This is a genomic window from Natrinema halophilum (genome assembly GCF_013402815.2).
Classification (GTDB): domain Archaea; phylum Halobacteriota; class Halobacteria; order Halobacteriales; family Natrialbaceae; genus Natrinema; species Natrinema halophilum.
Genome location: NZ_CP058601.1, coordinates 1598606 through 2056946, shown reverse-complemented (window position 1 = coordinate 2056946; position 458341 = coordinate 1598606). Strand labels below are relative to the sequence as shown.

Here is a 458341-nt window from a genome sequence, read left to right as displayed (position 1 = left end):
TGTCGGTCCCACTCGAGCGTGATGACGGCAGCGTGGAGGTATTTACAGGGTATCGGGCCCAGCACGACGATGTTCGTGGCCCGTACAAAGGCGGACTTCGGTACCACCCCGACGTAACGAGCGAGGAGTGCATCGGTCTCTCGATGTGGATGACCTGGAAGTGTGCGGTAATGGACCTCCCCTTCGGCGGCGGGAAAGGCGGCATCGCCGTCGATCCGAAGGGCCTATCCGCAGACGAGACCGAACGGCTCACCCGTCGATTCGCCGAGGAACTGCGCAACGTCGTAGGTCCAACGAAGGACGTTCCCGCACCGGACATGGGAACCGACGCACAGACGATGGCCTGGTTCATGGACGCCTACTCGATGCAACAGGGCGAGACGATTCCCGGCGTCGTCACGGGAAAGCCCCCGATCATCGGCGGCTCCTACGGTCGCGAGAAAGCCCCCGGCCGTTCGACCGCAATTATCGCGCGAGAAGCCATCGACTACTACGATCACGATCTGACAGACACTACGATCGCCGTCCAGGGATTCGGTAGCGTCGGCGCCAACGCTGCCCGCCTACTCGAGGAGTGGGGCGCGACCGTCGTCGCCGTTAGCGATGTCAACGGGGCGATCTACGACCCCAACGGGCTCGAGACGCACGCGATCCCGACCCACGACGAGGAACCCGAAGCGGTACTCGAGCAGGACGCGCCCGAAACGATGACCAACGAAGCGCTCCTCGAACTCGACGTCGACCTTCTCGTTCCGGCAGCCGTCGGCAACGTCATCACCGCTGACAACGCCGACGCCATCGAAGCCGATATCGTCGTCGAGGGCGCGAACGGCCCGACGACGTTCGCCGCCGATACTATCCTCGAGGAACGGGACGTCCCGGTGATCCCGGACATCCTGGCGAACGCGGGCGGCGTCACCGTCTCGTACTTCGAGTGGCTCCAGGATATCAACCGCCGACAATGGTCGCTCGACCGGGTCAACGACGAACTCGAGGAACACATGCTCGATGCATGGACCGACGTACGGACGAAAGTCGACGACGAGGGGCTAACCTGGCGCGACGCCGCCTACGTGGTCGCGCTTTCCCGGATCGCGGAGGCGAAGGCAACGCGCGGTCTCTGGCCGTAGCCGAACCACTGGCAGTCGGGGAATTCGTCGCTCCTCGAAGATTGTTTCGTCGGTCGACCGGCAGCAGTCGGCCACGCCATCGTGCGGCGTCGCTCGACGAAAGGGAAGGCCTCATGCCTCAGCAGTCAGATACGCTACCTATGGCGGCGTGGAAGAGAGTGTTTGCGAGCGGGCTTATTCTCCTCGGACCGATACTCGTGACGTTTTACGTCGTGTATCGGTTGTACGCGATCGTCACCGGTCTCACACCGATGGTTCTGTTCAACGGCGAGATACTCAGCGGGCTGATCGGTCACGAACCGACTCGACTGCTGGTCATCCGTCTCCTCCGTGTCGTCGTTTCCCTGAGCTTTTTCTGTCTGGTGACGGTCGTGATCGGCACCCTCACGCGAACGACGATCGGCGACGTCTTCGCCCGGGGCATCGACGGCGTGGCTAACCGCGTTCCGGGGCTACGCGTCGTCTATAACGCATCGAAGGTTGCCGCCGAAACCACGCTCGGAGACGAACAGGCGCTGCAGGAACCGGTCAGGGTCTCGAGTTGGGACGGGACACAGATGACGGCGTTCAAAACCGGGAACGTCACCGACGACGGCCGTGAAGTGCTGTTTATCCCCACAGCACCGAACGTCACCTCGGGGTTCGTCGTCGAAGCCGAGCCGGAGCGCATCATCGAAACCGGTGAACGCGTCGAAGAAGCGCTTGCGCGCGTTCTCAGTGGCGGGTTCGGTGATTCCAGAGACTCGGACGGTTCGAATCCGACGGTGTCGTTCGAAGCGACTGAGGATCGTTCGACGGACGACGAGTAAGACGTCTGCCTCGGTGTTGTAGCCGATTCGAACAGTGGCAGGTCGGTCCCCGCGACAGAGTCGGAGCGCCCGCTCGCGGACCCGACGGTCGCACCTGGCCGATGCGTCAGGGGTCGCCGTTCGATCGCGAGTTTCGGTCGCAGAATGCAGGCGTCGGTCGTCCTCGAGGTCAACTCGAGTCAGGGTCGAATACGACGTTCTGGAGACCGTCACCGGTTTCGAGTGCGGCGACGTTTTCGGCGACGACGTCGGCCAGCCGGTCCCAATGCTTCGGCGTGTAGCCACCGGTATGTGGGGTAATCAGGCAGTTTTCCAGGTCCCAGAGCAGGTGGTCGGCGGGGAGCGGTTCCGGATCGGTGACGTCGAGGGCGGCTCCGCGAATCCCCTCGAACTGGAGCGCGGAAACGAGCGCATCAGTGTCGACGATCGGGCCGCGGGCCGCGTTGACGACGACTGCGTTCGGCGGAAGTGTGGCGAGTTCCGCTTCGCCGACGAGTCCGCGAGTCAGATCAGTGAGCGGACACGCGAGGACAACATAGTCGCTACGCGCAAAGGCCTCGTGGACGTCGTTTTCCCCGAACCCGAGGACTTCGTCGGTCGGACCGCCCTTCTGGGGTGTGTAGCGAATGCCGATGGTCTCGACCTCGAACCCCTCCAGACGCTGAACGATCTCCTGTCCGATGGAGCCGAGACCGACGATCGTAACGGTGCTATCGGTGAACTCGTACGACTGAAAGTGCCGCCACTCGCCGTTTTCCTTCCGACGCCATCCTTCGTGGAGGCGGCGCGCGAACACCAGCATGTTGGCGATGGTCTGCTCGGCGATTCCGGGGGCGTGGATTCCACCCGCGTTCGTGACGGCGACGCCCTGGTCCGCCAGCGCGTTCATCGGCACGTGGTCGGTGCCGGCGAAGATACATGCGAACAGTTCGAGCCGGTCTGTGCGCTCGAGGAGGGATTCGTCGATAGAAATGCCGGTTACGATACGTGCCTGCGCGACGAGTTCGCGCTCTTCCTTCGGCGTCCGAGCGAGCGCAATCGTGTGGTCCGGCAACCGCTCGCGTAAGGTTTCAGCGTACGACTCCATCGACAGTCCTTCCGTTCCCTCTCTCAGAACGACGATATCTGGATTCGTGTCCATCTCGGTGTCTCCCGCGTCTCGCCGACGCGTTTTGCTATCTACCGTACGATTACCGTCGGCCCTCTTATCCCTTTTGTGTAAACATCGTTAACAGCAATTGTGTACAACTAAGGTCGTGGGGTGCGTCATCGGCTAGCATGTCCGAACCGATTCAGAACCGACTCGTCACGGTTCGTCGCAGCTTCCACCGGTACCCCGAGCCCGCATGGCGCGAGTTCTTTACCACGTCACAGCTCGTCGAGGAGATACGAGCTATCGGCGTCGACGAACTCGCCGTCGGCCCGGACGCCTACGATCCAGCCGACCGGATGGCCGTCCCTGACGAAGACCTCGAGCCGTGGTTGGAGCGCGCCCGCGAGCGCGGCGCGGACGAAACCCTCCTCGACCGGATGGCCGGCGGCACCACCGGCGCGGTCGCCGTCCTCGACCGCGGAGAGGGGCCGGCGATCGGTCTGCGCGTCGATATCGACGGCCTGTTCATCGAGGAATCGACCGACGAAGAACACGATCCTGCCGACGAGGGCTTTCGATCGGAGATCGACGGAACGATGCACGCTTGCGGCCACGATGCCCATATGACCTGGGGGCTGGCCGCCCTCGAGTCGATCGCCGAGAGCGACTTTTCCGGACGGCTGGTCGCCTTCTTCCAGCCTGCAGAGGAGGCGGGCGGCGGCGGTTGTCCGATGGCGAACAGCGAGTATGCCGACGATCTGGACTACCTGCTCGCAGTGCACATCGGACTCGATCACCCGACCGGCGAGGTCGTCGCCGGCATCGAAAAGCCACTCGCGATGTGCCACGTCGACGCGACGATCGAAGGGACCTCTGCGCACGCGGGAAAGGCACCGAACGAGGGAGATAACGCTATGCACGCGATGGGAACAGCGATCGAGAACGCCTACGGCATTCCGCGCCACAGCGACGGGATGACCCGCGTGAACGTCGGCAAAGCCGAGGCCGGCACCGCGAGCAACGTCATCGCCGAGCGGGCACACATGGAAGCGGAAGCACGCGGCGAGACCACCGCGCTGATGGAATTTATGAAACGCCGCCTCGAGCGCGCGGTGACGGCGGCGGCGAGGATGCACGGGTGCGAGGCAGACATCGACGTCGTCAGCGAGTCGCCGCGGGCGGACAGCGACCCCGAACTCCAGGATCTCGTGAGCGAGGTCGCAAACGGAGTTGCGGGTGTCGAACGGGTGGTTCCGGCCGCGGACTTCGGGGCGAGCGAGGACGCGACGTTCCTGATGGAGCGCGTCCAGGAGGATGGGGGGCTGGCGACATACCTCATCGTCGGAACGGATCACCCGACGAGCCACCACACGCCAACGTTCGACGTCGACGAGGAGAGTCTCGAGCACGGCGTCACGGTACTCGTCGAGACGATTCGAGAACTCGAACGCCAACATCCCGTGACGCGGTTCGAGAACGAAGGATGAGCGGGGATAGCGAGACGGATGAATGCCGGGAGAAAAGCCACGGCCGGGTCACCGTCGAGGACGTCGAGATGGCACGGGAGCGCATCGGCGACGTCGTCCATCGGACGCCGCTCGACACCTCGCGGACGTTCGCGGAGATGACCGGCGCGGCCTCGGTCGGGCTGAAACTCGAGAACGTCCAGCGGACGGGATCGTTCAAGATTCGCGGTGCGTACAACAAAATGGCCCAGCTTTCCCCCGAGGAGCAAAGCGCGGGCGTCATCGCCTCGAGCGCGGGGAATCACGCCCAGGGCGTCGCGCTAGCCGGCGACTTGCTCGATATCGACACCACGATCGTCGTTCCCGACGTCACGCCCGCGGCGAAAATCGAGGCCACCCGCGGATACGGAGCTGAAGTCGTCGTCGAGGGCGATATCTACGAGCAGTCCTACGAATACGCCCTCGAACGAGCGGGGGAAACCAGACGGACGTTCGTCCATCCCTTCGACGACGAGGCGATCGTCGCAGGGCAAGGAACGATCGGACTCGAGTTGCTCGAGCAGTATCCCGAACTCGATACCGTACTGGTGGCGATCGGCGGCGGCGGCCTCATCTCTGGAATCGGAACGGTTCTCGAGGCTGTAGATCGCGAAATTCGGGTTATCGGCGTACAGCCGAGCGGGGCTGCCCACGCGAAACCGTCGCTCGAAGCCGGCGAGATCCGAGAACTCCCGGACGTCGACACTGTCGCGGAGGGGATCGCCGACACCCGACTGCTCGAGACAACCTTCGAAATCGCTCGCGAGGTCGTCGACGACGTAGTGAGCGTGAGCGATCGGGAAATCGCCGCCGCAGTTACCCTGCTGGCCGAGCGCGCAAAGACCGTCGCGGAAAGCGCCGGCGCTGCACCACTTGCTGGCGCGCTCTCGCTCGAGACGGATCTCGAAGGAAACGTCGGCCTCGTAATTTCGGGCGGCAACGTAAACCTCATCGAACACGCCGAAATGACCAGGACCGGCCTCCACGAACTCGAGCGCTACGCCGAGGCCAGACTCGCGATCCAGGGATGGCCGACGACCGTCGGTGCAGTGGTCGAGACGGTTTCGGCACAGGGTGCCGAAGTCGACGTTCTCGAGCGTGCGCGCCGAACCGCGGTCGACCATCCGAACCGAACGCCCGTAACGATCGGCCTCGAGGGAAGCGGTCCGGTCCATCTCGATGGGGTTCTCGAGGCGCTGTCCGAACTCGACGGCGTCTCCATCGTCGAACGGTCGCTCGAGTAACGGCCCACAGAACGCTTTCAGCGTGGATCGACGATCACGGGCCGACGCGCCGAGACCGCCGTTGCACTGCGCGACGGTATCGGTGAAGCTGCTCCCGAACCGGTGAATCAGTATTCGTTTACGAGCACCGTCAGAATCGGTCGGCCCGGTTCGGAAAGCCGATCGGAGAAACGAAAATCGAGAGCGAAAAAATCGTCGCCGTTACGCTACCGTCGGACTCGCACCGACCGCCTCCACGGCCTCGAGGAAGATGCCGATCCCGAGTTCGATCTCGCGCTCGGTCGAATCGAGCGGTGGGAGCAACCGGATCGTCTTCTTGCCACACCCGAGGGTCAGGAGGCCGCGCTCGAGGGCGGCCCGAACGATGGCGGTACGGCGTTCGGGGGTGTCGAACTCGATGGCTAGCATAAGGCCCTTGCCGCGGACGTCCTCGACGTACTCGGGCGCGTCGTCGCCGAGGAGGTCTTTGGCCTGCTCGCCGCGACGGGTGGCGTTTGCAAGCAGGTCGTGCTCCTGAATGGCCTCGAGGGTGAACGCACCCATCATCGAGCCCAGCAGGTCCCCGCCGCCGAAGGTCGAACCCAATCGGTTCTTCTGGTCCGGGAAGACCTCGGCGCGAGAGAGGGTCGCACCGACCCGAAGGGCCTTCGCGCTGGCGATGACGTCGGGTTCTATGGGGTAGTGATCCGAGGCCCAGAATTCGCCGGTGCGGCCGATCCCAGCCTGAATCTCGTCGACGACCAGCGGGATGTCGTAGGTGTCGGTGACGTCTGCGACCTCCTGCATGAACGCCTCGCTGGGAAAGCGGTACCCGCCGACGCCCTGAATCGGCTCGAGGGTGAGGAAGGCGATTTCGTCGGGGTCGACGTAGCCGCCTTCGGGCGCGAGCATGGATCGAAGCTGGGAACCCTCGCCTGCGAAGAAGCCACAGTCGCAACTGTCGCCATTACAGCCACGGTCCGCACAGAATGGGACCGTCTCGATCCCGCCGATTTCTGGGTAGTGACGGGTGTAAACCTCCTTTGATTTCGTGATCGACAGGGTTCCGAGGGTGCGTCCGTGGAAGCTCCCCGAAAAGGCCACGCCGTACTTCGAGGGGGCGCGGTAGTCGGCGGTAATCTTCATCGCGTTTTCCATGGCCTCCGCACCGGAGTTCGAGAGGAAGACCGTGTCCATCCCGTACTGGCTCGAAACCTCGGTCAACTTTTGCATGAGGTGGCTCGAGCCGGGGAATTCGGCCTCGGTCGGATCCGGCCCCGAGCCGAAGTACAGATCCTGTCCGGCGATCTTCATCGGCTCGACGAGGTCGAATTCCCGGACTTTCTCGAGGATTTTCTCGTTGTTGTAGCCAAGCGGTGCAGCGCCAATGTGGCAGGTGAAGTCGAGCAGTACGTTCCCGTCGACGTCCGTGACGAACGGTCCGTCGGCTTCCCGCGTGACGTCCCAGACGAACTCGTGTGAGTACTCGCTGGGTGCCGAGTACTCGTGATGGAAATCGACCCAACGCTTCGCGTTCGGACCGGGAAGTGCGTCCGCGTCTGGTACCGTCGTATCCCGATTCATACACAGTTTATGTGTACCTCGTACATTAAAACTTGTTATGCACTATCGAAGGGATCGCGAGAAAAACGCACAGCATGACGGCCGAAGCGGTCGGACAGCGGGCTGGAGGGTCAGCGGATCAGTCGTCGTCAGACTCGACGGGGCCACCGGGCCCAGCCGGTGATTCGGCTTCGGTCTTCGTACTCGAGCCGACGAGAACGGTTTCGTCCTGGAGCAACACCTGGCCGTAGTTCGACCCGAAGTCTTTGATCAGGGAGAGCATCGCCAGGAAGCAGACGAACGCGAACGGCGCGCCGGTGATGATGACCGCGTCTTGCAGCGCGCTCGTTCCGCCTTCACCGCCGATGATCATAAGGATCGCCGCGGTCATGCCGAGGACGACGCCCCAGAAAATCCGGTTGATGGTCGAGGGTCTCGCTTTGCCGCCGGTCGTCATCATCGAGACGGCGAGCGTCGACGAGTCCGCCGAGGTGATGAAGAACGTCGTCACGAGGACCATGAAGGCGATCATAAACACGGTTCCGAAGGGGAACGCACCGAAGAGGATGAATCCCGATATTTCCGGCGTGAAGTTGGCGATCACGGGGCTGAAATCGGCAACTCCGGTGTGGTGGTACTGCAGGGCAGTGCCGCCGACGAACGTAAACCACGGGATAGTCGCTGCGGAGGTCGCCACGATACCGGTAAACGCGACTTCCCGGACGGTACGACCCTTGGAAATGCGGGCGATGAACAGTCCGGCGAAGGGGGACCACGAGAGCGCCCACGCCCAGTAGAAGACGGTCCAGGCGTTGACCCATCCCGTACCGCCTTCGGTGCCGGCACCGGTGTAGAGGCTCATGGACGTAAAGTCGGCGATCATCCCACCGACTGCCTGGGAACCGAGCAAGAGCAAGAACAGCGTCGGTCCCAAAATGAACGTGGCGAGCATGAGTACGACGAACAGAATCATATTGAAGTTCGACAGCCGGCGGATCCCTCTGTTGACGCCGAGGACCATCGATATCGTAAACAGAAGCGTCATCGTCGTGACCACGAGGAGGATACCGACGTTCCCCAGATCGATCCCCCACTGATAGTCGAGGCCGGCGATGAACTGGCTCCCGATGAAGCCAAGCGAGGTCGCCACGCCGCCGATCGTCGCGAACACCGCGAGGATGTCGATCACTTTCGCGAACGGACCATCGAGGTTCTCGGCGCCGATGATCGGAGTCAGCGCCGAGGAGACTCGAAGCGGTACGTTTTCGTAATTATACGCGAAGTATGCGATCGCAAGCCCCATGATCGTAAACACCGCCAGCTGAGGCAGCGCCCAGTGGAACAGCGTCTGCTGGATCGCGATGGGTATCGCCTCGCTAGTCCCGCTCTCGACGCCGAACAACGGCGACGGCGAGTCGTAGTAGAACAGTGCTTCGGTCGGCCCCCAAAACACGACACCGGCTGCGAACCCGGCTGAGTACAACATCGCGAAGAACGAGAGAAAGCTATACTCCGGATCCTCGTCGCCCATCTTGATCTTCCCCCACGGACCGACGATCAGAAACAGGAGGAAGACGACGATCAGGAACACGATAACCAGCAATGCCCAGTTCAGATAAGCGAGAATCTCGCTTTGGATCGCCGCGATTCCGTTCGAGACGAACTGTTGATCGACGAAGAACGCGACGATGACACCGACCGTCAGTAGTGCGCCGAACAGGAAGACCGTCGGATCAATCTCCTCGAGGAACTCGTCGACCATCCCCTTTTGCTCACCACTCATCGTCTCACCCCCGGAACCGGGCGACGGCTCGGAGATTGACTGTGCCTCCACCTACCATTCGCCATGCTGCACAATGGCATACCGGGACCATTAACGGCGTATACAATAAGTGTTTCTCACTCGCGGAATTCATCCACAGTTTGTGTTTACTGGTCGGACGCTCGAGGTAGCGATCACGGCTGTTGAGAACTGACTACGCGTGAAACAATAATTATTTTTGTAGTTATTCCTGGTAGTAAGAGCCTGATTGAAAATACAGTCATACGGTCCTGAACCCGAGTTTGTCTCGTTCATGCAAAGAATACGCAGGGAAATCGGCTGATGCGATCGGTTCGCTAAACCGAGATCTGCCAGGAGAACGTCGGAAACGCGGCTGAACCGGTACAGATCCGCGATTTTGGCGACTGATCTTCGAAGAGGGCCAGGTCAGCTCACTCGCCGAAATTGGACCACATCGGCGACCCAAGATGCGAGGCAGAATTTCGACGCCGACGTGATCCGCGTTCCGTTAGTCCGTCATTTCTTCGAACGTCTGTTTGCGGGACGTGGCACTCTCGGTCACTCGGTCGGCAAACTCGTCGACGCGATCCTTGATCTCTTCGCGGGTATCCTCCGGAGAAAACGCGTCGGACATCGTCAGCAACCGGACGAATGCGCGGAGTTCCTCGTCGGTGAGCTGGGCGAACTCCTCGTTTTCGAGTTTCTCGATGACTTCGTCGACGTTGATCTGGCCGACGGGCTCGACGTTGAATTCGACGTTGACCATCCGGTAGTTCGAGCCCGCGAGGCGCTGTTCTGCCTTCCCGACCCCCTCCGAGAGCATATCCTTGAACGGGGTATAGTAGCCCATCGTCCCGAGATGGAGAAACGCCAGCATGTCGGTGATTCCCTGCGTGTACGCGTCTCGTTCGTCGTCGTTCGGATCGAAGACCGTCTCTCGATCACGCTCTTCCATGTATTCGAAGAGGATACTGAAGTCGAGAATCGCGTTCCGAACCCGGCGCCGAATTCGGTTTCGCTTCTGTTTCTTCGAGTGGTCGGTGTAGTCGGTCTTGCGCCCGAGCAAGAAGTCGCGGTCGGAGGGAGTAAGAATACCGCGCGGACGGTCCGAGTCCGCCGCTGTCTTGAGCGACTCCGGCACATCGTCCTGGCTCATAGAGTAATACAGTGCGTGCGCGTAAATTAACGTTTACCATCCATCGACCGTGGTTTACCATCCGTCGACCGTGATCATCGACTGACAGTTCGGACGAGTGGGCCGCCGTAAACGGACGGTACTACGGCCGCCGCCGGGAAAGTTCGATCATCGTCTCCGAGAGCAGCGACACGCCGATCTCGAGGCTTTCTTCGTCGATGTCGAACGTCGGCGTGTGGTGGCTCGTCGGGTGATCCGTCCCGACGAGAATGTACGACGCGAGACCGCCGTCGTCCTGGACGCGCTCCATCAGGTACGTCACGTCTTCGCTCACCCCGAAGTCTTCGGCCGGAACGACGCGCTCGACGCCCTTGACCTCCCACGCGACGTTCCCGATGAGATCGCGGAGTGCGGGATGGCTGTCGACCCGGGGTGACTCGCTGATCACCCGCGGCGTGACGTCGCAGTCGTGCATTTCGGCTGCCGCATAGAGAACGCGCTCGAGTTCGGTCCGGGTATACTCCATCAGGGCCGTCGTCTCGCCGCGGACCTCGGCTTCGATAGCGACCTCCTCGGCGATGACGTTGCTCGCGGTGCCGCCCTCGATCCGGCCGACGTTCACCCGGGTCATTCCGTCGCTGTGCCTCGGGATGGCGTAGGCGTTCTGGATCGCCGTCGCGGCCGCCTGCATCGCGTTTGCGCCTTCGTTCGGTGCTTTTCCGGCGTGAGCGCTTGCACCCCTGAACGTCGCGGTCAGATGGGCCATCGCCAGGGGCTTTTCGATGCCGGCGACGACCTCGCCGGTCGGGTGATCGAGTCCGATGTGCACTGCGAGCAAGTAGTCGACGTCGTCGAGGTAACCGCTCTCGGCCATCGCCTTCCCCCCACCGGAGATCTCCTCGGCGGGCTGGAAAAAGACTTTCAGCGTTCCCTCGAACTCGCTTTCTTTCAGCGCCTCGATCGTGCCGAGTGCCATCGCGAGGTGGGCGTCGTGACCACAGGCGTGCATGTAGCCGTCGTGCTCGGAGCGAAAGCCCTCTGCGGCCGGGCGGTGATCGCGATCTGCCGACTCCCCCATCGATATCGCGTCGAGATCGACGCGCAAGCCGATACACGGCCCCATCCCTTGCTCGAGGACCGCGATAACTCCCGTGTGGCCGCCAGTGGTGCGTTCCAGGATGTCCGATCGAACACCCGCGTTACGAGCGCGCTCGATCCAGGGCTCTAGTTCCGACTCCGGGGGCACGGCCATGCGTTCATCAGTCGCCAGCGCTTCGCGGCCAACGGCGATCTCGTCGACGCCGATTTGTTCGAGTTCCTCGACGACCCGTGCCGTCGTCCGGAACTCGCGCCAACCGGGTTCGGGATGGCGGTGGAACGCTCGGCGAAGTTCGCGTACTCTGTTTCGCTCCTGGTGTGACATTCTCTATCAGAAGATAGGGGAAGCGGCTACTTAACCGTAGTCAGTCTCGAATACGGCCGAGAGACGATCGATCTGAAAGACGACGGAGCGAGCAGGAAACTCGGTCGAATCGGCGACCGGGACCGATCAGGAATCAGCAAGTCGGTCCCGATGGTCGAAAGACCCTCTCTCGAGCGCACTCGGACGAAAAGGCAGACCGTAGGAAAGACGGGAAGCATCGAGAAGGGAAGCATCGAGAAGGGAAGCCTCGAGAGGGGAAGCCTCGAGAGGGGAAGCATCGAGAGGGGAAGCATCGAGAGGGGAAGCATCGAGAAGGGGAACCGCGACCGAAGAGCATCCGAACTGGAGGGTAGTTCACGCTGTGGAGTGGCCCAGAAATGCGATCGCATCCATTTCCACGCGCACGTCCTCGGGCAACTGAGCGGCTTCGACGCAGACTCTGGCTGGCGGCACCTCGCCGAACCGGGCCCCGTACGCCTCGTTGACCCGGTCGTAGTCCTCGAGGTCGGTCAGATAGACGGTCACCTTGACGACGTCTGCGAGGCCGTCGCCGCCGGCTTCGTCGACGACCGCGGCGACGTTGTCGAGTACGCGGTCGGTCTGTGACGCTATATCGCCGTCGACTGTCTCCCCAGTGTCTGGATCGACGGGCCCGTAGCCGGATACGTAGAGCGTGTCCCCGGCGTGGACGCCCTGCGAATACGGGTTGTCGGTGCTCGGTGCGTCGTCCGTGTAAATTCGGTGTGCGTTCGCCATTGGTCTGGAGTATCCGGGATGGTCCGGTCGAACCCGAAACGACGCGGGTCTCGATCGGATTCCGGTTAGACGGCCCGTTTGGATTCGGCTGTTACGTCTTCGATCGCTTCGACGACGACGTCCAGTGCGGTTTCGGCTAACGCTCGAGTGAGCACGAGCGGCGGAAGGAATCGCAGGACGTTGCCGTGGCGACCGGCCGTCCAGATGAGGACCCCACGTTCGAAGCAATACTGCTGGACGGCGTCGACGGTATCGCCGTCCGGTTCGCCGTCGGCATCGACGAACTCGGCGCCGATGAACAGGCCTCTGCCGCGGACGTCCGCGAGACGGTCGTTTCCGTCGCCCGCCTCGCGAAGCCGACCGCGGATGTATTCGCCGAGGTCGCGGGCGTGGGCTAGCAAGTCGTGGTCCTGAATGTACTCGATGGCGCGCATTCCCGCTCGCATTCCGACGACGTGACCGCGGTAGGTGCCAGCGTGGTCGCCCGCTCCCCACGTATCGAGGTCTTCGTGGTAGATGGTCGCAGAGAGTGGGAACCCGGCGCCGCCCAGGGCCTTCGCGGAGGTCATGACGTCTGGTGCGACGCCCTCCCAATCGCTGGCCCACCACCGCCCGGTGCGGCCGAGGCCGCTCTGAATCTCGTCGAAGACGAGGACGACGTCGTTATCGTCGGCGATATCGCGCAGGCCCTGCAGAAATCTTTCCGGCGGCGTGACGATGCCGCCTTCGCCCTGGATCGGTTCGACGATGATCCCGGCAGGATTCGCGAGTCCGCCGTACGGATCTTCGACGATCGCTTTGACCTCCTCGAGCGCGCGGTCGACAGCATTCTCGGGCGTCCTGTCCTGTCGGAACGGGTGGGGATACGGCGCGTGGACGACGTCGGAGAGCAGCGGCGTGTACGGGCCCTTGAACTTCTTGTTCGACGTGACGCTCATCGCGCCCGTCGTCGCTCCATGGTAGCCCCCGCGAAACGCAATCAGACCGTCGCCGCCGGTGTTGTATTTGGCCAGCTTGATCGACGCCTCGATGGCGTCGCTGCCGGTCGGGCCGCCGAAGACGACCTTGTTCTGTCCCTGCAAGCCGTCGGGTGCGATCTCGTCTAACTTCTCGATCAGTTCGAGGCGGGCCTCGGTCGGGAAATCGACCGTGTGAACGAACTTATCTGCCTGTTCGTGTACGGCTTCGAGAACGTACGGATTCGAGTGACCGACGTTGAGGACGCCGATGCCTGCAAAGAGGTCGATGTATGTGTTGCCGTCGGCGTCACGGACCGTCGCGCCCTTTCCCTCTTCGAACGCGATCGGAATGTCGTCCGGATACGCGACTGCGCTACTGTCGATCCGTTCCTGTTTCTCGAGCAGCGCTCGCGTCTTCGGGCCGGGAACGGAGTCGACGGTCGGTGCGTCCTCGAAGTGGAGTTCGTCGATCGGCGGTCCTGCCGTCATACATAGGGGCAGGTGAAACAATTATAAATAGCTTGTCGACAGTTTCTATGAAGATGGTATACAGTTATTGATTACGGCGGCAGAATCGGAACCCGATACGGGTGATGGTGTATACGAAAAGCATATACGAATTGCCGACAGGGAGACGACCGCTCGAGTCGACGACGGGAATACGATCCCGGCTGAACAGAACGGACGAGCGGACACGATCGTGTCTCCGATCTCTTGCAGCGTTTTGAACGCAGAGGAACAGTCTTACACGTGGCGATCAAGGTGTCTGATATGATCCCGCCGATAGCGAATCGGTTCGTCGCGGGGGAGTCGCCGGCGACAGCGCTCGAGCACGTCCGCCAACTGAACGAGCGCGACGTGAGCGCGATCGTCAATCTCCTCGGAGAGCACTACGACGAACACGATCCAGTCGCCGCGGACGCCGCCGAATACCGGCGGCTCGTCTCCGACATCGCGAATTCGGGACTCGAGGCAGCTATCTCCGTCAAACCCTCGCAGTTGGGACTGGATCTCGGCGAGGACGTGTTTCGAGCGGAACTGACCGAGGTCGTCGACGCCGCTGCCGACCGCGGCGTCTTCGTCTGGATCGACATGGAAGATCACACGACGACCGACGCGACCCTGGACGCGTTCGAGGCCATGGCCCGACGACACGGCAGCGGCGTCGGAATTTGCGTGCAAGCTAACCTCCGTCGGACGCGAGCGGACGTGAGGCGGCTTGCAGACGTTCCCGGAAAGGTTCGCTTCGTCAAAGGGGCGTACGATCCCCCGTCGGACGTCGCCTATTCTGACAGCGATCGGATCGACGAGGAGTACCGGAAACTGCTCGAGTACGCGTTCGAACACTACGACGGTGGTATCGGCGTCGGAAGCCACGATCCGGCGATGATCGAATTCGCGAAAGCGTTGCACGACTGGTACGGGACCGACTTCGAGATTCAGATGCTCATGGGCGTCCGCGAGGACGCCCAGTACGAGTTAGCCGCGGAATACGACGTCTGGCAGTACGTTCCCTACGGCGATCGGTGGAAATCGTATTTCTACCGTCGGGTCACCGAACGGACCGACAACCTCAAATTCGCGCTCCGGGCGGTTCTCAGCGGGTGAGGGGGACTCGAGAGCGGGCTCCTGAAGCGGTGCATCCTCTTCGTCGACCGCGAGCGCACAGTTGTCACAGAGCCACCAGCCGACGAGCGGGTCACGTTCGAGATTCTTCCGGTTGCAATCCGGCCATCCCCTGGTTCCGCGGTCTCGGGCCTCGATCATCCGTTCTTGCCCCCGTCTCGAGCGACAGTCTCGGTTGCGGGCTCGGCTTCGACGGTTCGGATGCCACAGATCTCCGCGAGGCGCTCGGCGCGCTGTAACAGGAGAGCGCGACCCTCATCCGTGAGGCGGTATTCGGACGTCCGTTCAGTGTGTCGCACGCGTCTCGAGAGGAGGACACGACCGACGAGCACCATCAGATCCGCGTACCGGTGTGTTTGCTTCGCGACGGGAGAACGCCGCTCGAGCGTTCGTAGTATCTCGGGTTCGTCAACTGGATTCGCGTCGTTCTCGCGACGGGACACGATCTCGAGGCAGTCGCGTTGAACCGCGGTGAGGTCGGTCCACGTCGTCCCGTCGACAGACAGGAAGGGGCAGTCGTGCTCGTGTGATGCGTCTGAGCGGGCGGAGATTTCGGGGCTTTGTGTGTCGTCTTCGGCCATTGTATATTGATGTCTAGTTATCTCGCGCATTCTTTGCCAACTTCACCTGACAGGATATGAACACGCGTGCAAGTCACCAGGTAACCCGTTTCGTTGCATCGCGATAAACCTAACCCTATCTGTTGCATCATGCAACAAATAGGGTTATTAGTAAGACTCCTGATTATTTGGTCATCGGAAAATAAACAAGGAACTGTGCAACCGAGCTGGTGGAGCAAGTACGATGGGCCAATTCTGGAGATGCTCTACGAAAGCGGCAAGGCCCTCCCACCGCGCGTCATCTTGTTTAATCTCGAATACGAAGAACGGGCCTCACCGCATCGATCCACGGTAAAGCGCCGACTGAAACGGCTCACTGATCATGAACTCACCGAGAAAGTCGATGACTCGGGATATTATATCCTGACTGACAAAGGCCGTTCGTGGGTCGAAGGGGACCTCGATAATCGTGACCTGGAAGCGGATTGGTAAAGGGTGATCCGAACTGCGCCGTCCGAAATCGGAACGTCTGTCCGTTTCCGTCGCCGTCCAGTCTATCGAAATACCTGAGATCAAAGGATAGTATAAAGGCCAACGGGTTCATCGTGAGGGACATGACGACGACGCTCGGAACGGCGAGCGCGGGGCCCGGCGAAATCGACACGGGCCGTCTCGAGGTCGGCGAAACGCGGGACGGGAGCCCGTTCGGGCTCCCCGTCGCCGTGGTAAACGGCGAATCCCGGGGAAAGACTCTCTACATGCAGGCCGCGAGCGACGGTGACGAACTCAACGGTGTGGGCGTTATCCAGCGCATCGTGCCGCAGTTCGATCCCGCCGAACTCTCTGGGACGATCCTGATAGTCGGAATCGTAAACTATCACGCGTTCCAGGTTGCTGAACATCGAAACCCGATCGACGACACGAAGATGAACCGGACGTATCCCGGCAACGAGGGCGGAACCTCGAGCGAGCGGATCGCTGCTGCGACCTTCGACAATGCGATGCGTGCGGATCTGATCCTCGACCTCCATCAGGGATCGACCAGTCGAATGCTCGACGAAGTTCGCGTTCGCTGCGGGAAGCGCCATCGGCTCCACGAGCAGTGTCTCGAACTGGCCAAGGCCTTCGGCTGCGGCTACGTGCTCGATCAGAAAGGCCCGGACGGACAACTGGCTCGTACCGCTCCCGACGAAGGCATTCCGACGGTCGATCCCGAACTCGGCGGGGCGGTCGGCTGGGACGAACACAGCATTCAAGCGGGCGTCGAAGGCGTCTTTAACGTACTCCGATACTACGACTTCCTCGAGGGCGACCAGCAACTCGAGCCACAGACCCGAGCCAGCGGGTTCAAGCAGTACGGCGCGCCCGCGGGCGGACTCGTGACCATGCACAGGGAACTCGGCGACCGAGTTCGACCCGGCGACGCGATATTCGAGATCACGACTCCCTTCGGCGAGCCGAAAGCCGAGGTGACGGCCGACAGCGACGGCATCCTCTGGCGGATTCGGCGGCTCCCCCAGGTCGCGACCGGTGAATACGTCTGCTCCGTTGGAACCGATATCGGTGAGTACTGACATGGCATCGAATCTCACCTGTCCCAGGTGCGACGCCGTCTACGAGGCCAGCCCCACGGAACCGTGGCGTTGTGCCTGCGAACATCCGCTCGAGTTTACGGAACGACCCCATCCGAACGGAGACCCGCTGCCGCTGCACAGCCTCGACACCAGCGAGGGGCTCTGGACGTTCTTCGAGTTTCTCCCGATCGAACAGCACGTCACCTTCTACGAGGGGTTCACGCCGATAGTCGACGCTCCCGACTGGGGCGCCCAGTTCAAACTCGAATACGTCTTCCCGACCGGATCGTTCAAGGATCGGGGTGCGACGACGACCCTTTCGCGGGCCGTCGAAATCGGCGTCGAGAAGGTCATCGAAGATTCCTCGGGCAACGCCGGCGCGTCCATCGCGACCTACGCGGCCCATGCGGGGCTCGAGGCGGATATCTTCGTTCCAGCGGACGTCAAACAATCGAAGCTGATGACGATTCAGCGGGCCGATGCCCGTCCCGTTCGAATCGACGGGACGCGTGCAGACGTCGCGGCCGCCTGTCACGAAGCCGTCGAAGGCGAGGCGGACGACGAACATGGATCGACCGCGAACGGTACCGTCCCGAAACAGACGGGCGAGGGCTGGTACGCCAGCCACGCCTGGAACCCTGCGTTCCTCGCCGGCACGATGACGTTCGCCTTCGAGGTGGCCGCCCAGCAGGGATGGTCCGTCCCCGACGCCGTCGTCCTCCCGATCGGGCAAGGAACGCTCTTTCTCGGTGCGTACCGAGGTTTCTCGCTTCTCAACGAGGCCGGAATCGTCGACGGGATGCCCCGATTGCTCGGTGCGCAGGCGGCCGGCTACGCACCGATCGTCGAAGCTCTCGGCGGCGAAACGACCGACGAGGACGGCAACGGAACCACCATCGCCGACGGCATCCAGATCTCCGATCCCGCGCGAAAAGACGAAATCCTCGCGGCGATCGAAGAGACGAACGGGGACGTGATCGCCCTGGGTGGCGATCCGATCGAGACCGCGCTCGACCGACTCCACCGGAACGGGTTCTACGTCGAACCGTCCTGTGCGGTGGCTCCCGCCGCCCTCGAGCAGTTCCGTGAGGACGAGGTCCTTGCAGCGGACGCGGACGTCGTCGTCCCGCTGACCGGAAGCGGATTGAAAACCCTTTGAACCGCCGGTCCTGAAGCCCGGGTAGATGGTCAGCCGACCGCCGACGTTCTGCCCCGATTGTGGCGCTCGACTCGAGACGATCACGTTCGACGACCGCGAGCGCATGCAGTGTCCGACCTGTGAGACCATCGTCTGGCACAATCCGGTCCCCTGTGCCGGCGTGGCGGTGGTCGATTCGTCCGGGCCCGAACCTGCCGTTCTTTGCGTCGAACGCGGCATCCCGCCGGGGGTCGGCGAGTGGACGATTCCCGGTGGGCACATAGAGATCGGCGAAGAACCGGCCGCTGCGGCCGCCCGCGAACTCGCCGAGGAGACCGGAATCGTCGTCGAGACGGTCGATCTCGAGATCATGGCCGCGTCGGCGTTGCCGCCGCGAGCAGACAAACACGTGGTGACGGTCCACTACGTGGCCGACTGGGCCGACGCCGAAGGCGACCCGGTGGCGGGAAGCGACGCGACGGACGCCCGCTTCTGGACGCCAGCCGAATTCGCCGCCTCGAGCGAAACGTTTCGGCCGATCCACGAGGACCGATTCCGGGAGGCCGCAACGCTGTTCGAATGACGAACCCGCGTCCGCGTATCGGGGGCGAAACGAAACCCGACATTCCTTTACTCGCGCCCTGAATACGGGCGGGTATGTTCCTCTCCCTACGCGCGGAAGTCGCGGACGCCCTCGAAGGGGCGCTTTCGACGCTCGATTTTCCGACGGACGATCTGGGACTCGAAGAACCGCCGGACGACGTCGGCAGCGTCCTCGCCTCGAGCGTGGCGTTCAGACTGGCGGGCGAAGCGGGGGCGGCGCCGCCCCAGGTCGCCGGGCGGATCGCGGCCGAAATCGACGCCGACGAGCTGACGTACGTATCCGAGGTACTGACCCAGGGCCCCTACCTCAACTTTCTGCCGGGCGACGACTACTTCGCGGTGACACTCGAGCGGGCGACCGACGACTCCTACGGCAGTCTCCCGGATCGGTCGGAATCGGTCGTCGTCGAACACACGAGCGCGAACCCGACGGGACCGGTCCACGTCGGCCGCGCCCGGAATCCGATCATCGGGGACGCCGTCGCGAACGTCCTCGCGTTCGCCGGGTACGACGTCGACCGACACTACTACGTCAACGACGCGGGCCGGCAGATGGCCGTCTTCACCTGGGCCTACGAGACGTTCGACGAGGACGACCTCGAGGCCGAACCCGAGCGCGACCGCATCGAGTACGACCTGGTTCGCTACTACCGAAAGGGCAACGCGTACCTGGAAAATGCGCCGGAAGCCGACGTCGAGGCGGCCGAAGCGGAAATCGAGTCGATTATGCAGGGACTCGAGGCAGGCGACGACGAGGCCTACGAGCGAGTTAGCGAGGTCGTCGATCAGGTTCTCGGTGGAATGACGGAGTGCCTCGCTCGATTGCCCGCGGAGTTTGACGAGTTCGTCAAGGAGACGCGGTTCATGCGAAACGGTGCGACCGACGACCTCGTCGATCGCCTCCGGGCTCTCGACGAAGCGATCTACGAGGAAGACGCCTGGCAGTTCGAACTCGACGAACACGGTATCGACAAGAATCTCGTTTTCCTGCGGTCGGACGACACCTCGCTGTACGTCACCCGCGACCTGGCCCACCACGAGTGGAAGTTCGACGAGTACGACCGCGCGGTAACCGTCCTCGGTGAGGACCACAAACTCCAGGCCCGACAGCTCCGAACGACGCTCGAGTTGTTGGGCAACGACACGGATCAACTGCAGCAGGTCCTCTATTCGTACGTCAACCTTCCCGAAGGGAAGATGAGTACGCGCCGCGGCACCGGCGTCGATCTGGACGACCTGCTCGACGAAGCGATCGACCGCGCCCGCGGGGAAGTAGAGGACCGACTCGACGACCGCATCCGGGATGACGATCTGGACGACGCGGATATCGAGCGCATCGCCCATCAGGTGGGAATCGGCGCCGTCCGCTACGACATCGTCTCCAAGCAGCCGACGAAGGCGATCACCTTCGAGTGGGACCGGGCACTCGACTTCGAGGCCCAGTCCGCTCCGTACGTCCAATACGTTCACGCGCGCTGCTGTGGCATCCTGGAAGAAGCGGGAATCGATCCGGACACGGGCATGGACGACGTCGAAACGGCCGTCGACGCCGATCTCCTCGAAACCCCCGAAGAACGGGACTTACTCGAGACGATCGCGCGGTTCCCGGCTATCGTCGACGAGGCCGCGGACGACCTCGAGCCACATCAGGTCGCGACGTACACGCGCGAGTTCGCCGACCGATTCAACGCTTTCTACCGGGAGTGTCCGGTGCTTGCTGACGACGTCGATCCCGACCTTCGCAACGCACGGCTGGCGCTGGTGGCCGCCTCGAAACACGCGGTCGCGAACGCGCTGTCGATCCTCGGCGTTGCCGCGCCGCGCTCGATGTGAGTAGCCGCGCCGCGCTCGATGTGAGTAGCCGGGCCGCGCTCGATGTGAGTAGCCGCGCCGCGCTCAGCCTTCATCGACGGCGTATACTCGCTTCTCATCACGTCTACCCTTCCTCCAAAAGAACGTTCGCTACCCGCGCTAACTCCGGCCGTCGTTAGTGAGATTTGTCCGCGGTTTCGCGGACATGTTCCATGAATTCGGCCTGATCCATTTCGCCGTTGATGTACTCGGTCGCCCACGCGACGTCGACGGTGAACGACATCACCATCGCTCCATCTTTCTCGAGGACCCATGCGACGCTGTCGACCGCCGCCGCAAACGCTTCGGGATCGGTAATCGCTCGCTTCATGTCGGGGCCCAGAGATTCGAGTTCCGCGAACAGCGTCTCGGGATCGGTCGTCGTCGTCGTGGCGACGACGTCGATTTCTTTGGCGGCTTTATTGACGTCCTCGACCGTCACTTTCTCGCTGTCGAGTTTCAGTTTGTCGCGATCGAAGCCCGGGATGTCGGCTGTGTTGTCGGATTCGCTCGAATCGTCGGACCCGTTGCCGTTTCCGTCGCCGTTGAGCGATCCGTCGGAGCCGTCGTTTTGATTGGATTCGTCGCCCGTTTCGTCGCTGGAACAGCCAGCGAGGACGGTTGCGAGCGTTGCACCACTGCCGAGGAGGATTTTTCGTCGCTCCATAGGCGAGCCATCGAGAACCGGTCTGATTAGTAATCAGTTCGTTATCGTTTCTATCGTCAACGACAACGAATTTAGGGAGTAATCGGTCCAAAACTGGATCGAGAAACCACCGGCAAACCGCTCGGGCCTACGGACGTAACAGCGGTCCACAGTCTGTCTCCAGTGCGTGACGGTCACGCGGGTGTGACCGTTCTCGGTGCGGAGTATTCACCCCATTCGGTAGAAACGAGTACAGTGTGAGCGAAAACAACAGTGGAAGGCACTCTTTACCGGCGGGTCGTCGGAAGGCGGTGTCGACCGCCGGCTACTCGAGTGGCCGATCAGGGGTCGGTTTCTGCTTCCGTGATCGCACTCGAAACGTCGTCGTGCGCTGCCTCCCGACTCGCCGAGTCGCCGTCCGGTTCGGCCGTCTGCGTCGAGTCGGCTTCGGTCTCCGCGGGTCTGTTCGCACCGCCGTCGGTGGCGGGCTCCGCGACGTCGACGTCCGTTAGATCCGCTGCGATTCGGCGGTAGGCGACGGCTCCGGGCCCGTTCGGTTCGAATACGACGAGCGGCGTGCCGGCGTAGACGCTGTCCCGGGCGGCGGAATCTTCGGGGACGCTTCCGAGTAGCGACACCCCGAGACGGTCGGCGAGGTCTTCGTGAGAGACGTCGCTATCGGGGCGGGTCCGAGTGAGGATCAGGCCGGCGACGGAGCCACCGGCGCGCTTGGTCAGCTCGAGGGTCTTCTTCGAGTCGTGAATGGCGGCCGGTTCGGGTGTCGAAACGAGAACGACCGCGTCGGCGAGTCCGAGCGGCAAGACGGTCTCGTGGCTGATACCGGCGCCGATGTCGAGGAAAACGTAATCGAACTTCGACCGAAGCTTGGCGACGGCCTTGCCGAGCCCTTCGGGTGAAGTTTCGGCGTAATCGTCGAGGCTGGTCCCGCTCGGAACGGCGAATATGTTGTCCGCCAATCGATACGTTGCGTCGTCGATCGATGCATCGCCGGCCAATACGTCGTATAGGGTCGTCGAGTCGGGAGAGAGACTGACGAATCCGGCGAGATTCGCCATTCCCAGGTCGGCGTCGACGACGACGACCCGCTTCCCTGCCTCGGCCAGCGCCGTACCGAGGTTGACCGTCGTCGTCGTTTTCCCGACACCACCCTTCCCGCTCGCGATAGCGTAGACCGTCTCCTGAGACATACTCGGTTACTGTCCAGACTGTAGAACGGCAACACCTTAAATCGTCACCTCGCTTTTCGGCTCGTACCGTCGAATCGACACGTCGATCAGGGACTCAGAGACGTCGCGACGAACGTCATCGGTAATTTGTTCGCCGGCGGTCTGCGGTTCCGTCGACGTTCGGTGGTCCACCCCAACTCGATAGGTCGATGACGGGTGTGTCAAAGGATTCTTACCCACAGCTCCGTTTTGTTCGGCTAATGAGCCAGGAGGGCGAGCAGGAGCAATCCGACCGGAAGAAATACGAGTTCCGGAAGGTCATCGAAGATCTCAAGAATTACGACGGCTCCGGAACGCAGCTCGTGACGATCTACGTTCCCGAGGATAGACAGATCAGTGACGTCGTTCAACACGTCACGCAGGAACACAGCGAAGCGGCTAACATCAAATCCAAACAGACTCGAACGGCCGTCCAGGACGCGTTGACGAGCATCAAAGACCGGCTCCGATACTTCGACACCTTTCCGCCGGACAACGGCATCGTGTTGTTCTCGGGTGCCGTCGACTCCGGTGGCGGCCGAACCGAGATGGTTACCAAGGTCCTCGAGAGCCCGCCCCAGCCAATCGAATCCTTCCGCTATCACTGCGACTCGGACTTTCTAACCGAACCGCTCGAGGAGATGCTCGCCGACAAGGGCCTGTACGGCCTGATCGTCCTCGATCGCCGCGAGGCAAACGTCGGTTGGTTGAAAGGAAAGCGCATCGAACCGGTCAAGTCAGCCTCCTCGCTCGTTCCTGGCAAGCAGCGCAAAGGTGGCCAGTCCGCCCAGCGATTCGCTCGCCTCCGCCTCGAGGCTATCGACAACTTCTATCAGGAGGTCGCGGGGATGGCGAACGATCTGTTCGTCCCGAAACGCCACGAACTCGACGGGATCCTCGTCGGCGGCCCGTCGCCGACCAAAGACGAGTTTCTGGACGGTGACTACCTCCACCACGAGATTCAGGACAACGTAATCGGGAAGTTCGACGTCGCCTACACGGACGAATCTGGCCTGAAGGACCTCGTCAACAACGCCGAAGACGCGTTGGCCGACGCCGAGGTGATGAAGGACAAGCAGGTGATGGAGGAGTTTTTCGAGGAACTCAACGCCGGCGATCTGGCGACCTACGGCTTCGAGCAGACTCGCCGAAACCTGATGATGGGAGCGGTCGACCGCCTGCTGATCAGCGAGGACCTCCGGAAGGACGTCATTACCTACGACTGTCCCGAATGCGGAACCACCGAGCGGGAGGTGATCGACCGCCGAAAGTCGATTCCGACCCACACCTGTACCGAGTGCGGAACTGACGTCGAGGCGTCCGACGAGGACCGCGAGGACGCTATCGACCACCTCATCGATATCGCCGAACAGCGGGGGACGGAGACGAAATTCATCTCGACGGACTTCGAGAAGGGAGAACAGCTCTACAACGCGTTCGGCGGGTTTGCCGGGATTCTGCGGTATAGTACCGGCGTCTAGATCGACCTATTTCTTCTACTCGTGGCACCCGTTCGTCTGAGCGACGTGTCTTCTACTCGTGGCACCCGTTCGTCTGAGCGACGTGTCTTCTACTCGTGGCACCCGTTCGTCTGAGCGACGTGTCTTCTACTCGTGGCACCCGTTCGTCTGAGCGACGTGTCTTCTACTCGTGGCACCCGTTCGTCTGAGCGGTGTGAAACGAACGGAGTGACCCACGATCCATAGTCGGCGAAACCCAACAGGATTAACAGCGCACCGAGCAACGAGAGAGTATGTCACTTTCGGATCGACGGGCTCTCGTCACGGGTGGTGCCGGATTCATCGGCTCGCACCTCGCCGAGCGCCTGCTCGCGGACGGGTCGGACGTGCTCCTCGTCGACGACCTCTCGAATGGCGATCGCGATCGTATCCCGGACGGCGCGGAGTTTCTCGAGGCCGATCTCACGGAGCCAACCGCGCTCGACGGCCACCTCGACGATGTCGACGTCGTTTTTCACCTGGCGGCGTCGAAGCACGTCGACACGGACCGGCCACACGGTCAGTTCGACGACAATACGCGAATGACGCGAAACATCCTCGAAGCGATGGCCGACGCCGACGTGACGGAAATCGCCTACACCTCCACTTCGACGGTCTACGGCGAGGCCCCGCGGCCGACGCCCGAGGATTATGCGCCGCTCGAGCCGATCAGCGCCTACGGTGCCAGCAAGTTAGCCGACGAAGGGTTACTCTCCGCGCGGGCACACAGCCACGATCTCACCGTCTGGAACTTCCGCTTCGCGAACGTCGTGGGGCCGCGACTGCGCGGCGCAGTGATCCCGGACTTCATCGAGAAGCTCCGGGACGACCCCGAGCACCTGACGATCCTCGGTGACGGCCGTCAGGAGAAGTCCTACCTTCACGTCGAGGACTGCCTCGACGCCATGTTCCACGTCGTCGATCATGCGAACGCGGCGATGAACACCTACAATCTCGGGACGCGCACGACGACGTCGGTCGACCGGATCGCGACGATCGTCGCCGAGGAGCTGGGTGTCGACCCCGACCGCGAATACACCGGCGGCGAACGGGGATGGACCGGCGACGTCCCGAAGATGCGCCTCTCCATCGAGAAGCTGTCCGCGCTCGGCTGGGAACCCAGCCTTTCGAGTGACGAGGCGGTGCGGCGCTCGACTCGAGAGATCATCGAGGAATTTCAGTAACCGAGTACTGTCGGTGCGGAACGGACGTGCATCCGTTGTGCCGTGGTCCTGGCGAAAACGGTCTCGAGAGCGACCGTCGGTCCCAATCCCATCCGTTTTAGGTGGGCTTAAATATCTGGGCCCGGGAGAACTCGCACATGGAAAACGGGGGTGAGCGAACCGGCGGTGAGCGATCGGGCCAGGACGAACGATCGATCCCGCCTACTGCCGACGGTCGCTCTCCCTCGAGAACCGAACGCACCGAGTCGGAACGGGAGAGCGAGTGCCGTGGGTCGTCGAATCGCAGCCTCGCCGATTGTACTCGCGGCCGATTGGCTATCGCGGGGACGGTGGTCGTGTTGCTCGCACTGGTCGTGGCCCTCCGGGAACTGGATGTGCGAACCGTCGTCGGCGAGGTCTCGAGCGCCGATCCGCGCTTGTTGGCTGGTGCGATTGTCGTGTACGCCGTTTCGTGGCCACTCCGCGGGCTGCGGTATCGCGACGCGCTGGCGGCGATGGGTCACCGAAGCGACACCACCTTTGCGACGATGGCCGTTTTCGCCAGTCAGACGGCGAACCTCGCAATTCCGGCACGAGCCGGGGATGCGGTACGCGCCCACGTGATGCGAACGAACCGAGACGTTCCGTACACCGCAGGGTTCGCGTCACTGTCCGTCGAGCGCGTGTTCGATTTGCTGACGATCGCCGCGCTCGCGGGGCTTTCTACCGCGTGGCTCGTCCTTACCGATGCAGCTGGTCCGCTCGCGGTCGTCGCGTCGGCCGACCGCGGACGAACTGCCGTTCTGGTCGCGGCGGTCGTGAGTCTTGCGTCCGCGGGGATCGGCGTGGCGGTCGTTACGTCCGCTCGAGCAGATCACGGACTTGGCGCGTGGCTCCACGCGCGGGTCGAGAACTGGCCGCGCCTCGAGTGGGGTCTCGACGCTATGCTTCGGTTTGTAGAGGACGTACAGGAAGTTGCTCGACGACCGCGAGCCCTCGTGCGCATCGGCGCCGAGAGTCTGGTAGTGTGGTCGCTCGACGTGTGTACTGCAGTCCTCGTCCTCGCGTCGCTCGGGAACGATCTCGGGTTCGCTTCCTTGCTTTCGGTCGGGACGCTTGCGGTCAGCGTCGGCAATCTCGCGAAAGTCCTCCCGCTCTCGCAGGGAGGCGTCGGTCTCTACGAGGCCGCCTTTACGGCACTGGTCGTCGGCCTGACGCCGATCGGTCCGAGTACGGCCCTCGCCGCTGCGATCGTCGATCACGCCCTGAAAAACGGCGTAACGCTGATCGGCGGTACAGGATGTATCGCCGCGCTGGGTCTCTCACTCTCGGACGGGCCGAAGGAGTCGAAACCGAGACGGCAGACCGGCAGTTTTTTAGGTTGGCCTAAAAGATAGTGGTGTAATGAAACGCGACATCTGCGTTATCGTGCCGACGATCCGGGAGTACGAGTGTCTGCGCTCGTACTTCGGGAACGCTCGCGATCACGGCTTCGACCTCTCGCGGCTCCACGTCGTTCTCGTCACCGAGGACTTCTGCGAGACAGACGCGATGCAGGCGATGCTCGACGACGAAGGTGTCTCGGGCGACGTTTTCGACGGCAGTCGCCGCGAGGAGTGGTACGCAGACCACGACGTAGCGGAGTACGCCCACGTCGTCCCGGATGCAAGCCACGCCGAGACGAGCTTCGGACTGCTTTACATGTGGGCTCACGACGAGTTCGACTACGGGTTTTTCATCGACGACGATACGCTCCCCCACCCCGACGAAGATTTCTTCGGAACACATATGCAGAACTTGGCTTTCGAGGGCGAGATCGAGTCGGTGTCCGCAGACGAGCGGTGGGTGAACGTACTCTATCAGAACGCGGACGACCACGGCCTCTATCCGCGCGGATATCCCTACTCGGCGATGGGCGAGACCGTCGAGACCGGAACGACCGAGATCGACGGTGGTGACGTCGTCGCCTCGCAGGGTCTGTGGACGAACGTCCCCGACCTCGACGCCGTGCGCATTCTCATGGACGGCGACCTCGAGGGACAGGCCCAGACCCGAACCAGCAGCGAGGACTTCGGCGACGATTTCGTCGCCGCTCGCGGGAACTACCTCACGGTCTGCTCGATGAACCTCGCATTCCGGCGCGAGGTGATCCCCGCGTTCTACCAGCTGCCGATGGACGATAACGAGTGGAACGTCGGGCGATTCGACGATATCTGGTCGGGAGTCTTCCTCAAGCGAGCCTGTGACATCCTCGACAAGCGGATCTACAACGGCGCGCCGCTTTGCGAACACAACAAGGCCCCCCGAAGCACCTTCGACGACCTCAATAACGAGGTTCCCGGCCTCGAACTCAACGAACACCTCTGGCGGATAATCGACAGCGTGGAACCGGCGGTTCCACGGGCCGCTCAGTCGGCGGAGCCGTCTGCGGTCGAGGTCGCCGGAGACGCGGACGACTACGCGGTCGTCTTCGAGGCGATGGGGCGTGAACTCGCCGACGGTGACTGGGAGGAGTACACTAACGGCGCGTTCTTCAACCACGTCGGCGAATACATGCTCGATTGGGTCGAGTGCCTGGCGACGCTGGGTTCGGATGCCGGGCTCGAGACTGACCGCGCACAGATCGTCGCTGACGATTGAATCGTCAACTATAAGTTTTTAGGTTGGCCTAAACCGAGTATGAACGGAGACAGCGGAGAGCGCGTGGTAACGCGCAGAAACGCGTTGCAGATGGGGGCCGGACTGGGCGTCACCTCGCTTGCGGGCTGTCTGGGATTTTTTACCAACGATCAGAACGTCGAGATACCGCCACTCTCTGAGTTCCGGGGCTCGGGGACTCTCGTCGAAGGTCGTCCTGCACCGGGTGGAACGTCGATAGAGGACCTCCCGGATCTCTCGGGTGACCTCGCACTCTACATCGGCGGCGGCGAGGGCGGCATCTACTACGAGTTCGTGGAGATGTTACAGGAGATCTATCCCGATTTCACCGTCCATCCGAACGATAACGACTCGGCGTCGCTGGCTCAGACGATCGTCGAGGAAGTAGAGGCCGGTGCGGCCCAGGCGGACGTGTTCTGGTCGATCGACGCCAGTTCGCTGGGGTTCGTCGCGGATAACGATGCCTACGATCCACTGTCGGATACAGCAGTCGACTCGGTCGCAAACGACCAGTTCGTCGGCGACGACAACGCGTGGGCCGGTGTCGCCGGACGTGCACGTTCCGTTCCGTACAACACAGAGGAGTTGAACGAGTCGGACATTCCGTCTACCGTCCAGGAATTTCCGTCGACCGACGCCCTTCAGGGGTCGATGGGCTGGGCACCGACGTACGGGGCGTTCAAATCGTTCGTGACAGCCATGCGCTTGATCGAGGGAGAGGACGCGACCCGCAACTGGCTGTCTGACATGAAAGAAGCCGGTACAGAGCGCCACGGTAACGAATACGCCGTCTCGCAGGCTGTCGCTAACGGCTCCCTGGCGGCCGGATTCGCGAACCACTACTACGCGATGCGCGTCAAAAATCAACAGTCAGACGCGCCGATCGATCTTGCCTTTACCGAAGGTGACGCCGGAGCCCTGATTAACGTCGCCGGCACGCTGAAGGTGAAAGGAACCCAGCGAGGCGAACTCGTCGACGATTTCGTCCGGCACCTGCTATCTTCGGAGGCCCAGGAGTACTTCGCCACGATCAGTTTCGCCTATCCGATGATCGACGGCGTCGAACCGGTCGGCGGACTCCCGACTATCGATGAACTGAACCCACCGGATATCGACCTCGCGAAGCTCTCGAATCTGGAACCAACCCTGAACCTGATGGACGAAGCTGGCGTCTCGGGATGACGATCCGAGAGCAGGTTTCGCGGACAGTCGATCGCGGGACGGACGGAGACGACTCCGCCGTCGACGTCGGACTCACGCTGCTTGCGGCTGCCATCGCGGCCGTACTGGTGCTTCCGCTGACCTGGCTCGTCGTCGATGCCGCCGGCCTCGGTGTCCGGGCGTTCGAACTCGCCGTCGCTCCCAAAAGCATCGACGTGCTGGTCCGAAGCGTCGCTCTCGTGGCAGTCGTTACCGGCGCGAGCGTACTCCTCGGGGTTCCCCTCGCAGTGTTGACCGTTCAGGGAGAGATCCCGTTCCCCCGATTCTGGACCGTTCTCGCTGCACTTCCCCTCGCGGTTCCGAGTTATCTCGGGGCGTTCGCGTTCGTCTCGGCATTCGGTCCGCAGGGAGAACTCGCGGACCTCCTCGCACCCCTTGGCATCGAGTCGATTCCCTCGGTGTACGGGTTCGCCGGGGCTGCGTTCGTGCTGACGCTTTACACCTATCCCTACGTGTTCCTGACGACGCGCGCGGCGCTGCTCTCGTTCGACGGTTCGCTCGTCGAGGCAGCGCGAACGCTCAACACCGGCCGGTGGGAGGCTTTCCGTCGGATCACGTTCCCACAAATCCTTCCGGGGATTACGGCTGGTGCACTGCTCGTAGCACTGTACGCGCTTTCGGACTTCGGCACGCCAAACATCATGCGAGTCGAGGTTTTCACGCAGTTCATCTACGCCCGGCACGTCTTCGCCCGCGATTACGCCGCGTTGCTCTCGCTACAGCTGCTGACCGTGTCCGCGATTATCCTCGCGATCGAATCCCGACTCGGCGTGGACGAATCGGGGGCGTACGAGAGCAGTAGCCATCGCGGCAGCATCGGTCTCGAGCTCGGGGCCTGGCGGTATCCGGCCCTGCTCCTTCCGATCGTGGTCTCGTTGCTCGCGATCGTCCTGCCTATCGCCATCTTCGGAATGTGGCTGACCACGGGCGGGCCCGGGTATCAGGTCGGCCGGCTGACGTTCAGCTGGGAGTACGGGGTGAACTCGGCTTACGTCGCGGTGCTGGCCGCCGCCGTTTCGGTCCTCGTCGCGTTGCCGATCGCGATCGCGTCGGTGACGGCCGATTCGCGCCTGGCTGCGCTGGCCAATCGCGTCCCGTACGTCGGATACGCGACGCCCGGGGTCGTCCTGGCTCTCGCGTTGCTCAGTTTCACGCTCGACGTCTTCCCGGCGATTTACAAGACGGTACCGCTGCTCGTGTTCGCGTACGTCGTCAGATTCATGCCCCAGGCGATCGGATCGATCCGGACCTCGACGCTGCAGGTGGACCGGCAACTCGTCGAAGCGGCCCACACCCTGGGACGGTCGCGGTTGAACACCTTCCGTACGGTGACGCTCCCGCTCATCCTGCCGGGAGTCGCAGCGGGGGCTGCGCTGGTGTTTCTCACGACGATGAAAGAACTGCCCGCGACGCTCATGTTGCGCCCGCTGGGATTCGAGACGCTCGTGACGTTCATCTGGCGGGTCGAGGAAACGGGCCTGTACGGACAGGCCGCAGTCCCGGCGCTCGTTTTGATCTGTATCTCCGGCCTGTCGATGGCCGTGATCGTCGCTCAGGAAGGACGGTGACCTACCCATGAGATACCCATGAGAATCGATCGATGAGACGTCGAACGTGGCGACTCGCCGTCGCCGTGATCGCCTTTGCCGGTGCCATCGCCATATGGCTGCTCGAGACGCGGACGTTTCCGTACCTCTCGGTGAACCACGACGAGGGGGTTTACCTCCAGCAGGCAGCGATGCTGCTGGACGGGCAGTTGTTCGTTCGTCCGCCCGTCGAGGACGTCTTCCGTCCCTGGTTCTTCGTCGAAGACGGTGATCGGCTGTACCCGAAATACGCACCCGTGCCCGCGGCGATGTTCGCGCTTGGCGAACTCGTGGGAGGGTATCGACTCGCGCTTCCTGGAGTCGGGGCTGCCATACTCGCGCTCGTCGCACTGGTGGTCCGCGAAGTGTTCGATCGGCGGACCGGATTCGCAGCGGCTGTGATCGTGCTGTGTTCGCCGCTCTTTCTGATCGAAGCGGCCGTCTTCTTGCCGTACGCGCCGACAGCGATGCTCAACCTGACGTTCGCCTTCAGCTATCTCAGAGCCGATCGGACGGACGATAGACGCTGGGCCGGAGTGGCCGGTGTGGCAATCGGGTTGGCCTTTTTTTCGCGTCCGTACACCGCGGTGCTGTTCGCCGCCCCCTTCGTCGTCCACGCGTGCTGGACGCTCTGGCGTGATCTCCGCGGGGCACTCTCCAGGCAGATTGCTACGGCCACGCTCGGGGTAGCGGGCGTCGGACTCGCGCTGGCCTACAACGCAACCGTGACCGGATCGCCGCTGGTGTTTCCCTACGAAGCGTTCGCGCCGCTGGACGGCCTCGGCTTCGGCCGCCGACAGCTTCTCGGCCCCGGAACGGAGTACACCGTGAGACTGGCGCTGCGGTCGAACGCTCTGGTTTTGACGGAATTCGTCACCGGTTGGATCGCGGGAGGAATTTTCGGCGCGGTCGTCGCCGCGATCGGGTTCGGCGTCGCCGTCCGGCGCGGTCTCTCGCCCCGTGCAGGGATCCTCGCCGGGCAGATCCTCACCATATCCGTCGGGAACGTCTACTTCTGGGGCAACTACAATCTCCTCGGCGATCTCGACCGCGCCGGCGACGGCCTCATCGCCACCCACGGCCCGTACTACCACTTCGATCTCCTGTTGCCGTTCGCCGCGTTCGCCGCTGTCGGCGCGCTGGCGCTGGTCGCAGTCGCCCGGCGAACGGCAACCCGAAATCTGACGCCGCGGGCCGCACGTGTGACGTTCGTCGCTGCGCTGCTGGTAAGCGCGCTCGCCCTAGGCGGCGCGACGGCGGTGAACGTCGACCAGAAGATCGATCGAAACGCTGCCGTTACCGATACTTACGAGCGGGTTTACGAGCCATTCGAGGACGGCCCGACCGAGAGATCGATCGTCTTCCTCCCGACGCCGTACGGCGACTGGCTGGCCCATCCGTTTCAGGCCCTTCGTAACGATCCGGATTTCGACGGCCGGACGGTGTACGCGATGGACGAGCGCCCGTTCGCCGTCTTCGACGAGTATTCCGACCGGTCGCTGTACCGGCTCGCGTATCGCGGCACCTGGGCTCCACACGATGGATCGCCGCGGACAGCTCGGCTTCAGCCGGTCGAGCACACCGCTGGTTCCGCGGTCGAATTGAACGCCAGCGTCGGTGTCCCGTCGGCGGCTGAGAGCGTTACGGTGACCGTCACAACAGCCGAAGGGAGTTCCACACACGTACTCGAGAACACCGCTACCGAAACCACCGTTCGGCTGACCGCTACCGACGGGGCGGTGCAATTGCACGGAACGGGCATCGAGACCGCCGAACCGGTCCGCATCGCAGATCGCGACGACGTCGTACTCGACGTCTTTGCCGACCGGGGGCCCGGGAGTAGTTTCAGCTACCGACTCGAGGTGCCGATCCGGACGGATGGCGAGACCGTCCGTGCGCTAACGCCCAGGGTAGAACGATGTAGCGGAATCCGCGATTGCGGTGGGGAGGCGGCCTACATCCCGGAGCAGTCTCCGGACGGGGTGTTCATCCGAACCGAACTCGCCGCCGTCGAAGAGTAGCGTATCGGACGCGTCGGCGCTGGCCGCGAACCGAGGGGGTACACCGAACCCTCACGAGTAACCGTTTTGGGAGGTGACGGGAGACGTATTTCAGGCAATAGCGTTAGAGGTCGCCCGCTCCCAGCATACCTATGACCATCGAGCGCTGCGGCCACGTGACGAACAGCAGCGGGGTCGACGAAGCCGGTGCGGTCTGTTGCTGGCGACCGACGTGGGAACGCGATGACCGTTGTCTCTGGCACACCGAGACTGTCGTTCCAACGACGGTTTACGAGCAGAACCCACCGGTACCGGGAGCGCGTCTCGACGGGGCGAATTTCAAGGGGGCACGGTTGAATGCGACGTCGTTTCTCGAAGGACGATCGCTCGTCGAGGCCGACTTCTCCAACGCGGTCCTCGACGACGCCGATCTCTCCGAGGCGGATCTTCGCCGAGCAACGTTTCGGGACGTCGACGCCCACGGGGCGTCGTTTCGCGACGCCAACCTACACGACACCGTGTTCGTCTTTGCCGACCTTCGAAGCGCGGATTTTCGAGGTTCGCGGCTCTATCGCGCCGGCTTGACTGATGTGCGGATCAACCTCGAGACGACGTTCGGCGAGCGCCCGGTCTACGAAACGGAGATCGATCGGGAGGCGTCGGTCGACGGCGCTGCAGAGCGTGTCGAATCCACGCAGTGGGTGTATCGAGAACTACAGCGACTCTACAGGGAGAACGCGTTTCCGGAGCAGGCCAACACGTTTTACCTGCGGGAGATGGACTTTCGCCGCCGCGACGCCTGGCGGACCGGGGACTACCGTCGAGCGATTCGGCTGGCCGGGTCGCGATGGATCATGCGCTACGGGACGAGTCCGTGGCGCGTCGTCGCCGCCTCGTTACTGCTGATTCTCGTCTGTGCGACGCTGTACCCACTGACTGGCGGCATACAGGAGGTGGGGACCGAGACCGCCGTCACGTACGAGATAGAAGACCCCACCGAGACACCGAGTCGCGTCCTCGGGCAAGCATACCTCAAGAGCCTCTACTTCAGCGTGATCACCTTCGCGACGCTTGGATACGGCGATATACAACCGGTTGCTGGGATGGCTCGCGCTATCGCTGCTGCTGAAACCCTACTCGGATCGCTCCTGATGGCGCTTCTGGTCTTCGTTCTGACACAGAGCGTTCAACACTGATAGAAAGCGTTCGGTATTGGCTGGAGGACCGGTGACATGCCGCCTCAGCGCGTTCGGGCTACCCGAATCGCTCCTCGAGACAGACCGTGACGATCGATTTCGCGATCGCTGCGCCGCCCTCGATCGGGTCGAGTTTGGTCTCGCCGGCGCGTTCGCGGTATTCGATCGGGTGTTCGCGAACGTCGTAGCCTCGCATCAGCGGACGGATCAGGAGCTCCGCGGAGAGACCGGTGTTTTCCGTCCACCTGATCGATTCGACGACCTCGCGGCGGTAGGCGCGCATCCCGGTCGTCGTGTCGTGAACGCGGGTCCCCATCAGTACGCTCGCGAGCGCTGCAAAGGCGTGGTTTCCGAGGCGGTTGAACGCCGGCATCGCGTCGGCACCGTGGTAGAGCCGGTCGCCGCTGACGACGTCGTACCCCTCGTTGATCGATTCGAGAAACTCGGGGAGTTGTTCCATCGGATAGGTGTCGTCGCAGTCGGTGGTGACGACGATCGGCCTGTCAGGCTCGAGTATCGCCGCGCGAACGGCGACGCCGTACCCCTGCGGTCGTTGTTCGACGACCGTCGCGCCGTGTTCGCGAGCGATTTCGGGGGATCGATCCGAGGACCCGTCGACGCAGACGACCTCGGCCTGTCCGTCGGTGACGTCCTCGATGTCCGAGAGTACGTTGCCGATCGCTTCTTCCTCGTTGTAGGTTCCCATGACGACGCTGACGTCTTCGAAGGTGTACTCCGCGTTCTGGACACCTTGCTCGCCGTGCTCGTCGGTGCCGCCAGTCGCCTCGGCTTGTTCCCCACTGCTCATTGGTGGCTCTCGCCGCCGGTCGCACTTATGCGTTTAGGTTTGCCTAAAATAATGCTCGTGGAATATCACTAGTGCTTTCGAGGCATCCCTCGGCGGTGAGTCAAAGGGCGGTTTCGGGGTCGCGTTCGAGCAGTCTCGTTACGGTGGTCGACCTGTAAAGCCCGGTCAGGGCGGCCAAAGCGGGTGGTTGCCGAATTCGAACGCGAGATCTCGGTAGATTCTGCCGGGTTGATTTTCGGTATCGAGACCGACTCCCGTTTTCGATCTCGAGACCTTGGTACGGTGGCTCGCGCGAGTGGTCTGTTTTGGCCCACTCGCGTGTTCGATGGGGATGTTCTTCCGGACGAAAAGCGCGTCGAACGCGCTCCCTCACCATCCTACTCGCTCGTGAGTCCTCGTTCGGTGAGTGTGAACTTCTTCGCTCCCGTCTGGTGATGAGTGTCGGATTTCGGTTGTGTAATCGACACGTCTCTTCGCTACCGACGGTAATACCGCAATCCGGTGGTCACGTCCAGCGAAACTGCAGCGCCAATCCTTATAATGTCATGTGCCGGATTACCATGCGGTACTATCGTAACTTATGATGCCTAAAAACAATCAAACTTGCAGCGGAACATCGCTCGAAATGGAACAAAAGGCAAGAATGGGTTCGATATCGGTAGTAGATGGAATGGGCCGACCGATAGACGAGGTGCGTCAGGAGCGTCTCCCGGTCGTCTCTCGACAACAGTTACAGCCAGCAAAACCCCGAAGTCCCGGAGGTGAACCGCTGTGAACGGAATCCTGTACCTTCTCGGACTCCCGACTCCCGTAATCGAACTGGTTCTCGGGGGTGTCCTCCTGTTTCTCGTGACGGCGATTTACTTCGGTCTGAACTTCACTGGTCTCGACGAAGTGGACATCGATCAGGGCCGCGGCGGGCAAGGCAGAAACGCGACATCCCGAGTGGAGGAGTCCGACGGATGACCGTGGCGATCGTTCCCCTGCAGACGTGGGGCGGAGAACTGCCCGTGCAGTACAGCAGCAACCTCGCTATCGTCTTCATGGTGATCTTCTCGCTGGTGATGATCGGTATCGGCATCCTCGCCGGTCGGTATCAGTCGAGCGAAGAGGACTACTACGTCGCCGGTCGAAGCGCGGGCATCCTCGTCATCGCCCTCTCCGTGTTCGCCTCGATACAGAGCGGTTGGGGGATCGTCGGCTTCCCCGGTTCGGCCTACCAGACGGGGTTCGAATTCATCTTCATCATGGGGACGTCCGTTATTCTGGGCTTCGTGGTCGCGTACTGGTTGTTGGCCCGAAAGATGCGCCTGCTCGGCGAGGTTCGCAACGCAATCACCGCCCCGGACGCGATGTACTACCGCTTCGAGGACGAGCGGGTGCGTCTACTCGGTGCGGCGGCGGTCTTTCTGGGGTCGATGGGGTACCTCGCCTCACAGTATGCGGCACTCGGCATCATCGGCGCACTGGTGTTGCCGGTCGGCTTCTACGAGGCGCTTATCGTCGGCCTCATCGTTCTCGGCTTTTACACCGTCATCGGCGGTATCCTCGCGGCCATCTGGTCCGACGCCATCCAGGGTGGCATGATGATAATCGGCGCGTTCCTGACCGTCTTCTACGTCTTCACGAATTTCGAGGGCGGTTTCGACGGAATGGTGACGACCCTCCAGTCCCAGTCCCCCGAAATGTTTCAGTTCACGCTACTCGGCGGTGACGGACTGGCGTCGGTCGGGTTCCTGCTCTCGGCCATCATCATCGGCCTCACGTTGCCAGGCCAACCACACGCCATCACGAAGTTCTACATGTCCAAACGCGTCTCCATCCTCAAGTGGGGTGCCCTGATCTCCGGTCTCGGCTACCTGATGACCTCACTGTACTGGTGGGTCGGCCCGCTGATGCGTGCCGCAGTCTCGCGCGGGCAGTTCGGCGGTGAACTCCCGGCGACCGACGTCGCCCTGCCGATGGCGCTCATCGAGTACGCCCCGCCGGTGGTCACGGCGTTCGTGCTGACGAGTATCGTCGCGGCCATCATGTCGACGAGCAACGCCTTCCTCAACATCGGCGCGGCGGCCATCGTCCACGATTTCCTGATCCAGTACATGAACACCGATCTCTCCGACAGCCAGCAGGTGCTCTGGAGTCGCGTCGTGACGGGCGGGCTGCTCGTCGGCGCGGGCGTTATCGCCGCGACTTTCCCGGGGCTCATCTTCGTCCTCGGGGCCGCCGGCTGGGCGATCTTCGCCTCGGTCATCTTCCCGGGCGTTGCCCTGGCGTACAACTGGCGGGGCGCGACCACCGAGGGCATTCTCTGGGGCGGCGCCGTCGGTCTCGGTACGACGGTGGCGTTCGCCTACGGCGCGCAGTACGTCGGCCTCACCCTCCCCGTGGGACTGCTGGGCGGCCAGGTGGCGACGGTGCTCGGTATCCTCGTGTTCATCGGTGTCTCGCTCGTGACGGACACTTGCTCCTACAACGACGTCCCCGACGATATCCAGACTGTGTTAGACGTCTCGCGGGTTTCCGGCCAGACCAGTGATGGACGAGCTCTCGGAGCCGACGGCGGCTCACGACAGGCGGACCAGGAACGATAATGGATATACACTTCCGATAACGCCGATGCTCGATCGCGCGGTAGACCTGACACCCGATCGTCCGGCTGTGACAAAGCAGGCTGCTACCCGTGTCGTTTTGCCGACGGAACCTCGCTCACGCAACTGTACGGATGTTCACTGCGGTCATCAAAGAGATCGCAATCGTTACAGTGTCTCCGCTATGTGATCGGCGGCCTTCAGCGCCAGCGCCGCGATGGTCAGCGTCGGGTTCATCGCGCCGCCGGTTGGGAAGACGCTGCTCGAGGCGATCCAGCAGTTTTCGAGGTCGTGGGTCCGGAGGGTGGGATCAACGACGCTTTCGGTCGGATCGGTTCCCATTCGAGTCGTTCCCATGTGGTGAAACGTGGGAAACGTGTTTTCCGGGCCGATCTGTCCGGTGATCTCTGCGCCGAGCTCGGCGAGGATCTCCCGTTGGATCTCGTTCGCCCGCTCAATCGTCCGGAGGGCCCGGTCGCCCACGGTCCAGTGAATGTCGGGGACGGGATTGCCGCGGCCGTCGGTGCGGTCGGGGTCGAGACCGACGTAGCTGTCCTCGCGAGGGAGTTGCTCGACCAGCGCGCCGACCCCGATGTGGTTGCCGTAGTCGCGTCGAAGCCGCTCGAGCAGTTCGTCGCCCCAGTCGTCGCCGGAAAGCGCCATCCTGACCGGAGACGGACCGGCGAAGTTGAAGAACTCGAGTTTGAACGGCGCGTACTCGTCGTCGGCGTCGTCGTAGAACTGGTGGGACTCGCTGGTGAGAAAGCCGACGTGGTTCTGCCGAGTGGGCTCGTCTAAGACGCCGTTTACGCCCGCGAAGAGGTGGTCCATGAAGTACTTTCCGACGCGTCCGCTCGAGTTCGCCAGGCCGTCGGGGTAGTGACTCGACTCGGAGAGCAAGAGCAGACGCGGCGTCTCGACGCCGCCGCAGGCGATCACGAAGGCGTCGGCCTCCTGTCGATGGCGCTCGTCGTCGGGCGTGGCGTAAACGGCCGCCGTGATCGAATCGGCGTCGTGTTCGAGGCGCTGGACCGGTGCGCGGTCGATCACCGTCGCTCCCGCCCCTTCGGCGCGCTCGACGTGGACGGTCGCGTCGTACTTCGCGCCGGACGGACAGACCGGCCGGCAGGTACCGTACCCGGCGCAGGCCCCGCGACCGTCGTACGATTCCGAATTGCGTGCGTTCGGAACGGAGTGCATCGCGATCTCGAGTTCGTCGCAGGCCTCGGCGAACAGCCCGTCGCTGTAGGAGGGCGGGAACGCCGGCATCGGATGAGGGTTCTCTCGTGGCGCCGCGAAGGGGTTGTCGTCGGCACCGGCCACACCCAACTCGCGCTCCGCGGCGGCGTAGTACGGGCGCAACTCGTCGTAGTCGATCGGCCAATCGGTGCCGACCGTGCGGACGCTTCGGGAGTTGAAATCGGCCTCGTGGAGCCGCATCACCATCCCTTGCCAGTGGAGCGTCGATCCGCCCACGCCCTTGACGCGGGCCTGATTTAGCGGGTAGGACCGTCCGCCAGACGACGAGTACGCGTCCCGCTCGGCATCGCCGTCCCAGACGTCCTGCGGTCCATAGAACGGGCGGATCGCCCGCTCCTGTCTGGCGAGCCTATCTGCGCGATCGAATCGCGGCCCGGCCTCGAGGAGTACGACCGTCTGGCCGGCCTCGACGAGGCGATCAGCGACGATTCCGCCTGCGGGCCCCGCACCGATTACGCAGACGTCGGCGTCGTCGACCGGCGACCGATCGGCCGATGCACCCGTGGCGAGCGTCGCCGATTCGGCTGGCGGCCGACTTCCGCTCACACGTTCGGCCCTCGCTGATAGGTCTCGAGTCCGCCCGCGAATCCCTGCGGGTTCTCGATTCCGACGAGCTGGCCGCCCGTCGGCGAAGCGTACAGCGCGAGCAGGAGATCGTTGACGACGTAGTATCGAACTCGCTCCGACGCAGTTCCCGATGGGTCTTCGTCTGCGGTGTCTGCGCTCACGTTCCGAAGAACCTGCTCGCGGTCCGCGACCGACAGGGCTGCGAACCGGTTCTGGTACCATACCTCCGCGTTGGTGTCCAGTTCCGTGATCGCTTCCTCCATCCCTTTCGCGTGCGTCGGATCCTCGAGTCGGCGTTCGAGGAATGTCTCGACGAACGCTGCCGTCCCCGAAACCTCGTCCGGGTAGACGACCGCCGCAGCCGCTACCTGTCCCTCGATGACCCGGTCGACGTCGACCGCCGAGTCGGCACCGGGCGGGGCGACACAGCCGGATAACGACCCGCTGACCCCGAGTGCCGACAGCGCGGCGACCGCGTCTCGTCTGGTCAGTTCCATCGCGAAGTATTAGGCAAACCTAAAACTTATACTCGTTGGAACGAGTTTCGCTGCCACTGACGGCGGCGGTGACAGACGGCCGTCGGTCGTGAGGAGTGGTTGCCGAACGGAGGAAGGCACGCTCGGTTCTTCCCGAGACGGTACCGGAAGTAAAACAATTTATTACCGTTCGCATTTTCTTTTCCTCGAGACGTCATGGAAACGGTCGTATCAACGGGTCACGCGACCGACAGTGAGAGCGCTCGAGCGGGAAGGCACGCAGCGGATAGCGCACTCGCCGAACTGCCGACGGACCGAGTCGACTTCTGTCATCTGTTCTGTTCGCCGGAATATGCGTACGAAAAAGTCATCGATGGGGTGCGTTCGTCGATCGGTTCCGGAGCCGAATTACTCGGTTGTTCTGCGGCCGGCGAGTTCACCGGGAACATCGTGGCCACGGAGAGCGTGGTCGTCGCCCTCGTTGCCAGCGATTCGCTTCGCTTCTTTACGGGCCTCGGAACGGGACTTCGGACCAGCGTTTCGAACACAGTGCGAGAGGCAGTCGGGGATCTTCCGACGGAAGTAGGCGGATACCCGTACCTCTCGGCAATCAGTCTCCACGACGGGCTCAGCGGCGTCGGCGAGCAACTCGCGTTAGTCGCTCAACAGAAACTCGGCCCCCGGGTGAGCGTCGTCGGCGGCGCTGCATCGGACAGATACGAGCAGGAAGCCACCCACGTTTTCACAAATGATACCGTCACCGACGACGCCGTCGCAATCGCGCTCGTCGCCTCACAGGACCGCCTCCCGATCGCCGTCGGCCACGGTCACGAACCGATCTCCGAACCGATGACAGTGACGGCAGCCGATGGCTGCGTCGTCTCCGAACTCGACGGTCGGCCGGCCTACGAGGTCTGGGAAGCCGCTGTCAGAGAGCACGTCCAGGCGGAATTCGGCGTCGAGATCGACGAGGTCCCACCGACCGGTCCGCAGATGCTTCGGATTATGGGTGCCTTCGAATTCGGCGTCGATCAGGGCGGGACGTACAAGATCCGATGGCCGAGAGTCGAGGCCGACGACGGAACGCTTCGCTTCGCCGTCGAGATCCCGGAGGGGACGGTACTGCGTGTGATGTACGGCAGGCCCGACGCACAGATCGAGTCTGCCCGCGAAACGGTCCGCGAAGCGATGGCCAAGACGGATGATTCGATCGCCGGAGCGTTCGTTTACGACTGCGCCTGTCGCGAAATCATCCTCGAGGATCGGTTTCAGGATGGCGTCTCCGCGATGAGCGAGGAACTCGGTGCGCCACTTTGCGGGTACGAAACCTACGGGGAGATGTGTCTCCAGATGGGACAACTCAGCGGCTTTCACAACACCTCGAGCGTCGTCATGCTTCTCCCGAAATGAACACTGATCACGAGCGGTTGGTCTCGAAGTTCAGCCAGACGGTCGGCGTGGAGAGAGCCGAAGCGCTCGTCGAAGAGGCTGCAGAGACGATCGGTCTCGAAGGGGAAGATCAGTACACTCCCTACGAACTCGAGGATCTCTGTTCCGTGATTGCGGACCGTTACGAGGGGTATATAGCGCTCGTCGCCCAGGAAATTCGCGTCCACCAGCAGGCCCAACAGCGATTCGAGGCGTTGCTCGAGCGAATTTCGGATCCAGTCGTCGTCGTCGAATTCGAAGACAACGAACCGATCGTCACGTGGCTCAACCCGGCGTTTCAGGAGACCTTCGGGTACGGTTCGGCCGCCGTCGGAACGTCACTTTCAGCCCTCATCGTTCCGGGTGATGACAGTGCGAACGGTATCGATCACTGGTTAGTCTCGTCCGACAACGGGCAGGAGCTTCGACGGAAGACGGCTGACGGTGACGTTCGAACGTTTATATTCCGTCCCGTTACGGTTACCAGAGAAGGCGGCCGAGTCGAAGGATACGGCATTTACGTGGATATCACCGAGCGAAAACGACGAGAATGCATGCTCGAGAATCAGACCGAACAACTCGAGCAGTTCGCAAGCGTCGTCAGTCACGACCTTCGAAATCCCCTGAACGTCGCACAGGGCCATCTCGTACTCGCTCGAGAGCACACCGAGTCGTCGCGCGTCCTCGATCATCTCGAGGCCGTCGAGGAGTCACACGACCGTATGAGCGCGCTCATAGATAGCCTTCTGACACTTGCTCGTGACGGCCAGCGCGTCGACGACCCCGATTCCGTTTCCCTCGAGCACGTCGTTACCGCCGCCTGGGCGCACGTCGACACCGGCGATGCGACACTCCGGACCGAGTCGCTCGAGGACGTTTGTATCGCTGCCGACGAAAGTCGTCTCATCCAACTGCTCGAAAATCTCGTGCGAAATTCGGTCGAACACGGATCGTCGTCACCCACTGTCCGAATCGGCCTGCTTCGCAAGGAGACCGATCCAGTCGGCTTCTACGTCGAAGACGACGGGCCGGGTGTTCCGGCCGACGATCGAGATCGGATCTTCACACACGGCTTTTCGACACAAGATTCCGGGACCGGTTTCGGATTGACCATCGTCGAAACCATCGCGGACGCACACGGCTGGGCCGTCTCGCTTGCCGACATCGACGACGGTGCCCGATTCGATGTTACCGCTGTCGAGTTTCAGCCTTGACATCCTCCCCGCGAACCGACGCCGGACCGCCACCGATCGGGTACCGACGTCGTCCTGTCACCGAGTGCGTCACGACGCCGGACTTACGATGGCTCGAGTATCGATGGATCGTCGGTCGACGGATTATTCACCGCCATCGACACCGGAGCGGTGCACATCCCGTCGGCCGGATACGGCTCGAATAGCTCCTGGGGATCGGCAGCCGATAGCCAGCGCTCCTCGTCGCCGGGGTCGACGATGACCGCCATCCGGTTGTGCAAATCCGATACGAGGTCGTTCGGTTCCGTCGTGAGTATCGTGTACGTCTCGAGCGGTTCGGCCTCTATTTCGTCGTCGATGCCCCCGCCGAAGGCGTCGAGTCCAGTCTGCGTCGTCTCCGGTTCCCATCGCTCCCAGAGGCCGGCCATGGCGAAAACGCGGTCGTCCTCGAAGGTGACTCGGTAGGGCCGTTTTCCGTCTTCCGTTTCTACCCACTCGTAAAACCCGTCTGCTGGAACGAGACACCGACCCGCCGACGACGTGTCCGGCCCCTCGCTGGGATCGCGAGAACCGCTGGGCCGTTCGTATGCTCCGCGGAAACTCGGTTTCTCGTCGACGGATTCCGCTCGAGCGTTGATCAGCCCGCCCGTGTCGTCGTCCGCCCACGACGGCACCAGCCCCCACTCGAGGCGGCGGATCATTGTCGGGTCCTCGTCGGTGATGACCGGCAGCTCCTGTCCGGGCGCCATGTTGTATCGGGGTGTAAACTCAGATCCGGACTCCGACCCTGTTACATGTCCCGATCCGGAGTCACCGCCCCGAAACTGCGCGTCGAATCGCGCCTCGAGGTCGTCCTGCTCGACGGTTAGTGTGTAGCGACCGCACATACTCGCACTAAGCAACCGCGAAACCAAAGGCTGCCCGCTCGCTGTGGGAGAGACGGGACGCGGACCGATCCGGGAACGACCTCCCGATCGGCTTCCTTTCGATGCCCAGTATGGGCATCTTACTCCGTCGGTCCCGGTGGGTACGCGCCCCGTTACGATAACCGATCCCGAGAGAGTCCCCATCGGGGTCATCATGAACGATCGATACGAAATGGTGGTGTGTCAGAGCGGCAATCTTCGACTCAGAGATCCGGATGACCCCGACTGCTGGATTGCGACCGATTCCCCCGTGGAACTCGAGCAATAAGTCCGGCACCGCCTTTGCGTACCCCTCCCTTTCGTCTTCGATAGCCCAATCCAAAACGACGATAGCTGCCGGCCTACCGACGGGATGAACCCACCGGAGCGGGTACCGACAGATCGGCGACGGCCAGCGTCACGTCGGTCGCTACGCCTCACGGAATCGCGTCCTCTCGTCGAGTTTTCGTCGCTCGCGGATTGCTCGCGACGGAAAACGCCAGGACAGGGAAATGAACGGAAGGTTTAACTCCAATTAATATAAAAAAGGGTACCGTCACCACATGCCCGACAAGCAACTCGCGCTCGACCGTCTCGTCGAACAGATCGAAGACGGCGAGCGTGACGTCTCCGACGCCGATCGTGAGCTGCTCCTCGACTTCAGCAAGGCCCTGGCCCTCGTCCCGTCGCGGATCGGTGTCGCTCGCCACGAGAAGCTGCTCCGTCACTGCACAATCCTCGCCGAACGAAGTGACGGCCTGGCGGACGTCCTCGACGATCGCGAAGCCGCCGAGCACGTTGTCCGTGTCATCCACCAGGAATACGACAACGTCGAAAGCAACAAGGACAATCGCAACGCCCTCCGTGCCTTCGGTCGTTTCCTCACTCCCGGCGACGACGTCCCAGAGAGTCTCGAGTGGATCCCGACCGGCACGTCGTCGAACTACAACCCGATCCCGGATCCGGGCGACATGCTCGAGTGGGACGAAGACGTCCGCCCGATGATTGACGCGACGATGAACGCCCGCGACGCCGCCCTGATTGCAGTCGCATGGGACGGCGGCCCGCGCTCGGGCGAGCTTCTCGGGCTCACTGTCGGCGACGTCACCGACCACAAACACGGTCTCCAGATCACCGTCGACGGAAAGAAGGGACAGCGCTCGATCACGCTCATCACGTCGGTTCCGTACCTCAACCGCTGGCTGACCGACCACCCTCGGAGTGACGACCCCAACGCGCTGCTGTGGTGCAAACTTCAGAACGGCGAAGAGATGTCGTACCAGATGGCGGCGAAGATCCCTAAAAAAGCAGCCGAACGTGCAGGCATCACTAAGCCCGTCACCTTCACGAACTTCCGCAAGTCCTCGGCGAGCCACCTTGCGAGTCAGGGCGTGAACCAGGCCGTCCTCGAGGATCACCACGGATGGACCCGCGGGAGCAAAGCGGCTTCTCGATACATCTCGGTCTTCGCTGAAGCGAGTGATCGCGAGCTCGCCCGTGCTCACGGACTCGACGTCGAAGTCGACGAACCCGAACCCACGGCTGCTGTTGTGTGTGACCGGTGTGAAAAGGAAACCCCGCGACACGAACCGTTCTGCATGTGGTGCCACCAAGCCCTCGAGCATGGTGCCGTCGACGAGATCGAACGGGAGCAGGACGAGCAACGGCGACAACTCCTCGGACTCGCGAAGGAACATCCCGAACTCCTCGCCAGCCTGGAGGACCTCGAGCCGCTCGTCGAAGCGCTCGGTGGTGATCCGGACGTCATTGAAACTGCACGGCAGTTCGTCGACGCGGTCGACGCTGACAGCTGAGGCGGTGATCATGCCGCACCCTCCATCTCGATAACCCGGTCGATCTCGCGGCGGACCTTCTCCAGGTCGGGCTCTCCGCCAAATTCAACTATCGCAGCGAGTGCCAGCGATCGGACGAAATCGTCGTTGCCGTGCTTGATGATCTTCACCAACGTCTCTCGATTCTTCCGAACGTACTCGTCAGGATTCGTATCTGTGGCTAAACTCATATCAGCTCGTCACCCTCCGTGCGTGTTTCTCGCGGTACTGCATCGGTCGATCCTCGCGAGTCGCGGCGGCGAGTCGGTCGGCAAACTCAAGTAATCGGTCGAACTCCTCATCCGGTTCCATTGAGTCACTGGCCGACTCAACGCCTTGGTGGAGGTATTCTTCAGCATATCCGGCGCTCGCATCCGTATCCGGGTCGGTTAGTTCAGCCGCTGTTCTGTCTGATTGATTGTTCTCAGTGATCATGTCGTGGGCTCGCGGTGCCCCGACGACAGAAATAAGACCCATCCGCCCGAAAGGACAGATAGACAACACCGTCGTCGGGACTATCGGGGTTGTCGTTGCGGTACTCGTCAGTAGTCTTTGCAGGGCTCGCCGGCCGTGGGCGCGGTCGGGTCATCTCCCTGTTGGATCCACTGTTCATGAGTGTCTACGCCGTGTTTTCGTATTGATCGGCCAACTCTGCCAACCACTCGTCCCACGTGAGACTCTCAAAGGGCTTTAGATCCTCCAGCCGAGAGGCTGTCGTTTTGCTTACCCACAGTGTCGTGTGGGATCGATCGGCTTCAGCTGACATTCTGTTTTGACAATGGAGGCCCATAGGTTTAACTGCTTTGGTGCCATTGGTGTCTATTGTTGCCCAATATGGTTAATCGACCACGCGGAATACTGACTGACAGTGATCGGGAATACCTCGAAATGGGCGAGGTTAGACGCAACAGCATATATAGTCCACCGGCCAGAACCAAGCGACGTAACGCGATTCGGGAGCGTGCACGGAACGGTTTACTCGACCTCAAAGTTCTCGTTGAATACTTGGATGAGAACGAACTGGAAGAGATATTTAAAAGGGACGAGGATTCGGATGGTGAAGAGGCGCCCCCGGCCTGGCCACTTGCAGCGATGTTGTATCTGTGGGCACAGAAACGGCCGATGTTCACCAATGAGACCGACGTCAGAGAATTCCTGTCCTCGCCAGACAAGGAGTATTCGTCTGAAGAACACTTGGCTCGAGTGACCAAATCGTTCAATAACCAGGTAGAAAAGGGAGTGAGTACCGCGATTGAATTTCGGGGCGATGACCGCGTCCCGGAAGAAGTGACAAACGAGCTGGTGGTGTCTCTCGGCGACTCCACAGGCGATATGACCGACGAGGAACTCGCGACCCTCCCCCGTCGTATGCTCGATCTACTTTTTCGACGGGGTGACCTGAATAACGAGGAGTATGCAAAGATCATGCAGTTGAAACTCGAGTCCGAAAGCTGAGAATAGCCTCGCGCGCGTGAAGTTTCATCCACCTCGCTCCCGTCCTTCGGTTTGCATGAGACTTGACGGCCCATTTTCACATTGAACCCGCTTCGCTTCGACCGGCGTCGCGGGCCACGCGATTGCTCGAGCAGTTGATGCACGCCTTCAGTTCACCGTCGCGGGCCGAGAAGACGCGATGGTAGTCAGACGTGACGTGGGCACCACAGCCCGCGCATTCAGGCATGATGTCACCCTCCACCGACAGCTTCGATTGATATCCCCACCTGGACGCCGGAGAACTCGAGCGACGTCGCACACCCCGGGCAGTCGATCGCCACTCGGACGGCGTCGCCGTCGACGGCCGCCGGCACCCGACCGAGGTTGCCCTCGAGATCCTCGTCGCACTCCGGGCAACGGAGGACATTATGCTTGCGGTTAGTTGAAAGAGCCACGGCGATCATCCCCCACCATCAATCATCCAGAGATAGGCGTTTCCGACCTTACGAGCGGTCACCTCTCCACGTTCCTTGAGCTCGTGGAGCTTTGCGTTCGCTGTACGATACTTACATCCAACTTCGTCGGCAACCTCTTGAGTCCCGGCTGAACCTCCAAGGTTCTTGAGCGCTTCTGTGAATTCTTCGAGCGGGAAGGTTTCCGTGTACCGCCCCGAGTCATCGTCGCGATCGGCCATTATTTGGACCTTTGCATCCATCTGCATTAGTGATTTGGTGGCTATCTGTAATAAGTCCTTTGCAGAACCTTGCAAAGGACAACCTTTAAGCCTTTGCAGGTAGTTGCATAGGATAGAAAGCAGACGTCCTCGGGCGTGATCTTCTGAAGGATTGCGCCGGGTGTCATCAGCACCCGACGTCGGCTTTCGTTAGACCAGAAAGCCATGACGAACTACGACAAAGCAGCGGAAGAATGTATCGACACGCTCGACGAGCGCGACGTCCGCGCTCTCGAGGAGTATCTGACTGTCACGCCCGAGATCGGCCGGGCTCGCGGCGCCGATGACCTGACCCTTGTCACCTCACAGAGCGGCAAGGAGTACCTCGTGGACGTCCGCGAGGGCGTGTGTGAGTGCCCCGACTCGGAGTACCGCCACCCCGACGGTGGGTGCAAACACGTCCGCCGTGCGCGGATCGCGATGGGACACGAGACGGTCGACGCGAGGACCCTCGCCGAGTTGGACGTCGACCCCCGCCTGGGCGAACACGCCAACGGCCCGCGCGTCGCGACGTCCGACGGTGGCGTGACCGGGGCGATCGCCGGCGACGATGCCGAGATCCTCGAGAGCGACGACGTCGATCCGTGGGACGGCCCTCACGTCGAATACGACAAGTACGGCGAACCGACCGGTGCGCGATACTACCAGTGCCGAGACTGCAGCCGCGAGGTTCACGAGGACATCGACCGCGACCTCGTCACCCACCGTGACGGATGCCGGTTTGCCGAGGTGAGCGACCGATGACCGACGACGTCGACGCGGACCAGCTCGTTGAGCGGACCGATACCGGTGTCTCGATCACGTCGAAACTGACGCGTGGAACCGGCACGCGAGACCAGGACGTCCACACCATCAAGGCGAAGGGCCACACCCTCGTCGACGCGGTCTCGAAGCACAAGCGGGCGATGAAATACCTCGAGGCGGAAGTAGTCGACCGAGCTCGAGAGTTGCAGCCCGGAGAGGCCGATGGTGACGAAAGCGAAGAGGGAGGGGACCAATGACGGCGTGGCGAAGCCCACTCGGTGGTCCTCGAGTCCGACCTCGCGATCGCGGCCGGCGTACTGACCGCGTTGAGGAGTGGCCTGAGGAGCGGATTCAGGCCGAGTTCGAGGAGATCGAACGTGCCAAGGCCGTCACGGCCCCGGAAACTGAGGGCCGGGTTGCGGCCGACGAGACTCACGAGACGGACGAGGATAGGCCACCACGAACTTCCGCCGGTGGGAACGGGGGGAATCTGATGAGTGATTCCGAGACCCTCGAGCGAGCCGCTGACAGGCTGTGCGACGTCACGCTTGCGATGGGAGACGTCGACCTGAACGCACTGTTCGACGACGACGTCCGCGAATTCCTCAGCTGTAAGAAGACGATCGAGGAGATGACGCTCCGGTACCGCCACGAGCAACACGCCACCGAGCGAAACGCTGACACCACCGCCGGCGACGACGGGGCCACGGGTCGCCCAGCTGTGGACACCGCGGATACTACTGGAGGTGGGCGTTCGCGATGACCGAAGACCCGGACATCGTGATCGCCCCACGTCCCGACCTGTACCGTGGCGGGCTCGATTTCTACCGGGAGATGCTCGAGGGAGCATTCCCACCTGGAGTAATTCTCGACCACCACGGCTTCCATCTCGAAAGCCACCATCACGAGAGCGGCCCCCGAGTGTGGTCGATCTACAGCCCCGAGGGTGCCTTTGTCGAGACGCTGAACCTTGAGACCTTCCGGACACTGAGCGAACTCGAGAGCTTCCTCAACGAGCTCGTGGCCTACGGTCCAGCCGACCGAGAGGAGTGGGTGAGCCGATGAGTACCGACTCCTCTACGCCGGTCTCTGTCCGACCGGTGGGAACCGCGACCGGCGCCGATCGACGCGTCGGGGTTGACCTCGGCGTTCGTCAGCTGTTCGCTGCATCGCCGATCACCGCCGACCCGACTGTTAGGAACGCCTACATCGCCGACGGGGGGATAGTACGTGCCCTCTACGATGAGCTTGGTGCGACGACCCGCCGGCTGCAGGCACTTCCCGGCGATACAACAGCCGCCGAAGTTCACGCGTTCGTGGCGTATCGAGATCGCCTCGCCGTCCGTGTTGCCGATGCTACGGAGCAGCTGCTCGCTTACCTCGAGGCCACCGACGCCGGGACCGTCGTCCTCGAGGAAATCACCTACCCCCTCCGACCGCTGTCAGAGTGCCGGCGGGGTGAAACTGACCTGGGGTCGTGGCTACTTCCGGTGTTACAGCATGCATTCGCGGATGCAGCGGTCGCCGAAGACTACGATGTGGAATACATCAACCCGAAGTACACCACACAGCAGTGCCACGTGTGCGATCAACTGGGGGATGTGGATAGCGCCGGGCTCGAGTGCACGACCGAGTCGTGTCCCGTCGACGTTGTCGACCGCGACCGAAGTGCTGCTGTCTCGATCGCGAAACGCAGACCTGATGCCAGGGGGAAAGATGACTGAAGAAAGCCCGGACTGGGAAGCGGCTGCACGCCGATCTGTCCCCCGAGAAACGCTCGAGCTAAGCGACGCGGTCTGCGAGGACTGCTACGAAATCGCAGACCGCCTCAGGGAGGGGAAGGCCCTTCGAACAGGAGACGTTGAACGCCTGTCAATCACTCTCAGTGAGTTCGACTGGTACGTTGAAAACGTCCTGGAGCCGATCGCCGTCGACGAACAGGACGAGACCGAGGAATAGTACAGCCATCGGCCGACTCCCCTTCGCCCTTTTTCACTGCCGACGGAAGTTTTCGACTCCGGTCGGCGTGTTACCGATTTCGATCGACCCACTCACACCAGGCGTGAAAGTCATTCGCACCGGATTGTTCGGCGATATTCCGCAACGTGCCCTGTTTGATCCGGTCGTGCATCGGCACCGAGACCACTCGGACATCGTCGGAGTTGGTCGGGTGTACGTACCGGAGTTTTACGTGACTCCCTTCGCGATCGACGACACGGAACCGGTTTTTGGTGAGGGCTTTCACGACATCGAGTCCGGAAAAATCGGTTGTCGGCATCTGTCGCGGTTACTGCATGAACTCTGGAAGCCCGTCAGCGGCTTCTCGATTCGCCTTCACTTCTTCGGGGTCGAGTCCGATCTCCTCCAGCACCTCTTTCTCCTCTTCCCACGTCTCTATCGGCTCGCCGATTTCGCCGTTATAGAGCGCGACCGCCTCGTCGAGCATGTCGAGCGCCTCGGTCCGCGTCTTGCCCTGGCTCGCGACGCCGGTCTCTTCGTCTTTCGCCACCCACCATTCGTCCTCTTTGGTGAGCGTGATCCGCGTTACCCCGTGCGGAGAGTCGTTCGAACCGGTGTCTGTGCTCATTGGGCGTGTGTATGGGTGGTAGGTGGTTAAGCGTTCGGTCGGTACCTATTCACTGTCCTCGAGACTCTTCGGCTCGTCAATTGGATTGTCTGGGCCGTCCTGTTTGTTATTGGTTGCCCTCATCTTTGTTGCACCATGAAACATCACTACGAGAACCCCTGCTCCAAAGAGCAGAATCCAGAGATCTCCCAAGGATTCCATTACGAAACTTGCCACCCCAAATAGCATAACCCCAACTACCGTGATTAATAGAAAGTACCCGACCGTGTTTTCTGACACATTTCGCCTATCGCCAGCACCCTTTTTCATAAGAGCAGATTGATTACCATTGGTATAAATATCACCGGCCGTTGAAGGCTCGCTCAAGGCTATCGACGTCGTCCTTCACATTCTCGAGTTCGTCTTCTAGTTCATCGAATGCGTCGTTCACCATCTTCTCAATTTCAGTCAATGTCTTCTGACGGAATTGTCGTAGTTCGTCAACAACAATTTCGGTCTCGAAACTATTCTCCAATGTTATTTGGGGGTCGGTAGTGACGGACACAGTCGACGCGGACGTTCCAGAAGCAGTATCCGTGTCAAACGTAGACGGGTCGATTCCAGTTTCTGAGAGAGGGATAGAACCAGTATCAGTCGGTGTTGTTTTGTAGTGGTTCGGATCCAGCCTATCGGCTTCCATTTCAGCGGCTGAATCGTAACTGGTGGTTGACTCAATTGCACCGATAGCGAAGCCTGCTCCGTGTCCAGCTGCAGGGACAGCGGACCCGAGTTGACTTGCACGACCGAACGGATCCCCAAACTCATCATCAGCAGTTTCTGAGAAGGAATTGCCGGTTGTAGATACCGACGAACCCTCAGTAACACCGGCCGGTGCCGGACCATTTACTGACACAGTAATCTCGATCGGGTCGATATCCTCCACCTCGAGGGGCTCGACATCTTCGACTGGATAGGGTTCTGTTGGCTCTTCAACCGGGACCGTTCCACTAACCTCGTGTTCTGCCCCGATATTTATTTCAGGAGATATTTCCGGAGACACATCGAACCGAGGGTTGAACTCCGGTTTTAGAGTCGGGGAGAAGTCGACTTCGGGGTTTACTTCGACTGAGTCGGGGCCGAGATCGCCAAGCCCGCTGAGGACGTCACCCAGTCCTTCTCCGACGCCCTGTGCAAAGTCCCCCGTCCCTTCAAGAGTCCCGCCAAGCCCTTCGCCGACGCCCTCTGCGAAGTCTCCTGTTCCCCCGAGCGCTTCTCCAAGACCTTTCCCGATGCCGACAGCTCCGATCCCGGCACCGGCACCGATCCCAAGCGCTGCCAGCCCGGTTCCAAGGCCACCTCCTCCAGCGGTCCCACCGAGCAGACCGCCGACCATACCACCGCCGAGCAGATCGCCGAGAATCCCTCCACCTTCGCCTCCACCAATTCCATCCTCGATCGACTCGAGATACGTGACCGTCTCCTCGAGGTAATCGGTGCGCTCGCGGGCCCAACGATACTCGCGACGTCGCCGGCGGCGCCCACGCCCGCCACCTCCCCCGTCGGTTGCGACCTGGGCGGACATCGACCCACCGTCAGTGAAACCTACCTCTGTCGTGCCTACCGCCGACTTAATCTGCTGCTCAACGTTCCGAACGGAGCGATCGTCCAGTTCGAGTTCAACGGTGGCTGTAGTAGAGAACTCACTCACGCTTTCTCACCCTCTTTGCCATCGTCAACTGAATCGGCGAGCAACGGCGGAATCGGCTGATTAGTCTGGATTCGGTGGGTGTACTCCCACTCGAGCGCCTCCGGACTCATGTCGTACCATGCTGCCGCGATGTGTTCTCGAGCGAGAATGTGAACACCGCCACGGAGGCATCTCGGGCGGTAGTGAGGGACTGCGACCTTTGAGCCATTGGAACCCTCCACAGTTACATCGTCGAAATTGACATCTGGGAGCTGTCCGTCGTCGAACAACCCACTTGGAACGACCGCAAAGAGGCCGCCACCGTCCCCCTTGAATACGGTCCCGATAGCTCCGAGCGTCTCACGGAACTCCTCGCTATTCGCAATTCCATCGACGAGCGTCATGCCTGTTCCCCCCGCCCGTAGGTGGAGCGATTCCTTGGCTCGAACCCGACGTGTTCAGCTGCGGCTTCGATACGATCGACGGTCAACCCTCCCTGCTCAACCGTTCCCAGCGCCGTTTTGATCAGGTTCCCAGGAAGGTCAGCTGGCTGAATATGGACCTGGGTTTCTGCCGCGACATGGTGGCAGTAGCGGATGAACGCGAGAGCGTCATGTCGCACTGCCTCAGAGATCTCGAAGTCGGCCGACTCGGCAGCGGCGGCCCTGCCGCTCGATAGTTCCTCGAGCGCTCGCTCGATCTCCCGCTTTGAACGTCGCGTCATCCTCGCTGCCTCCGTTCATTACACTCTGGGCAGTGGAACACCGTCCGGTGGTGGCCGCCCCCCGCTGGGGGTGAGCTACCGACGTACCGCATGTACGCCCCGCACTGACGACAGACCTTTCGCGAAGACGGCACCTGGTGTGCGTTTGCCACGGTCCGTCACCTCCCGACCGTCAGTCCAGTCGGGTCGATTGAGGTGTCGTCATTCTCCCGCTGGAGTTTCAGCGTCTCGCTGCGGTGGACGATCGCCTCACAGACTGGCGGACGGGGCTCAGCTTCTTGCTCTGCGTAGAGTAGGAAGTCGAGAATCTCGTCCCACTCTCCGCTCTCGATTGCCGCTGTGACGTCGTCGACGTCGTCTTCGAGGGCGGCCTCAAGCGTGTCACCAGGCACATGTTCGAACGCGTCGCGCTCGAGGAGAAGCTCCTTTCGCTCCTCGTCGGCGATGAACAGAAACGGGTCCTCGTCTCGAGAGACAGTGACGTCTATCGCAGGCCAGTGGTACCGCTTCCGTCCCGTGAGTTTGAACAGGTTATCCATCACTCGGCCCTCCGTGGGTCGAGGGTGAAGCCACCCTCCTTCTCATTCTCGTCTTCCGGTTCGTCGGTATCCTCTGCCGCCAATTTCGTCTTTCGCGGATCGAGAGTGAAGGCACCCTCAGACTCGCCGCTGCTTGGCACCTTCTTTCGAGCCTGGCGATTATCCAGTAGCTGCTTCCCACGGTGTCGGGATTCGTCCGGGCGAAGGGTGTAGCCCGAATCAGAGACTGCACTTTTCCCACTGCTTGCTTCGATTTCGTCAATTCGTTTTGCGTTCTGTTCAATCATTTCGATAAGTCCGAGCGCCCACTCAGGGGCCTCTTCAATTGCGTTATTTTTGTCACTCATGTTCATTGGAACATCCGCTCCGTCGTCGTATTTGCTTCTCTGTTCATCATGTCACCAGCGGTAGCCTGTTCGGAATCTTCAGCCGGCTGTGGTTGGTCCGTTTTCTGCTGTTCGAGATCCTCCGCGAGCTGACCGACTTTGTCAGTCAGCGTGCCGACAAGTCCGATGAGATTCTGGATGTCCGTCGCGTTCTGCTCAGGCGTCACGTCGACGTCATCCCCATCGGCGGTACTGTCAGCGAACTCGGACAGCGTCGTTGGTTCTGTTTCCATAGGTAGCATGCTCGCTATGCTCGCTCCGGGCGCGACTCCGGAGGTCATCACAGGACCGTCAACCAGTAGACTCCTACTCGCGACGGCCGTCATCGGTCTATACCTCGGAGTTCTTTCATCCGTTCGACCTCTTCGGCCAGCTCCTCGAGGTCGCGATCGGTGGTCACCTGGCGCCGGACGTTCACCGCGTAAGCCAGCGCTCGAATCCACTTGATGCGGACCTTCTCGTTTTCGGCGTCGTACACACGCCCCGACTCGACTTTCCGACGTGCCTCGGCGATCGCGACGTCGATCGTTTCGAGCATCTGATCGTACTCCGCGGAGCTCGCATCTGGCTCGCTCGCGCCCGTGCTCGCGTCGGAGCTCATCGAAAGCTAACCCCTGGGGTTTGACCCGTTATTAGGGCGTTTCGCGTCGGTTTTCGGTTTCCTTTCATCGTTTTTGTGTTGGTTGTATGCTGCTTCGTTACGGTTTGCTGGCCATTCCTGTCGATTACCGGTTGCTTCCGGAGGCGGCGGTCTGTCCCGGTCATTCGACTCATTCACCATCATCTGGCGGCGGGTCTCCTCCGTTTGTTGATGCTTTAGCCGACCGATCGACTGCTGTGCCAGTGGCTCGGGCAGTCACTGACCGAGACGGTCGCGAAGTCCGGAACTCCCACGTATAGATACTACTACGTGCCAGTTCCGCACTTTCCTCGCCAGTCAACGTCTCGAGTTCGACCGGCTCGAGTTCGACGTCACCGTGCTCACCGATCCGATGGAGTCCGCTGTCACGCCAGACGAACCCGCAGCCTTCAGTTCGCCGCTCGAGGACGCCGTGCTTTTCTGCAAGCGTGGTCAGGTGGTCACGCACCTGCCGCTCGCCGATCTCGACGTCCGGGTGGGTGGCGATCTCGGCGGTCGTCCACTCCCCCAGCTCGTTCGCGACGTCGATCACCTGCCGCATGCCGTCGCTCCAGGTGGAGAGGACGCGCCCCTCGCCGGCGATCGGCACCCACTCTGGCAGCGTATCGGTGTGAACGTAGACGACGGCGCCGTTGCCGTCGCGACCGAAGCGCATCGCCGCCTGGAGTGTATCGTGCTCCCGCATGTGAGCGAGGACTTTGTCACCGAGTCGACCATACGATAGATCAGCGCCTCTTCCATCACCTCTTTCGACAGCTTCGCCGGCGTAGGCACCCCACTTCTGGATGTACCGGTCACCGTAATGATTCGATCCGATGACGGCGCCGACGCGGGTTTCCTTGAACCGGTTGCTCCCGATGACGTTACCGAACCACGCGACGCGGTCGGCTGGACCATCGTCGACGTCGCCGCTCTCCGGGTCGTACTCGATTGCACCGGCATCTGAATAGACATCGAGAGCCCTCCTTGAGGTGATGACGCCGGGCTTGGTATCGTGCTGCTCGGCGATCGCGTCCAGGAGCGCGAGGTCGCGGTCGACCGCGACGTGATCCGGGTTGTTGTAGGGCTTGATCGCCTCGGTCGTCCGCACGAGGTTCAGGTTGAGGCCATCGGCAAGGTACTCCCGTCGCTCGGCGTCAGTGAGTACCTGCGTGTGGTTCAGGCGTTCCCCGAGGACGAGTTCCCACAGCTCCCGCGTGGGGGTGCCGTCGAGACCGACGACTGCACTGGTGTAGGTGAGCTCGGGTGGCGAGAGAATTGACACGGCACCGGTTTCGCGATCGAACAGCCCGACACGGTCATCGGGGAGTTCTGCTCGTTCCCACCCGTTACCGAGGTTCTCCTTCGCACTGACGAGGATGGTGAACACCGCCGCCGGAGCCCCGGCGTGACCGGCTTGGTCACCGAGGACAGCAGTGGGATCGGAGTCGATACCGTACTCATCCAGGAAGGCGAGAGCGTCCGCTCGGCGCTGATCGTCGTGGCGCCCCTCGAGGAGATCGGCGTAGTCGTCGAAGGGGAGCGGCTCGTGCTGCTGGAGGAAGTACGAGACCGCGCCCTCGATGCCGTGGTCGAGCCGCTGCTCAAAGGCCTCTTCAGCGAACTCGTCGAACAGTACCGTCCGCCCATGCACCACCTTCGACTTGTAGGCGTGTGTGTAGTGCCCGATGAGGACGTCCCACGGACGGCTCTCGACGTCATCACCGACGGTGTCCGGGTGCTCGTCGGGATCGAAGTCCCACGCGCTTGCGAGCTCACACTGACCGTCGTGCTGGCACGGTAGTTCGCTTCCGTGAGCCTGCTCGGCGAGGGCGTGGATCTGCTTCGGCGTCGCACCGCGATTGTACCAGTCGAGAACGGTTTGCTTCCAATCCTCTCCGTGGTCTCCTCGTGCGGTCTCGCAGTGGCGTGTGAACGCCGGCAGCCGTTTGTGCGTTAGACCGAACTTCTCACACCACTCCTCGATCTGTCCGTACTGCTCTTTGTTCCCACGAGTGGTGAGTATCGTCACCGGGTTTCCCGTCTCGGCGGCGGCCTTCACGGCGCCGTAGGACTTGCCGAGCGTTGGGAGTGCTTCGACAAGGACGCGGTCACCGCTTCCGATAGCGCCGGCGATCTTCTCCGTCGTTCGACCCCGAGCCTGCTCGAGGAGGTCCTCCTCAGTGGCCTCCCGAGCGCCGGCATGACGCCAGTCCCAACCCGATGCGGCACCCTTCAGGAGTTCAGTATCGGGAAGTGCGGCGACCTGTTCGACACCGTCGTCCCCGGCGCCCTCGTGCTCCGGTAGATCATATCCCGCGTCACGGGCGGCGGTGAAGACGTCGCGCCAAGTGTCGGTGTTGAGCCCGGTGTGCTTCCAGTCGCCACAGCTGATAACGCCCTGCTCAATGCCAACGAGGTGGAGCGCGTTGCCGGTACACCCGTGTCGCCAGCAGCGCCAGGTGTCACCACCATCGTCCACCATGAAGTTCGCCCCCGTGTCGGAACCGTGGAACGGGTGGTCGCGACGCTCACTTTCGGGGTAGCGCCGTCGAGAGAGTACGTCATGAACAGAGAGGCCGGTAGAATCTCCAGCGTTGGCGTTCCGAGCTCTCTCCAGGTCCGTTGGTACCCGGTCGCGGTCGACGTCGCCCGGACGGAAGGGGTCGATCAACTCGCGGAGTTCGTCTTCGTCGACGGTCGCGATCGCGTCACCCTCGAGAGGGCCGTATCGGTTGCCCGACGGGTGGCGGGACCCTGGACCAACGACATAGGACTGTTCGGCACCCTTGATGTGACCGAGTTCGGCGCCGGAATCGGGATCAACGAGTGGGAGGTCAGCATCGAGACCGGGCACGCGAAGGAAGTAGTGCTCGCTCGTTCGCGAACCGGACACCTGCCACGCGGTCGCCGGAAGTGCGTCGAGCAACCCCCGAAGGCGCTCGGGTTCGTCCGCGTCGACGACGGCCAGATCGCCGCGCGTGACGACACCGTAGTTGTGGCCTGCCTCGAGGTATGCCTCAAGAACTGGGTCGTCAGGCGCAAGCAGGTGCTCTGAGGTCCGCGATCGGCGTGCACCCTTCTCGCCGGGGTCAAACGGGATGAACGCCTCACCGAGTTCGTCGAGTGGCGACGGGATGGTCTCTATTCGTTGTACATGTGATGTATCTACAACTGGAGAGGTGTCGCAAAGGGGGTCCGATCCGTCCGACTCGTCGGGTTTCGTGACAGGTTCCTCCGACTCGAGTCCGCCAAGATGATTCTGGCAGAGGGCGCCGGGGTTAGTTGGGTCGACGGCTTCCTCTTCACAGCTTGGCAGCGTGCACTGCTGTGCCGGCGGAATCGTCACGCAGACCACCCCAAAGAGAAAAACCGCAAGACCGCGTCGGGCCCAACTCCTTTATCGGTGTTGGATCTAAACCTAAAATTGGACGCCAGGACAGGGATTTGAACCCTGAATCCCGAAAGGGAACACGCTTTCCAGGCGTGCGCCTTACCGTTCGGCCATCCTGGCCCACGTGATCCTTACTCCGTCCGTCGTTTAACTGTTACGAGATTCGGTCACTTTCCGTTCCGACAGTTCGACCACGCGGCGATTCGCGGTTCGAGCAGGTACGACCCGACCAGCGATCCGAAGCCGACCAGCGATGCGATTACCAGCCCCCATCCGATCGAGACGATCGGCTCGTCGACGAGCGCATACCCCTGGAGGAGGACGAGAAACGAGAGGAAGCCGACGATTCCCCACAGGACCGCCGATCTGGTGCGCGAATCGATCCCCCTCTTTTCGGCCGGATGGCCGCTCACGCGACGATCACCGCGATCACCGCGATCACCGCGATCACTCGAGGCTCGCGATGGCTTCGATCTCGACGGCGACGCCTTTCGGAAGTGCGGCGACCTCGACGGCGCTGCGAGCCGGCGGTTCGGCGTCGAAATACTCGGCGTAGGTTTCGTTCATCGCGTCGAAATCGCCGATGTCCTCGAGAAAGACGGTCACCTTGAGGATGTCCGCTGACGTCGCGTCCGCTTCGTCGAGAACGGCGTCGAGATTGTAGAGGGCCTGTTCTGTCTGTGCCTCGATGGGTTCGTCGTCGAGCAGTTCGCCGTCGGCCGTCATCGGAATCTGACCGGCGGTGAACAGCAACGAACCGTTCTCCGTCGCCTGGCTGTACGCACCGACCGCAGCGGGCGCATCGTCGGTTTCGATGATTCGTTTCACACGCGGAGCGAATGTCCGACCGTGCTTAAAGCCCCGAGATCCGCAAACGCCGGTGAGGTACCGACCAGCACAGCGCCGAACGACGGACTGAGAGCGGAGATCTGTGGGCTCTCGATCGGGGACTGTCAGTACCCCTCCGTCTCGACCGGGCCGGAGAACGTCGAGTAGAGAACCGCGAAGTAGACGCAGACGAGCGGCACGAGAAGGGCCGCAGATAGCGACAACAGACGAAGTGAGAGCGGCGAGATCGCGGCCTCCGTGGCGGTCAGCCCGGTCGCAGGGTCGAGCGTCGGATACAGGAGCGTTGCGACGAGCGCGACTAGCACGTAGGTCAGGCCGCCGGCGGCGATAAATGCGACGAGATCGCGTTTGCGACGGAGTGCGAGGACGTAACCACCGCCTACCGCGGCCGAAACGACGACGAGCGACAGCGGGACCGGCTCGAGCAGTGTTTCTCGAACCGAAAAGCGGGTGGCCAGCGCGAAGAGGACCACGGCGATCACCGAGAGGTAGGCCACGAGGGCGCGCCGTCCCCACGTTCGGGCATCTGCCGCGAGGTCCCCGTCGGTCTTTAGTGCGAGGAACGCACCGCCGGTGACGACGGTGAGTGAGACGATGGCGAGGCCGACGAGGAGCGTCGCCGGCGCCTCGGTGACGGTCGTTCCGAGCAGCCAGTTGCCGACGAATGTGCCGAGCAGGAAGGGGGAAGCAACGCTGCCGACGACGAAAGCTCGGCCCCACCAGCGCTGCCATCGCTCGTCGTCGCGCTGTTCGTAGAACTCCGGCGCGAGGCCGCGGCAGATAAGCGCCCCGAGAACCCCGAATAACAGCAGGTAGTGCCGGCTGAACAGGGCCGCGTAGATCGGTGGGAACGCGGCGAACAGCCCCCCGCCAAAGACGACCAGCCACACCTCGTTCCCGTCCCAGAACGGACCGATCGCCGCGAGAATGCGCTCGCGCTCGGCCTCGTCCGTCCGCGTCGCGAACAGCGCGCCGGCCCCGAAATCGAACCCGTCGAGGAAGAGGAACGTGCCGAGGAATGCGAAGACGATGACGACCCATATCGTCGGCAGGTCGATGGCCGACGCGAGCGCGAACGCGACAGGTGAGAAGACACCGAGATCAGTCATCACCCGACACCTCCGCAGTCGCTGCGTCGTCCTCCGGTCTCGAGGCCCGATTCTGCTGTCCGTCCGACGCAGCGCCGTCGGTGGATTCGATCGCGGGCGGTCCCGCTCGGATGATCCGCGTTACGACGTAGCCGTATCCAAGGAGCAATCCGGTGTAGACGAGGGCGAAACCGGCCAGCGTCACCGTCGCTTCCGTTCCGGTGAGACCGGGCGAGACGCCGGATTCGGTCTTGAGGAGGCCCTGGACGACCCACGGCTGGCGCCCGACTTCGGTGACGATCCAACCGGTCTCGACGGCGAGGAAACCGAGGGGGGCGGAGGCCATTAGCGCGAGGTGAAGTTTCCGATCCGAGAACAGATCGCCGCTCCCCCATCGGTAGGCACCCCATACCGCCAGGCCGGCGAACCAGAAGCCGAGCAATACCATGACACGAAAGGACCAGAACACGATCGCGACCGGCGGCGATCCCTCGAACTCGTCGAGGCCCTGTACCGCGTACGACGGATCGCCGCCGCTGGCCAGGACCGATGCGAGCGCGGGGATGTCGATCGTCCAGAGGTTTTCCGCGCGGGGATCGGTAAGGGCACTCGGATCGGTCGGAATCGCGACGAGGTGGAGCGCGGCCGGCGCTTCGGTCTCGTACTGTGCCTCCATCGCGGCGAACTTCTGCGGTTGCGTGTCTGCTACGTGACGGGCGTAGGAGTCGCCGTGGACGACCTGGAACGGTGCGGTCACGAGCAGTACGATTAGGGCGATCTTCAACGTCGTGCGCCAGAATCGCTCGTCGTCGGTCCCGGCGGTCGTTTCGGGACCGGACGGACCGCCTTTCGCAGCACTCGAGTCACTTTCCGGGTCCGTCTCGTCGGCATGCTCCCGTCGACCATCGTTCGAGCGATACACGAAGTACGCCGCGACTCCGGCCATGAACAGCGCGACCGAGAGGACGGCCGCCGATTGCATGTGGACGAACATCCACGGAAACCGCGGGTTGAGATAGGCCGCGACGGGATCGACCAGCGTTACCACCGACTGGCCGTTCTGTCGGGCGAGTTCGTACCCGCGCGGGGTCTGCATCCACGAGTTAGCGATCAGGATCCAGACCGCCGAGAGCCATGTTCCCAGGCCGACGGCGACGGCCGATATCATGTAGAGGGCGTCGCCGACCTTCTCGCGCCCGAAGACGAAGACCCCAAGGAACGTGGCCTCGAGGAAAAACGCCATCATTCCCTCGATTGCCAGTGGTCCGCCGAACAGTTCACCGGCGAACGTCGCGAAGGCTGCGAAGTTCGTCCCGAATTCGAACTCGAGGACGAGCCCGGTCACGGTTCCGACAACGAAACTGACGGCGAAGATCCGGGTCCAGAACCGACGCTGACGTTCCCAGAGCGGGTCGGACGATCGGATCGACTTCCACGTAAAATAGACGAGGAAGGGGGCGAGCCCCATGCTCATCACGGGGAAGACGATGTGAACGATGGTCGTCAGCGCAAACTGGAGCCGACTGGCGAGGACTGGATCCACCATGGAACTCTCCGGGCGTGTACCCGGTCGAATATATTCGCCCGACGTTTGATGGGGCCTCGTCGATTCTCGAGCGCTGGGAACCACTTGGAGCGTTAACTACGGAGCGCGTCCAACGGGAAAGAACGGTCGCCGACTGTGATACCGAGGGTACCGCACAGCGAGAACGCCGTTGCCATCGTCAGGCGAGGATGTCAACCGTGTATCCTGCCTCTCGGAGGTCGGCGAGGAAGGCGTCGACGTGGTCGGGACCCCGCATCTCGAGTTCGATCTCGACTTCGGTGTCGCTCATTTCGACGTCGCGCGAGGTGCGGTCGTGGTGGATCGCGTAGATGTTCGCCCGGTGGGCGGTGAAAATTTCGAGCAAATCCTCGAGTGCGCCCGGCCGATCCTTTAGTACGGTCCTGATCTTCAGGTAGCGGCCGGTCTCGACCAGTCCGCGGATGATGACGTTGGTGAGGGTGTTGAGGTCTATATTCCCTCCGCAAAGCGCGGTGACGATAACTTCGTCCTCGTCGTAATCGAATTTCTCGAAGAGGACTGCGGCGAGGGGGACCGCGCCCGCACCCTCGACGAGCGTCTTGGAGCGCTCGAGCAGGTAGACCAACGCGACGGCGATTTCGGGATCCGAGACGGTAACCACCTCGTCGACGTACTTCTGAATGTGCGGAAAAGTCTGCTCGCCGACACTACGGGTCGCGATGCCGTCCGCGATCGTATCGACTTCGTCGATCGAAACGCGTTCGCCCGCGGCGAGAGAGTCCGCAGCGCTCGAGGCGCCCGCGGCTTGAACGCCGATTACGCGCGTCTCCGGTTTTTGCTCCTTGATAGCGGTCGCGATTCCGCTGATGAGTCCGCCTCCGCCGATGGGGACAACGACCGTCTCGACGTCGGGGCAATCGTCTACGATCTCGAGCCCGATCGTTCCCTGGCCGGCCATCACGTATTCGTCGTCGAACGCGTGGACGTACGTTCGGCCTTCCTCGCGTTCGATCTCGTGGGCGCGCTCGGCGGCCGCATCGTAATCGCGACCTGCGAGGACGACCTCTGCACCGTAACTTTTGGTGGCTTTGACCTTCGAGATCGGCGCGTGTTCGGGCATGACGATCTTCGAATCGACGCCCGATCGCGTCGCTGCGAGGGCGACGCCTTGGGCGTGATTGCCCGCGCTTGCGGTGACGACGCCGGCCTCTTTCTGATCCTCGGAGAGCGTGGCAATCCGGTTGGTCGCACCGCGAATCTTGAACGCTCCCGTCCGCTGGAAATTTTCCAACTTCAGGCGAATATCGGCCCCGGTCATCGCCGAGTACGTATGCGACCGCTCGAGCGGCGTTCGTCGGGAGGTTTCCCGCACTCTCTCGCGCGCCTCGAGAACATCTGCGAGTTCTAGCATACGCCCGTCTACTCGGCGTGCAGTGTAAGAATTACTGTCGAGGCGGGGAGAGCCAATCGGTTGGCCCACACCGTCGTCCCCAACAGGGTGTGCTGCCAATCCGGGCAACACGACAGGGAATACAGGGAATGCACGGCGTGTGACGTGCAAATGGAAAAGGGAGCCGATAGCATATAAATCTCATGCACCCGTGGCGAAAGTGAAATCGCAAGACTGCAGCCCGAATATTGCTACGTCAGACGCAGGAATGACGAATGTCATCCGCATATGTTTGCAAAAGACTGAACTATTGAAACAATCGTCCGATGGGAAAACAGAACAGACAGATCTCCGAGAAGATCACATCGATTTCGCATCGATTCTGGTCGGTGCCGATATCGAACTCGTCTGCGTAGCGATCAGCAAGCGAGTCTCAGTCCGTTGGTAGCTCGATAGCGGGGTATGGATCGACAGGAGGCAGAATAGTGCTGAACAGACCTTCGTATGATACGAACGGTCCCGATATCCGTCGGTGAGGTGTATCGGACTACCGCTCTTCGAGCGGGACGAGCTTCTGGTCCTGCGGACCGGTGTATCGGGCGCGCGGGCGAATGAGGCGATTGTCTTCCTGGTACTCGAGGACGTGAGCGATCCAGCCGCCGACGCGGCTCATCGCGAAGATCGGGGTGTACATGTCGATCGGAATGCCGAGCTGGTAGTAGACGGATCCGGAGTAGAAGTCGACGTTCGGCGCGATCCCCTTCTCGGTGAGTCCCTTCTCTTCCGAGAGGTATTGTTCGATGGTCGTGGTGTAGTCGTACCACTTGCTCTCACCCGTTTCGGCGAGTTCCTCGCTTCGTTCCTGAAGGATTTTCGCGCGTGGGTCCTTGACGTTGTAGACGCGATGACCGAAGCCCGGAATGCGTCTCCCCTCCTCGGTGGCTTGCTCGACCCACTCGCGGTGGTCGAGATCGCTTTCGTCGATTTCGATGAGGACTTCCATCACGTCCTGGTTCGCGCCGCCGTGGAGCGGCCCCGAAAGGGCGCTGATACCGCCGGTGACGGCGCTGTAAATGTCGGCCATCGTCGAACCGATGACCATCGCGGTGAACGTAGAGGCGTTCAGACCGTGGTCGGCGTGCAGGATCAGCGCCTGATCGAACGTTTCTGCCGCGATTTCGTCGGGTTCCTCGCCGGACAGCATGTAGAGGAAATTCGCTGCGAGACCGAGATCTGAGTGGGGATCAACCGGCTCCTCGCCGAGGCGATAGCGCTCGAAAGCCGCGAGTGCAGTCGGGATCTTGGCCGTGATCCGACGCCCTTTCCGAAGCGTCGCCTCGAGGTCTTCGGGCGCCGCGTCGGTTTCGGGTTCCGAGGCGGAAAACATCGACACAGCTGTCCGCAGGGCAGCCATCGGCTGCTCCCCGGCGTCAGCGAGTTTCTTCATCGTCTCGAGGACGTCGTCGTCGACCTCGCGTTCGTCCATGAGCGCCGCAGTAAACGACTCGAGTTCGTCTTCGGATGGGAGGTGACCGTTCCAGAGCAGGTAGAGGACCTCTTCGTAGCTTGCGCCGCGAGCGAGATCTTCGATCGTGTAGCCGCGGTAAATCAGACGGCCGGCGTCGCCGTCGATCGAACTGAGTTCCGATTCGGCAACTAACACACCCTCGAGCCCTTTCTTGAGGTCGTCAGACATACTCAGGGATTTCGGACCCCAATGGAAAAGTATTATCGTTTGCCCATTGTCGGTAATCAGGACATCAGAAGTCTGTATTTTGCTGTTTTGACTTCCGTGTGACAGGGTCGTTCCGTAATCGAACACACAGTCAGTCGATACCCGATCGAACGACGCCGCCGTCGGCCGCGATCCATTGCCATCGATGGTGAACGGGGTCCGTCGTTCGTGTTCTCCTGGTCGGGTGACGAAACGGGCCTCTGTGACTGCGGAGAGAGCAGTTTCAGGTCGTCCTACCCGTTCGTCGTCGTTGCGTCGGTCCGTTACGTGTCGGTCGTCCGGACGTCACCGACCGACACTGATCCTGCGAATTCCGACGCGTAGTTACTCGAGTTCCTCGACCAGTTCGACGACGTAACCGTCGGGACCCTCGACGAACGCGACGCGACAACCGATGTCGACCATCGTGGTCGGTTCCGTACGAATCGGTGGGTCCGCTCGCTCGACGAGTCGGTCGAACGTTTCGTCGGTACTGTCGACTCCAACCGCAACGTGTGCCACCGATCCCGAATCGATCTCCGGGCTACCTTCCGGATCGTATTTGAACTGAAACTCGGCGTTGTCACCGCCAATGTAGACGTTTTCGACGCCGTCATCCCCTGTGAACGACCATTTCTCGCGAAGGCCGAGGGCGTCGACATAGAAGTCTCGAGTCTGTTCGATGTCCGAAACCCACAGGGCTGTGTGAATGACGTCCATACGCTCATAGAAACCGTTGTCCCTCAAATCACTACTGATCCTCCTCCGACGATCTAGAATACAATAGCCACTGAACGTCAGCGGACAACTAATCGCACGTCAACTGTGCGATCAGTTTGTACAGATTCAGTTCTACGACGGACTGCTCGGTTCGGTCTCGGTTCCGACGTGCGATGATCTATCGACCGAATAGGACGTGATCTATCGAATCGGCCGCCGTAGCGACACCTTCACCGCTCGAGAATTTCGTCCAGGAGCTTCGTCTGGGCTGCTGCCAGATGCTCGGTAAAGGTCGAACGAGCGACGCCGAGTTCCTCGGCTACGTCGGTCGCGTTCGCACCCTTGGGATAGTCGAAGTAGCCCATCTCGTGGGCCACGTCGATAATTTCTCGTTGTCTGGCCGTAAGCTGGTCACGATCGACGATGACCGGGTCGGCGATTGCGTCCTCGTGGTTCTGTGAAAGCTCTTCGACGATCACCCCGTCGAAGTACGCCCGTAGTTCGTCGACGATTTCAGCGACTTCCGTCAGTTCGAACGTCCGGAACGAGACGAGCAACGCACCGTCCTGTGCACGCACTGATGCGACGGGCGTTCCCGTTCCTTCGACGATCTCGCAGGCACAGTCGGTCGCTCCGTCCCGTTCGAACCGATAAATCGACTCGTTGTCGTTCGACTGAACAGGCGTCATCTCGACGTCGGCACCGCCGTCGACCGAGGCGTCCGCAGCCACGCCGAATTCCTCTATTACCGTCCCGTCATCCGTTCTCTGGGATGACCGAGAGACAGAATCGACCGGTTCGTCGGTGTGTTCCGAGACGTCCGCGACCGGACAGTCCGTCGGATCGTCGATAACGACCGTTGCGCGAAACCCCGTCATACTTCGTCGATTCGTCTGCCTGGGAGATAACCGACTCCGGAATTCCCGCGGAGTGAAAAATTAGGCGGCTGCCTCAGAGTTGCTGGCCTAACTTCTCGCGGCTGATCCTGATTCCAGTCGGTGCGATGATCATCTGGTCGTCGCCCTTGCGAACGATGTCGCCGTCGACCTCCTGGGCGACCTGTCGCAGTTCGTCGATGATGTGCTCGACGGTGCTGTCGTTAGTCCGTAGGCGCGTAATGTCTGCGATGACGATGTCGCCGTCGTAGACGGCGTCTTTGATGTCGATCGCGTCCGCCTGACTACCGACCTCCGCGATGTGCACCTGCATCGTCGCCTCTGCCGATTCCGCCGAGATATCCTCGAGGTTCAGTTCGGCGTAATCCTCGACGGTCCGCGACTGATTCCCGCCGAGAATTTTGCTCATGAGTCCCATTGGCGGTATTCACCGCCGCCGCCAGTATAGTTCTTACGTCAGACACAGTCAAGTCAGCGAAACGATCCGGGAATTCGACGGCTCCCGTCCCTCTCGAGTGCAACGGTTACCGTTGATAGGGCTTGGCAGGAAATCCAGAAGTAAGCCGCTCCACGAACCGCCGATCGCTGTTCGACAGAACGATGGTACCGAGTTACCGATCACGGGCCGCGCGAGTCTGACACTGTCGCAGTTGAAAGAGACAGGGGACTGAGCCCGTCGGATGGAGGTGCGTTCGAAGCTGACTCGCTCGGCGAAACTGGAGAGCGGTACTGAAATCCCTGGAGTAGTAGTATCTCTTTCAGTCGCCCGACGTGACTCCCAGGTCGTCGGCAGACTCGAGTCGCATCGGCTCGTCTCGCCACTCGATCTCGAGGCGGTGACGCGGGAGGTACGGAGCCAGCGCCCGGGCCGAAAGCAGGCCGCGGAAACGGCCGTCGCTAACGACCGGGAGATGTTTGACCCCGCTGGCCCGCATCGTTTCCGCCGCCTCAGACAACGTCGCGGACGGCGTCGTTGTCGTGACCGGTGTCGACATGAGTGCTCGCACGGTTGGCCGTTCGTCCGTCTCCGCGACCATCGCGACGAGATCCGATTCGGACACGACCCCGACGACGGCATCGCTCTCTATGACCACGAGCGCAGGTACGTCAGTGCGACGAAGCTGTCGAGCTGCCTCAGTCACTGACGTATCGGGCGCGATCGTCACCGACGGACAGAGTCCGACGGATTCGACTGTCGTTTCGATCATGGGCGTTCCGTGATACCAGATACCGGGATATAGGAGCCATGGACATATGGTACATTATTCCTAATATTGCTAGCACAATTCGAGGGTAATGGCCTGGCTACCGTTCGTTCGTCATCGATATTTGCATCAAATCGTACGGACGGAGGCAATGAAGGTCGTGGGCCGTCGCGACGGATCGACTGAGTTACTCATCGCAGAAGGACTACCCGGTAAACTCGAACAGTTCGTCGCCGACGTGGTGTACCGAGTCGACGACCTTCCCCTCGTCGCCGACCATATCCGCGCCTTCGACTCGAGCGCGACCGACAGCCAGTACCTTCCCGTGGGACTCCTCTGCGATCACGACGAAATCGTCCGGCGAAATGTCTGGTGTCGCCTCGGTAATCCCCGGGCGCATGATGTCCGCGCCGTCGCTGACGAACGAGACGGCACCTGCGTCGACTGTCACTACCCGCTTTTCGGGCTCGTAGGCGTTCGCGCCGCGAACCGTTACGAACGGCTCCTCGTCGAAGAAGGCAATTTGTGGCTCACCGTCGATGAGGATGACTTCGCGCTCTGCCTCTTCGAACTCGACGCGCTCGTAAGCGTCACCATCGGGTGAGACGCCTAGTTTGTCCTCGAGTTCAGCTTCGAGGTCGGAGACGGCGTCGCTGCGGAGGTGGTGACGGGATTTGACCTGCATATCCGGGTCAACGGCTGGTCTGGTGTTAAAAGGCCCGTTCCTGCGAGCGGCCGATCCACCGATCCGAGTTCCCCCATCGGGGTGAAGAGATATGTGACAATTGCTAAGTAGCACCACGCCGTCGGATGGAGTATGTGGCCCTCTCGGAACCGCACGGAGACGGTAACATGTCTCGCCTGTGGCACCGAGCGTCCGCGCGATGAGGCCCGCGAATACGACAAACACGGCGACCGCTGGGATCGCGAGGACAAGACGTTCGAACATCTCTGTAAAACCTGCCATCGTGACCTGTGTCACCACCCACGTAACGGTCTCGAGGCGCTGCTAATCGATCTCGAGGCCGGTGAGCGAGGGCAGGACGCGTTTCTCGCGAACTATCTCGACGCGGTCGAAGAGCGATATGGACCGCTCGAAGAAGGGTGACATCCACCCCGCCGTAAACGAAGCGGGATCGAAGATTCCTCAGGCAGTCGGGCAGAGCCCGACGACGGCGGAACTTCCTGAGGGTCCTACGTTACTCCCGACGGTTCGAGTGATCGGAAATCTACGGCTTGTGGACTGTCAGCCAGTGGCTTTGTCACGAAGCCGAGACTCGAACCTGCACTGGGCTTCGAGTTACCTGATTGGTTTCCGACAGTCGCCGCGGTCGGCTTACGTTTCGTTGAGGCAACCACTAAGTCAACTGCCAGTTTCCGTGTACGCCCATAGTTACGACTACCCGATAATTTAAGCTTATGACGCGAACCTCTGGCCTGAATGGCCGGGGTTTGCACCTGGTTAAAGATAGTAGGAATCGAGCATCGACCGTGATGGAAGCGATACACCGCGAGCGATACGGGATACTGCGTCAGTCGCACTCGCCCCGTAGGCAGCTATCCCGACACGACTTTCACCCTTACGTTCGTACGTCACTGTATGAGCGACGACGCACAGGCCGACGCCGGCACGGCCGAAGGGCAGGGTCCAGTGGAGATCAGTGAGGACCTCGCGCGCCACCTCGAGAACAAGCGCGAGGAACTGTTCGAAAAACTCGAAATCCGCGACGGATTCCCATCTACCGTCCTTGAGGAGGCAGAGGCGCGCACGGACGGTGTCCAGTCGGAAATCTCGGACGAAATCGACGAACGCACGGACCTCCGTGACCTGACGACGTGGACGACGGATCCAATTGACGCGCAGGACTTCGACGACGCGCTCTCGATCGAGGAGCGCGAAGACGAGTACGTCCTCTGGGTCCACATCGCCGACGTCACCCATTACGTCAACCCCGAGACGGCGATGTGGGACGAAGCCGTCGAGCGGGGGAACACGGTCTACCTGCCCGGCTACACGATCCATATGCTGCCGCCGGTCCTCGCCGAGACTGTCTGTTCGCTGGTTCCCAACGAAGAGCGACTGGCCCATACGGTCGAGATGCACCTCGACAAGGACAATCTGAGTTACGAAACGATCGATATCTACAAGTCCGTCATCGAGTCAGACGAGCGGCTCACCTATTCGCAGGCCGAAAACCGTCTCGAGGACCCCGACGCGCCGCTCCACGAGGAAAACAAGTTGGTCTACGAACTCGCGGATCAGATGCACGAACAGCGAAAGGAAGACGGCTCGCTCGTTCTCAACCCGAGTCGCGACCGCGCTCACACCATCATCGAAGAGTGCATGCTGAAGGCCAACAAGGCCGTCACGCACGAACTCATGTGGAATCGCGGCGTCGAAGCCATGTACCGGGTCCACCCCCAGCCGAGCCCCGACGAATGGTCCAAGGCGCTCCAGGAAATTCAGGATCTCGACGGGGTTTCGATTCCCGGCAGCACCTGGGACGATCCGCGGAAAGCCGTCAACGCGACGCTCGAGGAGGCCCCTGGCCGGCAACTCGATAAGATCCAGTGGGCGGTGATGAAGGTAATGCCCAGAGCGAGGTACATGAACGATCCGTTCGGCGGCCACCACGCGCTAAACTTCGAGATTTACGGCCACTTTACCAGTCCCATCCGGCGGCTCTCGGACCTGATCAACCACTGGATCGTCTACAAAAACGACGTGCCGGAGAACCTGATCGAACTCTGTGACCGCGCCAGCGACAAACAAAAGGATGCCGAACAGTGCGAGCGCGAGTACAAGACATTCCTCCAGGAGGTCGGTCTCGATCCGATGGCCGTCAACAATCGCGGGATCGAAGTTGTCGAGGAGGGCGAGGCCGAGAAGACGCTGTAGGCGAGGCCTCGGAAGAGCGAGCGGAGAGCGAAGCGAACCGCGAGGAGGGCGAGGCCGAGAAGACGCTGTAGGCGAGGCCTCGGAGGAGCGAGCGGAGAGCGAAGCGAACCGCGAGGAGGGCGAGGCCGAGAAGACGCTGTAAGCGAGGCCTCGAAAGAGCGAGCCGTCTTCGTTTGTCGACGGTCGCCACCGTCTTCAGTCTGCGAGCCGCAATCGAGTGGTCACTCGCCACCGGTCGACAGCCGTTTCTCGTAGACGTGCTCTGTAAGCCCTGGCCCGAGGTCGGACGATCGCGTCTCGACCCGGTGGAAGCCGCGCGACTCGTAGAACGAGATCCCGATTTCGTTTTCCGCCAGGACGGCCAATCGGAGGCGATCGAATTCCGCCATAAGCCGCGCTTCGAGTTCCTCGAGCAGTGCGGTCCCGATTCCCTCGTTCCAGTCGTCGGGTCGAACGTAGAGGCGAGCGAGAAATGCTACCGACGTGTCTTCCGGCCAGGGGACGGCGTGTGCGTACGCGTTGAGGTCGGCCTCGAACCGCGGCTCGTTTGCGGCGTCGTCTGCTGAGCCGTCGTCTGCTGTCCAGGGTTCGGCGGCCTCCTCTGCCGGTGGGGCTTCAGAGACGAGAAAAACGGCATTTTCGCGTCCGTTCGTTCCCATGATCGCTGACTCGAGGTCGCCGATCGCGTACCAGTCAGCGACGACCTCATCCACCCTGTCGGCTCCGAGGATATCGTCGTACGCGGCGTGCCAACTCTCCCGGGCGACATCGTGGATGGTCCAAACGTCGTCGACCGTCGCCTGACGCACGGCTCGAGTCACGACAGAGTGTTGCACGTCGGCCGCCAAAAAGCGATACCCGACAGGCACCGCATCGATACGGTCAGGGAGCCATGAATCGGCTGGAAGATATCGATACGATTCGCGTATCGCAACTGATAGTGAACCGCCTCGGCCTGCCTTTTCTGTAGGCTACTGTCACAAGGCTGCCATAACCTTCTCTTCCGTCACGAAACGTGGCAACGAGGTTCGGATCCGCTCGTTCTCGAGGGGCGATTCGATGATGGTTCTACTCGCATGTATCTGGCCAGTGCTGTCATCCAATCGGTTTGCCGTCTTCGGCGGGTCGGCTTTCGTCCGACGGGGTGTGGAGCTACTCGAGTCATCCGCAATCCTCGCCGTCGGTCGTCCTCGACACCACGGAGACAGCAGCGGCGGACGAAAAAGCCACGAGGAAGCGATAGGAACGAGAAATGTCGCCGAGTGGTCGCGTTACAATCGAATCCGCGCCGCGGTACCGGTCAGCAAGGCAACCAGTGCAGCGCCGGCTCCGAAGCCGGGCACGCTGTCACCGCTGCTTCCGTCGGCTCCGCCGTCCGATCCGTCGTCCGAACCGTCGCTGTCAGCACTCCCGATGGACACTTCTCGTTTCGAGAAGTGATCGATTGCGACTAACACGTCGGCGTCCGCCGACGCGTCGCTCGACTGGGTCACCATGTACCGGGGTTCCTCGCCGATTCCGCCCTCAAGTTCGCCGTACGAAGACGCCTGCGCGGCGGCCTCGCCGTCGACGGTCACCGTGATGTCGTCGGCGCGTTCCGCTCCGGACACTGCGGCTTCGGAGATGCTCGCGATGACGACGGTTCCGTCGCTTTTCGCTCGTTCGACGGTCATCTCGAGGCGCTGCTGGCTCTCGCTTGCGGTCTCGACGGTGATGTCCTGGCCGTAGGTCGCGACATCGGTGACCGTTTCGTCGTTGCGTTGCTCGGCGTAGACTTCAGCGGTCGCGGTCCCGTTCGCGATCAACTGCTCCTGGGATTTCGCGCTCTCGCCTCGCTCACCTTCCGTGTACGAACGGAAGACCAGCGTCGCGTTTTTCTCGAGGTCTGCCGTCACGTCGCCAGCGCTGTTGACGGTCACTGCACCGTCGCCGGCCACGACGAACGCGCCGGTCCGATTACCGCTGTTCACGACGACGCGGTCCTCGCTTTTCGCTTCGGCTGACCCGCTTCCGACGAGGTCCACTTCGACGTACTGGGCCTCGTCGCCGGCGTCGACGGTCAGGATTCCGCGCTCGCTGTCGTGGGCCGTCAGCGATGCGGATCCCTCGGTTTGGACCTCGGCGCGAGTCTCGGTCGTTGCGCCGAGCTCGAGGCCGAGTCCCGAGAGGTTCACCACTGCGTCGATACCGGTGTTGGCTCCAAGGCCGGTTTTGCTGTGGTGGTCGCTCTGGGAGGCAACCGTCACGTTCTCGAACACCTGCTCGCCGTTGACGCGGTAATCGACGATGGCGTCGCTCGTGGTGTCGAATTCGACGTGCGTCCCTGCGTAGGCGCTTGCGTCGGAACTGCCGTCAGACTGTTGGGAGGGCGATGCTGCGTTTGCACCTGCGCCGACGACCGCGACCGGCAGGGCCGTCGTCGCGACGAGAAGGGCAAGTACGATAGTCGTGTTTCGATTCATTGCACTCGGCCGATGACCGTGTCTTGTAAAGGCCCTTCTGACAGATCCGTCCAATTGTGGTAGCTATTCTCACCCGGCTCCGTGGGATCGATTAGTTCGGTCGTGTGAGATCAGACCGTCGTTTCGATTGCGGAGGCTCCTCTCACGTATTCATTGCTTCCGCCGGTGCGCACTCGTCGGGTTGGTCACGTACCCGTGAGACAGGACAGCGTCCGGTGGCTTCAAATTACACGCTGCTGATTTGACCGATCTGTACTACTCTACCCAATCACGGACGGGCAGTGAGAACGGCGTTGAGCTACCGCGAAATTTCTTCAGCATCTTCCGAGACGACTTGTTCGACCTCGTCGGCAGTAACCAGTGCCACGTCGCCCGGAATCGTCCGCTTGAGCGACGCCGTCGCCGCGGCGTACTCGAGGGCCGTTGCCACGTCGTCGCCGTCGAGTCGGCGGGCGATGAACGCGCCGGTGAAGGCATCGCCGGTACCGATCGGGTCGACGGTGTCGGTCGCGTACGCGTCGTGATCGTGAACGACGCTGTCGTGCCATCCCACAGCGCCCTGGGACCCGCGCGTGACGACGACCGTCGTGAAGTCGTACTGCGTGCCGAGTTTGTGCGCGAGCTGTCGCGGATCGCCCTCGAACCCGAGGACGGTTCGTGCGTCACGGGCGGCGATGATGAGGATGTCGATGCCCGGGAACAGCCGGGTCAGCGTCTCCCTGGCATCGTCGGGTGGCCAGAGCTTGCGACGATAGTTGAAATCGAAGGCCGTCGACGTGCCGCCTTTCCGAGCCGCTTTGAGCAGATTTGCGGTCGTCTCTCTGAGTGTCGAGGAGAGTGCAGGTGTGATACCGGTCGTAAAGAAGACCTGTGCGTTCTGAATCCGATCGATGTTGAATTCGCGGGCCTCCGCCGTCGAGATGGCAGTGTTCTCTCGGTCGTAGATCACGTTCGTTCCGCGAGGTTTCCCGGCGTGCTCGAGGTAGTACGTCCCCTGACGGCCGCGGTGGTTCCAGACGACATCCGTTTCGATGCCGTGACCGCGCAGTTCCCCGACGACACGCCGTCCGAGCGCCGTTTCTGGAACTTTCGAGAGCCAGGTTGCGGAGGCACCCAGTCGACTCGCCGCGATGGCGACGTTACTTTCGGCACCCGCGGCGCGAACTTCGAACTCGGCTGCGTTCTCGAGGCGTTCGTTTCCCGGCGGCGACAGCCGGAGCATCGTCTCACCGAACGTGACGATGTCGCTCTCGCTCACGGCTCGGCACCCCGGATCGGTCCACAGTGAACGGCGATGTCTCCGTCGGCCATACTCGACCCAACGAACGGCTCCGCTATAAGTTATGGCGGTCCTCGACACACAATTATGGTCGATCCGATATGGGCACGAGCGATGATTCGGTCGACAGACGAATGGGGATCGAGCGTGCCATCGATCGTCCCGGTCGCGGTCGAGGGCAGAGTAGCGACAGTACGTCCCACTGAAGCGCTCGATTGGCGATTGCAATTCGAGTGTCCGTCTCTCGAGGGATCGTCGTCATTTCGTCGGCGGTATCGCACCAGTGGCCTGAATCGTGCGTCCCACCTGTTTCACCGAGCCGTCCGGAGAACCCGATCATCGACTGCCTGTCACCTACCGATACGTTCACGACGACGATACGAACAGGCAACAATCACCTCCTTCCGGGTCGTATGATAACTATGGACGATCCACCCGAGTTCGACGATATCCTCATTCCGACCGACGGAAGCAAATCCGCTCGCAACGGTGCCGAGCAGGCCGTCAAGTTCGCACAGCGAAACGACGCGACCCTCCACGTGCTGTACGCGATGGACATGGGCGACGCCGACTACGTCGCAGTCCCAAGCGACATCGCTCAGACGCGAAAGCGCCTGGAGACGAAAGGGGAGACGTACGTCGCCGAGATAGAAGAGATCGCTGCGGATGCGGACGTCTCCTGCGTTACGAGCGTCAGGGCGAATACGCCGGTCGAGGCCATCCTCGAGTACGTCGACGAACACGACATCGACCTCGTGGTCATGGGCAAACGAGGCCGGTCTGACCCTGACAAACCACTCGTCGGTTCGATCACCAACCGGGTCGTCGGTTCCCTCGAGATTCCCGTGTTCACCGCCTGAGCGATCCTGCTTCTCTCCGTCTCGTCGCGTCGGAGAAGCGTTCGTCTGCTTTTCGATGAACTACCCGATTGACGATGTCCGTTTGCTGATGTCGTCTCGGCGAACTACTCGTCACCACTGAGCGGGGCGGAAACCGAGACGATCGCCGTCTCGTTCTTTCGCTGGAGGTCGACTCGAACCCCGAACTCCTCGAGCAGTGCACACCCCGTTTCGACGTGGTCTGTCACGGCGGGAACGCGAACTCGACCGCCGGCGAGTGCGAGGAACACCAGCAACTGGTCGGCCATGTGCCGATCGACCGGCGCCGTCCCCGCAAGAAAGCGATTCGCAGCATCCGCAGCGTCTTCGCCGACGCGTTCGGCCGGCTTTCCTCGTTCGCCAAGCGAAGTAAAGCCGCCGACGCCCGTCCCGTGATCGACGCGGACCACAAGCGACGAGCCGGGACAGGCGCTCGCTGCGGTCGTCTCACAGCGCTCTTCGAGTTCGAGCGGGTGGTCGTACGTCAACCGTTCGAGCGCCCCTTCCGCCTGGCGGAACGCGACGTCGCGGTCGGCGAGCGATGCCGACTCCGTCGAGTAAAGACGGATGCTCTCGGGAGATCCGCGATCGACGAGGTCGATTCGCTCGAGGGTCGAGGGTGCGAGAGACAGCGTCGTCCGGCCGCCGCCGGCGGGATAGAACCCCCGTCGGTCGACCTCGAGAGCGGCTGCGAGGCCGAACCGGCGGAGCAACGGCAGCTTCACGTGCCGAACGTAATCCAGCGGCGGCGACCACGCGACGTCCGTCCCCCCAGTGACCGTTACCGTCAGGGTCGACTCGAGGATCGTCGAAAGCGGCATCAGGGCATCGACCAGCAACGTCGCGCTGCCGGCCGTGCCGATGTCGACGGCGAAGCGTCCGCCCGGGAGGCGTTCGCGTTTCGCTTGCCCGTCGACAGCCTCGAAATCCGGGTCGAACTCGACGGTTTCTGCGCCGAGTTCGGCACCCGTCGCGTCGGCATCGCAGATGTCGACCATTGCTTCGAGAACCGCCAGGTGCTGGTGGCCCAGGCCGGGCGACGGCCGATCGCCGCGGACGTTCTCGATACGGACCGGTTCGTTTTCGAGGACCGACAGCGCGAGCGCGGTCCGGAGGTACTGGCCGCCGGCGCTCGAGCCGTCGAGCGTTCTGGTCATGATCGGTGGTTCGGGCTCGAGGCACCTACCGATGGCGACGGCGTTCAGTTCGGGATGCGGCGCGATCCGATCTCTCGACCGGGTTTTCTCGCGGGCGACGGGCCACGGCCGCCGCGGCCAACGACCGCGCTACCGGCCAGATGGCGACTCGCGTTCGTGGTGGAGAAGTAAGAACCGTCGTCAGCTCTCTCTATAGCCCGCTCCGCACGAAGGCTGGAACCAACTGCGAGCGGGGTACTCGAGGTTGGTCGCCCCGATTCGATCGTCGGGCCTACCTCCCGACGTCAACCGACGAACCAGACCAGGACCCCGATTCCGATCAATACGAGACCTGCAGTCGAGGTGATCGGTTCGGGGAAAAGAAAGAGGACGGCCCCTGCGGCGACCAGCAGGGTTCCGAGCCCGTACTTCGCTCTCGCCCGGTCGAACCAGCTCCCCGAGTTGTTCGTCGTCGCCGTATCCTCCGAGCTACCTCTCGCCCGGTTCAAGAAGCTGCTCGAATCGTTCGTCGTCGCCGTGTCCTCCGAGCTACCTCTCGCCCGGTTCAAGAAGCTGCTCGAATCGTCTGTCGACGAGTCCGTTGACCCGCCTCTTACTCGGTCGAACAGGCCGCCTGAATCGTCCTCAGTTTCCTCCGTCGTCAGTCTGCGTCGCATGACTGATTATTCCTTCTAAAGGGACAATAGCGGATGGCTTTCCGTTGCCGGCCGTTGAAATCTTAGCAGATGGTAGAATTTCTAATCGCCTTATAATCCGGTATTCGACACGTAAGTCCGCTTTTACACCCCACTTGTCTCGCTGTCTAGAGAGTTTTCCTCTCCTGAATGGATCTGGTAGCGACTATACAACTCGTCAGATACGTCGAACAGTCTCTCTGACAGAGTGACCACAGCATGGGGTGCCGACAGTCTTCCTCGTCCGCGAAGCGAGTCCGCTTCCGATTGGTGAATCTTTTCGGTGCTCCGGTCCAGAGAGGAGAGTCAATGCGACTCTGGCGCGATCCGCTCCGCTGGCGGTGGATTCTCTGGGCAATGATGGGCGTCGGCTTCCTACTGGTCAACGCAAACCGGCTCTCGACGGCAGTCCTCGCGGAGGACCTCATGGCTGCGTTTGGAACGACGGGTGCGCAACTGGGGACGCTTCACGCGTTCTTCTTCTGGGTGTACGCCGCGATGCAGATCCCGTCGGGCATCCTGGCCGACCGAGTCGGCCCGCGGGCGACCGCGGCGGCCGGCGCGGCGGTAATGAGCGTCGGCACGATCGGTTTCGCTGCCGCGGAGACGTATCTCGTGGCGGTGCTCGCTCGAGGGTTGATCGGACTTGGCGGTAGCGTGATCTTCGTCTGCATCCTCCGGTTCTGTGCGACCTGGTTTCGCGCCGACGAGTTCGCGACGATGAGCGGGCTCACCTTCACGATCTCCGGTCTCGGCGGCGTTATCGCGACGACCCCGCTCGCGATTGCCGTCGGTGCCGTTGGCTGGCGGACCGCGATCGGGTCGCTGGGAATCGTCGGATTCGTCACGGCCGTGGCCGTATTTGCGCTCATCCGAGATACGCCGACGCAGGCGGGATTCGAGTCGATCGAAGGCGTCCCGGAACAGGCCCCCCTCACGAACGCAGAGCTTCGAACATCCCTCGAGAACGTGATTCGAGACCCGCAAGTCTGGGTCGTTGCGCTCATGCTGTTCTGTGCGACCGGCGTGAACCTCACCCTGTTCGGGCTCTGGGGCGTCCCGTACGTGGTTCAATCGTACGATGTGACGGTCACGACGGCGTCTACGATCACCCTGCTCGGGAGCGTCGGCATCATGACCGGGCCACCGGCGATCGGCTGGGTGTCGGACCGCCTCGATCGGCGATTGGAGCTACTCGTGGCCGGCGGTGGCTGCTTCGTCGCTTGTCTCGCCCTGGTCACGGTCGTCGGGCGGCCGCCGCTGCCCGTCCTCGGCGTCATCTTCTTCTCGACCGGGTTTCTCCTCGGCGCGTTCCTCCTCGGTTTCACCGTCGTCAAGAATCGCCACCCTGCCGGCGCGAGCGGAATCTCGACCGGGACGGTCAACGCCGGAGCGTTCGTCGGTGCCGCAACCCTGCCGACGGTGATGGGCTGGGCGCTCGACACCTACTGGACCGGCGAAATCGTCGGCGGCGTTCGCGTCTACACGCCGTTTGGCTACCGGGTCGCGTTCGGCATCGCCACCGTTGCCGGCGCGACCGCGTTCGGCTGTGCGCTCTGGCTCTACCATCACGAACGCACGACGCCTCGGTCGGCCGATGCCGGTAATTCGAACACCGATGGCCTCTGTGAGAACGACGATGATTAATTCTCGAGAATCGTTTGCCGCGGACTCCGAGTGAGCGAACGGCCGCGAACACGGCCCGAAACTGGGGCGGTGTCCGACTCGAGCAAGAGTGATCGACACCACACCTGGTCCTGTACTGCACCTGGGCCGGTTCTGGTCGCCGTTAGCCGCCGTGTCCGGGATAATCCCGCTCGAACCGCTCTTCGATCTCCGACTCGTCGATCTGTACGATTACGGGCCGTCCGTGCGGACAGGAGTAGGGGTTTTCACAGTCGTCTAACGCCGTCAGCAGGTCGACGACCGATCCCTCCGTCAGCGACGTATTCCCCGTGATCGATGGATAACAGGCAAGATCCCCGAGGAACTCGTCGGCCAGTGCATCGACCGTCTCGGCACCCGCCTCGCGATCGCCGGCGACGAACGACGCGAGGACGTCCCGCAACCGGTTTGGCTCGAGGGTCTCCGCGAACACTGCGGGCACAGTCGTCACTGCTACGGTCCGGTCGTCGATCCGGTCGGCGTAGAATCCGAGCCGCGAGAGCGCCTCGCGATAGTGATCGAAGGCTTCTGCCTCCGCCGCCGTTAACTCGAGTTCGACCGGGGATGCAAGCGCCTGTGCGCTCGGATCGTCGTCGAACGCTTCCTGTAGGCGTTCGTAATTGACCCGCTCGTCGGCGGCGTGTTGGTCGACCAAGACGAGGCTGTCTGCCGTCTCGCAGACCAGGTACGTGTCGTGGAGTTGACCGAGGACGCGTAGCGACGGGAGCGAGTCGAGTTCGGCCCCGTCGCCCGACGCGGCCTCGCCGGTCAGCGTCCGCTGTTCGGTCGCGCTTGCGAACTTTCGATCGGGGTCGAGGGACGGGTCGCGATCGTCTTTCCGATCGTCGTTCCGTCCCGGCGTAACGGGACTACTGCCTGCGTCGCTTGCCGGTTTGCTATCCATCTCCGCTGATTCCGTGGACGGAGCGTCGGTCGACGGCGCGGCCGGGATCGGGTCGTCTGACTCCGCTGGCGGACGCGAGGACGGTTCGGCAGCGTCGGCGGCCGACTGACTCGAGGCAGACGACGTATTCACGCTCGCCTGTTCGTCGTTCGTCAGTGGTTTTCCTTCCGGAACGTCTGATTGCTCGGCCGTCGAAGCGAGAGTGTCCCCTTCCGGTTCGTCGGTGGCGGCGGGTTCGTCGGTGGCGGCGGGTTCGTCGGTGGCGGACGATCCAGCATCAGCGCGTTGCTCGAGCGTCGTCGACTCGCGGCCGGGCGCGCCGGCACCGCTCTCGCGATCAGTACCTGGTTCGACCCGCGCCTCGCCCGGCGCCGACCGGCCGCGGGGTGCACGAGATCGGAGCAGCCCGTGCTCGAGCAGGGCAGACTCCACGGCGGCGTCGACTTGCCTGCGGACCGCATCGTCGTCGTCGAACCGCACCTCTCGTTTCCGAGGATGGACGTTGACGTCGACCGCTTCGCCGGGAACCTCGAGGAAGAGCGTGACGAAGGGGTATCGATCGCCGCCAAGTTGGGTGCCGTAGGCCCCCATGATCCCCTCGCGAACGGCGTCGGCGGTCACGGCCCGCCCGTTCACGTAGGTCGCGAGATAGTCCCGACTCGAGCGGTTGACCTCGGGGTGGGAGACGAGCCCCGAGACGGCATCGAGCGGCCCCGGAGGGAGTTCGTCGCCGTCTGTCTCGACCGGGATCATCGACGACGCGACCTCACGGCCGTAGACGGCCAGGACGGCGGCCTGCAGGTCGTCCTGTCCGGTCGTCGAAAACACCTCGCGGCCGTCGTGAGTCAGGGAGACGGCAACCTCCGGATTCGCGAGTGCGTATCGTGTGACGACCCGGTTGACGTGGGCGAACTCTGTCGCCGTCGTCTTGAGGAACTTTCGTCGGGCGGGCGTGTTGTAGAACAGGTCCTCGACCTCGACGATCGTTCCGTCGGGACAGCCCGTCGGCTCGACCGAAACGACGTCGCCGCCTTCGTAGGTGAGTTCCGTCCCAGCACCGGCCGCATCCCGAGGACGCGAGCGGATCGTCAGCCGCGATACCGACCCGATCGTGTGCAGCGCCTCGCCCCGAAACCCGAGCGTCGCGACGCCTGACTCGAGATCCTCGAGTCCGTCGATCTTGCTGGTCGTGTGCTCCCGGACGGCCGCGCGGACGCCAGCCTCGGACATGCCGCGCCCGTCATCGGCGACCCGTATTCGTTCCGTACCGCCCGCTTCGACGGTGACGTCGACGCTTTTGGCGTCGGCGTCGAGACTGTTCTCGACGAGTTCTTTTACCGCGCTGGCGGGTCGCTCGACGACCTCGCCGGCGGCGATTCGGGCGACGGTGTCCTCGTCTAGCTCGTGGATGTCGGTCTCGTCTTCGGATGGCGTACTCTCGTCACTCATGAATATCTGGCGTCGACGCAGCGGTCAGTTGCGATGCTCAAGATGTACTGGATATCCCTACAGACGGCGGCTGGTTAGGTCTTACGTCCCACTCGCCTGCATCGACCGCCTCGAAACGACGGTCGTTCTGGTCGTTCTACGGGCGCGGTTAGTCTTCGAGACCGAGATCCTGGGACATCGAATTTCCTGCCCGCGGGACCCCTTTGACGGTGACCGTCTCGCCGTTCATGAACGAGGCAGCCGGACTCGAGAGGAACTGTGCGACGTCGGCGATCTCTTCGGGGTGGCCGATGCGTCGGTTGGCCTCCTCGCGAGGTGGCATGTCCTCGCTGTCGATTCCGAGCGTTTCGGCGACGCCGGGCGTCTGGACGAGACCGGGGGCGATGCAGTTGACTCGAATGCCGTCCTCGGCCCATTCGGTCGCGAGGGTTTCAGTGAGTCGGATGATCGCCGCCTTGGAAGCGCCGTAATGGCTCTCGCCGGGGGCCGAGTGCTGGCCATTGACACTCGAGAGATTGATGATGGCACCACCGTCGCCCTCGCGCATTACTTCGCCTGCGAGCTGGGTGCAGTGGACCGTGCTATGTAAGTTGAGGTCGATGATGGTTTTCCAGCCGTTTTCGGAGATGTCTTCGAACGGCGCGACGAACTCGCCACCCGCGTTGTTGACCAAGATATCGATGTCGCCGAACGCGTCGACGGTTTCGTCGACCAGGTTCTGGACCTGCTCGCGCTCTCTGACGTTACACTCGAGGGCGATCGCCTCTCCAGGGACGTCGGCATCGTTTATGCCCTCCGCGACCGGACCCACGCGGTCCATCGACCGCGAACAGATCGCAACGTTCGCTCCGCTGGCTGCAAGCGTCTCTGCGATTGACTGTCCGATGCCCTGGCTCGCACCGGTGACGATGGCGACCTTTCCCGCAACGTCGTAGTCTGGTTCGTGCATCGTGCTAACAGGTGGACTTTCGTCTCAAAATTCTACCGGTGAACGTCGGTCCGATCGACCTGGAACTGCGGATACCCGTCACGGATTTCCACGTTCGAGAGGTTTTTTACTCGCGTTCGTCTGGTAGTGCCTACTATCGAAGCGGGTGACGCGGTTTACTTCCGTCGCGCTCCTACGAAATCGGGAGTTTGCGGCACTGGCCGGGACTGCCTTCGCGAGGAGTCAAGCGTATTCGACGATCCTGATCGCCCTGGCGCTGTACGCCGATCTCTTCGGGACGTCGGGATTCGTCGAGGGATTGTTCGGCGCGACGTTCGCGTTCGTCCAGTTGCTCATCGTTCTGCCGCTCGGCCGGCGAGTCGACACGGGGAATGCAAAGCGCTATCTGCTCGCCGGCTTCCTCATCAACGTCTGCGTTTTCGTCGGATTTACTCTCGCCAGCACTGCGGCCCACGTCGTCCTCGTCCGCATGCTTCAGGGACTCGGGGCGAGCATTCTCTGGATCACCGGCGCGGCCATCGTCGGCGAGATCAGCCCCGACGAGCAACAGGGGCGGTGGCTCGGCTCCTACAATCAGTTTGCATCCATTTCGTCGCTTGCCGGCGACCTGGTCGGCGGGTACCTGCTGTACGCCTACGGCTTCACCGCGACCTACGTCGTTCTCTCCGCGATCACGCTCGGGACCTTCGTGCTCGTCTTTGCGTTTCTCCGTGACAATCCCGGCGGGCGGAAAGATCCCGAGGAAGCAGGGGGCGCGGAGACGTTCCGATCGCTGCTTGCGCTTCCGATGCTCCGAGCGCTCGTGGGCTTCCGGTTCGTGTTTAGCTTCGGCAAGATGGCAGTCATTCTCTTTCTCCCCATCTACGCGCGGACGAGTTTCGGTATCTCCGCGTTCGCCATCGGCTGGATCATGGCCGGCGGAAAGCTCACCAAGGCGCTCACGCAGGGGTTCGTCGGCAACCTCACCGACCGTCACGGGCACAAACACTACTTCGTCGCGACCGGCGCTATTCTGTACGGAATCGGGACGGCCGCGATCCCGCTGGCCGGATACGTAGAGGGCCGGATCGGTTCCGTCGCGGTCACGGTACACGGAAGTACGCAGACCCTCGGTGGTGCCTTCGTCGCGCTCTTCTGTGCTTACTCCCTGCTCGGAATCGCCGACTCCGTCCGACTGCCGGCCAGCATGTCGCTGTTCGTCGACGAGGGCGAACGGTACAACTCTGTCGCGAGCGCCATGTCGTTGCGGTCGATCTCCTGGAAGGTTGGGCAGGTGACTGGACCGATCCTCGTCGGCACGACGATGGATTTCATCTCGACCGAGGCGGGGTTTTTCCTCGCTGCCGGTTTCATCCTCGTCGCGACGTCGGCCTTCGTCATTACCGCTCATCGCGCTCACGCAACACGCGTCGCGTCGGAGGTTCCCTCACCGGGCGACTGATCCGTTTCGGACTGTCGCCATCCAATCTCACCGGCTGTCACATCGCGAGCCAGCCGAACGATGCGATCGGCCAGAAGGCCGTCGCCCGTCTCGTCGTCTTCGTCGTTCTTCTGGTCGCGACCATCGGCATCGGGTTCACGACAGCGACGCTGGCACCGACCGACCACCCCGTCGTCCTGGCGCTGACCCCGCTCGTGTTGTTCTGGGGCCTGATCCTCGCCTTTTTCCCCAGTTACTACGTGTTTCCCGCTCCGGACGTCTCGGCGCGCGAAGCCCTGCCGGTGACTGTCATCGCCGTCGCAGGCTGGGTCGCCCTGGAGGCGCTCTTCGGCGTGTACGCGGATCGTGTCACCACCACTGGGAGGTTTTCGACACCTTCGGCGCGTTCATCCTCCTGATGATCTGGCTCTCCGAGTCCGCATTCGTTTTGCTCGTCGGCGCAGCGGTCACCGTCGTTCTCGGTGGTCGGGCGTCAGACGCAGGATCGTTCGGCAGCGGCGACCGAGATCCAACCGGTTTCGTTCGTCCGTAAGGTGACGGCGGCGACGCACACCGTCATTCGTACGCGATGCTAGACTCGCGCGTCTCCGAAAGCGAACGAGTGGGGCTTCGGTGAAAGGGCTAAGTTTCGTCCGACCCTCGGTACCATCGGCGGACGCGGAGACGGGTGTTCGACAACTATGAGCAATTACACGGTCGAAGTGCCCGATGGGCAAGAACGCGGCATTCGAATCGAGTGCGACGAACACGGCGAGTCGGAAGAGTTCCAGCCGGGGTATCGATCGGTCGCGTTTCATTGCGACGGCTGCGGCTTCGAGCTCGAGATCACCCTCCACGACCTCCACGAGTGGCGGGATCTCGGCGAAATGTGCTGACGCGGATTCGTTCGGAACTGGACGGACCGACGATGGAACCACGACACGAGGCGGCCGACTCGAGCGACGGGTCGCGTGATACCGTCCGACGCTCACTCCTCGAGGCGTTTTTGTAACTCCTGTACCTTCGAGACGAGTTCGATCGGCGGCGTCGCGTTCACGTCGATCGACTCGAGTTCAGCGAGAACGGCTTCGGTTTCGGGATCGAGGGGCTGGCCGTCGGATTCGGGGCCGGGTTCGTCCGCGGTCGCTGAGCCGCCGTCGGTCGTTGCGGCCTGCGACCGCGCTTCGGATTGCCCGTGCGTCTGCATCGTTCCGCTTCCCAGGTCGAAGACGGCCTGGACGGGCTCGCTCGAACCACCTTTGGCCTCGATGGCCTTCTCCTCGCGCAGGCGTTCGAGAACGCCTCTCGAGCGCTCGACGACGGGGTCGGGAACCCCCGCGAGGTCGGCAACGTGAATCCCGTACGAACGGTCGGTCGGCCCGTCGCGGACCGTTCGAAGGAACGTGACGTCGCCGTCGCGCTCATCTGCGGCGACGTGAACGTTGGCGACGCGAGGGAGGGTCTCCGCGAGCCCGGTCAGTTCGTGGTAGTGGGTCGCAAAGAGCGTCTTCGCCTTCACCTCGTTGTGCAGATATTCCGTCGCGGCCCAGGCGATCGAGATGCCGTCGTAGGTTGCGGTGCCCCGTCCTACCTCGTCTAAAATGACGAGCGACTCTTCGGTCGCGGCGTGGAGGATGTTCGAGAGTTCGCTCATCTCCACCATGAACGTCGACCGGCCCTGTGCGAGTTCGTCCAATGCGCCGACGCGGGTGAAGATACCGTCGACCAGCCCGATCTCAACCTCTTTTGCGGGGACGAAACTGCCGATCTGGGCCAACAGGACGATACAGGCGACCTGACGCATGTACGTCGATTTCCCGGACATGTTTGGCCCGGTCACGACGAGGAACCCGCGTTCGTCGTCCATGCGGACGTCGTTCGGGACGAACTCCGTCGTCTGTTCGACGACCGGATGACGGCCCTGCTCGATCTCGAGTCGATCACCCCGGTGCAAGTCGGGCTTGACCCACCGGTTCTCGGCCGCGTGGGAAGCCAGACTGGCGAGCGCGTCGACCGTCGCCAGCGCGCGTCCGACGTCTTGCAGCAGTTCGGCTTTCGCGGCGACGTCCTCGCGAAGCGCCTCGAAGAGCTCGTATTCGAGGTCGCCGCGGCGCTCCTCGAGTCGGAGAATTTCGCGTTCTTTCTCCTCGAGTTCGTCGGTCGTAAACCGTTTCGAATTCTTCAGCGTCTTGATCTCCTCGTAGTGATCCGGCACGCCGTCGGCGGCGGACTTGCCGACCTGAATGTAGTAGCCGTCGGTCTTGTTCCGGTCGACCGTCACGTGTGACAGGCCGTACTGGCGCTTTTCCCGTTCGGCGAGCGTCTCGAGCCACTCCGTGATCGCCTCGTGGCGCTCGATCACGTCGTCGAGTTCGTCGTCGTACCCTCGCTGGAGGAGTTCACCCTGGGTCACCGTCGACGGGGGTTCTGCTGCGATGGCCTCTTCGAGCGTCTCGCGTAACTCCCGCGCAGCGTCTCTGTCGGGCGAGTCGATTATCTCAGACAGCGGTGACTCGGCCAGATCCGGATTCGACGCGATCGTCTCCGCCAGGGCGGGCAAGACCGAAAGCGTGTTCTGGACCGCAAGGAGGTCTCGAGCGTCCGCACTGCCGTGTGTCGCCTTCGACGCGAGCCGAGCGAGGTCGTACGCGTCGTCGAGCGCGTCCCTGATTTCGTCCCGAGAAAGCGCCGCAGACGAGAGTGCGGCGACACTCTCCTGGCGGTTTTCGAGCATCTCGAGCGACCGTCGTGGACGCTGGAGCCATTCCTTCAACAGGCGACCGCCGGCGCTGGTCTCGGTGTGATCGATCGTCGCGAACAGTGACCCGACGCGTTCGCCTTGCATGGTTTCGGTCAACTCGAGGTTGCGCTGGGTGGTCGCGTCTAGCGTCACGTGATCGGCGCCGTGGTGGGCCTGAATGCGGGTCATCGAAGCCAACACGCCGGCACCCGTTTCCTCGACGTACGAAAGAATCGCTCCGGCGGCCGCGATCGCCGGTCTCGCGACCGACAACCGCTCGACGGTTTCCGTTCCGAACTGCTCGCAAACCCGGTTGTCCGCCCGTTTCGGTGCGAACGACTCCGTATCGTGAAGTGTCAGCGTCGCATCGCTGCGTTCTCGGACTCGGTTCAGCAAGTCGTCATCGGATCGAACGTCGGGTCCGGGCAGGATTTCGACCGGATCGAACCGGTAGAGTTCGGTCAACGCGTCGTCGGCGTCAGCGGCCGCTGCGACGAGAAAGCGGCCGGTCGTTACGTCCGCGAAGGCGAGCCCGTAGTTCGCATCGGTCGAGGTGTGGGCGCTCGAGCCGCCAGCGCTGCCGTTCCCGTCGACTATCGCCGCGAGGTACTGGGCGTCAGCGTCGCTGGTCTCGAGCAGCGTTCCCGGGGTAACAGTACGGACGAGTTCGCGAGCGTGGCCGGAATCGGTCTCGTACTGATCCGCGACGGCGACGCGGTAGCCCCGTTCGACCAGCGCTTTGAGGTAGGGCGTGAGGTCATCGACCGGTACGCCGGCCATGGGGTAGGACGAACCGTGGGAGGATTTCTGGGAAATTTTGAGGTCGAGTTCCGCGCTGACAGTTTCTGCGTCTTTGCCGAAGAACTCGTAGAAATCGCCACACTGCATCGCAAGGAGTTCCGCATCGGTCTCCTCTTTGAGCGAAAAGAACTCGCCGACGATACCCGTCGCCTCGGTCATGTGCAGTGAGTATCTTCCCACCGCAAAAACTCTGCGGGATTCACGGTGGAAGTAGTCCGGCGTGACTTGATCTGGTCCCGTCCGGTGATCAGGGAGCGGCGATTCGTCCCACGACCTCCCTTCGACCGACGGACCTGTCGCGGTTTATACTCGACCATCCGAAGGAACGTCCCCTACGCCGAGTATCGGATGTACGTTGTCGGGGTGTCGGATGTACCGTCTGCGGCCGATTCGTCCCGTCCGCTCGTGCCACGGAGGCAATCCGTCCCGACCGCAACACCGGTCCCAACCTATGATCGCCATGTGGGACCGTTGCGGGACATCGAGTACGGCCGACCGTCACCTCGAGCGCGCTCGGTTGGGACCTCGTATACGGTCGACTGTGACCTCGGTTGCGATCGGGCGTAGTGCATCTGGTCTCGAGGTGAGCCCGTGACGTCTGCTCGTCCAATCACAGCGCTTGTTCAATCCTTGATGCTCGTCCAATCACAGCGCTCGTTCAATCCTGATCGGCTAACCGCTCTCCGTTCGCCGGGGAGGACTCGCCGACGGATTTGAATTCAGTGACCGTCTCTCCCTCGTCGAAGTTCGCGCTTGCATCATCGAGTGTTCGGTTGGACTCCTCGTCGGTGGGGGGCTGACCCACCGTTTCCGTCGTGATCTCCTCGGGTTGAAACGCGTCTTCGCCGTCCCCTTCGTCGAGCGGCGATGGCACGGAGTTGTTGTTCCCCTCTGTCCGAAAAGTATCGAGTTTCTCGGCGAGTTGTGCCGCCTGTTGGGAGAGATCCGTGATAGCATGCGAGACCTCGGCGAGCGAACTCGTCTGCTCTTCGGCCGCTGCGGCGACGGTTTCGGCTTCGGAAACGGTCTGCTCCGAGATCACGGTTGCTTCCTCGACCATAGCGACGACTTGCTGGGTTGAAGCGGCCTGTTGTTCCGTCGCGGCGGAGATTTCTTGCACGCCGTCGTTCGTTTCTCCGGTATAGGTTGCTATCTTCTCGAGGGCGTCCGCGGTGTTCTCGATCGCCTCGCGGTGACTGGCGACCTCCTCGCTGGTCGCTCGGACGGTGTCGGCTGTCCGATCGGTCTGATCTTTGATACCCTCGATACGCGCGTCAATGTTTTCTGCGGCGTCTTTGGTCTCTGAGGCGAGATTTTTGACTTCACCTGCGACCGCGCTGAACCCGCTGTCCCCGGCCCCTGCCGAGCGGGACGCCTCGATGCTGGCGTTGAGCGCCAGCATATTCGTCTGATCCGCGACCGTCGAGATGAATTCGACGAGGTCGTCGATCTGATCGATCTCGGACTGGAGGGCCTCTATTTCCTCGACGGCCCGTTCGGACTCGGATTCAATCTCGTTTATACCCACGAGTGCCTCTCGGGCGGCTTCGCGTCCCTCTTCGCCGGTCCGTTCGGTTTGCGCTGCGATGTCCGCAACCCGGTTCGACGCTGAGGCGATTTCCTCGATGGTACTCGAGAGACCGCTCATCTCGGCGTCGACCGATCGGAGACTCTCGTGCTGTCGCTGTGCACCCTCGGAGATGTCCTGGACCGATCCGGCGACCTTTTCGGAGGCTGCTTGCACCTCCTCCGAGCTCGCCGTCGCTTCTTCAGAGGCGATAGCGACGTTCTCGGCAAATTGCTTGAGGAATTCCGTCGTCGACTCGAGTTCGGCGATCATCTCGTTGAACTCAGTCGCGACCTCACGCATCGCTTCGTTCTCGCTTTCGGGATCCATACGCCGGGTCAGGTCGCCCGCCGCACACGCCTGCATCACGGCAGCATAGTCGTCGGCTTTCTTTCCCAAACGCCGATTCGCCCGTTCGGCTTCCTCCTGGAGCGCGATGGCCTCACGACGCGCCTCCTCTGCTTCGTCCTTTTTCCGTCGGATGGCATCGCTTTTGCGCTGTAAATCGTCGACCGTTCGGATCCCGGTATTAACTACTAGCGAGACGAACACGGCGCCAAACAGGAATACGAACCCCGTCAGCAGCCGGAACGTCCCTTCGAACCCGTTAATTGTCACCCAGAGGGCGGCGAGGTACCCGACCAGAAAAAACGCCATCAATACGAACAGTCCGGCCCACCGTCGTCGATAGGCGTTCTCGTCGAGTCGCCCCAGCAGCCTCCTCGTATAGAGAACCGACCCGGCCATTACGGTTGCTCCGGTTACAATTAGCAATGTGACTATCATATAATCGTTTTTGAATTATGTTGGATAATATTCTCGTTCTAGAATCTAGTCGGCTGCCGAACGCTATTTCGAGTCGGTTTTACAATCCTCAGAGCGTTGTCGAGACGAGAGGTGGACTCCTTCGATAACGTTGCTAACTCCAAATGCACGCGATTCCTCGATACATCGGGTCTTAGAATCGGAAGTGATGTGTATGCCATTTCACGTAAGCCGGTGTCCCACAATCGCACATATAATGCTGTTGAATATCTTGCGAAGATTATTGAAACCTATAATGTATTTATTTCCTATAATTGGGTGTATCATGGCCGGGATACTGGGCGGCTCATCGACGCTGCTCACTCGACGAACTGCCATGGGATTTCGGTATTGCGTGCCGACTCTTCGCTCGTGGCCGTCGACCTCGCTCGATTTCGACCTGCCAGGTCGTCGGAATCATGTTGCCCCTCTCGAGGAGAGGATACGGCCGTCGAAACAGGACCAACTCCGACGAATCGACCTGTTCGACGAAAATCCGCTGGCGATGGAATCGGATCACTGACCGCTCTTCGTCACCATCGAGTTTCAGCCACCCGAACTGCGTGAGCGTAGCTCGTTGGAGCGAGCAGCGTCTTCAGAGGTCTTCTGACTCCGATCGATTCCCCGATCTGGGGCGGATAGAGGTGTCTGTCCGTTCCCGCCGCCGGATCCAGTTGCAGGGACCTTCAGGGTCAGCGAGTGCCAGAAACGCTCTGAACGTCGACGCCTGGCAGAAACAGCTCTGAACGGCAATACCGGCACGACCGCTACTGAGAATTTCAGTCGTCGAATCTACACGTTCGATTTCGCCGACTCTCGAAAAGGTCACACCACTTCGATAGCAGCGTTATCGTCCGACGGTCGGTTTCGCCGGCGTTCAGCGGGGACCCCTCCAGTATCCCGGAAACGCCGGCGGATGCCGACGCCGGAGCGGAACTCCGAATGATGTGTCAGTGATGGGTAGGGGAGGATCGGAATCGTCACCGCATGGCCTGATGTTGGAACGATATCCGATCACGGCGAGGGTCGCGATGATGTCTCGGATAGCCGAACGGTCAGTCTGGCAACGACCGAAGTCGCTCCCTCGCCGATCATTTCTTTGAGACACCTATGGAAACTTATTCGGCAGTTAAAACTGTGTTAACGGCCACAATCGTAAAACTAAGCGACGACGGGCCGGATCATCCGTGCTGTTCCCGCCGGTCTTTCGTGGATGTGCCCACGATAGTCACGAGAGTCCGACCGGACTCGGGAGCGACTCGCCGAACTGGAATACCAGTCTGAGACGTCCTCCGGGACGGTCGTCTCGGAATACCAGTCGGAGACGGGGCTGGTCCGCGATCCGTCACCTCGAGCGAGGCGCGACCCGTCTGGCACCCGGAATAATACAAGGCGTTATTCGTCGGCCATCCGAATCAATACAGCGATCCACCCAGCGGCACCGACTCGTCCGGCGACACCAGCACGGGATAGCCGTCTTCGCCGGGAACACCGACGGTAAGTGCCTCGGATTCGAATCCGGCGACTCGAACTGAACCGAGGTTCGTCGCACACAGGACCTGTCGGCCGGCGAGGTCGTCTGCGTCGTAGTGGTGGTCCAGCTGGCCGGCAGACTGTCTCTCCTCGTCGCCCAGGTCGATCCAGAGTTTGGTCATCTTCGGCTTTTCGGCCTCGGGAAACGGTTCCGCGTCGATCACCTCTCCAACTTCGATCTCCACGTCGAACGGACTCTCGACCATGTCGTCCGGTATCCGTGCCGCCGGAAACTAGCTGTCGGTTCGTCCCATCCTGGTGATAGGGCCGTCGACCAGTAGCAACTTCGAACCCGTCGGCTTTGTCGGCCGAGGTGACGGGGTTCGCGAATTCGCCGTGGAGATGTCACCGACCTCCGGCAGGGGCTATATTACGCTCACCATGGTAGGAGAGACGAGACCGAACAGATGTCAGTACCCCGCGACCATCGCGTGCTGATTCCGGTCGACGTCCTCGAGGGCCAGAGCGTTCCACGGACGATCGTCGACGCATTCGCATCGATTCCGATCGTCTTGCTCGGGTATCGCGAAATACCCGACCAGACCGTGCCGGATCAGGCGCGCGAACAGTTCGGCGACCGCGCACGAGCCGATCTCGAGGAACTCCGGACGGTGTTCGAGGACGCGGGCTGTGACGTCACGTCGCGACTCGCGTTCACCCACGACCGGCTGGAGACGTTCGAATCCGTCGCCGTCAGCGACTCGTGCGACGCCATCCTGTTGCTCAATCCGGCACCCGTCCTCGAGACGGTGCTCGTCGCGATCCGGAGCGACGTGAACGTCGAATACATCGCTCGACTACTCGCGACGGTTCTCGCAGGAACGGAACTCGAGCTAACGCTCTTTCACGTTGCGTCGGACGAATCGAAGCGAGACGCGGGAACGGAACTGCTCGAAGCGGCGCGGTCGGAACTGGTGGCTGCGGGAGTCGATCGTGATCGGATCGACAGCAGGGTCGTCGTCGACGGGGCGCCCACGGCGGCTATCCTCGAGGCAGCGGCCGATCACGACCTCCTCGTCGCCGGCGAGAGCAGGCCGTCGATCCGCCGGTTCGTCTTTCGCGATCGGGCCGAACGGCTGGCCCGACGAACGGTCGATCCGGTCCTCGTGATCCGCGGCGAATACCTCGAGTCAGCGAGTGACGGTGAGTCTGGAAACAGCGAACCCGACGGCTGACGAGTCGAGCACCGGCCCGCGGTCGAATCACGTCCTCAATCGATGATCGGTTTCTAGGCTTTTTCTGAATAGCGAACCCATCTGAGGCACGTCCAGAAGTCACAGATACGGGATAGTTGTGGTCGATATCGACAATACTATGCAAAAGTAGAGTCTACGGTATGGTATGACGGCCCTCCAAATGTTCGGAATCAATCCACTAGGTAGTTTCGTGCTGGCGTTAGTGGTCCCGCTCGTGGTCGTTGTCTTCGGGACGTACCTGGGAGTTCTCGGGGCGCTTCAGACGTTCTTCGGCGAGTCGTCGTGGCAGGACGTTTCGACCGGTGAAGAGGAGTGAGACGTTCGCCAGCCAATTCCCCCCGATGCGCTGAGGGAGGTCAAAAGACCCCGATAGTCGGTGGGAGAGATATCCTCTGCATTCAGAAACGAGACTTGTGTCAGTGGTGGTGGGTTTCAACAGAGCCGGATACGTCGCCGAACGGGCGTCACCCGCCGTGCTTTCGATACCAGACGCGAGCACCGATCGGTGACTCGTCCTCAGCGAGATCCAGTCTTTCAAGGACTAACTCCCGGATAGCGACCGTCACGACGAGTTCGATTACGTCCCCCTCGTTGGTCGCCACCTCGAAGACGCAGTGGCCGTCGCGCTCGCGGACGGCTTCGATGGTCCCGACGGACCACCGCTCGCGGTCGTGGGTCGGTTTTCGTGCGTGGATCCTGTCGTGGGCCATACGGAGTCGAAGGAGCGCCTCGACGGTGAGTGTGGCGGGTCAGCGAAAGAGCGTCCGATTCGGTGCGGTCGGGGACCCCGTCAGTAGTCCCCGAGGACGCCGAGGCGTCTCGCCCGGCGGGTCGCATACTGGAAGACCGCATAGCCGAGGACGAAGTAACCGACGGCGACTCCGAGCAGAATCCCGAGGTCGGCCGGCGGGAATTCCCAGAGTCGGACGTCGTCGATCATCGTCCGCTGGAGGAGCGCGCTGCCCTGGGCGAGCGGGAGATATCGCAGCCAGCCGAGGTCGAACGCGGGCGCCGAGACGAGGACGATGAACCCGAACTGGAGCAGGTTGAGCCAGTTGCCGATCTGCTTGTAGAGAACGGTGACGCCGCCGGCCGCGAGCCCGAGACCGAGCACCGAAACGATACTGAGCGTCGCGACGACGACGATCGTCAGCAGGTTCAACTCGAGGGTCGTGCCGGTGATGACGATCATCACCGAAAGCAGTATCGTCGAGGTGACGAACGATCGGACGATCTTCGCGACGCCTTTCAACAGCGCGACGGGGGCGAACCCGAACGGCGACATCACGTGTCGCTCGAGGGTCCCCCACTGCACTTCGCTCCCGATGTCGTTCGATATCGAGGAGTACGCGCCCACGGACAGCGACCACAGGAAGTAGCCGACGATGATTCCCTCGATCGAGTCGGTGAGTGCCCGCCCCGCGACCATTCGCCCGCCGTAGAAGAGGAGCCCGAAAAAGAACACCGAGATGACGAGCCCACCGACGGCGTTTGCGGGATAGCGGACGAAGATCAGGTACTCGCGGTAAAGAACGGCCCGCGCGAGGTGTCGATACCCGGCCGTCCGCGGCGTCTCTCCCGCGTCGGGCTGGCCCGCGGTCATCGGTACCCCCGTTCGGTCGTCGTCAGGTCGACGAAGACGTCCTCGAGGTCCGGATCGACCGTCCGGACGCGCTCGAGCGCCACGTCGTTTCGCCGGAGGAGATCCATCAGCTCGTACAGCCCGTCACTGTCGGTCACGACCTCGATTCGGCGGCCGGAGTCGAGTGGTTCGACGTCTATCGCGTCGAATCGTCGTCGCAGGGCCGACACGACTGGGGTATCGAGATCGCCGCTCGTGATCCGAACGCAGTGTCGGTCCGTACCGGAGAGGAGCGCCTCGACGGTGTCGTCCGCGATGATCTCTCCGTCGGACATGATGAGGACGCGGTCGCAGACCGCCTCGACGACGTCCATAGTCGTGACTGCTGAGGACGACGGTGAGGTCTTCCTCCTCGGCGAGACGCCGCAGTTCCCGTTGGAGCGCTCGCGAACTCTCGATGTCCAACCCAAGTGTGGGCTCGTCGAGAAAGACGACCGATGCGCCTCCGGCGAGGACGCTCGCCAGCGATACTTTCTGTTTCATCCCGCGGGAGAGTTCTCGGACGGGAACGTCCGCTTTTTCCGCGAGATCCAACTGCGCCAGCAGCCGTTCGTGGCGGTCGCGGACTGACTCCGGATCGATCCCGCCGATCGTGGCGAAATACCGGAGGTTCTCTCGGACGGTCAGCCGCCAGTAATCGTTGCGCGCACCTTCTAACATCGCGTCGACGGAGGCGTACGCCTCCCGCGGCCGCTCGTAGAGGTCGACGCCCTGGATCCGGACGGTTCCCGCATCCGGGACCACCATGCCCAGAATCGACTTGATGAGCGTCGTCTTCCCGGCTCCGTTGGGCCCCAGTAGTCCCACGATCGATCCGGTCTCGACGTCGAAGCTGACGTCGTCCACGGCAGTAACCGTCGCGTTTCCCTCACCGAACCGCTTGGACAGACCGGTCACCGAAACGGCGATATCACGGTTGGTCGCCGCCGACGACTCGGCGCTGTCCGGGCGAGTACGAGTATCAGCGGCTGCAGCCCGCTCGTCGCTGTCGATATCCGAGACCGCTACGCTATCGGCGGGGTCTACAACCGTCTCTTCACCGACCGGCGTCGAAGCCATCTCACTGCTCATGGTCCGACCGTTTTCTCGAGCGGTCACAGTCCTGTTTTAAGTGATCGAGCTACAAAAACGCGAGGACACTGCCACGGGGGAGCCGAACGTGGTTGCTCGTCCGTAGCCGACGGGAGATCGCGTCTCGAGCGTCCGACCAGCGTTATCTGACGCCTCGGTCACAGCGCGGCCCCACCGTCACGCTCGTCCAGACTCCGGACGACGAGCACCGGGCCGACCGACTCGGCAGCGACGCGTTCGGCCGCATCGCCGAAGAGAAACGATTGCAGCGATGGGGCCCGCTCGCCGACGACGATGGCATCGTGGTCGGCCGCGGCGTCGACGAGCGCCTCGAACGGGGACTCGTCGGCCACGAGTTCGGTCCCCGCGTCAATATCGTGCTCGGAGAGGGCCGCGGCAGCCGCCTCGAGCGATTCCTGGCCGCCGGGTTCGTCGTCAGTCGCGAGAAAGAGCGTGACGTCGATTTCGCGGTCGCCGACCAGTTCGGCGACGAACGAGGTGATCCGGTCGATGGCGACGTCGCCCGTCAGCGACACGAGAAGGCGATCGACGGCCCCGGTCACCCCCGTGATCGCGGAGGCGTCCGCCGCCGTCTCCTCGGCGATGCGATCGATCGTTTGCTCTCGGTCGTGGGTGAACACGAGACGGTGATCGGCGGTCCCGCCGGCAGCCTCGAACTGTGCGACGAGGTCGTCGAGCGCGGCGATCGCTCGGTCCTCGTACTGGAGGCGCGCCTGGTCGGGCGGCGTCTGCTCGGGCAGGACGTGATAGCCGAGGACGGTCACGTCCACCGGCTCGAGCAGCGTCGGGAGCCCGGTCGAGACCGATTCACCCTCGAGTATCGCCACCGGTACGAGGACGCGCGTCATTGGAACGCCCCCTTCAGGTTCACGTCTCGAGCGTAGTAGGCGTACCATCCGGCGGTCGCGATCATGATCGCGATGCCAGTGAGTTGTGAGACGGGTTGCATGAACCCGATCAGAGCGAAACTGGCGACCGTCCCGAGAACGGGGACGACGGGGTAGCCGGGGACACGGAAGTCGGGATCGTACCACGCTGGCTCGTTTCGGCGTAGTGCGAGCAGCGCCACGCAGATCAGCCCGTACATGATGAGATGGAGGAACGAAGCGACCTCCGCGAGCAGCTCCACGCGACCGGTCGCGACCAGCACGAGGATCGGCCCGCCGGCCATCCCAAGGGCGACGTGTGGCGTTCCGTACCGGAGGTTGATGCGGCTCGCTCGACGCGGTAACAGGGCATCCTTCGAGACGGCGTAGATGGCTCGAGACGTGCTGAGCACCGATGCGTTGGCGCTGGATACCGTCGCGAGCAGCCCACCGAAAACGATCGCGAACGCGCCGATCGAGCCGAGGTAGTGGCGACCGACCTCGACCATCGCCGTCTCCCCGAATGTCGAGAGGTCCTCGCTGCTGAACGCGCTGGTTGCGACCAGGATCGTCACCACGTAGAGAACGCCGACGACGAGGACGGAGCCGACCATCGAAAGCGGCAGGTTCCGACCGGGATCTTTCATCTCACCGGCGACGGTCGCCACCTGTGCGAAGCCGAGATACGAGGTGAACACGAGCGCCGCGGTCGACAGCACGGGAAGCGGCCCGAACGGCGCGAACTGTTCGGGGGTGGACGGATCGCCGACGAGTCCGATCGCATCGAGCCCGCCGTACCCGAGAAACGCCGCCAGAATCGACAGCAACAGGGCGACGATACCGTTTTGCAGTTTCGCCGCGTTTTCCGTCCCCGTCACGTTCAATACGGTAAAGGCCGCACCGAACAGCAGCGCCAGCGGGATGACGAGCCCGTCGCCGACCGCGACGCCGAGTTCGGCGAGCGTGTCGACGGCGTAGTAGCCGAAGCCGACGAGGTAAAACGCCGACGCGAACACCAGTCCGAACCACAGCGACAGCCCGACGACTGCACCGGGAAGCGTCCCCAATCCACGCGAAATGTAGTAGTAGCCGCCGCCGCTTTTTGGCATCGCTGTCGCGAGTTCGGATGCCGGCAGCGCGACCAGCAAGGCGACGATCGCGCCGATCAAGAACGACGCGGCTGCAGCGGGACCGGCCCGTCCGGCCGCGAGCCCCGGAAAAACGAAGATTCCGGCGCCGATCATCGTCCCGATCCCGATCGCGAGTCCGCCGGAGAGGCCGAGCGTTCGCTCGAGTTCGGCGTCGTCTGTGATCGTCGCCTCGTCGGTGTCGACCGTCGGCTCGCCCTGCGGTGACTCTCCCTCGATGTTGGTTCCGCCGGCCGGCGACGTATCTCCCATAGCGATGGTGATAGTGATTCACGCCTTCCGTATATCTCTGCTGCTGACTGGGGTACATGGGACCGCCGCCGACACCGTGCGATCGGACCTCGGGAGCGTTCGTGTCCAGCGTGTTAGCCGGCGAGTTCGTCTGCCAGCAGCGCCAAGCTGTCGTCTTCGCCGTCGGCAGCGTCCGGAATCGCGAGCATGACCTCCTCGATGCCGACGGCCGCGTACTCCGAGAGCCGCTCGCGAACCGCGGCGGGCGTCCCGGTCGGGGCCGTCTCCACGTAGCCCGCGAGGAAGAACTCGCGCGGTTCGCTCGGCTCGTCCGGCAGGAACGCGTCCCGGAACGCCTCGCGCTTCGTTTCGGCCGCCTCGCTCGTCTCGCCGACGAAGACGAACAGCTCGGCAGACTTCCGGATTTCGTCGTACCGGTCTTCGTCACCACAGTGCGCTCGGAGGACGTCGAGTTTCTCTGCGAAGCCCTCGGGTTCGAGGGTCCCGTAGTTCCAGCCGTCCGCCAGCTCGGCGGTGTATCGAAGCGTGAAGTCTTCGCCGCCGCCACCGATCCAGATCGGCGGGTGCGGGTCCTGTACAGGTTTCGGCTCGCAGAAGGCGCCCGCGAGATCGATCTCGAGGTGTTCGCCTTCGTGGCTGTACGTCTCGGACGTCCACAGCCCCTGCAGGATCTCGACGGTCTCGGCGAGCCGGCGGAGCCGTTCCGCCGGCGGTTCCCGAAACTCGTAGCCGAACCGATCGTACTCGTCTGCATACCAGCCCGCGCCCAGCCCCAGTTCGAGCCGGCCGTCGCTTACGTGATCGACCGTCGCGGCCATCTTCGCGAGCAGGGCCGGATGCCGGTACGACTGGCTGGTTACGAGCGTCCCGAGACGCACCCGGTCGGTCGCCTCTGCGACGGCACTCAACGTCGTCCAGCACTCCTGTGTCGTCCGCCGCGGCTCGCCGATCCACGACTGGAAGTGATCCTCGAGCCAGACCGCGTCGTAGCCCAGCCGTTCGGCCTCGAGTGCGGTGTCCCGAACCGTCCCCACGTCGGTGCCGTACTGCGGGAGGATGATCCCGACGTCGAGGTCGCTTTCGGTCACTTGGCCACCTCCTCGTCCAGTGCCAGCGTCCGATCGGCGAGCGTCGTCGCGTCCTCGGCGACCAGTTTCACGATTGCCTCCTTGCCGATCTCGCCTCGGTCGACGACGGCGACGGGTGGCTCGTCACGATCCGCGAACGCCTGGCGGGCGCCCCAGCCCATCGTGCTCCCCTCCGTCTCCTTGACCTTGTCGGGTTCGGCGGCGCGATCGAACTCCGCGATCGGCCAGTCGATCGTCTCGAGGGCCCTCTCCACATCCGCGTCGAACCGGCAGTTGACCGCAAACCGCAACGCAGGGAAAAACTCTCGCCCCGAGAGCAGGAAGCGGGCGACGTGACTCGAAGCGCCGAATCTGACGCCGCGGTTCGGCTGGACACCGGAGAGCGTACGCGTAATACGACCCTCAACGGCGGCGGTTTCGGCGACGGATTCGGCGTAAGGCGTCGCGCCGACGACGTTCATACCGACCTCGGGAACGAGCGCCGAGACGTCGGCGTCGACGAATCGATCGACGGCCGCCTGCACTTCCTCGGCGCTCGTCTCGCGCGTGGCTTCGTTTCGCAGCGGAACCATGTGGTTGACCGCGCCGTGACCCCGACCGACGTCGTAGTGATACCGCACCGCGCGTGCGAGGAAGTCGGTTGCGCCAGCGACGGCGGTTTCGAGCGGTTCGTCCTTTGCGAGGCGAGCCGCGATCGCCGCAGCGAGTGCACAGCCTGAGCCGTGGGTCGCATCCGTTTCGACGCGAGGATGTTCGAAGGTTCGGACGGTGTCGGCGGTGACCAGCACGTCCCTGACGTGCTCGCCGGGGACGTGACCGCCCTTTACAAGAACGGCGTCGACGCCGGTCTCGAGGATCGCTTTACCGGCCTCGCGGGCGCTCTCTTCGTCGGTGATGTCGACGTCGGTCAGTACCGCGGCTTCGTCGGCGTTGGGCGTCGCCAGCGTCGCCTGGGCGAGCAGATCCTCGTAGGCGCGTTCAGCCGCGCGCTCGAGCAGCCGATCGCCGGAGGTCGCCACCATCACGGGATCGACGACTAGTGGAAAGTCGAAGTCACCGGCGCGGTCGGTGACGGTTTCGATGACCTCGGCAGTCGCCAACATGCCCGTCTTTGCACCACCGATCGCGAAGTCGTCGGTGACGGCCCCGAGTTGCGCGTCGACTTCCTCGGGTGGCATTACGTGCGTGGATTCGACGCCACGCGTATGCTGGGCGGTAACGGCGGTAATCGCCGACGTACCGAAGACGCCGTGGGCGGCCATCGTTGCGAGGTCAGCCTGAATCCCCGCGCCGCCACCGGAGTCGCTTCCCGCGATCGTCAACCCGACCGGTCTGCCATCGGGTGCTGGTGTTCGCATGTGATATTGTATTCCCTGGTTATACTAAGCGGTGATGGTCAGAAATCGGATATCCGATGCCACGGGGGATCTATCGCGGTTATGTCGACGACTGCACCGGACGACGAATCGAACGAAACGTCGTCGGCGAGCGTAAGTCCGACCGGAAACGACGCGAACGGTATCGAAGACTGGGCCCTCATCACGGCCATTCGTCGATCGTTGGCCGAACGGGGATACGCGCTCACCGAAAAGATTGCGACCACTGGCACCGCCTCGACAGACATCTTCCAGCGGACGCGGAGTAGCCGCACCGACGGATGTCAGTTGTTCGTCTCGGATTCGCTTTCCGAAACGACTCAGGTATACGTAGACGGGACACCCGATATACGCAGACGACGAGCGAAGCCAACACGGCGTCGTCACTGACGGAACTGCACAGACCGTTCGCGGAGACTCACGAGCCAGACCACATTTCCGGACGGGAGAGCCTCGGCGGCATTTTCGACGCCGGGACCGACGCACCCGCAGGAACGGTCACCCGGTGCAGCCGTGAACTCCGAAAGTACGATCTCGAGGCGGTCACAGTCGGGGAACCGTCCGTCGAGAGTCTGGAATCGGATGCAACGGTCCTCGCCTCTTTCGACGGAATCGTCATCGAGGTCAGCCTCTCGCTCGGCGGGGATGTTAACGGAACGGCGATTACGCGCAATCAGTCCTTTTGAGTCACTGAACTGGGAAATGTCTCGGTCGATCGCCCGGAGTGGGTCGACGCGCTCGAGGAGTGAGAGACGCGTGTCCGGCATCGTTCAACTCACCGTCGACGCGGTACTGCAAGCGGTCCGGCGAGTGACGTGGGCGGGTACCGGTAGTCGCTGACAGTCGTCGGCCGTATCGAAATCCGGATCAGGTGTTCGTCTCGTTTGCCAGTTTCGCGTACGCTTCCCAAGACGGGTCGACACGCGGGTGCTCGAGTCGCTCGTCGTCGACGGTTACCGTCCCGCCGGTCGTTCCGGCGGCTTCGACGCGGCCGATCTCGGCGACCGGCGTGCCACGGTCCGCGAGCGCCTTTCGAACGTCGTCCACGCTGTCGGGTTCGACCGCAATTACGAGCGACCCGCAACTGGTCGCCGCCCAGGGATCGATCTCGAGGGAATCACACACCTCCCGGACGCCGGGGCGCATCGGGACGGCCGCGCGGTTTATCGCAAACCGAACGCCCGCACCGTCGGCCATTTCGGTGAGCGCCCCGGCGAGACCGCCCTCGGTTACGTCGTGCATCGCCGTGACGGTCCCCGCAGCGGCCGCGGTGAGCGCGTCTCGGACGGAAAACACTTCCTCGAGACGGCCTCGTGCGGCCGTGATCACGTCGTCGGAAAGCGGCAACTGCTCGCCGAAGAGGGTGCTGAGCAATCCGACCGACTCGACGGCGGGGCCGTTCGTCAGGAGCAGGCGGTCGCCTTTGTTGGCACCGTCGGGGCGAACGATATCCTCGTGGGTGCCGACGCCCATCGCGGTCGCGGCACCGAGCCACGGATACGACAGGTCGGCGTAGCGTGCGGTGTGGCCCGTGACGACCGCGACTCCGAGGTCTTCACACTCCGCGTGAATCGTCTGCCAGATCGTCGCAAAGTCGTCGTCCGTCACCTCCTCGGGGAGGGTAAAACAGATCGAAAGGTGGGATGGATCGACGCCGCTTACCGCGACGTCCGCGAGAACGACGTCGAGGGCGAACCGTGATGCCCACTCGAGACCGAGATCGGGCAGGATCGAGAGCGGGTCGGTGGCCGTGACCAGCGCCTGACCGCCGATGTCCAGTACACCGAAATCCACGCCGTGGGTCGGCCCGACCGCGACGTCGTCGCGATCGGCACCGAGATTCGGCGCGATGTGACGGTCGAAGAACGTCCGATCGATTTTTCCGAGATCGGTCACGCGTGGTCGGTTTCGTCGAGATACCTTATCCGTGGCGATCCACTGGCAGCAACGCAGGCTTTCGGACCCCTCGGTCCGTGCGGGTTCGACGAGTATCATCCCGCGGAGACGGGCGAATCGTCGAATCTCTCGATTCTCGAGGCGATGCCGAGAACTGGTATCGGACGATTCGAGCAACGGGTTGCACCCGGCAGTAACCGAATATAATTTCGTCGCCGACAGCGGACAACCGCCAGCGGTTACAGACAACAGTCAAGTAAATCCCCGGCCTAGCGGGCATAGATGGCGCACTCGTTCCGGTCGCAGTCGGACGCGGATCTCGAGTTCTCCGCCAACGAACTGACGGGTGCGCTAGGCGATTCGGTTACGGTCCTCCCGCTAGTCGTCGCGCTGGCTGCGACGACGACCGTCTCGCTTCCACACGTACTCGTGGGATTCGGCGTCTTTCAGATCGTCTGGGGTCTCTACTACGGGCTGCCGCTTTCCGTCGAACCGATGAAAGCCCTGATCGGCCTGGCGATCGTCGGCGGACTCTCCTACGCCGAACTCGCCGCGGCCGGACTACTCGCGGGTAGCGTTTTGCTTCTGGTCGGCTACCTCGGTCTCGTCGGCAAACTTCAGCGCATCGTCGGCGAACCGGTTATCCGCGGCGTCCAGTTTGCAGTCGCGTTACTCTTACTCGAGGCGGCCGTCGACCTCTCGGTCGGAAATCCGCCGATCGCTGTTGCCGGGCTGGTTGTCGTCGGTGTGCTGGCTCTCGCCGGGTACGGTGCAGCCAGCGTCCTCGTCGTGCTCGGACTCGGTGGAATCGCGACCGCCGCGACGGCCGGAATCCCGACGCCAGCGATTCCGGAACTCGCATTGTTTCCTGCGGGACCCCCGTCCATCAGTACGGCCGCGATCGAGGGGACCGTGGCCCAGCTCGGGATGACGATCGGGAACGCGGCCATCGCGACGGCCCTGCTCTGTGGCGATCTCTACGATCGGGAGATTTCGGCGGACGCGCTCTCGAGGAGTATGGGCCTGACCTGCCTCGCCGCGATTCCGGTCGGTGGCATCCCGATGTGTCACGGCAGCGGCGGCCTCGCCGGAAAGTACGCCTTCGGCGCGCAAACCGGCGGCGCGAACGTTCTGCTCGGGGTGGGATACCTCGCGCTCGCGTTGGTTGCTTCGGGTGTCGTCCTCGCGGCCTTCCCGATGGCGATCCTCGGCGTCCTGCTCGCCGTCGTTGCACTCGAACTCTCTCGAGCGGCGTTCGAGCCCGTCTCGAACCCCTGGTCGCTCGCGCTGGTCGTCAGTGTCGGTCTCGTCGGAGTGGCCGTAAACGTCGGCATCGCGTTCGGCGTCGGGGCCGTCGCGTACGTGGCACTTCAGCACCGTCCGTCGGCGAGCGAGACGGGATAAACGCTCAGTTCGGGCACGTACAACGGAACGTGCAACGAACGTATTTTGTGTATATATTACGCGGTGGATCGGTTTCAGTGGTGCATGGAACGACGACCGTTCCTCACCGCGACGGTCCTCTCCGCCGGTATCGGCGAGCTGTACGCGGTCGGCTCGTCGACTGCGCGCGCCCATTCGCGGACGCAGGCGGAGGCTGCCGACCGTTTCGTCGCGGCCGATTCGACTAACTACTCGGGTTCGTCCCGTGACGCGGCCGACATCGACTGGATCGTGATCCACTGTACCGTGGGTAGGTACGCCGGAGCGATCAGCCACTTTCAGACCCCGAGCGCTAACGTCAGCGCCCACTACGTAATCAGCAACTACGAGCACACCGACTACGCGCCGGGACACGTGACCCAGATGGTACCCCATGAAGACGTCGCCTGGCACGCACGCGGCTCGAACACCTCCTCGATCGGCATCGAGCACGAGTGGCACCGGAACTACGGCCGGTACTTCACCGACGAATGTTACCGGGCGTCGGCCGCAGTCGTCCGCGAACTGGCCGAACGATACGACGTTCCCCTCGAGTACTACGAGTACGGTAGCGCTCACTGCAACGAGTCGGGCGGGATTATCGGCCACCGCCACGCGCCCCAGGACTCCGCCTGCAACCACCTTCCGTCGAAGTCCTGTCCGGGTCCCGACTGGGACCCGGGCATCTTCATGAAGTACGTTCGAAACGGTGGGAGCGGTAACGACAGCGATGGTAGCGATAGCAGCGATAGCAGCGACGATGGTGGCGATAGCAGCGACGATGGTAGCGATAGCAGCAACAATGGTGGCGATAGCAGCAACAATGGTGGCGGTAGTAGCGACGATGGTGGCGATAGCAGCAACAATGGTGGCGATAGTAGCGACGATGGTGGCGATGGCGGTGACGGTAGTGACGGGAATCGTCCGTTCGAGATGGAAGATGGAGCGGTGACCACGGCCGACCTGAACGGACGTGAGGGACCGGGACTCGACTACGGAGTCGTCGAAACGCTGCCGGCAGGCTCGGTCGGCCGAATCATGAACGGCCCCGAAACCAACGACGGCATCCGCTGGTGGGGGCTACACTTCTCGACGCACGACGTCTGGGTTTGGTGTTCGGAGAACTACCTCTCCAGGGTCGCATTCCACGTCGACGAGACGGTGACCACGACGACGGCCCTCAGAGCCCGACAGGCTCCCGGTCTGGGATACACCGTCAAGCGAGTACTCCCGCAGGGGACCACCGAAACGATCGTCAACGGCCCCGAAACTAACGACGGCATCCGCTGGTGGGGCCTTTACGTTCCCGCGTACGATCTCTGGGGCTGGAGCGCCGAACCCTATCTCGTCTCCAACGAGTGATCGCCACACCACGGACGAGCGATCGATCTCATCCGATCGATGATCGACTCGCCTCGAGTCGGGCGACCTTTTGCGCCGGCGGACGAACCACGATCGATGACCGCAAGCTGGGACGACCTGTTCGACCGTGGAGCGGCGTACGACGGCGACCTCGAGCGCATCCGAACGGAACTCGAGGCGATTCGGGGTCGGGAGGGCGAGGATGCCTGAGGAATCGGATCCTGCCCGCGTGGTTGCCGATGCGGACGTGCTCGCGGCGGATCTCCTCCTCGGTGGTGACGCCCGCGAGTCACTGGACCACGTCCGTCGACACTCATGGATCGACCTCGTCGCGAGCGATCCGCTCCTCGAAGAAACCGAACGGCTCGTGGCGACCCTCGCCGATCCCGACCTCGCCGCCGACCATCGGGCACGACTCGAGGCCGAACGCATCCGAGTCGATCAGCCGGAAGGGGACCATCCCGCCCTGGCCTCAGCGTATCAGGGGGGTGCGGCGCACCTGCTGTCGTACGACGAACGGCTCCGATCGGCAGAAGCGGGCCTGACGCTGCAACCTCGCGTTGCAGTTAGCATCCGGCCGCCGGACGCGTTCGTAACCCTGTTCGACGCTGCGAGCCTCTACGAGGCTACCGAGGGGGGCGAGTACGCGGGACCGGACCGGAATCCACGGACGTAGTCGACCCACGATTTCCAGGTGTCCGTCGAGTGCGATCGGTGACGAGTTGGGCGGTGATCCGCCGATTGATCGTCGATGCTCTCACATCTGAACGGCGACCGTGTCCGTAGTCGAGACTCTTATATGCCGAGAGCACGAAATAGTAAGGGGTCATGAACGATCTCCGAACCGGGTTGAGCTACGGTGACGTCCTCCTCGTCCCGAACCGCTCACCAGTCGATAGCCGCAGCGACGTAGATCTCACGTCGTCGTTTACATCGTCAGTCGAATTGCAGACTCCGCTCGTTTCCGCCGCGATGGATACCGTGACGGAGGCCGAGCTGGCGATCGAACTCTCTCGCGCCGGGGGGATCGGCGTTCTGCACAGATTTCTGACGCCGGATGAACAGGCGGACCAGGTGGAACGAGTGGCCGAAGCCGGCGAACAGGTAGCCGCCGCCGTCGGAATCAACGAGGACTATGTCGCCCGTAGCGACGCGCTCGTTGCGGCCGGCGTCGACGCGCTCGTCGTCGACGTTGCCCACGGTCACCTCGAGAGCGCGCTCGAGGCCGTCGAGCGACTCCGAACGGAGTTTCCAGAGACCGATCTCGTCGCCGGCAACGTCGCGACACCGGCCGGCGTCGAAGACCTCGCAGCCGCTGGAGCCGACTGCGTCAAAGTCGGCATCGGTCCCGGCTCTCACTGCACGACCCGGAAGGTCGCTGGCGCGGGCGTCCCGCAGTTGACCGCCATCGACGACTGCGCGACGGCGGCCGAGAATCTCGACGTGACGATCTGTGCAGACGGCGGTATCCGAACATCCGGCGATGCGGTAAAGGCACTGATGGCCGGGGCGGACTCCGTAATGCTCGGAAGCCTCTTCGCCGGCACCGAGGAAGCCCCCGGCGCGGTCGTCGAGGTCGAGGGAACGCAATACAAGCGCTCGCGCGGAATGGCGACCACGACGGCCGCGGAAAAACGAGACGACAAAGAGGCCGACGTTCGCGCCGACGAGGGTGTCGAGGCGCTGACGCCGTACAAGGGGCCCGTTACCGACGTCGTCGACGAGTTCCGCGCCGGCATTCAGTCGGGGCTCTCCTACTGCGGCGGCCATACGATCCCAGCGGCGCGCGAAAATGCCGAATTCATCCGCGTCGCGCCTAGCGCAAAGGAACGAGAGGGGTACCACGCCGACCAGGACTGGGAGGGCGTCAGCGTGGATAGCGAAGTCTCGGAGGGCAGCGAGTCTGAAATTTCTGTCACCGATCCCGCAAACGATGCCGCCGAAAGCGACGACTAGTCTTCCCTCGACTACCGACCGGCTCACTCCGCGAGGTCGGATTCGAGCGAGAGCCACCAGAGGCGAGCCAGCCCCTCGATTTCGTGGCTCTCGAGCATCCCGGCGTCGACCATCGCCTCGAGTCGCTCGACCATTTCGTCGGTCGGGACGTCGTGCTCCTCCGCCAGATACCGGGTGTTCACGACCGGCATCGGCGCAGCGCGTATCGATTCGACGACGGTTTCTGCGGGAATTCGGTCGTCAGCGGGTGAATCGGATCGTCTATCGGTCGGCACAGTGATCCGACGCTCCGCTCCCTGTTGAATCCCCGGTTGCTGCGGAAACGTCATCTACCGTTTCCGACCGAACCCGACCACGGTTGTGCGTCGGCATCCGTTCGGCACCTCCTGGCGACCCGATCTACCTACGCTGCAGCGAATGCGACGAACGCGAGTACGATGACTCGAGCAAATTCCGGTCCGTGGGAGTTACCTGGAACGATTTTACCGTTGGGACCCGACGAAACGGATATGGAACCAACGATCCTCGTCGCGTTCGACGAATCGCCGCAGGCAACCGCCGCGTTGCGTCACGCACTTTCGACCTACGACGACGCCGAAATCCACGTTCTCCACGTAAACGATCCGCGAGAGTGGTCGACCGGGGACGGACTCGACGGCTTCTTCTATTCCGAGGCGGCGTTCGAACAATCGAAGGAGTCGGCCGAATCGTTGCTCGAGGAGGCAGAAGACATCGCACAGGAGTACGACACGACGGTGACGACGGCTTCCCAGGTCGGAATGGTAGCCGAAACGATCGTCGACTACGCCGAGGAGCACGACATCGATCACATCGTCCTCGGCAGTCACGGTCGGCGGGGGATATCGCGGTTCCTGCTCGGTAGCGTTGCTGAACGAGTCGCCAGACGCTCGCCCGGATCGGTGACGATCATCCGAGAGAAGAATCCGGTAGACGACCAGTAAGATTGCGAGACGGTTCCCTACTCGGGCGTGATCCGCCGTCCGTCTTCCGGAAGCTGACTTTCGGGGACCTCGATGGCGACTTCGACTTCGTTCGTTCGCAGGAACGGTGGCGTCCACGGATCGTTGTACTGGAGTACCACCGGTTGGCCGCGTCTCTCTATCCCCCGTTCAGAGAGTCGCTCGAGCAGGCGCTTCCGTTGGCGGTCGACGCGTTCGCTCGTCGCGTACCACGAAAATCGTCGCACCGCAACCGTTTTTGGCGATTCGACGACGAGATGAACTGCGGGATCGGTCGGCGTCGGCGCTCGCTCGGGCGTGTCCGTCGCGGGAAGGGTAAACGCCATCGTCACGCCGTTCTCAGCAGATTCCGTTCGAACGGGCGCGGTCATCGAAATCGACTCGCCTCGGGTCGCCACCGGTGTCGTCATCGCGACGTCCTCGCTCCGTACGTTTTCGCCCGATATGTACCGAAACAGACGACGGAATGCGACCCTCTCGTTTTCGGCTGTCGTTTCGACGAGGACCAGTTGCGGATACCGCCGGATTTCGCCCCCGTCGAATCGGTCCACCGTTTCCGACGGCACGCGCTCGGTCGTCCGAGAGACGTACACACCCCAGCCGATCCACACCGCTACCAGGCCGGCAATTCCGATCAGTAGGCGGCGTATCGATCGCATACGTGTCGTAGCCCATCTACGGACAAAGCCGTGCGGGGGACATCTAACAGGAGTAGAGTGTCCGCCCCAACGAACAGCGTGTGGCACATGGCAATCAGCCGAACGAACGCTCGTCGACCGGGCCATCTCACGCCCGTAGACAGCCGCCGAACCGAGAGTCCCCACGATCCAAAGCCCGTCTAACCGTCTCGGACCCGGCCAAAGTCGCCCCCTGATAGATATATCTCGCGAGCCGTCGTCGTCTCGATCGTGACCGCCGCTGAGCCACAGCCGGTGAGTGTCGATGGACTGACGAAGTATTACGGGGACGTCCGCGGCGTCGAGGATCTCACGTTCACCGTCGACCGAGGGGAAACATTCGGCTTTCTCGGCCCGAACGGAGCGGGAAAGTCGACGGCGATTCGCGTGCTGCTCGGCCTGTTGAAACCCACCGACGGCGACGCTACCCTGCTCGGGCGTGACGTCACCGACCGAGCGGAGCTACGCGATCTGAAACGTCACATCGGATACTTGCCGAGCGACGTGACCTTCTACGATCGCGTGACAGGCGCAGAAATCCTCGAGTTCTTCGGGCGGTTGCGCGGCCACGAGCGCCGCACGGAGCTTCTGGAGCGGTTTCCCGTCCCCCTCGACCGACCCGTGAAAGCCTACTCGAGCGGGAACAAACAGAAACTCGCCATCGTCGCGACGTTCATGCACGATCCCGAACTGGCGATTATGGACGAGCCGACCTCGGGGCTAGATCCGCTCGTCCAGAACGAGTTCTACGACCTGCTTGGGGAGCGAACGGCGCAGGGACGGACGAGTTTCTTCTCGTCGCACATCCTGAGCGAGGTTCGTCGCGTCTGCGACCGCGTCGGGATCATCAGGAACGGGCGGCTGATAGAACTCGATACCGTCGAGAACATCCTCGCGGAGGGCGGCACGGTCGTCACCGTTCGTCTGGCCGAGGAGCCGTCGGCCGCCGCGCTCGAGTTTCCTGGAACTGCACACGTCGAACGGCAGGACGGAAGCTACCGACTCGTGATCTCACAGGAATTCGATTCGCTGATCGATCGGCTGCACGAGTATACGGTTCTCGACCTCGAGGTCCGCGAGGCGTCCATCGAGGACGTGTTCATGCACTTCTACGGGGAGGCCGACGACGCCGAGGGTGACAGGCCCGCAGCGCCCGACGACGCCGAGGGTGACGGGCCCGCAGCGCCCGACGACGGGTCCTGACCGATGGGTCCGACGCGCCGGCAGGTCAGACCGGAGGGTGATCGGCGCTCGCAGCCCTGTCTGTCCGGGAAATATCGCGGTGAGTAGCGGTATCGGTCCCGAACTGTCAGCGCCTGCGAAGCCACCAGATCGCGGCGAGAACGAAGATTACGGCCACGGCGGCGAACGGAGCGACGGAGTCGATGTCCGCCTCCTCGTCGTCGACGATGGAGACCGGGATCGGAACCGGGTCAGTACTCGTTCGCTGGCCGGTGCCTGTATCGTAGGTGAGCACAACCGTCGCGCTGGCGGTCGTCTCGACCGCGTCCGTCGATGACTCGAGCGGGAACCGAACCGTTTCGGACTCGCCCGGATCGAGCATTCCGATGTACGCCGTGGGAGAGTCCGTCGATAGCGGCGGACTGACGTTAATCGCGGCGACGAGACTCATCACGGGTTCTGTGCCGTCGTTGGTGATCTCTACCTCGTACGTCCCCGTCCCGTCGACGGGAATCCCGCCATTTCGGGGCGTGACGTCCAACGAGCGGGATTCGACGACTGAGAGCCCCATCGGTGAGAGGCCGTCGGCCACCACCGTTTCGTTGGCATCGTCTTCGTCGTCGCTATCGGTGTCAGTATCGTCGTCGATCACGTCGCCAAACTCGTCGTCCTCGTCATCGTCCTCGTCGATCGTGTACCGGACGCTCGCGAACAGTGGATACGTCCCGGGTTCGACGTCGGCCGCCGCGATATCGAGGTCGACGGTTTCGGTATCGCCCGACCAGATATCCTCGAGATAGACCGACTGCGTCGCCTGCCGCGCGTCGGCCGAACCGAGGGTCAACGCGCTGTCCAGTGCTCGCACCGTCACGACGACGTCCGTCACCTCCTCATCGCCGTCGTTGGTCACCTCGAGGGCGATCGTCGCGGCGTCGCCAGCCCGAACGGACTGGTTTTCCGCGACGGCAACGGTGACGTTCTCGTCGGGCGGACGCGCTCTCGGTATTTCCGCCGCCGACGTCTCGTCTCCGAGCGCGGCGGCCGCTTCCTGGTCGGTCACCCCTCGAGGTGCGGTATCGGACTCGATTTCGGGAGACGTCCCGCCAGGCGGGGTTCGCTGACCGCTGGTTTGGGTCGCAGTCGAATCGTTCGTATTCGTGTCGTTGCGCGCCGGGCCATCTTGCAGTGCGACGGCCGCGGTGGGTCCGGCTATGAAAGCGGCCGGGACGCTGGAAATCACCAGCGCGACGAGCAAACAACCGGCGACTCCGGTGCGACGACGAACGTAACGCTTCGACCCGTCCGCCTGACCCGTCATGTCCGTTCCGGAACGGAGATCAACAAAATAAAGGCACGTCCCCGTTCCGATCTCAAACCGCTCACTTACCGACCTGGCACCGGATTGCCGTGTTGACAACAGGTAGTTACCTGGAACTGTCCCGTCGAGTCGGAATCGACCTATAAGGGACCGGCTCTCGTCGACGGGGCCGACGGAACGAATGCTCGAGATCACGTCGTTCGAGGCGGGTCGTCGGTTCCGCGGTGCCCTGTTACTCTCGGGTGCGCTGATCGCGTTGATCGCGCTCACCGTCGGCCTCTTTCCATCGATTCAGGAGACTGGTGCCGATTTCGACGCCTATCTCGAATCGTTGCCGCCCGAGGCCAGACGGGCGTTCGTCGGCAACGTGACGACGCTGACGACGATCGAGGGATACCTCGTCTCCCAACTCTACCAGTTCGGCTGGGTGTTGCTGCTCGCGATTTACTACGCGTACGCCGCAGCTTCGACGGTCGCCGGCGAGGTCGAGCGGGGAACTGTGGGCATGATGCTTTCGTTGCCGGTGACTCGAACGCGATTCGTCGTCGGCAAGTTCCTGTCGCTCGTTCCGGGACTCGTCCTGGTCAACGCGATTACGTTCCTCGCGGTGTACCTCGGCGTTAGACTCGTCGACGAGACGATCGACGTCCCGTCCCTGTTTGCCGTCCATCTCTCGTCGATCCCCTATCTGCTCGCGTGCGCCGGCGTCGGCCTGCTGGCTTCCGTCACGTTCGATTCGATTCGGCGAGCGCAGACTGTAGGGGCCGGGTCGGTGTTCGGGCTATTTTTGCTCGATACGTTTACGTTCGATACCGATTACGAGTGGCTCGGCGACGTCGCCGTCTCCCGGTACTTCGACCCCGGTGCGATACTCGTCGACGGCGAGGTTTCGTTGACCGACCTCTCAGTCCTTCTCGTCGCCGTCGTCGTCCTCGTCGTCGTCAGCAGTGAATACTTCGAGCGTCGGGACATCTCCGGGTGAGCGTTGCGGTCGTCCGATCGATCACGTCTCTCGCTCTGCGTACCACTCCGTGAACTTCGCCAACGCTCGCCCCCGATGCGAAATCGCGTTTTTCTCCTCGGTGCTCATTTCCGCCATCGTCTGCCCGTTGTGCTCGAAGATCGGATCGTAGCCGAACCCGCCGTCTCCGCGGGGCGCGACGAGCGTGCCGGCGACGGCTCCGTCGAAGGTTTCGGTTCCCTTTTCGTCCGCGTACGCGAGGACGGTGCGAAAGTGTGCGCGGCGGTTCTCTTCGTCCGCTGCGAGACGCCAGAGACGCTCGACGCCGACTGTATCCTCGACGTACGCCGAATACGGTCCCGGGAAACCGCCGAGCGCGTCGACGAACAGCCCCGTATCGTCGACGAGTATCGGCTCCTCGTTGCTCCGTTCCTCGAAGGCCTCGCGAGCGCCGTAGGCCGCGATATCCGCGAGCGAGTCGCTCTGAATCTCCGTGTAGTCGTACTCGAGTTGCTCGACGGGTTCGACTCCCTCGAGGTACGTCCGCGCCTCGCGGACCTTGCCCTCGTTGCCGGTGACGAATCGAATGGCCATGTACGAGGCGGCGTCCCCGGACGGAAAATAGGCGTCGGTTGTCTGCGTTCTCGACGAGCGTCTTCGGCTCGGTGACGGCCGTATCCCTTCCAACCGTCTCTCTTACAGTTCGAGGGCCTCCATCACCGCTGATTCCGCTTTTCGGAGGTGTTCGGCGGCCGTTCCGGGCGCACAGTCGAGTACCCCGGCGACGTCTTCGACGCTCGCGGATCGGGGCACGTCGAAGTAGCCGAGGTCTCGCGCGACTCGGAGCGCCTCGCGTTGGCGCGTGGTCAACGCGGCGACCGCGGCGTCGCTGCCGTCGTACTCGCCGACGCGACCGATAGTCGTCTCGATTCCCGCCGGCACGTCCTCGAGCGCACGCCGGATATCCGTCGGTTCGCCGACGACCGAGAACCGAACCGTCCAGTCGGATCGGTACTCGAGGGGGGGCAAGGCGACGAGGCTTCTGCGGGTGAAACTATCGAGCAATCGATCGTCGACGTCTGCCGGAACGTCGCGCACGTACACGGTAAACGACCGGTCGCCGGTTCGCGTGAGTTCGTAGTCGCTCACCCGACTGGTCTCCTCGAGGGCGGTTTCGTAGACGTCCGGGTCTCCGACGACGTGGAAAATGAAGGCGTTATCGTCGTCGTCACTGTTGGTGAAGTTTCCGTGAACCATCCGATAGGCGTCGAAGGCGTCACTGTTGGCGACGAACCGGTGCATCGGATGGATCGTCTCGTCGTCGTACTGGAGGATGAGCCGGACCGTCTTCACGACGCGTCATTCTGGCTTCAGTATATAAATAGCCTAGTGGCTGTCGCAGCACTGACTCGTCCGCTCCATACGAACGACCGCACATGTCCCAACGCTCGACGCTCGAGTCCGAGACGACCGAGTTCGCTGCGGATCTCGACCTCGAGGGCCTCCTCGGTGGTGCCGTTCTCGCTCGCGACAATCATCTGAACGCGCCGGGCGTCGTGATCCGACCGGACGAGGTACAGGCGGTCCTCGCGACGCTCCGTGACGAGGCCGGCTTCGATCACTGTTCCTGTGTGACCGCCCAGCGGTACCCGGATCGGTTCGAGACGATATATCACCTGAAGTCCTACGATGACCCGACTCGCGAGGTGAGCGTCGTCGTCCCGACGACGGTCGACGAGCCGGTCAGCGAGTCGGCCGAACCGGTCTTCCGAACCGCGGACTGGCACGAGCGCGAAGCCTACGACCTCGTCGGCATCGAGTACGAGGACCACCCCGACCTTCGGCGGATTCTGTTACCGGACACCTGGCAAGGTCATCCCCTCTCGCCGGAGTACGATCAGGAGCAACCCCAGATCGTGACGCTTTCCGAACACGCAAATCCCATCGCGGGCGACGAACGCGACGACGTCTCGAATACGATGTTTCTCAACATCGGACCGCACCATCCGTCGACCCACGGCGTCATGCACGTCAAAGCCGTACTGGACGGTGAGACGGTCGTCAACGTCGATCCAGACATCGGCTACATCCATCGCTGCGAGGAACAGATGTGCCAGCAGGGAACCTACCGACACCAGATCATGCCCTATCCGGATCGCTGGGATTGGATGTCGGGGCTGTGCAACGAGTGGGCCTACGCTCGCGCTGCCGAGGATCTGGCCGACATCGAGGTCCCCGACTACGCTCAGGTCGTCCGCACGATGGGCGCCGAACTCTCGCGGCTGGCCTCCCACTTCATCTCGCTTGGCACCTACGCGCTCGACGTCTTCGGCGAGTTCACCGCCACCTTTCAGTACGCGATCCGCGACCGGGAAATCGTCCTCGACCGCCTCGAGGACCTGACCGGCCAGCGGATGATGTACAACTACTTCCGGCTCGGTGGGGTCGCCTGGGACCTGCCCGAACCTCGCGAGGAGTTCATCGAAAAGACTCGGGACTTCCTCGACGGCCTCCCGGCCAAAATCGACGAGTACCACGACCTGCTGGTCACGAACGAGATCTTCCAGCGTCGGTGTATCGATACCGGGATTCTCGAGCCCGAGGTCGCCAAACTGTACGGCTGTACCGGCCCCGTCGCACGGGGGTCCGGCATCGACTACGACCTCCGGCGCGACGATCCGTACGGCTACTACGAACACCTCGAGTGGGACGTCGTCACCGAACCCGACGGCGACAACTTCGCTCGAGTGCTCGTCCGCATGCAGGAAGTCGAGGAGTCCGCGAAGATCATCGAGCAGTGTCTCGACCTCCTCGCGGACTGGCCGGAAGACGATCGCGAGATCCAGAGCAACGTTCCCCGGACGCTCAAGCCCGATTCCGACACCGAAACCTACCGCGCCGTCGAAGGGGCGAAAGGAGAACTCGGGATCTACATTCGCTCGGACGGCACCGAAACGCCGGCGCGGTTCAAGATTCGCAGTCCCTGTTTCTCGAATCTCTCCGTGTTACCCGACATTACGGAAGGCGAGTACGTCGCCGACCTGGTCGCCGCCATCGGGAGTCTCGACTGTATCATGGGCGAGGTCGACCGCTGATCGACCGTCACTCGGCCGTCGTGTGTGAACTACACCGCGGTTTCAGGTCGCGCGAGACGCAGCCAGGCGCATCCAGCGTTCAATCGTCGGATTCGTTGTCGTCGACGATGACCTCGACCGGTTCGTCGGTCCGCTCTGTTTCGCCATCCGATGTCCCCTTTTCCTCCTGCCAAAGCAGGCCGCCTGCGACGAGGATGATGACCCACGACCGCCAGTTGGCGAGGTTCAGGGAGTAGCCGACGCCGAACGGTTTTTCGACGAGCATCCCTTCGCCCGGTTGCCAGTACGACGAGAGCATACGGCCGATGCTCGGTCGTTCGAAATTATACGGTACCCCGAGAATCTCACCGGAAGTCGGCTTCTCTGCCATGGCCGGTGATACGTCCTCCCCTGATAAGAGTATTGTGTGCAGTGACGTTCGATGCAATCGATCGACCTGCGGGCAGGTGAGAGCGGCCGGCGATCCCTTACGACTGGTACCGACCCCGTCCCTCGACGTCCTGCAGTCGCTCGAGAACTCGGTCGTTGCCGACCTCGGCGTACCCCGAACGAACCGCTTCGCGAAGCGGCTCGGGATCGTCTGCGGTGCCGACGAGGCTCTGATCGAAGACGTGCAGATCCATCGCGTAGTCCTCGACGTGGTCGGTGTGGTAGCCGAGCCCGAAGTCGATGAGGTACGTCCGCTCGTCCTCCCGCTCGCATTCGGCCCTATTGCGTTCCGGGTGACTGACGCGGACGTTTCGCGTCGTCGGATCGCCGTGGACGATGCCCGCGGCGTGGAGCCGTGCGAGGTGGCGGCCAACGTCTCGAACCCGCTCGACCGTCAGTCCGTCCCGAAGGTCGCAGTCACCGACGTATTCGAACTCGAGTCGCGCCTCCCGGGGATCGACGTCGGTCAGGACCGGCGTCGGGACTCCCTCGCGACGAGCCTGGCTGGTGAGGCGCGCCTCGAGCGTGGTCCGTTCCCTCTGAAGCCGGTCGTCGAGCGTTGGGTGGCGGTAGCGCTTCGACTCGCGGCGCTTCGTTACGCGACCACCGTCGCGATCGATGTCGACGAGTGCTTCGGCACCGCGAACCCGCGTTTCGTCGACGCCACGCCCGGCCGTAAGCGCTGGCTCGTTCGTCCGCCACGTGACGGGGACCTGGTCGGGTCGAAAATCGGAGTCGACGCGGGACTCCTCGATCGCGATCGTATCGCCTGCGTCGTACATCTTTGCGCCGAGCACGGCGATCATTCCCGCGTTATCTCGCAAGAACCGCGGTTGGGGTGCGTGGAACTGCGCGCCGCGTTGTTCACACATCGTCGCGAGCATCTCCCGGAGGCGAGCGTTTTGCCCGACGCCGCCGCCGAGGACGAGTTCGTCGCTCCCGGTCAGTGACAGCGCTCGCTCGGAAACCTCGGTCAGCATCCCGAAAATGTTCTCCTGAAGCGAATAGCAGACGTCCGCTACCGGCACTCCGTCGTCGGCCGCCTGCTTGGCGGCGCTCATGATCCCGGAAAACGAGAAGTCCATTCCCTTGACGACGTACGGGAGATCGACGTACTTGCCGTCTTCTGCAGCCCTTTCGACCTTCGGCCCACCGGGATGCGACCAGCCGACGTGGCGCGTAAACTTGTCGATCGCGTTGCCGACTCCCGTGTCCATCGTCTCCCCGAGGACGCGGTAGCGTCCGTTACGGTAGGCCAGCAGGTGTGCGTTCGCTCCGCTCGCGTTGAGACAGACCGGCGCCTCGAAGCCCGAGGTGTGACGCCCGATCTCGAGGTGGGCGACCATGTGATTGACGCCGACCAGCGGCACCGAAAGCGCCTGGCTCAGCGCTCGAGCGGCGGTGCCGACGATGCGTAAGCACGGCCCCAATCCGGGGCCGCGGGAAAACGCGACCGCGTCGACCGGCGGCTCCGTTTCCGGGCCGTCGTCGGTCTCGCGAGCGTATTCGAGGGCTCGTTCGACGACCGCCGGAACGGCGTCGTGCATGTGTTCGGCCGCCTCGCGGGGGTGAATGCCGCCGCTTTCGGGCTGGTACGCGTCGCTCTCGATGAACACGTCGTCGCTCTCGGCGTCGAAAACGGCTGCGCTGGCGGCCCAGGCAGTCCCTTCGATCCCGAGGATACGAACGCTAGCAGTCACGTATTAGAACGAATGTAGTTCCGGGCTGACACCCCGAATCGCTCGCGGAATATCGCGCTTGCGGGCCGACCGCCCCCGCTCGCGCTCGGCGCATCGCCGTTATTCCCACTCGGTGTAGCTGCACTTCCCGCAGTGTTTGCGGTCGCCGTGATCGGCGAGGAAGACGTCGCCACAGCGCGGACACAGTTCGCCGTCGGTGCTGCCGTCGTCGGCGTAGAGCTCGTAGCGCGTCATCTATGCTTCCTCCGGCTCGGCTTCGGCCTCCGCGTCGTCTTCGGCACCGATCTTGTTCCGCTCGAGCATGTGATTTTGTTCGACTTCTCGGGCGTAATCGGCCGTGTCGTAGACTTTCGCCTGTCCGACGGTCTTTCGCATCCCGAACTTGGTGTCGAGTTTGCGGATGACGACCTCGTCTGCGTCCTTGTTTAGCTTCGCGGCGAGGCTGTCACGGACCTGGAGACGGGAGGGCGTGGCGTCCTCGTGGATGAGTTCGAAGGTCACGTCGGTTCGATGCAACATGGGGTTTTCCTCTTCGGAGATGATGTCGACGTCCATGATATCACTCAGTTACCCTACTATCCCCGTGTAGCGCCTAAAAGGATTTCGAAGCGCCCACCCGTTCGAAGGCGCCGCTCGAGGACGACCGGCCGGAAATCAGCTCGCTCACGGATGCTGTACTTTGTGTTATAGAGACTCTGAGGTGAATAAACCCGCCTTGAGTGGTCTGTGTCACTTCTGAATCTTGGCTACGCCGGTACGCTATTCGAATCCGGCGACTCGAGCGAACGCTTCCGAAACGAGTATTCCAACCAAACCCCGATCACTCTAGGCGGGTGATGAAACCGACATCGTGAGCGACTTCTGCCGGTTGATAGGGACAATTCTCGAGCGGATCGAATCGATCACACCAGAGCGTCCCCTCCCGTAGCGGCGTCTGCGATCGTTCGACGCCCGGTTTGCAAACCTGAAACCGTCGGAAGCGAAGCGGAAATGCGGTGACGAAGGCCGGTCCCGAGCAGCGAGAGGTGACTTGGCTCATCCGGCCACCAGCCCGCGCGGCGTCCGGCCCTCGAACTCTCCGCCCCAGTCGATATCCTGTCGGCTCCACGAGTCGCCGAAATCTCGCGTCGCGAACAGCCCGCGGTTGTTCACGGCGAAGACGACTCCCGGTTCTCCTGTCGTTGCGAATACCGTCCGGACGACACCCTCTCCGGTTGGCAAGCCCCGATCGTCGAGCCGCACCCACGAGTCGCCGTTCTTGCGATAGACGTGCGAGTCTGCCCTGCTTGCGGTGTGGGCCGTCCGAGCACCGCGGGCACTCGAGATGAGAACGCGGTCCGGGTCGCCGGGGTCGGGGACGACCGACCAGCAGTATCGGTGTTCGAGGCCGTCCTGCGGTCGTCGCCACGACCGGGCGCTGTCGTCGCTCTCGGCGTAGCCGTCGCCCGCCGCGGTGTAGACTCGCCCCTCCTGATCCGCGTGCATCGCCATGCTGTGAACGTCACGGCGAGCACCATCGGGCCGCTCGTGCCAGGTTTCGCCGCCGTCTCGCGTGTACACGAAGGCGCCCGCCTCGATACCGACGTAAAGCCGCTCGGGATCGAACGGATCGACCTCGAGCCAGCGGACGTGGTGGGTATCCGGCCGGGGCGGGAAATACCACTCGTCGGCCGACGGGAGGTCGACCAGCCCTTCGAGGTGCGACCAGGAGTCACCGCCGTCTCGCGACCGGTAGATCCGACTCGGTTCCGTGCCGACGTAGACGACCTGCGGGTCGTGCGGGCTGATCGTTACGGCCATCACGGTTCCGCTCTCTGGACCCGCTTCGTTCGCGCTTTTCCCGTCTGGGCGAGAGGCTGCCAGATCCGCTGGTCCGAACTCCGCTTCGAGTCGCTCGAACCGGTCGCCGCGGCTACGAAAGAGTCCATCCTCGACGGTCCCGGCGAAAACCTGTTCCGGTGCGTCAGGCTGAATTGCGGCGCACTCGAGATCGAATCCCTCGAGTCGGGTCGTCGTCGTCCACTCGCCGGGTTCGGACTCGCCCGTACAAACGAGTAGTCGGTCACGGAGCACGACGATCACGGTCATCATAGCCGAATCAACGCATCCGGACCTGATACAAGTCCCGGCGCGCGCTCGCCCGATACCGGCAACAGGTCAGGTCGCCGTTTCGAGCGGAGCGGCTGTCCCGTCGAGTCGTTCAGGACCCTGTATAGTGGGGCCAATACAACGATCTGCCAGCCTTGATCAGTTTCCAGAGCGGACTACAGCCCCGTTCCCATATGAGAACCGGTTCGGCTCGTCCTCCGAAACCCTCTTTGAATCGGTAGACGCCGTCTTCGAAATCCGCGTTCGTACTTCCGAAATCGTACGTCTCGTACCCGTTCTCGATACCCCACCTGAAAACGTAATCGTACAGGAGTTCCGACGCGTGATCGTCGAAGTACGCTCGAGGAACAGCGGCGAAAAAACCGTGAATCGAGTCGCGCTGGTCGTCGAGTACCTCGAGCATCCCCCCGGCGTATTCGCCGTCGATCTGAATCGTTAGAAAGAGAAGATGCGAATCCATCGCCCGTAGTTGGTCGAAAAACGAGAACGGATACGCGTCTCCGCCGACGCGATTCATTACGCGTTCGTACGTGCGATAGAACCGGCGCAAATTTGCCGGAGTGATCTCCGTTTCGACGATGTCGTAGTCACCGTCTCGACCCCGTTCGATTCCCCGTCTGCGGGTTCGACTCATATCCGCCAGGATCTCGTCGTGACCTTTCGTTAGATCGACGAGGAAACGACACTCCCGTCTGAACGGACGGTACCCCTGGGACTGAAGCAAATCGTTGTATCGAAGATAGCTCGTGTCGAGTCCTCTGATCTGATGGACGATCGTCGTCCCGCCACAGAGGTTCGGGACGGCCTCGGTCAGCTGGGTGAGCGATTCGGACGTATCCGTCGGCACCAGCGGCCCTCCGAACCCCGGATAAAGCGTCGATAGCCGCTTGAAGGGCGTCTTTTCGATCTCTACGACGAAGTTCGGCATTCCGCCGATCTTGTTTCCGTCCTTGGTAATCACGAGATGCCGAGGGGTATACCCCAGTCCCTCCTCGATCGCCTCGAGCCACTCGTATCGATGGAACACGCTACCGCGACTCGATCGCTCGACGATACCGTTCCACTCCGTTTTTCCGATATCTTTCACTGTGTCGACGACGGTGACATCGAGGCCCGATTCCTCAGTTTGCGTGAATCGCTCGTACTGATTCGAAAACAGCGATTCGATTCGATTGAGACCTGGATGAATAGTATCGCCAGTCCTCTGTGCCATTATTCGCCCCTCACGAGGCACATCCTATTTGGTAGTCACTCCATTAGTTCTCTGGGCTGTGACGATATCGTAACTAAACCTGTTTTTAGTGACGTTAATGAACGGTAGCATAGTGATAACTCTCTTTTCGTAAGAAGCGATTCGTTTGACTTCGTCGGCGAGACGGAGTCGACCGAGTACGGCACGATCCGCGGCCCATTTCGTCGAGTGGCCGTTGTTCTGCAATCGGGGAGAGTACTCCGAGCAACAGGTCGGCACTTCCCCGATCCGGGAGTTACTCGATCGCACAGAATTGACCGCCTCTCGAGCGGTCCCGGTATTTCGCCTGCGCTCGAGACGCCGCAATCTGTTCTGTGCAACGGACGACGACCGTCACCACCGACGGCAACATAGAAATCCGTACGACCGATGCATTCGACCGCAGAGGCGTTTCGTAGCCCGCCGATCCTCTCAACTGACTCTGTACACGCGGAGCAGTTTCGCGTGCAAGAACTACGTCCCCAAGGTCCCCGCTACCCGACGACGTCGGCCGCTGTACCGGTCGCCATCGTTTAAATAGCATGGCGAGGGCAAACGGAGGACGGGGTCTGCAGCCACCGACTCGCCGGAGGTCAGGTTGCGGTCATTGAGTATCTACTGAAAGAAAATATCAAAATTATAATTATTATTTAAATTAATTTTATAGATGCCTGGTTAGTACTGAATATTGGCATCGGTAATTAAACTATGGTCAATCCGGGCGGGAGAGACTATCCACTAGCGTGTGCGCTCGCAGAGAGCGCAACGACGGATGTGGGTTCTCACCGTCCACAGCCGGTGCGTGAAAATGATGACTGACGGAAAAGCGATTCAACGGAAGTTGGTTGGAACGGCTGACGAACGTGCGGTGTCTCCCGTCGTCGGGGTCATATTGATGGTCGCCATTACAGTAATTCTCGCCGCCGTAATTGCGGCGTTCCTGATGGATGTCGGCGAAAATCAACGCGCCCCCGGCCGGGCCGGAGTCACGATCAACGAATCGGCAAGTCCGCATGAGGTGACACTTACGTCGCTCGGCGATAATACGGATACCGTCACGTGTTCGGCCGGTGGCGGTCAGGCGAGTAGCGTCGGCGACACCTTCGATTGTCCGGACGGCGAGAGCGTCATCGCGGTTACCGGTGACGGTTCGGAAACCGTCATCAGATCGGACATCTAGAAACTGAGCCAGGGACCGTTCGAACGAACCGTATTTCGGTGCCCAGAAGAACGTCCACTTGCTCCCATACTGTTTTTAGGTTCCGGAGTTTGTTCGTACCTATGAGCGAACAGGCAAGTGATCCACACCCCACCGATTTCGGGGATTTTGAGGGTGGATTTGGCGCGATACGCAATCGTCCAGAGGATCGTGAACCGAGCGATTTTCCCCATTCTCACTTCGCTGCCATTTATGAAACGGAGGAGGAACGATTCGCGGCTACGGTCCCTTTCATTCGCGAAGGTTTAGCGGCGGGCGAGCGGTGCCTGTATGTTCTCTCCGACTACCACGAAGAAGAGGTACTCGAAATACTTCGTGAGTGCGGCATCGACGTGGATGCTGCCCTCGAGTCGGGTGCATTCTCGTTTTCCACCGTCGACGAGACGTACCTCCAAAACCGGCCGTTCGACCCCGACGAAATGATCTCCTTTTACCGGTCCGTCGTGACCGAGGCGAACGAGGAGTACGAGGGACTCCGAGTAATCGCGGGGACGAACTGGATTCAGGAAGTTTCTCTGGAGACCTTCATGGAGTACGAGGGGCGAGGTAACACACTCTTTAACGAAACAGACTCGAGGGCTCTCTGTCTCTACGATCGTGACGAGCATTCCTCGGAAGTGATCGCCGATGTGATCCGGACTCACCCGCACCTGATTTACGATAGCACTATCAGTCAAAATTTTTACTATACGCCCGCGAACGAACTCTTCGAGACCCAGGATCACGACGCCGAAGTTGAACGGATGCTCGAAACTCTCAACGGTCGGGCACGGGCCGAATCCGAACTCGCGGACCACAAACGCTTCCTGCAGGAACTCAACGAGATTACCTCGAGACCGGACCGTTCGTTCGAGGAGAAACTCCACGACCTTCTCGACCTCGGATGCAACTGGTTCGATCTCGAACTCGGCGCGCTAAACCGCGTCGATCCGAACGCAAACCGATTGGAGGTAGAGTACATAAACGGCCACCACGACTACTATCAGCCCGGCGCCGACTTCCCGTTGAGTCAGACGTACTGTATCGCTGCGTCCGATATTAAGCAAGCTGCAAGCGTATCAGACCCCACCGAGGAGGGATTCGACGATCTTGCGGTCTATCAGGAGTTCGGTGTCGAGTCGTATTTGGGAACGTACCTCCCTATCCAGGGCGGCGCGGACCGCACGTTCGCCTTTATTGCCGCCAGTCCGCGGGAGGAGCCGTTTTCCACGGAAGACCGCACGTACATCGAATTGATGGGCCAGTGGGTAAAGTACGAACTCGAACGACAGCAGTACGAGGCGGAACTCGAGGAAACGATCGGCGAACTCCGGCAATCGAACGATCGGCTCAAACAATTCGCCTACGCCGCCTCCCACGACCTGCAAGAACCCCTCCGCATGGTCTCGAGTTATCTCCAACTCCTCGAGGAGCGATACGGGGACGATTTCGACGAGAACGCCCAGCAGTACGTTGACTTCGCTATCGACGGCGCAGACCGGATGCGGGAAATGGTGGATGATCTCCTCGCCTTCTCCCGGGTAGAACAGTCCGAGGAGGAATTCGAACCGGTGAACTGTGAGACCGTCATCGAACAGGTCACGAGCGATCTCGCGGTCCAGATCGAAGAATCCGATCCCGAGATAGTAGTGGGATCACTTCCGACGGTGATTGCAAGCCTCGAGCAACTGAAACAACTGTTCTCCAACCTCATTTCGAACGCCCTCAAATACAACGAATCCGAGACGCCTCGTATCGAAATTTCCGCCGAAGAGCGCCCTGATTACTGGGAGTTCGTTATCTCGGACAACGGGATCGGCATCGATCCAACCAAAACGGACCGCATCTTCGAGGTGTTCAAGCGACTCCACCACAACGACGACTATCCAGGGACTGGGATCGGACTCTCGCTGTGTCAGGAAATCGTCGGGAATCACGACGGTGACATATGGGTCGATTCAGAACCTGGTGAGGGGTCGACGTTCACCTTTACGCTCCCGAAACGACGGCCCTCGTGACAGTTGGACACAGACAGATGAAGCAGATTGATATCCTGGTAGCAGAGGACAATCGCGGTGACATCCACCTGGTCGAACAGGCGTTTGCGGAGCGCGATCTGCCCGGCGAGATACATTCCGTCCAAACCGGTGAAGAAGCGATTGATTTTCTCTCCCAACGTGGCCCGTTCGCCGAGGCACCGCGCCCGGACCTCATCGTCCTCGATCTGAATCTCCCCGTGACCTCCGGCCCCGAAGTCCTCACGAAGATCAGATCGGATCCGGAATTCCCGCCGATACCAGTAATCGTATTGACGGGCTCCAGATCCGACGGAGACGTCACCAGAATGTACAGTGCAGGTGCAAACGCGTACCTCAGGAAACCAGCCGACCCGAACGACTTTATGGACCGAATGGAACGGCTCGTTTATTTTTGGGCGGAAGAAGCGACACTACCCCCGGTTGAGGAGAACTCCGGAGAAGAACGTTCGACGGATCAGTGAGTTACGTACCGCAGGTCGATCAGGGCCATCGCACCGTCAACGAAAGCGAAGACCGGTCGGGTCTTCCCACCGACCGTCCGTCGGAGTAGCTTTCCCAACGCACGGGTCTCCACTCGAGATCGACGGAACTGCACGACACTGGCGAGGTCCAGGCGATCGATGCAACCGGCATGGATCACATCGAAGCGAACCAACACTACGCGAAACGAGCGAATTACACGTTCAGAGCGCTGAAAGCGACCATGTTGATCGACCGAAGTACTAGCGCGAATCTATATACCCATTACCCATTGATGAAGCAATTGTACGATACAAAGATCGCATGGCAGCTTCTCACATGCAACCTCGGTAAACTGACCATGCTGACCGCCGACAAAGGCCCCGACAGGGGAGCTTCTTCGTCAAAAGCTTCGGTCTGTGGTCATGAATCCGGTGATCAGGTACCGCGGATTCGGCTGGTACGGCGTCGGGAATAATATATTGCTCGTTGATACGGCGTACCATCAACGATCAAATATCGAAGCGACGTTTTTCGCACTTCGGCGAAAATACGGCGAGATCGTTCGAGCGAGAACGTGGTTCGGACAATTCCGCGAACTCGATCTCAAGTGCGCCGTCAGAACCGTCGAACTAGCACTCGACGTCTCTACCGGGGGAGTTTAGGCATCTAAACAGGGCCATCATCTCGATTATCAGACGACGATTTCCGCTGCGATCTCTCGTTCGAGACGTAACCGGCCGTATCCACTCCGTGTGGTGACCTGGTGCTGATTCGATCCGTATTCACCGACAGTGATCGGCCTTCGAGAATCGGCGCTGGGAACGCACATGCTAATTCGTTCTCGGAGAGCCCTGTTTCAGATGCCCAGGTAGAAGTAAATTCGCTGAGTACGGGCTCTATATGGCCGAACCGGACGAGGAGTCGACTAACGAATGGGATACGGACAGGTACGACAAGGGACACTCCTTCGTCTTCGAGTACGGCGAGGGTGTCGTAGCCCTCCTGGAGCCGGAACGGGGCGAACGGATACTCGATCTCGGGTGTGGAACGGGCCACCTTACGGCCCGGATTTCCGATTCGGGAGCGACGCCGGTCGGTCTCGACGCCTCGGAAGAGATGATTTCGAAAGCGAGGGATACCTATCCCGACTGCGAATTCGTCCGCGAGGATGCCCGCGATTTCTCGTTCGAGGAGCCGTTCGACGCGGTGTTCTCCAACGCAGCACTCCACTGGATTCCGGAACAAGACGCCGTCCTCGAGTCGGTCGCTGACGCGCTCGCTCCCGGCGGCCGGTTCGTCGCTGAACTCGGTGGGGCGGGAAACGTTGCGGCGATCGTCGACGCCGTTCGTGAGGACGCAGCGGAACGCGGCTACGACGTCGAGGACCCGTGGTACTTCCCGAGCATCGGCGACTACGCCTCGAAGCTGGAATCCCACGGGCTCGAAACGCAATACGCGAGGCTCTTCGATCGACCGACCGAACTCGAGAACGGGACGGACGGACTCGCAGACTGGCTGGGCATGTTCGGCGACAGTCTCCTCGCTCCGATCCCCGACGACGAACAGCCGGCAGTGATCTCGGGAGTCGAGGACCGCCTCCGCGAGGATCATTTCGAGGACGGCACGTGGACCGCGGAGTATCGACGACTGCGCGTCGTAGCCGTGAGGTAGCACAGCGCGACGCTGTCAACGGGCCGGATCGGCCCCGTTCCGATCGAACTGGACTTCCCAACCGCCTCCTTCGAGGGTCACGACTCGAGCCGATGTGTCACAGCGATTTTCCGGAAGTGCTCGAGGCCGCGGATGCCCGTCAGTCAGACTGGTGCTCCGCTCGTACGAGGGTATAGAAGACCGCAAGGTTGCCCGATCGGGACGCCATCTTACTGTTCAGTAAGCTATAAGCAACCGATGAGAATCACCTAAATTAGCGGCACAGGTTGGCCGATATGAATGAAATCGGCCGGATGTTAGAGGCACCCGACCTGTGTCCTCGACACAATTGAGGACGATGTATACTCAGACACCAACCTACGAAAGAATTCGGAAGAAACGCCCGTTAAAACGTGCAGAGAGCGTCTGCTTTGCGGTTTCACAGTAGTACTCGAGTGTGGCGAGGGTCCGTCACTCGAGTCCGATCAAACGCCGACGCTCGAGGTGTGCGTCTCCGTCGCTGATGGGAAAACAGACCCTGTCCGCGACGGCCACGAGGAGGGTGGTCGAGCATGACCGATAGACACCAGTTGACGCGCATTCGTCTCGAGGAGGTCTGAAGCGAGATCGAGACGCTCGACAAGCAGCTTCCGGAACCGATATCATTGCGGGCGTCGATCGAAAGTTTCGAGACCACGATCGAGTTGCTCGAGCGGGTCGATTCCACCAGCGCTACCGTGGAGAAGCGGATTCGCTGATAGAATCGGTCGGTCTCGGTGCCGATCGTGAGCGACGGAATCGATGAGTGTTCGGCTCGAGGGCAGGGGTGAAGAGGTACCGACGCGTGTGATCCGCGAGAATTGTTCGAAGCGGCCGACCCCTTCGGGACGGCCCTCGAGAATCGGATGGCAGAGAAACGCCGGTTCGAACACGGTGCTCGAGCTGGCACAATGCGAAGTTCGGGACGGAACGCCGGTCGAGAGTAAGTCGACGCTGCTCGAGCACGCTGATGGGAAGCCAGGTACTTGGAAGGTCGACTGGAAGTATCACGAGGAACGATGGCAGTATGACGGCTGGTACTGTTTCATCGTTTATCGGCCACATGGGTGGTCTGGCCGTGCGATGTAGAATATGCGATGGAATTTCGTTACACGGTCGGGTCTGCCGTCGGGTCCGCCCGATCAGCCTGGGTATCGACACCCCGATGGGCGATCCCAAGGCCGAGGTAAGCAACGAAGTGACTGGCCTCGAAGATGAGTACCGGAGCCCCGAGGGATGCAGCGGAGTTTGCAACCATCGCGACGAAGGTTACTGCCTCAAGCAGCAGGAAACCACTGATGACCCGCCGATATGCGCCAGTTTGCATGCTCGTGACGCCGAAGAGGCCGTATGCAAACACCATCGAGAACAACGCTAGAACACCAGTGATCGCCTGGAAGGTAGCGTTCTCCGGGATACTGCCCGCGGTCTCCAGAAGACCTGCGGCGACGATCGCCGTCCAGTTGAGAGCAGACAATACAGCGACCGCGAGAGAAACCTGTGCGAGTCGGCGAGCGCGATCCGAGAGTGGTCGATACAGTCCCATGAGTCCAACAAGACCGATCAGAAAGCCCGCTGGGGCGATGAACTGTTGAATCGCCGGATAGGACGTACCCTGATACGTCCGGAGTGCCGAGTTCACCAGAAAGACGATCATTACCACAGCGGCGATGAGGTAGAGCGTCGGACTCCTCCGCTCGAGGGTGGAGAGTACCCCGTCACGTTCAGCCATCGTCCGGTCCCTCCTGGGTGTCGGTGTCTGTCTGCTGTTCGATTGGTGGTTCGACTGAATGAGATGTCGTCGTCGGTGACATGGTTGGTCGTCGTCCGCCCAGGTACCTCGCACCTGCGGCGGGACATGCTGGTCGTGGGAACCGAGAACGATAAACATCATTAGCACGCCATCGCTATTGATTAATTGACATATCGTCACTGGCTTTTCCGAGCTGTCGAGGTAGTGGCGGGCCCCGAAGAGTCAGCACAGCTCCCTCACTCACCGACACACGTCAACGACTCTGACAGTCTCGTCGAAGGTGAGTCGAATCATCTCATCATCTTGCGACGCCGTGACCGTCACGCGAATCGGGTCGTCCTCGACCACCGTTACCTGGTGGCTGAGCATGAGGCTATAGATGCGTCTCGCGTGTTCGAAGTCATCGGCGCGAACTCGTGTCGAGATGCCGTGATTGTCGTAGAACGAGACAACGGCCGGATGAAAGAGCGCGAGGTGCTTCGGCGTGGACCCGTCGTGATGGTCGCAGGTGCGACACCGGAAATGAGCTGTCGTCCCGAACCGAAGCCCGCAGTCGTCACACCCATCCGAGTTGTGGTCTGGGCACCAGTCGAACCAGCTGTCTACTGGACTGGAACAGTTTGGACAGACGCCGTCGAACGCCGACCGGAGTCGTCGCCGACCGACGACCGTACTCGCTGCCCGGAGTTCATCGGGCGTCCATTCGTCGAGGCCGGCCGGATCGAAGGGGTGTGCGGTCAGCGGTCCGGGCGGGTCAAACGAGGCAAAGTCTTGTCCTGGCGTCATGCCGCCACACTCGTGGCAGGCCCAGAAGAGAATCCCCTCGCGGTAGCTCATCACTGTCTGGGCACCACAGAATGGACACTGCTGGTCGATGTCGGTCGGCTCGAGGTACTCATCGTGAACTCCAGCACCCGCAATCACTGTCTGAATGAGCTGTTGGGCGGGGACGCGGAGTTCGTACCCGCCGCGGTCGGCCTGCTGGCGCACGAACTGTCCGTCGAGTTGCTCGAGATGATAGCGCAGGTTTCCCGGATCGTCATGTTCCACCCGCTTACGGATTTGGGAGAACGCAACAGCGTTGTCGTCCGCCCGCAAATCATGGGCCTTCCAGATTGCCAAGAGGATTTCCAATCGCGTCTTGTGCCCGAGCAACGCGAACGCCTCGATCGCGTGTCGCCCAATTGGTCCATGGGACCCATGGGACCCCTTCCGTTGCGACTCAGTGGTATCTGTATTACTCACACCGCATCACCCAGCGCTCGCATCGCCGACCGGTGGTGTGCGTTCAGACTGACCGCCCCACGATCGGAGGATGTATCCCAGCGCCAGCATGGACAGCGTCAGTCCTCCGCCGATACCGACACCGGCAACTGCGTTCGCCCCGCCGATGGCAGAATTCACAATCAGGACAACAGTAAGTCCACCCGGTGCGAGGACAAAGAGCCCGACTCTCCGCGACTGTCTGTCCGCTCGAAGCGCCGAGATGCCGAACAGCCCGTACGTGAGAATCGTGGTCGTGAGCACGATCATAAAGAAGCTGTCTGGAAGGACGGCCTCTAACGAGGCCACGATTCCGGCGAGCGCGAGCAGTTGCGTGCCGGTCATCACGCACCAACTCGCGGCTGCGACGACGAGCACGGCGCGAGCGATCCGTGCGACTACTGGCGTCCGGTCGACGAGTACGGGATACAGACCGAGTAATCCAACGAGCGCGACGAAATGCCCTACGGTCACAAACACGTCTGGTGGCGTGGCCAGCTCCGTGAATGCTCGAATTCCCGACAGTGCCGCGTGTCCAGCCATCAAACATCCGCCGAGGAGAAACAGCGTGGGACTCCACTGTTCGACCGTCTCCCAGCGTGAAAGGGTAGCACTACCCATATAGAGGACATACATACGGTCTATAAATAATCGGGGGAGTTCGTGGCCCCGATCCGGGAGAGACGCGCTGTATTCATCACGGCCGGAACCAATCTCCTGAGTCGCTGTCAGAAGTGGCCTGCTGAATACGGGGAGTTGATGCAGCAGATAACGGAGCTATATTTCACTCGCTCGGTGGTGAGTTAATTCGGCACAGCGAGCGGGCAATTCGAACGCATCGCGCTAGGTTAATACGGCGCCGGAATAGACCGTGTCTGTGTGTCGAGCGCGGACGCCACGTTGGATGACACGACGGCCGTGACGAGCAGGCGCGCCCGCTGGGGACTGCTCGCGGGCGCGATTCTTATGTCCATGGCGCTCGGCGCCTACGAACTCGTGCCGGCGAGCGTGACGCCGCTCATTCGGGAGTCGCTGGGAGTCAGCGCCTCGGCGGCTGGCCTCCTCGTTAGTGTCATGTTCGGGACGGCGGTTCTCGCGAGCATTCCGGTCGGGATTGTGCTCGACCGAACGAACTCACGGTACGCCGTCGCCGTGGCGGTCGGTCTCCTTCTCGTCGCCGGAGTGTGGGGCTGGCAGGCCGCGACTGCTGGCGCCTACTGGTCGCTCGTCGCCTCACGCGTCCTCGGCGGCGTCGCCTACATCGTCGTCTGGAACGCAAGCATCGACATCGTCGCGCGCTCGTTCGGCCCTGCCAGGCAGGGGACGGCCGTGGCGACGCTCTCCGCGGGCGGGCCGGTCGGCTTCGCCATCGGGCAGGGCACCGGCCCCATCGTCGCCGAGCAGTTCGGATGGCCGGCTATCTTTCCCATCTTCACGGGCATCGCGTTCGTAGGAGTGCTCATCTTCTGGCCGATGAGTCGCGGCAGCGGACACGCTACCGGGACGTCGGCGCCGACGCTGTCGGACCTCGGTCGCGTCGTCACGAACCGCCGCGTCTGGACGGTCGGCCTCGTCGGGTTCCTCAGCTACACGCTGTATCTGTTCATCAACAGTTGGGCACCATCGTACCTCACCGAAGACCTGCAGCTGTCGCTGGGGCTCAGCGGTGCACTCGTCGCCCTGTTTCCGGCCGTTGGCGTGCTCTCGCGAGTGGCCGGCGGCGTCCTTTCGGATACCCTCTTCGGCGGCCGCCGCCGCCCGGTCGTCCTGCTTTCCTTCCTCGTGGCGACGCCCGTCATCACTGGCTTTACTGCGATTCGCACCATCCCCGTCGTCGTCGCGGCGCTGCTTATCGCCGGGTTCGCCATCCAACTGTGCCTCGGCCTCGTCTTCGCGTACGTCCGTGAGCTGGTCGAGCCAGCCGTCGCCGCAACAGCCGTCGCCTTCCTCACGAGCGTCGGCCTGGCGGGGGCGTTCATCGCACCCATCGCCGCCGGGCGGCTCATCGACGCCTCGAACTACGAGACGGCCTTCCTCGTCGCTGGCACCCTCGGGGCGCTCGGAGCAGTCCTGGCGTGGTACGCGCCCGAGCCAGGAGAGACGTAAACCCGATCGCCATGCAGAGTGGCGACGAGATTCGTCTGGACGACGAATCGCTCATCGTCGAGGATTCGATCGGGTCCTGCAACGACGCCGGCTCGCTCTCGGGGCGGGTGTGGTCGACCGGCATCTCGAAGCGGCGAGTGCGGACGGCTCGACTGGCGCACGCCCTGTGGCCAAGCGCGCCGTATCACCACTGCTGTTTAGAGCTCGAGCGACAGAGCGTCCTGGTCAAGGACCTTACGGCCGGCCTCGACGAGTTTCGGGACAGTATCGTACGTGCGTCTTAGTGCGATTACCGAACGCGCGGAGCGCGTATGGACTCGCCGAGATTTGAACCCGGAACCAGACGGTTACCTCGCGACGCTCGGCGCTGCGACTGGTAGGGCTTCAAATCCGGGCATCGCCGACAATTCGCACCGCTCGCGAATTTGCTCGCGGCGAAAATTATGGACTCGCCGGGATTTGAACCCGAGGTCTCTTACGCTTCGGACAATGGCCCCACACGCAACGTATGGGGCCGTCCTCAGCGTGAGAGTGGAAGCGCTCGGGGTGTTGATCTCATTGCCCGCGCTCTCGCGTGTTCGGTGGAAGATACGACAATGAATGCTACCCCACCGCACGAAGCGAAGAACCGCTACCTGAAAGACAAGTCCACCGACGTTACCGATTCGACGCTTGCGAACTACAAGACGACGCTGAATATCTTCTGTGATCAGCTCATCGAGCGTGGTATCAATGACCTGAACACGCTAACCAGCGACGAGATTCAGCGGTTCAAGGAGTGGCGTCTCGACTGCGTGAAGCCGATCACGCTGAAGACGGACATGACCTGCATTAAGGACTTCATCCGCTTCTGCGAACACGTCAACGCCGTTCCCGACGGTCTGCACATGATGGTTCGTATCCCCAAGCCGAGCCGCGAGGAGGAAGTGTCCAGTGATATGCTCACACGTGAAGAAGCCACACAGATACTCGGCCACCTACAGAAACACGAGTATGCTTCGCTGCGCCACGTTATCTTCGCTGTTCTTTGGAAGACGGGTATGCGACGAAGTTCGCTGTACGCGCTCGATATTGACGATCTCGATGCTGGACCCAAGCCCCACCTGAAGGTCCGTCACCGTCCGAACACCGGAACTCCGCTAAAGAACAAGCGCAAGGGCGAACGTGACGTGCGTATCGACCGTGAGACAGTCGAGGTGATCGAGGATTATCTCGAGTGGAACCATTCAGGTGGAGTGGATGAACAGGGACGGATGCCGCTTCTCATGACCTCTCACGGAAAACGATGTGAGCCATCAACCATCCAGCGGAATATCTACACAGCAACTCGTCCGTGTCATTACACTGCAGAATGTCCAATGGATAGAAGCATTGAGGGGTGTGAAGCGACCTCCTACAATACGGCGAGTAAGTGTCCAGGTTCAGTCGGTCCGCACGCACTCCGTCGGGGATATGTGACGGAATCGCTCAATGCTGGTCAGCCTCGAGATGTGACAGCAGACAGAGTGGATATGACTATCGAAGTACTGGATAAGCACTATGATCACGCAACAAAGAGTGAGAAGATGGAACGACGGGAGGAACACCTAATGGATATCTAATTTACTCTGTAGCCCCATCGTAGAACCCCCTTAGATACAACCAAATTTTGTCTACTGAATCTTCCTTTACCCCATCTATATCTTTCAGATCTTCTTTTGTTATTTCATCCAATGTACTAACCACTATCTTTTCAAGGATATTCAATGCAGTTACCTCTCCAACACGGTTTATCTCAATTAAACTATCAAATAGCACCCGTTCGTCAAAGTCCATTCCCACCTCGACATCATTTATGCGTGTAGGGTGGTCAATTGGGCGTTTAGAAGGGGTCTGGCGATCAACTGCCTTACTGGCTTGATCTTCTAACAAACGTAATTCAGTCTCTTGAAGTTGGAACTTTTGCTCCCCAATTGTTAGCCTCGTATATTCTTTTGACAGGTTACTGATGTTTATTTTCAAACGCCCTGTCTTGTCTTTTCTATCCGAGATTTCCATGAGACAATATAGTATTGGGTTGGTGATAGCATTTGGGATGATTAGAAGTCAACTGAGCTAATTCACAATAGATTGATAACTCATATTCGGTCAGGCATCTTCTCTCGAGTTGATTTCACTTGTTTCTTGTATTCTACCCCGTAATCATTCTCCTTCCTGATGACCAGCTTTTGTTCCTCAAGGTTGTTTGTCTCCTTTACCTCCTTGGCATTCACCACATCATCATCAAGCGAAAATTCCTGAATTGGCTTACCAACAACATGCATTGGAGATGTATGGACGATCTCAATTTCATAAATGTCGCCACGGTCTGAATCAGGAATATGAATATTCTTCCCAGCATAAGATGGGTCATCAGTAGGCCGAGCCAGACCATCTCCGCTGCCGTTCGCTACTTTATCTACGACCACATATAGCGTATCACCTTCTGTTGGACCTTCCATGCGTCTATCTATACTTTGCTATGAAATAGTTCTTAGGTGAAATACGGAGATGATAGCTTATCTAAGATACAGAAAATAAACGGTCAAGCTCTACACCTGAGAAAAGCTGCCTCAATTCACAATGAATCCGTGAGGTTTGTCTGAAGGCTTTGCCGCATTGAGGTGGTGGATAACGTCGATGGGAGCCGCCACTACCTCAAACCATATCATCAGTCTGTCGAAGGATCGGGGGCGAACTCACGATCGGCGTGGCGATCCTGTGCGAGATCCAGCTCGATCTCTACGAGGAACTACCAGAGTGATCTACTGCATCGAGCGTCGGGAAGAACAACCGACTCAATGCAGTAACCCCGTCCGGTTAGAACATTGACCGGCGCCTGAGAGCGCGTATTTGGTAACCCCGCGTGCGAATTTTCCGGCTGAGTGTCAGGATTTTTCGTTTCGGCTATGGAGTCGTGAAACCGCCGATAGGTATCTACTGCAAACTGAACGCCGAAATTTCCATTAGGTGCCGATGATGTTCGCTGGGTCGTGTTGAATACAGAGCGCGAATGCAGCACGAACTGATCTTTCTGATCGCTCACTACAGGTACAGAGAACTGACAAGAATTCAGATATGGTCAGCTATCTATTACGATCGTCATGTCATGAAATTCTTCTCAAGTATCGTCACTGTATTATATGGAATGCTGGAGTACGGGCGTGTGAGTCGGTAACAACTGCTGCTGTGGGCCACTCAGAGAGGCATGAGCCATGAGTAACGAGACACATCACACGACGCCAGAATCGAGTTCCGAACTGCTGCGGGCAACGCGCCGAAGCGCACTTCGCGGGGCGGGCCTTGCCGGCATGCTCGCGCTGGGTGGTGGCAGTGCCACTGCCAGCCGAAACCCCTCGGAGGCGAACACCCACGAGGCTGAAACCGAGACGTCAGCAGATGACGGGTCAGTTCCAGTCACGTGGGAAAACTTCCCACGGTCACAGATACATCTAATGATGGAGAACATCGTCGAACAAGGCGGGTTCGGCGAGTTTTATCATTTCCCGACGATAGTCGGCCCTGACGTGCGGATCGCGGCCTTGCCCAATCGCGACACGATCTATTCGATCGGTGTCTTCGACCTGACCGAGCCGGTCACCATTACCAAGCCGGACTCCGGTGATCGTCACCAGTCGATGGTCGTCATGGATGAGGACGCGTATGTGAAAGAGGCGTATCAGGATTCCGGCGAGTACACGTTGACCCAGGACGGGGTCGGGACGCGGTACGTGTGGGTCATCGTCCGCACGTTCGTCGACCCGAACGATCCGGATGACGTAGCAACTGTCCAGGAATTACAGGACGAACTCGCGGTGAGCCAGGACTCAGCCGGCGCGTTCGAGATTCCCAATTGGGACCGCCAGGCACACCAAGAACTCTTCGACGCGCTCGTCACAGTCATGAAAACGATTGACGACTACAGCGGTGCTTATGGCGACGTCGACGAGGTCAACCCTGTGAAGTACTATCTCGCCACTGTGACACCGGGCGGCGTTCCGGAGCCAGAAACGATCTATCTGCAAAGGGTCCCCGACCAGAACGACGGTGACACGCCACACACGTTCACCGTCCAGGACGTCCCCGTCGACGGATTCTGGTCGGTCACCGTCTACAACAACGACGGGTTTCTCGAGGAGAACGAGTACGACGCGTACTCGTTCAACAACGTGACTGCAGAGCCGAACGATGACGGTAGTGTCACGATCCATTTCGGCGGTGACCCCGATCAACCGAACTTCCTCTACACGCCAGCGGAGTGGTTCTACGTGGTCCGGCTCTACGGTCCGCGCGAGGAGATTCTCGACGGGAGCTATCAGTTCCCCGAAGCCGAGCCGATCGAGTGACAAGGGCGCGAATATCAATGGTCTGATGACTGAGTCGACGTGACTCGACCGTTGCTCGTCTTCCGTTTCGTGCTGAACGTATGCTCTGTATTCAGCACGCTGTTCTTGGCAGTTATCATAGGTATTGACTGCCTTTGCGGTAACTGCTTGACCTGTATCTACCGCCGGTTCCACAACATCAAGCGGCGATCACCACTTGTCTGAGCCGCCAAAATTCCCGTGTGTTGATTATCCCGAAACTGGGCGTATGGGGACTCCGACAGCGAAGCTTCTCTCACTTTTTCTTCCAAGCGATTCCCCGCATCGAGGGTGCGAGTAACACAATCCAATCGATCACTCAATAGGGAGTGGATTCCTCTACTCTAACCCATTTATAAGCGGATAATCCCTATTCGGGGGAAGCCCCTTCGCCGTACAGCGATTTTGCACCATAACTTAGGTGGGGGGTGTGGGGGAGTAGGGATGGAGAGGCAGTAGGTAGAGAGAGGAAGGAGCCATGAAGTCAAGCGGGGAGGGCAGGAACGTCGATGTGGTTGTACTCCTCAAAGCTACTCTCCTCAACTATCCCTCTGAGGAAACAGTGTGTTACCTCGGGCTTGAACGATGAACCGAACCGCTCCTTGAACCACTCCCAAGTGGGTTCCCACCCGTACCGGAGAAGGCGACAAGCAACACGGATACGTTCGTTGTGTGAAAGAGTGTCAATCCCTTCGTGTTCGGCTTTCCGCTGAAGTGCTTCGGCACCTCCTTGATTCTCTCGTGCTGGCCATATCGTCTTCGTCTTCCCAGTCGCTGTTCCCGACCTCGATGCAGTTGTACTCGTGGAACCAGAAGCCCCTACATCGTACCCCCGATTGGAGAGGTAGTTGAGTGCGGCTTTACGGCTACCCTCCGTGCGAACGAGGTGATACCCTGCCTGAAGGGCCTCGGTTCGTGTTACGGAGAAGATGATGGAACTCCGGCTCTGCCCTCCAACAATCACCACGTAGTCGCCGTTCTGGTAGCCCTGCCTGCTCCACTTCTCGAAATCCTTGCGGTTACCCTCCGAAAGTTGAAGTGGCGCGTGTTCTGTCTCCTTTGTGAAACTTCCATCGCAACCAATCGCTCCGATGAACCAAACCGGAACCATCGGTGCACCGTTTCGTCTTCCTTTTCGAGCGAACGCTCCACCCTTGACCTGAATGACCGCGACACTTCGGGGATTTCCGCTGGCGTATGCGTAAGGGGAGAACTCTTTCGCGTTGTACATCAGCCACCCAGGAGCGTCGAAGGTGTTCATCGGGTACTCCCTCTGCTCAATGAGTGGTGTCTCGACCTCGCGCTCATCAGGCACCAACTCCAGCACAGCGGCGTCGAGGTCGAGGTGGGGGTGGATCTCTGCGTGTGGTTCCTCCTTCGGAGACTGAGCCGTTGGGCTTGTCACGCCACCTCGATGCACGAATACGTCGCGAAGAACCTCTGCGTAGGATGCTGGCGGCTCAGTACACACACTCGTGGCCTCCGAGATGATACGGTCGTGTTCCCACTCGGGTTCAATCTGTACCTTCTGGAGCGTGGAACTCTCGTGTGTCACGCCGGGGAGCCTGAATAGCCCCTTCCGGTAGTAGAGGCTAACGTCCAACTTTGCACCCGTTTCCTCGCAGAACGCCTCTGCTTGCTTCTTGAGGCGTTCTCGTTGTTCCTCACCGTGCACGAAGTGCGGGACGTGAACGTGGATAGAGCGATTTCCCGAGAAGTAGCACGAGCAGTTGTGGAAGGGGACACCGAGCCGATCGTCGGTGAACTCACGGAACCAATCGATGAGAGTCTGCGCGTCCTTCTCGTGGTACACGTCAGACTCGATGTGGACGGGGTAGAATACGCGACCGTCGCCCTCACAGGTGTCTTGTAGTTCCTTGCCGATGGATCTTTTTCCACTGATTTCGTACCCACTCTCGAACTCGTCTTGCCGATCGTACTCTTCGGGTGTCAAGAGGTATACCGGACTGGCGGTGTGCGCTCCCTCAGGAACCGGCTCGAATATCGTCTTGAGCTTTGGGGCGCGAATCGGCCCCTTGTCTTCGGGGAAGCCGTACTGGACACAGGGAACCGCGTCCCACTCAGATGGAACAGTTGTCGCGCTATACGCAGAGCTACGCTTGGATGTAGAGGCAGTCATAATGACAGAGAAGGCACTCAGCGGTTGGTTCGATAGCTCACCCTCAATGCGATGAATCTGCCGACGGTAACGCGATGGTTACGACTGGAGAGCCGAGAGTTCCGCGAGAATTTGCCTTCACTCTGTAGAGGGCGTCCAGAGGGAAATAGATACCGAAATCCAGGGGCGGCATCGAGGTAATCGGGAAAGAAATTAAAAGATGGAGGGTGGTCTTGGGCGCTTGAACCCGGGAGTATAGGAAGTAATACTACCTACGTCACAAATCACACTGGAGAAATAATTTCGACAAACCGCCGGGAGACGGAAGGAGCGCTCGAATAAATCACGAATACACAACCGGCAAAGCGTGCCCCACGACAGAGCGAATACAACGCTCTAACGGTCATGTGGTTATTTAAAGAAGCTCCGTCTTAGTGCGATTACCGAACGCGCGGAGCGCGTATGGACTCGCCGGGATTTGAACCCGGGGCCTCTTCCTTGCGAAGGAAGCGATCTACCACTGATCTACGAGCCCTCGGACGTTCATACCCTCGGTTTCTATTTGAGGCTTGTGTTTCGGGAGCGGATTGCGACACCACGACAACCGCTGGGCACAGAACGCGGTCACCTCGAGCCGACCCCGCCTCGACTTCCGGTCGTCGATTCAGATGGGAGACCGACCGTTGTTATCGCGAGCGGAGACGGCAAGCAGGCGAGTGCGGCCGGCGAGGAGGCCGACGAGAAAGCCGGTGAAGTGAGCGATCAACGCGACGCCTGGCGAGGCGGTCGCGAAGGTAAGCCCGAGTGCGAGACCGACGAACGCGAGGACCGAGACCCAGCGGGGGACGGTGACGAACGAGGCGAGTCCGGTCGACAGTCGGTTCGAAGCGACGAGATAGCCGAGCAACGCGAAGACGGCGCCGCTTGCACCCAACACACCGGCCGTCGGCTGGATGGAGAGAACAGACACCCACGGAAGCTGTTCCGTCAGCATACTCGGCAATGCGGCGATTACGGACGCAACGGCCGCCGTAACGACGATCTGGGAGACGCCCGCGATCGCACCGGTCGCGACGAAAAAGGCATGAAAGCGCATCCGCGTCGTCGCTCGAGCGACCGGCCAGCCGAAAACGACCAGTGCGATACTGTTCGAAAGGAGGTGGCCGAAGCTGCTATGGGCATAGACGCTCGTGACGATGGTCCACGGATTGGTCACGAGGGGCGGTGCGAGAACGAACAGTCCGCCCATCAGGCCCGCAAAATAGGCGACTCCCTGGAGAACGAACACGAGGGCAAAGACGACGAGCAACTCGAGGATCGGGCTGCCCGCTCCCGACGTCGGTTCGTCGTCCCCATCCGAACCTGGCCGCAGGTAGCTGTCTGATTGCGATCGAGACCGAGAGCCCTTCGCCATGTGGATCGTTGCAACGTGGAGTGACAAAAGTCCCAGCGCGTCAGCGACCGGTTGAGGGGACCCGATCGATCTGCTCGCGCGACTGCTGTGACTGCAGCAGCGTCGCGCCCGTCTTCCACGAGTTCGGCGTAGACGAAGTCCATACGCAGGCCGTTCTCGCGAGAGAACTCTGTCACTCGTTCGTGGAGGTCGCTTCCACGGACGATAGGAGCCGTCGAAACGATGTCCGCTCGGATCGAGTACCGACCACTCGGGGGTGGTCACTACCGAATCGACGCCCGCGGCGACAAAAACGGTGAAACTCCTCCTCGAGTTCGGTCGAGCAATCCTCAGTCTTCGAGGACGATCTCGATCGAGACGTCGTTCGGCACCTGTATGCGCATGAGCTGTCGAAGTGCGCGTTCGTCGGCATCCAGGTCGATCAGGCGCTTGTGGACGCGCATTTCCCAGTGCTCCCACGTCGCAGTGCCCTCGCCGTCGGGCGATTTCCGGGTCGGAACCTCGAGGGTCTTCGTCGGCAGCGGGATCGGACCGCTCAGGTTGACGCCGGTGTTGTTCGCGATCTCGCGGACGTCGTCGCAGATGTCGTCCAGGTCGTCTGGACTGGTGCCCGCGAGTCGAACGCGTGCTTGCTGCATTTATTTCTCGTTGACGTCGAGGACCTTACCGGCCGCGATGGTCTGGCCCATGTCGCGGATGGCGAAGCTCCCGAGTTCGGGGATCTCGCTGGATGGCTCAATACTGAGGGGCTTTTGCGGTCGGATGGTGACCACAGCAGCGTCACCCGACTGGATGAAGTCGGGGTTCTCCTCGGCGACCTCGCCGCTCGAGGGGTCCATCTTCTTGTCGATGGACTCGATTGTACAGGCGACCTGGGCCGTGTGGGCGTGGAAAACCGGCGTGTAGCCGGCGGTGATCACGGACGGGTGCTGCATGACGACGATCTGTGCCTGGAACGTCTCGGCGACGCTTGGCGGGTCGTCGGCGGGGCCACAGACGTCACCGCGGCGGATGTCGTCTTTACCGATGCCGCGGACGTTGAATCCGACGTTGTCACCGGGTTCGGCTTTTGGCACCTCTTCGTGGTGCATCTCGATCGTCTTGACCTCGCCGCCCACGTCGCTGGGCTGGAAGGAGACGTTGTCGCCGGTGTTCATGACGCCGGTCTCGATACGTCCGACAGGGACGGTACCGATACCGGAGATGGTGTAGACGTCCTGGATCGGGAGTCGAAGCGGCGCGTCCGTCGGCGGTTCCGGCTCCGGCAGATCGTTCAGGGATTCGAGCAGAATTTCGCCGTCGTACCAGGACGTGTTGTCCGAGCGTTCGGCGATGTTGTCGCCCTCGAACGCCGAGATCGGGATGAACGAGGCGTCGTCGGTGTTGAACTGGACCTGCTTGAGCAGTTGTTCGACTTCGGTGACGACCTCGTCGTAGGTCGACTCTTCGTAGTCGACGACGTCCATCTTGTTGATGCCGATGATGAGTTCGTCGATACCGAGGGTACGAGCCAGGAAGACGTGTTCCTGGGTCTGGGGCGCGACACCGTCGTCGGCGGCGACGACGAGGACGGCGTTGTCGGCCTGAGATGCGCCCGTGATCATGTTCTTTACGAAGTCGCGGTGACCAGGACAGTCGACGATGGTAAAGTCGTACTCGTCGGTCGAGAACTCCTGGTGGGCGATGTCGATGGTGACACCGCGTTCGCGCTCTTCGGCGAGGTTGTCCATGACGTAGGCGAACTCGAAGCCGCCTTTGCCTTTCTCCTCGGCTTCCTCGCGGTGCTGTTCGATGACGTGCTCGGGTACGCTCCCCGTCTCGTAGAGGAGTCGTCCCACGAGCGTACTCTTCCCGTGGTCAACGTGACCGATGATGGCCAGGTTCTGGTGTCGTTCGCTCATTGTTGTAGCTCACGCGCAGAGGCGCTTATATCGGTCTCTTTGGCTCGTTGCGGTTAAAACCATTTCGAAAGCGTATTCAGCACAACCCGGCGCTGTCTTGCGGTTTGCCTAGTATTCACACGGCAGGGAAGGTTCGGCCGTCGGCTATCGAACGTGAGGGACGAGAACGGAACCCGACCTGACTGCTCTCACGATTGAAGTCGTGGGCGTTCGCGCTGTTTTCGATGTAACCGCCAGTTCCCTCGAGTACCGATGGTCGGTTTCGGTGAGAACACGCGCAGACGACTGATATCGGAGGGCGACCTGACCGGGGGACAACGGTATCTCGAAACGGACTCCGAATCACAGCGGCGGAAGCCGGCCGACGTCGGAGAGCACGGCGGTCGCCGTCTCCGGGCCACCAGCGCCGCGACCGCTCGAGTGGAGGGACCCGGCGTTACGAGTTTCTATTTGGACGATGTTTCTGGTTCCAGTAACCGCGAGGGCGCCGTTTTCGGGAACGAGGCGTGGCCCGACCCGAACGCCGTCGCGAGTTGCTTCGCCGATGAGACGTATCGTCCGACCGTCTTCGGCCGCGAGATCGAGTGCACTGCCGGGAATATTTTGAATGCCCTCGACCGTCGCATCGTCGAGTGCGAAGCCGCCGTCGGCCAGTACGTTCGCCAGGATGACGAACTTCAGTGCGGCATCGGTGCCGTCGACGTCGAAGGTCGGGTCGGCCTCGGCAACCCCCAGGTCCTGGGCTTCCGCGAGGACGTGTTCGTAGTCGAGTCCTTCGGCGGCCATCCGGGTGAGAATGAAGTTTGCAGTGCCGTTGAGGACGCCACGGACTGCGGTGACTGCCTGCGGCGTACAGTCTTCGATCGTAGAGAGAACTGGAATTGCGCCGCCGACCGTCGCCTCGAATCGGATCGAGCCGGCGCTTTCGGCTTCGAGCGCGCGGAGTTCCGCATAGCGTTCGGCGACTGGTCCCTTGTTCGCGAGGACGACGTTGCGGTCGGCCTCGAGCGCGCGCTGGACGTGGGTGAAACCGGGTTCGGCGTCGCCGAGCGTGGTCGGTGTCGCTTCGACCAGCACGTCGTATTCGATACCGAAGACGTCCTCGGGATCGTCGCTTCCGAGCGCGTCGTCGCCGACCTTGCGCTCGAGAACGTCTCGGACGGCGATGCCGTCCGAGTCGACTGTCGCGCTGGTGGAGTCAGCGAGTGCGACGACTTCGTGGCCGTACTCCCCGGCGAGATCGGCGACCGACTGTCCGACGTCTCCGGCGCCGAGAATCGCGAGTCGCATCAGGCCTCACCTCCGAGCAGGGGTTCGACGATGGTCAGTTCCTTGTCCGTCCCGATCGATCGAATGGCCGCGAGCGCATCTTCGGTTCGGCCGGAATCGATCGCGAGTCGGGCGCGAGCGCTCGCGATGCCTTCGGTTCCATCGGGTGCTGCCAGCGAAAGATCGAGGACGACGGCGTCGGCTTCGTCTTCGATTCGCGAGAGCGTGTTCGAGAGGTCGGTCTCGACGAGGCGACCGACCAGAACCACGTTGACTTCTTCGCCGTAGTGTTCTTCACCGGCCTGGATGACGTTGACGCCGGCGTCGCGCAGTGCCTGAACGATGTCGTCGAATCGATCGGGGGGACACTCGAGGTCGACTTCGACGGGGATGTGCCCGCGAGGGGTGATATTGCCGCGTTCGTGGTGGATGCTCAGCAGATTGCCGCCGCTTTCGGCGATGGGGGCGAGAGCGCGAAGCAACTCGCCGGGCTCGTCGACGAGTTCGAGTCTGACGGTATAGGCACGGACGCCCCCGTCGGTCTCGGCGTCGGGATCGTCCTCATCGCCTGAATCTGGCCCGTCACCCATCGCCGACACCTCCTGCCTGCGCGCATCTACTCGTCATGATGTACGAGTCCGTAGTGGGTGCGTAAAAGGATATAGGACTTGCCAAAACTATCCGACCCTGTCAACGATGTGCACGTGACATCCTCCCCGCTGTAAACGGAGAGGGACCGTCGGTCCCTCAGGCAGTCGGGCGTCAGCCGACGACGGCGAGGCTTCCCCTCCACGGAGAATCCAGGTTGGCAGGTTTCAGTCCGAGCACGCCGCGAGCGTCATTTGCGAGGGATTCTCGCTCGTCTCGCGGTGGACTGTGGCGTTCGCAAGACGCTTTGCGTCTTGCGCCGTAGGGCGTGACGATATCGTTGACGGCGGACATCGTGTTCGCCCGGCGTCGAAAGCGTCGTGGAGTGCGTCGCGGTAGGTGTCCAAGAGGTTCTGCAGGCGTTGTTCTTTGCCCGTGGTGGGCGTCGCAAGTGTGGCTTGCAGCGTTTTCGTCACCGTCTCGGACACACCAATTACTACGATACTATCTCCTTTTAATGGAGCGTAAGTATAATACTATATATGGAATACGACAAGATAGGGTTCGACGACGAATCGCAGTACGAAAGCCTGAAGGAGACGAAAGAGCACCACGGTCTGACGTGGAAAGGGATGCTACTCCACGCTCAACGGGAGTTGGGTTCCGAGAGTGCCGATTGAGCGGTAGATAGTGCCGTCGAGTGACACGATTCCCCACCCGACCGAAAGGCCGGGGTTCCCTCGCTGTTTAAAGGTGGTCCTTTCCCGGGTTCGACGATCCCCAGTCACCGCGGCCGCCTTCGGTTCGGTCGACGCCCATGATCGATTCAGGCTGGTCGGGGCCGCCGAGGCTGTCGCGCGCGTCGGGTACTCGAACCGTTACCTCCTCGATTTCCGGCCAGGTGATGAGTTCGGCCTCGATGTTGTCCGTCGTGATGTCGCTGACCGAACAGCCCTTGCAACCGCCGCCGAGTTCGATGACGACCTCTCCGGTCTCGGAATCTGCCGCTCGCACCGCGCTGGTTCCGCCGTGCATCTGGATGATCGGCATCTCGCGCGACAGCCATCCCTCGACGCGCTTCTGCAGCGACGGATCGTCATCGGAATCAGTCATGTGCCATGCTAGGCACTCGAACGGTGAATAAGTTCGGTTGCGCGCCCGAAAACCGACGAATTAATCCTGAACGTTTTCGCGTCGCCGGCGAAGCCACTCGAGTGCGACTGCACCGCTTGTGATCCCCGCAACGCCGGTGAATCCTGAAATCGAGTCGTTTCCCTCGCCGTTTCGGCCGCTGGTTTCGTTCGCGGACTCCTCACTGGTCTCGTTCGGTTCGGTCGTCTCGTTGTCACCGTCTCGCCAACCCGTGGGCTCCCGCAACGACGGCGGATCGGCCTGTTGACCGGCTTCGATCGGAAAGGTGTAAAGCGCCCCGTCGAGTGACGTGTTGGGAATCGCTTCCGTACTGGACGCGATGAAGGTCTCTCCTGGCTCGAGAACGGTGGCCGTCCAGAAACCCGTCTCGGCAGGGTCGCGCCACCAGGCGAGACGGTCGGGGGCAGCCGGGTCGGCAACGTCGTGGATTTTTACGCCGGCACGGTACCACGAGGAGTAGAGTCTGCCGTCGCGAAACTCGAAATTGTGCGCCGTCGTCCACAGTCCACCGCGATAGGATTCATCAGTCGTCCGCGGTGCTTCGATTCGGCCCCGGCGAACGGGGTCGGCTGGATCACTTACATCGTAGAGGTCGATCCCGCCCGGCCGGTCGGGATCGTCTCCGCCGGTCGCCCAGGCTTCCCGACCGACCGCCATGAGATCGCCAGTCTCGTCCACCGCGGCGTAGTGATCGTTCCCCGGTAATCCGTAGACCGTCGCCTCCGAGTCAGCGAGCGCTCGTTGCTCCTCGAGCGTGGTCTCGGCGACGTGGGTGAGGTACGCGGGGTCGGTCGGGTCGGTGACGTCGATCAGGTACGTGCCGGCGTTCCAGTGGGGGAGATACGCGATTCCGTCCTGGACGTAGACGTCGTGGAGGTAGCGCGCGAGCATACCGATATCGCCCCAGCCAGGTTCGTGTTCGAGCAGCGACCAGTAGCCGAGCTGTGCGATTTCGTCCCCGCCGACGTCGAAAATCACGAGCGGGTTGGCCTCCTGTGTGTTCGCGACGACGTACAGCCGGTCACCCTCGAGATAGCAGTTGTGTATGTGGTAGTCCGTCTCGAAGTCGGCAACCGGGATCGGCTCCGAGGGATCGCTTACGTCGTACAGACGAAATCCCATGACTCCAAAGCCCGGATTGGCCGGCCCCGCAGCGACCAGCCGATTACCGTCGACTGTCACGTCGAGGATCTGCGTCAGCGACGATTCACCAATCTCGAGGTCGCGTTCCTCGGCGAGAAGCGTTGGGTCGGCCGGATCGCTGACGTCGACGGTGACGAAGCCGGTGGTCGCGGCGACGTACGCCGTCTCGCCGTCGTCGCCGGCGACGGCCTCGGCAGCACCGGTGATAGGGAGATAGCCCAGTGGTTCGTAGGTTCCCTGTCCCGTGATCGCGGTAGCCGAACGAGAGGCTACGACCGAACCCGAAAGGGGCACGAGACCGACAGCACGACTCGCCCGAAGGAACGCTCTCCGCTCCATAGTTACAGCAGCGAGATACAGACATATAGACGTGCTTACTCGATGACGAACAACTACTTCGATCGAGCCTCCACGCTGCCGACTTGCTCCGAGACGAGGAGTTCGTCACTGATCGTACGTACGACGTGGAGGGCGGGTCAGCCGGGACTATTCTCGGACTCCTCGCACTCAATGAACGATACGGATCGGAAGATCTCGTTGCCTTCGCGAGCGAGCGGGGCGATTACTTGCTCAAGAATCGAACAGAATCAGAATCTGGATACCGCGTGTGGACCACTCTCAAAGACTGTCCTCCGTTGGCTGGCTTCCTCCATGGTATCAGTGGAATCGCGTATTCGCTCGTCCGGTTGTACAACACGACTGGTGACGATAGATATCTGGATGCGGCGACGGAGGCACTCGAATACGAAGCGCACGTGTTCTCCGAAACAGCGTCGAACTGGCCAGACCTCCGCCCGTGGACCAACTCGGAGTTTGCCGATGGATGGAGTCACGGTCGGACGGGAATCGGCCTCTCACGTCTGGGGATGTCACGGTACGTTTCCAACGAATTGATCGAACGGGATCTCGTTCGTTCACGCGACACCGAAGCAAGTCACGAACTCTTCCCAGTAGACAGCGTAGCGAACGGAAACTGTGGACGAATCGAATTCCTCCTCGAAACCGAGACCGAAAAGGATGGGACCGCCAGCAACGCACATAGATTGCTCGGAAAGGTCATCGATTGAGAGCGCAATACAGGGCAATTTCGAACCTCGACCGAACGTGCTCACATAACGAATCCAACATTCATACAGGGAGAATCAGGTGTATCCGACACGATGTTACGAGCCGCGGCTCCTGATACGCTTCCATGTGTCCTCCTGTTCGAGTGACCTTCGTATAGATACAGGGAACGGAGAGACTATCCAGTCCCTGTAGCCGGGACGGGAATCGACATCATGGACCGGTCACGAGCGTCCATTTCGCTTCAATCATCGATGGGAGAAATATGGATGGCAACTGGATCCCAAATGCCCTGACTCACCCGCGCAGTCGCCGCCGGTCGCCCGTCCCACCGGTCATGGCGCTGGCGAGTGCCCCTTCGACGACGACGTCGTCGCCGAGATCGGTGACGCGAATCTCCGGAACGTTGGTCATCACCATCTCCGCGACGCGATCGCGGATCGGATCGACGACGAGTTCCTCGTTGTACAACGCGACCGCGCCGCCGAACGAGACGACGATCGGCGCGAACGAGTGGACCACGTTGGTAACGCCGATCGCGTTCCAGTGGGCGAGCTGGTCGATGACGTAGTCGGCCAGTTCGTCCTCGCCCGCGAGGTCGAAAACGTCTTTCGCCGTGAAATCCGGCCCCTCGAGCGGGAGGGCCGTCTCGATCGACGGATCGTCTTCGGCGAGCAATCGAGCGTAATCGGGAATGGCGTTGCCGGAACAGTACGCCTCCCAGTGGCCGTCGCGGCCGCAGCCACAGGTTAGCCGACCGCACGGATCGACGACGGAGTGGCCGATCTCGCCCGCGTTGCCGTCCCAGCCCCCCATGATCTCGCCGTCGCAACAGATGCCGGCGCCGATTCCGGAGGAGACGGTAATGTAGACCATGTCGTCGGGGTTGCTCGCGGCGTGAAACCGCTCGCCGATGACGCCTGCTGTGGTGTCGTTGTGGAGGTGAACCTCGTCGCTGTCGATCAACTTCGCGACCGGGCCCGTCAGGGGGATACGATCGATCGAATCGGGAAGGTTCGCGGGATCGATCACCGCACCTTCTGCGAGGTCGAACGGGCCGATCGAACCGATCCCCGCGGCGGCGATCCGCTCGGGATTGACTCTGGCTTCACCGCATGCCTCACGAAGCGTTCGGAGTACTCCTTCTGTCACGTCGATACCAGTCGGCCCGCGCGGCGTGGATCGGCGACTCGATCCGATCGTCGTCCCGTCGGCCTCGGCGACGATGGCCCGGACGTTGGTCGCGCCGAGATCGACGCCCGCATAGTAGACCATGTTATCCTAGGTGACGACCGCGGGCGTACTTAACTACCCAGATTATACTCGACAATGAGTAGCGATTTCTATCCGTTACGGTTCCGGTAGAAGCAGTGCCGACGAACGCCGACAGTTGCGAAACCGGACCCGCTTTGCTGATGAACCGTTTCGAAATCACATCCCGGAAGCTATAGTCGTCGAAGCGACTCACCCACCGCTCGCATTGCTGCGGCCAGCGAGTACTCGCTGGCCGTGAATTCGCGAGCGGGGTATGCGATGACGTTCGACGCGACTATGGAAATCGGAACTGACGTCGATCCGAGTTGTTACTCCATCACGTCGAGATCTCGGAAGTATGTCACCGGACACGGGGCCTGCAGGATGATTTCCTGCGAGACCGAGCCGAGGACGGCTTTTTCTGCTGGGGAGCGCCGACGGCCGCCGACGACCATTCGATCCGCATCCACCTCGATTGCCATATCTACGACTTTGGCTCCGACTTCGCCGAGCGCCCCTTTGATCTCGTACTCGACGCCCGCTTCTTCGAACCGATCGGCGAGTTCGGGGACCGGTGCGCGTTGAGCGGCGACTTCGTCCGGATCGACGTCTTTAGCCCGAGCATCGAAGCCGAGGTCGTCGTGAACGTCCTCGTATTCGTCTTCCGTGAAAGCGTGGCCGATCACGACTTTCGCACCGAGGGGGTCTGCAATCTCGAGCACCGTGTCGGCGAGTTCCGGCGCACGTACCGCGTCCATCGGCCCGACCGCAAGTAAAACCGTATTGATTGCCATACGGAAACAGTGGACGGACTATCCGCTTAAGGATTCTCGTCGTTGCAATTGTTCCCCAGCTACCGTTTCGAGCTATCCGCGGTAGTGACCGAACTCAGTTGCAAGTGAACACAAAGCAGTGAGCGGCGGTACACGGGTGACATCCTCCTCGCCGGAAACGGCCGGATTCTCTCGCCGAAGTAAGATAGACGGTGACCCGCTATCCGCCGGGGGTGATGCGGCCGGTCCGAGATTGTTCTACGTCGGACAAACGCACCGACGGGTAGCGACGATATTCACCTGAAGCCACGACCTATCGGTACAGATCGAGGCACGATCACCCAGCGTGATCGTCGCTTCGAACGAACGTAACGGGACAGGGCGCTGACAGCAACACTTCTTGCGCCGTCGAGCCGAAGACGGCCTTCCCCGTCGGCGAGCGCCGCCGTCCGCCGACGACGACCCGGTCGGCGTCGGTACTCGTCGCCAGGTCGACGATCGTCGATCCGTGATCTCCAACGGCTCCCCGAACACTGTAGTCGACGCCGTGTTCGTCGAAGACGTCCTCGAGATCGTGAATCGTCGAGTGGCGGGCGGCGACCGCATCAGGCTCGATTTCGTCGACGGTTCGGTCGAACTCGAGGCGATCGAGCACTTCGTCGTACTCGTCGCTGGTGAAGACGTGTGCCAGGACAACGGTGGCGTCGGCGGGCATCGCGACCTCGAGAACTGCGTCGGCCAGTTGACCGATTCGATCTGCGTCAGTGGGTCCGACGGCGAGGAGGACGGTTTCTAACGTCATAGTACCAACTACTGACTCGAACTGATGTAAATCCCTCTTCTCGAAACAGACAACAGCGTTCGAGTTTCGGATATTTTTTCCACACAGTCGACCTGGTGAGACGCATGGATGGACCGAATCTCTCGGATCGGACCGTGCTCGTCACGGGCAGCGCGAGAGGCGTCGGCCGCGAACTCCTGCTGGCGACGGCCGACTGTGGCGCGCGGACGGCTGTTCACTATCACACGAGCGCCGATGCCGCCCGCGATGTCGCCGCGGCGGCCCGCAAACGCGGAGCATCCGAAGCGATGACGGTACAGGCCGACGTGACTGATCCAGATAGCGTTCACGGACTCTTTGCGGCCGTCGAATCTGAACTCGGCGAGGTCGACGTGTTGGTGAACAACGTCGGCGATTTCGCGCCGTCGCATTGGTCTGCCCTCGAGTTCGAAACCTGGAACCGGGTTCTCGAGACGAACCTCAACGGGACCTACCTCTGTTCGAAGCGAGCGCTTCCCTCGATGCGAGAGAGCGAGTACGGTCGTATCGTCAACGTCGGCTACGCCTCGAGCGAGACGGGACTCGTGAGTCCGAAGAACTTCCCCTACTTCGTCGCGAAGAAGGGCGTGTTGATGTTTACGCGCATGCTCGCCGCGGACACGCAAGACGACGATATCACGGTCAACGCCATCTCGCCGTACGTCGTGGAAAACTCCGACGAATTCCCCGACGAACTGCCCCGCGGCCGACCGGCAAACTTCGACGATCTGATTCAGCCGCTGTATTTCTTTCTCGACCCGGCCAGCGAGTACGTTAGCGGCGAAAATATCGAAGTCGACGGCGGCTGGTTACCCGAGCGGGTGTAACGGGCACGACCAAGCGACGCCCCGATGCGTCCCAGAGCGAGTTTCGTCTCAATCGACCCACAGCGTGATTTTCGAGTGTAGCCAGCGAGTTCGACGAAAGAAAGAGTGAGTATCGAAATCGACGGCAGCCGCCTCTCCGACCGACTCTTGCATCGAGAGACCTATCACGGAGGAGGCCCCTGACAGAGCTATGACTGGCCGAGTCCGATCGATCCATCTCGCGCCCGAACAAGGGGAGTCGGTACGGCAGGTCGACAGCGTGACTGCGGTGGCAGACCAGGGGCTCGAGGGCGATCGATACTTCAGCGCCGACGGGACATTCGCCGAGCGGGACGGAAGCGATCTCACGCTCATCGAGACCGAAACGCTGACCGCGGTCGAGCGCGATTACAATATCGACCTCGAATCCGGCGTTCATCGGCGGAACCTGACGACGGAGGGAATCGCGCTCAACCACCTGATCGACCGTCAGTTTCGGATCGGCGAGGTCGTCTGTGAGGGAACGGAACTGTGCGAGCCGTGTTCGTACCTCGAGAGACACCTCGAGAAACAGGGTCTCCGCGAAGCGCTCGTCCATCGCGGCGGGCTTCGAGCCCGCATCCTCGAGGGTGGGACCGTAACTCGGGGCGACGACATCGAACCAATCCAAATCGGCTGAGTACAGACCGATGGCAGCCGGTCGCGACCGTGACGCCGAAGCCGGTTGGCGGACACGAGTGCGGATTCTCGCGTTGAATGTGTCTCGCGCGGAACGCAAACTACATTTTCGCGAGCGCAAAGAAGCAACCAGAGGCATGAACGAGCCGGGTCTCCAGTCACTAATGGATCAGGAAACGCTGGATCGGCGGGTTCACAGCGGTGACGCGCCGACGTGGGTCGTCGACCACTGGGAGTCGTTCCGGGCAGGCCTGCTCGGCGAGCGAAACGGGTCGCCGTTCCCGTGTTTCTTCGGCGTCGAATCGGTCCAGCAGGGCGAGCCGCTGTACACCGCAGTGCCATCGATGAGCGACGCGGATGCGTTACTGACGCTGCGGGATCGGATCATCGAGTACCTCGAGAGCTATCGGGAGCACTCGGAGCGGGCCTCGCTCGTAACCTTCTTCAAGCCGCCCGAGCGCCCGCTCTCGGAGGCGTCCTATCACGACGCGCTCTGGCACATTTTACAGACGCTGCACCTCCACGATACCGAGCCGTGGCCCGAAGACATCCCCACCGATCCAGACGATCCACACTGGGAGTTCTGTCTCGGTGGCGAACCGATGTTCCCGACCTGTCGGGCGCCGTTTTACGAGACGCGAAAGAGCCGGTACTGCCCAGTTGGTCTCGAGATCACGTTCCAGCCTCGCGCGTTGTTCGAAGACCTCGAGGTTACGGCCGATACCGCGGCCGGCCAGCGCGCCCGTGACGTAATACAGAATCGACTCGAGGAATACGACGGGGTCTGCCCGCACGCCGATCTCGGCGACTGGGGCGTCGAGGGCGACCGTGAGTGGCCCCAGTACATGTTTTCGGAGGACGAATCGCAAGCACCGTCGACGTGTCCGATCACGATCACCCGGACGCATCCGAAACCCGCTGCCCACCTTCCATGACTGCCACCGATCGCGCTGCCGACGCCGCGGTCTCGATCCTCGATCGAGTCGAGGACGCTGCCCTCGTTGCGATCGATTTCCAGCAGGGGTTCGACGATTCGTCGTGGGGCGAGCGAAACAACCCGGACGCCGAAGCGAACGCGGTGCAACTGCTCGAGCGCTGGCGCGAACGGGGACGGCCAATCGTCCACGTTCGGCACGACTCGACCGAACCGGACTCGCCGCTCCGAGGTGACGGACCCGGTTTCGCGTTCAAACCGGAGACGAGCCCCCTCGAGTGCGAGCCGACGATGACCAAGTCGGTCAACAGCGCGTTCATCGGAACCGATCTCGAGGGCTGGCTTCGCAATCGGGGTCTCGAGGTGCTCGTTTTCGCTGGCCTCACGACGGATCACTGCGTGTCGACGAGTGCGCGGATGGCGGAAAACCTCGGCTTCGAGCCGATCGTGGTGGCCGACGCGACCGCGACGTTCGAGCGGACGTACGACGGCGAGACCTTCGACGCGGAGACGGTCCACCGCACCGCGCTGGCCCACCTCGAAGACGAGTTCGCGACGGTGGCGACCACGGCCGACCTTCTCGAAGTCAGGACCTGAAACGATAGTAGTCGCTGAACGTCACTGCACGCCCCGCTCGCGAATTCGCGGCAGCGAATCCTCGCTGGTCGCAGCAGTGCAAGCGGTGAGTCCATCGTTTCACCGACTCCCTTAGCCCGCGCTGGTCACAGCCTCGAACGATCCGTGCTGCAGTGACCGCGATTTCGTGTGCAAATTCGAGGCTTGCCCTCGAGGCAATGTACAGCCATCGTTAAGGGATTCCTCGTGCTCGAGTATCCCCATGCGAGTCGCAGTCGCTGGCACGTTCGGACCGCTTCACGACGGGCACCGGGCGCTGTTCGAGCACGCGCTCCGATTCGGCGACGACGGCGTCGTCGTCGCATTGACCAGCGACGAGCTGGCGGTCGATACGCGCCACGAACCCCGTCCGATTCCCTCGTTCGACGATCGCGTCGACGGCGCCGCCGACGCCATCGTCGACGTCGACGAGTGGGACCGGGAGGTCGAAATCCGGGAACTCGAGACCGAACACGGGATCGCGACCGACGATCCATCGATCGACGCGCTGGTCGTTTCCCCGGAGACGGCCCCGGAACTCGAGGCGATCAACGACGAGCGGCGCGAGCGCGGGTTGGAACCGCTATCGGGAATCGTCGCGCCCTACGTTCGCGCCGACGACGGCGAGCGTATTTCTTCGACCCGAATCATCGAGGGCGAAATCGACGAACACGGGCGGGTTCTCGAGTAGCAGCCCGCGTGGAAACAGTCGCGGTTTCGGTGCAACGCGGACGTATTCTCGGTTGTGATAGTTGTGATAGCCCGAAATCGCTCGTAGTGATAGCTCGGAATCGCTCGTAGTGATAGCCCGAAATCGCTCGTAGTGATAGCCCGAAATCGCTCGTAGTGATAGCTCGGAATCGGTTGCCATGAAAGCCGTCGGCGACGCAATAGTAATGGACGGCGAGACAGTCAGTGTATGTGATGAACGGTGACCGACGACCGCTGTTGTTCGTTCTGCTCGGCAGTGCGCTACTAATGACGCTCGTGCTTCACCTGTTGTTCGTTCCCCGATACCTCCCTGACGACGTACTACTGACCGTACTGACGGTCGGTGCTGGTTGGGTGACGTACGCGCTCGTGTTCTACGCCCTCGGTCGGGTGAGAGCTGATCCCGAGAGCCAGGAGTTTCCTACCATGCGATTTGCGGACGTCGGTATCGCGCTCCTTCTGGTTTCGTTGCTGTTCATGCTGGCTTTCGACGCGTTCGGGATTCCCCTCGAGGGGATCGTCGGGGTCTACGCGCTGCCTGCGATCGGGATCTACGCGGGACTCGCGCTCATCGGCTGGTCGATCGGCCGCCGAACCGAGGCGATCAACGAGATCGCCCGGTAGCTCCAGACATCGGACCCACGCGAGGCCCATCCGTGAGGGAGTCTCTCACTCCGACTCCACGCCCGAGTTCGCGACGAATACCGGAATATCGCCGAATCGAATGATGTGATCGGTGACGCTCCCCATCGCCATCCGGTGTACGCCGCCACGGCCGCGTGTTCCCATGACGACGACATCGGCATCGACGTCTCGCGCGTACTCGAGCAATTCACTCTCCGGCGGTCCCTCGAGCACAGCGCCGGTAACGTCAAGATCGGCTGATTCCGCCCGGTCGACGATCGTGTCGACGTACTCCTGTGCGCGACCGCGCATCGCGTCTTCGGCGCTCGCGGCGTCACCGGGGAGCCGGAGGTCCCCCAGCGGACCGGTGTCGGCGACGCAGGCGACGTGAACTGCCGCATCATGGGCGGTTGCGAGCTCGAGGCCGGTCTCCGCGGCCGCCTCGGCGTGATCACTGCCGTCGGTCGGGATCAGGATGGTATCGAACATCGTCCGAAACGTACGGCGAGACCCGTAAAGATCCTGGTGAATGGCTGATCCCGTTCTCCGCCTGCCGAAGAGGTCATCGATTTCGCTGACCGACGAGATCACCGTTCTCTGCTTGCCGACGGAGACGACGGCGGCTCTCGCACGGGGGAACTCAAACGACTGCCAGCGGCACCATAACGAGGATCCCGACGACGATGCCACCGGCGAGTTCGGGCTTGCCTCCTCGAGGCAGTCGCTCACCGATATCGAGCGCTTCGGGAATGAACTCGGTAAGCACGAGATATATCATCGCGCCAGCGGCGAAACCGAAGCCGTAGGGGAGGAACTCGCGTGCGTACCGGACGAACCCGAACGCGAGGACGGCCCCGATCGGCTGGGGAAGACTCGAGAAGACGGCCCACCAGATCATCTTCCACTCGGAGATGCCCATCGACTTCAGCGGAATCGATATCGCAGTCCCTTCGGGGATATTGTGGATCGAGATGGCGATCGTCATAAAGACTGCCAGTAGGGGAATCGTGAAGCCAAAGAGTTCGGCGCCGCCTTCGAGACCGAGATCGGCGAACGAGACGCCGATGGCAACTCCCTCGGGGAAGCTGTGGACGGTCAGAATACCGAGAATAAGGATGAGCTTCTTGAAATCGGCTTCCTCGTACTCCTGTGGGTCGATTTCGGAGTCCATCAACACGTTGTGGGCGACGACGACGAGCGCGACTCCGGCGGCGATTCCGATTGCGATCTCGAGTGGCGTTCCCTCGGCTAACCCCTCCTCGACGAGACCGAACGTCGACGCCGAAAGCATGATACCCGACGCGAGGCCCCATAGAACGACGTTTCGCCTGTCGCTAACGTTCTCGAAGAAGAAAAATGGAATCGCACCGATCCCGGTCGCCAGGGCCGTAATCAACCCGGCGACGAACACGAGCGTGAGGTTTTCGAGGAGTGCCATCTACTGCCGTATTGGACTGGCCATATATATATCGACGGCAAAAGCGGAGTGGTCCCCTGCTTCGTCGAGCCTCGATCATCGGCCGAGCGGTCACGGCTCGGAGTACGCACATCCGATCGGCCGAGCGGTCACGGCTCGGAGTACGCACATCCGATCGGCCGAGCGGTCACGGCTCGGAGTACGCACATCCGATCGGCCGAGCGGTCACGGCTCGGAGTACGCACATCCGATCGGCCGAGCGGTCACGGCTCGGAGTACGCACATCCGATCGGCCGAGCGGTCACGGCTCGGAGTACGCACATCCGATCGGCCGAGCGGTTCCGGCGAATCGACCGACACCATCAACAGTCACCCCTCAGATATGTAGCGTATGTCACTGTGGAGATCTCGCCGCACCCGCCACTATCTCGTCCTGGTGGCTGTGACGACCGTCGGCTCTACGTTGCTGTACAATTATGGGATGGCAACGTGGGAGAACGACCCGCAGCCGCTCTTTCGATCGCTCGGGATCGTCATTCAGTCGTTCACGACGACTGGCTACGGTGAAGATGCGGGGTGGGCTACGCCGCAGATGTACGTGCTGACGATCGGATTGCAACTCGCAGGAATCGGACTGATCCTGACAGCGGCGGACGTCTTCGCCGTTCCGTGGCTCCGGAATACGCTGGCGGTTACGCCGCCCACCGCTGTCACCGACCTCGAGGATCACGTCGTCATCTGTAAGTACACACCCCGTGGCGAAGCATTCATCGAGGAACTCGAGTCCCGTGGGCGAAAGTACGTCGTCGTCGAACCGGACGAGGAGACAGCGACGGCGCTCCACGAGGACGAATACCGGGTCGTTCACGGCGATCCAGAGTCGATGGCGGTCCTCCGAAAGGCCAGGATCGGGCAGGCGACGGCGGTCGTGGCCGATTCGGCCGACGATACGAACGCGAGTATCGTTCTCTCTGCCCGGGAAGCGAATCCGGACGTGCGGGTCGTGACGCTGGTCGAGGATCAGCGCCTCGGAGAGTACCACCGAATCGCTGGCGCGGACGAGGTGCTGTCGCCGCGGCAGTTGCTCGGCGAAAGTCTCGCTCACCGAGTGCCGACGGCGGTAACGACCACCGTCGAGGAGGGCATCGAGATCGGCGACGACCTGGAACTGGTCGAGCTCTCGATCGCCGAGGAGAGCGATCTCGCCAGGCAGACCGCCGACACGCTCCAGCTTCGCGAACGCTTCGGCGTCGATTGCATCGGAGCGTGGTTCAACGGAACGTTCGAGAGTCCGATCCCGCGAGATCGCGAAATCGACGCTGGAACGCGACTGCTCGTTGCCGGCGAACCGAGTCAGATCGATACGTTACGGGCGGAAGCCGCGTCGACGGTCCACCCCTTTGCCGCACAGCACGTCGTGATAGCCGGCTACGGGGAAGCCGGTGCAGCGGCTTGTGACGCCCTGGAAGCGACGAACTCCCGGGTGACCATTCTCGATACTGCGGAGAAAGACGGCGTCGACGTCGTCGGGGACGCTCGCGATCCGGCGGCGATCCGCGAGGCGGGTGTCGACGACGCATCCGCGGTGATCGTTACCCTTGACGACGATACGACCGCGGTCTTCACAACGCTCGTCGTTCGGGATCTGAATCCGTCGATCGACATCGTCGTCCGTGCGAACGACGCGGAAAACGTCCAGAAGCTGTACCGCGCCGGGGCGGACTACGTCCAGTCGCTGGCGACGGTCAGTGGCCGGATGATCGCCTCGACCGTCTTCGAAGACGAGGAGGTCCTGGCCGTCGACCGGCAGGTCGATGTCGTGAGACTCCCGGCCGGTCGCTTGGCCGGCGACACGATCGTCGACGCCGAAGTCCGATCGAGAACGGGCTGTACGATTCTCGCCATCGTCAGAGACGGCGATACTATCACTGAGTTCGATCCCGATACGTTCGTTCTCGAGACGGACGACGAACTCGTTATCGCTGGGACCGACGAGAGCGTCCGATCCTTCGAATCGACGTTTCTCGCCTGAAAAGCGGTCGAATCGCCCCGGTAGTCCGAGGACGATAGTACGTGTATAGACGACTGGCCGGCAATTACGACAACAGACCGTCGAAATCGAATCCGAACTGTTGTTTCGCGAACTGCGCGAGCAGCGGAATATCCTCGAGGTCGAGGAGACGTGCGATGGCCAGGGGGCTCCCGTTGTTCGCATTGGCGAGCGTCTCGTCGCCGAGGCGTCCCAGATCCTGCATGAGTTTGTCGTAGCGTTCGTTGGGCGCGAGATAGAGCAGTTGCGTCATCAGCAGTCGGGTGTTCGCGTTGGGCGCGACGTCGCGGTGCCAGAGCGTATCGTAGACTGCGAGGTTCTCCGTGGACGGTTCGATGTCGCCGTGTTTGAGACAACTGTCGGCGGCGGCGGCGGCGGCGCGGCCGGACTGCATGCACTTGTTGATGCCTTCGCCCCAGAGCGGGTCGACCGTCGGAACGGTATCGCCGATTGCCATGAATCGGTCGGTGTGGAGCTTTCCGGGCGCCTGTATGTGTGCCGAACCGCGGTGTTGTTTCCCTTCGATTCGTTCGGCGTCCCGGAATCGGGGGTCGGTGTCGAGCCAGTGGCTCAGGTAATCATCGATGCTGAAATCCTCACGGCTGTACTGGGCGTGGCTGTCGTTTTGAATGTAACAGAGGCCGACCTTGGCGGTGTCCTCGCCCGTGTGGAAGATCCAGGAGTAGCCGCCGGGCGCGATATCGTGATCGAGGCGGAGCATCATCGCGTCGCGCAGGTCAGCGAACCCGGGGCGATCGATGTCGATCCCTTCGAACTCGTACTCGATGCCGATCGCGTGGTTCTCGCGTTTGAGATCCACGACGTCGAGTTTCTTCGCGAGCGGGGCGGCCGGGCCCGTCGCGTCGACGACGATGTCGCCGTAGACCGCTTCGTCGCCGTTGTAGGTGACGCCGACGATCTCACCGCCTTCCATGATCGGGGCGGTAACGCGGGCCTCGAACCGGTACTCTGCGCCGTCGTCGCGGCCGTCCGCAACGAGGTAGCGCTTGAAGTCGGCGAATTCGAGCACTGCACCGGGCTGTTCGCGAACGTAATGTTCCGTCGGCGACTCGAGGACGACGCTGTCGGTATATTGCATCACCACGTCGTCGGGGATACCGAAGGACGCCATCATGGAGGGGAATGTCCCCGCAGTAGACTTGTTACTCTGTCGGGGAAACTCGTCCTCGGCCTCGGTCTCGAGGACGACGACGTCGTACCCTCTGGCGGCGAGATCGCGGGCACACTGCGCACCGGCGGGACCGGCACCGGCGATGACTACGTCGTAACGGTCGTTCATGCAAGCGTGACTGTAGCGGACCTTAATTAGTCTGTCCTGTTACGATCGAGAATACGTCGCAGTTCCCCTTGATTGTCGGGTTCCCCGTACGAATCGCTTCGGAGCGAGTGGGCCGCAAAACCCGATTCTAATGCCCATGGCACGCGATTTCAGTGCTGGTAGCGACGAATCGCCGGACGTGATCGGCCGCCTCGAGTGGACTGCTGACTGTGTGGTGCGTACGTCGTCCGGCGAACCGGACTCGCTCTGGATCGAAGTGACCCCTACCGGACGATCGTCACCGGAACGGGTGACTGTCGGGCGACACGCTCTGCAACGCTCCCCAGAAGCACTCTCGAGAAGCCGGTCCGGCCATGGCTTCCGACGACGATCAGGTCGACATCGTTTTCCACCGCGTAATCGACGATTTCGTCCGACGGCTGACCGACAGACACCACCGTTTCGAGCGAACAGCCGTATTCGGCCGCCCGATCTTCGGCGTCTGCGAGTAACTCCGCCGCCTCTTCCCGCAGGCGCTCGATCAACACGTCCGCTCCGAGGTGTGCAACTTCGCCGTAACCGCTGTTCGTCGGGTCTGCGGCGTGAAGAACCGTAATCTCGTCGTCGACGTGTTCCGCACACGCGAACTCGAGTGCCGCCCATCCCGGCTCCGAATCCTCGAGGGCGACTAGCAGGTGCATACTTCCCTCTACCCGGACCAGCTACTTGAGTGTCATCCTCTCTCACAATTTGTGGTGAACTTGAGTTATCTGCTGGCGGCGGCAACCCCAACTACTGACCGAAACACGGTCCGTCGACGGTACGGCCGGGAAGCGCCCGAATACGGAACTCCCTCATTCGGAGTATCCCTCTTGCAGAAAGGTCCCCTCGGTTTCGTACATCGAAACCAGTTCTTCGATGAGTTCCTCGTGGGTCTCTCCTTCTTCGAGATGGCTGTCAAGTCGCTCTTTCAAATCGTCGCTGATCTCGAGAGTGTATGTCATGATGGGGTAGTGGCTGTGGGTGCGTCATATTCTCGCTCGCAACTGTCAAATACCTCCGCGGAGCGTATGCAAGCTTTGGGCGTCAAAGCTCCTCGGGGTGCGTCTGCAATTCGTCCGTCACCCGCAAACAGCTTGCCGCGATCGATCTCCAGCCCCGATAGATCCGAACCAGCACGGGACGGCCGGTCACTTACCGGGTCAGCCACCAAACCCGCAGACATGTCCGCATCACTGTCTGATGACGACGTTGGGAAGACGGTCGTCGACGTCGAAGGCAAAGAACTCGGTATCGTCGCCTCAGTCGAAGACGGCAGGGCGTACGTCGATCCCGATCCGAGCCTGGCAGAACAGTTGCTCGCGTCCGTCGGGTGGGAAGGCCAAGACGACGAGGACTACCACGTCACCGAGGATATGCTCGAACGAGTCGACGACGAAGTCGTCCTGCGCGGCGAACTGTAGTTCGGCTCACGCAGAGTGGGCGAACTCAGGTGGGGCGATTTGCCCTCGATCGCTTGCCCTCGATCGGGCCCGGCATTCACGAACATCGATATCAGCCGATCGGCTACCGTGTCCTCTCGGTCGTTCGGTTCGGTCTGGCGTGGCAACGTGAAGTGTCTCCTCGCACGAGGGTCGCCCGAGCGATAAGTCGCGTCGAAGGTCGGTTATCGAACGACGGTCCGAATCACCGACGGGCCCACTCGAGCATCCGTTCGTAGACGGGATCGGACGCAAGCGCCCGCGAATCGCCAACCAGCACGAGCGCACGTTTGGGCCGAGTCAGGGCGACGTTGATCCGTCGGTAATCCTCGAATATCGGCCCCTCGAGCGAACCGGTCGCGGTAAAGGAGACGATGATAACCTCCTGGCTCGAGCCCTGGAATCGGTCAACTGTGTCGACCGTAACGTCGTCGGGGACGTGTTTCGAAATCTCGGACACCTGCGCCCTGAAGGGAGCGATAACACCGATCTGGGAGCGGTCGAGGCCTGCGGTTTCGTACGAGTCGATCAGCTCGGCGATTCGGCTTGCCTCCTCGCTATCCGTATACTGACTCCGGTCTCCTTTCACGTCGACGAACGAGACGGGGTCCTCCAGCGTCGCGGGTAACGCGTCGCTCGAAACGCCCTCGAGGTCGTCGAGCGTCCGTCCTGCGACTGCTGGGGTCGCGGGGCGAAGCTGGCCGTCGTAAAACTCGGTCGACGGGAACGCCTGGATGCGCTGGTTCATCCGATACTGGCGGTCGAGCATGACCCCGGCTTCGGGGTAGAGATCGACGAGCCGTTCGAACAGCGACTCGGTGAGATCGTGCGCTCGCGACACGTCGTCACCCGCGTCACCGGTGACCGTTTTCGTCCCGCCCTCGGCCCGAACGACCGGCGGCAGTTGCTCGTGGTCGCCGACGAGGACGAACCGTTCGGCCAGATTGATCGCCGCGCAGGTTCCGGGTTCCGTGAGCTGGGCGGCTTCGTCGACCAGCGCGACGTCGAAGGCCTGTTCTTTCATCACCCGCGAGCCGCACGTCGCCGTCGTCGCAGCCACCACCTGCGCGTTCTGTATCTTCGCGACGCGATCCTCGGGATCGCCCGCTCGCTCGAGCCGGTACGGCTCCATGTCGTTACGAACGCCGCTTTCCGAGCCGACGCGGACGATTCGATCGTCGTCGACGGTGTCGTCCAGTTGGTCGAGAACGGCCTCGAGCGCGTTGTCGACCGCCCGATTCGTAAAGGCTGACAGCAGGACGCGTTCGCCACGATCGATCATTTCGCGGATGGCGCGGGCGATGGTGTAGGTCTTCCCGGTTCCCGGCGGGCCGTGGATCAGCGCGCAGTCCTTCGCGCCGACGGCCTTCGTCACGGCTTCGTTCTGGCGCTCGTTGTTGTGGATAACGGTCTCGTCGATCGCGGCGAACTCGGGATCGGCTCTCCCGAACAGGATGTCCTTCCGTCGTTCGGCTCCTTTGAGGAGCGCGTCGTGCATCGCGACGAGCAGTCGGTCGGTCGTCAGTTCGGAGGGGTACACGTCGAGCCGGGTGACTTCGACCGGCTCGTCTGCGGTGAGCACGACGTCGTCGTCTAATCGTTCGATCATCGCGAGTTCCGAATCGCCGCGAACCGGATGTCCATCGCTCGCGAGCACCAGATCGCCCTCGCGGAGCTTCGACGTCGCGCCGCCGGTTCGACGGGCCCGTAGCTCCCAGCGCCCGCCCTCGAGCGGTTGTTTCTCGACGAACTCGAGGTCGATCAGTGCGCGGTCGTCGTCGGCTCGCTCCTCGGCCGTCTGTTCCCAGAGTTTGGCGTATTCGCGGTGGACCGCTCGGCGCTCCTCCTCGATCGCCCGGTAGAACCGATCGAAGTACTCGAGTTCCTCGTCGGGCAGCGACTGCCCGATCTGGCCGGCCTTCGACTCCTGGTCGAGCCGACCGGAGACGACCATGCAGGTGTCCTGTTCGAAGCAGTACTCGCATTTCGCGTCGGCCTCGTAGCCGGTCGGGATATCGCCCGCCGTCTCCGTCGCCGCGATTTCGTTGCGCAGCCGAACGACGTATTTCAGGAGGCCGTTGCCCATCGAGAACTCCTTCGCTGGAGTGAGATCGCCGGTCTCCTCGTTGCGATCCAGCGCCGAATTCTTCGTGTAGAGCAGCGTCCCGGTGTCGACGTCACTACCGTGTTCTTCGAGCAACAGCGCGTAACAGGCCGCCTGAACTTTGTCCTTGAACCGGGGCTCTTTCTTCAGATTCTTGCCCGTCTTGAGTTCGACCGGTGCACCGCGGCGGACTGCGTCGGCTCGCCCGCGGATACCAAACGTTTCGCTAATGAGGAGCTGCTCCGACCGCCAACTGCTCTCCTGAGGCGTGAATGCTCGATCTGAGCTATCGGCGGCAGCAGCCGCCCCATCTTCGGCGGCAGCAGCCGCCCCATCTTCGGCGGCAGCAGCCGCCCCATCTTCGGCGGCAGCAGCCGCCCCATCTTCGGCGGCAGCAGCCGCCCCATCTTCGGCGGCAGCAGCCGCCCCATCTTCGGCGGCAGCAGCCGCCCCATCTTCGGCGGCAGCAGCCGCCCCATCTTCGGCGGCAGCAGCCGCCCCATCTTCGGCGGCAGCAGCCGCCCCATCTTCGGCGGCAGCAGCCGCTCTCTCTTCACCCGTCAACCGGCCTTGCTCGAGCCACCCCTCGATCGCTTTCGCGTTCTCTCGGACGTCCTCGGCGACGGCTTCGGGAGTCTCGCCGAGCAGTCCGAGTTCGAGTCCTCGTTCCTCGACCCGGGCCTCGATCGATTCTTCGAGATTCCGCCCGCGGAGCAAATCGCCGAAGACTTCGTGGACGAGCGTTCCTTTCACCACCGGGTAGTTCAGCGGCACTCCGGAGAGCTTGTTCAGGTAGTAGAGTCGTGGACATTCGACCCAGTTGCGAATCGACGTGACGCTGACGAGAAACGAGGGTTCGACGACGACGTAGGAATCTCCCGTGGTCGCGAACTTCGGTTCGCCCTCGTAGTCCTCCTGTTTTGCGTTCGTAACGAGCAGTTCCATCCCCGGCTCGAGCAGTTCGGCCGACTCTGTCCATTTGTTCCACAGCGTCACCGTTGTCGTCTCGCGGCCGCCGGCAACCGCTGCCGTCTCGCCATCGTCCCGTGCAGGAGGCGCAGTACCGGTTTGCGCTTCGTCGGTCAGCCGAAGGGGGACGTCGGCGAGGTCGCTCTCGCCATAGCTCGTCGATACCGACCGTACCTCGACCTCGCCCGCGACGGTTCCGCGTACGTACACAGCGTATCGTCACGAGCGAGCGATCAAAAACGCTATCGGTCGCCGGTGCCGGGGTGAGTCTGTATCCGTTTCGCTCCACCGGAACCTCTCGGATCATCGTCGAGCACCAGTAATATGCTCTTACTGACGGTCTCAGTCGCTCTCAAAATGTTACGGTGAGTGAAACGGACAGGATGCTTTTGAGAGAGCGAACCATACGCTCGATGCAATGAGCGACCCCAACGGCGACGATCGTCGGTCAAAAAGCGGGTCCGAGGCCGATTCCGATGCCGGAATCGAACCTAACGAGGGGCCGACCAATCGGCGAGAAGAGGCAGCCGCCGACATCGATTCCGGAACCGGTGTCGGGGACCGACCGTCAGCCGGCCGCGATCCGCGCGACGAATCGACCCAGGTCGCTAACGAGGAACGGCGGCGCAAGACGTCGGTTCTTAGCCTGCTCGTTGCCGCACTCGGCGCGTGGGTCACCCTGTCAGTTACCGTCTTCGAGACCACAGCGGCGTCGCATTGGAACAATGTCCTGGTCGGTCTCGTCGTCCTGGCAGCCGCGGGTTACAATTACTATCGACTGATCAACGACATTCCAGTCAGCACCGGCATCGCGTCTTTGATCGCCGTTCTCGGCATCTGGCTAATCGTGTCGACCGCCCTGCTCCGAATGACTGGCAGCCTGTTCTGGAGTACTCTCGCCACTGGGCTATTGATCGCCGGGATAGCGGGTTACAACGCTTACGAAGCTCGTGAGGCGAGACGGGTCGCGACCGAACCCGGACCGGGCGCATAGCACTCGTCGGGCCTGACTCGCAGTACTTTCTAAACCCACTGCGTGGACAATCGAGCGAACGCTCAGGCCTGCTCGATCCCGTGGTCGGCCTCGAGCAACCGAATACGGTGTTCTGCGGCGTGATGTCTCATCGCGATGACGGCAAACGCCATCATGCTGACGGCAAAGCCGATCGCGACGGGTGGCGAGACGCCGTTGACGAAACTATTGCATAACTGACCGAGCGCCAGTGCGAGCGGTGCAAGCGATAGCAGCGAACTCTTTGCCGGCGCGGCGCGAAACAGTTCAACAAGCGAGAGTTGGTGGCGGCCAGACATAGGGAAAGCGTTGGTTACGGTCTCTGATGGGGGAACTGACGTATTCCTTTTGGTTCGAATCGACCGGTGGAGAGCGGTCAATCAGCTCGTGGCATCGTTCGGGTCAATCGATACGTTCATTCGGCCGGCGTCCCAACGCTCGGCCATGCGGATTCGCGAGTGGCAGGACATACTCGAGGACGTCACCGAACGGAGCGTCGATCCCGAGGACTGGCGTGCTGTCGCCGGCGACCGAGCGAGCGGTGTCGGCGAAGACATGTATCTCGCGCATCCACGGGCCGGCGTTTTTTTCCTGAAAACGTACGCAAAGAACCCCTTCGAGGTCCGCGGCGTCGGCACGCACGTCGCTCGTAATCTCGACGACGAGCTCGGTTCGTTCCTTCCCGAACGGGATTCCAGCGGCCGCTTTGCCGTCCAATCCCCGCCCGAGGACGAAGACCAGGTCGAAACGGTCTCGAAGCGTCTCGAGACCGTTCTCGAGACCCATGCTGACGCGCCGACCCGTCCGCAGGACCTGTTCGACGACGTAATGGATGCCATCGAGAGCCCCGCCTTCGGGCCGATGGAATACGACCAGTACGACCGACCGGACGAACTCGATGATCTCTCCGAACGGTTCGAGGAAGCCGACGAATTGCTGAATTCGGAACTCGAAGACCTGATCGAAACGGACGAAGTCGATCGAGGGTTCATGTAGGGCGAGCCGCGTCGCTCGAATCCTTGAGGGACCCATGGGTTTGCGCCGAGTGCCCATGGGTTTGCGCCGAGTGCCCATGGGTTTGCGCCGAGTGCCCATGGGTTTGCGCCGAGTGCCCATGGGTTTGCGCCGAGTGCCCATGGGTTTGCGCCGAGTGCCCATGGGTTTGCGCCGAGTGCCCATGCGTTTGCGCCCGGTGGCTCTTTGGGAACTGCCTGCGAAGGTACAGTCATGGTATCGAGCGAACGCGCGGAAGCGGTCGTCCGCGACTACTACGATGCACTCCGCGACGGCGATCCGCTCGGGCCGTACTTTCTTCGCGACGATTCGACCGTCAAGTTCGGCATCAGCGAGTCCCTATTCGGCGAGGGCGAGATCGTCACGGCTCTCGAAGAACAGACCGAAGCGACTGCAAACTGGTCGCTCGAGAGCAGGCATCTCGTCGTCGCCGAATGGGACGGAGTTTCGACGTTCGCGGACGAAGTGACGATGGCCTGGACGGACACTGAACGCGGCGATCGGCACCGGTTCGACAGTCGCTGGAGCGGTACGCTCGTCGAACAGCCGGAAGATCCCGACGGTCCAAACTGGCGCTTCGCCGTGATGCACGTCAGCGCTTCGACCGAAATATGAGCCGCAGTCGCGGCCCCTCTCGGTGGCGAAACCGGATGAAGACGGCCGATCAGCTCGGTATATTGTTCGTTCTCCTCGTCGGACTGTCCGGGGGGCTGATCGCACTCCAGAGCAACGCCTCGGTTGCGGTGATCGGCACGACGATACTCGGCAGCCTCGTCGTCGGTAGCGTGTTGCTCTGGTCCCTCCTTGGGATTGCGACCGAGTGACCATCACCTCACTCGAGTGAGGTGGAGAACAGTGAGGTAGCGAACAGTGAGGTAGCGAACGAGACTGGTCACCCGAGTGGAGAACGACCCCCGTTGGTTCTGAACGGGTACCGGTCGACAGTTGACGGTTGATGGCTAGGGGTCGACGCGTCGGATCCACTGTCCTGGCGAGTCGAGTTCGTCCTGAGTCGGGAGGTTCTCGGGCCGTGTCCAGACCAGACTCGCCGTCTCGAGGTCGCGAACGGCGACGATGTGTTCGAAGAACTCCTTGCCGCGTTCGTACTGGCGTTCTTTGAGTCCGAGGCCGAGCAGGCGACGGACCAGTCGCTGGAGGGGGCCACGACCCTGACGTCGCTGGTCGAGTTTGCGCCGGAGGTCCTCGTATTCGTCGTCGAAGGCGAGGTCCATGAGGAGTTCTGCGTAGCCCTCGACGACGGTCATCGCTGCGTCTAGATCCCGAAACGCCTCTCGGTCGATCGACCCCTCAGAGAGCGTCGCGATTCCGTCTTCCATGCGTCGCTCGAGGTGGTCTGAGAGCCACGGGGCGGCACCGAACTCGGCTGCGTGAGTCACCTCGTGGAAGGCGATCCACCGGCGGAACCGGTCGGGGTCGACCTCGAGTTTGTGAGCGGCGTTGAGGATGTTCGGCCGGACGAAGTACAGTGCGTGATCGTTTGCGGGCCCGTCGGCCAGCAACAGCGGGTCGTACTGACCGAGGACGTTCCGTCCGAGAAAGGCGAGCAAAACGGTCATTGTGCCGGTGTTGACCGTCCGGGCGACTCCGGGGAACGTTCCCGTGTGCGTCTCGAGGGTGCTCATGACGCGCTCGAAGGTGGCGACGTTGGCGTCGATCCAATGGTGGCGATTCTGGATTTCGACGGTCTCAGGAACGTCGAAATCCACGCCGGACACGGTCCGAACTGCTTCTCGAGCCTCCCGGACGTCGCGGCCGTAGGCCTCGCGTTCACCGGATTCGAGAGAGAGCGACCCGGGGTCCGTAGCCGCTTTGGCAGCGTCGGCAGCCGACTGCCAGTCGATCGCGTCGGTCCCGGACGCCCCGGCAACGGCTCGGGCGCTACGATAGAGGTTCACGACTATGGGTATGAGAAGGAAGCGCAAAAGCGTTCGGCTCGATTCGACTCGGCGTTACGTCCCGATGACGGCTGACAGTTACAGCCCGATCGGCGAGTCGATGAGTCGGGACCTCCACGACGAGGTGATTCGGCGAGCCGACGATTCGATATCGACCGCCATCGTGTCCGACGTTGCTCAGTTGATGATGACGTCCGGTTCGTCTTCGGCCTCGAGGTCCGGTTGTTCGTCGTCGCCGCGGAACTTCCGCGCGGCGATGGCGATGCCGACGAGAACGACGAGCGCGACGAGTGCACCGACGGCGCTCTTGCCCGATCCGCCCGTCTCCTCGTCTGCGACGGCGCTTACGTCCGAGTCGGTTTCGCGTTCCGTTTCCACCGATTCCGTTCCGCCGATCGGCAGGGCTTCGCCGATCGATCCCAGTCCGAACCGTGTCTCGCCGTCTATGTGTAGTTCGATGAGGGTAAATTTAGTGTCGCCCATGAGACGACGGTCAACGAGTACTCACTTAGCCGTTTGGTTCAATTTTCGCTATAGTAACGCACCCCGAATCATAGTGCCGGCGAAAACGTAAATCGGTCTCGAATCGATTGCACAGCCGCCGAATGATCGGATGTTCGCTGTTATACGAGATACAGGAGAAAACCCACGGCTTTAGCCGTGGGATGAATCCGTCACTCCTGAATCAAACCACGCTACAGTGGCAGGCCTACTCCCCATTATTTAAGAAATACCAGTAATACATATAAGATATGGGCGTGCGGCGTACCGTCCCCGTTGCACTCGATGTGGACAGCGACGACGCCGTACTCCTCGAAGACACCGTAGACACCTTCCTCTGGTCAGCGCAATACGTCGTAGACCACGCCTTCCAAGGCGAGTACGTTACCACCAGCAAAACCACGCTCGACGACGAAACCTACGACGATGTGCGCGAGAAAACAGACGGCTTCAACGGCGGTCTCGTCCAAGCAGCGAGGAACAAGGCCGCCGAAGCCTGCAAAAGTGTCGTCGCACGCTGGAAAAACGGCAAGAAAGCATCCAAACCCGAGTTCACCAGCCCACATGTCGTCTACGACAAACGCACTGCGACGTTCCACGACGACTACGTGAGCCTCGCCACTACGGACGGTCGAATCGAAGCCGACTACGTATTGCCCGATGAGGATAGTGACACACCGCACTCGGAGTACCTATTTTCAGACGAATACGAAATTACGGGTGCGGAACTGCACTCCCAAGACGGCGACTGGGCGCTTTACGTCCACTGCAAGATGGACGTGGAGTCCGACACGTCGGAACCGGCAACACCTAAGAACGGAACGGTTCTCGGGGTTGACCTCGGCGTGAACAACCTCGCCGTCACCTCGACAGCCACGTTCTGGACGGGCGACGAGTTCGATCACTGGCGCAGAGAATACGAAAAGCGTCGTGGCTCGCTCCAACAATGCGGGACGCGCTGGGCACACGAGAATATCCAGTCCGTCGGACGAAAGGAAGAAGGTCGGTTCACGTTGCTGCTTCACCGCATCAGCAACGAACTCGTCGCTGAAGCTCGTGAGAACGGGTGCTCCGTGATTGCGTTCGAGGACTTGACCGACATACGTGAGCGGACTGGTGCATCGTGGGGGCACAAGTGGGCGTTTGACCGCTTGTACGAGTACGTCGAGTACAAAGCCGCCGAGTACGGTATCTCCGGAGAGCTGGTTGACCCCGAGAATACGTCACGGCGTTGCTCGCACTGTGGGTTCACACACCCTGACAACCGCGATGGTGAGGTCGTTGAGTGTCTGAAGTGCGGGTACGAGAATCACGCGGATTACAACGCTGCGAAGAACATCGGCTTGCGGTATCTCCGTCGCAACCAAACTGGGGGCGACGGAGGCGCACCCTTGGGCGTGCGCTTGAACAGCGGGTCGTTGAACGTGAACGGAGGCTATTCTCCTGCCTCATCTGAGGTCAGAACGGGAGTCCACGCTGAATCCCACCGCTTTAGTGGTGGGTAGCTCAAATCAAACGTCGGCACCGGCGGATGACCCCTCGTTGCCGACAGATTCAGGTCCCGGGGCTTCGGACCGGTACGATTAAGTGTCCATCACCTGCGGTGTTTCGTATGAGTGGACGACCGCTGGATGTCCTCGAGGCGTCACTCGGCGAACGCGTCACGGTACGGCTCAAGAGTGGCGACGAGTACGTCGGTGACCTCGCCGGCTACGATCAGCACATGAATCTTGTGCTCGACGACGTGACGATCCCCGTCGAGAGCAGTGTCGAAGAGGAAACGCCGGTCGAAGACACAACCATTATACGCGGCGATAACGTCGTGTCGATCACTCCATGACTGGTGCAGGAACCCCGAGCCAAGGAAAGAAGAACAAGACGACTCACGTCAAGTGTCGTCGCTGCGGCGAGAAGTCCTATCACTCGAAGAAAAAGCAGTGCTCATCGTGTGGGTTCGGCAAGTCGGCCAAACGCCGCGACTACGAGTGGCAGTCGAAGACGGGCGACAACTGATCTCTCCGTTCTCTCGTTCGTGTGTGGCTGCGAAACGGTGCTGTTCTTCCCGCTGAATAGTCGCCGTCGTCGATAGACTGCGCTCGTCGATGCGCTCACCGACGACCCGGCGATGGACAGTCCTTAGTTCGAAGCCGCGAACAGTCGTATATGGAAACGACAGACGCATTCGTCGGTCTCGAATGCGACGACTGCGGGGCCGTCGTCGACGCCGAAGCGGGGTCCCACCGTTGTCCGGACTGTGCCGGATGGCTCGAGCCGACCTACGACTACGACGCGATCGACCTCGATCGCGAGACGCTCGCCGACCGGTCGTTCGATTCCCAGTGGCGCTACGCGGAACTGCTTCCGTTTCCGCGCGAAGCGGCGGTGACGACGAACGAGGGGGCGACCCCACTTGTCGACTGCCCCCAACTGGCCGCCGAACTCGGCGTCGATCGCGTATTCGTCAAAGATGAGAGCCGGAACCCGACGGGAACGAGCAAGGACCGTGGCGCGTCGGTCGCTGTCACGGCTGCTGCTCTCTGTGGTGCGACCGACGTCGCACTCCCCTCGACGGGCAACGGTGGCCAGGCCGTCGCGGCGTACGCCGGTCGGGCGGGACTTGACGCACACGCGTATCTCCCCTCCCGGTCCGGTTTTACGAACAAGGCCATGGTTAACGTCCACGGCGGTGACATGAACGTCGTCGGCGGTCGATTCGACGAGGCCGTCGGTGCCTTCGAGGAGGGGCTGGCCGAACACGACGACTGGTACTCGCTCCGGGCCTTCGAGACTCCATACCGCCACGAGGGTGCAAAGACCCTCTTCTACGAGATCGCAGAGCAACTCGAGTGGGCCGTTCCCGACGTAATCGCCTATCCCACCGGAACCGGCACCGGACTCGTTGGCCTCGCGAAGGCCGCGACCGAACTCGAGGAACTGGGCCTGATCGCCGACCTCCCTGCACTGTACGCCGCACAGGTATCCGGTTGTGCGCCGATCGTGGAAGCCGTCGACGACGACCGCGACGAACACGAGCCCGTCGAGCACCCGGACACGATCTGTGGCGAACTCGAGATACCCGATCCCGCGGCGAGCCCTCGCGTTCTCGATGCGATCCGAGAAACCGACGGCGGAGCGATTGCGACTGACGATCCGGACGTTCTCGAAGCTGCCGTACGGGTGGCGCAAGCGACGGGCCTCGAGATGAGTCCGAGCGCCGCAGCGTCGGCCAGCGGCGCGTGGGAACTGGCCGAACGAGGCACGTTCGACGGCGACGAAACGATCGTCATCGTCAACACCGGGTCGGGTAACAAGGAGGCGGACGTGCTGCGAAGCCACCTGATGGGACAGGGAATCTGAGTCTGCAGCCGGTGGTATCCCCCAGTATACGGGGCCGAATCGCTAGCACGGAATACAGTGGCCCTCGTGGACCGACCCCAGCTACCGACAGAGCCTTGACTGCGAACCGAGTAGATGAAACGAGTACCAATGTGTGAACATTCACCAGAATGTTCGAACGGGGCTACGTGCCAACTCGTCCTCGAGAACGGTCAGACCGGTCTCGAGACCGCCGAGTATTACTGCAAGGCCCACCTCGTCCTGCGGATCTGGGAAGTCGAGAACGACAGCTCGCTCAGGGCCATCAGCGCCGAACAACTCTGATCGCGCTCAGCGAACCGGGACGTCGTCAGGACCCAGCGTCGGCCGATTCGGTTTGGCACGAACCGACTCCCTCTGCAGCCGCCCCATCCGTGTGCCCCGGGGAGAACGCTCGGTGACACCGCTCGAGTATCGGGCGACCGTGTGGTTTCCGAGACGGGGCCGTTCCGTAGCGTTTTTGCTGGTTGTCGGGAAACGACGCGGTATGACTACCCCCTGGGAGGACTGGAACCACATCCTCAAGATCGATCCCGACAAGGAATTACCCGAGGGTGTGACCTACGGCGATCTCTGTGCGACCGGCACTGACGCGATAGAAGTCGGCGGTACCATGGGCATCACCCGGGAGAATATGGGTGCCGTCATCGAGGCCTGTGCCGAACACGACGTCGCCCTCTATCTGGAGCCCTCGAGCCCGGACGTCGTCCTCGAGGACGACGTGCTGGACGGCTATTTCATTCCGACCGTATTCAACGCCGGCTCACCGTTCTGGATTACTGAAGCTCATAAGGAGTGGGTCCGTCTCGAGGGTGACCTCGACTGGGAACGGACGACGACCGAGGCGTACATCGTGATGAATCCCGAAGCCGACGTGGCGACGCTGACAGAGGCGAACTGCGATCTCGACGCCGACGACGTCGCCGCCTACGCGACGGTCGCCGAGCGGATGTTCGGCCAGGAGATCGTGTACGTCGAATACTCCGGTATGCTCGGCGACGAGGGGGTCGTCGAGGCAACCGCAGCCGCGACCGACGAAGCGACGTTGTTCTACGGCGGCGGTATCCACGACTACGACTCCGCACATTTGATGGCTCAGTACGCCGACGTCATCGTCGTCGGCGACCTCGCACACGACGAGGGAATAGAGGCGGTTCGAGAAACCGTTGTCGCGGCCAACGACGCGTAGGCCGCGATCGGCCGTCTCGCGTCCCTCGCCGTCGCAGTGGCTGATACTGTTTTGTCCCTTCGTGGTACACGACCGGGCATGAGTCTCCTCCCCGAGTTCGAGGCGTCGTCACCCTCCCCGAGTTCGAGGCGTCGTCACCCTCGCCGAGTTCGAGGCGTCGTCACCGGCGCTCGTTCTCGGGTCAACTCTCGAGGCCCTGCCCACCTGGAGGTCGAATTCGAGCGCCAGTACGCCCTCGATCCCGCACGGTCGATCGCCTTCTGCTGGATCAGCTGTCGCGACCGTGGACGACTCGATCGTGCGCTCGTCGCGGACACCACGATCGCGGACCAACTCGGGCGTCTCGACGCAGGCCGTCAGCGAACGGCTGCGTCGCGGACGGGCGCCGTTGATCGAAGACCGAATTTTCGAGCAGGTCGACGAATCGCTTCGGACGTTGCTTCGTCGCGTTGCTCCGTCGTGCAGTCGGCTACTCGAGGTGGTCCCGAAGCCGCGGGAGGACGGTCGTCACGTTTTCGCGAACGACCGCGTCGGCGACGTCGTCGCACGGGGTAGACTCGAGGTTGACGATTCCGACCGTCGCACCGGTCGATGCAGCCAGCCGCGGAAGCGACGCGGCGGGTTCGACGACGAGCGAGGAACCGACCGCGAGGAACACGTCGCTCTTGCAGGCGAGCGAGCGGGCCCGCTGGATGACCGCGCCAGGAAGCTGTTCACCGAAGAGAACGGTATCGGGTTTGAAGACGCCGCCGCAGTCGCAGGTCGGCGGCAGTTCGCCGTCGGCTGCGCGTTCGAAGATCGGATCTCCGTTCTGCCGTTTGCCGCAGTCGGTACAGCGCACTCGCTGTGAGTTGCCGTGAAGCTCGAGAATGGGTGTCTCGGTACCGTCGTCACCCAGGTCGTCCTTGCGGGTGGCTGCGGCCGCGTCGTCGTCCTCGCGGGTGGCTGCGGCCGCGTCGTCGTCCTTGCGGGTGGCTGCGGCCGCGTCGTCGTGTAACCCGTCCGTGTTTTGCGTGAGGATCGCCTCGAGGTCGCCGTCGTGACCCATCGCGGCCAGCGCCTCGTGGGCCGCGTTCGGTTCGTACTCCTCGTCGAACATCTCCCGTTGCAACTCGACGCGGTCGGCCCAGAATCCCTCCGGATCGGCTTGAAACCGGCCGTAGGTGAACTGCCCTTCGTCGAATTTCTTCCAGACGCCGTCGTCGCCACGGAAGGTGGGTACGCCGGAGGGTGCGGAGATCCCCGCCCCGGTGAACGCGACGACAGTCTCCGCGCGCCGCACCTCGGTCGCGAGGCGCTCGAGTTCGTCCATGGCCGATGACTACGTAGCAAGCGACAAAAATTCGGGGGCTGAGACCGTTTCGGTCCCAGGTCGACGGATACACCGTTCGTGGGAACGAAACGAAATACCCCGTATTCGAGGACGGTGGACACCCGACCGGTCGAAGCGGTGAACATTCTCGACGTCGAACCGCTTTCGGTCCGCGAGATCGTTCGCTGAGGCGATCGCAACTCCGAACGACTGTGCTTAAGTTCCGGCTACGTGAACCGGGAGGTATGCAGGACAGAACCCATACTGCCGACGCCGAGCCGGGCGACGAGGTCACCGTTGCCGGCTGGGTCCATGAGATCCGCGATCTCGGGGGAATCGCCTTCCTGATCCTCCGGGACAGCACCGGGAAGATCCAGATCAAGTTCGAGAAAGACGAGATGGACGACGACCTCGTCGAGACGGGCCTCGACGTCTCCCGCGAAAGCGTCGTGACGGTCTCCGGTGCGGTCGAAGCGGAACCGCGGGCGCCGACGGGCGTCGAGATCACGCCGGAGTCCCTCGAAGTCGTCGCGCCGGCCGATCCCGAACTACCGCTCGATCCCTCCGGCAAGGTCGACGCCGACCTCTCGACACGACTCGACAATCGGACGCTCGATCTGCGCAAGGAAGACGTTCAGGCGATATTCGAGATCCGCTCCGAGATTCTCCGCGCGGTCCGCGATCAGTTCCGCGAGTTCGACTGTACGGAGATCACCACGCCGAAGATCGTCGCCACCGGAACCGAGGGCGGCACCGAACTCTTCCCGATCACCTACTTCGGCGAGGAAGCGTTCATGAACCAGTCCCCGCAGCTGTTCAAGCAACTCATCGCGGGCTCGAACGTCGAACGCGTCTTCGAAATCGGGCCGATCTTCCGCGCGGAAGAACACAACACGCCCCGGCACCTGAACGAGGCGACCTCGATCGACTTCGAAGGCGCGTTCTGCGACCAGAACGACGCCATGGACGTCGTCGAGGGCGTCGTGAAAGCGGCGTACGAAGCCGTCGACGAACACTGCGGCGACGAACTCGAGGCGCTGGATCTCGAAGACGAGTTCGGAGCACCCGACGAAGAGTTCCCCCGTCTCAGCTACGAGGAGGCCATCGAGCGCATCAACGCGACGGACGAACTCGACGAACAGCTGGTCTGGGGCGACGACCTCTCGACCGAGGCTGAGAAGGCTCTCGGACAGGACGTCGGCGGCCACTACTTCATCACGGACTGGCCGAGCGAGATCAAGCCGTTCTACATCAAAGACCACGACGACGATCCGGACCTGTCGACCGGTTTCGACTTGATGCACCCGCGGATGGAACTGGTTTCGGGCGGTCAGCGCGAACACCGCCACGAAAACTTAATCGAAGGCTTCGAACAGCAGGGCCTCGATCCCGACCAGTTCGAGTACTACACCAAGATGTTCAAGTACGGGATGCCACCTCACGCCGGCTTCGGTCTCGGCGGCGAGCGGCTCATCATGACGATTCTCGGCCTCGAGAACATTCGGGAAGCGGTTCTCTTCCCGCGGGATCGTCAGCGTCTGAGCCCCTAGGCGAAGAGGTCTCGCCAGACCGCAGCGTCTGCGGCGGTAGGCGACGGACCCGAGAGTCGGCGCGACCCTCGCAGTGTGAGAGTTTTGCGAACATGTGAGAGACCGGGCTCGGAATCCAGTCATCGACCGGTCGTCGCGGTACGCCACTCACTGATACTGATCCGCATCAATCTGTACAGGAGCCGGTAGTGATGGCACCGGCGAGATCGGTTCCCACCGCGTCGTCGTCCAGATACGACAGGTGACTGAAAACGCCGCCAGAGACGTCGACGTCGGTGTAGTTCGACGACGGATCGCAGTCCGCGCCGTCGTGTCCGAGGGCGGTGTCGCCGTATCCGCCGTAAAAATACTCGGGCACCGGGTCGTTCCGGGAGTGATAGTTCCGGACCGCACAGGCGTTGTCGAGGCCGGCCTCGAACGGGCCGCCACAGATTTCTCGGCTGTACCCGGCGGTACCGAGCCCTGCAACCGTCTCGATCTCGTAGCCACTGCTGAGTTCGGTGAGCGTCCAGTAGGCGCACCGGCCGCCAAGCGAGTGGCCGACGAGGCGGACGGCACCCCCGCCCGCGTCGTAGAACTCCTCGGTGAGGGTGGCCGTGACCGCGCCGACGTCTTCGGTGTCGGACTCCGCACCGGCGGAATCGAGGGTGGTTGCCGGCCACTGGATGGCGGCAGTTTCGTCCGGCGAATATCCCCCGGATTCCAGTGACCGTTCGAGTGTCGATGCCTGCGACCTGACGGTCGCGTCACCGAACCAGCCGTGGATGAAGACGAGCAATTCGTCCGTGACGGGAAAGCGTTCGTCGGCGCTCCAGTCGCCGAACCATCCTTCGTCGACCTCGATCACGTCGGGCCCGCTCCATCCTGCTGACGCCGAACCGGTCGCGGCGACTAGACTCGCCCCGCCACCATCGTCGTGCCAGTGGCTTTCAGGAACGTTCGTCGGTCTGTCGTCGATTCGTGCATCTGTCGTTCACTTCGAAAATCATTTGTTGGCATGACTCAAACGCTGTTCCACGAACATCCTGTTGAACGTTCTTTCTCTGAAGGACGTGTATTCAAGTGACGTCCCGTATACTATATTTGATCATATCAAAAATGTGGAATAAAACTCGGAACTATCGAAATCGAGCCGCAGGTTCTCGATCGCGTCCGAGGTTCACCGTTTTCGTCCCGAACCTGCTTCCGATGAGATGTGGACTCGGCCATATGGCACGGAGAACCGCAAGGTTATATCGCTCGGGCCGAAATCGGGCGCGTAATGCGTGAGGAGGCGACCGCGTTCGTACCCGGTCACATCACTGGCTTTTTCAGCGCCCACCCGGACGAGGATCCGACCAAAGCTGGCTCACGGGGTGCAGGACTGACGCTGACGGACGGTGTCGAATTGACAGTCGAACCCGCCACGGGCGACGAATCGAGCGTCGTGCTGAACGGGACGGAAATCAACATCGATCCAGTGGTGACCGTTCTAGAGACGCTCGACGCGACTGCCCGCGTCGAAGCAGACGCCGAACTACCAATCGGAGCCGGATTCGGCATTTCGGGGGCGATGGCGCTCGGAACGGCACTCGCAGGGAACCGCGTGTTCGAACGCAAACTCTCGATGAACGAACTCGTGACGATCGCCCACGGTGCCGAGGTGCAGGCCGGGACGGGACTCGGCGACGTAGTGGCGCAGGCTCACGGCGGCGTCCCGATTCGTCTCGAGCCCGGGGGTCCACAGGACAACCACCTCGACGCGATTCCGGAGCGGGCGCGCGTAGAATACGTCTCCTTCGGTGGTCTCTCGACAGCCGACGTTCTCTCGAACGATACCGATCAGCTGACGGCTGCCGGAAAACAGGCGCTCTCGAGGGTCGTCGAGGAGCCGACCCTGCTGTCGTTCATGTACGCCTCGCGGCTGTTCGCACGCGAAGCCGAGTTGCTAACTGAGCGCGTCACCGAAACGATCGCGGACGTATCGGCGGTCGACGGACAGGCGTCGATGGCGATGCTCGGCGAAACGGTCTTCGCGCTCGGGACGGGTCTCTCCGACGCCGGCTACGATCCATCCGTCTGTGCAACCCATCCTGCCGGTGCCATGTTGCGGTAGGGGCGGTCCCTCGATTTCTATCAGTCGACATACGAGTAACGGTTCCGTGTCGCCAACCGGCGAGACAACTATGATTTATTCGACGTGTTTACGCGACGCCTCACTCTCGATCGCGGCTCCCCACCAATTTCTCTTCTAGCGACGCAGTCACATCAGTCCGCCGGAACACGGTTTTCGTTCCTTCGAGTCCGTGTTACGTTCAGACGAGCCCTCCACCTGCAGTCGATTACCACCGGCAAATAGCGGGCCGGGAGCACATGATAGAAATATGATTGGTAGCCAGAACTTTATTATGGTGCGTTCAAGTTATCCGGTCAAGTTTGGCAATGGCTTCACGAACTGACATTCAGCAAAGTTTGTTTCAGTTGTACGAACACTACGTCGGCGAACCTGACTCGAGCAAGGACGTCTACGGCTATTGGCTGTTCATCGTCGGTTACATTATCGGGGCAGCCGGCGTCGCGACCTTCGTCGTCGGATACGCGGGTGAGGCGAACTCCTACGCGCTAATCAAGATCTCCGGGATCACGGCCGCGACAGGACTCGCGTTTTGTCTGTTCGGAATCGTACTGATGCTTCCGGTGCGAAAGCGAGGAATTCAGGCAAGCTTCGTCGGCCTGCTCATCTCGTTTGCGGGAGTCGGATTTTTCGGGTGGGCCTACCCGTACAACTGGCGGGCACTCGGGACGGACTACAGCGTCGAAGTAATTTCCGTCTATACGTTCGGGATCGGGGTCATCGCGGGCGTTACCGCACTCGTTCCCGTCCTCACCGGGCAAAAAGGGATGTTCGTCGCAGAGGAAGGCCAGACCGAAGATCCGCCGATACTCACCGGTGACGCGATGGAAAGCGCTCAGTTTGCCGTCTTTCGTGACGAGACCGGTGACTGGAAGTGGCACGTCCTCCACCTCGAGGCGCTGGCCCAGAGCAACGAGAGTGCCGTGACCCGACCTGACGCCACGGAGAGCATCGAGCGCGTCAAGTCCCAGATCAGCTCCGCGGGACTGATGGAACTGACGACCTCGGCGTTCCGGCTGTACGAGGATCGCGACGGGACGTGGCAGTGGACCCTCGCGCGCGACGACGGCTCGATCGTCGGCTCCTGTGCAGGCGAATTCGACCAGCGCGACGGCGCCGAGGAGTCGGTAAGCTTTCTGAAAGACCGCGGCCCCGAAGCCGCCGTTATCGAAATCGAAGGTGCCGCGTTCACGTACGAGGAACGCCGGGATCGGTGGTACTGGCAACTGGTCGACGACGATCGGACGCCGCTGGCCTCGAGCGAGACGGGCCACCCGACCCAGGAACGCGCCGAAGAGGCCGCCCGTACGTTCGCCGAGCGGTTCGATCGCGCACGCGTCCTCGACGTCGAACACGTCGGCGTGGAGCTCTGTGAGGGGGCGGACGGCTGGACCTGGCGATTCGTCGACGCGGACGACACGGTCCTCGCGACCAGTACGGACTCGTTCGACGCCAGACGCGACGCCGAGAAGGCCGCCGAAGCGTTGCTGCCCGGTCTGGAATCGGCCTCGATCACCGTGGCCGGCGAACCGACGTACGAACTCTACGAGTCGGGCGAGGAGTGGCGCTACCGCCTCGTCGACGCGAACGAACACGTCGTCGCGCGGAGTCCGGACAGGACGTCCGAACTCGGCGGCTCGGAACGATTGGCCGACCAATTTAGCGAAAATGCGCGCGAAGCCGACGTCGTCGAAATCGACGACGCTGAGTACGAAGTGTATCCGGCCCCCGAATCGGCGAGCGGATCCGACGCCGACGAATTCACGTACGACGGGGACGATACGCTTCCGGCGACCGTCGAAGACCCCGAACGAGTCGCAGATGGCGGGACGGTCACTGACGACGGGTCTGAAGCCGACGAGGACAGTCCGTGGCACTGGCGACTCGTCACCGACGACCGCGAGATCGTCGCCGGGAGTACGGAGCCCCACGCGGACGCGGAGGCGGCGGCGGACGCGATCGAGCGCGTTCGCCAACAGGCCAGCGAAGCCGATCTCATCGAGTTCGAGAACGCAGCGTTCCAGGTCTACGAGGCCGACTCCGGCGAGTGGCGCTGGCGGCTCATCGACGAGGACGGCAACGTACTGGCGGATAGCGGCGAGGAACACACCTCTCGCGGCGAGGCCGCCGAAGCGATGATGACGCTGAAAGAACAGGCCCCCGACGCCGAACTGCTCGAGATCGAGACCGCGGCGTTCGAGCTGTTCGTCAACGAAAACGACGAATGGGGCTGGCGACTCATCGACGAGGGCGGGAAGCTCGTCGCCGAGGACCCGTCGACGCATCCGACACGAAGCGCCGCCCGTCAGGCGATGGATCGGCTGCTCGAGCACCTCGACTCCGACGTGCGGACGATGGATCGTTCGATCTTCCAGCCGTTTGCGAACGAGGACTGGCACTGGCGGTTCGTTATGCCGGCCGGAGAAACCGTCGCCGTCGACGGCGATGCGTATTCGACTCGCGACGAACTAGTCGACAGTCTCGACGACGTCCGCGAGGCTGCGGCGTCAGCCCGATCCTACACGATCGGCGACGTGTCCGTCCAATTGTACGGCACCGACGAGTGGCACTTCCGACTGCTCGACCGCGACCGCAACGAGATCGCCGATTCGAGCGTGTCCTGGAACGACCGCGAGGCGGCGATGGCCGGGGTCGAAGACCTCGGGGAACACGCCGCTGACGCACCCATCTTCTCGATCGAAGATGCCGTTATTCGACCCGTGGGAGACGACGACTGGTCCTGGGAGCTCGTCGATCGCGACCGCGAGGTGCTCGCCGAAACGGTCGGGACCGTTTCGAGCAAGGACGATCTCTTCGATGCGATCGAGGAAGTCCGCCAGCTCGCACCGATGGCCGGCCGCGTCGACTTCGACGTCGCCTCCTTCGAACTCGTCGCCGACGAGGACGACCGCTGGCGCTGGCGGCTCATCGACGAAGATGGCCGGACCGTTGCCACCGGATCGGAAGCCCACGACACGTCCGAAGACGTCCGCGAAGCCCTCGAGAACGTCCGCGACCTGATCGAATCGGCGAGCATCCTCGAGATAGACAGCGTTTCGTTCGAACTCCACACCGACGACGACGGCTGGGTCTGGCAGCTGATCGACGAGTACGGTGCGACGATGGCCGAAAGCACCCAGACTTACGAGACCCGGACCGCCGCCCGGGAGGCGATGAACGACGTGAAAGCACAGGCCCCGGAGGGCTGGATCACCTTCACGGAGTGACGGCGCGGCCGGCGCGACTACTATATCAGTCTCCCGAGCGATCTTCTTTTTCCTCCGCCCGACGCTCTCCGACCCGACGGGGTCGATTCGGGTGGACGACGTGTGCGATCGCCTCGAAATCGCTCTCGAGTGGATAGTCGAGGATACAACTCGGATCGTCCAGTCCCAGGTCGAGAACGACCGCCGACAGCCGAGCGACCGGATTCCAGCTATCGTCGTAGACGTCGTACACTCGCCGCATTTCGCTCGCCTCCATGTACTGGACGAGTTCGTAGCCGCTCAGGCGGCGCTCGAGGAAGACAGATTCCGTAAACATGGCTTCCGCCTCGAGCATGTCGAGACTCCACGTTTCGACGGGGCCGAGATCCACCTCGCCGGCGGCCACTCGTCGCGAGACGCGCGCGAACCGGTCAGCGAGCCGCTCCGGAAGCCCGGATTCGAGACGCATCCGGACCAGTTCGACCTCCACACGCCGGACAGCGGCCGGCGCGGTCGGATCGACCGGTCCTCGTTCGTCGGGGACGATCGATCGCGGCCGCGACGGATTTGCGGCGTGAACGAGCAGGTCCCGATCGACCGGTTCGACGGTGGGACCGATTCGCTCGTGTTCGACGGGAAACGCGTCTCCGACCCGCGATTCTGGATCGTCCCACTCCCCGACGACGGCGCTCGGTATTTCGACGTACCAGACGATTTCCGGCGGGTCGCGACCCTGATCGAGACAGAGTGATGCGGTGCTCGCCCCGTCGATTCGCAACAATCGGTCCGGATCGCTCCCGATGACGGTCCTCGAGACGTGATCGCGGATCGTCTCGACGTGGCCGGGCTCGATCCGCCGAGGAATGAGAAACGCAGTCGCATCACGTTCGGTAATCGGATCTCGCGGTCGCGGATTCGGTGACGAATCGGACTCATTGCGGTACCGGAAATACGCCACGACGATGAGGAATGGGGCCAGAATCAGCACGCGCCGTACCCATCGCTTTGGTAGTCGAACGTCCATACCGTTCGTAGCCAGGCGATCCCGATCAGATTCCCCGCGATACCTATCGGGAATTTATACGGAACGAGCGCAATCTCGAACCATGAAATCGATGTGCATTGAATTACAGTATACGAAAGAGACGACGCCTCCGATACACGACGGCATCTGTTCGTCGCCGGATATCGATCGCGAGGTCATCGTCGGCGGGCAGGCCGTAGACGGCGTGGAGACGATTACGTCGTTCGTGTACGGCGATCCGGAGGCCTACGAGCCGCTATTGCTCGAGCACGAGCCGGTACTCGAGTACGACATGACGCGCTCCGAGGACGGGTTCTTCCTCTACCTTCGGCGGGAACTCGGATCTGATGGGCTGTCGCTCCTGAACGCGCTCTCGCAGGACACCGTCGTCATCGTTCCGCCGATCGAGATCCGCTCCGATCGGACGATTCGGATGACGGTCGTCGACCATCCGACGGACCTCAACGGCGTCGTCGATGATCTCTCCGCGGACGTAACGTTCGATATCCGCTGGGTGAGCGACGAGGTGACGGTTACCGAGACGGCTGTTTCCGATCGGCAGCTGGCGGCCCTGCAGGCCGCCTGGGACGTCGGATTCTACGAAGTCCCGCGGCAGGCCGGTATCGAGGCCGTTGCGGACGAACTCGAGTGTGCCGTCTCGACTGCCTCGGAACTCGTCCGTCGCGGCGAAGCGAACGCCGTCGAACGAGTCCTCGATGGCGGACTGTAGAACCGGTCCGGTCAGTCCCCGTTTCGTTTCGAACAGATTGCGGCGTACGCGGTGCCAGCGAAGGCAGTGTCGACGATCTCGAAGTCATCGAAGACGGCGTCGATCGAGTCCATGACGTCGCCATCGGGATTCCAGTTTGCGTACCAGCGAAAGAACCGCCAGATGAGTGGGTTCAGGACTCGAGCGGGTCCGCTCGGGACCGGCCGGACGTCGACGACCGCAAACCGTGCGCCAGGGACGAGCGACCGATGGACAGTCTCCGTGGCACGGCGAACGTCGGGCATGACGGAGAGGGAAAGCGTTGCGAGTGCCGCATCGAACGGCGCGTCGAACTCGGCCGTCGTCGCGTCGGCCCGACGCACACGAACGTTCTTCCAGCCGTGTTTCTCGATCCGCGTCCGTGCGTTTTCGAGCATTCCCGGGCTGTAATCGACGCCGACTAGTTCGCCGTCCGCACCGATTTCGTTGCGTATGCGCTCGAAGTTTACGCCCGGACCGCAGCCGACATCGAGCACGCGATCGCCCGGCTCGAGGGCCAATTGATCGATCGCCCGCTCGCGAATCGGTTCGAAGTCTTTCTCGCTCATTCCGTAGTGGTCGCTCCAGCGATCCCACACCGCCCGACTGCGCTCGAGATGGTCCTCGTGTTCCTCGCCCACCGAACCGACGCCGTTTGGTGTCTCCACGGGCTGATCTCGCTTTTGTGTGGCCATGCGTTCGAGTGGGGCCGGGACGGACGTGTACCTGTGCGCGAAACTTATCGCTCGTTTATAAGAACAGCTCCAAAATCGCCGATTTGGCGTCCGCATTTGTGCGTCGGCACAGACGACGGTGCGAGCGAGTCGACGTTTTAGAGGCACCTCGACGGCGACGAAACCCGATCGGCGTCCGATCGGGCCGTTTTTTTATCGGCCGAACCCAGTGATCGACCGTGAGCGATTACGACATTAGCAATCCGGGTATCGGCGGAGGCTGTGCAGGACTCTGTTATGCCCTTCCACAGCAACTGGGTAAGATTGCGTGTGGATCCGGAGGGCTTTCGACAGGTGCCTGCCACGCTATCGATTTCTGCTGAATAGCCGCTCAAAATCGTGTTATTTTTCAGGAAGTCCTCTTACCGCTATCTCAGCAATCCCGGACGCTAACGCACCTCCAGTGATTACATAGTACCATTCGAGAGGAGTCGCTAGTTCTAGGAGTGCAAGTACGCCAACACCAACTACGAGGCTTATCCAGTGATCTTCGCCTACAACCTGCTGCGCAACCGAATTCATATCAATACCGTAGCTGCACAACATACTGTCTTTTTCCGCCTTCTAAAATCAAATGCTATCGAATTCGGTACTGATCACATGGGAGTATTAGTTTGAAAGATATCAACTACTGTGCTGGGTGAGTATGTCTCTAGCTTGTTCTCGTTCTTCAGCAGTATTCAACGACTCAGTTTCCAACAGCCGTTCAACCTTCTTTTCAAATTGTTCATCGGTTAGTTCTCCGCGAGCATACCGCTCACGGAGTGTTTCCAGAGGAGTAGCGTCCTCTGTGGGCGATCCTTCAATACTACTTTCATAACTGTTCTGGGATTCTCCAAATGCTATATCCCACAGTTCATACTGATCTGGATCATACTCGTCTGGATCTGGCGGAACCTCTTTGATCGCCATGTCGACTATACCAGAGATTAACATGCCAGCGACTAGTGCCCAGTACCACGGCATTGACAACATACCATATGAGATAACAACAGTGATGACTCCAATAAGAAACGAGACCCAGTGGTCATCACCACTGAGGGACTTAAGCGAGATCATAGGTGTTATTCTTCTCCCCCTGTTTTGATGACTGATTTCATGTTTCTAAGTTCAACGTCTAGTGCAGGATGGATAAATTCTGGCGTGAGTTCTCCGGGTTGGAAAGCGAGTTTCAAATCCACAATCGTGACGGTGACGAGTGTTGGAAGCCAAGGAGAGACTCCGCTCAATTGCCGAGACGAGTGAGTGAATTTCCAGGAAACATATCGGTAGTTTATACCCCTCTGGGCGAGGGTGCGATCGAGTTCGACCGGCAGCGGCGACCGATCGCCGGCCGATGGACACTCGGCGTCCGATCGGGCCGTTTTTTATCGGCCGAACCCAGTGATCGACCGTGAGCGATTACGACACCGTCTCCGCCGACGTCGAGCACGAGGAGGAGATCCCGGAGGACCACCCCAGATATCAGGATCTACTCACCCGCCATCGGATCGAAGCAGGCGTCGAAAAAGGAATTACCCACCTCCAGGGGATGCACGCTGAGGGACGTGGCAGCGCGTTCGATTACCTGCTGGGTGAGGAGACCATCCCCAGCGCGGACGACGCCGAACGGGCGGCCGCGGCTCACCTCCTGCTCGCGGACCACCCCGTGCTCTCGATCAACGGCAACGTCGCTGCGCTCGTCCCCGGAGAGATGGTCGAACTCGCCGAGGCAACGGGCGCCGACCTCGAGGTGAACCTGTTCAACCGCACCCCCGAGCGAATCGATGCCATCGTCGATCACCTCCGTGAGCACGGAGCCGACGAGGTAAAAGGGCTCGAGGCCGACGCGCACATTCCGAATCTGGATCACGAGCGGTCGAAGGTCGACGCCGACGGAATCTACGAGGCCGACGTGGTTCTCGTCCCGCTCGAGGACGGCGATCGCGCCGAGGCCCTCGACGAGATGGGCAAGACCGAAATCGTCATCGATCTCAATCCGCTGTCGCGATCGCCGCAGGTCGCCGACGTGCCGATCGTCGACAACATCATTCGTGCAGTGCCGAACGTGACCGACCACGCACTGGAGTTGGCGGGCGCCGACGAGGCCGACCTGCGAACGATCGTCGCAAACTTCGATCGCGAACGCGCGCTCGAGGACGCCGAGGAGCGGATCCGTTCAGGCGAACTCTGACGTCCGTCGGTTGCGGTCAGAGCTTCCCCGTGATCGTCGGCGAAACGGAATCGCGCGCACCGTCGCGCTCGTCGATCGGGGACCGGTCTCCGCCGTCGACGAACGGCAGTTTCGACCTGATCGCCGCTTTCTTTTCTTCCACTCGATAGTACGAAAGCCAGAAGGATTCGCTCAACCGACGTGCGAGCGAGTTATCGATCTCGTAATCGACGTCGGGTCTGCACTCTAGTTCGTCGCTGTCGACGAGCCAGCGGCGAGCGAGTGCGACGCCCTTCTCGGCGTCGTAGCCGCGGGCAACGTAGTGTCTGTAGGGGTGGCGGACCCACGAACACTCCCAGTGAGCGTAGACGTCGACGCCGGACTGGTTCTCGAGATCGTGCAACACGATGTGCAACTGCTCGTCGGCGAATCGCGACGGTCGCCACACCCACGATCCTTCGGAGGTATTGCCGTCCATCCGTACCTTGAGCGCGGCTATCGGGTTGCGCGCAAAGCCCATCTCCTCGAGGATGTCTTCGATGATCTCCTCCGAGCAGTGTGCCGTGAGTGCGTACTCGTCGGCAGTCGTGTGACTGACTGCGTATCCGCCAAACGTCCCCCGCAGGAGAAAGTGCAGTTGCGGGAGAACGCTTCGACGAAACGCGTTCACGACGTCTTCTCTGTAGCTCATCGATCGGCGGGATTACGCTGACGGAACGTATGAGTGTTCGGCAGGCCGTCGGGAGGGCGGCTGTCCGCGACTCGAGCGTACCGGTTGCGGCTACGAGACGAAAAACGGAGCGCGACGACCGGAACGATGCGGACGCCGGGGAACGCGACGAGAGCCGATAAGCGAGACACGCAAGAGCCGGTGAAATCGTTACGCCGACGGCTGCCGACGTTCCGATATCGGATAATGACTGAACTGAGCGACGGCACCGGTGACGACGTAATACGGCGGCAGCTGAACCCCGAACGGGACGATCCGGCGAGCCAACTCGCCGAAGTCGTTGCCGATCTTACCGACGACGAGCCACTGAACCTCACCCCAGTGTACGGCTGTATCGATACCCTCATCGCCGATCTGTTCTCGTCGCCGCCACCCGACGAGGCTGACGCCTGTATCGCGTTCGACTACGAGGGGTACCGTATCCGGGTTCAGCAGGATGGCACGACGACGTTGCGCGAACTATCGGCCTGATTCCTCTCTGGTCCGACCAGCGCTTTACACGCGTTCGAGGGGAGAAGAGCCGAATCGGTATCCGGCATCGAGACGAGCGGCAACTCGCCCGCTTACTCGAGTCACCTCGTCTCGAGCGGAGACCGCCACCAGCGACTCGGCGAACAAGGTGTGTCGGTGAGCGGATCTGCTCCACGGGGCTCCGACGAGGCTCCTCGAGGCTGGAAATGGTGCTACTGGTGTCTTCCTCGGCGGGACTCGCGTCCCGGTCAGAGCGACCGAACTTGGACTGTACCCGTACTGAGCGCATCGGGGTTCGATCGGCTCGAGTCGGATGCGTTTTCAAGAGGTATAAATTCCTCCTCCGGTTTCAGTCCACATATGGACGCCTACGAGTTGCTAACGCGAAACGCCGAGGAGGTCGTCACCGACGAGGAGGTCCGCGACCTCGCCGAGGACCCGGCGGGGAAACGCGCCTACGTCGGCTACGAGCCCTCGGGCGTGCTCCATCTCGGCCATCTGCTCACCGCGAATAAACTCATCGACCTGCAGGACGCAGGAATGGAGGTCGTGGTTCTGCTGGCGGACGTCCACGCCTACCTCAACGGGAAGGGGAGTTTCGAGGAGATTCGGGATACCGCCGAGAAAATGAAAGCCCAGTTCCTCGCATACGGGCTCGACGAAGAGAACACCGAGTTCGTCTACGGCTCCGAGTTCCAACTCGAGGACGACTACGTACTCGACCTCCACGCTCTCGAGGTCGAGACGACGATGAACCGCGCCCAGCGCGCGATGGCCGAACTGCAGGGCGACGAAGCTGCCAAGGTGAGCCACCTCGTGTACCCGCTGATGCAGACGCTGGACATCGAGTATCTCGACCTCGATCTGGCGGTCGGCGGCTTAGACCAGCGCAAGGTCCACATGCTCGCCCGCGAGAAACTCCCCGAACTCGACTACGAGGTCCGGCCCGCCATTCACACCCCCATCGTCGCCGACCTCGAAAGCGGCGAGGGCAAGATGTCTTCGAGCGAGGGCGTCACCATCTCGATGGAAGACTCCACGGACGACCTGGAGGAGAAGGTCAATTCGGCGTTTTGCCCGCCGACGCGCGATCCCGACGGTGACCTCGAAAACCCCGTCCTCGAACTCTTCGAGTACCACATCTTCCCGCGATTCGATGAAATCGTCGTCGAGCGACCGGACAAGTACGGCGGCGATCTGACATACGATGTGTACGAGGATCTGGCCGCGGATCTCGAGTCGGGCGAACTCCACCCTGCAGACGCGAAGGGAACGCTCGCGAGCTATCTCGACGAACTGATCGCACCGGGTCGCGAAACGTTGCGCGAGCTCCGAGAGTAACTGGAGACCCCGATCACGTCGTCCACTCTTCGGTCACTCGTGCCCGATAGTTTGACAACCCCCGCCAGCAAGGTCGTGGTATGTCGTTTCAACTCTCTCCGGAGCAGCAGGCGATCCGCGACGCCGTTCGGGAGTTCGCAGACGAGGAGATACGACCGGTTGCCGCGGAGTACGAGGCTGACCAGCGGTATCCCGCCGATCTTCTGGCGGAAGCAGCGAAGCTCGACCTCGTGGCGCCACACGTTCCGGAAGCGTACGGCGGTGCGGAGATGGATCCGATTTCGACCCTGATCGTCACGGAGGAGCTCTGGCGGGCGGACCCCGGCGTCGGCGGCTCGATTTCGGCGGCAGATTTCGGCACCGGAATGCTCGTCGAGTACGGCGACGAGCGCCAGTGCGAGGAGTGGCTGCCGAGAATCACGGCTGGTGAAACGCCGATCGCGACCTGTATCTCAGAGCCCGCACACGGGTCGAACGTGGCAGGGATGGAGACTCGTGCCGAGAAAGACGGCGACGAGTGGATACTCGATGGCCAAAAGATGTGGATCACGAACGGCAGCGTCGCCGACGTGGCGATTATCATGGCCAAGACCGCTCCCGAGAAGGGACACGACGGTATCACCGCCTTCCTCACGCCCACCGACGCCGACGGCTACGAGGCGACGAGAATCACGAACAAACTCGGGATTGAAGCACAGGACACCGCAGAAATCGTCATCGACGACCTTCGTGTCCCCGAGCAAAACGTCGTCGGCGAGGTCGATCGCGGCTTCTATCAGCTGATGCAGTTTTTCGCGAGTGCACGGGCCGACGTGGCAGCCCAGGCAACCGGCGTCTCACAGGCGGCTCTCGAGGCATCCGTCGCCTACGCAACCGAACGCGAGCAGTTCGATCAGCCCATCGCAGAGTTTCAGGCGATACGTCACAAGATCGCGGAGATGGCGACCAACGTAGAAGCAGCGCGCTCGCTCACCTACCGAGCCGGGTCGGCCCTGAAATCGGGAGACGACGGCCATGCGACGCGGCTGGCTTCGATGGCAAAACTGTTCGCAAGCGAGCGAGCAGTCGACGTCACCGACGAAGCGCTGCAAGTCCACGGCGGTGCAGGATACGTCTCGGATCATCCGGTCGAGCGATTCTACCGTGACGCACGGATTACGAAGATTTACGACGGCACGAGCGAGATACAGAAGACCATCATCGCCGATCAGGTTCTTTGATGCCGAGGGCGGATATTCGCCCCAGTGACCGGCCGAATCCCGCTGTTTGAAGTGCGAGCGCCACCCTCCTTCGGCCATGAACGAGACGCGACGCGCTATCCTCGAGGCGATAGCCGGCGGACCGGTCTCCGGGCCGGCGTTAGCCGACGACTTCGACATCTCGCGGGCAGCCGTCTGGAAGCACATCGAGGCGCTTCGTGATGCGGATTTCGAGATCGAGAGTGGACCGAACGGCTACGAACTCGCCGACGTCGCGGCGTACAATGCTCCGGCGGTCGAATTCGGTCTCGAGGCTCCGTTTTCGATCGACTATCACGACTCCGTGGGAAGCACGAACGATCGCGCGCGGGAGCTGGCGGCCGAGGGTGGCGCCGATGTTGCAGTCCTCGCGGACGAACAGACCGGCGGGAAAGGCCGTCTCGAGCGAGAGTGGTCCGCGCCCGCAGGTGGCGTCTGGGTGAGCGTCGTCACCCGTCCGTCGATCACGCCCGCACAGGCGCCGCTGTACACGCTCGCAGCGGCGGTCGCGACGGCGACGACCGCTCGAGAGGCTGGCGTCGACGCGCGAATCAAGTGGCCCAACGACGTGGTCGTCCCGGTTGGCGACGACGGCGCGTACCGGAAGCTTGCGGGTATCCTCACGGAAATGGAAGGCCAGCCAGATCGGGTGGATTGGCTCATTGCGGGCATCGGAGTCAACGCAAACCTCGACGCTGAGGAGCTTCCCGAAGGCGCGACTAGCATCCGAGACGAGGCAGGGGACGTCGACCGTCGACGCTTCGTCCAGCGACTGCTCGAGGAGTACGATCGCTACCGAACCGACCTCGACACCGTTGTTCCGACCTGGCGCGAGCTAGCGCTGACGCTGGGCCAGCACGTTCGGGTCGATCGGCCGGCCGGCGAGGTCGTCGGGGATGCGATCGACGTCACTGAATCCGGGGCGCTCGTGGTCGAGACCGACGACGAACGGGTAACCGTGTCGGCGGGGGATTGCGAACACCTTCGACCGGTCTAACCAGCTCTCGAACGGTGTGGCCCACCGCTTTCGATGGGGAGAATCGCGTTACAGTGCCGAGGTACCGCGACGCTCACTCTGCGGCGAGACGATATTGCGCCGACTCTTCGTCGACCGCTTCGGGGTCAACCTGCACCGTGAGTACCGGCACCGGGGCATCCCGGACCACTCGTTCCGTGACGCTGCCGAGTAACAGCCTGTCGATTCCGCCACGCCCGTGGGTTCCCATCACCACCAGGTCGCACTCGTCGGGGTCTGCCTCGTCGACGATGACGCGACTCGGCGCGCCTTCGCGCACCTGACTTTCGACCGTAACGTCGTCCGGTGCGAGTTCTTCGACTCGTCCGACCGCCGCCCGACCCTTGCCGTGAAGCGCATCGTTGATCCCTTCGAGCGCGGTTTCCATCGGGAGTCCGCTGTAGCCGGTGGCGTTGACGACGTAGAGCGTGCGGATCGTCGCATCGTGCGTGCGCGCAAGGTCGAACGCGTATTCGATCGCACGTTCGCCCTCTCGGGAGCCATCGGTCGGTACGAGGATGCGGTCGTACATGACGATACACGATAACATATACCAACCACCTATATCAGCGTTATCCTGACTCGAGAGACTGTCAACGAGATTGATAGCTTCGGCGCTCGGAATCCGCCTTTCTTGTGAATACCTCGGGGTCAAGTGGTTCGAGAGACCGACGGTCTCTCGTCATCACGAAACGGCTACGCCGTTTCGGACGAACCCGAGGCACTCTCGCTGTCTCTCTGTAGAAATATACGGATGGGAAACGCTGATACAGCCACCGATCTAACCGAAGCCTATGAGCGACAATCCGTGGACGGATCAGATAGTCGGCGAGCGGATGTCCGTCGATCAGTCCTTTTCGACGCGAATCGAGCAGTCACAGTTCTCGAACCAGCAGTGGAGCCTGATCATGACCGCAACGGAGTTCGAGATCGACAACCCCGACGATCCCGACCGGGCCAGGATCGTTGCCAACACGGACAAGATAGACGGCATCATTCCCGAACTCGATAACATTCAGTCGGGGATGGGAGCGATGGCCGGCGGCGGTGCAAACGGCGGATTGAGCACTTCGAGCGGCAGCTTGGTCGACTCGATCAAGGCCGCGCTCGGAATGGGCGAGACCTCCAACCCGTCGAACAACGACCAACGCGAAGCTGCCAAACGACTCACTCAGGAGTACGCCAACGAACTGCAGTCCCACCTCGAGTCGAAGGGGCGATGGGAGTCGGTCCGACGCAGCGTGGCTGACGACAACTAAACGACCGACTGCCGACGCCAGCCGCTGGCTATCGATCGACGACGGATGCCATTCCGGCGAGTGACGCTCGCGTCCGCGCAATTCGGCCGCGGACGGATCGTCGAGACGAGCCACAGCATCTATAGGGACGCTTCCCGACCGTAGGAGTATGACCGACGAAGTCCAGACGACGACCTTCTCGATCTGTTCCGAAGACGGTGCGACCGACGAGGTAACGATTCCAGCCGGCCTCGTCGACCTCGTCGCCGAAGGCGACCAGACGGACGCCGAGACGGTTGGCGACGTCATGCTGCTCTCGTTCGCGAGTCGCGCCCATCACATCGTTCACCACGGCGACAGTGCCGACGACGAACTCGAGGCGCAGGAAGCGGAAGTGATGGACCTGTTCGAGGAACGGTTCGGCGTCACCTTCGGCGAAGCGACCGGCCACCAGCACTGACGGTCGACGCAACCTGGTTCCCCGTTTTTCCGACACGTGAGCATCGCCGTTGACGAACCCGAACTGCACAAACACCACGAGTTTAGCCCGCACCGGCAGTGTCGTTCTCAGTATCCGCGGTTGCGTTTCCGTCGACAGCGGTTTCTTCCTCACCAGCCGCACCATCGTCATCGGCGGGCGTTTCTGGTTGCTCGGGTTCGGCCGGAGTGTCTGGCTGCTCGGGTTCGGTCGGCTCGTCTGGTTGTTCCGGTTCGGCCGGAGTGTCTGGCTGCTCGGGTTCGGTCGGCTCGTCTGGTTGCTCGGGTTCGGCCGGAGTGTCTGGTTGCTCGGGTTCGGTCGGCTCGTCTGGTTGTTCCGGTTCGGTCGGTGCTTCCGGTTCCGTCTCTTCGTTCGAGACCGGCACGGTTGTCTCGATGGTCACCGACGTCTGATCGTCGTCAGTCGCGATCGTGTGAGTCGACGTTCCTGGCGGAAGATCGGTGGAAAACGAAAGCGTCGTCGCTTGCCCGCCAGCGAGCGTTACCGATTCCTCGGCGGCCAGTTGGCCGTCGATACTGTAGGTAACCGTCTGCGTTCCCTCGAGATCGCCTCGATTCTCGATCGTCGCGTTCACCGTTACTTGCTCGCCAGGCAATCCTGTTTCGGGTGCCGACACGTCGGCGATCGCGAACGCGGCTGGTTCACCCGCCGGCTCGACGGTAACCGTCGTCTCCGCCGTCTCGTTCGCGGTCGAAACTTCGACCGGGTACTCGCCGGGTTCGAGATCCGTCGTCCCGTCCCGTAGCGTGACCGTCCGGGTTTCGCCGGGCTCGAGCGACACCGAGGTGGCGTTGCCGATGGTCCCGTCGACGGCGATCGAGACATTCTGGCTGCCGGCTTCGTCGCCGACGTTTTCGAGTTCGGCGTCGACCGCGATGGGGTCGCCTTGTTCGACCGGGCTGTTCGTCCCCGTTATCGAAACGTCGAAGGCGGCCGGCTGGGACGGTTCGATCTCGCCCGCGGGCGGCGTTTCGGCGGTCAGCGGCTCGTCGTAGCCGAAGTTCGAGAGGTCGACCTGCCAGACGAGACGTTCGCTGTCACTCTCGGGCGCCCACTCGACGGTGAACGTCTGCTGGCCGGATTCGAGTTCGCTCGGCGGTCGGTCGGCCGTCGTTCCCTCGACGAACGCACTGTTTGCAGCCACCGGGGCGTCGTTCGGGTTCTCGTACCCGAACGTTACGTCTATGGCGTTCCCGTCACCGACCGGCATCGTTTCGACGACGGAGAGCGAGGGCCGGTCCGGCCGCACCTCATCTCGACACGTTTCCGACGGGTTCGGGAAGTCTATCCCGCCGAATGGAGCCGCTTGAGGCGAGCTGATCCCGGAGATGTACGTGCCGAAGGTACCGTAATCCGGCACCTCGACCGTCACGCGGTCTCCCTCGGTCGTGACGCTGCGCTCGTCGCCGATCTCGAAGACGATCGTACCGTTAAACGGCGCCGGGACGTCTTCGCCGACCGTAATCAGATCGTCCAGAATCGTGTTTCCGAAGCCGCCGGTCGTGTAAAATCCCGTGCTCGCGGCGACCTGATCGCCTGCCTCGAGCGACGCGGTGACCTCCGCCCGCGAACAGCTCGCGAATTCCACTGCGAACTCCTCGAGCGCTCCATCGACCGTATACTCGACGGTATCCGTTTCGAGGATGGTGTCGTTCTCTACGTCGACGACCGCCACTTCGAGCGTCGAATTCTCCTCGAGCGGCGGATCGAGGGGGAACTCCTCGGGTCCGATCGTCGCGTTCGCATTGAACGTGTCGCTCGTCGTTCGCTGCGTGCCGTTCTCGTCGGTAACGGTGAGTGCGTACTCGACGGACGCGTTCGCCTGAGTGACGGTGAGCGTCTCGCCGTCGCCCGTTTGATCGGCGACCGTGAGGTTCGCCGTCGGCCGGTCCGACCCCCGTTGTACTATCCCGTACTCGACCGATTCGTTCGCCAGCACTGCGTCGTCAGCCACGGCGCGAACGGAGACGTCGACGGTCGCGTTCTCCTCGAGCGGCGGATCCAACTCGAGTTCCTCGTCAGTAATCGTGGTATTCGCTTCGAACTGGTCGCTATCGACCCGCTCGTCGCCGTACGCAGCGGAAATCACGTACGGGACCGACGCGCTCGCGGCATCGACCTCGAGCGTCTCACCGTCTCCCGTCTGGTCGTCGACCGAGATCGAACCCTCGGGTCCGTCCTCCACGACGCTGTACGTGATCGTCTCGTTCACGAGCGTCGCGCCGTCCTCGCCGACGATCGAAACGTCGACGGTTGCGTTCTCCTCGAGGGCCGGCTCGAGGCCGAGCGAGAGATTCGTCACGAGTTCGCCGGCCGAGAACGATTCGCTTCCGATCGATTCGCCGTCGACGGTCGCGGCCACGGTGTACGGAACGGATGCGTTCGCTTCGTCGACCGTTAGCGCCGATCCGTTGCCGGTCTGGTCGGAAACCGATAGCGTCGCCGTGGCGTCGCGAGTGTCGTCCGCAACCGTCAGGAACGCACCGTCGAGGACCGGCGCCCCTGCGCCGGTGACGTACGGAACGTCCTCCTCGCCGTCCGAATCGACGTACTGGAACGTTTCGTCGCCGGTCGTCTCGTGGTGTGCGACCGCGACGATCGCCCCGCTCGAAGCGAGCGAGTCGTCGAGTTCGATCGTGACGTTCTCGTACGAACCGTCCTCGAGGTACCTCGAGACGCCGACGATATCGGCGGGATCGGCATCGACCGCGACTCCATCGTAGACGGCCACGTACCCGCCCTCGGAGAGCGAAACGTCTTCGACGGTGATTCGCTCCCCGTCGGACTGCTGGTCGGGAACGTCGATCGACGCTGTCCCCTCAATCCGGTCGATCGTCTCGAGTCGCTGGACGACGGTGACCTCGACCTGCTGGGTGATCTCCGTCACGTCCTCGGTGTCTTCCTGGACGACATAGGCGATCGTTTCCGACGCGGTTTCTTCGGTCAGGGTCTGTAGTTGCGTGATGCTGATCCGCTGGGACTGGACGACGTGAGCCGTCTCCTGAGCGGTGACTCGCGCAACCGCCTGAATTTGTGTCACCGTCGCCGCCTGCGTCTGAGAGAGGGCACCGCTCGCAGCGCCACGTGCGAGGTGCTGGACCTGGGTTATCTGGACGACCTGGGCCTGGCTCACCGACCCGTCACCGGCACCGAACGCGGCGGCCTGGATCTGTTCGACCGTCACCGACTGCCGCTGGAAGGCGGATGAAATCGCCCCTTCGGCCGCTCCGATCGCCGCGTACTGTCTCTGCGTGATCGAAATTTCCTGGCGCTGGACCAGCACACCGCCCGCGCTTCCGGTCGCAGCGGCCTGAATCTGCTCGACGGTTGCGTCCTGGCTCTGAGAAATCGCCCCCGTCGCCGCGCCGACGGACGCCTCCTGTACCTGCGTGATCGAGATCCGCTGGACCTGCTCGATGCGAACGCCCTGTATCTGCGTGAGCGAACCCCTGCTCGCTCCGCGGGCCGCGGCCTGAGTCTGCTCGACCGAAACGGTCTGCTCCTGGACGAGCGCACCTTTCGCTGCTCCGGCCGCAGCCTTCTGGATTTGCTTGATCGTCACTCGCTGGCGCTGCTCGACGTCGATTTGCTGTTCCTGTCGGACGTCGCTCCGCTGCATCTGTTCGAGACCCGCAGACGTACTTCCCTCGAGCGCGCCGGCGGCGGCACCCGCAGCGGCGTGTCGGACGTGCTCTATGGTCACCCGCTGGCGCTGTTCGACCGAAATCGACTGGTACTGGGTCAGGGCGCCGTAGGCCGATCCCTGGGCGGCTTCCTGTATTTTCGCCACCGAGCCGACGTCTTTCGCGCCGGCCTCGTTTGCGGCCCCCGCGGCCGCACCGCTGCTCGCGACCTGAATCTGTTCGACGGAGACGTTCTGACTCTGGGCGATCGCGCCGTGAGCCCCACCCCACGCTGCGCTCTGGAGTTGCGTGGCGTTGACCGACTGGGACTGGGAAAGCCCGCCGCCGGTCGCACCGGCGACCGCGTGCTGAATCTGGGTCACGTTCGCCGATTGTTTCTGAATCAACGCGCCGTGGACGGCCCCAGCCGTCGCCGCCCGTACCTGCTCGGAGTCCGCGTTCTGATACTGTGACACCGACGCGCGAGCACCCTCGAGGGCCGCCGCGCGCTGGTCTTGCGTGACGTTCAGTCCCTGGGATTGAACGAGTTCGATTCCTTCCTCGACGCCGGCTTCGAGGGCGTCGGCAGGATCACCCTGAGTCGTGCCCCGTTCGTTTGCGCTTTGATCCGCCGCCGTCGGCGACTCGAACGTCACCGGATCGAATTCGGACCACTCGGTCTGCCGGTCGTCCTGCTGAGCGACGACCGTCTCGAGCGCGGCCTGTGTGGGTCCTTTGGGCGACGAGCCGTCCCCGATTTCATCGGTCCCGGCATCCGCCGCGGCGACCGGTCCGTCGTCGCCGAGGATCGGCAGCACAATGATGCTCCCGACCACGACAGCTGCGATAAGCACGACAGAAAGGACAGTCAACGTCGGGCGTCGGCTCATCGTTCGTCCTCGCGTTCCCGCCTCGGCGTTCGCTCGGTCGGAACTCGAATCCCGATCCGAACACCCCTCCGACGGTGTATCGATTTCGACTCGTATATCTCCCGTCCGTCAGCCCGCGTACTACTGGTTCGCATTTTTTCATCAGGGGACCGAAGTAACGCATAAGACCGCCGGTCGTTCCAATTAGCGAAGCGATACAACCGGATATTACCGTCACCGGTCGATCACGAGACGCGGACAGACGTCCGTTCGGAACGCAATTGCTTTCGGTTTCGATATGTCGAATCCCGGTTGAAACCGTCACTGAAACTGAGAGGAAGCATCCTGTTTCGCCGTAAACTCTGGTTTCGACGGGAACGCCCCGTTCCGCTATTAGTGTAATCGAGATTACTCGTAAGCTCGGAAACCGAAGTTTTGATCTAGGTTTACGAGAGAGCGAGTGTATGGCAACGAAACAAGATTCAGTCGATCTCGTCGACGACGTCGTCGTCCGACAGTTCGCTCGGGCCGCGGTCCTCGCAGCATTGATCGGCGCGTCAGCACCGGTGTCGATACCGATGCCGCTCTCACCGGCGCCGATCACGTTACAGGTGCTTTTCGTCTTCCTCGCCGGACTCGTTCTGGGCCCGGTCTGGGGTGGTATTTCACTCCTGATCTATCTCACGGCCGGCGCGGTTGGTCTCCCGGTGTTCGCCGGTATGGAAGGTGGATTCGGCGCATTGACCGGACCAACCGGTGGCTACCTGTTGTCGTATTTGGTTGCGGCGGTCGTCATCGGGGCCGTCGTGCATCGCGGGACGGCGCTGCGCGATCTGCAAGCCGTTTCGGTACCGATTCTGGTGGGGGCGCTCGTCACAGGGACGATCATCATATACGGGATGGGAACCGCATACATGGCGTGGCTCCTCGAGTGGGGGGCGTGGAAAGCCATCTCCGCCGGTGCGATCCCGTTCATTCCGGGCGAGATACTCAAGATGGCCGCGGCTATCGCCATCGTTAGATCCGGACGGATAACCCCGGTCCGGCCCTGACCTGACGCGCCGATGATCGAATTTCGGTCCGTCTCGTACGCGTTCGAGGACGTCACGGTTCTCGAGGACGTTTCGCTCACGATCGACGACGGGGAGTTCGTCCTCCTGGCTGGCGCAAACGGGTGCGGGAAGACAACCCTGTTGCGCCACTGCAACGGCCTTCTGGAACCCGACTCCGGTGAGGTTCTCGTAAACGGGACGGCCGTCGCCGACGATCTGATCGCCGCCCGCTCGAGCGTCGGGATGGTCTTTCAACACCCTCGCGACCAGTTCGTCTCGGCGACTGTCGGTGCGGACGTCGCGTTCGGACCCGAAAACCTCGGACTCCCACGCGAGGAGATCGATCGCCGCGTGACGGCTGCGCTCGAAGCCGTGAACATGACTGGCAGGGAGGACGACCGGATCGATACGCTCTCCGGTGGGGAACAGTCACGCATCGCGATCGCGGGCGCGCTCGCGATGGAACCGACACACCTCGTCCTCGACGAACCCTTTACCGGGCTGGACGACCCCGCCCGGCAATCCGTCCTCGATCGACTCGAATCGCTGTCGGCCGACGGAACCGGCGTTTTGCTCGCCACCCACGACTTGCGTGACGTCTGCGCACTCGCCGACCGCGTGATCGCGATGCAAGCCGGTCGGATCGCCGTCGACGGCCCGCCAGCCACTGCCCTCGAGGAACTCGAGGGGCTCGAAATACGCGTCCCAGACCTGTGATTTCGATGCGCGCTCTGACAGAACTGCAGCTACCAGTAACGGACACGGGATCGCATCAATGCTGACCTACGAGCCCGGCGATTCTATCGTCCACCGGCTCGACCCCCGAACCAAGCTGGCGGTTCAGATCGGATTCGCCGCCACCGCGCTGGCACACACGACGCCGAGGGCGCTCCTCGTTTTTTCAGTCTTCACCGCGGTCGCAGTAACGGCGGCGCAGCTGCCACTCCGTCGGACTGTCGTCGCATACCGGTTTGCACTGCTCATCCTCGCGATCGCACCGCTTATCGCGGGCATCACGGTCGGTGTGCCCTGGTTCGATCGATCGGCCGCCGTCGCATCTGCGCTTGCGAGCTATCGTGTTCTGTTAATCCTCCTCGTCAGCGCGGCCTACGTCAGGTCGACCCCCGTCCGCGACTCGCGCGCAGCGATCCAACGGACGATCCCCGGAAAACCGGGCCAGATACTCGGAATCGGCGTCGGACTCGTCTTTCGGTTTCTCCCCGTGCTTCGGGGCGATCTCCGAACGATTCGCGAGGCGATTGCCGCCCGATTGGGAACCGAACGAGGGACGGTCGACCGTGCCAGCACGATCGGCATTCTCGGGCTCACCCGCGCGTTCGACCGCGCGGATCGACTCTCGGTCGCGTTGCAGGCGCGATGCTTTGCGTGGAATCCGACGCTGCCGTCGCTTGCCTTCTCGCGGATCGACTATCCCGTTCTCGTCCTCGCCGTCGCGCTCGGGCTTTCGACGTTTCTGTGACGGCCAGGTCTATTTCCAACCCGGTCGTCTCGGGCGCCGCGATCCGTCCCTCGATAGTCGTGACGATACACGTCGCCTGAGACGTTCGATTCGATCAGCCCAGCGGTGACACGTCCAACCGTCCGCGTTTCGCCGTGGCTCATCCGACCCAAATCTGTTTGGAAGTACTGCTTTACCCGCTGGACCGTTTGGTAGCAGTACGGCAGGACGCCACATCATCCCTGCGCCATACACGCATCCCCTGCCGTCGTACCCCCATTCCCCCTTCTGGCGGTCACAGTACTCATCCTGGCCGCCGTCAACCGATTCCTGCGCTCAGTGTCTCGAAACCGCTGCCCCTCTCCGGCGCGTCGTGATGCCGACTGGAACGAGGTCGCTTGTTCCACGGTCACAGCCACCCACGGGTGCGTACTGCAATTCTCTATCGTCAATACCCGCTTATCGGCTGTATCTGCCGTCGTCGTCTCTTCGATAGGAGACGTCGGAAGAGGAGTTGGGAGTGTATCGACCAGCGGTGCTCGGACCAACCACCGACCTTCGGATTGGCAGTCGTGCGTTGCGTTTCCGTTCATGCCGATTGGTTTCTCGTTGGCTATCCTGGTTCGCTGATTGGGTATCTATTGGGGTAGTGATCGTGTCCTCCTGTGGGGCGGACAGCAAGTGTCTAATCGAATCGGTACTTTCCGGGGGAACGCCGTTCGTGTGCAATTTTGTCGACCACGCCACTGAGATCCTCGACCTCGGAAATCACACTAAATCCCGTCTTGAGCGATGCCTGACGTCGGCAGTGACGATCGTTGTGGAGATGAAACGGAGAGGCTACTTTCTTTCGGCCTGCAAAAAGTCCAGTTTCGGTCGGCAATCGCTACCGAACACGGTGGTGACGGGTTCAGGACGTGTCGATTGTCGCGGGATCGTGACGCCGTCGCCAGAACGCCGTGTCTGGCCAGCGGTCCTCTCGCCGGTAGTATGTCGCTCGGCGCTCGAGATACTCGCTGAAGTCGGCATCGAGGTCATCTTCGTAGGTTTCGGCCTGATCACGGTATCCATCGAGCCACCGGTCGATCGCGATCGCACCGCGAACGCCGGTGTCGATAGCCCGTTCGATGCCGGTCCCCGAAAGTGGGTCGACTCCCATCGCGGCGTCCCCAACGGCAAGCCACGGCTGATCGTCGAGGTCACGGTCGAGCCGATGGCTCAGGACTGGCGCAATGGCTGGCCCCTGTTCGAACGTTGCCGCCGCCGTGCGGTCGGCTGTTTCGCTGGTCGCGTTCAGCGCGTCACGCCACGGGTCAGCGCCACTGCGCACACCGAGCAGATCCGCGTCGGTAAAGAACACGACGACCAATTGATCGCCGGGAAGCGGGGCCGAGTACCACCACCCATCCGGAATTGCCTCTATCAGCGTGTATCGGCCACAGTCATCGTGATCGGCCCGGAACGTCGCGCCGGCACCGACCAGTTTATCGTGGACGTCGCGGTCAGCCCCCAACCGGCGTGCGACAGTCGCCGTCCTGCCCGAGGCGTCGAGGACTGCTCGGGCGCTGATTCTGTCCTGGTCGTCGGACACGAGTGGTAGCGTTTCGGCGAATGCGGCTGTCGTATCGAGCGAAAGTGAGATCCTTTGGCTGTCGAAATCGGGTTCACACGCATCCACACGTGCCCCAAGCAGGAGCGTCGCCCCTGCGTTGCGGGCGGCTAGACCCAGCATCCGGTCGAATGCCGTCCGATCGACGTGGTACCCGCCCGCGTACGGGTTCGCGAGGAACGTCCGAGACCTCGGCTCGTCGTCCCCCCAGTACCGTCGAATCCCGTTCGAGGAGACCGTCGGAATCGCGTCGAATGCCTCTCCGACGCCGAGCGCTGTCAGGGGCTCACGGATCGACGGCTGGAGTGTCTCCCCGAGACGCCAGTCGTCGTACCGGGTGGCCTCTACGAGAACGACCGCCCGACCACGATTGGCGAGGATCCGGGAAGCGACCGCACCGGCAGGCCCGCCGCCGACGACCGCCACCTCACAGCGACCGCGATCGTCAGTCAGATTGGTATTCGCGGACATACCGCCGTCAGCGGTCGATGCCAAGGTCGTCGAGGACGCGCCGGAGTTGGTCTTCGACATCCTCCAAGACATCGCGCTCGTGCCACTGTTCCGGCGGATGGTCGGGAGCAGCGCCGCCCTCTTCGATCCGTTCGGGGTTCAGGTCGTGACAGTACGCGCCGACGCAAGAACGGATGGCATCGACGTCGATCCCCGCCGCTTCCAGGCGGTCGACGAACTCCTCGGTCAGTGCCCCGTCTTCGCTGAGCAGACAGTGGAGGGTCTCACAGAGGCGACGACGGCGGGCGCGTTCGCGGGCGGCCGGCCCGCCGCCGCTGGCACTCGTCTCCGCGTCGTGGTCGCCGCCGTGCCAGACGGCGCCGGTTACGCGTTGTTCCCGTTGGAACGGGATTCCCTTCGAAGTGTGACCGCGCGCTTGGACACGCATATGGTAGGTCCCGGGCGACGAGGTGTGGACCGTCCCGCGATACCGGTCGTCCGCCGGTTCGAGGTGAACGCGATCGCTCGTCCCGTCTGGACGGGTCACGTCGGCCCAAACATCGACGCTGTCAACGCGTGTTCCGCTCTCAGTGACTGACGAAATGACGTGGAGTTTTGCACCCGGTTCGTACCCTGTTCGGTCCAGCGAAGCGTTCATCGAGAGCTTTGAGTAACTGTGAACGAGCAGGGAGTAGTCCAACCCGGCCTCCTGTACGTCTGGGATCGCTGTCTGGGTGAGCAGACCGTTTGTTGACTCGTCTCCCCCCTCCTCTCCCTCCCGGAACGCCCTCCCCCACCCCGGTCGCTACGGACAGGACGTCCTCGAGTCGGTGCTCGTACTCCTGGCGCTCGTCGGCCAGAACCGGCGCACCTCGCGTCTCATCGTCGCGCCGGCCGACGATCCGCTCGAGTTCGTCGAGTTCGTCGCGGTCGGGTTTGGTCTCCGGACGGCCGATGCTCATGATGACGTGCCACTGGCCGTCGCTCTCGAGACGATCCTGATCCACCTCGGCAGGTAGCGACAGGCGGTAGTAGGTGACCCGGTCGCCGAGGACCCACTTCATGGCCGGGTCCGCGTGGGCACGCCACGGCTCGATGACGTTGCCGATGGGCGTCTCCAGTCGGAAGTCGACGACCTGCGGGTACGGTGTCAACAGGATGATGTCGAGGCCAGTGTCGGCGTCAGTCACCTGAAACGGGATTCGGTGTTGTTCCCCCTCCTGGAGCGTCCCCTCGGGATCGAGGGCGACCTCGGCGGTCGTTAACCCCGAGAGGATCTGGAGGAAGTACTTCTCCAGTCGGAACTGATCCTCGGTGTCGACTTCGCCCGTGACGAGTAGATAGCCGCCAGTGTTGCCCGAGAGCGTCTCGAGGGCCGGCGCACTCGTGTTTTCGGGCTTTCCGAGGCCCACGGAGAACGTCCGTTCGTCGACGGTTCCGGCCTCGTCGGCGATGTACGGGGCGGTGTTTTCTTTTCCGTCCGTAAGCACCACCATGGACTCATGGGCGTACTGGCCGACCTGATTGAGCGTTTTCCGGCCGATCTTGATGCCGTCTCCGATAGATGTCGCGCCCGAGGGGGTCAGTCCGGATTCTATCTCGTCGATCGTGGCGTCCCTGACGGACGTCCCACCGGAGACGTCGGTTCCGATCTCCCGGACGTCTTGCAGAGCGCTCGCCTCGTGGTTGTACCCGACCAGCGACACGCCGTATCCGTCGAGCATTGATCTGACGAACGTCTTTGCTGCGGCCTGCAACGTGTCGTGTTTTGTTCGGGTGTCGCCGCTTGACTCACTCATGCTCCCCGACCGATCGAGGACGAGCGAGACCGCCGTCGTCTCCCAGTCGATCGTCGACGCCGTGACGTCGATCGTCCACTTGCCGCTGCTGTTCGTGGCCGAAATCTCGATCGTCGCCTGGATATCCGTATCACCGATGTCCGTGTCGTATTCGACGGGGAATCGAATCGTCTTGATCTCGTTGGTCGCCGTTTGCGTGACTGACCCGCGTGTTTTTGGAGTACGGATGTTTGCCTGTTCGGTCGGTTGCTTCGTGATTTCTAGTTCGACATCAGCGGTCGGCGCATTCACCTCGAACACGATAGCCCGTTTCGTCGTCCGCGATCCCATCGGACCGTGGGGGACGTCCCCGAAGTCGATACTCGTCGTCAGTAGCGTGATCGAGGGCACCTGTTTCAGACACCGATCGACCTCGACGTACTCCTCGCCCTGCTCGACGACGAAGCCGAGTTTGTGCCAGTCCTCGACCATGTTGGCCGTATCGTTGCCCCGCTGAGACTGGATGAGGTCGCGAGCCCAGTCTTTCTCCGTGTTCCGCCCCTGTGGGTGGACCTCCATCGGTCGCGACGCCGGCCACCAGGTCCCGAAGCCACAGGCGAAGAAGTCCGTCTGCCACGGGACCGCCATGTACTTGGTCAGATCCCCGGGATCGACGGCGTCGTGATCGAGCCTAAACGGCCCCTGGTAGTTGGTCGGATCCAGAATTGGCAACTGGTCGATTGGCAGGTACTCGATGAGTCCGCCGGTCTCGATCCCCGGGAAGAATGCACCCCCCATCGCGTTTTCGAGTGCGGCCCTGTCCAGTCCCGCGTGGGTCACTGTCGCTGGCGGATCGGGACCGTCGTCCCAGTCCGAGCTCCAGTCGTCGATGTAGTCGTTATCTTTCCACTGTTGGAACAGTTCGAGATACGTCTCTGGGAGGTGGGCGTCGTCGCCCGCGATTCGTGGCATGTCCCCGACGTACGTACCGACCTCGACGGTAACCTTTGATCGACCGGTGCGATCAGCTGTCGAACCGTCGAAGGTGGGTGTCGCACCTCCCCGTGGCGCGTCGGTGAACCAGTCGCCGAAGTCCGCCGCAGTGTCGGACCCGACTACGATAGCCCCTTTCATGCCCCACGGACTGACGTGGTTTGCACAGTAGAACGTGTACACCCCTTCGGTGGTGAACGTGTGTGAAACGGAGAAGCCTCTGTTCTCGGTCGTCGGATGGCCGGTCCAGGACGCTCCGGAGGGCTGGTCTTCGACGGTGACATCGTGACTGTAGGACACCCAGTCGAACACGACTCGGGTCCCCGGCGAGATACGCATTGCCGGGTCACCGGAATGATGAGCGTTGAACGCGAATGGCTTGCGCAACTTCTCGAACACGCGGTTCCGGATCACGTCGTGGGTCTTCCCGACGGGGTGGTCCCAGGCGGCCGAGATTCCCTCCATGTCCCCAGTGTGGGTCGCATGCGACGGGGAAGCGATCCATTCGACCTCTTTTGCCCGCTGCAGGACGGGCGCAATGTGTTCCGTGTACGACGGTTTCGATGGCGGGTTCTCGTAGCCGGCCTCGACCATTACGTCGTAGAGGCGCTCGTACAGCGTGACCATATTGTCGATCCCCGGTGCAAATTTCGGGGGCCCGACAATGACCCACGCAGGGATCTCCTCGAATGTCTGTTCATTCGTCTTTACCGTCGCTGTCACCGCTCCGTCGGCCGTGTCGTCGTACCAGCCTGTGTTGTGGAAGTCGCTGTCTGCGAAGGTTTCCTTCGAGAGATCGTGTGGCGTATCCGACTCTCCCTTCCCCCCGAGGACGATCAGCCGGCCGTGGCTGTCGGTCCGAATTTCTCCGAGTGAGACGTCCGCCATCCCGGGGAACGAGCCGAGTTCGTCGGGATCTTTCTTCCGTGGCAAAACGATCCGGTCCTCCGAGACGACTGCCCTGTCGTTGCCGCCGGTGACCGTCACGGTCCCCGGTTTGATTGAGGCTTCATCCTCGCTGATTCGGTCCCACTCGCTGAGGTTATTCCGCCTATCGGGGTAGGTCGTTGCCTTCTTGTTGGCGAGCGTGACGTTCCACTCGATGGATTCGACGTCATCGGTCGACAACTCCGTGGGATCGCGATCATCGTCGTAGGAGGCAAAGAGGCGAAAGCGTGCGCCTTGGCGCTTCACCCGACAGGTGTCGTCCTTGAACCCGCCGGTGGGCTCGAGCGTCTCCCAGGGCTTCTCGGGCCCGATAAAGAACTGGTCGCTGTTGCCCACGCGGGCGATGCCTATGGCCGGGTGAATCGAGACATCCGATATCCCCATGCGTCCGCAACCACTCCTTCACAAATAATTGTTAACACTAATAAGCAAACGCGAGTTGCTGGCCTCGGGACACCATTTCGAAGCTAATCCTGGACATTTCTTCCCCAGATTTCGGTGAACCGTCTCGGTGGTAGCTCTCTGAGTCGTTCGTTCTCTGCTTCGACCGTCTCGAGTTCGTCTTCGACGGTATCGATGCAGTCGGCCTGCTGGTCGATCGTCTCTCCAAGGCTTTCGTTTTCGGTCTCGAGGGCGCCGATTCGGCGTTCGAGGTGTTCGAGTCGGTCATATGTCGGTGCGACGTCGGTGGGAGTATCGGCTATCATGGATAGTACGTGTGCAGAATCGAGTGGAATCGGCTCGCGGTGCACTCTGTTCGTGAAGCGGTGGCAGCGGTCACTGCGAAAGCAGTGGCCTCCCGCTGCGGCGGATCGCTCTCTCGAGGAACGGGAGAACTGCCTCGAGGGGAGCGTCGAAATCGTGACCACTGATGAAGACCGAACGGTCGTCGTGAGAGCACCGGTGTGTGTCGGGTTACTGGGGTGCTCGTCAGACGACGACCGCGACGGACGAGGCGGCGAGGTCGAACCAGTAGACGTGGCCGACCCGTGTGAACTCGGAAACGCCCTCGAGATTGCCGTCCGCCGTCTCGCGGTCTAACTGGGATGGGCTATCCCTGCCAGCACGGTCAGTTGGCCCGTGATCCGGTGGAACGGGTCCGTGGGACCATCGGTCGAATCAGTCATCGGCCACCACACGAAGATCCTCGCCAGTAGTCTCGAGACCCTCGTAGACCTCGATCATCATCTCGAGGTTCGTGATCGCCGGTCCCAGGGACAGCGGCGCGAGCAAGTGACGATCGAGCGTTTCCATCTCTGCGAGCAGTTCCTCGAGACGGACCCGCATTCGGTCGTGGTCTCGTGGCGTCATTTGCAACCACCCTCCTGACCCACGCCACTCGGTGATGGGGCGCTCGAAGCTGTGAAACGCGCCTCGAGCGGCTGTCGGACCAGAAACTGTGGCGCTGCGACGACAGCCACCGTGAAGTGATCGACGCTGGTTTGTTTAGTCGGTACTACCGAAACGGTTTCGTAGGCAGGTGTTCGAATATACATTGTCCCTGAGCGTATGGGACGCAGGTCGGGTGTTGTGACCACCCGGCCAATTTTACGCAAATTGGCGGTACTGCGCCACTAATTTCGCAGATCATTGGTAGTTACTTATAGCTTCCTGTATCAAATCAATTAAGGGGCGGGCGATTCCGACAGAAGTACACACCGATCGCCGCCGTGTATTGATCCGTCGGCTCGAGCGAGTCGTGGATCGGGTTCGTTCTCGAGTGCGTCTTGCTCTCGAATTAGTCGGGAAGATACGCACTCCGCAGTTGGGCCACGTACTGGGTGTCCCACTGTTTCGTCTTCACGTAGTACGTCAATGCCGAGTTCACGTAGTGGGTATCGAGGGCACCGTGCTCAGCAAGAACACAGAGGATATGTGGGGTCGTAAACAGGGTGTTCCGGTCGTCGAGTGCCAGGGAAACGAACCGCAGACAGAACGCACGGCAGATGCGGACGACCAACGAGAGCCGCCGGATTTCGACGCATTGGCGTCTCCCGAAGAGGCAGTCCACGGTGACCGGACACGCGACAACTGTTTCGACGCCGTCCTCGGCCTGGATAGCCCGCGATGGCGAGTGAAGTTGCCGATCTCACGGGCCATGGGGTAGATGCTGCTCGCGAGTATTTCGAGTGGTTCGAACAACTGGGAATCGTCACACAAATCACCGAATCGCCAGCGATGTACCAGCGCAATCAAGCGTATCTGAACTGCGTCGAGTCTAGCTACTCAAAGATGAATACGGTCCCGATGAACTCCCTGCACTCCTCGAGACGGAAGCAGAGCGAGACGAAGACTTCACCGATCAGTTCGGAGTTGAGTCGCCTGATTCTGTCTCAATTACGGCACACGCATCTACCACCGAGCAGTCGATAGCAGAAGTGTGGGAGGACGTTTCCGCATGGAAAACTTCCCGCCGTCGAATCGCGCTGCTCGAACGAGCGCTGACGACTGGGTCCGGTGATGCTGCCGACCAGCGGACAGCTGTATGACTCGAGGAGAAGGCGACGGTGTGAGCGGTGCACCCTTTGATTTTGACCGACTCGACATCGTCAGAGAACGATTAGCTACGGATGGCCAGTTCGTACGAATCGGCGATCAACCCGCGTTCGCCCCGACCGTTTGGTGTGTGTTTATGCTGTTAAGTTCTACCCGAGCAGTATTGAACGAGCCAACCTAAAAATAGTGTGGTTCGAAAACGGTGATTTCTCGGGACATTATCACGAGGATCACGACGAAGGGACGTTTGATCACCGGTGGGATCGTCATCTCTCAGGTCACAATACGCGTGACCACATACACCCCGGTCCAAATGCACTACCACCAGGCGATGATGCCTCACATCCTGTGGATTGACGAGACGTACTCTCGATGGTTCTCACGGAGATCGAAGAACGCCAGCATGGATTTTGGACGACATGAGCCCATTCGGCGTGTCAGCGCGCTCGGGGTTGAGTCGGAGGTCAGAGTAGTTGTGAGAATCGCTCGCTCAAACGCCCTCCGTGTCGTGTCAGACCAGGGCCAACATCACATCCGGAGGCCACGATAGGCCTCGAACCGTGTCCGGTTTCACGACACGCGTGACACTGCCGTGGATTCGATATATTTATGAGGTGTGACAGCAATTGACAAATCATGTCGCTGAACCGGAGTGCGGCATCGGAACTGGTCACGGACAGCAGCGAGGTCATGGCCTCTATCGACGAGGCGGGACGCTATCCGCGATTCATCATCGCCGACATCACCACCGACGACGCGTGGCTCTCGACTCCGGCGACAGCGGCGGCTCACCTCGACGAATGGCGCTGAGCTAGACGCCCTCGACAGTGTCTCGGTAGCATCTGATTCGCCCCACATCCCGACTAAAACGGCTACGATTCAACGACTCTTCGCGGCTGACTACTACTCGCCCGTTTCTGGGTCGATCCGTTGTACAGACTTATACTGGTTGTTATAACGCCGCATCATCTCACGGTGACGCTCGGAGTCGATTCCGTATAGGTCGAAGACGATGTTGTCTATCTCAGCCTCGATCTCATTGATGTCCATTGATTCGAGTTCCTCGCAATCAGCTTCGAATTCATCAAGCGCGTCCTCGGTAACATCTATGTCTAGCGGTACGAGAATAGAGACCTGAGTGTTGGCTTCAAGCTCTCGGCCCTCAAGCGCCTCACGGACGTATTCCGCAACGGTATCGTTAGCAATGATCGAGTCGTCGATCTGCCCGTCAGAGAGTTCGATGATAGGATCACCAGACAGGTCAGGCTGTATTGACGGATCTGCCTGATAAGAGGACGAAGGAGTGTAAGAGATATTCACGAATTCACTACCACTCTCTCGTGCTTCAGCGATATACGGGTCTGGGAACTGCGGGACCTTGATTTGGAGGTCTTTGAGGTGTATGATCTCCTCAACCAGCGTTTCGAGGCGGTCCCGCTCCTCTCCAGAGGGCCGAATGAGTGGCCATTGCGACGTGTGGTCTTCGATGTATCTGTAAGCCTTCCCCTGGTGAATACGGGAATGTTGCTTGTGGAAGAACTCGACTAACGCAGAATTTAATACAGCAGCCACAGAGTGACGATCGACTCTGGGGAGAATGATGGCGTACACGCTGACGTTGTGAGGTGCCATGATTCCAGCGTCGTCGAAGCTCAGCTTGTTATATTGGACGAGATCACCAGTTAGGACCTTTGGTTCAGGTAGTACCTCCACGTTCTGCCGTCGCATGTACCGGTACCACCACAGGTCGTCGTCTAATTGGTAGACTTCGTCAGGTTGCGTGCGGAGAACATCGGACAGGTTTCGATAGTCGCCATCGGACAATTCAGTATTCTGGTACCCGGTCGCCGTATCTCGGTTGTCTATGATGTCGAACTCAGCTGCTAGTCGTGCGTGGATTTCCTTACGCTCCGTCGACTCATCGGAGAGTGTTTTCAGCACCGATGCATCCGTGAAGTACTCCCATGTTCGCGGGTACTCGTCTGCGAACTGGTTTGGGGGAACGAGTTTGGCTCGCTCGTCACCTTGTACGTACGGAACAAATACCAGTCGGTTGCTCCAGTCGGGGAGCCACCCGAGCAGTATCTTTACCGGTGATATCTATTTTCAGTAGGTCTGTCTCGACGGTGTACGATTTGTCAACTCCGCGAGGGGTTACGGTGATTCGGTCAAGCTCATGGAGGTTCTCCTTGTCTATACCAACTTCTGGGTGGACGATGTATGCGTCGTCACCGCTGGTCTGTATCCCGACGCGGATATCATCTCCTACCAGATTCGGTGCATTTTCGTGCTCATTGTCTCTGACGACGGAGCGATCGCCGAGCCGCATTTCCATCTCCGACTCGACGCGTTCTACGAGTTCGTACTCCTCCGGCGGCGAGTTTGGCCAGATGTCCGCCAGAGGAAGGTTCCGCGTTACCGTGACGTTCTGATATTCCTCGAACGTTTCCTCCACCTCCTCGGTCATCACCGCCCCGTTGCGGAGGGGGATTCGTCCCTGAAATCGCTGTGAGTCGATTTCGTAGAAGTCGACCGACTCGGTTGGCTCCCGGGCGTACAGTTGATCGACCAACTCCGGGATTTCGCCGTCCCAGTCCCGGACTCGTGCGGCCTCGATCGTGTGTCCGTTCTTAAAGCGACCGTTTCCAACGAACGATGTCCAGTCGTCGTTTGGGACTTGTTTCTCCACTGTAAGAATTGCCGAGTAGTTCGTCGCGCCGCTAAACACTGGGTAGTCAGTGAAGTCGACAAGTTCCGTGATCTGGTTCTTCGCGAGTAGTGCACGAATCTCCTTGCCACCCTGGTTGCTGAGGAACCGATTTGAGACCACTAAGCCGAGAGAACCGCCCTCACGTAGCATCCCGAGCCCTCGTTCGGTGAACTGAAGATAGGGATCGGTTTCCTTCCACGCCGAGAGATACTGTTGCTTCAATCTGCGCTCTTGCCTTGGCGGCGAGTGGGTGTTCTGCTTTGCCACCCACGGCGGGTTGCCGACGACGTAGTCGAAGTCGATGCTATTCTTGAGGACGGCACTCAGAACGAGGTCCTCGACCAGTTTGAGGAGACGTCCGTCGTTGTAGTCCTCGCGGAGTTCCCGTACCATGTCGAGGAACGTCTCCGCCGTGTCGACGAACGTGCTGGCGACCTGTTCGACATTAGTGTCCGACGAGAAGTAATTGTAGAGATATGCGACCAGATCATCCTCGCTGATGTCGTAGTCCTCCTCTTTAACTTGGTCCTTGACCGCGTCGAAGACTGCCAGCAGGACAGAGAAATACTCTTGTCGATTACTTATTTGGCCAGCCGTCGACGACTGGACCTCGCTGAACCGTGGGAACTCGAAGGTCATCGTCTCGAATTCCTCCCCTCGCCGGATGGGTAGCGGCATATCAAACTCGATGGTATCCTCACCGAAGCTGGCTCCTAACGACTGCTGACGGCCCTCTTCAGTCTCTGACTCGTCAATCAGGGAGTCAGTCCGGAACACGGGAAGTCGCCGCAACACCAGTCCGGGGTCCTCCTCGATGGCGCGCTTGTACTCGTCGAGAATCTCAAGCATGAAGCGGATCTGTGCCATTACGACCGCGAAGGGGTGGATGTCGAGCCCGACCACCCGCGCACTGTTACAGAGGTCGTGCAGGGCTGCTGGTCGATCCATCTCCGTGCCGAGTTCGTTCTTGTAACGGTCCAGCGCCGAGACCAGGAAGGTTCCAGAACCACAGGCGGGATCGACGAGCCGGCTGTACTGAACGCCGTCGCCGTATCCCACCGAATCGACGACGTACTCACACACGCTTGGTGGCGTGTAGAACTCGCCCAGCGCCTGTCGAGTCCGACGGTCGAAGTACTGCTGGTAGAGCTGACCGAGTGGGTCACCACTGATGTCTGAAAAGTCGAACCGGCCAATAGCGAGTAGGAATTCGACGAATTGCTCTCCGTATTCCTCCAACGGAGTCGGCCAACTCTCCTCGTTAATCTCTCGTCCGGAAAGTTCGTCAATTTCCTCAGCACTCTGTGTCCACCAGTAGTAGATGTCCTGCTCGAACACAGACTCGACAAGTTCTTCACGCATCTGCTCCATCAGGCCGCGTCCGGCGTGGATGTATGACACCGGCGAGACTTCGCCGCGGAATTCGGGTGTCTCGGTCTGTACGAATCTGGATATGTTGACCCCGGGGAAGTTCTGATCCTCACAGGCCTTGGCCAACATCAGTCGTCCCAGTAGCGACTGAACGGTCTCGACCGCGAACATCACCCTCTGTTTATTTGCAGCGCTGCCAGCGATGTCCCGCCACTCTTCCGGAAGGTCGTACCAACTTGGGTCCGGAGCGTAGTACTCCCTCCAGAATTCGTAGGCATCACGCGGGAAGTTGTTGTCGCGCGGTTGATCAAGATAGTACTCAAGCAGACTGTACGTGTGCTCCAGCATTTGATAGAACAGTGTTCCACGCTCCAGCCGGAACGTATCCATGAACTCATTCTGCCCAACTGGCTCCCCGTCGACTCTGGTCCCGACTGAGACAGTCTCTGTAGTGGCGAAGTAGTCCTCGATCTCTTCAGTTGAACTGAACGAATAGCTGGGCTTGTGGAGCTGTTCCAGTTCGGCGAGCTGTTCGTCTGAGATTTCATTCAGGCTAACGCGGAACCGGCGATCATAGTTGTCTCGCCCGACCCGTTCGTAGAAGATCAGCTCTTCTCCGTCGGTCAGCACACCGTAATCGGCCCTGAGCGGGACTACGTACTGCTCCCACAGCTGCCTCCGGTGGCTCCCGAGGTCGTCATCTCGCGTTGGTTTCTTGAACTCAACGACGAATACGACGTTTCCGATATCATCCTTCGCGAAGTAGTCTGGACGATCTCCACCAACGATGTGGTTCTCGGAACGAACGTCGATTGGGATACCTTTGTACCCCAGCGTCTGGAAGAAATCATTGTCGGTGAACACGTCGGTGACCTCACTCTCCTCCAAGTCCCGACGTTGCTGGATTCTGGCATATATTGAATTGAAAGTCGTCCCCAGATCTGGCATGAACTATGTCATTTAGCGACAGGTATTAAACCTCCCTGTTAGCACAATCACGGATCATATACCTCCTCCAATTATACATCAAAGACAATGGTCGAAATCGTCAATATCGTTGCCTCTGGCCATGTTGGTCGTGAGTTAGATTTGGTGGCGCTACAAAGCGATCTGGACGCACATGAAAGAGTCTACGAACCTGAGCGTTTTCCGGGTCTGCAGCTACGGTTTGAGGAAGGGAGTGCTGTCTTAATTCTCTATTCCTCTGGTTCGTATAGCATTATGGGCGCGAAGTCAGAGGAAGAACTTGAGAACATATATATTGCACTTTCCGAAGCCGTTGGTGATCTTGGAGTTGATATCATTGACACGGGTAAACGCCCTGAAGTTCAGAATCTGATTTGCAGGGCAGATATAAGACGAGAAGTTGATCTTTCAGCGCTCTCGGTTGGATTGGGGTTAGAAAATGTTGAGTATGAACCAGAACAGTCCCCGTTCTTGTTCTATTGGCCGGAAGAACTGGATTGTTTGATTACTATTCCTTCAAATGGGGCCGTGTCTATTACGGGGATAGAGACGATGGGGGAAGCTGAGCAGGCATTTGCACATCTTCAAAACCGAATTGAGGAGTTATTCCAGCAAGAGTAGGTGTGAACAACGAGCAGAGCTGGCCGGTAGGATTCAAACAGAAGGATTGCAGGATTTGAATCCTTTGTGTGCAAGCCGGTGGAGGGATTTGAACCCTCGACCTAATCCTTACGAAGGATTCGCTCTGCCAGTCTGAGCTACACCGGCGCTGCGCGTTTATTCGTAGGGCCGATACTGGCCATAAGGATTGCGAATCGATACGCTCGTGTGAGCGAATCCCAGTCCCGGCCCGCGGATTGCGAGTCGGCGGTCTACCCCTTCGCCGACGGCTCATCGCTCGAGTCGCACGTCCAGGCAGACGTTCAGTTCGTGCGGGGCGTACGACCGGACGGTGTGACGCGTTTCGACGCTGACGTCGTATTCGGGTTCTGCGGCCGCGCGAATCTCGTGCTCGCCCGGTCCGAAGGGGTCGTCCTCGTGCTGGATGTCGTAGTAGTGGACGACGCAGTCGTCACCGGCCAGGGTCACGGCCGACTCGAGAAATTCGTCTGCGCTGTGGGGCAGATTCATCACGAGCCGGTCGGCCCAGCCCCTGTACTCGGTGGCGACGTCCGTGACGTCGCCGTTGATAGCGGTGACGCGGTCCGCGACCCCGTTTCGACGCGCGTTCTCGCGCAGGTATTCGATCGCCTCGGGGTTGATGTCCACGCCGACGCACTCCGCGCCGCGTTTCGCGAACGGAATCACGAACGGGCCGACGCCGGCGAACATGTCGACGGCGTGTTCGCCAGCCGCGACCTGCTCGGCGACCCGGTGTCGTTCGGTCGCGAGCCGCGGCGAGAAGTAGACCGCCGCGAGATCCAGCGCGAACTCACAGCCGTACTCGCGGTGGACGATTTCGGTGTCCTCGCCCGCGAGGAGTTCCCAGTCGCGGACGCGCGTTTCGCCTTTGACCTTCGAGGCCTTGTTGAGTACCGTCTCGACTGGGAGGTCGGACTCGAGGATGGCGTCTGCGATCGCCCGCGCGCGCTCAGGGTCGTCTTCGTCGATGAGTGCAGCCCTGCCGAGTCGCTCGTAGGAGGGTTCGAACGCGAGGCGGTCCGCGGGCGTCGTCTGCGTGGTGCGTTCGTCAACCGCGCGCGAAACGATGTCGCCGTCCTCGAGGACCTCCCGCACAGCGTCGGGGTCCGTAACCGGGATGTAGAGCCAGCCGTCCTCGACGGTGATTTCGTAGTCATCGTCGATCACGTCTGCGTCCGCGAGCGTCGTTCGGGTCGCTTCCCCGTTTTCGCGCGCGACGCGAACGCACGGGACTTCCATACACGAACTGGCCGTCGAGTCGCCGTAACACTGACGTTTCGGTCGTCGGCCGTTCTCGCGCTGATGAACCATCTCACGCTATATCGAATCCGTACGTGCTGGATGCGAGATCATCCGGAAAACCCAGGACAGCGAACAGGCTGTCCGCCAGTCGTCTCGAACGAGATGTACCCCATTTATTTCTGCATATTAGGAAACGTATACTGATTGGATCGAAGCGACCAATTGCCGCCGATGGGGCATTCAATCGAGCAAGCCGTCGGGATCGTATGCGGTATCGTTGGGCTCTCCCTTATCGGCCTGGTGAGTGTTCTCTTCCTTCCGGGCTATACGAGCGGGATCGGTCCGCTAGCGGTAACTGGTGCTTCCGGTATCGTCTTTGTCGGTGTCGGCGTGCGAAATTTCGACGAGCAGAGACGACGAATCGGAGCCGCTGTGGCCGCGATCGGGAGTGCCGGAACAGCGGTTGCTGCGGTATACATACTTGTAGCGGCTGGCGAATCCACTGCCAATCTACTCGCTGTTGGTGCCGCCGGCGTCGCGGTGCTTTCGTTGTCACTCTCTGCGCTCACGTCTTGGGATCTGTGTCGATACGAGCCCCGGTTCGTCGAACTGGGCGGCATCAGTGCAACGACCGCGAGCGTGATACTGGCAGATTTACCTCCGGACACGGACGAACCGTTCCGAACCCTCTTTTTCGCTTTCGGCTGTCTCATGGCGGTGTACGGGGTTTTGATACTCGTAGCGGCGTTTCTGGTGACCAACGACGATACGAGAATATCCGCCAGTTAGACGGTCGTCTCGGTCGCGATCGGGGTTGTGACGGGACGGTTGCCGTCCCGACAACCGCTCGAACGTTCCGCATTCGATGCGTCTGGGGGCATATCGACTCGATCGAGACGATACGGGACGACGTCACCCGGAATCGATCCGTCGCGGGAGAGGCATCCAGCATGTGAATCGATCCGTCGCGGGATAGGTGTCCAGCATGCGAATCGATTCTGTCGGAAGTATAGTCTTCTGTACCGTTCACTGCAGAAAATATCAGAATTTCATCAATTTATATCCCATCGACGCTTCGTCCGGATGCAGCATGGACGAATACACCATCGAGGTTCCTGCTATGACGTGTGAAGGCTGTGAAATAGTTATCACCGGCGCAGTGTCGGTTCTCTCCGGCGTCGGCAAGGTCGACGCCGACGCTGCAAACGGTCGAGTGACGATCTACGGGGATCCGTCGGCGGAACCTCGTGTCCGGGAGGCGATCGAGAAAGCCGGCTACGACGTGCTCGAATAGTGCCATCCGGATTCACGACATCGATCTTCGAGAGAGATATGTGTCACATGGACTCCGATAGACAGTCGTTCGAACGCGCTCGAGCGCGGGGAATCGACCGATGAGCGCATCGCTTCGGCTTCGATCTGCGGTGGCGGATGCGACGGAACGCCTCTCGGTCGATCCCGATCGAACGACCGCCGTGGTCGCCGCCATGCTCGGTATTGACGTCCTGTGGTGGCTGCTCCTGTACGGTGGTCACGTCCCGATGCCGGGGATGACGTGGCTGATGATGACGGCCGACGTTCCGATGGCCGCACCCGGTGCGATGGAACGAGCCGTGTTCCACGTCGGAACGCTCGAAGCGGTCGTCGGGTATACGATCATGTGGGGTGTGATGATGTGGGCGATGATGCAACCGGCGATGACGCGCTTCACGCGGGAGTACGCCGCCGCGTACCGTGGGTCGGGTCTCGGCGCGGTGCGGGCGCTGGGCGCGTTTCTCGGTAGCTACTACGTCGTCTGGCTCCTCTCCGCGTGCGTTCCGCTCCTCTACAACGCGGTCCTTCCGGGCGGTATTTACGGTGTCACTCGGGAGTACACACACTTGGTCATCGGTGGCGTCCTCGTTCTCACCGGGCTATACCAACTGTCGCGGTTCAAGCGGTCGTTCTTACGGACGTGCTGTGAATCAGTCGCTCCGCACTCGGATGGTCCAGTACGGGCGCTCCAACGGGGGCTGAACCACGGTGTCCGGTGCGTCCTGACGAGTTTTGGCATCTTTTTCCTGGTGATGATCTTCTTCGGCGAGATGAACCTCGTCTGGATGGTCGCGCTAACGGGGGCCGTTACGATAGAACGCCTCCCGTCCTGGGGTGAAGAACTCGCTGTCGGTATCGGTGCCGTGTCGCTCATCTCGGGGCTCGTCGTCCTCCTCGCGCGACCGGAACTCCCCGTCCCGTTCGTCCTCTAACACGGCGTTCGATAGCGGCGGCGATACGGCCGTCGTGGCATTTTTTCCGTCGCTGTCCGTACCCGCCTTGTGAGATGAGCGACCGAACGAGGCTCACGACGCTCGAGACGGTCCACGACGAGGGGTCGTGGCTGTTTACGATCCGAGATCAGTACGGAGAACCGGACGAAGCAATTCTCGTGCCCTGCGAAGACGGCATCGAAGCGTGGATCAACCGGTGTACGCACGAGGCCCAGCGGTTCGATACGGGCCGCGGCGTGGCGATGCGTGACGGACAGATCATCTGTCCAAAACACGGGTCCATGTTCGATTCGTGTTCGGGATACTGTGACAACGGCGAGGCAGCCGAGACGACGCTTTCGGCCGTCGAGATCACCGTCGACGACGAAATCGTCTACCTGACCGACGACGGCGTGACCTTCGCTCACGAAGGCGGGACCGACGCCGAAGACGATGATGACGGCCCCGAATCGACCTCCCACATCGGGTTCTGATCGGAAACCAGTGGCCGATCCGAGGTCCGCTTCGGCGATCGTTTGGGAGTGGTTTTCGCTTCCCTCCCCGTCTCCGTCTGCACGGAGAACCCGTTCGAGGCGACATCGATGGGAATCGACGGTTGCTACTCCCGCGTCATCCGTGCCGACTCGCACGGCTACGCCTCGGCACGACGGCGACCGACGAAGACAAATCCGTCGTCTCCCCGACGACCCGTACGCCCAGCCTGTGTGGACGCCCGAAACCGAGGCGGATGCGCTCGCGGTGGCGGGCGCGGCGATCGAGGTCGTCGTCCGAGCGGTGATTTTCGCGATCGATATCGACTGGGAAGTGATCGATGAGGCCCACAGCGAGGGTTTCGCCGCTGTTCGCCCGGCTTGCAGCATGGTCACAGTAAAGCGGCTGATCGACCCGGCACGACCGGCCGAAGGCGAGGCGATCACCATCGCCGATACCGATTACCACGTCAGCCCGTACACGAACGCGCGCCCCGTCTCGAAAACGTATTCCGAGCGCTCGGACTACGACCCCCATGCTCACCTTCATCGGCCTCGGACTCTACAACGAACGGTCGATCACCGTCGAAGGCCGGGACGCGCTCCGGGCAGCGGATCGCGCCTACGCCGAGTTCTACACTAGCGAACTGATCGGGACGACGATCGACGACCTCGAGTCATACCACGACACCGATATCGAGGTGCGGGACCGCGCGGGCGTCGAACAGCATCCCGACGACGTCCTCGCCGCCGCCGAGTCCGAAGACGTGGCCTTCCTGACCGCGGGCGATACGATGATCTCGACGACCCACGTCGATCTCAGGTTGCGAGCCCACGACCGCGGCATCGAGACGCGGGTGATCCACGGCGTCACCGCCCAGACCGCCACGAGCTCGCTCACCGGGCTCCAGAACTACCGCTTCGGCAAGTCGACGACCCTCCCGTTCCCTTACGCGCACGGAGCCGACGGCCTCCCCGCGAGCGTGACCGAGACGATCGACGACAATCGATCCGACGGGCTTCACACCGTCGTTTATCTCGACATCAAGGTCGGTCGGGGTTCGGCCGGCAGTCAGAAGGCGTCGCACTCCGACGACACCGCCGATCGAGACGAATTCATGACGGCCGACGTCGGCGCTGAACTGCTCGCCGCCGAGTATCCCGACCTCGTCGGCGTCGTCGTCGCTCGCGCCGGGAGTCCCGGTCCGCTCGTCGAGGCCGGGACGATGACCGAACTCGCGACGCGGGAATTCGGCGATCCGCTGCACCTGCTCGTGATCCCGGGGGAGTGTCACCACCTCGAGGCCGACGCGCTGGTCGAACTCGCCGATGCCGACCGGGCTGCACTCGATATCGTCTAGCACCGTCGCTCTCTCGATCGAGACGTCGCTCACCCGAGGACCGCCTGGAGTCGATCCAGAAAGTCACCCGGCACCTCGACGTGGGGTGTGTGGCCGGTGTTTCCGAAGACGATTTCTTCGTACTCACCGCCGCGGTCGACGTAGGTCTCGAGGACGGCACGGGTCTGGTCGACCATCGGCTGGGGCGGGAAGACGTCCTCGCCGGGCCACTCCGGAAGGTGGCCCATCCGGCCGAGCGTCCCGACGTCGAACAGGGACGCGTTCGAGACGATCTGATCGGTGTCGCCGCGGATCCACGTGATCGGCGGCTTGTCGGCGGGATCGATCCCTGTGATCTCCTCGAGGCGACAGTACTTCGGCGATATGGCGTTGTTGACGCCTGTGTCGCCGGGCGCGGTTCCTGGCCAGTTATCGCTCTCGATCGTCGACCCCGGATAGTTCTCGTCCCCAGTGGCCGTATCGAGCATCCCGGTCAGATACGATTCTTCACGGTCGTCGTCGAAGTCGTGCGTCGGATCGACGTAGTAGGTGCGCAAAATGTTCCGTGGCGAGACCGCCGCGGTACCGTCACGAACGCGGTGTTGAAGACTCGAGACGAATTCCCAGTTTGCAGTTCCGCCGCCGGCGCCGGCGTAATCGTCGAAGCAAGGCGTTCCGTCCACGTCTTTCGTGCCGCCGAATCCGTACGGCGAGAGCGGGTTGATGAGGACGAGGGCTGCGACGGCCTCCGGATGGTCGATCGCGTACCGCATCGCGACGCCGCCGCCGATGGACCAGCCGACGAGGACGTACGGTTCGTCGACGTCGAGCGCTCCGACGAGGGCGTTGAGATCCGCTTCAAAGTCGCCCAGCCCGTTCGTCGCGTCGACCGGTTTCGTCTCTGAATCGCCGTGTCCTCGCTGGTCGGGCGCGATCGCACGGTGGCGATCCGGGAGTTCGAGGAGTACGTCCTCGAAAAACCGCGACGAAGAGACGTTTCCGTGGAGAAAGACGACCGTCTCGCCCCCGTCGGTGGTCAGATCTGATTCGCTCGTTTCGAGAAAATGCGTCTCGAGTCGGTCGGTTTCGATACGTCGTGAATCGACGCCGGCGAGGGTGTCGTCCCGGGTCATGCCTCCCGATACCACAGCACCCCGGATAATTCTCCGGCCGTGTCGAGGCAGGTGCGACGTCGCCTACAGCCGGTCGATGACCGCCTCGGTTACGTCTTCGGTCGATGCGTCGCCGCCGAGATCGGGCGTATGTGGGCCTTCTGCGAGCGTCGACTCGACGGCCTCGGTGACGGCGTCGGCTTCCTCGTCGTAGCCGAGGTACTCGAGCAGCATGGCGGCGGAGATGATCTTCGCGGCGGGGTTTGCGAGGCCGTCGCCTGCGATGTCGGGTGCGGTACCGTGGACTGGCTCGAACAGGGCGCGGTCGGGACCGATGTTGGCCGAGGGGAGCAGGCCGAGTCCGCCGACGAGACCGGCGGCGAGGTCCGAGAGGACGTCGCCCGCGAGGTTCGGACAGACGACGACGTCGAACTGTTCGGGGTCGAGACAGACGTGGGTCGCGAAGGCATCCATCAGCACTTCGTCGGTTTCGATGCCGTTGTCCTCGGCGACCGATTTGACGGTGTCGCGGAAGAGGCCGTCCGTCTCGCGCATGACGTTTGCCTTGTGGGCGATGGTAAACCCGTCGTGTTCGGTCCCGGAGACGTAGTCACAGGCAAATTCGGCCAGTCGTTCGGAGGCCGATTCCGTCACCACGCGCGTCAGCGTCGATACGTCCTCCGACAGGCGGTCCTCGTGTCCGGCGTAGACACCTTCGGTGTTCTCCCGGAGGAAGACCAGGTCCGTCTCGGGACGCACGGCGTCGATCCCCGGGTACGCCTTCGCGGGTCGAACGTTGACGAACGAATCGACCGCCTCCCGGAGCGGCAGTATGACGTCCGCGGCCGAATCCCCGGCTGCGCCGAACAGCGTCGCATCCGTCGACGCCGCAAGATCGTACGTCTCCTGCGGGAGCGCTTCGCCCGTCTCCTCCCGAACAGCGTCACCGGCCTCGCCCTCGACGAACTCGAAGCCGAGCTCGAGCGACTCGAGGACGTCGACCGCTGCGGGTGTCACTTCCTGTCCGATTCCGTCGCCCGGAATGACGGCAATTTCGTGAGTCATGCTCGGATATCGAGGTGGAGCCGAAAAGAGAGTATCGATACCGTCGTTGGAGCGTCGGAGAGCGCTTCGCCGAGCCGAAGCTGTCCGCGATTGCCGATCTCGAAGCGAAAGATCCGATTACTGACCTCGGTTCAGGGGCTTCGGACGCCAGTGCTGGTTTCCATCGCATCGGCGATCGCGCGCTGCTTGAGCAGCGAAAACCCAACTATGACCAGTCCGAACCCAATGAGTGTTATCGCGCCGATCGACTCGTCGAGCAGGACGACACCCACCACCGTCACGACGATCGGAACCAGATACCCGATCAGTGACGCCTCGAACGCGCCGCGTTCGTCGATAATCGTTGCCACCACTGCGCGGTCGACTGCCTCGAGGGAGTACCGAGACTCGACGCGCTCTCGTCGCACGTTTCGAACTGGGTACCAAAATCGAATCAGCAACGATCGTTAGTCTGCGTCCGGAATCGCCGCGTCGTCGACGTACGGCAGTTCCCGGGCCGTCTCACGAACCGCGCCGGCGTTGGACTTCATCAACGCCGTCGTGTCCCAGACCCCCTCGACGAGGGCCTTGCGCTGGGCGTCGTCGACGGTCACGTCGATCGTCCGATCGCCGTAGGTAACGGTCTCTGCCTCGACGTCGATCTCGATCTCGCCGTCGGGGTTCGCATCGACCCAGTCCTGCAGTTCTTCGATCGTTTCGTTGTCTGCTGTCACGGTCGGGATACCGAGTGCGAGGCAGTTCCCCGCGAAGATCTCCGCGAAGCTCTCGCCGATGAGGGCGTCGATCCCCCAGCGCATCAGCGCCTGCGGCGCGTGCTCGCGAGAGGATCCGCAGCCGAAGTTCGAGTTAACAACCATCACCGACGAATCCTGATAGCGGTCTTCGTTCATCGGGTGGTCTTTCGGATCGTCGGTATCGTCGAACCGGAGGTCGAAGAACGCGAACTCGCCGAGCCCGTCGAACGTGACGACCTTCATGAATCGCGCGGGGATGATCTGGTCGGTATCGATGTCGTTTCCGCGGATCGGAACGCCCGACCCCGACACGTAGTCGACTTCTGGGATTTCGACCTCGTCCTGGCTCGCGGGTCGTTCCTCTCCGCTTGCCTGTTCCGAGGATTCACTTCGTTCGTCCTCGCGACTCATGCGAGGTTCACCTCCTTCAGGTCGCGTACGTCAGTGACTTCTCCGGTGATCGCCGCCGCGGCGACCATCCGCGGGTTCATCAGGACGGTCCGCCCGTCTTTCGATCCCTGTCGGCCGACGAAATTCCGGTTCGAGGAGGAGGCACAGGCCTCGTCGCCCTCGAGTTGGTCTTCGTTCATGCCGAGACACATCGAACAGCCGGCGTTTCGCCACTCGAAACCGGCGTCCTCGAAGACGTCCTTCAGCCCCTCTTCCTCGGCGGCGGTCTGGACGCGCTGGCTGCCGGGGACGACCATTGCGCGGACGTCGTCGTGGACCTCGCGGCCCTCGATGATCCGGGCGGCGCGTCGCAGATCCGGGAGGCGCGCGTTCGTACATGACCCGAGGAACGCGACGTCGATGTCGTATCCCTCCATCGTCTCGCCGGGCTCGACGCGCATGTGTTCTTGAGCGCGTCGGGCGGTGTCTTGCTTGTCGGCGGGCAACTCTTCGGGTGTCGGGATCGGCTCCGTGACGCCGACTCCTTGCCCGGGCGTCGTGCCCCAGGTGACGACCGGCTCGAGTTCGTCCGCGTCGATGTGGACGACGTCGTCGTATTCGGCGTCGTCGTCGGACCGAATCGACTCCCAGTAGGGTTTGAGTTCGTCGAATTTCTCCGGGTTCTCCTGGAAGTAGTCGGTGTCCTCGAGCCATTCGTAGGTGGTCTCGTCGGGGTTGACGTAGCCCGCACGAGCACCGCCTTCGATCGACATGTTGCAGATCGACATTCGGCCCTCCATGCCGAGGCCCTCGATGGCTTCGCCGGCGTACTCGTAGACGTAGCCGACGCCACCTTCCGTGCCGAGTCGGCGGATGATCTCGAGGATGACGTCTTTCGCCTCGACACCGTCGCCGAGTTCGCCGTCGACCTGAATCTTGCGAACCTTCTGTTTTTCCATCGCGACGGTGCCCGTTGCGAGTACGTCCCGAATCTGGGAGGTCCCGATGCCGAACGCGAGCGCACCGAAGGCGCCGTGAGTCGAGGTGTGGGAGTCTCCGCAGACGATCGTCTTGCCGGGTTGGGTGAGTCCCTGCTCCGGTCCGATGACGTGGACGATCCCCTGATCGCCCGTCGTCGGATCCGAAAAGTCGATACCCGCTTCGCGGACGTTTTCCTCGAGTTCGGTCATCATCTCCTCGGCCGCGTCCTCCTCGTAGGGCCGGGACTGGTCGGCTGTCGGGACGATGTGATCGACCGTCGCGTGGGTCAGTTCGGGATAGGCGACCTCGAGGTCGCGCTCGCGGAGCATGCCGAACGCCTGCGGGCTGGTCACCTCGTGGATGAGGTGGAGCCCGACGAATAGCTGATCCTGTCCAGTCGGCAGCGTCGTTACCTTATGGCGATCCCAGACCTTGTCGTACAGTGTATTCTTACTCATTCCTCTACTTCCGTGTCGGACCGTCGTCCGTGCTCGGTTCCGCGTTCGAAGACGCGGTTCGCGTCGTCGGCTTCCTTCGGCGGCGTGTGGTCGACGTCGCGCATCGTTCCAGCCGCGTCTGTGCTCTCGTCGGTCTCGTCGGCTGTCTCACTCGTCGGTGTCCCGCCGTCGGAGCGTTGCTCCGACGAGGATCGCGAATCAGCGGTTCGCTCACCGCCGTCAGCTGCGACGGTCGGGCCGCGATTGAACAGCCGGCCAGCCGTTTCTCCAGTGTCGGGATTGGTGTGGCTGACGTCGGCCATCGTGTCTGTCGTGTCGTTGTCGGTCATTGTCGTTTTCGGCTCTCAGTCGTCCGCCTGCACCTGGACGGATTCGTCTTCGTTTTCGGACGCTTCGTCCGCCCACGCGAACAGGTCGCGAAGTCGCTCGCCGACCTGCTCTATTTCGTGGTTCTTCTCTGCGTCCCGGAGCTGGTGGTAGCTCGGGCGTCCTGCCTGATTCTCGAGTATCCACTCGCGGGTGAACTCGCCGTTTTGAATCTCCTCGAGCGTCTCTTCCATGTTCTCGCGAACGGATTCGTCGACGATTCGGTCGCCGCGGCTCAGGCCGCCGTATTCGGCGGTATCGGAGACCGAGTCCCACATTTCGGCGTGTCCGCCTTCGTACATCAGGTCGACGATCAGTTTGAGTTCGTTGAGACACTCGAAGTAGGCGATCTCGGGGGAGTAGCCGGCGTCGACCAGCGTCTCGTAGCCGTGTTTGACCAGCGACGTGACGCCGCCACAGAGAACGGCCTGTTCGCCGAAGAGGTCGGATTCGACCTCCTCCTGAAACGTCGTCTCGATGACGCCCGCGCGTGTACAGCCGATCCCCTTTGCGTACGCGAGGGCGCGGCCTTGCGCGTCGCCCGTGGTGTCCTGATAGACCGCCAAGAGCCCCGGCGTCCCTTCGTCGTTCTCGTAGTTGCGCCGAACGAGGTGGCCCGGACTCTTCGGCGCGACCATCGTCACGTCGACGTCTTCGGGCGGCTCGATCTGGTTGTAGTGAATGTTCAGCCCGTGGGCGAACTGCAGCGTGTCACCCGCCTCGAGGTTGGGCTCGATAGCGTTCTCGTAGACCGACGCCTGAACGGTGTCGGGAACGAGCACGGAGACGTAGGACGCCTGCGAGACCGCATCGTCGGGCGTCGTCACCGTCAGTCCATCCGCTTCGGCGGCCGATCGCGAGGAGGAGCTCTCGCGCAGGCCGACGACGACGTCGACCCCGCTGTCGTGAAGGTTCAGCGCGTGCGCGTGGCCCTGGCTGCCGTAGCCGAGGACGGCCACGGTTTCGTCGTCGAGCGTCGATACGTCGGCATCGTCGTCGTAGTAGATATCGGTTGTAAATTCGTCAGTCATCGTCAGCAGTTTGTGTGTGGTGTCGGTGTTGGTTCGCCTGGTCGGCGGACTGTGCCGTCCCGGATGCCGCGGTCTGATCGGTGCCGCGTGCCAGCGCCGTCGTTCCCGTCCTGGAAATCTCTCTAATCCCGAACTGGCTGAAGGTATCGATCGCGGCCTCGATCTTCTGGCGCGCGCCGGTCACTTCGATCGTCGCCGTTTCGGGACTCGAGTCGACGGTATTGCCGTCGTACATGTCCGCGACGGCGGCGACCTGGTCGGGTCGGTCCGCCTCGACCTTGATCAGCGCGAGTTCGCGCCGCATGGCGTCGGGCTCGAGTTCGCGAACGGAAATGACCGGCACCAGCTTGCGCAACTGTTTCTCGACCTGATCGATGCCGGGATCGGTCTCCTCGACGACGATCGTCATCCGTGCGCGATCCTCGTCTTCGGTGGGACCAACCGTCAGGCTCTCGATGTTGAACTGCCGCCGTGAGAACAGCCCTGAGACGTCCGAGAGGACGCCGGGTTCGTGTTCGACCAGCGCAGAGATGACTGTGCGTCGCGGTGCGTGAGTCACCTCGACCTCGGGATCGATGCGAATGCCCTGCTTGTTTCGTCGACCCGCGGGCGTCGGTCGCTCTTCCGGTGCCGGGCCGTCGAGTCCACGCTTCATAGCTGGTCCTCCGTCAGTGCGAACTGGCCGTTGTCGCCGCCGCTTGGAACCATCGGGTAGACGTTGGCGTCCGGATCGATGTGGACGTCGATCACCGAGGGGCCGTCGTAGGCGACGGCGGCGTCGATCGTGTTCGCGACGTCGTCGTAATCGTCGATTCTGAACCCTTTCGCGCCGAACGCTTCGGCGAGTTTGTCGAACTCGGGCATCCAGTGGTAGTCAGATGCCGAGTGACGTCCCTCGAAGAAGGCGTCCTGCCACTGCCGGACCATCCCGATGTACTCGTTGTTGAGGACGGCGACCGTGATGTCTAAGTTCTCGCGGACGGCGACCGACAGACCCTGAAGCGTCATCAGGAACGATCCGTCACCGTCGATACAGACGACCTCCTGATCGTCGTCGGCCGCCAGCCGTGCGCCGATCGCCGACGGAAGTCCGTATCCCATCGCGCCGAGGCCGTGACTGGAGACCCACGTCCGAGGCTCGGTGAACGTCCAGTACTGGCAGGCCCACATCTGGTGTTGGCCGACGCCGGTGGTGACGATGGCGCGGTCGCTCGTGGCTTCGTCGAGCGCTTCGACGACGAACTCCGGCTGGACCGGTTCGTCCTCGGGCGCGTCGTACGCCATCGAGTAGTCGGATTTCCACTGCTGGCACTGTGCACGCCACTTCGTCGCTTCCGGCGACGAGTCGACGGCGGCTGACAACTGGCCGACGACGGTTTCGGCGTCGCCGACGAGCGGGTAATCCGCATAGATGTTCTTCGAAATCTCCGCGGGGTCGATGTCGACGTGGATGAGTTCCGCGTCGGGTGCGAAGGTTTCGATTCCACCGGTCAGCCGGTCGTCGAACCGGGTACCGATCCCGATTAGCGTGTCGCAGTGGGTGATCGCCATGTTGGCATAGCCGGTCCCGTGCATCCCCGCCATCTCGAGCGAGAGTTCGTGGTCCTCGGGGAACGAGCCGATGCCGGGCATCGTGGTGATGACCGGAATCTCGTGTTCGAGCGCGAACTCGCGGCAGGCCTCGCTGGCCTCGCCTTTGATAACCCCGCCGCCGAGCAGCAACACCGGCCGTGCGGCGTTCTCGATCCGCTCGGCCGCGGCTGCGACGATTTCGGGGGCTGCCCGCTCCTGGACCTCGTAGGTGTCGGGGACCTTCGGTGCGTCCGGTTCGCGGTCGGTTTCCGCCTTGGTGATGTCCTTCGGAAGGTCGACCAGCGTCGGCCCTGGCCGGCCCTCGCGGGCAAGCGCGAACGCTTCGCTGACGTCCGTGCCGACCCGATCCGCATCGTTCGCGAAGGTGTTGTCCTTCGTAACCGGCGTCGTAACGCCAGTCGTGTCTGTTTCCTGGAAAGCGTCGTTGCCCACGAACTCCGTCGGGACCTGCCCCGTCAGGGCGACTATCGGATCCGAGTCCATGTCGGCGTCCGCGATGCCGGTGACCAGATTGGTCGCGCCCGGTCCGGACGTCGCGAGACAGACGCCAGGATCGCCCGAGACGATGCCGTACGCGTCGGCCGCGTGGGCCGCGCCTTGCTCGTGGGCCATCGTCACGTGGGTGATGTCCGAATCGTAGAGCGCGTCGTAGACGGGCATGATCGCCCCGCCTTGGACGCCGAAGGCGTATTCGACGCCCGCGTTTTCGAGCGCGCGGACGACGGCTTCGGCACCCGTCGTGACGGGCTTTGTCGTTTCTGACTCGACGTTAGCCGTGGAGTCTGTCTCGGACGCCGCGTCGGGTGCAGCGCCGTCAGTGATCTGGTCGTCGTTCTGTTCTTCGTCCGCCGGTGTGACCTTTGCTGCGCGTTCGCTCATCGATTGCCTCCCGCCGGTGTACGGCGATCGGGTGGTGTACGGTAGTGTGTCATCTGCTGAATTGCTGGTCGCTCGGAAAACGTTGCGGATTCCGGTTCGAAGCTACGAGGTACTGAGGATGGGGCTAGGACGCCCCTACAATACGAATCGGAGCGAGCGCGCTGTTGCCGACCGTGCGAGCGGACGTCGACAGTGGAGCGCTGACCGTCATTACTGACAACGTAGTGACCTCGAGGGTCATAATCCTTACGAGTCCGATCGTTCGAACGCGATAGCTGGGGCTCGCGAACGGTGGCAAACGGGGAGGACATTCCTCAGACGCGCACCTCCTCCTGATCCTGCTGGCGTTCGACGCCAGCCTCTTCGGCGAAGCGCTCCAGCACGTCGACTGTGACGCGGCGCTTCTCGGCACCGTAGTCTTTGACGCGGCGAGTAACTGCCGTGACCTGTTCGTCGGTGGGGTCGAACCCGCACTCGACGAGTCGCTCCCGGACCGAGTGGGTGCCGGTGTGCTTGCCCATAACGAGCCTGCGCTCGGCACCGACCATCTCGGGAGTCATGACGCCGGGTTCGAAGGTGTCGGAGTTTTCGATGACGCCGGCTGCGTGGATGCCGCTTTCGTGGGAGAAGGCGTTGCCCCCGACGACGGGCTTGTTGCCCGGCGTCGGCATTCCGCTTTTCTCTTCGACGATTTCCGAGAGTTCGGTGATGCGCGTCGTGTCGATGCCGGTGTCAGTCTGGTAGAGCGACTCGACGGCCATCACGAACTCCTCGTAGGCGGCGTTGCCGGCCCGCTCCCCGATGGAGTTGACCGACACCTGCGCCTGGGACGCGCCCGCTTCGATACCCGCCAGTGCGTTGGCGGTGGCCAGTCCGAAGTCGTCGTGGGTGTGGACGTCGACCCGAGCGTCGGTGTGGGCGAGGACTTTCTCGATCATGGCCCGGAACCGGGTCGGCGTTGCGACGCCACAGGTGTCCGGGATGTTGATCCAGTCGGTCCCCGCGTCGGAAACCGCCTCGATGACTTCGATCAGGTATTCTTCGTCGGTTCGCGTCGCATCCATCGGCGAGAACATGCAGGTCACGCCCGCCTCTTTGACGCGTTCGACTGATTCAACTGCGCGCTGTACGACTTCCTCCCGGGTGGCATGCATCGAATCCTCGATCTGGACGTCGCTGGTGCTGACGAAGACGTGCACCATTTCGACGCCGGAGTCGAGCGCCGCTTCGATGTCCCCGTCGACGACGCGGGCGAGGCCGGCGGTCGTCGAACTGGTGGACGAAGCGATATCACGAACGGCCTCGAACTCGGCGTCCGAGTTGACGGGGAATCCCGCCTCGATGACGTGAGTTCCCATCTCGTCCAGAACGGACGCGATCTGCCGTTTATCGTCGTAGGAAAACGAAGTGCCGGGCGACTGTTCGCCGTCCCGGAGGGTCGTATCGAAGACACGTGCTGACTCTATTTCGTCAGTGGAATCTAACGTGCCCTGGAAGAACTCGACCCCCCTGACTGGTGTCAGAGGACGGGTTGTCTTGTGAAGACATTGTATCTGAATCCGAGGTGCGACGATCTATATAAACCTAACGCTGTCCGAGGCAGGAAGCGTCTGTTCAAACCGAGCACAATTCGTCGTTACAGCGGAAAACCGCACGACTGCGCCGCCCTATTAGTTGAGGGTACATCCTAATACAGTATGGAGGCGCTCGCTCGATCAGCCCCGGAAAGGGGGGTTGGAACCGAATTATTCCGCCGATCGACCCGTCACGGCTCGCTCGAGCGCTGGCGCGCGCTCCCCGGTGGCCGTTTGGTCGATTTCGATCACTGGTTGCCGACAAAAAGCGACAAACGTTCTCTAACTTGGAAACGATCAGCGAGAACGTTCGGATAAGACGATGAGCGCTTCGAGAGTCACAGCTATCAAGAGAGGTGATCCATCCACGATCCGGTCTCCAGCGCGCGGCCGACCGAACCTCGATACCGGGGGTGCATCGCGCAGTCGCGCGTGTCAGGATTTTATGCCCAATTGTTGTAGACCGGCGCGCATGACGACCGACGAGATCACCGACCTGCTGACGGAGGCGTACATCGACGAACTCGAGACAGTAATGAACTACCTCTCCAACGCGATCGTCCTCGACGGCATCCACGCCGAGGAGGTCAAAGCGAGTCTCGAGCAAGATATTCAGGAGGAACTCGATCACGCGCGGATGCTCGGCGAGCGCCTGAAACAGCTCGACGAATCCCCGCCCGGTTCGGAGTCGTTCGAGGCGAACCAGCACAGTCTCCAGCCGCCGGCGGACACGACCGACGTTCAGTCGGTCATCGAAGGCGTCCTCGAGGCCGAGAACGATGCGATCGAGACGTACCGCTCGCTGGTGGAGGCCGCCGCCGACGCAAACGACCCCGTTACGGAGGACGTAGCGGTGACGGTTCTCTCCGACGAGGAGGCCCACCATACGGAATTTCGCGGCTTCCAGAAGGAGTTCCCGACGGACTAGCTCCTCCGAAACTCGGGCGAGAGGAACGTTTTTCTCGTTTCAGTTCAACCCCCTCGTATGAGCGATTTCGACCTCGATCTCCGGGCCGTCGAGGAACACATGGACGAGGAACTCGACCTCGAGGGCAGTATCGTCCTCGGCGTCCTCGACGGGACGACACCGGCCGACGAATGGATCGAGACGATATCGAACGGGAACGTCCTCGTTCTCAACGTCGACGGCGACGTCAACGAACTGGCCGCCGGATTCGCGCGCGAAATCAAGGAATCGGGCGGCAACCTGGTCCACTTCCGCGGCTTTCTGCTGGTGACGCCGCCGGGAGTCGACGTGAGCACGGAGCGGCTGTGACGGACGTCGTATAGAGACGAAATACGACTGCTGTGGAAAAAGCGCGTTCGCGTGGACGTGGCTCACGACTGCACGGCTATCTCACTTTTTGCGACGCTTTACGGGCCAGCGAAACCGGATTCCGCGAGACCGAAGGAACCACCGAAGCTCGACGATACCCCACACGACTCCCGTACAGAGGGCGACGATAACCGGGCCGAGGTCGGACGTCGTTAGCCACGTCGGGCTGCCGTGTACGAGAACGTATTCGAGGCGAGACGGAAGGTACTCTCGAACCACGTCGAGGATCGGTCCGAAACGACGGTTTCCGTCGCTTCGGCCATTCTCAGTATTGCCGTCGGCTACCTGTGACTTGAGGCCGAGCGCGACCGCGCTTCGACCGCCAGTGCTTTCATCGCCGGTCTCCAGCCGTTCGGCATCGTACGGATGGGGGAGTTCGACCTGCCAGACGACATCGCCGCTCCGGTTCACCTCGAGTACTCGCTCTCCGTCAGTATCGGTGACGAGCGTGTTGCCGCTCGGTAACCGATCGGCGTCCCGCGGCCATTGCATTCGATCGTCGGACCAGACCCAGGTGCGGTTCCACCTGCCGTCTTCGCGTTGGAACTCCTGTACGCGATCGTTCTCGGAGTCCGCGACGACGACGGCTGGGCCGCCGCGTGACGCTGGAATGTAGTCCGGATTGTGTTGTTCGTCTAGGATCGTATGGTTGCCATCCCCGCCCAGTGTCCGGTCTTCAGCGATTCCGGTCTCCGGGTCGATGAAAACGACCTGATCCTGGTTTCGGAGACTGGCCATTACGCGCCCGTCCTCGAGCACCTCCACGTCGTTCAAATGTACCCAGTTACCGGGGTACGAGCCACCGCCGTCGACGGGAAAAGTGCTCTGGGCGTCCCACGTCCATTCGATCATTTCGGTCGCAGTGTCGACCATGAACACCTGGTCGGCGGCGATGTCGGCGACGACGACGTGTCGGTCGTCGATTCGGTCGGCGTCGTGCCACTCGCCGGCGGTTTCCCGGTACACGTACTGGGCATAGACCTCGGTCGTTTCGCCCGTCGAGAGGTTCAGCCGTTCGATGACGTTACGAGCACACGGCGGATCCTGACACCGGGGACTCTTCTGGTACAGCGTGTCCGTTGCGACGTATTCGACGGTCATCGATTCGTTCGCGACCGGGTCGACGTCGTAGTATTTCGTGTGCGAATCGTTTGCATAGACGAGGCTTCCGTTCGGTGCGTAGGCGAGAACGTTACCGACTCGCCCCGATTGCGTGATGACCGTGTGATTCTGCGCCGCCGGCGCGGATCGGACGACCTCTCCGGGTCCCGTCCTGGTCTCGACTGTCGCACCGTAGGCGATTGCTGCACCGCTCAGGACGAGCACTCCCAGAAAGAGCACCCGAATCTGGCGCTGCGTTCCCAGCGTCGTTGTCAGCCCACCTGCTCGACGTCTCATTCTGGATAGCCGTTTGGTATCTCTCGAGAGGAACGGTAATAGGGCTCCAGGGTACGTTCTCGCTGGAATCACTGTCCCCTCGATCGACCGGTTCAGATCGCGGCCACGGATCGATCGACGACTGCCCCGAGGCGAGGGCACAGAGTGGGCGAACGGTCGCTGTCGGTCGCCGGCGCGCAAGTCGGTCGCGGGGCCGCTACGACGCGGGGAACGCCGGGGGTAGCGTCAGGATATAAACGTCAGGAAATGACCGTCGGGATCCCGAACGACGACTTCGTCGGTCGTCTCCCGTTCGACCGACTGAACTCGATCGCCCACAGCCTCGAGCGCCGCGACGGGGTCGTCCGTTTCGAACCCGAGGTCGACGTGGACACCACCGCGAGCGTCGGCGATTCCAAGGTGGGGTTCCCAGAGTTCGAGCGCCATCGGGCCGTGGAGTCGAACGCGCTTGCGGTCGTCGCCCTCGTCGACGATTTCGAATCCCAGATACTCGTAGAACTCCGTCGCGCGATCGAGATCCTCGACTTCGAGAACGACCTCGAAAACCCCGTCAATCCCCGGGCCGGCGACGTCCTGTTGACCGATCTCGACGCAGTTGCCGTCGGGATCGTACAGGTACAGCGATCGTGCGGGGCCGAACTGTGCTTCCTCGAGGTCGTACGTTTCCGCGAGTCGATCCCACCACTCGTCGTACTCGGTTTCCGGGATCGCGAACGCGAAGTGCGTATGTATCCCGCCGCGCGGGAGGGTTTGGGGTCGCCGCAACACGAGATCGGTCTCGCCTGCCGCACAGACGAGCTCGTCGTCTCCGCGCTCGCCGACGGTCAGACCTAATTCCTCCTCGTAGAACGTCCTCGCCGGCTCGAGGTACTTGGCCTCGAGTGCCAGCCAGGAAAGGTCGGATAACATGCACGGCAGTATGCGAAGAAGCGATATAGAAGCGTCGCTGGAAAGTCGGCCCACGCTGTTTCGCGACGATATCGGTGGACAGCACGAAAGCGAGTCGGCGGCAACCGGTCTGTCCACGCTCGGAAAACTGTTTCTCGGGGTGGTACCGTTTACCTATATTTATGCAGTGTCGTGGCGTAGCATACCAGTATGAGCTTCCGCGTCGACGAGCGAGCGAGCGAATTCCGTGAAATCGACCGATTCGAGGGCGGCGTTGGCTGGATCGCCCACCCGGACGAAACGATGCAACGTGCGAGCCACGCGCTCGCCGTCGACGGCGACGTCTGGGTGATCGACCCCGTCGACGCCGATGGAATCGACGATCTGTTCGACGAGTTTGGCGACGTCGCCGGCGTCGTAGTCGCGCTCGACCGGCACAAACGCGACGCAGCTGCCGTCGCCGACCGTCACGACGTCCCCGTCTACCTTCCCGAGTTCTTCGAGGGCGTTACCGAGGACGTCGACGCTGCGGTCGCCCGGTTCGACGACGAACTCTCGGATACCGGCATCCGATCGCTGACGGTCGTCGACAATCGTTTCTGGCAGGAAGTCGCCCTCTATAATCCGGCCGACGGAACGCTCGTCGTTCCCGAAACGGTCGGAACCGTGGACTACTTCCTGGCCGGCGACGAGACGCTCGGCGTCCACCCAGCGTTGCGGCTGAAACCACCTCGGAGGCCCCTTCGTGGCGTTGCACCCGAGCGCGTCCTCGTGGGACACGGTGCCGGTGTGATGGACGACGCCGCCCGGGCTCTCGAGAACGCACTCGCTCGCTCACGTCGGGGCGCCCCCAGGCTGTACGCGTCGACCGCTCGCGAGATGCTGCCGATCTGAGAGACCGGGCGACCGAGGTATCGAGACGTAACTTTGCGTGGCATACATCTAACTATCGCGCACTCCAAGCAGTGGTGTGGTCTACGTAACTCGCGCGCTCGTCGAGGTCCTGGTGGACCTGGCCAGCGATGCCGATCCATCCCCCTTGACGACCGGCGTTTCAGTTACCGCCGCAAGCGAACTCGAGGGCGCGAGCGCGCTTCCCCCCGAAACGCCGGTTTTCACGGACTTCTTTTTGCCGACCACCGACAACCCTGTCAACGCCGTTTTCGGCGTCGACCTTTCGACGCCTGCCCGCCAGGCACAGGGCCGCTTCGTCTCACATCCCGTCGGCGAACTCGAGGTGACGAAACGGGACGACCTAGCCGAAGTTATCTTCGTCGCCGTTCCCCCCTGGGGACCCGATGAACGCTCATTCGCCGCGTTTGATAGAAGCGGGGTTCGGCAACCGCTCGAAATCATCGACGCCGCACCACCGGGGCAATCGCTGACAGACTGACCTCGCAGACAGATCGCTGACGGATGCCCTATCGACGCCAATGCTGATAGATTGATCCGTCACCGCAATCGCCATCGGGCCGTCTCATCAGAACCTCCATTGACGGGCGACACGCTGGTCCACGTCGGTTCGAGCGGTGATCGAACCGAGGCCATCGTTCGCTTCGTCGTCGCGTTCTCGCGTGCGAAAAAATTCGAATCGAGCGGGTGTCCATTACAGCAGTCGTTGAACGTCATTGCACACCTCACTGGCGAATTCGCGACCAGCGAGTACTCGCTGGCCGCAGCAGTGCGAGGGGTGGGTGAATCATTTCAACAACTACTGGAGCTCTTCGCCGATACCGGAAACTCGTCGTCGCCGATGATCCGGTCGATGATGCTGCCGGGTGACCGATCGCGCCCTTCGTCGTCAGCGTCGTCGGCCGGGAAATTCGGGATGTGGGGCATGCATCTCGGCCCTCCAAGAGGAGCTATCCGGCTCGAGCGGGAAAAGCACCGGCCTGCCACTGCGTGGAAAAACGATCGTCGCGTTGCCCGGAGGCGGCTGCCGACTACAGTGGGAAACCGCCTCCTGTCGCCGGCTTACTCGAGGTAGCCGAGCCCGCGGAGCTGTTCGGTAATCTCTTCGAACTCCGCCTCGGTGAGCTGGCCCTCTTTCTGGTGCTGGATGACGATACTGCGCAACAGGAATCTGACTAAATCGCTGGTACTCTGGAAGCTCGTGCCTTCGATCGTCTCCTCGACGCGGTCCGCGAGGTCCTTCGGGATCGACACCGTGGTGTATTCGGTCATACGCCATACTCCGTCGCGGCCCCCAAATGCGTGTCGACAGTTCGCGGCCGCTGTCCGTTTGGCGACTGGTGGCGACTGACGGGGTCGCGGCCGATCACTCGCGTCGTTGGTCGTCTCCACAGGCATTTTTATATCCGGCTCCGTAGCGTGAGATACAGGTATGGGAGTCCGGCCACCATCGAGCGGAGACGACGAGGAACCCGACAGTATCGAGTTCGGCATTGCTGCTATCGACGCCCGCCTCAAAGATGCTGACCTCTCCTTTCCGGCCACGAAGGACGACGTCAGGGCCGAACTCGGCCACGAGCGCATCCCCTACGATGTCAACGGGAACGACGTCCCGTTGAGCGAAATGCTCGACCGCGTTCCAACGACCAAGTTCGACTCCAGACAGGAGCTGTTGAATCAGCTCCACCAGCCGTTCGAGGAGTACCGTCAGAATCGCTCCGGCGGCGTCGTCGCACAGGTCCGCTCACTGCTGCCGTTCTGATCGCCCGCTCGCGTGCCGTCGGACCAACCGCGTGGAATACGCACTAGCCTGACATCGTTCCGCACACCCGCTTCTCAGTCCCCTCTTGGCTTCTTCCTCCCCGATTTCTCTCGAGAATAGCGTCGAGTGACCGATAGCGACAGCGCGGCCGATCGAAACTGCGTGATACGTGGTGTCGGTCTGGCGTGCCGTTACGTGTTGCGGGTCTGGCGTGCCGTTACGTGTTGCGGGTCTGGCGTGCCGTTACGTGTTGCGGGTCTGGCGTGCCGTTACGTATTGCGGGTCTGGCGTGCCGTTGCTTGCCGTGTGCGTGTTGCTACTTGTCGCGTGCTTCCCGCGCGATACGCTCGAGTCGCCGGCGTTGCTCTCGGTGTAAGGTCACGAGCATGTCCGAGAGGACGCCGAACATGAGCAACTGGACGCCCAGTAGTATCGCGGCCGCAGAGACGACCGCCATGATTTCGTGGCTCTGGTTGTACTGGACCCACTCCCAGAGAACGTATACCGCGATAAGGAAACCGGAGACGATGCCGGAAACGCCGAGACTTCCGAAGTAGAACAGGGGGTTGTTGGTCTTGGCCAGCGAGTACAACGCCAGTAGGATCGTCCCGCCGTCCCTGATCGGGTGGAGATTGGTCTCGGACTCGTCGGGTCGAGCCGTGTAACTGATCGGCACGACCGTCGTCTCGATTCCGTGTTTCACGCACTCGACGGCCAGTTCCGTCTCGATCGTAAATCCGTCTGAGTCGAGCGACAGTCGCTCGAACGAGTCGACGGTAAATGCTCGATAGCCCGACAGGATGTCCTCGTAGTTAGCCCCGTGGACGAACCCGAACGCGCGATTGATCATCCGATTGCCGAACCCGTTTAACGCCCGCATCGCGTCGTCGTCCATATCCGCAAAGCGGTTCCCGATCACGTGTTCGTACCCGCGCGCGAGCGGTTCGATCATTTTGTCCGCGTCGGCCGGATCGTAGGTGCCGTCGCCGTCGAGCATCAACACGTACGGAACCGTCACGTACTCGAGAACCTCGCGAACGGCTTGCCCCTTCCCATCGCCGGACTGGACCATCACCTCCGCGCCGTGCTCGCGAGCGATCTCGCGTGTATCGTCGGTGGAGTCGCCGTCAACGACGACGACGTTCGTGTACCCTTCGTCGTAGAATCCGTCGATCACGTCACCGATCGTCGCCGCCTCGTCGAGCGTGGGGATGAGGACGCAAACCTCGTCGGGTGAAATTTCGTCGGCTTCGTCCGTGATCGCCACGGTTTCTCCGCCGTCCGAGAGGACGCTCGAGTCCGCACGAACCGCGTCGTCTTCCATCGGGAAGTACTCCCTCGCCGACCCGCAAAAGGCTACTGATTGACCACTATTGGGCTTATACCGTCGATATTACGCTTGAAGTGACAGTCATGAAACGAGTAAAATACCGGTCGCGATTACCAGGTCAGCCACTCGTAGACCTCGACTGCCGCCTCGTCGACGTCGATTCGCCGGCCATCGACGACGACGGAGCGAGCCATTTCCGCAAACGAGAGGTTCTCGAACGACGGCTAGACCATCGTAACACGTTGGAGCGGAAGCCCCCTTCAGCGGTACGAGGAAGTCAAAACTGCGTTGTCAGATGCAGGTCTCATTTCCGACCGGGGCCGACCGAGAGTGGAGATTTGACTTGAGCGATATGGACCGGAACGATCACCGCAGGTCAGTCCCAATCAAAAAGAGGACCAGTCGACGACTGTAACATCGTCAATTCGGTCGAAATGGTCCACGTTCGCAGTCAGAATCGGCAGTTGTTCGACTGTTGCTGTCGCTCCGATGTAGACATCGTGCAAATCGTGTAAGGGCTCCCCGCGTTGTTGTAACGATGAAATGATGTCGGCTGCAGCAGTCGAAACGGCGCGCTCTACGTCGATGACTTCGAACCTGCCGAGCAAGCGCTCGAGGTCAGCAAGCGCTTCCTGGCGTGCTGTACCCTCCTCGTAGCGCTTATTGACACCGAGTCGTAGTTCGGTAACTGTGACCGTGCTGATCGCGTGACGTCCTTCGTCGTCGAGTTTCGCCACACGGTCAGCAACTCCACCACGGTCGATATCGACGAGAACCGACGTATCACACAGTTTCATCGTCAAGTCGAGAGAGTGTACCTTGACTGAGGTCTTCGATATCGTTCTTCACGTCGTCGTGCGTCTCCTGATCCAGGATGTTAGCTCCCGTGACGTCGGTGAGGCGGCGGCGCTCCTCGAGATGGTCTCGAATCACCTCGCTGAAACTCCGATTCCCTTTTTCCCGTTTCAGTTCGCGATACACGTCGTCGGAGATTGCGATGTTTTTGCTCATACGCTATGTATGGGTACCCATACGCAAAAGGATTTTCTACCGGATGTCACCCGGGTTAGCGTTTTCTCGTGGACTCGAGGCCGTCCGATGCGAAGATCCGCCCGAGTTCGGGAAGCGATTACCAGGTTAGCCCCTCGTAGACCTCGAGTGCGGACTCATCGACGTCGATCCGTCGGCCGTCGATGACGACGGAGCGAGCCATTCCCGCAAACGACAGCTCGTCGAACTCCGGCCAATCAGTCGCGACGACTGCGCCGTCCGCGCCCTCGAGTGCCTCCTCGGCCGACTCCGCGTACTCGACGCTCGGATAGTCGGGTCGCACGTTCTCGATCGCGACCGGGTCGTACGCGACGACCGTCGCGCCGCGCTCTCCGAGGTGGTCGATCACGTCGAGCGCGCGGGATTTTCGGACGTCGTCGGTGCCGGGCTTGAACGAAAGACCGAGAACCGCGATGCGGGCTCCCTCGAGGTGGAAGTGATCCGCGAGCAGGTCGACGAGCCGACGCGGCTGCGTGTCATTGACCGCGACGACCGCGTCGAGCAGTTCGGGATCGTAGCCTTGCTCGCGCGCCCCGGCCCGGAGCGCGTTGACGTCCTTCGGGAAACAGGAGCCGCCCCAGCCCAGCCCCGAGCGCATGAACCGGTCGGAAATTCGGTCGTCGAGGCCGACCGCCTCGAGAACTTCGTAGGCGTCTGTATCGTATTCGGCCGCGATGTTGCCCAGTTCGTTGACCAGCGAGACCTTGGCAGCGAGGAACGCGTTGTTCGCGTACTTGATGAGTTCGGCTTCGCGGATGTCCGTTTCGACGAGATCCGTGTTTTCTTGCTCAAGAATCGGTGCGTACAGTTCGCGAAGTGTGGCCGCCGCATCGTCGAATGCGGTTCCGAGGACGATCTTATCCGGTTCGAGAAAGTCCGTGACTGCGGTCCCCATTCGGAGGAACTCGGGGTTCATCGCAATATCGATTCCGTCGCCGATCGAGGTACCGGATTCGCCCTCGAGGATCGGTGCAACCACGTCCTCGGTCGTGCCGGGCAGGACCGTACTCTTGACGACCACGAGGTGATCGCCGTCTTTGCTCTCCAGTGTCCGGCCCAGTGACTCCGCTCCGGCGCGCATAATCGCGAGGTCGAGACTCCCGTCGTCGGTCTGGGGCGTGGGTAGACAGAGGAAGGTGACGTCCGTGTCGCGGACCTCGTCGTACTCCGTCGTCGCGCGGAGGTTCGTACCCGCGTAGTCGGCGATTCGTTCCTCGAGGCCCGACTCGTGGATCGGTGCCTCGCCGGCGTTGATGCTGTCGACGATTTCCTTGTCGATTTCGACGTTGATCACGTCGTGACCGAGATCCGCGAGACAGGCCGCGATGGTGGTGCCGACGTAGCCGCTGCCGACGATGGAGACGTTCATACTCCGGTGAACGGAGAGGAGGGATTAGTGGGTTTTTGGGTTTGCGCCGCAGCTGACACGCCGCTACAGCCTCAACAGCCGGGTGCAGATTTGCTCGATGCGAATCACTCTCGGGACAGCACTATATCTTGAAGCTGTGATGGAGCAGTTTCGGGCTGCGCTATCGGTCCGTGGGGGAGACTGCGACTGTCGTGGCGTCGCTCGGCGACGTCTCCTCGTTCCAGATCTGCGCTGCTGGAGTCCCGCAGTTCGTACAGACCACCGCCGCATTCCCCTTGTACTCCTCTCGGACGAGACGGCCATCGTCACAGAAGGAACACGCCGTATCCTCGAGCCGAGCCAGGAGCGTCGTTGACTGATCCGGCTGATCTTGTTGGAGGTGCATCGACCGTACGGGTGTTTCGGGTGCACTTAATCGTTGTTGCCGATTTTCCGTACGAGTTCGATTCTGTGTCGGCAGCCGCCCTCGTCCGACGCGTTCATGTGTAGTTCATCGCCTGCATACGCGGACGCGAGCCGTTGCGGGGCATGCGATAGCTGCGTCTCGTGTTAGGACGATTCGTTGTCTCCGTCTTCGGCCTCGTCGTCGGTCCGAAGCGCCGGTTGTGGTGGTTCCGGTGGTTCGAGCACGGAGATGAGCAGCTGGATGAGACGCATTTCTCGAACGTCGTCGAGGCTCCGACGCGAGCGAACGCCGGCTATCGCGAGGACGGCACCGAGGAGATGCGCCACGAGCAGTGGCAGGGAAATCGCGCCGCCAAGCCCGAGAGCGAGAAGCGAGACCCAGACCGCGGTGAGACCGACGGTGGCTGCCACGGCTATCGGGCGGTCGCGCACGATTTCCTCGAGTGCGGTCACTCCGTCGGCGACCGCAGACGACGGACGCCCGGCGGCCAGTTCGCTCAGTGACCGATCCAGCACGTCGATGAACGGTCCGATAGTGCCTGTCTTGCGCAGGTCGATGACGATTACGTCGGGCTCCGGCTCGGACGTGAGCCAGCGGTAGCCAAACGACGCCGTCACGTATCGTTGCACCGTCCCTCCCATCCCTGCGACCCGTGCCCTCGAGGGTTCTACCTGTACTCGAGACCACAGCGTCGCACTCGCGGACCGAATCGTAGAGCGAGCCAGGATCGGGTTGGTTTTGGCCGTTGCAGCCGAGTCGTCGTCTCCCGGCGGGGGAGCTGTCACGTCCGGCCCAGTCTGACGAAGCGTCGTCCCGATCAGTGACTGCTCGACGGCCGTCCGCGTCTTCGCGGCGACTGTGCGTCCAAACTGGACGACGGCTGACTCTTCGTATGCGTCGCTGAACATGCGTACGGCTCCTATCCGATATTCGTGACTGTCCCAGCGGCGCGCGTCGTTCCGAAATCGAGGACGACCGTATCGCCGGTCTGGAGCGAGTCGCCGTAAAACCGGAGTCCGGTATCAGTCTGCCGTGTGCGCAATGTGACGGAGAGCGTGACGTCCTTGTTTTTCGGATGCTCGCGGAGGTAGATGTCCCCGTCTTCGCTTTCGAGGACGATCTCGGCGGGTTCGGACTCGACGGATTCGATCGTGACCAGCGTCTCGCTGCGAATCGATTCCGTCATCCCGGTCTGGAATTCGTCTGCGACTTCGGGGGGGATGTTCTCGAGTTTTATTTCGGCATCGATCGTCGTCAGGTCGCCGATTTCTTGATCAGCCCCCCGTCGGACGACCGCTGCTGTGAGATCGTACCCGTCAGGACTCATGCTGATCTGGCTCTCGACGGTCACTTTTCGGCCAGCATACATCGGCGCCGATCCCCGCTGGAGCGTCCGTAATTCCGCGCCCACGAACGCCCGGAACTGATCCCCTCCGGCAGGGTACAACTGGACGTTCGTTACCGTTGCGACGGTTTGTGAGCCGACCGTAACGGTATCCCCGGCTGCGATTCGATCCGCCGTTCGCTCCGATATCGTCGTCTCGAGCAAGACGGGCGTTTCAGCGGTGGTGAGGGTCTTTCCCTTCGGATCGAGACTCGTCACTCGACCCGTGGCGGAGTAGTTGTTCGTCGCGACCCGCATGTCGTTACCGACCTGTAGCGGCTCCCCGGCGAACTGGAACTGCGGCTCCTCCTGATCTTCGAGTTGGACAGTCTCGCCGTGTATCTCGGCGCGGACCCTCACCTGGGTCCGGTTCCTGATGGCTTTACCGTTCGACGGCGTCACGTAGACGTCGGTGATCGTGAAGTTGTTCGACGAGCCGTCCACGGTGATCGTATCCCCTTCGCTCACGCGCTCGACCACGTAATCGGGTTGACCGCCGAGGTCGATGGTGGCGTATTTCGTTTCGGGCTCTCCGTCCGAGCCGAGGACGCCCACGAACGCAATTCCTGCGACGAATACGGCGAGGAGAAGGGCGACCGCAAGTGCGTCGATGACGTTAACGACGCCGAAGAGGTTGCCCTCGTCGTCAATTAGCGGCATACATCACTCCGAGAGTTCATAGACCAGAAAGTCTGTGCGGGGATTATAACCGTTGTCATGTTCGCTTTCGGACGTCCCACGAATCAGCAGCGAGCAATTCTCTCGAGCCGACAACGGCGCGGATATCACGTTCTCTCGAGCTGACGGTTACGGCCGTCACCACGGAACCGCGATAGCCCGGTCGGAGTTGATGAAGTACCTGTCGATCCCGGTGACGACGGCGGCGACCGTGACAGCGAGCGCGAGGACGGCTGGATCCGACGAGACGTAGAGGCTCGGCGTCGGATGGCGCGCCCACGTGAGCGGGTACAACCACGGGCCGGCCAATCCGTCAGCGTACGCCTTGAGGCCGTCGATGAGGAGATGCGACAGCGCACCCGCGAATAACGCGACGAACGCCAGTCGGTGCCGGTCGACGACGACAATCGCGCCGACGCCCGCGAGGAAGATAGCACCGCCGAGCGTCGACAGCGCACCGAAGTCGAATGGAACGCCGAGGGTCGTCTCGAGCGTCTCGTTCGTGACGAGCAGGGTAACTCGATTCAGATCCGGGAGGATCGCCCCGATCATCACCACGGAGACCCAGCGATCCGGTATCGGACGGTACCAGCCCGCGACCGTACAGCCCGCGTAGGCGAGCAGGACGTGTGAGAGGAGGTCAGCCACTGCGGGGTCCCTCCTCGTATTCAGCGTTGCGTTCGGGGACACTCGCTCTCGGTTCGAAGGCAAGTTCTCGGACGTTTACATGCCACGTCCGGAGGAAGTAGCCCACCGCCAGCAGAAGGCCGACGAGCGACGTCCCGAGTTTGTACGCCGTCGTCGACGGATCGCGGTTGACGACGACCGTCTGATCAGCCTCGATCACCGCTTCGGACTCGAGGACGCCGTACACCTGTACCACGCCGCCCGGTTCGACTCGCAGTTCGAAGCCATGGACCTCGAGTTCGGCTGCAACGTCGTTGCTGTCGTCCAGAACGTGAATGGTGATTACGTCGGCGTCATCGTCGACGGATCGAACCTCGCCGAACAGGAGTATTCGTTCGCCGACGAACGCACCAGGCCCCTGTTTCTGAAGCTGGTCACCGGTTGGATGGGGCCAGTTCTCGTCGTTCGCAGAACCGTAGTGGACGCAGATACCGCTGAGAATGAGGAGACAGACGACGCCGATCGCGAGTCGATACCTGAGATGCACTTGCCAGCGACGTCACGCGGCGGCTTTTTGATCGTACCGATCTCTTGCTCGGGCCCGATCCTTGTCGCGGGCGCGTAGAAAAGTTACGTCCGATCGCTCGAGGGAGATGAGGGGGTGAACGACCGTCGTCTCCCTGCGGACAGCGTGATCGCGGCGCCGGCACCCACGGCGTTGCTCGCGACGTCGGCCAGGGAGGCGACGCGGCCGAAACGCGCCAGTTGACCGATCTCCATCACCGCGCCGAAGCAGATCGTGACGCAGAAGACGAGCGGGAGGAGACGAGTCGTATCCGTTTCGCCGTCGGCGAGAGCGTACTCGAGACTGCGGGCTAGTGCAGCGTACGCGAGTCCGTGGCGAGTGTCGAACCAGGAAACGTCGATAGGGACGACGGCGGCGTGTACGGTCACGGACGGCATCGACGCGATATCGCCGCCCGAGACGATATCGTCCACCAGTGGGATCGGTGGCGGCGACGCGACCAGCGACCAGTAGCAAATGAGGGCGGTGATGACGGCGGCCGGCACCCACCGCTTGCTGTCCCGCCGAATGGGGTCTCGAGTCGACACTGGCCGTCCGTTTGCGATCGCGTTGGATAGTAAGGCGGTGGCTGTGTATCGGCTATGGACCGGTTTCTCGGGTGCGCTGTCATAGCCGGAGACCTCTCAAGCACTGAACGAGTTGTGGAACGGCCCCTTCGAACGCACTTTCTGCTCACCGGTCCCCGATCTGTCCTCTGTCGAGGCAACTCCGATCGTTCAGCATGGAGACCGCGTGATCGAGAGCTTCGAATCTGTGGTAATCCACGATCCTCCCCGTCAATTTTCGATCCCCATCTCTGAAAGCGGATGTGTTCCACTGGAATATAACGACTCACCTCGGCGCGATTCGCTCGAGCGCCGCGTCGTGGCTCTCAACCGATCCGGAAACGCGTTGACACACCGGGAACAACGGTCGTGGATGGCTCTGCCACCCAGCCTGCTGCCATTGGACGTGACTTCCGAACTCGTCATCGCTGGCCTTCCGCGGGCCAGTCGGGCTCGCGGCGTATCGACAGTAACGAGGTTGGGTCGGATATCGATCGAGAGCGTGGTGCATCTGTCGTGGTGATACCTCCAGCCGCGGCACTGATCGGAACTCGAGACTGATGGCCGAAAGTGGACGAATCAGCACCTGATTGTCCGCGTCGATGCCACCGATGTCTGTTGTTCAGAGCCTCGATGCTGCGGTTCTGATCGTATTCGACGGAGACAAGCGGTCCATCGTGCGGTCCGAACGAATCCGTGTGGGTGTTCGTCCACGTCGTCACTGGTAGAACAGTCCGTTTGCCGGGAGGAATCATAGCCTGCCTTGGTTTAATTTAGAAACTCGGACTATTACTATTTTACTAGTTCTGATAGCTCCTGATATTGGAGGCCGATTTCGAACGGAAATGAAGCTGATTATCGCAAGACGGCCACAACTCATATATACACCCATGTCAGGAAATAGGTCGTTTCAAAGATTATATGAGAGGGTAGTTACCTTGGTGTAGTAGATGCTCACTGGGTGGCGATATCGGCTCGCAAGCACGACCGGGACGGCGTGTCTCGTGGCAGTTGCCGTTTTCATGGCGAACCACCCACTCGCTCAATCGGTATTCACGACGGCCGTTCCCCTGTTCAACCGATTAGAACCGATCGTTCTCGACGAATCGTCGTTCCGCCTGGCGCTCACACTCAGCGTCCTCGTGATTTCGGGAGCGATCTGGCCGCTGTACAAGCCGCGGCCGCGCCGCCTTCTCGATACGGTCTTTCTCGTCCAGAAGCGCGTCCTCGTCGGTGGCCTCGCGCTGGCGGCGCTCGGCTACTTCCAGTGGTCCCACCGCCTCCCGCGGGCGACGCTCGTGATGATCGTCGGATTCCTTTCGGTCGCGCTCCCCGCGTGGTTCCTCGTCATCCGATCTCGACCGACCGGTTCCGACGGACGCACGGTGATCGTCGGCGACGATCCCGCTCAGATCGAACGCGTCGCACCCGCCGTCGAGGCTCCCGTCCTCGGCTACCTCTGTCCGACCATCACCGCCGCTCGAGAGGGGCCGTCTGGTTCGTCCGAGGAGGCAGGGAAAGCCATCGCCGACGGGGGTGTCGAACTCCGCTACGACGGCGATACCGCTCTCGAGGCCGAAGCCGGCCTCCAGGGCGCACTCGATTCACTGTCTCGTCTCGGCGGCCTCTCGCGACTCGAGGACATCCTCGTCGAGTACGACGTCGACACCGTCGTACTGGCGTTTCGACAGGCCGACCGCGCGGAGTTCTTCGGTGCATTAGATGCCTGTCACGAACACGGCGTCGACGCGAAAGTTCACCGGAAGTACGCCGATAGCGTGCTGGTATCGGAGGGCGACGTTGGGGAACTAGTTGACGTGGACCTCGAGCCCTGGGACCCGATGGATCACCTGTTCAAGCGGGTGTTCGACGTCGTGTTTGCGGTCGTCGGTCTGGTCGTGTTCGCGCCGTTGATGGTAGTGATCGCGATCGCGATCAAACTCGATAGTTCAGGTCCCGTTTTCTATTGCCAGAATCGAACTGCCGGCTTCGGCGAAACTTTTCCCGTGTACAAGTTCCGATCGATGATTCCCGAAAGCGAAGACGCAGCACCCGCTGACGACGTGGAAAACGATCAGATCACACGCGTCGGCCGCACATTGCGGAAAACCCATATAGACGAACTTCCGCAACTCTGGTCGATACTTATTGGGGATATGAGCGTTGTTGGCCCTCGAGCCGCATGGATCGAAGAGGAAGTGTTGCTCGAGCGAGACGCTCCGTCCTGGCGCAAACGATGGTTTGTGAAACCGGGTCTGACCGGGCTCGCGCAGATCAACGGAGCGAAGAGCACTGATCCAAACACGAAACTTCGACACGATCTCGAGTATATTCGACGACAATCTTTCTGGACCGATGTGAAAATCGTAATTCGACAGATCTGGAAGGTCATGTTGGAGATCACGGCACGCCTGACATAACAGATAAGTTGATACGGTCTAGTTCTGCACCTCCTCAACTGCGTCTTTCCATCGAGAGTTTGGCGGGGTCGCTGAGGTTGTAGTAATATATGAACTGTTCAGGCCACTGCGGATGCTGGCCCGATTGCCCACCTACGAGTTGTGGAGGCGGTCGACCCGCATTTTGAGTGAAACTCCTTTTCAATCAGGTTTCGATTGGCATAGGTGACCCGACCGCTCAGTCCCACTTGAGCAAGGGCAGCCGATAGCCGAATTGATGGACGGGAAACTAAGCACCTGAGAGATCATGGTCTCCTTGAGTCGATGGAGGAACGCAGCTGCCGGGTCGGTACCGTGCCGACCAAACAACGCGACGTCGAAAATCAGCTTTGTCTCTATGTCTATTGCAGCGTATAATCAAGACCAATCGCGTTGATCTTGACAGCGGTCTCGATGCCTGCGACCCGCTTCGACTTCGCCTCAAGCGGGTCGTAACCGCTGTCAGATTGCCGATGTACTCAGTTCCAGACAGCACCATGTGAGCGCTCAACGCCTAATTCCGGGTGAATCGTTGTTGTCTCTTTGAGCGAACAGCCGATCTGATGGAAGCGGACGGCGAACGCCTCGTTGGACGTCTCCGTCCGCTCGTTCTCTCAAGATTCTTTTAACTCCACGTCATAGGTCTCGCTGAGCAGGTCTGAAAGCATCTCTGGACAAGAAAATCAACGACCCGCTCGTTCCTCAAACTGACTCAACTAGACAATTGCTCTCTTGTCGTTGACACCTCGACTGGGTTTGAGTCGGTACCTTGGCATCTGCAGACCGTTCAGGGGGTCTGACTGAATTCTTTTATCCAAGCGGAAATATACTGGTAGGGCTTCCGAGCTGGTTTCAAAACCGGAGCAAGCAATCCACCGGTGAGTCCATTCTTCTGCCACGCTTTGTACGCTTCCACGTTCGACCGAATGATGTTTTGTACCGACTCATTGCTGGTTCCTCCGTTTGACATGTGAACCAACACCCTGTCGAGGTACGTCGTAGAAACCTCGTGTTTCATTAAGAATCGCAGTATAAGTTCATAGTCAGCAGCGATATCGAAGTTGAGATCGAACATACCATACTCTTCATACACGCTCGCCTCCACGAAAAATGCCGGATGAGGGGGCATCCAGCCAAATTTGAATCGACTAGGGGAGAATTTGCCACTCTTCCAGTACCGCACAGGCGTATCTGATTCGTTGACGTAGACTAGGTTGCCATAGCATGTACGAGCTCTTGTCTCCGACATCCGCTCCAAGACATCCCGTACTACGTATTCGTCGGCATAATAATCGTCGGCGTTCAAGATACCAATGACGTCGCCGTTCGCAGCGGCAATCCCCTTGTTCATCGCGTCGTAAATCCCGTTGTCTTCCTCTCGAATTAGTGTGTCAATCACATCGCTCTCAGAGTCCAAAACATCAACGGTCGCGTCCGTCGACAGACCGTCTACCACGATCGTCTCTACCTCGGAGACGTCGCGTTGGTTTTTGATTGAACGAAGACATCGCTCAACCCGAGGATCGTTATAGACCGCAGTGACAATCGAGATATTCACAAGACCCTATTCTAGATGTGGTTTCATGTACTTATCTCTTCGTAACGCCAGATCAATATATAGTTCGAGGATTTCTCTGAGTTCACTTCCAAGCCCTCATCTTATGTCGCCCACATTAAGGCCAGAAAAGGTGAAGTAAATATTTTGCCAGTACACACGTTGGTACCGTCGGACATTCTTTCCGCCATTTCTATGGTGAAGAGGTCCTTTGGCACGACTGCAATGCCAAGAAAGTTTCATCTGCAATCATATTCCTACCCGCTAATTGGTAACTGCCATGCTCATCGGTCCCGAACAAATAAAATTCTGTCCGATCTGACATTACCTCTAGCCAATGACTGATATTCAGGTTCTCCACGTCAGCAGCTATGACAAAAAGGGCGGTGCTGCAAGAGCAATGACTAGGTTGCATGCAGGATTTACGGGTTCAGACATCGATTCTCGTGTGCTCGTTCAGATTAAGCAGGGTACCAATTCCTCCGTAATTGGCCGAGACTCGACGGTCGGTTCTGCCCTCTCACACGCTCGATACTACATCAACCACCTTCCTCTTCTTCCTGTGTACCTTCGTGGTGGGAATATTACAGGAAAGTTCACTCCAGTCTGGCTACCGGATGGTATCGGGAACAACGCCGAAATCGAGCGAGCGGACCTCATCCATTTGCACTGGGTCGCAGGTTATCTTGAACCGGGAACTCTCGTTGAGATTGATTCGCCGCTCGTCTGGACGCTTCATGATATGTGGCCGATCACTGGCGGATGCCACTATAATCAAGAGTGTGACAAGTTCGCTATGACCACTGGCTGTGGGGCGTGCCCCCAATTGGATAGCGAGGCACCGAATGATCTCGCTCGGCGCCAATTCAAGCGGAAGAGAGACGCCTGGCGTGATTGCGAGATACATTTCATCGCGCCATCCGAGTGGATGGCCGACCGCGTCAGAGAGAGTACGCTCTTCGAGTCGCCAGACGTCACTGTCATTCCAAATGCGATCAACACTGATTTCTACTCGCCGGTAAGCAGACAGAGTGCCTGTCGACGTTTCGACCTGCCCGCGGGCAAGAGGGTTCTCATGTTCGGCGCCCTGAACTCAACGACTGACGACAGGAAAGGGTACACCGAACTTGTCGAAGCGTTGGAATTCATCGCAGCACACAACGATACTGATGATTTTTGTATCGCTATTTTCGGCGCTGAAGGACCCCTCTCGAAAGACTCTGTTCTGCAGAAGTTTGAGACGAAGAACTTGGGATTCCTCACCGACGACGAACTTGTCAGCGCGTATAGTGCCGCTGATATCGTCGTCGTCCCCTCAAAAGTCGAGTCATTTGGGCAGACCGCATCTGAAGCGATGGCGTGTGGGACGCCGGTTGCCGCGTTCGACACGTCTGGCCTTCGAGACATCGTCGATCACAAGCAGACCGGCTTTTTGGCGCCCCCTAATACACCCACAGCGCTTGCGGAAGGAATTCGATGGCTGTGCGACGACACAAACCGGTTAAAGACGTTGGGTGAGAACGCGCGCTACCGAGCAGTCCGGCAGTTCTCAACTGATGTCGTCATAGCTCAACATCAACGGTTATATCGGAGGCTGCTCAAGGATTAGCGACGGTGGAAGGATCAATCAAGGCTGCTACGACAACGTTCGTTCGCCGGTGGAACATACGTCAGCGATAAGTCTGTATCTTATAACGATACACCTGATTACGCATCTCCAGTTCACCTTTTATATGTTTCGGTGAGAAGCGCGATTCCGAAGCCGACAGCCATCCAGTACCAAGGGAAAAATATCGCAGTGATAGATTTTGCGACGAGCATCGTCGCGAAAAGGGCCGTAAGCGAGATTGCGAGTGTCCGGGCTAGACTGGACTCCAACGGAGGTATGTCGATCGTCTGCTCAAGTTGAATCAAATCGCGGACAATGAATAAGTGAAACGCTACGAACAGAGTAACGCCGATGACGCCGGTTGAGACAAGAATTGTCCCCACGACTGACGCACCGTAGTACGAACCGAACCCGTATCCAATGAGGGGTCTAGTCTGGAACAGGTCTAGTGCGAATGCCATTGAGTGTGCGCGGATGGGCCCTGACCCACCTCGGAACGTCAACTCTTGAATCACTACGCTCGCCGTCCCAATAGGATCCTCCATCACCACGAGCGCAACCACCAGTGCCGGTATCGAAGTTTGAAAACCAAACCGCACAAATCGCCCAAACGACGGCAGGGTGTCCTTGACGAATGTATAATATGTAAACAAGACGATACTGAGAATGACAAGGCCTCCGAACCCTGTTCCCGCTCCGGTTAAAATAAGGAAACAAACGAACAACGACCCGAAAAACACTGACTCGCGATTGGAGAGGATTCTTTCCTGACCGGATATCGCAACCGGAATAATCAGGCTGAGCAGAAATAGGAAATAAATGGCTGTGTATCCTGGTTCTCCGGGAACCGACATCATCTGTGGGAGTGGGCCGAGGAACGGACGAATGTATTTTATGCTGACTAACCCAAACCACTGTGAAGCCTCAATGAGTGGGAACCCAAAAAGGATCGAAAGTTGGTACGCCACTCCGAAGGCACCAACGAACACGCCCTCGAGAACGAGCAACCGGATGGACTTAGCGATCAACTCTTTGGTGAACGCGGTCGCGATGACGAACATGCTCCCGAACGAGAAGATACGGAGTACCGTCTGTGTGAAGTTGTCCCGAGAGTACAGGAGTGGTTCCGTTTCGAAGACAATCCAGGCTCCTGCATTGTAGGGATGCGTCATTTGCTCACTCGGAAATACGAGCAGTACTGCCGAGGAGACGACACCGATGAAGAGGAACGACGTCGCGAAAACCAGGGATCTTTTTTCCAGAACGATGTCCATGTTATGCCTCGTAACATGACCGAGATGATTGACTCCGAGGAGGATGACAGCGACTTCTGGAAGTGTGAAACGATGTCCCGCGAATTCGAAGACAACAACTGCGAAGAAGGGGACAGTCAATACGAATGCCCAATGGATCCATCTCCGATTGTAGAGTGCACAAACGACGAGCGGAACGATGAATATTGCGGCAGGATAGAACGTAACCATCTCTCTTGTGGATTTGACGGGCTTGTACTGATTCGAGGTTGACTATCGGTTATAGTCCTGCCGGTGTCTCTCCTCGACAGCTAGCGCATCACTCAACTATTGCACACCTGACCTTGTAGCGCCCAGTTAATTCCCCAGTCAGAAGACGGCACATACACGTCGAGAGGTAGTATCAAGGACGATTTTCAGAGTTGCTTCTTTCGCTGCCACAGTTGCGTTCGGATCACCGACGATAGCGGCGGTCGGATGATGTCGAACGCGAACCGCTCGATTGGCTCTCGGTATAGCTCTAGAAGTCTGGGGAGTATCCGGACGCGTCGCCACCGTAAGTCTAATTTGTCCAGTGTCTGTCGGACGGCGAATGCCCGATTATCGCCTATTCCTCGTTCCTTGCGGAGTTGTACTGTATCTGCGTACGATGCTTCCGCGTCCCGGATTATCTTCCGGCCCTTATGATTCCGGTCTGCGGCTACGATAGCGTCGTACCGATACCACTCGTACTGGTCGGCCAGATCGAGCCAGAACTCGTAATCCATCGAGTACTCGCGGTCCTCGTTTAGACAGTTTTCCGCAACCACATGATCGCGGAAGAAGACGGACGGTTGTACGATATAACAGTGGCGCTTTAGCTTGTTCCGATCAAATGGTGGAATGTAGTGTGACCGCAGCAGCTCGCTATCTGGGCCGATAGTTATCGCGTGCCCGAAGACGATATCGGCATTGCTCCGGTCGAACACGTCCACGACCTCTTCGACCGTACTCCTGTACGTGTAGAGGTCGTCAGAATTCAGCCAGCCAACGATGTCCCCGTCCGCCCGCTCGAACCCTTTGTTGATAGCGTGTGTCTGCCCACGGTCCGGCTCAGAACTCCACTCGATATTGTCATACTCGCTCAGAATGTCGACGGTCCCGTCGTCCGACTTCCCATCAACGACGATGTGCGTCAGGTTGCTGTAGGTTTGCTGGCGGACCGACTCAAGCGTCTCTCTGATGAACTGTGCTTGATTGTACGACGGTGTGACGATTGAAACGGACGTCATTGGATCAAGTCGAATCTGAGAGTTTGTCGCGCCATGCTACAGGTATCCCAGATCCTGTAGTCGTTCCTCGGTATCCTCGCTCAAATCAGTCAGATCTTTGTCTGAAACTGGTGAGACGGACTCGATCGCCTCAATGTCCGCGACTGCCTCTTCGAACGAGAATCTAGGATCGCCGAACTGCTCTCTGGACCGCACGTAATGGCCGACGGCCTGTGGATACTTCTCCAGTGATCGACGTATGTTCTTCGACTTCCATCGACGGCCGGCGAGCAAGCCCAACGCCATCAGTGCCCGGTGGTGGAGTGCCGTCTGGTTGCGAACCCACCCGCCGTCTGCATCCCAGATGCCGGCGCTTTCGTACACGTGCCGTGGCTTCCCACCGAAGTATACGTTCGAGGTTGAGAGCGAATAGCCGCGGGATGGCGAGCTCCGGGACAAGCTCTCTCCGTCGAGGTGCTCGGGAGTCGGTTGATCGAGGCTGTCCAGTATCGTCGGGAACAGGTCGACGTGGCGCATCACGTGGTCTGCCTTCGTCCCTGCAGGGATATCGGGGTGGATGAATACCGTTGGCACGTACACGCCCTCCGGTCGCATCGGCGAACTATGGTCGACGAGCCCCGCCTCACCGAGGTACTCCCCGTGGTCGCTAGTGAATACGATGAGCGTGTTCGATTCCTCCCCACGCTCGCGAATCGTCGCCAGCCTATCCTCGAAGTCCTCGACAGTCCCCGACACCGCTTTCTCGTACCAGTGTCTGTGTTTCTCGATGTTCCCGGCGAACTCTTCAACGAACTCATCCCAGGAGCCTTCCCATCCTGCGGCCTCGAACGGAACGTGTCCGCCATGATGCCGTTCGAAGTACGTCCACGGGGAGTCAAGCCTTCCGAGTTCGCGCCGTTCCTCGATCTTGAGCACTGAAAACGTGCCGTCGTCGACAACAGATTCGTCGCCTGGCATATAATATCCATCGTCGAGGTCAGGGATATCTAGAAGGTTTGGGACGTCTGGTATCTGATGCTGCCGGGACAAGACCCCATGGTGCCGCGGCCAAAGTCCGGTGAGCATCGTCGGCACACTCGTGTGCGTCGTAAGTGACGCGGCGATTGTCTTCACCGTTAGCCCCCGTTCGGCGATTGATTCCGGGAGGTGGTCCCATCGGAGGGCATCCGCCATGAAGACGCAGACGTTGTCCACCTCGTTGAGCGCGCCGAAGATCCCCTGCGATCCCTTTTCATCGATAGACCGAAAATTCATTAAGTCACCAATTCTCTTTCGACCATTTTATTAAAAGCTCTGGAAGGAGTTGGTTCTTCTCACTTCTTTGGATTCGATAGGGTTGAGGCTTCGTCAGCGAGTGTGTCAGCGCCATTCGGACGGTTGCAGAGAACGGTTCTGCTCGACGCCGTTACACGTCCATTTCTCTCCTCCAATACTGGAGGAGATCGCCAAGCGTCTCCTTGATCGTGTACTCAGGACCCCATCCTGTCTTCGCCTCAAACTTCGCGCAGTCCCCGACGAGTTCCGGGACGTCTACTGGGCGTATTCTCTCGTCCTCCTGAACGACAGTGATGTCCTCCCCGCTCAGTTCGATTAATCTGTCGAGCAGTTCACGGATTGTATACCCAGTCATTGAGCAGATGTTGTACGCCTCCCCCGAAGAGCATTCGCACATCGCTAACTCGTATGCTTTGACGACGTCCCGAACGTCGGTGTAATCCCGGACGGCACTGAGGTTCCCCACGTGGATGTGGTTCGAATCGCTCATCTCGTTCTCGATTTCCACAATCTGCTTCGCGAAATCACTGAGTGCGTACTTGTCTGGGCGACGCGGCCCGGTGTGATTGAATGCTCGCGTCCGGATCGTCTTGACCCCGTGGCTCTTGTAGTATTGAAAGCCGAACATGTCGACCGCAGACTTGCTGACCGCGTACGGACTCACCGGGTTCAGGGCCATCGATTCGGTCACCGGGAGCGCGTCCGCATCCACTAGGCCGTACTGTTCCGACGAGCAAGCGAGGAGCACTCGGGGATCGATAGACTCTGCCTGGCGAACGCCCTCCAATATGTTCAACGTCGCGACGATGTTGTTGTTGATTAGGGAGTACGTGCTGTCCCAGCTAGACTTCACTGAACTCTGTCCAGCGAGGTGGTATATGTGGTCCGGCGCAACGTCTTCCAAGAGTTCGAACACTGCAGGCCCGTCGACGAGATTACACGTTCGGAGGTCGATGTCTGCACGGTGATCTCGGCAGTACTCCAACGAACTGCTCTCTCGGACGACGCCGTACAGGTCTCGGTCGGAATCGGCCAATCTGTCGAGTAAATGGCTTCCGACGAAGCCTGTAACGCCCGTTATCAGTGTGGTATTAGTCATGAATGTTTTCGTATACCTGGTAGGTCTGTCGCGTTGTCTGCTGCCAGTCGAAGGCTTTCGCTTGACGAAGTCCTCGCTCTACAAGTAGTTCACGATACTCAGGGTCTAAGATGACCTCGGACAACGCCCGCCTGATGTCTGCGGGGTCATCCGGGTCGACGTACGTACCAGCCTCCCCAACGACTTCCGGGATGGCAGAGACGTTCGACGCGACGACCGGCGTCTCGCACTGCATCGCCTCGAGAGGCGGAATACCGAACCCCTCGTACCGTGAGGGATAGACGAACGCTGTCGCTGCTGTGTAGAACGACCGCAGCTCGTTGTCGTCGACCCAGGTGATCAATTGCGTCGACTCCTCTAGGTTCGCCTGTCGTATCGTCTCAGCTTCTGCGTTGCTCCACTTCTCACCGCCACCTACGCAGACAAGAGACACGTCTTCGGCGTACTCCCAGTCGGCGTACGCCTCTAGGAGAGTATCGAAGTTCTTGTAGCCGCCTCGCCGACCGACGTAGAGGAGGAACTGCTCCGGGAGGTCATACTCCGCTCGCAATCGAGAGACTGTGGAGTCGTCAACCGGTTCGAACACCGGATCGGCCGCCAGATGGATGACGCTCACCTTCTCTGGAGCTATATCGAAGTACTTCACGAGATCATCCTTCGTGCACTTCGAGATTGCGATTACGTGATCGGCACGCTCCACGCTCGCTTGCTTCATCGCCGACGTCGCTTCGGCGTTCCCCAACTCGTCGGCGAACCGTTCGTGGATCATATCATAGACGGTCACGACCGATGGTGCGTTGATGTCCGCTGGGAGACGGAAGTACGACGTGTGGTAGATATCGGGGTCGAACTTGTTGACCGCCCGGGGCAGGAATATGCGCTCGTCGAGTTCCCGAAGAACGCCTCCCAACTTCGGGATGAGATATCGGGATTGCGTGAGGAACGGATGGGAGTCAAGCGTCGACGGGAACCGGAACGTCCGGAGCACCGAATCGGGTGCGACCGTTGGCAACTCTGTGGCTAGCCGTTCGTAGATTCGATTGATGCCACCGAACTGTTGGCGAGTGAATATAACCCCATCATAGAAAATCCTCATCAGTTTACTGTGATTGAAAAGACGCGTATATATCATCTTTGCTTTCTCCTAGTTCCTGGCGTAATGCGGCGAACGGCGACCATTCAACCCGAATCGACTGCGTTCTAGACCAGGGTGTTCTGACCGGTGCAACCATCCCACGTGTAGTGTCGCCTTTCGAATTCGACGCTCGGTCGACACGTCGGGCACACATTCACGTGTCTGCGTACCCGAGATCTGCCAGCCGTTGGGCGACGACGTCGTCCTCACCTATGGGACCAGCGGTCGCGGTTCCTGACGTGGTCGACCGCCGCTCTTGATCGTCGAGGACGACCCAGGGAATGCGTACGAGCCCCGGCGAATGAGCACCATCAGGATGGCCATAGATGCCGAATCGTCCGAACTCGTTCCCGTGATCCGAGGTAACGACAGTTCGACCGGGCACTGCTTCGAGGAGGTCCTCGACGTGGGGAATCACCAGTTCCAGGTTCTCCTTGTAAGCGTCCCAGATGCAGGCCTCGTCGACATCGTCCTGTTCGAGTTGTCTCCAGAAGTCATCGCCGTGCGCGTACTCGTAATGAATCGTTCCCTCTTCTGCGAGCTGTCGGCCGAGGTCTCCGATGAATGGATAGTGTGGCTGCATATAGTGAACGATCAGCCGCTTGTGGGGGTACTCCTGATACGTCTCGATCGCCGCCTCGGTGACGGCCTCGGGAGGTGTGACGCCCACGTTTTCGTCCCACTCGTCGTCCCAGAGCGTCACGCGTTCGTGGAAGCGGGCCGGTATCGACTCGAAGTTCGGGTTTGCGGTCACGAATACGATCTCGGGGAAGTCGGCGTCGCCGAACGTCTCCCGGAGGTATCCCAGCGTGTACGTCGACGGCGACGTCTTTTGTTCGACGGGCGCGTCAAACGGGTCGAGCTCCGCCATCAGGTCGTACCGGCAGGCGTCGAGGATTACCAGCGTATCCCAGTCCTCATCTGGCATCGAGACTGGCTTATTTCCGAGTACATACCTGTCAAACCTTCGGTATAGCTCAAAGAATCTGAGACGCGGTTTCCGGAGGCCCTTGTAGATTTCGCGTAGGGTAATCATGCGGGACTATTTCGCGCTCATCAACTTACATAATCCGGTTGGCGATCGTCACTGGGGCCGGTCAACTCGGAGTTTATTTAAGAATAGAGTTTGGCAGCCTTAATAATGACCGACGTGAAGAGCGTCAGCAGAAAGGAACAACTGGCCGCGTTGCTTCGAGTTGCACGATACAGGCCGCTGTTTGCAACCGGTATAGTAATAGGCGGCATGGTTGCAGCGTTACTCGAGGGTATCGGATTAAGCTTTATCCTCCCAATCGTGGAGCTGATACAGTCATCCGGGAACCCTACCGCCGAAGCTGACGGTATCCTCCTCTTGTTCGTCAACTTCTACGAGTTGCTCGGCGTTCCATTTGAGCTCGGATACGTCATTGTGGGCGTCAGCATCGTTTTAACGATACGGTGGTCGCTCACGTTCGTCGTTCGCTGGCTACGAGGTGCGCTGGTCGTAGACTATACGCGAGAGATACAAAGCGACTCGTTCGGAAATGCCCTCGACGCAAACGTCGAATATTTTGATCGCGAAGGCTCCGATGACATTCTGAATGCAATCGTCACACAGGCTGAGTACGCGGGACAAGTCATTCGGGAAGTCGTAAACTTTCTCGAACAGGGTTTTTTAACAGGAATGTACTTCATTGTCGCCTTCGTCATGTCGCCATCCCTCGCAATTTTTGCTATCGCGTTCTTGGGCGGTTTCTCCCTGCTTTTCCGTTTCGTCGTAGAGCCCGGGTACGAGCTCGGTGAGCAGGTCGCTGACGCGAACGAACGAGTTCAGCAGACCGCACAGGCAGGCACGCAGGGTATTCGCGACACGAAGCTATTTGGCCTGAAAGACGAGCTGTTCAGAGACTTCGAAGCCGCGGTCAATCAGTTCGCTGACGCCAGCATCCGACTGCGTCGCAACCAACAGGCGATCCGAAACTTCTACAATCTCCTCACCGCTGTCGCGGTGTTTGTCCTCATCTATCTCGCTATCGCGTACGCTGACTTGTCGTTGGGATCGCTCGGCATCTTCCTATTCGCGATGTTCCGCCTCGGTCCAAAGGCTAGCAACATTAATTCGATTTTCTATAAGATAGAAAACGACCTGCCACATTTGATCCGGATGCAAGAGTTCATCAACGAGCTTAAAGCGCACAGCGAAATCGACGACACAACGGAGCCGGTCCCTGAGGCCGTCGAGTCTGTTGAGTTCGATGACGTTGAATTCGCGTATGCTGGGCAGGATGACCTAGCACTACGGAGTGTCTCATTCGAGTTCAAGCGCGACGAGTTCGTTGGGTTTGTTGGACAATCTGGCGCTGGCAAGTCGACAATCGTCTCACTACTCGCACGGATGTATGAACCAGATGACGGAGCGATATTGGTCAATGACATCTCTATTGGCGAGATGAATGTCGAAGCCTGGAGGTCTCAAATCGCTGTCGTACAACAGGATCCGTTCATTTTCAATGAGACGCTGCGCTATAATCTCACTATCGGGAATCGAGATGTCTCCGACGGTCAACTCGAAGAAGTATGTCGGATCTCAAAGGTAAACGAGTTCTTGGACGACCTGTCCGATGGCCTGGATACGCAACTCGGCGACGACGGTGTTCGACTTTCCGGTGGCCAACGACAACGCGTCTCCCTTGCTCGAGCACTCCTGAAAGAAGCCGACGTTCTCGTCCTTGACGAAGCAACCAGTAACCTCGATTCAAGTCTCGAGAAGGAGGTACAGACCGCGATCGAGAGCATGGACCGCGAGTACGCAATGGTTGGTATCGCGCACCGCCTGTCTACCGTCAAGAACGCGGACCGGATATACACGATTGAGGATGGGCGAATCGTCGAGGAAGGGTCACATCAGGATCTGATGGAAAAGGGCGGACAGTACGCCGAACTGTACGCAATCCAGTCTCAGAGCGGGTGAAACAAGAACATATTCATAGGCTTAATCGGAAAATATCAACGACCGCAGTCATAGAACTGCCGTCGGTTCCCGTCAAGTGCGCTCCAGCGGGATCATGACCGATAGTTTCGACGCGACCGACGTTAAGGATACTGTTGATATTTTTCTGACGTATCAGGGAGCAGCTAACGGCTCCGGCAGTTCCGCGTCTGACGTGATTAAAGAGGCAGGATGATCGGCATCGACTTCAACGGCCACTGTCACGTATCGGACCTAGTGTCTTTGGACGGCCCAACGAATACAAAGTCGTCCGGTGTCCGGGACATGCCAATACCCGGAGTGTATTTGAGGGGCGCACTAGATATGGTGTCCACGCTGAAAGCACACCGTTCGGAATATTGTCTAACAGTATGGGGAACAATGCGCACGGGCGGTCATTCTCCATACGTATGACTCAAGGACAAGTACGGCAGGCACGTCGAGTGAGTGGGACTCACGTGCGGTCCACATCAAGACATTTGAGGGGTGCTGACGATGGTGCCGCGATACATATCGGAGACAGAAACACCGTTAGTGTGAGTGGGGAATAAATCGACGTACAGGGGTCGGGAAGCGCCGGCCGCTCCTACGGCATCAAGTTGGGCGGGACCGACGCGAGCGTCATCTAGAACACTCTCATAGAGATGCTTAGTGACTCAAACACCGAGGGTATACGATGGAACAGCGATGGTGAAGGCCCGTCCCATTTCAGAATGGCTCAATTTGCAAAAATCGAGGGAGGACTCACTATCGGGTCTGTTAGCGTCAAGACACAGGAGGCTCGCGTAGATTTCCGTACATCAGCATCACAAATGACGACATTGGTGATTGCGGCCGACGTATCACACGACGACACCTGTGTCATCAACGGTGAGCTCTCAGTAACTGACAACCACCGGTCATCTGCCCCCATCAGAGAGGCCTGGTGTCTTTGACTACGCCGAAACCGAGGAGGTGACAAGAGATATTGATGTCTGTGGAGTTAAGACCTTTAACCTCGGTCCGTTTGGCGGTGAGTCCCAGGCATTGTTCGGCGGTGTGGCGTCGATGACGGCGACTGACTTCGGGATCTGGGTGCCCATCATTAACGCAACAGAGCGGAATTTGAACGGTTCTGGAATGAGCGAAGTAATAACCGTATCCTCAATGGTAGTGTAATGATACATTCCGATTTTCCACAACGGAAATTCGCTGCCATAAGTGTCTTGACTTGAGACAGCATATTAACGAGTATCAAACATGTTAAGAGTCAACTTTTGTAACCAAGAGCTTCCAATCTCGACTCAGCCAACTGGCTGATCTTTTGCCCATTACCAAATTCATTCCACACCTCTGGGAGGAAGCGCTCCAGGGTAGGTTTCTCTACTTGCGATAATACTTCTTATTGCTTGTGTGTGTTAACTTCACCCTCTAATTTTACAGAATCAGCTCTAGAACAGATCAACTTCTTCTTTCCTTGGTATACTGCTTTGCGTTCAGTGCCATAGTAGCGGCTTCCGTGATGACTGGTCGGTCATTCGGAATAGGAGATGTCCAAGATTGACCGTCCAGATTTTCATCTGAAATAAGGGTGGTAAGAGTGGGCTTTAGATCAATTAAACTTGGCCATCCACTTGTTGGTGTCTGCAATTGTTCATTCGGGCCAGAAATCGCAAGTGGGACGCGAGATGTCGCATCCCATGGTGTCCCGCCATGTCCAGCACCGTAAGAGGACGACTATCGGTGAAAGATTTCGCCAGCTCCGGGTGTTCCCAGTGAGATTCGCCGTGATTGCCCGTAATGATAATAAATGTGTCATCTTCAAATGTGTCAAGGAAAGAGTGGAGTTCATCGGTGAGGAAATCGAATGCAACACCACACAACCGAAGACGGTGTTTTCGGTATTTCACACAGTCTTCTCTATTCTTATCAAAGGTAGAGGTGTAATCCCACTCGGTCAGGTTGGGTATAGATTTATCGACGCTTCTGTCGGCTATGTATTCCTTTGGAGGGTCTAACGGGCTGTGAAGATCAGCATAGTGGAGATATGCGAACGTTTGATCTCGACCTTTTCGCCATTTTTCATAGACCGAATTCACCATATTCGCCGGGGAATGGGGCATCACCTTGTGTTTGTGGTAGCGGCCGCGAATTGCCATGAATGGAACCAAGAACCCACATCCTGCAAATGTATCATATCTGTAAGAAGCGAACTGTTCCGAAATATACTCTCTATCTGATTGCTCTGGTATTTGTTTTGATGAATTTCCATCCGATTGGAGGATAGTATTCGACCTGTGTTCGTGAGGATAAGTTCCCGTGTGGACGCACGTCACAGCAGGGAATGTCCATGTACCAGGCGTGATAGCAGTAGTAAATCGAGGCCGATATCCGGAATATGATCGGGACGCAATACCTCGACAACAAGGACAGCGATGTGATTAGGTGCACTCTCACTTGGTTGGTTAGAGGCGGGCGGCAAGTCTGCTTATAAGGCAGCCGCTGCCGACAACCAACGGACATATGCTGGTTTTAGCTTCCTTTTCAATCTAGAGGGTGTTTTCCGAGAGTTCATGTCCACTTTATAAATAGATAAGACAAAAGCTTGTTGGATATTACTCTCATCCACAATATATAGTCATATAAGTAACAATTTCTTCTCTTTCATCCTGTCAAGAATATCATGACTGTCGTAGCGGGACGTGGTAGTAACTGCCGTTGACGAACTGGCATCCAGACTACGGCGACTCCGATCGTTCGACATGAATTGTGGTCTTGACGGTCATGAGGACGAATCCTGATATCAGGCCACTGAAGGACTCTGCTCCACCTACAACGTCAGCGACATACAAGCGGCTCTCGGCCTGGCACAACTGGACCAATTTCTACCGGTGGAGCAGGGCGATTGCCTCCGGACTTTACTTCGGAAGGTGAACCCCCCTCTAAAGAGTCATCAAATCATGTTTTCGTCCAAACTAGTAACGGCCGTCATAGGCATCACAGACCGTAACGTGAAGCGGTCGTTCGGTTGGAACTGCGGCATTTCTCAAAATCTACGTCAACGGCGTTGTGAGATTGGTACTGTCGGACAGGGCGGATCTGCCGACAATCATACACACTCTGCGGGTGTTCGGATGTAAATTCCAGGAAACCCATTCGAGGATTCCACGGAGAATTAAATTCAACTGCAACCACATGCCCCGTTTTGGGACGTGCGGTCTAAGTGATGATGTCTTATGGATTATTCCCGCGGTACTTCACGCCGTCAGTACGACAAGAGGTGCCTGCCTTCCGGAGCGACGTCAGTCGTTTCCTTCCAGATGTTGACGGAGTAGGTCTCTCCCCCCTCCTCGATTCCGTTGTTGTCGAACGGCGGAAATGAGAGTGCATGCAGTCGATTCAAGAATACGTGGACGGCCACTGTCTTGTCGATACCGAGTTCACAGAGATCGAAAAAATCCTCAGTCATATGGTAAGCCCCTTCGTCCTTCAGCTGAAGTTCCATCGACACTATCCCTCATCGACATCAGGCCAAACGTCGATGAACTGGCCGAACTGTAGGTCTTTTAGTCGCCTGTAGAGTCCCTTTCTCGAACCGCAGCACTCGGTCTCGACGCACTGCTATGAGATGTGCCGGTATCGAACAATTCATCCATGTAGTGTAACGTCACCTCTATCGGCGTTCTTCGATGATGCTCCATTAGATCGGGGGCTCCCCCCGGTTGTCTGGTAGGCACGGCAGATGTATCTTAGGCGGCCTTCTGACCGAACCGAGGGGATGGATTCGGGAAGGTTGTGATCGTATCCCACGGAAACCACCACGTTGTACTCACTCGCCAGACGATCCAATCGGGGATTCGGTCCTCTCTCAGTGGCACGGGGCATTCCCCGGAAGCCGAGTCGAACCTATGCGGGCTTGAATTCTAACTATAGTTGACTTTCACGGGCGATTCACATTCGCGGGTACAATCCGTTCGCCATCGACTGGTCCCGTCGCCAAAGTACCTGTCTTTCGAAACTGATAAGATTCGCCCTACAGCACTATCTACCGATATCTTCGAATTCACGTAACAATGAACGTCTCCTCACTCTCTGACCTCCCTCGTCGGGCTGTCGACGTAGTCACACTGTCCAAGTCAGCGCAAGCGTTTGCCCAGGCGAACCGCCAGAGTTGGAGTCGGACTGACGCCGGCGCATCGACTGGTGAACTCCTGACCGACGTCACCTTGCACCACCCTGGGTACGTGCTGTCCGGCACCGTTGCAGGAAAGCACCTCGCCGAAGCAAAGGACCTCAACCTTTCGTTCCTCTTTCGTCGCTACGACCGCGACATTAGTCACATCTGCCAGTCGTACGAATCCGCCAATACGTACTCAATAGCCGGTCGTCTCCGGTCACCGTCGCTGGTCGCTTGCGCACTCGCTGATAGCCGCCGTATCTACGCATCCGTCGACTCCATCGCGGACCTCGTTGACGTCACATACGACGGCATCCTTATCGGTGACCTCATATACAATACATACCTCAAGAAGCACAATGTCGGGACAATAGAGTCGCTGTCTCAGAGCGTTCTTCCAGTCATCTTCGACACCGTTCTCTACGAGCGGTATTACGACCGACTGCTTTCGAACAACGAAATCCGGGCCGTCATCGGTGCCCAAGCGTCATACGCGAAGTCAGGTGTCTTGCTCCGACTTGCACTCAACGAGGACCTCGACGTCTTCGAGCGCATCTTCGGACCCAAGCGCTTCACAATCCGGCGGTTCACCGACATCAGCGAGACCTACAATCAAGCGAACCGTCCGTCGGATGCAGCGTTCGAACGTGTCTGGACCGAACACCGAGAACAAGGAGTCGAACGGAGTCGTGCGTACTTCGACGACCGGCTCTCGGGCGATGACGACGATGTCATCGTCTCGAAAGCGTACTCGAACGACAAGTCGATAATCGATCGCGAGACGCTCGTGGACGAACTCGACCTCAATCCCGAAAAACCGATTGCTGTCCTCATGACCCACGTCTTCCTTGACGCCGCTCACTTCCGTGGGTCGTTGTTCCGTGACTACGTCACCTGGGTGCGCGAGACGCTCCAACATGTCCGCACTGACTCGAGCACGAACTGGATACTCAAACCCCATCCCGGCTCGGATCGCTTCGACTGCAAACACACGGTCGACGGCGAGTTCGACCAAGCGGTCGCAGGTTTCGACAATCACACGGTTCGAATCATGCCTGACGACGTCAGTACAACTGCCGTCCACGAAATCGCCGACGTCGTTCTCACCGTTCGCGGCTCCGCAGGTATCGAGTTCCCTGCACTCGGTACGCCGGCAATCGTCGCGAGCGACTGTCACTACTCCGGGTTCGGGTTCGCACATGAACCGGATTCCAAGCAAGCGTACTTCGACTTGCTCGACACCATTGGAGACCTCCCGCCGCTCACCGAACGACAAGTGGAGCGCGCCAACGTCATGGCGTACCTGCTCTTTGTACTGATGCGTGTCCCCAGTGAGTACATTCCCGAAATATCAAAGACAGAGGTAGACGATGTCGACAAGATCTGGCAGCGCGCAGCACGTCTGTTGTCGGAGACGTCGGTAGACGATTCAGCACTGCGGGCGAAGATCGAGAAGTTCGTTGAAGACGACCATCAGCATCTCTTAGACTTCGATAAGATCGAGCTCTAATCGATTCGCATCAGACATCGTTGATTCGGATAGTCAGGTTGAAACCCTATCTGAAACGGGTTATAGCTCATCTTTGTGCTCCTCGTACCAGTCGATTGTGCGCCTAAGTCCAGTCTCGAAATCGGTTGAGGCCACCCAGTCAAATCGTTCTTTCGCCCGAGAAGTATCCAGCCGCCGCCTAGGCTGGCCGTCCGGTTTCGACGTATCCCACTCGATGTCTCCTTCGAAGCCAGTCAGATCCATGACCTGCTCGATAAGTGCTCGAATAGACAATTCGTTTCCACATCCCAAATTAACCGGATCGGACTCGTCGTACCGCTCTGTCGCCGTGAGAATTCCGTCGGCGGCGTCCTCGACGTAGAGGAATTCCCTCGTTGGTTCTCCGGTACCCCACGCCGTGATGGCGTTAGCACCGGATTCCCGTGCCTCGACGCACTTTCGAACGATCGCCGGAATCACGTGTGAGGTTTCGAGGTTGAAATCGTCCCGGGGACCGTAGAGATTGACTGGCATCAGGTAGATGCTGTTGAATCCGTACTGTTTCCGGTACGCACGCGACTGCGTCAGCAACGCCTTCTTGGCGATACCATACGGAGCGTTCGTCTCTTCCGGATACCCGTTGAATAGGTCTTTCTCACTGAACGGGACCGGCGTGTGCTTCGGATACGAGCAGATCGTTCCCAAAATGGTGAACTTGTCGACGCCATGCTGGTGCGCCTGCTCCAACAACTCGATTCCCATTATCGCGTTCTCGTAGAAGTACTTCCCCGGGTTGTCCCGGTTCGCACCGATTCCGCCGACAGTCGCGGCGAGGTGCAAAACCACGTCGGGGTTCGAGTCGGCCAAAGCTTGCTGTATCTCGTTCTTCTCGCGGAGGTCGTAGTCATCGCTACGCGGGACGAAAACGTCTACGTCGCCTGAGCGGCGCCGAAGTTCCTCAACTAGGTGGCTACCGAGGAAGCCAGCTCCGCCCGTAACCATCACTGATTTCCCGTTCCAATACTCGGCGGTTCCATGGTGCCAGTTCGTCATCGCCAATCGACCCGCCCCATCCACTTCTCGGTATTCCCCGCGTACCACTCAATGGTTCGGCGGGCCCCTTCCCGCCAACTCACTTCGGGCTTCCAGCCGGTCTTCTCGTTGAGCTTCTCGTAACCAACCAGCAACTCTTCGACGTCACTGTCGCCGGGGCGGTACCGTTCGTCACGCTGGATGATTTCGGGTTCGTCCCAATAGTCCTCTTCTCGTCCGACTTCAAGAAGCAATTCGGTCCAGTTCCGCATCGAGACGTTCTCGCCGTAGCCGTAGACGTATTCTTCGCCAGCGTTCCCCTCGAGGGCGACGTGCATATGTCCTCGAATGCCGTCTTCGACGAAGCACATATCTCGCTTCGGCCTGAGGTTCCCGAGTTCAACAACATCGCGCTCCAGAGCTTGGGTGACGATAGTCCCCGTGATATACCGTGGATTCTGACGCGGACCGTAGTTGTTGAACATCCTTGTGGTCACGCCCGGCAACCCGTACGCATCATGGTAGTTCATCGTAAGGAAGTCGGCTGCGAGCTTCGACGTCGCATAGACTGAAGTTGGATTCACCGGTGAACGCTCGCTCAAAAGGACTCGTCCGTCATCGTCGTACTCGTGCTTGTCCTGCATCTGTCGGTCGACGTTTCCGTACTCTTCGGAGGTACCTGCTGTATCAAACTTGTAGAGATCAAGGTCAAGGTCGACGACGGACTGTAGGAGGTTGAGCGTTCCTGTTACGTTTGTATCGATTGTTTCGTAAGGCCGTTCCCAAGATTCGCCGACGTGGGCTTGCGCAGCAAGGTGAAAGATAATGATATCTGAATGACCCTGAAGTGTGCGCAGCGCCTCCATTACGGAGTGTTTGTCTCGCAGATCACCACGATGAACTGTCACCTTATCCTGAAGGTGCCGTATGTTTCGTAGTTCGCCGCTGGAGGTCGCTCGAACGAAAACGTGGACATTCGCGTCGTACTCCACAAGTCTTTCCGTCAAATGAGACCCGACGAAGCCGTCTGCGCCAGTGACAAAAACCGGTCTTCCATGAAACCGCTCTTTGAGATCCATTGAATACGTTCCCGTGTTGTTTACTAGCTTATTTATTGTTCGGTCCGAAGCGAGAATGGATCGCCAAAGTTAACTCTGAGTGAGGTACAATAGCAGCAAAATTTATATTATCTGGTAAATACAGATTTATTTCATCTACCAGAAGTGAATTCAACGGACCATAGTCTCAGAAGTGTATACAACAGCGAGAACTCTGCGATAATCAGCGGTTCCAAACAACCAAATACGCCGGCTCTGTAGGAATTTGAGATGGAAATCCACGACGAGTACGTCCCGGACAACACGTTCTGTACCTTCCTCGAGACTATGCCCCAGGTTTGTGTGGAAGTGGTTGTCTCCACAGACCAGGGTATCCTTCTAGTGAAACGAGCAATCGAACCGGCCAAAGGGGAGTGGTTCTGGCCAGGCAGCCGACTTTATAAAGGAGAGTCGTTGAGGGAAGCGGGTCACCGGGTCGCTCGCGAGGAACTTCAACTCGAGATTGACATCATCGAACAACTCGGCGTCCACGAACACTTCTGGGATACGAGCGATGCAACTGGTGCGCCGAGTCGACACACGGTGAACATCGTGTTCCTTGTTCGACCACAGTATCCCAATAAAGAAATCGACTTAGATGACCAACACTCGGACGCAAGGTTCGTCACGGAAGCGACCGACTCGTATCACGATTACGTCCGAGAGTACTTCGACCGGCACAGCCTACCCCGCTGACATCCCGAAGTAGATTATCTCATTCGGCTGATGACAGGTCCGAACTCACATTAAACTCGAATTAGCCGTGGTGAATCGCCGGACATGGTGTGATTCAGGCTCTGGTGAATCGCATGACTGCGTGGACTTCGATCGCTAGAACGATGCAGTTGAAGCGGGAAGCACTTGATATCCAATATCAAAAAAATACCACTTCACGGAGAAAGTAGTGACGTTGGCTAAAAGTGCTGCTGGTGTCCGAGGCGAATCCGCCGCCCTGCAGGGCGGCCGCGGATTCACCAACTACGCGGTCGTTTCGCTGCATTGTCTGCGGATTTACTTGGCGAAGTCCTACTGCGAAGCACTCGATTTCTTGAGCGAGGTGCCACAAATGTTGACGGAGAGCAACCTCGAGAAGACCAGTCTCCCTGATCACTCGTCGCTAGTGAATGCGTTTGACAGGAAGGCAGTGGTGAATCGACATAGGATGTTGAGTTACGCCGCATTAGCAGCCTGCGATTGAATTCAATTGCTTCGCCAGCTTGTGTTCGCTGGAAGTTGTAGCCGAAATTGACCAGAGTTGCGGATCGGACTATGTGTCTAGTGCCTGAAGTCGCCGTTGTCTAGCGATTCACCGGTGGCCTCGGGCTCACCCACATCGAGTTCGCCATCGAGATACGCGCCTCCTTTCGAACTCACCTGATAATAGCCTGCTTCGTCGACATTTTTATCAGCCTGTGCTCCTCAAGCACTCCAAGTCGTTGTCGAACCGTCGAATACCCAATCTCGTGACCGTGTCGATTCAGATTCCGATAGAGTGGTTTTGCGGGCAGTTCGAGGTCATGTTCCGCGAAAAATTCGAGAATAAGGCCGTCTTTCAGAGACATCCACTCCGGTCGGGGTCACATTCGAAGTAGTTGTCCCACTGACGAACATAAATTTGGCTTGTTTTAAATTAAGTGTTTATACTGTATCGGATGGTGGTATAAACAAGATTATCTGTAAGTATATAGAAGACGTTGGGAAATCAACCAGAAGCAACAGTATAAATTGTCGCTAGCAAATCCTGAAATAGCGGCCAGTGTTAACCCCACCAGCCCGAGCAAAGCTCTCGTAATTGCCCGGTGAAAGCGTGTACAATATTGGCATGCGCAGTCACGAAGTCCCGACCGGCTACATACATCAGAACAAAGTTATCCCAGAGCCCTTCGGGCTTCTAAAACGGGGTCAAACGACGTTACTCTTCAATTTCGAGTTCGCTCACAACGAGTTCCCCCTCGAGATATTCCTGTCCGGTTTCTGTCAGCTGATAGAGACCGGTCTCGACTGCTGTCAGTAATCCGGCGTCGGAGAGTGTCCTGCACCGTTTGCTCACATACTGTCGATCGTAATCGACGTTTGCTGCGAGAACCCGTGGAGAGACCTGGATTGGATGCTCGTCGAAAAAGAGCATGATCTCGTAGTCGACAGGAGCCATCCATGGAACCCGCTCTACCATCTATTCACAATATCCCGCTATCACGACGGAAAAATCGGTACTATTCACAGGAGACAGAACTACTTACGTAGTTAGTACAAAACCACATTCGTAGTCAGGATTTATGTCATGCAAGAGCATTGTATCGAACACGGAAGCATACACGACTCTCTAACGGGGTAAGTCGTAGAACGGCGGACCGGTGTTAGCCCCACCAGTCCGCGAGAAGCTCCCGTAACAACCCTACGGAAGCCATGTCAAACGACGATTCACGGGGTAATGAAAGCCCCGACCGAAAAGACGAATCACAGCACCAGATAACCGACTACCGACCGATTCTCGAGCACCTCGACACCAAGATAACCGACCTTCTCGAGACCATCACAGACGACGAGACGCTCGAGCCGAGGACCAGACTGAGAGCAAAACGCCACTGTCGCGAGCTTTGGGCGGAACTCGAGTTGCTAGAATGCGACCTTCTCGAGACCGAGGAGTGGCGGGCTCCGAGGGAGACTGACCCGACGGATGGGACCGAGTCGCTCACCGGATCGATCGAGGTGGCCCTCGAGCAGGTGCAGTGGGGCGACAATGGCGGACACAGCGACGAAACCCAGACCGACGAGGTGGAGGAGAGCGATGACTGAGCCGACCGAAGCGGAACGGTTACTCGAGACCCTGAACACCGGGACGCTAGAAAACGACCTTCTCGAGGTGTTCTGCGAGGAGCTACGGGCCCTCCGAGCGAAAAACGATCGACTTACGGTGCGTATCGATGAACTCGAGCAGACTGTCGAATCGCTCGAGGCCGACGCGGACGAACTCGAGAACTCCGTCGATGATCTCGAGACCCGGACCGATGGGCTCGAGTCCCAGACTAAAACGCTCGAGTCACGGACCGGCACTATTGAGCAGTCCGTAGACGACATCGACACCACCCACTCCCAACTCGAAGACCGCCTCGAGACGGACGAAACCCAGATCGAGCGCCTCGAGGCGCTTGCGGAGGCCACCCGCAACCGAACGGGTGCGAACAAGGCACGTCTCGAGGAGTTGCAGGCGCGCGAACTCGAGAAGGGCGCGCACCTCCGGGAAACAAACGTCGACGTTCACGAAATCGATGTCCCCGACGGCACGCTCGAGCGGGTTATCAAGACGGATGGACAGACGTACTACCGTCTGCCCGACCAGGCGGATCCACTGGACCGATCAGAAACAACCGCACTCGCACACGGCGACCTCCTACCGATCCAGCAACTCGCGCGCATGGACGAGGATATGCGCCGGGCCACCACGAACGCTCTTCCGACGCGACTCGCCGCAAAACTCTGGCAGGCGCGAACCGACCCGAACGTGGGCGACGATCCCTGGAAACAGGGTTGCAAGGAAGTCGCGGAATATCTCGAGGCGAGTGACCTGAAACACTGGATCCGCCGACAGGAATCGGGGACCAGTGAGACCTACGCGAAGAAACTCGTCTCCCGAACGATCGACGCGATCCTGGACCTCTCCAAACACCGGCTGGCGGTCCACAAGCGAACCCAACGAAAGAACGGCCTCGAATACACCGAACGGCGGCTCATCCTCCCGTCGGATGCCGAGACTCCGGGGAACACGACCGACACGAGCGGAACCGATCGGTCGGCCCCGGAGACAGCTGACGTCCGCGGCTGACCGAGGACAGCACCCAGAACTTCCCCTCGAGAGAGCCATCGTCTCGCAGGCCACCACCGAACCGCCACCCCAGAAGCGGTCGTTTGCCTAACCGGTAGCCGTTGGTCCGTCTCTCGTGCAGTTCTCGGCAGTCCACGACTGAGACAATCGGTCCATCTCGTCCGAAGACGACGGCTGTCCACGGAGTGGCCAACCGACGAACCGTCTCAGGTGAGATGTTACTACGGACGCCATACGCTTACGCAACCACGTGTCCATCGAGTACGTATGGACTCGAGTACCCAGGTCCACTTCCGCGCCCTTGAACGGCTGATCGAACAGGCTGATGCGGTCGCAGCGGAGAAAAACCGGACCGATATCCTCATCGAAGCGCTTCGCGAGTATCTCGAGAACGCGAGTGACGAAGAACGCGTCCGGCAAGCAATCGCGAACGCGTACTACGTGGACAGGCTTGACTTCGAGCAAACGAAAGCGATCGTCGGTGACGAGACCGCACAGAATTTCCGCGTGCTCAAGCGCCAGTTAACGGACGATCGTCTGAGCGCTGACATCGCGGCCGTCCTCGACGAATGAGCCCCGTCGCCGACGCGTCCGCGCTCGCGTATCTTGCAAGCACCGATGCGGCTCGCCGATCCGTCTTGCCGCTGCCCTTCGCTAGGTACGGCGTTTCGTTCCCGACACGATCCTCGCTGAGATAGAAATCCACCGCGCAGACGACGAACACAGAACTAAAGCGATTCTCGGTCGACGGGCACGATTGACGGCTTCCTCCCTCGATTTCGATCCCGCGTTTTCGCCGCCCTCGAACGGAAACGCAGCTATTCGGTTCGCCGAACAGATCAGTGAGCCGTTCTGGTACCAGTTTTGTCTTGGCAGTATGCTCTCTCCTCGAGCGCAACCCCCACTCTCGTTCAGCACGTCAGCCTCAGAAACGACCCCCGACTACTTTTGTTTCGTTCTCACCAGCATATGGCACCGTCACCGTCGCCTGTAGGTTAACCCCGGCCGGCGACTGCACGCCGATAAACGACTTTCCACCATCGGATGTGACCGTGCTCGCTCCCTGCGCCCGTTTCGACGACGAACTAGGATACGGAACCGTGCCGTCGATGGTTCGTCCGAAGACGAGGCGAAAGCGATCGTACGCCGTGTCGACGACAACAGCCTCCACATGACTGCTGAACTCCGCGACAAGGCAGAGCAACTGATCGAAGAGGTGGCGTGATTATGGGCCTCTGAAGCACACTACGTGACTCTCCCACGCGGCCAGGGCAACATTGCTTTCGTGGAAGCCCAGACGGGAAAAGGGAGGGGACTCCCAATGCATCCGAAATACGCCGACATCGTTACGCCCTGACCGCGACCGTAGTCCCGTTCAGCACGTCTCCCTCGGAAACGACCATCGACCGATTTCCGACCGTATACTCGCCGGCATACGGCACCGTCACCGTCGCCTGTCCGTTGTCTCCAACCGCCGCCGATCGTTCGTAGGTGAACGACTCGCCGGAGACGGACACGTCCGTCTGTACAGTCACGGTCCCACCAGACTCACCAGGGACCCTGAGCGTCGCTCCGGACACGATCGCAAATGCCGCTACCTCGTCGTCAATGTAGATCGCCTGATAGTGAGCTAATCCATCGGTTCCGTTGCCACCGGCACCGTATTCCTCGAGCAGTCGTACTTGCGCGCTCTCGGCCGGTGCATCGGCGTCGATGTCGTTCACGACGACGTAGCCGACCCGGCGGTTAAACTTGTCATACCGGCTGTCCGGATCTGTCCCCGCTCGGAACCCGTTGTAGTTCTTTCGCGCGTATCCGTATCTTCGAGACTTCCCGTTGACGAAGTGGTTGTACATCCGGTTGTCCCCCCACTCACTCAACACGTAGTTCTGGGGATATGTTCGGTTCGCTGCGTCGGCGTGGTCGTCGATCGCACTCACTGCGTCGATCTTCGCCTCGCCGTACGTCAGGTCTGCGGTCAGCCCGGGCACGTAGATGAGATTCAGTCCGAACACGAGCAGTCCGATGGCGATCACGTAGCCGAGCTTTCGGCCGTCCGGTACCGAAATCGAGGGCTCGAGCGCCTTGCCACCGTCGGAGCCACGTTCAGAAGAGGACCCCGACCCGTCGATCCTCCCACTACCATCGGCGGCTACTGACCCACTCCCTCGAGTCGCACCGGCTGATCCAGCCGAATTGCGAAATGGAACCGGCGTTCGAGCCAGATCAACCACGGCGAACAATTGCACGACGCCGAGTCCCGTGAGCACGGCCAGCGGAATCGCGAACTGGCCGGCGAACCGAACCTGAATCCCCGCCAACACCAGCAGATAGCTCGTATAGGTGCCGACGAGCAACCAGCCGGGTTCGTACCGCCGATAGACGAGCCACGCGACCCACCCCAGCACCGCGAGCGCGACGTAAAATCCCATGCCGAGCTGGTACATCGGGCCGAAAAAGACGGCGTACTCCGTCGAAAATAGTGACGCCGTCTCGGTCGCCCTCGTTCGGAAGAGCAGGTCGTCGACGCGGGTCATCGCTTCGGCCCAATCAGCGGGTTGCAGCCGTTTGAACGCGTAGAGGCCGCCGGCGGCAACGAGGCCCTCGAGTGCGATCAGCCCGCCGAGATGGACCTCGAGGCGCCGCCATAGTTCGCCGAGCGCGACGACGGCGACCGATCCGCCGAGCACCAGCGCCGGCGTGGTCGCGATGAACTCCGCCTGCCACCCCCATCGGTGGTGCAGCGCCAGCGAGAGCCAGGTCCCGAGCGCGAGCCCGGCGAGCAACGGCAGGTTCGCGAGCACGGGCGACACCCCCGATCGGGCATCCATCGCAACGCGTAACCCGACGTATCCTGCGAGGGGAATCAGCAACAGCGGCGAACCGCCCCACGAGTGGACGCCGGCCGCGACCGAGAGGCCGAAGGCGCCGGCGACGGCCCACGAGACCGGAGACCGAACGTGATCCACGACGGCCGTGCTCTCATCGGGTTCGGTTTCGAAACGCCGCTGGACGTCGACGGCGAGCCACGTCAGCGTCAGCAGCGTAATTCCAAGCCAGAAGTACTGGTGAAGCTGGTGGTCGATGAACCCCAGTCCCGTGTAGACTGCGTTGACGGGCGTCACGGCAAAGACCAACACCGACGCGACGCCGACGCGGGCGTCTCGAGTCAGCAAGACGCTGATTTTGTAGATCGCGAGCCCGAGTCCGATCGAGGCGACGACGGGCAGCCAGGCTGCGACCGTATCGGCCCCAGCTTGTCCCCCGCCGAGCAACTCGGCGAAGAACCAGTTTGTCGCGTGCGCGAGCGGTCGTATGGATCCTGGTGGTATCTCCTTTACCACCCCGTAATCCGTCGGTCCCGAAGCCGTTGCCACGAACTGTTCCATCCAGAATCGGAAATAGTACGGATCGTTCCCCGGCGACACGACGTAGCCCTGCTGAAATACCGATCGATACGCCGTCATCCGGGCCGCTGCGACGACCAGCAGGGCTCCGATCAGCGCCGTCAGTGCACGAACCTCGACGACAGTTCGGAGCCGCTCGAGGGCGATGGCTTCCTGAATCTGCTCGAGGGTGATGGCTTTGCTAATCCGATCGGGGTCTAACTCGAGTCCACCGCCGTCCCTTCCCGTTGTTGGCTCGCGTTCCTCGTCCGCGACGACCGCCTCGACGGTCTCCGGCTCCGCGATTCGGTACGCGCCGTCGACCTTCGCCACGATCCCGCGGGAGACGAGTTCTCCGAACGTGCCCGAATCCAGATCAATGTCGTCGAACGTCCACGTTTCGTGAGCTGCGTCGACCTCGAGGAGGGTTTCGAGGACGGACTCGCCATCGGGTCTGTCGTCCAGAAACTCCCGTAACACCTCGAGATGGTCGGCCGTCATTCAGCGACAGTTTACAGTCATTACACATTGTCCTTTCGTTCCGAATACTTGGATGTCGGAAACGTTCGCTCTTCCCGCATTCGAGCCGACCTACCTGCAGTGTGTGCGTCACAGCGATATCGGACGTAGTCGATTGGCAACATATGACAGAAATTCAATAACCTAGGTCAGCATGGGTTCTCGAGAAACCGACCAAAAAGGATGGAAGTCGATGGGGTCCGAATCGTGTCGGGAAACAGCTGTTGAGGAGTACGAATTCAGCCGGACGGGCGGCAGACACTAGCTACAGACACGAATCCGTAAACACCGGAAACCCAACAGCACACACAGATCCGTAAATCCGTCCCGGCCAGCGCGACAGGCGTCTCTTTCGTGGCTCAAACGGCCGTCACCGGTGGACGTTATACGAAGAGCGAAACGACGCCCCCACCGACGATCGCGAGTCCGCCGAGTCCGAAACAGACGACCCAGAACGGGATTCGATCGACGATTCGCATGAGCGCATCGATCGTACAGTAGCCAACGATGGCACTCAGACCGAGCGCGGCGACGGCGGGGCCTGGATCGACTCCGGGCAGCCCCCCGGATCCGGCGACGGTAAGCGCTGCCGCCCCGAGGCTCGCGGGGATAGCGAGGAGAAACGAGAGCCGAAACGCCGCCGGAGGATCGTAACTGCGGAATAGCAAAGTGCTCGTCGTCACGCCCGATCGCGAAATCCCGGGTAAGATCGCGACGCCCTGGACGGCCCCGACCAGCACCGAGTCGAGCAGCGTCGGGACGTCCCGACCGCCCATCGAGACTGATTCTGAGGCCAACTGGAGCACCCCGGTGAGCACTAACAGAACGCCGATACCCGATATGAAGACGCCACCGGTGAGCCGGCCGGCGAGGTCGACCGCAAACACGTACAACGGAACGCCGACGAGTCCCGTGACCACCGTGGCGACGACGACGTACGACGCAATGGCGTTCTCGCCCGCGTAGGCAGTACCGGGTCGCCACCCCGGGATCGCTCGAGCAGCGTCGGCGATATCGTTTCGGTAGTAGACCGCGGCCGAGAGAGACGTTCCGACCTGCAAGAAGAGGGCCAGCTGCACGGCGGTCGCCGGGTCCGTTCCCGCGAGCGTCAAGAACAGTGCCAGATTCCCCTGACTCGAGACGGGGAGCCACTCGACGACTCCCTGGACGAGCCCGGCCAGCAACGCAACGAGAAATTCTGCGCGACTCACAGGTGATGCTGCGACAGCGCTATCACTTAAATACGTACGATATCCTCGAATACGACATTCACCGTGGACTTTCGACGAATGCCACGGCCGTACTCGTCGCTTCTGTCGTCGAAATCTCTCCCTTGTCCGGCGGGAAACGCTGGTGGCATTCGAAAGTGTCGTCTTCGAGAGGTAGTAGTTCCCGCCTCGTTTTGAGTCACCACTGTCAGTCATTACATAAACTGGGACAGCCAGTCTCACTACGCTGACCGGACTTTGGGATAGTGCCGGTGTGCGATATATGACGCTACTGGATATACACGCTGCCAGAGACGAGTGTGTTTGGGGACGTCACCAGTAATGCGAACGTGAAACTAGCAACGATCGTTCCGACCACGGAGATGTTCACGCTCTCCGTACGAGACGAACCGACTCGTATCTGACCTGCGAACTACGGTTCCGGCTGCGCGACTACTGATTCCTCTTCGGCAAGCCGTTCCTCGGCACGCTCACGATCATCGGGGTAGCCGACGTCGATCCGCCACCCGTCCATTCGAATCGCATCGATGGTCCGCCCCGACTGGATGAGCAGGTCGATTGCATCCGGCAGTTCGTACTCGCCCCTATCAGAGGGCTGTACGAGGTGGCACGCGTGGAAAATCTCCGGCGTGAACGTGTAAAACCCGGTCATGACGAGGTTCGACGGCGGGTCGTCGGGCTTTTCCATCACTTCGACGATCTCGCCGTACTCGTTGGTGTCGAGGACCCCGTATCTCGAAGCTTCCTCGTAGGGCACTTCCTCGACGAGGAACGCTGCGTCCGCCCGAGCTTCCTGCTGGCGGTTGAGGACATCGCCGAGGTTCGCTCTGAAAACGTTTTCCCCGAGCATGAGGATGAAATCGTCGTCGATGTGCGGTTCGGCCTGCAGGATGGCGTGGGCAAGCCCCAGTTGTTCGAGCCGATGGATGTAGGTGATGGTGGTTCCGGGGTCCCCGTCCTCGTAGCGCTCGTGCGACAAGTTGGCCGACGCGGATGGTGGACGACGATTGCCGGACTCTAGGAACTGTACGGAAGCCACGTCGGTACGTTAGCAGTGACCGTCGACCGGAATCGATGGGAAATCGCGAACAGAGCCAGGAAGTAGACACCGGCTCCGAACACCGTGAGCGTGCCGACGATAAGCGCGTTGTGGCTCACTCCGAGCGTCTCGAGGAGATGCCGACCGCCTGCAACGAATCCGGCCATCACCACCGCAGTAGTGACCTGTCGTGAGAGTTCACCGATCGGGACGGTAAAGTCGATGAGCCGACGGAGCGATAGGTACGAGAGCGCCAGTCCGACGCAGGCGGAACTGACAGTTGCGATCGCAGCGCCTACCCAGCCGATCCAGAGAACGAGAACGACGTTCAGGACTGCATTCGTGGCGATGAAGACGACGTTGATCCGGAACGCAACGTCGGGGCGGTCCAGTGCGTTCAAGGCGTTCATCAGCTGCTTCTGGTAGCCGTAGACGAGGGACGCGAGGATTAACAGCCAGAGAACGGTCCGTCCTTGGATGAATGTCTCTCCGTAGAGTCGAAGGAGTCGGTCCGCAAGGACGACGCCGCCGAACAGCCCCGGGATGACGATGAGACCGCCATAGGTCAGCGAGTCGGTGATCAATCCCGCAATCCGATCGCGGTTCGCTGACGCCTCCGCGCGACTCAGTTCCGGAAACAGCGTGGAACTGACGGCGCTGTCGAACAGCGTGAGAAACGCCGCGATACTCCAGGTAACCGAATAGACGCCGACGAGCGCGGACGGAACGAGCGCACCGAGGACGACGATGTCGACGTCGTTGAACGAGCGGGACTTGAGCCCGCTGAGCCAGGAAAACTTGGCGAAGTCGAACAGACTCCGGAAGTGGCGTCGGCGAGGCCGTGCGAGTTCGACCGAAAGGAACGCCGCTCCGAGCAGGCCGGCGAGAAAAACGCCGAGCGCGTGGCCGATGAGCATTCCCCCCAGCCCAAATCCCGTCAATACGAGCCCGATCTGTACCACGCTCCGAAAGCCGGTTTGAACGGGCATGAGCAGTCCGCTGATGTGGACGTTTCGTTCCCCGTTCAACCCCGATTTGACGAGCGACGAAGAGAGACTGATCACTAACAGCAACGCGACGAACGGCGCGACCCCCGCGCCGATGTACTCGTTTACGGCGTTTCTGACCGCGAGAATGCCGATCGCGAGTGTGAGGCCGAGCGTCGCGATGATCACCATGCCGGCGGTGAAGTGGGCCGACGGTTCTTCGCCTTCGCTGACCCGCTTGACGACTGCCGAGGAAATCCCGAGTTTGCCACCGAGTGAAAGCCACGCAACGACCGCGAGGACGAGAGCGTAGTGGCCGAGGACTGCGGCACCGAGCGTCCGTGCGAAGTATAGCGTCGCGACGAACCCGAGCGCCGATCCGACGAGTTTCGAGGCGAAGACGACGAACGAGGTTTGGCCGATTCTCATATCGTTTTTCGCGCTCGTTTGCTACCGGTCGACTGTCCGTGCACCAAATTCGGTCGCTGCTGGGAAGAAAGCGTGACGGATTATATTCTTTCTGAACCGACGGCTTCTATCTTCGGAACGAGTCACCACCTACCTCGAGACGGAACTCACCCCAGTGTAGCATCAATCCCAGTGCGACGTCTTCCTCAGTGTGCCATCTACTCTGGCGTCACACCCTCTCAGTGCGCCACCAATCTCAAGGGCGCCGATCAAACGTCGGAGACTACCGCGGACACGCTCTCTGAGCGAGCGGAAATCGGTTATAAAGATGCTCCCTGGCACCAGCAAGTATTCAAGGATTCATCCACCAAACAGTTGGTATGACAACCGAAAACGTGTCAGCTGTCGTGCTCGCAGCTGGCGAAGGACGCCGCCTCGAGCCGCTTACGAACCGGCGTCCCAAACCGATGGTTCCCGTCGCGAACCGTCCGATACTCGAGTACGTCGTGTCTGCGATCGCGGACGCGGGAATCGACCGAATCGTCCTCGTGGTCGGCTACCAACAGGAACGGATCAGGAATCACTTCGGCGACGGTGACGACTGGGGGATCGATATCGAGTACGTCGTCCAGCAGAAACAACTCGGCACGGCCCATGCGGTCTTGCAGGCCGAACCGGCTATTTCGGATTCGTTTCTCGTCCTGAACGGAGACCGGATCGTCGACTCGTCGCTCGTCGAACGTGTTCGAAACGAAATCGTCACCGCCGACGGACCGGTGATGGCGGTCTCGCGAACCGATCGTGCGAGCGACTACGGCGTCGTGGCGGTGGCAGACGGCCGCGTCACCGAAATCGACGAAAAACCGACGGCCCCGATTTCGTCCGAGCTCATCAACGCCGGCGTGTACGGATTCGAACCGTCGGTCTTCGATGCGATTCGATCGACGCCGACGGACAGGGGAGAACTCGCGATTACGACGACCCTCGAGCAAATGGCAGCCAGTCAGCCGATTCAGGCCGTCCGATATCGTGGGCTCTGGCTGGACGTCTCGCATCTCTGGGATCTCCTCGACGTCAATGCGGCGGTCATCGATAGCGCCGACCGCAATTCGAATCCACGGACGGAGACCGCAACTGCACCGGACACGACGATCGGTGTCGACGTGACGATCGGACCGAACGCGACCGTCGGCGGCAGCACCGCGATCGGGGATAACGTCACCATCGAGTCGAACGCCGTCCTCTCGAACGCGGTCGTCTTCGCCGATGCCGTCGTCGAGTCCGGTGCTGTCGTCCGCGACGCGGTAGTCGCGGGGAACGCGACCATCGGTGCGAACGCGACGATCGCAGGCGGTCCGACGAGGATGGTGGTCGATGGTGACGTCTACGACGACGTCGACTTCGGCGCCGTCGTGGGCGACAACACGACCGTCGGCAGCGGTGCGACGGTCTCCCCTGGGACCGTACTCGGCGACGGTGCGACCGTCGACCACGGCGCGAGCGTCGACGGTCGAATCGAACCGGACGCGATCGTGAGGAGGGGGTAGCATGTGTGGAATAGTCGGCTACGTCGGAACTGAACCAGCAGGGCCAATCGTGTACGGCGGTCTCGAGAACCTCGACTATCGCGGGTACGACTCCGCGGGGGTCGCGCTCGTCGATCAGGAACTGACCGTGGCGAAGCAGGCTGGTGAGGTGAGCGAATTACGCGTTCCGGAGGTGGCAAATGCCACCTGCGGGATCGGCCACACGCGCTGGTCGACGCACGGCCCGCCGACCGACGCGAACGCACACCCCCATACGAGCCAGAATGGGTCAGTGGCCGTCGTACACAACGGCATCATTGAGAACTACGAATCCCTGAAAGGTGAACTCCTGAAAGAGGGCTTCGACTTCTCGAGCGATACCGACACCGAAGTCATCCCGCACCTGCTAGAGCAGGAACTCAATGACGGCCACGACCTGCTGTCCGCCGTCGATCGCGTCGTCGATCGACTCGAGGGGAGCTACGCCATCGCCGCGGTTCGCGCCGGCAGCGACCGGATCGTCGCGACCCGACACGAGAGTCCGCTCGTAATCGGCCACGGCGACGACGCCGCGTTCGTCGCCAGCGACGTCACCGCGTTTCTCGAACACACGCGAGACGTTACCTACCTCGAGGACGGCGACGTCGTCTCGCTCGAGGCCGCTCACGCGACGGTGTATCACGACGGCGATCGCGTCGACCGAGAGATCGAGACCGTCGAGTGGGACGCCGACGCGGCGGAGAAAGGCGGCTACGAGCATTACATGCGAAAGGAGATCCACGAGCAGCCGACCGCGTTGCGACAGACGCTGTCCGGCCGGATCGACCTCGACCGGGGAGACGTCGACCTCGATCTCTCGTTTCCCCAGGGCTATCTCGAGTCGCTCGAGGAGATCCAACTCGTCGCCTGCGGAACGTCCTACTACGCGAGCCAGTACGCGGCTACCTTGCTCGAGGAGTTCGCGGACGTCCGCGCGACCGTCGAGATCGCAAGCGAGTACGAGTTCGACGGCGGCCGCGATCCCTGGCGGACGCTCGTGATCGCCGTCACCCAGAGCGGCGAGACGGCGGACACGCTCGGCGCGATTCGACGCGCTGCGGGGGCCGGTGCGCGGACGCTCGCCGTGACGAACACGCTGGGAAGTACGGTGACGCGCGAAACCAACGACACGCTGTTCATCCGCGCCGGCCCGGAGATCGGCGTCGCCGCCACGAAGACGTTCGCCTCGCAGGTGACGACGCTGGCGCTGCTCGCCGTCGCGGTCGGACGGGGCCGGGGATCGCTTTCGACTGCCGACGCACGCGACGTCCTCGAGAACGTCCGCGGGTTACCCGGCGCCGTCCAGCAGGTGCTGGATGATGAAGCGCGCGTGACCGAGGTCGCCAACGAGTGTCTCGGCTCGGACGCGTTCTTCTTCGTGGGCCGGCGGTTCGGCTATCCGGTTGCGCTCGAGGGCGCGTTGAAACTGAAGGAAATCTCCTACGATCACGCCGAGGGCTTCGCCGCCGGCGAGTTGAAACACGGACCGCTGGCACTCGTTACCGAGAAGACCCCCGTCCTCGCCGTCCTGACCGCCGGGGCCGATGGAAGCGAGACGGTCAACAATCTCGCCGAAGCGCAGACGCGAGGCGCACCCGCGATCGGCGTCGTTTCCGACGGCGCGGAGACGGGGTCGCTCGACTGTGCGCTCGAGGTGCCGCGCGTGGGTGTCTTCGAGCCGTTGGTTGCGAACGTGTACTTCCAGCTGTTTGCATACCACGTCGCGAACCTGAAAGATCGGTCGATCGATAAGCCGCGAAACCTCGCAAAGAGCGTAACTGTGGAGTGAAATCTGAAAAAGAGTGAATTTGCTATTCGCAAGAAGGTACCTTTCGGGGACTACGTTCGGTCTGTCATCAATGAGCGGGATGCGTACGTTTCTACTGGCGACTCTCTACAGCTGTTCGTTCCAAACACAGCGCGGAACCGGGCGAATTTTGATCTGACGCCTCTTTAGTCGACGAATAGTGCGTAAGAACGATCGTAGTCGTCACACGGATTTCCATACTGCTCGCATTGAAGTAGTCAGTGAACTTCTGTCGACTCCCTTCGCAAATGAAATGCATACCGACTTTCAGCGAATACAATAAAAAATTGAAATTTACTAACCTGATATATAGATGATCGTGTTTGACAATATCTAGATGCAACTTCAAGATTGCCTATTTCTTGAAAATGGTAGTCGGTAATCGCTCGACGCTGGAAAGTCACTGATCGTCGTGGCGCATTGCGACCGTAACAGCACTTTAACCACCTAAAACCGGCTCTCGAGAGTTCGTCTCAGGATAAAGAAGTTTATTAGGACCGGTGACAATCCACCGTCAATGACGCTACTTGCCGTGGCTGCAATTTCGCTTCTCGCGATCACGGCCGCGCCGTACATTATCTTTCTCCTGCTGTATGTATGGGTTCGACCACAAGGGTCGCCAGCTGACAAAACGCCCGCCGAACCCACCGTTAGTATCGTTCTTCCGACATACAATGAGGAACAGATCGTCGAGACCAAACTCGAGGACCTGATCGAACTCGACTATCCTCTGGAGAAGGTCGAACTCGTGGTCGTTGATTCCTCGACCGACGACACACGGTCGGTCGTTCGGGACTTTTTTACGGGTATCGACTCACCGTCGTTGACACTCATCGAGGAACAGGACAGGGGCGGGGTTGCAAAAGCAGTCAACCAAGCGATGGAGTCGGTCACCTCAGAAGTCGTGTTTCGCACCGATTGTGATTCCAAGCTGGCGCCGAACGCGCTCCGTGAAGCCGTTGCAAACCTCTCTGACGAGCGTGTAAGCGCTGTGACGGGACAGCAAGCGGATGTCCTCGGCGACAGTCGAGTCGAACAGGATTACCGAGATATCCTCTGTCGCGTCCAGATGCTAGAATCACACCTCGATTCGACGTTTATCTGTCATGGACCGTGTTTCGCCTTCGAACGGTCGGCATTCACTTCGATCGCACCCGATTCGCTCGCAGACGACACAGAGATCGGTATACATATTCGTCGGGAGTCAAGCAACCGGGTTATCGTCGATCCCGCGATTCATTTCTTCGAATCCGGCGTCTCTGAGTTCGGGAAACGCCGGACTCGCAAGGACCGGCGTGCGATGGGACTGGTACAACTTCTCGTGCGAAATCGAGATCTGCTTGGTCGCAAGGGATGGTATGGACGGTTCGTCCTCCCGTTTAACTGGTGGTTCATGATCGCGTCACCCTGGTTCATCCTGTTGAGTGCGCTCGTTGTGACAGCTGCAATCATCCAGTTGGTCGGGGTAGTCGGCATCAGTATTCCCGTCCTCGCGGCTGTGTTCTTCGCCCTCGGACAACGAGACCAACTTGGTCCACTCCAACCGCTGTATGCAATCGTCGATTCACAGGTCTCACTGCTCATCGCACAATTACGGCTCGTCTTCGACGACGTAACCGGAATCTGGACCGTCGACCGAGAGTCACGGAAAGTATTCGAATGAACATCATTCAGGTCGTTTCTCGATATCCGCCCTGGACTGGTGGTCTCGAGACGCATATGAAAGCAATCTGTGAACGGCTCGCTGACCGGGGACACGATGTCACCGTCGTGACGGCCGACGCGGCTGACGGAATCCCAAGCCGGGAAACCCGAAATGGCGTCGAGGTAGTTCGTCACAGAGGATTCGACCCAGGAGGTGCATTTCACATCGCTCCCGGTATCCTCCGGACGCTTCGTCGCATCGATGGTGACATCATGCACGGGCACAACTACCATTCGCTTCCGTTGTTCTTTGCGGCGATCAGCGCTCAGGAAACGCCGTTTGTTGCCACTCCACACTATCACGGCGGAAGCGGGTCGTCGTTTCGAGATCGGCTACTTTCGTTGTACCGTCCCGTCGGAGGGTGGGCACTTCGAAACGCTGACGCGGTCGTCGCCGTCAGTGACTGGGAACGAGAACAGTTGGCCGCCGACTTCGGGGCCGAGACAACGGTTATTCCAAATGGGATCGAGGTCGATCGATTCCGCCAGAGCGATCCGAAAGAACATCCTCGGCCGTATCTGGTGACAGTTGGTCGTCTCAAGGAATACAAGGGCGTCCAGCACGTGATTCGAGCGCTTTCAGAATTGCCCGAGTTCGACCTTCTGGTTGCCGGAACCGGTCCCTATCGCGACGAGTTGGAACGAATTGCCGAACGCGAAGCCGTTCGGGACCGGGTCACGTTCCTCGGATACGTCGACGACGACGAAATTCCTGGCCTCTATGCAGGAGCAGCCACGTACGTGACGCTGTCGTCGTTCGAAGCCTACGGCATTACTGTCGCCGAATCACTTGCAGCCGGAACGCCCTGTGTGGTTCGAGAGCGCGGCGCGCTCGCAAACTGGATACACAGAGCCGATTGTGTGAGCGTGAGCAACGTCTCCCCACCGACCGTCGCACGGGCGGTGAGAGACGTCGTCGATCGAGAAACTGACCCGACCACACTACCGACGTGGGACGACGCCGTTGACGCACTCGAGGAACAATATCGGGCTCAGAGTACGTCTCTATAACGAGTTTCCCGTGGCGGTCCTCGACAGCGTCCGGGCGAGCGAAACGTCCTTTCACGGGCATCACACCGAGACGATGTGTGCATCTATCCGTTCGTCGAGAAGGCGACAGTCCTGAGCAGGCCCGCACTCCAGAACGGAGCGTCCTCCCAGACACGCGAACCTAGTCATCACCCTTCACGTCGCAGTGTATAGCTTTCGAGTGGTTTCGAGACGTGGTTCTATCAACGCGCATCTCTCCCGTCCTTCTCCTGCGTGACGTCGCTTTCATCTCATCACTGCTAACTGATCGACGCATGATGGTCCCGCTCCGCTCACGTGAGTAGTCACGGAAATTATTTAAATACTTGCTTATCAAACCAGTAAAATATTCCTTGGAAGGGTATTCAACAGATTCATATTCTGTCTTTGATCAGTAGATGCCAATGATCGCCGAGCAAAACGTGCTCATTACTGGTGCTGGTTCCGTCGGCAGACGGATCGCCCGTCACTGTTTTGATCATGATGCAAACATTGTTCGATTGTTCGACAATAATGAGCCGAGACTCGCCCAGTTGCAGGCAGAAATCGACGACGACCGATGTCGGTTTCTGATCGGCGATGTGCGTGACGATTCTCGGCTCGAGCGGGCGATGCAGAACGTCGATATAGTCATCCACACGGCCGCGATGAAACACGTCGACATTAGCGAATACAACGCGTTCGAGGCGGTCAAGACTAACGTCCTCGGACTCCAGAACCTCATCGATGCCGCAATCGACAACGGCGTCGAACGAGTCGTCTTCACGAGTAGTGATAAAGCGGTTGATCCCGTCAATACGATGGGGACGACCAAACTTCTCGGCGAGAAACTCGTTACGGCGGCACACAAGTACAGCGGCCGCGGTGATCTACGGTTGACCGCGGTTCGTTTTGGAAACGTCATCAACTCCTCACAGTCAGTGGTTCCGATATTCCACGAACAGATCAGCAACGGCGGACCCGTGACCCTGACCGATTCGCGGATGACTCGGTTTTTCCTCTCGTATACTGACGTGACGTCGCTCATCACCGAAGCGCTGGAGCGAACGGCCGGTGGGGAGACGTTCATCTACAAGATGCCCGCAATGCGCATCGAAGATCTCGCCGAGGCGATGATCGAGACGATGGCCCCGACGTACGATTACGATCCATCGGCTATCGAAATAGAGGAGATCGGTCGCGGTATCGGTGAGACGTTCGACGAAAAGATCATGACTGAACGTGAGGCCCGACGCGCAGTCGAAAACGAGACGCTATACGCGATTCCGCCGGATGCGAATGGGTATCTCGATTACGAGGGGCTCGACGACTTCGAACCCGCCGACGACATCGTTCGATCCTCGGGGAACGAGGATCTGCTCACGAAAGGCGAAATCATTGATTTTATTCGATCTGACACGGATCTCTTGGAGGAACAATGACTTCCGGTCAAGTCGTCGTTACTGGTGCAGCTGGGTTTATCGGTCGGTGGGTCGTAGACGCACTGCTTTCGCGGGACTACGATGTCGTGGGCCTCGACAACCTCTCGAACGGGTCCGAACGGAATATTGAGGCCTTCCGGGACAACACGCGATTCACGTTTGTCGAAGGTGACGTGCGTGACCGCGATACCGTCGGCGAGCTCGTTGCGTCCGGTACAGATGCCTGTCTCCACCTCGCTGCGGAGATCGACGTACAGGAAAGTCTCGAAGATCCCGAAGCCCACTATTCGACCAACGTAACGGGGACACACAACGTTCTCGAAGCGTGTCGACAGACCGACACGCGGCTGGGTCTGGTCGGAACGTGTATGGTGTATGACATGGCTGGCTCGGGCGAGGGAATCGACGAAACCCATCCGGTCAAACCGGCCTCACCGTACGCCGGAACGAAACTCGCCGCCGAGAACCTCGCCGAGAGCTACTACTATGGCTACGATCTGCCAGTGACAATTCTCCGTCCGTTCAACACCTACGGCCCATACCAGAAAACGGACATGGCCGGGGGGGTAGTCTCGATTTTCACGAGCCGTGATCTCAATGACGAGCCGCTGAAGATTTTCGGCGACGGGACACAGACACGCGATTTGCTGTACGCGACCGACTGTGCGCGGTTCATCGTCGACGGAACGTTTTCCGATGCGACGACCGGAGAGGTGATCAACGCCGGGACTGGATCGGATATCTCGATCAACGAACTGGCCGAACTGATCGCGACTGACGGCACCGAGATCGATCATGTCGAACACCACCACCCACAGAGCGAAGTCCAGAAACTCCGCTGTGACCCGACGAAAGCGAGGGAGGTACTGGGGTGGGACCCAGAAGTCTCTCTCGAAGACGGGGTTGACCAACTTCGTAAGTGGCTGCAAACGGAGCACGGCGACAGATGATCAACGACATTCCGGCGCTGTACAGTGGAACCCCAGTCCGTGAGACCGTGCTCGGCTACGGTAGCCAGAGCATCAGCGAGGCTGAAAAAGCGGCTGTCGGAGACGCACTCGAGGGCGATTACATCACCCGGGGACCGACCGTCGAGGAATTCGAAGCCCGCGTCGCCGAGCTCGTCGGTGTCGACCACGCCGTCGCGTCGACCTCCGGCACAACCGCGCTCCACCTCGCTGGCGCGGCGGCTGGCTTCGGGCCGGGCGACGAAGTTATCACCACGCCGTTGACCTTCGCCTCGACGGCCCACGCGGCAACTTACAACGACGCCACGCCGGTGTTCGCCGATATCGACCCCCGTCGGCGAACACTCGATCCAGATGCCGTTCGTGAACGGGTGACCGACGATACCGAGGGACTGATTCCGATGCATTACGGCGGCCATCCCGCGGATATCGACGCGTTGCTCTCGGTAGCCGACGACCACGATCTGACGGTGGTCTGGGACGCCTGCCACGCATTTGGTGGAACATGGCACGACGAGCCAATCGGGGCCCAGCGGGATATGGCGATATTCAGCTTCCACCCCGTCAAGAACATCACGACCGGTGAGGGTGGAATGGTCGTTACCGACGACGACGACCTCGCCGCCCGGCTTCGGCGGCTCCGGTCGTTCGATATGAACTACGACCCCGACGGCCACGAAGACGAACCGTGGTATCAGGTGACCGAGGGGATCGGGTACAACTACAACCTCACCGATCTCCAGGCTGCACTTGGTCTGGCACAGTTAGAGCGCCTCGATGCGTTCAAACAACGACGTGACGAGGTCCGCGACCGGTACGATGCGGCGTTCGCAGATATCGTGGGAATCCGGACGCCGCCTAACCCGCTCGACGCCGATCCGATGTATCACCTGTACGCAATCGAGGTGAGCGACGCTTTCGGCTGTGACCGTGGGGAGTTCGTTAACGCAATGCACGCCGAAAATGTCGGTGTCCAGGTACACTACGTTCCGCTTCACTACCACCCCTACTTCCAGGAGAAGTTCGGATACGAACCGGGTGAGTTCCCCGAGTCAGAGGCGGTGTACGAACGGCTGGTGAGTCTCCCGTTCCACGCCGAGATGGACGACAGCGATGTCGATGACGTCGTGACTGCAGTGCAGCGGCTGTCAACGTATCACCAGTAGTAGGAGCGTTTATTTTCCTTCCACCGTGGTACTGGGGTATGGAGACGTTCACCATAGGCGACCGACCTGTTGGCCCGGGCAAACCAACATTCGTTATTGCAGAGGCCGGCTCGAATCATAACGGCGAGTTAGCAACCGCAAAGGAACTCGTCGATGTCGCCGTCGACGCTGGGGCCGATGCCGTGAAGTTCCAGACCTTTCGCGCGGAGGACATGTACGTCGAAGACAGCGGCGAGGTCGAGTATCTCGATGACGACCGCTCGATTTACGACATCATCGAATCGATGGAGATGCCCCACGAGTGGATCCCAGAGCTTCACGACTACTGTACTGAACGAGGGATCTACTTCATGTCGACTCCGTTCGACGAGCGATCGGCCGAACTGCTCTCGGAGTACGTCCCCGCCTGGAAGGTCGCTAGTTACACCAGCAGCCACCACCCGTTCCTCCGGGAGCTCGCAGCCACCGACAAGCCGATCATCATGTCGACCGGTGCACACGAACTCGACGAGGTGCAGGAGTCAGTCGACGTTCTAGAGCGTGCCGGCACAACCGGTCTCGCGCTGCTCCAGTGTGTGGCCGCCTATCCGACCCCGCTCGAAGACATCAACGTGCGGGTCGTGGAAACGCTCGCAGACGAATTCGGCGTCCCTTCGGGGCTCTCGGACCATACTCTCGATCCCGTGACCGCCCCGATGGCCGCCGTCGCACTGGGGTCAAGCATTGTCGAAAAACATTTCACCCTCGATAAGACGATGGATGGTCCCGACCATCAGTTTGCCCTCGAGCCCGACGAACTCGACGCTATGGTGACGGCAATTCGTGACACAGAGGCTGCACTCGGGACGAGTGAGAAGTCGGTTCTCGATGTCGAGTCCGAGCTTCACGATAAGGCTCGACGCGCGGTCCACGCCGTCGACGACATCACGGCTGGCGAGGAACTCACAACCGAGAACGTGAAGGTGCTTCGACCAGGCGAACAGGCGGCCGGTCTCCACCCGAAATTCTACGACGACATCGTTGGTAAAACAGCCGCCCGTGATATTCAGCAGAGCACCGGTATTCAGTGGGACGACGTGGACACGTAATTACATTTTTGTGATGTCGACCTCGACCGTGTAGGTTTCACCGTCGACTTCGATCCTCGCGTTATCGTATGGGGGATAGGTGAGTGCTCGGAGGCGGTCTATAAACGGCTTTACCTGCACTGTCTCCTCGGGGTCGAGTTCGCAGAGTCCGTCGAATTCAGCTGTTCGGTGATACGTTCCGGCGTTTGGGTCTTGAGTGTCGCCGACGACATCGCCAGCGATGATATCCGGCCACGATTCTTTAAATAGGGCTACCTGTGCATTCTCCAGTCGCTTTTGCAACGTTTTTCCGGTGTCGGAAAACGTCTGTTCGACGTTCCGCTGGGCGACGATATCCCCGGTGTCGAGGCCAGCGTCCATATAATGTATCGTGACGCCCGCGGGAGTACCCTCAACGATACTCCAGACGTTCGGATTCGCGCCTCGATTGTATGGTAAGAGCGATGGATGAAGATTCAGACAGCCTTCGGTCGGAACTTTCAGAATCTCTTGTGGAACGATGTGACGGTAGCCACACGAGACGACGTAGTCCGGTTCGACGGCCTCAACGGTTTGCAGTTGCTCTCGTGTCGTGAGTAGGGAGTGGACGAAAACGTCGTCGCGTTCACAGAGCCACTCGTAGACACGCATCCCTGCATCGTTGATACCGAGGAACACGATGTCGATTGTCTCGCTCATGTGTCGGGATGGTTTTCAGCGATTGAAAGCACTTCGGCACACACACGTTCGGTCCCCCGCCCGTCGACGAGTTCCTTCCCGTGTTTCTGCCGCCGCTGGCGGCGTTCTGCGTCGGTAACGTACACTTCAATTGCGGAACGGAGTGTCGTCTCGTCGGCATCCCGCGGAAGCACGGTCGCGATATCCTGCTCGCGGAGTGCCGTCGCAATCGGTTCCTGGTTGTCGACGACTGCAATACTTACGAGTGGCGTTCCCAGGGCGAGGAGCTCGTAGGTGGTACTGCTGGCTGTGCTCACCGCGAAGTCGGATGCTAGCATACGGTCTGCCAAATCATCCGGGTCCCGCACGACACGCACGTCAGCCTCGATTTCGGTCGCTGCCTCGAGAACTGACCGTTCTTGTGCTTCCGTGCACCCTGGCCCGACAATCGCATCGACTCGGAGGTCGAGGCCGTCGAACGCACGAACCACAGTTGGTGTCAGACTTGCGATATCGCTGCCTCCCATCGTGACGAGAGCACGCTCAGGCTTCTCCCGCCATGGCGGTTCTTCAGCCGCTCGCCTCCGAATCTGGCGCCGTAGGAGTACGTACTTCGTTCCGAGACACGTCTCAGGGAGATCGCCGATGAACTCGTAATTCTGATTTGGGCCGTACAGATTTCCGTTTACGAACAGATCTGCACAGACAGCATGCCGGGCGTCGTCCTGTAGCACTGCGAGTGGCACTCGCTGTCGAATCGCCTGCTGATAGGCGGTATCGACCGGGTAGGCATCGGTGAATACGACATCGACTGTCGTCGAGTCGAGCCATTCGACGAACGGTTCCGGGTCGCCTCTCGACGGAAGGTCGACGGTCGTACTGCCTGACGGGAAAACCTCTTGGGCTGGTGCTGGGGTCGTCGTTGCGACAGTAATCGTATGGCCTCGTGCGTGTAACTCGTCAGCGAGTGCACCCGTACGAACGAGATGCCCATAACCGATCTTGGACCCCCCGTCGACCCGAAGTACGACGTCCATCGGATCGTTAGACGCGTTCGACTGGGTTCGTCAGCTTGCCTATCCCCTCTATCTCACACGTGACTGAGTCTGCGTCATCAAGGAAATTGGTCGGATTTCCAGGATCTCCAAGCGCGACCACATCGTTCTCGTGAAGTTTGCAGACGTTGCTCGCAAACGAGACCATCTCGGGGATCGTAAACGTCATCTGAGCGGTCGACCCCGAAACGGTCGGTTCTCCGTCGACGTGCACCTCAACTGCCAGGTCATCGTAGTCAGCCTCGTCGCCCTTCTCGACGTACTCATTGAGGATTGGCGAGAACGTCGGGAGTAATTTGTAGCCGACGCCGGTGACCATGCCGTGGTCCGGATCGGACCAGCCCGGCCAATCCCCCGAGGCTGTCACGTCGTTAGAGATGGTAAACCCCTTGATTGCATCCCACGCCTCCGCTTTGTCGGCCTCGTAGATATCCTCACCAATGACTGCGGTGAGCTCTGAGCCGGGTTTGACGTCGTCGACCCGATCCGGGATTTCGATTGGCTCGCCCCCATCAATCACTGCTTCGTCAGGAACGACCCAGAGATCCGGCCACCGGTAGGTTCGTTCTTTCTCGTCGAGATGTGACTGGAATCCCCCGCCGAGAGCAACGAATTTTCCGATTTCACCGGATGGTAGTTCGGTCATAGTGGAGGTATCCGCTGGTTACTTGTTATAGTTTACCGTCCCGAAACCCATTCGGCCACCGTGTGTGGTTCGTCACCGACAGCTTCGACGGCATCGGAGAGTGTCCAGTAGTCATCGGGCGTGTCAACAGCGATATGGGCATCGCCGACCGACATCCACCGTTGGTTCGGTGTAACGACGACATCCCACTCTTCGGGGTTGTCTCGTAGTCGACGCACTGGGTGATCCGCTCCACGGTCACGGAGTTCGGACAGTACCTCTCTGTCGATGGCGTCGACGGCGGTTCCGATCGGCATTTCCGCTGAGTGGTTCGTGGTATATCGCGCCTCGTTGTGTTCGTGTTCGCTGATCACACGGTCGATTTCGGCTGACGGGACGAACGGACAGTCGCCCGTGACGCGGACTACTGGATCACTATTTGCAGCCACGGCCGCCTGATAATGTCGTTCCAGAAGGTTCTCCTCTGGACCGGTATCGTACGCAACACCGTTTCGGTCACACCACTCACGGATCGCGTCGTTTTCAGGGCGGTCGCCGACTGTCAGGATGATCTGGTCCGGTTTCTCGGCGCGTCGAGCGCGGTCGACGACCAGCCCGAGAACTCGTTTGGCCCCAAGTGGATAGAGAACTTTTCCCGGTAACCGTGTGGATCCGAGTCGGGCCTGAATTTGAACTGTAGTAGGGTTCACACCTCTTGTCTTTCCGGTACTACTAAAACTTCTGTGGACACTCTGAGAAGGACTGTTTGGAAGCTGTCGAGAATGTAAGTCTGTTACACCGTGACGGGATATCGCCCCGAACGTCGGTGTGGGCGTCTGGAACGAGGCTGAGACGGCTGACTACGCCTTATACCCCAGTGCCCGTAGCTTGTCGTCGACGTCTTCCTGATCGACAGTCGCGTTGAGATCCGTTTCGGGCTCGTAGTCAGCGGTGTTTTCCGCAGACGTGACAACCCATGGTACGGAGACGAGTTCGGGGGCTGGCACCCACCCGTGATGGCCATACAGACCCCACTCTCCGAAACACTCTCCGTGATCGGCGGTAATGACGACGCGGTCGGCGTCCAGCGATTCGAGCAGGAGGGCAATATCGTCGAGAGCTAACCGGAGATCGTCGAGGTAGGCCCCCCACAACTCCTCGCGCGTCACGCGGCCTTCGATGAGCGCACCGAATGGTCCGCTTCGGTCGTTAGCGTCGTCGTCGACTTCGTTAACTGGATCGAGCTTTTCGAACTGCGGATACGGTGTGTGAGGCTGTTTGTAGTGTACCATCAGGCGGTCAGGACTCAGTTCCCGATGGGCCGCGATAGCGCGGTCCGTGACCGGACGCGGTGGCACGCCACCTTCCGCCGCGTTCCAGTCGGTTCGCCACACTTCGTCGAGGTGCTGGAACCACGACGGGTCGAGTTCCTCCTCGCTGTTTGGATTGAACGTCACGTAGGCCGTCCGGGCCATTTCGTCCCGGTACGCCGGGGTGAACGTCTTTTGCATCCACTCGACGGTCTTCGAGCCAACAGATCGCGTCGAGTCGATCTCTGATGGGAGGAAGTCGTACTCGGGGGCCACCTCCTGCAGTGCGTCGACCCGACACGTATCGAGTATGATAAGCACGTCCCACTCACGGTCGTAAAAATTGACTCCTCGAGTTGGGAGTGCTGGGCCTACCCGTCGTGCAACTCCAGCGAGGAGTTCCCCGAAGATGCTCTGTACCGCACGACTTGGCGGTTGATGGTCGAGATAGTACCGTATGTTTTTGCTGAACTCGCTGAGGCCCATTACCCTCGTAATTTTTCTAGCAGGTAATATGGGTTTTCAACCAGTAGCGCCGGAGTCCATTACGTGACGATGGCAACGGATCACGGTCGGACAGGGCAAATTGAGGCATGAGTGACCATCGAGTTGCGTCTGCTGCTAGCTCAATTGAAGTCGTTGAGTGTCCGGACGAGGGTCTTTCGGAAGTGTTGGCTTACAAGTAGGAGGGTCGCAAAGTACACGATGGCACCGACACCGATGACGAACCCGAGCACGGCGAGCTGGCTGAGATCCATCACTCGTGAGAGTCCTTCGACCGCGGCGAACATCACGCCACCGGCGAGGAACTGGTGGCCGACTGGTTTCGGAAAAACTATCCCATCGAATAGGCGGGTTGCGACGAATTGGTATGAGATGAGAGCAACTCCCTCAGCGATAACCGTCGCTGCGACAACTCCGAAGAGCCCATAGACTTGACCGAGGCCAATTGCTATGGGAGCATATACGAGTAAGGTGAATAGCTTCACTCTTAGATTGATATCGGGGCGATCGATACCGTTGACGGCCGCACTGAATGGTTTTTTGAACCCATCTAAAACCCTGATTGTTCCCATGCCAACGAGAACCAACCCGGGGGCATTGCGATACGTTGTTCCAAATAAGTTTGATTGCATTATTGAGTTGGAAATAGAAAGGACCCCAAACAGGATCGGAACCGATACTAAGCCGATGTATGTGGTGGAGTTAATGAGATCCCGTCGAACCTCCCCATCGACTGAGCTGACACCACTCGACTTGACAGATAGGACGCTCGTGATACTACTTGCAAAGAGCGTCCCTGGCATTGTAAGTTGTGACGCGAGTGCGTAAAAGCCAACATCACCTGCTCCACTGAATGAGCGGATTAGTAATGGGTCTGCTCTCTGATACAGATTATTTGCTATGCTTGATGGTAGTGAATGACGCGCGTAATCATATGTCCGTTGGGCCGTTCGTGCTGTAGGGACTACCAGTTTGTGACGAATTGAGAGCCATACGAACACTCCGCTGACAAGGGATGCAACTGCGAGTCCGACCAGAGCGCCAAACGCTTGAAACCCTAATATCAGTAGCGCAACCTGGGCACCGAGCGTAAAAACCGACCGAAGACTATCAAACCACGTCTCCCTAGCAGGGTATCCAATACCAGCTTGATAATAATTTAGGACACTAAAAAATCCAACTGATGCTGTGACGATTGCGACACCGGTTGTAAGTTCAGCTGATCCAAAGTACGACACGGCTGCCGAGCGAGCGATGAACAATCCCAATATGGTAACAATCGTCACCCCGCAGTGGACAACCAGTCCTAACACTAGAAACTCCGGTGGATTGGTATCAACTTCTGCAACTCGTTTTCTGATTACAGCTGCAATATCTTCTGACAGTGTTAGAATAAAAAACGCAGCCGCCAAGACCGTCCGATAGCGCCCAAGTCCCTCGCTCCCTAACATCCGAGTAAGGATGATGACGCCGGCAAACCCTAGTACGGCTTGAATCACTTTTGCGCCAACATTCAGAAAGGCTTCTCGGCTAATCGATAGTTCGGTCGTGTCTCGTCCGATCATCGAACATCACTCGTCGACCAGTGAGGGGGAAGAAACGCAGCCGCCACTACGTCTCTGTCGGTTGCGCTCCCTCTTCGTTGGTTGTACATCCCGACGCCAGAGCCGGATTCCCTCCTTCGCTGGTACGTGAACTTCCGGCCGCCGACTCGACGTCTCCTCGTCGACTGTCTAATCACAGGTAGCCTAGCTCCCGAAGTCGGTCCGCGGTGCCGTTGTCGATATCGAGCGGGTCCGTAGACCGGGTTTGCTTTGCAATTGTCTCAATATCTGTCTCGAAGGCCGCATCCAGTTGATCGACGTCGAGATCGGCCGATGCTTTCGTTTCCCAGCTGGGCCGGTCGGGGTCGAGCCTGTAGGTCGCACCACTCCCGTGGTGGTCCCAGACGTACTTTTCGCCCTCGCCGTACAGCGCTCGGATCACCATGTTCTCTTCCGGCGGCACGTCGCCCGCTTCGAGTTTGCCGGGCGGACCGCTGTTCCCGATCCGTTCGGCGCGAACCATCTCGCCGGTGATATCCGGCACCTCCTCGTTGGCTATCCCGACAAGCAACGCCGGCAGTGAGAGATGGGAGACGCATTCTGTTTGTCTCGCCTCGTACTCACCCGGCGCATTGAGGACGACCAGTGGCACGTGGAGGAGTGCCTCCGTAAGTCGGGTCGCTGTGTGTCCCCAGTATCGTTCGTCAGTGAGTGCGAGGTCGTTGCCGTGATCTGCGGTGACGACGACGGTCGTCTTGCGGTCTGTGACTCGCTGGATTCGGTCGACGAAGTCGACGACGCGACGGTCGAGGTAGTCAATCGCAGTCCCGTACAGGTCTCGGTACCATCCCAGTGTCTGTTCGTCGCCAGTCTGAATGCGTTCGTTGAGGTCGACGGTGCGTGCGGTCCACGACAACGGCGCGTCATGGAGCGAGCGATCATACCCGCGAGCGTGGTGGACTGGGCCGTGCGCGTCCATGAAATTCACGAAGCCGAAGAACGGCTCCGTCGATGACTCTATCTGCGTCATGAGTTCCCGTTCGAGGAGAGAGGCACCGTCGTCGAACGGTTTAGGCAGTGGAAGCCGCTGGAACGTCCGGTCAAGTTGGACTGCCGCACCGTTAGCGAGACTCTTCAGCGGGTAGTCGTGTGCCAACGCGCTCCGCAGGAACGAGAGGTGTCGGGCGAGACCGGCCGCTTCGGTCTCCTGACCGAACCGTGCCACGTCGATTCCCTCCGGAAACCGCTGATCAGGCGAGACGTCCGAGAGGCTGTCGAACAGCGTGTCGAACCCGAACGAGGAGCCAGCCCAGACGTTCGCACTCGCACCGAGGGCCCGGTAGTCGGGAAGCTCACCGAGGAACGTGTCGTCTCGATCGACGACCGAGAAATCCCGTTGAAACGCGTGGACACCGTGTTCGCTCGGGAGCTGTCCGGTAAACATCGAGGCATGACTTGGAGCACTCCACGAACTTGCCGCCCGGCAGCCGTCGTAGACGACGTCGGCCCGGTCGACGAGTCGCGGGGCATACTCGTCGAAGAAGTCTTTGCGTACTGTGTCGAGACACAGTAACACGATATTCCTCATTGTCTGTGGAAGATCAGTCAATTGCTAAGTACTCTTCGAGACGTGTTCCCCCGTGTCGCCCTCAGCGATAGCCGAGGTCCGCGAGTCGGTCCTCGACGCTGTCGTCAACGGCCGCGGTCCGTTCTGCCGATGACGTCTCGACGCGACTCCGATACTCGTCAATCGGGACCTCGAACAGCGTCGTCTCGTACCCTGAGATATCGACCTCCTGGGCGTCGCGTTCCTGCCACGATGGTCTGTCGGGATCCAGCCGGTACCGGTGGCGGTTGCCGAGGGTGTCCCACTGATACTTCGCGTCACCCTCGTAGGCGACGCGTATCGCACGGTCGTCGTCGCGGAGTGGTGTCGCGTTCGGGTTGACTGGGACGTTGAAGCCGATCCGTTCGGCTGGGATCACGTCGTCGGTCACGTCTGGGACCGTTTCGGTGGCGAGGCCGGTCACGAGTTCGCCGAGGCGGAGGTGGGAAACGTAGTCGTCGACGGTCGACTCCATCACCTCGGGTGGGTTCAACACGAGCAACGGGACGTGCAGCAGCCCCTCGGTGAGCCCGCTCCGGTGGGCGAACAGTCGCCTATCAGCCTCGTACCCGAGGTTTTCGCCATGGTCGGCAGTGACGACGACCGTCGTTTCGTTATTTGTATTCGAGTGAAGCCAGTCGACGAGGTTGTCGACGACCCGATCCAGGTACTCCGTTGCGGCGGCATACAGCTCCCGGTGGTGCGTAATATCGTCCCTGATCTCGTCGATCTCGCCCCGTTCGACGGCCCGTCCGTCGAACGCTCGTGAGGACCATGACGGTCGCGCATCGTACAAACTGCTGTCGTACGACCGAACGGGAGTCAACGGTCCGTGCACGTCCATGAAGTTTGTGAAGAGCACGAACGGTTCGGTGGCCTCCGAGACGAGTCGTTTCGCTTCACGGGCGACGATGTTCGCCCCGTCGTCTAGCGGTTTTTCGAACGGGGCATCCGCGAGCCAGTTGTCGAGTTCAACGAGCACACCGTTTGCGACACTCGGAAGGGGCCGCTCGTGACGGAGTGCCGACCGTAGGAACGCGAGGTACCGCGCCATCCCGGTCTCGTCAGCCTCCTGTCCCCATCGTTCGGCGTCCAGCCCTTCCGGGAACCGTCGATCCGGGGAGACGCTCCGATAGGCGTCGAACAACTCGTCGAATCCGAACGCGTCGCTCGCGTACACGTTCGCACTCGCGCCGAGTACCTCGTGGTCGGGGAGTCGATCAAGAAACGTCTCTTCGCGAGTGAGTCCGGAGAAGTCGCGGTGGAACGTGTGGATCCCGTGTTCGTGTGGCAATGTGCCGGTGAACATGGAGGCGTGACTTGGGACGCTCCAGCCACTGACTGCTCTGGCCTGCGTGTACTCGATGCCGGCCCGGGTACGCAGTCGCCTCGCGTACTCGTCGAAGACATCTTTCCGGACCGCATCGAGACAGACCAACACGACGTTACGCATTGGTTCCGGCTCTCGATGGAACCATCTTAAATTGAGTGGTCTGAACAGTCAACCCGTAACCGTTTGTTACTTTACCCTACTCTCCGTTCCGTCTGCTCGTGAACACGCTTATCGTCACGCTTGATGCGGTTCGTCGTGACCACCTCTCGCAATACGGCTACGATCGGGATACGCTCCCGGCTGCCGACCGGCTCCTCAAAGCCGGTGGTGTGACGTTCGACCAAGCGATCGTCAACGGAACGTACACCGGTATTTCGCTCCCGTCACTTCTCACGTCTCGATACGATGGCGACAGCGCCGTCCGGTCCGGTCCCACACTCGGATCGGCCCTGCCTGACAATGTTCGAACTGGTGCGATCCACTCGAATACGTTTTTTGCCTCCAAGTTCGACGACGTTTACGGGATGGACGTCTACGAGGATTTCGTCGGGCAGGCGAGTCACGACGAAGCCGTCCCGACGACGAACAAGCTCGCTCGACGGCTGTTCGATACGGTTCGTCCAACCCTCCAGCGAACCGGGCTGTTCGAGGTCGCTCGTACAATTCAGGAGACCGTGGTTCCGGCGTCGCTCATCCACGAGGTCGCCGTCTTCGAGAGTGCAGAAACCACGACTGATCGAGCACTCGAGTTCGTCCGACAGGCCGAGGAACCGTTCTGTCTGTGGGTTCACTATATGGACCCTCACCGCCCGTACGCCATCAATGCGGATTCACCAGCCTATGCCCCCGACCTCGGCCGATCGGAGATTCTCGATCTGATGGCAAGTGCTGGCGTCGAACCGGAGACGATCGACGATGACCAGCGCACGTTGCTCGTCGATTTGTACGACTCGGCGATCCGGTACACCTCACAACACGTCTCTCGGCTGTTCGACGGACTGGCGGATGATGGATTGTGGGACGACACCTCGGTCGTCCTCACGGCGGATCACGGCGAGGAGTTCGGCGAACACGGACTGTATTTCCATCGGAACCGGCCGTACGACGAACTGGTTCAGGTCCCGATGTTCATGAAAACGCCGGACGGAACGCCTGAACTCCCGTCCAGGGTCACTGAACAACGGGAGTTGCTCGACATCGCCCCGACAGTTTGTCGGCTCCACGGCGTCGAGCCACCGGCGGCATTTCTCGGCAAGGATCTTCGGGAGTCGACCACCCGTGAGCCGATTACGCGTGGCTCGTTCGCTGACGACGTACCCGTCGTCGCCGTCAGGGCAGCGGGCTGGAAATACATCGACATCGGGGAAGACGCAGAGCTCTACGATCTCGATGTCGATCCCGACGAACAGCACGATCTGTCGGTCGACAATCCGGCCAAACGGCATGCATATCGCTCGAAAATCCCAGGAAGACTCCTCGAGGACGGCGACAGCGGTGTCCCCGATGATGTCACCGACAACGCACGAGAGCGGTTAGAAGAACTCGGCTATCTCGAGTGAATGCTGACACGTTGACGTCGATCGAACGTCCTACCAATGACTATGTTTGTTTCCTACCCAAGACCTGTGTTTCAGATTTGTCTGCTAAAGCAAGACGCCCCTATGTATCATTGAGTTGGATTATCACTGCAGCGATCCTAACGTGATTTGAGTGCGGGTCTGATCAAGGCTGGGGGTCAATTTAGACCCCATCGTGTTCTGCTACAGCAGATTTTTATATTTTTAAGAGAGAATTGCTTCCAATGGTCGGAAGTCTTATACACTTACTAAAATGGGGGGCTAGACATACTCGAGATGGTATTGAACGGTCACTTTCACCATCTGATTTCCGTGAAATAAATGATAGAGTATACGCTCCTTCATGGATCAGAAGTAATAGCCCGAAATGCTATGTGAGAGTTGAGCCAAGACCCGATGATGAATATTTTGCAGTAAGGAGAAGCCTACAGACCAAAAAGGACCTCTATCCAATATTCACACACTCCAATGGAGAGCAATCTGTCTCAATAGCCCCTCCAGAAGAGTTTAATCGGGTAGATGCTGAAATAGTTGATATCATAAATGCAGATGCTATATTACTTGAAGCTATATTTACTCATCCCAATGGCCAAACCTCAGAAAAATCAGTAGAATATAATATACAGGATGCCCCTCTTCATGAGGGAAATACCCTGCCAGTATCAATCTCTGTTTCAGAACCTGCAATAGAGGCGCATATCACACTTCGTAAAGAAATTTCGAACGATGTCGGCAGTTTGTTTGTGCTTCCGGAGAAAATCAGACAGTATGACTGGAAAGCAAATCAAAACCCTCAACTTTCTTTGCCCGTACCACGTGGTCAAGACGGAACACCTATATTTTTAATCTCGGTTGATACGTTTCGCTATGATGCCCTCGATAAGTTTGAGCCGGTACTGGAGTTACTAGGAGATGATGCAGTAATACCGAGCGAGCCACGTACACAGGGACACTGGACCCGACCAGCACATGCATCTATGTTCACTGGAGTACACCCAGGCGTACATGGATATGTTGGGACTGGGTCAGAAAATAAAGGACAGTACGGAATACATCCCGACCTAGTTACAATACCTGAAATACTTAGTGACAATATGTATAAGTGTTCGGGTTGCGTAACAAAAGACAAAACAGGTGTTGAATATGGATTCGGACGAGGTATGCATAGATACGCATACAAACCAATTTCTTGGAATAACTCAAATTATGACGGCGCAGATATCGTCGATCAGGTGATTCAATGGTTAGATAGGGACCACGAAGAAAACTCGAAACGGTTGTTCTATTTTCTTCATTTGTTTGACCCCCACTATCCATACCTCCCTACCGTTTCTTCTAAGATTTCACCAGTTGATTTTGACACGTTAGAAACTCTAAATTCTTACCGGAGTGTCGATAATTATCTCGAAGTAATTGAAAACCCTCCAAAAATGTCTGACGATGAAATCAACTTGATTAAATCCTACTATTATCAGTCTGTCAGTTATGCAGCGAACCAGATCAATCGATTAATTAACTATCTAAAACATATTGGTTTATACTCTGAATCGTTCCTAATAATAACTGGAGACCACGGCGAAGACTTCCTTGAGCGAGAGTTTGCTGGACATAACAGTGTCACAGATGCGAATATCCGTCCAGGCATGATAATCAAACCACCAGATGACACTGATATCAATATTCCAGATGAGGCTGATATAATTGATTTTCTCCCAACCATCGCAGAACTTGTTGGCGAAGATCCGCCAAAACAATCTGATGGTGTTGCTTGGCAGAATACTTCAAAAGCAGATATGCCTCGCATTACCGAGCGCGTGCGCCCAGACTGGTATACTATTTCGCTCGAGAAAGATTCAGTAAAAGCTGTATACACATACAATGATAACTATCCAGAATACCCGACCAAATCTCAAGTAGAAAATGGGCCAATTGATGTGCGTTATTATGACACCTCTTCCAGAGTTTCTGGAGAACCTTTAAACAACACCTGTCCACCACAATATCTGGTGAAAGAAATTGAAGACCTCATTGAGAACCATATCAGCACACATAGAGCTATACTTTCATCTACTCCTAATGAGGAGGTGCAGACATCGGGGGAGGTCGAACAACGGCTTAAACATCTCGGATATAAATAGTGAATTGGATTCGTCCTGACTGGGTTTGGCAATCACTTCCCATACTCGACAAATGCCTCATACCCAGCCTCGCTGAACGATTCGCGGTCTATTTCGAACCCATACGCTGCTTCGAGTTCGGGGAGTGTTTTTCGCGTCTCGACGATCTTTCGTTCGAGCGCGCCCTTGCATCGAAACTCGGATGGGGCTTCGTGGCGCACCTTCCCGGCGGCTTTCAGGTAGGCGTACGGTAGCGTCACCAGATCATAGAGCCGTTTGGCGACCTCGGCGGGCAGTGATCTGTCGCGTTCGAATACGCCGAGTTTCTCGTGGGCTAGCGCCCACCGGAGCGCGGAGGGAAACGAAATACCCGACTGGAAGTCACAGACCTTCCCATGGATGTCGCGGCTTATCTCCCCGCGCAGGTCGAAGTCGTACCCGAGCGACCGGGCGACCTGTCCGTGGTCGAACCACACCAGTGCGTCGCGGGCGTATAGGCGACGCCACAGGTCGCGGTCTTCGGCTCCCCCGAGATCATAGTACGGAACGTTCAGGAGCAACGACCGTGGTGCGACGTTGATGCCGCGTCCCGAAAAGAAAAACTCGCCGTCACGGTTCCGCTCAACGGCGTGGTAGATCCGTAGAAAGTCGTCGACGATGCCATCGAAGTAGTAGTCGTCAGTGTCCATCGACTCGAGGACGTACTCGCCACGAGACTCCTGAAACGAAATGTTCCGGTCGCCGCCGAGCCAGTTGCACTCGTCGCTCCGGTCGAGGACGGCCCGAACGTGTGAATACTCCTCGGCCAACTCCCGGAGCACGTCTCGGCTGCCGTCGGTCGATCCTCCGTCGACGACGACCACCTCGACTGCCTCGGGGTCGACTTGGTCGGCCATCGACCGGAGCGACTCCTCGATGGTATCGACCATATTATAGTTGCAGACTGCGATCGAATACTGTACCATACGTGGCGTTTGGAATAGTTGCCAATAAATACGTTGTCTACCCGATGAATCCCACTACTTGAACGGCGACTGTCGCATTATCCTTCGAAGTTTTTATAGATACACCACTATCAGAGTTCGACATGTACGCGTTGCAGTACAGTCTCGGTGGAATGATACCAGCTCTTTACCAAAAGGTTTCTTTGTGTATATCTCGCTCCTTCCAGAAGAGGAACCGATTCACTGTGACGTAATAATATGATTTCAGATAACAAATCTCAGAAAATACTTCTGCCAGTCGAGATCAAGTCCCGCGAACTGTCTGGGAAGCTATTTTTGGCAGTAGTACTTGCTGGCCGAGGGTATGATGTGTATCTCGGCAACAAAATCCAGCACACCGCTCTCGACGGGATTGATCCGGACATATACTTCGAAACTGGTTCGAGAGACCACGAAGACCGATTACGACGACTCAGTGAGAGAGGGATCAAGACGGTCATTCTCGAAACGGAAGGTTCAGCGTTTCCTGGCTCCGAGGAGTTCGCGAAAGCACAGGATCCTGAGACACTCACACACGCGGACTGTTACTGTGCGTGGGGTGGTGTAGCCAAAGAGGTCGTTCAAAGAGAATCACCCGATACACGTGTCGAAATAACCGGCAATCCCCGATTCGATCTGTTACAAGAGCCACACCGAACGTTCTACGACCAGAGTGCTACTCAACTCAACGAGCAGTATGGGGAGTTTATTCTGTTCAATGCGAACTTTTCGAGGACAAATGGGCAGAAAACGGTCAAAGAGATGGCTTCTAATTTCGATGAAGATCATCCAGTCTGGAAGCGTGCGATGAAGTCTCTAAAAACACAGACAAAAATATTTGCAGAATTCGTACGTCTAATTGCTGAAACGGCAGAAAATCTCCCAGAAAAGAATATAATCGTCAGGCCACATCCGGGCGAAAACCCATCGTTTTACGAAAATAGCCTATATGCATATGACAATGTCCACGTCGAGGACCGATTCGAAGTTCGACCGTGGATAGTGGCAGCCGAGACTGTCGTCCACAACAGTTGCACGACGGGCGTTACCTCGGCGTTACTTAATACCCCTGTAATTGCATACGTCCCTGATGGCTTAGAGGCATCGTCCCTTCCAAACGAAGTTAGCGAACGATGTGAGACCGCATCTGAAGTGTGTGATTCGATACAGGGCTATCTCTCCAGTGAGGTATCGTTCGCTCTAGGCAGTACTCCAAAGTCAAAGATACGACGCCATATCGATAATATTGATTATCTATCGGCCGAGCGTATCGCTGACATCGTCGACTCGTTAACAGCCACTGAGGCCGACCGAACGCCACTGCCAGTCGACAACAAACTCCGTCTCCGGCGGGCACTCGTCCGGACAGTTGGATCGAAACGGTTTGAAGACCTATACGTAAAGCGGCTCCGTGGGGAGGACCGGCACAAATTCCCCTACACCTCAACTGCGGAGGTTGAGTCTATGGTCAACCGATTCGTTGAGGACATCAAACCGGCTGGCTTGCAAGTCGAACGCCTCCCTTACATGGTCAATGGCTTTCGACTCCATTGTAGTCGGTAGACATCATCGGTACACATAATTATCTCCATAGAGTGCCAGTGAATTGACGGACACGCTTTTAGGAAAAGCTCGGGAACTGCCTTTTCAACAAAGTCGGGCTTCATTACGCCCGGACGTATCTCCATTCAAAATTGATCGATGATATCAGAGTATACAGTGATAAATTCGACATCGCAGTCGATATCTCGAGTTCGCATTTTGCCAATGCCGAATATTTCTGCTCCGACCAGTACGTCGGAGTTGATATCGATCGTGACCGGCTCCGTCAGGGAAAGGCGGATTTCGCCACTGATCCGAACTACACTGCGATCCATGCGGATATTCACCGACCAATCTTTCAGAAGGATTCAATCGGCATGATCGTCTCCACCCACACGTTTTCACACCTTGCTCCTGACGATCGGCTACCGGTGCTTGAGCTGTTCTTGGATTATCTTACTCCCGGTGGCTGCCTCCTGCTTCAACTCGCAAACGATGCTCCAACGGCGGCGATCGCAAGTCGACTTCAAGAATCGTTTGATACGGTTCAGCGAACCGACTACTACAACGAATTTACTCGTTCATATCGTCGGTTGCACAACGGCGATGATCCGACGATGGCCGGCTGGCAACGGTATCCGAATGCTGCTATTATCGTCATCCTGTCCTTCCTCGAAGCCCTTAGCTGGCCGAATCCGACATACACCTATTCCAAATGTCTGAACAAACAGCCGGAATGAGAACTGTCGTTTCGTTTATTTTAATGTTTGGCATACCTCTGCTTGTTTGCACGCAAATATGCATCTTGGTCGATTATTCCAATGGAGTATCTCGCGAGTCAATTTCTTACGTGGTGTTTGGCATCCTTGTCCGGATTTGATCGTTGATCATCGAACCACTGTTTAAAAGATAGTGAACGTCGAGTTGTCCTCAAGTGTAACGAAGGGGATTGTCTGATTGTTTTGGTTCTAACTCCTCAGAGTAATAGAACCCTGTATTGTTCTCACCGAACGTCCGGTCTTCCGGCGGAACAAGGTTCAACCGAACATCATCGACACCTGCGTCGTCTTTGTGATGTCCGATGGAGTCAGTTCGTTGCCACTCTGTCCTGTTTTTCCCATATTCGCTCGTCACGCATCGGTTCGATGGCGTCCATGAACTCCTCTTCAGTGATCTCAAGGTAGTCGAGATAGAAATCGAGACTGTCTTGCCGGATTGGATCCCATTGTTCGACGAGATCAATCGCCTCCTCGCGTGACATCCGACCTGCAGTCACTTCATGGTGAGCGTGATCGGTTGCACGTCCGTATCCGTATTTCAGGAATTTTAGATAGCCGTGTACTACGTTCGTATGATTGTCGATATGTTCGTACTGGTTGAAGGTACGTTCACGTTTGTTCGGTTCATCTCGAAGTCATACTCTTTGACAAGGAGTCGGGTCTGTTTCAACTTGTCCCACTTGATATAGCTGCCGAGATAAATCCATCTGAACCCGACAGATTCGAATTCCGCCTCGGCTGGCACGATGTACGGAGACAGGTCGTTATGGTTACATCGACGTAAGGATTGTCGAGCATTTCTTCGGCCTCTGGCCGTGAAGACGGTTCTCTATCGTCTCCGAACTCACTTCAGGCAACGCATCCAGATCGTCCAGCTGTAGCTCCTCTGGTGGTGTCTGACCTTCGCCGAATATCTGGAGTGGCATGTCGTTTTTGATCGCAATCTGCAATGGGAATGCCGTTAATCCCGCGTGGTACGGCCACGTAATATCACCGTCTTCTTTCAGCATATACCGACTGATCTCCCGAACAGTGTCCGGTTTCGACGTACACCGAATCAGATCGCAGTTGGATTGCCTAACTAAATTACGCAGGTTTCGGAGGCCAACTTCCGAATTGTATCCATGATTGTACGTGACGAGAAGCGGGTTCATGTCGTATTTTTCGGTGAGCGTATATACGATCTAGTGGCTGTCTTTTCCACCTGACACGCCGACAATACAATCGTATTCGTTGTTTCGTTTGTCTGCGATCTGTTTGTATTCCTCGAGGATTTCTCTGAGTCGGACTTCGCGGGCTTCCCAGTCAATTTTGTGTTTGTGTTCTTCCCATCGGCAACCCGAACATACACTCGTATCATCGAACTCTATAGTCGGTTGTGTATTTCTTGGATATACACAACGTCTGTAGTAGTCCATAACATGAAATTATAAAAATAGTTGATAAACTCATCGACAATGTGAACCGTCCTACATTATAATGTCCTGAATGCCTGGCAGTTTCACACGGTCACAAACAGTAATTAACAAAATTCTGAATCACCCGCCTCCTTGGGTCGTTTGACTCATTATTCGACGATTGAGCCGAATATGTTGGATTGACGATGTTTTGTAGCGATCGTCTGGAGACGAGCTGCCGACTTTCTATGGTGATAACTGGAAATTAGATAAGAAAATCTTACAATTAGTTATGGTATATCATTCTCCAACAGCCATCGCTTTCCCTTACTTGTAACTGGGTTTACACTGGCCCCGATCTCAAAATGCTTTTAAGAGCTGAATTAGTATAAAATACCATATATGAGGGGCCATTTGTTCGTTTTTGGAATGTTTCGGTCCGGAACGACGCTTTTAGCTCGGATGCTTGACACACACGAAGATATCGTCTGTGCCTCGGATCCGATTCGTCCGTTTTACAATGCAGTACGGGATTCGGTCGCCGCCGAGCAAAGCGTCGACTTTGAGCCCTACGATCCGTTGGGTGCATATTTTGCGGACGAGAAAGCACTCGGTCTGTACGACGCTATACAGTCAACCACGTTCGAGAGGACTTTCGACCGCGATTCCGAAGAACTGGCGTCTCGTATTGTCGACCACTGTGAACCGTTCTCTCCCTACATTGCTAACGCACTCGGCCCAGAGCACACGACCGGAGATACCTTCTCGGATGTCTTTGAGCAACTACTTGCGGAAGTTCCGGCCCAGTACGGAACCGGCGACGAAGCGTGGATCGGAACGAAGGAGGTGTGGACGACAGAATTTGCACCAGCGGTGAAAGATGCGGTTCCTGACAGCAAATTCGTTCTCGTGGTTCGAGATCCGCGAGCCGTCTGTGCTTCGAAATATAGCCGTGACGCGAAATATCCGTGGCTGTTCCTCGCTCGCCAGTGGCGGAAACTGGCACTGCTCACCCACCAGTATGCGACACACGACGAGCGTCTCTCCGACGACGTGCTCGTGGTTCGATACGAGGACCTCGTCACGACGCCGGAGGAAACGTCGCGGCGAATGTGTGATTTCCTCGACATTGAACTCGATAAATCGATCCTAAACCCTGGCGAATTCACCGACGGCCGCGGCGAGCCATGGATCCAGAACACGTCGTATGAAGATGAAGAGCCGTCGTTCAACACCGATTCGGTTCGGAAGTGGGAACAGGAACTCAACGAGCGCGTGGTCAGCTACATCGAGCGGTTGTGTTTCTCCGAGATGGCGTTGTTCGACTACGAACACAAGTACGTCTCAGAGACGGGCTTCACCGACGCGGAGCTACTCGATCCGCCCACCATCCCGACCGACGAACTCGCAGAGTGGATACTGGCATACGACGGCGAGTCGACGGCTGCCGAGACAACCGGAACGCTCGGTCAGGAGGAGGCTCGGCACCGACTGCTTCAGGCTGACGACGAGCTCTTTGCGAGTCTCGACAGCCGTCTCCATCGAAGTTTCTTTCTCGAACCGGAGCTTGCGGCCGACTGCCGAGCTGCCGTCGAACGACTTACAGGTACTAACCGATGAAAGAACTCGTCGAAGAGTTGTACCTGACTAATCGCGGATTCGTCACCGATGACTACGAACAGTGTCTCGACTATATAGACGAGTACAAACTCAATCTCGATATCCACGCCTACGAAAGCGGCACCGAAATCTGGGATTCGTGGGTCGTTCCACAGAAATGGTCCGTCAATGACGCGTACGTTGCGGTCGATGGCGACCGAATTATTGATTACGACGACCACCCGCTGCATCTGATCTCCTACTCTGAGCCATTCGAGGCCACGATCACGAAGTCGGAACTCCTCGATCACGTTCACACCCACTCGGAGATGTCGGATGCGATCCCGTGGCACTTCCGACAGAACTACCGCCCGTGGGACAGCGAGTGGGGGTTCTGTGCCCGTCAGGAGACTGTCGATTCCCTCGATAGCGAGACGTACGAGGTCTGTATCGAAACAGAGTTCGAAGATGACGAAATGCTGGTGGGCGAACACCACATCGAGGGCCAGCGCGACGAAACGATCCTGCTGGCAGCCCACCTCGATCATACAGGGATGGCAAATGACGATCTCGCCGGGGTCGCTGTTGGCTGTGAGCTGATGAACCGCCTCCAGCAGCGGGAGTCGCTTACCTATTCGTATACGTTTCTCATCGTCCAGGAGTTGGTCGGTTCTGCAGCGTATTTTGCTACAAACGGCGACAAGATTGACGACGTCCAGTACGGAATCTTCCTCGAAATGCCGGGCAACGATAACCGAATCCTGCTCCAGCGAACTTTTACCGGCGAGACAAGGCTCGACCGGGTTGCAACCTACGTGCTGAATAGGACTGTCGACGACGGTGAAGTAGGGCCATTCCGGAGTCAGATCGGCAACGACGAGATAGTCTTCGAATCGCCAGGGTTCGAGATTCCGACAGTATCTGTCACACGGTTCCCCTACGAAGAATATCACACACATTTCGACAACCCGGAGATCATCTCGGAGCATCGGCTCGAACGTTACTGTTCGTATCTCGAACGGGTAATCGAAGTACTGGAATCGGACTTCGTTCCGATGCGGACCTTCGAGGGGATGCCGAGTCTCGCAAATCCGAAGTACGATCTGTATATCGATCCCAACGAGATCGAGGCGAGGGACACGGGGAACATCCACGAATTTCGCCACCGAATTCTGCGCTACCTCGATGGAGAACACACCGCCTTCGATATTGCCGACAAGTTCGACCTTGACTACGAGTTTGTCAGAAGCTATCTCGAAGAGTTCGAGGCCTGTGGACTCATCACGACCGCTGATCCACTTGCCGACTCCGATCGCTCTGCCTGAGATCGCTGTCGTTTACTCTTCGAGATAGCCGAGTTCTTCGAGTCGTTCGGTGATGTCCTGTTCTTCCGAGCGGGTGATCGAAAACGAGTAGTCGTCGTCGAGACGCTCATCGAGCACACCGAGTGTCTCCAGTTGCGTCATTACGTCGTCGACACAGTCGTCGATGGACTGCGCTTCGGTGTCGACGATGATCTCAGGATTGAGCGGTTCCTGGAACGGGTGGTTCACACCGGTGAACTTTTCGATGTTTTTCTCGCGAGCCTGTTGGTAGAGCCCTTTCGGGTCGCGCTCTTCGGCGGCCTCAACGGAGCACTTCACATAAATTTGGACGAACTCCCCCTCGTCTTCGATAATGTCGCGGGCCTGTTCCTGGGAGTCACGGAACGGGGTAATCATCCCGACAATAACAGGGATATCGTTACGATTGAGCAGTTTTGCGATGTACGCAGTTCGCCGATTGTTTGTTCGCCTGTCCTCTCGAGAGAACCCAAGATCAGGGTGGAGGTGTTTCCGAATGTCATCTCCATCGAGATTTTCGATCGGATAGCCGGCTTCGACAAGTTGGTCCTCGACATGGCTCGCCAGAGTAGATTTCCCTGCTGAGGGCCGACCCATAAACCAAAGTGTAAACATTAGTTTTCGACAAATACGTCGCCAAGTGTTAATACGGTTTCGGCAACTTCCGGTCGCATCAATTCTGCGGGCGGTTTTTTCCCGTCGGACAGCATATTTCGGAGTTTCGTACCGCTCGGCTCGAGGTGGTATTCGTTGTCGTGTGGACAAATTTTCTCCGAGACGATACCATCACAAATATGACAGTAGAAGGCATAGTGGTAATACAACGGTTCAATCCCGATATTGCCGACGGCGTCGAACAGTTCTTGTGCTTCAAAATCGCCGTAGTAGTTCCCGACGCCTGCATGGTCTCGTCCGATAATGAAGTGGGTACAACCATAGTTTTTACGAACAATCGAATCGAATATGGCCTCTCGTGGCCCGGCGTACCACATTCTGGACTTGAACATCGCAAGTGCAACCCTGTCGGTCGGATAGTAGTTATCGATTAGCGTTCGGTACCCTTGCAAAATAGCTCCGTTCATGTAATCACCCGATTTCTTTTCTCCGATCTTGGGTTGGATTAGAAGCCCGTCGACGTGCTCGAGAGCCGATTTCTGCAGATACTCGTGCGCACGGTGGGGAACGTTCCGCGTCTGGAAGCCGACGACCGTATCCCAGCCGTGTTTTTTGAACAGGACGCGCGTTTCCTTTGGTGTGAGGTCGTGGTCTCCCCGCCGGGTGATCGCATCCGGAAACGCTTTGATCGGCCCACCAATGAAGAACGGCGCCTTCGACTGGATGGTCCGCACGCCGGGGTGGTCGTCGTCGGTGGTTCCGAACAGTTGAGTACAGACCTCGTCTTCGTTGTAGCGGTAGACGGTATCAACGTCTAAAATCCCGACAGGTGTCCCGTTAGATACTGTGATCCCGATCCTCTCGCCTGGCTTGACATCGTTTGCCGTTTCGGCGTCGACATCGAGGACGACCGGAAGCGGCCATGGGACGCCGCTTTCGAGCGTAATATCGTTGACAACTTTCATAAAGTCGTTGCGAGACATGAACCCATTGAGCGGGCTGTAGACGCCCTGGGCGAGGTTTGCGAAGTCGAAAAAGAGGTTCCAGTCGAGTTCGACAGTAAAGAGGTCGTCAAAACCGGTCTGTATCTCTTCGGCCCTCTGTGGAGTGACGACCCTGTCGACGAGAGTGTTGCCGTGTGGTTGGATCATCGTTTATCACCCTGAGCTGAAACGTAACAAGTGCTGTGATTCATCCGTATTGAGGCTACATCTACCAATACAACCATGGCTGCTCGGTTTTATCAACGATTTCCCACATATTGTATGCATCTGTCACATATACCCCAGGTCCTCGAGTCGCTTCTGAGTCGCATCGTCGACTTCGGCATCGGAGTCCCTTCGCACGCCACGATCCGTTATCGAGTCGCATCGCTCGTCGACGACGTCGTCGTCCGAATCCGACGCGAGCCAGGACGCGAACGCATCGGCGACATCGACTCGTCGCCGCTTGTCACGCCACGAGAGGAACTTGCGAACCGTCTCCCCGTCGGACTCGTACACCGCTCGACAGTCACCGTTGAACCGGTAGAGATCACCGGCATACCGAGACGCCCGTTCCTCCATCGGCTCTTCGAGGCCGTGTGAGGAAACCACGACCGGCTCGTCGGGGATGAACGACGCCGCGGTGCCTGCGAGCGTTTCCCTTACCACGGTCGGGAACTGGGTGAGCGTCGCCGGTTCGTCGACGCGGTCGCCGACACCACCGCCCGGCGGGCGGACGAGCAGCGGGACGTGACAGAGCACTTCGTGGATTCCGGCACCGTGGGCGGCGACGCGTGCGTTCGGCTGTGGGCTGTCTCGGTCACCACGGATACGGCTCGGTTCGCCGAATCCTTCGCCATGGTCGCTGGTAACCACGAGCAGGGTATCGTCGAGGACGCCGCGCTCACGGAGCCTTCGAACGATCCGTTCGATCTGTGTGTCCATCTGGTGGATCGTCCCGTCGTACAGCCCCTCCAGGGCCTTCCGTTGCCACCACGGTCGCTTTCCGCCGTTGAACTCCCAGACCTGATCGTCCATCTCGTCTTGGAGCGCCCGGAGACGCTTGCCGCCCCATTTGTCGTGCTCCGCGTCCGGGAGGTACGGCAGGTGGGCGTCCATGAAGTTAATCGTCGCTGCCCACGGTCCCGACTGCTCGGCCTGCCAGTCGAGGAATAGATCGCCGTACACCTCGGCTGGCGTCGAGGAGGTGAACCGATCCGGCAGTAGTTGCGGATAGTCCCACGCGAGTTTTGTGAACGCACCGTTGGCGAGTGATTGAAGCGTGTCATCGCGGTCGAGACAGCGACGGAGGAATTGCGTGTACTGTCCCTGTCCCTCCGAGAGCACGAAGTTCGAGGGATCGATAGCGTCTGGGAACAGGAGGTTCCGAGCCCCCTCGACGGTGTCGAACGCATCACGGAGTCCACAGTCCATATCGGTGATCCACGTATTTTCGGAGAACACACCCGTCGTATACCCGTTGTCGTTGAGTTCTTCGAAGATCGTGTGACCGGGTTCGAGTTTGTGTCGCGCCCGCGTGATTCCGTGCTCGAGGACGTGGAACCCAGTAAAGATGCTCGTGTGGCTGGGAAGACTCCACGTTCCTGGGCTGCGGGCCTGTTCGTAGACGGTAGCCTCGTTGGCGAGTTCGGACAGATACGGTGTCGTTTCGTGTGTGTGGCCGTGCAGGGAGGTGTTTCTCGCACGAACGCTGTCCATAACGATCAGCAGGACGTTCGTCATTCTTCGTCACCCTCCTCGGGGACGCGCCAGACAGCACTTTCCCAGCCGTCGGGGTACGTGCCACGGCGTGGCGAGAGGAGTCCGAGTTTCCGCAGTAGGAGTTTCGCCGCCTTCGGCACCATCTGACGTGGGTGTCGTCGGACGAGATACCACAGCCACTCGACGTGTTGGGTCGTAGTAAACTCCCCGGCGGCATCATGGTGGGGAATCAGCCGACGGGGGAGTCGCACGACCGATGCACCGGTGTTCCGACATCGGATGACGAAATCCGTGTCCCCACCGTGTGGTCTCGACTCGTCGAAACCGCCGATCTGCTCCCAGAGCGATCTGTGGAACACCATATACCGGCCGAGGATGCCGTCCATCGGCCAGTAGTCTTCGAGTCCGGCCAGATGTAGCGGATGCATGCTGTCGATCAGCCACGCAGTGAGTCGAGTCGGGAACGTCACATCGTCGTCGACGAGGACGATCCACTCTCCGTCGGCCCGTTCGATCCCCCGGTTTCGAGCGACGTTGAGACCCTCCTCGGTGGCGATAATCGGATCAATCCAGCTCGGGAGGCTTTCGGCCGTGAAGTTTCGCTCCCGTGCGGTCGGAATGACGACCGATGCCGACTCGAACACTGTTTCCAGGTCGACGGCTTCGTGTGGCTGCTGGCTACGACTCTGTATCGACTCGAACTCTGACTCGTTGACCATGCGGTTGTCGCTAGTACCTCTTCTGACGCCCACCTATAAGCTCTGCGAGGTGAGCCAGTAGTGGTTGATGGATGGGATGGCAGTGGTCGTCGGGTCAACGCCGAGTGGTTCTCGGCGGAGACTGAACGTCGAGAGCGTCACTCCATATACCCGAGGTCGGCAAGTCGCTCCTCGACGACCGCCTCGCGCTCTGCCTGCTCTGCTCGGCTCTCGCCTCGCACCTGTGGAGTTGGAATCGCATCCGAATCGAGGTACTCGACAGCCGGCTCGTCCGCTAGCAGTTCGGACTGGACCGTTCCGTCGAATTCCGGCGAGAGCGGCTCACCCATCGCCGCGAGCAGCGACGGTAGCAAATCAACGATAGACATTCCCTCGATTTCGCCAGTGCCGAATAGCGGTCCCGTGGCAGCGATGAGACCACGGTATCTGTGTTCGAAGTTCTCGGTCGGACTCGTGTAGCCGCCGGTCGGTGACCAGTGGGTGATCGCGTGGTAGCCGGATGCAGGCCGTGAGATCACGTCTGGCATCTCGGTGCTGGGGTCGGCATAGGCCTCCTCGGGAGTGAGTACGTCACGAAAGATCCGCTCGCCGTCGACGGTCAGCTCACGGAGGCCGGAGACGAGCTCGCGCTGGAGTTGCTCCCGTTCGTCGGCACTCACCTTCGGACTTTCGAAGCGGTCGTCGTTGAGGTATAGACAGCCGTACCGGAGCTGCCACGCTGTCGATTCGGGGTAGTCGACGTCCGGCGTCGAGGCCTCGTGAATCCGGTCGCCGAGGCCGCTCCCGAGGAGCCGGTTGTGGACTAACCGGAAGAAGTCGTAGAGTCGATCGGACCGTCTCGACAACGATTGTGCGGTCGATACACCGAATTCAACCGTTCGGTCAGCGAGGCGGTCGACGACACCGTGACTCTTGCTATCGTCGTTTGAGGTTACTGAGAGGTAGCCCTGTTCGTGTAGCCAGTCAGCGAGGTGGATCGTATGGTGTTTGTACTCGAAGCCGTGGTCACTCATCAGCACGACGTTTTCCCCCAACTCGGCGAGTTCTTCGACTGCTTTGCCGATGTCTTCGACAATTGTTCGATAGAATTCTTCGCGTTTTGCCTCGGAAGTGAGCTTCGAGAGCATATGTCCGGCCCAGTCAGTTGCCGAGAACAGTACGAAGCCGAACCGCGGGTCGTGCGTCTCGAAGGCTTCCCGCGCGAACCGCTCCCGAGACGCGATAATGTCACGGAGGTGGTCACGGTAGACGTTCGGTCGCTGCTTCTTCGAGTGGTCGTGCATCGGATTGTACGCCTCGTAGGTATCGAGGTCGCGCAACGGTTCGGGGACCATCTCCGCTTTCGTCTTCTCGAGCAACGACGACTCGACGAGCGTACCGTCTGCGCAGGGAATACGACCTGTGGAGGCTGGAAGATTGAGAAAGAGAGCGTCGTCGAGAAAATCGTACACTGCTGCATCACTCGTATTAGGTTTCACTGGCCCGTACTCGTACTCGCTTGACACCTGATTCATATTGTGGACACCGTGACTGCCGGGATCCTTTCCCGTCGCAAACGAAGTCCACGCTGGAATCGTCGTCGGCGTGTCGACGCTCATCAAGTCACCGGAAACTCCCTGTTCTCTCACAGAATCCAAATAGGGAAATGAAACGTCAAAACGGTCCAACATATTATACGAAAGACCGTCAAGCCCGATTACGAGTATTTCCATACTGTTCCGTCCCCAGTTTTAAATGATAAAACTTTCGAGTACCATGACGTATTCACCAGATACTGACTATTCGATGTCGGTGAGGATTCTCGAGGGCATTCGCGATTTTGAACTGCACGTCCAAACAAAACGTTCTGAGATGAACATGTTAGTATACTTACTAAATCGACGGTAATCGTTCTCGGTGTTTCTCTGGTAGGCCTCTCCCATCCTGTTTCCCCTCGTTTCGGGCATTTTTGCTGGCCATGGGACTTCGGGCACCAGAATGGTGCCAGACGAGCGGTGCCATCAACTTACCCAGCAATGACTCGTAGTTTAGAAATTCAACGATACCTCCACCAGGGCTCTGGAACAACTCCTCCCGGTCGGTGGCGTAGAAAAAGCCGTGGATGTGGACGACATCGACAAGTCCGTGCTGATCGTGTTCGAGACGGTCTTACACACAGATACGGCGGGGTATGGGCCTGAATCGAGTTCATGGAACACTCGTTTGTCGTAGCCCTTGTCGGCGGCGAGAGAACGCAGATCGCCCGCCGAAATATGGCTTCAGAGATACGGTTTCTACTGAAACCAGCTACTCTACCCAATACCGTGAGCGCCTTCCGTGTTAGTAATCTCAATCGAACAGTCGGCGTATCCAATCTGTTGCTAGACCGGTCCAAAATAACCGCGAGTATATGACAAGGCTTATTCTTGGCTTTGGTCTGGTGCAACCTAATGAGTACAGACACCGAACACGTTGAGGAGGGGGCTGTAACCTCTGTCCTCGAGTCGTGGCGGGACTGGTATCACCTTCCCGTTATCGGGCTCGTGATGCTGTTTATGGTCTGGGTACGAACCCAATCGTACGACCGATTCGTTACCAACGACGGCACACCTGCACTCGCGGGGATCGACTCGTGGTATCACTGGCGAACGATCAACTGGACGGCCGAGAACTATCCCCACACGATGCCCTACGAGGTCTGGACTGGGTTCCCGACCGGCAACTACGTCGGCCAGTTCGGGACGCTGTACGACCAGCTCATCGTCACTGTGGCGATGATCGTCGGCCTCGGCGACCCATCGGCCGAGACGCTGTATGCGGTATCGCTACTCTCCATCCCGATTATGGCTGCGCTCGTAGCAGTCCCCGTCTTTTATGCGGGACGGCGCCTCGGGGGAACGCTCGGTGGAATCGTCTCAGTTCTCGTTCTCGCACTTACGAAGGGACAATTCCTCGCGCGTTCGACGGTAGGCCAACTCGATCACCACATCGGGGAGGTACTGTTCATGGCGATTGCTGTCGTTGCGATGATGGTTGCCCTCACCGTGGGCGAACGTGAAAAACCGGTTTACGAACTGGTCGTCGACCGAGACTGGACCGCTCTCCGTACACCAGCCATTTATAGCGCACTTGCTGGCCTTGCACTGACACTGTACATCTGGGTCTGGCCTGCTGGTATCCTGCTGATCGGTATTTTCGGGATCTTCTTTACCATCCAACTTATTCTCGACTACGTCCGCGGAATCTCTCCGGATCATATCGCCTTCACCGGCGTGGTGAGTTTCGGTCTAACTGCGTTTTTGACGATGCTGCTTATCGAACAACCGGGTTTCAGCACGACGAGTTTTAGCTTCCTTCAGCCTCTGGCCGCCCTCTTCGTGGCGGCTGGCTGTCTCTTTATGGCCTGGCTCGCCCGCGAGTGGAACAAACGCGGCCTCGAGCGCCACTACTACCCAGCAGCGGTCGGGGGCATTATCATCGCTGTCTTGGCCGTCATGTGGCTTGCGCTACCTAGTCTCTTCAACACGCTCGTTGGAAACCTCACTAGTCGCTTGCTCCCGCTTAACCCAAGTACGGGCACCCTCACCATCGTCGAGGCCCAGCCGCCGGATAACTTCTTCAACACTGTCTTCGCCGAGTTTGGCAGTGCGTTCTACACGATGCTCGCGGGACTGGCCTTCCTTGCGATTCGGCCGCTGCTCGGCCGGAACTATCGCACCGAACACACGCTCGTCATTGTCTGGACACTCTTCCTGATCAGCATGGCCGCGACGCAGGTCCGCTTCATGTATTACCTCGTACTCGCGGTCGCGATCGTCAATGCGGCGTTCGTCTCCGAACTCGCCCAACTCTTCGATCTGGATCTCGAGAGCAGTCTCGAGTCCGTCAAGCAGGTAGAAACCTACCAGGTTATCGTCGTCTTCCTCGTCGTCCTCCTCCTGTTCGCGCCGCTTCTTCCGCCGCTGGCGCAGGCGACTGCCTGGGATCACGCGGAGGCGACGGGTCCGCAGTCCGACGCGATGCTCTGGGAGGAGTCGACCCACTGGCTCAAAGACAATACGCCCACGCCGGGGAACTACGGCGGGGCGAACAACGGAGACGAACTCGACTACTACGGGACTTACACGCCCGGTGATGGTGACTACGAATACCCCGAGGGTGCTTATGGTGTGATGTCGTGGTGGGACTACGGCCACCTGATAACGACACAGGGGGAGCGGATTCCACATTCGAACCCGTTCCAGCAGAACGCCAGAACGTCGTCTGCGTTCCTGACTGCCCAGTCCGAAGAGCGGGCGGAACTGATCCTCGACGGTATTTCCGAGGACCAGCCCGTCGTCGGTCGGTCGACCGAGGAACTCCGACAGTCGGTGTCGGGCAACGACTCGAGCGAGCAAGAGGAAATGCGCTACGTAATGATCGACAGTCAGATGGCCAGCGGAAAGTTCAACGCGATCACGGAGTGGACCGGACCGGATTACAGTCACTATTACGGTGGCGAGCAGTTCCAGCTCGGAGAGAATCAGTCACGAACGCTGCCAAGCGCGAACTCGAACTACGACAATACGACGATGTCGTCGCTGTATCTCCAGGATGCAACCGGGATGGAACACTATCGGTTGGTCCACGAGAACGACAATTACGCGATCGTCGGCAGTATGGCCGTCGGGGGACAGGTTCGGCCACACCATTCGGTGGGGCTCAGGGAAACCGGCTGGACGAATCAGACGCAAGCAATTTCGGACGGGCTCACGCAGGCTCGCACCAACAACCAGGTCTTCCAGGGGCTCAGAACACCGATGTGGGACGCGCACGTCGTTTCCTCGGTAAAGACGTTCGAACGCGTCGAAGGTGCGACGATTACGGGAAGCGTCAACGATGCAGCTGGGATCGACGCCGGTACCGCAACGGCGGTGGTCGCAGTCGAACTCGAGACCGATACCGGTCGGACGTTCATCTACAGGCAGCAAGCGGAGCTTGCAGATGATGGCTCCTTCGAGGTGACGGTCCCGTACGCGACGAACGACGAACTCAGCGTCGAGGACGGATACACCGACAGTAGCGTCGAGGCGACCGGCAACTATACCGCGACGGTCCTCTCGACCGGTGGCCAAGAGCCGACGTACTACAGCGGCCAGACGGCCGTCCCCGAGACTGCAGTGGTAAACGGCGAGTCGATCGACGTCTCCCTCGAGGAAGTCGAGAGTCCCCCGAACAATGAGACGGGCGGCAACGAAACGGGTGGGAACGAGACTGGCGGCAACGAAACGGACGGCAGTACCGATTCGGGTAACTCCAGTTCATCCGACGATGGAGCGACGGCAGACGAGACCACGAACACGGTCGCACCGGTTGCGGCTAAACCAGCACACTGAGTCGGTGCGCAAGTACCGTCCGTTCTTTTCTCCGTATCAGGATGGCATCCCGGGCCACGACGATTGGGCATTCCAAGTCGCTTCTATCTCTTCGGATCGTCGGTGACGGGCGCAACGATGAGTGGGAGCAGGCCTCGAGCACGTCTACAATGGGCCGTCTTCGTGTGTGGTGACGCGTCGCTGGTGTCGTCCAGAGCGACAGGGAGCGTTTTGAAAGAGGGATAACTATCGTCGTGACTACGTGTTTGACCCGGTCCGACGCCGATCCACTCCTGACTCATCGACACCACATCGAGTACATCGTGAGATACGTCGACGGAGTCTATCCACGAGCAAACGTTGCTTCGGTGGGTTTCAGCATCTAAAGCCGAAACTGGCGAACCTAGGTAGTTGCGAAGGGACACCACGATATTGAGACCGCGCCAGACACTCGGGATCGCACCATGCTCTCGAGTTGGGCGCAGGGTTCGTAAACGCACACCGCGTCGACGACCCGTACCAGACGCGATGGCGTCTCGAGGGCGTTACCTCTCCCCGTCAAATGATATGAGTTGCGTCTACAGCGACCGCTGGTAGGCTGACGAGGATGTCACTCCCTGATGACGATGCGTAGCATCAAGTGACTGTCCGTACTATTTTTATACCTCCGTGAACAGTGACATCGTGGCAGTTTGGGCGCGGGGATCTACGTAGCTACACGCGGCTCGGTAGCTGTCGTGACCGACTGATCGGCTGGTCGGCTGGTCGGCTGGTCGGCTGGTCGGCTGGTCGGCTGACCGGCTAAACGGTTGCTATCACCGCTGTTGGTCGAAATGCGTGCATCCGCGCGGGGACGGATCGGTTACCAATCTGTACCGCCGATGCGACCGAACAGGTTGGCGAAGTCGCCCGGCTACTGCGGGCGACGAATCCGCGACGCCGTGGCGTCTGCGGCCCTCATCCCCTGTGGACGGCGATAGAACGTCGATTCAACGGTGCTTTCGGTTGTCCAGCAGAGACGGTCCTTGATTCATAAAAATTCGTATACGTAACTATTAGAAAAATTTATTTCCACAGGCGACAACCGATGGAATGCAATGTCCGCGAAAGACAGCATGAAAGACTACCTCGCAAAGCACCCACGAATGATCGGCGCCCTGTTCACCCTGTTCGTCCTGCTCAGTCAGGCCGGATCAGTCGCAGCAGGAAGTACGTCTCAGATCGGCCCATAATTACGATTCGACGCAGCAGTAGTCCTTTTCTCCGCAGATTACGCCGCTTGTAAATGTCGTCACGACGCCGCTGAGATATCGGTCTCGATCAATCGAGTAACGCAGTCCCGACCCCATCGTTCCAGTGCAAGGAATTGTCACACAGGACTGGAAGTTCCGTCCATGTAAAGTACTCCCGGAGTGGGTCCGTATCGACTCGAGTGGACGGCGTTCGTCCCGGTGTTAGATGCCGGTCGGCGACCGATTCGAGCGTCGATGCAGTTGCGGTTCCGAGTTTGAACTCTTTGGTCGAGTACGACTGGACGCCAAAGTCGAATGTATTTTCGTCGCGTGATTCGAGTTCGATCAACATCGGTGCGCCGCCGTCCGTCTGGGCGATGTCAGCCGAACCGTCGCCGACGATGAGATACTGATCCCCGAGTCCCGCGTTCGTGCGAGCGATCTCGAGTGCGCCCCGGAGCGGGAAGCCGCGGTTGAGTAATCTGGCCATGGTCTGACCGGCCGTAACGGCGTTTTCGTTGATTACGTCGGTGTACGTACTGACGCCGCCGAACGCGCCGCGGCGCGTGAGCGCGAGTCCCTGTTCGTACGATCGGCACGCGTTGAGGAAGAAGACGCCCACGTCGACCGACTCGAGCGTTCGGACGTCGAGGTCGTCGTCGGAGCAACGGATCCCGTCTTCGGTCGCGTGGCCGATGTAGTGGAAGAAGTCGAAGCCGCCGTCGGTGAGGAGGGTGGCGAGTCGGTCCGTGTCGATGCCAAACTCGGAGTGGATTTCGAAGGGCAGGAGCTCTCGATTGCCGTAGGTTTCGTCGAGGAGGTCGTGCTCGTCGATCATCCGTGCATCGTTACAGACGAGCAGGATTTCGATCGTCTCGCCGGGCTCCCTGTGATCCAGTTGATTCCGGTAGGCCTCGAGTGTCGCTTTCGAGGCCTGTTGTGGGATGCCGTCGCCGAACCAGGCGTGTTCGACGGCTTCGTCCGTCACCGACGGCACGACGAACGCCGATTCGTCCTGAAGCGGCGAGGTGGAGCGAACCGTCGACGACGAACGAACCGTCGACGCCGAGCGGACCAGTCCCGATCCCGTGGTTGCCGGCTGGGGAAGCGATTCCGGCGGCCGACCGCTGGTGTCACGGACCACCCCGAGTTCGTTGACGATAAAGGGCAGCAGCGTCGCGCTGTCCGGGGTGGATGGAACGTGGGCGGTCAGCGGCCACCGCGGGACGTGCGGTTCGATCACATCGAACGGAACCTCGAGGTACCGTTCGAGCCGGCGCGGAAGCGAGCGTTCGTACGTGTCCGCAAGTTCGAACGGCAGGTCGTCTTCCAACGACGTCCGTTCGAGGAGTTCGTACTGGAAGACGCCTTCCGTGCGGGTGAGGCAATCCAGAAAGAAGAACCGCTTTAAGAGACTGGCAATCTCGTCTTCGAACGATCGGACGGTCGAAAGCGGGTACTCGAATCGCGGCGTCTCGAGTACTGGGTCGGAACCCGGCTCGATCGTGGCCCCCAGGAAAAACGCGAGCGGCGCGGCCTGATACAGCGACGAGAACTCTCGAGGGACGGTGAGCGTGATGTCGCCGTTCGGGCGGTCGACGGCGTCGGGAATGTCGAGGTGATCGCCGAGTTCGATCAACGGCGGATGGCCGCGAAGCGTCGGCCACGTCCGCTCGGCCGACGTCGTTTTCAGGGCGGAGGGAAGCGCTGCGACGGCCTCCATCACCGAGTCGATATCGGGGGACGTGGTGATCGTCCCCACCGGCTGATCGTGTGGCGACCGCGCGCCACATTCGATCGTGGTCTCGTGGTCGGTGCTGATCTGGATCGACGTCAGTCCGATGTCGATCGTCCCCGGTGCATCGATGCGACAGTAGAGTTTGATCGGACCGCTTAGACCGACGAACTGGGTTCGATCCTCGAGCGTGGTCGTTTCGCCTGCGTCGAAGTTCGCCTCCGTTCGCCCGGTTTCGTCGTGGACGGTAACTGAGTACAACTGACTGAACGCGAGGGAGTCGGTTTCGACACGGCACGTCCGATCGACCGGAAAGCAGAACTGTTCCGGATCGATGGAATCGAACGATACTGTCCCTGTCGTTCCGATCTGGACGCGTCGTTGCTCGATCGAATCATACACCTCGATCCCATTCGGGTTCGCCGTTTCAGTGAACGCGATCGTCATATCTCACCCGTTGATGGCGCAACTATTCGGCCCCACGGTCAAAAAGGATTGTATCAAACGGTTAGGTCACGCCATCGCCGTCGGGGAGTGTCGTCGTGGCGAGGGACCTGAACGCGATCGACGGAAACCGCAACTCGACCGTACTCGGCTGTCGACCGCTGCTGGTGTCGTCGGATGAGAGCGGGATTCGTTCGATACTGCCTTCGTCCGCGAGTTCGTACAGGAAGCGTTTGACCGTGCCCGCGGTCAGTGAGGACCGATCGGCGATGGCGGCCGCTATCTCGCGGATTGGGCTTCCGGTGGCATCGATTCTGCCGAGTGCGAGCAACACCCCCTGGCGAGTCTCGGAGAGCGCGAGCGGCCGACCGACGTGAACGCTGTCTTCGGGAACGTCGGCGCGAGCCGATTCGAGGTGGTGGGGCTCGATCCGATCCGCATCGTCCTCGGACGCGAGGATTGCGGCCCCGAACAGCGATGCGAGCGCGTCGTGGGCATTTCCGTTCGCCCAGGTGGCGAGTTCGCGGATGGCCTCGTGATCGATCGCGCCCGCCGCGAGTCCGTTCGAAGCGCGATCGGTGATCACGTCTACGAGTTCGTGGTCTCGGTAGGCCGGAACGGAAACGGTTGTGCCTCGGTAATCGTCCGGTTCACGCTGCCCGACGGCGACGGTGGCGACGCTATCCGCGACTGGTGCCAGCAGATCCCGGGCGCGCTGGGCATCGAGCGTCTCGGGTTCGTCGTGGTGGTCTATCGCGACGATCGCACGTCGGTCCGGTCGGGCGAGCCTGTCGCACAGGCGCTCACGCAGTTCGTCCGTGCCGACACCGCTATCCGGGATTCTGTCGCTCGAGATACCGTCGAGAACGGCCCGATAGAAGGCGAACGAGCTCTCGACGTGTCTGCCGTCGACGACGACGAACCACGTCACCGGCTCGGTCCTCCCGGCTCGCGTCGTCGTGCGGATGGCCCGTCTCGATCCGCCGAACTGATCGTTCAACGCGTCGAACAGCGCGACCACGATCGCGGACGTTCCCGACCCCGCCGGACCGACCACTGCGACCGGCGGCGGTAATTCGCCGTCGAAGACCGGTTCGAGCGCATCGAGTAGTTGCTCGAGGATGGAACCGCGCCCGATAGGTTCCGACCGGTGGACGACCGGACTCAGGTAGTCGCGATCGGTGACGACGCGTCTCTCGTGTCGAGTTGACCGCCGCCGATCGATGCGTTCCTGAAGGTTCATTCCCGACCGGGACCCTCCGTTGCGCTCCCGACGAGCGCCGCGTCGAGGACCTCGAGGGTATGAGTAATGTCGTAGCCCGTTCCGTGTTCCATCTGCATCGAGCAGGTCGGACACTCCGTGAGTCCGGTGTCAGCGTTCGCGTCGGCCATGTGCTCGAACATTTCCGACCCGATTTTCATGGAGGTTTCGTAATTCTCGGCTTTCCACCCGTAGGTGCCGGAAATACCCGAACAGGAATCGCCGACGTCGTGGGCGTCGACGCCGTCGATGCGGTCGAGTAGTTCGACAGTCTGGCCGTCGAGGCCCTGATTCCTGGCGTGACAGGGTGCGTGGTAGGCGAACGACAGGTCTTCGTCGACGGTCGTTCCCTCGAGTTCGCTCTCCAGGTCCTCGTGAACTCGGAGGTATTCGACGGCATCCCAGGTGTTCGCGGCCACGTCCTCGATTCCGGCGAGGTCGAACAGTTCGGGGTACTCCTGGCGAAGCGACATCGAACACGAACTGCAGGAGGCGACGATGTCTGCGCCGTCTTCGATGGCCGCGGCGAGTTCGCGGACGTTCGTCTCGGCCGATCGCCGGGCGTCAGCGAGCATCCCGTTGGCGAACATCGGCGTTCCCGAACAGTGCTGGTCGGGCACCACGATCTCGTAGCCGAAGTGTTCGTAGACGCGGACCAGCGACTTCGCCACCTCGGGGGTGTTGTAGTTCGAATAGCAGCCGTGGAAGTAGGCGATACGCTTCTCCTCGTTTCGTGCCTGTTCGTCACCTCGAGCCCCGGGTACCTCCCCCGCTCGCGTTTTCGAGACGGCGCCGCCTCGCCTTTCTCGGGCCTCCTGCGCTCGTTTTTTCGAGGCGGCGTGGCCGCCTCGCCTTTCCCACCACTCTCGGAAGGTCTCGGTCGCGAAGGACGGAAACTCTCGCTCGCTCGTGATTCCGAGGAGTTTCTCGCCCAGCCACTGCGTCACAGAAAGCCCCATCACGAAGTTCGTCGTCCGCGGGAACATCGACCCGAGCGGGGCGAGTCGCCGGTAGTTCGCCAGAATCCGGTTTCGAACGTATTCCCTGGAGAACGTGTCCATCTGTTCGTCGACGTACTCCCCTCGAGCGGTGTTGTGCATCTGCGAAAGGGGGACGTCGGACGGACAGGCGCTATCGCAGCGCATGCAGTTCGAACACTTCATCACCGACTCGTCGACGTCGTGGTCGTCCTGCCGTTTGAGTCGCCACTGCTCTGGACCCTGAAACTTCGGGCCCGGGAACTCGTCGTCGACTTCCGCGACGGGGCAGTTCGTATCGCAGGTCGAGCACTTGTAGCAGTTGTCTGCACCCGGTCGGAGGTCCATCTCCTCGGCCTCCGGGAAGACCTGGATCGGTTCGAACTCGTCGGTCGTCGCGTCGTCGGTCGGTCCGTGTGCGTCGCTCATCGAATCACCTGAGTCAATCGGTCGTCGGTCGGTTCGCTTGCTCGTCGCTCGACACTGCTGTCCGGTTCGCTTGCTCGTTGTTCGACACTGCTGTCCGGTTCGCTTGCTCGTCGCTCGACGCCGATGCTCGAGCGGGTCGGTTCTGCGGTCATTCTCCGCCCTCCCCGCCGGCGCGTTGACCAGCGAAATAGCCCGTCGCGAGCGAGACGCCGGCCCCGGATTTTTCGGCTGCGAAGTCGGAGCCGCCGACGACCGCTCCAGCCGCGCGCAGGTTCGAAAATTCGGGATCGCCGACCGCGTCGAGCGGGCGGAGATCACGGTCGACCGAGAGGCCGAACTTCGGGTACGGCTGGTCGCCGAAGGCGTCGTCGACGAACCAGTCGTAGCGGTCCGACGGGTGTGAAACGTGACAGTCGAAGATCGGCTCGTACACCCGTTCGCGCTCCGATTTGACCCCCTTCCCGACCAGCCCGCCCGTCGCGAGCACGTACTGGTCGGCGCGGTGGGGGATCTTGCTCCCGTTTCGGTCCACGACGACGTGGTCGATCCGACCGGAATCGCCGACTGCGTGTTCGAAGTCGATTACCGGAACGCCCGTAGTCACCCGCACGCCGGCGTCCTCGAGCGCGTCGAAAAGCAGGTCCTCGAGCCGCATGCCGGGTAGGCTCGGCGGTCCCGTGGGAACCTCGAAGACCGAGACGCCGAGTTGATCCGCGAGGTCGGCCCTGACCTCGGCGACACGTTCGTCGCCGAGGATCGCGGGGAAGCCGACGCGGGCCTCGGTTTCGAGCTGGTCCCGAACGATGTCGGCGAGCGCCTCGCGTGCGGTGGCCTTGCCGCGTTCCGTTCGAACGGTCTCCGGCCTGCCGAGGAGGTGGGCGTATCGCGTTCGCTTCGCGTCGTCCCGGGCGATGCCCGGGAACCGAACCGTGACCCCGCGGGCCTCAAAGGGGACACCCGCGGCCTCGAGATGGGCCGCTGCGAGCGGTGCGTCGAAGTCGGGGAGCCGTTCGAAGCCGACGAAGAGCGTGTCGCGGTCGTCGCTCGCGAGTCCGGCCGCGGTCGACGCCGGATACCTGGCGGTCGGTTTGATGCTCCCGGCGGCGGTCGGAACGAGCGCGTTCGCGTCGGTGTGGCCGCCCTCGTATGCATCGCCCGTCATGTCGTCGAAAAACGAGATCGCCTCGCGGACCGTCTCGAGGCCAACTCGTTCGTACGGGTGGCCCTCGGCGAGGCCTTCGATGGCGTCGAACGGATTCGCGAGGGGGCCGTCGCCAGCCGGGGTGTAGCCCAGCACGTCGATCAGCCCGCTGGCGTGGCGGAGCGTGCTCTGTTTGGCCGAGACGAGTCGAACTCGTCCGCCCCCTTCAGCCGCGGCGATCGCAGCGGTCGCGCCCGCCAGTCCGCCGCCGATGACGAGGACGTCGTCTTCGATCGCCATTCAGCGGACCACCCTGGGTCCGTCGCCCTGGTCTTCGTTCGGTTGACCGTCGTCGAAGGCGTCGAAATCGAGCACGTCGGCGTCGTTTGCCGGATCGCGATCCCGGTTCATCGTCGTCGCGTGGAGCGCGTAGTTGAGCATCGCCTGGGAGAGCTGTTCACCCCACAGCGCGTGGCGCTGGCCCTTCCAGCGCTCTCGAAACAGTTCGTCGTAGGCCTCGCGGACCGTCGGTTTGTCGTACGCGGGGTGGAGTTCGCTCGCCATGGCGGAACAGCAAAAGCCGCCCTGGCAGTTGCCCATCGAGGCACGCGTCCTGATGCGAACCGCGTTCAGATCCGCCCCTGACTGCGAGACGGCGTCCTGTATCTCGGCGCGCGTGACGCCCTCACACTCGCAAACGACCGGGTTCGGTTCGTCAGTCTCGAGGACCTCGCGCGCTCGGCTCCCGAGACGTTGTGTACTCCGACGGGCGATCGGCGACCTGAGGCCGAAGTCGTCCATCCCCTGCTCCAGGACCGCCCCGTTCTCGCTGCCCGGCAGCGGCTCGTCGGCAGTCGAACAGGAGGTGGACACGCCGAGCGTTTCGCAGACGTGGTCGGAAATCTCCTCGGCCATCGCTCGGTAGGTGGTGAACTTTCCGCCGACGATGCTCGACATCCCCGAGACCCCGTCGCGTTCGGTGTGATCGAGTAAAAAGAAGTCCCGCGTGATGTCGGTCGGATCTTCGGTACCGGTCCCCGGCGGTTCGTACAGCGGGCGTACGCCCCAGAACGAGCGAATCGTTCGGGCCTCCTCGAGTATGGGGACGAGTTCGGAGAGGGTGTCGATCATCGCATCGACCTCCCATTGCTCTTCGGGGTAGTCGTCGGGATCCGAAACCTCCTCGTCTGTCGTCCCGAGGATAGCAGTCGTCTCGTGGGGTACGACGATGTCGGCGTCGCCTTTCGGCCGACAGCGATTGATGACCGTGTCGACCTGTCGGACGTTCATGATCGTCATCACGCCCTTGGAGGGTCTGACCTCGATCTCGAGGTCGGCCATCGAGCCGATCTGGCCGGCCCACGCGCCGGTCGCGTTGACCACGTACTCGGCGGTTATCTCCTCGGTCGTACCGGTTGGCTCGCTCGCGCGCTTTCCGGGGCCCGAGCCGTGTCGAACCTCGACGCCGTAGATATCGCTGCCGTCTCGCAGGAGATCGATCACTTCGGCGTGCGTCTCTACGCGTGCGCCGTGTGCTTCGGCGTCGATGGCGTTCGCGACGCAGAGCCGGAACGGATCGATCGCACCGTCGGGGACCTCGATCGCCCGTTTCACGTCGTCGGCCAGATATGGTTCGATTTCGCGAGCCTGCGACCCCGAGAGGACGCGGGCGGGGATTCCACACGCGTTGCAGCCCTCGAGTTTCTCTCGAAAGTAGTCGTCCGGGTCTTCGGGTCGCTGGACGAACAGGCCGCCGGTCATCTCGACGCAGTGGCCGGCGATTTCCCGCAGAACCTCGTTTTCTTCGATGCACTCGCGGGCACTGGCCCGGTCGGAGACGGCATACCGGCCGCCGCTGTGCAACAGACCGTGCATACGCCCCGTCGTGCCGTCCGTGAGGGTGCCGCGTTCGACGAGCGTGACCTCGAGGCCGCGCATCGCCAGATCGCGCGCGATGCCACAGCCGGTCGAACCGCCGCCGAGCACGAGAACCTCGGTATCGCGTCCCATTCCTTCACCGGCCTCTATGGGCAGGCGCACCTTTATTTTATCGGCGGTTCGGTAACCGTCCATAACAATCGTCTAATCGGCGTTGTCTGTCGAGCTGAGAATCGCCGACGATGCCGTGTCGGAATGAGTTACACTCCCAGTATCGCGTGATACAGCGCATTTTACGACTTCCCATTCGTTATTTATTATAAAATATCACTTACGAGTTCGGCAACATTTATAATGATCGTAATAATTGTTTACCAGTATCACGCGACCGCCAGTAAAGGCGATGCGTGGCGATCAACATCGGGTGACAGCAAGTGACAGACACTACATACGTCGGCGCAGTAGATCAGGGAACGACCGGGACCCGTTTCATCGTGTTCGACCACGGCGGGCAGGTCGTCGCGAACGCATACGAGAAACACGAACAGATCTATCCAGAGCCAGGCTGGGTCGAACACGACCCGATGGAGATCTGGGAGAACACCAAAGACGTCATCACGCAGGCGCTCGCCCAGGCGGGCATCAGCCCCGACCAACTCGCCGCTATCGGCGTGACCAACCAGCGTGAAACGACGCTGTTGTGGGACGCAGACTCCGGTAAACCCGTTCACAACGCGATCGTCTGGCAGGATCGCCGGACGACGGACCGAGTCGAGGAACTCGAAGCGGACGGCCAGGTCGAGACCATCCGTGCAAAGACCGGCCTCGAGGCGGACGCCTACTTCTCGGCGACGAAAGCCGAGTGGCTACTCGACAACGCCGATCCGATCAAACTCGAACGGACGCGCCCGGAGGACATCCGCGACCGCGCGGAGAAGGGCGAAGTCATGTTCGGTACGATCGATACGTGGTTGATCTACAACCTCACGGGCCAGCACATCACCGAAGTCACGAACGCCTCGCGGACGATGCTGTACAACATCCACGACCTCGAGTGGGACGACGAGCTCCTCGCCGAGTTCGACGTTCCGGCGGCGATGCTGCCAGAGGTGCGTCCCTCGAGCGACGACGCGACCTACGGCTCGACCGATCCCGAGGGGTTCCTCGAAGCCGAGATCCCGATCGCGGGAGCGCTGGGCGACCAGCAGGCAGCCCTGTTCGGCCAGACCTGTTTCGACGCCGGCGACGCGAAGAACACCTACGGAACCGGTTCGTTCTTCCTGATGAACACCGGTAACGAGGCCGTCGAATCCGATCACGGCCTCCTGACGACGATCGGCTTCCAGCGCGCCGGCGAGGAGGTCCAGTACGCCCTCGAAGGGTCGATCTTCATCACCGGCGCCGCAATCGAGTGGCTCGAGGACATGACGTTGATCGACGATCCGGCCGAGACCGCGGAGCTCGCCCGGAGCGTCGACTCGACGGACGGCGTCTACGTCGTCCCCGCCTTTACGGGTCTTGGCGCGCCCCACTGGGACCAGCGCGCACGCGGTACCATCGTCGGGATGACCCGCGGGACTCGCAAAGAACATCTCGTCCGCGCGACGCTCGAGTCGATCGCGTACCAGACGCGGGACGTGGCCGAGGCGATGGAGGCCGACTCCGGTATCGAGATGCGTTCGCTCAAGGTCGACGGCGGCGCGGTGAAGAACAACTACCTCTGTCAACTCCAGTCCGACATCATCGGCTCGGATATCGTCCGGCCGGTCGTCGACGAGACGACGGCGCTGGGCTCGGCCTACGCAGCCGGGCTCGCCGTCGGCTACTGGAGCGATCCTGACGAGTTGCGCAGCAACTGGCAGGTCGACGCGGAGTTCGAATCCGAGATGGACCGCGACGAGGCCGACCGGCGATACGATCGCTGGTCGGAAGCCGTCGACCGATCGCGGGACTGGGCACGGGACGGTGGAGAGGGATGACGTTTCAGGTGTTCCTTCAGCTCCCCGTCATCGGCATGGAGCTGGAAGCGTTCGTTCTCCTCCTGATCGCCGCGCTCGCCGGCGGTGCGTTCGGTGCGGCCCTCGGCGCACTGCCCGCGTTCGTCTTCACCGGCTTCGTCGTCTTCCTCGGCGAGGGACTGGCCGTCCTCGAGGGCGAACTCGGCGGTCTCGAGGCCGTTGGCGCCGGTGACATCGCGACCGGCATCACCGGCACGATCGGCTTCGGCGCGGTGACCGGCCCCCATATCGCCTTCGCTGGCGGTGTCGCTGCGACGGCGTACGCCGGGCGAAAGTATCCCCAAATGGAACCCGACGACTGGGACTACCACTTCGGGAAGGACATCCTGTACGCGTTCGGGACCAAACCCGACATCCTCGCGGTCGGTGCGATCTTCGGCGCACTCGGGATGATCATCACTCAGGTTATGACCGGCCTCGGGTTCCCGACGGACAACATCGCGCTCTCGGTCGTGGCGACGGCCTTCCTCGCGCGACTCGTCTTCGGCTATCCGCTCGTCGGCAAGGTCGGCGGCTCGAGCCTTCTCGACATGACGCCGTTCGAACGAGAGGAGAAGCGCTTCGCGGCCGATGGCGGCACCGAGACTGAGCGACTGGCGACCGAGCCGTGGCTGCCCCACCAGTACGAGTGGTCCGGCGTCACCGCCATCGGCATCGTCGGCGGGATCCTCGGCGGCTTCATCTGGCTCGAGACCGGGAGCATTTTCATGGGCTATGCGATTTCGGCGATGAGCCTGCTCTTTCTCAATCTCGGTGTCGAGAAGATCCCGGTCACCCACCACATCACGCTGCTGGGTGCCGTCGGAGCGGTCATCGCGATGCCCACCGTCGGGAGCGAGCCGATCGTGTTGCTCGTCGCCGGCGCGTTCGGCGCGATCAGCGGCCTTCTCGGTGAAGTGAGCCAGCGCGTATTCTACTCCCACTCGGGGACGCACGTCGATCCGCCGGCGATGGCGATCGCGGAGTTCATGTTCGTTCTCGGCGTCCTCTACCTGATCGGAGTTCTTCCGAACGCGGGCTACCTCGGATTGTGAACTCCCCGATCGAATTTTTCTTCCGCCCCGAAGACCGACCGGCTCTTCCGTTTTCGAACCGATTCCCGCGATCTGTGCGTTCGAACCGACTCCTTTAGGTCCTCGAGCCCTCGAGTGACGCTATGGCCGCCGATCCGCCGCTCGTTCTCGATATCGACGGTACCTTGACCCGCCCCGAAGGCTGGGGGATCGATTCGCGCGTTTTCGACCCGCTGCGCGAGTGGGATGCACCGGTGGTGATCGCAACTGGGAAGGCCTTCCCGTACCCCGTCGCGCTCTGTCACTTCGTCGCCATTCCCGAACTGGTCGTCGCCGAAAACGGCGGCGTCGTCTACACCGGAGACGACGTTTTCTTCACCGCCGATCGCGAGGCTGCCCAGGCCGTCACCGAGGAGTACCGAGCCGCGGGCTACGATCTCGGCTGGGGGGACGAAGACACCGTCAATCGCTGGCGGGAGACCGAAATCGCCGTCAATCTCGAGCAGCCGATCGAACCGCTACGAGACATCGCCGCCGAACACGGCCTCGAGGTGATCGACACCGGCTACGCCTACCACGTCAAGGACGCCGATCCGAACAAGGGCGACGGCGTCGTGACGATCGCCGATCACGTCGGCATCGACCTGGATGACTGCGTCGCCGTCGGCGACTCGATCAACGACGTCTCGACGTTCGAAGCGGTCGGCCGGAGCTTCGCGGTCGCGAACGCAGACGAGCCGGCGACGAGGGCCGCTGACGAAGTACTCGACGACGTTCACGCCGATGCCACGCTCGCAGTCCTCGAGCGGATTCGCGGAACGAAGTAGGGAACCGAAACCGGCACCAGTCATCCCGTTTCCGACAGAGTCGGTTACAGCGGCAGTTTTCGACGGCTATCCTCAGAACGCGGTTGGTGACCGACACATCGGTTGACTGAGGTATTTTCGGACTGCCGGGACCAGCACTATGCATGTTGATATCGAACGATTGACGACATGGCCGACGATGCCGACGGCCCGGTTTACTACGTCATAAGCGATCTCCACATCGGGGGTGACGAGCAACTGGGGCAGGTGGACTTCCTCGACGAATTGCTCGACTTTCTCGAGCGTCTGGAGGCGGTCAACGAAGACGCGGAGTTGCTCATCAACGGCGATGCGTTCGGTCTCTGGGAGTTCACCGAGATCGACGGACTGGAGAAATTCGACGTTCTAACGGAGAGCTATCCGGAGTTATTCGAACAGTTGCGCGCGACCGGCGAATCGATTCCGATCACGCTGTTGCCGGGCAACCACGATAGCGATCTCGCCGCGTACGACGAGTATGTCAGTCGATTAGCCGAGTACAACGTCGATCTCGTGCAGGCCGAGTCACTTACTCGGCGGGTCGGTGATCGGACGATCTGGTTCGAACACGGACACCAGCGAGATCCCAACAACCGATTCGAAGATTTCGGCAATCCGTACGAGACACCGATGGGATACTTCTACAATACCCACGTCACGAGCCGAGCAGGTCGGCTGTCCGAACGAGGGCGGTACAACTGGCTGAAGGATCTTCAGGCCGTCACGCCGACCGAGCGCGTTCCTCACTGGCTCCTCTCGAAGTACTTTTACCGCGAAATGAATCCCCTCTTGCGGTACGCCGTGATCCCGTTTCTATTACTGTTCAACATCAGCGTCATTCTCGCGGTGCTGGCGGGGTTAGATATGGCTGGCATCTGGACGATGCCGGTTGAGACGGCGGATGCGGTGTTCGCCCGACTGGGCCTGGTTGGAGAGGTCGTTCACTTCGTCCTCGTCGTCAACGCAGCGGTCGCCGGCGTGATCCTTCTCGTTGCGATTCCTGTGTACTTCGTCATCCGAGACGTCGGGGAGACCGTCGATCGGTTCGGCATTTCCGAGACGGACCTCACGGTCGACCCCGACGAGCCGTACGTGGAAGCTGCCCGCAAGGTGTTCGCCGATCGGCCGGAGACAGCAATTTTCTGTTATGGCCACACCCACCGCCCGACGGTGATCGAGGTCGAAGACAGGGTGCTCGTCAATACAGGGACGTGGCTCAAGCGTCTCCACCGTCGTGACGTCGTCGCTGGAATTCTCCCGCCGGTGTTCTATCCGTCGTATCAGCTCTGTGTCGTCCGTATCGCGTCTGTTTCCGACGGCGTCGCGGTCGAGTACGAGCAGGTAGAGAAGGCAGACCCCGGCGCGGAGGAAATCTCTCTCGTCGAACGCCTTCTCACGCTGGGCCGGGAACCAGATCCGGAATTACCCGATCGTTCGGTCGTCACCGGCACGCGACCCGAATACCCTCCCGATGTGAACGACTGAGCAAAATTTCCGTTCCGGTGACTACTCGATCTCTGTCCATCCACACCCCATACGGTAGGGCGACGCGGTCCGCACGTCGTTATTTCGCCCCATCGCTCGAGTCGCCATCGTTCGAGCCGTCGGTTACCTCTTCGGTTTCGGATTCGGCCGAGGACTGCACGTCGTCCATGTCGAACGACGAACCGATCGCGTCTTCGTCGATCGCGCGGTTGAGCGTCTCCGATTCGGTTACCGCGCTCAGTCCGTTCTCTTCGACTGCGGATTTGACTTCGCCGGCGTCGATCGCCGAGTCGACGTCGTTTGCGTTCGTGGACGATTTGAGCGCGCGCCGAACGACGAGGTATCCCGCGAGCGCGGCGCCGCCCGTGGCGACCGCCCCCGGGACTCCGTAGCGTTTGTAGCCGAATTTGACCGCTTTTTTGCCGACCGTGTAGGCGCCAATCATATCCGAACTAACGTTGGGAACGGGCAAGAGGTCGGGGCTTTCGTACGAAGCGAGCGGCCGGCCCATATCGGAGTAGAAGATCGGTGAACGCCACGGCCGGCAGTCGATCCGTTCGGCGAAACGCTTCTCCGAACCCTTTTACCGGCCTTCGCGTAAGTCGACGTATGGCCTCGCTGCAGGTGGTTGCTGCCGCGCTTCTGGGGTATGCTGTCGTATTCGGCTGTAGCGTGACTGTGTACCGAGATGCGGTGCGACTCGATATCTCGAGACCCCGTTTCTGGGCGGGGTTCGTCTTCGTCACGTGTGGCGCCGGACTGGGGCTTTTCCTCTCTTCGCTGGACGTGCCAATTCCGGGGTTGCTCGTTATCGTGCTCGCGGGGCCGGCGCTGTACCTGTTCGAACGCGACGATACGAAGCACGGCGACGAACCCGCCGACCCGCATTCGCTGCCGAACGCGCCGACGAGCGAGTCCCCAAGCGACCGCAGCGGCGAGGAGTAGGCGCCCTCGCGCCCGTCTTCGCACGGCCTGGATACCAATTGAGAGCCGCTATTATCCTCGAGCCGCTGTTGACATAGCAGATATTACCATCGGGCCGATATCACCCGCGAAGACACCACCCGCGAACCGAGACACCACACACCTTTTGCCCGCGCCGGTCCAACGGCCGTCAAATGAGTAACTCCGCGAACTCCGCCGATGGCGCAACCGCCGATACGACGGCCGACGCCGCCTCCGACGGCGACGACGACGGCGGGCCGGCACAGGTCTCGAGCCCGGACTATCACAGCGAGAACCATACGGCGGCCCAGACCTGCGGCTGGACGGCGAACGCCCTGCGCGGCGAGGGCAAGTGCTACAAGAACATCTTCTACGGAATCGAGTCACACCGTTGCATCCAGATGACGCCCGTGGTTCGGTGTAACGAGCGCTGCGTTTTCTGCTGGCGCGATCACAACGGCCACGCCTACGAAATGGACGACGTCGAGTGGGACGACCCCGAAGCGGTCGTCGACGCGTCGATCGAACTGCAAAAAAAGCTCCTTTCGGGCTTTGGCGGAAACGACGAAGTTCCCCGCGAGGTATTCGATCAGGCGATGGAACCGCGCCACGTCGCTATCTCGCTGGACGGCGAGCCGACGCTCTATCCCTACCTCCCCGAACTCATCGATGCCTTCCACGACCGCGACATCACCACGTTTCTCGTCTCGAACGGCACACGACCCGAGGTCCTCCGGGAGTGCGATCCCACGCAGCTGTACGTCAGCGTCGACGCCCCCGAACGCCACACGTTCGACCAGGTCGTCGGTGCGATGGAAGACGACGCCTGGGAGAACCTCCTCGAGACGATGGCCGTCCTCGCCGACAAGGACGAAACCCGAACCGTTCTCCGGACGACCCTCGTCGACGGGGAAAACATGCACCACCCCGACTGGTACGCCGGCTTCTACCAGCAGGCCGATCCCGATTTCATCGAACTGAAAGCGTACATGCACGTCGGCCACTCGCAGGGGCGACTCGACCGCTCCGCGATGCCCGACCACGAGGCGGTCGTCGAATTCGCGGAGTCGGTGGGTGAGCACATGCCCGAGTTCACGGAGGTCAAGGGCGTGCCCGCTTCCCGCGTTGCATTGCTTACGAAGACAACCGACACCTGGGTCCCGAAACTGAAGAAGGACAGCGAATTTTGGGAGCGCGATTCCGTCACCGGCGCGTAAACGCCCGTTCTCGATCCGAACCAGTCTGCTCCGTTCGTCCGTCGTCGGGAGTATTGCGTCGACGCCGATAGTGGCCGCCGCTTCGCGTATATCGGTCGTTGAAACGATTTCTCCACCGCTTGCGCTGCTGGGGCCAGCGAGTTCTCGCTGGCCGCGAATTCGCAACACGTTCGTGAGCGATCTGAGAGGTGCAGTGGAGACATGCGATTCGATGGCCAGAATGGGAGAGCCGCGTTCACGTGTCTTGAAGTAGGTGCAAATCGAGAGTCGAACGGATGACAGCAGAGTCACCGCACGGATTTTCTGACCTGATAGGCCTGGATTTCACCGACGTCGAGGCGGGATACAGTCGCGGAACGATCGAAGTGTCCGACGAATTGATGAACCCAAACGGTGTACTCCACGGGGGCGTCCTCTATACGTTAGCGGATAGCGGAATGGGGGCGGCGCTTTACGCCGAACTCGCCGAGGACCAGCAGTGTGCGACGATCGAAATCAAGATCAACTACCTGAAGCCGGTCCGGACCGGTCGCGTGACGTGCGAAACGACCCTCGAAAAGAACGGCCGCACTGTCGCGTATCTCGAATCGGAACTCGTCAACGACGGGAAGACGGTCGCCCGAGCGACCGGTTCGTTTTCGATTTTTACCCCCTGACAGCCACGGTATCGAGTTGCGGTCCACACGACGAGCCGGTACTATGTTCTCAATAGAACACTCCTAGAAACGTATTACTACCCAGGCCGTTGAAAATATCTTCAAAAGAACGGACATCGATACCGTACCCATGGCAAATATTATTACGAAAGTGAACCGGGCTTTCGACAACCCGACCAGCATCCAGCCCTGGCTCGAGACCAACCGGCGCAAGGTCGCGCGATGGATCGGCCGGCGAGAGATCGGTCCGCTACTCGGCGGACTCACGGCCGGGGTTTTCGACTGGAACGCGTATACGAACTATCTCGCCTGGCGAGGGTCCACCGAGCTCGTCGTACGCGAAATCAACGGCAGTGACATGGTTCTCGATCCGAAGATGTCTGGCATCTCTCAGGAGTTGATTATGTACGGCGGCCGAGAAGAACTGTCGGCAAGCCTCTACCAGCAGGAACTCGAGCGACTCGCGGCGGAATCCAACTCGCCCGTAACCGCACTGGAAATCGGCGCCAACATCGGCTACTACGCGTTGCTGGAGGCCAACGTTCTCGGCGACAGCGGTCGAATACTGGCGTTCGAACCCGATCCGAGAAACATCGAAATCCTTTCGAAGTCGATCGATCGCAACGGGTACGGCGATCTGATCGACGTCGATCGGGTGGCGGTCGGGGATAGTGACGGGTCGGTCACGTTCAATCTGTTGCCGCTGAGCAACAAATCACACGTCGACGAAGAGTCGTTTACCCGAAAACACGACATCGAGCGGCAGGTGACGGTCCCGCAGAAAACGATCTCTACCGTCCTCGACGAGAAAGGGATCGAACCGGACGCGATCAACGTCGTCCGGATGGACGTCGAGGGGTACGAAGCGCAGGTCTTTCGAGGAATGTCCGACGTACTCGAGTCTGACCAGCCGCTGGTACTCTTTTTCGAGCTCCATAGCTCCAGACTGGACGACGAGGCGATGGAACGGATATTCCGCACGCTGGAGGATGCCAACATGGAGATCGTCGCCGTGACGGATCTCGAGGGGCCGATGTGGTACGAGGTTCAGCTCCCGTGGGATTCGTTCGACGAGTTACGGGAGATCGACGACACGCATTCGGTTCACCTGATTCTGAGACGAACGGGTTGAGAGACACGTCGACACGCGTGACAGGAACGGGAGACGGCGGCCGACCGGCCGACCGACCCCGCTACAGCTCGAGGCGGGAACTCCGAACGACGCCTTCGATCGTCACCCGAAGCTTCTGGCTGATCGTGAGTAGCGCCGTCGAGTACACGACGGCGCCGGCCGAAACGACGGCCAGCAGGTGATACCACCGGTCTACGGGAACGGCTCGCAAGAGGAAGAAGACCACAACGGCCATCAACACCGCCGCGGCGACCTGTTCTACGAGCGTCCGGGGGAACAACACGACCGCCGGCAGCTCCCGCTTGACGACGGCGGCTGCGAGAACGTACTGGACCGTTTCGGCGGCGACCGTCGCGATCACGACCCCGATCGCACCGTACGTGAGGGTCAGCGCGACGCCGAGGACGACGTTCAACGAGAGCGTCGCCGCCGAAATCCACGTGTTGATGTCGGGCCGATCGATCCCACTGAGCGTGCTCATGAGTGGTCCGCTCTGCGTACTTACTACCTGATAGAGGGCAAGACCGACCAGCAACATGGCGGCGTCGCCGTACTCCGCCCCGTAGGCGGTTACGACGAGCAACTCGGGCATCACGGCGGCGCCGAAGAACATCGGGATCGCAACGAGGCTCGTGAACGCGAGCGTATTCGACACGTCGGTGCTCACGCTCTCACCCTGACTGTGGAGCCGGCTGACGCGGGCCATAAGCATGCTCTGTGCAGCCAACATGACGAACGTCGCAGGCATCGTGAGCTTCAGTGCGACCTCGTACTGACCCGCCGCCGCAGGAGCGAGAAGGTAACCGAGCAGGAGGATGTCGAACCGATCGTAGGCCTGTCCGAGAAACGAGTTCGGGATGCTGTACTTCGCGTACGCCCAGAGGCTCTCGAGCGTGTCACCGGTCGGGACGGTCGGTTTCGTCCTCACGAAGTACCAGAGTGCGGGCAGTGAGAGGAACGTCGCCGCGGCGAGGCCGTAGGCCATCCCGGCGGCGCCGAGTCCGAGGAGGACGAACGCGAGCTGCAGCGGGAAGGTCAACAGTGATCGGAACGTGTCGATCCACATCGACGCACCGACGAGTCCTCGCGATTGAACGACGCGATCGGTAGGCTCGTAGAGCGTGACGGCGCCCATCAGGACGACGAATAGCACGGGCGCTTCGGGAAGCCCAGTATAGGAAACCAACCACTGTGACGCGAGAACGCTGAGAACGCCCGTGAGTACTAACCACGCCACCGTGAACACCAGTTGCCCGCCGATCAGCTCCCGCTTTGGGGTATCGGCCTCTGAGTATCGTTTCATGATCGCTGTCCCCCATCCATTGACCGCCCGGTCGCCGAGTTTCACCAGCGAGAAGAGCAGATAGAACCCGCCGAATCCGGTCGGACCGAGAATCCGCGCGAAGACGACGGTCCCGGCGAACCCGATACCGGCCATCGCAAACTTCGCGGCCGTCGCCTTCACCGTCTCGCCACCGAGGCTGACCGACGTCGCGTCAGTCATCCGTCTCGAGCGAAGCGGGTCGAACGTGGCGTCCGATCGTCGGTTCCGTCGGGTTCTGTGAACGGCGTCTGGGGGACGCTGTGGGAGATACTGGCTGGGTCGATGTCGGTCGACGTGAACCGGGAGTTCGGAGGATCGTCACCATCGATATCAGCGATCGAGTTACGTAGTCAAACACTGCATCACCAGGCCGTATCAGTGTACCGACTGCCGTAGCCACGACTCGCCGACGGGGTTCGATCGAGGCGCCTCACGGGTACGTTCACCGGCACTCGAATCCACCCCATCAGTTGAATACCGTGTCCGTTGTGCGAACGGGTATGACGACGTTGGGGATCGTTGCCCTCGACGCTGCCGACTACGCCCTCGCCCGTGAATGGGACTGTCAGAACATGCTGCTCGAGACTCACCGCGAACTCGAAACGTTCGCTCACTCCGGGAAGCACCCGAACACGCTCGAGGTCTGGACTGCAACCGCGACGGGTGTCGGGCCGACTGAACACGGCCTCGAATCGACCGGGGAACAACAGCAGTGGCGCAATCCAGTACTCGAGTATGCGAGTACGGTAACACCCTACATCCTCCCCAAGGACGTGCGCATCAGGCTGGGCACGTGGCTTCGCGGGGATTCCGATGGCGACGGCGACGTCGGCATGACGCTGCGCCAGACGTCGCACTCGCATCTGTTCCAGCCCGACGGCCACGTCGTGCGATGGTGGCCCGGCGTCACCCCGGGCGAACACCTGAGCGAGACCTGGCACTGGCTCAACCTCGCGTCGAGTGGCGAGATCACCGACGACGAACTCTGGCGGAGATTGTATGGCAACGCCGGTCTCGAAGCCGGCTGGCTCCAGGGAATGGGTCAGACTACTGTCGCCGTCGCCGGCGTCCACATGCACGTTCTCGACGCCGCTGGCCATGCGTTCGCGACCCGTCTGGACCGTCTCCGGGAGGTGTACGAGCGGGTCGACCGCCTGCTCGGGTCCGTCCGCGAACAGGTCGACGAATTGCTAGTGCTGTCGGATCACGGCATGCAAGTCGAGTGGATCGACGGCGACACCGAGCCCGGCTTCCACAGTTGGCGTGCTCTCGCGTCGACGACGCTCGCGGACGACCCGCCAGAGAGCGTATTTGGGGTTCGCGAATGGGTCGAAGCACGGGTCGACGCCGGCGACGTCGGAGACGGAAGTGGCAACGAGCGACGACCCGCGGTGATGGACACGACAGAAGAGCAGCTCCGAGACCTCGGCTACCTCGAGTGATGTGACCGGCATCGACAGGTCGTCTTGCGTTCGTCGTCCCCGCTTCGAGACACCGTCGGTTAGTCGAGGTAGCCGAGTTCGCGAAGGTGGTCGGTTGGGACGTCGATCGCCTCCTCGTCAGCATCCGAACTGGAGTTGCTGATCTCGTCTCGGCGGGCGCGCGATTCGACCCATTCTCTGACGTCGAATACCGATTCCGGACGCGTGTTCGTCGTTGAACTGGCGTACGCCCGCCAGGAGTGGGTCGCCGGATTCTCGTCGGCGTCGGGCGGATAGAACTCCACGCGCATTCCGTGGTCGCTGAGCAACAGGAGGTCGTCGGCGTCCCCGAGCGCGTCCTCGACTTCCGTAACGAATTCCCCAACCCGGGTGTATACGTGTCGGAGCGCATCCTCGTCGTCGGCGTAGGCATGTCCAGCAGCATCCAGCGCGTGCACGTGGACACCGGCGATCGAGACGGGATGGTGCAGCATCTCGCGTGCCCAGCCGAATTGCTGCGAGCACTGACCGAAGAGTTCGCGCTCGAACGTACTGCGGTCCATTCCCTCGGCGACTGCATTCATCAGATCCCACGCCCGCTGGAGCGGCCGCCCGTCAGCGACCCCCGGCCAGTTGTGGACGACCGCACCGTCGTCGTCGAACATCGACTCGGCGTCGGTCCGTCCGATACGCTCGCGCTCGCCCGTCTGCGACCGGACGAACTTCCCGAGTGTCCCTCGAGTTGACTCATCTAACCGGCCCGACACGCGGGAGAGCCCTTCGAGGACGGGGTTGTCCCACTCGCTCGTGCCGCCGGCGGTGATGCCGTGTCTCTCTGGGGGCAAGCCGGTCGCGACCGTCGCCCAGACCTCCGGCGTGTACGGGAGGTCCTGCGTTCGCGCGAACGTCTCGAGGTCGCCGGACGACTCGAGTCGGAACGCGTCGAGGTCGAAGTACTCGACCAGTCCGGCGTCGAGCGCATCCAGCGCCAGGACGACCATCGTCATTCGTCGATCCCTCCGTCGATCGGTCGAACACGAACGTATCTCATGCGTATCCGAGATCCTCCAGGTCTTCTCGCAGCGCGTTCTCTTTGATCACGTACGCGGGGTCGAACCGCTCGAGTTTCCCCTCGAGTGCGGGGTCGGTTACCCGCCTCCCGTCCGAGAGTCGAACGCTCCCCTCGCTCGTCGCGAGGTGATCGGCGTTCATCGCCGCTTTCCGCTCGCCGTAGGCCGCGAAGGCAACCTCGCGCTGGAGCGTGCCGATACCGTGTTCGGCTCCAGTGAGGACCGTCGGGACGTCGATCAGAGAGACGACTTCGCCGAGGGCGGGTGCGTTTCGAGTGCCGAACGGCACGCGGAGCAGTTCCGGCCGCATTTCGCCGGGATGACCCCACAGACCGCCTTCACCGAGTAGTTCGCCGTGATCCGCACAGAAGACGACCCGCGTTTCGTCCGGAACCGCCTCCCAGAGCCGTGCCAGTTTTCTGTCTAAATCCTCGATCTCCAGACGGTAGAGTTCGCGGACGAGTTCTTCGTCGTCTTCCGATCCGCGACCGGCGAGCACGCGGCGGGTCACTCGCTGGGCCTCGGCCCGACTCAGATTCGCGCCGTCCGGATCGTAGGGATGGTGCGGTTCCATGAAGTGCAGCCAACCGAACCACTCATCCCGCCTCTCGACTGCCTCGAGAAACTGGTCGATCACGTCGTCGGCCGGCCGGAACGACTTTTCGATGTCGCCGAAGCGGCTTCGAAACGCCTGATATCGATTCCAGCCCCAACTGGCCACCTCGTACGCGAGGGAGCCACGTTCCAGCAGCGCCGCGCCTTTTTCTTTCACCGTCTCCCCACCACCTTTCGGGGAGGTGAACGAGTCGAATCCTTCATCGTAGCCGTACTCGGCAGAGAGGAGGTGGTTCGTCGTCACCGCGACGCTGTGGCGATCGAACGCGCGGGCGACGCTGGTTCCATCGTTGAGGCCGTCTCCGTTCGCGTACTCACCACCGACGATCGCGGGAAAACTACCGAGGGTCGCCGTCGATGTCGCGAACGCCCGCTGGTGGGTCGACTCGAGGAACTCTACCGTTCGCTCCATCTCGTCGAACCGATCGGCGCGAAGCGAGTCGACGGTGACCAATAGCGTCGTTCTCCCCGTCTCGACCGACTCTGACACTGTCATCATCTCCCGATCACCTCCGTGAGCGGGTTGCTCGCGCCCGCGGTCGCAGCCGCCAGTCGCAATCGCGCATCGCGCAATTTCATTACTTTCGCCCCAAGCCACGTCGGAACCGGGATGTCGCCGCTGAAGGTTGCAAGTGGCGTATCAACGGACTGATTCCCAAGCCAGAATTCGCGGGCGATCACCTGGTCGTATCCCCACTTCGTTCGGAAGTAGGACTTGCTCGCGAGGTGCTTGGCAGGATCGTGTCGGTTGGTATCGTACTCGCTCCCACCGCCGGGAGAGTGAGGGAACAGTACGGCGGGACAGGTGCCGAACCGCCAGTCAGTCTCGTGATGGTGGGCAACGAAGAAATCGAGGTGCTCGCGACCGATCACGTAGTTTTCGTCCCAGGCTCGGTCCTCGAGACACGCCCGGCGAAACGTCGCGACGTTCGGAACGAAGTCGAATTCGACGAGCGGGTACTGCGCGACCGTCTCCGACGTCTTCGAGCCCGTATCGCGGACGAGTACGTCTCCGTTCTCGTAGAGGTCGTGACACAGGCCCTGGATCGTTCCGTGCTCCAGCAACAGACCGCTAATCCCCCCGAACTCCGGGCGGTTCTCGAGTTGTTGTGTGAGTACCGCTACGTTCGCCGGTACTTCGTGGTCGCTGTCGACGATCGTCAGGTACGTTTCGGAGAGTTCGTCGACGATCGCGTTGCGGCCGACGCCGAGTCCCGCGTCGTAAGGGAGGTCGATCAACTCGAGGTCGAACGGCCACGTCCGTTCGTAGAGGTGGCTGCGTTCCTCGGTCCTGCCGTCGTCGGCGACGTAGACCGTGTCGTACTCGTCTGCAGGGACGGACTCGAGGAGCGTCTTCAGCTTCTCGGATCGGTTGAAGACTTTGACCCCGAGAGCGACGGTGGGATCGCTCACGGATGGGTCACCTCAGCTCGGTTCGATTCGTCGTCGGTCTCCATCTCTGGTATCATTAGCATTGTTTTTCCGTGTATCCGAGCGACGCCAGGCGCTCCTGGACGTCGACGTCGGCCGTGCGTTCTTCGTCCGCCGGTTCGGGCGCTGGCTCTCCCGTCCCCTCGTCGCGGGCCTCGAGCTCTATCCAGGGAACTACCCGGATCCCGGAGACGGGGACATCGGGATGCCCCCAGACCCCACGTTCGCCGAGGGCGTTTCCGTGGTCGGAGCTAACGATCAACGCTCCGTTCACGTTCCGGCGCAACGCGTCAACCGACTCCAGCCCGAGGCGAAGGTTGTCGGCGTAGGCCTCCCATACTTCGTCTCGATCTAGTTCGCCTCGCTGGATTCGTCGCCACGCGTCCAGCCCTCGCCGGTCCGGATCGACGAACGAATCCGGCGCGTCCCAGCGATCGTCGTGATTCGCCGCGTGGATGTTCGGGTGCTCGAGAAACGGTATGTGAGGTTGCATATAGTGGACGATGACCCGGTCGAAGTCCCCGTCGCGGCAGACGCTGATCGCCCGGTCAGTAATCGGATCCGGCCGGACCGAGCCGTGATCGTCATCCCAGGCGTACCGCCACACCTCGTCGAGTCGTCCCAGGCGATGATCGTCGCCGAGGATAACCGCGGAGAACGGATTCCCCGTTACGTAGGCCGTGTTTGCGACTTCCTCGGCGTGAGTGTCCAAAAAGGTCCGACGCAACCAGGCCTTCGACGAGCCTGCGACCGAGTCGATTGCGCCCGCTTCGACCGCCGCGGGAGCGGGGAGCCAATCGTACCCCGCGGCGACCTCGGCCATCAGGTCGATCCGGCAGGCGTCCAGCAGGACGAGGACGTCCCACTCGCGGTCGAAGACGGTGACGTCAGCGAAGTCGCGCATCGGTAACTTCAACGCAATCCACTGATAGAAGAGCTGCCACGACCGCTCGTAACCGCGTTCGGGAAGTTTCCGGACGAAGTGGACGACACTCATCAGCCGATCACCACCCCGCGCCGTCCGCGAGCCCCTGTTGCGGACGGACTCGGTCGAGTTATCACGAGTGCGCCGGTCCCTCTCATGCATATCCCAGATCTTCGAGCTGTCGCATCACCGATTCGTCGATCTCGCCGTCACCCTGGACGTCCGTCCGACGGTCGATCGCGTCGACGACGTCACGAATGCGCGCTTGCGGGTCCTCGTAGGGCGACTCGCCGGACTCCTCGAATCCCTCGAACGTCTCGTAGCCGAAATACTCACCCACCGCGATCCCGTCGAGCCACCGGCTGCGGTGTGCAACATCCTCGAACCCCTTGCGTCGAAGGGCATCGAGGTGCCGGTCGGGGATGCCGTGGTACTCGACGAGGACGTCATCGTGGCTCCCCTCACTGCGATCCTCATCCGTGCAGTCCGGACAGACCGACTCGGACTCGAGTTCCGATCGGTCGACGAGGTTGCGCCCTCTGGAGTCGGGACCGGACGTGAGGCCGGCCGCGGCGAGTATCGTCTCGTGGACGTCGAGGACGCTTACCGAGTGATCGTCGTATGTGACCTCCTCGACGATTTCGGCGCGGGAATCGTACACGGATAACGGTACGTGGGCGAGCTCGGGGTAGATACCCGAGAGGTGCTCCCAGCCGCCGTGCTCCCCGAGAAGTTCGCCGTGGTCGCTGACCGTGACGATCAGGTCGAACGACTCACGAACCTCCGCAAATATCCGCTCGTAGATGTGTGAGAGGTACCGAACACAGTCCTCGTATGCCCGTTCGATATCCGTGGGGTCGTCCGTCGGCTCGCCGAGTGAGGCGGCAAGTCCGTCGACGTCGACGTCGACGGTCTTCCACTCCGCGGGCGGATCGTACGGCGAGTGTGCTTCCATCAGGTTCAAAAAGAGGAACTCGTCGTCGCCAAACGACGTGTCGCGGACCAGTTCGAGTGCGGTGCTCGCGCCGTCGTCGTCGTTTTCGACGTGGTGGCCGAGAGGCGTGTCCCGAAGCTTCAACTTCGCACCGTGTTTCAGCGACGGGATGGTCCGGTTGTCGCCAAGGAGAACCTCCTTCAACGCGGCGGCATACCGCTCTGGGCCTTGCTCGCGCGTCTCCGCGATGAAGCCATCCCAGTCGAAGAGGTCGTCGCCGTGGTGCTCGAGGCGCCAACTCAGTTCGAACTGGTCGAAGCCCCGATCGGCCTCGAACACGGGGGACAGATTCGGGTTCGCGCTAAACGCCCGCGTCGTGTATCCCGACGATTGCAACCGTTCCGCGAGCAAGCGATCGGGACAGTCGAAAGTCTGTGCGCCGGCGTAGATTCCGACCTCGCTCGCGTATCGGCCGGTGAACAACGAGACGTGTGCCGGGACCGTCCAGTGGCTCGTACTCCAGGCGTGTTCGAAGCGCCTGCCCGGCAACCAGTCGAAGTGCGTTTCGAAGGCGTCGTACCGAAGCGTGTCGAGAACGATGAGCGCGACGTTCGTCATGAGTTCGTATTGGTCGGCGTGATCATCTGTCGGATCTGATTACACTCGGGAGGTCGTACCGAAGCGTGTCCATGACGTTCCAGAACCCCTTTCGCCACAGCCAGTCGTTCACTCGGCCCGACAGCGTGTCGGGAACGATGACGTCCTCGTAGCGCTCGGGGTACTCCCGTCGGAGGCGCGCTTCGAGCACCTCGTCGATCGTCGCTCGAGGCTGGTCCGGGTGGTACATCTCCACGTCGTCACGGTACGTACAGCGACCGTCGGCATCCCGTTCCATCCGCCAGCCGAATTCGGTATCGTCGCGCCAGCCGGCAAATGCCGATCGGAACCCACCGGCTGCGAGTGCTGCCTCGCGATCGAACGCGAGATTGCACCCGACGTACATCCGCTCGCCGTCGTACGTCCGGCCTCCGCGGACGGCCCCTTCGAGACAAACGAGTTGGGAGTCGCGATCGAACGCGTCAGTGATACCCGCGAGCCAGTCCCGCGACGGCCGACAATCGTCGTCGGTTAGCGCCACGATATCACCGCGAGCAGCACGGATACCCGCATTGCGCGCCTCGCAGATATCGAGCGTGGCGTCGTCCACGACGATCACTTCGTATGCACCACCCGTCTGCTCGCGGAGGTGTTCGACGACCGCGTCGTGATCGTTCCGGGGAATCGTCGGAACGACGACGGAAACGGCGGGGTCCGAATGATCGACCGGCCGTAGAACGGCGCCAGCCGCCGATTCCGTCACTGATCGGTCACCTCCTCCAATCCGTTTTCAACGGTTTCGTCGACGTTCCGAATTTGTTCGTCGGTCGACTGTGGCCGTCGGTTGCGTTGCAGCGACGTCCCGGGCGGGTGATCCACGCCCGGCCGATCCGGTTCCAACGGCTGCTGACCGACGTCGGCGGCGGCCGTCTCCGCGACCACTGCTTTGAGGTTCTCCTCGAAGCAGTCGTATTCGTAGCATCTGGCGGCCTGCCGGATCTCGACGGGATCGAAGTCTGCGGGATCGAACCGTCGAACAGTCTCACGGATCGACGCGACGGTCGGCTCGAAGAGCAAGCCGGTCCGACCGCCTTCCACCTGATATCGGGTAAAGCCCTCGTCCACGCCGAGCAACGGTTTCCCGGCCATCATGGTTTCTGCTCCGACGAGGCCGAAATCCTCCTGTTTCGGTGCGTAGACGACCGCGGTCGCTCGGGCGACGAGAGATTCGATGTCGTCGACGTATCCGCGAACCTCGATGTTGTCGTAGGCAGCCGCGAATTCCTCGAGTTGCTCGCGCTGTTTCCCGTCGCCGGCGATGACGAGCCGTTCGTCCAGACCCGCGAAGGCCTTCGCGACCAGGTCGATTCGCTTTTCGGGGGCGAGTCGTGACCAGGTGACGAAGTAGCCGTCGTCTCCATCGTTGCGCCAGTTACCTGTGACCGGTGGGTAAACGACCGTCGCGTCGCGCCCGTAGAACCGCCGGATGCGGTCGCGGACCAGTTCGCTGTTCGCGACGAACTGGTCGACGTAGTCGTTCGCCTCCTTGTCTAGTGCCCGCCATCCCTTTGCATAGGCCTTGACACCGGCCTCGACGAACGGTTTTTTGAACGACGAGAGCCGATCCCGATAGAGGTCGTACAACCACCGCGGTGGGCTGTGCGGGTAGTGGACGACCCGTTGACCGACCTGGGGAACGTAATATTTCGACAGCGGCGCGCTCTCGAGGATCACGTCGTACAGCGCGAGATCCGGGTGTGCGTCGGTTATGTCCAGCGCCACGTTGAGCGTCTCGAGGGGATTCATCCCCTCGTTTTTCCACTCGAGTAAGGGCCGCCACGGCAGCGAAGTGTACTTCGACTGCTGAAACGGAATCACGTCGACGTCGGCGGGGATGTCGGTCCCACCCGCCACGTACGTCGTGTAGATTGGCGCGTCGAGGACGCGTGCGGCCTCGATGGCGAACTCCTCGCCGCCGCCGATGCCGGGAAAGCGGTCGTGGAGAATCGCGACGTCGGTCATTGTAACACCTCTCGGAGTTCTTGATCGGGCTCCCAGGTACCGTCGTGACCGTCCTCTTCGTCGGCTCGAGCCCGAATAAGGGAGATGCTCGCGCGAAGCAGTGAGATCTGCGTATCGAACAGCGAGTAAAACGGCTGCATCGGACCGAGGGCATCGCGGGAGCCAAGTACCGTGAATGCGAGGATGCCAACCGGAGTCGCAAGTCCAAGCGGCCCCAGAAGGGTGAGCGAACCGATCGTTGCTACCGCCAAGCCAGTGGCGACGAGCCACGGCGAGACCACCATGAACCACCAGTTAAACGGTAAGACGATGCGGCCGTAGGCGCCGTGACGACCAAGCGCATCGCGCTGTCGCCATAGCAACCGAAGGAGTCCCATGGCGCGGCGGTCTTTCTGCTGACGGCGCTTGCTGAACGCGGAGTGAGCGGCCTCTTTGTAGTGGATGTCTGGATCGAAGACGACCCGGCCGCCGTTGCGCCGGATTTTGAGCGCGAGTTCGGTGTCGTCGGCGATCGAGTCCTCGTCGATCGGAACGATCGCATCGCGGTCGAACGCCGAAAACGGACCGTGGAAGATTAGCGTCGAGTCGATGTGTGATTCGAGAATCTGAATCATCGTCTGGATGTCGCGATAGCCCCGCTCGACCTGACTGTCGCCGATTACCGCTGCGTTCCGACCGGTGACCCCGGAGACGTCCGGATCGGCGAGATTCGCCGTTGCCTTTCGAACGGCGTCGGGTGCGAGTCGCGAATCGCAGTCTGTTTTGACGACGACCTCGTTGCTCGCGGCGGCGTAGGCCTCGTTCAACGCCGTGGCGAGGCCTCGGCGCCCGTTTTCGCGAATTAGCGTGAGTTCCGGTTCCCGGCGCCCAGCGAAGAACGTCTCGACCAGATCGGCCGTTCCGTCGTCGCTCGAGTCGACGACGATGATCTCGACTTCCTCCATCGGATAGTCGAGATCGACGAGTTCCTGGAGTTTCGACTCGACGATCGAAGCCTCGTTGTACGTCGGAAGGACGATACTCACCGACGGTTCCTCCGGCCACGTATCGGCGGGCGTCCCGGACGGCTGCCGAAGGTAGTACACCCCGAGGTATATTAAATACGGGAGACCAGTCAGCGCAACTAACCCGAACAGAGCCTCGACGAAACGCTTCATGCAAGTATAGCTAAGCCCACCACACCCCTCAATAAAGTCAGAAGCCTTGCTATAGAAAGGTATCATAAGTCCCCTCCACTATTCGGTGGCCTAACACAGCGATCGTCGCTTAGCCGATTTCCGGCCGGAAACCGCACGCTATCGGCTAAAGCGGATGGTATTCGACGGATCGGTGGCTTTTTGCATCGGGCGTTGGATCATCGGGCACGAATCGAATCGGACGCCACCATCACAATATCGTGATGCGTACCACTTCCGATATACTTTTACGGGACTACGGTATAATTGCCTGTATGTCAGTCATTGCCGAGTCCACCATCGGGCAAAACGAACTCGCCGTGCTCAAACTCCTCGGACTCGAGGGTGGACTCGAAGGCGACGTCAAGATTTCCTGCTCTCACCTCGCCGATCGCCTCGGTGCGTCGAATCAGACCGCCTCGCGACGGCTGCAACGGCTCGAAAGCGCAGATCTTCTCGACCGAGACACGGTCAGCGACGGTCAATGGGTCTCGGTCACTGAACAAGGCGAGCGCACGCTCCACGCGGAGTACGATGACTATCGTCGCATCTTCGAAACCGAGTCGACCATCGAACTCGAGGGGACGGTTACCAGCGGAATGGGCGAGGGACGCCACTACATTTCTCTGTCGGGTTACCAACGCCAGTTTGAGGACCGCCTCGGCTACGAGCCGTTTCCGGGGACGTTGAACGTCGACCTCCGGGAGGATAGCATCCGTCGACGCAGTGCCATGGCCTCGCTCGACCCCGTCCCCATCGACGGCTGGGAATCGGACGAGCGAACGTACGGTCCGGCCGTCTGCTACGCTGCGACGGTCAAAACCACTGACGGTGACGTCTACGAGGACGCCCACACTATCGCTCCCGAACGTACTCATCACGACGACGACCAACTCGAGGTCATCGCGCCCGAGAAACTTCGAGACGAACTCGACCTCGAGGACGGCGATCACGTCACCGTTTCTGTGGAGGATCGCGAATGACGGGACACCACGCCGGTCCGTGGTCGAACGCGAAGGGGACGAACGCCGTTCCCTCGAGCGCACACACCACTGCAGATCCCTTCGAGGACGCCCTCGAGTCGCTTCGTGCGGGCGAGCCGATACTCGTCCACGACGCGGCCGACCGCGAGGGCGAAACGGACCTGATATACCACGCAGACGCCGTTTCGCCCATGGCAGTTGCCCGCTTGCGCAACGACGCTGGTGGGTTGGTCTGCGTCGCACTTGGTCACGACATCGCGGAGGCGTTTGACCTCCCGTTTTACTCGGACGCCATCGATCATCCCGCTACGGCCGACCACGAACTCGGCTACGACGATCGGTCGTCGTTCTCGCTGACGGTCAATCACCGCGACACTTACACCGGGATCACCGACGAGGATCGGTCGACGACTATTCAGGCCCTCGGCGAGGCCGCGGGGTCCCCCGACGGGACGGCATTCGCTGAGGAGTTCCGGGTCCCCGGCCACGTCCACCTGCTCAAGGCCGCACCCGACTTGCTCGCCCAGCGCGAGGGCCACACCGAACTCGGCGTCGCCCTCGCCGACGCCGCAGACCTCACACACGCCGTCGTCGTCTGTGAAATGCTCGACGACGAAACCGGCGAAGCGCTGTCACCCGCCGACGCCAAGGACTATGCAGACCGATACGGCTTCGTCTACCTCGAGGGCGGCGAGATCGTTGACCGGTTTTAGCTGAATCGAGACGCAAGCCCCCTTCTGCTCCCGGCTCCGCCGTTCGCATGGTCAGCGGGACCTCCGGTCTCCCGCTCCCCTCGAGGAGCGAGCGCAAGCGAGCGAGTGGGGTGGGGTGGTTCACGTAAAAGACCCCGTAGACGAAGTGACTTCTTATATTTCGGTATGCAAAGAATCTATACTCCGGACCTGGGTTTCGGCTCCATCAGGTTGCAATTGATAGCTATATAGAACAGTTCAACAGGGGCTCGATAGAGGGGGAACAGTGGACCGAGCCGATCTGAGATGTTTCCGGTGTCTGTCACCACTGGCGTGGTGAATACAGAGCGCCTATCTTGCGCAAAGAACACCTATAATTCTCCTCATCTTATAATACCGCCTCCAACCGCGGAGTGTTTATCCATCTGTGTCGTAAGTAGCTGAAGCAGTGACCGATTCACAATTGACTAATACACTTCGAGAGACCCTCACCCTCTTCGAAGCGGGAGGGGCACCCATGACGACAACCGAAGTGGCCGAGCAACTCGACCTCGGCCGTCGGAGCACCTACGAGCGCTTAGAACGACTCGTCGATCACGACCGACTCGGAACAAAGAAAGTCGGAGGAAACGGACGCGTGTGGTGGCAGCCATCCACGAACGGACACGCGTTCACGAAGGGACAGGAAAGGGATGCGGTAGACAGCGACCTCGGCACGGTCTTCGATCGAATCTCGGACAGTTTCTACGCGCTCGACGAAGAACTCCGCTTTCGCTATCTGAACGACACCGCAGCAGACCTTTTTGGACTGGATCAGGACGCAATTGGTTCGGACATTCGTAACGAGAATCTCACGGAGACGTACGAGAACGCACTGTATGAGGCTCTTGAAACACAAAAGGCCGTAGTCTTCGAAGACTACTATCCTCCGTGGGACAAGTGGTTTCTGAACGCCATCTATTCCTCAGAATCTGGTCTGTCGGTCTACTCCCGCGACATCACCGAACGGAAGCGACGTGAACAAGAACTGAGCCGCTACGAAACGATCGTCGAGACGAGTCCAATCGGCATCACGATCGTTGACAGTGACGGCGAAATGCAGTTCGCCAACGACCGCGCTGAGGAGATCTACGGTCGGAGCAAAGACCAGATCAACGACCTCAGCTTTGACGATTCCGAGTGGAGCGAAGTCGACGTTGACGGCGAACCACTCCCGGATGACGAGAAGCCGTTCCCGCAGATTATGGAGTCCGGAGAACCCGTGTTCGATTATGTCAGTGGGATATCTGGTCCGGATGAACAACGAGTCTGGATCTCTATCAACGGAGCGCCGGTCTACAACGACCACGGAGAGATCGAGAGTGCTGTGTTCGCCATCGAAGACATCACCGAGCGCAAGGAGCGCGAGCAGGCACTCAGGGAGAGCGAGGCGCGCTATCGGTCGCTGACGAATGACGTCCTCGACACATCAGGCGTGGGAACGTTCATCCTGAATTCCGACTTCGAGGTCGTCTGGATCAACGAGGCGATCGAGGAGTTCTTCGGACTCGATCGCGAGGCGATCGTCGGTCGGAACAAACGAGCGCTCATCGAAGCGGAGATCGCGGATATCTTCGAGGAGCCCGAACGGTTTGCCAACCGCGTGACCGCCACCTACGAGGACAACACCTACACCGAGGAGTTCGAGAGCCACGTCCTCGAGGAGGGGAGCCTCGAGGAACGCTGGGTAAACCACTGGAGCCAGCCCATAGAGTCTGGGCTCTACGCCGGCGGCCGCATCGAGCATTACACTGACATCACCGAACGAAAGGAGCGCGAACGTGCGCTCGAGGAGTCCGAACGGCGCTACCGGACGCTCGCTGAGAATTTTCCGAACGGTGCAGTTGCGCTGTTTGACGAGGATCTGCGTTATACAGCCGTGGGCGGCAAGCTCCTGAAAGTAGAAGGTGTCGACCCTGAAGACCGGGTCGGACGTAGTGTCTACGACCTCTATCCGGAGGAAATCGTCGACCAAGTTGAGCCCTATTTCCGTGCCACGCTCACAGGCGAGCCGAATACATTTGAGACTGAATATCTCGATCGCCACCTGCTCAATCAGACCCTGCCTGTCAGGAACGCCGACGACGAAATCTTCGCCGGGATGCTCGTCGTTCAAGATATCACGGAACGACGGGAGTACCAGCGCAAACTCGAGGAGTCGAACGAACGGTTAGAGCAGTTCGCCTACGCCGCCTCCCACGACCTCCAAGAGCCACTGCGAATGGTCACGAGCTACCTCCAACTGATCGAGAGTCGGTACGGCGATGCGCTCGACGAAGACGGTGAAGAATTCCTCGAGTTCGCCGTCGACGGCGCCGAGCGGATGCGCAACATGATCGACGGTCTGCTCGAGTACTCGCGCATCGAAACGCGTGGCGATCCGTTTGAACCGGTCGACCTCGACGATGTCCTTGATGACGTTCGCGAAGATCTCCAAATGCGGATCGACGAGAGTGACGCCGAGATCACGACCGATGACCTCCCTCGCGTACATGGTGACGCCAGCCAGTTGCGCCAGGTCTTCCAGAACCTGCTGAGTAATGCGATCGAGTACAGCGGGGACAAGCCGCCGCAGGTCGACATTTCCGCCACGCGTGATAACGAACGATGGATCATTTCAGTGCGGGATAACGGTGTTGGGATCGATCCTGATGAACAGGAGCGTATCTTCGAGGTGTTCCAACGACTGCATACCTTCGAGGAATACTCGGGGACGGGCATTGGCCTCGCACTGTCCCGGCGGATTGTCGAGCGCCATGGCGGCGAGATCTGGGTCGACTCCGAACCCGGAGAGGGGTCGACGTTCTCGTTTACGCTTCCTGCAAGACAGAATCAGGAGGGGTGATCCCGCTTCACGTATCGTTCCCTTCGTCCGAACTTGGATTGAGCGATCTTCACGTCGCTACGATTGGATACCAAGCGTGAACCAGACGCGCTGTGTATCCAGCGCGTCTCTGCCAACATCACAGGAAGGTTATAGAATTGGCCCGAGGAGAGAGAGCAGCCCAATTGGGAAAATCACAATAGCGACCATTCATATATAATGTATTAGGTCAAACCCTAAAGAGAGAAGTACATGGACTACCACGCCTGAGATAGAACCTACGAGTTGAAATATATGGGATTTGATGAAATGGACGATATCGACACGATTTGGATGGACGGCGAGTTCGTCGACTGGGACGACGCGCAGATCCACGTTCTCACACACGGACTCCACTACGGAAGCGGCGTCTTCGAAGGCGCGCGCTGTTACGACACCGAATCAGGCCCCGCACTCTTTCGGTGGGAAGAACACCTTGAGCGGTTGTTCCAGTCAGCGAAGCCATACGAGATGGACATCGACTACACGAAAGACGAACTCACCGAGGTGACAAAGGACCTCATCACGCGCCAGGGACTTCCCTCCTGTTACGTGCGACCGATCGCCTTCTACGGCTACAACTCACTCGGCGTCAGCCCCAAAGACTGCCCGACGCGCACCGCCATTGCAGTCTGGCCGTGGGGCGCCTACCTCGGCGAAGACGCCCTCGAGAACGGCATCGACGTGATGATCTCTTCGTGGCGCAAACACGCCTCGAGTCAGATCCCGACGAACGCCAAGACGACGGGCCTCTACGTCAACAGCATGCTCGCAGGCGAGGAAGCTCGCCGAAACGGCTACGCCGAAGCGATCGTCCTCAACAAGGAGGGCAACGTTGCCGAAGGTCCCGGCGAGAACATCTTTCTGGTGCGCGACGGCGAACTCTACACGCCGGGCCTTTCGGAGTCGATCCTCGACGGCATCACTCGTGATTCCGTGATCCAGATCGCGGAGGAACTGGGCTATACCGTCCACGACAACGTTTCTATCTCCCGCGGCGAACTCAACACGGCCGACGAACTGTTCTTTACGGGGTCCGCAGCCGAAGTGACGCCGATCCGCAAAGTGAACAACGTCGTCATCGGCAACGGATCTCGCGGCCCCGTCACCGAAGAACTCCAGCAGAAGTTCTTCGAGATCGTCGAACACGGTTCCGACGAATACGACGAGTGGTTCGAGTACATCGAGTGAGTTGAGAACGGACGGAAAACGAGACGCTCTTGCTCGAGAGCGCGCGAGAGATCTCTTCTGTTACTCCCTTTGCTCTCCTTTCTCGCTGGCCGCGAATTCACGAGCAGGGTGTGCAAGACGTTCACCGACTACTATCGGTTTCAGTCGACCTTTTCCCGTGGCATTCCGGGAGCAACAGCGTCGCTTCCCGATACATCCAGGTTCAAGACGCCAGCGGTGGATCGTCTCCGAACTGGAATGCCGTTTCCACGGGGTCAAACCCGTCGATTTCGGTTAATTGCGCGATCGCTTCGTTCTCTCGAACGACGGATACGAGGCCGTTAGTCGTCGTTTGCACGCTCGACGTGATCGGTCTGGTTGGAACGATCGTCGCGGTCGGACCCTGCCTCGTCGATGACGTCGATCGAGATGCCAGCGTCCATGCCGCGGCGGTTGGCATCGCCGAATCCGGCGCTTAGAACGCGTGTCAACGCGTCCTCAACGTCCTCCTCGAGTTCGGTGATCTCCTCGGACTCGACTTCGACGACGTAACCGGTCGTGATGTTCGGCGACGTCGGCAGGAAGAGGACCTCGCGACCGTCGCCTGTTACCTTTCCCGTCTTGAACGCGGTCATCCGAAGCCCCTCCCAGGTTTCGATCTTGACCGGTTTCTGAAGCGATTCCTGTTCACCGAAGGCAGTTTCAGCTGCCATTTTGGAAGCGTTGTAGACGACGCGAACCACCGGCACGCGGTTAGCGATATTGTCGACGAGTCGTTCGACCAGCCCGCCCACGGTCGTCCGCATGAGGTACCCGACGGAAAACGTGAGAATGACGAAGACGGTCAACGCGACGATGACGCGGAGGAACTGGGCGACCTGCTGGCGCGTCTGGAGGGCCTGCTCGGTCGTTCCCGGAATGAGCGGCTTGAGCGCGGCCGGGTCCAGAATGAGACCGGGGGTCACACCGGCGACCAATCCGTAAAGCCAGTAAATAGCGTAGAGCGTGATGAGGATCGGGCCGAGGACGATCAGCCCACTCGCAAAATCCCGCTTCCACGAAGCCATGTCCTTCACCTCACACTACTGGCTAATGAGCCCTTCCCTTTGTCGTATCCGTCGGGCGGCGCGACTCTGTATGCCATTCGTCAGCATACCAGACCCCCTCGCGAATCCCGACCGAGATTCGAATCGCACTCGAAACTCGAATCGAAGCGACGAGCGGGCCAAATTTCAAGCCCGCTCGGTGAGCACCGATACGTGTGAGCCTCGAGCAGGATCCCTCGGACGAGGAGGCCGATCCGCTGGACGCGTTTCGGCAGTTTTTCACGCTCGAGCGGGACGTTCTCGTCCTCTCGATTGCCATGTTCGCGTTCAGCCTCGGCTTCCAGATGACCAGTCGGTACATGGCAGAGTACATGACTGCGTTGGGCGCGTCGGTGTTCGTCGTCGGCCTGTTCGGGACGGTTGGAAACGTTATCAGTGCCGTCTACCCCTATCCGGGCGGGGCGATTTCGGACCGGATCGGCTCCCGGTACGCGCTGACAGCGTTCGGGCTGTGTTCGACGCTCGGGTTCGCCATCTGGCTCGCAGCCCCAGCGGTGGCGGACGTCTCCGTCGGTCCGACGTCGCTGGCGATCGTCGCGATATTCGTCGGCCTGGTGCTCGCCCAGGCCTGGAAATCGTTCGGGCTCGGCGCCACGTTCGCCATCGTCAAGCAGTCGGTGGCTCCGTCGCACCTCGCCGCCGGCTTCGCGAGTACGGAGACGTTTCGTCGGACCGCTTTTCTCCTCGGACCGCTGTTTGCCGCGGCGCTCTTCTACCCCTTCGGCTCGGGCGATGGGGAGATACGGACCGCCTTTCAGCTCATCTTGCTCGTCGCAGTCCTCTTCGGGATTCTCGGAACGATCGTCCAACACGTCCTCTACGAGGCCGATGCGGACGGCATCGGATCGGCGTTCGAAGGCGTCTCCCAGCTAGTCGCCGATCTTCGAGCGATGCCAGACGAACTCCGACCGCTGCTCGTCGGCGACACGCTGGTCCGCTTCGCCAACGGCATGGTTTACGTTTTCTTCGTCATCGTCGTCACGCGCTTTCTCGAGGTGGGCCTCTCGCTTTCCGTCCCGGCTCTCGGCACGGTCGATCTGTCGCCACAGTCGTATTTCGGTGTTCTGCTGGGGCTCGAGATGCTGGTCGCGTTGCTGACGATGGTTCCTGTCGCTCGAGCCGCCGAACGTATCGGACTCAAGCCCGTCGTTACGCTCGGGTTCGCGGTCTACGCCCTGTTTCCGATCTTGCTGATCACTGCACCACAGAACGCCGCCGCTCTCGCGGTCCTCTTTGCCTTCTCGGGGTTGCGATTCGCCGGCCTTCCCGCGCACAAAGCGCTGATCGTGGGACCCGCCGAGCAAGGTGCCGGGGGTCGGGTGACCGGCGCGTACTATCTCCTGCGGAACGTGATCGTCATTCCGAGCGCGGCGCTCGGCGGATTGCTGTGGGACGGATTCGCAAACCCCCTGACCGGTGAGCGGGTGTTCGATGGCGATCCGACGCTCGCGTTCGCCATCGCGACGGCAATCGGTCTGATCGGAACGGTCTACTTCTTCCTGTTTGGCACGGAGTTCGAGGCGTACCGGTAGCGGTTCCCGGTCCGGTCGGTCTCGAAGACGTGTCGACGGCCGATCGGATGGAGCAGGTATTGATCGGACGTGCATCGATCGAGTACCCCGGGGACGTACGGGATATCGCCCGTGTAACTCGAGCAGGCAATGGTCGTGTGACAGCGGCCGTGCTACAGGAACAGTCGGTAGTAGTAGGGACTGACGAACCCTTCGATAATCGCCGCGATAGCCAGCACGATCCCGATCCCGATCAGCACCCAGAACGCGCGCTCGAGCGCGTCGGCGAGCGCGGTTCGGCTTTCTCGGCCGCGCCACGTCCGCCAGGCGGTAACCCCGACGGAGATGCCGAGTGCGCTCGCAACGAGGATGGCCGGGATTTCGAAGACGCCGTGGGGGACGACGAAGGCAGCCAGTTCCACCGGATCGACCTCGAGACGGGCCATAATACCCAGGAAGACGCCGTTGAAGAGCAACGAGACGATCGCCGGAATCACCAGAGCGGCGCCAGCATAGGTCGTCATGAGAGCGACCAGCCAGTTGTTGCCGAACAGATTCGCCGCCATCGTCACCGGGGTTCGGCCGTCGAGGCGGGCTGTGATCGAGGCTTCGAACGTGCCGACGAAGGGATCTGTGGCTGCCCACCCCGCCCAGAACCCGACGAGGCCGAGGACGATGACGAGCGCGTGCGTTCCCGGTGTCGCACGGACGAAGGATCTCATCTCCTCCCAGCCGTGGCGGAGTCCGGTGCGAATCTGATCACGAAGCGATCGCATCGGCGGGCTCGGCGGCGCTAATCGACCACGGTGGTCGCAGTAAATTGCTGTTTTTAGGACGTCGAGAGCCGGAAATACGAGCAGTGCAGACGCCAGCGATCCGATAGTGGCTACGTTGGCAAACGAGAGCACTCCGGCGACAATCGAGGTGCCGGCGAGCGTAACCAGAGCGATGAGATAGTAGAATACCGCACCACCCGGCCGTTCCCGGATGAAGCCACCGGTGTTTCGCAGGGAGCCGAAGACGCCCGCATCGTCGACGACGACTGCGACAGGTGCGAACGCAAACAGGGCCCGGACAACGAGCAGAACGATCAACGCGATGGCTCCTCCAATCAGGACGACCGGAACGGCAACCGTTGTCGATCCGCCCGTGAACGATGCGATACCGGCGAGCAGCACCGTTCCGCTTCCGATGACGGTGAGAGCGACGACCCAGCACAGAAACTCGAGGACGAACAATCCGAGAAACCGGAGCCAGTACCGGCGGGCACCGTCGAGCCCGGCCGGGAGCCCGCGGTTGTCGCGCAAGCGACTGTAACATGCCGAGAGCTGACCCGCGGCGACGGCCGAAGTCAGGACGACGAAGAGCAAGAAACTGAGGATGACGGTTGCTATCACGAGGGCGACGATGAACGGAGCGGCGAACTGTTCGAGTATCGGCTCGATACCAGTTGTCCACGCGTCGAACGCCTGAGGGTCGGTTTCCGGGTTCGGCGGCGATTCCAGGTCGGCCGCGTCAGTTCGAATCGACTCGAGTCGTCCCGACGTTCTGAGAAACAGATAGGCGAGGACGACGGCAAGAAACGGAACGACGCGAACGATCGCAGGAATCGCGACGCCGAGTACGTACATCGGTAAAATGTCGCTCGGGCGGCGACGGAGCACGGCAGCGACGGCGGCGATGAAATCTGAAAGCGGCATACCTCTCCTTGGAGATCCCATCAGATAAATAAACCCTCCCGACGATCGTGAGATACGACCTGTCCAGAGCTGACAGGAGCACTTCGTTTGGCGATCCTGGCAGTTGACGCGACATCGCTTAGGTAGCTCGCGGATGTATCGCCGAGTATGGTCACTACGATTTCGCCCGAGCGACTCGCCGAAATGCAGGACGAAGGCGCGGAGTACGTCCTCGTCGATACCCGTCCCGCGGACAGCTACGAGTCCTGGCACATCGCCGGCGCGATCCACTTTCCGTTCGGCCCCGAGGAGGAACTCGACGGGCGACTCGAGGACCTCGAGGACGTCGTCGGCGACGCAGACCGCGTGATCGCGGTCTGTGCGAAGGGGATATCGTCGAGCAATCTGGCGACGCGCCTCGAATCGGCGACCGACGAGTTCGACGTCGCAGCCGTCGACGGCGGGATGAAGGGGTGGAGCGGCGTCTACGATAGCGTCGAGATCGCTGTCGACGACGGATTGACGGTCGTCCAGATACAGCGACGCGCGAAGGGGTGTCTGGGGTACGTCGTCGGCTGTAACGAGACCGGCGAGGCGATCGTCGCCGATCCGACCGCGGACACCGACGAATTCGAGGTCGCCGCTGCGGAAGCCGACCTCTCGATCACAGGCATCGTCGACACGCACGTCCACGCCGACCACATTTCTGGCGGTCGCGAACTGGCGGACGACCTCGAGGTTCCGTACTATCTCGGCGAGCGCGCGGATCAGCGCGACGTCGAACGCGAGTTCACGCCGCTCGAGCGCAACGAGGTACTGACGGTCGGCGAGCGCGAGATTAAGGCGGTGTTCGCCCCGGGCCACACCAGCGAGATGATCAATCTACTGGTGGACGACGCGGCGCTTTTGACCGCCGACACGCTGCACGTCGATTCGACCGGCCGAACGGAACTCGAATTTAGCGACGACGAGGGCGAGCGGGGGGCGAGAATGCTCTACGAATCGCTGCACAGGACGATCCTGGCCGAACCCGAAGGCATCGTCGTGCTCCCAGGCCACGTGACGGTCACCGCTGACGGGAAGTTCGAACACGGTGCGCCGGGCGAGCCGATTCGGACGACCATTCGCCGTGCGCGAACGGGAATCGACCTGCTCGACCTGGCGGAAGACGCGTTCGTCGATCGCATGGCCGATGCAGGCGAGAAGCCGTCGAACTACGAGGAAATCATCGAATATAATCGAGGCGTGACCGATATCCCGCCAGAAGAACGGGTCGAACTCGAATTGGGGCCGAACAACTGTTCGGCTTGATACGGTGGGTCCGACGAGGATTGTTCGGATGACGATACAGACTGCTGGTCGGGCGTCTCTGCCTTCGAGCCGGCGACCCCGCTGCCAATCGTGGCGCTGCAGGCGGCACAGGTGGTCGCGTAACATTCCTTCGACGCTGCGAAGAAACCAGTCGGCCCATCGGTTTCCACAAATTCGATGTCCGACCGATCCGAAAGGGTCGTCTCACAGTCGGGACAGTGGACCATACCTCGGAATGGACACTCGTTATGAAGGTCTTTTCCCGCTACGTCTTTGCGGAGCAACGAGACGGCGTCAAACTGATCCCATACCGTGCGAGTAGCCGTCACCGCGAGTACGTCTCGAGGCGGGCGAGTCGGCCCGCCGTAATTTCAAAGAAGTCGGCGAATTCGAAGATCGTTACCTCATCTTCGGTCACGCGACCTCGGACTGCGACCTGAGCGTCCGATGCGACGATCGATTCGAGTTCGTGGTTCGTGTCCGCCTCGGGCCGCTTCTTGCGCATGAATTCGATGAACTCCTCGCGGCTATCGAACGACCGGTCCGGACGATGCTGGACGAAGTCGGCAGTGAGAGCGTTCTCGAGAGCGTCGTAGTTGTGCTCGTCGAGGGCGTCGTAATAGCGGCGAACGAGCGTTGCTCCGCCGAGGGTCGGATCGTCGGTTGCGTTCTCCTCAGGGTCCATACGAGTACGTTCGTCGCAATCATCAAAAGTGTCCAACACTCATCACGGTCTTCAGGTGAGTCCGTTTTTGTGCCTCACCTCGAGGTGTTGATTCTTGCAGGCGATCGCTCGCAGGCGGCGCCAGCATGGACGATCGGTGGTCGCCCGGTGGCCGCCGACCATCGGGATAACACCTCGGCCGGAGTTACTAAACACAGTCACGCAGTGTTTCCCAACCGTATGTCGATCCGTCGATAAAACTCGATTCCGGCGTTGCACGCCGTATTATGTCGGTGACATATCGATGTTCAGCGCTTTCCGAATGAGCTGATTACACGTCATCGAGCAGAGGAAATACCAGAAGAGCCATACCGGTATGAATCCGTGCAGGGTCGCTCCCCACGTGACTTCGCCGGCCAACGGAATGACGATCATCTCACTGCTGACCGAACCGCCGAACATCTTCCAGTAGAGCCAGAGGAAGACCGGAATGGTAAAAAGCATGATCCATACCATCGGTCGGAATTGCAGTTTGAACATCCCGAGATTTTCCGCCATCGCTTCCATCTGTTCTTCGCGGGCCCGCTCTATTTCGTCCTCGAGTCGTTCGATTTCGGCGTCGCTCGCTCCCCGCTCTTCTGCCTCTTTCTTTTGCTTCCGGAGATCTTTCTGTTCGTTCTGAACCGATTTCATCCGCTCCTGGTATTTGCCCATGACCTCCGTGTTCATCAGGTTCGCCTGAAGCAGCGACGAATAGAGACCGGTTATCAATGCGAGGGAAAGGACCATCGCGTAGAACGGTAACACTGCATCGAGCGGTCCGAGCGCGATGTTGACCGTGTTTCCGACGACGTTTCGAATGGAATCGAACCAGTACCCGGGCATCAACAGGAGCGCACCGATGCCCGCTAATTTGTCCCACTGCGACCAACTCGTCTCGTCTTCGTCGATGTCGACATCGGCAGCGGCCGACCCGGCGCTATCGCCGTCACCGTCGAGCGCTCTATCGAAGGCTTCGCGATCGGCGATCACGAACCCTTCGTTGCCGTCGACCAGCACGCCCTTTTCGATGAGTCGGCCCCACTGCCCGCTCGTCAACTCGTCGTTGACGTCAGCCCACTGAACCTCTCCGCCGTCTCTGTCGGCTGTCTCGCGGATGGACTCGAGGGCGTCCGCCATCGAGGGGTCCTCGCTAACGAGGGCGTCGATCTTCTCGGCTGTACGCGTCATCTGGTTGTGCTAGGCATCGTCCAGTATACAAGTGTTTTTCTTCGGTCGCACCAAGAATGAGGTGCTCGCGGTGAAGTACCTCACCCTGTTCCGCCTGTAGATCGGGGGTCCGTCTGTCCTTCGAGTGACTACTTCCAGACGTGCAGGATGAAACGGAATGGATTCTAACAGATCTGTCGTTTATTATTGGTCACCGCTGGGAATAACATCACAACCTGGTCACAACCGTTTATTGCTACTCAGGTATATAAGATTCATATGCCCACCATATTTTTATAACTCGATAGCCAAGGACTAAGAGAATCAATGGGTGAAAAGGGGAGGGGGTTATTGACGGACACGTCTACGGAACGGGGTGCCAGTCCGCTGGTAGGAATCGTCTTGCTTATCGGCCTGGTTCTCGTAAGCGCCATCCTCGTCGTCGCTATCGGAATGGTCGCGATGGATGCGATTCAGTCACAAGCGTCGGGCGAGCACGGGACACAGGTCATGCGCGAATTTGACACGGATCTGGAGACAGCGATACTGGACAATTCGACGAGCGGGTCCGTCTATCTGGACAAAAACGGAAAGTACGATATCGTAAATGAGGCAAGCATCAAAGTCACCGCTGCGAACGAGTACGCGTCGAGGAGTACGGTGATATCGATGGGATCGCTTCGGTACGAGGACGATTCCGGAAACGTGTTTGCCCACCAGGCTGGTGGCGTCTGGCGCGGAGAAGGTGATGAATCAAGGGTCGTTTCGAAGCCGGCGATTCGGTACTACGAATACGGGGACAGAGGTCGAGTCGCACTCTCTATTCCTAATCTCAGTGGTAACGTGGACGGTGGCGCGAACAGGGTTGTCAGTCAGCCTGCATCAGATAATCGAGCGGGGAAACTGACGCGAGATCTCGGCTTCGTCAATTACGTCAACATCACCGTTTCCGATACCGACTACCACAATGCCTGGGCGAAGTTCTTCGAGGACGAGTTCGACGCCTCGAGCCGAGACGATCTTACCGATTGCGCCGTCGGCGCCAGCGTGAGTGATCCTATCGTCTGCCACGAAGGCAAGACGGTCACCGTCGTCGCGCCGATCGAGGGAAAGAACCCGTTTGCGAGTCACGTCGGAATCGATCCGACGATCTACGGCGGTCTCTACACCGATGACGATGATCTAACCGTCGATGATTCTGTGCGAATCGAGAGATACAACGGGAGCGTCGGGTGGGTCGACGATGGAAACGTCACGGAGGATCTGCTCGTCGCCAACGGGGACATCGATCTGCAATCGAACGCGAACATCACCGGTGTCCCCGTAGCAAACGGACAGCTTTCCGGAACGAGTGGCGCTGTTACCTCCAGCATCGCCTTCGCAACGAAACCGGATGGAATGCAGATAGACGTCATCAACGGAACGAACGTCTACAACGTGACGGGTACCACGCCACCGGACGTCTTCGGAGCGAAGATGATTCGGTCCTTTGACGCGGTGGAGCCCATCGATACGGAGATTGACCGCGCGATCGGTTTGATCGACGAGTACGGTAATACGACGACTGGGGCTGCCGGAACGCTCGAGAGTGCGCCGGACAGAGACGGATTTTACCACGCGACGGGGACCGTAAACGGTATCGATACGATCGACACCAGCAAGGGGGCAGTCCACGTTGCAGTCGACGGCGATCTCGATCTCGATGACGTCGACGTCGTCGGGAATGGCCGGGCGTATTTCTACGTTTCCGGAGACGTCGACGCAGACGACGTCACGGTATCAAACGAGCAGGCGCGGCGTCTCTGGATCTACGGAACGGGCGATGCCGAGGTTACGGTCCGTGACGAATTTCAGGGGGCTATCTACGCGCCGGGTAGCGACTCGCTTAGGATCACGAAGGATACGGAGGTGTTCGGCACAGTCGTGGGCGGCAACGAAGCGGATATTCGCGAGAACGTAAGCATCCACTTCGACAAAACGCTGCGAACGGATATACCAATTCCGGAGGAAAACAGGGCTGTTTCGATCACGATCGCCAAACGACGGCCGCCGCTTGACGTCACGTTCGTTCTCGATCGATCGGGGTCGATGGCGTCGAACGATCCGGACGAGAAACGCGTCGACGCGACCAAAGAGTTCATCGGACTCCTGAACGCGGGTCGAAGCGATCAGGCCGGCGTGTACGAGTTCAACGCGAACGGACACGAAATCCACTCTTTGAGCGGCAATCTTTCGTCGGTCACTGATAGCATCACAACCAGAGACGAAGGCAGTACGGATATGTCGGCCGGAATGGAACCCGCACTCGACGAGTACGCGATCAACGGCAACGACGCGGCCGAGCGACACATGGTGTTGTTAAGCGATGGTCAAAATACCGCCGATAGCTACTACAATCGTAGCTGTGGCTGTCTTCGATTCAAATCTGACACTCGAACGATGAACCAGGCCGAACGGGCGGCGGATATGAACGTGACGATCCATACGATCGGCCTCAGCGACTCTGCAGATGAGGACATGTTAAAAGACGTTGCCGACGAAACCGGCGGGAACTACTATTCCGTCGAGAACGACGACGAACTCGAGGAAGTCTTTCGAGGCATCGCAGACGAAGTGACGGCGTCGTCTGAAACGTCGTTCGCGGTCTCCTCGTTTGAAGAACCGACCACGGCTCCAAAAGATTACTCGGTCACTATTAGAGAACAATCGGTCACGCTCGGAAAATCCTGACGAGCGAGTTCGCTGTCGGCGGATACGGCTCAATCTTTCGGATAGACGCACTTCGTGACGACGTCCGAACTGACCATCTCGAAATGCTGTCTGTTGGAGACGACAACCGTAGGAGCGGTGCTAGCCATCGAAAACGACACATGGATGGCCTCGCGTTGGCACGGATGGCCTTGCGTTGGCACGGATGGCCTTGCGTTGGCACGGATGGCCTCGCGTTGGATTCTCGGGTCGAACGCGGCTCGTAACGATACCGAAGGGGCCGTTCTCACCGTTCTCGTGCGTTGCTTTGTGAAATGAGATAAAACTGCACTTGAGGGCATGTAGCAGTAGAATTCTGCACCCGAAGCGAAATAAAATACTCATTGAGAACTGAGATAAACTGTCGTAAACGGTGTAATCGAACGGATGTATTATCAACTAGAGTGAAAATAACACTGCGTATGAATTTGCCTCGGAAGAGAATGGGTGGGAGGATCCGAGGGCAATCCCCAATATTGGCTGTTATCCTGTTGATCGGGATGGTCGTGACAATCAGCGCCGGTATCTTGCTCGTCGGTGCCGACGTGATGACAGATGCAGAACAGCGTTCGGAGAACGAACGCATCGAACAGTCGTTCGTGGAATTAAGTCAGCAGATGTCGACGGTTTCGATGGACGGCGATGCCAGGCGGTCGATGACGTTCGACGCCGGAAAGAAAGGGGCGATAGTCAAAACGAATACGGCGTATATCAACATCTCCGGGAACAACGTCTCCGAATCGATTCAGGTGGGTGCGATCGAATACGAAGGTGACGATGGGACCAAAGTTGCGTTTCAGGCGGGTGGGGTATTCCGCGAAACCGGATCCGAGACGCAGGTCGTTTCGGCACCGCCGCTCAATTACGATCAAGAAACGAATACGTTCTCGTTCCCTATCCTCCAAATAGACGAAGAGTCGAGTCTCAATTCGGGCGACGTCTCGTTCAGGTACAAAAATAGTACGCCGCATCACGATTCGACGTACGTCGAGCAGAGCACGGTAAAACTCAACATTACGAGTGAATACTGCACAGGTTGGGAAACGTATTTCGAGGAACAAACTAAAAAAGCCGAAGGACAGGCCATCTACGAATCGTGTAGTGAGGGGGATGACGACACCCTCCGCGTCAGACTCGGTCGAATGACCGTTCCTGAAAAAACGTTCGCAGACGGTATCATCGCGGGTGATGTGTCCTACCAGGGGTCGAAACCGAACAACAGTGACGTCACCGAGACTGACGGCGACTCTCCCCCGAAACTGGACGGAATGATCGACCAGATGGTGTCGGACATGGAAAACGACAGTAACGTCACGCGACTCGGATCCGTGGGGGATACGGTGCCGAACGGTACGTACTTCGCCGAAGATGTTACGGTGGACGATGATCTGACGTTCGATCTCGAGGACGGAGATACAACACTCGTCGTCGAAGATGAGTTGATCGTAGACGATGGAACCCTTCACGTCGAAAATTGGAGTCAATCTGAAAGTACTGACCACAAACTCCAGATCTACGTAAAGGAAGGAATGCACGTCAAAAGTACCGAGATGTGCGTTGCACCGTGTTCGTCGGGTAACGTCGACTCGAAGCAACTTCAGGTCTACGGAACGTCGGAAACCCACCTTGCATTGGGTACGGGAAATACCTCCTTCGAGGGCATAATATACGCGCCGGGAGGCGAGGACTGGAACAAGACGAACCGATACATCACCAACAAAGAGGCACAGTTGGTGGTCCAATCGAACGTCGATATGGTAGGTTCGACCGTCGTATCGTCCGCCCATCTTCAAAGCAACGCCCTGAGCGGGTTATACGATGCGTCACTCGAAACGTTCAGTCCGGAGGTCGCTCCAGAGGGCTATCTCTTCCCGCCACACCTGACCTACCTCAATATCGCCGAACACATCGTCGAAGTGAAAAACACGTAACGAAACGTTCGTTTCCGAATGGGTACTCCGACACCCTTCGTTTCGAATCGCGTCGGGGCTGTTCTACGCGTTCCGTTCGATCGTTTCCGTCACTTCTTCCCAGACGTCATCGGGGGCTTGCTCGCCGTCGACTCGCTCCAGATTGCCCTGTTCGTCGTAGTACTCGATGACGGGTTCGGTGTTTTCGCGAAACACCGACAGTCGCTCTTTGACCGTCTCTTCGGTGTCGTCGTCGCGTTGCTCCAGACGCTGTTCGATTTCCGGATCGTCCGGCGGGTTGTATTCGACGTGGTAGATATCCCCAGTCTCGGGGTCGAGCCGACGGCCGGTCAGCCTGTGGACGAGTTCGTCTTCACCCACCTCGAGATACAGGACGACGTCGAGGTCGGTCATGTCCTCGAGTTCCTCGGCTTGCTCGAGATTCCGCGGGTAGCCGTCGAGGACGAAGCCGTCGGCCTGGCTGAGCGCTTCGTCGACGATGGCGTTGACGACTTTGTCGGGGACGAGTTCCCCTCGATCCATGTACTCGCCCGGCGTGTCGTACTCGGTGTCCATGTCCGAGATGTCCATCTCCTTGTTTCCTCGCAGTGCGTCGCCGGTCGTGATATGATCGACGTCGAATTCCTCGGTGATCCGTGCACTCTGGGTCCCCTTCCCTGCCCCGGGAGCGCCCAGGATGAGGATTCGTGGCTGAGCCATACGAAGTCGTTCAGGGCCAGCGCATAAAGGCTTAAAGAATCGGGCACGTCGGTCCGATATGACTCGCTTCGACGCCGCCGATCCAGCCGAGCGACGAAAACTGTACGTCGACGCCATAACTGCTCATCGAAACCGCGGAAGCGGCTTTCTGACGCTCGAGGTCGACGATGCCGAGCTCGATGCTGCAGATGATGCCCCCGACGAATCGACCGGCGCGCCCGACTCCAGTGGGGACTCGGCCGACGAAAGCGTCGAACTGGATGCCCCGTGGGTTCAGTTCGGGAACGGAACGCTCAACCTGGACTGTACTGACGCGGAACTCGACTCGCTCAAGACGCTTCTCGAGGACTTTCCGGCGTTCAAGATCGACGATCTGATCCGACCCGAGGAAGCCGAGGGGGTCAACGCACGTATCAGCGCGAAAGCGGATCCGAACCGAATCGCTCAGTTCATCGACGGGGTCTTCCTCGAGGTGTACGGCTTGCCAGCAGAGATCCGTGTCTGGGTCGTCGAGGTGTAAACCGCCGGTGAGCTACCGAACGTGATCGAAGGAGCAGGAATTTACCTCGGTGGCCGGACGAACGGTGTCACAGATCTATTACTCTCACGAGTACCACGAGCAGATATGAATATAGAGCGATGCAACGACCGACAAACCCGACGGTGTAACCTACTTCGCGACGGTTTCCGCTGGCCAACCCCGATCACGAAACCGACCCGACATCGGTCGGACTGATCGCTGATCTTCCGGGTGACTTCCTCGGTCTCGCGGATGGTTGGTTCGACGCATCGCGAATCCGCGTTTCAACGGCTGGTGGACCCGATCCCGTACTCGGTGCTGCGGTCGCTCGGCCGATCGCAGCCGATACGACAGCGAGAACACGGTGTTGTACTTCGCGGCGACGAGCCAATGGTGGACGCCGAATCCTTCTCGAGAAGTGGACGGCCGACCACGGTTTCGAAACCGACGTCCGTTCGATCTTGCTCACCGAGAAACGACACGACAGACCGCTTCGCGAACCTGTGTTCGGCACGCGGGAATAATCGGTCCGCGATCGATCGGACTGCGGGACCTGATCCGAATACCCGTCCCCAGGTCGATGGGAAACGTCCCCGTTTTTCGAGCAACGCACACGTTCGCAAGCGCCCGGCCATTAACGGGCGACAATATTACGGGCGACAATACGGACACTCGTGGCAATACAGACACCGGGTCGTGGACCGGGAACAGAGACTGATCGGAGAAACGCCCCACGGAGCAACAGCGACAGACAGAAGACCATCGGCTCCAATCGTGGAGTGATGAAACGGGAACGATCGGCGTCATTCGCTCCGGGATTTGTCAGCGCACTTCGTCGTCTCGGGACCGACAGACCGCAGTAGCAGGGCGGTTTCCAAATAGATAAGTGGCCCCGGCAATCATCGTCCGACATATAAGCGACCTTCAAAAGAGGTGAATACAATCTACAGCGCACTTACGACCCCGCTGCAGCAGGCTCGCACTCGAGTCGACGTGTTCCAGGAGATCTTTCTGGTCTTCCTCGCACTCGGGACTATCGTCGGCATCGTCGTCGTCGCGTACACCTTGTACAACGCGTACAAGTACCGTGATACCGGCGAAACCGATTCCGATGTGAACCTGCCATCAGTCGGGGAGTTACCGACAGGCGGAAAGGGCGGCAAGAAACTGTTCCTCTCGTTCGGCATCAGCGCGATAATCGTCATTTCGCTGGTTGTCTGGACGTATAGCATGCTGCTGTACGTCGAAGACCCCGGCCAACAGCAAGAAGAAGAACTCAACGTCGAAGTTACCGGACAGAACTTCGCGTGGTTTTTCGAGTACGAAAACGGTATCCAGTCGACGGCCACGCTTCGCGTGCCGGCCGACGAACGAGTCTGGCTAGATGTGACGTCGGGCGACGTCTGGCACGCGTTCGGTATACCCGATCAACGGGTGAAAGCCGACGCAATTCCGGGCGAGTATGACAGGACGTGGTTCGAAGCGGAAGAAGCAGGTCAAACACACGAGATCAAGTGTTACGAGCTCTGCGGTGAATTCCACACGTCCATGACCGGGAGCGTACAGGTCATGGAACCCGAGGCGTTCGACGAGTGGATGAACAGTCAGCTGACGATGTCGTATACGGTTCAGGACGGGAACGAATCGCCTGTAACGGAGGGGTACGAGCTGACTGTCGATCACCAGGAGCGTGATTTCGAGCAGACGTACTCGGCCGATCAATTCGACGAGAACGGCACGATCGAGATCACCGAACTCGACTACGGTGGCGCTTACAACGTAACTCTCACGTCGACCGACGACCAGTTCGAGTCGACGACGAAAGAGATCGACATGACCGGTCCGGTTTCCGAAACGTTCACGGTCGACGTTGGCAATACTACTGAAAGCGACACGAATGGTAACCAAACAGGAACGAACGATGGAGGTGGCAACTGATGAGTGATCTTCCGCCAAAGCGGTCGATCAAGCGGTGGCTGGTCACGACGAACCACAAGGACGTGGGTGTCCTCTACCTGGGGACCGCCCTGTTCTTCCTGCTGTTCGGTGGCGTCCTCGCGCTGATATTTCGCGCCCACCTGTGGAAGGCCGGCGGGACGGGGCTGCTCTCGAACGATCAGTACTATCAGGCGGTGACCGGTCACGGCCTGTTGATGGTGTTCTGGTTCCTCTCACCGATCGCATCCGGGTTCGCGAACTACTTCGTCCCGCTGCAAATCGGTGCGAAGGACCTCGCCTTCCCACGTCTGAACGCACTGAGTTACTGGTTTTACCTGTTCTCGGGCGTTCTCATGGGCCTCTCGTTCTTCCAGGGTGGATCGTTCTCCGGCGGCTGGACGATGTACTCGCCGCTGAACGTGCCCATGTACAATTCCGTCATGGAAGTGACGGCTGGTGGGAACATGACCATCCTCGCGCTGGTCCTGTTTACCATCTCGATTACGATGGGGACGGTGAACTTCCTCACGACGATGCACCGGTCCCGCGCCGAAGGACTCGGCCTGTGGAACATTCCGATGTTCTCCTGGTCGTGGCTACTGACGATCTGGATGATGCTGTTCGCCTTCGCGGCGCTGCTGGCGGCGGTTCTGTTGCTGTCGATCGACCGGATCTTCCTCACGCAATACTTCGCGACGAACGAGGGCTCGAGTCTGATGTGGGCCCACGTCTTCTGGTTCTTCGGCCATCCGGAGGTGTACATCGTCTTCTTCCCGGCACTCGGGATCATGTTCGAGACGTTCCAGACGTTCACCGGACGGCGGCTCGTCGGCCGAAAATGGGTCATCATCGCGATGGTCCTGGTCGCGGTGCAGTCGTTCCTCGTCTGGATGCACCACATGTTTCTGTCGACGATCAACCTCCCGATCAAGACGCTGTTCATGGCGACGACGATCGGGATCTCCCTGCCGTTCGACCTGATGGTCTTCGCGCTGATTTACACGATGGTCAAGGGACGCGTCCGGTTCACGACGCCGTTCCTGTTCTCGCTCGGGGCGCTCCTGTTGTTCATCCTGGGCGGGATCACGGGCGTCTTCCTGGGTGCCGTCGTCCTCGACTACGAGTTCCGCGGCACCTACTGGGTCGTCGCGCACTTCCACTACGTGATGGTCTCCGGCGTCACGGCGCTGGTCGGCGGCCTCTACTACTGGTGGCCAAAGATCACCGGGAAGATGTACTCCGAGAAACTCGGTAAGCTCAGCTTCGCCGTCTACTTCCTCGGGTTCAACCTGCTTTACTTCCCGATGTTCCTCGCCTGGGAGACGCCGCGGCGCGTCTTCCACTACCCCGAGGGCACACAGGTCTACCACCAGCTGGCGACGGTCGGGGCGTTCGTCCTCGGACTGTCGTTCCTGCTCGTGTTCTTTACGCTGGGGAAGAGTCTAGTATCCGGCCCCGACGCGCCGGACAACCCGTGGACGTTCTCGCGGACCGCCGAGTGGGCGATTCCCTCGCCCCCGCCGCTCGAGAACTGGCCTGATCGACCAAGCTACGCCAGCGGCAAACTCGAGTTCGTCGATGATGCGGCGGCTGCGACCGACGGCGGCGTCGCTCACGGCAAGGAAGCGGCCGGGACGGCGGCGGTCTCCCATGAGGAAGAACACGCCGACCACGCCAGCATCTGGCCGTTCGGCATCGGCGTCGCCACCGCTACGTTCTTCCTCGGCTTGAGCGGGATGTCGCCGTACGTCTACTCGTTCGTCACCGAACACATGCACGCCGGCGAGTTCGTCACCCTGTCGGATTCGGCACCGGCGAAAAGCATCGTCTATCCGGCGCTGACCGCGATCGGGATCGGTCTCCTCGCAGTCACGTTGTTCCAGTTCGGACGCGAGCAGTTCGACGCACCCGAGATGGCGGTCGCCGAACGCTGGCCGTTTGGCGGCATCAATAACGAGAAACTGGGCGTCTGGTTCTTCCTGGCATCGGACGTCGTCGTCTTCGGTGCCGCGATCGGTGCGTACATCTTCATGCGCATCCACGGCGGCTGGCACAACTGGCATCTCGACTCGATCACCATGGCCGGCCTGTTCAACACGTACGTGCTGTTGACCTCGAGTTTCGCGGTCGTTATGGCACACGTGATGGCCGAACGCGGAAACAAGAAAGGGCTACTCGCCTCGCTCGGTGTCACGGTCCTGCTCGGATTCGTGTTCATGGGGGTCAAGGCCTTCGAGTACAGCAGCAAGTTCGCCGACGGTCACTACTGGTTCAGCGGGATCGAATACTCGTTGTACTTCGTGACGACCGGCCTGCACGCGCTGCACGTCATCCTCGGACTGTTGATCGCGCTGTTCATGATCTATCGCATCGTTTCGATCGATGCGTACCTCGAGGATCACATGCCGGTCGAGTACTTCGGCCTCTACTGGCACTTCGTCGACATCGTCTGGGTGTTCCTCTTCCCGCTGTTCTACCTGATGTAGCGCCTCGCCGCTACGCAGGATCTTTCATTTTCGGCTTCGGGTTTCGTTGATTTGCGTTCACGCTCGACCGTCGTAGATCGTAAAGAGCAGTTTTCGGTCCAACCACGACACGCGTAGCGACGCCAGAACCGGGTACGCTTTTGCCTCCATCCCGAGGGATGCCTCGAGTTAAGCGCATTGCGGAGGGGTCACCGTCCGTCGTTTGGAGACGGTCGAGATCGGTCCGACGCGGAACAACCGTGCCGAACTACGGCTGCGATAGCGGTGGCACAGGGACTGGATGAGGTGGGACGTCTGAAGGCACGGAATCGGTTCGGCCGCTCGAGTGGCGGGTTTTCTACGGCCGGCACAGATTGAGGGCCTTTTGGGTCATTTGAAACGAATCTCGTGACTGAGCGAAGCGACGCATCGCGGGAGTATGGCCCCCGTGGGAGGCAGGCGGGACAATCGTCCCGCGCCAGCCGCCGCGACATCGTCGGCGTGGACGCCGACTGCTCGAAGGCTCGGAGACGTTCTCCCGTCCGCGAACGATTCGGCTTCGCTCGATTCGAGGCGTCAAACCGTCTCGAATTACATGGTCCCAAAGCGGGTCACCCTGTCCAGAGCGATTTACTCCGCTTAGATCGGTTCACCCTGCCCAGACCAGCGCGTACACGAAGGTAAACAGGAAGTAGACGAGAAAGACGGAGATGGCCGCCTTGAAGTGGAACGTAAACAGTTCGTACTCCTCGTCGTCGCGTTCGTCGTCGAACGCCTCTCGCTCCGCGTCGGAACAGACGTCCGCGTGGTCGACGCCGATGTGAAACGTGACGTAGCGGTCCGATCGAAACGGCCGACCGCAGTACGGACAGGTGACTCCGGGCGTTTCGTCCGCTGGAACGTCGTACTCTCGCTCGAGCGAGTGCTCGGTCGCCATTCGATCGTGTATTACGGCGGTGTGAGGAAGTGCTTGCCGGTTCGATGCTGCGAGAACTCCTTCCCGTGTGTCTCATTCCCGCAAGCGATCAACTCGGGACGTACGGGGGGCTCATCGTTCCCTGGGAAACGAGGTAGAGGCTCACCATCGTGAAAAAGACCATGAAGACGATGAGCGGATACTGACTCCTGATCGCCTGGAGCTTGCCGGGAAACAGCTCGAAAGAGACGGTATGTGCGATCCACACTGCGAGGACGTGGCCGAGCAGGATACCGCTTATTTCGACGTAGCCGAACCAGCCCGGCAACGCGTACTGCGTCGGGTTCGGCGGCGGAGAAAGCGGCATCGCGAGTGCGTCGAGCATGGACGGCCACAGCGACAACCCGAAGCCGACGTAGTGGGCGAAATGATAGCCGGCCGCGATGGCCAAAAGCGGTGCGGCGAAACGGAGGCCGAGGTAGTGTCGTGAAAGGTAGGTCTCGGCGCGCTCGCGCGTTCGATCGATAGCCAGCCAGTACACCTTCCAGAACAGCGCGAAGCCGCCGACGAGCAAGCCCAGGTAGACGAAGACCGGCGGTACTCCGAATCCGACGAGCGCTTCGATCGCCCGGACGCCCAGTGGCGTGACGATGAACCCACTGAATGTCAGCTCCCAGACCAGTGCGATGACGAAAGCCACGAGCGAGGAGTCGGTAACGAGGTCGTCGTCGCTCAGTCTCGATCCGGGATATCGCAGTTCTAATCCGTCGTCCGTGCGCTGGATCGGTGCGACCGCGCCGTAGCAGCGAAACCACAGCGAGAGCGGGTCGCCGCGGCGAAACCACGTTTCCGGTGAGAAGACGATCGCACTCGAGATCGTAAACAGCGAGTACACGACGAGGACGGCCAGTAACGCATCCGGCGACGAGGTCAGTGGCGCGACAATCTCGAGCCAGACGAACGTCAACAGCGCCACGACGGCCGGCCAGGAGCGGTACGCGTCGGGATAGGATTCGTAGCCGTTCGGAAGCGCGGCGGCGATCCGACGCCACGGGTTCAGCGCCGGCCACGGATTCCCGACGGTGTAGGTGACGATCGTCAGCAGTGCGCGTCCGCCGACGAACGTCAGCAGGACGGTCGCACTGACCAGTCCGATATTCGGACCGGCGAGCCCGGCAGCGACGATGAGCGCGAGTCCGACGAGGCCGACCGCGCCGAGCAGGAGCGACCCCGCGGCCAGCAGCCGATCGGCGGAGGCCTCGAGGGCGCGATCGTGGTAGGTTCCGATCACGTCGCGGTCGGTGACGAGCATCGTCACCAGGGCCGACGCACCGACGGTACCGCCGCCGGTCGCGAGATACAGCCACGTCGGGACCGTGACGTCGGTCGACCCTGTCAGACCCGCGGCGACGTTGCTCGCAGCGACGATGCCGGTTCCCGCCGCGAGAGCCGCCAGCGCAATCGCCAGCACGATACTGGTCCGGCGAGTCAGGGCCGAACGTTTACTCATTGTCAGCTAGTTACGCTGACGGCCCATCTACGTGTTGCTTCGCCGCGATCCGCTGGTCGCGTGGCACTGGCTTCGATGGTCTCGACGACCGTCATCACTCGACGGCAGAATCGGCATGAGGAAGGTATAAGTATCCGTCAAACGCAATCCCGACCAATGACGAGCGTTCGGACGTACGCCCTGATCTACGTAGCACTGATACTGTTAGCGACGGGGAAGTTTGTCTTCTTCCACTTCGATGGGATTTTCAAATATTGGATGGCGATCACCGGAACGCTGATCCTTGCGGCCACCAAGACAACACTGATCGCCGGCTACTTCCAGCACCTCAAAGACGAGCCACGCTCGGTCTCCTATCTGATGCTCACCGCGCTGTTCATGGTGCTCCTGCTGACGCTCGCGGCGGGGTACTCGATTCAATAAGACTTTCTGTTTTCATCTCCTCTCTTTGGTGAAATTTAGAGCACCAGTAATGATCCCCACTTGGTAACCATTTTATCAGTTTTTGACAACCTCGAAAGAAGCATTTATAGAGAATTTTCAAAATAATAAACCCAACCAACAAGGTATTAGTTGCGTTATTTTGTCCTGTATTGGTGTTTGACAGCCGTTTCCGTTTAGAAACGAAATTGGTTATGGCAATTTACCGTGACGGTTGGATGACAGGAACGGATTTTTGCTGATAGTTGAATAGGGCTCCTTTCTATCAGATACTGACCGGGGGTCAAAATCTGGAGCGTAACTTCACCATCTCCATGTGATGCGATTTACCAATGTTGTCCGTGTCTATAAAAGGATTGGAGTATGGTTACGGGTCTACACTTTCTTCTAGCATCCAGCTATCTGCCAACCTGGGGACTTTCATCACCACACCCGGTCCATAAGAGAAACTGATGCTCGAGCTTAGACCGATAGCTGCGAAAGAGTGTTTATACCGGAATGTAAATCCGACTTCTGGATGAGGGTCGGTCCGTAAAATGTCCGTTTGAAGATTTAGTGAGAAGTTTGGGTATTTAGGTTCTACCTGTTTTCCATCTAGTTCCACTTCACCACCAATTCCATGCCGAGTATATTCGTCAATGGACGCTATAACATCAGGATTTCCTGGAACTTCTTCTTTTTTATACACACCATACCAAATATTATCTCTAGTACGATCCGGTGACGTCCAGTGGCTGTTATCCCACCCTAAGGAAAAACCGTCATTCATTGTATTCGCACTTTTTGTCCAACTCTTTTCACCCCAGTTCAAATCGGCAACACCTGTCGCTAGCCACCGGTCATCTTCTCTGTGTACCAAGCTGGCATAGACAGTTGAATCACCCTTGTCGTAATAATCAGCGGTTGTGTAACCACTTCTGGTGTTATTTCTTCTTTGGCTACTCGATATTGAATACTTTATATTATTATTTTCGAGGATTATGCGTGCTTTTTCCGTCTTGTTTTCCCGTAACAGGCGTGCAATCTCTTCGTCTAGGCCAACCTCTGCAGCGGGTATTTTTTCACCTTTTTTGCTTGCACTGGCTGTACCTACAACACTCATGGTTCCAAGACTACCTACTGTTTTTATCACTCTTCTTCTATTGACCATTATATCTCAAAATAACTATTACCAATATATATATATATATATATATATATTTAACTCTTTTACTTTTTAATAATTTGTTTAGATTACGTACTGATGTTTGGAGAGGGCACAAGTAGCCTGATCAGATGGGTACTGCGATTTTATTTTTGGCACCTGAATTCCGAACACCTGTTACTTATTGTGAGAAATTTTAGAAATCGAGCTATTTGATGGCTCGGGTCCTGTCGTGACTGGTCGAGAGTATCTCCTTGAGGTGGAGTCCTCGTCGGTACTGCTCACCGTCAAATCGGCGAGACGACTCAGAATCTCGTCGAACTCGTCGTAGAGGACGGAGAGCCGCTCGACCTTTTCGCGGGGATTCGCGTGGAACCGCCAGGGACTCCCGGTCTCGAAGTGAACGTCGGTTTGACTGACGAACGTGTGGCCAAGGTAGGTCGCGAACGTTCGCGGCCGGATGCCGAGCGCGTCGCAGTACGCGACGATCGATTCGGCGACCCGAATCGAGTATGGCGTCTCCTCGAGGAGCGCCGTTCGAACGCCGGCCTCGAAGCCGCCGAACGCGAATTCGGCGAGTTTCAGCGTGAAGAAGGCGGGATCAGTTACCGGATTCGATTCGGCGGTGGCGTACTCCCAGTCGATGACTCGCTCGATCGACCCGTCGGCGTCGACGAGGACGTTACCCGGGTGGTAATCCCCGTGCGCAGGGACGACGGGGTACTCGACCGGCTCGGCCACCGAGGGCGGGTCGACGTCGAATTCGACGGGCGAAAGCTCTCGGCGGACGGCTTCGGGGGATCGGGTTCGGCGCGGTCCGGCGTGGGCCAATTGTATCGTTCGAATCCAGCGAAGCCCTGTCTCGAGGACGTCGACGAACGCGTCCGGGTCCGGAGGGGACTCCCATCGGGTGGTAGTGTCCATGAGCGGTGTGCCCGGAGCCGGCGATTCCGAAAGCACCGGTCCGAGCGGCGACGACTCGAGTTCGGCGTCCGGGAGCGTTCCCGCAATCGTCCCGTCCGATTCGGTAAGCATCGAGAGAGTCGACGCCGCCCGCTCATTGTATCGGGCGTGTTGCGGTGCGTTCGGCACTTTTCGAACCCTCTCGACGCTGTTCTCTGCAAGCTCGAAAATAATCGATCTGTTCGCGCCGCGGCGTAGCACCCGCGTCGCGTCGGTTCCAGTCAGTGAGGGTGTGTCGGAGTCCGTCGCCGGATTCGTTCGACAGACGGCGACGTAACTTGGATAGGACTGCGCGACGACTCCGAGTTCGGAGGCAAGCGCCGCACCACGGCGAAGCAGGCGGGAGGCGGTCGTTTCCGCGGTAATCGTCTCCAGAACCCACTCGAGCGCGTCCGGGTCCTCGGCCGGCACCGCCCACCGATACTGCGATCCGCCGGGCAGCAATCCGATCAGGTCGACCTCCTCGAATCCGCAGGCTTCGAGCGCAGCGACGACTCGCGACGGAATCGATCGCCAGACGTCAGTCGGCGATCGGCGGTCTGCCGTCTCCGATCTTCCCCCGAGCCCGACGAGGTCGGTCACTCCGCTCGTTCGAGGCCATCCGTTGACTTCGGTAACGAGGGTCCCGCCGTCGGCAAGCGATGCGGTGAGTCGATCGATGTGGTCGACGAAATCCCGATCCGGTGGCCGCGACCCCGTCGTGACGATGGTGTCGAACGAGCGTCCGTCGATGGCCGTCTCGAGATCGTCGCCGGCGAGGGTTGCGACGTCGGACCCCTCGAGTTCCGGTCTCGACTCGAAGAGTCGGCGGCCGAGGGCCGAGGGCTGATAACTGGAGACGCTGTCGGCGAGAGCGCGCAATAGCGGCGTCGTCCGTCCCCAGCCTGGAGTGCAATCGAGACAGTGTCCGGAGATATCGTCGGCGACTAAGGCGTACCAACTGTCGTATCCGACACCAAAGAGGGACGTCAGCACCGATCTCGGTTCGGACGCTGTCTCGAACAGGGAACGGACTGCAGCGTGGCGCTCGTTTCGCTCGAACTGGTCGACGAACGACCGAACGGCTGCCCCATCAGAATCAGTATATACGGGATTCGGTTGCACATACTCGATACTGATTGTATTCAATTTTGATATGATCTCCATACCGGTACATAGCACTCTATAATGGAGCTGTTACCGCGATATTTGGCCGCTGATCTCCGGAGAACGAATGCCAGCATCTCCGCTCGAGGAGCCCAGCGAAGCCTCATCGTGTACTCGCTATGTAGAACGTTGGAGGTATCCGTCTCGAAAATGGGGTTACTGCTGGCGATTGATCAGGTAAGCATCGAGAGGGTTTTTCGGGGATCGACCAGCCCGCTCAGTGTGACGAGGACGCCCCAGATACCGACTCCGAGACCGATAACGCCGGCGAGAGCGACGATATTCGATACGTACGGGACGAGAAACAGCACTGCGATGCCCATACTCGCGGAAATCGCGGAGATGAGCGCAACGGACCGACCGATGCGAACGTAGTCGAACGCGATTTCGCGGTACATCACGACGACGTTGACGGTGGTGTAGATACCATACGTGACGACGGTCGCGAACGCCGCACCCGGAACGCCGAAGCGCGGTATCAGGAGGACGTTGAGGCCGGCGTTGGCGGCCGCAGTGAAACCCTTTGCCATCGCGCGGTCGGACGCCCGCCCGAGGTAGTCGAGGCTGTTGGTCGTCACATTCGTGATCGCCTGAAAGACCACGTAAATCGCCATCAACTGGAGGACCGGCACGGCCCCGGCGTAATCAGCACCGAACACCAGTCGGACGGCAGGATCGGCGACGAGGATCAGGCCGACGGCCGCAGGAATGTAGAGGAGGAGGATGTACTGCAGCGTCGACTCGTATATCCGAGCTGCCTCCTCGAGCGCACCGTTGGCTTTCTGCTCGCCGTACGTCGGTGAGACCGAAAAGCCAAGCGAGCCGGCGGGAACGAGAACGAACTCCGTTATCTGCTTGCTGAGGACGTAGTAACTCACCGCGAGCGGATTGAGGAAGAATCCGACCAGAACCGTATCGATACGCTTGTCGATGATGTTCGCACTGGTCGATGCGGTCAGCGGGATGCTGTACCGGAACATGCGATTGCGAAGGGATTTCTCCCCGCCGTCGTCCTCGTAGGTCGTGTAGAATCGCCGATAGAGGAGAATTAGTGCGATGATCGCGGCAAATGCCGCGCCGACCAGATAGCCGAGCATAGCGCCGACGACGCCGAGTCCGAGAACGGTCAGTGCGACGACAAATCCGACTCGCGTGACGTTGTTGGCCACGTTGACGATCGCGCTGAGCTCGACTCGATTGAACCCCTGAAAGAGCGTCTGGCCGTACGAATTCAGCGACTGGAAGACGAGATATCCGCCGCCGATCAGCAACAACGGCGCTGCCTCCGGGGTGTTGAGCAACGCGGCCACTTGCTCGTGGCCGACTATCATGGTGCTGGCGACGATCGCGATCAGTATCAGCCGATACCCGAGCGACGTCCGGAGGATGTACGGGACCCTCCCCTCGTCGGTTTCCTTGTATTCGGACACGTACCGAGCAGCCGACCGGGCGCTTCCGAGGTCGGTCACCATGCCTGCGACACCGAGAACAGCGATGACGAAGAAAAACAGCCCGTACTCGTCGGGGGTGAGCAAGAAGCGGGCCAGTAACAGCATCAACACTCCGTTGGCGACGTTCGTAACGAGTCGGGCACCCAGCGTCGCCTTGAATCCCTCGAGGATTCGCTCAGTGACCGGCATCGATAGATACCAACGCCGACCAGGTTGTCTGTCGAACAGTACCCGTGATCGTCGGTTTCGAGGTTGTCTGTCGAACAGCACTCGGGCCCGGCGATTTCGAGGTTGTCTGTCGAACAGCACTCGGGCCCGGCGATTTCGAGGTTGTCTGTCGAACAGTACCCGGAATCGTCGGTTTCGAGTTTATAACTCGAGCGCAGACTGGCGGACGGTCCTGTCGGCGACGACGGGAGAAGGCGTTCCTGATCACTGCGCAGACGGTCATCGACGGACGACATTGTTATCTCCGTCTTACTGCAGTCCGAATCCGTTGTCCGCATCGAAAGAGATTCGTAACCGATACATACGCGACCGTCGCGTTGTTGCTCGAATGCGGCAATCGAGAAACCTGAGCGGCTGCTGTCATCGGCCAAGCGGTGGGGATGAACGTCGTATCGATTTCCCGATGGCGACTGATTCGGTCTCCCCCTATCTGAACCGACCCGCGCCACGTCACGAAATGGTCGTCCTCGACCTCGGAGGCTGACGCCGATTTCGCCGTCGTACCGGATTCGGGATTTCGATCCGGCCTGGGACGTCGATGCTGCCTTTGGCACGTTCGCCGAGCTCGGGTCGTCGGTCGGACCACCGCCGACTCACGGTTTCGAACCGACCGTGTGATCGTCAGAACGGACATCTTCCGACTCGCAATCTGGTTCACCCTCCAGTGCGACGCTCTCTGCCGAAACCGCCGCCCTGAGCTGGACAGCGTTGTGGGGGACCTCGTCGACGGCGTCGCCCTCGAGCGGGACGGTCTCACCGGAACCGCCGTCCCAGTCCAGCACGGCCGCTATCGAGTCCGTCATCTCGGGCTCCGGTTCGACGCCTGCAGTTTCCGCCTCGACGTCAACGACGGTTCCGAGCGGTTCGCCGTCCGCGCTCTCGACTGTCTTGCCCACGTCATCGTCCGTGATAGTGGCGTCCATCGCCTCGAACGTGACGCTGACCCCGGAAGCAAATCCTGCCTGCACAAACGGGAACTCTCGGCACGGGCATGGCTGCCTGCACAAACGGGAACTCTCGGCACGGGCATGGCTGCCTGCACGAACCTGCACTATAGACCGAATCGGGATGGCTCTGTTCTCAGACCAACTCGAGGGCAGTCTCCAGGTCGGACTTGACGGCATCGACCTTGCTGCGGTCGTACAGTGCCGCTGCCGGGTGAAACGCCGGAACGACGGTCCGCCCCTCGTGCCCTCGCGGACCGTGTCCGTTCGAGGAATCCGAGGTGTGTGAGACGTCCCGTTCGAACACCCGGCCGTGTAAATCGGTGATGGTCTCGTCGGTCTCGAGGAGTTCGTCCGTCGCGAAACTCCCCAGCGGAACGAGCACCTTCGGATCGACGCGTTCGATCTCGGCCTCGAGAACCGGCCACCAGGCTTCGATCTCTTCGACGCGGGGATCGCGATTCTCGGGTGGCCGCACCTTGACGAGGTTCGTAATGTACAGGTCCGTCCGGTCGAAGCCGATCTCCTCGAGCGCCCGATCCAGTTGGTCCCCGGCCTGGCCGACGAACGGTTCGCCCTGGTTCACCTCCTGCTTACCCGGGGCCTCGCCGACGAGCATCACGTCCGCGGACAGCGGCCCGACGCCAGGGACGAACCGGTCGCGGTCGAACTGGTCGTCCGGTACCGCCTCGAGCGCGTCTGCAAATTCCACGTCGAATTTCCAGTCGCTGGTGGGCTGGTCGGTCATCGACCGGGATTACGCCGGTGCCGACAAACACCTTTTTGTCGGCCTCGAGTGGACAGTCGGCCGCACTGACTCGTCTCGGCTGGTTTCGCCGAGACGACGATGTGCTCACACTGATCTCGTCGCAGAATCTGTCTGCACTGTGGGGGTCGATACTCGAGGTCGCAAGGCGTGTACAGCGTGTTCGCGGATCGCGGTCCGGCCCATATCGACCGTCGCCGCTCCGGGGAAGACTGCGCTGAAAAAAGCCCGTCATCCGACGTTATCGACCGTGTACTCTGGAATCCAGGGCGGCATCGATCGATCCTTCGACCAGGCGAACAGGTGTCGTTTTTCGTTCGCGTAGTAGTATCGGTAGGCATCGATGTAGTCGTCAGCCGTCCACTCTCCCGTTACCTGTGGCGGGTCGTCGCGACCCTCGGCCGGCCACTCGAGATCGCGAACGACCGCTTCGTCTACGGAACGGACGGTCGCCCAGCAGCCGTGTCGTTCCGCCGGATCGTGATCCCACCGGTAGCGCCACTCGTCGTGAGCCGCGTCGGTGTAGTCGCGCAGGTACCGCCAGTTGGCGGCCGACCGCGCCGCCCACCGGGTCAGCGGATGGTCGGAATGGGTGAAGTACAGAGCGTCGGATTCCGGATACCCGTTTAGCTGCGCGGCGGTCGTCAACACCATCGAACATTCGAAGACGCTACTGGATACGTGTCGATCGACGAGCCACCGCGCCGCCCGATCGAGGTCGCGGTCGAGCCAGAAGGCGTTGACCATTCGATCGGGCCTTCAGTCTGCTGGAAGGTAGGTCCCATACCGGCGATTGCCGATCGGGCCGACGTATGCAACTCACAGCGGAGGATGAGAAAACGGCTCTCCAACAGCGGGCGAAGCGTTCAGAGTATCGTCAGAAACCCAGCCGTCTGGAGCCCGAAGCCGAGCAGGATGAGGCCGACTCCCACACCAGTTACGAATTGAACGACGTTGTTCCGTACGACGCTCGATTCGGTTCCTTTGCTGATTCGAAACTGGGCGTTTCCCTCTGGAGCCCCAACGGTCGCGGTGACACCTGTTCCCCACTCGTCGGGGACGCTCTCGAGGACGCCGCCAGTGACGTGAACTGGATCTCCCGGTTCCAGTCGAGCTTCACGATACTTCGTGCTGTCGTCCCCGGGGTCCCAGGTATCGAGTGCACCGTCGAATTCGCCGGTCGTCTCGTCGAGCGTCTCGAGCCGATCACGGACCTCCTCCGGCAAGGAGTCCTCGGGTTCGACTGTCAGAGCCGTTGTCCCCATGTGACCGGTTACGTCGAATTCCCCGCCGACAGGGTCGAGTTCGACGCGGGTCCCGCCGTCTTCCACGGCGAACGATCGTTTGATCTCGTCGTGTTCGGCCAGTAGCCACGTCTGTCTGGTATTTCGCTGTCGTTCCGGTTTCTGGACCCCGCCGACGTCTAGTCCCTCGGCGTCCGTTCTGTGTTGGCCCTCCGTCTCCATCCACACCTCACAGTAGAGGGCCTCCTCGCCGGAGAATGGCGCTTCGACTGCTCCCTCATCCACCAGCGGTTCGGCACGTCCCTGGAATTCGACGGGACCATCAGTGGTGGAAATACGTCGCAATGGAATAGCGTCGCTTTGGTACACCGAGATAGCCGTCGTCAACCGGCGGAAACCGGCGATGACGAGCAACCCGCCGAAGGCAGACACGAGGAGACCGCCGGGAACGGACATTCATCTCCCCCCGTTCGTTTCTCGTTCTGTGTGTCCGATACCGGTGCCCTGGAACTCGTCGTCAGGAGACTGGCCGCCGGGATGATACGCGCACCAATCTACGAAATGGGTGACTCCAACTGAGGCTCGCACTCGTTGCTGATCTACCCAAGCAGTTGTCATACCCGCCTGATGCCACGTGATTGTCATTATACTACTGGCCGGAACGTGCACACGGCAGGCACGGGCCGACTACTACGAGACGGTTCGGATCACTGATGAGTTATCCGACTTCTTGCAGTACTTCCCGATCGACGAATCTGCTCCTGATTTTCTCGCCCTGACCGACGCGGAGGTGACGTCGTCTTCGAACGGCGACCCGTATGCGCCGGCGAGAAAACAGACCGAAATCCTTCGAACGGCGGACAGACTCCAATTCTTCCTTCTGTCCATCGACTTCGGCGGGACCAAGATGATCACCGAACAGGTCACTCAACACGGACTCGAGGTCGAGACGGTCGTTACACCGACTCTCGAGGCGACGATCGAATCGGACCAATACGCATCGCTCATCAGAGAGAAGATGGAGACGGGCCGGTCCACGATGTTCGTTTCCCAGCAACGCCTTCCGTTTTACCTCGGTCTTGCATATGATGGTCGAGTTCAGATCGGCGTCGAAGACGACGAAGGGATCCCACGATCGCTCCTCGAAACGAGCGACGAAACTGTCAGAGAGTGGGTCGAAGGCGTCTATCGAACGTACCGAGAATCCGTCCGACGAAAATCACTCGAGGAATTTTGATACCCCGTGGGCCACCCAGTGTGTGGCATGGACAATTCCCGCGGAATAGGCTTCACCAGGACGGCTCTCGATCAAAACTTTCCCGGGCGTTTTACGACCGCTCGCGCATCCTCTGTTTTTCTGTGCTCCACGCACCGATGTCGATGAGTTTCTCGCTCTGGACGTGTTTTCCGAGAAATCCGTCGAACGTCTTCTCCTCCCGTTCCAAACGCGTTACCAGCTTCGTCGTATCAGTCAAACTTCGGATGAACATGCTATGTCGAGACACGCTGCGGACAGCGTATACAGGTGACGACATCGACCATTGGTGTGACAAAGCGATTCCGGCCGCCGAAAAGAGACGGTGAGCTAACGCGCGATAGCTGTTTTACTCGTTGCCGAACATCTGGCGCATCATCGGGTGCATTTCCATCATCTGCTCCTCGGCAATCTCCTCGTACAGTTTGTACGTAATGGAGACGGCAAGCAGCAGTCCGGTCCCACTGACACCGCCGATGGTACCGAGCATGTTCGCCCAGACGGCAAGCAGGCCGACCAGCGCGCCGCCGATGACGGTCACCTGCGGAATATAGCGTTCCATGACCTTCTCGATGACGCCGACGTTCTGACGGAAACCGGGTATCTGCATCCCCGAATTCTGGATCTGCTGGGCCGTCGATTCCGGACCCATGTCCGTCGTCTCGACCCAGAAGATGGCGAAGATCGCGCCACCGACGACCATGAACGTAACGTCGATCCCGATCCGGATCAACACTTGCCACGCGTCCTGTGAGACGTTTGCCGTCCACCAGGTCCAGTCCGAACGCGAATAGATCGGAGCGACGTAGTAGAAGAACCCGCTGATGGGCTGTCCGTTCGAGTACACGCCAAGCCACGAGAGTTCGCGGCCGAGCACTGTAATCGCTCCACCCGGAGATTGACCGGTCGAACTGAGGATCTGTCCGAGGAACTGAACGTTCGCCTGCACTGCGCGAACGAGGATCATCGGGAGGACGCTCGCGTAGATGAGCTTCACGGGGAAGCGACCGCGTGCGCCTTTGACCCGGGCGTGGCTCAGCGGAATCTCGACCCGGACCGACTCCGCGTAGACGACGATGCCGAATATCAACAGCGTCGTCAGCAGTGGGATGATGTGTCCTTGATTTAATAGCAGGTTCTGGAGCCCCTCGCCGGAGACTATCGAGCCAATCTCTACCTTGCCGGTGAGGATGCGATACCAGTCAAAGAAGAACCCGCCGCTCGTTGGCTGGATAAATCCGGTAACCAGGCTCTGGCTCACGCCGGCGATGATGAACAGGCCGATCCCGCTGCCGACGCCCCACTTGCTGACGACTTCGTCCATGTACAGAATGAGGATGCCGCCGACGAAGATCTGGGCGAACATCAACACCTGGACCTGCGTTTGCCCGAGGATGAGTCCGCCGAGTTGAAGTTGACTCTGGGCTGGCAGGAAGCCGCCGGCGAACACCATCGGCAACCCGGTCAGGATCACCATCAGGACGACCAGTAGCTTCTGGAGGCCCTGATAGAGAACCTGGTCGCGCGGATCGTCCGTGTCGAGGCCGAGGAGGTTTGCCCCCCCGAGCAACTGCAAGACGATGCTCGCGGTGACGATCGGTCCGATACCGACCTGCAACACTGTCCCCTGGCCCCCGGCAAGGATCGCACGGAACTGGCCGAAGAGGTCTTCTGACTGGCCGGTTTGCAAACCGAGCAGCGAGACGTTCGTCAGGAAAAAGTACAACATGAGGATGCCCGCCGTCCACATCAGCTTTCGCTTGAAGGGAACGTGCCCCTCCGGACGGCGCACTGCTGGCATCCGCGTCAAGACCGGTTCAGCGGCTTCCTTCCATCCCATATGTTATTCCTCGTCCTGTTCTGCGTCGGCTTCGGCGTCCTCGTCTTCGGCCGCCCGCTCCTCGCCGCGTTCGGAGAGGACCGCCTCGCCGCCCGCTTCTTCGAGTTTCTCGCGGGCTGCATCGGAGAAGGCGTCCGCGGTGACGGTCAGCTGGTTGCGGACCTGACCCGATCCGAGGACCTTGACGACGTCGGCCTCGTGGCCGTCCTCGACGATGTCTCGAGCGTCGAGTTCGTAGCCGTCATCGGTCTCCGTTGCGAGGTCGTCCGCGACGTAGAGGATCGCATCCTCGTCTAACTTCTGAACGTCGATCTCTGCGACTTCCTCGCGGATGTCGTGCGGTCGCTTGAAGCCGTGTTTGCCTTTCGGTTCGTAGTTGTGGAACTCGTGCTTGCTGCGTCCTGCACGGCCGCGGCCACCGCGGTGGCCCGCACCGCGTCGGTTCTTGTGAGAACCGCCGCTGTGGGTGCGCGATCCGCGCTGGCGTCGTTTTTTGCTCGTCATGGTTATCGCATCGATTCTAGGAGGTCGTTAATCTCCCCTGTTGTATGTTTTCCGAGTTGGCCGCCTTCGATTGTTGGCTTTTTGATACCCTCGTGACCGCCTCGCGGTGGGTGAAGTCGAAGTGTTGGTGACAGTCCCTCGTCACGAAGTGTCGTCTCTTCGTCGACGAGCGCTTCGGCCAGTTCTCCGAAGTCGTCGTACTCGGTGTTCTCGACGAGCCACTCCTCGTTGACGTCGGATTGGTTGCCCTCGAGGGGCTCTGCGCGCTTTTCGAGGAGCGTCTCGAGGACGTCCGTGCTCGGCTCGCCGTGGGCGACGTAGTCGTTGACCTTCGCGATCATTCCCTCGTACGCGTCGGTTTCGGGAACGAGCGTGCAGTGGTTGACGCTGTGGACGTTGAGCATCGACAGGGTGTCTTCGACGTCTTCCTGTCGGTTCACTTCGCCGCGAACCTGGACGATGGCCTTCATTGATCGGCCACCTCAGGTTCCTCTCGGCCGCCACGGTTCCGTCGCGGCTGTCGCGACTGGGAAGCGTTCTCGAGCGCGTTGAACGTCGCTTTCGCGAGGTTGACCGTCGTTCGAGTGTTTCCGTGGCTCTTGGTCCAGGCGTTTTCGATGCCGGCCAGTTCGAGGACGGCGCGGACGGTGTCGCTCGCGGCCAGACCGAGTCCTTCGGGGGCCGGGATGACCTCGACCTCGACGGAGCCGGCCTTGCCGGTCGTCCGTCGAGTCAGCGAGTGGGGCCGGTCCGAGCGGTCCTCCCAGGATCCCGAGCCGCGGGGAACCTGGATCATGTTCAGTTTCGCGATACCGATCGCCTTCTGGATAGCAGACCCGACCTGGTCATCTCGACCCTCGGCGTAGCCGACGAACCCATCGCGGTTGCCGACGGTGACGACGCAGCGGAACTTCACGCGTCGTCCGGAGTCGGTCATTCGCTGGACCATGTTGATGTCCAGCACCTCGTCTTCCAGCCCCGGAAGGAGCTGGTCGACGAGTTCGGGTTCTTTCAGTGGGAGGCCAGAGTTGAGGGCGGTCTCCATGTCGTCGATCTCGCCCTCCTGGACCTGCCGGCCGAGACGGGTGACGGGCTGCCAGCCGTCGTCGTTGTAGTTGTTTCCACTCATTCGAGAATCGCCTCTCGTACGTCGTCGAAGTGTTCGGGCAGTTCAGTTGCGTCGAAGTCACCGCTGTACAGCGGTTCATCGAGTTGTTCGGCGTACTCGGCGATGTGTTCGCCGCGTGTACGCGACCAGTCCGCCAGCACGCTATCGTTGTGCGGAATCTCGAGACCGGCGTCGATCGCTCCCTCCTGTACCGCGAACACTTTGTTCCCGGGTGTCGCCGTATTGAGGCCGATGTCGAGAACTGCCTCCTCGAGACCGGCGTCGACAGCCCGCGTGCCGGCCAGCAGGCCGGTCAGGTAGGCCGCGGAAATGTTACTCGTGGGAGCGTCCCAGCCGTACTCTTCGAGATCGCTCGAGTGTGCACTCGCAAGCGTCTCGTCTCCCTGAGGTCCGGGAGTGATCAGCTGCGCCGTAGTGTGCTTGTTGCTCTTGCGAGCAACGAGGCGGGGCTTGCCCGATTTCAGCAGGCGCAACCTCTGATGGTAGTCCGTTCGGACCTCACGGCGACGCCGCATCGGTACTTTGTATCGTGGTCCTGTCGCCATTATTGGTTACCGTAGTTGTCGTCGATGTAGTTCAACAGGTACCGGACGCTTCGGAACTCCCCGCCGCCAGCCTTCTTGTAGAGCTCGCGGTACTGCGTGGGCGTCAGTTCGCCCTTGTCGCGGAGTTCGCGCAGCTTCCGGCGCTGTGCGCGAATCTTGTTCTGCCACTCGTCTTTCTCGTTTTTGCGTGCGCCTTTCTTGCCGCGGCGCTTTCCGTGGCCGTTCTGGTGGCCGTAGGAGCGCTTTTCGTTGCGCTCGCGTGCACGACCCCGGGAATTGCCGCTGGGATCGTCGGCCTGAATGCGACCCTCGTCGACGAGTTCGCGGATTTCGTCTCGAGTGATCGCCTCGGCGATGTCGCCTTGCGCGTCGGGATCGAGCCAGACGCGATTCTTCCCGACGTCGAGGACGTCGGCAGCCAGTCGCTTCTGTGCTGAGAGATCAGTCATTTGATTCCACCTCGACTTCTTCGTAGGTCGGGTTCAGGACGCGGACGCCCTGTTCTTCGGCTTCCTCCTCGATCCGTTCGCGCTTTCGCGCGCCGACCGCAGAAGCGATTCGAACCGCCTCACGGTCGCTGTCGACGCCCTCGAGGTCGTCTACGTTCTCGACGTACACTTCCTCGAAGCCGCTTGGGTGTTTGCCTCGGACGGCCTCCGGCGTGCGGTAGCCGGCCTGAACTTTCGGGCCCTTGCCCTTGACGCCGCGGCGCTGTTTGGACAGTTGGCCGCGCGGTCGACGCCAGGATTCCGGCGTCCGCTTTTTCTTGTGGTAATCCTGCCGATTGAACTGCGGGTTGCCCTCGCTCTGCCGGCGGCTGAGCAGTCGCTGCTCGTCCTCGGAGAGGTCGGGTGTCTTCTCGGTAAGTCCGCGGGCCTGCAGTTCCGTCTCGACGTCTTCGGCTGGCTCTTCTTCCTCGACGCCCTCGTCTTCGATTTCGGCTTCGGTCTCTTCGCTAACCTCGAGGTCGCCGACGTCCGCTTTGATACGCGCTGCGAGCGCGTTCCCGATGCCTTCGGCATCGGCCAGTTCGGATTGATCGGCTTCTTTGACGTCTTCGATGGACTCGAAACCGGCCTCGCGGAGCGCGTCGGCCTTGCTCTCCCCGACACCGCTTATTTCCTCGAGTTCCTGCGGTTCGTCCGCAGCCGTCTCCTCGTCGTTCGGTCGTTCGTCGTCTGCCATCTATTAGACACCTCCCTTGGCGGGTTTGTTGGTGATGTAGACCCCGTCCTGGAAGATTCGGGTGTCCTTGCCGCTGACTTTCGTCAGTTGCTCGATATCGGCTGCCGTCTGTCCGACGTGTTCCTTGTCGGGGCCGGACAGGACGAGCTGTTCGTCGTCGACGGCAACCTCGGTCTCACCGTGGATAGTCGTTCGTCGCGCTGCCTTTTCGCCGAGGAAGTTTTCGATGACGACCTCGTCGCCTTCCACGCGGACTTGCATCGGGAAGTGAGAGTAGAAGACTTCCATCTCGTACTCCCAGCCTTCGGTCACGCCGTGGACGGCGTTCTGGATGTGGCTCTCGAAGGTACCGACGGTCGCGTTCGTCTTCGCGTCCTCGGAACCGCTTTCGATGACCACCTGCTCGTCGTCGGCTTCGACGGTCACGTCGGGGTACCAGAGGCGGCGTGAGACGCTACCTTCCGGGCCCTCGACGGTCACGTCGAACCGATCGACCTCGACGGATACGTTTTCGGGAATTTCCAGTTCGACTCGCATTGTTAGTAGACGTACGCGATCACCTGGCCCCCAATACCCTGTTCGCGCGCCTCGTAGTGGCTCATAATGCCACTGCTCGTCGTGACGACGAGGGCACCGAAGTCTCGAGCGGGGAGATACCGTTTCTCCCACTTCTCGAAGTCCTCAGAACCGACGGCGTAGCGGGGCTTGATGGGGCCGCACTCGTTGATCGCTCCTTTCAATTCGACCTCGAACTGACCGGCTTTCCCGTCGTCGACGTACTCGAAGCCGTCGATGTACCCGCGGTCGTAGAAGACCTCGAGTACGCTGCCGATTTCGTTCGAGGCGGGCGTTACCTCGTGGGTAAGATGACCCACGCTCTCGGCGTTGTCGAGTCCCGAGAGCGCGTTGCTGAGTGGATCGTTTCCGGTCATGTTATCGATACTTCTTGAATCCCATGTCGCGGGCAATCTCGCGGAAGCACTGCCGGCAGAGGTTGATGTCGTATTTTCCAACGAGCCCCTGCTCGCGGCCGCAGCGCTGGCAGGACTCGATCTGTCCCGTTCGCTTCGCCGCGTGCTCGCCCGTGCGGTCGTTATCTGGTTCTGTTTCGCTCTCACTCATCGTCTGCGCCCTCCACGCTGACGTCGAAGTTCGCCTCGAGGAACGCGATTGCGTCCTCGGGGGTCAGTCTGTGGTTCGACGGGATCGATCGGGTGGCCTTGTCGCGCTTGGCGATGCGGTAGCCGGGACGCACTAGGTTGACAGTGACGTCCAATCCGTAGATCCCGACGTTCGGGTCGTACTCCTGGCTGGGGAAGTCGGTGTGTTCCTCGACACCGAAGCTGAAGTTCCCCGTGTCGTCGAACTGCGCCGACGAAACGTCCGAAAGCGGCAGCGCTGTCTCGAGGAACTGGTGGGCGTCGTCGCCGCGAAGGGTGACCTTCGTGCCGATCGGATCGCCCTGGCGGATGCCGAAGTCGGGTTCGGTCCGTTTGGCCTGGGTCCGAACGCTATCCTGCCCGGTGACCTCCTGGATGATGTCCTCGGCCTTGCCGAGTTCGCGACCACCCTGGCCGACGCCCATGTGGACGACGACTTTCTCGACGCGCGGTTCGCGCATTTCGTGGAACTCGCCGGCTTCAGCTTCGCTCATTCGTCATCACCCGTGAAGTTCTCGTCGATGACGACGACGTACTCTTCGATGGTCTCGAAGCCGCCGTCCTCCATCGAGACGCCGACGGTGTTGGATCCGCTTCCGGGCGTCACGTCGATCGCGTCGATCTCGCCGATCTTGCCGCCGTGATTGCCGCGAACGGCCGTCACGAGCGCGCCCTCTTCGTAGGGGAAGTGGGCGACGACCGACTTGTCGTCGTTGTCGATGACGATCGAGTCCTTCGTGTTGTAATCGTCGTCGGTAATGACGGTCGTCCCGTCGTGCAGCGTCAGCTGGGTGTCGCCACCCGAAACCTGCTGTTTCCCCTCGATCTTGCCGAGGCGGCTCTGGGCCGAATCCTCGTCTATCTCGGTCAGCGCGAGCCGACCGCCTTCGTCGGGGAAGACGCGGTAGTACTCCTCGCGGTCCGGGAACGCGACGATGTCGAACATGCCGATCGGGCGCTGTTCGTCGTTGATGGCGTCCCCGTTGACGAGGATCGCATCCTCCGACAGGGCGTATCGCGCTTCCTTCCGTGAGTCCACGTAGCCGAGGACGTCCCGCAGGAGGACGACGAGCGGAACCCCGTCTTCGCCGTGCGGGCCGGCATCGGCCTTGACCGTAAAGGTCTCGGTCTTTCGCTCGACCGGCCAGGACTTCGGTACCGATAGTCGTTTCTGGTGTTTCGTCATTCACTATCACCTTCGAGACGCGCCTCGCGACGCTCGTCCTCGAGATCGAGCTCCGTGATTCGGACGTTCGACGGGTCGAGCGGCCGTGGCACTTCCTCGCCGTCGGCCGTCTCAACGGTGACGTCCTCGACGTGAATCGTCCCGTCTTCGAGGATCGCACGGAGGACCTCGCCATCGTCGCCGGCGTGGTCGCCGCGCATGACCTCGACGGTGTCGCCCGCGTTGACGCGGGTGCGACGTGTGTCGTACTCCTCGCGAAGCTCGTCGGACAGCGTCGCGTGCAGCTGCTTCTGTCGCTCGTGCAGCGGGGCACGCTCCGTTTGCGTTCGCTGTTTGTGTGGTTGCTTGCTCATATCTATACGATCATCGTCGCCGTGCTGGCGATTGCTCCGAAGCGCTCTGCGACTTCGCGGGCGATCGGCCCCTTGATCTCCGTTCCGCGGGGCTCTTCGTTCTCGTCGATGATGACCGCCGCGTTGTCCTCGAACTTGAGCCGCGTGCCGTCCGGCCGGCGGATCGACTTCCGCTGGCGGACGACGACGGCCTCGAGGACCTGTCGGCGCATCTCGGGGGTCCCTTTCGTGACTGAAACAGTCACCTTGTCACCGATTCCAGCCTTCGGCTGGCGGTTCTTCGTCCCCTGATAGCCCGCAACGCTGATGACCTTCAGTTCGCGTGCGCCGGTGTTGTCGGCACACGTAACCAGCGAGCCCTTTTTGAGGCCCTGGGTGACGTCGGCCTTCATCGCCTCCATCACTGATCACCTTCGGGTTCGGTCGCGGCGAAATCCTCGTCGGAAAGCTCCGGCTCAGGCTCGGCCTGACTCGTGAGTTCGGCGAGGTCTTCCGCAGTCGCTTCTTCGGTTACTTCGACGACCACGTGCGATTTCGTCTTCGACAGTGGTCGGGTCTCTGCGATCTTGACCGTGTCACCGACCGAGAGCGGCTCGAGCACGCCCGGCACGTGAGCCGGGATGCGCGAGCGTCGTTTCATCTGGCGGTCGTATTTCGGAACCGCCACATCGTACTCTCGCTCGACGACTACGGTCTTGTCCATGTCCGTCGATACGACGGTCCCTTCGAGGATCTGGCCTCGAACGGAGAGTTCGCCGTAGAACGGACAGGTCTCGTAGTCGTATTCCTCCGGGTTTTCGGGTTCCGGAGGGGTTTCAACGTCTAGTCCTATTGCCATGGTGAATCACCACTTGTTTCCGTGCGTCGGGCGGGTCGTGAGAGCAGTCGCGAGCCATCGACCGTAACGTAGGCTCCGTCCTCGCCGGCGGCGTGGCGGTGATTCCAGGCGGAATCATCGCCTCGATGGTCGGCGGCATCGCCGCCGGCCCGGTCCGCGGCTTCCGATCGCTCGAAACCCCCGGGTTGAGTGTCGGCCAGTTTGGACGCAGTCCCCGACTCCTTTCCGGAGTCGGCGGCTTCATCTGTGATCGCGAATTCGAACGTCGAGCCCGATTTCGGCACCGTGACGACCCGAGATTCGCCGCTCTCTCGAATCTCTATGGAAAGGGTCTTCGTCGTCTCGATGACGACTCTTCCATCGAGACCAACCCGCGAAGAGTCGTCGCTCTCGACGACTCGGACGGGGAGTCCGTTGAGTTCGTGTCGCGGCAAGGTTTCGGGTGTCAGTGCCATTGGTATCGTGTTATTCTTCGTCGGCTTCGTCCGCGAAATCCCCCTCCTCGCGCTGGATCGTCTTGATCCGCGCGACGGTGCGACCCAGTTCGCCGATTCGACCTGGATTCTCCGGGGCCCCGCCGGCTGCGAGGACGGACTTCTGGTTCAGCAGTTCCGTCTCGAGTTCCTCGAGTTCCTCCTGCCGTTCGGCAGGCGTCATGTCGCGGATTTCTTCGACGTGGAGAATCGCCATCAGGCGTCACCTCCCTCGTCTTCGTCTTCCTCGTCGGCGGCCTCCTCGTCTTCCATCTCCGCGACGAGTTCTTCGGCCTCTGCCTCGACGTCTTCCTCGAGTTCGTCGAGTTCTTCTTCGACGTCCTCGTCACCGCCGGGGACTTCGACCTCGTCGAACTCCTCGCCGGTATCGGACTCGACTTCCTCTTCGATGACTTCCTCGACGTCCTCGTCGACAGTCTCGACGGCTTCGTCGGCTTCGGCCTCGACGCCGGAGTCAGCTGCTTCGGCCGCTTCGGGCTCGCCTTCGAGAAGCTCTTCGACGCCTTCGGCCTCGTTGGCCTCGACGGCCTCCGGGACGAGCTCTTCCGGATCCATGTCCTCGTTGATCTGGAAGTCGTCGGGCAACTCGGCACCCGGCGGAATGATCTTGACGTCCACGCCGATCGTGCCGAGTTTCATGACCGCGACGCCCTGGCCGTGGTCGACGACCTCCTCTGCGGGTTCGCCGTTGTGCTTGATGTAGCCTCGGTTGAACTTTTCGACGCGCGATCGTGCGCCCGTCACCTTTCCAGAGAGGACGATCTCCGCACCGAGCGCGCCGGCTTCCATGATCCGGTCGATCGTCGTGTGACCGGCTTTTCGGAAGTACCAGCCGCGTTCGAGTGCGTTCGCCAGTCGGTCCGCGACGATCCGTGCGTTGAGGTCGGGTTCGTCGACTTCCTGAACGTCGATCTGGGGGTCCTCGAGGTTGAACCGCTCCTCCAGGGCCGTCGTGACCTTTCGGATGTTCTCGCCGCCTTTGCCGATGACCATCCCGGGCTTTTCCGCCTTGAGGACGATCTGCGTTCCCATCGGCGTCTTGGCGACGTCCATACCACCGTACCCTGCGCGGCCGAGCTCTTCCTGGAAGAACTCGTCGATTTGGGACCGCTGCAGGCCGTTTTCGATGAATTGGTGTTCGTCAGCCATTAACTATCGTCCTCCGCTGTTTCGCGCTGTTCTTCGACGATGATCTCGACGTCGACCTGTGGCGTGTTCCAGGACGACGCTCGCCCCATCGCACGGGGCTTGCGGCCGACGGATTCGCCGACCTTGTGTGCCGCAACGTGGACGATTTCCATGGATTCGCCGTCGAATCCCTGGTGGTCCGCGTTGGCCTCGACGTTCTCGAGGAGGTCGAGGAACTCGCCCGAGACCTTCTCGGGATACTTGCCGGCGTCCCAGCCGTCGACGTCGGAGCGGTGTCCGGCGCCGGTGTTGTGGGACTTAAACGGCACCGACTGTGTCTCGTCGATGACGTCCTGAAGGTACGCTCGGGCGTCGCCGACGGTTCGGCCCTTGAGCTCGCGGGCGACTTCCTTGCTGTGCTTGTGGCTCATATGACGCTCCCGGAGCATCGCTTTCGCCGTGGCATCCGGATCCGCGTCGACTGAGTAGTTGATTCCCATGCGATGATCACTTCAGTGGGACGAACTTCGAGGATCGGGTCGCGCCGATGCCGGCCTGTCCGTGTTCGACGGAGGTCCGCGTCAACTGGAACTCGCCGAGATAGTGGCCGATCATCTCCGGTTCGACGCGTACGCGCTCGAACGACTGTCCGTTGTAGACCTCGAAAGTCAGTCCAACGAACTCCGGCAGGATCGGCATATCCCGCAGGTGCGTTCGCAGTGGCGCGTTCGCCGTCTCTTCCTCACCCGCCTCGCGGGCCTCCTCGAGAAGCTTCTCCTTCTCGATGGAGAGGCCGCGTTCGATACTTCGCCGCTGTCGTGCGGGTAGCAGTTCCACGACTTCGTCGAGCTCCATCTCCTGCAGCTCCTCGAGCGTGTGGCCGCGGTAGGTGAATTCACCTTCGCGGCCGGTTCGGTACTCCTGACTCATTTGTTTCCACCTCGGCCGGTGCGCCGGGACGAGATGTCACCAACCTTCCGTCCCGGCGGGGCGTCCCGCGAGACGGACTTGGGTTTGCCGGGGTGCTGGCGGCCGCCACCACCGAACGGGTGGTCGACGGCGTTCATCGCAACACCACGGACGCGAGGCCACTTTGTGCCCCGGGCTTTCATCTTGTGGTACTTGTTGCCCGCCTTGACCATCGGCTTCTCCGTGCGGCCGCCGCCGGCGACGACGCCGATGGTGGCCCGACACTGCGGATCAAGGCGCTTGACCTCGCCGCTTGGAAGCTGAACGACCGCAGCGTTGCGGTCGTGAGTGATCAGGTCCGCATTGGTTCCCGAGGCGCGGGCGAACCGTCCGCCGTCGCCCGGGTTCGCCTCGATGTTGCAGACCGGAACCCCTTCGGGAATCTCAGCGAGCGGAAGCGTGTTTCCGGGCTTGATCTCCGCGCTCACGCCGACCTGTAGCTCTTCGCCGACGGTGATGCCTTCGGGCGCGAGGATCAGTCGCTGATCGCCGTCTTCGAACTCGACGGCGGCGATGGGTGCGGACCGGGCCGGGTCGTGTTCGATGTCCACGACCGTCCCACGCACGATGTCGTCTTCCTCTTCTTTCTTGTGGTCGAGCTTCGCTTTGTATCGGTGTGACGGGGCACGGAACGTGGAACTTCCGCGGCCGCGTCGTTGTCCCTGAATGCGTCGTCCCATTCTCAGAACACCCCGATTCGCGAAGCGATTTCCTGTGCGTCGTCGTCCTCTGCCAGTCGGACGATCGCCTTCTTTTTGCCGTTCATCGTTACCTGCGTGTTAATATTCTGTACCGAGATCTCGAACCGTTCCTCGACCTCGTCCCGAATTTCGGGCTTGGTCGCGTCCGGATTGACGACGAACTGGAGCTTGTTCTCGAAGTCCATGTCGTTCATCGCCTTCTCGGTCACGAGGGGGTGTTCGATGACCGAGCTCATCGGTCAGCCACCTCCTCGAGGGCGCTCTCGGTCCAGACGGTCAGCCGTCCGGGCTGGGCGCCGGGTGCGAGATCCTCGGCGTTGACTTCCGCAGCCGTCGTCACGTCGGCACCGGCGAGGTTCCGGGCCGCACGCGACGGACCGGACTCGCTCGAAGTGACGAAGAGGATCGACTTGGGTTGCTTGTACTTCCGTCCGCGGGTCTTCCCGCGACCGGCGCGGACGCTACGACCCTCGTCGGCGCGATCGACGTCGTCTTCGAGGCCCGCTGCCTCGAGGAAATTGACGACCTCGCGCGTCTTCTCGAGGTCCTCGAACTCGTCGTCGACGACGACCGGCAACTCTGTGTCGTCATCGAACGCGTGGCCGCGCTCGGCGACGAGATCGGCGTCGGTCGTCGCAGCGATCGCGCTGCGGACGGCCAGTTTCTTTTCTTTCGTGTTGATCGATTCAGTCCAGTCCTTCTCGGCTTTCGGCGGGTGGGCCTTGCGTCCCTTGATCGTCTGAGGAACGCGGCGACCGCGACCCTCCTGTCGTGGAACGTGGGCCATCCCGCGGCCGCTACCGAACGATTCGGCCGGCGTTCGCAAGCCGGCGAACTCGTCGGCGCCGTAGTCCTGTTTTCGGTTTGCCTGGGCAGCGCGGACGGCGCGGCCGATCAGGTCCGGGCGGTACTGGGTCTCGAAGACCGCCGGGAGCTCGACCGAGCCCGCGTCGTCGCCGTCCAGGTCGCGTACTGTTGCGTCCATGATTTATCCCTGGTTGGATGCGGTGGAGACGTAGCGCACCTCTGGGTCGAGGCGCGGCTGTCCTCCGGGTCGGATCGCCGGGCGGAAGCGCACGAGGCGCTTTTCCGGCCCGGGCAGCGAGCCCTTGATCAGCGCGTGCGGCCCGTCGACTTCGCCGTAGTTGACGAAGCCGCCGTCGACCGTCGCGTCGGCGCCGTCGCCGATGTCGACGAGGCGCTTGTTCAATTCCGTCCGCTGGTGGTAACCGGTCTGACCCTGTTGGGGGACCGTAGAGCGGACGCGGCTCGGGTTCCAGGGGCCGAGGTTGCCGATGCGGCGACGCCAGCCCTGCCGGGCGTGTTTGCCCTTGCGTTTCTGGACGCCCCATCGCTTGACGGGACCCTGGGTCCCTTTCCCTTTCGTGACGCCGCTTGCGTCGACGTACTCGCCGGCGCGGAACACGTCGTTCATTACGTGCTCGCCGCCGTTCTCGACCGTGTCGAGGGCGAAGTCGACGCGTTCGTCGACGGAACCGCCGCCGACGCGCGTCTCCATCACGTCAGGTTTCTTCTTTGGCACCGAGGGAACGTCCCCCGGAACCGTGTGGGTGATGACGCGTACGTCGTCGACGCGGCCCTCCTCCGCGAGGCCGCGGAGTTCGTCTGCGGCAGCGTCGTCGTCGTAATCGTCACCGGGAAGGTCGAGGACGCGATCGAGTTCGGGAACGAACTCGTCGGTCCAGACCTCGGTTATCGGCTTCATACCGTACGGCGTGTCTTCGTACGCTCGCAGTGCAACGGCGCGCATCGGCGGCGTCTCCACGATCGTTACGGGAACGGTCTGTTCCATCCCCTCGGTCGGCGAATTCGCTTGATCGTCGACCATAACGACGTGGGACATGCCGGCCTTGTAGCCCGCGAAGCCCTGCAGCGTCGGCTGTCCGTCGTCGTCCGGCCACGAATTAAAGCGCGGAATCTCCGATGAGGCGCGCTTCCGTGGGCCGAACCCGAGTGAGCCTTTGCGTGGTCTATTTGCTTGTGGCATTCTATCACTCTCTCAGTGAGAGGGGAGCGAGGGTCGCGAACAGAGCCTCCTCCGTTCGCACGACCTCGCTTCCCTGATCCGGAACCGTGTTTAGCCAGAGGTCGAACCCCGGATCGGCAGTGGGTTCGACTCCGTCATCCCCGTCGCCGGCTGCGTCCTGTGCAGCGCCGACGGCAGATGCCTCGATTCCGAGGATAGCCGGCAGCCCTCTCTCGGGCGCGCCGAACGCGACGGTCATCCCGTCACGGTCGACGCGTCCGGCCAGCGTCTCGAGCCGCCCGACGGTAAGTTCTGCACCGAATCGGGAGGCCGCGATACGGACGCCAGCGTCCTCACGGCCGAGTGCTGCCTGCAGGTCCGTCTGCTCGATTGTGAGCCCCGGAAGGGGGACGGCCTCGAGCTTCGCCCGGACCGGTCGTCGCGAAGAGATCCTGACGGTCACGCGCTCTCCCTCCTCGACCGCCATTTTCGGCGGTACGTTGAGGGAGATCGGGTGTTGCATGCCGCAATTGACCCGGACGCGCCCTTCAGGTCCGACCTCGGTCACGATCCCTTGTCTTAACGACCCCGAACCGTTCGATTCGGAGCCGGTCTGTGACACCGCGCGGAGCGGCGGCAAGACGCCCGCGTACTCCAGTTCGTCCCGCATCCCCCAGACCTCGTTGCGAAGGTACGGGGGCGTTGCGGCGTACCGCAAGACGGTGTTTACGAACCCGCCGTCGAATCGTCCGGTTTCGCCGTCCCGATCGGGATAGACGACCAGACGATCGGCCCGGAAAATAGTCGCCGCGCGGGCGACGTATCCGAGTTTGCGAGTTGCCTCGCGTTTGTCCTCGGCTTCCCGGGTGAGCGACGACGGCACGAGTACGCTGACGGTCATGCCGAAACGCTTCGGCGCCGCGTCACTAGACTGTAGCGATCTATTGCGGAGAGGGTCTTAAAAGAATAGCGGATTCGATTCCGGCTGTGAACGCCTCACACTCGCGAATTCGTGCCGAACGGACACACACTCTCGATCGACTACCGATCGCCGTCGACCACTGCGAGAAACCGGAACTTATTGCCACTTCTGACGTCGAGTCGCCGGTCGCCCTCTCCGAGAATCGCCATGCTCCAGCATGTCGATGCCGGGTTGATTCGCAACCCTTATACATCCCTCCGGGAGTAGATATGAGTGCAACGGGGCGCTGGTAGTGTAGTGGTATCACGTGACCTTGCCATGGTCACAACCTGGGTTCAAATCCCAGCCAGCGCATTTCTGTCGCGACCAACTTCGGGAGCGACAGAAATCGAATCTGGGTTTGAATCAGACCAGTCGCAGCACCGAGCGAAGCGAGGTGACCGTCTGGGCGTGGTTCAAATCCCAGCCAGCGCACTTCCACCACTTCACGGCTTCTCTTGTTGTTTACTCGGTCAGCTGCTGTGAACGGTAAATCGACCTTCGGCTTACGTAACACTACACGTGATCCTATTGTCCAGATCATATCGCGAACTCGATGAATAACAGAGCCACTGCAGCACCTCCGTTATTCTCCTCAACTCGTTATAGAGATACAGGAGAAAACCCACGGCTTTAGCCGTGGGATGAATCCGTCACTGCTGAATCAAACCACGCTACAGTAGCAAGCCGACTCCCCACTGTTTAAGAAACACCAGTCTTACATATAAGATATGGACGTACGGCGTACCGTCCCCGTTGCACTCGACGTGGACAGTGATGACGCCGTACTCCTCGAAGACACCGTTAATACGTTCCTCTGGTCGGCTCAATACGTCGTAGACCACGCCTTCAAAGGCGAGTACGTCACCACCAGCAAGACGACGCTGGACGACGAAACCTACGACGAGGTGCGCGAGAAAACGGACGGGTTCAACGGCGGCCTCGTCCAAGCAGCGAGGAACAAAGCAGCGGAAGCCTGCAAAAGTGTCGTGGCACGCTGGAAGAACGGGAAGAAAGCCAGCAAACCAACGTTCACCAGTCCGCACGTCGTCTACGACAAGCGCACCGCGACGTTCCACGACGAGTACGTGAGCCTCGCCACCACAGACGGTCGAATCGAAGCTGACTACGTGCTACCCGACGAGGACAGTGACACACCGCACTCCGAATACCTGTTTTCAGACGAGTACGAAACCACGGGTGCGGAATTGCACTACCGCGACGGCAGCTGGGTACTTCACATCCATTGCAAGAAGGAAGGAGAGTCTGACACGTCGGAGAAGGCAACACCTGAGAACGGAACGGTTCTCGGGGTTGACCTCGGCGTGAACAACCTCGCTGTCGCTTCGACGGGCACATTCTGGACGGGCGACGAGTTCGACCACTGGCGACAAGAGTACGAGAAACGACGTGGCTCGCTCCAACAGTGCGGGACGCACTGGGCACACGAGAACATACAGGCCGTTGGACGGAAAGAGGAAGGGCGGTTCAAGCTGATGCTCTACCGCATCAGCAACGAACTCGTCGCTGAAGCTCGTGAGAACGAGTGTACGGTCATCGCCTTCGAGGACTTGACTGACATCCGTGAACGGACTGGTGCGTCGTGGGGGCACAAATGGGCGTTCGACCGTCTCTACGAGTACGTCGAGTACAAGGCAGCGGAACACGGCATCAAGGTTGAGCAGGTTGACCCCGAGAACACGTCACGGCGATGCTCGCACTGCGGATTCACCCATCCCGATAACCGTGATGGTGAGGGCTTCGAGTGTCTGAAGTGTGAGTACGAGAATCACGCGGACTACAACGCTGCGAAGAACATCGGTTTACGGTATCTCCGTCGCAGGCAAAATGCAGGCGATGGAGGCGTACCCTTGGGCGTGCGCTTGAACAGTGGGATGATGAACGTGAACGGAGGCTATTCTCCTGCCGCAACGGAGGCCAGAACGGGAGTCCACGCTGAATCCCACGACTGCAGTCGTGGGTAGCTCAATCGTGGGGTTGTCGTCCAGACTGATATCACCGAACGGAAAAAATACGAACAAAAACTCAAGGAGTCCAACGAACGCCTCGAACAGTTCGCATATGCCGCGTCACACGACCTCCAGGAACCCTTGCGGATGGTCACCAGCTACCTGCAGTTGCTCGAGAAGCGCTACAGCGACGCCTTCGACGAGGACGGCGAGGAGTTCCTCGCCTATGCTGTCGACGGGTCCGAGCGGATGCGGGATATGATTGATGCCTTACTCGAGTACTCGCGGATCGAGACGCGGGGCGATCCGTTCGAACCGATTGACCTGAATGCCGTGCATGACGACGTGCTCGCGGACCTCCAATTGCAGATCGAAGAGAGCGATGCCGAGATCACGGCCGACGACCTCCCGTGCGTCGAAGGTGACAGTAGTCAACTCCGGCAATTGTTCCAGAACCTGCTGGGCAACGCCATCACCTACAGCGGCGACGAGTCCCCGCGGGTCTACGTCAGCGCCGAGCGCCGAGGCGGAAAGTGTGTGATCTCGGTCGAAGACGAGGGAATCGGCATCGATCCAGCCGACCACGAGCGGGTATTCACGATCTTCGACCGACTCCACAGCCGCGAGGAGTACGATGGGATGGGCATCGGCCTCGCGCTCTGCGAGCGGATCGTCGAACGCCACGACGGCAAGACCTGGGTCGAGTCCGAACCCGGGGAGGGTGCGACGTTCTCGTTCACGCTCCCAGTTGGAAGGGAATCCGATATCTGAACGGCCTGTAGTAACCGGTTGCCCCCAACTGAGCAGTTGATCTGTTGAATACACTCGTTCTATTCAGCGACGGCTCTGCGATCTAGAGGCGGATCAGGCCGGGTGCCTCGGGGTCGTTCGGAAGCCCTTCGGTTTTCCGTGATCCGCAAAAGAGCTGCCAAGCTCTTTTTGGACCTCGCGGGATCGAAGATCCCGCTTAGTGACGAGGGAGCTTTGCTCTCTCGAACCACTTGACTCCGAGGCGGTTCATCCGACCACTGTTACAAATAGCGTGCTGGATACAGCGGATGAACTCGGCACGAGAGCTTTGTTTGTTTCATCAGGGATCTACTGACCGAGTTGTTCAGCAGATATGTTAACGAAAAAACAATTGTAAGGTTGTCAATACTGCACATTTGAGACATTTCTCAGAAAGGGCCCCACCGAACTTCTTATACCCGTTACCCAAGACTGTCACAGTATGGGCACCGGGTCACCAGAGGCGATAATACTGCTAGTAGAAGACAATCCTGGTGATGTTCGCCTCATCGAAGAAGCGTTCTCGGACGGCAACATCACGAACCCGCTTCGCACCGTCACCGATGGCCGAGCAGCGCTCGATTTCATCCATCAACGTGGAGAGTACGAGGACGCTCCTCGACCGGACATTGTACTGCTAGACCTGAACCTGCCAAAAGTTGGAGGTGAAGACGTTCTACACGAAATCAAACACCATCCCGAGTTGGATCATGTCCCGGTGATCGTCCTGACCGGAGTGGACGAAAGATTGATCGAATCTCGAGATCTCGATCATGATTCGGATGAAGATGCAGTCCTCGAAAAACCGGTTGACACCGGCGACTTCGTCGAGGTAATTCAGTCGTTCGAGTCGTTTCGATTAGCAATTATGCGAGAGGACTGATGGTGCCTGCTTCTCCGGTTACTTCTTCACCTGGACTGATTGTCAACATCCTCTTAAGTCGCTCTCAGTCGGTGCCACATTCGCATGTTCTAACCAGCAGCGGCTGCCAATTCTGCGCACACACTGTCAGAAACGACGTGCTACCTACAGAGGTAATTCCACTCGACGGCTTTGGTTGTCTTCATCCAAAGCCGATGAATCAGTCCTTCAGTAGAGATGCAAATTGGACAGGTAGTTCAACTACGGTGGTCTGAAATCGTCATCCAACCTCGCCGAGTCATTCGAGAGAGTCTATGCGCGGTACGTCTGCGCCGGATGATTTAAATTGCACCGAGTCGCCGACCTGCACGCTGTTGAACACCGGTCGGTCAGTTCGGTAGGCCAGCGATTCACCCGCCGGTATGCTCTGCTTTTTGTTTGCTGTCTCGTGGTTGACGTGAAGATTGTAGTAGACCGTCTCGTAGTCGTTCTCAAACCGGCGGGCAAGAGCATCATCAACTGTGACATTCTGCCAGTCTGAGAACGCGTCGCGGTACTCAGCGTCGTCAATATTCAGTGTCCCTTCGTGTGCTAAGACCGTATGACTCTCGTCACCGCCGCGACCTGTAATCGACTTGGCTTCAACCGTTCCCTCCACCGTTGATGACGTTGCGAAGGCAGTATCGATGCCGACTGCGACAACCCCAACACTACCGATTGCACCGAGCAACTTGATGAGTGTACGTCGGTTCACATCAAGACGCTGATTAGATATCCAGATAAGTGTCTCGCAAACTCAAACAACTGTTTTAGGCAAAAATCCACGGACCGAGCGTCTTATTCACTTTTCATCGATACTGAGCAATTGGACTGTCCTCTGGGTGGGTGTCAACTCATGCTCCATTCGCGCTGTGTCTCTCGCACGACTCGAGAAATCGGGCCAATACCTGCCAGGAACATTCCAGGAATATCACAGTGTTTGTTGCACCTTGGGTGCCGCGTCCGATTCTCAGACCAGACTCAGACGGGCGACCTCGAGTCTCAAGTACGTAGAGACCAACGAGTTATCCTGGGCTCTCGTCAATTTTGGTCGTCTTCCCCGCTTCAGACCCCGACCTGTTCGTCGAGTCGGTATCATCCACTCACTGTTCCATCCTCCGTTCAAATTCGGCGTCGCCGAACTCGCCTTCGACGTACTGCTTCTTGAGTTGCTGTCGCCGATCTTCGGTCGTTGGTTCGACCGTTTCGGAGACATCGAACCGGCGGAAAAACGGGTATTCCCGTTGGAGTCCCTCAACGATCGAAACCAGCCTATCGTCACGAGGGAGTGACCCAATCCGGAGAACAGAGACAATCGTCGCAGCGAGAAATATCGCTGCAATGTCTCCGAGGACGAATACGATCAGATCCTATTCAGCCGCTGCTCCAAGCACTGGTAACAGAATGAATTCCTCACTGGCTGGGACACCGCTGGAGAGTGCTGATAATCCATCTACGATCCCCATCAACGCTGCGCCGACCAGCAGGATGCCAGTAATTACGAATCCACCGAAATACAGCCAGTGCCGGAAGGCCGTATCTAACACGTTGGTGCGAAAAGGGATAAAATACATCGGAAGATGCGATCGGTCAGTAAGCAAATCTCCCACCCGGTTGCTTCCCTGCGAGAACTCAAGAACCACTAGCCATCAATCGAGGGTGATGTGAGGGAGTAATGACGGAACCACCCGGATTGATGAATTGAAACGATCTCTTTTCGGAGAAATCGGTCTGATTTGAAGTCGACCGATGGTCCACGAGCAAAGCGAGCACGTTCTCGGGAGCAGTTCGAACCCTGGTCAGTTCCGTCGCCTCACGACGATTCCCTCACGTTACCGGTTACCGTCGTCAACAGTTGGAAGCCTGGCCGTTGACACCCAGAACGCCTCGATCGATAGAATGATCTCCTTGAGTTCGTCGGGCCCGTTCGGTTTCGTGATGCAGGCATTCGCGTTTTTTTCATATACCTTGCGAACTTCCTGTTCGGCAAGCTGTCCGGTCGAGACGATAACGGGAATGTGATTGTGGGCGGGGTCGGCGTTCAGTTCTTCCAAAATGTCACTCCCGCCCATGTCCGGAAGGTGCCAATCGAGGATAACGAGGTCCGTCTCTGGAGCGTCGGCGTACTCGTCACGCTGGTTTACGAAGTCGAGTGCGTCGGACCCGGTCGAGACGATGCGAAGTCTTTCGGTGAGATCCAGCGCGTCGTACACCTCCCGTATAAGTCTCGCATCGCCCGGATTGTCCTCCACGACCAAGATGGTTCGTGGCTGATCCGTCTGTCCGTTCGAACGGGCCATTTGTGCCGGGTAGCATCGGCTGAAATATTAAATCTTGTATAACTATTCACAACCTAGTTACGTTTTGTTATCACCGATAGTTAGTGAAAGGGTAGATTCTCTGGAGTTATCGGCCCGATTAGAATCGATACACGGCCGAATCGAGGTAGTAAGTTCGTGCTCACGAAGAACGACTGCTTGAGCGGATTCGAACGGATGGTTCGCGGGGAACACCCGGATCGTCCTGCATCGGTCGCTACTCCGACGACGTGTTTCGGACCGTCAACACCGGAATCGAAGCCGTCCGAACGAGGTGTTCCGTGACGCTTCCGAGGAGGTATCGATCGAGACCCGTTCGGCCGTGCGTGCCGACGACGACCAGATCGATATCGTGGCCCTCGACGTACGAACGGATCGCTCGCTGGATCGACGGTCCATATTCGACCGTCTCGGCGACAGGTTCGACGCCGGCGGCCGCCGCGTAAGCTGCCGCGTCCGCGAGAATCTCGTTCGCGGTTTCCTCCAGCATCGACATCTGGATATCACTCCGGACGTCGACGCCGAGACTCACGGTGGCGATGGCAGAAAGGAGATGCAGCGCAGCGTTCTCGGCGTTGGCGACGTCCGTGCCGATCGTGAGTGCCTCGCGCGCACACTCGCTTCCATCGGTCGGTACCAGAACGCGACGGTACGGATACGTCGGCGCGTCGCCGTCTGGCCTGAGCGTCAGTACCGGGACGGATGCTCGTCTGACGACGCGCTCGGTCGTACTACCGAGCAAGAACCGCTTGAGGCCCTGCCGACCGTGGGTCGGCATGACGATGAGATCGATGTCGGACGATTCCGCATACTCGCAAATCGTGCTGTAGGGTTCGCCCTGGTGAACCGCGGTGACCGCGTTTACGCCGCGTTCCTGTGCCTGGTCGGCGGTCTCGGCAACGAGTCGTTCGCCCTGCCGCTCGAGGCCATCGACGATCTCGCCTTGTATCTGGAGAACGCTATCCCTCGTCGTATTAGCCACGTTGAGGACGTGGACCGTCGACTCGTGAGCGGCGGCGATATCGAGAACGTGATCGAACGCGGCCGACGCTCCCTGGCTGCCATCGGTTGGAAAGAGGATCTCTGTGAACATGGTATGCGCTGGAAGCGAGATCACTCCCGTACGTCGAGGGCCCCCTCTTCGGCAGTAGCCGCTTCTCGCCGCCAGACGAGTTCGAGTTCGATACTTTGCTTTGCTTCTTTGTCCCCGTCGGACCAGTCCGATTCTCCCTCGAGTTTGAACGTGACGGGTTCGGTCGGGTTCAATCGCACCTGCGTCCCCTCGAGGTCGAGCGTTACGTTACCGTCGTCGTCGAGTTGGTCGGCCAGGCCACGGAGGGTGTCGGCGATTTCCGCTCGGGATCGCTCTGCCTCGGTTTCCAGTTCTCCCATACGTCTCGCTACACCGAAATTGGACTTAAACAAAGAGGGGTTGTCTCAATTCGGGGGACTATCGTGTCGGCGTATCGATTACGGTTCGGTCAGTTGATGGTCACCGCTTTCGGGCTGGAGTCGCGTCCGTCGCCCTCGACGGCGAGATCCTCGAGGGCCAGTTCGAGATTGCGAGTGTTCGCTTTCCAGAATGCGTCGAAAAGGACACCGAGAACCGGGACAGAACCGATGACAGTGTCGACTGCGATGTTCGCGACCATCCGGAGCAACGTCGATTGTGAGACACCCATACGAGCCGATTCGGCGACGAGGTACAACGAGACGGCTGCGGCTGCAGAATCACCGGCCCCGGGGAGGATCCCGACGATCGGATCGAGCCCGAATCGGAACTCCGTTCCCGGGATTCGGAGCCCTTTGTCGAGTGCGTGAGCAACCGTTTGCATTCGCCCGAGAGCGGCTTTGTCGACGGATTCCGGGAGATCGTCGTCGACGTCCTCGAGTTTCGATCGAATTCCGTCGGTTGCGTCAGTTTCCATGACCCTGGTTCGAAGTGAATGAGGATAAACACAGGGGTGGCCGTGGCAAGCGGTCAGGCCGTTGATGGTCGTCGACATGATCCGGACGATTTCGACAGCCTTCGTACGGCTTCAGTTCGATCGTCGATAGTAGCCGCGCAGATGCCACTCGGTCGGTGGTCCGATCCCTGACGGTGATGGGTCCGTCTGACGTCCCTTCGATCGTTCTACAGGCGGAACAGGGCGAGTGCCTCGAGAGTTGTCCTCGTGGTACTTTACACGTAAGCAAAGCGAGAGCTTCAGACCCGTTCCGTAACGGTGATTTCGTGGCTGAGCGAAGCATCACGTTATCACCGGCATGGGCGACGACTCGTGGGGACCGGTGGTCCATCGCTGTCCGCAAACTCTCCGAGTTCAGCCACCGTCCAGACGGGCTGCGATTGCGTCTCGAACCACGTATCCTCGAGGCGGTTCACAACCACGGCAACCATCACTTGACCGTGAAAAAGTTCGTATTTCTCTCCAGCTCACGAGTAACAGTTGGTTCGAATACCGTCATTGCCGCCACATGATCGCCAAAACGGCCGGATGCAGGACCTTCGTACCGAATTCCTGTATTTCACAGAATAATACTATTATTAGCGACGAGTGGCTTTTATACTATGGGTAACTACAGTCTAATACACGGTTGAACGATCAGATCTAGCAATGCAGACGGAACTCTCACCCGCAGACGATACGACCGACCTCCAGTACGACCAGCCCAACGATCGCTACGTCTTCCACCACGACAGCGACGGCACCGCGACGATCACGACGACGATCGTCCACGCCCTCGCGTCGATCGCGAATACTGACGTCTCGCAGGGGGAGTTCTCCCTGTACGACAGCGTCGACCCAGACGCACTCGACCGCATCTTTAGCTCGAAGGCGGATGGGACAGAACGGTCGGATGGCCACATCGCGTTCACCGCCCTCGAACACGAGGTGTACGTCTACGCGAACGGCGACGTCATCATTTACCCACCGGCAGAGTCGCCCCGGCCGCCGACCTCCAACTGACCGCGGCTGCTTCTGTCCCCGTCGACCTGATCGTTTTCGGCGCGCCTTCAGGCGCACTGAGCGGTGTGCCGGATAGAATCGAATAGCACGACTTAGGGAGCTACGTCTCTTCAGCTACACGCATGACTGTCGTTGCATTACTGAGCGTCGCCCCCGTGATCGAAGACAGTATGGCCAGTGAGGTCGCGAAGGCCGTCGACGCGCTCGAGGGGTACGACGTCCGCTACGAGACGAACCCGATGGGGACGGTGATCGAAGCCGAGACGACGGACGAACTCTTCGCAGCCGCACAAGCAGCTCACGATGCCGTCGACGCCGATCGAGTGAGCACTGTTCTGAAGATCGACGACAAGCGGACACGAGACGCCACCGCGTCGGAGAAGGTCGAGGCAGTCGAAACGCAACTCGGTCGGCCGGCCCGAAACACTGAGGACTGACCGGCTCGGGGTGCTTTCGCCAGGAATCGTCCGACATGAGCGGTCCGCGAGGAAACGAAACCGAGAGCGTACCCGGCTACATGGCGCGAAACGCACTGTGAGTGGCCAAGCCATCCCGTCATTGTCGGTCGGAACCGAACGGACAAACGGTTTTAGCACGGAGACTGAATCCCGTTGCATGGAAAGTCTCAATCGGATGGCGATCGAGCTGGTCGACGAGGCCCTCGACTACGCCGAGGAGTTGAATATCGGAGGGTACGACCTCGAGAACGAATCGACAGTACTGGACTTCGGGCTCGAGTTCGAGGGCGGCATCGAAGCCGGACTGTTGCTGACCGAGATCCAGACGGCGGGGATGGCGACGCCGAGCTACGACCTGGGCGAACTCGGCGACGCGTCGATCCCCTTCGTCGAACTGTCGACGGACCAGCCGGCGCTCTCGCTTCTTTGTTCTCAGAAGGCGGGCTGGGAGCTGACGACGGACGATTTCGAAGGTCTCGGAAGCGGTCCCGCGAGAGCGCTGGTGGCCGAAGAAGCGGAGTTTCGCCGCGTCGGCTACACCGACGCGTTCGATCTGACCGCACTCGCTGTCGAGACGGACGAGGAGCCGACCGAAGCCGCAGCCAAGCAGGTCGCCGACCTTGCCGAAGTCGAGCCGAGCAGCGTTTTCCTGCTCGCGTATCGAACCGCGAGCATCGTCGGGAGCATCACGAACGCCGCCCGCGCGGCCGAACTCGCGACGTTCCGGCTCGCTGAGCTCGGGTACGACCCGCTCGATATCGTTTCGGCCACCGGACGCGCACCCGTCGCACCCGTCGCGGGGGACGAACGGACCGCGATCGCACGCACGACAGATGCGATCGCCTACGGCGGTCGAGCGCACCTCACCGTCCGGGAAGACGCCGATATCTTCGACTCGGTGCCGTCGACGGCCGTCGAGAAGCACGGCCGTCCGTTCGCCGACGTTTTCGACGACCTCGAGTGGGAGTTCGAGGAGGTCCCCTCTGATCTCTTCGCACCCGCGACGGTGACGATCGACGTGATCGGCGGTCCGACGCGCGTCTACGGCGAGACGGACGAAGAATTGCTCGCCGATTCGTTCGGGCTGTAATCATGCGATTCAAGCCGGTTCCCGAGCCGCCAGCCGATTTCGCGTTCGTCGCCGCCGTCACCCGCGCGCTCCCCGCGGCCGCCGGCGACGTCGACGATTGCTGTCGGCACCTCGTGGACGAGACGTCCCTCGAGACCCGAGACGAGGCGGCGACCTGGCTGGCGTTTCTCCAGGCGCTCGAGCTGGCGACCGAAGAGCCGGCGGGGTATCGGCGCCGCGACTCGATCACAGGCGTCGACTCCCGGACCGGGCTCGACCGCGGTCGGCTTCGGCGGACGTTCCGGGAGCGCGTCGACGGAGCCGAGAGGGTCATCTCAGTTCTCGAGCGCGCTGACGAACCGCTCACTGCCGAGGAAATCGTAGCCGCGATTCGAGACGCACGACGAACCGACGAGCGGCGATCTCGTCCGTCCCGGGCCGATGGTGCGGACGGTGAGCGAGATCGAATCGTACGGCTCCTCGAGTGGGCGGTTCTTCTGGGGTGGGTCGAGCGGGACAACGGTGTATTCCATGCCTGTGGCGGATTCGAAGAGAGCGAACCCGTGGATGAGGACGAGTGAATGCGTGGATGAAAACAGTAGGTGCTGCGGCTGTTCAGAACGTCCGAATTCACCCTGTGACAGACAGGAAACGTATATGTGGCGTTAGTATCACAGTATACGCAAGTGAAACTATATTTGAGTGTCGTTCTGGTCGGAACTGCCGTGGCCGGGTTGGATTATACCACTACAGGTGATATCAGCGAAATCGGAGCCGATCCCGCCTCCCTGCTCATCGTCGCCGTTCTCGGGATGCTCGGGTCGTATCTGGAGTACGACAGAGATAGTGCCAAACTGAAAATTATATGGGCGGGCACAACCGGCGGTGTTATAGGTGCGCTCGGGACCAGCGAGACGCGGTTCGAACTCGCCGGTGCGGTTTTTGTGGGCGGACTCATCGCCATAACGGCGAAAGCAGCAGTTCGGAAAGTGGACTCTGACTTGCCGACGGAAATACCATTTTTCGACGGCTGAATTACACGTTTCGGCGCGCAGGTGAGCACTCGAGATGCCGTCACCGTGAGGCCCTGAGGTCTTCACACGGTGTATCAGCTGCTGTGTGCCATCGACGGCGGAAAACGGACGCTGGCACTCAGAATCACAGACCGATAGGAAGACGTCGGAACCAGATCGAACTATTCGTCCGACAGACGGCCGGGGTTCCACTCCTCGTCGAACTCCTCGTGGGTGTACGGTTTCGCATCCTCGCCGGCGTAGGTGGCGACGAGCTGGCCGTCACCCTCGAGGTGGTACTTGTAGGTCGTCAGCCCCTCGAGGCCGACGGGGCCGCGGGCGTGGATCTTGCCCGTGCTGATGCCGACCTCGGCACCGAGGCCGAACCGGTAGCCGTCGGCGAAGCGCGTCGAGGCGTTGTGGAAGACGCTCGCCGAGTCGAGGCTGCGCATGAAGGTGCTCGCGCGGTCCGCGTTCTCGGTCACGATCGAATCCGTATGCTTCGAGCCGTGAGTGGTGATGTGATCGACCGCCGTCTCGAGCGAGTCGACGATCCTGATCGAAACGATCAGATCGCCGTACTCGGTGTCCCAGTCGGTTTCGGTGGCGGCTTCTACGTCGACGATTTCGCGGGTAGCCTCGTCGCCGCGCATCTCGACGTCGGCGGAATTATAGCGGTCTGCGATTGCCGGCAGGAATTCGTCGGCGACGGACTCGTGGACCAGCAGGGTCTCGACGGCGTTACAGACCGCTGGGTACTGGACCTTGGCGTCGTAGGCGATGTCTTCCGCCATCGAGAGGTCTGCCTCGTCGTCGACGTACACGTGGCAGATTCCCTCAGTGTGCCCGAGGACGGGAATGCTCGTGTTGTCCTGGATATAGCCGACGAACTCGGAGCTTCCCCGCGGCATGAGGAGGTCAATCGACTCACCCATCTCGAGCAGCGCGTCGACGTCCTCGCGGGCTTCGATGTGCTGTGCCCAGCCGTCCGGAACCCCGGCGTCGGCCGCGGCGTCCTCGATGATCTCGAAGAGGATCCGGTTGGAGTGGAGCGCCTCGCTGCCGCCTTTCAGGATGACCGCGTTCCCCGACTTGAGACCGAGCGCGGCGATCTGGACGAGCGCGTCGGGCCGGGACTCGAAGACCGTGCCGATAACGCCGATTGGTACGGCGACCTTGTACAGTTCGAGGTTCTCGTCGAGTTCCCGCGCCGAAAGCGTCTTTCCGAGCGGATCCTCTTGGTCTGCCACGCTTCGGACCATCTCGGTGATGCTCTCGATCTTCGACTCGGAGAGCTTCAGCCGGTCGACCAGCGCCTGCGTGTACTCGCCGTCCTCGAGCAGTCGTTCGCCCTCGGTGACGTCTTTCTCGTTTGCTTCGAGGACCTCGTCGGTTCGAGCTTCGATCGCGTCGGCGATCTCGTGAAGGGCCTCGGTTCGCTCTTCGTCCGAGAGCTTCGCGAGCTCGAGCGCTGCGGACTGTGCCTCGTCGACGTTTTGTTCGATATCGATCTCAGTCATCGCTCACACCGTTGATGGGAACGAATATGGTTCCCACGGGTTTGGCAGTAGCGATCTTCTCGAGAATGTCGGGTTCGGTCGACCTCGCGATGACGGCCGGAATGCCGTGTTCGCTGACGTCGCGTGCCCCCTCGATTTTTGTCTGGATGCCGCCGAATTCGTCGCTCGTACTTTCCGTGACGATTTCCTGTACCGTGTCGTAGTTCGCCCCGACAGCCTCGATCCGTTCGGCGTGGCCGTCTTCCTTCGGGTTGCCGGTGTAGACGCCGCCGACGTCGGTCAGCGTGACCAGCAAGTCGCCGTCGACGCCCATGGTCGCCGCCGCCGAGAGCATGTCGTTGTCGCCGATTCGAATCTCCTCCGTCGCGACTGCATCGTTTTCGTTGAGTATCGGAACGACGCCCCAGTCCAGCAGCGTCTCCACGGTGTTTCGAAAGTTCGTAAAGCGCTCGGGGTTTTCGAGGTCGTGTTGGGTCAACAGAAGCTGGGCGACCTTCCTGTCGTACCGCCCGAAGCTTTCGGTATAGCGGTGCATGAGGTGGCTCTGTCCGACGGTCGACAGTGCCTGGGACTCCTCGACGGTCCCGGTCGATCCCTCGATCCGGCCCGTTCCGGCACCGATCGCACCCGACGAGACGAGGATGACCTCCTTGTCCCGTTTCAGGAGGGATTGGATGTCGTCGACGAGCTTGTCGAGTTTCTCGTCGTCGAGGTTCGACTCCTCGTCGGTCAGCGAATTCGTTCCCGCCTTGACGACGACACGATCGGCGTCGGCAGCCATCTGTCTCGCCTCCGCGACGGTCGCGTCCTCGAGCGTCTCACTCATTGTCGGATTCGCCTGCGAGTTCCGCAGAGCGTTCTTCGGCCGCCTTTATGGCGTCGGCGATGGTTTCCTGTACGTCACTGTTCCAGAGGACTTCCATCCCTTCGATAGTCGTCCCGTTCGGCGAACAGACGGCGTCGATCAGGTCGTCGACGTCCTCGTCCGACCGGAGGACGGTTTCGGCTGCCCCTTTGAACGTCTGTGCAGCCAGCGTTTCGGCGTCATCGGCGTCGAGCCCCCCGTCGATTCCGGCTTCTTTCATCGCCTGAAGGAGGTAGAAGACGAACGCCGGTCCGCTTCCGTTGACGGCGGTCGCGATGTCCATTTGTGCTTCGTCGATTTCGGCGTACTCGCCGACGTCGTCGAGCAGCGTCCGAACCTCGTCGGGGACGTTCTCTCCGGCCACGGCCGCAGCCATGTCCCCCGTTTCGGCCGCGAGATTCGGCATGATTCGGACGACGTTCGCCTCGGTTCGCGCTTCGACGTAGTCGGTCGAGACGCCGGCGGCAATAGAAAGAAGCGTCTGCTCCGGTGCGAGATCGAGGTCGTCGAGGACCGCGCCGACGATGTCGGGTTTCACGGCGACGATCACAACGTCGGCGTCGGCCGCGGCCGAGACGTCCGCAGTGGTCCGCTCGCAGTAGTCGGTAACCGACTCGAGTGCGTCGGGATCTAGATCACACGCGGTCACCGTGTGATTCCCGGCCCGCCAGAGCCCTTTTATCAGGGCGCTTCCCATGTTTCCGCAACCGATAACGCTCGTCTGTACCATCTTGTTCTAGTCGAGGTACCGAATCGGACATACCAACTTTGGTTTCGATCGGCTGCGTTAGTGCCGGCCACCGATATCGGTCACCGGTGCGAGACGTCGCGAAGAGGAGCTCACTCTCGCCGATCCTCGCGTCCGGGTCACGAACCGACTGTCGCATCGAAACGAATCGTACCACGAAGTTTTACCGGTCTTGACTGTTACTGTGGTCTGTAATGGAATCGTCTCCGCCGACCGAGGGGGAACTCCAGACTCGAGTTCGCCAACAGGAGATCGTCGCCGAACTCGGTCAACAGGCACTGTCAACGGAGGATATAGACCGGTTGATGCACGACGCATCGGTCGCCGTCGCCGAGACGCTGGACGCCGACTACTGCAAAGTGCTCGAGTTGCTACCCGGCGGGGACGAGGTCTTGTTGCGACAGGGCGTCGGCTGGCAAACGGGGCTCGTCGGGACGGCGACGGTTCCCACGGACAGGGACTCCCAGGCGGGGTATACGCTCCTCTCGGAGGAGCCGGTCATCGTCGACGATCTCCGGACGGAACCCCGATTTTCCGGTCCGGATCTGCTCGTCGATCACGACGTCAGAAGCGGCATCAGCGTCGTTATCGGCTCGGTCGAGGAGCCGTGGGGCGTTCTCGGGACCCACACGATCGACCACAGAGAGTTTACCGACCACGACGCCAACTTCGTCCAGAGCGTCGCGAACGTCATCGCGGCGGCCATCGACCGTACGGCGAAAGAACGTCGATTGCGCGACCGTGAGGCGCAACTCGAGCGGTACAGGGTCTATACCGACGATATCCTGAACTCGGTCGACGACATGTTTTACGTCGTCGACGAGGCGGGCAACTTTCAGCGGTGGAACCAGACGCTGAACGCAGTCACCGGCTATTCGGACGCCGAAATCGAATCGATGCACCCGATCGAATTCGTCGCCGAGGAGGATCGAGAGCAGCTCGCAACCGGAATCAGCGAAATCTTCGACACCGGGAACGCACGCGTCGAAGTAGACGTCCTGACCAAAAGTGACGAACGGATTCCGTACGAGTTCGTCGCGGCCAAACTCGAAAACCCCGAAGGGAAGCGCGTCCTGGCCGGTATCGGCCGAGATATCAGCAAACAAAAAGAACACGAGCATGAACTGGCCAAGTACGAGACGATCGTCGAAACGATCGACGACGGCATTTACGTCAAAGACGAGTCGGGCCGGTTTACGATGGTCAACGACGCGTACGCGGAACTGACGGGCTACGATCGCGAGAGACTGATCGGGGAACACGCTTCGCTCGTCGTCGACGAATCGACGATCGAGCAGTCGAAGGAGCGACTGACAGAATCACCTGCCGAGCAAACGAGCAGTCCGGTCGTCGAAGCTGAGATCAAGACGGCAGACGGCAATCACATCCCAACGGAGGGAACCTTCGCAACGCTACGGTCCGATAGCGGCGACCGCGAAGAAGTCGGCGTCGTCAGGGACATCACCGAGCGAAAACGGCGAGAGCGAAAACTCGAGGAATCCGAGCGCCGCTACCGGACGCTCGCGGAGAACTTCCCGAACGGTGCCGTCGGAATATACGACAAGGAGCTTCGGTATACGCTGACCAGAGGCGGCGTTCTCGGCGACCGCCTCCCCAGCGCGGACCGCCTCGAGGGCAATCGCGTCCCGGACATCTTTCCCGAAGAGACGGCCGCGGATCTGGAGGCGCTGTTTCGCACCGCCCTCGAGGACGGCACCACCCACAGCACGACGACAGAGTTCGGCGATCGGAACTGGCGCGTGTGGGCTGTACCGCTTCGTAATGCCGACGGCGATGTCTTCGCCGGCCTGAGTATGGCACAGGACATCACCGAGCACGTCGAGCGCGAGCAGCGACTCGAGGAATTGATCGACCGGCTCGAGCAGTCAAACGAACGACTGGAGCAGTTCGCGTACGCGGCCTCTCACGACCTGCAAGAGCCCCTTCGGATGGTGACGAGCTACCTCAAGTTACTCGAGAAGCGGTACAACGACGCCTTCGACGAAGACGGCGAAGAGTTTCTCGCATATGCCATCGACGGGGCAGAACGAATGCGGACGATGATCGACGGGCTGCTCGAGTACTCGCGAGTCGAAACCCAGGGCGACCCGTTCGAACCGGTGACCTTGAACGAAGTACTCGAGGGCGTCCTCGAGGATCTCCAGGTTCGAATCCGAGAGACCGACGCTGAAATTGAAACCGAGGACCTTCCCCGCGTAGCGGGCGACGCCAGCCAACTGCGACAGGTCTTCCTCAATCTTCTCTCGAACGCGATCACGTACAGCGGCGATGAACCGCCACAGATCCACGTCGGGGCCGAACGGCGGAGTAAAGAGTGGGTGGTATCGGTTCGCGACGAAGGGATCGGGATCGATCCGGCGGACCACGAGCGAGTGTTTACGGTATTCGACCGCCTGCACAGCCGTGCAGAGTACGATGGAGCGGGGATCGGACTCGCATTATGCGAGCGCATCGTCGAACGTCACGGGGGCGACATCTGGGTTAACTCCGAGTCCGGTGAGGGGGCGACGTTCTCGTTTTCGCTGCCCGCTGTGGATAGTCACACCTGCTGAAATGCCCACGAAAGGTGTCGCTGCTCACAAAGTGGTCGAGACGCGAACCGACTGGCTTACAAAGTAGTCGAGCGGTCGGAGTGAACGCCGGAAGTTCCGCACGAAAGCAAACCAGCGACCGGAAAATAATCGACTGAACGGGTGTCTTTCAGTCGTCACCGTGTGCCGTCGCCTGTTGCTCTTTTATGTGTTCGACGATGTCCCCCGTCTCGGAGACGAACTCGTCGTGGTCTACCGACGCGCCGTGGAGGACCGACGAGAACAACCGAACGTTGCCGGCGACGGCTACCGCTTCGTCTCGCTCGGCGTCCGTTACGCCCTCGAGTTTCGTTTCCTCCGTATGGAAGTGCGTGCAGTACGGACATTGGATGGCCGCCGCTGCACCGAGGGCGACGAGCGCTTTCTCTCGCTGTGTGAGCTTCGTTTCCTCGAGTTCGAGGTCTCGGACGATTCCCCAGCTGTGGTCCGCGGCCGGCTCCGGAAGCGCCGCGATCCAGCTCGGGACCTGCCCCAGGTACGCTTCTATCTCAGACTCCGTTTCGGTTGATACCATTGCTCTTACCCCTGGGATTTCGTGCCCGCCGTCCGGCACGCGAGGCTGCTGTGACGACGGGAGAAATCCGGGTATTCGTACGGTATCGAAAGAGATGAAGGTGACACACTATCATTTGATACGGAACGCGATAGATTTGATAGCAGTCGGTCCGGGACAAGAGACACTCCGTACCGGTTCGGTCCGATCGAGGAGAGATCAACGGACGACCGACGGTCGTTGGGCGGGATTCGGGTCCGAATTCCGGGGGCCGGTAGCGGCAGGTCGGCCCGCGAAGGGGTTAATCCAGGGGGTGAACGTCGGTCACCGTTCCGACGCCCTTGCTACGGCCCTCGCGGAAGACGAACTTTTGCCCTTCCTCGACGAGGTACGGGCGGAATTTGAACCGAACGGTGGTTTCGCCGGTATCGCCCGGGAGGAGCCGCCCGTCTTCGGGGTAGAAGGCAGCGGCCTCGCCGATCGTCTCGAGGTGGACGACGGGTTCGTAGCCCTCGCCGATGCGAGTGGGATGGTTGAGGACCATGACTTCGGCCTCGAACTCGCGGATCGGATCGGGGTCTGCGTCCCGGGGAAGCAAGACCATGCCGCGCTCGATCGCGCTTTCTTTGATCCCCTTGAGCGCGATGCCGACGATCCGGCCCGCCTGGGCCTTGTCGACTCGGTGGTAGTGCATTTCGATCGATCGCACCTCGACCTCCTGAAACCGACCGTCGGTCATCGGGCCGATCAGGAGTTCGTCGCCGGCCTCGACCTCGCCGGCCATCACCGTTCCCGAGGCGACCGCGCCGACGCCGGTGACCGAGTAGCTACGGTCGACGTACATTCGGAACTCTCCCGCATCCTGTGCTGTCTTCGGGAGTCGGTCGAACAATTCGTCCAGCGTCTCGAGACCGTCCATTGTGATGGCGCTGGTTTCGACGATCGGCACGACTCGTTCGCTTATCTCCTCGACGGCGGCGTCGGTACCGTGACGGGAGATCCGGAGCGGCGATTTGTCGACTTCACGGAGAAGACGCTCGACTTCGCGTTCGACCTCCTCGATGCGCTCTTCGTCGACGGTGTCGGTTTTCGTGATGGCGACGATGGTCGGGAGATCGGTTGCGAGCAAGACCCCGAGGTGTTCTCGGGTCGTCCGCGTCGGGCCGTCGTCGGCGGCGACGACCAGCAGGCCGTAGTCGAGTTTTTGCCCGACGAGGCCGCGGATCGTCGTCCGGAGCCACGGCTCGTGGCCGACTGTATCGACGAACGAAACGAGTCGGTCGGCTTCCTGGACGACTTCCGCGCGATCTGCTTTGCGGTTCGGATTACGGACTCGAACCGGCCCGTCGTCGTCGTCGAAGCCGTAGACTGCGTAGGATAGATCGGCGGAGAGGCCCCGCTCGACTTCGTGGGGCTGTACGTCGAGGAACGCGCGGGTCGCACCGTCTCCGTCGTCGGGTTTGCCGGTCACCAGCGAACCGACGAGCGTACTCTTTCCGTGGTCGACGTGACCCGCCGTTCCGACGACGACGTGTTCGTCGTCCGTCTCGAGGACGCCCCCCTCGCGAACTTGAGCAACGCCGACCAGCCCCTCGTTTATCCCCCATGTCTGGACGTCTTCGATGTGTGCATCGGCCTCCTCCGCGAGGAGGGAAAGGACGTCCATCGTCTCGGAGAACGTATCGGGGTCGATGCCGGCGAGACCGCCGTCATCCGTGACGCCGACTACGTAGGTCGCTTCGCCGTCGCCAGAAAGGAGTCGATGTCTGAGTTGTGCAGCCAGACTCTCTCGCCGTCCACCCTCGAGGTGGACGTCTCGTGACAGTCGTTCCTTGAATTCGACGTTCCCACCGTCCTCTTCGCCACGGTCCAGGGCTCGCTCGAGGAGAGCCCGGTCACGGCTCATATTCCCTGTTAGTTGGGCACATGGCAAAAGCCTTCCCGTGTATTGACAATGTATGGCATGGTATAACTCTCGAGCCGGAGAAAACTACGCCGTCAGTCGCTCGTCCATCGCGTACCCGGCGATCGTTCGGGTCGCGTTCGTCTCGAACGGAGACGCCGCAACGCTCGGGTCCGTACATGCCGAACGTTCGTCACCGATACGGCCGCTTCCGATCGGGTACGGCTGCTTCCGATCGGGTACGGCTGCTTCCGATCGGGTACGGCCGCTTCCGATCGGGTCCGACGAACGTGCCGGGCTCGCTTTCAAGCCCTTCGAGTTCGTAATTCGAGCTATGAGCGTCAGTGGGCTCTGTCAGATCTGCGAGTCGCGCCCCGCACAGGAGCGGTGTCCCAATTGCGGCACGCTCGCGTGCGAACTCCATTTCGACGGTGAGCTGGGACTGTGTGCCGACTGTGCCGCCCAGGCCCAGCCAGGGCGGTCCGAAGACGTAGACATCAATCGATTCTAGTCGAAACCACGACCCAATCCCGTGACGTCAATCCGCGACCTGCTCGGCGAATCGCTCGGCATCGGCGAAACCTACTGCGTTCGGCTCGAGGAGTGCGACGGAACGCTCGTCGCCGGCCACCCGAACGAGGCAAGTCCGATGGACATCGCCGTCGTCGAAGGTGGCGGTCGTCTCGAGAAACGACCGCCGACGGGGCCTGTCGTCGTCGAGATCATTCCTCGAGTGGTCGACGGGCGGATTGCTGGGCGGGTAGTCGATACCGATCCCGACCGCGGAGCGTAGCCAGACGAGCGCGAACTCGACCGCTATCGTAGTCGTTGATAGTCATCGCACACCTCCCGCGGATTCGCGGCCAGCGAGTGCTCGCTGGCCGTCGCAACGCAAGCGGTGGGTAAATCGCTTCACCGACTACTTTCGTTTTCACGGTACCGATTGAGTCGCTTTTTGAGCCGTTTCGCAGCCTGCCCGCTGGCCCGTGCGAACTCCTCGCCGTCGTTTTCCCCGGCGAAAATGATACCGCGCGAGGAATTGATTAGCCCTACGCCATCGGCCAGTCCGTACTCGACGGCCGCCTCCGCGTCGCCGCCTTGCGCCCCGATGCCGGGAACGAGGAACGGGAGGTCGGGCACCTGTTCGCGGAGTTCTTCGAGTTCCGCTGGCTGAGTCGCGCCGACGACGAGCCCGACGTTGTCGTTTTCGTTCCAGAGATCTGCCAGGGCCGCGACCCGCTCGTAGACGGGTTCCCCGGTCTCGAGTTCGAGATCCTGAACGTCGGCACCACCCGGATTCGAGGTCCGACAGAGAACGAAAACGCCGGCTTCCCCGTTTGCCAGAAACGGCTGCAGGGAGTCCCGTCCCATGTAGGGATTGACGGTGATCGCGTCGACGGTTTCGAGCATCTGTGCGTACTGTCTGGTCGTGTTTCCGATGTCGGCGCGCTTGGCGTCTAGCAGGACGGGCACGTCCTTGCCGTGGGCGTAGGCAATCGTTTCCTGGAGGGCTCGCCACCCGTCGGGATCCTCGTAGAAGGCCGCGTTCGGCTTGAAAACGGCTGCGTGCTCGTGGGTCGCGTCGATAATGCGGCGGTTGAACGCCCACCGGGGGAGATCGTATTCCCGCAGGTGATCCGGAATGCGCGACGGATCGGGGTCGAGACCGACCGAGACGACGCTGTCGACCGTTCGGATTCGGTCGTGCAGGCGGTCGAAGAAGTTCATGCTGGACGTGGCTTCGCAACGGTCGAAAAGGTTGCTATACTGGCGGGCGATACTCGTGGCGCGGTCGAGAGAGACGACTGGCTGTTAGACAGCCGCATGACATTTAGACAGCCGCATGACATTTCCCGACGGCCTCCGTCGCAGAAGGTCACTGTCCATGGTGAGTGTGCTCATTCACCGTTCCAAATACTTTAGACGTCACTTACTTTGTTCGTACAGTTGTCGCGCAATGTATGGGAATTCGACAGAGCGCGACATCGTTCTCTCACCGGCTTCGAGAACAGGTTCGGTCGACGGTGCTGGGGACGGGAACGAGAGAAGACGAGACAACTCTCGGCGACCGCCCGACGACGGAAACCGTCTCGGACAGAGTCACCGACTCGCTGGGGAATCTCTTTCACTGTTCCCGATGCAGCGTCGTCTACATCGCCGCGGAGAAGCACACTTGCTCGGAGTGTGACCAGGAAGTCGAGCAAGTGCGATCGACGCTGGCCTGTCAGGGGCCGTAAGACGTCGATCGGCGTTTCTCAGCCGACTCCGCGCTCGGCCGTCGTCGCTACGATTCGAGTATCTCGATCAGGTTCCCACCGGGGTCTCGCAGGAACAGGATGCTGGTGCCGCTCTCGGTCGTTCGGGGCTCGCTGATCGTCGACACGTCGTCCGCCAGAGACGCATAGAACGCGTCGAGATCGTCGACCGAGAGGCTGACGTGTTTCGCTCCGGGTTGATTGAGTTCAGTCGTCGGAACCGATTGCGCTTCGGGATCGTAGCTAACGAGTTCGATCCGGACCCCGTCGGCGTCGAGGTGGGCGAAATCGGCGCTCGCTTCTTCGAGGCCGACGGCATCGGAAAAGGCTTCGCCGCCGACGCTGAACCGATCGACGACGGTCAAATCGAGAACGTCCCGATAAAACGCAAGCGCTCCCTCGAGATCGCTCACTGTGAGTCCGACGTGGTGTGCGCTGAGAGTCGCCATGGTAATGGCTCGCGCAAGCGCGGGGAAAAACGCTTTCGTCTGTCCCGCAGAGTAGCCCGCCCGAACGCGATCGTGCGTCCCCCTTCTCGAGTCGGTCGATCGCCCGTTCGGTCGGAGCGGTTCGATACGCCCGGGTTCGTCAGGCCCGCGGATCGTCGAACGCCGAGCGAGAACAACCGTCTTAGTGGGGCCCGCGTCCTTAGACGCCGAGCGCGTCGGCGAGGTCGTAGAACGAGTCGACGGTCAGATCCGGCTCGCCGGCGACCGCCTCCCACGGCCGTCCCTTCCGGTCGACCCACGCGCCCTGCATACCGGCGTGTTTCGCTCCCATCACGTCGTACCAGCCGGCGGTCACGTGGACGATCTCGTCGATCGGGGTTCCAGTCCTCGCCGCGGCGTGGCGGTACAGTTCGGCGGCGGGCTTGAACGTCTCCACCTCGTCGGCGCTGATCGTGTCCGCGAGGAGATCGTCGATGTCCGCGTGGTCGATCATCGAGGAGAGCATATCCGGATCCCCGTTCGAGACGACGTAGCAGTCGTAGCCGCCTTCGCGGAGTCGCTTGATCCCGTCGCGGACGTCGTCGAAGACCTCGAGTTCGTGGTAGACCGCCAGAATTTCGTCCCGCTCGTCCTCGTCGACGTCGACATCGAACACGTCGAGCGCGTACTGGAGCGCGTCGCGGTTCATTTCGTAGAACGGCTGGTAGGCGTCGAGGTAGTTCGCGACGAGCGTGTACTCGAGCGACCGGAGCCGCCACAGAGACGACACCGGTTCGGGGTCGTCGACGTGATTCGCGAGGGCCCGGACGGCGGCATCGACATCGACGATAGTGCTGTAGGAATCGAACGTAATCGTCGTAACCTGGTCGGGATCGAATGACATCCACTCAGAACGTGAGCGCGAAGCGCTATAGTTCTCGGCCGATCGTTTCGCCCCGTCAGGTAGTGGTAACGACACGAACGGAAGCGACTGCGGAGTGACCGAACGCAGCCCAGCGCAGATCCACGAGTACGACCGGGTCCGCCTGTCACGGGACAACCACGAGCCGAAGGCGATTGCGGGTGTGTCTGCACGCACGGATACTTTGGAACTGCAACGCGTACGGAGGGTTCCATGACCGACGACTTGACCGACCAGCGAGAGTACGACGTCGTCGTAATCGGTGGCGGGCCAGCGGGACAGACCGCCGGGCTTTACACGACCAGACTCGGCCACTCGACGGCAGTCGTCGAGCGCGGCGGCGGCCGCGCGGCGATGATGCGAAACGTTCACAATCTCCTCGGAGTCACGGAGGACACGAGCGGCACCGAGTACCTCGAGACCGGTCGCGAGCAACTCGAATCCTATGGCTGCAACGTCGACCGCGATTTCGTTTCGTCCGTTTCCCCGACGGACGACGAGCGATTTCGCGTCTGCGGAAGCGACGTGGATTACGTCGCGGAGTCTATCGTCCTCGCGACGGGGTTCAACGACGTTCGGCCGCAACCGCCCCTCCCGCGGACCGGTCGGGGCCTTCACTATTGTCTCCACTGTGACGCGTACATGTTCGTCGACGAGCCAGTGTACGTGATGGGCCACGGCGACAGCGCCGCCACTGTCGCCGCCATCATGCTCAATTTCACCGATACCGTGGACCTACTGACGCGGGGAGCCGAACCGACATGGAGCGACGAAACCGCGACGATGCTCGAGGCGCACCCGATCGATGTGGTTCGCGAGGACGTCACGAGCGTTCGAAACGGTGAGGATGGCTGGCTCGAAGCACTGGAGTTCGCCGACGGAAGCGTCCGAGAATACAGGGGTGGATTCGCGATGTACGGCAGCGAGTACAACAACGGATTGGCGACCGACCTGGGCTGCGAACGCAACGACGACGGGACGGTCGCGGTCGACGACCACGGACGGACGAGCGTCGACGGCGTGTACGCGGTCGGCGACCTCACGCCGGGGCACAATCAGGTCCCGGTCGCGCTCGGCGAAGGGGCGAAAGCCGGCATCGCGATTCACTGGGCACAGCGGGAGTTCCCGCGAGACGGAGACGAGACGGCTGCGACCGACGCCGTCCGCGACGAAGAAGTGCCCGGAATTCCCGACGAACTGCTCGAGCAAGCCGTCTCGTTTCACACCTACGACTGAGTTCCAGACGAGACAGAGTGCTGGTCGGCGGAGTCGCCGCCGTTAGTCTGTGACGAAGTGACTGGCGAGGTCAGGAAAGATATCATGGGCGAAGTGGACCGCGAGGACGACGATGATCGGGCCGAGGAACAGCCCCCACCAGCCGAACGCGAGCGTGCCGAGAAAATAGCCGAGGAGGACCAGTCCCATGTGGACGCCGCTGCGCGCAGAGAGAAACGACCGCGCGAAGAAGTCGGGGATGGTGTCGACGATGACGAACGTGAGGGCCAAAAAGGCGATCGGATGCCAGAACGGCGTCGGCGTCGCGACCGCGAGTCCAAGCAGGAGCAAGCCGTACGGGACGTACACGATCTTCATCCCGACGGCCGGAATCAGCGTCCCGATCCCGATGAGCAAGGAGAGTAACACCGGCATTCCGACGACGGGCCCGCTCGAGGCGAGAACGTTGAGGCCGTAGTACGTGACGGCGGCGACGGTGGCGGCGACCAGAATTACGGCGAGATTGCTGACGAAGACCGTCTCGAGGTCGTCGTCGACATTGTTCGCGTACCCGACGATTGTTTGCTCGTGATCGATGCTGTCGTAGAACCACCGACGTAATTTGTGATCGTCCCGCAGGAGGTAAAACAGGAACGTGAGCATGAGAAAGAAGCGAGCGAGGACCGAGAATGCGAATCCGGCAACCGAAGTCAACTGCCGAACGGTGCTCGGAAGTCCCTGGCGGACCACGTTTCCGACCGAGCCGCCGGAGGCGGATCGAAGCGTCTCGATCAGTCGACCGACGTTTCCGTCGCGGGCCAATCGCAGGTACGGCTGGAAGAGTGATCGATACGCCCCGAGGTCGCTCGCGGCGAGAAACTGATCGAGCTCTCTGAGTGCGACGATACCCGCGTAGGCGATGACGGCGACCATCGGGAGGATGACGAACAGTATCGTGACCGTCGCCGTCACGTTCGGGTGGTCGACGTACTGATCGAGCCACCGGTAAAACGGCCGCGTCGCGTAATAGACGAAGATAGCGAAGAGAAGCGCTCCGATGTACCGGAAGAGGGCGAGTCCGATCAGCGCTGCGATGACCAGCCCGAGCACGACCCAGACGAAGCGCTTGCCGTCCCAGTCGTCGAAAACGGCCATAGTCCACCACATGGTTCCGAACCGGAAAAGCGCCAGTTTCGATACGGAACACGGTACTCGTCCCGTGACCGTCACGCCGAGCTATCGTAATTGATCTCCGGTGCGTACACGCGGCCTCGAGCACTCGGTCGAGACGGGACACGGCAAACTCGGTCGAGACGGGACACATCAAACTCGGTCGAGACGGGACACGGCAAACTCGGTCGAGACGGAACGTATCAATTACATCAGACCGTCGACGAGATCAGCGACTTCCACGGCCTCGAGGCCGGACTGCCGAGTATCCATCGGTGTCTCGCACAGTGGCCGGCGTTCCTCGAACCGGCGTGGAACGACCTCGAGCCAATCTTCGAAAGCGGTGCGTTCGATCGCGGGTGTGACGCGCCGATGTGACCGTAGACGATCACCTCGAGCGCCTTTCGTACGTTCCTCGGCTTTCCCCGTCGGATCTTGCTGAACGGGGCTTCGACGATGCGACGGTCGGGGACCTCCAAAACTACGTGCGCTCGTTCAACCGGGGAGCCGTCGACGCGGTCCTTCATGCCATCGTCGTTTACGCGGCGACGCTCGATGCTGCCGGCGAACGATCGCTCTAGACAGCGAACAGGGTTTTGAGGGGCGCGACCGTTGTTCGTCCCATGGCAGACACGGCCGTGATCGCAGGCGTCGGTCCAGGACTCGGAGAATCGCTGGCGCGGAAATTCGTCGCCGAGGGCTGTCGGGTAGGGCTGTTCGCCCGCTCGGCGGACTACCTCGAGGAATTGGCGGCTGACCTGGGCGACGACGCACTCGCTGTGCCGACGGACGTCACCGATCCCGAGCGGGTCGAAGCGGGGTTCGAGGAGGTTCGGGACGCGTACGGTCCTGTCGACATCCTCGTCAATCACGCGAGCGGCGGGGCCTGGTCGGGCCTGCGGGACATCTCGCCCGAGGAGTTCGAACGGGCGTGGCGTGTCTCCGCCTACGGCGCGCTACTGTGTTCGCAGACGGCTATCGAAGACATGCTCGACGACGACGGTGGTGATGGCGGTGATGGCGGGACGATCATCTTCACCGGTGCGACCTCGGCGGTTCGTGGCCGCGGAGGTGCGATCGGCTTCAGCGCGGCCAAGTTCGCCGTCCGCGGGATGGCAGAATCGATGGCACGAGAGCTCGGTCCCCTGGGGATCCACGTCGCCCACGTCGTCATCGACGGTCAGATCGAACCGCCGCGAGTTCGCGAGTCTCAGCCCGACCGTGACGGGGACGAGTTCCTCGACCCTGACGCGATCGCCGACTCGTACTGGCAGCTCGTCGAGCAGGACCGATCGGCATGGACGCTCGAACTGGACGTCCGACCCCACGTCGAGGAGTTCTAATCTCGTCGGAGCCCGCCGGCGTTCTCGTCCCGGCGGTACGAGGACCCTCGTCCGGCAGACGAGCGCTTAACCTCCGCGACGTTGACAGGTGAGTATGACGCGCATCGCGCTGATCGCCCACGACGAAACGAAGCCGGAGCTCATCGAATTCGCACGGACCCACGAAACGCAACTGCAGGAGTACGATCTGATCGCGACCGGTACCACGGGCAAACGGCTGCTCGAAGGGACGGACCTCGAGGTCGAACGGAAGGAGTCGGGACCGCTCGGCGGGGATCTGATGATCGGCGCGGAGGTCGCGGCGGGCGAACTCGACGGCATCGTGTTCCTTCGGGACCCACTCCGGGCCCAGCCTCACGAGCCCGACATTTCGGCTCTGTTGCGGATCTGTGACGTTCACGACACCGCGATCGCGACGAACCTCGCCTCCGCGTCGTTTCTCATCGAGGGGCTGGCGGAGTAGCACATCGGAACCGACGCCTGTCCCACCACGACAGTCGCGATCAGGCGGCGCGAATCCCTGAGGGGGCCATCGCGTCCGCGCTCGTCCTTGGCGGCGGCACCGTCGGTGAGGCCGCGGGTCAAATCGCGATCGCGGCCGGCGTCATTCTCGCTCTCCTCGCGCTCGTCGCGTTCGGGACCGACTTCTTCCAGCGTTTCCTCGACGTCACCACCAACGAGTTCCTCGTCGTCCGCGCACTCGGCGTCACGATCCTCGTCGCCGGGATCGCGCTCGCGCTGGGTGTCAGCGAGGCCGTCGCGGCGTTCTTCGTCGGTATGGCCGTTTCGGCGACCGACCACGTCCACGATCTCGAACGACTCCTCGAGCCGCTCCGGGACGCCTTCGCGGCGATCTTTTTCTTCTGGATCGGCCTCGTCACCGATCCGGAACTGTTCACGCTCTCGATACTCGTGACGATCGCCGCCGTGGTCGTGACGACGCCGACGAAGGTCGTCAGCGGCTACCTCGGCGGGCGTATCTACGACCTCGACGATCGCCGGTCGCTCAGGGTCGGACTTGGGATGACCACTCGCGGCGAGTTCTCGCTGATCATCGCAAGCCTCGCGCTCTCCGGGGCGGGCAGTGGCATCGCCGCGGAGTCTGCCCAGACGATCTACGCGTTTACGGTCGGCTACGTCCTCGTCATGAGCATCCTCGGCACTTCGCTCATGCAGTATTCCGGATGGATCGAACCCGTCGCCGTCTCGCTGCTCGAGCACAACCGCGGTGTGACCGCTCGGTCGAACGAGGATTGATCCGGCTACTGTCGGTGCCGGCCGAAGTACCGCCGGTTGGGAAGGGATAGCTTCAACCTCTTCGAGCCCCCTGTCACGCCTATGCCACGGGCGGTCGTCTTTGACCTCGATTACACGCTGGCGGTTCCTCGACGCGACCGGGCGACCATCCTCGAGGAGGTCACGGCCGCCACGGGAGCGCCGGCGCTTACCCGCGAGGAGTATCTCGCCGCCCATCGCCGGAACCTCACGACCGAAACGCGCGAGCCGATCTTCGAAGATCTACTCGGTCAAAGCGACGTCGATCCGGCAGCCGTTGCGAGGGTCTACCGCGAGACGATCGCCGACGACCTCGAGCCGTTACCGGGCGTAGAAGCCATGCTTTCGGATCTTCGCGACGAGTATCGGGTCGGTTTGCTGACGAACGGTCCGATCCGCGCCCAGCGCGACAAACTCGAAACCCTGGGCTGGGAGGACGCCTTCGATGCCGCACTGGTCACCGGGGAACTCGAAGCCGGAAAACCAGACCCTCGCGCGTTCGAAGCAGTCGTAGACGAACTGGACGTCCCACTTGCCGAGGCGGTTTACGTCGGTGACGAGGTCGAAGCGGACATTCGGGGTGCGACTGAGGCAGGGATGGCTGCGATTCAGGTGCTGCTCGAAACCGGCCCTGAACCCGACCCTCGTGCCGTCGCTCACGTCGAGCAGAGCGCGGTCGCGACTGCGGTGCCGAACGTTGCCACCGAACTCGAGACGCAGTGCGGGCGAGTTGGCCGCGCATTTCGGAAGAGCCGCTGAGCAGGATCGGGCCCGGGCCGTGCCTGTGATCGTCGTCTCACTCGCATGCGCGATGACACCACACCGATCGGACCACGACGCTGTGTCGGAGTGGTAGATAACTCACACGTCTGTGTCATGAGCGGACCGTCACGTCTCAGAATCCGAACACGTACGAATTCTGTAGCCGCCATTTTGGGGTTATCACGCCGATCGCCAGTCGATGTTCCAGATACGCGTTCTATGGTGGCGTGAGCTTCGCCGCTTTTTCGTCGGTATACCTCAGTATTTGGGAACAACCGTTTTGCCTGATACGCAATCAGAACGGAGTACCCAACTTATTGAGTGCCACCTGCAATTTCTCTCGAGAGGTCGATGGAACGTGTATGCACATGACTCGACGAACCGCGACGCATCTTGCTCGGTCGATACGAATCCCGTCGCACACATGAACGGAGCGACGATCGCGAGGTATCGTTCCTCTCCGTTTCGCCCACTATCGTTCGCTCCAGGGACGGTAGGGAGTCAGATGTCCGTCAACTGCCGTCGATCGAACGGAACTGCCGCAGTGATAGAGGACCGTCCTCGCGTCGCACTGAAGCCATTTTTCCGAATTCACGACTCGGTCCCACGGCAGACACCTACCCGTAACGTACTCACAGAAACGGACTCCGATCACGGTCAGAGATTTTCAGCGCCCCGCTCTCCTTGCGATGCTCACGTTTCTATATATGAATGAAAACACACGCCACGCGACGGAGACGGGTTACAAAGCTCTCATAGAGGAGCTCAACGGCGGAATCTTCGAAATCCGGAACGATGAGTTTTCCTACGTTAACCAACGGTTTGCCGACATGTTCGGCTACTCTCAGGCGGAACTAGTCGGAACGTCACCGCTCGTTGTTCTCGCCGAGCAAGGCCAGCAGGCGCTACGAGAAAATATGGACGCGCTCGCACGAGGGACAGACGAGAGCCTTCCGACGGAACACAGAGGGGTGCGGAAAGATGGAAGCGAAATCATCGTCAAAGCGTACGGTACCATCATTACCGAAACACCAGACCGGGTCTTTCTCGGGTTCGTCGAAGATATCACGGAAGAAAAGCGGCGCGAACATCGCTTCGAATCGATTTTCAATAACACGTTCCAGTTTTCGGGGCTCCTCGAACCGGACGGAACCGTTCTCGAGGCAAACGAGACGGCGCTTTATTTCGGCGGGCTCGACCGGGAAGACGTCGTCGGAAAGCCACTCGAGGAAACGTACTGGGTGCAGTCGTCCGAGACGGCCCGAGAGACGGTTCGGGAGGCGATCGACCGCGGACGAGACGGCGAGCAGTTCCGCGACGAAATACGCGTCCAGGGTGAGGACCAGGAACTCGTCATCGATTTCTCGATACGGCCGATCATCGACGAGAACGGGACGGTAACGCGATTGGTCGCTGAAGGACACGACATCACGACCCGAAAAGAACGCGAGCGCGAACGCCAGACGATCATCGATCGGATGACGGACGCGGTCGTCGAAGTGGACGAGGACTGGCGCTTTACGCTGGTCGACGACCGAGCCGAAGAGATTTACGAAATGGACGAAGCGAACCTGCTGGGAAAGCACTTCTGGGACGTGTTCGACGAGGGACTCGGAACGCGCTGGGAGGAGGTGTACCACGAGGTGATGGAAACGCGCGAACCGGCGACTATCGAGGAGTACTTTGCCCAACTCAAGAGGTGGTTCCACGTCGAAGTCTACCCCGAACCTGACGGCGGCCTAGCGTTTTACTTCCAGGATATCTCCGACCGCAAGCGCCACGAGGAACGGATCGCCGGCCTGAACGACACTCTCTCCCGGTGTATGGAGGTCGAGTCGAAACAGGAGATCTGTGATATCCTCACCGAAGCGACACAGGAACGTCTCCACCTCCCTCTCGCGGCCATCGCGCTCATCGGAGAGCAAGGGACACTCCGCCCAGTCGCGCAATCTGACGCAGCGCGAACCGACCTGAACGTCTCCGACTTCCTCGATCAGGAAGATGGGACCGCCTGGGACGTGTTTACGAGCGGCGAGCCGACGGTTGTCGACAATCCCTCACCCTACCTGGACGACACCGAGACGAGTGCCGAACTGATCGTCCATCCCCTGGGTCGACACGGAGTGCTCATCGCGGGTTCGTCGTCGCTCGATGTGGAGTTCGTACAGACCGTTGCGGAGGACGTTCGACGAACGTTCGACCGCATCGACCGCGAGAAGAGCCTCCAGAATCGGGACGAACTCCTCGAGGAACAGAACGAATCGCTCAACCGGTTGAACCGGATCAACAACGTGGTCAGGAGTATCGACCAGGTTCTCGTTTCAGCCTCGAATCGAACCGAGATCGAACAGGCGGTGTGCGAGAAGCTCACGGCGGGAGATACGTACACCTTCGCCTGGATCGGCGAATACGACTCGGCCACGAACGAAGTCGATCCCCGGGAGTCGGGGGGACACCAACAGGGATTTCTGGAATCGCTCTCGTTCGCTGGGGCTCGTAGTGAATCCGAGGGGCCAGCGGAAACGGCGGTGCACAAACGGGAGCCGGTCATCGAAAGCGATCTCCTCACCGATCCACCGCACGAAGCGTGGCGGGAGAAAGCCCTCCGAAGAGGCTATCGGTCCGCGATTTCGATTCCACTCACCTATCGGGACAGTCTCTACGGCGTCCTCACGGTGTATTCCGATCAGCCGGAACTCTTCGACGGTATCGAACGACAGGTTCTCATCGAACTCGGCGAAACGGTCGGCCACGCCATCAACGCGGTCGAGAGCAAACAGGCGCTGGTGAGCGATACCGTCGTCAAACTCGAATTTACGATCGACTTCTCGGGCCATCCGTTGAAGGAATTCGTCGACCAGGAACCTGGTCGCGAGTATCGCCTCGAGAACATCGTGCCCGCCGGTGAAGGCCAGTACCGGGTGTACTATCGGATCGAGGGAGCATCGCCCGAAACGTATCTGAAGTTCGTCGACCGCCAGGTCGCCGTACAGAACAGCCAATTGATTTCGTCTGATGACAGTTCACACCTGTTCGAGAGTATAATTACCGACGAAAGCTTCCAGTTCTGGCTTCTCGACCGAGGCGCAGTACCGCGATCGTTTACGATGACGCAAGACGGGGGACGGCTTCGCGTCGAGCTGTCGGGCGACAACGATATCCGGGAGTTCGTCGACCTCTTGCAGCGGGAGTATCCGTCGACGGAGTTAGTCGCCAGCCGTGAACGTGAACGATCGGACCGATCCGAGGATGTGTTCGCGACGGCCGTCGAGGAACGGTTGACGGCTCGCCAGCGCGAAGTTCTGCAGACAGCCTACTTCAGCGGGTATTTCGAGACGCCGCGCAAGCGAACGGGGACGGAGATAGCCGACGCACTCGACGTCTCCGGACCAACGGTCAGCAATCATCTCCGTGCCAGTCTCCGGAAACTGCTCGGTCTCCTCTACGACGATGAGGAGAGCCCGCAGTAACAGTTCGGGCCACCAACTCACTGCTTTTCCAGATTTTCGGGGATACGGCGTCTCGATTCGAACGTCCTCTAGCCATTGAACCATCGTTCTCCCCAGGGGGCACTCATTTAGCCATCATCACTATCGGAAGCAGTCAACTAGAAGGGGTAGAACATCGATGTCTGAAAAAGTTACGAGCCCGCCGTCCACATCGGGATACACACAGATCGGCGAGCGGACGGTGAGAAAAGTAGCTGCTTCCGTTGGCACGTCCGCTACAGCGCTTCCACCCCTGTACGGGGAAATCGACCCTGACGCATTGGAGCGACTCTTCGGTGGTCGAGAGGACAATCCCGGCCGACTCGAGTTCAGGTACGTAAACCACCACGTCGTCGTCCGCAGTAACGGAACGATAACCGTCTCGCCGATCGACGATTTGGAACCTGCCGATCCCGACGGTACCGTTCTCGCGTGGGGGGGCGACCGTCCGTTGTGCCTATCGATCGTCGAGGCAGTAGCCGCCACGACGGACGACGAACCGACGGCTATGGAGCCGCTATACGATGTCGTTGACCCCGAGGCGCTCGAAGACATAGTAAGTCAGGCCCCGCCACAGAACGGCGGGACGATAGCTGCCCAGTTTCAGTACTCCGGCTGTGTAGTGTCCGTGGCTGCGACGGGGTCGATCCACATAGATGTAGCGTGTGAAACGCTCTACAACTGAATTTGACAGGTCGCGCTACGCATCGGTGTTCTCGAGTGCTCGACTCACAGCCTGTAATACGTCGGTCGCTCGCTTGACCTCCGCCCCGCTCTCGACGAATACGAGCGTCCGGGGAGGCGTCGATGCTTTCGGCCGTACCCGCAGATCAACGTCCGATGCTGCCTCGGTTGCCACGTCCTGTCTCACCTCGAACTCGAGGTGTGCCCTCTCTTCGTGGACGAACGCACGAGCGATCCGCTTCTTCCGACGAACGACGTCGTATGCGCGAGCGCCGTCAGCCGTCGGTTGAACGTCTCGGTCCGCGTTCGTAACGGAGAAATACTCGAGTTCGCCGTCTTCGCGACCGTCAACCTCCGAAGCGAGCAACTGTGCGATTCGGTGACCGTCGGTGATCCGTTCCTCGACCATGCACGTCGGTCGGTACGCTGTGGATTAACCGTCTTCGGCTTCGAGGATCGCCTCACGAGCGATCGGTGCGAGGTCGTCGATCGCGAGGCCCTCGCGGCGAGCGTAGACGACCGCGGCGGCCTCGATTGTCAAACCCAGGTCCTGCTGGAGGGTGTTGATCGCGCCGACGGCTTCGTGTTTTTCCATCCCGTCGGCGACCAGCGAATCGAGGACGCGTTCGAACGCGGAGCGTTCCTGTAAGAGGTCTTCGTCCGGGACGAACTCCTCTGGCACAGTCACACTGGCGGGATCGAACGTGACGGTGAGACCGTCGCCGTTGCGCTCCAGCAGTCCGTCCCGAGTTGCAACGTCGATCAACCGTTTGGACTGATCGGGGGAGAACCAGTCCCGGTCGAGCGAGAGGGCGACGACGAACTCGTTTTCCTTGAGTCGGCGGGTTCCGTTCTGGATGAACGGCGCGGCAACCGCGACGCGAAGGCTCATCGGAGACGACTCTCTCGAGCGGTGAGATAACGATGGCGGTTCCGACCGATCAGCGGTCGAACGTCAGCAGTCGGCCGCGGTGGATCAGTCCGAGGCGCGGCCGCCCCCGTTGCGGTCGGCTCGGGACGGGGGCGGGAACTCTGTCGGGGTCGCTTCGGGGGTCTCTGGAAGGACACACCGGTCGGGCTCGCGATTGACGTGGCGATATTGGTTCGGTGCATTCGCGAGGGGATGGGCAGGATTCTGATCGCTGTCGATACGGGCGGCGCGTACCTCGCTGAACCCGCTGAGTCGGGCCTGAATCCCGCGCCAGTGATACCGGGTCGCCGCGGGAACCGAAACCGGCCGGGGAGACTTGCCGTCCGGATGTCGCGTGGCGAGGATCGCGTTGTTGACGTTGCTCGCGAGTGCGTCGTGGTCGATGAGAACGCCGACTGCGGCGTCCCGCGGCGCACGCGCAGCGAGGACGTCCAGACCGAGGTGCAACGCCCGATACTCGGCGACGTTGTTGTCAGGCGGCGTGTCATCGGTTGCGACCCGTGCAACGCGGGTTCCGTCGCGCGTTTCGATCACGGCGCCCAGCCCACCGCCCGAGTCTCGGAACGACCCGTCGGTGGCGACGTAGAAGTCACGATGATGGGTTCGAGGGGGGTGGGCGATGTGTGGTGTGGGCGACTCGTCGAACAGATCCCGCAGTGCGGGCCGGCCGTGAGCGGCCATGTAAGCGAGTAGGCCAGTCGCGCACTTAACTATATCGTCCGTGATAACATATGTCAATGAAGCCCAGGGGAGCGATCTGCGCGACGATATAGTATTCTATAACCGTTCTCGAGAAATAAAAAGTCATTCTATCTAACTATATCGGGACGTAACACCGCCATTCGGTTCGATAATGCCGAATTCGGGGATGGCAGAAAAGGTGGATGAAGACGGGTCGACCAGGACCCAATCTGTATTGGCAGTAGGTGTAATACCACTGGGTGCTTGAACGAAGTATGAACCGGACAAACGGCAGCCGAATGGAAGCGGCTTGTTCACTTCTCGCGGAATCCGAGCGGCGGTTTCTCCTCTACCAACTCGCGGAAGACCGGTCTGCAAACCTCGAGGACCTCGTCGCACAGGTCGCGACCTGGGAACTCGACATCCACGACGTGGCGATCGATAAGGAAACGAGACAGAGCGTGTACGTCTCGTTGGTGCACAACCACCTGCCACGACTCGCGGATTACGATATCATCGAATACGATCTGCGAAGCGGCGATATCGTGTTAGATGACGGATTCGACGACATCAAACCCCTGCTCGAGCAGTTCAGACAGACCGAGGACGAACCCGAAATTCGCGAACGAGCACCGCTCTGAGAAAAGACGAGGTCGAATCACCGGACACCGTTTTCTGCCGGTTCCCGTTTTCGACGTTCAGAACGGAGAACGCTGCCTTCGACCCTCTCGTACACATTTCGAATCGGTAGTCATCGTATTCTCCTCCCGAGATGGCTGCGGTGAGCCGCCATCGGACCCTTTCGCTGTTCTAGCTCTCGCTACGCTCTGGGGTACCGCGTTCGTCGCGATCAGTGCCGGACTCTCGGGACTTCCGCCGGCCTCTTTGCAGCGCTCCGCTTCGATATCGTCGGCGCAGCGGATCTCGGATACGCGGTGTACGCAGTCGATAACTGGTACCCCCGAGGCCGGGCGGAGTGGACGGAAGTTCCGGCGGGGCAGTGCTGGTAATAGCTTCTTATCACGCGTTTCTGTTTATCGGCCAGCAGAACACGATGGCCGCAGCAGTGGCGATCCTCGTCAATCTCCCACCGGGCCCGAGTGGCAATTTCGCCCGACTTCTCGTCCCCGCTGACGCGCTCTCCAGGGTCGACTTCATCGACGTCCTCATCGGCTTCGTGGATGTTGGCGTCGTCGTCAAGCCCGATCCGTCGCACCGGCTCACGACGAGCGTCGTTGCGAAAGGGCTCGTTCCTCATCTGCGCCGCGGCGGCGTTCGCCCTCGGAAGCGTTCTCACCCGTCGGATCGACGCGTCGTTCGCTATCGAAACGATAGAAGCCTGGTCGATGCTCGGCGGACCACTTTGCTGGTATCTGGTGAGTCTCGCAATTGGTGATTCCGTCGACTCGGGCGCGTGGGCTCAGCCTGAGGCCAACGGTGGGCTCGCAGACCTGTCGCCCGAGGCGAGCGCAGTCGGCTTTTTCATCTACTTCGATCTACACGAGCGATTGGGTGCCGACGAGATCAACATGGTGTCGTCCGTCGCACCGATCGTCACCGCAATCGTCGGCTGGCTCTGTTACGGCGACGCAGTCGATACGGCGTCGGTCGTCGGGCTCGGTCTCATCGCAGTCGGCTTCCTCTTCGTCAAACCGGTCAATTCGGCGGGAATTCGGGCACGTTCGTTCGCAGGCCTCGGACAATTGAGCGCTTACCGACGATGCGCGTGACCGACGTACAACGCGAGGAGGTGGCCGACGACCAGACCGAGAAACAGGACACCGTCGATGGACGTCGACAAGCCGGACGCCAGCAGCGGGAAATACAGAATCGGCATCGCGATGGCCGACCAGAATCCCGCCGCACGGATCGCCGTCGCGAGTCGCGGTACTGCTCGCTCGAGGGCACCGTGCTCGCTATCGCGGCGATCACTCGGTGGACTCGAACTACCCGACCGCCGATCTGAGAGGGAGGGTGGGCTCGTCATCGGAGGGACCTACGAGTGTGCCTTCTCGACGACGACGCAAGTACGGGTCGAACGTTTTGGACGGTTAGGATGGATTCAGCGGAATCAGTCCGATTGAACGAAACATTTACGCCGAAAAGATCCGCCTCGGCTCGAGGAACCACGATGGTGCCTCTCACAACTCGTCGAACGATCCCCTTTGTCTCCCTCGTCTGCTGTTTCTTCGCGCATACTCGACCCGTCAGTGGAGGGTGAGGTATCCATCGGATCGATTCGCGGTTCCGTCGAATTCTGTCACGATCGGGTTCTCCCCGGGTGGACGAACACGAGACCGCCGACCGGGTAGCGATTCGAGATAGCTCGTTTCTTCGTCACGGGACCGATGAAACTCGCTACGGATCCCGGTCGTCCGCACTCGAGTCGAGGGTGAACTCGCCGTCGAACGTTCCGGCTGGCGACTCGAGGACCACCGTCTCCCCTGCCGTCATCGAATCGCCGATGTCGACGGCGACGTCCGCTTTGCCCACCGTTTGCGGAAAGAGGATGTCGACGCGGCTGCCGAACGCGATGTGTCCGATTCGCTCGCCTCGCTCGACGTCATCTTCAGGTTCGGCGTATGGATGGATGCGACGGGCGAATGCACCGGCGATCAGCGTTACCTCGGCATCGGATTCCGCCACGGCCGAATTCGGGTTTGCGGTGCGGATGTCGGTTTCGAGAGACGGTTCACCATCGTCAGCGGCCTCTGCCGCGCTCTCGCTCACGACTTCGTTCGGGCTTTCGGTCACACTCGACGCCGCCGTTCCGTCACCGTCAGCGGGCAAATTCGGAGACTCAGTCTCGAAGCGAACGTGAACACGCTCGTTTCGGTCGGATTCCTTCGAGAAGGCAGGACGATTCGCACCAGAGACGTGCTCGACGTCGGTGACGCGTCCCGCGAAAGGCGAACGGACGACGTGAACGTGCCAGACGTTCATGAATACTCCCAGGCGAACCCGGTCTCCCTCTTCGCGGAGGACTGAGACGGTCCCGTCGGCGGGCGAGACGACGCCGGTCGGCGGGGGAGTACGGTCGGGGTCGCGGAAGAACGCGAGAGTGGCGGCGCCGACCGCGAGCGCCACGAGACTCGCCGTGACGCTGATGAGGAGGGCAAACGGGGCGGCAAGCAGGGGAACGACGGCGTACTTCCAACCACCCGGCGCGATGTTCATGAACTGACTGAGGTGGCCGAATCGTATGGCCGTTACGGCTCGAAAGCCCCGCGGTCAGCGGTATTTCGATATCTCTGTACAACGGAACTGCGGCTCCAGAACCCCCATCACAGTGGCCTCCTACAGACGGGGTATTATTCCGTTTACACCGCTGGGACTCGATACGGAGGGAGTTCTATCGGTAGCGACGGTCGCTCGTTTCGGCTAGTCGATTACAACCAAAATTTGGGCAACCGTGGAACGAATAGCTGACAGCTACGACGGTATCATCGAATATTTGAACCTGCCGACGGCTGTATCGTCGTTTTCGGCGTTCTTGACCGTTCGAGACGCATTTCTTTCGAGCTAACGGCAGTGACGTATTGTTGATTCTCGAGAATAACAATATGCTGGTCCGTGGCGCAAGCGGTCGCCAGCCATGAAACGACGAACGTATCTCAGCGCCGCTTTCGCGACTGCTCTTGCGGGCTGTTCAAGTTCCGAAGAATCGGACGGCGAAGGCCCAGACGCCGAGCAGCGGTCGAACGAAAACGGTACCGCCGTCGCGTTCGACGACTTCGAAAATCTGGACGCGTGGGACGCGCCGCTCGGAACGCTCTCCGCGGACGAGTCGCGAACGTACACCGGATCGCAATCCGCAAAGCTCGAGTCGGGTTCTGACAACCAGTTCAGGATCGTTCGAGAGCTGTCCGAGCCGGCCGACCTCTCCGGAATGCGCCCCTGTCTGGCGGTATCGACGGAGCACGAGGCGGATATGGTCGTTCAGCTACTCGACGAGGACGAAAATCGAATGGTCTTTCGACAGCAGGTTCACCGCGGAACGCCGCTCGTGCAAACCAATTTCGGCGTCGATACAGTCGACGGCGAACCCGATATGAGTGCGATCAGTGAAGTCCAACTCCTCCGCTGGACCGGCGACGACGATAAAGGAGCGGTGTGGGTCGACGATCTCCGGTTCGTCTCTACCCCCGACGTCGGGAAGGTCATGCTTCAATTCGATGGCGGCTACGAAACCGACTATACGCACGCTCTCCCGGTTCTCCAGGAGTACGACTATCCCGCCGTCTCGTTTATCACACCGGGACGGGTTCGCGAGGACGAACGTGCCACGGGCGACCACCTCCTCCGCGAACAGCTCGACGAACTCGCTGACGCCGGCTGGACGATCGCAAGTCACTCGATGCACGGCCTCGATCTCACCAGCCTGTCGGATCGCGACCCGGAGTCGGAAATCCGCGACGCCACGGAGTGGCTCGAGGACGAAGGGTTCGAGGACGGAGCGCAGTATTTCGCCTATCCGCAGGGAATGTACAACGGGGACACGCTCGAATTCGTCGCGGAACACCACGATCTCGCGTTCGCCGGACTCTATCCATCCCAGGGTTTCGCGACGAATCCGCACCTCTGCTCCCGGGTCGACGGTCCGGACGCCGGCACGGCGCAGTCGATGCTCGATCTCACCGCCGAGGTGGGCGGCATCACGTCGCTAGCGTTCGGACAACTCGACGACGGATCTCGATCCGCACTGGCGGAAACGATCGGCCACCTCAACGAACTCGAGTCCGCCGGCGACCTCGAGGTCATCGGGCCGTCGGAGATGGCCGAGTCGTTCGTTCGCTGATCGGACCGCTCTCGATGACGCAATCGACTATCTGGAAGCCAGATCGGCCACCTCCCTCTCGAGCCCGAAACCGGAATCGTGAACGGACACGACCACCGTTCGCCAGGTTTCAGGTCGATCTACCCCCCAATTCCGAGCGTATCAGCTGGTCGTCGAAGACTGCACTCACAGCGGAATCCGTCTGAAGAAGTACTGGAAAACCGGAGCGCTTTATTACACCAGTGGGTGAGTTAATAATATGGACGGAGATATTTTGCGTGCTGTCCTCTGTGGGTTACTCGTCGGTCTCGGGATATACTGGCTTCTCGTTCCCGACTGGTTCGTTGCGGCAAGTACAGCAACGGTGTACGTTGGAGCGGGATACTTTTATTTTGCCTTCGATACGTCGCTTTTCGGTAGTGATATCCATTTTACCGACCGAACGGATAGTCTCGGTTATGCTATCGGTAGTTTCGGACTGAGTACGAGTCTGATTGCGTTTGCGGACTACTACGGGGAACAGGGGACGGCGTCGTTTTCGATCGTGGTTTTGTTATTTGGTGTAATTGCGTTTCTCACCTTTGTTTCAAAAGCCCAGCAACAGACCGAACACACCCGCTGACAAACAATTCCGGAACGACCGAACGATCGTCCCGACGTCCTTGAATCTGGTCGCTGGCGGACGACGTACATGCACAGTCCGTGAGTGACCACCAGCGATTGATCGGTCACGTCCCGACGCAGGAAACCAGTCGGCTGTCCCGTGCGGGCCTCAGTCCCAGAACGCCTGCGTTCGGGCGTACTCGCGTTCTTTCGTAAGGATGTCCCGATAGAACTCGTCTTCGTTCTCGCGAAGCTTGTTGATGATTCGCGCGGCGTTGTGCGGGCCGACGCCGCGGGCCGCCATCGCGATCACGGCCTGCTTGCCGTGGCTCTGGACGAGGCTCGCACTGCGAAACGCGCGTTCGGTCATCGTCCGCTGTTCCTCGTCTTTCTCCTCGGCGCGGACTGCCTGAACGACTTCGTCGGCCCACGGATTCAGCGAGGCGATCCGAGTCGACCCACACTCCGGACACTCGGGCTGGTCGGCAACCCGCTTGACCACCGTCTTCACCTTCCACTCCGTACAGTGGGTACAGAGCAGGATGACGCGATCGTTCTGAATCCGCTCTCGAACCGTCTCGATGACGCTCGCGTCCGCGTTTTCCGGTGCAAGCAGTTCCTGACCGGACGACCGACCGCCCCGACCGACCGGGGTGCGACCGCGGTGGGTCACCAGTTCGAGATCGCCAGTCTGGATCGCCTCGAGTATCTTACTCGCGCGCTCGACGTCCAGGTCCTCGTGGAACACCTCCCGGATCGCCTCCTCGTACATCGGCGTGTCCTCGAGCGCCGATAGCAACCGATCGTTCGAGAGACGGCCCGACCCCTGTCCCTGCCAGCGTTTGAGCGCGCCGAATTTCGCGGATACCTGCGCCAGTCGAAAGGCGAGCGCGTCCGAGCGCTTGAGCCCGAGTTCGACGATCGCCTCGACGTGATCGGGATCGGTCTCCTCGATGACTTCGATCACGTCGCTCGTCGCGATCGAGTTCGGCACCTCGAGTTCGATCCGATAGGGGTCGGTCTCGAGGCCGACCGAGGATCCCGCACGCTGGCCCAGCAGCGCGGAGAGGATTCGACCGAGCGTCTCGTTGGCCATGTGACCGAAGGGTGCGTTGCAGACGATCGACCGACCCTGTCGCTCGAGAACGAGTCGATCGGCCGTCGGCATCGGCGCGTCGGCGTCGATCTGACGCTCGAGTTGCGTACACGCTTCCGTGAGCGTGTGCTCGTCTGCCGGGTACCGGTGGGCGAGGTCCCGACCGACCGCAGCGGCGTCGGCTCCCGCTCGAAGTTGCGGTTCCGCGACCCCGCGGATGTCGCCGACCTCTCCCGCGACCGCGGCGGGAACGGGAATCTCCTGCCCGATCCAGGTCGGGACTTCGCCCGCGGGATCCTCGATGGGGCTTACCTTGACCCGGCCCTCATCGTCGTCGATTTCGGCGATCCGCCACATCTCGCCGCGCTGGATGAACACCTCTCCCGGCCGGGCGAAGTTGACGACGAACCGCTCGTCGAGCGTGCCGATTTGCCCTCCCGAGGCGATGTCGTGAACCTCGTAGGTCTCCTCGTCCGGGATCATCGAGAGATTTGCGTACACGTACTGCCAGGTACCGCCCGTCGTTTCGATCCGGTCCTCGCCTTCGTCGAACCAGACGATCCGATTTCGATGGAGTTCCGAGAGTATCTCCCGAACGGTCGCCTCGGGGACGTTTCGGAACGGGTACGCCCGCGTCACGGTTTCGACGGCTTCGTCGACGTTCGTGTTCCCGCGGCTCTGGACGACGGCCGGCAACTGGTTCGCGACCACGTCCAGGCTGCCCTCGTGGATCGCTGCCGGTTCGACTTCGCCGTCGCGGGCGCGACGGGCGATCGCAAGGGCCTCGAACGTATCGTCCGGTCGCGTCGCGACGATCGTCCCGCTCGAAACCTCGTCCTGGCGGTGGCCCGCGCGGCCGATCCGCTGCAGCAGCCTGGTGACCTGCCTGGGGCTTTTGTACTGGATCACGTGGTCGACCTGTCCCACGTCGATCCCGAGTTCCATCGAGGACGTACACAGCAGTCCGTCAAGCTCGCCGGCTTTGAACCGATCCTCGACGTCGATTCGGGCTTCCTTCGAGAGCGACCCGTGATGGATGCCGATCGGCAGATCGAGTTCCGTGAATCGCGAGCCAAGCGCTTCCGCGGTCTGGCGAGTGTTGACGAAAATCAGCGTCGACTCGTTTTCGTCGACGAGATCACGTATCAGGCGAACGTGACTGGCCGTGTCCGGCTCGGTCATGAGCTCGCCGGCCAGACGCTCGTCTTCCTCGGTCACCTCTGGTTCGCGGACCGTCACGTCCACGTTGCTCCCGACGTCGATTTCGCGAATCTCGCACGGCCGTCCCCCCGTCAGGAACTGACCGACTTCGGACGGGTCGCCGACCGTCGCCGAGAGCCCGATCCGCTGGAACGGCCCGGCGAGATCCCGGAGCCGCTCCAGACCGACCGCCAACTGCGCACCCCGTTTCGACGCGGCGAGTTCGTGGACTTCGTCGATCACGACGTGCGACACGTCCGCGAGCGCCTCGCGAAGCCGTTCACCGGTGAGCATCGCTTGCAACGTTTCGGGCGTCGTTACCAGGACGTCCGGCGGATTTTCGGCCTGTTTTCCCCGCTGATACTGGGTCGTATCGCCGTGGCGAACGTCGACCTCGAGGTCGAGGTAGTCGCCCCACCACTCGAGGCGCTCGCGCATGTCGCGGTTGAGCGCCCGGAGCGGGGTGACGTACAGTGCACCGAACCCCTCCGGCGGGCCGTCGTCGGCGAGCAGGTGATCGAAGACGGGCAACATCGCCGTCTCGGTCTTCCCGCTCCCGGTGGGTGCGATCACGAGCGTGTTCTCGCCAGCCGAAAGTGGCGGAATCGCCAGTCGCTGGGGTGCCGTTGGCTGCGAGAAGCCGCGTTCGGAGAGCGCACCGCGAACCGTCGCTCCGAGGTGCGTAAAGGCCGCGACGTCCCCGTCAGTCATCGAACCGTGATAGGGGCGAACGCCGGATAAGGGCCACGTTTTCGGCGCACCCGGGCGTCCGGACGGGAGCCGATACAGACGGTTCGGTACCGTTCACTCTTCGGTTTCCTCGGCATCTTCGCTCTTACGGTCGCCGTCAGCCGCGGAATCGGGATCCGTATCGGCGTCGAGCAGATCCTCGGCAACCGATTCGTCGACCGTCATTTCGCCCGGTTCCGCTGGTTCGGTCCGAACGTCCGGTTCCGCCCGCTCGGCGATCTCCTCGTCGGAGCGGTCGGCGGCGTACTCGGCGTTGGTTGCCGTTTCGTCGATCGCGTCGGCATCGTCCGCACCGGCCGGGGCCTCGTTCGTCTCCGCCGGAACTTCGTCGTCGGTTTCGGGCTCGTCGTCTCCTGGTTCCCCGATCGGGATCGTGGCGGTGGGCTCAGTTAGTTCGTCGGGGACGGCGTCCGCGGCCCGCTCCTGGAACTCGTCGACGGATCGGATCCCGCCGTCGTTCGAGCCGAAGAGACGTCTCACCGCGTAGGTAAATGCGAGGACGACGCCAGCGATGAGGAGATATCTGACGTAACGATCGACGGACGGAGGATTTGCGGTCAAGTCCGTTCGTGACGCCGAATTCGCTCGATCGCGATCGGGTGTTCGAATTCGCATCATGCGTCGTACGGGCTCGGGTGGCAAGTGGGTTCGGGATGGTCGAGCCGGGGTTGGTGGGGCCGAGTCTCGAGGGATCAGCCTTCGAGGTGGGAGATCCGCGCGTATCGACCGGCACGCCAGCCAGCGACGAGCGCGACCACAGTTCCGACGCAAATCGCGAGCGTGAAACCGCCGGCATAGACCTCGAGTGGCGTTCGGAGGAGTCGCTCGAAGCCAAGAACCGACGTCGAGAATCGGTTCAGTCCCAGGACGGCCGGTGGCGTCACAGCGAGGCCAACGAGACCGCCGAGAAGGCCGATGATAAGCCCCTGTACGCCGATCGTACCGGCGAGGACCCGGCGAGAGAGCCCGATCGCCCGAAGGGCCGCGAGTTCTTCGCGCTGCTGGTGGGCCACAAGCGCGAACAGATTAGCTGTCAGGATGACGCCGCCGACTATCGCGAGCCCGACGAGCGTCGCACCGCTCGCAAGGACGACCGACCGCTGTTCGATCATCCCTTCGACCTGTTCGTCGCTGGTTCGAACCTCGTATTCGGGGTACGCCTCGCTGAGTTCGTCCCGGACGGTAGCACGATCGGCGTCATCCGCCACGTCGGCGGTGACGAACGTCGCTCGATCGGTTCCCGACGTGCCGGCGACCGCCTGGAGGTCTCCCAGCGGAACCGTCACCGCGGGCGCACCCAGGTACTGAGAATAGTATCCGGAGGTACCGATAACGGTGAATTCGTACTTGCGAGCAGTCTCTCTGCTCGTTCCCACGTACACCGCGTCGCCAACCGAGACGTCGAGTTCCGCTGCGGTTCGCGGGTCGATCACGATCTTCCCCGTCCTCGGCTCGTCTGGTGGCGGACGTGCAGCGGCCTCAGCGTCGAGTTCGAATCCGTGTCCCGCCTCGAACTCGAATCCGTCGTGGGTCTCCTGAACGCCGATTGCGGGCCTCCGTTGGAGATCCGATTCGTTCGAGCCAATGTAGACGTCGTACATCGCGATCGGGGACGCGCTTTTAATGTCGTCTCGTTTGGTGAGATTGACTGCCATGTCGTGTGAACCGACGATCGGATTTTCGGTGCCGCTCACCGCCGGATTGACGGGCTCTCTCGAGATCCAGATATCGCGATCGGCGTTGTTCAGCCCCTTTTCACCCTTTTCGAGGACGCCGATCCCGAGACTCGCGAGGATCGTCACCGAAAGGACGGCCAGCGTGACCGCGAGGACGGTGAGCACGGTCCGACCGGGCGATCGCCGGAGCTGTGCGAAGGCGATCCCGGCGACGGCCCGCATTCGAACCGCCGCTCGGCGCAGAGTCACCGTCCCACCTCGTCGAGAACCGTCGTTCTCGCAGCCACTGCAAGCGGGTAGGGAACGGCCACCAGCCCGGACAGAAGGGCGACGGCGATTGCGTAGGGAATGAATACGGGATGGAAATGGGCGACCGCCCCCGGTGCGACGGTTGCCTTCGCGAACGCGTTGATTCCGATGACTCCCAGCAAACCGAGCCCGATTCCCACGAACGAGCCCACCAGCGTCGTGATTCCAGTCGATACCACGACGACGGCGAGTCGGCCGCTAGTGGGGAAGCCGACCGACTCGAGGACGGCGAGGGTGCGTCGGTCCTCGTCGACGGTCATTCCCATGGTCGTCGCAACGAACGATGCACAGATGGTGACCCCGACCAGCAGCGCGATTACGCTCGTTGCAAACGCCAACCCGTCGTCGAACAGCGAGGATGGATCGGTGCTCCCGGCGATTTGGACCGCTGCGTCGGGGTAGGCGTCCGCCGCGGCCGATTGCGCGGCTTCCCGGTCGCCCCAGACCAACACTCTATCGGCGAGTTCGCCGTCGTCCGCACCGGCGATCGACTGGAGATCGCTCAGATGGACGAGCGCGACCGGCGCGCTGGTACCGCCCGTTCCGCCCTCTGCGACGCCGACTACCGTCATCGAGCGACCGCCTGCGTCGGTCCAGCCGACCGAGACGTTTAGTTCGTCACCAGTCGATGCGTCGAGGTGCGTTGCGACGGTCGACGAGATGACGATTTCGCCCGTTCGCGAGCCGTTGTACGTTCCGTTCGCGTAGTGTGGATCGCCCGGTTCCAGCGCGGTCGTTGGCAAGCCCGCGACGGTCCGCGATTCATCGTCTGGAACGATACCGGCGAGACGGACGCTTCGAGCATCTCCCTCAGCCGTCTCGAGTCGGACCGTCTCGACCAGTACAGGTGACGCGTGATCGACGCCATCGTGCGACCGGATCGTCGCGGCTCGTTCGTTCGTCGCGCCGAGCCGTGGCCCCTCGACGCCGTCGACGGACGAGATCGTCGTACTCTCAGCCGCCGTGATACGGGCGTCAGCGTCGTCGGCGCTCATCACGCCACCGTCGGCCAGCGCTAGCGCGACGCCAGTCACGACCAACAGCAACGCGATCGTTAGTGCAACGGCCGCGATCGTCGACGCAATTCGGCCCGTCGTCGTTCGCGCTGCCTGTTTCCACCATCTGGTGAGCGAAAAGCGGATGACCCCCGCCCACCGTGTTCGTAGCCGGTCGTCCACGTCGTCGGCGACTCCGTCGCCGTCACGCGTCATTTTCGACCACCTGTCCGTCGCAAAGCGTGACGACCCGGTCGGCTACGGACAGAGTGGATTCGTCGTGCGACGCGACCAGAACCGCCCGTTCGCGCCCGATGTCGGTCAACAATTCCAGGACGTCCGCACCGGTCGCCGTGTCGAGTTCACCCGTCGGCTCGTCAGCGACGATTACGTTCGGATCGGTTGCAAGGGCTCGTGCAATCGCAACCCGCTGGCGTTCCCCGCCGCTGAGTTCTCCGGGAAGGTGCGTGATGCGGTCACCGAGACCGACCGCCTCGAGCAACGTCGTCGCACGGTCGCGTCGATCTGGTCGCGAGACGCCTTCCTGAACGAGCGGTAATGCGACGTTCGCACGAGCGGAGAGCGACGGCAGCAGATGGAACCGCTGGAATACGATGCCGATATGGCGACGGCGCACCCGCGTTCTCTCCGCATCGGACTGTGCTGCGAGATCGGTTCCACACAGTTCGACGGTCCCGGCCGTCGGAACCAGCAGCCCCGCGACCGCGTGCAATATCGTCGATTTGCCACTCCCACTCGGCCCTTCGAGTCCGACGATGGTCCCCATCGGCACCTCGAAGGAAACGTCACGGAGCGCCGTCACCGTGCGCTCGTCGCCCGATCGAAATCGGCCACCGGTCGAACCGTACTGATGGCTGACGCCCTCGAGTCGAACGGCCGTCGTCGATTCGCGGTTGTCGTCGTCGGCTCCCTCGACCGACGACCGCGAATCGTGAACTGAGTGGTCGAACATCCTTACAGGGGGTTTCACTGTACGCAAACGGCTCACCGACACATTGTTTCGACCCACATACCCTTACAAGACACCTGTTAACGGTGTTATGAAAACTGCAACCGTCTCGATTAGGGTGACAAGGGACGATCGTATACCTCACATCCGCTTCGGTAATTCCGACCCGTAGCTCGGCGCAATGAAGGTTGCCTGACCTGGCCGATAGACGGGCGCCAGAGGCGCGTTAGCGACAGTCGAAGTCCAAATCGAAGACGGACAGGTCGCCGCCTTCTCACTCCGTAGGCCCATCGCACGACTCATCGCCAGAACCTATTCACCAATAACGACTCCCTAAGAGTCCCTGAGGCACCGATCCAGGCGATAACCCCGCCGACGGTGTAGCATTGTTGCCTCCGACCACAGCGTCGACCGATGGGTAGCCCGTCCGAACACGAAGCGAAGCCGAACATACCCGCCGATCGGCTGCAAGGTTCCGCCGCGCGTGAACAGGGGTCCACTCGCCGGAACCCTCTCGGATGGATCGCCGATTTCTTCTTCGCCTCACCGATTCGAATGCTCGTGGAGATCGATCAAAACTCGTAGTAAGCGATCTCCTGGGATCCACAGGTCGAGCATATATCCGCGTTTGTCTCGAGCTTTTCACCACAATTTCGACACTCATACAACCTTGCTCCGTTCGTCTTCTCGGATCTGGTGGCTTTGTTTCGGAGTAGTGATAGTGCGCCCATCTTCGACCCCTCTTGTAGAGATTGATGGCACAGGATTATCAATATTATTAATGATTATATTGAATATCTTGATATATTTCCACTGTGTCCGTGTCGCGACCGGATTTCCCGCTGTCGAGTTTCAGGATCGTTCTCGCCCGATGGTCCGAAAATTTGCCGGACGCTCGATCCGGACGGTGACGCACCTCGAGGAGGTATCGGGCGAGTACTGAACTCCGCCGCTGTCTCTCCTACTGACGACCGAATCCTGACCGACGGATTCGTTGTTGCCGACGTTCTCGCACCTCGCTCGGCCAGGCCGCCACTGCGTCGATTCGTTGGTTCGTTTCCGATCAGTGTCTCGCGAACGTCCCAGCGTAACGATCGGTTATTTCTTCAGACAGAGGTGCATATGATGAATCACCATGGATGGTAATTACAATTCAAGTCGGTCAGAAGGAATAACCGTACGCCGCCGACGACTGCTACAGGCCACTGCTGTCACAGCCACCGGTAGTCTCGGACTATCGAATCGAGTGGATGCTGCAGAACCCGACCCTGGACCGATCGAGGAGCTTACGGATTGTTTCACGTTTTGGGATGCCGCCTCGGAAACGTATCCGCAACTCGATCTAACGGTCTCGCAACCCACGACCCGTAACGTCCCCAACTCTCCGACGGAGTTGCTGATTTACGCTCACGGATGGAACAGCGAAGGAAAGAACGGCCGCGATCAAGCGGCCACGTTCGAACATGCGCTTCGAGCGAACGGGTACGAACATCCCGTCGTCAACGCTCAGTGGGAATCGGATTCCTTCGACCTGGCTGAGGCCGGACGACGCGCAGACGAGTGTGCGCATCGTCTGGCCGACTGGCTCCGCGACTACCGGACCCGCCATCCAGACGTTACGATTCGTCTCGCTGGACTCTCGCTCGGAGCACGTGTCCCACTCACGACGCTCGAGGCGTTAGATGGCGACGTTACTGTCGCAACCGTTTCGCTCTTCGGGGCAGCGGTCGATGCCACGTGGCTCTGTTCGAATAGTTCGACCGGATACGATGGTGCGGCAATCGACGCCTCCACGGGAACGATATTCAACTACTACTCGAACGATGACGATACGATCTGTACGACGTACACGATCGGAAACTCGAACGGTGGACTCGGATGCGATGGTGCTGATTGTACCGCGTTGTCCGGAAGTGGGTCGACGCCGGACGCCTACGTCGACGTCGACGTAACCGACGAAATTGGCGGTCATTGCGCCTATCAAATTCAAAGCGGCGGGATCGTCAGTCAGGTTGTAACTGACTTCAGAGCTGCCGATACCGCTGTGGAGAATCGAGACGACAGGTAACGCGAGTGAATCGCCTCGGAGTCAAGTCGTTCGAGAATTTCCGATTCTCGTGACTGAACGAATCAACGATTCGCCAGGACCGCGAAACCGTTGGTTTCGCTGACTTCGCGGAGCCCCGATTGGCGACGAAAGGCCGAAGGCCTTTCGAACCACGTGATCCCGGGGCGATTCACCTCGGATCGTCCACGGCAGAAGGTGGCTGCCGACGACTCGAGTCACGCCGTTCGTCTTTAAGTACCGGTTATTCGAGCAGGTACGCTCATTGGTAGTACTCGCGAACGACTAGTGTGTTACAAGACACCACGGGTACGAACTGGCAGGCCGAACGGATCGACACCACGAGCAAATGGTACGATCTCTTTCAGAAAGGTGTCGAACTCGGGACGTGGGACGTCGAGAAACTGTTCGACGAGGTCGGTTTCGAGGAGGATCGCGAGATCTGGGCATCGCTCGAGCCTGGCGAGCGAAAACAGATCCGATACCTGTTATCCGGATTTCTCGACGGAGAGTTTGCTGTCGGCGAGGACGCGAGCCATCATCTCCAGCGAATCGTTGGCGCGCCGTGTTTCGACGACAACGAAGAAATGGAGATGTATATGACGATGTTTACGCTGACCGAACACAAGCACACACAGTTTCTCGACGTGTACATGCACGAGGTGATGGGCGAACAGGACGCGTTCGCGGAACTGAACCCGAAACGCGGAGGAGCGCGGATTCCGATCGTGCAAGCAACTGGGCTCGGCGACGTTTTCGACCGACAGGGCCAGTTAACAGCGAGAGCGGCCCACTCACAGGACCCCGTCGACATCGCCGAGGCGCTTACGGTGTATCACATGATCGTGGAGGGGCTGCTCGCCCGCGGCGGGTTCTATTCGATCAATAAACTCTCGCAGAATGCACCGCTGTCGCTTTTGAACCACGGGTTCAAGCTAATCAGCACGGACGAAGGACGGCACATCACCCACGGCGTCGAAGCGTTGAACGAACTGATCGAAAAGGAACGATCCGGCCGGCGGGAGTTTCAGGGCGTCAGTCAGGCGATTATCGACGTTCTCTACGAGAACGTGGGTTCGATCGCCGACTTCGGGTACATGTTCACGGGGGCCGTCGACGACCCGCTCGAGATCAGCTTCGACGACCTCCTGTTACGGGTGGGCCACCTCGTCGACGGCCAGTTCAACGAAGCGCTGGACCTCGAGGTCAACCATCACAAGATCATCGGTATCGTCGCCGACCGCCATCAGGAGTGTCTGGAAACAGACATCGACGAGGAGGTACGGAAGTATCAGGAACAGTACAATCGCAAACGCGGCGCTGCGGCCGATGGAGGTCGCGATGATGACTGACATCACCGAACTAAACGAGTTGTCCCGCGGGGCGGCGTTTACCGCCTCGGAAGATGACGTCGCCGATGCGATCGAGGACGCTGCCGCGGAACTCGACCAGAGCGTCGAGGAAATCCGCGAGAACGTCGCGTACATCATGGATTCGACGTTCGAAACCGACGGCGTCAGCACGTCGTTCAACGAGAGTATCAGCGGAGCCAGCCTCGAACACGACGAAGTCGGAACCGGCGACCCACGCCTCGAGGCACTGGAACTGTACAAACTGCGCCAGCGAGTGTAGATGTACGACGTCACGTTTCACCTCGAGAACGAAACGAAAACCGTCGCCGTCTCCCCGGACGAGTACGTCCTCGATGCGGCGATGAGAGCCGGTCTCGATCTTCCACACTCCTGTCGAAACGGAATGTGTCGGCGATGTACCGGCAAATTGCTTGAGGGGGACCTCGACGGAAGCGAGGGGACAGCCCTCACCACCGAACAGGAGACCGACGGCTACGTGCTCCTGTGTTGTTCGTATCCGCGAGCAGACTGCGAGATTCAGGTCGGTGAACGCGTCCAGAACGACCTTCTCGGCCTCGACGTTCGTTGAGGCAAACCAGGTTCGTTCGTGCGTGCTCGAGTAGCGGGATCGCTTCGTCGTTCCGAGGCAGAATTCGACATCGGGGCACGTTTTCGGAACTCGGACGCCCGTTCCGCAGTCAGTCGAGCCGCTGGCTGAAACGCGTCTTTCAGCGTGAGAAATGTCTTTGTCGTTTCGCGAGAGCAGGGTGAGATGAGAGATGACAGAACTGTACGACGAACTGGGATTCGACACGCTCCTTGCTCTCGCCGCCGGTCTCGCACTCGTAGCGTACATGCTCGGAATCTTTCCGGGACCGGATTACGCCGCTGCTGTTGGACTCGGTTTCGTGGTAGCGGGCGTGATTATCTTCGTTCCATCTGGAGCGCGCGTCCCGGCATTTGCGATCGGCGTCGTATCAGTGGGCGTCGCCGGGATCGCTTTTCCCCGTGCGGTCGTGGCGTTTGTAGATACCCCCGCCAGGAACGAACTTCCCATCGTCCTCACCGGAAGCGGCCTCGTTCTGGTCCTCGCCTTCGGTCTCGTCCGGTTGACCGCGTTCGATACACGGAGACGACAGACCGTCGAATAACTCGCTCTCGAACAGCCTTCCCGATTCTCGGATGCGCGAGTTCGTCATCTCGGTCCGTGTCTCTCGAACTGAAGGGCTATCGGTACCGTTCTCAACCGGTTGTCAAAACCACCACACCAAAGGTATCACCGCGACAATAATACGTATGAACGCGATCGAACTCGAGGGGCTCACGAAGGATTACGGCGAGGTGCTCGCAAACGACGACGTGTCGTTCGCCGTCGAACGAGGCGAAATCTTCGGTTATCTCGGCCCGAACGGTGCGGGAAAGACGACGACGATCCGGACGCTGCTTGGATTTATCTCTCCGACTGCCGGGACGGCGCGGCTGCTGGGACAGGAGATCACCGACGAACGCCAACTCCTCGAGGCGAAACGCAACCTCGGCTACCTCCCGGACAACCTGGCGTTCGACGAAACTGCGACCGGACGGGAAATTCTCGAGCTACACGCCTCGATCAAGGGCGACGACCGAAGCGAGGAACTGCTCGAACTGTTCCAACCGCCGCTGGATCGCGAGATACGAGAGTACTCAAGCGGAAACGTCCAGAAGTTGGGGCTCGTGACGACGTTCATGCACGACCCCGACCTGGTGATTCTCGACGAGCCGACGAGCGGATTGGATCCCCTGTTACAACGGCGCTTTACCGAGTTCGTTCGAGGCGAACGTGACAACGGTGTAACGGTGTTTTTCTCCTCACACATTCTGAGTGAGGTTCGGCGGCTTTGCGACCGGGTCGGAATCATTCGAAACGGCCGGCTCGTCACGGTCGAGCCGGTCGAGACGCTGCTGGAAAGAAGCGGAAAAGTCGTCCGTCTGCACGCTGTAGAGCCAATCGACTCGAACGACCTCAAGATCGCGGGCGTTCACGAACTCGAGAGCCACACCGTTTCCGGACCGGACGGTCCAGCAGGCGGCGAATCCGGTGCGTCGGAACCCGAATACACGTTTACGTTCACCGGCGACGTCAACGTTCTTCTCGAGCGCCTCCGGGAGTACAAACTGCACGATCTCTCGATCGAGGAGGCACCGCTCGAGGATGTGTTCATGCGATTTTACGGCGAGAACGACCTGGACGACGAATCGACAGGGACGGATCGCGTCGCCGCCGGCACCGGTGTCGAGGGTGGTAACGATGTTTGAGTTGACCCGATACGATGGTCGCCGCCGGGTACGAGGGAGCATCTACCTCTCGATCGGCCTCTCGTTGCTCGCCGCGATGGTCATCTGGGTCTACCCGTCGTTTCGGGCCGAAGTCGATCTAGATCAGTTGCTATCGGCCTATCCGGAACCGATATTGCAGGTGATGGGCATTCAGACGATGGCCAGTCTGGGCGGGTTTCTCTCGTTCGAACTCTATACGTTCGGCTGGGTGATCCTGCTGGGGCTGTACTTGGCCTACAGTACGGCGGGGACGATCGCCGACGACGTCGATCGTGGCCGGATGGACGTCCTCCTGGCGATGCCGATTTCCCGAACGCGACTGGTCGGAGAGCGGTTCGCGGCGGTAGCCGTCCCGGTCGTCGTCGCGAACCTCTTGCCGCCGATCGTGGTCTACGTCGGTGCGGAACTAATCGACGAGCAACTGGCCGCCGCGGACGTCATCGCGGTCCACCTGTTTTCGATCCCGTACCTCTTTGCCTGTGCCGGGATCGGTCTGCTCGCATCGGTCGTTTTCGACCGAGCGGGGATCGCCCAACGTGTCGCCCTCGGAGTGACGTTCGCGCTGTTTCTGACCGAATCGCTCCTGACGGGAACTGACGCCGAGGTGGTCGGAGCGATTGCCCCGATGCGGTACTACGACCCGAACGCGATCCTGCTCGAGGGAAGTTACGACCTCGCGGGTGCGGCGATCCTCGTTGCGATGACCGTCGCTCTCCTCGTCGCCGCCCAACTGTGGTTCGCCCGGGCCGATATCGCTTGATTCCCCCGGTAACGGCCCGCGTTCGAAGAAACGGCGACTCGCTGTCCGCGTTCCTCGAGCGAAGGCGATCACGGGACGACGACAGTGCCGGATTCGCGATGGCAGTTCGGTCCCGCCCAAATCGGACGAGGGGTCCGGAACGCAGTCGCTACCAGCGTGACGAGCGATTTCAAACGACGTCACCGCGTACCGTTACGCCGTCCTGGCGCGAGCGCCACGCGTGGAGTTCCTTGGCCGCGGCTTCGGCCTCGTCGTCGTCCATCCCCAACATCTCGAGAGCCGCTGACAACGTCGGCAGCGCTAGTTCGCTCTCTCGCAGTTTTCGAAATGCCTCCTCGCTTCTGGTGCCGTCGGCCCAGAGACAAACCCCCCGCGGGTCGAGCAACTGGGTGTAGTCCTCGCGCAACTGCGCGCCACGAAGTCGCTGGGTGACGTTGTCCTCGAATCGCGAGTTGCAGACCTCGAAATGAATTGGTTCGTCATCCCCCAGGAGGTGGGCTGCGAGACACCGTTCCGGGGCAGCGTGGCCGCTTTCGTTGGCCCGGAGAAAATGGGGAAACTCGACGGCCCAATCCGCTCTGACGGATTTTCCGACGCCCCGGACACCGTGAGATTCGCGGAAACGGGCATCCGGACCCCTTTCCTCGCCATCACCGCCATGGGCACCCTCAGCGTCGGTGCTCGAAATCGAGGTCGCGCTATCGTCGCGTACGAGAACGTCTTTGGTGGCGTAAACGTCCAGTCGCTCGACCGGATCGAGCCCAAGCGCGACGTCGCCGAACGCCCACACCTCGCGGACCGGCACCGGCATCCGTTCTTCCTCGACGGTATCGACGAGCCGCTCGAGGCGGTCGACCGCTTCGTCTCGGTCGAATCCACTCATCGCTCGTCGTTGGGACTCGACGTCTAAAACCGTTTCTCGGTTCGCGGGCGTCCCGCATCGATTCGCAGGACGATTGCGAACCGGCTCGCTGGAGTTCCGGACGGATCGATGATGACCGTCACGAGCGCAGTGACGATCCCCGGTACCGTCTGCTCCGATACGTAGTCGACACTCTCGGTACCTGGGTCAGGAGTTCAGGTTTTTGTCTGTTCGCGGCGAACGGAATCCTATGCGACACCGGATCTTCAACGAGGACGGCGACGAGGAACTCGTCTTCGTCATGGGCTGGGGAAACCGCTGGACCCACGAGAACATGAGTTGGCTCATCGGAAACCTGACCGGGGCGGGCTACCGGGTCCACGCGTTCGAACTCCCCACCAACATTGACGACTTCAAAGCTGACTGGCTCGAGCCGGTCGCCGAGTACGTCCGCGACGTAGACGACTACCAGCTGCTGGGTCACAGTGCCGGCTCGCTCGTCGCACAGGCCCTCGACGGCGCGGATAATCACGTCTACCTGAGTCCGTGGTGGGGATACGACGAGGGGTTCCCCGAACCGTTGCTGGAGGCGATATCCATGATCCCGACCACGTTTCCGTGTTTGCCGATCAGCAACATGGACAGAGAGGCACTCGGCGAACGGGCGACTGACCACCAGCTCGCCACGATTCCATCGTGGATCTCTCCAGCGTTCATCCGTGAAACTCGCCGCGCACAGCGGGATCTGCTGACGATCGACCACGACGCCGTCGTCTTCTGCTCGCTTCGTGATCCCGTCATCAGCCTCCGCCCGATCGGCGAGCGGGTCCCTGCAGAACACGTCGTCCTCTACGATGGCGGTCACGAACTGTTTTCGGCCCCCGATCGCGAGCAGTACGTCGACCTCCTGCTTGCGGCCCTCGATGATGGGTCAGAGGCCGTCGAGGAGCGCCCGACCGTCCCTGCCTAACGCCGACGCGGCGTCCAACGAATCTTTAGAGCGCGTCGACCAACGCACGGAGCTGTGGACTGCCCTCGAGGAGTGCGCGTGGAAACCGCCGTCGAGCGGTCGAGAGTGCCTCGGCGAGGGCGCTTGCAGCATCCGAGAAGATTCCGGTCCCGTGTCCGACGAGGATCCGTTTCGGTGCGATGCCTTCGAAAACGTTCGTCGGGACGATGGGTCGAAGGAGTAGATAGACCGCGAGTCGCTCGTCGTCCACGAGGTACGGCGGCGCTGTCCCGAGGAGATCGGGTACGTACAGCGTTCCGACCGACCGCCGATAGGCGACCGCTTCGGACCACCCGGGGATCGGACTCACCTCGCGCACCTCGAATCCCGACTCGGGTACGCTCCGTCGAAGCGCTCGATGGGTGCGTCGACCCGCTCGTGAACGCGGGCCAGCCACGATGGGACGTAAACGGGCACGTCGAATCGGCGGGCGAACCTGTCGGCGTCTCGAGCGTGGTATGCCGAACAGACGACGACGCCTGCAACGTCGCCAAAAGACCGAATCTCTTCGTCTATCCCGGGTGCCTCGATCGGATCGAACAGCCAGACGTCACCCCCGTCCCCGACCAGGGCATGACTCGCGCGACGGCCGGCCTCGTCTGGGTGGGCGAACCAGCCGACGCCGCTCTCGAAGTCGTCGATCTGCCGATACTCCGTCGACGGCGATCTGTCGTAACTCATCACGTGGTGTCGACAGACAGACAGCCGTAATACGTTTCGATCGTCACAACCAGTAGCCGATCGCGTCGGATTCGATCGCCGGCTGTATCGATAGCGAAGAGACGAAACGGACATACGCGTTCGACGGCAACGTGACCGCGATGGACTGCAATCGGTGTGACGAGGAGGCGATCATGCACGCAGCCTACTCCGGGGCACACCTCTGTGCCGACCACTTCCGTGAGTCGGTCGAAAAGCGGGTTCGCCGCCGAATCCGACGGGACGACCTCGTTCCGCACGATGCGACGCCAGAGAATCCCCAGACGTGGGTGATCGGCCTCTCGGGCGGCAAGGACAGCGTCGTCCTCACACAGATCCTCCACGATACCTTCGCCAAAGATCCCCGCATCGAACTCGTCGGCCTGACGATTCACGAAGGCATCGACGGCTACCGGGACAAATCGGTCGAGGCTTGCGTGGAACTCAGCGAAGAGCTCGGAATCCGACACGAACTAGTCAGCTACGAAGAAGAATTCGGCGTCCGAATGGACGATGTCGTCGAAGACGACCCTGAGAACATGGCTCCCTGTGCGTACTGCGGCGTCTTCCGGCGGGACCTGCTTTCGAACTACGCAACGGAACTCGAAGCCGACCTCCTTCTCACGGGCCACAACCTTGACGACGAAGCCCAGACCGCACTGATGAACGTCCTCGAAGGCGACGTCGAGCAGATCGCAAAGCATTTCGACGCGAGTCTCGGCCCGCTTTCGGACCGCGAGGAGCAAGATGAGTTCGTTCCACGTGCGAAACCGCTGCGTGACGTCCCCGAAAAGGAAGTCGCCCTCTACGCCCACGTCAACGACCTCCCAGCACACATTACCGAGTGCCCGCACGCGAGCGAAGCATATCGTGGCGAAATACAGCAACTTCTCTACGAACTCGAAGAGAATCACCCGGGCACCCGCCACTCGATCCTCTCGGGATACGAGGAACTGGCGGATATCGCGGCGGAACGGTACGCCGGTGACAACGGCGCCGACCTCCAAAACTGCGTCGAGTGCGGTTCGACCACGACTCGAGAAGTCTGTCGGAAGTGTTCGTTGCTCGAATCGCTCGCATAAATTACCATACAAAACACATCCGCCTGGAGTCCGTTTACGCGCCGTTTTCGCAATATACACTCACCCTCGGACTATCAGTTCACGAAGTGAACCCTCGGACTATCCGTTCACGAGGTGACAGCTGTGTTTCTCTCTTTCAAACGATCACAGAATTGAGGTTCCTCCAGTAGTGGTAGGAACGCTGAAAGCGTCCGGACTACTTCGAGAAATTCGCTCGAGCGGGTCCGCTGTTAGCGAATGACGTCGACGCCGTTCTGTTGTTCGACCTTGTCGCGCCCGCCATCACTCTGTGCGCCGAAATCCGACGTTCGGCTCTCGACGTTGTTGCTTGCGTCGAAGTCGCCGTCGTTCAGTCCCTCGATGCTCGCACGGGACTTATCGGCCTGCTTCTGAGTCGTCGGGCCGAGAACCTGGGCGCTCTGAACGCCGGTCATGATCGCCATGACGCGTACTTTGCCCTTGTAGTTCTCCTGAATACGGGCACCCCAAATCACGTTTGCGCTCGCCTCGAGGCGTTCGGTGATATTGTCGGCGATGCCCTCGGCCTCTTTCAGCGTCAGGTCGGGGCCACCGGTGATGTGAACGAGTCCGCCCGAGGCGCCGCGGTAGTCGACGTCCAAAAGCGGATGGTTCATCGCATCTTTGACAACCTCGTCGGTCTTGTTCTTGTCCTGGGTCTCGCCGACCAGCATGACGGCGACGCCGCCCTGATTCATTATCGTGGACATATCGGCGTAGTCCAGGTTGATTAGTGACGGCTGGGTGATTGTCTCCGAGATTCCTTTGACGGTTTCGGCGATGATCTGATCCATCACCGAAAACGCCTTTCCGATCGGCAGATTCGGGACGTAATCGAGCAGTCGGTTGTTGTCCAACACGATGATCGAGTCGGCCTGCTCTCGCAATTTCTCGAGGCCTTCCTCGGCTTTGACCGTGCGGGCACGTTCGACGTTGAACGGAGTCGAGACCATGCCGACGACGATCGCACCCTGCTCTTTGGCGATTTTCGAGACGACGGGGGCTGCACCCGTGCCGGTGCCACCGCCCATTCCGGCGGTCACGAACACGAGGTCCGCGTCGCCGAGAACGTCCTTGATCGTGCTCTGAGCCATCTCTGTGGCGCGCTCGCCCATCGACGGATCGCCACCAGCCCCGAGCCCATTCGTGAGCGACTTGCCCACGAGAATCTTCGTGTCAGCCTCGATCATCTTGAGGTGCTGTTTGTCCGTGTTGATCGCCACGGTATCGGCGCCGTCGACGCCGATGTTATACAGTCGATTGATCGTGTTGTTTCCGGCACCGCCACAACCGACGATGACGATTCGGGGGTCGCCAAATTCGTCATCGTCCATCGAGACGTCCATTTCCCGGGCCTCTTCCTCCGCGTTCTCTAACGCATCCTGAACGATGTCTTGCATCGTTATACCTTGGCCCAGTTGCGTTTGCCGGACCGTTCGTTCGGCCCGTCCTGTTGTTCGTTGACCATCTCACGGACGGCCGACCGGATCGCTTCGCTCCGGTTCGGGAACTCGCCCGAGTCGACTAACTGTTCGACTTCCTCGATCTGCTGTTTCGGGATTCGCAGTGTTACACGCTCCATGGTTGTATTCCCCGTTGGGGGTAAGACGGTGGTGCGCCCCTGTCAGACGCGGCGTGTCTTACACCGCAACCACCCGCTCTGGGGCGATTTTCCGTCTTATCGACGGGTGTAAGACATTCCGTCTTACGCGACTAAGGCGATGTTTGGCTTGGATAATAAAACTTTCGCCCAGTGTGACTTTCCATGTCTTACACTGGTCAGTATTGGGTACCGTCCGACTCGAGGACGTCCGCTGCAGGTGTCCGTCTGCCGCACCCGGGGCAAAACGACCAGTCGGAACGGATCTCGTCGCCGCAGTCACAGAACAACCGCCGCGAGGCTTTTTCACCACAGTTTGGACAATAGACGTGGTCGCCATTGAGATGGTCGCCACACTGGTTGCACTGCCTTGCTCCGTCGCGATCGTGGGGTTGCGATCCAGTCTGCTCCCGTGGTCGGTTCACCGACTGATCACCGTCGGCCGTTTCCCGGCTGCGAACGCGAGCGGTCTGGGACTGGCCGTCCGACTGGGCCACAGCCCCTTCCAGGGAAATCGTGACGTTGACATCCTGTGGTTCAGGCGACTGTGCGACCTCCCGGCCATGCCCATTTGCGTACCTCGTTCCGGGGCGAGCACCCTCTCCCAGTCGCGCTGCCAGCTGTTCGTCGACCCGCTCGCGAATCACGTCCTCGATCGCCTGGTCCTGATCACGTTCCGATTCCGAATCGCTCCCGCTACCTCCGGTTGCGTCGTCGGCTTCGAGATACGATCGAAGCGCTTCCCGCATCGCTTCGCTCTTCGAAGCGTCGAGCGACTCGAGTTGCTCGACGAGGTCGTCATCCGCGCGGAACGTGATCTTGCTCATAGCCGAAGTATACCGGTGTTGTCACGCCACCTATATCAATCATTCTGCCGTTCGTGTTCGATTACACGATCCTCCCGTTTCAAATAATAACCCTTATGATCCCCTCGGAGGCTACGTTGGAGTGCCCGCCCTTAGCTCAGACTGGTAGAGCAGTCGACTGTAGATCGACTTGTCCCCCGTTCAAATCGGGGAGGGCGGATTTATTTTATAAATCCGACCGAGACGATTCGAGCTTGTGAGGCGCGCACAGCGGAGCGAGCACGTCTCACAGTGTTCAAATCGGGGAGTGCGGATCGAGTTTCTCGTCAAAGCGAATTGACCGGACAGCGGCTGGATTACCTTGTATACCGCCCGTTTACGGCGAGAGAGTCGAACGGGAACCCCAGTCAACTCTCCGTGGCGCAGGTTCGACCCGAGGATTCGTAGGCCAAATGGTTAGTTTTTGTCACCGTCATACTCGTCGCGGGCCAACTGAGATACGACTTCCTCACTCACGAGCCTCGTAGCATTCGTCAGACCCCTCACAGCGCCCTCGTCAGTGACTCCGGCAAGTCAACAAGGGGTTTGACTGTGTCGTTCGTTCGTCTCCCAGCTAGAGGGTCTGGTAGGCCCAGCAGGTCCGAAGAGGAAATGACGTGGCTACTCGGCTTGCTCTCGAGACACAATCTGCTTTTGCTCCTCGTCGCTTTCATCCCCGTTCTCTCCGTCCTCATCCGACGTATCCCATACTCCTCCTCTATTATCTCGACGGCTTCCCACCCTATCTCGTGGTATGTCCACTTCGCTTGTCCGAGGACACTCTGATTGAGCACGTCTTGGTCCCTAAGAGAACCAATAAATACCTTGTCAAGATATAGGTCGTATACTCCTCTACTCAACCCTCGGACCGCCTTCGCACCAACCGTGTTTCGGGCCACCTTGCTCTCGGCCAATACTTTGTTATTCCACACTCGCATCGCAAAGAGTCTCTCCTCTCGCGTCTCCGGATCTGGGTCGGTAAACGCCACTACCTCAATAGCCGTGAGCCGTGTTCCCATCGAGACTATGAGGAGGACGGTCAGAATGAAAGCCAGCCACCACGGAGCAAATACTGCCGCTCCGGCCAATAGAATACTGAGGACGGATTCACCTCGGGCAAAACGCTGCTCCGTCCGACGCCTCATGTGCTCAATATCACGTACAAGCTCTTCACTCCCCCCAATCTCTGCGTCCTCCTCAATGAGATACTCCACCACACGGTCGACGTGTTCGTCCCGTATGTCTTGGGCTGTCTCTCGTCCCACTATGTGGTCAAACAACCACAGATAGAAGCGGTCAATCGTACACGGTCCCCTATCCATCGGGAAAGGCCTGCAACCTATGCGAACGGCCCGAGTATGAGGAATACAACAAGTGCCAGCCACCACATAAGTATCATTTCGGAGGACAAACTCCTTTAGTGTGAACTCCGGTGTGAACTACCTCCCGTGTTATTAGCGAGTAGTTGCCAGACCACCGCTCATATTCATCCGCTTTTGGATCTCCGTGAAGAAACCGCTCGAACATCCCTCGGTCGCAACTTTCACTAGCCCGTCGGAGACGGTCTTTACGGTAAGTCTCGGCCTTGACCAGCCACTTCCGGGGTTGCTTGTCGTCAGTGGTCCGGTGTTTCTGAACGAACTCCTCGAAGGTCGCACGTGTGATAGCCACTGCTTGATTCTCGTCCTCGATATCATGCAGGAACCACACTGTCTGATAGAGCCGGGTCAGCGCCATCAATTCCTGTAGGCTTCGGTCAATCCCACCATCGTCGACGAGTAGCTCGTCATATCCTCCGGTTTCACCCTGCAGTAGGTCGGTCAGGGAGTTGAACGCCGTCGTGGCTTCTTGTTGGAGCGTCCGAAATTCATGGCTTCAAGCCTTCGCCTGCTAACATAATGGAACAAACTAAATACAACCGAACTATCTATTGTTTCCTGCATTGGCTCCCTAATCCAAACGGTAAAATTCAACGCCGCCCAATGGTCAACCAGAGCCATCGATTTCCAATTGTCCCTCATTAGAGCCGGTCCCCTAATCGAAAAGTTTGGCAATTCGATTGTAAGGGTTCATATTGTCTGCTGGTTTATGACTGAGAACTGAATCTTCGACCATCGAGGTCAAAAAGCACGACTAGTGCACCAATGACACAGACAATTAGCATTCCTACCGCCTCTGGCGAGTCCGGTACAGCGTAGATCAACACTGCGTTGATGCCAATGATCGATGCTAGCAGTGCCAAGATTGCCGATCTCTCATCTTTTGTCCCAAACCCAGACGTAACCGAGATCCTCTCTATGAGCTTGAAACCGAGATACAAGATTAAAGTTAGCAAGCCAACGACGATCTGGGTAATCCCGTTTTCGAGTGGAGCCCCACGTAGCAGTGTCTGAATCCCAGGGTACATCATGATTGTGGCGATTACCATAACAACAATCGGAACGGCAGCCTTTCGGATGTTGTTAGTTGATGGGCTCATATTGTTCCACTCTACGTGGCCGAAGTTTTTAGTTGTTGTCACTGAACATAATTTGTAGAAGCTATTTCCAATAGCATTTTGTAGTCATTATTGTGAATTAACAGTCGGTGTCGGGACCAGTGGATCGATTGGGCTGACTCCTGTCTTAATAATGACACCGCAGCCGTCATTTTGGATATTGACGACCCCCCAATACGCAGCAACTCCGGCAAAGACTGCCGTTGCGACCGGTCCTGCCAACGCTCCTGCTGCAATGTATCCTCGCCTGACGAGATATTTATATATTAGAGCACCAGATGGTGAACCGTACGCAACGGCGTGGTTGATGTCAGTGATGAAGTCATGTGACTTGTATATATGGAAATCTACCTTTGGCGGGAGGGCCTGTCTGCTGGTGTCAACATTATTTTTGTTACAGCTTTGTGCAGCTAGCGTAATCCTACTGGAATCCTCACGCTCTTGAGTCCGGCCTAAAGAGACTGATGCCTCCTGCGGTTCAACACCGTCAGCTGCAGCAATATCTGCGACGGTCGCTCCCTCAGAAGGCGTTAATGTCGTTTTCTCAATTTGCTGGGTTGTCAGTCTTCTATTCGTGGTTGGACTGTTAATGCTGAAATATCCTGCCTCGATAACGGCATTGAAATTACTGACAGCAGTCTTGGAGAGACGGTATGTTTCCTGACTGATTTCGTCTGGTGTCGCGCCAAGCACAAACTTTCCGTCTTCTACACTGATCCCACCACTGCTGTCCCCCCACGGGGAATCCGCAGCGCTTCCTAATCCACTCCCGCTGAGGATCATTCCAATTGAAAGGACAGTTTTTCGCAGTACTGAACGCCTCGCCCAGTTATTTTCACCACCATAACTACTTTATACAACTACTGGAAATAAATAAGTTACTATATTTGAATCTGATGAACCATATTATGGTCTTCTACAAACACCCGCAGGGGTACGTCAGTTCGTTTTGCGCGTCGGAGATCGCCGCCCAATACGAGCAGGTGCGAACTCGGAACCCCACCGATGGGAGGGCGAATCGATGAAGTGTCCTGACTGCGGCAGCGGCCGTGTCCACCCGTCCGGCGGGTGCCCGTTCTGCCTGGAATGCGGCTGGTCGAAGTGTGGAGGTGGTCAAGTTTGAGCGATAATCTCGAGCCGATCACCCCACTGGAGGCTGTCAATCTGTATCTCGAGGCGCGTGACGATGCCGCCGAGAACACGATGGAGGCTCAGGACTATCGCCTGCGTGCATTCATCATGTGGTGCGACG

At 60.6% G+C, this 458341-nt stretch carries 437 protein-coding genes, 5 tRNA genes and 13 pseudogenes (2 of these 455 cut by a window edge); 193 read left to right on the top strand and 262 right to left on the bottom strand.

From position 1 onward, the window contains the following. Both gdhB and HYG82_RS30800 read left to right on the top strand, forming a co-directional pair. Window positions 1-1130, top strand: the 3' portion of a protein-coding gene (gdhB, locus tag HYG82_RS30805; RefSeq protein ID WP_179260882.1) for a glutamate dehydrogenase GdhB. It extends 151 nt beyond the left edge of the window; only the last 1130 of its 1281 coding nucleotides appear in the window; its start codon lies off the left edge, out of view; the stop codon is at window positions 1128-1130. A gap of 140 nt (window positions 1131-1270) precedes the next feature. Further along, window positions 1271-1939 (top strand): DUF502 domain-containing protein, encoded by a 669-nt coding sequence (locus HYG82_RS30800; RefSeq protein ID WP_179260881.1) that lies wholly within the window; start codon window positions 1271-1273, stop codon window positions 1937-1939. A 169-nt stretch (window positions 1940-2108) separates the two neighbouring features. Here the strand turns inward: HYG82_RS30800 and HYG82_RS30795 are convergent, their stop codons facing one another. Then, on the bottom strand, window positions 2109-3080 hold the full coding sequence (locus HYG82_RS30795) for an NAD(P)-dependent oxidoreductase (protein WP_179260880.1): 972 nt from the start codon (window positions 3078-3080) through the stop codon (window positions 2109-2111). A gap of 137 nt (window positions 3081-3217) precedes the next feature. Here HYG82_RS30795 and HYG82_RS30790 point away from each other — a divergent pair, with 137 nt between their 5' ends. Next, a complete protein-coding gene (locus HYG82_RS30790) occupies window positions 3218-4519 on the top strand; it encodes an amidohydrolase (RefSeq protein WP_179260879.1) in 1302 nt (433 codons plus the stop codon). After that, window positions 4516-5781 (top strand): threonine ammonia-lyase, encoded by a 1266-nt coding sequence (locus HYG82_RS30785; protein ID WP_179260878.1) that lies wholly within the window; start codon window positions 4516-4518, stop codon window positions 5779-5781. The genes HYG82_RS30790 and HYG82_RS30785 overlap by 4 nt, the downstream gene beginning before the upstream one ends. 201 nt (window positions 5782-5982) lie before the next feature. On the opposite strand, the gene HYG82_RS30780 is transcribed toward HYG82_RS30785, so the two are convergent. The 6 genes from HYG82_RS30780 to HYG82_RS30755 all read right to left on the bottom strand — a co-directional run bounded on the left by HYG82_RS30780 (window position 5983) and on the right by HYG82_RS30755 (window position 13868). Then, the gene (locus tag HYG82_RS30780) at window positions 5983-7344 is read right to left on the bottom strand and encodes an aminotransferase class III-fold pyridoxal phosphate-dependent enzyme (protein WP_179260877.1); all 1362 of its coding nucleotides are present in this window, start codon (window positions 7342-7344) and stop codon (window positions 5983-5985) included. 118 nt (window positions 7345-7462) lie between these two features. Next, the gene (locus HYG82_RS30775) at window positions 7463-9106 is read right to left on the bottom strand and encodes a BCCT family transporter (protein WP_179260876.1); all 1644 of its coding nucleotides are present in this window, start codon (window positions 9104-9106) and stop codon (window positions 7463-7465) included. A 508-nt stretch (window positions 9107-9614) separates the two neighbouring features. Next, window positions 9615-10262, bottom strand: coding sequence for a DUF8102 family protein (locus tag HYG82_RS30770; RefSeq protein ID WP_179260875.1), 648 nt, complete (start codon window positions 10260-10262; stop codon window positions 9615-9617). 121 nt (window positions 10263-10383) lie between these two features. After that, a complete protein-coding gene (locus HYG82_RS30765; protein WP_179260874.1) occupies window positions 10384-11664 on the bottom strand; it encodes an amidohydrolase in 1281 nt (426 codons plus the stop codon). Window positions 11665-12018: 354 nt separating this feature from the next. After that, window positions 12019-12420, bottom strand: coding sequence for a Rid family detoxifying hydrolase (locus tag HYG82_RS30760; protein ID WP_179260873.1), 402 nt, complete (start codon window positions 12418-12420; stop codon window positions 12019-12021). 65 nt (window positions 12421-12485) lie between these two features. Next, window positions 12486-13868 (bottom strand): aspartate aminotransferase family protein, encoded by a 1383-nt coding sequence (locus tag HYG82_RS30755; protein ID WP_179260872.1) that lies wholly within the window; start codon window positions 13866-13868, stop codon window positions 12486-12488. 282 nt (window positions 13869-14150) lie between these two features. Between HYG82_RS30755 and HYG82_RS30750 the strand changes: the two genes are divergently transcribed. Then, on the top strand, window positions 14151-14987 hold the full coding sequence (locus HYG82_RS30750) for a proline dehydrogenase family protein (protein WP_179260871.1): 837 nt from the start codon (window positions 14151-14153) through the stop codon (window positions 14985-14987). 155 nt (window positions 14988-15142) lie between these two features. Here HYG82_RS30750 and HYG82_RS30745 read toward each other — a convergent pair whose 3' ends face one another. Then, window positions 15143-15586: a PadR family transcriptional regulator gene (locus tag HYG82_RS30745; protein WP_179260870.1), complete on the bottom strand. Its 444-nt coding sequence runs from the start codon at window positions 15584-15586 to the stop codon at window positions 15143-15145. Between the two features lie 195 nt (window positions 15587-15781). Here HYG82_RS30745 and HYG82_RS30740 point away from each other — a divergent pair, with 195 nt between their 5' ends. From HYG82_RS30740 to argS, 5 genes are all read left to right on the top strand, one after another. Next, a complete protein-coding gene (locus HYG82_RS30740; protein ID WP_235217876.1) occupies window positions 15782-16057 on the top strand; it encodes an ArsR family transcriptional regulator in 276 nt (91 codons plus the stop codon). A 122-nt stretch (window positions 16058-16179) separates the two neighbouring features. Then, entirely contained in the window at window positions 16180-17139 is a 960-nt protein-coding gene (locus tag HYG82_RS30735; protein WP_179260869.1) for a succinylglutamate desuccinylase/aspartoacylase family protein, read from the top strand. A gap of 1 nt (window position 17140) precedes the next feature. After that, window positions 17141-18298 (top strand): threonine synthase, encoded by a 1158-nt coding sequence (locus HYG82_RS30730; RefSeq protein WP_179260868.1) that lies wholly within the window; start codon window positions 17141-17143, stop codon window positions 18296-18298. A gap of 25 nt (window positions 18299-18323) precedes the next feature. Next, window positions 18324-18860 (top strand): NUDIX domain-containing protein, encoded by a 537-nt coding sequence (locus HYG82_RS30725; protein WP_179260867.1) that lies wholly within the window; start codon window positions 18324-18326, stop codon window positions 18858-18860. 74 nt (window positions 18861-18934) lie between these two features. After that, a complete protein-coding gene (gene argS, locus HYG82_RS30720; protein WP_179260866.1) occupies window positions 18935-20713 on the top strand; it encodes an arginine--tRNA ligase in 1779 nt (592 codons plus the stop codon). A 154-nt stretch (window positions 20714-20867) separates the two neighbouring features. Here argS and HYG82_RS30715 read toward each other — a convergent pair whose 3' ends face one another. Together HYG82_RS30715 and HYG82_RS30710 are read right to left on the bottom strand one after the other, a co-directional pair. Continuing rightward, entirely contained in the window at window positions 20868-21398 is a 531-nt protein-coding gene (locus HYG82_RS30715; protein ID WP_179260865.1) for a DUF8159 domain-containing protein, read from the bottom strand. 320 nt (window positions 21399-21718) lie between these two features. Beyond that, a complete protein-coding gene (locus HYG82_RS30710) occupies window positions 21719-22585 on the bottom strand; it encodes a MinD/ParA family ATP-binding protein (RefSeq protein WP_179260864.1) in 867 nt (288 codons plus the stop codon). 239 nt (window positions 22586-22824) lie between these two features. Between HYG82_RS30710 and prf1 the strand changes: the two genes are divergently transcribed. From prf1 to HYG82_RS30670, 8 genes are all read left to right on the top strand, one after another. Further along, entirely contained in the window at window positions 22825-24084 is a 1260-nt protein-coding gene (prf1, locus tag HYG82_RS30705; protein ID WP_179260863.1) for a peptide chain release factor aRF-1, read from the top strand. Between the two features lie 272 nt (window positions 24085-24356). Continuing rightward, window positions 24357-25286, top strand: coding sequence for an NAD-dependent epimerase/dehydratase family protein (locus HYG82_RS30700; RefSeq protein ID WP_179260862.1), 930 nt, complete (start codon window positions 24357-24359; stop codon window positions 25284-25286). A gap of 137 nt (window positions 25287-25423) precedes the next feature. Next, the gene (locus HYG82_RS30695) at window positions 25424-26662 is read left to right on the top strand and encodes a lysylphosphatidylglycerol synthase transmembrane domain-containing protein (RefSeq protein WP_179260861.1); all 1239 of its coding nucleotides are present in this window, start codon (window positions 25424-25426) and stop codon (window positions 26660-26662) included. Window positions 26663-26669: 7 nt separating this feature from the next. Then, window positions 26670-27905 carry an alpha-1 4-glucan-protein synthase gene (locus HYG82_RS30690; RefSeq protein WP_179260860.1) on the top strand — a complete coding sequence of 412 codons (1236 nt, stop codon included), beginning with the start codon at window positions 26670-26672 and terminating at the stop codon, window positions 27903-27905. A gap of 39 nt (window positions 27906-27944) precedes the next feature. Further along, window positions 27945-29105: an extracellular solute-binding protein gene (locus HYG82_RS30685; RefSeq protein ID WP_179260859.1), complete on the top strand. Its 1161-nt coding sequence runs from the start codon at window positions 27945-27947 to the stop codon at window positions 29103-29105. Then, window positions 29102-30712 carry an ABC transporter permease gene (locus tag HYG82_RS30680; protein ID WP_179260858.1) on the top strand — a complete coding sequence of 537 codons (1611 nt, stop codon included), beginning with the start codon at window positions 29102-29104 and terminating at the stop codon, window positions 30710-30712. The genes HYG82_RS30685 and HYG82_RS30680 overlap by 4 nt, the downstream gene beginning before the upstream one ends. 32 nt (window positions 30713-30744) lie before the next feature. Beyond that, window positions 30745-32751, top strand: coding sequence for an ArnT family glycosyltransferase (locus HYG82_RS30675; RefSeq protein WP_179260857.1), 2007 nt, complete (start codon window positions 30745-30747; stop codon window positions 32749-32751). A 131-nt stretch (window positions 32752-32882) separates the two neighbouring features. Then, window positions 32883-33926 carry a pentapeptide repeat-containing protein gene (locus HYG82_RS30670; RefSeq protein ID WP_179260856.1) on the top strand — a complete coding sequence of 348 codons (1044 nt, stop codon included), beginning with the start codon at window positions 32883-32885 and terminating at the stop codon, window positions 33924-33926. 58 nt (window positions 33927-33984) lie between these two features. On the opposite strand, the gene HYG82_RS30665 is transcribed toward HYG82_RS30670, so the two are convergent. Beyond that, complete coding sequence (locus tag HYG82_RS30665) at window positions 33985-34632, bottom strand: dolichyl-phosphate hexose transferase (RefSeq protein ID WP_235217897.1); 648 nt, start codon at window positions 34630-34632, stop codon at window positions 33985-33987. Between the two features lie 873 nt (window positions 34633-35505). On the opposite strand from HYG82_RS30665, the gene HYG82_RS30660 reads away from it, so the two are divergent. Next, a complete protein-coding gene (locus HYG82_RS30660; RefSeq protein ID WP_179260854.1) occupies window positions 35506-35700 on the top strand; it encodes a hypothetical protein in 195 nt (64 codons plus the stop codon). Beyond that, the gene (locus HYG82_RS30655) at window positions 35697-37325 is read left to right on the top strand and encodes a sodium:solute symporter family transporter (protein WP_179260853.1); all 1629 of its coding nucleotides are present in this window, start codon (window positions 35697-35699) and stop codon (window positions 37323-37325) included. Before HYG82_RS30660 ends, HYG82_RS30655 begins: the two co-directional genes overlap by 4 nt. A gap of 165 nt (window positions 37326-37490) precedes the next feature. Here HYG82_RS30655 and HYG82_RS30650 read toward each other — a convergent pair whose 3' ends face one another. Next, window positions 37491-39128, bottom strand: a complete 1638-nt coding sequence (locus HYG82_RS30650; RefSeq protein ID WP_179260852.1) for a GMC family oxidoreductase — start codon at window positions 39126-39128, stop codon at window positions 37491-37493. Continuing rightward, window positions 39125-39646: a gluconate 2-dehydrogenase subunit 3 family protein gene (locus tag HYG82_RS30645; RefSeq protein ID WP_179260851.1), complete on the bottom strand. Its 522-nt coding sequence runs from the start codon at window positions 39644-39646 to the stop codon at window positions 39125-39127. The genes HYG82_RS30650 and HYG82_RS30645 overlap by 4 nt, the downstream gene beginning before the upstream one ends. A 195-nt stretch (window positions 39647-39841) precedes the next feature. On the opposite strand from HYG82_RS30645, the gene HYG82_RS30640 reads away from it, so the two are divergent. Both HYG82_RS30640 and HYG82_RS30635 read left to right on the top strand, forming a co-directional pair. Continuing rightward, window positions 39842-41035, top strand: coding sequence for an FIST signal transduction protein (locus HYG82_RS30640; RefSeq protein WP_179260850.1), 1194 nt, complete (start codon window positions 39842-39844; stop codon window positions 41033-41035). Further along, window positions 41032-42267: a two-component system sensor histidine kinase NtrB gene (locus tag HYG82_RS30635; RefSeq protein ID WP_179260849.1), complete on the top strand. Its 1236-nt coding sequence runs from the start codon at window positions 41032-41034 to the stop codon at window positions 42265-42267. The genes HYG82_RS30640 and HYG82_RS30635 overlap by 4 nt, the downstream gene beginning before the upstream one ends. A gap of 83 nt (window positions 42268-42350) precedes the next feature. Here HYG82_RS30635 and HYG82_RS30630 read toward each other — a convergent pair whose 3' ends face one another. Beyond that, complete coding sequence (locus tag HYG82_RS30630; protein ID WP_179260848.1) at window positions 42351-43133, bottom strand: SOS response-associated peptidase; 783 nt, start codon at window positions 43131-43133, stop codon at window positions 42351-42353. 581 nt (window positions 43134-43714) lie between these two features. Between HYG82_RS30630 and HYG82_RS30625 the strand changes: the two genes are divergently transcribed. Then, entirely contained in the window at window positions 43715-44965 is a 1251-nt protein-coding gene (locus tag HYG82_RS30625) for a tyrosine-type recombinase/integrase (protein ID WP_179260847.1), read from the top strand. A gap of 8 nt (window positions 44966-44973) precedes the next feature. On the opposite strand, the gene HYG82_RS30620 is transcribed toward HYG82_RS30625, so the two are convergent. Both HYG82_RS30620 and HYG82_RS30615 read right to left on the bottom strand, forming a co-directional pair. After that, complete coding sequence (locus HYG82_RS30620; RefSeq protein ID WP_179260846.1) at window positions 44974-45174, bottom strand: hypothetical protein; 201 nt, start codon at window positions 45172-45174, stop codon at window positions 44974-44976. A gap of 1 nt (window position 45175) precedes the next feature. Further along, a complete protein-coding gene (locus HYG82_RS30615) occupies window positions 45176-45418 on the bottom strand; it encodes a hypothetical protein (RefSeq protein ID WP_179260845.1) in 243 nt (80 codons plus the stop codon). Window positions 45419-45817: 399 nt separating this feature from the next. Here HYG82_RS30615 and HYG82_RS30610 point away from each other — a divergent pair, with 399 nt between their 5' ends. Continuing rightward, complete coding sequence (locus tag HYG82_RS30610) at window positions 45818-46438, top strand: DUF8102 family protein (RefSeq protein ID WP_179260844.1); 621 nt, start codon at window positions 45818-45820, stop codon at window positions 46436-46438. A gap of 76 nt (window positions 46439-46514) precedes the next feature. Here the strand turns inward: HYG82_RS30610 and HYG82_RS30605 are convergent, their stop codons facing one another. The 3 genes from HYG82_RS30605 to HYG82_RS30595 are packed head-to-tail and all read right to left on the bottom strand — an operon-like array spanning window position 46515 to window position 47138. Further along, window positions 46515-46664: a DUF7563 family protein gene (locus HYG82_RS30605; protein WP_179260843.1), complete on the bottom strand. Its 150-nt coding sequence runs from the start codon at window positions 46662-46664 to the stop codon at window positions 46515-46517. A gap of 4 nt (window positions 46665-46668) precedes the next feature. Continuing rightward, window positions 46669-46872, bottom strand: a complete 204-nt coding sequence (locus tag HYG82_RS30600; protein ID WP_179260842.1) for a hypothetical protein — start codon at window positions 46870-46872, stop codon at window positions 46669-46671. Between the two features lie 5 nt (window positions 46873-46877). After that, window positions 46878-47138, bottom strand: a complete 261-nt coding sequence (locus tag HYG82_RS30595) for an ArsR family transcriptional regulator (protein WP_235217874.1) — start codon at window positions 47136-47138, stop codon at window positions 46878-46880. 177 nt (window positions 47139-47315) lie between these two features. Between HYG82_RS30595 and HYG82_RS30590 the strand changes: the two genes are divergently transcribed. The 6 genes from HYG82_RS30590 to HYG82_RS30565 are packed head-to-tail and all read left to right on the top strand — an operon-like array spanning window position 47316 to window position 49853. After that, window positions 47316-47894, top strand: a complete 579-nt coding sequence (locus HYG82_RS30590; RefSeq protein WP_179260841.1) for a DUF8118 domain-containing protein — start codon at window positions 47316-47318, stop codon at window positions 47892-47894. Next, window positions 47891-48151, top strand: a complete 261-nt coding sequence (locus HYG82_RS30585) for a DUF7389 domain-containing protein (RefSeq protein ID WP_179260840.1) — start codon at window positions 47891-47893, stop codon at window positions 48149-48151. The genes HYG82_RS30590 and HYG82_RS30585 overlap by 4 nt, the downstream gene beginning before the upstream one ends. Further along, entirely contained in the window at window positions 48148-48657 is a 510-nt protein-coding gene (locus tag HYG82_RS30580; protein ID WP_179260839.1) for a hypothetical protein, read from the top strand. Before HYG82_RS30585 ends, HYG82_RS30580 begins: the two co-directional genes overlap by 4 nt. Then, on the top strand, window positions 48654-48959 hold the full coding sequence (locus tag HYG82_RS30575) for a hypothetical protein (RefSeq protein ID WP_179260838.1): 306 nt from the start codon (window positions 48654-48656) through the stop codon (window positions 48957-48959). Before HYG82_RS30580 ends, HYG82_RS30575 begins: the two co-directional genes overlap by 4 nt. Then, a complete protein-coding gene (locus HYG82_RS30570; protein ID WP_179260837.1) occupies window positions 48956-49618 on the top strand; it encodes a zinc ribbon domain-containing protein in 663 nt (220 codons plus the stop codon). Before HYG82_RS30575 ends, HYG82_RS30570 begins: the two co-directional genes overlap by 4 nt. Further along, entirely contained in the window at window positions 49611-49853 is a 243-nt protein-coding gene (locus HYG82_RS30565; RefSeq protein WP_179260836.1) for a hypothetical protein, read from the top strand. The genes HYG82_RS30570 and HYG82_RS30565 overlap by 8 nt, the downstream gene beginning before the upstream one ends. 70 nt (window positions 49854-49923) lie before the next feature. On the opposite strand, the gene HYG82_RS30560 is transcribed toward HYG82_RS30565, so the two are convergent. The 23 genes from HYG82_RS30560 to HYG82_RS30450 all read right to left on the bottom strand — a co-directional run bounded on the left by HYG82_RS30560 (window position 49924) and on the right by HYG82_RS30450 (window position 67881). Beyond that, entirely contained in the window at window positions 49924-50172 is a 249-nt protein-coding gene (locus tag HYG82_RS30560) for a type II toxin-antitoxin system HicA family toxin (protein WP_179260835.1), read from the bottom strand. Window positions 50173-50181: 9 nt separating this feature from the next. Next, complete coding sequence (locus HYG82_RS30555) at window positions 50182-50481, bottom strand: type II toxin-antitoxin system HicB family antitoxin (protein WP_179260834.1); 300 nt, start codon at window positions 50479-50481, stop codon at window positions 50182-50184. Window positions 50482-50526: 45 nt separating this feature from the next. After that, entirely contained in the window at window positions 50527-50790 is a 264-nt protein-coding gene (locus tag HYG82_RS30550; RefSeq protein ID WP_179260833.1) for a hypothetical protein, read from the bottom strand. A gap of 31 nt (window positions 50791-50821) precedes the next feature. Beyond that, window positions 50822-51853, bottom strand: coding sequence for a hypothetical protein (locus tag HYG82_RS30545; protein WP_235217873.1), 1032 nt, complete (start codon window positions 51851-51853; stop codon window positions 50822-50824). Window positions 51854-52164: 311 nt separating this feature from the next. Then, window positions 52165-52551: a hypothetical protein gene (locus HYG82_RS30540; protein ID WP_179260831.1), complete on the bottom strand. Its 387-nt coding sequence runs from the start codon at window positions 52549-52551 to the stop codon at window positions 52165-52167. Next, window positions 52548-52871, bottom strand: coding sequence for a hypothetical protein (locus HYG82_RS30535; RefSeq protein ID WP_179260830.1), 324 nt, complete (start codon window positions 52869-52871; stop codon window positions 52548-52550). Before HYG82_RS30535 ends, HYG82_RS30540 begins: the two co-directional genes overlap by 4 nt. Before the next feature lie 158 nt (window positions 52872-53029). Then, entirely contained in the window at window positions 53030-53410 is a 381-nt protein-coding gene (locus HYG82_RS30530; RefSeq protein ID WP_179260829.1) for a hypothetical protein, read from the bottom strand. Further along, window positions 53410-53757 carry a hypothetical protein gene (locus HYG82_RS30525; RefSeq protein WP_179260828.1) on the bottom strand — a complete coding sequence of 116 codons (348 nt, stop codon included), beginning with the start codon at window positions 53755-53757 and terminating at the stop codon, window positions 53410-53412. Before HYG82_RS30525 ends, HYG82_RS30530 begins: the two co-directional genes overlap by 1 nt. A 2-nt stretch (window positions 53758-53759) precedes the next feature. Then, window positions 53760-54029, bottom strand: coding sequence for a hypothetical protein (locus HYG82_RS30520; protein ID WP_179260827.1), 270 nt, complete (start codon window positions 54027-54029; stop codon window positions 53760-53762). Window positions 54030-54118: 89 nt separating this feature from the next. After that, window positions 54119-54397, bottom strand: coding sequence for a DUF8136 domain-containing protein (locus tag HYG82_RS30515; protein WP_179260826.1), 279 nt, complete (start codon window positions 54395-54397; stop codon window positions 54119-54121). 169 nt (window positions 54398-54566) lie between these two features. Next, window positions 54567-57764, bottom strand: a complete 3198-nt coding sequence (locus HYG82_RS30510) for a bifunctional DNA primase/polymerase (RefSeq protein WP_179260825.1) — start codon at window positions 57762-57764, stop codon at window positions 54567-54569. An 83-nt stretch (window positions 57765-57847) separates the two neighbouring features. Next, a tRNA-Ser gene (locus tag HYG82_RS30505) sits at window positions 57848-57929 on the bottom strand. Window positions 57930-57976: 47 nt separating this feature from the next. Continuing rightward, window positions 57977-58222, bottom strand: coding sequence for a DUF7981 family protein (locus HYG82_RS30500; protein WP_179260824.1), 246 nt, complete (start codon window positions 58220-58222; stop codon window positions 57977-57979). A 34-nt stretch (window positions 58223-58256) separates the two neighbouring features. Then, window positions 58257-58637 (bottom strand): Rid family detoxifying hydrolase, encoded by a 381-nt coding sequence (locus HYG82_RS30495; protein WP_179260823.1) that lies wholly within the window; start codon window positions 58635-58637, stop codon window positions 58257-58259. Between the two features lie 125 nt (window positions 58638-58762). After that, complete coding sequence (gene cydB, locus HYG82_RS30490) at window positions 58763-59767, bottom strand: cytochrome d ubiquinol oxidase subunit II (RefSeq protein ID WP_179260822.1); 1005 nt, start codon at window positions 59765-59767, stop codon at window positions 58763-58765. After that, window positions 59760-61292 carry a cytochrome ubiquinol oxidase subunit I gene (locus HYG82_RS30485; protein WP_179260821.1) on the bottom strand — a complete coding sequence of 511 codons (1533 nt, stop codon included), beginning with the start codon at window positions 61290-61292 and terminating at the stop codon, window positions 59760-59762. The genes cydB and HYG82_RS30485 overlap by 8 nt, the downstream gene beginning before the upstream one ends. A gap of 178 nt (window positions 61293-61470) precedes the next feature. Then, a complete protein-coding gene (gene ilvA / locus HYG82_RS30480; protein ID WP_179260820.1) occupies window positions 61471-62682 on the bottom strand; it encodes a threonine ammonia-lyase in 1212 nt (403 codons plus the stop codon). Window positions 62683-63208: 526 nt separating this feature from the next. Then, window positions 63209-64357 carry a citrate synthase gene (gene citZ / locus HYG82_RS30475; RefSeq protein ID WP_179260819.1) on the bottom strand — a complete coding sequence of 383 codons (1149 nt, stop codon included), beginning with the start codon at window positions 64355-64357 and terminating at the stop codon, window positions 63209-63211. Between the two features lie 363 nt (window positions 64358-64720). Continuing rightward, entirely contained in the window at window positions 64721-65095 is a 375-nt protein-coding gene (locus HYG82_RS30470; RefSeq protein ID WP_179260818.1) for a VOC family protein, read from the bottom strand. A gap of 230 nt (window positions 65096-65325) precedes the next feature. Beyond that, the gene (locus HYG82_RS30465; RefSeq protein WP_179260817.1) at window positions 65326-65973 is read right to left on the bottom strand and encodes a helix-turn-helix domain-containing protein; all 648 of its coding nucleotides are present in this window, start codon (window positions 65971-65973) and stop codon (window positions 65326-65328) included. A 73-nt stretch (window positions 65974-66046) separates the two neighbouring features. Continuing rightward, window positions 66047-66409, bottom strand: coding sequence for a cell division protein SepF (locus tag HYG82_RS30460; RefSeq protein WP_179260816.1), 363 nt, complete (start codon window positions 66407-66409; stop codon window positions 66047-66049). A 340-nt stretch (window positions 66410-66749) separates the two neighbouring features. Continuing rightward, the gene (locus HYG82_RS30455) at window positions 66750-67199 is read right to left on the bottom strand and encodes a CBS domain-containing protein (RefSeq protein ID WP_179260815.1); all 450 of its coding nucleotides are present in this window, start codon (window positions 67197-67199) and stop codon (window positions 66750-66752) included. Window positions 67200-67401: 202 nt separating this feature from the next. Then, window positions 67402-67881: an RNA-binding protein gene (locus HYG82_RS30450; RefSeq protein WP_179260814.1), complete on the bottom strand. Its 480-nt coding sequence runs from the start codon at window positions 67879-67881 to the stop codon at window positions 67402-67404. A 132-nt stretch (window positions 67882-68013) separates the two neighbouring features. On the opposite strand from HYG82_RS30450, the gene HYG82_RS30445 reads away from it, so the two are divergent. Then, window positions 68014-68304 (top strand): DUF7562 family protein, encoded by a 291-nt coding sequence (locus HYG82_RS30445; RefSeq protein WP_179260813.1) that lies wholly within the window; start codon window positions 68014-68016, stop codon window positions 68302-68304. A 492-nt stretch (window positions 68305-68796) separates the two neighbouring features. Next, window positions 68797-70095: an RNB domain-containing ribonuclease gene (locus HYG82_RS30440; RefSeq protein WP_179260812.1), complete on the top strand. Its 1299-nt coding sequence runs from the start codon at window positions 68797-68799 to the stop codon at window positions 70093-70095. A 221-nt stretch (window positions 70096-70316) separates the two neighbouring features. Here HYG82_RS30440 and HYG82_RS30435 read toward each other — a convergent pair whose 3' ends face one another. From HYG82_RS30435 to kdgK1, 3 genes are all read right to left on the bottom strand, one after another. Further along, a complete protein-coding gene (locus HYG82_RS30435) occupies window positions 70317-70916 on the bottom strand; it encodes a GNAT family N-acetyltransferase (protein WP_179260811.1) in 600 nt (199 codons plus the stop codon). Window positions 70917-71366: 450 nt separating this feature from the next. Beyond that, a complete protein-coding gene (locus HYG82_RS30430; RefSeq protein WP_179260810.1) occupies window positions 71367-72557 on the bottom strand; it encodes a hypothetical protein in 1191 nt (396 codons plus the stop codon). Window positions 72558-72855: 298 nt separating this feature from the next. Next, on the bottom strand, window positions 72856-73815 hold the full coding sequence (gene kdgK1, locus HYG82_RS30425; protein WP_179260809.1) for a bifunctional 2-dehydro-3-deoxygluconokinase/2-dehydro-3-deoxygalactonokinase: 960 nt from the start codon (window positions 73813-73815) through the stop codon (window positions 72856-72858). 443 nt (window positions 73816-74258) lie between these two features. On the opposite strand from kdgK1, the gene HYG82_RS30420 reads away from it, so the two are divergent. Then, window positions 74259-74696 carry a universal stress protein gene (locus tag HYG82_RS30420; protein ID WP_179260808.1) on the top strand — a complete coding sequence of 146 codons (438 nt, stop codon included), beginning with the start codon at window positions 74259-74261 and terminating at the stop codon, window positions 74694-74696. Window positions 74697-74800: 104 nt separating this feature from the next. Here HYG82_RS30420 and rtcA read toward each other — a convergent pair whose 3' ends face one another. Next, on the bottom strand, window positions 74801-75871 hold the full coding sequence (rtcA, locus tag HYG82_RS30415; protein ID WP_179260807.1) for an RNA 3'-terminal phosphate cyclase: 1071 nt from the start codon (window positions 75869-75871) through the stop codon (window positions 74801-74803). A 342-nt stretch (window positions 75872-76213) separates the two neighbouring features. Between rtcA and HYG82_RS30410 the strand changes: the two genes are divergently transcribed. Both HYG82_RS30410 and HYG82_RS30405 read left to right on the top strand, forming a co-directional pair. Further along, a complete protein-coding gene (locus HYG82_RS30410; RefSeq protein ID WP_179260806.1) occupies window positions 76214-76546 on the top strand; it encodes a hypothetical protein in 333 nt (110 codons plus the stop codon). A gap of 308 nt (window positions 76547-76854) precedes the next feature. Further along, a complete protein-coding gene (locus HYG82_RS30405; protein ID WP_179260805.1) occupies window positions 76855-78192 on the top strand; it encodes an MFS transporter in 1338 nt (445 codons plus the stop codon). A 142-nt stretch (window positions 78193-78334) separates the two neighbouring features. On the opposite strand, the gene mutL is transcribed toward HYG82_RS30405, so the two are convergent. Both mutL and HYG82_RS30395 read right to left on the bottom strand, forming a co-directional pair. Continuing rightward, the gene (gene mutL / locus HYG82_RS30400; protein ID WP_179260804.1) at window positions 78335-80563 is read right to left on the bottom strand and encodes a DNA mismatch repair endonuclease MutL; all 2229 of its coding nucleotides are present in this window, start codon (window positions 80561-80563) and stop codon (window positions 78335-78337) included. 148 nt (window positions 80564-80711) lie between these two features. After that, the gene (locus HYG82_RS30395) at window positions 80712-81512 is read right to left on the bottom strand and encodes an SDR family NAD(P)-dependent oxidoreductase (RefSeq protein WP_179260803.1); all 801 of its coding nucleotides are present in this window, start codon (window positions 81510-81512) and stop codon (window positions 80712-80714) included. A 145-nt stretch (window positions 81513-81657) separates the two neighbouring features. Between HYG82_RS30395 and HYG82_RS30390 the strand changes: the two genes are divergently transcribed. The 3 genes from HYG82_RS30390 (at window position 81658) to HYG82_RS30385 (ending at window position 83828) form a co-directional block, all read left to right on the top strand. Beyond that, entirely contained in the window at window positions 81658-82953 is a 1296-nt protein-coding gene (locus HYG82_RS30390; RefSeq protein WP_179260802.1) for an MFS transporter, read from the top strand. 397 nt (window positions 82954-83350) lie between these two features. Continuing rightward, a complete protein-coding gene (locus HYG82_RS44300; protein WP_284145038.1) occupies window positions 83351-83485 on the top strand; it encodes a hypothetical protein in 135 nt (44 codons plus the stop codon). A 148-nt stretch (window positions 83486-83633) separates the two neighbouring features. Next, the gene (locus HYG82_RS30385) at window positions 83634-83828 is read left to right on the top strand and encodes a hypothetical protein (protein ID WP_179260801.1); all 195 of its coding nucleotides are present in this window, start codon (window positions 83634-83636) and stop codon (window positions 83826-83828) included. Window positions 83829-83920: 92 nt separating this feature from the next. Here HYG82_RS30385 and mutS read toward each other — a convergent pair whose 3' ends face one another. The 3 genes from mutS to HYG82_RS30370 all read right to left on the bottom strand — a co-directional run bounded on the left by mutS (window position 83921) and on the right by HYG82_RS30370 (window position 90583). Next, a complete protein-coding gene (mutS, locus tag HYG82_RS30380; protein WP_179260800.1) occupies window positions 83921-86632 on the bottom strand; it encodes a DNA mismatch repair protein MutS in 2712 nt (903 codons plus the stop codon). A gap of 499 nt (window positions 86633-87131) precedes the next feature. Beyond that, on the bottom strand, window positions 87132-88826 hold the full coding sequence (locus tag HYG82_RS30375) for a methyl-accepting chemotaxis protein (RefSeq protein WP_179260799.1): 1695 nt from the start codon (window positions 88824-88826) through the stop codon (window positions 87132-87134). Window positions 88827-90259: 1433 nt separating this feature from the next. Continuing rightward, on the bottom strand, window positions 90260-90583 hold the full coding sequence (locus HYG82_RS30370; RefSeq protein ID WP_179260798.1) for a tRNA-binding protein: 324 nt from the start codon (window positions 90581-90583) through the stop codon (window positions 90260-90262). Window positions 90584-90784: 201 nt separating this feature from the next. Between HYG82_RS30370 and HYG82_RS30365 the strand changes: the two genes are divergently transcribed. Then, complete coding sequence (locus HYG82_RS30365; RefSeq protein ID WP_179260797.1) at window positions 90785-91552, top strand: universal stress protein; 768 nt, start codon at window positions 90785-90787, stop codon at window positions 91550-91552. A 166-nt stretch (window positions 91553-91718) separates the two neighbouring features. Next, window positions 91719-91889 carry a hypothetical protein gene (locus tag HYG82_RS30360; RefSeq protein WP_179260796.1) on the top strand — a complete coding sequence of 57 codons (171 nt, stop codon included), beginning with the start codon at window positions 91719-91721 and terminating at the stop codon, window positions 91887-91889. A 148-nt stretch (window positions 91890-92037) separates the two neighbouring features. Here the strand turns inward: HYG82_RS30360 and HYG82_RS30355 are convergent, their stop codons facing one another. The 7 genes and pseudogenes from HYG82_RS30355 to thiD all read right to left on the bottom strand — a co-directional run bounded on the left by HYG82_RS30355 (window position 92038) and on the right by thiD (window position 99019). After that, a complete protein-coding gene (locus HYG82_RS30355) occupies window positions 92038-92283 on the bottom strand; it encodes a DUF7861 family protein (protein ID WP_179260795.1) in 246 nt (81 codons plus the stop codon). Window positions 92284-92363: 80 nt separating this feature from the next. Then, window positions 92364-93176, bottom strand: coding sequence for an ABC transporter permease (locus HYG82_RS30350; RefSeq protein ID WP_179260794.1), 813 nt, complete (start codon window positions 93174-93176; stop codon window positions 92364-92366). Next, window positions 93173-94208: pseudogene (locus HYG82_RS30345) on the bottom strand (ABC transporter ATP-binding protein). Before HYG82_RS30345 ends, HYG82_RS30350 begins: the two are co-directional and overlap by 4 nt. A gap of 236 nt (window positions 94209-94444) precedes the next feature. Beyond that, a complete protein-coding gene (locus HYG82_RS30340) occupies window positions 94445-95155 on the bottom strand; it encodes a universal stress protein (protein WP_179260793.1) in 711 nt (236 codons plus the stop codon). Continuing rightward, complete coding sequence (locus tag HYG82_RS30335; protein WP_179260792.1) at window positions 95152-96573, bottom strand: APC family permease; 1422 nt, start codon at window positions 96571-96573, stop codon at window positions 95152-95154. Before HYG82_RS30335 ends, HYG82_RS30340 begins: the two co-directional genes overlap by 4 nt. Before the next feature lie 113 nt (window positions 96574-96686). Then, the gene (locus tag HYG82_RS30330; RefSeq protein ID WP_179260791.1) at window positions 96687-97661 is read right to left on the bottom strand and encodes a TIGR03560 family F420-dependent LLM class oxidoreductase; all 975 of its coding nucleotides are present in this window, start codon (window positions 97659-97661) and stop codon (window positions 96687-96689) included. Continuing rightward, window positions 97658-99019: a bifunctional hydroxymethylpyrimidine kinase/phosphomethylpyrimidine kinase gene (thiD, locus tag HYG82_RS30325; RefSeq protein WP_179260790.1), complete on the bottom strand. Its 1362-nt coding sequence runs from the start codon at window positions 99017-99019 to the stop codon at window positions 97658-97660. The genes HYG82_RS30330 and thiD overlap by 4 nt, the downstream gene beginning before the upstream one ends. A gap of 299 nt (window positions 99020-99318) precedes the next feature. Between thiD and HYG82_RS30320 the strand changes: the two genes are divergently transcribed. Then, window positions 99319-99723, top strand: a complete 405-nt coding sequence (locus HYG82_RS30320; protein ID WP_179260789.1) for a hypothetical protein — start codon at window positions 99319-99321, stop codon at window positions 99721-99723. A gap of 181 nt (window positions 99724-99904) precedes the next feature. On the opposite strand, the gene HYG82_RS30315 is transcribed toward HYG82_RS30320, so the two are convergent. After that, window positions 99905-100933, bottom strand: a complete 1029-nt coding sequence (locus tag HYG82_RS30315) for an AIR synthase family protein (RefSeq protein WP_179260788.1) — start codon at window positions 100931-100933, stop codon at window positions 99905-99907. Between the two features lie 282 nt (window positions 100934-101215). On the opposite strand from HYG82_RS30315, the gene HYG82_RS30310 reads away from it, so the two are divergent. The 4 genes from HYG82_RS30310 (at window position 101216) to HYG82_RS30295 (ending at window position 105673) form a co-directional block, all read left to right on the top strand. Then, window positions 101216-102337: a putative sulfate/molybdate transporter gene (locus HYG82_RS30310; protein ID WP_179260787.1), complete on the top strand. Its 1122-nt coding sequence runs from the start codon at window positions 101216-101218 to the stop codon at window positions 102335-102337. An 84-nt stretch (window positions 102338-102421) separates the two neighbouring features. Further along, window positions 102422-103717, top strand: coding sequence for a peptidoglycan recognition protein family protein (locus tag HYG82_RS30305; RefSeq protein ID WP_179260786.1), 1296 nt, complete (start codon window positions 102422-102424; stop codon window positions 103715-103717). A gap of 202 nt (window positions 103718-103919) precedes the next feature. Continuing rightward, window positions 103920-104393 carry a DUF7384 family protein gene (locus HYG82_RS30300; protein WP_179260785.1) on the top strand — a complete coding sequence of 158 codons (474 nt, stop codon included), beginning with the start codon at window positions 103920-103922 and terminating at the stop codon, window positions 104391-104393. A 152-nt stretch (window positions 104394-104545) separates the two neighbouring features. Further along, on the top strand, window positions 104546-105673 hold the full coding sequence (locus tag HYG82_RS30295) for a guanosine monophosphate reductase (RefSeq protein ID WP_179260784.1): 1128 nt from the start codon (window positions 104546-104548) through the stop codon (window positions 105671-105673). 23 nt (window positions 105674-105696) lie between these two features. Here HYG82_RS30295 and HYG82_RS30290 read toward each other — a convergent pair whose 3' ends face one another. Beyond that, a complete protein-coding gene (locus HYG82_RS30290) occupies window positions 105697-106002 on the bottom strand; it encodes a hypothetical protein (protein WP_235217872.1) in 306 nt (101 codons plus the stop codon). 180 nt (window positions 106003-106182) lie between these two features. Here HYG82_RS30290 and HYG82_RS30285 point away from each other — a divergent pair, with 180 nt between their 5' ends. Further along, window positions 106183-106635 (top strand): universal stress protein, encoded by a 453-nt coding sequence (locus HYG82_RS30285; RefSeq protein WP_179260783.1) that lies wholly within the window; start codon window positions 106183-106185, stop codon window positions 106633-106635. 17 nt (window positions 106636-106652) lie between these two features. Here HYG82_RS30285 and HYG82_RS30280 read toward each other — a convergent pair whose 3' ends face one another. Continuing rightward, entirely contained in the window at window positions 106653-107312 is a 660-nt protein-coding gene (locus tag HYG82_RS30280; RefSeq protein ID WP_179260782.1) for an SOUL family heme-binding protein, read from the bottom strand. 249 nt (window positions 107313-107561) lie between these two features. On the opposite strand from HYG82_RS30280, the gene HYG82_RS30275 reads away from it, so the two are divergent. Then, on the top strand, window positions 107562-108533 hold the full coding sequence (locus HYG82_RS30275) for an ABC transporter ATP-binding protein (RefSeq protein WP_179260781.1): 972 nt from the start codon (window positions 107562-107564) through the stop codon (window positions 108531-108533). 106 nt (window positions 108534-108639) lie between these two features. Here HYG82_RS30275 and HYG82_RS30270 read toward each other — a convergent pair whose 3' ends face one another. Next, on the bottom strand, window positions 108640-109830 hold the full coding sequence (locus tag HYG82_RS30270) for a COG1361 S-layer family protein (protein WP_179260780.1): 1191 nt from the start codon (window positions 109828-109830) through the stop codon (window positions 108640-108642). Between the two features lie 181 nt (window positions 109831-110011). On the opposite strand from HYG82_RS30270, the gene HYG82_RS30265 reads away from it, so the two are divergent. Next, window positions 110012-110812 (top strand): ABC transporter permease, encoded by an 801-nt coding sequence (locus HYG82_RS30265; RefSeq protein ID WP_179260779.1) that lies wholly within the window; start codon window positions 110012-110014, stop codon window positions 110810-110812. A 21-nt stretch (window positions 110813-110833) separates the two neighbouring features. On the opposite strand, the gene HYG82_RS30260 is transcribed toward HYG82_RS30265, so the two are convergent. Both HYG82_RS30260 and HYG82_RS30255 read right to left on the bottom strand, forming a co-directional pair. Next, the gene (locus tag HYG82_RS30260) at window positions 110834-111385 is read right to left on the bottom strand and encodes an XTP/dITP diphosphatase (protein WP_179260778.1); all 552 of its coding nucleotides are present in this window, start codon (window positions 111383-111385) and stop codon (window positions 110834-110836) included. Window positions 111386-111487: 102 nt separating this feature from the next. Next, window positions 111488-112144 (bottom strand): helix-turn-helix domain-containing protein, encoded by a 657-nt coding sequence (locus HYG82_RS30255; RefSeq protein WP_179260777.1) that lies wholly within the window; start codon window positions 112142-112144, stop codon window positions 111488-111490. Between the two features lie 83 nt (window positions 112145-112227). On the opposite strand from HYG82_RS30255, the gene HYG82_RS30250 reads away from it, so the two are divergent. Beyond that, on the top strand, window positions 112228-113886 hold the full coding sequence (locus HYG82_RS30250; RefSeq protein ID WP_179260776.1) for an NADH-quinone oxidoreductase subunit D: 1659 nt from the start codon (window positions 112228-112230) through the stop codon (window positions 113884-113886). Between the two features lie 79 nt (window positions 113887-113965). Here the strand turns inward: HYG82_RS30250 and HYG82_RS30245 are convergent, their stop codons facing one another. The 7 genes from HYG82_RS30245 to HYG82_RS30215 all read right to left on the bottom strand — a co-directional run bounded on the left by HYG82_RS30245 (window position 113966) and on the right by HYG82_RS30215 (window position 119337). Next, window positions 113966-114256, bottom strand: coding sequence for a DUF5808 domain-containing protein (locus HYG82_RS30245; RefSeq protein ID WP_179260775.1), 291 nt, complete (start codon window positions 114254-114256; stop codon window positions 113966-113968). Between the two features lie 97 nt (window positions 114257-114353). After that, window positions 114354-116015 carry a bifunctional N(6)-L-threonylcarbamoyladenine synthase/serine/threonine protein kinase gene (locus HYG82_RS30240; protein ID WP_179260774.1) on the bottom strand — a complete coding sequence of 554 codons (1662 nt, stop codon included), beginning with the start codon at window positions 116013-116015 and terminating at the stop codon, window positions 114354-114356. Window positions 116016-116114: 99 nt separating this feature from the next. Continuing rightward, window positions 116115-116249: a 30S ribosomal protein S27ae gene (locus tag HYG82_RS30235; RefSeq protein ID WP_179260773.1), complete on the bottom strand. Its 135-nt coding sequence runs from the start codon at window positions 116247-116249 to the stop codon at window positions 116115-116117. Further along, a complete protein-coding gene (locus HYG82_RS30230; protein ID WP_179260772.1) occupies window positions 116250-116570 on the bottom strand; it encodes a 30S ribosomal protein S24e in 321 nt (106 codons plus the stop codon). A 265-nt stretch (window positions 116571-116835) separates the two neighbouring features. Beyond that, a complete protein-coding gene (locus HYG82_RS30225; protein WP_179260771.1) occupies window positions 116836-117054 on the bottom strand; it encodes a hypothetical protein in 219 nt (72 codons plus the stop codon). Continuing rightward, a complete protein-coding gene (locus tag HYG82_RS30220) occupies window positions 117051-118106 on the bottom strand; it encodes a beta propeller repeat protein (RefSeq protein WP_179260770.1) in 1056 nt (351 codons plus the stop codon). Before HYG82_RS30220 ends, HYG82_RS30225 begins: the two co-directional genes overlap by 4 nt. Before the next feature lie 109 nt (window positions 118107-118215). Then, on the bottom strand, window positions 118216-119337 hold the full coding sequence (locus HYG82_RS30215) for a lipid II:glycine glycyltransferase FemX (RefSeq protein ID WP_179260769.1): 1122 nt from the start codon (window positions 119335-119337) through the stop codon (window positions 118216-118218). A gap of 829 nt (window positions 119338-120166) precedes the next feature. Here HYG82_RS30215 and HYG82_RS30210 point away from each other — a divergent pair. The 6 genes and pseudogenes from HYG82_RS30210 (at window position 120167) to HYG82_RS44815 (ending at window position 125832) form a co-directional block, all read left to right on the top strand. Next, a complete protein-coding gene (locus HYG82_RS30210; protein ID WP_179260768.1) occupies window positions 120167-120535 on the top strand; it encodes a type IV pilin domain-containing protein in 369 nt (122 codons plus the stop codon). Between the two features lie 101 nt (window positions 120536-120636). Further along, entirely contained in the window at window positions 120637-122571 is a 1935-nt protein-coding gene (locus HYG82_RS30205) for an MEDS domain-containing protein (RefSeq protein ID WP_179260767.1), read from the top strand. A 17-nt stretch (window positions 122572-122588) separates the two neighbouring features. Continuing rightward, window positions 122589-123053, top strand: a complete 465-nt coding sequence (locus HYG82_RS30200) for a response regulator (protein WP_179260766.1) — start codon at window positions 122589-122591, stop codon at window positions 123051-123053. A gap of 119 nt (window positions 123054-123172) precedes the next feature. Next, window positions 123173-123716 (top strand): annotated as a pseudogene (locus tag HYG82_RS30195) (transposase); the annotation flags it as partial. A 238-nt stretch (window positions 123717-123954) separates the two neighbouring features. Further along, a complete protein-coding gene (locus HYG82_RS30190; RefSeq protein WP_179260765.1) occupies window positions 123955-124725 on the top strand; it encodes a class I SAM-dependent methyltransferase in 771 nt (256 codons plus the stop codon). Between the two features lie 780 nt (window positions 124726-125505). Beyond that, a complete protein-coding gene (locus tag HYG82_RS44815) occupies window positions 125506-125832 on the top strand; it encodes a PD-(D/E)XK family putative nuclease (RefSeq protein WP_484549567.1) in 327 nt (108 codons plus the stop codon). A 19-nt stretch (window positions 125833-125851) separates the two neighbouring features. Here the strand turns inward: HYG82_RS44815 and HYG82_RS30185 are convergent, their stop codons facing one another. From HYG82_RS30185 to HYG82_RS30175, 3 genes are all read right to left on the bottom strand, one after another. Further along, window positions 125852-126475 (bottom strand): hypothetical protein, encoded by a 624-nt coding sequence (locus tag HYG82_RS30185; protein ID WP_179260764.1) that lies wholly within the window; start codon window positions 126473-126475, stop codon window positions 125852-125854. Window positions 126476-126736: 261 nt separating this feature from the next. Continuing rightward, a complete protein-coding gene (locus HYG82_RS30180; RefSeq protein WP_179260763.1) occupies window positions 126737-127741 on the bottom strand; it encodes a DUF7351 domain-containing protein in 1005 nt (334 codons plus the stop codon). A 6-nt stretch (window positions 127742-127747) separates the two neighbouring features. Beyond that, the gene (locus HYG82_RS30175; RefSeq protein ID WP_179260762.1) at window positions 127748-128380 is read right to left on the bottom strand and encodes a hypothetical protein; all 633 of its coding nucleotides are present in this window, start codon (window positions 128378-128380) and stop codon (window positions 127748-127750) included. Between the two features lie 258 nt (window positions 128381-128638). Here HYG82_RS30175 and HYG82_RS30170 point away from each other — a divergent pair, with 258 nt between their 5' ends. From HYG82_RS30170 to HYG82_RS30160, 3 genes are all read left to right on the top strand, one after another. After that, entirely contained in the window at window positions 128639-129865 is a 1227-nt protein-coding gene (locus HYG82_RS30170; RefSeq protein ID WP_218834215.1) for an MFS transporter, read from the top strand. Further along, the gene (locus HYG82_RS30165) at window positions 129835-130149 is read left to right on the top strand and encodes a hypothetical protein (protein ID WP_179260761.1); all 315 of its coding nucleotides are present in this window, start codon (window positions 129835-129837) and stop codon (window positions 130147-130149) included. Before HYG82_RS30170 ends, HYG82_RS30165 begins: the two co-directional genes overlap by 31 nt. A 297-nt stretch (window positions 130150-130446) precedes the next feature. Next, complete coding sequence (locus tag HYG82_RS30160) at window positions 130447-131466, top strand: tyrosine-type recombinase/integrase (RefSeq protein WP_235217871.1); 1020 nt, start codon at window positions 130447-130449, stop codon at window positions 131464-131466. A gap of 1 nt (window position 131467) precedes the next feature. Here the strand turns inward: HYG82_RS30160 and HYG82_RS30155 are convergent, their stop codons facing one another. Both HYG82_RS30155 and HYG82_RS30150 read right to left on the bottom strand, forming a co-directional pair. Then, window positions 131468-131902, bottom strand: coding sequence for a Holliday junction ATP-dependent DNA helicase RuvA (locus HYG82_RS30155; RefSeq protein WP_179260760.1), 435 nt, complete (start codon window positions 131900-131902; stop codon window positions 131468-131470). 80 nt (window positions 131903-131982) lie between these two features. Continuing rightward, on the bottom strand, window positions 131983-132345 hold the full coding sequence (locus tag HYG82_RS30150) for a hypothetical protein (protein ID WP_179260759.1): 363 nt from the start codon (window positions 132343-132345) through the stop codon (window positions 131983-131985). A gap of 753 nt (window positions 132346-133098) precedes the next feature. On the opposite strand from HYG82_RS30150, the gene HYG82_RS30145 reads away from it, so the two are divergent. Continuing rightward, on the top strand, window positions 133099-134229 hold the full coding sequence (locus HYG82_RS30145) for a DUF1214 domain-containing protein (protein WP_235217870.1): 1131 nt from the start codon (window positions 133099-133101) through the stop codon (window positions 134227-134229). Between the two features lie 502 nt (window positions 134230-134731). Here HYG82_RS30145 and HYG82_RS30140 read toward each other — a convergent pair. From HYG82_RS30140 to HYG82_RS44470, 8 genes and pseudogenes are all read right to left on the bottom strand, one after another. Continuing rightward, window positions 134732-136387, bottom strand: a complete 1656-nt coding sequence (locus HYG82_RS30140; RefSeq protein WP_235217869.1) for a hypothetical protein — start codon at window positions 136385-136387, stop codon at window positions 134732-134734. Window positions 136388-136829: 442 nt separating this feature from the next. Continuing rightward, window positions 136830-136901 (bottom strand) — tRNA-Ala (locus HYG82_RS30135). A 129-nt stretch (window positions 136902-137030) separates the two neighbouring features. After that, on the bottom strand, window positions 137031-137780 hold the full coding sequence (locus HYG82_RS30130; RefSeq protein WP_179260758.1) for a rhomboid family intramembrane serine protease: 750 nt from the start codon (window positions 137778-137780) through the stop codon (window positions 137031-137033). A 329-nt stretch (window positions 137781-138109) separates the two neighbouring features. Beyond that, window positions 138110-138418, bottom strand: a complete 309-nt coding sequence (gene rpsJ / locus HYG82_RS30125; RefSeq protein ID WP_004215311.1) for a 30S ribosomal protein S10 — start codon at window positions 138416-138418, stop codon at window positions 138110-138112. After that, a complete protein-coding gene (gene tuf, locus HYG82_RS30120) occupies window positions 138419-139681 on the bottom strand; it encodes a translation elongation factor EF-1 subunit alpha (RefSeq protein WP_179260757.1) in 1263 nt (420 codons plus the stop codon). It lies immediately after the preceding gene. Between the two features lie 342 nt (window positions 139682-140023). Further along, complete coding sequence (locus tag HYG82_RS30115; RefSeq protein ID WP_179260756.1) at window positions 140024-140971, bottom strand: homoserine dehydrogenase; 948 nt, start codon at window positions 140969-140971, stop codon at window positions 140024-140026. Further along, window positions 140971-141540: an amino acid-binding protein gene (locus HYG82_RS30110; protein WP_179260755.1), complete on the bottom strand. Its 570-nt coding sequence runs from the start codon at window positions 141538-141540 to the stop codon at window positions 140971-140973. Before HYG82_RS30110 ends, HYG82_RS30115 begins: the two co-directional genes overlap by 1 nt. Before the next feature lie 319 nt (window positions 141541-141859). Continuing rightward, a pseudogene (locus HYG82_RS44470) lies at window positions 141860-142026 on the bottom strand (RNA-guided endonuclease TnpB family protein); the annotation flags it as partial. Between the two features lie 54 nt (window positions 142027-142080). Here HYG82_RS44470 and HYG82_RS30100 point away from each other — a divergent pair. Then, complete coding sequence (locus HYG82_RS30100; RefSeq protein ID WP_179260754.1) at window positions 142081-142218, top strand: hypothetical protein; 138 nt, start codon at window positions 142081-142083, stop codon at window positions 142216-142218. Between the two features lie 67 nt (window positions 142219-142285). On the opposite strand, the gene HYG82_RS30095 is transcribed toward HYG82_RS30100, so the two are convergent. Together HYG82_RS30095 and HYG82_RS30090 are read right to left on the bottom strand one after the other, a co-directional pair. Next, window positions 142286-142651, bottom strand: coding sequence for a NifU family protein (locus HYG82_RS30095; protein ID WP_179260753.1), 366 nt, complete (start codon window positions 142649-142651; stop codon window positions 142286-142288). A gap of 60 nt (window positions 142652-142711) precedes the next feature. After that, window positions 142712-144172: an LVIVD repeat-containing protein gene (locus HYG82_RS30090; protein WP_179260752.1), complete on the bottom strand. Its 1461-nt coding sequence runs from the start codon at window positions 144170-144172 to the stop codon at window positions 142712-142714. A 50-nt stretch (window positions 144173-144222) separates the two neighbouring features. On the opposite strand from HYG82_RS30090, the pseudogene HYG82_RS30085 reads away from it, so the two are divergent. Then, window positions 144223-144900 (top strand): annotated as a pseudogene (locus tag HYG82_RS30085) (lanthionine synthetase LanC family protein); the annotation flags it as partial. A 295-nt stretch (window positions 144901-145195) separates the two neighbouring features. On the opposite strand, the gene HYG82_RS30080 reads toward HYG82_RS30085, so the two are convergent. From HYG82_RS30080 to HYG82_RS30070, 3 genes are all read right to left on the bottom strand, one after another. Continuing rightward, a complete protein-coding gene (locus tag HYG82_RS30080; protein ID WP_179260751.1) occupies window positions 145196-146173 on the bottom strand; it encodes an ROK family protein in 978 nt (325 codons plus the stop codon). A 308-nt stretch (window positions 146174-146481) separates the two neighbouring features. Next, the gene (locus tag HYG82_RS30075; protein ID WP_179260750.1) at window positions 146482-146946 is read right to left on the bottom strand and encodes a universal stress protein; all 465 of its coding nucleotides are present in this window, start codon (window positions 146944-146946) and stop codon (window positions 146482-146484) included. Window positions 146947-147262: 316 nt separating this feature from the next. Further along, window positions 147263-147727, bottom strand: a complete 465-nt coding sequence (locus HYG82_RS30070; protein WP_179260749.1) for a universal stress protein — start codon at window positions 147725-147727, stop codon at window positions 147263-147265. Window positions 147728-147831: 104 nt separating this feature from the next. Between HYG82_RS30070 and HYG82_RS30065 the strand changes: the two genes are divergently transcribed. From HYG82_RS30065 to HYG82_RS30040, 6 genes are all read left to right on the top strand, one after another. Further along, complete coding sequence (locus HYG82_RS30065; protein ID WP_179260748.1) at window positions 147832-148572, top strand: SDR family NAD(P)-dependent oxidoreductase; 741 nt, start codon at window positions 147832-147834, stop codon at window positions 148570-148572. 190 nt (window positions 148573-148762) lie between these two features. Further along, window positions 148763-149230, top strand: coding sequence for an MOSC domain-containing protein (locus HYG82_RS30060; protein WP_179260747.1), 468 nt, complete (start codon window positions 148763-148765; stop codon window positions 149228-149230). Between the two features lie 136 nt (window positions 149231-149366). Then, a complete protein-coding gene (locus HYG82_RS30055) occupies window positions 149367-150164 on the top strand; it encodes a YqcI/YcgG family protein (RefSeq protein ID WP_179260746.1) in 798 nt (265 codons plus the stop codon). Next, window positions 150161-150760, top strand: a complete 600-nt coding sequence (locus tag HYG82_RS30050; RefSeq protein ID WP_179260745.1) for a cysteine hydrolase family protein — start codon at window positions 150161-150163, stop codon at window positions 150758-150760. The genes HYG82_RS30055 and HYG82_RS30050 overlap by 4 nt, the downstream gene beginning before the upstream one ends. Before the next feature lie 241 nt (window positions 150761-151001). After that, window positions 151002-151469, top strand: a complete 468-nt coding sequence (locus tag HYG82_RS30045) for a phosphopantetheine adenylyltransferase (RefSeq protein WP_179260744.1) — start codon at window positions 151002-151004, stop codon at window positions 151467-151469. A 233-nt stretch (window positions 151470-151702) separates the two neighbouring features. After that, complete coding sequence (locus HYG82_RS30040; RefSeq protein WP_179260743.1) at window positions 151703-152113, top strand: hypothetical protein; 411 nt, start codon at window positions 151703-151705, stop codon at window positions 152111-152113. 45 nt (window positions 152114-152158) lie between these two features. Here the strand turns inward: HYG82_RS30040 and HYG82_RS30035 are convergent, their stop codons facing one another. Together HYG82_RS30035 and HYG82_RS30030 are read right to left on the bottom strand one after the other, a co-directional pair. Further along, window positions 152159-152602 (bottom strand): universal stress protein, encoded by a 444-nt coding sequence (locus tag HYG82_RS30035; protein WP_179260742.1) that lies wholly within the window; start codon window positions 152600-152602, stop codon window positions 152159-152161. Window positions 152603-152753: 151 nt separating this feature from the next. Continuing rightward, window positions 152754-153551, bottom strand: coding sequence for a ZIP family metal transporter (locus tag HYG82_RS30030; protein WP_179260741.1), 798 nt, complete (start codon window positions 153549-153551; stop codon window positions 152754-152756). 370 nt (window positions 153552-153921) lie between these two features. On the opposite strand from HYG82_RS30030, the gene HYG82_RS30025 reads away from it, so the two are divergent. After that, on the top strand, window positions 153922-155562 hold the full coding sequence (locus HYG82_RS30025; RefSeq protein ID WP_179260740.1) for a potassium channel family protein: 1641 nt from the start codon (window positions 153922-153924) through the stop codon (window positions 155560-155562). A 64-nt stretch (window positions 155563-155626) separates the two neighbouring features. Here the strand turns inward: HYG82_RS30025 and HYG82_RS30020 are convergent, their stop codons facing one another. The 3 genes from HYG82_RS30020 to HYG82_RS30010 form a co-directional block, all read right to left on the bottom strand. Next, window positions 155627-156880, bottom strand: a complete 1254-nt coding sequence (locus tag HYG82_RS30020; protein WP_179260739.1) for a digeranylgeranylglycerophospholipid reductase — start codon at window positions 156878-156880, stop codon at window positions 155627-155629. A gap of 263 nt (window positions 156881-157143) precedes the next feature. Beyond that, window positions 157144-157560 carry a universal stress protein gene (locus HYG82_RS30015; RefSeq protein ID WP_179260738.1) on the bottom strand — a complete coding sequence of 139 codons (417 nt, stop codon included), beginning with the start codon at window positions 157558-157560 and terminating at the stop codon, window positions 157144-157146. 153 nt (window positions 157561-157713) lie between these two features. Next, the gene (locus HYG82_RS30010; protein ID WP_179260737.1) at window positions 157714-157863 is read right to left on the bottom strand and encodes a DUF7557 family protein; all 150 of its coding nucleotides are present in this window, start codon (window positions 157861-157863) and stop codon (window positions 157714-157716) included. Window positions 157864-158082: 219 nt separating this feature from the next. On the opposite strand from HYG82_RS30010, the gene HYG82_RS30005 reads away from it, so the two are divergent. Continuing rightward, window positions 158083-158322 carry a hypothetical protein gene (locus tag HYG82_RS30005; RefSeq protein ID WP_179260736.1) on the top strand — a complete coding sequence of 80 codons (240 nt, stop codon included), beginning with the start codon at window positions 158083-158085 and terminating at the stop codon, window positions 158320-158322. 223 nt (window positions 158323-158545) lie between these two features. Here HYG82_RS30005 and HYG82_RS30000 read toward each other — a convergent pair whose 3' ends face one another. Beyond that, the gene (locus HYG82_RS30000; protein ID WP_179260735.1) at window positions 158546-161623 is read right to left on the bottom strand and encodes an AAA domain-containing protein; all 3078 of its coding nucleotides are present in this window, start codon (window positions 161621-161623) and stop codon (window positions 158546-158548) included. A gap of 208 nt (window positions 161624-161831) precedes the next feature. Between HYG82_RS30000 and HYG82_RS29995 the strand changes: the two genes are divergently transcribed. Further along, window positions 161832-162407 (top strand): SPW repeat domain-containing protein, encoded by a 576-nt coding sequence (locus HYG82_RS29995; RefSeq protein WP_179260734.1) that lies wholly within the window; start codon window positions 161832-161834, stop codon window positions 162405-162407. Between the two features lie 62 nt (window positions 162408-162469). On the opposite strand, the gene HYG82_RS29990 is transcribed toward HYG82_RS29995, so the two are convergent. Continuing rightward, complete coding sequence (locus HYG82_RS29990; RefSeq protein ID WP_179260733.1) at window positions 162470-162724, bottom strand: hypothetical protein; 255 nt, start codon at window positions 162722-162724, stop codon at window positions 162470-162472. Window positions 162725-162869: 145 nt separating this feature from the next. On the opposite strand from HYG82_RS29990, the gene HYG82_RS29985 reads away from it, so the two are divergent. From HYG82_RS29985 to HYG82_RS29975, 3 genes are all read left to right on the top strand, one after another. Beyond that, on the top strand, window positions 162870-163421 hold the full coding sequence (locus tag HYG82_RS29985) for a hypothetical protein (RefSeq protein ID WP_179260732.1): 552 nt from the start codon (window positions 162870-162872) through the stop codon (window positions 163419-163421). 231 nt (window positions 163422-163652) lie between these two features. Continuing rightward, window positions 163653-164054: a nuclear transport factor 2 family protein gene (locus tag HYG82_RS29980; RefSeq protein ID WP_179260731.1), complete on the top strand. Its 402-nt coding sequence runs from the start codon at window positions 163653-163655 to the stop codon at window positions 164052-164054. Beyond that, the gene (locus tag HYG82_RS29975) at window positions 164051-164263 is read left to right on the top strand and encodes a hypothetical protein (protein ID WP_179260730.1); all 213 of its coding nucleotides are present in this window, start codon (window positions 164051-164053) and stop codon (window positions 164261-164263) included. Before HYG82_RS29980 ends, HYG82_RS29975 begins: the two co-directional genes overlap by 4 nt. 135 nt (window positions 164264-164398) lie before the next feature. Here the strand turns inward: HYG82_RS29975 and HYG82_RS29970 are convergent, their stop codons facing one another. Together HYG82_RS29970 and HYG82_RS29965 are read right to left on the bottom strand one after the other, a co-directional pair. Then, a complete protein-coding gene (locus HYG82_RS29970) occupies window positions 164399-165355 on the bottom strand; it encodes a zinc-dependent metalloprotease (protein WP_179260729.1) in 957 nt (318 codons plus the stop codon). A gap of 177 nt (window positions 165356-165532) precedes the next feature. Next, a complete protein-coding gene (locus HYG82_RS29965) occupies window positions 165533-165838 on the bottom strand; it encodes a hypothetical protein (RefSeq protein ID WP_179260728.1) in 306 nt (101 codons plus the stop codon). A gap of 269 nt (window positions 165839-166107) precedes the next feature. On the opposite strand from HYG82_RS29965, the gene HYG82_RS29960 reads away from it, so the two are divergent. From HYG82_RS29960 to HYG82_RS29935, 6 genes are all read left to right on the top strand, one after another. Then, the gene (locus tag HYG82_RS29960; RefSeq protein ID WP_179260727.1) at window positions 166108-167361 is read left to right on the top strand and encodes an RNA-guided endonuclease InsQ/TnpB family protein; all 1254 of its coding nucleotides are present in this window, start codon (window positions 166108-166110) and stop codon (window positions 167359-167361) included. A gap of 107 nt (window positions 167362-167468) precedes the next feature. Continuing rightward, window positions 167469-167696 (top strand): LSM domain-containing protein, encoded by a 228-nt coding sequence (locus tag HYG82_RS29955; RefSeq protein ID WP_179260726.1) that lies wholly within the window; start codon window positions 167469-167471, stop codon window positions 167694-167696. Further along, entirely contained in the window at window positions 167693-167869 is a 177-nt protein-coding gene (locus HYG82_RS29950) for a 50S ribosomal protein L37e (protein WP_179260725.1), read from the top strand. The genes HYG82_RS29955 and HYG82_RS29950 overlap by 4 nt, the downstream gene beginning before the upstream one ends. Before the next feature lie 150 nt (window positions 167870-168019). After that, a complete protein-coding gene (locus HYG82_RS29945) occupies window positions 168020-169213 on the top strand; it encodes a threonine synthase (protein ID WP_179260724.1) in 1194 nt (397 codons plus the stop codon). Between the two features lie 129 nt (window positions 169214-169342). Further along, window positions 169343-169516, top strand: coding sequence for a hypothetical protein (locus HYG82_RS29940; RefSeq protein WP_179260723.1), 174 nt, complete (start codon window positions 169343-169345; stop codon window positions 169514-169516). A gap of 202 nt (window positions 169517-169718) precedes the next feature. Then, window positions 169719-170420: a phosphoglycerol geranylgeranyltransferase gene (locus HYG82_RS29935; protein ID WP_179260722.1), complete on the top strand. Its 702-nt coding sequence runs from the start codon at window positions 169719-169721 to the stop codon at window positions 170418-170420. 469 nt (window positions 170421-170889) lie between these two features. On the opposite strand, the gene HYG82_RS29930 is transcribed toward HYG82_RS29935, so the two are convergent. Beyond that, a complete protein-coding gene (locus HYG82_RS29930; RefSeq protein ID WP_179260721.1) occupies window positions 170890-171732 on the bottom strand; it encodes an SIR2 family NAD-dependent protein deacylase in 843 nt (280 codons plus the stop codon). Window positions 171733-171977: 245 nt separating this feature from the next. Here HYG82_RS29930 and aspS point away from each other — a divergent pair, with 245 nt between their 5' ends. Next, a complete protein-coding gene (gene aspS, locus HYG82_RS29925) occupies window positions 171978-173282 on the top strand; it encodes an aspartate--tRNA(Asn) ligase (RefSeq protein ID WP_179260720.1) in 1305 nt (434 codons plus the stop codon). A gap of 166 nt (window positions 173283-173448) precedes the next feature. On the opposite strand, the gene HYG82_RS29920 is transcribed toward aspS, so the two are convergent. Further along, entirely contained in the window at window positions 173449-174129 is a 681-nt protein-coding gene (locus HYG82_RS29920) for an esterase/lipase family protein (RefSeq protein ID WP_343233107.1), read from the bottom strand. A 414-nt stretch (window positions 174130-174543) separates the two neighbouring features. Here HYG82_RS29920 and HYG82_RS29915 point away from each other — a divergent pair, with 414 nt between their 5' ends. Next, complete coding sequence (locus tag HYG82_RS29915; RefSeq protein WP_179260719.1) at window positions 174544-175377, top strand: pantoate kinase; 834 nt, start codon at window positions 174544-174546, stop codon at window positions 175375-175377. 326 nt (window positions 175378-175703) lie between these two features. Next, complete coding sequence (locus tag HYG82_RS29910) at window positions 175704-178622, top strand: DUF1508 domain-containing protein (protein WP_179260718.1); 2919 nt, start codon at window positions 175704-175706, stop codon at window positions 178620-178622. A 25-nt stretch (window positions 178623-178647) separates the two neighbouring features. On the opposite strand, the gene HYG82_RS29905 is transcribed toward HYG82_RS29910, so the two are convergent. Continuing rightward, complete coding sequence (locus HYG82_RS29905; RefSeq protein WP_179260717.1) at window positions 178648-179625, bottom strand: hypothetical protein; 978 nt, start codon at window positions 179623-179625, stop codon at window positions 178648-178650. An 82-nt stretch (window positions 179626-179707) separates the two neighbouring features. Here HYG82_RS29905 and HYG82_RS29900 point away from each other — a divergent pair, with 82 nt between their 5' ends. After that, window positions 179708-180355, top strand: coding sequence for a helix-turn-helix domain-containing protein (locus HYG82_RS29900; protein ID WP_179260716.1), 648 nt, complete (start codon window positions 179708-179710; stop codon window positions 180353-180355). A gap of 11 nt (window positions 180356-180366) precedes the next feature. Here the strand turns inward: HYG82_RS29900 and HYG82_RS29895 are convergent, their stop codons facing one another. Both HYG82_RS29895 and HYG82_RS29890 read right to left on the bottom strand, forming a co-directional pair. Further along, window positions 180367-181068 (bottom strand): class I SAM-dependent methyltransferase, encoded by a 702-nt coding sequence (locus tag HYG82_RS29895; RefSeq protein ID WP_179260715.1) that lies wholly within the window; start codon window positions 181066-181068, stop codon window positions 180367-180369. A 663-nt stretch (window positions 181069-181731) separates the two neighbouring features. Further along, window positions 181732-182166, bottom strand: coding sequence for an SHOCT domain-containing protein (locus HYG82_RS29890; protein WP_235217867.1), 435 nt, complete (start codon window positions 182164-182166; stop codon window positions 181732-181734). Between the two features lie 334 nt (window positions 182167-182500). Between HYG82_RS29890 and HYG82_RS29885 the strand changes: the two genes are divergently transcribed. Further along, window positions 182501-183280: a 4-phosphopantoate--beta-alanine ligase gene (locus HYG82_RS29885; RefSeq protein WP_179260714.1), complete on the top strand. Its 780-nt coding sequence runs from the start codon at window positions 182501-182503 to the stop codon at window positions 183278-183280. A gap of 16 nt (window positions 183281-183296) precedes the next feature. On the opposite strand, the gene HYG82_RS29880 is transcribed toward HYG82_RS29885, so the two are convergent. Beyond that, window positions 183297-183950 carry a hypothetical protein gene (locus HYG82_RS29880; protein WP_179260713.1) on the bottom strand — a complete coding sequence of 218 codons (654 nt, stop codon included), beginning with the start codon at window positions 183948-183950 and terminating at the stop codon, window positions 183297-183299. A gap of 29 nt (window positions 183951-183979) precedes the next feature. On the opposite strand from HYG82_RS29880, the gene HYG82_RS44295 reads away from it, so the two are divergent. From HYG82_RS44295 to HYG82_RS29860, 5 genes are all read left to right on the top strand, one after another. Continuing rightward, on the top strand, window positions 183980-184111 hold the full coding sequence (locus HYG82_RS44295; protein ID WP_284145037.1) for a hypothetical protein: 132 nt from the start codon (window positions 183980-183982) through the stop codon (window positions 184109-184111). 64 nt (window positions 184112-184175) lie between these two features. Beyond that, the gene (locus HYG82_RS29875; RefSeq protein WP_179260712.1) at window positions 184176-184460 is read left to right on the top strand and encodes a HalOD1 output domain-containing protein; all 285 of its coding nucleotides are present in this window, start codon (window positions 184176-184178) and stop codon (window positions 184458-184460) included. A 360-nt stretch (window positions 184461-184820) separates the two neighbouring features. Then, window positions 184821-185801, top strand: a complete 981-nt coding sequence (locus tag HYG82_RS29870) for a tyrosine--tRNA ligase (protein WP_179260711.1) — start codon at window positions 184821-184823, stop codon at window positions 185799-185801. 80 nt (window positions 185802-185881) lie between these two features. Further along, window positions 185882-187021, top strand: a complete 1140-nt coding sequence (locus HYG82_RS29865) for an acyl-CoA dehydrogenase family protein (RefSeq protein WP_179260710.1) — start codon at window positions 185882-185884, stop codon at window positions 187019-187021. A 76-nt stretch (window positions 187022-187097) separates the two neighbouring features. After that, window positions 187098-188036: a biotin--[acetyl-CoA-carboxylase] ligase gene (locus HYG82_RS29860; protein WP_179260709.1), complete on the top strand. Its 939-nt coding sequence runs from the start codon at window positions 187098-187100 to the stop codon at window positions 188034-188036. A 73-nt stretch (window positions 188037-188109) separates the two neighbouring features. Here the strand turns inward: HYG82_RS29860 and HYG82_RS29855 are convergent, their stop codons facing one another. Further along, entirely contained in the window at window positions 188110-188586 is a 477-nt protein-coding gene (locus HYG82_RS29855; protein WP_179264433.1) for a universal stress protein, read from the bottom strand. A 262-nt stretch (window positions 188587-188848) separates the two neighbouring features. Here HYG82_RS29855 and HYG82_RS29850 point away from each other — a divergent pair, with 262 nt between their 5' ends. Both HYG82_RS29850 and HYG82_RS29845 read left to right on the top strand, forming a co-directional pair. Next, complete coding sequence (locus HYG82_RS29850) at window positions 188849-189313, top strand: DUF5799 family protein (protein WP_179260708.1); 465 nt, start codon at window positions 188849-188851, stop codon at window positions 189311-189313. 148 nt (window positions 189314-189461) lie between these two features. After that, window positions 189462-189752 carry a DUF7545 family protein gene (locus HYG82_RS29845; RefSeq protein ID WP_179260707.1) on the top strand — a complete coding sequence of 97 codons (291 nt, stop codon included), beginning with the start codon at window positions 189462-189464 and terminating at the stop codon, window positions 189750-189752. Window positions 189753-189834: 82 nt separating this feature from the next. Here the strand turns inward: HYG82_RS29845 and HYG82_RS29840 are convergent, their stop codons facing one another. After that, window positions 189835-194304, bottom strand: a complete 4470-nt coding sequence (locus tag HYG82_RS29840; protein ID WP_218834214.1) for a DUF7282 domain-containing protein — start codon at window positions 194302-194304, stop codon at window positions 189835-189837. 443 nt (window positions 194305-194747) lie between these two features. Between HYG82_RS29840 and HYG82_RS29835 the strand changes: the two genes are divergently transcribed. From HYG82_RS29835 to HYG82_RS29825, 3 genes are read left to right on the top strand one after another with little or no spacing between them, the layout of a single operon-like run. Continuing rightward, a complete protein-coding gene (locus HYG82_RS29835; RefSeq protein WP_179260706.1) occupies window positions 194748-195335 on the top strand; it encodes a biotin transporter BioY in 588 nt (195 codons plus the stop codon). A 12-nt stretch (window positions 195336-195347) separates the two neighbouring features. After that, the gene (locus HYG82_RS29830) at window positions 195348-196052 is read left to right on the top strand and encodes an energy-coupling factor ABC transporter ATP-binding protein (RefSeq protein ID WP_179260705.1); all 705 of its coding nucleotides are present in this window, start codon (window positions 195348-195350) and stop codon (window positions 196050-196052) included. 58 nt (window positions 196053-196110) lie between these two features. Beyond that, window positions 196111-196815, top strand: a complete 705-nt coding sequence (locus HYG82_RS29825) for an energy-coupling factor transporter transmembrane component T family protein (protein ID WP_179260704.1) — start codon at window positions 196111-196113, stop codon at window positions 196813-196815. An 889-nt stretch (window positions 196816-197704) separates the two neighbouring features. On the opposite strand, the gene HYG82_RS29820 is transcribed toward HYG82_RS29825, so the two are convergent. The 4 genes from HYG82_RS29820 to HYG82_RS29805 all read right to left on the bottom strand — a co-directional run bounded on the left by HYG82_RS29820 (window position 197705) and on the right by HYG82_RS29805 (window position 203279). Next, window positions 197705-198874: an FAD-dependent monooxygenase gene (locus tag HYG82_RS29820; protein ID WP_179260703.1), complete on the bottom strand. Its 1170-nt coding sequence runs from the start codon at window positions 198872-198874 to the stop codon at window positions 197705-197707. A 7-nt stretch (window positions 198875-198881) separates the two neighbouring features. Continuing rightward, window positions 198882-199400: a hypothetical protein gene (locus HYG82_RS29815; protein ID WP_179260702.1), complete on the bottom strand. Its 519-nt coding sequence runs from the start codon at window positions 199398-199400 to the stop codon at window positions 198882-198884. 40 nt (window positions 199401-199440) lie between these two features. Next, window positions 199441-202956, bottom strand: a complete 3516-nt coding sequence (locus HYG82_RS29810; protein WP_179260701.1) for a LodA/GoxA family CTQ-dependent oxidase — start codon at window positions 202954-202956, stop codon at window positions 199441-199443. A gap of 83 nt (window positions 202957-203039) precedes the next feature. Further along, window positions 203040-203279: a hypothetical protein gene (locus HYG82_RS29805; RefSeq protein WP_179260700.1), complete on the bottom strand. Its 240-nt coding sequence runs from the start codon at window positions 203277-203279 to the stop codon at window positions 203040-203042. On the opposite strand from HYG82_RS29805, the gene HYG82_RS29800 reads away from it, so the two are divergent. Continuing rightward, the gene (locus HYG82_RS29800; protein WP_179260699.1) at window positions 203278-203613 is read left to right on the top strand and encodes a hypothetical protein; all 336 of its coding nucleotides are present in this window, start codon (window positions 203278-203280) and stop codon (window positions 203611-203613) included. The two genes, HYG82_RS29805 and HYG82_RS29800, sit on opposite strands and share 2 nt — an antisense overlap. A 78-nt stretch (window positions 203614-203691) precedes the next feature. On the opposite strand, the gene HYG82_RS29795 is transcribed toward HYG82_RS29800, so the two are convergent. Then, entirely contained in the window at window positions 203692-203883 is a 192-nt protein-coding gene (locus tag HYG82_RS29795; RefSeq protein WP_179260698.1) for a hypothetical protein, read from the bottom strand. A gap of 562 nt (window positions 203884-204445) precedes the next feature. Here HYG82_RS29795 and HYG82_RS44600 point away from each other — a divergent pair. The 3 genes and pseudogenes from HYG82_RS44600 (at window position 204446) to HYG82_RS29785 (ending at window position 205878) form a co-directional block, all read left to right on the top strand. Beyond that, window positions 204446-205061: pseudogene (locus HYG82_RS44600) on the top strand (DUF7342 family protein). Beyond that, window positions 205058-205491, top strand: a pseudogene (locus HYG82_RS44595) (toxin-antitoxin system TumE family protein). The pseudogenes HYG82_RS44600 and HYG82_RS44595 overlap by 4 nt, the downstream one beginning before the upstream one ends. 213 nt (window positions 205492-205704) lie before the next feature. Continuing rightward, a complete protein-coding gene (locus HYG82_RS29785) occupies window positions 205705-205878 on the top strand; it encodes a DUF7556 family protein (RefSeq protein ID WP_179260697.1) in 174 nt (57 codons plus the stop codon). Window positions 205879-205971: 93 nt separating this feature from the next. On the opposite strand, the gene HYG82_RS29780 is transcribed toward HYG82_RS29785, so the two are convergent. Both HYG82_RS29780 and HYG82_RS29775 read right to left on the bottom strand, forming a co-directional pair. Beyond that, window positions 205972-207009, bottom strand: coding sequence for a hypothetical protein (locus HYG82_RS29780; RefSeq protein WP_218834213.1), 1038 nt, complete (start codon window positions 207007-207009; stop codon window positions 205972-205974). Window positions 207010-207088: 79 nt separating this feature from the next. Next, a complete protein-coding gene (locus tag HYG82_RS29775) occupies window positions 207089-210037 on the bottom strand; it encodes an Eco57I restriction-modification methylase domain-containing protein (protein WP_218834212.1) in 2949 nt (982 codons plus the stop codon). A 147-nt stretch (window positions 210038-210184) separates the two neighbouring features. Here HYG82_RS29775 and HYG82_RS29770 point away from each other — a divergent pair, with 147 nt between their 5' ends. Next, a complete protein-coding gene (locus HYG82_RS29770) occupies window positions 210185-210736 on the top strand; it encodes a TATA-box-binding protein (protein ID WP_179260696.1) in 552 nt (183 codons plus the stop codon). Window positions 210737-210809: 73 nt separating this feature from the next. On the opposite strand, the gene HYG82_RS29765 is transcribed toward HYG82_RS29770, so the two are convergent. Both HYG82_RS29765 and HYG82_RS29760 read right to left on the bottom strand, forming a co-directional pair. After that, window positions 210810-210883, bottom strand: a tRNA-Thr gene (locus tag HYG82_RS29765). Between the two features lie 123 nt (window positions 210884-211006). Further along, window positions 211007-211996 carry a class I SAM-dependent methyltransferase gene (locus tag HYG82_RS29760; protein WP_179260695.1) on the bottom strand — a complete coding sequence of 330 codons (990 nt, stop codon included), beginning with the start codon at window positions 211994-211996 and terminating at the stop codon, window positions 211007-211009. A gap of 234 nt (window positions 211997-212230) precedes the next feature. Here HYG82_RS29760 and HYG82_RS29755 point away from each other — a divergent pair, with 234 nt between their 5' ends. The 4 genes from HYG82_RS29755 to HYG82_RS29740 all read left to right on the top strand — a co-directional run bounded on the left by HYG82_RS29755 (window position 212231) and on the right by HYG82_RS29740 (window position 214739). Beyond that, window positions 212231-212788, top strand: coding sequence for a hypothetical protein (locus HYG82_RS29755; protein ID WP_179260694.1), 558 nt, complete (start codon window positions 212231-212233; stop codon window positions 212786-212788). A gap of 301 nt (window positions 212789-213089) precedes the next feature. Next, window positions 213090-213293, top strand: coding sequence for a heavy-metal-associated domain-containing protein (locus HYG82_RS29750; protein WP_179260693.1), 204 nt, complete (start codon window positions 213090-213092; stop codon window positions 213291-213293). Window positions 213294-213393: 100 nt separating this feature from the next. Further along, the gene (locus tag HYG82_RS29745; RefSeq protein WP_179260692.1) at window positions 213394-214245 is read left to right on the top strand and encodes a DUF2182 domain-containing protein; all 852 of its coding nucleotides are present in this window, start codon (window positions 213394-213396) and stop codon (window positions 214243-214245) included. 74 nt (window positions 214246-214319) lie between these two features. Then, a complete protein-coding gene (locus HYG82_RS29740; protein WP_179260691.1) occupies window positions 214320-214739 on the top strand; it encodes a Rieske (2Fe-2S) protein in 420 nt (139 codons plus the stop codon). Window positions 214740-214875: 136 nt separating this feature from the next. Here the strand turns inward: HYG82_RS29740 and HYG82_RS44465 are convergent, their stop codons facing one another. Beyond that, window positions 214876-215205, bottom strand: a complete 330-nt coding sequence (locus HYG82_RS44465) for a hypothetical protein (RefSeq protein ID WP_179260690.1) — start codon at window positions 215203-215205, stop codon at window positions 214876-214878. Window positions 215206-215272: 67 nt separating this feature from the next. Here HYG82_RS44465 and dph5 point away from each other — a divergent pair, with 67 nt between their 5' ends. Further along, window positions 215273-216097, top strand: coding sequence for a diphthine synthase (dph5, locus tag HYG82_RS29730; RefSeq protein ID WP_179260689.1), 825 nt, complete (start codon window positions 215273-215275; stop codon window positions 216095-216097). Between the two features lie 29 nt (window positions 216098-216126). Here the strand turns inward: dph5 and HYG82_RS29725 are convergent, their stop codons facing one another. From HYG82_RS29725 to HYG82_RS29680, 10 genes are all read right to left on the bottom strand, one after another. Continuing rightward, window positions 216127-217209, bottom strand: a complete 1083-nt coding sequence (locus tag HYG82_RS29725; RefSeq protein ID WP_179260688.1) for an alpha/beta fold hydrolase — start codon at window positions 217207-217209, stop codon at window positions 216127-216129. A 63-nt stretch (window positions 217210-217272) separates the two neighbouring features. Further along, the gene (locus HYG82_RS29720; protein WP_179260687.1) at window positions 217273-218253 is read right to left on the bottom strand and encodes an isocitrate/isopropylmalate dehydrogenase family protein; all 981 of its coding nucleotides are present in this window, start codon (window positions 218251-218253) and stop codon (window positions 217273-217275) included. A gap of 131 nt (window positions 218254-218384) precedes the next feature. Beyond that, window positions 218385-218660, bottom strand: a complete 276-nt coding sequence (locus tag HYG82_RS29715) for an EamA family transporter (RefSeq protein WP_425495406.1) — start codon at window positions 218658-218660, stop codon at window positions 218385-218387. Window positions 218661-218699: 39 nt separating this feature from the next. Further along, a complete protein-coding gene (leuD, locus tag HYG82_RS29710; RefSeq protein ID WP_179260685.1) occupies window positions 218700-219398 on the bottom strand; it encodes a 3-isopropylmalate dehydratase small subunit in 699 nt (232 codons plus the stop codon). Beyond that, a complete protein-coding gene (gene leuC / locus HYG82_RS29705) occupies window positions 219395-220816 on the bottom strand; it encodes a 3-isopropylmalate dehydratase large subunit (RefSeq protein ID WP_179260684.1) in 1422 nt (473 codons plus the stop codon). The genes leuD and leuC overlap by 4 nt, the downstream gene beginning before the upstream one ends. Continuing rightward, a complete protein-coding gene (locus HYG82_RS29700) occupies window positions 220813-221145 on the bottom strand; it encodes a DUF7989 family protein (protein WP_179260683.1) in 333 nt (110 codons plus the stop codon). The genes leuC and HYG82_RS29700 overlap by 4 nt, the downstream gene beginning before the upstream one ends. 15 nt (window positions 221146-221160) lie before the next feature. Then, window positions 221161-222213 carry a ketol-acid reductoisomerase gene (gene ilvC / locus HYG82_RS29695; RefSeq protein WP_179260682.1) on the bottom strand — a complete coding sequence of 351 codons (1053 nt, stop codon included), beginning with the start codon at window positions 222211-222213 and terminating at the stop codon, window positions 221161-221163. After that, a complete protein-coding gene (gene ilvN / locus HYG82_RS29690) occupies window positions 222206-222868 on the bottom strand; it encodes an acetolactate synthase small subunit (protein WP_179260681.1) in 663 nt (220 codons plus the stop codon). The genes ilvC and ilvN overlap by 8 nt, the downstream gene beginning before the upstream one ends. Further along, on the bottom strand, window positions 222865-224685 hold the full coding sequence (gene ilvB, locus HYG82_RS29685; RefSeq protein ID WP_179260680.1) for a biosynthetic-type acetolactate synthase large subunit: 1821 nt from the start codon (window positions 224683-224685) through the stop codon (window positions 222865-222867). Before ilvB ends, ilvN begins: the two co-directional genes overlap by 4 nt. Window positions 224686-224999: 314 nt before the next feature. After that, the gene (locus HYG82_RS29680) at window positions 225000-226259 is read right to left on the bottom strand and encodes a LeuA family protein (protein WP_179264429.1); all 1260 of its coding nucleotides are present in this window, start codon (window positions 226257-226259) and stop codon (window positions 225000-225002) included. A 472-nt stretch (window positions 226260-226731) separates the two neighbouring features. Here HYG82_RS29680 and HYG82_RS29675 point away from each other — a divergent pair, with 472 nt between their 5' ends. Together HYG82_RS29675 and HYG82_RS29670 are read left to right on the top strand one after the other, a co-directional pair. Then, window positions 226732-227187, top strand: a complete 456-nt coding sequence (locus HYG82_RS29675) for a ferritin-like domain-containing protein (RefSeq protein ID WP_179260679.1) — start codon at window positions 226732-226734, stop codon at window positions 227185-227187. Window positions 227188-227244: 57 nt separating this feature from the next. Beyond that, a complete protein-coding gene (locus HYG82_RS29670; protein ID WP_179260678.1) occupies window positions 227245-227535 on the top strand; it encodes a DUF5779 family protein in 291 nt (96 codons plus the stop codon). A gap of 81 nt (window positions 227536-227616) precedes the next feature. Here the strand turns inward: HYG82_RS29670 and HYG82_RS29665 are convergent, their stop codons facing one another. After that, entirely contained in the window at window positions 227617-228993 is a 1377-nt protein-coding gene (locus HYG82_RS29665; protein WP_179260677.1) for an arylsulfotransferase family protein, read from the bottom strand. Between the two features lie 225 nt (window positions 228994-229218). Beyond that, window positions 229219-229902 (bottom strand): VOC family protein, encoded by a 684-nt coding sequence (locus tag HYG82_RS29660; RefSeq protein ID WP_179260676.1) that lies wholly within the window; start codon window positions 229900-229902, stop codon window positions 229219-229221. Between the two features lie 189 nt (window positions 229903-230091). Here HYG82_RS29660 and HYG82_RS29655 point away from each other — a divergent pair, with 189 nt between their 5' ends. Together HYG82_RS29655 and HYG82_RS29650 are read left to right on the top strand one after the other, a co-directional pair. Continuing rightward, the gene (locus HYG82_RS29655; RefSeq protein WP_179260675.1) at window positions 230092-230775 is read left to right on the top strand and encodes a hypothetical protein; all 684 of its coding nucleotides are present in this window, start codon (window positions 230092-230094) and stop codon (window positions 230773-230775) included. Between the two features lie 76 nt (window positions 230776-230851). Beyond that, window positions 230852-231274, top strand: coding sequence for a JAB/MPN domain protein-containing protein (locus tag HYG82_RS29650; RefSeq protein ID WP_179260674.1), 423 nt, complete (start codon window positions 230852-230854; stop codon window positions 231272-231274). A 311-nt stretch (window positions 231275-231585) separates the two neighbouring features. On the opposite strand, the gene HYG82_RS44290 is transcribed toward HYG82_RS29650, so the two are convergent. Both HYG82_RS44290 and HYG82_RS29645 read right to left on the bottom strand, forming a co-directional pair. Then, window positions 231586-231720: a hypothetical protein gene (locus tag HYG82_RS44290; protein WP_284145036.1), complete on the bottom strand. Its 135-nt coding sequence runs from the start codon at window positions 231718-231720 to the stop codon at window positions 231586-231588. A 135-nt stretch (window positions 231721-231855) separates the two neighbouring features. Further along, entirely contained in the window at window positions 231856-232065 is a 210-nt protein-coding gene (locus HYG82_RS29645; RefSeq protein ID WP_179260673.1) for a ribbon-helix-helix domain-containing protein, read from the bottom strand. Window positions 232066-232225: 160 nt separating this feature from the next. On the opposite strand from HYG82_RS29645, the gene HYG82_RS29640 reads away from it, so the two are divergent. Then, window positions 232226-232555, top strand: coding sequence for a DUF5789 family protein (locus HYG82_RS29640; RefSeq protein ID WP_179260672.1), 330 nt, complete (start codon window positions 232226-232228; stop codon window positions 232553-232555). Window positions 232556-232871: 316 nt separating this feature from the next. Here the strand turns inward: HYG82_RS29640 and aglJ are convergent, their stop codons facing one another. The 10 genes from aglJ to HYG82_RS29590 all read right to left on the bottom strand — a co-directional run bounded on the left by aglJ (window position 232872) and on the right by HYG82_RS29590 (window position 240512). Next, window positions 232872-233879: an S-layer glycoprotein N-glycosyltransferase AglJ gene (gene aglJ / locus HYG82_RS29635; protein WP_179260671.1), complete on the bottom strand. Its 1008-nt coding sequence runs from the start codon at window positions 233877-233879 to the stop codon at window positions 232872-232874. 392 nt (window positions 233880-234271) lie between these two features. After that, a complete protein-coding gene (locus tag HYG82_RS29630; RefSeq protein WP_235217865.1) occupies window positions 234272-234622 on the bottom strand; it encodes a type II toxin-antitoxin system VapC family toxin in 351 nt (116 codons plus the stop codon). Window positions 234623-234668: 46 nt separating this feature from the next. Beyond that, window positions 234669-234896, bottom strand: a complete 228-nt coding sequence (locus HYG82_RS29625) for an antitoxin VapB family protein (protein WP_179260669.1) — start codon at window positions 234894-234896, stop codon at window positions 234669-234671. 118 nt (window positions 234897-235014) lie between these two features. Further along, window positions 235015-236304, bottom strand: a complete 1290-nt coding sequence (gene aglM, locus HYG82_RS29620; RefSeq protein ID WP_179260668.1) for a UDP-glucose 6-dehydrogenase AglM — start codon at window positions 236302-236304, stop codon at window positions 235015-235017. 160 nt (window positions 236305-236464) lie between these two features. Continuing rightward, on the bottom strand, window positions 236465-236689 hold the full coding sequence (locus HYG82_RS29615; RefSeq protein ID WP_179260667.1) for an HVO_A0556 family zinc finger protein: 225 nt from the start codon (window positions 236687-236689) through the stop codon (window positions 236465-236467). 164 nt (window positions 236690-236853) lie between these two features. Further along, window positions 236854-237618, bottom strand: coding sequence for a hypothetical protein (locus tag HYG82_RS29610; RefSeq protein ID WP_179260666.1), 765 nt, complete (start codon window positions 237616-237618; stop codon window positions 236854-236856). 11 nt (window positions 237619-237629) lie between these two features. Further along, on the bottom strand, window positions 237630-238754 hold the full coding sequence (locus HYG82_RS29605) for a DUF4330 family protein (RefSeq protein WP_179260665.1): 1125 nt from the start codon (window positions 238752-238754) through the stop codon (window positions 237630-237632). Between the two features lie 156 nt (window positions 238755-238910). Further along, window positions 238911-239420, bottom strand: a complete 510-nt coding sequence (locus HYG82_RS29600; RefSeq protein ID WP_179260664.1) for a metal-dependent hydrolase — start codon at window positions 239418-239420, stop codon at window positions 238911-238913. Then, complete coding sequence (locus HYG82_RS29595) at window positions 239413-239946, bottom strand: OB-like fold-containing membrane protein (protein WP_179260663.1); 534 nt, start codon at window positions 239944-239946, stop codon at window positions 239413-239415. The genes HYG82_RS29600 and HYG82_RS29595 overlap by 8 nt, the downstream gene beginning before the upstream one ends. Window positions 239947-240029: 83 nt before the next feature. After that, complete coding sequence (locus tag HYG82_RS29590) at window positions 240030-240512, bottom strand: VanZ family protein (protein WP_179260662.1); 483 nt, start codon at window positions 240510-240512, stop codon at window positions 240030-240032. A gap of 968 nt (window positions 240513-241480) precedes the next feature. Between HYG82_RS29590 and HYG82_RS29585 the strand changes: the two genes are divergently transcribed. Next, a complete protein-coding gene (locus HYG82_RS29585; RefSeq protein WP_179260661.1) occupies window positions 241481-242950 on the top strand; it encodes a sugar transferase in 1470 nt (489 codons plus the stop codon). 18 nt (window positions 242951-242968) lie between these two features. On the opposite strand, the pseudogene HYG82_RS29580 reads toward HYG82_RS29585, so the two are convergent. After that, window positions 242969-243636 (bottom strand): annotated as a pseudogene (locus HYG82_RS29580) (transposase domain-containing protein). 119 nt (window positions 243637-243755) lie between these two features. Continuing rightward, a complete protein-coding gene (locus HYG82_RS29575) occupies window positions 243756-244526 on the bottom strand; it encodes a glycosyltransferase family 2 protein (RefSeq protein ID WP_179260660.1) in 771 nt (256 codons plus the stop codon). 334 nt (window positions 244527-244860) lie between these two features. Here HYG82_RS29575 and HYG82_RS29570 point away from each other — a divergent pair, with 334 nt between their 5' ends. After that, the gene (locus HYG82_RS29570; protein WP_179260659.1) at window positions 244861-246132 is read left to right on the top strand and encodes a glycosyltransferase family 4 protein; all 1272 of its coding nucleotides are present in this window, start codon (window positions 244861-244863) and stop codon (window positions 246130-246132) included. A gap of 113 nt (window positions 246133-246245) precedes the next feature. Here HYG82_RS29570 and HYG82_RS29565 read toward each other — a convergent pair whose 3' ends face one another. The 6 genes from HYG82_RS29565 to HYG82_RS29540 all read right to left on the bottom strand — a co-directional run bounded on the left by HYG82_RS29565 (window position 246246) and on the right by HYG82_RS29540 (window position 253093). After that, window positions 246246-247406 (bottom strand): hypothetical protein, encoded by a 1161-nt coding sequence (locus tag HYG82_RS29565; RefSeq protein WP_179260658.1) that lies wholly within the window; start codon window positions 247404-247406, stop codon window positions 246246-246248. Between the two features lie 395 nt (window positions 247407-247801). Beyond that, a complete protein-coding gene (locus tag HYG82_RS29560; protein ID WP_179260657.1) occupies window positions 247802-248656 on the bottom strand; it encodes a glycosyltransferase family 2 protein in 855 nt (284 codons plus the stop codon). A gap of 36 nt (window positions 248657-248692) precedes the next feature. Beyond that, window positions 248693-249910 (bottom strand): sulfatase-like hydrolase/transferase, encoded by a 1218-nt coding sequence (locus HYG82_RS29555; protein ID WP_179260656.1) that lies wholly within the window; start codon window positions 249908-249910, stop codon window positions 248693-248695. Window positions 249911-250061: 151 nt separating this feature from the next. Then, window positions 250062-251030 (bottom strand): GDP-mannose 4,6-dehydratase, encoded by a 969-nt coding sequence (locus tag HYG82_RS29550; RefSeq protein WP_179260655.1) that lies wholly within the window; start codon window positions 251028-251030, stop codon window positions 250062-250064. Continuing rightward, window positions 251023-252126 carry a glycosyltransferase family 4 protein gene (locus tag HYG82_RS29545; RefSeq protein WP_179260654.1) on the bottom strand — a complete coding sequence of 368 codons (1104 nt, stop codon included), beginning with the start codon at window positions 252124-252126 and terminating at the stop codon, window positions 251023-251025. Before HYG82_RS29545 ends, HYG82_RS29550 begins: the two co-directional genes overlap by 8 nt. Window positions 252127-252319: 193 nt before the next feature. Then, the gene (locus HYG82_RS29540; protein WP_179260653.1) at window positions 252320-253093 is read right to left on the bottom strand and encodes an alkaline phosphatase family protein; all 774 of its coding nucleotides are present in this window, start codon (window positions 253091-253093) and stop codon (window positions 252320-252322) included. Window positions 253094-253306: 213 nt separating this feature from the next. Between HYG82_RS29540 and HYG82_RS29535 the strand changes: the two genes are divergently transcribed. Further along, complete coding sequence (locus HYG82_RS29535; protein WP_179260652.1) at window positions 253307-255115, top strand: ABC transporter ATP-binding protein; 1809 nt, start codon at window positions 253307-253309, stop codon at window positions 255113-255115. A gap of 1613 nt (window positions 255116-256728) precedes the next feature. Here the strand turns inward: HYG82_RS29535 and HYG82_RS29530 are convergent. After that, a complete protein-coding gene (locus HYG82_RS29530) occupies window positions 256729-257271 on the bottom strand; it encodes a hypothetical protein (RefSeq protein WP_179260651.1) in 543 nt (180 codons plus the stop codon). A 1106-nt stretch (window positions 257272-258377) separates the two neighbouring features. Beyond that, window positions 258378-258581 carry a hypothetical protein gene (locus tag HYG82_RS29525; RefSeq protein ID WP_179260650.1) on the bottom strand — a complete coding sequence of 68 codons (204 nt, stop codon included), beginning with the start codon at window positions 258579-258581 and terminating at the stop codon, window positions 258378-258380. A 604-nt stretch (window positions 258582-259185) separates the two neighbouring features. On the opposite strand from HYG82_RS29525, the gene HYG82_RS29520 reads away from it, so the two are divergent. After that, window positions 259186-260799, top strand: coding sequence for a hypothetical protein (locus tag HYG82_RS29520; protein ID WP_179260649.1), 1614 nt, complete (start codon window positions 259186-259188; stop codon window positions 260797-260799). Window positions 260800-260859: 60 nt separating this feature from the next. Here the strand turns inward: HYG82_RS29520 and HYG82_RS29515 are convergent, their stop codons facing one another. Together HYG82_RS29515 and HYG82_RS29510 are read right to left on the bottom strand one after the other, a co-directional pair. Next, window positions 260860-261831 carry a GDP-L-fucose synthase family protein gene (locus HYG82_RS29515; protein WP_179260648.1) on the bottom strand — a complete coding sequence of 324 codons (972 nt, stop codon included), beginning with the start codon at window positions 261829-261831 and terminating at the stop codon, window positions 260860-260862. Further along, the gene (locus HYG82_RS29510) at window positions 261828-262889 is read right to left on the bottom strand and encodes a GDP-mannose 4,6-dehydratase (protein WP_179260647.1); all 1062 of its coding nucleotides are present in this window, start codon (window positions 262887-262889) and stop codon (window positions 261828-261830) included. Before HYG82_RS29510 ends, HYG82_RS29515 begins: the two co-directional genes overlap by 4 nt. Before the next feature lie 249 nt (window positions 262890-263138). On the opposite strand from HYG82_RS29510, the gene HYG82_RS29505 reads away from it, so the two are divergent. Both HYG82_RS29505 and HYG82_RS29500 read left to right on the top strand, forming a co-directional pair. Continuing rightward, on the top strand, window positions 263139-263603 hold the full coding sequence (locus HYG82_RS29505) for an NUDIX domain-containing protein (protein ID WP_179260646.1): 465 nt from the start codon (window positions 263139-263141) through the stop codon (window positions 263601-263603). A 175-nt stretch (window positions 263604-263778) separates the two neighbouring features. Next, window positions 263779-264045: pseudogene (locus tag HYG82_RS29500) on the top strand (IS5/IS1182 family transposase); the annotation flags it as partial. 137 nt (window positions 264046-264182) lie between these two features. On the opposite strand, the pseudogene HYG82_RS29495 reads toward HYG82_RS29500, so the two are convergent. Continuing rightward, window positions 264183-264469: pseudogene (locus tag HYG82_RS29495) on the bottom strand (winged-helix domain-containing protein). A gap of 350 nt (window positions 264470-264819) precedes the next feature. Then, entirely contained in the window at window positions 264820-265080 is a 261-nt protein-coding gene (locus HYG82_RS29490) for a helix-turn-helix domain-containing protein (RefSeq protein ID WP_179260645.1), read from the bottom strand. Window positions 265081-265313: 233 nt separating this feature from the next. Here HYG82_RS29490 and HYG82_RS29485 point away from each other — a divergent pair, with 233 nt between their 5' ends. The 3 genes from HYG82_RS29485 to HYG82_RS29475 all read left to right on the top strand — a co-directional run bounded on the left by HYG82_RS29485 (window position 265314) and on the right by HYG82_RS29475 (window position 267303). Continuing rightward, complete coding sequence (locus HYG82_RS29485) at window positions 265314-265703, top strand: hypothetical protein (protein ID WP_179260644.1); 390 nt, start codon at window positions 265314-265316, stop codon at window positions 265701-265703. Then, window positions 265696-266730: a DUF8008 family protein gene (locus tag HYG82_RS29480; protein ID WP_235217863.1), complete on the top strand. Its 1035-nt coding sequence runs from the start codon at window positions 265696-265698 to the stop codon at window positions 266728-266730. Before HYG82_RS29485 ends, HYG82_RS29480 begins: the two co-directional genes overlap by 8 nt. Before the next feature lie 267 nt (window positions 266731-266997). Then, window positions 266998-267303 (top strand): hypothetical protein, encoded by a 306-nt coding sequence (locus tag HYG82_RS29475; protein ID WP_179260643.1) that lies wholly within the window; start codon window positions 266998-267000, stop codon window positions 267301-267303. Window positions 267304-268076: 773 nt separating this feature from the next. On the opposite strand, the gene HYG82_RS29470 is transcribed toward HYG82_RS29475, so the two are convergent. From HYG82_RS29470 to HYG82_RS29455, 4 genes are all read right to left on the bottom strand, one after another. Then, window positions 268077-270617 carry an MFS transporter gene (locus HYG82_RS29470; RefSeq protein ID WP_179260642.1) on the bottom strand — a complete coding sequence of 847 codons (2541 nt, stop codon included), beginning with the start codon at window positions 270615-270617 and terminating at the stop codon, window positions 268077-268079. 401 nt (window positions 270618-271018) lie between these two features. Continuing rightward, window positions 271019-271846, bottom strand: coding sequence for an undecaprenyl-diphosphate phosphatase (locus HYG82_RS29465; protein ID WP_179260641.1), 828 nt, complete (start codon window positions 271844-271846; stop codon window positions 271019-271021). 430 nt (window positions 271847-272276) lie between these two features. After that, window positions 272277-272843: a sugar phosphate nucleotidyltransferase gene (locus HYG82_RS29460; protein WP_284145034.1), complete on the bottom strand. Its 567-nt coding sequence runs from the start codon at window positions 272841-272843 to the stop codon at window positions 272277-272279. Between the two features lie 38 nt (window positions 272844-272881). Then, window positions 272882-274318: an oligosaccharide flippase family protein gene (locus tag HYG82_RS29455; RefSeq protein WP_179260640.1), complete on the bottom strand. Its 1437-nt coding sequence runs from the start codon at window positions 274316-274318 to the stop codon at window positions 272882-272884. 359 nt (window positions 274319-274677) lie between these two features. Between HYG82_RS29455 and HYG82_RS29450 the strand changes: the two genes are divergently transcribed. The 8 genes from HYG82_RS29450 (at window position 274678) to HYG82_RS29415 (ending at window position 285045) form a co-directional block, all read left to right on the top strand. Continuing rightward, window positions 274678-275844, top strand: a complete 1167-nt coding sequence (locus HYG82_RS29450; protein WP_179260639.1) for a sugar phosphate nucleotidyltransferase — start codon at window positions 274678-274680, stop codon at window positions 275842-275844. Window position 275845: 1 nt separating this feature from the next. After that, entirely contained in the window at window positions 275846-277651 is a 1806-nt protein-coding gene (gene glmS / locus HYG82_RS29445) for a glutamine--fructose-6-phosphate transaminase (isomerizing) (protein ID WP_179260638.1), read from the top strand. Window positions 277652-278186: 535 nt separating this feature from the next. Continuing rightward, complete coding sequence (locus tag HYG82_RS29440; RefSeq protein ID WP_179260637.1) at window positions 278187-279332, top strand: glycosyltransferase; 1146 nt, start codon at window positions 278187-278189, stop codon at window positions 279330-279332. Between the two features lie 56 nt (window positions 279333-279388). Then, the gene (locus HYG82_RS29435) at window positions 279389-280384 is read left to right on the top strand and encodes a glycosyltransferase family 4 protein (RefSeq protein WP_218834211.1); all 996 of its coding nucleotides are present in this window, start codon (window positions 279389-279391) and stop codon (window positions 280382-280384) included. 422 nt (window positions 280385-280806) lie between these two features. Beyond that, a complete protein-coding gene (locus tag HYG82_RS29430; RefSeq protein ID WP_179260635.1) occupies window positions 280807-281823 on the top strand; it encodes an SDR family NAD(P)-dependent oxidoreductase in 1017 nt (338 codons plus the stop codon). Continuing rightward, window positions 281820-282773 carry a dTDP-glucose 4,6-dehydratase gene (locus HYG82_RS29425; RefSeq protein ID WP_179260634.1) on the top strand — a complete coding sequence of 318 codons (954 nt, stop codon included), beginning with the start codon at window positions 281820-281822 and terminating at the stop codon, window positions 282771-282773. Before HYG82_RS29430 ends, HYG82_RS29425 begins: the two co-directional genes overlap by 4 nt. Beyond that, entirely contained in the window at window positions 282770-283957 is a 1188-nt protein-coding gene (locus tag HYG82_RS29420; protein WP_179260633.1) for a DegT/DnrJ/EryC1/StrS family aminotransferase, read from the top strand. Before HYG82_RS29425 ends, HYG82_RS29420 begins: the two co-directional genes overlap by 4 nt. Window positions 283958-283995: 38 nt before the next feature. Beyond that, window positions 283996-285045, top strand: coding sequence for an N-acetylneuraminate synthase family protein (locus HYG82_RS29415; RefSeq protein ID WP_179260632.1), 1050 nt, complete (start codon window positions 283996-283998; stop codon window positions 285043-285045). Here the strand turns inward: HYG82_RS29415 and HYG82_RS29410 are convergent, their stop codons facing one another. From HYG82_RS29410 to HYG82_RS29375, 8 genes are all read right to left on the bottom strand, one after another. Further along, the gene (locus tag HYG82_RS29410; protein ID WP_179260631.1) at window positions 285046-285723 is read right to left on the bottom strand and encodes a methionyl-tRNA formyltransferase; all 678 of its coding nucleotides are present in this window, start codon (window positions 285721-285723) and stop codon (window positions 285046-285048) included. Continuing rightward, window positions 285720-286739 (bottom strand): UDP-2,4-diacetamido-2,4,6-trideoxy-beta-L-altropyranose hydrolase, encoded by a 1020-nt coding sequence (gene pseG, locus HYG82_RS29405; protein ID WP_179260630.1) that lies wholly within the window; start codon window positions 286737-286739, stop codon window positions 285720-285722. The genes HYG82_RS29410 and pseG overlap by 4 nt, the downstream gene beginning before the upstream one ends. 7 nt (window positions 286740-286746) lie before the next feature. After that, on the bottom strand, window positions 286747-287403 hold the full coding sequence (locus tag HYG82_RS29400) for a fumarylacetoacetate hydrolase family protein (RefSeq protein ID WP_179260629.1): 657 nt from the start codon (window positions 287401-287403) through the stop codon (window positions 286747-286749). A 32-nt stretch (window positions 287404-287435) separates the two neighbouring features. After that, window positions 287436-288092: a cytidylyltransferase domain-containing protein gene (locus HYG82_RS29395; protein ID WP_179260628.1), complete on the bottom strand. Its 657-nt coding sequence runs from the start codon at window positions 288090-288092 to the stop codon at window positions 287436-287438. A 150-nt stretch (window positions 288093-288242) separates the two neighbouring features. Next, window positions 288243-289178 carry an alkaline phosphatase family protein gene (locus tag HYG82_RS29390; RefSeq protein ID WP_218834210.1) on the bottom strand — a complete coding sequence of 312 codons (936 nt, stop codon included), beginning with the start codon at window positions 289176-289178 and terminating at the stop codon, window positions 288243-288245. Between the two features lie 140 nt (window positions 289179-289318). Beyond that, window positions 289319-290761, bottom strand: coding sequence for an oligosaccharide flippase family protein (locus tag HYG82_RS29385; protein WP_179260627.1), 1443 nt, complete (start codon window positions 290759-290761; stop codon window positions 289319-289321). 172 nt (window positions 290762-290933) lie between these two features. Then, a complete protein-coding gene (locus HYG82_RS29380) occupies window positions 290934-292328 on the bottom strand; it encodes a sulfatase-like hydrolase/transferase (RefSeq protein ID WP_179260626.1) in 1395 nt (464 codons plus the stop codon). Window positions 292329-292389: 61 nt separating this feature from the next. Next, entirely contained in the window at window positions 292390-293799 is a 1410-nt protein-coding gene (locus tag HYG82_RS29375) for a sulfatase-like hydrolase/transferase (protein WP_179260625.1), read from the bottom strand. Window positions 293800-293897: 98 nt separating this feature from the next. Here HYG82_RS29375 and HYG82_RS29370 point away from each other — a divergent pair, with 98 nt between their 5' ends. Both HYG82_RS29370 and HYG82_RS29365 read left to right on the top strand, forming a co-directional pair. Then, a complete protein-coding gene (locus HYG82_RS29370; RefSeq protein WP_179260624.1) occupies window positions 293898-295238 on the top strand; it encodes a sulfatase family protein in 1341 nt (446 codons plus the stop codon). A gap of 242 nt (window positions 295239-295480) precedes the next feature. Then, window positions 295481-297394 carry a sulfatase-like hydrolase/transferase gene (locus HYG82_RS29365; protein WP_179260623.1) on the top strand — a complete coding sequence of 638 codons (1914 nt, stop codon included), beginning with the start codon at window positions 295481-295483 and terminating at the stop codon, window positions 297392-297394. A 32-nt stretch (window positions 297395-297426) separates the two neighbouring features. On the opposite strand, the gene HYG82_RS29360 is transcribed toward HYG82_RS29365, so the two are convergent. Next, window positions 297427-298338, bottom strand: coding sequence for a glycosyltransferase family 2 protein (locus tag HYG82_RS29360; protein WP_179260622.1), 912 nt, complete (start codon window positions 298336-298338; stop codon window positions 297427-297429). A gap of 237 nt (window positions 298339-298575) precedes the next feature. Here HYG82_RS29360 and HYG82_RS29355 point away from each other — a divergent pair, with 237 nt between their 5' ends. Both HYG82_RS29355 and HYG82_RS29350 read left to right on the top strand, forming a co-directional pair. Then, window positions 298576-299919 carry a surface carbohydrate biosynthesis protein gene (locus tag HYG82_RS29355; protein ID WP_179260621.1) on the top strand — a complete coding sequence of 448 codons (1344 nt, stop codon included), beginning with the start codon at window positions 298576-298578 and terminating at the stop codon, window positions 299917-299919. Between the two features lie 131 nt (window positions 299920-300050). After that, on the top strand, window positions 300051-300638 hold the full coding sequence (locus HYG82_RS29350) for a class I SAM-dependent methyltransferase (protein ID WP_179260620.1): 588 nt from the start codon (window positions 300051-300053) through the stop codon (window positions 300636-300638). Window positions 300639-300985: 347 nt separating this feature from the next. Here the strand turns inward: HYG82_RS29350 and HYG82_RS29345 are convergent, their stop codons facing one another. Together HYG82_RS29345 and HYG82_RS29340 are read right to left on the bottom strand one after the other, a co-directional pair. Beyond that, window positions 300986-301159, bottom strand: a complete 174-nt coding sequence (locus HYG82_RS29345) for a hypothetical protein (protein ID WP_179260619.1) — start codon at window positions 301157-301159, stop codon at window positions 300986-300988. 288 nt (window positions 301160-301447) lie between these two features. Further along, the gene (locus HYG82_RS29340; RefSeq protein ID WP_179260618.1) at window positions 301448-301687 is read right to left on the bottom strand and encodes a hypothetical protein; all 240 of its coding nucleotides are present in this window, start codon (window positions 301685-301687) and stop codon (window positions 301448-301450) included. A 789-nt stretch (window positions 301688-302476) separates the two neighbouring features. Between HYG82_RS29340 and HYG82_RS29335 the strand changes: the two genes are divergently transcribed. Together HYG82_RS29335 and HYG82_RS29330 are read left to right on the top strand one after the other, a co-directional pair. After that, window positions 302477-303694: a sulfotransferase family protein gene (locus tag HYG82_RS29335; RefSeq protein WP_284145033.1), complete on the top strand. Its 1218-nt coding sequence runs from the start codon at window positions 302477-302479 to the stop codon at window positions 303692-303694. Next, window positions 303691-304998 carry a DUF4910 domain-containing protein gene (locus HYG82_RS29330; protein ID WP_179260616.1) on the top strand — a complete coding sequence of 436 codons (1308 nt, stop codon included), beginning with the start codon at window positions 303691-303693 and terminating at the stop codon, window positions 304996-304998. The genes HYG82_RS29335 and HYG82_RS29330 overlap by 4 nt, the downstream gene beginning before the upstream one ends. 12 nt (window positions 304999-305010) lie before the next feature. Here HYG82_RS29330 and cysC read toward each other — a convergent pair whose 3' ends face one another. The 5 genes from cysC to HYG82_RS29305 all read right to left on the bottom strand — a co-directional run bounded on the left by cysC (window position 305011) and on the right by HYG82_RS29305 (window position 310767). Further along, window positions 305011-305631 carry an adenylyl-sulfate kinase gene (gene cysC, locus HYG82_RS29325; RefSeq protein WP_284145032.1) on the bottom strand — a complete coding sequence of 207 codons (621 nt, stop codon included), beginning with the start codon at window positions 305629-305631 and terminating at the stop codon, window positions 305011-305013. Beyond that, window positions 305631-306782 (bottom strand): sulfate adenylyltransferase, encoded by a 1152-nt coding sequence (sat, locus tag HYG82_RS29320; protein ID WP_179260614.1) that lies wholly within the window; start codon window positions 306780-306782, stop codon window positions 305631-305633. Before sat ends, cysC begins: the two co-directional genes overlap by 1 nt. A gap of 123 nt (window positions 306783-306905) precedes the next feature. Continuing rightward, window positions 306906-308357, bottom strand: coding sequence for a sulfatase (locus HYG82_RS29315; RefSeq protein WP_179260613.1), 1452 nt, complete (start codon window positions 308355-308357; stop codon window positions 306906-306908). Further along, the gene (locus HYG82_RS29310) at window positions 308354-309055 is read right to left on the bottom strand and encodes a glycosyltransferase family 2 protein (RefSeq protein ID WP_179260612.1); all 702 of its coding nucleotides are present in this window, start codon (window positions 309053-309055) and stop codon (window positions 308354-308356) included. The genes HYG82_RS29315 and HYG82_RS29310 overlap by 4 nt, the downstream gene beginning before the upstream one ends. Before the next feature lie 137 nt (window positions 309056-309192). Beyond that, a complete protein-coding gene (locus tag HYG82_RS29305; RefSeq protein WP_179260611.1) occupies window positions 309193-310767 on the bottom strand; it encodes an alkaline phosphatase family protein in 1575 nt (524 codons plus the stop codon). A 717-nt stretch (window positions 310768-311484) separates the two neighbouring features. Between HYG82_RS29305 and HYG82_RS29300 the strand changes: the two genes are divergently transcribed. Together HYG82_RS29300 and HYG82_RS44285 are read left to right on the top strand one after the other, a co-directional pair. Next, window positions 311485-314409: an oligosaccharyl transferase, archaeosortase A system-associated gene (locus HYG82_RS29300; RefSeq protein WP_179260610.1), complete on the top strand. Its 2925-nt coding sequence runs from the start codon at window positions 311485-311487 to the stop codon at window positions 314407-314409. Window positions 314410-315485: 1076 nt separating this feature from the next. Beyond that, entirely contained in the window at window positions 315486-315620 is a 135-nt protein-coding gene (locus tag HYG82_RS44285; protein ID WP_284145031.1) for a DUF7503 family protein, read from the top strand. An 88-nt stretch (window positions 315621-315708) separates the two neighbouring features. Here HYG82_RS44285 and HYG82_RS29295 read toward each other — a convergent pair whose 3' ends face one another. The 6 genes from HYG82_RS29295 to glpA all read right to left on the bottom strand — a co-directional run bounded on the left by HYG82_RS29295 (window position 315709) and on the right by glpA (window position 323617). Then, window positions 315709-317802 carry a hypothetical protein gene (locus tag HYG82_RS29295; RefSeq protein ID WP_179260609.1) on the bottom strand — a complete coding sequence of 698 codons (2094 nt, stop codon included), beginning with the start codon at window positions 317800-317802 and terminating at the stop codon, window positions 315709-315711. 61 nt (window positions 317803-317863) lie between these two features. Beyond that, a complete protein-coding gene (locus HYG82_RS29290; protein ID WP_179260608.1) occupies window positions 317864-319042 on the bottom strand; it encodes a Cdc6/Cdc18 family protein in 1179 nt (392 codons plus the stop codon). Continuing rightward, complete coding sequence (locus HYG82_RS29285) at window positions 319039-320466, bottom strand: anaerobic glycerol-3-phosphate dehydrogenase subunit C (protein ID WP_179260607.1); 1428 nt, start codon at window positions 320464-320466, stop codon at window positions 319039-319041. The genes HYG82_RS29290 and HYG82_RS29285 overlap by 4 nt, the downstream gene beginning before the upstream one ends. Further along, window positions 320463-320618, bottom strand: coding sequence for a hypothetical protein (locus tag HYG82_RS29280; RefSeq protein ID WP_179260606.1), 156 nt, complete (start codon window positions 320616-320618; stop codon window positions 320463-320465). Before HYG82_RS29280 ends, HYG82_RS29285 begins: the two co-directional genes overlap by 4 nt. Continuing rightward, on the bottom strand, window positions 320615-321907 hold the full coding sequence (glpB, locus tag HYG82_RS29275) for a glycerol-3-phosphate dehydrogenase subunit GlpB (RefSeq protein WP_179260605.1): 1293 nt from the start codon (window positions 321905-321907) through the stop codon (window positions 320615-320617). The genes HYG82_RS29280 and glpB overlap by 4 nt, the downstream gene beginning before the upstream one ends. Beyond that, the gene (gene glpA / locus HYG82_RS29270) at window positions 321908-323617 is read right to left on the bottom strand and encodes an anaerobic glycerol-3-phosphate dehydrogenase subunit GlpA (protein WP_179260604.1); all 1710 of its coding nucleotides are present in this window, start codon (window positions 323615-323617) and stop codon (window positions 321908-321910) included. Window positions 323618-323919: 302 nt separating this feature from the next. On the opposite strand from glpA, the gene glpK reads away from it, so the two are divergent. The 4 genes from glpK (at window position 323920) to HYG82_RS29250 (ending at window position 328846) form a co-directional block, all read left to right on the top strand. After that, window positions 323920-325464 carry a glycerol kinase GlpK gene (gene glpK, locus HYG82_RS29265; RefSeq protein ID WP_179260603.1) on the top strand — a complete coding sequence of 515 codons (1545 nt, stop codon included), beginning with the start codon at window positions 323920-323922 and terminating at the stop codon, window positions 325462-325464. Further along, window positions 325461-326537, top strand: coding sequence for a DUF7973 family transport facilitator (locus HYG82_RS29260; RefSeq protein WP_179260602.1), 1077 nt, complete (start codon window positions 325461-325463; stop codon window positions 326535-326537). The genes glpK and HYG82_RS29260 overlap by 4 nt, the downstream gene beginning before the upstream one ends. A gap of 122 nt (window positions 326538-326659) precedes the next feature. Next, window positions 326660-327343: an HAD-IIB family hydrolase gene (locus HYG82_RS29255; protein ID WP_179260601.1), complete on the top strand. Its 684-nt coding sequence runs from the start codon at window positions 326660-326662 to the stop codon at window positions 327341-327343. Window positions 327344-327511: 168 nt separating this feature from the next. Continuing rightward, on the top strand, window positions 327512-328846 hold the full coding sequence (locus tag HYG82_RS29250) for a metallophosphoesterase (protein WP_179260600.1): 1335 nt from the start codon (window positions 327512-327514) through the stop codon (window positions 328844-328846). A 79-nt stretch (window positions 328847-328925) separates the two neighbouring features. Here HYG82_RS29250 and HYG82_RS29245 read toward each other — a convergent pair whose 3' ends face one another. Further along, window positions 328926-329291 (bottom strand): hypothetical protein, encoded by a 366-nt coding sequence (locus tag HYG82_RS29245; RefSeq protein WP_179260599.1) that lies wholly within the window; start codon window positions 329289-329291, stop codon window positions 328926-328928. A 164-nt stretch (window positions 329292-329455) separates the two neighbouring features. Here HYG82_RS29245 and HYG82_RS29240 point away from each other — a divergent pair, with 164 nt between their 5' ends. The 4 genes from HYG82_RS29240 to HYG82_RS29225 all read left to right on the top strand — a co-directional run bounded on the left by HYG82_RS29240 (window position 329456) and on the right by HYG82_RS29225 (window position 332796). Continuing rightward, entirely contained in the window at window positions 329456-329791 is a 336-nt protein-coding gene (locus HYG82_RS29240) for a hypothetical protein (RefSeq protein WP_179260598.1), read from the top strand. Between the two features lie 173 nt (window positions 329792-329964). Continuing rightward, entirely contained in the window at window positions 329965-331008 is a 1044-nt protein-coding gene (gene twy1, locus HYG82_RS29235) for a 4-demethylwyosine synthase TYW1 (RefSeq protein ID WP_179260597.1), read from the top strand. Window positions 331009-331283: 275 nt separating this feature from the next. After that, window positions 331284-331664 (top strand): PaaI family thioesterase, encoded by a 381-nt coding sequence (locus HYG82_RS29230; RefSeq protein ID WP_179260596.1) that lies wholly within the window; start codon window positions 331284-331286, stop codon window positions 331662-331664. 130 nt (window positions 331665-331794) lie between these two features. After that, entirely contained in the window at window positions 331795-332796 is a 1002-nt protein-coding gene (locus tag HYG82_RS29225) for an FkbM family methyltransferase (RefSeq protein ID WP_179260595.1), read from the top strand. A 61-nt stretch (window positions 332797-332857) separates the two neighbouring features. Here the strand turns inward: HYG82_RS29225 and HYG82_RS29220 are convergent, their stop codons facing one another. After that, entirely contained in the window at window positions 332858-334300 is a 1443-nt protein-coding gene (locus HYG82_RS29220) for a lipopolysaccharide biosynthesis protein (protein WP_179260594.1), read from the bottom strand. Window positions 334301-334620: 320 nt separating this feature from the next. Here HYG82_RS29220 and HYG82_RS29215 point away from each other — a divergent pair, with 320 nt between their 5' ends. Further along, window positions 334621-335562, top strand: a complete 942-nt coding sequence (locus HYG82_RS29215) for an alkaline phosphatase family protein (protein ID WP_179260593.1) — start codon at window positions 334621-334623, stop codon at window positions 335560-335562. Between the two features lie 59 nt (window positions 335563-335621). On the opposite strand, the gene HYG82_RS29210 is transcribed toward HYG82_RS29215, so the two are convergent. The 8 genes from HYG82_RS29210 to HYG82_RS29175 form a co-directional block, all read right to left on the bottom strand. Continuing rightward, window positions 335622-336548 carry an alkaline phosphatase family protein gene (locus HYG82_RS29210; RefSeq protein ID WP_179260592.1) on the bottom strand — a complete coding sequence of 309 codons (927 nt, stop codon included), beginning with the start codon at window positions 336546-336548 and terminating at the stop codon, window positions 335622-335624. Between the two features lie 40 nt (window positions 336549-336588). Next, a complete protein-coding gene (locus HYG82_RS29205) occupies window positions 336589-337722 on the bottom strand; it encodes a sulfatase-like hydrolase/transferase (RefSeq protein WP_179264423.1) in 1134 nt (377 codons plus the stop codon). Beyond that, window positions 337722-338639 (bottom strand): glycosyltransferase family 2 protein, encoded by a 918-nt coding sequence (locus HYG82_RS29200; protein ID WP_179260591.1) that lies wholly within the window; start codon window positions 338637-338639, stop codon window positions 337722-337724. The genes HYG82_RS29205 and HYG82_RS29200 overlap by 1 nt, the downstream gene beginning before the upstream one ends. A 55-nt stretch (window positions 338640-338694) precedes the next feature. Further along, on the bottom strand, window positions 338695-339654 hold the full coding sequence (locus tag HYG82_RS29195) for an alkaline phosphatase family protein (RefSeq protein ID WP_179260590.1): 960 nt from the start codon (window positions 339652-339654) through the stop codon (window positions 338695-338697). A gap of 82 nt (window positions 339655-339736) precedes the next feature. Beyond that, the gene (locus tag HYG82_RS29190; RefSeq protein ID WP_179260589.1) at window positions 339737-341134 is read right to left on the bottom strand and encodes a sulfatase-like hydrolase/transferase; all 1398 of its coding nucleotides are present in this window, start codon (window positions 341132-341134) and stop codon (window positions 339737-339739) included. A 22-nt stretch (window positions 341135-341156) separates the two neighbouring features. Then, the gene (locus tag HYG82_RS29185; protein ID WP_179260588.1) at window positions 341157-341876 is read right to left on the bottom strand and encodes a glycosyltransferase family 2 protein; all 720 of its coding nucleotides are present in this window, start codon (window positions 341874-341876) and stop codon (window positions 341157-341159) included. After that, window positions 341873-343135 (bottom strand): glycosyltransferase, encoded by a 1263-nt coding sequence (locus HYG82_RS29180; RefSeq protein ID WP_179260587.1) that lies wholly within the window; start codon window positions 343133-343135, stop codon window positions 341873-341875. Before HYG82_RS29180 ends, HYG82_RS29185 begins: the two co-directional genes overlap by 4 nt. Next, the gene (locus HYG82_RS29175; RefSeq protein ID WP_179260586.1) at window positions 343132-344292 is read right to left on the bottom strand and encodes a glycosyltransferase; all 1161 of its coding nucleotides are present in this window, start codon (window positions 344290-344292) and stop codon (window positions 343132-343134) included. The genes HYG82_RS29180 and HYG82_RS29175 overlap by 4 nt, the downstream gene beginning before the upstream one ends. Before the next feature lie 293 nt (window positions 344293-344585). On the opposite strand from HYG82_RS29175, the gene HYG82_RS29170 reads away from it, so the two are divergent. The 4 genes from HYG82_RS29170 (at window position 344586) to HYG82_RS29155 (ending at window position 350078) form a co-directional block, all read left to right on the top strand. Beyond that, window positions 344586-345293: a DUF120 domain-containing protein gene (locus HYG82_RS29170; RefSeq protein WP_179260585.1), complete on the top strand. Its 708-nt coding sequence runs from the start codon at window positions 344586-344588 to the stop codon at window positions 345291-345293. Further along, window positions 345290-346006 (top strand): 3,4-dihydroxy-2-butanone-4-phosphate synthase, encoded by a 717-nt coding sequence (ribB, locus tag HYG82_RS29165; RefSeq protein WP_179260584.1) that lies wholly within the window; start codon window positions 345290-345292, stop codon window positions 346004-346006. Before HYG82_RS29170 ends, ribB begins: the two co-directional genes overlap by 4 nt. Window positions 346007-346502: 496 nt before the next feature. Beyond that, window positions 346503-348869, top strand: coding sequence for a PAS domain-containing sensor histidine kinase (locus tag HYG82_RS29160; RefSeq protein WP_179260583.1), 2367 nt, complete (start codon window positions 346503-346505; stop codon window positions 348867-348869). 273 nt (window positions 348870-349142) lie between these two features. Then, entirely contained in the window at window positions 349143-350078 is a 936-nt protein-coding gene (locus tag HYG82_RS29155) for a branched-chain amino acid transaminase (RefSeq protein WP_179260582.1), read from the top strand. A 320-nt stretch (window positions 350079-350398) separates the two neighbouring features. On the opposite strand, the gene HYG82_RS29150 is transcribed toward HYG82_RS29155, so the two are convergent. After that, entirely contained in the window at window positions 350399-351124 is a 726-nt protein-coding gene (locus HYG82_RS29150; protein WP_179260581.1) for a DUF502 domain-containing protein, read from the bottom strand. Between the two features lie 194 nt (window positions 351125-351318). Here HYG82_RS29150 and HYG82_RS29145 point away from each other — a divergent pair, with 194 nt between their 5' ends. Next, a complete protein-coding gene (locus tag HYG82_RS29145; protein WP_179260580.1) occupies window positions 351319-352695 on the top strand; it encodes an MFS transporter in 1377 nt (458 codons plus the stop codon). 152 nt (window positions 352696-352847) lie between these two features. Here HYG82_RS29145 and HYG82_RS29140 read toward each other — a convergent pair whose 3' ends face one another. Further along, window positions 352848-354374, bottom strand: coding sequence for a stage II sporulation protein M (locus HYG82_RS29140; RefSeq protein ID WP_179260579.1), 1527 nt, complete (start codon window positions 354372-354374; stop codon window positions 352848-352850). 147 nt (window positions 354375-354521) lie between these two features. Here HYG82_RS29140 and HYG82_RS29135 point away from each other — a divergent pair, with 147 nt between their 5' ends. Beyond that, window positions 354522-355664, top strand: coding sequence for an MBL fold metallo-hydrolase (locus HYG82_RS29135; RefSeq protein WP_179260578.1), 1143 nt, complete (start codon window positions 354522-354524; stop codon window positions 355662-355664). A 325-nt stretch (window positions 355665-355989) separates the two neighbouring features. Here the strand turns inward: HYG82_RS29135 and HYG82_RS29130 are convergent, their stop codons facing one another. Both HYG82_RS29130 and HYG82_RS29125 read right to left on the bottom strand, forming a co-directional pair. After that, complete coding sequence (locus HYG82_RS29130) at window positions 355990-356349, bottom strand: nuclear transport factor 2 family protein (RefSeq protein WP_179260577.1); 360 nt, start codon at window positions 356347-356349, stop codon at window positions 355990-355992. A 264-nt stretch (window positions 356350-356613) separates the two neighbouring features. Further along, entirely contained in the window at window positions 356614-357558 is a 945-nt protein-coding gene (locus HYG82_RS29125) for a DUF106 domain-containing protein (RefSeq protein ID WP_179260576.1), read from the bottom strand. Between the two features lie 306 nt (window positions 357559-357864). Here HYG82_RS29125 and HYG82_RS29120 point away from each other — a divergent pair, with 306 nt between their 5' ends. Both HYG82_RS29120 and HYG82_RS29115 read left to right on the top strand, forming a co-directional pair. Further along, window positions 357865-360267, top strand: coding sequence for a vWA domain-containing protein (locus HYG82_RS29120; protein WP_179260575.1), 2403 nt, complete (start codon window positions 357865-357867; stop codon window positions 360265-360267). 440 nt (window positions 360268-360707) lie between these two features. After that, entirely contained in the window at window positions 360708-362216 is a 1509-nt protein-coding gene (locus tag HYG82_RS29115; protein WP_425495404.1) for a DUF7289 family protein, read from the top strand. A 63-nt stretch (window positions 362217-362279) separates the two neighbouring features. Here the strand turns inward: HYG82_RS29115 and HYG82_RS29110 are convergent, their stop codons facing one another. Beyond that, on the bottom strand, window positions 362280-362915 hold the full coding sequence (locus tag HYG82_RS29110; protein ID WP_179260573.1) for an adenylate kinase: 636 nt from the start codon (window positions 362913-362915) through the stop codon (window positions 362280-362282). A gap of 58 nt (window positions 362916-362973) precedes the next feature. Between HYG82_RS29110 and HYG82_RS29105 the strand changes: the two genes are divergently transcribed. The 3 genes from HYG82_RS29105 (at window position 362974) to HYG82_RS29095 (ending at window position 367859) form a co-directional block, all read left to right on the top strand. Continuing rightward, window positions 362974-363435: a DUF7975 family protein gene (locus tag HYG82_RS29105; RefSeq protein WP_179260572.1), complete on the top strand. Its 462-nt coding sequence runs from the start codon at window positions 362974-362976 to the stop codon at window positions 363433-363435. Window positions 363436-364368: 933 nt separating this feature from the next. Further along, a complete protein-coding gene (gene coxB / locus HYG82_RS29100) occupies window positions 364369-365373 on the top strand; it encodes a cytochrome c oxidase subunit II (RefSeq protein WP_179260571.1) in 1005 nt (334 codons plus the stop codon). After that, on the top strand, window positions 365373-367859 hold the full coding sequence (locus HYG82_RS29095) for a cbb3-type cytochrome c oxidase subunit I (RefSeq protein ID WP_179260570.1): 2487 nt from the start codon (window positions 365373-365375) through the stop codon (window positions 367857-367859). The genes coxB and HYG82_RS29095 overlap by 1 nt, the downstream gene beginning before the upstream one ends. A gap of 628 nt (window positions 367860-368487) precedes the next feature. Here HYG82_RS29095 and HYG82_RS29090 read toward each other — a convergent pair. Next, window positions 368488-368775 carry a DUF7410 domain-containing protein gene (locus HYG82_RS29090; RefSeq protein WP_179260569.1) on the bottom strand — a complete coding sequence of 96 codons (288 nt, stop codon included), beginning with the start codon at window positions 368773-368775 and terminating at the stop codon, window positions 368488-368490. A gap of 88 nt (window positions 368776-368863) precedes the next feature. After that, complete coding sequence (locus tag HYG82_RS29085) at window positions 368864-370264, bottom strand: hypothetical protein (protein WP_179260568.1); 1401 nt, start codon at window positions 370262-370264, stop codon at window positions 368864-368866. A gap of 156 nt (window positions 370265-370420) precedes the next feature. Here HYG82_RS29085 and HYG82_RS29080 point away from each other — a divergent pair, with 156 nt between their 5' ends. Continuing rightward, window positions 370421-370687: a cytochrome C oxidase subunit IV family protein gene (locus tag HYG82_RS29080; RefSeq protein WP_179260567.1), complete on the top strand. Its 267-nt coding sequence runs from the start codon at window positions 370421-370423 to the stop codon at window positions 370685-370687. A gap of 385 nt (window positions 370688-371072) precedes the next feature. Here the strand turns inward: HYG82_RS29080 and HYG82_RS29075 are convergent, their stop codons facing one another. From HYG82_RS29075 to HYG82_RS29045, 7 genes are all read right to left on the bottom strand, one after another. Then, the gene (locus tag HYG82_RS29075) at window positions 371073-371855 is read right to left on the bottom strand and encodes a hypothetical protein (RefSeq protein ID WP_179260566.1); all 783 of its coding nucleotides are present in this window, start codon (window positions 371853-371855) and stop codon (window positions 371073-371075) included. A 171-nt stretch (window positions 371856-372026) separates the two neighbouring features. After that, a complete protein-coding gene (locus HYG82_RS29070; protein WP_179260565.1) occupies window positions 372027-373916 on the bottom strand; it encodes a phosphotransferase in 1890 nt (629 codons plus the stop codon). A 215-nt stretch (window positions 373917-374131) separates the two neighbouring features. Next, the gene (locus HYG82_RS29065) at window positions 374132-375598 is read right to left on the bottom strand and encodes a flippase (protein ID WP_179260564.1); all 1467 of its coding nucleotides are present in this window, start codon (window positions 375596-375598) and stop codon (window positions 374132-374134) included. 632 nt (window positions 375599-376230) lie between these two features. Further along, window positions 376231-376605: a hypothetical protein gene (locus HYG82_RS29060; RefSeq protein ID WP_179260563.1), complete on the bottom strand. Its 375-nt coding sequence runs from the start codon at window positions 376603-376605 to the stop codon at window positions 376231-376233. 112 nt (window positions 376606-376717) lie between these two features. Beyond that, on the bottom strand, window positions 376718-377329 hold the full coding sequence (locus tag HYG82_RS29055) for a uracil-DNA glycosylase (protein WP_179260562.1): 612 nt from the start codon (window positions 377327-377329) through the stop codon (window positions 376718-376720). Between the two features lie 249 nt (window positions 377330-377578). Beyond that, on the bottom strand, window positions 377579-378094 hold the full coding sequence (locus tag HYG82_RS29050; RefSeq protein WP_179260561.1) for a hypothetical protein: 516 nt from the start codon (window positions 378092-378094) through the stop codon (window positions 377579-377581). 119 nt (window positions 378095-378213) lie between these two features. Continuing rightward, window positions 378214-379047 (bottom strand): hypothetical protein, encoded by an 834-nt coding sequence (locus HYG82_RS29045; protein ID WP_179260560.1) that lies wholly within the window; start codon window positions 379045-379047, stop codon window positions 378214-378216. 178 nt (window positions 379048-379225) lie between these two features. Here HYG82_RS29045 and HYG82_RS29040 point away from each other — a divergent pair, with 178 nt between their 5' ends. After that, window positions 379226-379828 (top strand): transcriptional regulator FilR1 domain-containing protein, encoded by a 603-nt coding sequence (locus tag HYG82_RS29040; RefSeq protein WP_179260559.1) that lies wholly within the window; start codon window positions 379226-379228, stop codon window positions 379826-379828. A 367-nt stretch (window positions 379829-380195) separates the two neighbouring features. Here HYG82_RS29040 and secY read toward each other — a convergent pair whose 3' ends face one another. From secY to HYG82_RS28915, 25 genes are read right to left on the bottom strand one after another with little or no spacing between them, the layout of a single operon-like run. Continuing rightward, window positions 380196-381686 (bottom strand): preprotein translocase subunit SecY, encoded by a 1491-nt coding sequence (secY, locus tag HYG82_RS29035; protein ID WP_179260558.1) that lies wholly within the window; start codon window positions 381684-381686, stop codon window positions 380196-380198. Between the two features lie 3 nt (window positions 381687-381689). After that, a complete protein-coding gene (locus HYG82_RS29030; RefSeq protein ID WP_179260557.1) occupies window positions 381690-382190 on the bottom strand; it encodes an uL15m family ribosomal protein in 501 nt (166 codons plus the stop codon). A 2-nt stretch (window positions 382191-382192) separates the two neighbouring features. Next, window positions 382193-382660, bottom strand: a complete 468-nt coding sequence (locus tag HYG82_RS29025; protein ID WP_179260556.1) for a 50S ribosomal protein L30 — start codon at window positions 382658-382660, stop codon at window positions 382193-382195. Continuing rightward, window positions 382657-383319 (bottom strand): 30S ribosomal protein S5, encoded by a 663-nt coding sequence (locus HYG82_RS29020; protein ID WP_179260555.1) that lies wholly within the window; start codon window positions 383317-383319, stop codon window positions 382657-382659. Before HYG82_RS29020 ends, HYG82_RS29025 begins: the two co-directional genes overlap by 4 nt. Beyond that, entirely contained in the window at window positions 383316-383864 is a 549-nt protein-coding gene (locus tag HYG82_RS29015; protein ID WP_179260554.1) for a 50S ribosomal protein L18, read from the bottom strand. Before HYG82_RS29015 ends, HYG82_RS29020 begins: the two co-directional genes overlap by 4 nt. Then, window positions 383864-384313: a 50S ribosomal protein L19e gene (locus HYG82_RS29010; protein WP_179260553.1), complete on the bottom strand. Its 450-nt coding sequence runs from the start codon at window positions 384311-384313 to the stop codon at window positions 383864-383866. The genes HYG82_RS29015 and HYG82_RS29010 overlap by 1 nt, the downstream gene beginning before the upstream one ends. Further along, the gene (locus HYG82_RS29005; protein ID WP_179260552.1) at window positions 384306-385049 is read right to left on the bottom strand and encodes a 50S ribosomal protein L32e; all 744 of its coding nucleotides are present in this window, start codon (window positions 385047-385049) and stop codon (window positions 384306-384308) included. Before HYG82_RS29005 ends, HYG82_RS29010 begins: the two co-directional genes overlap by 8 nt. Before the next feature lie 3 nt (window positions 385050-385052). Next, window positions 385053-385586 (bottom strand): 50S ribosomal protein L6, encoded by a 534-nt coding sequence (locus HYG82_RS29000; RefSeq protein ID WP_179260551.1) that lies wholly within the window; start codon window positions 385584-385586, stop codon window positions 385053-385055. Window positions 385587-385588: 2 nt separating this feature from the next. Beyond that, complete coding sequence (locus tag HYG82_RS28995) at window positions 385589-385981, bottom strand: 30S ribosomal protein S8 (RefSeq protein WP_097378332.1); 393 nt, start codon at window positions 385979-385981, stop codon at window positions 385589-385591. A 1-nt stretch (window position 385982) separates the two neighbouring features. Continuing rightward, window positions 385983-386171 carry a 30S ribosomal protein S14 gene (locus HYG82_RS28990; protein ID WP_179260550.1) on the bottom strand — a complete coding sequence of 63 codons (189 nt, stop codon included), beginning with the start codon at window positions 386169-386171 and terminating at the stop codon, window positions 385983-385985. Beyond that, a complete protein-coding gene (locus HYG82_RS28985) occupies window positions 386164-386703 on the bottom strand; it encodes a 50S ribosomal protein L5 (RefSeq protein WP_179260549.1) in 540 nt (179 codons plus the stop codon). Before HYG82_RS28985 ends, HYG82_RS28990 begins: the two co-directional genes overlap by 8 nt. After that, complete coding sequence (locus HYG82_RS28980) at window positions 386700-387395, bottom strand: 30S ribosomal protein S4e (RefSeq protein WP_179260548.1); 696 nt, start codon at window positions 387393-387395, stop codon at window positions 386700-386702. Before HYG82_RS28980 ends, HYG82_RS28985 begins: the two co-directional genes overlap by 4 nt. After that, window positions 387392-387748, bottom strand: coding sequence for a 50S ribosomal protein L24 (gene rplX, locus HYG82_RS28975; RefSeq protein WP_179260547.1), 357 nt, complete (start codon window positions 387746-387748; stop codon window positions 387392-387394). The genes HYG82_RS28980 and rplX overlap by 4 nt, the downstream gene beginning before the upstream one ends. Before the next feature lie 2 nt (window positions 387749-387750). Beyond that, window positions 387751-388149: a 50S ribosomal protein L14 gene (locus HYG82_RS28970; protein ID WP_179260546.1), complete on the bottom strand. Its 399-nt coding sequence runs from the start codon at window positions 388147-388149 to the stop codon at window positions 387751-387753. Then, window positions 388149-388586, bottom strand: a complete 438-nt coding sequence (locus HYG82_RS28965) for a 30S ribosomal protein S17 (protein ID WP_179260545.1) — start codon at window positions 388584-388586, stop codon at window positions 388149-388151. Before HYG82_RS28965 ends, HYG82_RS28970 begins: the two co-directional genes overlap by 1 nt. Next, window positions 388577-389041: a ribonuclease P protein component 1 gene (locus HYG82_RS28960; RefSeq protein ID WP_179260544.1), complete on the bottom strand. Its 465-nt coding sequence runs from the start codon at window positions 389039-389041 to the stop codon at window positions 388577-388579. The genes HYG82_RS28965 and HYG82_RS28960 overlap by 10 nt, the downstream gene beginning before the upstream one ends. 10 nt (window positions 389042-389051) lie before the next feature. Then, window positions 389052-389276, bottom strand: a complete 225-nt coding sequence (gene rpmC / locus HYG82_RS28955) for a 50S ribosomal protein L29 (RefSeq protein ID WP_179260543.1) — start codon at window positions 389274-389276, stop codon at window positions 389052-389054. Next, complete coding sequence (locus tag HYG82_RS28950; RefSeq protein ID WP_179260542.1) at window positions 389276-390229, bottom strand: 30S ribosomal protein S3; 954 nt, start codon at window positions 390227-390229, stop codon at window positions 389276-389278. The genes rpmC and HYG82_RS28950 overlap by 1 nt, the downstream gene beginning before the upstream one ends. Continuing rightward, the gene (locus HYG82_RS28945; RefSeq protein WP_179260541.1) at window positions 390229-390708 is read right to left on the bottom strand and encodes a 50S ribosomal protein L22; all 480 of its coding nucleotides are present in this window, start codon (window positions 390706-390708) and stop codon (window positions 390229-390231) included. The genes HYG82_RS28950 and HYG82_RS28945 overlap by 1 nt, the downstream gene beginning before the upstream one ends. Window positions 390709-390715: 7 nt before the next feature. Next, entirely contained in the window at window positions 390716-391138 is a 423-nt protein-coding gene (locus tag HYG82_RS28940) for a 30S ribosomal protein S19 (RefSeq protein WP_179260540.1), read from the bottom strand. Beyond that, the gene (locus HYG82_RS28935; RefSeq protein WP_179260539.1) at window positions 391135-391857 is read right to left on the bottom strand and encodes a 50S ribosomal protein L2; all 723 of its coding nucleotides are present in this window, start codon (window positions 391855-391857) and stop codon (window positions 391135-391137) included. The genes HYG82_RS28940 and HYG82_RS28935 overlap by 4 nt, the downstream gene beginning before the upstream one ends. Before the next feature lie 2 nt (window positions 391858-391859). Next, the gene (locus tag HYG82_RS28930) at window positions 391860-392114 is read right to left on the bottom strand and encodes a 50S ribosomal protein L23 (protein ID WP_179260538.1); all 255 of its coding nucleotides are present in this window, start codon (window positions 392112-392114) and stop codon (window positions 391860-391862) included. Beyond that, complete coding sequence (gene rpl4p, locus HYG82_RS28925; protein WP_179260537.1) at window positions 392111-392863, bottom strand: 50S ribosomal protein L4; 753 nt, start codon at window positions 392861-392863, stop codon at window positions 392111-392113. Before rpl4p ends, HYG82_RS28930 begins: the two co-directional genes overlap by 4 nt. A gap of 3 nt (window positions 392864-392866) precedes the next feature. Next, on the bottom strand, window positions 392867-393886 hold the full coding sequence (locus HYG82_RS28920; RefSeq protein WP_179260536.1) for a 50S ribosomal protein L3: 1020 nt from the start codon (window positions 393884-393886) through the stop codon (window positions 392867-392869). A gap of 4 nt (window positions 393887-393890) precedes the next feature. Beyond that, entirely contained in the window at window positions 393891-394766 is an 876-nt protein-coding gene (locus tag HYG82_RS28915) for a putative RNA uridine N3 methyltransferase (protein WP_179260535.1), read from the bottom strand. A gap of 304 nt (window positions 394767-395070) precedes the next feature. Here HYG82_RS28915 and HYG82_RS28910 point away from each other — a divergent pair. The 4 genes and pseudogenes from HYG82_RS28910 (at window position 395071) to HYG82_RS28895 (ending at window position 398468) form a co-directional block, all read left to right on the top strand. Further along, window positions 395071-395141, top strand: a tRNA-Gly gene (locus HYG82_RS28910). Window positions 395142-395557: 416 nt separating this feature from the next. Next, window positions 395558-396811, top strand: a complete 1254-nt coding sequence (locus HYG82_RS28905; RefSeq protein ID WP_179260534.1) for an RNA-guided endonuclease InsQ/TnpB family protein — start codon at window positions 395558-395560, stop codon at window positions 396809-396811. A gap of 24 nt (window positions 396812-396835) precedes the next feature. After that, a pseudogene (locus tag HYG82_RS28900) lies at window positions 396836-397567 on the top strand (sensor histidine kinase); the annotation flags it as partial. A 460-nt stretch (window positions 397568-398027) separates the two neighbouring features. Further along, on the top strand, window positions 398028-398468 hold the full coding sequence (locus HYG82_RS28895; RefSeq protein ID WP_179260533.1) for a response regulator: 441 nt from the start codon (window positions 398028-398030) through the stop codon (window positions 398466-398468). A gap of 277 nt (window positions 398469-398745) precedes the next feature. On the opposite strand, the gene HYG82_RS28890 is transcribed toward HYG82_RS28895, so the two are convergent. The 5 genes from HYG82_RS28890 to HYG82_RS28870 form a co-directional block, all read right to left on the bottom strand. After that, complete coding sequence (locus HYG82_RS28890; RefSeq protein WP_179260532.1) at window positions 398746-399201, bottom strand: hypothetical protein; 456 nt, start codon at window positions 399199-399201, stop codon at window positions 398746-398748. 1117 nt (window positions 399202-400318) lie between these two features. Continuing rightward, window positions 400319-400786, bottom strand: a complete 468-nt coding sequence (locus tag HYG82_RS28885) for a response regulator (RefSeq protein ID WP_179260531.1) — start codon at window positions 400784-400786, stop codon at window positions 400319-400321. A gap of 235 nt (window positions 400787-401021) precedes the next feature. Then, on the bottom strand, window positions 401022-401897 hold the full coding sequence (locus HYG82_RS28880) for a universal stress protein (RefSeq protein WP_179264419.1): 876 nt from the start codon (window positions 401895-401897) through the stop codon (window positions 401022-401024). A gap of 20 nt (window positions 401898-401917) precedes the next feature. Further along, window positions 401918-402196 (bottom strand): amphi-Trp domain-containing protein, encoded by a 279-nt coding sequence (locus HYG82_RS28875; protein ID WP_179260530.1) that lies wholly within the window; start codon window positions 402194-402196, stop codon window positions 401918-401920. 89 nt (window positions 402197-402285) lie between these two features. Continuing rightward, window positions 402286-402732 (bottom strand): DUF4112 domain-containing protein, encoded by a 447-nt coding sequence (locus tag HYG82_RS28870; protein ID WP_179260529.1) that lies wholly within the window; start codon window positions 402730-402732, stop codon window positions 402286-402288. 687 nt (window positions 402733-403419) lie between these two features. Here HYG82_RS28870 and HYG82_RS28865 point away from each other — a divergent pair. From HYG82_RS28865 to HYG82_RS28845, 5 genes are all read left to right on the top strand, one after another. Beyond that, window positions 403420-403773 carry a HalOD1 output domain-containing protein gene (locus HYG82_RS28865; protein ID WP_179260528.1) on the top strand — a complete coding sequence of 118 codons (354 nt, stop codon included), beginning with the start codon at window positions 403420-403422 and terminating at the stop codon, window positions 403771-403773. A 122-nt stretch (window positions 403774-403895) separates the two neighbouring features. After that, window positions 403896-404210, top strand: coding sequence for an MTH1187 family thiamine-binding protein (locus HYG82_RS28860; RefSeq protein ID WP_179260527.1), 315 nt, complete (start codon window positions 403896-403898; stop codon window positions 404208-404210). A gap of 178 nt (window positions 404211-404388) precedes the next feature. Then, complete coding sequence (gene mch / locus HYG82_RS28855) at window positions 404389-405321, top strand: methenyltetrahydromethanopterin cyclohydrolase (protein WP_179260526.1); 933 nt, start codon at window positions 404389-404391, stop codon at window positions 405319-405321. A 2-nt stretch (window positions 405322-405323) separates the two neighbouring features. Next, complete coding sequence (locus tag HYG82_RS28850; protein WP_179260525.1) at window positions 405324-405881, top strand: double winged helix-containing putative transcriptional regulator; 558 nt, start codon at window positions 405324-405326, stop codon at window positions 405879-405881. Between the two features lie 144 nt (window positions 405882-406025). Next, window positions 406026-406334: a hypothetical protein gene (locus HYG82_RS28845; protein WP_179260524.1), complete on the top strand. Its 309-nt coding sequence runs from the start codon at window positions 406026-406028 to the stop codon at window positions 406332-406334. 161 nt (window positions 406335-406495) lie between these two features. On the opposite strand, the gene HYG82_RS28840 is transcribed toward HYG82_RS28845, so the two are convergent. Genes HYG82_RS28840 through proC form a run of 3 tightly spaced genes read right to left on the bottom strand, consistent with a single transcriptional unit; the run spans window position 406496 to window position 409428 of the window. Beyond that, window positions 406496-407833, bottom strand: a complete 1338-nt coding sequence (locus HYG82_RS28840) for a glutamate-5-semialdehyde dehydrogenase (RefSeq protein WP_179260523.1) — start codon at window positions 407831-407833, stop codon at window positions 406496-406498. After that, window positions 407826-408659, bottom strand: a complete 834-nt coding sequence (gene proB / locus HYG82_RS28835; protein ID WP_179260522.1) for a glutamate 5-kinase — start codon at window positions 408657-408659, stop codon at window positions 407826-407828. Before proB ends, HYG82_RS28840 begins: the two co-directional genes overlap by 8 nt. Further along, window positions 408652-409428, bottom strand: a complete 777-nt coding sequence (proC, locus tag HYG82_RS28830) for a pyrroline-5-carboxylate reductase (protein ID WP_179260521.1) — start codon at window positions 409426-409428, stop codon at window positions 408652-408654. The genes proB and proC overlap by 8 nt, the downstream gene beginning before the upstream one ends. A gap of 212 nt (window positions 409429-409640) precedes the next feature. Between proC and HYG82_RS28825 the strand changes: the two genes are divergently transcribed. Then, the gene (locus HYG82_RS28825; protein WP_179260520.1) at window positions 409641-412019 is read left to right on the top strand and encodes a PAS domain S-box protein; all 2379 of its coding nucleotides are present in this window, start codon (window positions 409641-409643) and stop codon (window positions 412017-412019) included. Window positions 412020-412167: 148 nt separating this feature from the next. On the opposite strand, the gene HYG82_RS28820 is transcribed toward HYG82_RS28825, so the two are convergent. From HYG82_RS28820 to HYG82_RS28810, 3 genes are all read right to left on the bottom strand, one after another. Next, window positions 412168-412572: a carboxymuconolactone decarboxylase family protein gene (locus HYG82_RS28820; protein ID WP_179260519.1), complete on the bottom strand. Its 405-nt coding sequence runs from the start codon at window positions 412570-412572 to the stop codon at window positions 412168-412170. Between the two features lie 280 nt (window positions 412573-412852). Next, window positions 412853-414457, bottom strand: coding sequence for a GTPBP1 family GTP-binding protein (locus HYG82_RS28815; RefSeq protein WP_179260518.1), 1605 nt, complete (start codon window positions 414455-414457; stop codon window positions 412853-412855). Between the two features lie 84 nt (window positions 414458-414541). Beyond that, window positions 414542-414763: a hypothetical protein gene (locus HYG82_RS28810; RefSeq protein ID WP_235217860.1), complete on the bottom strand. Its 222-nt coding sequence runs from the start codon at window positions 414761-414763 to the stop codon at window positions 414542-414544. A gap of 25 nt (window positions 414764-414788) precedes the next feature. Between HYG82_RS28810 and HYG82_RS28805 the strand changes: the two genes are divergently transcribed. Both HYG82_RS28805 and HYG82_RS28800 read left to right on the top strand, forming a co-directional pair. Next, a complete protein-coding gene (locus HYG82_RS28805; RefSeq protein WP_179260517.1) occupies window positions 414789-414965 on the top strand; it encodes a hypothetical protein in 177 nt (58 codons plus the stop codon). Between the two features lie 21 nt (window positions 414966-414986). After that, entirely contained in the window at window positions 414987-415247 is a 261-nt protein-coding gene (locus HYG82_RS28800; RefSeq protein ID WP_179260516.1) for a hypothetical protein, read from the top strand. A gap of 119 nt (window positions 415248-415366) precedes the next feature. On the opposite strand, the gene pyrF is transcribed toward HYG82_RS28800, so the two are convergent. Further along, window positions 415367-416182 (bottom strand): orotidine-5'-phosphate decarboxylase, encoded by an 816-nt coding sequence (gene pyrF, locus HYG82_RS28795; RefSeq protein WP_179260515.1) that lies wholly within the window; start codon window positions 416180-416182, stop codon window positions 415367-415369. A 233-nt stretch (window positions 416183-416415) separates the two neighbouring features. Between pyrF and HYG82_RS28790 the strand changes: the two genes are divergently transcribed. Then, window positions 416416-416691 carry a hypothetical protein gene (locus HYG82_RS28790; RefSeq protein ID WP_179260514.1) on the top strand — a complete coding sequence of 92 codons (276 nt, stop codon included), beginning with the start codon at window positions 416416-416418 and terminating at the stop codon, window positions 416689-416691. Between the two features lie 47 nt (window positions 416692-416738). Here the strand turns inward: HYG82_RS28790 and HYG82_RS28785 are convergent, their stop codons facing one another. Next, window positions 416739-417158, bottom strand: a complete 420-nt coding sequence (locus HYG82_RS28785) for a VOC family protein (RefSeq protein WP_179260513.1) — start codon at window positions 417156-417158, stop codon at window positions 416739-416741. 199 nt (window positions 417159-417357) lie between these two features. Next, complete coding sequence (locus tag HYG82_RS28780) at window positions 417358-418041, bottom strand: haloacid dehalogenase type II (RefSeq protein WP_179260512.1); 684 nt, start codon at window positions 418039-418041, stop codon at window positions 417358-417360. Window positions 418042-418272: 231 nt separating this feature from the next. Here HYG82_RS28780 and HYG82_RS28775 point away from each other — a divergent pair, with 231 nt between their 5' ends. Next, on the top strand, window positions 418273-419295 hold the full coding sequence (locus HYG82_RS28775) for an NAD(P)/FAD-dependent oxidoreductase (RefSeq protein ID WP_179260511.1): 1023 nt from the start codon (window positions 418273-418275) through the stop codon (window positions 419293-419295). A 42-nt stretch (window positions 419296-419337) separates the two neighbouring features. On the opposite strand, the gene HYG82_RS28770 is transcribed toward HYG82_RS28775, so the two are convergent. Beyond that, entirely contained in the window at window positions 419338-420429 is a 1092-nt protein-coding gene (locus tag HYG82_RS28770) for an AI-2E family transporter (RefSeq protein WP_179260510.1), read from the bottom strand. 90 nt (window positions 420430-420519) lie between these two features. On the opposite strand from HYG82_RS28770, the gene HYG82_RS28765 reads away from it, so the two are divergent. From HYG82_RS28765 to HYG82_RS28730, 8 genes and pseudogenes are all read left to right on the top strand, one after another. After that, window positions 420520-420822: a hypothetical protein gene (locus HYG82_RS28765; protein ID WP_179260509.1), complete on the top strand. Its 303-nt coding sequence runs from the start codon at window positions 420520-420522 to the stop codon at window positions 420820-420822. After that, window positions 420819-421025, top strand: a complete 207-nt coding sequence (locus tag HYG82_RS28760; RefSeq protein ID WP_179260508.1) for a hypothetical protein — start codon at window positions 420819-420821, stop codon at window positions 421023-421025. Before HYG82_RS28765 ends, HYG82_RS28760 begins: the two co-directional genes overlap by 4 nt. Before the next feature lie 42 nt (window positions 421026-421067). Then, window positions 421068-421787 carry an SDR family NAD(P)-dependent oxidoreductase gene (locus HYG82_RS28755; protein WP_179260507.1) on the top strand — a complete coding sequence of 240 codons (720 nt, stop codon included), beginning with the start codon at window positions 421068-421070 and terminating at the stop codon, window positions 421785-421787. Between the two features lie 94 nt (window positions 421788-421881). After that, the gene (locus tag HYG82_RS28750; RefSeq protein ID WP_179260506.1) at window positions 421882-422250 is read left to right on the top strand and encodes a methylglyoxal synthase; all 369 of its coding nucleotides are present in this window, start codon (window positions 421882-421884) and stop codon (window positions 422248-422250) included. 65 nt (window positions 422251-422315) lie between these two features. After that, window positions 422316-423044, top strand: a pseudogene (locus HYG82_RS28745) (cation:proton antiporter); the annotation flags it as partial. 81 nt (window positions 423045-423125) lie between these two features. Then, complete coding sequence (locus tag HYG82_RS28740) at window positions 423126-423821, top strand: HAD family hydrolase (RefSeq protein ID WP_179260505.1); 696 nt, start codon at window positions 423126-423128, stop codon at window positions 423819-423821. Between the two features lie 710 nt (window positions 423822-424531). Then, the gene (locus tag HYG82_RS28735; RefSeq protein ID WP_179260504.1) at window positions 424532-427294 is read left to right on the top strand and encodes a PAS domain S-box protein; all 2763 of its coding nucleotides are present in this window, start codon (window positions 424532-424534) and stop codon (window positions 427292-427294) included. A gap of 157 nt (window positions 427295-427451) precedes the next feature. After that, window positions 427452-427997 carry a HalOD1 output domain-containing protein gene (locus HYG82_RS28730; protein ID WP_179260503.1) on the top strand — a complete coding sequence of 182 codons (546 nt, stop codon included), beginning with the start codon at window positions 427452-427454 and terminating at the stop codon, window positions 427995-427997. A gap of 15 nt (window positions 427998-428012) precedes the next feature. Here the strand turns inward: HYG82_RS28730 and HYG82_RS28725 are convergent, their stop codons facing one another. The 3 genes from HYG82_RS28725 to HYG82_RS28715 form a co-directional block, all read right to left on the bottom strand. Next, window positions 428013-428405 carry a DUF7993 family protein gene (locus HYG82_RS28725; RefSeq protein ID WP_179260502.1) on the bottom strand — a complete coding sequence of 131 codons (393 nt, stop codon included), beginning with the start codon at window positions 428403-428405 and terminating at the stop codon, window positions 428013-428015. A 24-nt stretch (window positions 428406-428429) separates the two neighbouring features. Further along, the gene (locus HYG82_RS28720) at window positions 428430-428888 is read right to left on the bottom strand and encodes a DUF2240 family protein (RefSeq protein ID WP_179260501.1); all 459 of its coding nucleotides are present in this window, start codon (window positions 428886-428888) and stop codon (window positions 428430-428432) included. 84 nt (window positions 428889-428972) lie between these two features. Further along, window positions 428973-429608, bottom strand: coding sequence for a ribonuclease H family protein (locus HYG82_RS28715; RefSeq protein WP_179260500.1), 636 nt, complete (start codon window positions 429606-429608; stop codon window positions 428973-428975). A 275-nt stretch (window positions 429609-429883) separates the two neighbouring features. On the opposite strand from HYG82_RS28715, the gene HYG82_RS28710 reads away from it, so the two are divergent. Together HYG82_RS28710 and HYG82_RS28705 are read left to right on the top strand one after the other, a co-directional pair. Beyond that, on the top strand, window positions 429884-430249 hold the full coding sequence (locus HYG82_RS28710; RefSeq protein WP_179260499.1) for a DUF7344 domain-containing protein: 366 nt from the start codon (window positions 429884-429886) through the stop codon (window positions 430247-430249). A 140-nt stretch (window positions 430250-430389) separates the two neighbouring features. Then, window positions 430390-431315: pseudogene (locus HYG82_RS28705) on the top strand (DMT family transporter). A 4-nt stretch (window positions 431316-431319) separates the two neighbouring features. Here HYG82_RS28705 and HYG82_RS28700 read toward each other — a convergent pair. After that, window positions 431320-431595, bottom strand: coding sequence for a DUF8028 family protein (locus HYG82_RS28700; protein WP_179260498.1), 276 nt, complete (start codon window positions 431593-431595; stop codon window positions 431320-431322). Between the two features lie 371 nt (window positions 431596-431966). Then, window positions 431967-432785 (bottom strand): protein sorting system archaetidylserine decarboxylase, encoded by an 819-nt coding sequence (locus tag HYG82_RS28695; protein ID WP_179260497.1) that lies wholly within the window; start codon window positions 432783-432785, stop codon window positions 431967-431969. Window positions 432786-433203: 418 nt separating this feature from the next. On the opposite strand from HYG82_RS28695, the gene HYG82_RS28690 reads away from it, so the two are divergent. Both HYG82_RS28690 and HYG82_RS28685 read left to right on the top strand, forming a co-directional pair. Continuing rightward, window positions 433204-434406 carry a polysaccharide deacetylase family protein gene (locus tag HYG82_RS28690; protein WP_179260496.1) on the top strand — a complete coding sequence of 401 codons (1203 nt, stop codon included), beginning with the start codon at window positions 433204-433206 and terminating at the stop codon, window positions 434404-434406. A 238-nt stretch (window positions 434407-434644) separates the two neighbouring features. After that, complete coding sequence (locus tag HYG82_RS28685; RefSeq protein WP_179260495.1) at window positions 434645-435007, top strand: hypothetical protein; 363 nt, start codon at window positions 434645-434647, stop codon at window positions 435005-435007. Window positions 435008-435157: 150 nt separating this feature from the next. Here HYG82_RS28685 and HYG82_RS28680 read toward each other — a convergent pair whose 3' ends face one another. The 5 genes from HYG82_RS28680 to HYG82_RS28660 all read right to left on the bottom strand — a co-directional run bounded on the left by HYG82_RS28680 (window position 435158) and on the right by HYG82_RS28660 (window position 441987). Beyond that, window positions 435158-437995 (bottom strand): DEAD/DEAH box helicase, encoded by a 2838-nt coding sequence (locus HYG82_RS28680; RefSeq protein ID WP_179260494.1) that lies wholly within the window; start codon window positions 437993-437995, stop codon window positions 435158-435160. Window positions 437996-438088: 93 nt separating this feature from the next. Continuing rightward, a complete protein-coding gene (locus tag HYG82_RS28675; RefSeq protein ID WP_179260493.1) occupies window positions 438089-438649 on the bottom strand; it encodes a hypothetical protein in 561 nt (186 codons plus the stop codon). 77 nt (window positions 438650-438726) lie between these two features. Beyond that, window positions 438727-439932 (bottom strand): ABC transporter permease, encoded by a 1206-nt coding sequence (locus HYG82_RS28670; RefSeq protein ID WP_179264417.1) that lies wholly within the window; start codon window positions 439930-439932, stop codon window positions 438727-438729. Window positions 439933-439955: 23 nt separating this feature from the next. After that, window positions 439956-441230 (bottom strand): ABC transporter permease, encoded by a 1275-nt coding sequence (locus HYG82_RS28665; RefSeq protein ID WP_179260492.1) that lies wholly within the window; start codon window positions 441228-441230, stop codon window positions 439956-439958. Next, window positions 441220-441987, bottom strand: coding sequence for an ABC transporter ATP-binding protein (locus HYG82_RS28660; protein ID WP_179260491.1), 768 nt, complete (start codon window positions 441985-441987; stop codon window positions 441220-441222). Before HYG82_RS28660 ends, HYG82_RS28665 begins: the two co-directional genes overlap by 11 nt. Before the next feature lie 1243 nt (window positions 441988-443230). Between HYG82_RS28660 and HYG82_RS28655 the strand changes: the two genes are divergently transcribed. From HYG82_RS28655 to HYG82_RS28625, 7 genes are all read left to right on the top strand, one after another. Further along, the gene (locus tag HYG82_RS28655) at window positions 443231-444052 is read left to right on the top strand and encodes an alpha/beta hydrolase (RefSeq protein ID WP_179260490.1); all 822 of its coding nucleotides are present in this window, start codon (window positions 443231-443233) and stop codon (window positions 444050-444052) included. A 287-nt stretch (window positions 444053-444339) separates the two neighbouring features. Beyond that, window positions 444340-445401 carry a ribonucleotide-diphosphate reductase subunit beta gene (locus HYG82_RS28650; RefSeq protein WP_179260489.1) on the top strand — a complete coding sequence of 354 codons (1062 nt, stop codon included), beginning with the start codon at window positions 444340-444342 and terminating at the stop codon, window positions 445399-445401. Continuing rightward, window positions 445394-445681: a hypothetical protein gene (locus HYG82_RS28645; RefSeq protein WP_179260488.1), complete on the top strand. Its 288-nt coding sequence runs from the start codon at window positions 445394-445396 to the stop codon at window positions 445679-445681. Before HYG82_RS28650 ends, HYG82_RS28645 begins: the two co-directional genes overlap by 8 nt. Further along, window positions 445682-445990 (top strand): 2Fe-2S iron-sulfur cluster-binding protein, encoded by a 309-nt coding sequence (locus HYG82_RS28640; RefSeq protein WP_179260487.1) that lies wholly within the window; start codon window positions 445682-445684, stop codon window positions 445988-445990. A gap of 190 nt (window positions 445991-446180) precedes the next feature. After that, window positions 446181-446552, top strand: a complete 372-nt coding sequence (locus tag HYG82_RS28635; RefSeq protein ID WP_179260486.1) for a hypothetical protein — start codon at window positions 446181-446183, stop codon at window positions 446550-446552. A 145-nt stretch (window positions 446553-446697) separates the two neighbouring features. Beyond that, window positions 446698-447696 carry an ABC transporter ATP-binding protein gene (locus tag HYG82_RS28630; protein WP_179260485.1) on the top strand — a complete coding sequence of 333 codons (999 nt, stop codon included), beginning with the start codon at window positions 446698-446700 and terminating at the stop codon, window positions 447694-447696. Then, entirely contained in the window at window positions 447689-448477 is a 789-nt protein-coding gene (locus HYG82_RS28625) for an ABC transporter permease subunit (RefSeq protein WP_179260484.1), read from the top strand. The genes HYG82_RS28630 and HYG82_RS28625 overlap by 8 nt, the downstream gene beginning before the upstream one ends. A gap of 169 nt (window positions 448478-448646) precedes the next feature. On the opposite strand, the gene HYG82_RS28620 is transcribed toward HYG82_RS28625, so the two are convergent. Beyond that, the gene (locus tag HYG82_RS28620; RefSeq protein WP_179260483.1) at window positions 448647-449360 is read right to left on the bottom strand and encodes a DUF7095 family protein; all 714 of its coding nucleotides are present in this window, start codon (window positions 449358-449360) and stop codon (window positions 448647-448649) included. Window positions 449361-449589: 229 nt separating this feature from the next. Between HYG82_RS28620 and HYG82_RS28615 the strand changes: the two genes are divergently transcribed. Continuing rightward, a complete protein-coding gene (locus HYG82_RS28615) occupies window positions 449590-450309 on the top strand; it encodes an alpha/beta fold hydrolase (RefSeq protein WP_179260482.1) in 720 nt (239 codons plus the stop codon). A gap of 25 nt (window positions 450310-450334) precedes the next feature. Here the strand turns inward: HYG82_RS28615 and HYG82_RS44590 are convergent. Beyond that, a pseudogene (locus HYG82_RS44590) lies at window positions 450335-451029 on the bottom strand (hypothetical protein). A gap of 140 nt (window positions 451030-451169) precedes the next feature. On the opposite strand from HYG82_RS44590, the gene ncsA reads away from it, so the two are divergent. Further along, window positions 451170-452129, top strand: a complete 960-nt coding sequence (gene ncsA, locus HYG82_RS28605; protein ID WP_179260481.1) for a tRNA 2-thiolation protein NcsA — start codon at window positions 451170-451172, stop codon at window positions 452127-452129. Window positions 452130-452359: 230 nt separating this feature from the next. Here ncsA and ftsZ read toward each other — a convergent pair whose 3' ends face one another. The 3 genes from ftsZ to HYG82_RS28590 form a co-directional block, all read right to left on the bottom strand. After that, complete coding sequence (ftsZ, locus tag HYG82_RS28600; protein WP_179260480.1) at window positions 452360-453547, bottom strand: cell division protein FtsZ; 1188 nt, start codon at window positions 453545-453547, stop codon at window positions 452360-452362. A gap of 2 nt (window positions 453548-453549) precedes the next feature. After that, a complete protein-coding gene (locus tag HYG82_RS28595) occupies window positions 453550-453729 on the bottom strand; it encodes a ribbon-helix-helix domain-containing protein (RefSeq protein ID WP_179260479.1) in 180 nt (59 codons plus the stop codon). A 197-nt stretch (window positions 453730-453926) separates the two neighbouring features. Further along, window positions 453927-454574: a ribbon-helix-helix protein, CopG family gene (locus HYG82_RS28590; RefSeq protein WP_179260478.1), complete on the bottom strand. Its 648-nt coding sequence runs from the start codon at window positions 454572-454574 to the stop codon at window positions 453927-453929. 125 nt (window positions 454575-454699) lie between these two features. Here HYG82_RS28590 and HYG82_RS28585 point away from each other — a divergent pair. Next, window positions 454700-454773: transfer RNA gene (locus HYG82_RS28585), tRNA-Tyr, on the top strand. A gap of 322 nt (window positions 454774-455095) precedes the next feature. Here HYG82_RS28585 and HYG82_RS28580 read toward each other — a convergent pair. From HYG82_RS28580 to HYG82_RS28570, 3 genes are all read right to left on the bottom strand, one after another. Then, window positions 455096-455857, bottom strand: coding sequence for a hypothetical protein (locus tag HYG82_RS28580; protein ID WP_179260477.1), 762 nt, complete (start codon window positions 455855-455857; stop codon window positions 455096-455098). A gap of 821 nt (window positions 455858-456678) precedes the next feature. Further along, complete coding sequence (locus HYG82_RS28575) at window positions 456679-457113, bottom strand: hypothetical protein (protein ID WP_179260476.1); 435 nt, start codon at window positions 457111-457113, stop codon at window positions 456679-456681. Between the two features lie 45 nt (window positions 457114-457158). Further along, entirely contained in the window at window positions 457159-457872 is a 714-nt protein-coding gene (locus HYG82_RS28570) for a hypothetical protein (RefSeq protein ID WP_179260475.1), read from the bottom strand. A 336-nt stretch (window positions 457873-458208) separates the two neighbouring features. Between HYG82_RS28570 and HYG82_RS28565 the strand changes: the two genes are divergently transcribed. Then, window positions 458209-458341, top strand: partial view of a tyrosine-type recombinase/integrase gene (locus HYG82_RS28565; protein WP_179260474.1) — the 5' end (the start) only. Its footprint extends 908 nt past the window's final position; only the first 133 of its 1041 coding nucleotides appear in the window; the start codon lies at window positions 458209-458211; the stop codon falls past the right edge of the window.

Bases quoted from the DNA above. Each gene is read 5' to 3' on its own strand.
- HYG82_RS30800 (WP_179260881.1), top strand. From the start codon at position 1,271: ATGGCGGCGTGGAAGAGAGTGTTTGCGAGCGGGCTTATTCTCCTCGGA.
- HYG82_RS30795 (WP_179260880.1), bottom strand. From the start codon at position 3,080: ATGGACACGAATCCAGATATCGTCGTTCTGAGAGAGGGAACGGAAGGA.
- HYG82_RS30790 (WP_179260879.1), top strand. From the start codon at position 3,218: ATGTCCGAACCGATTCAGAACCGACTCGTCACGGTTCGTCGCAGCTTC.
- HYG82_RS30785 (WP_179260878.1), top strand. From the start codon at position 4,516: ATGAGCGGGGATAGCGAGACGGATGAATGCCGGGAGAAAAGCCACGGC.
- HYG82_RS30780 (WP_179260877.1), bottom strand. From the start codon at position 7,344: ATGAATCGGGATACGACGGTACCAGACGCGGACGCACTTCCCGGTCCG.
- HYG82_RS30775 (WP_179260876.1), bottom strand. From the start codon at position 9,106: ATGAGTGGTGAGCAAAAGGGGATGGTCGACGAGTTCCTCGAGGAGATT.
- HYG82_RS30770 (WP_179260875.1), bottom strand. From the start codon at position 10,262: ATGAGCCAGGACGATGTGCCGGAGTCGCTCAAGACAGCGGCGGACTCG.
- HYG82_RS30765 (WP_179260874.1), bottom strand. From the start codon at position 11,664: ATGTCACACCAGGAGCGAAACAGAGTACGCGAACTTCGCCGAGCGTTC.
- HYG82_RS30760 (WP_179260873.1), bottom strand. From the start codon at position 12,420: ATGGCGAACGCACACCGAATTTACACGGACGACGCACCGAGCACCGAC.
- HYG82_RS30755 (WP_179260872.1), bottom strand. From the start codon at position 13,868: ATGACGGCAGGACCGCCGATCGACGAACTCCACTTCGAGGACGCACCG.
- HYG82_RS30750 (WP_179260871.1), top strand. From the start codon at position 14,151: ATGATCCCGCCGATAGCGAATCGGTTCGTCGCGGGGGAGTCGCCGGCG.
- HYG82_RS30745 (WP_179260870.1), bottom strand. From the start codon at position 15,586: ATGGCCGAAGACGACACACAAAGCCCCGAAATCTCCGCCCGCTCAGAC.
- HYG82_RS30735 (WP_179260869.1), top strand. From the start codon at position 16,180: ATGACGACGACGCTCGGAACGGCGAGCGCGGGGCCCGGCGAAATCGAC.
- HYG82_RS30730 (WP_179260868.1), top strand. From the start codon at position 17,141: ATGGCATCGAATCTCACCTGTCCCAGGTGCGACGCCGTCTACGAGGCC.
- HYG82_RS30725 (WP_179260867.1), top strand. From the start codon at position 18,324: ATGGTCAGCCGACCGCCGACGTTCTGCCCCGATTGTGGCGCTCGACTC.
- argS (WP_179260866.1), top strand. From the start codon at position 18,935: ATGTTCCTCTCCCTACGCGCGGAAGTCGCGGACGCCCTCGAAGGGGCG.
- HYG82_RS30715 (WP_179260865.1), bottom strand. From the start codon at position 21,398: ATGGAGCGACGAAAAATCCTCCTCGGCAGTGGTGCAACGCTCGCAACC.
- HYG82_RS30710 (WP_179260864.1), bottom strand. From the start codon at position 22,585: ATGTCTCAGGAGACGGTCTACGCTATCGCGAGCGGGAAGGGTGGTGTC.
- prf1 (WP_179260863.1), top strand. From the start codon at position 22,825: ATGAGCCAGGAGGGCGAGCAGGAGCAATCCGACCGGAAGAAATACGAG.
- HYG82_RS30700 (WP_179260862.1), top strand. From the start codon at position 24,357: ATGTCACTTTCGGATCGACGGGCTCTCGTCACGGGTGGTGCCGGATTC.
- HYG82_RS30695 (WP_179260861.1), top strand. From the start codon at position 25,424: ATGGAAAACGGGGGTGAGCGAACCGGCGGTGAGCGATCGGGCCAGGAC.
- HYG82_RS30690 (WP_179260860.1), top strand. From the start codon at position 26,670: ATGAAACGCGACATCTGCGTTATCGTGCCGACGATCCGGGAGTACGAG.
- HYG82_RS30685 (WP_179260859.1), top strand. From the start codon at position 27,945: ATGAACGGAGACAGCGGAGAGCGCGTGGTAACGCGCAGAAACGCGTTG.
- HYG82_RS30680 (WP_179260858.1), top strand. From the start codon at position 29,102: ATGACGATCCGAGAGCAGGTTTCGCGGACAGTCGATCGCGGGACGGAC.
- HYG82_RS30675 (WP_179260857.1), top strand. From the start codon at position 30,745: ATGAGACGTCGAACGTGGCGACTCGCCGTCGCCGTGATCGCCTTTGCC.
- HYG82_RS30670 (WP_179260856.1), top strand. From the start codon at position 32,883: ATGACCATCGAGCGCTGCGGCCACGTGACGAACAGCAGCGGGGTCGAC.
- HYG82_RS30665 (WP_235217897.1), bottom strand. From the start codon at position 34,632: ATGGGAACCTACAACGAGGAAGAAGCGATCGGCAACGTACTCTCGGAC.
- HYG82_RS30655 (WP_179260853.1), top strand. From the start codon at position 35,697: ATGACCGTGGCGATCGTTCCCCTGCAGACGTGGGGCGGAGAACTGCCC.
- HYG82_RS30645 (WP_179260851.1), bottom strand. From the start codon at position 39,646: ATGGAACTGACCAGACGAGACGCGGTCGCCGCGCTGTCGGCACTCGGG.
- HYG82_RS30640 (WP_179260850.1), top strand. From the start codon at position 39,842: ATGGAAACGGTCGTATCAACGGGTCACGCGACCGACAGTGAGAGCGCT.
- HYG82_RS30635 (WP_179260849.1), top strand. From the start codon at position 41,032: ATGAACACTGATCACGAGCGGTTGGTCTCGAAGTTCAGCCAGACGGTC.
- HYG82_RS30630 (WP_179260848.1), bottom strand. From the start codon at position 43,133: ATGTGCGGTCGCTACACACTAACCGTCGAGCAGGACGACCTCGAGGCG.
- HYG82_RS30625 (WP_179260847.1), top strand. From the start codon at position 43,715: ATGCCCGACAAGCAACTCGCGCTCGACCGTCTCGTCGAACAGATCGAA.
- HYG82_RS30620 (WP_179260846.1), bottom strand. From the start codon at position 45,174: ATGAGTTTAGCCACAGATACGAATCCTGACGAGTACGTTCGGAAGAAT.
- HYG82_RS30615 (WP_179260845.1), bottom strand. From the start codon at position 45,418: ATGATCACTGAGAACAATCAATCAGACAGAACAGCGGCTGAACTAACC.
- HYG82_RS30610 (WP_179260844.1), top strand. From the start codon at position 45,818: ATGGTTAATCGACCACGCGGAATACTGACTGACAGTGATCGGGAATAC.
- HYG82_RS30605 (WP_179260843.1), bottom strand. From the start codon at position 46,664: ATGCCTGAATGCGCGGGCTGTGGTGCCCACGTCACGTCTGACTACCAT.
- HYG82_RS30595 (WP_235217874.1), bottom strand. From the start codon at position 47,138: ATGCAGATGGATGCAAAGGTCCAAATAATGGCCGATCGCGACGATGAC.
- HYG82_RS30590 (WP_179260841.1), top strand. From the start codon at position 47,316: ATGACGAACTACGACAAAGCAGCGGAAGAATGTATCGACACGCTCGAC.
- HYG82_RS30585 (WP_179260840.1), top strand. From the start codon at position 47,891: ATGACCGACGACGTCGACGCGGACCAGCTCGTTGAGCGGACCGATACC.
- HYG82_RS30580 (WP_179260839.1), top strand. From the start codon at position 48,148: ATGACGGCGTGGCGAAGCCCACTCGGTGGTCCTCGAGTCCGACCTCGC.
- HYG82_RS30575 (WP_179260838.1), top strand. From the start codon at position 48,654: ATGACCGAAGACCCGGACATCGTGATCGCCCCACGTCCCGACCTGTAC.
- HYG82_RS30570 (WP_179260837.1), top strand. From the start codon at position 48,956: ATGAGTACCGACTCCTCTACGCCGGTCTCTGTCCGACCGGTGGGAACC.
- HYG82_RS30565 (WP_179260836.1), top strand. From the start codon at position 49,611: ATGACTGAAGAAAGCCCGGACTGGGAAGCGGCTGCACGCCGATCTGTC.
- HYG82_RS30560 (WP_179260835.1), bottom strand. From the start codon at position 50,172: ATGCCGACAACCGATTTTTCCGGACTCGATGTCGTGAAAGCCCTCACC.
- HYG82_RS30555 (WP_179260834.1), bottom strand. From the start codon at position 50,481: ATGAGCACAGACACCGGTTCGAACGACTCTCCGCACGGGGTAACGCGG.
- HYG82_RS30550 (WP_179260833.1), bottom strand. From the start codon at position 50,790: ATGAAAAAGGGTGCTGGCGATAGGCGAAATGTGTCAGAAAACACGGTC.
- HYG82_RS30545 (WP_235217873.1), bottom strand. From the start codon at position 51,853: ATGGTCGGCGGTCTGCTCGGTGGGACCGCTGGAGGAGGTGGCCTTGGA.
- HYG82_RS30540 (WP_179260831.1), bottom strand. From the start codon at position 52,551: ATGACGCTCGTCGATGGAATTGCGAATAGCGAGGAGTTCCGTGAGACG.
- HYG82_RS30535 (WP_179260830.1), bottom strand. From the start codon at position 52,871: ATGACGCGACGTTCAAAGCGGGAGATCGAGCGAGCGCTCGAGGAACTA.
- HYG82_RS30530 (WP_179260829.1), bottom strand. From the start codon at position 53,410: ATGGATAACCTGTTCAAACTCACGGGACGGAAGCGGTACCACTGGCCT.
- HYG82_RS30525 (WP_179260828.1), bottom strand. From the start codon at position 53,757: ATGAGTGACAAAAATAACGCAATTGAAGAGGCCCCTGAGTGGGCGCTC.
- HYG82_RS30520 (WP_179260827.1), bottom strand. From the start codon at position 54,029: ATGGAAACAGAACCAACGACGCTGTCCGAGTTCGCTGACAGTACCGCC.
- HYG82_RS30515 (WP_179260826.1), bottom strand. From the start codon at position 54,397: ATGAGCTCCGACGCGAGCACGGGCGCGAGCGAGCCAGATGCGAGCTCC.
- cydB (WP_179260822.1), bottom strand. From the start codon at position 59,767: ATGACTGATCTCGGTGTCTTCTCACCTGTCGCGTTCGCGCTCGCGTCG.
- HYG82_RS30485 (WP_179260821.1), bottom strand. From the start codon at position 61,292: ATGGTGGATCCAGTCCTCGCCAGTCGGCTCCAGTTTGCGCTGACGACC.
- ilvA (WP_179260820.1), bottom strand. From the start codon at position 62,682: ATGCTAGAACTCGCAGATGTTCTCGAGGCGCGCGAGAGAGTGCGGGAA.
- citZ (WP_179260819.1), bottom strand. From the start codon at position 64,357: ATGTCTGACGACCTCAAGAAAGGGCTCGAGGGTGTGTTAGTTGCCGAA.
- HYG82_RS30470 (WP_179260818.1), bottom strand. From the start codon at position 65,095: ATGGACGTCATTCACACAGCCCTGTGGGTTTCGGACATCGAACAGACT.
- HYG82_RS30465 (WP_179260817.1), bottom strand. From the start codon at position 65,973: ATGACGGGGTTTCGCGCAACGGTCGTTATCGACGATCCGACGGACTGT.
- HYG82_RS30460 (WP_179260816.1), bottom strand. From the start codon at position 66,409: ATGGGACTCATGAGCAAAATTCTCGGCGGGAATCAGTCGCGGACCGTC.
- HYG82_RS30455 (WP_179260815.1), bottom strand. From the start codon at position 67,199: ATGATCGAAACGACAGTCGAATCCGTCGGACTCTGTCCGTCGGTGACG.
- HYG82_RS30450 (WP_179260814.1), bottom strand. From the start codon at position 67,881: ATGCAGGTCAAATCCCGTCACCACCTCCGCAGCGACGCCGTCTCCGAC.
- HYG82_RS30445 (WP_179260813.1), top strand. From the start codon at position 68,014: ATGTGGCCCTCTCGGAACCGCACGGAGACGGTAACATGTCTCGCCTGT.
- HYG82_RS30440 (WP_179260812.1), top strand. From the start codon at position 68,797: ATGAGCGACGACGCACAGGCCGACGCCGGCACGGCCGAAGGGCAGGGT.
- HYG82_RS30430 (WP_179260810.1), bottom strand. From the start codon at position 72,557: ATGAATCGAAACACGACTATCGTACTTGCCCTTCTCGTCGCGACGACG.
- HYG82_RS30420 (WP_179260808.1), top strand. From the start codon at position 74,259: ATGGACGATCCACCCGAGTTCGACGATATCCTCATTCCGACCGACGGA.
- rtcA (WP_179260807.1), bottom strand. From the start codon at position 75,871: ATGACCAGAACGCTCGACGGCTCGAGCGCCGGCGGCCAGTACCTCCGG.
- HYG82_RS30405 (WP_179260805.1), top strand. From the start codon at position 76,855: ATGCGACTCTGGCGCGATCCGCTCCGCTGGCGGTGGATTCTCTGGGCA.
- mutL (WP_179260804.1), bottom strand. From the start codon at position 80,563: ATGAGTGACGAGAGTACGCCATCCGAAGACGAGACCGACATCCACGAG.
- HYG82_RS30395 (WP_179260803.1), bottom strand. From the start codon at position 81,512: ATGCACGAACCAGACTACGACGTTGCGGGAAAGGTCGCCATCGTCACC.
- HYG82_RS44300 (WP_284145038.1), top strand. From the start codon at position 83,351: ATGATCTGGCTCTCCGAGTCCGCATTCGTTTTGCTCGTCGGCGCAGCG.
- HYG82_RS30385 (WP_179260801.1), top strand. From the start codon at position 83,634: ATGAGCAATTACACGGTCGAAGTGCCCGATGGGCAAGAACGCGGCATT.
- mutS (WP_179260800.1), bottom strand. From the start codon at position 86,632: ATGACCGAGGCGACGGGTATCGTCGGCGAGTTCTTTTCGCTCAAAGAG.
- HYG82_RS30375 (WP_179260799.1), bottom strand. From the start codon at position 88,826: ATGATAGTCACATTGCTAATTGTAACCGGAGCAACCGTAATGGCCGGG.
- HYG82_RS30370 (WP_179260798.1), bottom strand. From the start codon at position 90,583: ATGGTCGAGAGTCCGTTCGACGTGGAGATCGAAGTTGGAGAGGTGATC.
- HYG82_RS30365 (WP_179260797.1), top strand. From the start codon at position 90,785: ATGTCAGTACCCCGCGACCATCGCGTGCTGATTCCGGTCGACGTCCTC.
- HYG82_RS30360 (WP_179260796.1), top strand. From the start codon at position 91,719: ATGACGGCCCTCCAAATGTTCGGAATCAATCCACTAGGTAGTTTCGTG.
- HYG82_RS30355 (WP_179260795.1), bottom strand. From the start codon at position 92,283: ATGGCCCACGACAGGATCCACGCACGAAAACCGACCCACGACCGCGAG.
- HYG82_RS30350 (WP_179260794.1), bottom strand. From the start codon at position 93,176: ATGACCGCGGGCCAGCCCGACGCGGGAGAGACGCCGCGGACGGCCGGG.
- HYG82_RS30340 (WP_179260793.1), bottom strand. From the start codon at position 95,155: ATGACGCGCGTCCTCGTACCGGTGGCGATACTCGAGGGTGAATCGGTC.
- HYG82_RS30335 (WP_179260792.1), bottom strand. From the start codon at position 96,573: ATGGGAGATACGTCGCCGGCCGGCGGAACCAACATCGAGGGAGAGTCA.
- thiD (WP_179260790.1), bottom strand. From the start codon at position 99,019: ATGCGAACACCAGCACCCGATGGCAGACCGGTCGGGTTGACGATCGCG.
- HYG82_RS30320 (WP_179260789.1), top strand. From the start codon at position 99,319: ATGTCAGTTGTTCGTCTCGGATTCGCTTTCCGAAACGACTCAGGTATA.
- HYG82_RS30310 (WP_179260787.1), top strand. From the start codon at position 101,216: ATGGCGCACTCGTTCCGGTCGCAGTCGGACGCGGATCTCGAGTTCTCC.
- HYG82_RS30305 (WP_179260786.1), top strand. From the start codon at position 102,422: ATGGAACGACGACCGTTCCTCACCGCGACGGTCCTCTCCGCCGGTATC.
- HYG82_RS30300 (WP_179260785.1), top strand. From the start codon at position 103,920: ATGCCTGAGGAATCGGATCCTGCCCGCGTGGTTGCCGATGCGGACGTG.
- HYG82_RS30295 (WP_179260784.1), top strand. From the start codon at position 104,546: ATGAACGATCTCCGAACCGGGTTGAGCTACGGTGACGTCCTCCTCGTC.
- HYG82_RS30290 (WP_235217872.1), bottom strand. From the start codon at position 106,002: ATGACGTTTCCGCAGCAACCGGGGATTCAACAGGGAGCGGAGCGTCGG.
- HYG82_RS30285 (WP_179260783.1), top strand. From the start codon at position 106,183: ATGGAACCAACGATCCTCGTCGCGTTCGACGAATCGCCGCAGGCAACC.
- HYG82_RS30280 (WP_179260782.1), bottom strand. From the start codon at position 107,312: ATGCGATCGATACGCCGCCTACTGATCGGAATTGCCGGCCTGGTAGCG.
- HYG82_RS30270 (WP_179260780.1), bottom strand. From the start codon at position 109,830: ATGACGGGTCAGGCGGACGGGTCGAAGCGTTACGTTCGTCGTCGCACC.
- HYG82_RS30265 (WP_179260779.1), top strand. From the start codon at position 110,012: ATGCTCGAGATCACGTCGTTCGAGGCGGGTCGTCGGTTCCGCGGTGCC.
- HYG82_RS30260 (WP_179260778.1), bottom strand. From the start codon at position 111,385: ATGGCCATTCGATTCGTCACCGGCAACGAGGGCAAGGTCCGCGAGGCG.
- HYG82_RS30250 (WP_179260776.1), top strand. From the start codon at position 112,228: ATGTCCCAACGCTCGACGCTCGAGTCCGAGACGACCGAGTTCGCTGCG.
- HYG82_RS30245 (WP_179260775.1), bottom strand. From the start codon at position 114,256: ATGGCAGAGAAGCCGACTTCCGGTGAGATTCTCGGGGTACCGTATAAT.
- HYG82_RS30235 (WP_179260773.1), bottom strand. From the start codon at position 116,249: ATGACGCGCTACGAGCTCTACGCCGACGACGGCAGCACCGACGGCGAA.
- HYG82_RS30230 (WP_179260772.1), bottom strand. From the start codon at position 116,570: ATGGACGTCGACATCATCTCCGAAGAGGAAAACCCCATGTTGCATCGA.
- HYG82_RS30225 (WP_179260771.1), bottom strand. From the start codon at position 117,054: ATGAGCCAAGTCACCTCTCGCTGCTCGGGACCGGCCTTCGTCACCGCA.
- HYG82_RS30220 (WP_179260770.1), bottom strand. From the start codon at position 118,106: ATGATGACCGTGATCGTCGTGCTCCGTGACCGACTACTCGTTTGTACG.
- HYG82_RS30215 (WP_179260769.1), bottom strand. From the start codon at position 119,337: ATGGCACAGAGGACTGGCGATACTATTCATCCAGGTCTCAATCGAATC.
- HYG82_RS30210 (WP_179260768.1), top strand. From the start codon at position 120,167: ATGACTGACGGAAAAGCGATTCAACGGAAGTTGGTTGGAACGGCTGAC.
- HYG82_RS30205 (WP_179260767.1), top strand. From the start codon at position 120,637: ATGAGCGAACAGGCAAGTGATCCACACCCCACCGATTTCGGGGATTTT.
- HYG82_RS30200 (WP_179260766.1), top strand. From the start codon at position 122,589: ATGAAGCAGATTGATATCCTGGTAGCAGAGGACAATCGCGGTGACATC.
- HYG82_RS30190 (WP_179260765.1), top strand. From the start codon at position 123,955: ATGGCCGAACCGGACGAGGAGTCGACTAACGAATGGGATACGGACAGG.
- HYG82_RS44815 (WP_484549567.1), top strand. From the start codon at position 125,506: ATGAGTGTTCGGCTCGAGGGCAGGGGTGAAGAGGTACCGACGCGTGTG.
- HYG82_RS30185 (WP_179260764.1), bottom strand. From the start codon at position 126,475: ATGGCTGAACGTGACGGGGTACTCTCCACCCTCGAGCGGAGGAGTCCG.
- HYG82_RS30175 (WP_179260762.1), bottom strand. From the start codon at position 128,380: ATGGGTAGTGCTACCCTTTCACGCTGGGAGACGGTCGAACAGTGGAGT.
- HYG82_RS30155 (WP_179260760.1), bottom strand. From the start codon at position 131,902: ATGGAAATCTCGGATAGAAAAGACAAGACAGGGCGTTTGAAAATAAAC.
- HYG82_RS30150 (WP_179260759.1), bottom strand. From the start codon at position 132,345: ATGGAAGGTCCAACAGAAGGTGATACGCTATATGTGGTCGTAGATAAA.
- HYG82_RS30145 (WP_235217870.1), top strand. From the start codon at position 133,099: ATGAGTAACGAGACACATCACACGACGCCAGAATCGAGTTCCGAACTG.
- HYG82_RS30140 (WP_235217869.1), bottom strand. From the start codon at position 136,387: ATGACTGCCTCTACATCCAAGCGTAGCTCTGCGTATAGCGCGACAACT.
- HYG82_RS30130 (WP_179260758.1), bottom strand. From the start codon at position 137,780: ATGGCGAAGGGCTCTCGGTCTCGATCGCAATCAGACAGCTACCTGCGG.
- rpsJ (WP_004215311.1), bottom strand. From the start codon at position 138,418: ATGCAGCAAGCACGCGTTCGACTCGCGGGCACCAGTCCAGACGACCTG.
- tuf (WP_179260757.1), bottom strand. From the start codon at position 139,681: ATGAGCGAACGACACCAGAACCTGGCCATCATCGGTCACGTTGACCAC.
- HYG82_RS30115 (WP_179260756.1), bottom strand. From the start codon at position 140,971: ATGCGACTCGCGATTCTCGGCGCCGGAGACGTCGGACAGTCGGTCGCC.
- HYG82_RS30110 (WP_179260755.1), bottom strand. From the start codon at position 141,540: ATGGGTGACGGGCCAGATTCAGGCGATGAGGACGATCCCGACGCCGAG.
- HYG82_RS30100 (WP_179260754.1), top strand. From the start codon at position 142,081: ATGGAATACGACAAGATAGGGTTCGACGACGAATCGCAGTACGAAAGC.
- HYG82_RS30095 (WP_179260753.1), bottom strand. From the start codon at position 142,651: ATGACTGATTCCGATGACGATCCGTCGCTGCAGAAGCGCGTCGAGGGA.
- HYG82_RS30090 (WP_179260752.1), bottom strand. From the start codon at position 144,172: ATGGAGCGGAGAGCGTTCCTTCGGGCGAGTCGTGCTGTCGGTCTCGTG.
- HYG82_RS30080 (WP_179260751.1), bottom strand. From the start codon at position 146,173: ATGGTCTACTATGCGGGCGTCGATCTCGGCGCGACCAACGTCCGGGCC.
- HYG82_RS30075 (WP_179260750.1), bottom strand. From the start codon at position 146,946: ATGGCAATCAATACGGTTTTACTTGCGGTCGGGCCGATGGACGCGGTA.
- HYG82_RS30070 (WP_179260749.1), bottom strand. From the start codon at position 147,727: ATGACGTTAGAAACCGTCCTCCTCGCCGTCGGACCCACTGACGCAGAT.
- HYG82_RS30065 (WP_179260748.1), top strand. From the start codon at position 147,832: ATGGATGGACCGAATCTCTCGGATCGGACCGTGCTCGTCACGGGCAGC.
- HYG82_RS30060 (WP_179260747.1), top strand. From the start codon at position 148,763: ATGACTGGCCGAGTCCGATCGATCCATCTCGCGCCCGAACAAGGGGAG.
- HYG82_RS30055 (WP_179260746.1), top strand. From the start codon at position 149,367: ATGAACGAGCCGGGTCTCCAGTCACTAATGGATCAGGAAACGCTGGAT.
- HYG82_RS30050 (WP_179260745.1), top strand. From the start codon at position 150,161: ATGACTGCCACCGATCGCGCTGCCGACGCCGCGGTCTCGATCCTCGAT.
- HYG82_RS30045 (WP_179260744.1), top strand. From the start codon at position 151,002: ATGCGAGTCGCAGTCGCTGGCACGTTCGGACCGCTTCACGACGGGCAC.
- HYG82_RS30040 (WP_179260743.1), top strand. From the start codon at position 151,703: ATGAACGGTGACCGACGACCGCTGTTGTTCGTTCTGCTCGGCAGTGCG.
- HYG82_RS30035 (WP_179260742.1), bottom strand. From the start codon at position 152,602: ATGTTCGATACCATCCTGATCCCGACCGACGGCAGTGATCACGCCGAG.
- HYG82_RS30030 (WP_179260741.1), bottom strand. From the start codon at position 153,551: ATGGCACTCCTCGAAAACCTCACGCTCGTGTTCGTCGCCGGGTTGATT.
- HYG82_RS30025 (WP_179260740.1), top strand. From the start codon at position 153,922: ATGTCACTGTGGAGATCTCGCCGCACCCGCCACTATCTCGTCCTGGTG.
- HYG82_RS30020 (WP_179260739.1), bottom strand. From the start codon at position 156,880: ATGAACGACCGTTACGACGTAGTCATCGCCGGTGCCGGTCCCGCCGGT.
- HYG82_RS30015 (WP_179260738.1), bottom strand. From the start codon at position 157,560: ATGCACCTGCTAGTCGCCCTCGAGGATTCGGAGCCGGGATGGGCGGCA.
- HYG82_RS30010 (WP_179260737.1), bottom strand. From the start codon at position 157,863: ATGACATACACTCTCGAGATCAGCGACGATTTGAAAGAGCGACTTGAC.
- HYG82_RS30005 (WP_179260736.1), top strand. From the start codon at position 158,083: ATGTCCGCATCACTGTCTGATGACGACGTTGGGAAGACGGTCGTCGAC.
- HYG82_RS29995 (WP_179260734.1), top strand. From the start codon at position 161,832: ATGAGCGACCCCAACGGCGACGATCGTCGGTCAAAAAGCGGGTCCGAG.
- HYG82_RS29990 (WP_179260733.1), bottom strand. From the start codon at position 162,724: ATGTCTGGCCGCCACCAACTCTCGCTTGTTGAACTGTTTCGCGCCGCG.
- HYG82_RS29985 (WP_179260732.1), top strand. From the start codon at position 162,870: ATGCGGATTCGCGAGTGGCAGGACATACTCGAGGACGTCACCGAACGG.
- HYG82_RS29980 (WP_179260731.1), top strand. From the start codon at position 163,653: ATGGTATCGAGCGAACGCGCGGAAGCGGTCGTCCGCGACTACTACGAT.
- HYG82_RS29975 (WP_179260730.1), top strand. From the start codon at position 164,051: ATGAGCCGCAGTCGCGGCCCCTCTCGGTGGCGAAACCGGATGAAGACG.
- HYG82_RS29965 (WP_179260728.1), bottom strand. From the start codon at position 165,838: ATGGGCGACACTAAATTTACCCTCATCGAACTACACATAGACGGCGAG.
- HYG82_RS29960 (WP_179260727.1), top strand. From the start codon at position 166,108: ATGGGCGTGCGGCGTACCGTCCCCGTTGCACTCGATGTGGACAGCGAC.
- HYG82_RS29955 (WP_179260726.1), top strand. From the start codon at position 167,469: ATGAGTGGACGACCGCTGGATGTCCTCGAGGCGTCACTCGGCGAACGC.
- HYG82_RS29950 (WP_179260725.1), top strand. From the start codon at position 167,693: ATGACTGGTGCAGGAACCCCGAGCCAAGGAAAGAAGAACAAGACGACT.
- HYG82_RS29945 (WP_179260724.1), top strand. From the start codon at position 168,020: ATGGAAACGACAGACGCATTCGTCGGTCTCGAATGCGACGACTGCGGG.
- HYG82_RS29940 (WP_179260723.1), top strand. From the start codon at position 169,343: ATGTGTGAACATTCACCAGAATGTTCGAACGGGGCTACGTGCCAACTC.
- HYG82_RS29935 (WP_179260722.1), top strand. From the start codon at position 169,719: ATGACTACCCCCTGGGAGGACTGGAACCACATCCTCAAGATCGATCCC.
- HYG82_RS29930 (WP_179260721.1), bottom strand. From the start codon at position 171,732: ATGGACGAACTCGAGCGCCTCGCGACCGAGGTGCGGCGCGCGGAGACT.
- aspS (WP_179260720.1), top strand. From the start codon at position 171,978: ATGCAGGACAGAACCCATACTGCCGACGCCGAGCCGGGCGACGAGGTC.
- HYG82_RS29915 (WP_179260719.1), top strand. From the start codon at position 174,544: ATGCGTGAGGAGGCGACCGCGTTCGTACCCGGTCACATCACTGGCTTT.
- HYG82_RS29910 (WP_179260718.1), top strand. From the start codon at position 175,704: ATGGCTTCACGAACTGACATTCAGCAAAGTTTGTTTCAGTTGTACGAA.
- HYG82_RS29905 (WP_179260717.1), bottom strand. From the start codon at position 179,625: ATGGACGTTCGACTACCAAAGCGATGGGTACGGCGCGTGCTGATTCTG.
- HYG82_RS29900 (WP_179260716.1), top strand. From the start codon at position 179,708: ATGAAATCGATGTGCATTGAATTACAGTATACGAAAGAGACGACGCCT.
- HYG82_RS29895 (WP_179260715.1), bottom strand. From the start codon at position 181,068: ATGGCCACACAAAAGCGAGATCAGCCCGTGGAGACACCAAACGGCGTC.
- HYG82_RS29890 (WP_235217867.1), bottom strand. From the start codon at position 182,166: ATGATCTCGCTTAAGTCCCTCAGTGGTGATGACCACTGGGTCTCGTTT.
- HYG82_RS29880 (WP_179260713.1), bottom strand. From the start codon at position 183,950: ATGAGCTACAGAGAAGACGTCGTGAACGCGTTTCGTCGAAGCGTTCTC.
- HYG82_RS44295 (WP_284145037.1), top strand. From the start codon at position 183,980: ATGAGTGTTCGGCAGGCCGTCGGGAGGGCGGCTGTCCGCGACTCGAGC.
- HYG82_RS29875 (WP_179260712.1), top strand. From the start codon at position 184,176: ATGACTGAACTGAGCGACGGCACCGGTGACGACGTAATACGGCGGCAG.
- HYG82_RS29870 (WP_179260711.1), top strand. From the start codon at position 184,821: ATGGACGCCTACGAGTTGCTAACGCGAAACGCCGAGGAGGTCGTCACC.
- HYG82_RS29865 (WP_179260710.1), top strand. From the start codon at position 185,882: ATGTCGTTTCAACTCTCTCCGGAGCAGCAGGCGATCCGCGACGCCGTT.
- HYG82_RS29860 (WP_179260709.1), top strand. From the start codon at position 187,098: ATGAACGAGACGCGACGCGCTATCCTCGAGGCGATAGCCGGCGGACCG.
- HYG82_RS29855 (WP_179264433.1), bottom strand. From the start codon at position 188,586: ATGTACGACCGCATCCTCGTACCGACCGATGGCTCCCGAGAGGGCGAA.
- HYG82_RS29850 (WP_179260708.1), top strand. From the start codon at position 188,849: ATGAGCGACAATCCGTGGACGGATCAGATAGTCGGCGAGCGGATGTCC.
- HYG82_RS29845 (WP_179260707.1), top strand. From the start codon at position 189,462: ATGACCGACGAAGTCCAGACGACGACCTTCTCGATCTGTTCCGAAGAC.
- HYG82_RS29840 (WP_218834214.1), bottom strand. From the start codon at position 194,304: ATGAGCCGACGCCCGACGTTGACTGTCCTTTCTGTCGTGCTTATCGCA.
- HYG82_RS29835 (WP_179260706.1), top strand. From the start codon at position 194,748: ATGGCAACGAAACAAGATTCAGTCGATCTCGTCGACGACGTCGTCGTC.
- HYG82_RS29830 (WP_179260705.1), top strand. From the start codon at position 195,348: ATGATCGAATTTCGGTCCGTCTCGTACGCGTTCGAGGACGTCACGGTT.
- HYG82_RS29825 (WP_179260704.1), top strand. From the start codon at position 196,111: ATGCTGACCTACGAGCCCGGCGATTCTATCGTCCACCGGCTCGACCCC.
- HYG82_RS29820 (WP_179260703.1), bottom strand. From the start codon at position 198,874: ATGTCCGCGAATACCAATCTGACTGACGATCGCGGTCGCTGTGAGGTG.
- HYG82_RS29810 (WP_179260701.1), bottom strand. From the start codon at position 202,956: ATGGGGATATCGGATGTCTCGATTCACCCGGCCATAGGCATCGCCCGC.
- HYG82_RS29800 (WP_179260699.1), top strand. From the start codon at position 203,278: ATGGATAGTACGTGTGCAGAATCGAGTGGAATCGGCTCGCGGTGCACT.
- HYG82_RS29805 (WP_179260700.1), bottom strand. From the start codon at position 203,279: ATGATAGCCGATACTCCCACCGACGTCGCACCGACATATGACCGACTC.
- HYG82_RS29795 (WP_179260698.1), bottom strand. From the start codon at position 203,883: ATGACGCCACGAGACCACGACCGAATGCGGGTCCGTCTCGAGGAACTG.
- HYG82_RS29785 (WP_179260697.1), top strand. From the start codon at position 205,705: ATGTCGCTGAACCGGAGTGCGGCATCGGAACTGGTCACGGACAGCAGC.
- HYG82_RS29770 (WP_179260696.1), top strand. From the start codon at position 210,185: ATGGTCGAAATCGTCAATATCGTTGCCTCTGGCCATGTTGGTCGTGAG.
- HYG82_RS29760 (WP_179260695.1), bottom strand. From the start codon at position 211,996: ATGGAAGTCCCGTGCGTTCGCGTCGCGCGCGAAAACGGGGAAGCGACC.
- HYG82_RS29755 (WP_179260694.1), top strand. From the start codon at position 212,231: ATGGGGCATTCAATCGAGCAAGCCGTCGGGATCGTATGCGGTATCGTT.
- HYG82_RS29750 (WP_179260693.1), top strand. From the start codon at position 213,090: ATGGACGAATACACCATCGAGGTTCCTGCTATGACGTGTGAAGGCTGT.
- HYG82_RS29745 (WP_179260692.1), top strand. From the start codon at position 213,394: ATGAGCGCATCGCTTCGGCTTCGATCTGCGGTGGCGGATGCGACGGAA.
- HYG82_RS29740 (WP_179260691.1), top strand. From the start codon at position 214,320: ATGAGCGACCGAACGAGGCTCACGACGCTCGAGACGGTCCACGACGAG.
- dph5 (WP_179260689.1), top strand. From the start codon at position 215,273: ATGCTCACCTTCATCGGCCTCGGACTCTACAACGAACGGTCGATCACC.
- HYG82_RS29725 (WP_179260688.1), bottom strand. From the start codon at position 217,209: ATGACCCGGGACGACACCCTCGCCGGCGTCGATTCACGACGTATCGAA.
- HYG82_RS29720 (WP_179260687.1), bottom strand. From the start codon at position 218,253: ATGACTCACGAAATTGCCGTCATTCCGGGCGACGGAATCGGACAGGAA.
- leuD (WP_179260685.1), bottom strand. From the start codon at position 219,398: ATGAGTCGCGAGGACGAACGAAGTGAATCCTCGGAACAGGCAAGCGGA.
- leuC (WP_179260684.1), bottom strand. From the start codon at position 220,816: ATGAGTAAGAATACACTGTACGACAAGGTCTGGGATCGCCATAAGGTA.
- HYG82_RS29700 (WP_179260683.1), bottom strand. From the start codon at position 221,145: ATGACCGACAACGACACGACAGACACGATGGCCGACGTCAGCCACACC.
- ilvC (WP_179260682.1), bottom strand. From the start codon at position 222,213: ATGACTGACGAATTTACAACCGATATCTACTACGACGACGATGCCGAC.
- ilvN (WP_179260681.1), bottom strand. From the start codon at position 222,868: ATGAAGCGTGGACTCGACGGCCCGGCACCGGAAGAGCGACCGACGCCC.
- ilvB (WP_179260680.1), bottom strand. From the start codon at position 224,685: ATGAGCGAACGCGCAGCAAAGGTCACACCGGCGGACGAAGAACAGAAC.
- HYG82_RS29675 (WP_179260679.1), top strand. From the start codon at position 226,732: ATGACGACCGACGAGATCACCGACCTGCTGACGGAGGCGTACATCGAC.
- HYG82_RS29670 (WP_179260678.1), top strand. From the start codon at position 227,245: ATGAGCGATTTCGACCTCGATCTCCGGGCCGTCGAGGAACACATGGAC.
- HYG82_RS29665 (WP_179260677.1), bottom strand. From the start codon at position 228,993: ATGAGACGTCGAGCAGGTGGGCTGACAACGACGCTGGGAACGCAGCGC.
- HYG82_RS29660 (WP_179260676.1), bottom strand. From the start codon at position 229,902: ATGTTATCCGACCTTTCCTGGCTGGCACTCGAGGCCAAGTACCTCGAG.
- HYG82_RS29655 (WP_179260675.1), top strand. From the start codon at position 230,092: ATGAGCTTCCGCGTCGACGAGCGAGCGAGCGAATTCCGTGAAATCGAC.
- HYG82_RS44290 (WP_284145036.1), bottom strand. From the start codon at position 231,720: ATGCCCCACATCCCGAATTTCCCGGCCGACGACGCTGACGACGAAGGG.
- HYG82_RS29645 (WP_179260673.1), bottom strand. From the start codon at position 232,065: ATGACCGAATACACCACGGTGTCGATCCCGAAGGACCTCGCGGACCGC.
- HYG82_RS29640 (WP_179260672.1), top strand. From the start codon at position 232,226: ATGGGAGTCCGGCCACCATCGAGCGGAGACGACGAGGAACCCGACAGT.
- aglJ (WP_179260671.1), bottom strand. From the start codon at position 233,879: ATGGAAGACGACGCGGTTCGTGCGGACTCGAGCGTCCTCTCGGACGGC.
- HYG82_RS29625 (WP_179260669.1), bottom strand. From the start codon at position 234,896: ATGAGCAAAAACATCGCAATCTCCGACGACGTGTATCGCGAACTGAAA.
- aglM (WP_179260668.1), bottom strand. From the start codon at position 236,304: ATGAACGTCTCCATCGTCGGCAGCGGCTACGTCGGCACCACCATCGCG.
- HYG82_RS29615 (WP_179260667.1), bottom strand. From the start codon at position 236,689: ATGCACCTCCAACAAGATCAGCCGGATCAGTCAACGACGCTCCTGGCT.
- HYG82_RS29610 (WP_179260666.1), bottom strand. From the start codon at position 237,618: ATGTTCAGCGACGCATACGAAGAGTCAGCCGTCGTCCAGTTTGGACGC.
- HYG82_RS29605 (WP_179260665.1), bottom strand. From the start codon at position 238,754: ATGCCGCTAATTGACGACGAGGGCAACCTCTTCGGCGTCGTTAACGTC.
- HYG82_RS29585 (WP_179260661.1), top strand. From the start codon at position 241,481: ATGCTCACTGGGTGGCGATATCGGCTCGCAAGCACGACCGGGACGGCG.
- HYG82_RS29570 (WP_179260659.1), top strand. From the start codon at position 244,861: ATGACTGATATTCAGGTTCTCCACGTCAGCAGCTATGACAAAAAGGGC.
- HYG82_RS29565 (WP_179260658.1), bottom strand. From the start codon at position 247,406: ATGGACATCGTTCTGGAAAAAAGATCCCTGGTTTTCGCGACGTCGTTC.
- HYG82_RS29560 (WP_179260657.1), bottom strand. From the start codon at position 248,656: ATGACGTCCGTTTCAATCGTCACACCGTCGTACAATCAAGCACAGTTC.
- HYG82_RS29555 (WP_179260656.1), bottom strand. From the start codon at position 249,910: ATGAATTTTCGGTCTATCGATGAAAAGGGATCGCAGGGGATCTTCGGC.
- HYG82_RS29550 (WP_179260655.1), bottom strand. From the start codon at position 251,030: ATGACTAATACCACACTGATAACGGGCGTTACAGGCTTCGTCGGAAGC.
- HYG82_RS29545 (WP_179260654.1), bottom strand. From the start codon at position 252,126: ATGAGGATTTTCTATGATGGGGTTATATTCACTCGCCAACAGTTCGGT.
- HYG82_RS29540 (WP_179260653.1), bottom strand. From the start codon at position 253,093: ATGCCAGATGAGGACTGGGATACGCTGGTAATCCTCGACGCCTGCCGG.
- HYG82_RS29535 (WP_179260652.1), top strand. From the start codon at position 253,307: ATGACCGACGTGAAGAGCGTCAGCAGAAAGGAACAACTGGCCGCGTTG.
- HYG82_RS29530 (WP_179260651.1), bottom strand. From the start codon at position 257,271: ATGGCAATTCGCGGCCGCTACCACAAACACAAGGTGATGCCCCATTCC.
- HYG82_RS29525 (WP_179260650.1), bottom strand. From the start codon at position 258,581: ATGACTGAGGATTTTTTCGATCTCTGTGAACTCGGTATCGACAAGACA.
- HYG82_RS29520 (WP_179260649.1), top strand. From the start codon at position 259,186: ATGAACGTCTCCTCACTCTCTGACCTCCCTCGTCGGGCTGTCGACGTA.
- HYG82_RS29515 (WP_179260648.1), bottom strand. From the start codon at position 261,831: ATGACGAACTGGCACCATGGAACCGCCGAGTATTGGAACGGGAAATCA.
- HYG82_RS29510 (WP_179260647.1), bottom strand. From the start codon at position 262,889: ATGGATCTCAAAGAGCGGTTTCATGGAAGACCGGTTTTTGTCACTGGC.
- HYG82_RS29505 (WP_179260646.1), top strand. From the start codon at position 263,139: ATGGAAATCCACGACGAGTACGTCCCGGACAACACGTTCTGTACCTTC.
- HYG82_RS29490 (WP_179260645.1), bottom strand. From the start codon at position 265,080: ATGGTAGAGCGGGTTCCATGGATGGCTCCTGTCGACTACGAGATCATG.
- HYG82_RS29485 (WP_179260644.1), top strand. From the start codon at position 265,314: ATGTCAAACGACGATTCACGGGGTAATGAAAGCCCCGACCGAAAAGAC.
- HYG82_RS29480 (WP_235217863.1), top strand. From the start codon at position 265,696: ATGACTGAGCCGACCGAAGCGGAACGGTTACTCGAGACCCTGAACACC.
- HYG82_RS29475 (WP_179260643.1), top strand. From the start codon at position 266,998: ATGGACTCGAGTACCCAGGTCCACTTCCGCGCCCTTGAACGGCTGATC.
- HYG82_RS29470 (WP_179260642.1), bottom strand. From the start codon at position 270,617: ATGACGGCCGACCATCTCGAGGTGTTACGGGAGTTTCTGGACGACAGA.
- HYG82_RS29455 (WP_179260640.1), bottom strand. From the start codon at position 274,318: ATGAGAATCGGCCAAACCTCGTTCGTCGTCTTCGCCTCGAAACTCGTC.
- HYG82_RS29450 (WP_179260639.1), top strand. From the start codon at position 274,678: ATGACAACCGAAAACGTGTCAGCTGTCGTGCTCGCAGCTGGCGAAGGA.
- glmS (WP_179260638.1), top strand. From the start codon at position 275,846: ATGTGTGGAATAGTCGGCTACGTCGGAACTGAACCAGCAGGGCCAATC.
- HYG82_RS29440 (WP_179260637.1), top strand. From the start codon at position 278,187: ATGACGCTACTTGCCGTGGCTGCAATTTCGCTTCTCGCGATCACGGCC.
- HYG82_RS29435 (WP_218834211.1), top strand. From the start codon at position 279,389: ATGAAAGCAATCTGTGAACGGCTCGCTGACCGGGGACACGATGTCACC.
- HYG82_RS29430 (WP_179260635.1), top strand. From the start codon at position 280,807: ATGATCGCCGAGCAAAACGTGCTCATTACTGGTGCTGGTTCCGTCGGC.
- HYG82_RS29425 (WP_179260634.1), top strand. From the start codon at position 281,820: ATGACTTCCGGTCAAGTCGTCGTTACTGGTGCAGCTGGGTTTATCGGT.
- HYG82_RS29420 (WP_179260633.1), top strand. From the start codon at position 282,770: ATGATCAACGACATTCCGGCGCTGTACAGTGGAACCCCAGTCCGTGAG.
- HYG82_RS29415 (WP_179260632.1), top strand. From the start codon at position 283,996: ATGGAGACGTTCACCATAGGCGACCGACCTGTTGGCCCGGGCAAACCA.
- HYG82_RS29410 (WP_179260631.1), bottom strand. From the start codon at position 285,723: ATGAGCGAGACAATCGACATCGTGTTCCTCGGTATCAACGATGCAGGG.
- pseG (WP_179260630.1), bottom strand. From the start codon at position 286,739: ATGGACGTCGTACTTCGGGTCGACGGGGGGTCCAAGATCGGTTATGGG.
- HYG82_RS29400 (WP_179260629.1), bottom strand. From the start codon at position 287,403: ATGACCGAACTACCATCCGGTGAAATCGGAAAATTCGTTGCTCTCGGC.
- HYG82_RS29390 (WP_218834210.1), bottom strand. From the start codon at position 289,178: ATGGGCCTCAGCGAGTTCAGCAAAAACATACGGTACTATCTCGACCAT.
- HYG82_RS29385 (WP_179260627.1), bottom strand. From the start codon at position 290,761: ATGATCGGACGAGACACGACCGAACTATCGATTAGCCGAGAAGCCTTT.
- HYG82_RS29380 (WP_179260626.1), bottom strand. From the start codon at position 292,328: ATGAGGAATATCGTGTTACTGTGTCTCGACACAGTACGCAAAGACTTC.
- HYG82_RS29375 (WP_179260625.1), bottom strand. From the start codon at position 293,799: ATGCGTAACGTCGTGTTGGTCTGTCTCGATGCGGTCCGGAAAGATGTC.
- HYG82_RS29365 (WP_179260623.1), top strand. From the start codon at position 295,481: ATGGTCGGAAGTCTTATACACTTACTAAAATGGGGGGCTAGACATACT.
- HYG82_RS29360 (WP_179260622.1), bottom strand. From the start codon at position 298,338: ATGGTACAGTATTCGATCGCAGTCTGCAACTATAATATGGTCGATACC.
- HYG82_RS29355 (WP_179260621.1), top strand. From the start codon at position 298,576: ATGATTTCAGATAACAAATCTCAGAAAATACTTCTGCCAGTCGAGATC.
- HYG82_RS29345 (WP_179260619.1), bottom strand. From the start codon at position 301,159: ATGTCACGCGAGGAGGCGATTGATCTCGTCGAACAATGGGATCCAATC.
- HYG82_RS29340 (WP_179260618.1), bottom strand. From the start codon at position 301,687: ATGCTGAAAGAAGACGGTGATATTACGTGGCCGTACCACGCGGGATTA.
- HYG82_RS29335 (WP_284145033.1), top strand. From the start codon at position 302,477: ATGAGGGGCCATTTGTTCGTTTTTGGAATGTTTCGGTCCGGAACGACG.
- HYG82_RS29330 (WP_179260616.1), top strand. From the start codon at position 303,691: ATGAAAGAACTCGTCGAAGAGTTGTACCTGACTAATCGCGGATTCGTC.
- cysC (WP_284145032.1), bottom strand. From the start codon at position 305,631: ATGTTTACACTTTGGTTTATGGGTCGGCCCTCAGCAGGGAAATCTACT.
- sat (WP_179260614.1), bottom strand. From the start codon at position 306,782: ATGATCCAACCACACGGCAACACTCTCGTCGACAGGGTCGTCACTCCA.
- HYG82_RS29315 (WP_179260613.1), bottom strand. From the start codon at position 308,357: ATGACGAACGTCCTGCTGATCGTTATGGACAGCGTTCGTGCGAGAAAC.
- HYG82_RS29310 (WP_179260612.1), bottom strand. From the start codon at position 309,055: ATGGTCAACGAGTCAGAGTTCGAGTCGATACAGAGTCGTAGCCAGCAG.
- HYG82_RS29305 (WP_179260611.1), bottom strand. From the start codon at position 310,767: ATGGAAATACTCGTAATCGGGCTTGACGGTCTTTCGTATAATATGTTG.
- HYG82_RS29300 (WP_179260610.1), top strand. From the start codon at position 311,485: ATGAGTACAGACACCGAACACGTTGAGGAGGGGGCTGTAACCTCTGTC.
- HYG82_RS44285 (WP_284145031.1), top strand. From the start codon at position 315,486: ATGTCCGCGAAAGACAGCATGAAAGACTACCTCGCAAAGCACCCACGA.
- HYG82_RS29295 (WP_179260609.1), bottom strand. From the start codon at position 317,802: ATGACGATCGCGTTCACTGAAACGGCGAACCCGAATGGGATCGAGGTG.
- HYG82_RS29290 (WP_179260608.1), bottom strand. From the start codon at position 319,042: ATGAACCTTCAGGAACGCATCGATCGGCGGCGGTCAACTCGACACGAG.
- HYG82_RS29285 (WP_179260607.1), bottom strand. From the start codon at position 320,466: ATGAGCGACGCACACGGACCGACCGACGACGCGACGACCGACGAGTTC.
- HYG82_RS29280 (WP_179260606.1), bottom strand. From the start codon at position 320,618: ATGACCGCAGAACCGACCCGCTCGAGCATCGGCGTCGAGCGACGAGCA.
- glpB (WP_179260605.1), bottom strand. From the start codon at position 321,907: ATGGCGATCGAAGACGACGTCCTCGTCATCGGCGGCGGACTGGCGGGC.
- glpA (WP_179260604.1), bottom strand. From the start codon at position 323,617: ATGGGACGCGATACCGAGGTTCTCGTGCTCGGCGGCGGTTCGACCGGC.
- HYG82_RS29260 (WP_179260602.1), top strand. From the start codon at position 325,461: ATGACGTTTCAGGTGTTCCTTCAGCTCCCCGTCATCGGCATGGAGCTG.
- HYG82_RS29255 (WP_179260601.1), top strand. From the start codon at position 326,660: ATGGCCGCCGATCCGCCGCTCGTTCTCGATATCGACGGTACCTTGACC.
- HYG82_RS29250 (WP_179260600.1), top strand. From the start codon at position 327,512: ATGGCCGACGATGCCGACGGCCCGGTTTACTACGTCATAAGCGATCTC.
- HYG82_RS29245 (WP_179260599.1), bottom strand. From the start codon at position 329,291: ATGATTGGCGCCTACACGGTCGGCAAAAAAGCGGTCAAATTCGGCTAC.
- HYG82_RS29240 (WP_179260598.1), top strand. From the start codon at position 329,456: ATGGCCTCGCTGCAGGTGGTTGCTGCCGCGCTTCTGGGGTATGCTGTC.
- twy1 (WP_179260597.1), top strand. From the start codon at position 329,965: ATGAGTAACTCCGCGAACTCCGCCGATGGCGCAACCGCCGATACGACG.
- HYG82_RS29230 (WP_179260596.1), top strand. From the start codon at position 331,284: ATGACAGCAGAGTCACCGCACGGATTTTCTGACCTGATAGGCCTGGAT.
- HYG82_RS29225 (WP_179260595.1), top strand. From the start codon at position 331,795: ATGGCAAATATTATTACGAAAGTGAACCGGGCTTTCGACAACCCGACC.
- HYG82_RS29220 (WP_179260594.1), bottom strand. From the start codon at position 334,300: ATGACTGACGCGACGTCGGTCAGCCTCGGTGGCGAGACGGTGAAGGCG.
- HYG82_RS29215 (WP_179260593.1), top strand. From the start codon at position 334,621: ATGACGACGTTGGGGATCGTTGCCCTCGACGCTGCCGACTACGCCCTC.
- HYG82_RS29210 (WP_179260592.1), bottom strand. From the start codon at position 336,548: ATGACGATGGTCGTCCTGGCGCTGGATGCGCTCGACGCCGGACTGGTC.
- HYG82_RS29205 (WP_179264423.1), bottom strand. From the start codon at position 337,722: ATGACAGTGTCAGAGTCGGTCGAGACGGGGAGAACGACGCTATTGGTC.
- HYG82_RS29195 (WP_179260590.1), bottom strand. From the start codon at position 339,654: ATGAGTGTCGTCCACTTCGTCCGGAAACTTCCCGAACGCGGTTACGAG.
- HYG82_RS29190 (WP_179260589.1), bottom strand. From the start codon at position 341,134: ATGACGAACGTCGCGCTCATCGTTCTCGACACGCTTCGGTACGACGCC.
- HYG82_RS29180 (WP_179260587.1), bottom strand. From the start codon at position 343,135: ATGACCGACGTCGCGATTCTCCACGACCGCTTTCCCGGCATCGGCGGC.
- HYG82_RS29175 (WP_179260586.1), bottom strand. From the start codon at position 344,292: ATGAAGCGTTTCGTCGAGGCTCTGTTCGGGTTAGTTGCGCTGACTGGT.
- HYG82_RS29170 (WP_179260585.1), top strand. From the start codon at position 344,586: ATGTCAGTCATTGCCGAGTCCACCATCGGGCAAAACGAACTCGCCGTG.
- ribB (WP_179260584.1), top strand. From the start codon at position 345,290: ATGACGGGACACCACGCCGGTCCGTGGTCGAACGCGAAGGGGACGAAC.
- HYG82_RS29160 (WP_179260583.1), top strand. From the start codon at position 346,503: ATGACGACAACCGAAGTGGCCGAGCAACTCGACCTCGGCCGTCGGAGC.
- HYG82_RS29155 (WP_179260582.1), top strand. From the start codon at position 349,143: ATGGGATTTGATGAAATGGACGATATCGACACGATTTGGATGGACGGC.
- HYG82_RS29150 (WP_179260581.1), bottom strand. From the start codon at position 351,124: ATGGCTTCGTGGAAGCGGGATTTTGCGAGTGGGCTGATCGTCCTCGGC.
- HYG82_RS29140 (WP_179260579.1), bottom strand. From the start codon at position 354,374: ATGCCGCTTTCAGATTTCATCGCCGCCGTCGCTGCCGTGCTCCGTCGC.
- HYG82_RS29135 (WP_179260578.1), top strand. From the start codon at position 354,522: ATGGTCACTACGATTTCGCCCGAGCGACTCGCCGAAATGCAGGACGAA.
- HYG82_RS29130 (WP_179260577.1), bottom strand. From the start codon at position 356,349: ATGGACCCTGAGGAGAACGCAACCGACGATCCGACCCTCGGCGGAGCA.
- HYG82_RS29125 (WP_179260576.1), bottom strand. From the start codon at position 357,558: ATGACGCGTACAGCCGAGAAGATCGACGCCCTCGTTAGCGAGGACCCC.
- HYG82_RS29120 (WP_179260575.1), top strand. From the start codon at position 357,865: ATGGGTGAAAAGGGGAGGGGGTTATTGACGGACACGTCTACGGAACGG.
- HYG82_RS29115 (WP_425495404.1), top strand. From the start codon at position 360,708: ATGAATTTGCCTCGGAAGAGAATGGGTGGGAGGATCCGAGGGCAATCC.
- HYG82_RS29110 (WP_179260573.1), bottom strand. From the start codon at position 362,915: ATGGCTCAGCCACGAATCCTCATCCTGGGCGCTCCCGGGGCAGGGAAG.
- HYG82_RS29105 (WP_179260572.1), top strand. From the start codon at position 362,974: ATGACTCGCTTCGACGCCGCCGATCCAGCCGAGCGACGAAAACTGTAC.
- HYG82_RS29095 (WP_179260570.1), top strand. From the start codon at position 365,373: ATGAGTGATCTTCCGCCAAAGCGGTCGATCAAGCGGTGGCTGGTCACG.
- HYG82_RS29090 (WP_179260569.1), bottom strand. From the start codon at position 368,775: ATGGCGACCGAGCACTCGCTCGAGCGAGAGTACGACGTTCCAGCGGAC.
- HYG82_RS29085 (WP_179260568.1), bottom strand. From the start codon at position 370,264: ATGAGTAAACGTTCGGCCCTGACTCGCCGGACCAGTATCGTGCTGGCG.
- HYG82_RS29080 (WP_179260567.1), top strand. From the start codon at position 370,421: ATGACGAGCGTTCGGACGTACGCCCTGATCTACGTAGCACTGATACTG.
- HYG82_RS29075 (WP_179260566.1), bottom strand. From the start codon at position 371,855: ATGGTCAATAGAAGAAGAGTGATAAAAACAGTAGGTAGTCTTGGAACC.
- HYG82_RS29065 (WP_179260564.1), bottom strand. From the start codon at position 375,598: ATGCCGGTCACTGAGCGAATCCTCGAGGGATTCAAGGCGACGCTGGGT.
- HYG82_RS29055 (WP_179260562.1), bottom strand. From the start codon at position 377,329: ATGACCGACCAGCCCACCAGCGACTGGAAATTCGACGTGGAATTTGCA.
- HYG82_RS29050 (WP_179260561.1), bottom strand. From the start codon at position 378,094: ATGGTCAACGCCTTCTGGCTCGACCGCGACCTCGATCGGGCGGCGCGG.
- HYG82_RS29045 (WP_179260560.1), bottom strand. From the start codon at position 379,047: ATGTCCGTTCCCGGCGGTCTCCTCGTGTCTGCCTTCGGCGGGTTGCTC.
- secY (WP_179260558.1), bottom strand. From the start codon at position 381,686: ATGGGATGGAAGGAAGCCGCTGAACCGGTCTTGACGCGGATGCCAGCA.
- HYG82_RS29030 (WP_179260557.1), bottom strand. From the start codon at position 382,190: ATGACGAGCAAAAAACGACGCCAGCGCGGATCGCGCACCCACAGCGGC.
- HYG82_RS29025 (WP_179260556.1), bottom strand. From the start codon at position 382,660: ATGAAGGCCATCGTCCAGGTTCGCGGCGAAGTGAACCGACAGGAAGAC.
- HYG82_RS29020 (WP_179260555.1), bottom strand. From the start codon at position 383,319: ATGAGTGGAAACAACTACAACGACGACGGCTGGCAGCCCGTCACCCGT.
- HYG82_RS29015 (WP_179260554.1), bottom strand. From the start codon at position 383,864: ATGGCGACAGGACCACGATACAAAGTACCGATGCGGCGTCGCCGTGAG.
- HYG82_RS29010 (WP_179260553.1), bottom strand. From the start codon at position 384,313: ATGACTGATCTCTCAGCACAGAAGCGACTGGCTGCCGACGTCCTCGAC.
- HYG82_RS29005 (WP_179260552.1), bottom strand. From the start codon at position 385,049: ATGGCAGACGACGAACGACCGAACGACGAGGAGACGGCTGCGGACGAA.
- HYG82_RS29000 (WP_179260551.1), bottom strand. From the start codon at position 385,586: ATGCGAGTCGAACTGGAAATTCCCGAAAACGTATCCGTCGAGGTCGAT.
- HYG82_RS28995 (WP_097378332.1), bottom strand. From the start codon at position 385,981: ATGACCGGAAACGATCCACTCAGCAACGCGCTCTCGGGACTCGACAAC.
- HYG82_RS28990 (WP_179260550.1), bottom strand. From the start codon at position 386,171: ATGAGTGAGAGCGAAACAGAACCAGATAACGACCGCACGGGCGAGCAC.
- HYG82_RS28985 (WP_179260549.1), bottom strand. From the start codon at position 386,703: ATGAGCGAAGCTGAAGCCGGCGAGTTCCACGAAATGCGCGAACCGCGC.
- HYG82_RS28980 (WP_179260548.1), bottom strand. From the start codon at position 387,395: ATGACGAAACACCAGAAACGACTATCGGTACCGAAGTCCTGGCCGGTC.
- rplX (WP_179260547.1), bottom strand. From the start codon at position 387,748: ATGAGCAAGCAACCACACAAACAGCGAACGCAAACGGAGCGTGCCCCG.
- HYG82_RS28970 (WP_179260546.1), bottom strand. From the start codon at position 388,149: ATGGAGGCGATGAAGGCCGACGTCACCCAGGGCCTCAAAAAGGGCTCG.
- HYG82_RS28965 (WP_179260545.1), bottom strand. From the start codon at position 388,586: ATGGCAATAGGACTAGACGTTGAAACCCCTCCGGAACCCGAAAACCCG.
- HYG82_RS28960 (WP_179260544.1), bottom strand. From the start codon at position 389,041: ATGGCACTGACACCCGAAACCTTGCCGCGACACGAACTCAACGGACTC.
- rpmC (WP_179260543.1), bottom strand. From the start codon at position 389,276: ATGGCGATTCTCCACGTCGAAGAAATCCGCGACATGACGCCTGCCGAA.
- HYG82_RS28950 (WP_179260542.1), bottom strand. From the start codon at position 390,229: ATGGCTGACGAACACCAATTCATCGAAAACGGCCTGCAGCGGTCCCAA.
- HYG82_RS28945 (WP_179260541.1), bottom strand. From the start codon at position 390,708: ATGGGAATCAACTACTCAGTCGACGCGGATCCGGATGCCACGGCGAAA.
- HYG82_RS28940 (WP_179260540.1), bottom strand. From the start codon at position 391,138: ATGAGTCAGGAGTACCGAACCGGCCGCGAAGGTGAATTCACCTACCGC.
- HYG82_RS28935 (WP_179260539.1), bottom strand. From the start codon at position 391,857: ATGGGACGACGCATTCAGGGACAACGACGCGGCCGCGGAAGTTCCACG.
- HYG82_RS28930 (WP_179260538.1), bottom strand. From the start codon at position 392,114: ATGAGCTCGGTCATCGAACACCCCCTCGTGACCGAGAAGGCGATGAAC.
- rpl4p (WP_179260537.1), bottom strand. From the start codon at position 392,863: ATGGACGCAACAGTACGCGACCTGGACGGCGACGACGCGGGCTCGGTC.
- HYG82_RS28920 (WP_179260536.1), bottom strand. From the start codon at position 393,886: ATGCCACAAGCAAATAGACCACGCAAAGGCTCACTCGGGTTCGGCCCA.
- HYG82_RS28915 (WP_179260535.1), bottom strand. From the start codon at position 394,766: ATGACCGTCAGCGTACTCGTGCCGTCGTCGCTCACCCGGGAAGCCGAG.
- HYG82_RS28905 (WP_179260534.1), top strand. From the start codon at position 395,558: ATGGACGTACGGCGTACCGTCCCCGTTGCACTCGACGTGGACAGTGAT.
- HYG82_RS28895 (WP_179260533.1), top strand. From the start codon at position 398,028: ATGGGCACCGGGTCACCAGAGGCGATAATACTGCTAGTAGAAGACAAT.
- HYG82_RS28885 (WP_179260531.1), bottom strand. From the start codon at position 400,786: ATGGCCCGTTCGAACGGACAGACGGATCAGCCACGAACCATCTTGGTC.
- HYG82_RS28880 (WP_179264419.1), bottom strand. From the start codon at position 401,897: ATGTTCACAGAGATCCTCTTTCCAACCGATGGCAGCCAGGGAGCGTCG.
- HYG82_RS28875 (WP_179260530.1), bottom strand. From the start codon at position 402,196: ATGGGAGAACTGGAAACCGAGGCAGAGCGATCCCGAGCGGAAATCGCC.
- HYG82_RS28870 (WP_179260529.1), bottom strand. From the start codon at position 402,732: ATGGAAACTGACGCAACCGACGGAATTCGATCGAAACTCGAGGACGTC.
- HYG82_RS28865 (WP_179260528.1), top strand. From the start codon at position 403,420: ATGCAGACGGAACTCTCACCCGCAGACGATACGACCGACCTCCAGTAC.
- HYG82_RS28860 (WP_179260527.1), top strand. From the start codon at position 403,896: ATGACTGTCGTTGCATTACTGAGCGTCGCCCCCGTGATCGAAGACAGT.
- mch (WP_179260526.1), top strand. From the start codon at position 404,389: ATGGAAAGTCTCAATCGGATGGCGATCGAGCTGGTCGACGAGGCCCTC.
- HYG82_RS28850 (WP_179260525.1), top strand. From the start codon at position 405,324: ATGCGATTCAAGCCGGTTCCCGAGCCGCCAGCCGATTTCGCGTTCGTC.
- HYG82_RS28840 (WP_179260523.1), bottom strand. From the start codon at position 407,833: ATGACTGAGATCGATATCGAACAAAACGTCGACGAGGCACAGTCCGCA.
- proB (WP_179260522.1), bottom strand. From the start codon at position 408,659: ATGAGTGAGACGCTCGAGGACGCGACCGTCGCGGAGGCGAGACAGATG.
- proC (WP_179260521.1), bottom strand. From the start codon at position 409,428: ATGGTACAGACGAGCGTTATCGGTTGCGGAAACATGGGAAGCGCCCTG.
- HYG82_RS28825 (WP_179260520.1), top strand. From the start codon at position 409,641: ATGGAATCGTCTCCGCCGACCGAGGGGGAACTCCAGACTCGAGTTCGC.
- HYG82_RS28820 (WP_179260519.1), bottom strand. From the start codon at position 412,572: ATGGTATCAACCGAAACGGAGTCTGAGATAGAAGCGTACCTGGGGCAG.
- HYG82_RS28815 (WP_179260518.1), bottom strand. From the start codon at position 414,457: ATGAGCCGTGACCGGGCTCTCCTCGAGCGAGCCCTGGACCGTGGCGAA.
- HYG82_RS28805 (WP_179260517.1), top strand. From the start codon at position 414,789: ATGAGCGTCAGTGGGCTCTGTCAGATCTGCGAGTCGCGCCCCGCACAG.
- pyrF (WP_179260515.1), bottom strand. From the start codon at position 416,182: ATGAACTTCTTCGACCGCCTGCACGACCGAATCCGAACGGTCGACAGC.
- HYG82_RS28790 (WP_179260514.1), top strand. From the start codon at position 416,416: ATGGGAATTCGACAGAGCGCGACATCGTTCTCTCACCGGCTTCGAGAA.
- HYG82_RS28785 (WP_179260513.1), bottom strand. From the start codon at position 417,158: ATGGCGACTCTCAGCGCACACCACGTCGGACTCACAGTGAGCGATCTC.
- HYG82_RS28780 (WP_179260512.1), bottom strand. From the start codon at position 418,041: ATGTCATTCGATCCCGACCAGGTTACGACGATTACGTTCGATTCCTAC.
- HYG82_RS28775 (WP_179260511.1), top strand. From the start codon at position 418,273: ATGACCGACGACTTGACCGACCAGCGAGAGTACGACGTCGTCGTAATC.
- HYG82_RS28770 (WP_179260510.1), bottom strand. From the start codon at position 420,429: ATGGCCGTTTTCGACGACTGGGACGGCAAGCGCTTCGTCTGGGTCGTG.
- HYG82_RS28755 (WP_179260507.1), top strand. From the start codon at position 421,068: ATGGCAGACACGGCCGTGATCGCAGGCGTCGGTCCAGGACTCGGAGAA.
- HYG82_RS28750 (WP_179260506.1), top strand. From the start codon at position 421,882: ATGACGCGCATCGCGCTGATCGCCCACGACGAAACGAAGCCGGAGCTC.
- HYG82_RS28740 (WP_179260505.1), top strand. From the start codon at position 423,126: ATGCCACGGGCGGTCGTCTTTGACCTCGATTACACGCTGGCGGTTCCT.
- HYG82_RS28735 (WP_179260504.1), top strand. From the start codon at position 424,532: ATGAATGAAAACACACGCCACGCGACGGAGACGGGTTACAAAGCTCTC.
- HYG82_RS28730 (WP_179260503.1), top strand. From the start codon at position 427,452: ATGTCTGAAAAAGTTACGAGCCCGCCGTCCACATCGGGATACACACAG.
- HYG82_RS28725 (WP_179260502.1), bottom strand. From the start codon at position 428,405: ATGGTCGAGGAACGGATCACCGACGGTCACCGAATCGCACAGTTGCTC.
- HYG82_RS28720 (WP_179260501.1), bottom strand. From the start codon at position 428,888: ATGAGCCTTCGCGTCGCGGTTGCCGCGCCGTTCATCCAGAACGGAACC.
- HYG82_RS28715 (WP_179260500.1), bottom strand. From the start codon at position 429,608: ATGGCCGCTCACGGCCGGCCCGCACTGCGGGATCTGTTCGACGAGTCG.
- HYG82_RS28710 (WP_179260499.1), top strand. From the start codon at position 429,884: ATGAACCGGACAAACGGCAGCCGAATGGAAGCGGCTTGTTCACTTCTC.
- HYG82_RS28700 (WP_179260498.1), bottom strand. From the start codon at position 431,595: ATGACGAGCCCACCCTCCCTCTCAGATCGGCGGTCGGGTAGTTCGAGT.
- HYG82_RS28695 (WP_179260497.1), bottom strand. From the start codon at position 432,785: ATGAACATCGCGCCGGGTGGTTGGAAGTACGCCGTCGTTCCCCTGCTT.
- HYG82_RS28690 (WP_179260496.1), top strand. From the start codon at position 433,204: ATGAAACGACGAACGTATCTCAGCGCCGCTTTCGCGACTGCTCTTGCG.
- HYG82_RS28685 (WP_179260495.1), top strand. From the start codon at position 434,645: ATGGACGGAGATATTTTGCGTGCTGTCCTCTGTGGGTTACTCGTCGGT.
- HYG82_RS28680 (WP_179260494.1), bottom strand. From the start codon at position 437,995: ATGACTGACGGGGACGTCGCGGCCTTTACGCACCTCGGAGCGACGGTT.
- HYG82_RS28675 (WP_179260493.1), bottom strand. From the start codon at position 438,649: ATGCGAATTCGAACACCCGATCGCGATCGAGCGAATTCGGCGTCACGA.
- HYG82_RS28670 (WP_179264417.1), bottom strand. From the start codon at position 439,932: ATGCGGGCCGTCGCCGGGATCGCCTTCGCACAGCTCCGGCGATCGCCC.
- HYG82_RS28665 (WP_179260492.1), bottom strand. From the start codon at position 441,230: ATGACGCGTGACGGCGACGGAGTCGCCGACGACGTGGACGACCGGCTA.
- HYG82_RS28660 (WP_179260491.1), bottom strand. From the start codon at position 441,987: ATGTTCGACCACTCAGTTCACGATTCGCGGTCGTCGGTCGAGGGAGCC.
- HYG82_RS28645 (WP_179260488.1), top strand. From the start codon at position 445,394: ATGACTGACATCACCGAACTAAACGAGTTGTCCCGCGGGGCGGCGTTT.
- HYG82_RS28640 (WP_179260487.1), top strand. From the start codon at position 445,682: ATGTACGACGTCACGTTTCACCTCGAGAACGAAACGAAAACCGTCGCC.
- HYG82_RS28635 (WP_179260486.1), top strand. From the start codon at position 446,181: ATGACAGAACTGTACGACGAACTGGGATTCGACACGCTCCTTGCTCTC.
- HYG82_RS28630 (WP_179260485.1), top strand. From the start codon at position 446,698: ATGAACGCGATCGAACTCGAGGGGCTCACGAAGGATTACGGCGAGGTG.
- HYG82_RS28625 (WP_179260484.1), top strand. From the start codon at position 447,689: ATGTTTGAGTTGACCCGATACGATGGTCGCCGCCGGGTACGAGGGAGC.
- HYG82_RS28620 (WP_179260483.1), bottom strand. From the start codon at position 449,360: ATGAGTGGATTCGACCGAGACGAAGCGGTCGACCGCCTCGAGCGGCTC.
- HYG82_RS28615 (WP_179260482.1), top strand. From the start codon at position 449,590: ATGCGACACCGGATCTTCAACGAGGACGGCGACGAGGAACTCGTCTTC.
- ncsA (WP_179260481.1), top strand. From the start codon at position 451,170: ATGGACTGCAATCGGTGTGACGAGGAGGCGATCATGCACGCAGCCTAC.
- ftsZ (WP_179260480.1), bottom strand. From the start codon at position 453,547: ATGCAAGACATCGTTCAGGATGCGTTAGAGAACGCGGAGGAAGAGGCC.
- HYG82_RS28595 (WP_179260479.1), bottom strand. From the start codon at position 453,729: ATGGAGCGTGTAACACTGCGAATCCCGAAACAGCAGATCGAGGAAGTC.
- HYG82_RS28590 (WP_179260478.1), bottom strand. From the start codon at position 454,574: ATGAGCAAGATCACGTTCCGCGCGGATGACGACCTCGTCGAGCAACTC.
- HYG82_RS28570 (WP_179260475.1), bottom strand. From the start codon at position 457,872: ATGATCCTCAGCGGGAGTGGATTAGGAAGCGCTGCGGATTCCCCGTGG.